449 protein-coding genes, 1 tRNA gene, 2 other RNA genes, 5 pseudogenes and 1 riboswitch (1 of these 458 running past the window's edge) are annotated in these 448,625 nt (G+C 63.2%); of the genes and pseudogenes, 191 read left to right on the top strand and 266 right to left on the bottom strand.

Translation table 11 applies throughout. The features are described 5' to 3' along the window. The 7 genes in view from nuoF to NKI79_RS02260 are tightly spaced (at most 11 nt apart) and all read right to left on the bottom strand, a layout consistent with a single transcriptional unit that may run on beyond the window. Nucleotides 1–1,007: the 5' portion of an NADH-quinone oxidoreductase subunit NuoF gene (gene nuoF, locus NKI79_RS02290; protein WP_254818105.1), read on the bottom strand. The gene continues 298 nt to the left of window position 1, outside the view; only the first 1,007 of its 1,305 coding nucleotides appear in the window; it begins with the start codon at nt 1,005–1,007; its stop codon lies beyond the left edge, outside the window. 11 nt (nt 1,008–1,018) lie between these two features. Continuing rightward, nucleotides 1,019–2,080: an NADH-quinone oxidoreductase subunit NuoE gene (nuoE, locus tag NKI79_RS02285; protein WP_352799626.1), complete on the bottom strand. Its 1,062-nt coding sequence runs from the start codon at nt 2,078–2,080 to the stop codon at nt 1,019–1,021. Further along, nucleotides 2,081–2,461 carry a hypothetical protein gene (locus tag NKI79_RS02280; protein WP_352799624.1) on the bottom strand — a complete coding sequence of 127 codons (381 nt, stop codon included), beginning with the start codon at nt 2,459–2,461 and terminating at the stop codon, nt 2,081–2,083. Continuing rightward, nucleotides 2,458–3,648, bottom strand: a complete 1,191-nt coding sequence (locus tag NKI79_RS02275; RefSeq protein ID WP_254818103.1) for an NADH-quinone oxidoreductase subunit D — start codon at nt 3,646–3,648, stop codon at nt 2,458–2,460. Before NKI79_RS02275 ends, NKI79_RS02280 begins: the two co-directional genes overlap by 4 nt. A 9-nt stretch (nt 3,649–3,657) precedes the next feature. Continuing rightward, entirely contained in the window at nt 3,658–4,263 is a 606-nt protein-coding gene (locus NKI79_RS02270) for an NADH-quinone oxidoreductase subunit C (RefSeq protein WP_352799623.1), read from the bottom strand. Nucleotides 4,264–4,268: 5 nt separating this feature from the next. Next, nucleotides 4,269–4,850, bottom strand: coding sequence for a NuoB/complex I 20 kDa subunit family protein (locus NKI79_RS02265; protein WP_352799621.1), 582 nt, complete (start codon nt 4,848–4,850; stop codon nt 4,269–4,271). After that, entirely contained in the window at nt 4,841–5,206 is a 366-nt protein-coding gene (locus NKI79_RS02260) for an NADH-quinone oxidoreductase subunit A (RefSeq protein ID WP_023720750.1), read from the bottom strand. Before NKI79_RS02260 ends, NKI79_RS02265 begins: the two co-directional genes overlap by 10 nt. A 336-nt stretch (nt 5,207–5,542) precedes the next feature. On the opposite strand from NKI79_RS02260, the gene NKI79_RS02255 reads away from it, so the two are divergent. From NKI79_RS02255 to NKI79_RS02220, 8 genes are all read left to right on the top strand, one after another. Continuing rightward, a complete protein-coding gene (locus tag NKI79_RS02255; protein ID WP_352799620.1) occupies nt 5,543–6,742 on the top strand; it encodes a winged helix-turn-helix domain-containing protein in 1,200 nt (399 codons plus the stop codon). Nucleotides 6,743–6,771: 29 nt separating this feature from the next. Further along, nucleotides 6,772–6,975, top strand: a riboswitch (cobalamin riboswitch). A 38-nt stretch (nt 6,976–7,013) separates the two neighbouring features. After that, nucleotides 7,014–7,448, top strand: a complete 435-nt coding sequence (locus NKI79_RS02250) for a DUF1636 family protein (protein ID WP_352799618.1) — start codon at nt 7,014–7,016, stop codon at nt 7,446–7,448. Next, a complete protein-coding gene (cobW, locus tag NKI79_RS02245; RefSeq protein WP_352799616.1) occupies nt 7,445–8,485 on the top strand; it encodes a cobalamin biosynthesis protein CobW in 1,041 nt (346 codons plus the stop codon). Before NKI79_RS02250 ends, cobW begins: the two co-directional genes overlap by 4 nt. 18 nt (nt 8,486–8,503) lie before the next feature. Beyond that, complete coding sequence (locus tag NKI79_RS02240; RefSeq protein WP_352799614.1) at nt 8,504–12,160, top strand: cobaltochelatase subunit CobN; 3,657 nt, start codon at nt 8,504–8,506, stop codon at nt 12,158–12,160. Beyond that, nucleotides 12,157–13,647, top strand: coding sequence for a precorrin-3B synthase (gene cobG, locus NKI79_RS02235; protein ID WP_352799612.1), 1,491 nt, complete (start codon nt 12,157–12,159; stop codon nt 13,645–13,647). The genes NKI79_RS02240 and cobG overlap by 4 nt, the downstream gene beginning before the upstream one ends. Before the next feature lie 2 nt (nt 13,648–13,649). Continuing rightward, entirely contained in the window at nt 13,650–14,282 is a 633-nt protein-coding gene (locus NKI79_RS02230) for a precorrin-8X methylmutase (protein WP_352477543.1), read from the top strand. Beyond that, nucleotides 14,279–15,037: a precorrin-2 C(20)-methyltransferase gene (locus NKI79_RS02225; RefSeq protein WP_352799610.1), complete on the top strand. Its 759-nt coding sequence runs from the start codon at nt 14,279–14,281 to the stop codon at nt 15,035–15,037. Before NKI79_RS02230 ends, NKI79_RS02225 begins: the two co-directional genes overlap by 4 nt. Continuing rightward, nucleotides 15,034–15,798, top strand: coding sequence for a precorrin-3B C(17)-methyltransferase (locus NKI79_RS02220; RefSeq protein ID WP_352477541.1), 765 nt, complete (start codon nt 15,034–15,036; stop codon nt 15,796–15,798). Before NKI79_RS02225 ends, NKI79_RS02220 begins: the two co-directional genes overlap by 4 nt. On the opposite strand, the gene NKI79_RS02215 is transcribed toward NKI79_RS02220, so the two are convergent. Continuing rightward, nucleotides 15,762–16,544 (bottom strand): cobalt-precorrin-6A reductase, encoded by a 783-nt coding sequence (locus tag NKI79_RS02215; protein WP_352799734.1) that lies wholly within the window; start codon nt 16,542–16,544, stop codon nt 15,762–15,764. The two genes, NKI79_RS02220 and NKI79_RS02215, sit on opposite strands and share 37 nt — an antisense overlap. A gap of 1 nt (nt 16,545) precedes the next feature. On the opposite strand from NKI79_RS02215, the gene cbiE reads away from it, so the two are divergent. The 8 genes from cbiE (at nt 16,546) to NKI79_RS02175 (ending at nt 23,183) form a co-directional block, all read left to right on the top strand. Next, nucleotides 16,546–17,787: a precorrin-6y C5,15-methyltransferase (decarboxylating) subunit CbiE gene (gene cbiE, locus NKI79_RS02210; RefSeq protein WP_352799609.1), complete on the top strand. Its 1,242-nt coding sequence runs from the start codon at nt 16,546–16,548 to the stop codon at nt 17,785–17,787. Further along, nucleotides 17,784–18,164, top strand: coding sequence for a cobalamin biosynthesis protein (locus NKI79_RS02205; protein ID WP_023676642.1), 381 nt, complete (start codon nt 17,784–17,786; stop codon nt 18,162–18,164). The genes cbiE and NKI79_RS02205 overlap by 4 nt, the downstream gene beginning before the upstream one ends. Continuing rightward, a complete protein-coding gene (cobM, locus tag NKI79_RS02200) occupies nt 18,161–18,925 on the top strand; it encodes a precorrin-4 C(11)-methyltransferase (protein ID WP_352799607.1) in 765 nt (254 codons plus the stop codon). The genes NKI79_RS02205 and cobM overlap by 4 nt, the downstream gene beginning before the upstream one ends. Next, nucleotides 18,922–19,728 carry a uroporphyrinogen-III C-methyltransferase gene (cobA, locus tag NKI79_RS02195; RefSeq protein WP_352477538.1) on the top strand — a complete coding sequence of 269 codons (807 nt, stop codon included), beginning with the start codon at nt 18,922–18,924 and terminating at the stop codon, nt 19,726–19,728. The genes cobM and cobA overlap by 4 nt, the downstream gene beginning before the upstream one ends. Then, nucleotides 19,725–21,038 (top strand): cobyrinic acid a,c-diamide synthase CobB, encoded by a 1,314-nt coding sequence (locus tag NKI79_RS02190; protein ID WP_352799605.1) that lies wholly within the window; start codon nt 19,725–19,727, stop codon nt 21,036–21,038. The genes cobA and NKI79_RS02190 overlap by 4 nt, the downstream gene beginning before the upstream one ends. Then, nucleotides 21,035–21,796, top strand: coding sequence for an adenosylcobinamide-GDP ribazoletransferase (locus NKI79_RS02185; RefSeq protein ID WP_352799603.1), 762 nt, complete (start codon nt 21,035–21,037; stop codon nt 21,794–21,796). The genes NKI79_RS02190 and NKI79_RS02185 overlap by 4 nt, the downstream gene beginning before the upstream one ends. Before the next feature lie 24 nt (nt 21,797–21,820). Continuing rightward, nucleotides 21,821–22,831, top strand: coding sequence for a nicotinate-nucleotide--dimethylbenzimidazole phosphoribosyltransferase (cobT, locus tag NKI79_RS02180; RefSeq protein WP_352477534.1), 1,011 nt, complete (start codon nt 21,821–21,823; stop codon nt 22,829–22,831). 82 nt (nt 22,832–22,913) lie between these two features. Then, nucleotides 22,914–23,183 (top strand): hypothetical protein, encoded by a 270-nt coding sequence (locus NKI79_RS02175; RefSeq protein ID WP_352477533.1) that lies wholly within the window; start codon nt 22,914–22,916, stop codon nt 23,181–23,183. A 144-nt stretch (nt 23,184–23,327) separates the two neighbouring features. On the opposite strand, the gene NKI79_RS02170 is transcribed toward NKI79_RS02175, so the two are convergent. Together NKI79_RS02170 and NKI79_RS02165 are read right to left on the bottom strand one after the other, a co-directional pair. Further along, a tRNA-Lys gene (locus NKI79_RS02170) sits at nt 23,328–23,403 on the bottom strand. Nucleotides 23,404–23,509: 106 nt separating this feature from the next. Continuing rightward, complete coding sequence (locus NKI79_RS02165; protein ID WP_352477532.1) at nt 23,510–24,415, bottom strand: PhzF family phenazine biosynthesis protein; 906 nt, start codon at nt 24,413–24,415, stop codon at nt 23,510–23,512. A 111-nt stretch (nt 24,416–24,526) separates the two neighbouring features. Here NKI79_RS02165 and NKI79_RS02160 point away from each other — a divergent pair, with 111 nt between their 5' ends. From NKI79_RS02160 to NKI79_RS02145, 4 genes are all read left to right on the top strand, one after another. Then, nucleotides 24,527–25,819, top strand: coding sequence for an efflux RND transporter periplasmic adaptor subunit (locus NKI79_RS02160; protein WP_352477531.1), 1,293 nt, complete (start codon nt 24,527–24,529; stop codon nt 25,817–25,819). Between the two features lie 2 nt (nt 25,820–25,821). After that, on the top strand, nt 25,822–26,532 hold the full coding sequence (locus tag NKI79_RS02155; protein WP_352799601.1) for an ABC transporter ATP-binding protein: 711 nt from the start codon (nt 25,822–25,824) through the stop codon (nt 26,530–26,532). A gap of 2 nt (nt 26,533–26,534) precedes the next feature. Further along, nucleotides 26,535–27,752: an ABC transporter permease gene (locus NKI79_RS02150; RefSeq protein ID WP_352477529.1), complete on the top strand. Its 1,218-nt coding sequence runs from the start codon at nt 26,535–26,537 to the stop codon at nt 27,750–27,752. A gap of 114 nt (nt 27,753–27,866) precedes the next feature. Continuing rightward, nucleotides 27,867–28,109: a hypothetical protein gene (locus tag NKI79_RS02145; RefSeq protein WP_352477528.1), complete on the top strand. Its 243-nt coding sequence runs from the start codon at nt 27,867–27,869 to the stop codon at nt 28,107–28,109. Here NKI79_RS02145 and NKI79_RS02140 read toward each other — a convergent pair. Both NKI79_RS02140 and NKI79_RS02135 read right to left on the bottom strand, forming a co-directional pair. Beyond that, complete coding sequence (locus tag NKI79_RS02140; RefSeq protein WP_352477527.1) at nt 28,106–28,828, bottom strand: hypothetical protein; 723 nt, start codon at nt 28,826–28,828, stop codon at nt 28,106–28,108. The genes NKI79_RS02145 and NKI79_RS02140 overlap by 4 nt on opposite strands. Nucleotides 28,829–28,835: 7 nt before the next feature. After that, the gene (locus tag NKI79_RS02135; RefSeq protein ID WP_352477526.1) at nt 28,836–29,948 is read right to left on the bottom strand and encodes an endonuclease/exonuclease/phosphatase family protein; all 1,113 of its coding nucleotides are present in this window, start codon (nt 29,946–29,948) and stop codon (nt 28,836–28,838) included. Between NKI79_RS02135 and NKI79_RS02130 the strand changes: the two genes are divergently transcribed. The 3 genes from NKI79_RS02130 to NKI79_RS02120 all read left to right on the top strand — a co-directional run bounded on the left by NKI79_RS02130 (nt 29,947) and on the right by NKI79_RS02120 (nt 31,180). Further along, nucleotides 29,947–30,084, top strand: coding sequence for a hypothetical protein (locus NKI79_RS02130; RefSeq protein WP_254820699.1), 138 nt, complete (start codon nt 29,947–29,949; stop codon nt 30,082–30,084). The genes NKI79_RS02135 and NKI79_RS02130 overlap by 2 nt on opposite strands. Nucleotides 30,085–30,135: 51 nt before the next feature. Then, on the top strand, nt 30,136–30,720 hold the full coding sequence (locus NKI79_RS02125; RefSeq protein WP_352477524.1) for a BA14K family protein: 585 nt from the start codon (nt 30,136–30,138) through the stop codon (nt 30,718–30,720). Between the two features lie 175 nt (nt 30,721–30,895). Further along, complete coding sequence (locus NKI79_RS02120; RefSeq protein ID WP_352477732.1) at nt 30,896–31,180, top strand: PilZ domain-containing protein; 285 nt, start codon at nt 30,896–30,898, stop codon at nt 31,178–31,180. Nucleotides 31,181–31,192: 12 nt separating this feature from the next. Here NKI79_RS02120 and NKI79_RS02115 read toward each other — a convergent pair whose 3' ends face one another. Both NKI79_RS02115 and NKI79_RS02110 read right to left on the bottom strand, forming a co-directional pair. Next, nucleotides 31,193–31,816, bottom strand: a complete 624-nt coding sequence (locus tag NKI79_RS02115; RefSeq protein WP_352477523.1) for a hypothetical protein — start codon at nt 31,814–31,816, stop codon at nt 31,193–31,195. Beyond that, the gene (locus NKI79_RS02110; protein WP_352477522.1) at nt 31,809–32,330 is read right to left on the bottom strand and encodes a hypothetical protein; all 522 of its coding nucleotides are present in this window, start codon (nt 32,328–32,330) and stop codon (nt 31,809–31,811) included. The genes NKI79_RS02115 and NKI79_RS02110 overlap by 8 nt, the downstream gene beginning before the upstream one ends. A 102-nt stretch (nt 32,331–32,432) precedes the next feature. Between NKI79_RS02110 and NKI79_RS02105 the strand changes: the two genes are divergently transcribed. Continuing rightward, complete coding sequence (locus NKI79_RS02105; RefSeq protein WP_352799598.1) at nt 32,433–32,777, top strand: hypothetical protein; 345 nt, start codon at nt 32,433–32,435, stop codon at nt 32,775–32,777. Nucleotides 32,778–32,829: 52 nt separating this feature from the next. Here the strand turns inward: NKI79_RS02105 and NKI79_RS02100 are convergent, their stop codons facing one another. From NKI79_RS02100 to NKI79_RS02090, 3 genes are all read right to left on the bottom strand, one after another. After that, nucleotides 32,830–33,807 carry a DUF3592 domain-containing protein gene (locus tag NKI79_RS02100; RefSeq protein ID WP_352477521.1) on the bottom strand — a complete coding sequence of 326 codons (978 nt, stop codon included), beginning with the start codon at nt 33,805–33,807 and terminating at the stop codon, nt 32,830–32,832. A 258-nt stretch (nt 33,808–34,065) separates the two neighbouring features. Beyond that, a complete protein-coding gene (gene ilvC, locus NKI79_RS02095) occupies nt 34,066–35,085 on the bottom strand; it encodes a ketol-acid reductoisomerase (RefSeq protein WP_023676662.1) in 1,020 nt (339 codons plus the stop codon). 23 nt (nt 35,086–35,108) lie between these two features. Continuing rightward, a complete protein-coding gene (locus tag NKI79_RS02090; protein ID WP_352477520.1) occupies nt 35,109–35,762 on the bottom strand; it encodes a TetR/AcrR family transcriptional regulator in 654 nt (217 codons plus the stop codon). A gap of 157 nt (nt 35,763–35,919) precedes the next feature. Between NKI79_RS02090 and NKI79_RS02085 the strand changes: the two genes are divergently transcribed. Beyond that, nucleotides 35,920–36,348: an anthrone oxygenase family protein gene (locus tag NKI79_RS02085; RefSeq protein ID WP_352477519.1), complete on the top strand. Its 429-nt coding sequence runs from the start codon at nt 35,920–35,922 to the stop codon at nt 36,346–36,348. Nucleotides 36,349–36,384: 36 nt separating this feature from the next. Here NKI79_RS02085 and NKI79_RS02080 read toward each other — a convergent pair whose 3' ends face one another. Then, nucleotides 36,385–36,837, bottom strand: a complete 453-nt coding sequence (locus tag NKI79_RS02080; RefSeq protein WP_352799597.1) for a MarR family winged helix-turn-helix transcriptional regulator — start codon at nt 36,835–36,837, stop codon at nt 36,385–36,387. Nucleotides 36,838–36,938: 101 nt separating this feature from the next. Between NKI79_RS02080 and NKI79_RS02075 the strand changes: the two genes are divergently transcribed. Then, nucleotides 36,939–37,244, top strand: coding sequence for a Rieske (2Fe-2S) protein (locus NKI79_RS02075; RefSeq protein WP_254820707.1), 306 nt, complete (start codon nt 36,939–36,941; stop codon nt 37,242–37,244). A 1-nt stretch (nt 37,245) separates the two neighbouring features. Continuing rightward, nucleotides 37,246–37,971, top strand: coding sequence for a glutathione S-transferase family protein (locus NKI79_RS02070; RefSeq protein ID WP_352477518.1), 726 nt, complete (start codon nt 37,246–37,248; stop codon nt 37,969–37,971). Here the strand turns inward: NKI79_RS02070 and NKI79_RS02065 are convergent. Further along, the gene (locus NKI79_RS02065; RefSeq protein ID WP_352799595.1) at nt 37,919–39,157 is read right to left on the bottom strand and encodes an FAD-dependent oxidoreductase; all 1,239 of its coding nucleotides are present in this window, start codon (nt 39,155–39,157) and stop codon (nt 37,919–37,921) included. The genes NKI79_RS02070 and NKI79_RS02065 overlap by 53 nt on opposite strands. 74 nt (nt 39,158–39,231) lie before the next feature. Further along, on the bottom strand, nt 39,232–39,642 hold the full coding sequence (locus NKI79_RS02060) for a winged helix-turn-helix transcriptional regulator (protein WP_352466906.1): 411 nt from the start codon (nt 39,640–39,642) through the stop codon (nt 39,232–39,234). A 135-nt stretch (nt 39,643–39,777) separates the two neighbouring features. Here NKI79_RS02060 and NKI79_RS02055 point away from each other — a divergent pair, with 135 nt between their 5' ends. Then, nucleotides 39,778–40,668, top strand: coding sequence for an SDR family oxidoreductase (locus NKI79_RS02055; protein ID WP_352509621.1), 891 nt, complete (start codon nt 39,778–39,780; stop codon nt 40,666–40,668). A 43-nt stretch (nt 40,669–40,711) separates the two neighbouring features. Here NKI79_RS02055 and NKI79_RS02050 read toward each other — a convergent pair whose 3' ends face one another. From NKI79_RS02050 to NKI79_RS02040, 3 genes are all read right to left on the bottom strand, one after another. Further along, nucleotides 40,712–42,631, bottom strand: a complete 1,920-nt coding sequence (locus NKI79_RS02050) for a potassium transporter Kup (RefSeq protein ID WP_352799593.1) — start codon at nt 42,629–42,631, stop codon at nt 40,712–40,714. Between the two features lie 158 nt (nt 42,632–42,789). After that, nucleotides 42,790–44,703 carry a potassium transporter Kup gene (locus NKI79_RS02045; RefSeq protein ID WP_352505658.1) on the bottom strand — a complete coding sequence of 638 codons (1,914 nt, stop codon included), beginning with the start codon at nt 44,701–44,703 and terminating at the stop codon, nt 42,790–42,792. Nucleotides 44,704–44,799: 96 nt separating this feature from the next. Then, the gene (locus NKI79_RS02040; protein ID WP_254818915.1) at nt 44,800–45,540 is read right to left on the bottom strand and encodes a pyridoxine 5'-phosphate synthase; all 741 of its coding nucleotides are present in this window, start codon (nt 45,538–45,540) and stop codon (nt 44,800–44,802) included. Between the two features lie 115 nt (nt 45,541–45,655). On the opposite strand from NKI79_RS02040, the gene NKI79_RS02035 reads away from it, so the two are divergent. After that, nucleotides 45,656–46,060 (top strand): SpoIIAA family protein, encoded by a 405-nt coding sequence (locus tag NKI79_RS02035; RefSeq protein WP_352644607.1) that lies wholly within the window; start codon nt 45,656–45,658, stop codon nt 46,058–46,060. 6 nt (nt 46,061–46,066) lie between these two features. Here the strand turns inward: NKI79_RS02035 and NKI79_RS02030 are convergent, their stop codons facing one another. The 13 genes from NKI79_RS02030 to NKI79_RS01970 form a co-directional block, all read right to left on the bottom strand. Further along, nucleotides 46,067–47,194, bottom strand: coding sequence for an ATP-dependent DNA helicase (locus tag NKI79_RS02030; RefSeq protein ID WP_023720791.1), 1,128 nt, complete (start codon nt 47,192–47,194; stop codon nt 46,067–46,069). Nucleotides 47,195–47,335: 141 nt separating this feature from the next. Next, a complete protein-coding gene (locus NKI79_RS02025) occupies nt 47,336–47,668 on the bottom strand; it encodes a nitrile hydratase accessory protein (protein ID WP_352799732.1) in 333 nt (110 codons plus the stop codon). 19 nt (nt 47,669–47,687) lie between these two features. Next, complete coding sequence (nthB, locus tag NKI79_RS02020) at nt 47,688–48,347, bottom strand: nitrile hydratase subunit beta (protein WP_352799591.1); 660 nt, start codon at nt 48,345–48,347, stop codon at nt 47,688–47,690. After that, nucleotides 48,344–48,949, bottom strand: a complete 606-nt coding sequence (gene nthA / locus NKI79_RS02015) for a nitrile hydratase subunit alpha (protein WP_352799589.1) — start codon at nt 48,947–48,949, stop codon at nt 48,344–48,346. Before nthA ends, nthB begins: the two co-directional genes overlap by 4 nt. Before the next feature lie 56 nt (nt 48,950–49,005). Beyond that, on the bottom strand, nt 49,006–52,164 hold the full coding sequence (locus NKI79_RS02010; protein ID WP_352799587.1) for an efflux RND transporter permease subunit: 3,159 nt from the start codon (nt 52,162–52,164) through the stop codon (nt 49,006–49,008). Then, a complete protein-coding gene (locus tag NKI79_RS02005) occupies nt 52,161–53,405 on the bottom strand; it encodes an efflux RND transporter periplasmic adaptor subunit (RefSeq protein WP_352644613.1) in 1,245 nt (414 codons plus the stop codon). The genes NKI79_RS02010 and NKI79_RS02005 overlap by 4 nt, the downstream gene beginning before the upstream one ends. Nucleotides 53,406–53,573: 168 nt before the next feature. Continuing rightward, complete coding sequence (locus tag NKI79_RS02000) at nt 53,574–54,170, bottom strand: LysE family translocator (protein WP_352475315.1); 597 nt, start codon at nt 54,168–54,170, stop codon at nt 53,574–53,576. Between the two features lie 61 nt (nt 54,171–54,231). Then, entirely contained in the window at nt 54,232–54,804 is a 573-nt protein-coding gene (gene ilvN, locus NKI79_RS01995; protein WP_023676680.1) for an acetolactate synthase small subunit, read from the bottom strand. 125 nt (nt 54,805–54,929) lie between these two features. After that, complete coding sequence (locus NKI79_RS01990; RefSeq protein WP_352475316.1) at nt 54,930–55,916, bottom strand: hypothetical protein; 987 nt, start codon at nt 55,914–55,916, stop codon at nt 54,930–54,932. Nucleotides 55,917–55,946: 30 nt separating this feature from the next. Then, nucleotides 55,947–57,698 carry an acetolactate synthase 3 large subunit gene (locus tag NKI79_RS01985; protein ID WP_352475317.1) on the bottom strand — a complete coding sequence of 584 codons (1,752 nt, stop codon included), beginning with the start codon at nt 57,696–57,698 and terminating at the stop codon, nt 55,947–55,949. Nucleotides 57,699–57,989: 291 nt separating this feature from the next. Next, a complete protein-coding gene (locus NKI79_RS01980) occupies nt 57,990–58,514 on the bottom strand; it encodes a GNAT family N-acetyltransferase (RefSeq protein ID WP_352799586.1) in 525 nt (174 codons plus the stop codon). Between the two features lie 21 nt (nt 58,515–58,535). Beyond that, the gene (locus tag NKI79_RS01975; RefSeq protein ID WP_254818924.1) at nt 58,536–58,847 is read right to left on the bottom strand and encodes a hypothetical protein; all 312 of its coding nucleotides are present in this window, start codon (nt 58,845–58,847) and stop codon (nt 58,536–58,538) included. Between the two features lies 1 nt (nt 58,848). Then, a complete protein-coding gene (locus tag NKI79_RS01970) occupies nt 58,849–59,415 on the bottom strand; it encodes a helix-turn-helix domain-containing protein (protein ID WP_352644620.1) in 567 nt (188 codons plus the stop codon). Nucleotides 59,416–59,566: 151 nt separating this feature from the next. On the opposite strand from NKI79_RS01970, the gene NKI79_RS01965 reads away from it, so the two are divergent. Next, entirely contained in the window at nt 59,567–61,393 is a 1,827-nt protein-coding gene (locus tag NKI79_RS01965; RefSeq protein ID WP_352799584.1) for an ATP-binding protein, read from the top strand. Between the two features lie 36 nt (nt 61,394–61,429). Here NKI79_RS01965 and NKI79_RS01960 read toward each other — a convergent pair whose 3' ends face one another. The 3 genes from NKI79_RS01960 to miaA form a co-directional block, all read right to left on the bottom strand. Then, a complete protein-coding gene (locus NKI79_RS01960; protein ID WP_352799582.1) occupies nt 61,430–61,816 on the bottom strand; it encodes an ester cyclase in 387 nt (128 codons plus the stop codon). A gap of 147 nt (nt 61,817–61,963) precedes the next feature. Continuing rightward, on the bottom strand, nt 61,964–62,758 hold the full coding sequence (locus NKI79_RS01955) for a GGDEF domain-containing protein (RefSeq protein ID WP_254818928.1): 795 nt from the start codon (nt 62,756–62,758) through the stop codon (nt 61,964–61,966). 104 nt (nt 62,759–62,862) lie between these two features. Further along, complete coding sequence (gene miaA, locus NKI79_RS01950) at nt 62,863–63,831, bottom strand: tRNA (adenosine(37)-N6)-dimethylallyltransferase MiaA (RefSeq protein ID WP_352799731.1); 969 nt, start codon at nt 63,829–63,831, stop codon at nt 62,863–62,865. Between miaA and serB the strand changes: the two genes are divergently transcribed. Together serB and NKI79_RS01940 are read left to right on the top strand one after the other, a co-directional pair. Next, on the top strand, nt 63,821–64,708 hold the full coding sequence (gene serB, locus NKI79_RS01945) for a phosphoserine phosphatase SerB (RefSeq protein WP_352799580.1): 888 nt from the start codon (nt 63,821–63,823) through the stop codon (nt 64,706–64,708). The two genes, miaA and serB, sit on opposite strands and share 11 nt — an antisense overlap. Then, nucleotides 64,705–65,277 (top strand): GNAT family N-acetyltransferase, encoded by a 573-nt coding sequence (locus NKI79_RS01940; protein ID WP_352799578.1) that lies wholly within the window; start codon nt 64,705–64,707, stop codon nt 65,275–65,277. Before serB ends, NKI79_RS01940 begins: the two co-directional genes overlap by 4 nt. Before the next feature lie 46 nt (nt 65,278–65,323). Here NKI79_RS01940 and NKI79_RS01935 read toward each other — a convergent pair whose 3' ends face one another. The 5 genes from NKI79_RS01935 to NKI79_RS01915 form a co-directional block, all read right to left on the bottom strand. Then, nucleotides 65,324–66,841 carry a DegQ family serine endoprotease gene (locus NKI79_RS01935; RefSeq protein WP_352799577.1) on the bottom strand — a complete coding sequence of 506 codons (1,518 nt, stop codon included), beginning with the start codon at nt 66,839–66,841 and terminating at the stop codon, nt 65,324–65,326. A 142-nt stretch (nt 66,842–66,983) separates the two neighbouring features. Beyond that, nucleotides 66,984–67,940, bottom strand: a complete 957-nt coding sequence (gene hflC, locus NKI79_RS01930; protein WP_352799576.1) for a protease modulator HflC — start codon at nt 67,938–67,940, stop codon at nt 66,984–66,986. Then, on the bottom strand, nt 67,940–69,034 hold the full coding sequence (gene hflK / locus NKI79_RS01925) for an FtsH protease activity modulator HflK (protein ID WP_023676693.1): 1,095 nt from the start codon (nt 69,032–69,034) through the stop codon (nt 67,940–67,942). Before hflK ends, hflC begins: the two co-directional genes overlap by 1 nt. Before the next feature lie 160 nt (nt 69,035–69,194). Continuing rightward, entirely contained in the window at nt 69,195–69,713 is a 519-nt protein-coding gene (locus tag NKI79_RS01920) for a dihydrofolate reductase (protein WP_352799575.1), read from the bottom strand. Then, complete coding sequence (locus tag NKI79_RS01915; protein WP_352703561.1) at nt 69,713–70,723, bottom strand: DUF4424 domain-containing protein; 1,011 nt, start codon at nt 70,721–70,723, stop codon at nt 69,713–69,715. The genes NKI79_RS01920 and NKI79_RS01915 overlap by 1 nt, the downstream gene beginning before the upstream one ends. Nucleotides 70,724–70,864: 141 nt before the next feature. On the opposite strand from NKI79_RS01915, the gene cobF reads away from it, so the two are divergent. After that, a complete protein-coding gene (cobF, locus tag NKI79_RS01910) occupies nt 70,865–71,638 on the top strand; it encodes a precorrin-6A synthase (deacetylating) (protein WP_352799574.1) in 774 nt (257 codons plus the stop codon). A 33-nt stretch (nt 71,639–71,671) separates the two neighbouring features. On the opposite strand, the gene NKI79_RS01905 is transcribed toward cobF, so the two are convergent. The 6 genes from NKI79_RS01905 to NKI79_RS01880 form a co-directional block, all read right to left on the bottom strand. Beyond that, nucleotides 71,672–72,013: a winged helix-turn-helix domain-containing protein gene (locus tag NKI79_RS01905; RefSeq protein WP_023676697.1), complete on the bottom strand. Its 342-nt coding sequence runs from the start codon at nt 72,011–72,013 to the stop codon at nt 71,672–71,674. Nucleotides 72,014–72,094: 81 nt separating this feature from the next. Next, entirely contained in the window at nt 72,095–73,207 is a 1,113-nt protein-coding gene (gene modC / locus NKI79_RS01900) for a molybdenum ABC transporter ATP-binding protein (protein ID WP_352799573.1), read from the bottom strand. Further along, nucleotides 73,204–73,908, bottom strand: a complete 705-nt coding sequence (modB, locus tag NKI79_RS01895) for a molybdate ABC transporter permease subunit (protein ID WP_352799572.1) — start codon at nt 73,906–73,908, stop codon at nt 73,204–73,206. Before modB ends, modC begins: the two co-directional genes overlap by 4 nt. A gap of 16 nt (nt 73,909–73,924) precedes the next feature. Continuing rightward, nucleotides 73,925–74,716: a molybdate ABC transporter substrate-binding protein gene (modA, locus tag NKI79_RS01890; RefSeq protein WP_502909782.1), complete on the bottom strand. Its 792-nt coding sequence runs from the start codon at nt 74,714–74,716 to the stop codon at nt 73,925–73,927. A gap of 274 nt (nt 74,717–74,990) precedes the next feature. After that, a complete protein-coding gene (locus NKI79_RS01885; protein ID WP_352799571.1) occupies nt 74,991–75,785 on the bottom strand; it encodes a thymidylate synthase in 795 nt (264 codons plus the stop codon). Between the two features lie 113 nt (nt 75,786–75,898). Further along, entirely contained in the window at nt 75,899–76,210 is a 312-nt protein-coding gene (locus tag NKI79_RS01880; RefSeq protein WP_254818940.1) for a DUF2853 family protein, read from the bottom strand. A 161-nt stretch (nt 76,211–76,371) separates the two neighbouring features. Here NKI79_RS01880 and ssrA point away from each other — a divergent pair. Then, nucleotides 76,372–76,727: a transfer-messenger RNA gene (gene ssrA / locus NKI79_RS01875) on the top strand. 81 nt (nt 76,728–76,808) lie between these two features. Here ssrA and NKI79_RS01870 read toward each other — a convergent pair. Next, nucleotides 76,809–78,569, bottom strand: a complete 1,761-nt coding sequence (locus NKI79_RS01870) for an acetolactate synthase 3 large subunit (protein ID WP_502909781.1) — start codon at nt 78,567–78,569, stop codon at nt 76,809–76,811. Nucleotides 78,570–79,011: 442 nt separating this feature from the next. On the opposite strand from NKI79_RS01870, the gene NKI79_RS01865 reads away from it, so the two are divergent. Then, nucleotides 79,012–79,752: an SDR family oxidoreductase gene (locus tag NKI79_RS01865; protein WP_352799568.1), complete on the top strand. Its 741-nt coding sequence runs from the start codon at nt 79,012–79,014 to the stop codon at nt 79,750–79,752. 72 nt (nt 79,753–79,824) lie between these two features. Here the strand turns inward: NKI79_RS01865 and NKI79_RS01860 are convergent. Then, a pseudogene (locus tag NKI79_RS01860) lies at nt 79,825–80,640 on the bottom strand (LysR family transcriptional regulator); the annotation flags it as partial. A gap of 101 nt (nt 80,641–80,741) precedes the next feature. Further along, nucleotides 80,742–81,947: a multidrug effflux MFS transporter gene (locus NKI79_RS01855; protein ID WP_023676705.1), complete on the bottom strand. Its 1,206-nt coding sequence runs from the start codon at nt 81,945–81,947 to the stop codon at nt 80,742–80,744. A 167-nt stretch (nt 81,948–82,114) separates the two neighbouring features. Between NKI79_RS01855 and NKI79_RS01850 the strand changes: the two genes are divergently transcribed. From NKI79_RS01850 to NKI79_RS01835, 4 genes are all read left to right on the top strand, one after another. Then, on the top strand, nt 82,115–82,798 hold the full coding sequence (locus NKI79_RS01850) for a TetR/AcrR family transcriptional regulator (RefSeq protein ID WP_352799567.1): 684 nt from the start codon (nt 82,115–82,117) through the stop codon (nt 82,796–82,798). A 134-nt stretch (nt 82,799–82,932) separates the two neighbouring features. Beyond that, nucleotides 82,933–83,469, top strand: coding sequence for an SspB family protein (locus NKI79_RS01845; protein ID WP_254818944.1), 537 nt, complete (start codon nt 82,933–82,935; stop codon nt 83,467–83,469). 18 nt (nt 83,470–83,487) lie between these two features. After that, complete coding sequence (locus tag NKI79_RS01840; RefSeq protein WP_352739953.1) at nt 83,488–83,691, top strand: DUF4169 family protein; 204 nt, start codon at nt 83,488–83,490, stop codon at nt 83,689–83,691. 19 nt (nt 83,692–83,710) lie between these two features. Next, nucleotides 83,711–83,932: a ribbon-helix-helix domain-containing protein gene (locus NKI79_RS01835; RefSeq protein ID WP_254818946.1), complete on the top strand. Its 222-nt coding sequence runs from the start codon at nt 83,711–83,713 to the stop codon at nt 83,930–83,932. A gap of 3 nt (nt 83,933–83,935) precedes the next feature. Here NKI79_RS01835 and NKI79_RS01830 read toward each other — a convergent pair whose 3' ends face one another. After that, nucleotides 83,936–85,729, bottom strand: a complete 1,794-nt coding sequence (locus tag NKI79_RS01830) for a chloride channel protein (RefSeq protein WP_352799566.1) — start codon at nt 85,727–85,729, stop codon at nt 83,936–83,938. 153 nt (nt 85,730–85,882) lie between these two features. Here NKI79_RS01830 and NKI79_RS01825 point away from each other — a divergent pair, with 153 nt between their 5' ends. Beyond that, nucleotides 85,883–86,320, top strand: coding sequence for a MarR family winged helix-turn-helix transcriptional regulator (locus NKI79_RS01825; protein WP_352799564.1), 438 nt, complete (start codon nt 85,883–85,885; stop codon nt 86,318–86,320). Nucleotides 86,321–86,331: 11 nt separating this feature from the next. Here NKI79_RS01825 and NKI79_RS01820 read toward each other — a convergent pair whose 3' ends face one another. Then, entirely contained in the window at nt 86,332–90,390 is a 4,059-nt protein-coding gene (locus NKI79_RS01820; protein WP_352799563.1) for an AsmA family protein, read from the bottom strand. Nucleotides 90,391–90,486: 96 nt separating this feature from the next. Further along, complete coding sequence (locus NKI79_RS01815; protein ID WP_352799562.1) at nt 90,487–91,902, bottom strand: FAD-binding oxidoreductase; 1,416 nt, start codon at nt 91,900–91,902, stop codon at nt 90,487–90,489. Nucleotides 91,903–92,021: 119 nt separating this feature from the next. Between NKI79_RS01815 and NKI79_RS01810 the strand changes: the two genes are divergently transcribed. Together NKI79_RS01810 and NKI79_RS01805 are read left to right on the top strand one after the other, a co-directional pair. Beyond that, complete coding sequence (locus NKI79_RS01810; RefSeq protein ID WP_352799561.1) at nt 92,022–92,507, top strand: thioesterase family protein; 486 nt, start codon at nt 92,022–92,024, stop codon at nt 92,505–92,507. A 164-nt stretch (nt 92,508–92,671) separates the two neighbouring features. After that, entirely contained in the window at nt 92,672–92,869 is a 198-nt protein-coding gene (locus NKI79_RS01805) for a hypothetical protein (protein WP_352466944.1), read from the top strand. 259 nt (nt 92,870–93,128) lie between these two features. On the opposite strand, the gene NKI79_RS01800 is transcribed toward NKI79_RS01805, so the two are convergent. Next, entirely contained in the window at nt 93,129–93,608 is a 480-nt protein-coding gene (locus NKI79_RS01800; protein WP_352799727.1) for an Lrp/AsnC family transcriptional regulator, read from the bottom strand. Between the two features lie 90 nt (nt 93,609–93,698). Here NKI79_RS01800 and NKI79_RS01795 point away from each other — a divergent pair, with 90 nt between their 5' ends. Further along, nucleotides 93,699–94,607 carry an EamA family transporter gene (locus NKI79_RS01795; protein WP_352799559.1) on the top strand — a complete coding sequence of 303 codons (909 nt, stop codon included), beginning with the start codon at nt 93,699–93,701 and terminating at the stop codon, nt 94,605–94,607. Here NKI79_RS01795 and NKI79_RS01790 read toward each other — a convergent pair whose 3' ends face one another. After that, the gene (locus NKI79_RS01790; protein WP_352799557.1) at nt 94,608–95,507 is read right to left on the bottom strand and encodes a dienelactone hydrolase family protein; all 900 of its coding nucleotides are present in this window, start codon (nt 95,505–95,507) and stop codon (nt 94,608–94,610) included. 246 nt (nt 95,508–95,753) lie between these two features. Here NKI79_RS01790 and NKI79_RS01785 point away from each other — a divergent pair, with 246 nt between their 5' ends. Both NKI79_RS01785 and NKI79_RS01780 read left to right on the top strand, forming a co-directional pair. Continuing rightward, nucleotides 95,754–95,927, top strand: coding sequence for a hypothetical protein (locus NKI79_RS01785; protein WP_352799555.1), 174 nt, complete (start codon nt 95,754–95,756; stop codon nt 95,925–95,927). Between the two features lie 9 nt (nt 95,928–95,936). Next, entirely contained in the window at nt 95,937–96,368 is a 432-nt protein-coding gene (locus tag NKI79_RS01780; protein WP_352799553.1) for a hypothetical protein, read from the top strand. Nucleotides 96,369–96,378: 10 nt separating this feature from the next. Here NKI79_RS01780 and NKI79_RS01775 read toward each other — a convergent pair whose 3' ends face one another. Continuing rightward, the gene (locus tag NKI79_RS01775) at nt 96,379–98,691 is read right to left on the bottom strand and encodes a glucose/quinate/shikimate family membrane-bound PQQ-dependent dehydrogenase (protein ID WP_352799551.1); all 2,313 of its coding nucleotides are present in this window, start codon (nt 98,689–98,691) and stop codon (nt 96,379–96,381) included. A gap of 253 nt (nt 98,692–98,944) precedes the next feature. Here NKI79_RS01775 and NKI79_RS01770 point away from each other — a divergent pair, with 253 nt between their 5' ends. Next, nucleotides 98,945–101,647, top strand: a complete 2,703-nt coding sequence (locus NKI79_RS01770; RefSeq protein ID WP_352799549.1) for an ATP-dependent helicase — start codon at nt 98,945–98,947, stop codon at nt 101,645–101,647. A 9-nt stretch (nt 101,648–101,656) separates the two neighbouring features. Here the strand turns inward: NKI79_RS01770 and NKI79_RS01765 are convergent, their stop codons facing one another. The 5 genes from NKI79_RS01765 to NKI79_RS01745 form a co-directional block, all read right to left on the bottom strand. Beyond that, complete coding sequence (locus NKI79_RS01765) at nt 101,657–102,706, bottom strand: ABC transporter permease (RefSeq protein ID WP_352799547.1); 1,050 nt, start codon at nt 102,704–102,706, stop codon at nt 101,657–101,659. Continuing rightward, complete coding sequence (locus tag NKI79_RS01760) at nt 102,703–103,500, bottom strand: ATP-binding cassette domain-containing protein (protein ID WP_352799545.1); 798 nt, start codon at nt 103,498–103,500, stop codon at nt 102,703–102,705. Before NKI79_RS01760 ends, NKI79_RS01765 begins: the two co-directional genes overlap by 4 nt. A gap of 86 nt (nt 103,501–103,586) precedes the next feature. Further along, nucleotides 103,587–104,597 (bottom strand): substrate-binding domain-containing protein, encoded by a 1,011-nt coding sequence (locus NKI79_RS01755; RefSeq protein ID WP_352799543.1) that lies wholly within the window; start codon nt 104,595–104,597, stop codon nt 103,587–103,589. A gap of 105 nt (nt 104,598–104,702) precedes the next feature. Beyond that, nucleotides 104,703–105,611, bottom strand: a complete 909-nt coding sequence (locus NKI79_RS01750) for a sugar phosphate isomerase/epimerase family protein (RefSeq protein ID WP_352799541.1) — start codon at nt 105,609–105,611, stop codon at nt 104,703–104,705. Continuing rightward, the gene (locus NKI79_RS01745; protein WP_352799539.1) at nt 105,608–106,642 is read right to left on the bottom strand and encodes a Gfo/Idh/MocA family protein; all 1,035 of its coding nucleotides are present in this window, start codon (nt 106,640–106,642) and stop codon (nt 105,608–105,610) included. Before NKI79_RS01745 ends, NKI79_RS01750 begins: the two co-directional genes overlap by 4 nt. A 195-nt stretch (nt 106,643–106,837) precedes the next feature. On the opposite strand from NKI79_RS01745, the gene NKI79_RS01740 reads away from it, so the two are divergent. Beyond that, nucleotides 106,838–107,863 carry a LacI family DNA-binding transcriptional regulator gene (locus tag NKI79_RS01740; RefSeq protein WP_352475350.1) on the top strand — a complete coding sequence of 342 codons (1,026 nt, stop codon included), beginning with the start codon at nt 106,838–106,840 and terminating at the stop codon, nt 107,861–107,863. Nucleotides 107,864–108,171: 308 nt separating this feature from the next. Beyond that, the gene (locus tag NKI79_RS01735) at nt 108,172–109,650 is read left to right on the top strand and encodes an esterase-like activity of phytase family protein (protein WP_352799537.1); all 1,479 of its coding nucleotides are present in this window, start codon (nt 108,172–108,174) and stop codon (nt 109,648–109,650) included. A 147-nt stretch (nt 109,651–109,797) separates the two neighbouring features. Here NKI79_RS01735 and NKI79_RS01730 read toward each other — a convergent pair whose 3' ends face one another. Continuing rightward, nucleotides 109,798–110,586 carry a L,D-transpeptidase gene (locus NKI79_RS01730; RefSeq protein WP_352481524.1) on the bottom strand — a complete coding sequence of 263 codons (789 nt, stop codon included), beginning with the start codon at nt 110,584–110,586 and terminating at the stop codon, nt 109,798–109,800. Nucleotides 110,587–110,785: 199 nt separating this feature from the next. On the opposite strand from NKI79_RS01730, the gene NKI79_RS01725 reads away from it, so the two are divergent. Beyond that, nucleotides 110,786–112,258: an MATE family efflux transporter gene (locus tag NKI79_RS01725; RefSeq protein ID WP_352639763.1), complete on the top strand. Its 1,473-nt coding sequence runs from the start codon at nt 110,786–110,788 to the stop codon at nt 112,256–112,258. A 9-nt stretch (nt 112,259–112,267) separates the two neighbouring features. On the opposite strand, the gene NKI79_RS01720 is transcribed toward NKI79_RS01725, so the two are convergent. Further along, nucleotides 112,268–113,455 carry an MFS transporter gene (locus NKI79_RS01720; RefSeq protein WP_352799535.1) on the bottom strand — a complete coding sequence of 396 codons (1,188 nt, stop codon included), beginning with the start codon at nt 113,453–113,455 and terminating at the stop codon, nt 112,268–112,270. Between the two features lie 177 nt (nt 113,456–113,632). Here NKI79_RS01720 and NKI79_RS01715 point away from each other — a divergent pair, with 177 nt between their 5' ends. Next, nucleotides 113,633–114,208: a TMEM175 family protein gene (locus tag NKI79_RS01715; protein ID WP_352475354.1), complete on the top strand. Its 576-nt coding sequence runs from the start codon at nt 113,633–113,635 to the stop codon at nt 114,206–114,208. A 113-nt stretch (nt 114,209–114,321) separates the two neighbouring features. On the opposite strand, the gene NKI79_RS01710 is transcribed toward NKI79_RS01715, so the two are convergent. Beyond that, on the bottom strand, nt 114,322–114,603 hold the full coding sequence (locus NKI79_RS01710) for a hypothetical protein (protein WP_023721174.1): 282 nt from the start codon (nt 114,601–114,603) through the stop codon (nt 114,322–114,324). Nucleotides 114,604–114,730: 127 nt separating this feature from the next. On the opposite strand from NKI79_RS01710, the gene NKI79_RS01705 reads away from it, so the two are divergent. Continuing rightward, nucleotides 114,731–115,594: an SDR family NAD(P)-dependent oxidoreductase gene (locus NKI79_RS01705; RefSeq protein ID WP_352799533.1), complete on the top strand. Its 864-nt coding sequence runs from the start codon at nt 114,731–114,733 to the stop codon at nt 115,592–115,594. Nucleotides 115,595–115,635: 41 nt separating this feature from the next. Here NKI79_RS01705 and NKI79_RS01700 read toward each other — a convergent pair whose 3' ends face one another. The 3 genes from NKI79_RS01700 to NKI79_RS01690 all read right to left on the bottom strand — a co-directional run bounded on the left by NKI79_RS01700 (nt 115,636) and on the right by NKI79_RS01690 (nt 117,381). Next, entirely contained in the window at nt 115,636–116,067 is a 432-nt protein-coding gene (locus NKI79_RS01700) for a low affinity iron permease family protein (RefSeq protein ID WP_254819100.1), read from the bottom strand. Between the two features lie 87 nt (nt 116,068–116,154). Beyond that, nucleotides 116,155–116,796: a DapH/DapD/GlmU-related protein gene (locus tag NKI79_RS01695; RefSeq protein ID WP_352799531.1), complete on the bottom strand. Its 642-nt coding sequence runs from the start codon at nt 116,794–116,796 to the stop codon at nt 116,155–116,157. Nucleotides 116,797–116,892: 96 nt separating this feature from the next. Further along, on the bottom strand, nt 116,893–117,381 hold the full coding sequence (locus tag NKI79_RS01690) for a CreA family protein (protein ID WP_254818969.1): 489 nt from the start codon (nt 117,379–117,381) through the stop codon (nt 116,893–116,895). A gap of 204 nt (nt 117,382–117,585) precedes the next feature. Between NKI79_RS01690 and NKI79_RS01685 the strand changes: the two genes are divergently transcribed. Then, entirely contained in the window at nt 117,586–118,164 is a 579-nt protein-coding gene (locus NKI79_RS01685; RefSeq protein ID WP_352475357.1) for an SCO family protein, read from the top strand. Nucleotides 118,165–118,175: 11 nt separating this feature from the next. Continuing rightward, entirely contained in the window at nt 118,176–119,048 is an 873-nt protein-coding gene (locus NKI79_RS01680; RefSeq protein WP_352799529.1) for a 50S ribosomal protein L11 methyltransferase, read from the top strand. Nucleotides 119,049–119,087: 39 nt separating this feature from the next. Here the strand turns inward: NKI79_RS01680 and NKI79_RS01675 are convergent, their stop codons facing one another. Next, on the bottom strand, nt 119,088–119,432 hold the full coding sequence (locus NKI79_RS01675) for a hypothetical protein (protein WP_254818972.1): 345 nt from the start codon (nt 119,430–119,432) through the stop codon (nt 119,088–119,090). A 36-nt stretch (nt 119,433–119,468) separates the two neighbouring features. Between NKI79_RS01675 and NKI79_RS01670 the strand changes: the two genes are divergently transcribed. Beyond that, complete coding sequence (locus tag NKI79_RS01670; RefSeq protein ID WP_352505611.1) at nt 119,469–121,313, top strand: aminopeptidase P family protein; 1,845 nt, start codon at nt 119,469–119,471, stop codon at nt 121,311–121,313. On the opposite strand, the gene NKI79_RS01665 is transcribed toward NKI79_RS01670, so the two are convergent. From NKI79_RS01665 to NKI79_RS01655, 3 genes are all read right to left on the bottom strand, one after another. After that, on the bottom strand, nt 121,303–122,193 hold the full coding sequence (locus tag NKI79_RS01665; protein ID WP_352799526.1) for a LysR family transcriptional regulator: 891 nt from the start codon (nt 122,191–122,193) through the stop codon (nt 121,303–121,305). The two genes, NKI79_RS01670 and NKI79_RS01665, sit on opposite strands and share 11 nt — an antisense overlap. Before the next feature lie 316 nt (nt 122,194–122,509). Beyond that, nucleotides 122,510–122,806: an AzlD family protein gene (locus NKI79_RS01660; RefSeq protein WP_254818975.1), complete on the bottom strand. Its 297-nt coding sequence runs from the start codon at nt 122,804–122,806 to the stop codon at nt 122,510–122,512. Further along, on the bottom strand, nt 122,803–123,531 hold the full coding sequence (locus NKI79_RS01655; protein WP_352799524.1) for an AzlC family ABC transporter permease: 729 nt from the start codon (nt 123,529–123,531) through the stop codon (nt 122,803–122,805). Before NKI79_RS01655 ends, NKI79_RS01660 begins: the two co-directional genes overlap by 4 nt. Nucleotides 123,532–123,764: 233 nt before the next feature. Here NKI79_RS01655 and NKI79_RS01650 point away from each other — a divergent pair, with 233 nt between their 5' ends. Beyond that, complete coding sequence (locus tag NKI79_RS01650; protein ID WP_352799522.1) at nt 123,765–124,562, top strand: class I SAM-dependent methyltransferase; 798 nt, start codon at nt 123,765–123,767, stop codon at nt 124,560–124,562. A 16-nt stretch (nt 124,563–124,578) separates the two neighbouring features. Here NKI79_RS01650 and NKI79_RS01645 read toward each other — a convergent pair whose 3' ends face one another. The 21 genes from NKI79_RS01645 to mraZ all read right to left on the bottom strand — a co-directional run bounded on the left by NKI79_RS01645 (nt 124,579) and on the right by mraZ (nt 150,627). Beyond that, nucleotides 124,579–125,271, bottom strand: a complete 693-nt coding sequence (locus tag NKI79_RS01645; RefSeq protein ID WP_352799520.1) for a DUF2461 domain-containing protein — start codon at nt 125,269–125,271, stop codon at nt 124,579–124,581. Further along, on the bottom strand, nt 125,271–127,478 hold the full coding sequence (gene ligA, locus NKI79_RS01640) for an NAD-dependent DNA ligase LigA (protein WP_352799518.1): 2,208 nt from the start codon (nt 127,476–127,478) through the stop codon (nt 125,271–125,273). Before ligA ends, NKI79_RS01645 begins: the two co-directional genes overlap by 1 nt. Nucleotides 127,479–127,718: 240 nt before the next feature. Next, nucleotides 127,719–129,392 carry a DNA repair protein RecN gene (recN, locus tag NKI79_RS01635; RefSeq protein ID WP_352703490.1) on the bottom strand — a complete coding sequence of 558 codons (1,674 nt, stop codon included), beginning with the start codon at nt 129,390–129,392 and terminating at the stop codon, nt 127,719–127,721. A gap of 13 nt (nt 129,393–129,405) precedes the next feature. Next, nucleotides 129,406–130,275 (bottom strand): outer membrane protein assembly factor BamD, encoded by an 870-nt coding sequence (locus NKI79_RS01630; RefSeq protein WP_254818981.1) that lies wholly within the window; start codon nt 130,273–130,275, stop codon nt 129,406–129,408. Between the two features lie 204 nt (nt 130,276–130,479). After that, the gene (gene lpxC / locus NKI79_RS01625; RefSeq protein WP_352799516.1) at nt 130,480–131,427 is read right to left on the bottom strand and encodes a UDP-3-O-acyl-N-acetylglucosamine deacetylase; all 948 of its coding nucleotides are present in this window, start codon (nt 131,425–131,427) and stop codon (nt 130,480–130,482) included. Between the two features lie 279 nt (nt 131,428–131,706). Beyond that, entirely contained in the window at nt 131,707–133,377 is a 1,671-nt protein-coding gene (gene ftsZ, locus NKI79_RS01620) for a cell division protein FtsZ (RefSeq protein ID WP_254818983.1), read from the bottom strand. 67 nt (nt 133,378–133,444) lie between these two features. After that, nucleotides 133,445–134,752, bottom strand: a complete 1,308-nt coding sequence (gene ftsA, locus NKI79_RS01615; RefSeq protein WP_352799514.1) for a cell division protein FtsA — start codon at nt 134,750–134,752, stop codon at nt 133,445–133,447. Next, a complete protein-coding gene (locus NKI79_RS01610; protein ID WP_254818985.1) occupies nt 134,749–135,690 on the bottom strand; it encodes a cell division protein FtsQ/DivIB in 942 nt (313 codons plus the stop codon). Before NKI79_RS01610 ends, ftsA begins: the two co-directional genes overlap by 4 nt. Next, a complete protein-coding gene (locus NKI79_RS01605) occupies nt 135,678–136,604 on the bottom strand; it encodes a D-alanine--D-alanine ligase (protein WP_352475369.1) in 927 nt (308 codons plus the stop codon). The genes NKI79_RS01610 and NKI79_RS01605 overlap by 13 nt, the downstream gene beginning before the upstream one ends. A gap of 312 nt (nt 136,605–136,916) precedes the next feature. Continuing rightward, nucleotides 136,917–137,882 (bottom strand): UDP-N-acetylmuramate dehydrogenase, encoded by a 966-nt coding sequence (gene murB / locus NKI79_RS01600; RefSeq protein ID WP_352799512.1) that lies wholly within the window; start codon nt 137,880–137,882, stop codon nt 136,917–136,919. Continuing rightward, a complete protein-coding gene (murC, locus tag NKI79_RS01595) occupies nt 137,879–139,285 on the bottom strand; it encodes a UDP-N-acetylmuramate--L-alanine ligase (RefSeq protein WP_254818988.1) in 1,407 nt (468 codons plus the stop codon). Before murC ends, murB begins: the two co-directional genes overlap by 4 nt. Further along, nucleotides 139,282–140,409 (bottom strand): undecaprenyldiphospho-muramoylpentapeptide beta-N-acetylglucosaminyltransferase, encoded by a 1,128-nt coding sequence (gene murG / locus NKI79_RS01590; protein WP_352799510.1) that lies wholly within the window; start codon nt 140,407–140,409, stop codon nt 139,282–139,284. Before murG ends, murC begins: the two co-directional genes overlap by 4 nt. A 1-nt stretch (nt 140,410) precedes the next feature. Beyond that, entirely contained in the window at nt 140,411–141,562 is a 1,152-nt protein-coding gene (gene ftsW / locus NKI79_RS01585) for a putative lipid II flippase FtsW (RefSeq protein WP_352799508.1), read from the bottom strand. Beyond that, on the bottom strand, nt 141,562–142,962 hold the full coding sequence (gene murD / locus NKI79_RS01580) for a UDP-N-acetylmuramoyl-L-alanine--D-glutamate ligase (protein ID WP_352799506.1): 1,401 nt from the start codon (nt 142,960–142,962) through the stop codon (nt 141,562–141,564). The genes ftsW and murD overlap by 1 nt, the downstream gene beginning before the upstream one ends. A gap of 8 nt (nt 142,963–142,970) precedes the next feature. After that, nucleotides 142,971–144,053, bottom strand: coding sequence for a phospho-N-acetylmuramoyl-pentapeptide-transferase (gene mraY, locus NKI79_RS01575; RefSeq protein WP_254818991.1), 1,083 nt, complete (start codon nt 144,051–144,053; stop codon nt 142,971–142,973). Nucleotides 144,054–144,077: 24 nt separating this feature from the next. Then, the gene (locus NKI79_RS01570; RefSeq protein ID WP_352799504.1) at nt 144,078–145,511 is read right to left on the bottom strand and encodes a UDP-N-acetylmuramoylalanyl-D-glutamyl-2,6-diaminopimelate--D-alanyl-D-alanine ligase; all 1,434 of its coding nucleotides are present in this window, start codon (nt 145,509–145,511) and stop codon (nt 144,078–144,080) included. Next, complete coding sequence (locus tag NKI79_RS01565) at nt 145,508–146,962, bottom strand: UDP-N-acetylmuramoyl-L-alanyl-D-glutamate--2,6-diaminopimelate ligase (RefSeq protein ID WP_352799503.1); 1,455 nt, start codon at nt 146,960–146,962, stop codon at nt 145,508–145,510. The genes NKI79_RS01570 and NKI79_RS01565 overlap by 4 nt, the downstream gene beginning before the upstream one ends. Before the next feature lie 54 nt (nt 146,963–147,016). Beyond that, nucleotides 147,017–148,762, bottom strand: a complete 1,746-nt coding sequence (locus NKI79_RS01560) for a peptidoglycan D,D-transpeptidase FtsI family protein (protein ID WP_352799501.1) — start codon at nt 148,760–148,762, stop codon at nt 147,017–147,019. After that, complete coding sequence (gene ftsL / locus NKI79_RS01555; protein ID WP_254818995.1) at nt 148,759–149,136, bottom strand: cell division protein FtsL; 378 nt, start codon at nt 149,134–149,136, stop codon at nt 148,759–148,761. Before ftsL ends, NKI79_RS01560 begins: the two co-directional genes overlap by 4 nt. A gap of 4 nt (nt 149,137–149,140) precedes the next feature. Then, nucleotides 149,141–150,172, bottom strand: coding sequence for a 16S rRNA (cytosine(1402)-N(4))-methyltransferase RsmH (rsmH, locus tag NKI79_RS01550; protein ID WP_352799499.1), 1,032 nt, complete (start codon nt 150,170–150,172; stop codon nt 149,141–149,143). Beyond that, a complete protein-coding gene (gene mraZ / locus NKI79_RS01545; protein ID WP_254818997.1) occupies nt 150,169–150,627 on the bottom strand; it encodes a division/cell wall cluster transcriptional repressor MraZ in 459 nt (152 codons plus the stop codon). Before mraZ ends, rsmH begins: the two co-directional genes overlap by 4 nt. 407 nt (nt 150,628–151,034) lie before the next feature. Here mraZ and NKI79_RS01540 point away from each other — a divergent pair, with 407 nt between their 5' ends. Further along, on the top strand, nt 151,035–152,150 hold the full coding sequence (locus NKI79_RS01540; RefSeq protein ID WP_352799497.1) for a cystathionine gamma-lyase: 1,116 nt from the start codon (nt 151,035–151,037) through the stop codon (nt 152,148–152,150). 234 nt (nt 152,151–152,384) lie between these two features. Here NKI79_RS01540 and rnpB read toward each other — a convergent pair. The 5 genes from rnpB to NKI79_RS01515 form a co-directional block, all read right to left on the bottom strand. Continuing rightward, an RNA gene (gene rnpB, locus NKI79_RS01535) (RNase P RNA component class A) lies at nt 152,385–152,783 on the bottom strand. Between the two features lie 59 nt (nt 152,784–152,842). Then, complete coding sequence (locus NKI79_RS01530) at nt 152,843–153,586, bottom strand: lytic transglycosylase domain-containing protein (protein ID WP_352799495.1); 744 nt, start codon at nt 153,584–153,586, stop codon at nt 152,843–152,845. 185 nt (nt 153,587–153,771) lie between these two features. Beyond that, on the bottom strand, nt 153,772–154,539 hold the full coding sequence (locus NKI79_RS01525) for an N-acetylmuramoyl-L-alanine amidase (RefSeq protein ID WP_352799493.1): 768 nt from the start codon (nt 154,537–154,539) through the stop codon (nt 153,772–153,774). Beyond that, nucleotides 154,536–155,255, bottom strand: a complete 720-nt coding sequence (locus NKI79_RS01520) for a J domain-containing protein (protein WP_254819001.1) — start codon at nt 155,253–155,255, stop codon at nt 154,536–154,538. The genes NKI79_RS01525 and NKI79_RS01520 overlap by 4 nt, the downstream gene beginning before the upstream one ends. Nucleotides 155,256–155,503: 248 nt before the next feature. Further along, nucleotides 155,504–155,710, bottom strand: coding sequence for a hypothetical protein (locus NKI79_RS01515; RefSeq protein ID WP_254819002.1), 207 nt, complete (start codon nt 155,708–155,710; stop codon nt 155,504–155,506). Between the two features lie 174 nt (nt 155,711–155,884). Here NKI79_RS01515 and NKI79_RS01510 point away from each other — a divergent pair, with 174 nt between their 5' ends. The 3 genes from NKI79_RS01510 to NKI79_RS01500 all read left to right on the top strand — a co-directional run bounded on the left by NKI79_RS01510 (nt 155,885) and on the right by NKI79_RS01500 (nt 161,752). Further along, a complete protein-coding gene (locus NKI79_RS01510; protein WP_352799725.1) occupies nt 155,885–159,760 on the top strand; it encodes a hydantoinase B/oxoprolinase family protein in 3,876 nt (1,291 codons plus the stop codon). Nucleotides 159,761–159,842: 82 nt separating this feature from the next. Beyond that, a complete protein-coding gene (locus NKI79_RS01505; protein ID WP_352799491.1) occupies nt 159,843–161,090 on the top strand; it encodes a BtaA family protein in 1,248 nt (415 codons plus the stop codon). After that, complete coding sequence (locus tag NKI79_RS01500) at nt 161,087–161,752, top strand: class I SAM-dependent methyltransferase (RefSeq protein WP_352799489.1); 666 nt, start codon at nt 161,087–161,089, stop codon at nt 161,750–161,752. The genes NKI79_RS01505 and NKI79_RS01500 overlap by 4 nt, the downstream gene beginning before the upstream one ends. A gap of 208 nt (nt 161,753–161,960) precedes the next feature. Here the strand turns inward: NKI79_RS01500 and NKI79_RS01495 are convergent, their stop codons facing one another. After that, complete coding sequence (locus NKI79_RS01495; RefSeq protein ID WP_352799488.1) at nt 161,961–163,340, bottom strand: serine hydrolase domain-containing protein; 1,380 nt, start codon at nt 163,338–163,340, stop codon at nt 161,961–161,963. A gap of 406 nt (nt 163,341–163,746) precedes the next feature. On the opposite strand from NKI79_RS01495, the gene NKI79_RS01490 reads away from it, so the two are divergent. Together NKI79_RS01490 and NKI79_RS01485 are read left to right on the top strand one after the other, a co-directional pair. After that, on the top strand, nt 163,747–164,538 hold the full coding sequence (locus NKI79_RS01490) for a glycoside hydrolase family 25 protein (RefSeq protein WP_352799486.1): 792 nt from the start codon (nt 163,747–163,749) through the stop codon (nt 164,536–164,538). Nucleotides 164,539–164,618: 80 nt separating this feature from the next. Next, entirely contained in the window at nt 164,619–165,791 is a 1,173-nt protein-coding gene (locus NKI79_RS01485) for a lytic murein transglycosylase (protein WP_352799485.1), read from the top strand. Between the two features lie 103 nt (nt 165,792–165,894). Here NKI79_RS01485 and NKI79_RS01480 read toward each other — a convergent pair whose 3' ends face one another. Next, nucleotides 165,895–166,788, bottom strand: a complete 894-nt coding sequence (locus NKI79_RS01480; protein ID WP_352799483.1) for a LysR family transcriptional regulator — start codon at nt 166,786–166,788, stop codon at nt 165,895–165,897. Between the two features lie 123 nt (nt 166,789–166,911). Here NKI79_RS01480 and NKI79_RS01475 point away from each other — a divergent pair, with 123 nt between their 5' ends. Next, nucleotides 166,912–167,643, top strand: a complete 732-nt coding sequence (locus tag NKI79_RS01475) for an SDR family oxidoreductase (protein ID WP_352799482.1) — start codon at nt 166,912–166,914, stop codon at nt 167,641–167,643. Nucleotides 167,644–167,728: 85 nt separating this feature from the next. On the opposite strand, the gene NKI79_RS01470 is transcribed toward NKI79_RS01475, so the two are convergent. Continuing rightward, a complete protein-coding gene (locus NKI79_RS01470) occupies nt 167,729–168,949 on the bottom strand; it encodes an alanine racemase (protein ID WP_254819010.1) in 1,221 nt (406 codons plus the stop codon). Between the two features lie 225 nt (nt 168,950–169,174). Between NKI79_RS01470 and NKI79_RS01465 the strand changes: the two genes are divergently transcribed. Beyond that, nucleotides 169,175–170,092, top strand: coding sequence for a DMT family transporter (locus NKI79_RS01465; protein WP_352505579.1), 918 nt, complete (start codon nt 169,175–169,177; stop codon nt 170,090–170,092). A gap of 461 nt (nt 170,093–170,553) precedes the next feature. Here NKI79_RS01465 and metF read toward each other — a convergent pair whose 3' ends face one another. Together metF and NKI79_RS01455 are read right to left on the bottom strand one after the other, a co-directional pair. Next, complete coding sequence (gene metF, locus NKI79_RS01460) at nt 170,554–171,471, bottom strand: methylenetetrahydrofolate reductase [NAD(P)H] (protein WP_254819012.1); 918 nt, start codon at nt 171,469–171,471, stop codon at nt 170,554–170,556. Beyond that, nucleotides 171,471–172,493 carry an ArsR/SmtB family transcription factor gene (locus tag NKI79_RS01455; RefSeq protein WP_254819013.1) on the bottom strand — a complete coding sequence of 341 codons (1,023 nt, stop codon included), beginning with the start codon at nt 172,491–172,493 and terminating at the stop codon, nt 171,471–171,473. The genes metF and NKI79_RS01455 overlap by 1 nt, the downstream gene beginning before the upstream one ends. Before the next feature lie 139 nt (nt 172,494–172,632). On the opposite strand from NKI79_RS01455, the gene tsaA reads away from it, so the two are divergent. Both tsaA and NKI79_RS01445 read left to right on the top strand, forming a co-directional pair. Further along, the gene (tsaA, locus tag NKI79_RS01450; protein ID WP_352799480.1) at nt 172,633–173,157 is read left to right on the top strand and encodes a tRNA (N6-threonylcarbamoyladenosine(37)-N6)-methyltransferase TrmO; all 525 of its coding nucleotides are present in this window, start codon (nt 172,633–172,635) and stop codon (nt 173,155–173,157) included. Next, complete coding sequence (locus tag NKI79_RS01445) at nt 173,154–173,465, top strand: DUF2293 domain-containing protein (protein WP_254819015.1); 312 nt, start codon at nt 173,154–173,156, stop codon at nt 173,463–173,465. The genes tsaA and NKI79_RS01445 overlap by 4 nt, the downstream gene beginning before the upstream one ends. A 233-nt stretch (nt 173,466–173,698) precedes the next feature. Here the strand turns inward: NKI79_RS01445 and NKI79_RS01440 are convergent, their stop codons facing one another. From NKI79_RS01440 to tam, 3 genes are all read right to left on the bottom strand, one after another. Continuing rightward, a complete protein-coding gene (locus NKI79_RS01440; RefSeq protein WP_352475394.1) occupies nt 173,699–174,316 on the bottom strand; it encodes an MOSC domain-containing protein in 618 nt (205 codons plus the stop codon). Nucleotides 174,317–174,455: 139 nt separating this feature from the next. Beyond that, entirely contained in the window at nt 174,456–175,577 is a 1,122-nt protein-coding gene (locus NKI79_RS01435; RefSeq protein ID WP_352475395.1) for a beta-ketoacyl-ACP synthase III, read from the bottom strand. Between the two features lie 128 nt (nt 175,578–175,705). Then, a complete protein-coding gene (gene tam, locus NKI79_RS01430) occupies nt 175,706–176,524 on the bottom strand; it encodes a trans-aconitate 2-methyltransferase (RefSeq protein ID WP_352475396.1) in 819 nt (272 codons plus the stop codon). A gap of 39 nt (nt 176,525–176,563) precedes the next feature. Here tam and NKI79_RS01425 point away from each other — a divergent pair, with 39 nt between their 5' ends. Further along, nucleotides 176,564–177,349: a DpnI domain-containing protein gene (locus NKI79_RS01425; RefSeq protein WP_352799478.1), complete on the top strand. Its 786-nt coding sequence runs from the start codon at nt 176,564–176,566 to the stop codon at nt 177,347–177,349. 341 nt (nt 177,350–177,690) lie between these two features. Here the strand turns inward: NKI79_RS01425 and ettA are convergent, their stop codons facing one another. Then, entirely contained in the window at nt 177,691–179,340 is a 1,650-nt protein-coding gene (ettA, locus tag NKI79_RS01420) for an energy-dependent translational throttle protein EttA (RefSeq protein WP_254819019.1), read from the bottom strand. A gap of 241 nt (nt 179,341–179,581) precedes the next feature. On the opposite strand from ettA, the gene NKI79_RS01415 reads away from it, so the two are divergent. Then, nucleotides 179,582–180,877, top strand: coding sequence for a GGDEF domain-containing protein (locus tag NKI79_RS01415; protein ID WP_352475397.1), 1,296 nt, complete (start codon nt 179,582–179,584; stop codon nt 180,875–180,877). A 27-nt stretch (nt 180,878–180,904) separates the two neighbouring features. Here the strand turns inward: NKI79_RS01415 and NKI79_RS01410 are convergent, their stop codons facing one another. From NKI79_RS01410 to NKI79_RS01395, 4 genes are all read right to left on the bottom strand, one after another. Further along, the gene (locus NKI79_RS01410; protein WP_352475746.1) at nt 180,905–181,519 is read right to left on the bottom strand and encodes a hypothetical protein; all 615 of its coding nucleotides are present in this window, start codon (nt 181,517–181,519) and stop codon (nt 180,905–180,907) included. A 74-nt stretch (nt 181,520–181,593) separates the two neighbouring features. Next, nucleotides 181,594–182,607 (bottom strand): ribonuclease T2, encoded by a 1,014-nt coding sequence (locus NKI79_RS01405; RefSeq protein WP_352799477.1) that lies wholly within the window; start codon nt 182,605–182,607, stop codon nt 181,594–181,596. A gap of 119 nt (nt 182,608–182,726) precedes the next feature. Then, nucleotides 182,727–183,176 carry a MarR family winged helix-turn-helix transcriptional regulator gene (locus tag NKI79_RS01400; protein WP_352799476.1) on the bottom strand — a complete coding sequence of 150 codons (450 nt, stop codon included), beginning with the start codon at nt 183,174–183,176 and terminating at the stop codon, nt 182,727–182,729. Further along, on the bottom strand, nt 183,173–183,958 hold the full coding sequence (locus NKI79_RS01395) for an alpha/beta fold hydrolase (RefSeq protein WP_352799475.1): 786 nt from the start codon (nt 183,956–183,958) through the stop codon (nt 183,173–183,175). The genes NKI79_RS01400 and NKI79_RS01395 overlap by 4 nt, the downstream gene beginning before the upstream one ends. Nucleotides 183,959–184,224: 266 nt before the next feature. Between NKI79_RS01395 and NKI79_RS01390 the strand changes: the two genes are divergently transcribed. The 3 genes from NKI79_RS01390 to NKI79_RS01380 all read left to right on the top strand — a co-directional run bounded on the left by NKI79_RS01390 (nt 184,225) and on the right by NKI79_RS01380 (nt 188,060). Next, complete coding sequence (locus NKI79_RS01390; RefSeq protein ID WP_352799474.1) at nt 184,225–185,160, top strand: alpha/beta fold hydrolase; 936 nt, start codon at nt 184,225–184,227, stop codon at nt 185,158–185,160. A gap of 78 nt (nt 185,161–185,238) precedes the next feature. Beyond that, nucleotides 185,239–186,414, top strand: a complete 1,176-nt coding sequence (locus tag NKI79_RS01385) for a CaiB/BaiF CoA transferase family protein (RefSeq protein WP_352505567.1) — start codon at nt 185,239–185,241, stop codon at nt 186,412–186,414. Further along, nucleotides 186,411–188,060, top strand: a complete 1,650-nt coding sequence (locus tag NKI79_RS01380) for a thiamine pyrophosphate-binding protein (RefSeq protein WP_352799473.1) — start codon at nt 186,411–186,413, stop codon at nt 188,058–188,060. Before NKI79_RS01385 ends, NKI79_RS01380 begins: the two co-directional genes overlap by 4 nt. 69 nt (nt 188,061–188,129) lie before the next feature. On the opposite strand, the gene NKI79_RS01375 is transcribed toward NKI79_RS01380, so the two are convergent. The 5 genes from NKI79_RS01375 to NKI79_RS01355 form a co-directional block, all read right to left on the bottom strand. After that, entirely contained in the window at nt 188,130–188,582 is a 453-nt protein-coding gene (locus NKI79_RS01375; RefSeq protein ID WP_254819028.1) for a CHRD domain-containing protein, read from the bottom strand. Nucleotides 188,583–188,729: 147 nt separating this feature from the next. Further along, nucleotides 188,730–189,701 carry an ABC transporter substrate-binding protein gene (locus tag NKI79_RS01370; protein WP_254819029.1) on the bottom strand — a complete coding sequence of 324 codons (972 nt, stop codon included), beginning with the start codon at nt 189,699–189,701 and terminating at the stop codon, nt 188,730–188,732. Nucleotides 189,702–189,741: 40 nt separating this feature from the next. Further along, entirely contained in the window at nt 189,742–190,878 is a 1,137-nt protein-coding gene (locus NKI79_RS01365; RefSeq protein WP_254819030.1) for an ABC transporter permease, read from the bottom strand. Beyond that, the gene (locus tag NKI79_RS01360) at nt 190,875–191,753 is read right to left on the bottom strand and encodes an ABC transporter permease (protein WP_352799470.1); all 879 of its coding nucleotides are present in this window, start codon (nt 191,751–191,753) and stop codon (nt 190,875–190,877) included. Before NKI79_RS01360 ends, NKI79_RS01365 begins: the two co-directional genes overlap by 4 nt. A gap of 476 nt (nt 191,754–192,229) precedes the next feature. After that, the gene (locus NKI79_RS01355; RefSeq protein WP_352453396.1) at nt 192,230–193,021 is read right to left on the bottom strand and encodes an ABC transporter ATP-binding protein; all 792 of its coding nucleotides are present in this window, start codon (nt 193,019–193,021) and stop codon (nt 192,230–192,232) included. 161 nt (nt 193,022–193,182) lie between these two features. Between NKI79_RS01355 and NKI79_RS01350 the strand changes: the two genes are divergently transcribed. Further along, nucleotides 193,183–193,587, top strand: coding sequence for a cupin domain-containing protein (locus NKI79_RS01350; protein WP_352799469.1), 405 nt, complete (start codon nt 193,183–193,185; stop codon nt 193,585–193,587). A 35-nt stretch (nt 193,588–193,622) separates the two neighbouring features. Here the strand turns inward: NKI79_RS01350 and NKI79_RS01345 are convergent, their stop codons facing one another. From NKI79_RS01345 to aptA, 6 genes are all read right to left on the bottom strand, one after another. Further along, a complete protein-coding gene (locus NKI79_RS01345; RefSeq protein WP_352799468.1) occupies nt 193,623–193,991 on the bottom strand; it encodes a hypothetical protein in 369 nt (122 codons plus the stop codon). Between the two features lie 2 nt (nt 193,992–193,993). Beyond that, the gene (gene hydA / locus NKI79_RS01340) at nt 193,994–195,445 is read right to left on the bottom strand and encodes a dihydropyrimidinase (protein ID WP_352799466.1); all 1,452 of its coding nucleotides are present in this window, start codon (nt 195,443–195,445) and stop codon (nt 193,994–193,996) included. An 89-nt stretch (nt 195,446–195,534) separates the two neighbouring features. Then, nucleotides 195,535–195,900 carry an endonuclease domain-containing protein gene (locus NKI79_RS01335; RefSeq protein ID WP_352799464.1) on the bottom strand — a complete coding sequence of 122 codons (366 nt, stop codon included), beginning with the start codon at nt 195,898–195,900 and terminating at the stop codon, nt 195,535–195,537. A gap of 259 nt (nt 195,901–196,159) precedes the next feature. Further along, nucleotides 196,160–197,410 (bottom strand): Zn-dependent hydrolase, encoded by a 1,251-nt coding sequence (locus NKI79_RS01330; RefSeq protein WP_352799462.1) that lies wholly within the window; start codon nt 197,408–197,410, stop codon nt 196,160–196,162. A 10-nt stretch (nt 197,411–197,420) separates the two neighbouring features. After that, entirely contained in the window at nt 197,421–197,771 is a 351-nt protein-coding gene (locus NKI79_RS01325; RefSeq protein ID WP_352475409.1) for a hypothetical protein, read from the bottom strand. Nucleotides 197,772–197,782: 11 nt separating this feature from the next. Next, the gene (gene aptA, locus NKI79_RS01320; protein ID WP_352799460.1) at nt 197,783–199,111 is read right to left on the bottom strand and encodes an omega-aminotransferase AptA; all 1,329 of its coding nucleotides are present in this window, start codon (nt 199,109–199,111) and stop codon (nt 197,783–197,785) included. Nucleotides 199,112–199,354: 243 nt separating this feature from the next. Here aptA and NKI79_RS01315 point away from each other — a divergent pair, with 243 nt between their 5' ends. Then, a complete protein-coding gene (locus NKI79_RS01315) occupies nt 199,355–199,996 on the top strand; it encodes a TetR family transcriptional regulator C-terminal domain-containing protein (RefSeq protein WP_254819042.1) in 642 nt (213 codons plus the stop codon). Nucleotides 199,997–200,018: 22 nt separating this feature from the next. Here the strand turns inward: NKI79_RS01315 and NKI79_RS01310 are convergent, their stop codons facing one another. Then, on the bottom strand, nt 200,019–200,891 hold the full coding sequence (locus NKI79_RS01310; RefSeq protein WP_352687538.1) for a helix-turn-helix transcriptional regulator: 873 nt from the start codon (nt 200,889–200,891) through the stop codon (nt 200,019–200,021). Between the two features lie 105 nt (nt 200,892–200,996). Between NKI79_RS01310 and NKI79_RS01305 the strand changes: the two genes are divergently transcribed. Both NKI79_RS01305 and NKI79_RS01300 read left to right on the top strand, forming a co-directional pair. Further along, entirely contained in the window at nt 200,997–201,848 is an 852-nt protein-coding gene (locus tag NKI79_RS01305; protein WP_352799458.1) for an SDR family NAD(P)-dependent oxidoreductase, read from the top strand. Continuing rightward, entirely contained in the window at nt 201,845–202,567 is a 723-nt protein-coding gene (locus tag NKI79_RS01300; RefSeq protein WP_352799456.1) for an SDR family oxidoreductase, read from the top strand. The genes NKI79_RS01305 and NKI79_RS01300 overlap by 4 nt, the downstream gene beginning before the upstream one ends. A 27-nt stretch (nt 202,568–202,594) precedes the next feature. Here NKI79_RS01300 and NKI79_RS01295 read toward each other — a convergent pair whose 3' ends face one another. From NKI79_RS01295 to NKI79_RS01275, 5 genes are all read right to left on the bottom strand, one after another. Further along, a complete protein-coding gene (locus tag NKI79_RS01295) occupies nt 202,595–202,972 on the bottom strand; it encodes a DoxX family protein (protein ID WP_352475415.1) in 378 nt (125 codons plus the stop codon). A 52-nt stretch (nt 202,973–203,024) separates the two neighbouring features. Continuing rightward, nucleotides 203,025–203,483, bottom strand: coding sequence for a carboxymuconolactone decarboxylase family protein (locus NKI79_RS01290; RefSeq protein WP_352475416.1), 459 nt, complete (start codon nt 203,481–203,483; stop codon nt 203,025–203,027). Nucleotides 203,484–203,496: 13 nt separating this feature from the next. Beyond that, nucleotides 203,497–204,015, bottom strand: a complete 519-nt coding sequence (locus NKI79_RS01285) for an RrF2 family transcriptional regulator (RefSeq protein ID WP_352644794.1) — start codon at nt 204,013–204,015, stop codon at nt 203,497–203,499. 108 nt (nt 204,016–204,123) lie between these two features. Next, nucleotides 204,124–205,437: an NAD-dependent dihydropyrimidine dehydrogenase subunit PreA gene (gene preA / locus NKI79_RS01280; protein WP_352799723.1), complete on the bottom strand. Its 1,314-nt coding sequence runs from the start codon at nt 205,435–205,437 to the stop codon at nt 204,124–204,126. A 2-nt stretch (nt 205,438–205,439) separates the two neighbouring features. Continuing rightward, nucleotides 205,440–206,804, bottom strand: a complete 1,365-nt coding sequence (locus NKI79_RS01275; protein WP_352799453.1) for an NAD(P)-dependent oxidoreductase — start codon at nt 206,802–206,804, stop codon at nt 205,440–205,442. Between the two features lie 471 nt (nt 206,805–207,275). On the opposite strand from NKI79_RS01275, the gene NKI79_RS01270 reads away from it, so the two are divergent. Further along, nucleotides 207,276–208,052: a VOC family protein gene (locus NKI79_RS01270; protein ID WP_352799451.1), complete on the top strand. Its 777-nt coding sequence runs from the start codon at nt 207,276–207,278 to the stop codon at nt 208,050–208,052. A gap of 156 nt (nt 208,053–208,208) precedes the next feature. Beyond that, nucleotides 208,209–208,601, top strand: coding sequence for a DoxX family protein (locus NKI79_RS01265; protein ID WP_352799449.1), 393 nt, complete (start codon nt 208,209–208,211; stop codon nt 208,599–208,601). Nucleotides 208,602–208,706: 105 nt separating this feature from the next. On the opposite strand, the gene NKI79_RS01260 is transcribed toward NKI79_RS01265, so the two are convergent. Next, nucleotides 208,707–211,148, bottom strand: coding sequence for a GcvT family protein (locus NKI79_RS01260; RefSeq protein WP_352799447.1), 2,442 nt, complete (start codon nt 211,146–211,148; stop codon nt 208,707–208,709). Nucleotides 211,149–211,227: 79 nt separating this feature from the next. Further along, complete coding sequence (locus NKI79_RS01255; RefSeq protein WP_352799445.1) at nt 211,228–212,766, bottom strand: trimethylamine methyltransferase family protein; 1,539 nt, start codon at nt 212,764–212,766, stop codon at nt 211,228–211,230. A 218-nt stretch (nt 212,767–212,984) separates the two neighbouring features. Between NKI79_RS01255 and NKI79_RS01250 the strand changes: the two genes are divergently transcribed. Further along, nucleotides 212,985–213,575 carry a transglycosylase SLT domain-containing protein gene (locus tag NKI79_RS01250; RefSeq protein ID WP_352799443.1) on the top strand — a complete coding sequence of 197 codons (591 nt, stop codon included), beginning with the start codon at nt 212,985–212,987 and terminating at the stop codon, nt 213,573–213,575. A gap of 14 nt (nt 213,576–213,589) precedes the next feature. On the opposite strand, the gene NKI79_RS01245 is transcribed toward NKI79_RS01250, so the two are convergent. From NKI79_RS01245 to NKI79_RS01220, 6 genes are all read right to left on the bottom strand, one after another. Next, nucleotides 213,590–216,013 carry a dipeptide ABC transporter ATP-binding protein gene (locus tag NKI79_RS01245; RefSeq protein ID WP_352799441.1) on the bottom strand — a complete coding sequence of 808 codons (2,424 nt, stop codon included), beginning with the start codon at nt 216,011–216,013 and terminating at the stop codon, nt 213,590–213,592. Nucleotides 216,014–216,108: 95 nt separating this feature from the next. Then, nucleotides 216,109–217,266 (bottom strand): ABC transporter permease, encoded by a 1,158-nt coding sequence (locus tag NKI79_RS01240; RefSeq protein ID WP_352475425.1) that lies wholly within the window; start codon nt 217,264–217,266, stop codon nt 216,109–216,111. Nucleotides 217,267–217,278: 12 nt separating this feature from the next. After that, nucleotides 217,279–218,313: an ABC transporter permease gene (locus NKI79_RS01235; protein WP_352475426.1), complete on the bottom strand. Its 1,035-nt coding sequence runs from the start codon at nt 218,311–218,313 to the stop codon at nt 217,279–217,281. Between the two features lie 219 nt (nt 218,314–218,532). Continuing rightward, the gene (locus NKI79_RS01230) at nt 218,533–220,185 is read right to left on the bottom strand and encodes an ABC transporter substrate-binding protein (RefSeq protein WP_352475427.1); all 1,653 of its coding nucleotides are present in this window, start codon (nt 220,183–220,185) and stop codon (nt 218,533–218,535) included. Nucleotides 220,186–220,446: 261 nt separating this feature from the next. Beyond that, nucleotides 220,447–226,497: a translocation/assembly module TamB domain-containing protein gene (locus tag NKI79_RS01225; RefSeq protein ID WP_352799439.1), complete on the bottom strand. Its 6,051-nt coding sequence runs from the start codon at nt 226,495–226,497 to the stop codon at nt 220,447–220,449. Next, nucleotides 226,497–228,425 carry an autotransporter assembly complex protein TamA gene (locus tag NKI79_RS01220; protein ID WP_352799438.1) on the bottom strand — a complete coding sequence of 643 codons (1,929 nt, stop codon included), beginning with the start codon at nt 228,423–228,425 and terminating at the stop codon, nt 226,497–226,499. The genes NKI79_RS01225 and NKI79_RS01220 overlap by 1 nt, the downstream gene beginning before the upstream one ends. A gap of 273 nt (nt 228,426–228,698) precedes the next feature. On the opposite strand from NKI79_RS01220, the gene NKI79_RS01215 reads away from it, so the two are divergent. The 7 genes from NKI79_RS01215 to NKI79_RS01185 all read left to right on the top strand — a co-directional run bounded on the left by NKI79_RS01215 (nt 228,699) and on the right by NKI79_RS01185 (nt 241,349). Beyond that, nucleotides 228,699–234,179, top strand: a complete 5,481-nt coding sequence (locus NKI79_RS01215) for an alpha-2-macroglobulin family protein (protein WP_352799437.1) — start codon at nt 228,699–228,701, stop codon at nt 234,177–234,179. Nucleotides 234,180–234,392: 213 nt separating this feature from the next. Then, a complete protein-coding gene (gene pbpC, locus NKI79_RS01210; RefSeq protein WP_352799436.1) occupies nt 234,393–236,480 on the top strand; it encodes a penicillin-binding protein 1C in 2,088 nt (695 codons plus the stop codon). A gap of 53 nt (nt 236,481–236,533) precedes the next feature. Next, nucleotides 236,534–237,238, top strand: a complete 705-nt coding sequence (locus NKI79_RS01205) for a M15 family metallopeptidase (RefSeq protein WP_352799434.1) — start codon at nt 236,534–236,536, stop codon at nt 237,236–237,238. Between the two features lie 221 nt (nt 237,239–237,459). Next, nucleotides 237,460–238,488, top strand: coding sequence for a sulfate ABC transporter substrate-binding protein (locus NKI79_RS01200; protein ID WP_352799433.1), 1,029 nt, complete (start codon nt 237,460–237,462; stop codon nt 238,486–238,488). Between the two features lie 18 nt (nt 238,489–238,506). Continuing rightward, complete coding sequence (gene cysT, locus NKI79_RS01195) at nt 238,507–239,358, top strand: sulfate ABC transporter permease subunit CysT (RefSeq protein ID WP_023720880.1); 852 nt, start codon at nt 238,507–238,509, stop codon at nt 239,356–239,358. Continuing rightward, nucleotides 239,351–240,235, top strand: coding sequence for a sulfate ABC transporter permease subunit CysW (gene cysW / locus NKI79_RS01190; RefSeq protein ID WP_254819066.1), 885 nt, complete (start codon nt 239,351–239,353; stop codon nt 240,233–240,235). The genes cysT and cysW overlap by 8 nt, the downstream gene beginning before the upstream one ends. 73 nt (nt 240,236–240,308) lie before the next feature. Next, complete coding sequence (locus NKI79_RS01185; protein WP_254819067.1) at nt 240,309–241,349, top strand: sulfate/molybdate ABC transporter ATP-binding protein; 1,041 nt, start codon at nt 240,309–240,311, stop codon at nt 241,347–241,349. 14 nt (nt 241,350–241,363) lie between these two features. Here the strand turns inward: NKI79_RS01185 and NKI79_RS01180 are convergent, their stop codons facing one another. Both NKI79_RS01180 and NKI79_RS01175 read right to left on the bottom strand, forming a co-directional pair. After that, nucleotides 241,364–241,762, bottom strand: coding sequence for a type II toxin-antitoxin system VapC family toxin (locus NKI79_RS01180; RefSeq protein ID WP_352799431.1), 399 nt, complete (start codon nt 241,760–241,762; stop codon nt 241,364–241,366). Next, complete coding sequence (locus tag NKI79_RS01175; RefSeq protein WP_352799429.1) at nt 241,762–242,034, bottom strand: antitoxin; 273 nt, start codon at nt 242,032–242,034, stop codon at nt 241,762–241,764. The genes NKI79_RS01180 and NKI79_RS01175 overlap by 1 nt, the downstream gene beginning before the upstream one ends. Before the next feature lie 283 nt (nt 242,035–242,317). On the opposite strand from NKI79_RS01175, the gene NKI79_RS01170 reads away from it, so the two are divergent. Both NKI79_RS01170 and NKI79_RS01165 read left to right on the top strand, forming a co-directional pair. Beyond that, nucleotides 242,318–243,304: a sulfate ABC transporter substrate-binding protein gene (locus NKI79_RS01170; RefSeq protein ID WP_352475435.1), complete on the top strand. Its 987-nt coding sequence runs from the start codon at nt 242,318–242,320 to the stop codon at nt 243,302–243,304. Nucleotides 243,305–243,540: 236 nt separating this feature from the next. Beyond that, a complete protein-coding gene (locus NKI79_RS01165) occupies nt 243,541–243,990 on the top strand; it encodes an RrF2 family transcriptional regulator (RefSeq protein WP_006202816.1) in 450 nt (149 codons plus the stop codon). On the opposite strand, the gene NKI79_RS01160 is transcribed toward NKI79_RS01165, so the two are convergent. From NKI79_RS01160 to NKI79_RS01130, 7 genes are all read right to left on the bottom strand, one after another. After that, nucleotides 243,987–244,466, bottom strand: a complete 480-nt coding sequence (locus NKI79_RS01160) for a gluconokinase (RefSeq protein WP_352475725.1) — start codon at nt 244,464–244,466, stop codon at nt 243,987–243,989. The two genes, NKI79_RS01165 and NKI79_RS01160, sit on opposite strands and share 4 nt — an antisense overlap. 71 nt (nt 244,467–244,537) lie before the next feature. Next, nucleotides 244,538–245,524 (bottom strand): ABC transporter permease, encoded by a 987-nt coding sequence (locus NKI79_RS01155; RefSeq protein WP_352799427.1) that lies wholly within the window; start codon nt 245,522–245,524, stop codon nt 244,538–244,540. Further along, nucleotides 245,521–246,501 carry an ABC transporter permease gene (locus tag NKI79_RS01150; RefSeq protein WP_352475436.1) on the bottom strand — a complete coding sequence of 327 codons (981 nt, stop codon included), beginning with the start codon at nt 246,499–246,501 and terminating at the stop codon, nt 245,521–245,523. The genes NKI79_RS01155 and NKI79_RS01150 overlap by 4 nt, the downstream gene beginning before the upstream one ends. Next, nucleotides 246,498–248,039, bottom strand: a complete 1,542-nt coding sequence (locus tag NKI79_RS01145; RefSeq protein WP_352799425.1) for a sugar ABC transporter ATP-binding protein — start codon at nt 248,037–248,039, stop codon at nt 246,498–246,500. Before NKI79_RS01145 ends, NKI79_RS01150 begins: the two co-directional genes overlap by 4 nt. Before the next feature lie 80 nt (nt 248,040–248,119). Then, the gene (locus NKI79_RS01140; protein ID WP_352740678.1) at nt 248,120–249,244 is read right to left on the bottom strand and encodes a sugar ABC transporter substrate-binding protein; all 1,125 of its coding nucleotides are present in this window, start codon (nt 249,242–249,244) and stop codon (nt 248,120–248,122) included. 296 nt (nt 249,245–249,540) lie between these two features. After that, nucleotides 249,541–250,569, bottom strand: coding sequence for an HTH-type transcriptional regulator GntR (gene gntR, locus NKI79_RS01135; protein WP_352799424.1), 1,029 nt, complete (start codon nt 250,567–250,569; stop codon nt 249,541–249,543). Nucleotides 250,570–250,739: 170 nt separating this feature from the next. Beyond that, the gene (locus NKI79_RS01130; RefSeq protein WP_352799423.1) at nt 250,740–251,972 is read right to left on the bottom strand and encodes an MFS transporter; all 1,233 of its coding nucleotides are present in this window, start codon (nt 251,970–251,972) and stop codon (nt 250,740–250,742) included. Nucleotides 251,973–252,148: 176 nt separating this feature from the next. Here NKI79_RS01130 and NKI79_RS01125 point away from each other — a divergent pair, with 176 nt between their 5' ends. From NKI79_RS01125 to NKI79_RS01105, 5 genes are all read left to right on the top strand, one after another. Next, a complete protein-coding gene (locus NKI79_RS01125; RefSeq protein ID WP_254819078.1) occupies nt 252,149–252,436 on the top strand; it encodes a DUF3175 domain-containing protein in 288 nt (95 codons plus the stop codon). A gap of 118 nt (nt 252,437–252,554) precedes the next feature. Further along, nucleotides 252,555–253,466, top strand: a complete 912-nt coding sequence (gene iolE, locus NKI79_RS01120) for a myo-inosose-2 dehydratase (RefSeq protein WP_352644835.1) — start codon at nt 252,555–252,557, stop codon at nt 253,464–253,466. A gap of 201 nt (nt 253,467–253,667) precedes the next feature. Next, on the top strand, nt 253,668–253,874 hold the full coding sequence (locus NKI79_RS01115; RefSeq protein WP_352799421.1) for a LacI family DNA-binding transcriptional regulator: 207 nt from the start codon (nt 253,668–253,670) through the stop codon (nt 253,872–253,874). Nucleotides 253,875–253,878: 4 nt separating this feature from the next. After that, the gene (gene mocR / locus NKI79_RS01110; RefSeq protein ID WP_352799420.1) at nt 253,879–255,345 is read left to right on the top strand and encodes a rhizopine catabolism transcriptional regulator MocR; all 1,467 of its coding nucleotides are present in this window, start codon (nt 253,879–253,881) and stop codon (nt 255,343–255,345) included. A gap of 191 nt (nt 255,346–255,536) precedes the next feature. Then, complete coding sequence (locus NKI79_RS01105; RefSeq protein ID WP_352644841.1) at nt 255,537–255,902, top strand: GFA family protein; 366 nt, start codon at nt 255,537–255,539, stop codon at nt 255,900–255,902. A 31-nt stretch (nt 255,903–255,933) separates the two neighbouring features. On the opposite strand, the gene NKI79_RS01100 is transcribed toward NKI79_RS01105, so the two are convergent. After that, nucleotides 255,934–256,377 carry an SRPBCC family protein gene (locus NKI79_RS01100; RefSeq protein ID WP_023675820.1) on the bottom strand — a complete coding sequence of 148 codons (444 nt, stop codon included), beginning with the start codon at nt 256,375–256,377 and terminating at the stop codon, nt 255,934–255,936. 169 nt (nt 256,378–256,546) lie between these two features. Further along, entirely contained in the window at nt 256,547–257,791 is a 1,245-nt protein-coding gene (locus NKI79_RS01095) for a DegT/DnrJ/EryC1/StrS family aminotransferase (RefSeq protein WP_352799418.1), read from the bottom strand. A gap of 348 nt (nt 257,792–258,139) precedes the next feature. Here NKI79_RS01095 and NKI79_RS01090 point away from each other — a divergent pair, with 348 nt between their 5' ends. From NKI79_RS01090 to NKI79_RS01070, 5 genes and pseudogenes are all read left to right on the top strand, one after another. Further along, a complete protein-coding gene (locus NKI79_RS01090; RefSeq protein WP_352799417.1) occupies nt 258,140–259,114 on the top strand; it encodes a polysaccharide deacetylase family protein in 975 nt (324 codons plus the stop codon). A gap of 67 nt (nt 259,115–259,181) precedes the next feature. Continuing rightward, nucleotides 259,182–260,150, top strand: a complete 969-nt coding sequence (locus tag NKI79_RS01085) for a rhizopine catabolism ABC transporter substrate-binding protein (RefSeq protein WP_352644847.1) — start codon at nt 259,182–259,184, stop codon at nt 260,148–260,150. Nucleotides 260,151–260,355: 205 nt separating this feature from the next. After that, nucleotides 260,356–261,470: pseudogene (locus NKI79_RS01080) on the top strand (ABC transporter permease). A 14-nt stretch (nt 261,471–261,484) separates the two neighbouring features. Further along, nucleotides 261,485–262,297: an ATP-binding cassette domain-containing protein gene (locus NKI79_RS01075; protein WP_254819104.1), complete on the top strand. Its 813-nt coding sequence runs from the start codon at nt 261,485–261,487 to the stop codon at nt 262,295–262,297. Nucleotides 262,298–262,329: 32 nt separating this feature from the next. Next, nucleotides 262,330–263,436, top strand: coding sequence for a Gfo/Idh/MocA family protein (locus NKI79_RS01070; RefSeq protein ID WP_352799415.1), 1,107 nt, complete (start codon nt 262,330–262,332; stop codon nt 263,434–263,436). A gap of 26 nt (nt 263,437–263,462) precedes the next feature. On the opposite strand, the gene NKI79_RS01065 is transcribed toward NKI79_RS01070, so the two are convergent. Together NKI79_RS01065 and NKI79_RS01060 are read right to left on the bottom strand one after the other, a co-directional pair. Next, nucleotides 263,463–264,236 (bottom strand): FadR/GntR family transcriptional regulator, encoded by a 774-nt coding sequence (locus tag NKI79_RS01065; RefSeq protein WP_352799413.1) that lies wholly within the window; start codon nt 264,234–264,236, stop codon nt 263,463–263,465. Between the two features lie 30 nt (nt 264,237–264,266). After that, the gene (locus NKI79_RS01060) at nt 264,267–265,268 is read right to left on the bottom strand and encodes a LysR family transcriptional regulator (protein WP_352799411.1); all 1,002 of its coding nucleotides are present in this window, start codon (nt 265,266–265,268) and stop codon (nt 264,267–264,269) included. A gap of 110 nt (nt 265,269–265,378) precedes the next feature. On the opposite strand from NKI79_RS01060, the gene NKI79_RS01055 reads away from it, so the two are divergent. Beyond that, a complete protein-coding gene (locus NKI79_RS01055; protein ID WP_352799409.1) occupies nt 265,379–265,993 on the top strand; it encodes a nitroreductase family protein in 615 nt (204 codons plus the stop codon). Next, nucleotides 265,990–266,847: an EamA family transporter gene (locus NKI79_RS01050; RefSeq protein ID WP_352799408.1), complete on the top strand. Its 858-nt coding sequence runs from the start codon at nt 265,990–265,992 to the stop codon at nt 266,845–266,847. The genes NKI79_RS01055 and NKI79_RS01050 overlap by 4 nt, the downstream gene beginning before the upstream one ends. 615 nt (nt 266,848–267,462) lie before the next feature. On the opposite strand, the gene NKI79_RS01045 is transcribed toward NKI79_RS01050, so the two are convergent. Further along, entirely contained in the window at nt 267,463–267,660 is a 198-nt protein-coding gene (locus NKI79_RS01045) for a hypothetical protein (RefSeq protein WP_352799407.1), read from the bottom strand. A 79-nt stretch (nt 267,661–267,739) separates the two neighbouring features. Further along, entirely contained in the window at nt 267,740–268,156 is a 417-nt protein-coding gene (locus NKI79_RS01040; RefSeq protein ID WP_352799406.1) for a hypothetical protein, read from the bottom strand. Nucleotides 268,157–268,902: 746 nt separating this feature from the next. Here NKI79_RS01040 and NKI79_RS01035 point away from each other — a divergent pair. After that, complete coding sequence (locus tag NKI79_RS01035) at nt 268,903–269,391, top strand: nucleoside deaminase (protein WP_254819093.1); 489 nt, start codon at nt 268,903–268,905, stop codon at nt 269,389–269,391. Nucleotides 269,392–269,484: 93 nt separating this feature from the next. Here NKI79_RS01035 and NKI79_RS01030 read toward each other — a convergent pair whose 3' ends face one another. Beyond that, entirely contained in the window at nt 269,485–270,381 is an 897-nt protein-coding gene (locus NKI79_RS01030; RefSeq protein ID WP_352799405.1) for an NAD-dependent epimerase/dehydratase family protein, read from the bottom strand. Between the two features lie 146 nt (nt 270,382–270,527). Here NKI79_RS01030 and NKI79_RS01025 point away from each other — a divergent pair, with 146 nt between their 5' ends. Continuing rightward, on the top strand, nt 270,528–271,466 hold the full coding sequence (locus NKI79_RS01025; RefSeq protein WP_352799404.1) for an NAD(P)-dependent oxidoreductase: 939 nt from the start codon (nt 270,528–270,530) through the stop codon (nt 271,464–271,466). Between the two features lie 817 nt (nt 271,467–272,283). Here NKI79_RS01025 and NKI79_RS01020 read toward each other — a convergent pair. Further along, on the bottom strand, nt 272,284–273,060 hold the full coding sequence (locus tag NKI79_RS01020) for a FadR/GntR family transcriptional regulator (protein ID WP_254820534.1): 777 nt from the start codon (nt 273,058–273,060) through the stop codon (nt 272,284–272,286). Between the two features lie 142 nt (nt 273,061–273,202). Continuing rightward, entirely contained in the window at nt 273,203–274,192 is a 990-nt protein-coding gene (locus tag NKI79_RS01015) for a sugar-binding protein (protein ID WP_254820533.1), read from the bottom strand. A gap of 427 nt (nt 274,193–274,619) precedes the next feature. On the opposite strand from NKI79_RS01015, the gene NKI79_RS01010 reads away from it, so the two are divergent. From NKI79_RS01010 to NKI79_RS00960, 11 genes are all read left to right on the top strand, one after another. Next, nucleotides 274,620–275,360, top strand: a complete 741-nt coding sequence (locus NKI79_RS01010) for an ATP-binding cassette domain-containing protein (RefSeq protein WP_352687474.1) — start codon at nt 274,620–274,622, stop codon at nt 275,358–275,360. Between the two features lie 33 nt (nt 275,361–275,393). Beyond that, nucleotides 275,394–276,392, top strand: coding sequence for an ABC transporter permease (locus NKI79_RS01005; RefSeq protein WP_352475459.1), 999 nt, complete (start codon nt 275,394–275,396; stop codon nt 276,390–276,392). A 315-nt stretch (nt 276,393–276,707) separates the two neighbouring features. After that, entirely contained in the window at nt 276,708–277,535 is an 828-nt protein-coding gene (locus tag NKI79_RS01000) for an AraC family transcriptional regulator (RefSeq protein WP_352475460.1), read from the top strand. Between the two features lie 107 nt (nt 277,536–277,642). Beyond that, a complete protein-coding gene (locus NKI79_RS00995; RefSeq protein ID WP_352475461.1) occupies nt 277,643–278,086 on the top strand; it encodes an SRPBCC family protein in 444 nt (147 codons plus the stop codon). A gap of 31 nt (nt 278,087–278,117) precedes the next feature. Continuing rightward, on the top strand, nt 278,118–278,912 hold the full coding sequence (locus NKI79_RS00990; RefSeq protein WP_352475462.1) for an FAD binding domain-containing protein: 795 nt from the start codon (nt 278,118–278,120) through the stop codon (nt 278,910–278,912). A gap of 49 nt (nt 278,913–278,961) precedes the next feature. Next, the gene (locus tag NKI79_RS00985) at nt 278,962–279,444 is read left to right on the top strand and encodes a (2Fe-2S)-binding protein (protein ID WP_352475463.1); all 483 of its coding nucleotides are present in this window, start codon (nt 278,962–278,964) and stop codon (nt 279,442–279,444) included. Between the two features lie 14 nt (nt 279,445–279,458). Then, on the top strand, nt 279,459–280,826 hold the full coding sequence (locus NKI79_RS00980; RefSeq protein WP_352799401.1) for a xanthine dehydrogenase family protein molybdopterin-binding subunit: 1,368 nt from the start codon (nt 279,459–279,461) through the stop codon (nt 280,824–280,826). 1 nt (nt 280,827) lies between these two features. Continuing rightward, nucleotides 280,828–281,832, top strand: a complete 1,005-nt coding sequence (locus NKI79_RS00975; protein ID WP_254820526.1) for a xanthine dehydrogenase family protein molybdopterin-binding subunit — start codon at nt 280,828–280,830, stop codon at nt 281,830–281,832. Between the two features lie 9 nt (nt 281,833–281,841). Beyond that, complete coding sequence (locus NKI79_RS00970; protein ID WP_352475465.1) at nt 281,842–282,738, top strand: AAA family ATPase; 897 nt, start codon at nt 281,842–281,844, stop codon at nt 282,736–282,738. Then, nucleotides 282,735–283,868, top strand: coding sequence for a vWA domain-containing protein (locus NKI79_RS00965; RefSeq protein WP_352475466.1), 1,134 nt, complete (start codon nt 282,735–282,737; stop codon nt 283,866–283,868). The genes NKI79_RS00970 and NKI79_RS00965 overlap by 4 nt, the downstream gene beginning before the upstream one ends. Next, nucleotides 283,868–284,755 carry an amidohydrolase family protein gene (locus NKI79_RS00960; protein ID WP_352475467.1) on the top strand — a complete coding sequence of 296 codons (888 nt, stop codon included), beginning with the start codon at nt 283,868–283,870 and terminating at the stop codon, nt 284,753–284,755. Before NKI79_RS00965 ends, NKI79_RS00960 begins: the two co-directional genes overlap by 1 nt. Before the next feature lie 245 nt (nt 284,756–285,000). Here NKI79_RS00960 and NKI79_RS00955 read toward each other — a convergent pair whose 3' ends face one another. The 15 genes from NKI79_RS00955 to NKI79_RS00885 all read right to left on the bottom strand — a co-directional run bounded on the left by NKI79_RS00955 (nt 285,001) and on the right by NKI79_RS00885 (nt 300,818). After that, entirely contained in the window at nt 285,001–286,443 is a 1,443-nt protein-coding gene (locus tag NKI79_RS00955) for a DHA2 family efflux MFS transporter permease subunit (protein ID WP_352799400.1), read from the bottom strand. A 224-nt stretch (nt 286,444–286,667) separates the two neighbouring features. Beyond that, nucleotides 286,668–287,468 (bottom strand): 3-methyl-2-oxobutanoate hydroxymethyltransferase, encoded by an 801-nt coding sequence (locus NKI79_RS00950; protein ID WP_352799398.1) that lies wholly within the window; start codon nt 287,466–287,468, stop codon nt 286,668–286,670. A gap of 36 nt (nt 287,469–287,504) precedes the next feature. Continuing rightward, nucleotides 287,505–287,819 carry a MocE family 2Fe-2S type ferredoxin gene (locus tag NKI79_RS00945; RefSeq protein ID WP_287249971.1) on the bottom strand — a complete coding sequence of 105 codons (315 nt, stop codon included), beginning with the start codon at nt 287,817–287,819 and terminating at the stop codon, nt 287,505–287,507. 42 nt (nt 287,820–287,861) lie between these two features. After that, a complete protein-coding gene (locus NKI79_RS00940; protein ID WP_352799397.1) occupies nt 287,862–288,950 on the bottom strand; it encodes a fatty acid desaturase family protein in 1,089 nt (362 codons plus the stop codon). 91 nt (nt 288,951–289,041) lie between these two features. Beyond that, entirely contained in the window at nt 289,042–290,223 is a 1,182-nt protein-coding gene (locus NKI79_RS00935) for an aldose 1-epimerase family protein (protein ID WP_352644890.1), read from the bottom strand. 34 nt (nt 290,224–290,257) lie between these two features. Next, the gene (locus tag NKI79_RS00930) at nt 290,258–291,040 is read right to left on the bottom strand and encodes an ATP-binding cassette domain-containing protein (protein ID WP_254820537.1); all 783 of its coding nucleotides are present in this window, start codon (nt 291,038–291,040) and stop codon (nt 290,258–290,260) included. Next, the gene (locus NKI79_RS00925) at nt 291,037–292,041 is read right to left on the bottom strand and encodes an ABC transporter permease (protein ID WP_352705182.1); all 1,005 of its coding nucleotides are present in this window, start codon (nt 292,039–292,041) and stop codon (nt 291,037–291,039) included. Before NKI79_RS00925 ends, NKI79_RS00930 begins: the two co-directional genes overlap by 4 nt. Nucleotides 292,042–292,102: 61 nt before the next feature. Beyond that, nucleotides 292,103–293,041 (bottom strand): sugar ABC transporter substrate-binding protein, encoded by a 939-nt coding sequence (locus NKI79_RS00920; protein WP_352799396.1) that lies wholly within the window; start codon nt 293,039–293,041, stop codon nt 292,103–292,105. 37 nt (nt 293,042–293,078) lie between these two features. Next, entirely contained in the window at nt 293,079–293,993 is a 915-nt protein-coding gene (locus NKI79_RS00915; RefSeq protein WP_352799394.1) for a sugar phosphate isomerase/epimerase family protein, read from the bottom strand. A gap of 26 nt (nt 293,994–294,019) precedes the next feature. Then, nucleotides 294,020–295,108 (bottom strand): Gfo/Idh/MocA family protein, encoded by a 1,089-nt coding sequence (locus tag NKI79_RS00910; protein ID WP_352799721.1) that lies wholly within the window; start codon nt 295,106–295,108, stop codon nt 294,020–294,022. A gap of 50 nt (nt 295,109–295,158) precedes the next feature. Beyond that, nucleotides 295,159–296,220 carry an ABC transporter ATP-binding protein gene (locus tag NKI79_RS00905; RefSeq protein WP_352799392.1) on the bottom strand — a complete coding sequence of 354 codons (1,062 nt, stop codon included), beginning with the start codon at nt 296,218–296,220 and terminating at the stop codon, nt 295,159–295,161. A 4-nt stretch (nt 296,221–296,224) separates the two neighbouring features. Continuing rightward, entirely contained in the window at nt 296,225–297,316 is a 1,092-nt protein-coding gene (locus NKI79_RS00900) for an ABC transporter ATP-binding protein (protein ID WP_352799391.1), read from the bottom strand. Next, nucleotides 297,313–298,272, bottom strand: coding sequence for a carbohydrate ABC transporter permease (locus NKI79_RS00895; protein ID WP_352475475.1), 960 nt, complete (start codon nt 298,270–298,272; stop codon nt 297,313–297,315). The genes NKI79_RS00900 and NKI79_RS00895 overlap by 4 nt, the downstream gene beginning before the upstream one ends. Further along, a complete protein-coding gene (locus NKI79_RS00890; protein WP_352799389.1) occupies nt 298,269–299,129 on the bottom strand; it encodes a carbohydrate ABC transporter permease in 861 nt (286 codons plus the stop codon). Before NKI79_RS00890 ends, NKI79_RS00895 begins: the two co-directional genes overlap by 4 nt. Before the next feature lie 78 nt (nt 299,130–299,207). Next, nucleotides 299,208–300,818 (bottom strand): extracellular solute-binding protein, encoded by a 1,611-nt coding sequence (locus NKI79_RS00885; protein WP_352799388.1) that lies wholly within the window; start codon nt 300,816–300,818, stop codon nt 299,208–299,210. 370 nt (nt 300,819–301,188) lie between these two features. Between NKI79_RS00885 and NKI79_RS00880 the strand changes: the two genes are divergently transcribed. Continuing rightward, on the top strand, nt 301,189–302,220 hold the full coding sequence (locus tag NKI79_RS00880) for a LacI family DNA-binding transcriptional regulator (RefSeq protein WP_352799386.1): 1,032 nt from the start codon (nt 301,189–301,191) through the stop codon (nt 302,218–302,220). Between the two features lie 44 nt (nt 302,221–302,264). On the opposite strand, the gene NKI79_RS00875 is transcribed toward NKI79_RS00880, so the two are convergent. The 4 genes from NKI79_RS00875 to NKI79_RS00860 all read right to left on the bottom strand — a co-directional run bounded on the left by NKI79_RS00875 (nt 302,265) and on the right by NKI79_RS00860 (nt 304,640). Then, nucleotides 302,265–302,477 carry a hypothetical protein gene (locus tag NKI79_RS00875; protein ID WP_352799384.1) on the bottom strand — a complete coding sequence of 71 codons (213 nt, stop codon included), beginning with the start codon at nt 302,475–302,477 and terminating at the stop codon, nt 302,265–302,267. A 57-nt stretch (nt 302,478–302,534) separates the two neighbouring features. After that, entirely contained in the window at nt 302,535–302,957 is a 423-nt protein-coding gene (locus NKI79_RS00870) for an aconitase X swivel domain-containing protein (RefSeq protein WP_352799382.1), read from the bottom strand. Further along, a complete protein-coding gene (locus NKI79_RS00865) occupies nt 302,954–304,201 on the bottom strand; it encodes an aconitase X (protein ID WP_352799380.1) in 1,248 nt (415 codons plus the stop codon). The genes NKI79_RS00870 and NKI79_RS00865 overlap by 4 nt, the downstream gene beginning before the upstream one ends. 184 nt (nt 304,202–304,385) lie before the next feature. Continuing rightward, a complete protein-coding gene (locus NKI79_RS00860) occupies nt 304,386–304,640 on the bottom strand; it encodes a hypothetical protein (RefSeq protein ID WP_254820505.1) in 255 nt (84 codons plus the stop codon). A 275-nt stretch (nt 304,641–304,915) separates the two neighbouring features. On the opposite strand from NKI79_RS00860, the gene NKI79_RS00855 reads away from it, so the two are divergent. Continuing rightward, nucleotides 304,916–305,248, top strand: a complete 333-nt coding sequence (locus NKI79_RS00855; protein WP_352799378.1) for a hypothetical protein — start codon at nt 304,916–304,918, stop codon at nt 305,246–305,248. Nucleotides 305,249–305,392: 144 nt separating this feature from the next. Here NKI79_RS00855 and NKI79_RS00850 read toward each other — a convergent pair whose 3' ends face one another. The 5 genes from NKI79_RS00850 to NKI79_RS00830 form a co-directional block, all read right to left on the bottom strand. Continuing rightward, nucleotides 305,393–306,064, bottom strand: a complete 672-nt coding sequence (locus tag NKI79_RS00850; RefSeq protein WP_352799377.1) for a hypothetical protein — start codon at nt 306,062–306,064, stop codon at nt 305,393–305,395. Nucleotides 306,065–306,507: 443 nt separating this feature from the next. Beyond that, complete coding sequence (locus tag NKI79_RS00845; RefSeq protein ID WP_352799375.1) at nt 306,508–306,738, bottom strand: DUF2934 domain-containing protein; 231 nt, start codon at nt 306,736–306,738, stop codon at nt 306,508–306,510. An 89-nt stretch (nt 306,739–306,827) separates the two neighbouring features. After that, the gene (locus tag NKI79_RS00840; protein ID WP_352799373.1) at nt 306,828–307,040 is read right to left on the bottom strand and encodes a hypothetical protein; all 213 of its coding nucleotides are present in this window, start codon (nt 307,038–307,040) and stop codon (nt 306,828–306,830) included. 125 nt (nt 307,041–307,165) lie between these two features. Then, nucleotides 307,166–307,471, bottom strand: a complete 306-nt coding sequence (locus NKI79_RS00835; protein WP_352475486.1) for a DUF1236 domain-containing protein — start codon at nt 307,469–307,471, stop codon at nt 307,166–307,168. A 363-nt stretch (nt 307,472–307,834) separates the two neighbouring features. Then, nucleotides 307,835–308,131, bottom strand: a complete 297-nt coding sequence (locus NKI79_RS00830) for a hypothetical protein (protein WP_352799371.1) — start codon at nt 308,129–308,131, stop codon at nt 307,835–307,837. A 168-nt stretch (nt 308,132–308,299) separates the two neighbouring features. On the opposite strand from NKI79_RS00830, the gene NKI79_RS00825 reads away from it, so the two are divergent. Then, nucleotides 308,300–308,575 (top strand): hypothetical protein, encoded by a 276-nt coding sequence (locus tag NKI79_RS00825; protein ID WP_352799370.1) that lies wholly within the window; start codon nt 308,300–308,302, stop codon nt 308,573–308,575. Nucleotides 308,576–308,634: 59 nt separating this feature from the next. Here NKI79_RS00825 and NKI79_RS00820 read toward each other — a convergent pair whose 3' ends face one another. The 6 genes from NKI79_RS00820 to NKI79_RS00795 form a co-directional block, all read right to left on the bottom strand. Next, nucleotides 308,635–308,934, bottom strand: a complete 300-nt coding sequence (locus NKI79_RS00820) for a hypothetical protein (RefSeq protein ID WP_352799368.1) — start codon at nt 308,932–308,934, stop codon at nt 308,635–308,637. A 171-nt stretch (nt 308,935–309,105) separates the two neighbouring features. After that, a complete protein-coding gene (locus NKI79_RS00815) occupies nt 309,106–309,429 on the bottom strand; it encodes a hypothetical protein (protein ID WP_352799719.1) in 324 nt (107 codons plus the stop codon). Next, on the bottom strand, nt 309,429–309,632 hold the full coding sequence (locus tag NKI79_RS00810; protein WP_352799366.1) for a hypothetical protein: 204 nt from the start codon (nt 309,630–309,632) through the stop codon (nt 309,429–309,431). Before NKI79_RS00810 ends, NKI79_RS00815 begins: the two co-directional genes overlap by 1 nt. After that, the gene (locus NKI79_RS00805) at nt 309,617–309,886 is read right to left on the bottom strand and encodes a hypothetical protein (RefSeq protein ID WP_352799364.1); all 270 of its coding nucleotides are present in this window, start codon (nt 309,884–309,886) and stop codon (nt 309,617–309,619) included. The genes NKI79_RS00810 and NKI79_RS00805 overlap by 16 nt, the downstream gene beginning before the upstream one ends. After that, a complete protein-coding gene (locus tag NKI79_RS00800; RefSeq protein WP_352799362.1) occupies nt 309,886–310,098 on the bottom strand; it encodes a hypothetical protein in 213 nt (70 codons plus the stop codon). Before NKI79_RS00800 ends, NKI79_RS00805 begins: the two co-directional genes overlap by 1 nt. A gap of 1 nt (nt 310,099) precedes the next feature. Then, nucleotides 310,100–310,903 (bottom strand): N-acetylmuramidase family protein, encoded by an 804-nt coding sequence (locus tag NKI79_RS00795; RefSeq protein WP_352799361.1) that lies wholly within the window; start codon nt 310,901–310,903, stop codon nt 310,100–310,102. A gap of 151 nt (nt 310,904–311,054) precedes the next feature. On the opposite strand from NKI79_RS00795, the gene NKI79_RS00790 reads away from it, so the two are divergent. The 6 genes from NKI79_RS00790 (at nt 311,055) to NKI79_RS00765 (ending at nt 313,301) form a co-directional block, all read left to right on the top strand. Then, nucleotides 311,055–311,240, top strand: a complete 186-nt coding sequence (locus NKI79_RS00790) for a hypothetical protein (RefSeq protein WP_254820493.1) — start codon at nt 311,055–311,057, stop codon at nt 311,238–311,240. Between the two features lie 173 nt (nt 311,241–311,413). Beyond that, the gene (locus NKI79_RS00785) at nt 311,414–311,563 is read left to right on the top strand and encodes a hypothetical protein (RefSeq protein WP_023721750.1); all 150 of its coding nucleotides are present in this window, start codon (nt 311,414–311,416) and stop codon (nt 311,561–311,563) included. A gap of 176 nt (nt 311,564–311,739) precedes the next feature. Beyond that, a complete protein-coding gene (locus NKI79_RS00780; RefSeq protein ID WP_352475494.1) occupies nt 311,740–311,907 on the top strand; it encodes a hypothetical protein in 168 nt (55 codons plus the stop codon). Nucleotides 311,908–312,075: 168 nt separating this feature from the next. After that, entirely contained in the window at nt 312,076–312,249 is a 174-nt protein-coding gene (locus tag NKI79_RS00775; protein WP_352799359.1) for a hypothetical protein, read from the top strand. 256 nt (nt 312,250–312,505) lie between these two features. After that, nucleotides 312,506–312,748, top strand: coding sequence for a hypothetical protein (locus tag NKI79_RS00770; protein ID WP_352705211.1), 243 nt, complete (start codon nt 312,506–312,508; stop codon nt 312,746–312,748). 1 nt (nt 312,749) lies between these two features. Continuing rightward, nucleotides 312,750–313,301: an acyltransferase gene (locus NKI79_RS00765; protein WP_352705213.1), complete on the top strand. Its 552-nt coding sequence runs from the start codon at nt 312,750–312,752 to the stop codon at nt 313,299–313,301. On the opposite strand, the gene NKI79_RS00760 is transcribed toward NKI79_RS00765, so the two are convergent. From NKI79_RS00760 to NKI79_RS00695, 14 genes are all read right to left on the bottom strand, one after another. Next, nucleotides 313,290–314,003, bottom strand: a complete 714-nt coding sequence (locus tag NKI79_RS00760; protein ID WP_352799357.1) for a class I SAM-dependent methyltransferase — start codon at nt 314,001–314,003, stop codon at nt 313,290–313,292. The two genes, NKI79_RS00765 and NKI79_RS00760, sit on opposite strands and share 12 nt — an antisense overlap. A gap of 33 nt (nt 314,004–314,036) precedes the next feature. Next, entirely contained in the window at nt 314,037–314,255 is a 219-nt protein-coding gene (locus NKI79_RS00755; protein WP_254820489.1) for a hypothetical protein, read from the bottom strand. Nucleotides 314,256–314,258: 3 nt separating this feature from the next. Beyond that, on the bottom strand, nt 314,259–317,462 hold the full coding sequence (locus tag NKI79_RS00750) for an SGNH/GDSL hydrolase family protein (RefSeq protein WP_352799355.1): 3,204 nt from the start codon (nt 317,460–317,462) through the stop codon (nt 314,259–314,261). Between the two features lie 142 nt (nt 317,463–317,604). Beyond that, nucleotides 317,605–317,955, bottom strand: a complete 351-nt coding sequence (locus NKI79_RS00745) for a hypothetical protein (RefSeq protein WP_352799353.1) — start codon at nt 317,953–317,955, stop codon at nt 317,605–317,607. Between the two features lie 293 nt (nt 317,956–318,248). Continuing rightward, complete coding sequence (locus NKI79_RS00740) at nt 318,249–318,869, bottom strand: DUF1851 domain-containing protein (RefSeq protein ID WP_352799351.1); 621 nt, start codon at nt 318,867–318,869, stop codon at nt 318,249–318,251. Then, nucleotides 318,832–321,540: a hypothetical protein gene (locus NKI79_RS00735; protein WP_352799349.1), complete on the bottom strand. Its 2,709-nt coding sequence runs from the start codon at nt 321,538–321,540 to the stop codon at nt 318,832–318,834. The genes NKI79_RS00740 and NKI79_RS00735 overlap by 38 nt, the downstream gene beginning before the upstream one ends. After that, nucleotides 321,540–322,031 (bottom strand): hypothetical protein, encoded by a 492-nt coding sequence (locus NKI79_RS00730; RefSeq protein WP_352475502.1) that lies wholly within the window; start codon nt 322,029–322,031, stop codon nt 321,540–321,542. The genes NKI79_RS00735 and NKI79_RS00730 overlap by 1 nt, the downstream gene beginning before the upstream one ends. Nucleotides 322,032–322,033: 2 nt before the next feature. Beyond that, complete coding sequence (locus NKI79_RS00725; protein WP_352799348.1) at nt 322,034–322,690, bottom strand: hypothetical protein; 657 nt, start codon at nt 322,688–322,690, stop codon at nt 322,034–322,036. 215 nt (nt 322,691–322,905) lie between these two features. Beyond that, nucleotides 322,906–325,362 carry a phage tail protein gene (locus NKI79_RS00720; RefSeq protein ID WP_352799347.1) on the bottom strand — a complete coding sequence of 819 codons (2,457 nt, stop codon included), beginning with the start codon at nt 325,360–325,362 and terminating at the stop codon, nt 322,906–322,908. Then, the gene (locus tag NKI79_RS00715; protein ID WP_352475505.1) at nt 325,359–325,961 is read right to left on the bottom strand and encodes a phage connector family protein; all 603 of its coding nucleotides are present in this window, start codon (nt 325,959–325,961) and stop codon (nt 325,359–325,361) included. Before NKI79_RS00715 ends, NKI79_RS00720 begins: the two co-directional genes overlap by 4 nt. A gap of 287 nt (nt 325,962–326,248) precedes the next feature. After that, the gene (locus tag NKI79_RS00710; RefSeq protein ID WP_352475506.1) at nt 326,249–326,500 is read right to left on the bottom strand and encodes a hypothetical protein; all 252 of its coding nucleotides are present in this window, start codon (nt 326,498–326,500) and stop codon (nt 326,249–326,251) included. A gap of 205 nt (nt 326,501–326,705) precedes the next feature. Further along, nucleotides 326,706–327,695, bottom strand: a complete 990-nt coding sequence (locus tag NKI79_RS00705; protein ID WP_352475507.1) for a Coat protein — start codon at nt 327,693–327,695, stop codon at nt 326,706–326,708. A 24-nt stretch (nt 327,696–327,719) separates the two neighbouring features. Further along, a complete protein-coding gene (locus NKI79_RS00700; protein ID WP_352799345.1) occupies nt 327,720–328,628 on the bottom strand; it encodes a hypothetical protein in 909 nt (302 codons plus the stop codon). A gap of 218 nt (nt 328,629–328,846) precedes the next feature. Further along, nucleotides 328,847–329,419 carry a hypothetical protein gene (locus NKI79_RS00695; RefSeq protein ID WP_352799343.1) on the bottom strand — a complete coding sequence of 191 codons (573 nt, stop codon included), beginning with the start codon at nt 329,417–329,419 and terminating at the stop codon, nt 328,847–328,849. Nucleotides 329,420–329,669: 250 nt separating this feature from the next. On the opposite strand from NKI79_RS00695, the gene NKI79_RS00690 reads away from it, so the two are divergent. Together NKI79_RS00690 and NKI79_RS00685 are read left to right on the top strand one after the other, a co-directional pair. Beyond that, entirely contained in the window at nt 329,670–329,984 is a 315-nt protein-coding gene (locus NKI79_RS00690) for a YMGG-like glycine zipper-containing protein (protein ID WP_352687421.1), read from the top strand. A 241-nt stretch (nt 329,985–330,225) separates the two neighbouring features. After that, on the top strand, nt 330,226–330,528 hold the full coding sequence (locus NKI79_RS00685; protein ID WP_352799342.1) for a hypothetical protein: 303 nt from the start codon (nt 330,226–330,228) through the stop codon (nt 330,526–330,528). A 19-nt stretch (nt 330,529–330,547) separates the two neighbouring features. On the opposite strand, the gene NKI79_RS00680 is transcribed toward NKI79_RS00685, so the two are convergent. From NKI79_RS00680 to NKI79_RS00665, 4 genes are all read right to left on the bottom strand, one after another. After that, on the bottom strand, nt 330,548–330,871 hold the full coding sequence (locus NKI79_RS00680; protein ID WP_352799340.1) for a Bbp19 family protein: 324 nt from the start codon (nt 330,869–330,871) through the stop codon (nt 330,548–330,550). Then, complete coding sequence (locus tag NKI79_RS00675) at nt 330,868–332,619, bottom strand: portal protein (protein WP_352799338.1); 1,752 nt, start codon at nt 332,617–332,619, stop codon at nt 330,868–330,870. Before NKI79_RS00675 ends, NKI79_RS00680 begins: the two co-directional genes overlap by 4 nt. A 180-nt stretch (nt 332,620–332,799) precedes the next feature. Next, complete coding sequence (locus tag NKI79_RS00670; RefSeq protein WP_352799336.1) at nt 332,800–333,963, bottom strand: acyltransferase family protein; 1,164 nt, start codon at nt 333,961–333,963, stop codon at nt 332,800–332,802. Nucleotides 333,964–334,429: 466 nt separating this feature from the next. Further along, nucleotides 334,430–335,023, bottom strand: a complete 594-nt coding sequence (locus tag NKI79_RS00665) for a hypothetical protein (protein ID WP_352799334.1) — start codon at nt 335,021–335,023, stop codon at nt 334,430–334,432. A 125-nt stretch (nt 335,024–335,148) separates the two neighbouring features. Between NKI79_RS00665 and NKI79_RS00660 the strand changes: the two genes are divergently transcribed. After that, the gene (locus tag NKI79_RS00660; RefSeq protein ID WP_352799333.1) at nt 335,149–335,439 is read left to right on the top strand and encodes a hypothetical protein; all 291 of its coding nucleotides are present in this window, start codon (nt 335,149–335,151) and stop codon (nt 335,437–335,439) included. Between the two features lie 39 nt (nt 335,440–335,478). Here NKI79_RS00660 and NKI79_RS00655 read toward each other — a convergent pair whose 3' ends face one another. The 5 genes from NKI79_RS00655 to NKI79_RS00635 form a co-directional block, all read right to left on the bottom strand. Beyond that, nucleotides 335,479–335,682 carry a hypothetical protein gene (locus NKI79_RS00655; protein WP_352799331.1) on the bottom strand — a complete coding sequence of 68 codons (204 nt, stop codon included), beginning with the start codon at nt 335,680–335,682 and terminating at the stop codon, nt 335,479–335,481. Between the two features lie 70 nt (nt 335,683–335,752). Beyond that, the gene (locus NKI79_RS00650) at nt 335,753–336,508 is read right to left on the bottom strand and encodes a phage terminase large subunit family protein (protein ID WP_352799330.1); all 756 of its coding nucleotides are present in this window, start codon (nt 336,506–336,508) and stop codon (nt 335,753–335,755) included. Nucleotides 336,509–336,787: 279 nt separating this feature from the next. Continuing rightward, on the bottom strand, nt 336,788–337,339 hold the full coding sequence (locus tag NKI79_RS00645; RefSeq protein WP_254819621.1) for a terminase large subunit domain-containing protein: 552 nt from the start codon (nt 337,337–337,339) through the stop codon (nt 336,788–336,790). 79 nt (nt 337,340–337,418) lie between these two features. Beyond that, the gene (locus NKI79_RS00640) at nt 337,419–337,817 is read right to left on the bottom strand and encodes a hypothetical protein (RefSeq protein WP_254819622.1); all 399 of its coding nucleotides are present in this window, start codon (nt 337,815–337,817) and stop codon (nt 337,419–337,421) included. A gap of 3 nt (nt 337,818–337,820) precedes the next feature. Next, nucleotides 337,821–338,228 (bottom strand): hypothetical protein, encoded by a 408-nt coding sequence (locus NKI79_RS00635; protein WP_352752585.1) that lies wholly within the window; start codon nt 338,226–338,228, stop codon nt 337,821–337,823. A gap of 763 nt (nt 338,229–338,991) precedes the next feature. Here NKI79_RS00635 and NKI79_RS00630 point away from each other — a divergent pair. Continuing rightward, nucleotides 338,992–339,297 carry a hypothetical protein gene (locus NKI79_RS00630; protein ID WP_254819625.1) on the top strand — a complete coding sequence of 102 codons (306 nt, stop codon included), beginning with the start codon at nt 338,992–338,994 and terminating at the stop codon, nt 339,295–339,297. Between the two features lie 39 nt (nt 339,298–339,336). On the opposite strand, the gene NKI79_RS00625 is transcribed toward NKI79_RS00630, so the two are convergent. Both NKI79_RS00625 and NKI79_RS00620 read right to left on the bottom strand, forming a co-directional pair. Then, complete coding sequence (locus tag NKI79_RS00625) at nt 339,337–339,768, bottom strand: DoxX family protein (RefSeq protein WP_352799327.1); 432 nt, start codon at nt 339,766–339,768, stop codon at nt 339,337–339,339. Between the two features lie 273 nt (nt 339,769–340,041). Further along, nucleotides 340,042–340,794: a tryptophan 2,3-dioxygenase family protein gene (locus NKI79_RS00620; protein WP_352799326.1), complete on the bottom strand. Its 753-nt coding sequence runs from the start codon at nt 340,792–340,794 to the stop codon at nt 340,042–340,044. A 156-nt stretch (nt 340,795–340,950) separates the two neighbouring features. Here NKI79_RS00620 and NKI79_RS00615 point away from each other — a divergent pair, with 156 nt between their 5' ends. Further along, a complete protein-coding gene (locus NKI79_RS00615; RefSeq protein WP_352691399.1) occupies nt 340,951–341,427 on the top strand; it encodes an Lrp/AsnC family transcriptional regulator in 477 nt (158 codons plus the stop codon). A gap of 5 nt (nt 341,428–341,432) precedes the next feature. Here NKI79_RS00615 and NKI79_RS00610 read toward each other — a convergent pair whose 3' ends face one another. After that, entirely contained in the window at nt 341,433–341,906 is a 474-nt protein-coding gene (locus NKI79_RS00610; protein ID WP_352799324.1) for an Lrp/AsnC family transcriptional regulator, read from the bottom strand. A 111-nt stretch (nt 341,907–342,017) separates the two neighbouring features. On the opposite strand from NKI79_RS00610, the gene NKI79_RS00605 reads away from it, so the two are divergent. Further along, nucleotides 342,018–342,584, top strand: coding sequence for an RBBP9/YdeN family alpha/beta hydrolase (locus NKI79_RS00605; protein WP_352799322.1), 567 nt, complete (start codon nt 342,018–342,020; stop codon nt 342,582–342,584). Nucleotides 342,585–342,644: 60 nt separating this feature from the next. On the opposite strand, the gene NKI79_RS00600 is transcribed toward NKI79_RS00605, so the two are convergent. After that, nucleotides 342,645–343,604 carry a prohibitin family protein gene (locus tag NKI79_RS00600; protein ID WP_352799320.1) on the bottom strand — a complete coding sequence of 320 codons (960 nt, stop codon included), beginning with the start codon at nt 343,602–343,604 and terminating at the stop codon, nt 342,645–342,647. A 301-nt stretch (nt 343,605–343,905) separates the two neighbouring features. On the opposite strand from NKI79_RS00600, the gene NKI79_RS00595 reads away from it, so the two are divergent. The 5 genes from NKI79_RS00595 to NKI79_RS00575 all read left to right on the top strand — a co-directional run bounded on the left by NKI79_RS00595 (nt 343,906) and on the right by NKI79_RS00575 (nt 345,834). Then, nucleotides 343,906–344,274: a hypothetical protein gene (locus tag NKI79_RS00595; protein WP_352799319.1), complete on the top strand. Its 369-nt coding sequence runs from the start codon at nt 343,906–343,908 to the stop codon at nt 344,272–344,274. Beyond that, entirely contained in the window at nt 344,271–344,579 is a 309-nt protein-coding gene (locus NKI79_RS00590; protein WP_352475529.1) for a hypothetical protein, read from the top strand. Before NKI79_RS00595 ends, NKI79_RS00590 begins: the two co-directional genes overlap by 4 nt. 11 nt (nt 344,580–344,590) lie before the next feature. Then, nucleotides 344,591–344,773 (top strand): DUF3606 domain-containing protein, encoded by a 183-nt coding sequence (locus tag NKI79_RS00585; RefSeq protein ID WP_023675702.1) that lies wholly within the window; start codon nt 344,591–344,593, stop codon nt 344,771–344,773. A gap of 223 nt (nt 344,774–344,996) precedes the next feature. After that, entirely contained in the window at nt 344,997–345,179 is a 183-nt protein-coding gene (locus NKI79_RS00580) for a hypothetical protein (RefSeq protein WP_245274654.1), read from the top strand. Between the two features lie 43 nt (nt 345,180–345,222). Further along, nucleotides 345,223–345,834 carry a hypothetical protein gene (locus NKI79_RS00575; protein WP_352799318.1) on the top strand — a complete coding sequence of 204 codons (612 nt, stop codon included), beginning with the start codon at nt 345,223–345,225 and terminating at the stop codon, nt 345,832–345,834. A gap of 15 nt (nt 345,835–345,849) precedes the next feature. Here the strand turns inward: NKI79_RS00575 and NKI79_RS00570 are convergent, their stop codons facing one another. After that, nucleotides 345,850–346,755 carry a S1C family serine protease gene (locus NKI79_RS00570; RefSeq protein WP_254819635.1) on the bottom strand — a complete coding sequence of 302 codons (906 nt, stop codon included), beginning with the start codon at nt 346,753–346,755 and terminating at the stop codon, nt 345,850–345,852. A gap of 248 nt (nt 346,756–347,003) precedes the next feature. Between NKI79_RS00570 and yghU the strand changes: the two genes are divergently transcribed. Further along, entirely contained in the window at nt 347,004–347,891 is an 888-nt protein-coding gene (gene yghU / locus NKI79_RS00565) for a glutathione-dependent disulfide-bond oxidoreductase (RefSeq protein WP_352475531.1), read from the top strand. Between the two features lie 299 nt (nt 347,892–348,190). On the opposite strand, the gene NKI79_RS00560 is transcribed toward yghU, so the two are convergent. Together NKI79_RS00560 and NKI79_RS00555 are read right to left on the bottom strand one after the other, a co-directional pair. Next, the gene (locus NKI79_RS00560; protein ID WP_302896853.1) at nt 348,191–348,442 is read right to left on the bottom strand and encodes an exopolysaccharide production repressor protein; all 252 of its coding nucleotides are present in this window, start codon (nt 348,440–348,442) and stop codon (nt 348,191–348,193) included. A gap of 153 nt (nt 348,443–348,595) precedes the next feature. Beyond that, complete coding sequence (locus NKI79_RS00555; RefSeq protein WP_352799717.1) at nt 348,596–349,735, bottom strand: KamA family radical SAM protein; 1,140 nt, start codon at nt 349,733–349,735, stop codon at nt 348,596–348,598. Between the two features lie 511 nt (nt 349,736–350,246). On the opposite strand from NKI79_RS00555, the gene NKI79_RS00550 reads away from it, so the two are divergent. Beyond that, the gene (locus NKI79_RS00550) at nt 350,247–350,693 is read left to right on the top strand and encodes an SAM-dependent methyltransferase (RefSeq protein ID WP_352799317.1); all 447 of its coding nucleotides are present in this window, start codon (nt 350,247–350,249) and stop codon (nt 350,691–350,693) included. A gap of 35 nt (nt 350,694–350,728) precedes the next feature. Here the strand turns inward: NKI79_RS00550 and NKI79_RS00545 are convergent, their stop codons facing one another. Then, nucleotides 350,729–352,351, bottom strand: a complete 1,623-nt coding sequence (locus tag NKI79_RS00545; protein WP_352799315.1) for an ABC-F family ATP-binding cassette domain-containing protein — start codon at nt 352,349–352,351, stop codon at nt 350,729–350,731. A gap of 837 nt (nt 352,352–353,188) precedes the next feature. Further along, the gene (locus tag NKI79_RS00540; protein WP_352705293.1) at nt 353,189–354,094 is read right to left on the bottom strand and encodes a LysR family transcriptional regulator; all 906 of its coding nucleotides are present in this window, start codon (nt 354,092–354,094) and stop codon (nt 353,189–353,191) included. Nucleotides 354,095–354,194: 100 nt separating this feature from the next. Between NKI79_RS00540 and NKI79_RS00535 the strand changes: the two genes are divergently transcribed. Further along, complete coding sequence (locus NKI79_RS00535; protein WP_352475535.1) at nt 354,195–354,935, top strand: SDR family oxidoreductase; 741 nt, start codon at nt 354,195–354,197, stop codon at nt 354,933–354,935. 34 nt (nt 354,936–354,969) lie between these two features. Next, on the top strand, nt 354,970–355,170 hold the full coding sequence (locus tag NKI79_RS00530; protein WP_352475732.1) for a tautomerase family protein: 201 nt from the start codon (nt 354,970–354,972) through the stop codon (nt 355,168–355,170). 24 nt (nt 355,171–355,194) lie between these two features. Here the strand turns inward: NKI79_RS00530 and NKI79_RS00525 are convergent, their stop codons facing one another. Further along, nucleotides 355,195–355,344, bottom strand: coding sequence for a hypothetical protein (locus NKI79_RS00525; RefSeq protein ID WP_352799314.1), 150 nt, complete (start codon nt 355,342–355,344; stop codon nt 355,195–355,197). Between the two features lie 154 nt (nt 355,345–355,498). Here NKI79_RS00525 and NKI79_RS00520 point away from each other — a divergent pair, with 154 nt between their 5' ends. Next, on the top strand, nt 355,499–355,963 hold the full coding sequence (locus tag NKI79_RS00520) for a GFA family protein (protein WP_352799312.1): 465 nt from the start codon (nt 355,499–355,501) through the stop codon (nt 355,961–355,963). Between the two features lie 39 nt (nt 355,964–356,002). Here NKI79_RS00520 and NKI79_RS00515 read toward each other — a convergent pair whose 3' ends face one another. From NKI79_RS00515 to NKI79_RS00490, 6 genes are all read right to left on the bottom strand, one after another. Further along, on the bottom strand, nt 356,003–356,773 hold the full coding sequence (locus NKI79_RS00515) for an exodeoxyribonuclease III (RefSeq protein ID WP_352799310.1): 771 nt from the start codon (nt 356,771–356,773) through the stop codon (nt 356,003–356,005). 9 nt (nt 356,774–356,782) lie between these two features. Continuing rightward, nucleotides 356,783–357,427 carry an alpha/beta hydrolase family protein gene (locus NKI79_RS00510; protein ID WP_352799308.1) on the bottom strand — a complete coding sequence of 215 codons (645 nt, stop codon included), beginning with the start codon at nt 357,425–357,427 and terminating at the stop codon, nt 356,783–356,785. A 247-nt stretch (nt 357,428–357,674) separates the two neighbouring features. Further along, nucleotides 357,675–358,766: a tetratricopeptide repeat protein gene (locus tag NKI79_RS00505; protein WP_352799306.1), complete on the bottom strand. Its 1,092-nt coding sequence runs from the start codon at nt 358,764–358,766 to the stop codon at nt 357,675–357,677. After that, nucleotides 358,763–359,677 (bottom strand): non-homologous end joining protein Ku, encoded by a 915-nt coding sequence (ku, locus tag NKI79_RS00500; RefSeq protein WP_352705267.1) that lies wholly within the window; start codon nt 359,675–359,677, stop codon nt 358,763–358,765. The genes NKI79_RS00505 and ku overlap by 4 nt, the downstream gene beginning before the upstream one ends. A gap of 232 nt (nt 359,678–359,909) precedes the next feature. Continuing rightward, nucleotides 359,910–362,408, bottom strand: a complete 2,499-nt coding sequence (gene ligD / locus NKI79_RS00495; protein WP_352799303.1) for a DNA ligase D — start codon at nt 362,406–362,408, stop codon at nt 359,910–359,912. Between the two features lie 155 nt (nt 362,409–362,563). Continuing rightward, nucleotides 362,564–362,788: a hypothetical protein gene (locus NKI79_RS00490; RefSeq protein WP_352799302.1), complete on the bottom strand. Its 225-nt coding sequence runs from the start codon at nt 362,786–362,788 to the stop codon at nt 362,564–362,566. Nucleotides 362,789–363,059: 271 nt separating this feature from the next. Between NKI79_RS00490 and NKI79_RS00485 the strand changes: the two genes are divergently transcribed. The 8 genes from NKI79_RS00485 (at nt 363,060) to NKI79_RS00450 (ending at nt 372,017) form a co-directional block, all read left to right on the top strand. Next, a complete protein-coding gene (locus tag NKI79_RS00485) occupies nt 363,060–364,583 on the top strand; it encodes a coiled-coil domain-containing protein (RefSeq protein ID WP_352799301.1) in 1,524 nt (507 codons plus the stop codon). 416 nt (nt 364,584–364,999) lie between these two features. After that, the gene (locus tag NKI79_RS00480) at nt 365,000–365,452 is read left to right on the top strand and encodes an OmpA family protein (protein WP_352644983.1); all 453 of its coding nucleotides are present in this window, start codon (nt 365,000–365,002) and stop codon (nt 365,450–365,452) included. Further along, on the top strand, nt 365,409–366,203 hold the full coding sequence (locus tag NKI79_RS00475; RefSeq protein ID WP_352644984.1) for a tetratricopeptide repeat protein: 795 nt from the start codon (nt 365,409–365,411) through the stop codon (nt 366,201–366,203). The genes NKI79_RS00480 and NKI79_RS00475 overlap by 44 nt, the downstream gene beginning before the upstream one ends. Nucleotides 366,204–366,456: 253 nt before the next feature. Then, nucleotides 366,457–367,464 carry an aldo/keto reductase gene (locus tag NKI79_RS00470; protein ID WP_352799299.1) on the top strand — a complete coding sequence of 336 codons (1,008 nt, stop codon included), beginning with the start codon at nt 366,457–366,459 and terminating at the stop codon, nt 367,462–367,464. Between the two features lie 229 nt (nt 367,465–367,693). Further along, a complete protein-coding gene (locus tag NKI79_RS00465) occupies nt 367,694–368,644 on the top strand; it encodes a substrate-binding domain-containing protein (protein WP_254819725.1) in 951 nt (316 codons plus the stop codon). Nucleotides 368,645–368,894: 250 nt separating this feature from the next. After that, a complete protein-coding gene (locus tag NKI79_RS00460; RefSeq protein WP_352799297.1) occupies nt 368,895–370,460 on the top strand; it encodes a sugar ABC transporter ATP-binding protein in 1,566 nt (521 codons plus the stop codon). Continuing rightward, the gene (locus NKI79_RS00455; protein WP_254819652.1) at nt 370,457–371,473 is read left to right on the top strand and encodes an ABC transporter permease; all 1,017 of its coding nucleotides are present in this window, start codon (nt 370,457–370,459) and stop codon (nt 371,471–371,473) included. The genes NKI79_RS00460 and NKI79_RS00455 overlap by 4 nt, the downstream gene beginning before the upstream one ends. Nucleotides 371,474–371,519: 46 nt before the next feature. Beyond that, complete coding sequence (locus NKI79_RS00450; protein WP_352799296.1) at nt 371,520–372,017, top strand: GNAT family N-acetyltransferase; 498 nt, start codon at nt 371,520–371,522, stop codon at nt 372,015–372,017. A 195-nt stretch (nt 372,018–372,212) separates the two neighbouring features. Here NKI79_RS00450 and NKI79_RS33185 read toward each other — a convergent pair whose 3' ends face one another. The 4 genes from NKI79_RS33185 to NKI79_RS00430 form a co-directional block, all read right to left on the bottom strand. After that, nucleotides 372,213–372,857: a DUF982 domain-containing protein gene (locus NKI79_RS33185; protein ID WP_502909779.1), complete on the bottom strand. Its 645-nt coding sequence runs from the start codon at nt 372,855–372,857 to the stop codon at nt 372,213–372,215. After that, a complete protein-coding gene (locus NKI79_RS00440) occupies nt 372,854–373,069 on the bottom strand; it encodes a hypothetical protein (protein WP_254819654.1) in 216 nt (71 codons plus the stop codon). Before NKI79_RS00440 ends, NKI79_RS33185 begins: the two co-directional genes overlap by 4 nt. A 103-nt stretch (nt 373,070–373,172) precedes the next feature. Then, entirely contained in the window at nt 373,173–374,804 is a 1,632-nt protein-coding gene (groL, locus tag NKI79_RS00435) for a chaperonin GroEL (RefSeq protein WP_352475547.1), read from the bottom strand. 55 nt (nt 374,805–374,859) lie between these two features. Next, the gene (locus tag NKI79_RS00430; RefSeq protein WP_254819656.1) at nt 374,860–375,174 is read right to left on the bottom strand and encodes a co-chaperone GroES; all 315 of its coding nucleotides are present in this window, start codon (nt 375,172–375,174) and stop codon (nt 374,860–374,862) included. Between the two features lie 364 nt (nt 375,175–375,538). Between NKI79_RS00430 and NKI79_RS00425 the strand changes: the two genes are divergently transcribed. Continuing rightward, nucleotides 375,539–375,808 (top strand): usg protein, encoded by a 270-nt coding sequence (locus NKI79_RS00425; RefSeq protein ID WP_352799295.1) that lies wholly within the window; start codon nt 375,539–375,541, stop codon nt 375,806–375,808. Nucleotides 375,809–375,914: 106 nt separating this feature from the next. Here the strand turns inward: NKI79_RS00425 and NKI79_RS00420 are convergent, their stop codons facing one another. Next, entirely contained in the window at nt 375,915–376,178 is a 264-nt protein-coding gene (locus tag NKI79_RS00420) for a DUF982 domain-containing protein (protein ID WP_352799293.1), read from the bottom strand. 136 nt (nt 376,179–376,314) lie between these two features. Further along, nucleotides 376,315–376,527: a hypothetical protein gene (locus tag NKI79_RS00415; protein ID WP_352475551.1), complete on the bottom strand. Its 213-nt coding sequence runs from the start codon at nt 376,525–376,527 to the stop codon at nt 376,315–376,317. Between the two features lie 339 nt (nt 376,528–376,866). Here NKI79_RS00415 and NKI79_RS00410 point away from each other — a divergent pair, with 339 nt between their 5' ends. From NKI79_RS00410 to NKI79_RS00370, 9 genes are all read left to right on the top strand, one after another. Continuing rightward, on the top strand, nt 376,867–377,343 hold the full coding sequence (locus NKI79_RS00410; protein WP_254819660.1) for an Hsp20 family protein: 477 nt from the start codon (nt 376,867–376,869) through the stop codon (nt 377,341–377,343). A gap of 29 nt (nt 377,344–377,372) precedes the next feature. After that, nucleotides 377,373–377,894: an Hsp20/alpha crystallin family protein gene (locus NKI79_RS00405; RefSeq protein WP_352799292.1), complete on the top strand. Its 522-nt coding sequence runs from the start codon at nt 377,373–377,375 to the stop codon at nt 377,892–377,894. A 67-nt stretch (nt 377,895–377,961) separates the two neighbouring features. Beyond that, entirely contained in the window at nt 377,962–378,639 is a 678-nt protein-coding gene (locus NKI79_RS00400; protein ID WP_352799291.1) for a hypothetical protein, read from the top strand. 109 nt (nt 378,640–378,748) lie between these two features. Further along, nucleotides 378,749–379,351 carry a CDP-alcohol phosphatidyltransferase family protein gene (locus NKI79_RS00395; protein WP_352799290.1) on the top strand — a complete coding sequence of 201 codons (603 nt, stop codon included), beginning with the start codon at nt 378,749–378,751 and terminating at the stop codon, nt 379,349–379,351. A gap of 26 nt (nt 379,352–379,377) precedes the next feature. Beyond that, nucleotides 379,378–381,165 carry a bifunctional alpha/beta hydrolase/class I SAM-dependent methyltransferase gene (locus NKI79_RS00390; RefSeq protein ID WP_352799289.1) on the top strand — a complete coding sequence of 596 codons (1,788 nt, stop codon included), beginning with the start codon at nt 379,378–379,380 and terminating at the stop codon, nt 381,163–381,165. 2 nt (nt 381,166–381,167) lie between these two features. Next, nucleotides 381,168–382,511 carry a phosphatase PAP2/dual specificity phosphatase family protein gene (locus tag NKI79_RS00385; RefSeq protein ID WP_352799288.1) on the top strand — a complete coding sequence of 448 codons (1,344 nt, stop codon included), beginning with the start codon at nt 381,168–381,170 and terminating at the stop codon, nt 382,509–382,511. Then, a complete protein-coding gene (locus tag NKI79_RS00380; RefSeq protein WP_352799287.1) occupies nt 382,508–382,936 on the top strand; it encodes a hypothetical protein in 429 nt (142 codons plus the stop codon). Before NKI79_RS00385 ends, NKI79_RS00380 begins: the two co-directional genes overlap by 4 nt. A gap of 8 nt (nt 382,937–382,944) precedes the next feature. Beyond that, nucleotides 382,945–383,607, top strand: coding sequence for a lysophospholipid acyltransferase family protein (locus NKI79_RS00375; protein WP_254819667.1), 663 nt, complete (start codon nt 382,945–382,947; stop codon nt 383,605–383,607). A 22-nt stretch (nt 383,608–383,629) separates the two neighbouring features. Further along, a complete protein-coding gene (locus NKI79_RS00370) occupies nt 383,630–384,565 on the top strand; it encodes a phosphatidate cytidylyltransferase (RefSeq protein WP_352799713.1) in 936 nt (311 codons plus the stop codon). 124 nt (nt 384,566–384,689) lie between these two features. On the opposite strand, the gene NKI79_RS00365 is transcribed toward NKI79_RS00370, so the two are convergent. Next, nucleotides 384,690–386,681 (bottom strand): AI-2E family transporter, encoded by a 1,992-nt coding sequence (locus tag NKI79_RS00365; RefSeq protein WP_352799285.1) that lies wholly within the window; start codon nt 386,679–386,681, stop codon nt 384,690–384,692. Between the two features lie 286 nt (nt 386,682–386,967). Here NKI79_RS00365 and NKI79_RS00360 point away from each other — a divergent pair, with 286 nt between their 5' ends. From NKI79_RS00360 to NKI79_RS00350, 3 genes and pseudogenes are all read left to right on the top strand, one after another. Further along, nucleotides 386,968–387,258, top strand: coding sequence for a hypothetical protein (locus NKI79_RS00360; protein WP_254819668.1), 291 nt, complete (start codon nt 386,968–386,970; stop codon nt 387,256–387,258). 255 nt (nt 387,259–387,513) lie between these two features. Continuing rightward, a pseudogene (locus NKI79_RS00355) lies at nt 387,514–387,609 on the top strand (alkylphosphonate utilization protein); the annotation flags it as partial. Nucleotides 387,610–387,797: 188 nt separating this feature from the next. Beyond that, nucleotides 387,798–389,768 carry an acyltransferase family protein gene (locus tag NKI79_RS00350; RefSeq protein WP_352799283.1) on the top strand — a complete coding sequence of 657 codons (1,971 nt, stop codon included), beginning with the start codon at nt 387,798–387,800 and terminating at the stop codon, nt 389,766–389,768. A 227-nt stretch (nt 389,769–389,995) separates the two neighbouring features. Here NKI79_RS00350 and NKI79_RS00345 read toward each other — a convergent pair whose 3' ends face one another. Beyond that, nucleotides 389,996–390,274, bottom strand: coding sequence for a DUF2285 domain-containing protein (locus NKI79_RS00345; protein WP_352475563.1), 279 nt, complete (start codon nt 390,272–390,274; stop codon nt 389,996–389,998). 283 nt (nt 390,275–390,557) lie between these two features. Here NKI79_RS00345 and NKI79_RS00340 point away from each other — a divergent pair, with 283 nt between their 5' ends. Together NKI79_RS00340 and NKI79_RS00335 are read left to right on the top strand one after the other, a co-directional pair. Continuing rightward, complete coding sequence (locus tag NKI79_RS00340) at nt 390,558–390,821, top strand: hypothetical protein (protein WP_254819672.1); 264 nt, start codon at nt 390,558–390,560, stop codon at nt 390,819–390,821. A gap of 247 nt (nt 390,822–391,068) precedes the next feature. Continuing rightward, nucleotides 391,069–391,377: a hypothetical protein gene (locus NKI79_RS00335; RefSeq protein ID WP_352799282.1), complete on the top strand. Its 309-nt coding sequence runs from the start codon at nt 391,069–391,071 to the stop codon at nt 391,375–391,377. A 44-nt stretch (nt 391,378–391,421) separates the two neighbouring features. On the opposite strand, the gene NKI79_RS00330 is transcribed toward NKI79_RS00335, so the two are convergent. The 3 genes from NKI79_RS00330 to NKI79_RS00320 all read right to left on the bottom strand — a co-directional run bounded on the left by NKI79_RS00330 (nt 391,422) and on the right by NKI79_RS00320 (nt 393,193). Then, nucleotides 391,422–392,027 carry a DUF6456 domain-containing protein gene (locus NKI79_RS00330; RefSeq protein ID WP_352475566.1) on the bottom strand — a complete coding sequence of 202 codons (606 nt, stop codon included), beginning with the start codon at nt 392,025–392,027 and terminating at the stop codon, nt 391,422–391,424. A 61-nt stretch (nt 392,028–392,088) separates the two neighbouring features. Continuing rightward, the gene (locus NKI79_RS00325; RefSeq protein ID WP_352475567.1) at nt 392,089–392,673 is read right to left on the bottom strand and encodes a GcrA cell cycle regulator; all 585 of its coding nucleotides are present in this window, start codon (nt 392,671–392,673) and stop codon (nt 392,089–392,091) included. A gap of 121 nt (nt 392,674–392,794) precedes the next feature. After that, nucleotides 392,795–393,193 (bottom strand): hypothetical protein, encoded by a 399-nt coding sequence (locus NKI79_RS00320; RefSeq protein WP_352799280.1) that lies wholly within the window; start codon nt 393,191–393,193, stop codon nt 392,795–392,797. 74 nt (nt 393,194–393,267) lie between these two features. On the opposite strand from NKI79_RS00320, the gene NKI79_RS00315 reads away from it, so the two are divergent. Then, nucleotides 393,268–393,972: an XRE family transcriptional regulator gene (locus NKI79_RS00315; RefSeq protein WP_352799712.1), complete on the top strand. Its 705-nt coding sequence runs from the start codon at nt 393,268–393,270 to the stop codon at nt 393,970–393,972. Between the two features lie 200 nt (nt 393,973–394,172). On the opposite strand, the gene NKI79_RS00310 is transcribed toward NKI79_RS00315, so the two are convergent. Continuing rightward, complete coding sequence (locus NKI79_RS00310) at nt 394,173–394,475, bottom strand: hypothetical protein (protein WP_352799278.1); 303 nt, start codon at nt 394,473–394,475, stop codon at nt 394,173–394,175. A gap of 184 nt (nt 394,476–394,659) precedes the next feature. Here NKI79_RS00310 and NKI79_RS00305 point away from each other — a divergent pair, with 184 nt between their 5' ends. The 3 genes from NKI79_RS00305 to dinB all read left to right on the top strand — a co-directional run bounded on the left by NKI79_RS00305 (nt 394,660) and on the right by dinB (nt 396,903). Further along, nucleotides 394,660–395,022 (top strand): hypothetical protein, encoded by a 363-nt coding sequence (locus NKI79_RS00305; protein WP_352799276.1) that lies wholly within the window; start codon nt 394,660–394,662, stop codon nt 395,020–395,022. Between the two features lie 67 nt (nt 395,023–395,089). Then, entirely contained in the window at nt 395,090–395,548 is a 459-nt protein-coding gene (locus NKI79_RS00300; RefSeq protein ID WP_352799274.1) for a GNAT family N-acetyltransferase, read from the top strand. Nucleotides 395,549–395,661: 113 nt separating this feature from the next. Next, nucleotides 395,662–396,903, top strand: a complete 1,242-nt coding sequence (gene dinB, locus NKI79_RS00295; RefSeq protein WP_352799273.1) for a DNA polymerase IV — start codon at nt 395,662–395,664, stop codon at nt 396,901–396,903. A 26-nt stretch (nt 396,904–396,929) separates the two neighbouring features. Here the strand turns inward: dinB and NKI79_RS00290 are convergent, their stop codons facing one another. Next, nucleotides 396,930–398,450, bottom strand: coding sequence for an FAD-dependent oxidoreductase (locus tag NKI79_RS00290; protein WP_352799271.1), 1,521 nt, complete (start codon nt 398,448–398,450; stop codon nt 396,930–396,932). A gap of 627 nt (nt 398,451–399,077) precedes the next feature. On the opposite strand from NKI79_RS00290, the gene NKI79_RS00285 reads away from it, so the two are divergent. After that, on the top strand, nt 399,078–400,235 hold the full coding sequence (locus tag NKI79_RS00285; protein WP_352799270.1) for a sulfite oxidase: 1,158 nt from the start codon (nt 399,078–399,080) through the stop codon (nt 400,233–400,235). A 69-nt stretch (nt 400,236–400,304) separates the two neighbouring features. Here NKI79_RS00285 and NKI79_RS00280 read toward each other — a convergent pair whose 3' ends face one another. The 3 genes from NKI79_RS00280 to NKI79_RS00270 are packed head-to-tail and all read right to left on the bottom strand — an operon-like array spanning nt 400,305 to nt 401,807. Continuing rightward, nucleotides 400,305–400,586, bottom strand: coding sequence for a hypothetical protein (locus tag NKI79_RS00280; RefSeq protein WP_254819686.1), 282 nt, complete (start codon nt 400,584–400,586; stop codon nt 400,305–400,307). Then, a complete protein-coding gene (locus NKI79_RS00275) occupies nt 400,576–401,487 on the bottom strand; it encodes a sigma-70 family RNA polymerase sigma factor (protein WP_352475574.1) in 912 nt (303 codons plus the stop codon). The genes NKI79_RS00280 and NKI79_RS00275 overlap by 11 nt, the downstream gene beginning before the upstream one ends. Before the next feature lie 8 nt (nt 401,488–401,495). Next, nucleotides 401,496–401,807: a hypothetical protein gene (locus NKI79_RS00270; protein ID WP_352799269.1), complete on the bottom strand. Its 312-nt coding sequence runs from the start codon at nt 401,805–401,807 to the stop codon at nt 401,496–401,498. Nucleotides 401,808–401,951: 144 nt separating this feature from the next. Here NKI79_RS00270 and NKI79_RS00265 point away from each other — a divergent pair, with 144 nt between their 5' ends. Then, complete coding sequence (locus NKI79_RS00265; protein ID WP_254819689.1) at nt 401,952–402,317, top strand: VOC family protein; 366 nt, start codon at nt 401,952–401,954, stop codon at nt 402,315–402,317. A 231-nt stretch (nt 402,318–402,548) separates the two neighbouring features. Next, the gene (locus NKI79_RS00260) at nt 402,549–402,773 is read left to right on the top strand and encodes a hypothetical protein (protein ID WP_254819690.1); all 225 of its coding nucleotides are present in this window, start codon (nt 402,549–402,551) and stop codon (nt 402,771–402,773) included. Nucleotides 402,774–402,789: 16 nt separating this feature from the next. Here the strand turns inward: NKI79_RS00260 and NKI79_RS00255 are convergent, their stop codons facing one another. From NKI79_RS00255 to NKI79_RS00225, 7 genes are all read right to left on the bottom strand, one after another. Beyond that, on the bottom strand, nt 402,790–404,019 hold the full coding sequence (locus NKI79_RS00255; protein WP_352799266.1) for an MFS transporter: 1,230 nt from the start codon (nt 404,017–404,019) through the stop codon (nt 402,790–402,792). Then, nucleotides 404,016–405,398 carry an NAD(P)-binding domain-containing protein gene (locus tag NKI79_RS00250; RefSeq protein ID WP_352799265.1) on the bottom strand — a complete coding sequence of 461 codons (1,383 nt, stop codon included), beginning with the start codon at nt 405,396–405,398 and terminating at the stop codon, nt 404,016–404,018. The genes NKI79_RS00255 and NKI79_RS00250 overlap by 4 nt, the downstream gene beginning before the upstream one ends. A gap of 45 nt (nt 405,399–405,443) precedes the next feature. After that, nucleotides 405,444–405,776, bottom strand: coding sequence for an ArsR/SmtB family transcription factor (locus NKI79_RS00245; protein WP_352799264.1), 333 nt, complete (start codon nt 405,774–405,776; stop codon nt 405,444–405,446). A gap of 69 nt (nt 405,777–405,845) precedes the next feature. Beyond that, entirely contained in the window at nt 405,846–406,268 is a 423-nt protein-coding gene (gene arsC / locus NKI79_RS00240; protein ID WP_352799263.1) for an arsenate reductase (glutaredoxin), read from the bottom strand. Beyond that, nucleotides 406,265–406,951: an aquaporin gene (locus NKI79_RS00235; protein WP_352799262.1), complete on the bottom strand. Its 687-nt coding sequence runs from the start codon at nt 406,949–406,951 to the stop codon at nt 406,265–406,267. The genes arsC and NKI79_RS00235 overlap by 4 nt, the downstream gene beginning before the upstream one ends. A gap of 16 nt (nt 406,952–406,967) precedes the next feature. Beyond that, entirely contained in the window at nt 406,968–407,300 is a 333-nt protein-coding gene (locus NKI79_RS00230; protein WP_352475581.1) for an ArsR/SmtB family transcription factor, read from the bottom strand. Nucleotides 407,301–407,370: 70 nt separating this feature from the next. After that, a complete protein-coding gene (locus NKI79_RS00225) occupies nt 407,371–408,018 on the bottom strand; it encodes an NAD(P)H-dependent oxidoreductase (RefSeq protein ID WP_352799260.1) in 648 nt (215 codons plus the stop codon). Nucleotides 408,019–408,314: 296 nt separating this feature from the next. On the opposite strand from NKI79_RS00225, the gene NKI79_RS00220 reads away from it, so the two are divergent. Continuing rightward, nucleotides 408,315–409,058 carry an SDR family oxidoreductase gene (locus NKI79_RS00220; protein ID WP_352799259.1) on the top strand — a complete coding sequence of 248 codons (744 nt, stop codon included), beginning with the start codon at nt 408,315–408,317 and terminating at the stop codon, nt 409,056–409,058. 44 nt (nt 409,059–409,102) lie between these two features. Here NKI79_RS00220 and NKI79_RS00215 read toward each other — a convergent pair whose 3' ends face one another. Then, nucleotides 409,103–409,693, bottom strand: coding sequence for a DUF922 domain-containing Zn-dependent protease (locus NKI79_RS00215; RefSeq protein ID WP_352799258.1), 591 nt, complete (start codon nt 409,691–409,693; stop codon nt 409,103–409,105). Between the two features lie 332 nt (nt 409,694–410,025). Beyond that, nucleotides 410,026–410,451: a MerR family transcriptional regulator gene (locus NKI79_RS00210; protein WP_352799256.1), complete on the bottom strand. Its 426-nt coding sequence runs from the start codon at nt 410,449–410,451 to the stop codon at nt 410,026–410,028. 62 nt (nt 410,452–410,513) lie between these two features. Here NKI79_RS00210 and NKI79_RS00205 point away from each other — a divergent pair, with 62 nt between their 5' ends. Then, entirely contained in the window at nt 410,514–411,257 is a 744-nt protein-coding gene (locus tag NKI79_RS00205; RefSeq protein WP_352799254.1) for a cation efflux transmembrane domain-containing protein, read from the top strand. Nucleotides 411,258–412,071: 814 nt separating this feature from the next. Then, nucleotides 412,072–412,716, top strand: a complete 645-nt coding sequence (locus NKI79_RS00195) for a peroxiredoxin-like family protein (protein ID WP_352799710.1) — start codon at nt 412,072–412,074, stop codon at nt 412,714–412,716. Between the two features lie 410 nt (nt 412,717–413,126). Here the strand turns inward: NKI79_RS00195 and NKI79_RS00190 are convergent, their stop codons facing one another. Beyond that, on the bottom strand, nt 413,127–413,435 hold the full coding sequence (locus tag NKI79_RS00190; RefSeq protein ID WP_352799252.1) for a hypothetical protein: 309 nt from the start codon (nt 413,433–413,435) through the stop codon (nt 413,127–413,129). Between the two features lie 132 nt (nt 413,436–413,567). On the opposite strand from NKI79_RS00190, the gene NKI79_RS00185 reads away from it, so the two are divergent. From NKI79_RS00185 to NKI79_RS00170, 4 genes are all read left to right on the top strand, one after another. After that, the gene (locus NKI79_RS00185; protein ID WP_352799251.1) at nt 413,568–415,007 is read left to right on the top strand and encodes a LuxR C-terminal-related transcriptional regulator; all 1,440 of its coding nucleotides are present in this window, start codon (nt 413,568–413,570) and stop codon (nt 415,005–415,007) included. Nucleotides 415,008–415,100: 93 nt separating this feature from the next. After that, complete coding sequence (locus tag NKI79_RS00180) at nt 415,101–415,865, top strand: pseudouridine synthase (RefSeq protein ID WP_352799250.1); 765 nt, start codon at nt 415,101–415,103, stop codon at nt 415,863–415,865. Nucleotides 415,866–416,021: 156 nt separating this feature from the next. Beyond that, nucleotides 416,022–416,369, top strand: a complete 348-nt coding sequence (locus NKI79_RS00175) for a hypothetical protein (RefSeq protein ID WP_352799249.1) — start codon at nt 416,022–416,024, stop codon at nt 416,367–416,369. After that, entirely contained in the window at nt 416,370–416,924 is a 555-nt protein-coding gene (locus NKI79_RS00170; protein ID WP_352799248.1) for an RES family NAD+ phosphorylase, read from the top strand. Between the two features lie 28 nt (nt 416,925–416,952). Here the strand turns inward: NKI79_RS00170 and NKI79_RS00165 are convergent. Beyond that, nucleotides 416,953–417,065 (bottom strand): annotated as a pseudogene (locus tag NKI79_RS00165) (HAD family hydrolase); the annotation flags it as partial. A gap of 85 nt (nt 417,066–417,150) precedes the next feature. Here NKI79_RS00165 and NKI79_RS00160 point away from each other — a divergent pair. Together NKI79_RS00160 and NKI79_RS00155 are read left to right on the top strand one after the other, a co-directional pair. Continuing rightward, nucleotides 417,151–418,542: an NfeD family protein gene (locus NKI79_RS00160; protein WP_352799247.1), complete on the top strand. Its 1,392-nt coding sequence runs from the start codon at nt 417,151–417,153 to the stop codon at nt 418,540–418,542. Then, a complete protein-coding gene (locus NKI79_RS00155) occupies nt 418,539–419,306 on the top strand; it encodes a slipin family protein (RefSeq protein WP_352705623.1) in 768 nt (255 codons plus the stop codon). The genes NKI79_RS00160 and NKI79_RS00155 overlap by 4 nt, the downstream gene beginning before the upstream one ends. A 39-nt stretch (nt 419,307–419,345) precedes the next feature. Here NKI79_RS00155 and NKI79_RS00150 read toward each other — a convergent pair whose 3' ends face one another. Then, a complete protein-coding gene (locus NKI79_RS00150) occupies nt 419,346–420,275 on the bottom strand; it encodes a LysR family transcriptional regulator (RefSeq protein WP_352799246.1) in 930 nt (309 codons plus the stop codon). Nucleotides 420,276–420,380: 105 nt separating this feature from the next. Here NKI79_RS00150 and NKI79_RS00145 point away from each other — a divergent pair, with 105 nt between their 5' ends. Next, nucleotides 420,381–421,391 (top strand): zinc-dependent alcohol dehydrogenase family protein, encoded by a 1,011-nt coding sequence (locus tag NKI79_RS00145; RefSeq protein WP_352799245.1) that lies wholly within the window; start codon nt 420,381–420,383, stop codon nt 421,389–421,391. Between the two features lie 76 nt (nt 421,392–421,467). On the opposite strand, the pseudogene NKI79_RS00140 reads toward NKI79_RS00145, so the two are convergent. The 3 genes and pseudogenes from NKI79_RS00140 to NKI79_RS00130 form a co-directional block, all read right to left on the bottom strand. Then, nucleotides 421,468–423,789, bottom strand: a pseudogene (locus tag NKI79_RS00140) (xanthine dehydrogenase family protein molybdopterin-binding subunit). Then, a complete protein-coding gene (locus NKI79_RS00135; protein WP_352799243.1) occupies nt 423,786–424,769 on the bottom strand; it encodes an FAD binding domain-containing protein in 984 nt (327 codons plus the stop codon). The pseudogene NKI79_RS00140 and the gene NKI79_RS00135 overlap by 4 nt, the downstream one beginning before the upstream one ends. Continuing rightward, nucleotides 424,766–425,251: a (2Fe-2S)-binding protein gene (locus NKI79_RS00130; protein WP_352507171.1), complete on the bottom strand. Its 486-nt coding sequence runs from the start codon at nt 425,249–425,251 to the stop codon at nt 424,766–424,768. The genes NKI79_RS00135 and NKI79_RS00130 overlap by 4 nt, the downstream gene beginning before the upstream one ends. A 706-nt stretch (nt 425,252–425,957) precedes the next feature. Between NKI79_RS00130 and NKI79_RS00125 the strand changes: the two genes are divergently transcribed. Beyond that, on the top strand, nt 425,958–426,590 hold the full coding sequence (locus NKI79_RS00125) for a TetR/AcrR family transcriptional regulator (protein ID WP_352799241.1): 633 nt from the start codon (nt 425,958–425,960) through the stop codon (nt 426,588–426,590). Between the two features lie 18 nt (nt 426,591–426,608). Here NKI79_RS00125 and NKI79_RS00120 read toward each other — a convergent pair whose 3' ends face one another. After that, nucleotides 426,609–427,049, bottom strand: coding sequence for a lipid-binding SYLF domain-containing protein (locus tag NKI79_RS00120; protein ID WP_352475599.1), 441 nt, complete (start codon nt 427,047–427,049; stop codon nt 426,609–426,611). A 265-nt stretch (nt 427,050–427,314) separates the two neighbouring features. Here NKI79_RS00120 and NKI79_RS00115 point away from each other — a divergent pair, with 265 nt between their 5' ends. Then, nucleotides 427,315–428,250 carry a hypothetical protein gene (locus NKI79_RS00115; RefSeq protein WP_352799239.1) on the top strand — a complete coding sequence of 312 codons (936 nt, stop codon included), beginning with the start codon at nt 427,315–427,317 and terminating at the stop codon, nt 428,248–428,250. Between the two features lie 29 nt (nt 428,251–428,279). Here the strand turns inward: NKI79_RS00115 and NKI79_RS00110 are convergent, their stop codons facing one another. Together NKI79_RS00110 and NKI79_RS00105 are read right to left on the bottom strand one after the other, a co-directional pair. After that, complete coding sequence (locus NKI79_RS00110) at nt 428,280–429,842, bottom strand: serine hydrolase (RefSeq protein ID WP_352799237.1); 1,563 nt, start codon at nt 429,840–429,842, stop codon at nt 428,280–428,282. Between the two features lie 132 nt (nt 429,843–429,974). Continuing rightward, entirely contained in the window at nt 429,975–431,408 is a 1,434-nt protein-coding gene (locus tag NKI79_RS00105) for a coiled-coil domain-containing protein (protein WP_502909784.1), read from the bottom strand. A gap of 453 nt (nt 431,409–431,861) precedes the next feature. Here NKI79_RS00105 and NKI79_RS00100 point away from each other — a divergent pair, with 453 nt between their 5' ends. The 6 genes from NKI79_RS00100 to NKI79_RS00075 all read left to right on the top strand — a co-directional run bounded on the left by NKI79_RS00100 (nt 431,862) and on the right by NKI79_RS00075 (nt 437,640). Then, a complete protein-coding gene (locus NKI79_RS00100; RefSeq protein WP_254819718.1) occupies nt 431,862–432,602 on the top strand; it encodes an ATP-binding cassette domain-containing protein in 741 nt (246 codons plus the stop codon). A gap of 55 nt (nt 432,603–432,657) precedes the next feature. Beyond that, a complete protein-coding gene (locus NKI79_RS00095) occupies nt 432,658–433,719 on the top strand; it encodes an ABC transporter permease (protein ID WP_254819719.1) in 1,062 nt (353 codons plus the stop codon). A 53-nt stretch (nt 433,720–433,772) separates the two neighbouring features. Next, complete coding sequence (locus NKI79_RS00090) at nt 433,773–434,777, top strand: sugar-binding protein (RefSeq protein ID WP_254819720.1); 1,005 nt, start codon at nt 433,773–433,775, stop codon at nt 434,775–434,777. Nucleotides 434,778–434,825: 48 nt separating this feature from the next. Next, the gene (locus NKI79_RS00085; protein ID WP_352799235.1) at nt 434,826–435,575 is read left to right on the top strand and encodes a glucose 1-dehydrogenase; all 750 of its coding nucleotides are present in this window, start codon (nt 434,826–434,828) and stop codon (nt 435,573–435,575) included. Between the two features lie 184 nt (nt 435,576–435,759). Next, nucleotides 435,760–436,671: a DUF930 domain-containing protein gene (locus tag NKI79_RS00080; RefSeq protein WP_352799233.1), complete on the top strand. Its 912-nt coding sequence runs from the start codon at nt 435,760–435,762 to the stop codon at nt 436,669–436,671. Between the two features lie 168 nt (nt 436,672–436,839). After that, nucleotides 436,840–437,640 carry a class I SAM-dependent methyltransferase gene (locus NKI79_RS00075; RefSeq protein ID WP_352799231.1) on the top strand — a complete coding sequence of 267 codons (801 nt, stop codon included), beginning with the start codon at nt 436,840–436,842 and terminating at the stop codon, nt 437,638–437,640. Nucleotides 437,641–437,762: 122 nt separating this feature from the next. On the opposite strand, the gene NKI79_RS00070 is transcribed toward NKI79_RS00075, so the two are convergent. From NKI79_RS00070 to NKI79_RS00050, 5 genes are all read right to left on the bottom strand, one after another. After that, nucleotides 437,763–438,338 (bottom strand): dihydrofolate reductase family protein, encoded by a 576-nt coding sequence (locus NKI79_RS00070; protein WP_352507160.1) that lies wholly within the window; start codon nt 438,336–438,338, stop codon nt 437,763–437,765. A 90-nt stretch (nt 438,339–438,428) separates the two neighbouring features. Beyond that, nucleotides 438,429–438,962 (bottom strand): SRPBCC family protein, encoded by a 534-nt coding sequence (locus NKI79_RS00065; protein ID WP_254819403.1) that lies wholly within the window; start codon nt 438,960–438,962, stop codon nt 438,429–438,431. Continuing rightward, nucleotides 438,959–439,351 (bottom strand): ArsR/SmtB family transcription factor, encoded by a 393-nt coding sequence (locus NKI79_RS00060; protein ID WP_352799230.1) that lies wholly within the window; start codon nt 439,349–439,351, stop codon nt 438,959–438,961. The genes NKI79_RS00065 and NKI79_RS00060 overlap by 4 nt, the downstream gene beginning before the upstream one ends. 143 nt (nt 439,352–439,494) lie before the next feature. Continuing rightward, a complete protein-coding gene (locus tag NKI79_RS00055) occupies nt 439,495–439,851 on the bottom strand; it encodes an ankyrin repeat domain-containing protein (RefSeq protein ID WP_352799229.1) in 357 nt (118 codons plus the stop codon). Further along, a complete protein-coding gene (locus NKI79_RS00050) occupies nt 439,818–440,129 on the bottom strand; it encodes an ankyrin repeat domain-containing protein (protein WP_352799228.1) in 312 nt (103 codons plus the stop codon). The genes NKI79_RS00055 and NKI79_RS00050 overlap by 34 nt, the downstream gene beginning before the upstream one ends. Nucleotides 440,130–440,358: 229 nt before the next feature. Here NKI79_RS00050 and NKI79_RS00045 point away from each other — a divergent pair, with 229 nt between their 5' ends. Next, nucleotides 440,359–441,213 (top strand): aldo/keto reductase, encoded by an 855-nt coding sequence (locus NKI79_RS00045; protein ID WP_352799226.1) that lies wholly within the window; start codon nt 440,359–440,361, stop codon nt 441,211–441,213. A 185-nt stretch (nt 441,214–441,398) separates the two neighbouring features. Here NKI79_RS00045 and NKI79_RS00040 read toward each other — a convergent pair whose 3' ends face one another. Further along, nucleotides 441,399–441,704, bottom strand: coding sequence for a hypothetical protein (locus tag NKI79_RS00040; RefSeq protein ID WP_023677305.1), 306 nt, complete (start codon nt 441,702–441,704; stop codon nt 441,399–441,401). 235 nt (nt 441,705–441,939) lie between these two features. On the opposite strand from NKI79_RS00040, the gene NKI79_RS00035 reads away from it, so the two are divergent. Beyond that, on the top strand, nt 441,940–443,232 hold the full coding sequence (locus NKI79_RS00035) for an Nramp family divalent metal transporter (RefSeq protein WP_352799225.1): 1,293 nt from the start codon (nt 441,940–441,942) through the stop codon (nt 443,230–443,232). A 32-nt stretch (nt 443,233–443,264) separates the two neighbouring features. On the opposite strand, the gene NKI79_RS00030 is transcribed toward NKI79_RS00035, so the two are convergent. Further along, entirely contained in the window at nt 443,265–443,474 is a 210-nt protein-coding gene (locus NKI79_RS00030; RefSeq protein ID WP_254819408.1) for a hypothetical protein, read from the bottom strand. Nucleotides 443,475–443,781: 307 nt separating this feature from the next. Here NKI79_RS00030 and msuE point away from each other — a divergent pair, with 307 nt between their 5' ends. From msuE to NKI79_RS00005, 5 genes are read left to right on the top strand one after another with little or no spacing between them, the layout of a single operon-like run. Beyond that, nucleotides 443,782–444,339, top strand: a complete 558-nt coding sequence (msuE, locus tag NKI79_RS00025) for an FMN reductase (RefSeq protein WP_352799224.1) — start codon at nt 443,782–443,784, stop codon at nt 444,337–444,339. 52 nt (nt 444,340–444,391) lie between these two features. Then, a complete protein-coding gene (locus NKI79_RS00020) occupies nt 444,392–445,756 on the top strand; it encodes an LLM class flavin-dependent oxidoreductase (protein ID WP_352799222.1) in 1,365 nt (454 codons plus the stop codon). Between the two features lie 40 nt (nt 445,757–445,796). Then, a complete protein-coding gene (locus NKI79_RS00015) occupies nt 445,797–446,645 on the top strand; it encodes an ABC transporter permease (RefSeq protein ID WP_352507152.1) in 849 nt (282 codons plus the stop codon). Nucleotides 446,646–446,702: 57 nt separating this feature from the next. Then, nucleotides 446,703–447,701 (top strand): ABC transporter substrate-binding protein, encoded by a 999-nt coding sequence (locus NKI79_RS00010; RefSeq protein WP_352799221.1) that lies wholly within the window; start codon nt 446,703–446,705, stop codon nt 447,699–447,701. Between the two features lie 32 nt (nt 447,702–447,733). Next, a complete protein-coding gene (locus NKI79_RS00005; RefSeq protein ID WP_502909778.1) occupies nt 447,734–448,504 on the top strand; it encodes an ABC transporter ATP-binding protein in 771 nt (256 codons plus the stop codon). Nucleotides 448,505–448,625 lie beyond the last annotated feature (121 nt).

The raw sequence follows: 448,625 nt of genomic DNA, 5'->3' as shown, positions 1-448,625 counted from the left end.
AGCCGCGCGATCGCCTTCACGACATCGGTCGACTTGTCCATGACGATGACAGCCGCGGTGCCGAGGCCCGATTTCAGGTCGCGCAGCGCATCGAAATCCATCGGCGCGTCGATAATCTGCTCGGCCGGCACCAGCGGCACCGAGGCGCCGCCCGGAATGACCGCCAGCAGATTGTCCCAGCCGCCGCGGATGCCGCCGCAATGCGTCTCGATCAGTTCGCGGAACGGGATCGACATCGCCTCTTCGACGGTGCACGGATTGTTGACGTGGCCGGAGATGCAGAACAGCTTGGTGCCGGCATTGTTGGGCCGGCCGAAGGACGAGAACCAGGCCGCACCGCGGCGCAGAATGGTTGGCGCGACAGCGATCGACTCGACATTGTTGACCGTCGTCGGGCAGCCATAGAGGCCGACATTGGCCGGGAAAGGCGGCTTCAGCCGCGGCTGGCCCTTCTTGCCCTCGAGGCTTTCGAGCAGCGCCGTTTCCTCGCCGCAGATATAGGCGCCGGCGCCATGGTGCATGTAGATGTCGAAATCATAGCCGGACGTGTTGTTCTTGCCGATCAGCTTGGCCGCATAGGCCTCGTCGATGGCGCGCTGCAGCGCCTCGCGCTCGCGGATGAACTCGCCGCGCACATAGATGTAGGCGGCGACCGCGCCCATGGCGAAGCCCGCGATCAGGCAGCCCTCGACCAGCGTATGCGGATCGTGGCGCAATATATCGCGGTCCTTGCAGGTGCCGGGTTCGGATTCGTCGGCATTGACAACGAGATAACTCGGCCGGCCGTCGCTCTGCTTGGGCATGAACGACCATTTCAGCCCGGTCGGGAAGCCGGCGCCGCCGCGGCCGCGCAGGCCCGATGCCTTCATCTCGTTGACGATCCACTCGCGCCCCTTGGCGATGATGCCGGGCGTGTTGTCCCAGGCGCCGCGCGCCATGGCGCCGGCCAGCGACTTGTCGAAGCGGCCGTAGATATTGTTGAAGATGCGGTCTCTGTCCTGAAGCATTGCTCGTTCCTTCAGACCGGCTTCTTGCCGGTCGGCCGGCGCTTGTTTCCGGGCGACGGCTTGGCCGCTTCGGCGGCAGCCTTCGCCGGTTTAACCTTGGCCTCCGGCGCTTTGAAAGCAGACGCCGGCTCGGCCTTGTTCTTGGAGCCTTTGCGCTGTTTCGAGACGTCCTCGACCTGCGGCTCGGCCTTGTTGGCATTGGCGGCCGAATGCAGAGGCGCAGCAACGCTCGCGGCGTTCTCCGCCGCGGGCGCAACTTTTGTCGCCGACGGCGATTTCAGCGCCGGGCTGGTCTCGACCGCATCAGTCTTCGGCTTGCTGGCATTCGAGGGCGCAACTGGCGCCGGTGCAGGCGCGGCAGCAGGCGGAACCGGCGCTGCGGCGTTAGCCGCCGGCGCCGCTTCCTTGGCGGCCTTGGTCGCGGCCCTGGTTTCCCGGTCGCGGGTCGCCTTGAGGATCGCCTTTTCACTCTTAAGGGTCGTCAGGCCACTGGCCGGCTCAGAGGTGATGCGGCCGTTTTGCGGTCCCGGTTTCACCGTGGCGCCCTTGCCGGCGTCATAAAGGTCGATGATCTCGGCAAGCCGCTCCGGCGTCAAATCCTCATAGGTGTCCTTGAATATCATCACCATCGGCGCGTTGACGCAGGCGCCGAGGCACTCGACCTCCTCCCACGACAGCGTGCCCTTGTCGTTGGTATGGAACTGGTCGTGATGGATCTTCGAGCGGCACACGTCCATCAGCGCTTCCGAGCCGCGCAGCATGCAGGGCGTGGTGCCGCAGACCTGGATGTGGGCGCGGCTGCCGACCGGATTGAGCTGGTATTGCGTATAGAAGGTGGCGACTTCCAGCCCTCTGATATAGGGCATGCCGAGCATGTCGGAGATCGCCTCGATCGCCGCCTTGGTCACCCAGCCTTCCTGCTCCTGCGCCAGCATCAGCAAGGGGATGGTCGCGGATTGCTCGCGCCCCTTCGGATATTTCTTGATCCACTGCTTCGCCGCTGCCGCATTCGCCCGGTTGAAGGCGAAGGAGGCTGGCTGGAGGCTGGCTTCTGCGAGACGGCGGACTGACATTTAATTTTGAACTCTGTTGTAGCAGTCAAAATAAAGGCGAGGGTCGGACCTGGCCATGCGCGCGGTCTTCTCATCGCTTGCGATCTTTCCCCAAGTAGTGTCGACATAGTCGCGATATTTGCGGTACGGATCCGAGCAATCCGCGCCAAGTGCCACCTTCCAATCCGGATATGCCGTATCGGCGTACAGATACCAACCGGAATCCAGGCTCCAAAGCCTGCCCGTCGTCGTTACCCTGCACATGACATCTGTCTTCACGCCCTCAGGCTGGCAGGACACCCAATAGGCTTGCGGCGAACTGCCCCAGGCGGCAATTGCACCCATGCCTGCCACTCCGCCTGAAAAGCCGGCAGCAACATGCAGGGCGCTCCGCATCTTCAACGATCCACCTCCCCAAAGACGATATCGAGTGAACCCAACACCGCGGTGACGTCGGCCAACATGTGGCCGCGGCACAAAAAGTCCATGGCTTGCAGATGCGCAAAGCCCGGCGCGCGCAGCTTGCAGCGGTAGGGCTTGTTGGTGCCGTCGGAGACGAGATAGACGCCGAACTCGCCCTTCGGCGCCTCGACCGCGGCATAGACCTCGCCGGCTGGAACGCGGTAGCCTTCGGTGTAGAGCTTGAAGTGATGGATCAGCGCTTCCATCGAGCGCTTCATCGCCGCGCGCTTCGGCGGCACCACCTTGCCGTCGAGGTTCGACACCGGCCCGCCGCCCTCCTTGCCGAGCAACAGATCGACGCACTGGCGCATGATTTTCGCCGACTGCCGCATCTCTTCCATGCGCACCAGATAGCGGTCGAAACAGTCACCGTTCTTGCCGACCGGAATGTCGAAATCCAGCTCGGCATAGCATTCGTAAGGTTGCGATTTGCGCAGGTCCCAAGGCGCACCCGAGCCGCGCACCATGACGCCTGAAAAACCCCAGGCCCAGGCGTCCGCCAGGGAGACGGTGGCAATGTCGACATTTCGCTGCTTGAAGATGCGATTGCCGGTCAAAAGCGCGTCAAGGTCGTCGATCGACTTCAGGAACGGGTCGATCCACTTGCCGATGTCCTCGATCAGCTTCTGCGGCAGGTCTTGATGCACACCGCCCGGCCGGAAATAGGCCGCATGCATGCGCGAGCCCGAGGCGCGCTCGTAAAACACCATCAGCTTTTCGCGCTCGACAAAGCCCCACAGCGGCGGCGTCAGCGCGCCGACATCCATCGCCTGCGTCGTCACATTGAGGATGTGCGACATGATGCGCCCGATCTCGGAGTAGAGAACTCGAATAAGCTGTCCGCGCTTCGGCACCTCGATGCCGAGCAGCCGTTCGGCGGCGAGCGCGAAGGCATGCTCCTGGTTCATCGGCGCGCAATAGTCGAGCCGGTCGAGATAGGGCACGGCCTGCAGATAAGTCTTGTGCTCGATCAGCTTTTCCGTGCCGCGATGCAAAAGTCCAATATGCGGATCGACGCGATCAACGACTTCCCCGTCCAATTCAAGAACCAACCGCAAAACACCATGCGCTGCAGGGTGTTGCGGGCCAAAGTTGATATTGAAGTTGCGAACGGAAGTCTCAGCCATTTTGGCGTCTCAATTCGTCTTGGCTTTTTCGTCGCCTGGAAGAACGTAATCCGTCCCCTCCCAAGGGCTGAGAAAATCGAAATTGCGGAATTCCTGCTTGAGCTCCACCGGCTCGTAGATGACGCGCTTGGCCTCGTCGTCGTAACGCACCTCGACGAAGCCGGTCAGCGGAAAGTCCTTGCGCAGCGGATGGCCTTCGAAGCCGTAGTCGGTCAGAATCCGCCGCAGATCGGGATGACCCGAAAACAGCACGCCATAGAGATCGTAGGTTTCGCGTTCGAACCAGTCGGCGCCGGGATATATGCCGGTGATTGACGGCACCAGCGTCTCTTCGTCGGCCTGGACCTTGATGCGGATGCGGATATTCTGCCTCGGCGACAGCAAATGATAGACGACGTCGAAGCGCTTTGCCCGCGACGGATAATCGGCGCCGCAGACATCGATGATCGAGATGAACTGGCATTTCGGGTCGTCGCGCAGGAAGGTCACTACCTCGATCAGGTCGCGCGGTTCGACCGAGATGGTGAGTTCACCATAGGCAAACACCGCCTCGCCGATCCGGCCGGTCAGCTTCTCGCCGAGATAGGTCGAGAGGTCATTCAACGCCTGGGTCATGCCGCTCACCGCTCGATCGTGCCGGTGCGGCGGATCTTCTTCTGCAGGAGAAGGATGCCGTAGAGCAGCGCTTCGGCGCTCGGCGGGCAGCCGGGCACGTAGATGTCGACCGGCACGATGCGGTCGCAGCCGCGCACCACCGAATAGGAATAATGATAATAGCCGCCGCCATTGGCGCAGGAGCCCATCGAGATGACGTAGCGCGGCTCCGGCATCTGATCGTAGACCTTGCGCAGCGCCGGCGCCATCTTGTTGGTCAGCGTGCCGGCAACGATCATGATGTCGGACTGACGCGGAGACGCGCGCGGCGCAACACCGAACCTTTCCGAGTCATAGCGCGGCATCGAGGTATGGATCATCTCGACCGCGCAGCAGGCGAGACCGAAGGTCATGAACATCAGCGAGCCGCTGCGCGCCCAGGTGATCAGCGCCTCGGTCGAGGTGACGAGAAAGCCCTTGTCGGCGAGCTCGTTGTTGATCTCCAGGAAGAACGGATCATCCTCCCCAACCGGCTTGCCGGTGTTGGGGTCGATGAGGCCCTTGGGCTTCGGCGCGACGAGCGTGCCGGAACTGTCGTTCAATCCCATTCCAGCGCTCCTTTTTTCCATTCATAGGCAAAGCCGATGGTCAGCACCGCCAAAAACACCATCATCGACCAAAAACCGAGCATGCCGATCTGGCTGAACGACACCGCCCAAGGAAACAGGAAGGCCACCTCCAGATCGAAGATGATGAACAGGATCGACACCAGGTAGAAGCGGATGTCGAACTTCATGCGCGCATCGTCGAACGAGTTGAAGCCGCATTCATAGGCCGAAAGCTTTTCCGGATCGGGGTTGCGGTAGGCCACCAGGAAGGGTGCGGCAAGCAGCGCCAGCCCGACCACCAGCGCCACGCCGATGAACAGGACGATGGGCAGGTACGAACCTAAAAGTGCGTTCATGCTGCAGTTTCCGTTGGCGGCCAATCCACCCTGATTACAGCACCGGACCCACTTGCGGAAGCGTGACAGTTTAACCACTGAACCGTTTTAAGGGGGCTCTATGCTGCAACGCGGCGAGGGTTAGCGCAGCGCTTTCGGCGAAGCAAGTCAAACCTTGTTCAAATCGCGGTACTGGGCGGCATATCCGGGAAAACTGGTCAGATCCGCTCCTGTTTGATTTCTTTCACTTTTCACTCCACTTTTCTCTCCTGACATGGATACCGCCAAAACCCTGCTAGCATGGCGCGGAATCGCAGATTCTCTTCTCTGTCCGGCATCATCAGGATACCCGCATTGATGAAGGAAAAAATCTCACTTCGCATGGCCCGCCACATCGCGCTGGCGGCACAGGGATTCAATGACCCCCGACCCGCCGGTACACCCGACCGCCGACATCTGGCCCGCGTGCTTGCCCGTACCGGCCTGCTGCAGATCGATTCCGTCAGCGCCGTGGTGCGCGCCCACTACATGCCGCTCTATTCGCGGCTTGGCCCCTACAAGCTGGCGCTGCTCGACGACGCCGCCATAACGCGCAAGCGCATGGTCTTTGAATATTGGGCGCACGAAGCCTCCTTCCTGCCGGTCGAGACCTATCCGCTGATGCGCTGGCGCATGCAGCGGGCCGAGCGCGGCGAGGAAATGTACAGCGGACTGGCCAAATGGGGCCGCGAGCACGCCGCCTATATCGAAGACATCTATCGCGAGGTCGCCGAACGAGGCCCGATCGCGGCGTCGGCTTTCGAAGGCCAGAAGGGTTCGGGCGGCTGGTGGGGCTGGAGCCATGCCAAGCACGCCTTCGAATGGCTGTTCTGGGCCGGCCGCATCACCACCGCGCATCGCCGCGGCTTCGAACGGTTCTACGATCTGCCGGAGCGCGTACTGCCGCCCGCGATACTCGCTCTACCGGTTCCCTGCCCCGAGGACGCCCACCGCGAATTGCTGCGCATCTCCGCCCGCGCCCATGGCGTCGCCACGGCAGGCGACCTGCGCGATTATTTCCGCCTCTCGCCCGCCGACATCAAGGGCCGTATCGAGGAGTTGGTCGAGGCTGGCGAACTGTTGCCGGTGAGCGTCGAAGGCTGGAGCAAAACAGCCTATCTTCATAAGGACGCCCGTTTGCCGCGCAGGATCGAGGCGCGCGCCTTGCTTGCGCCGTTCGATCCCGTCGTCTTCGAGCGGTCGCGCACCGAGCGGCTGTTCGAATTCCACTACCGCATCGAGATCTATACGCCGGCCGAAAAGCGCCGGTATGGCTATTATGTGCTGCCGTTCCTGCTCGGCGACAGCATCGTCGGGCGCGTCGACCTCAGGGCCGACCGTCCGGCCGGCGTATTGCGCGTCCATGCCGCCTATGCGGAGCCCGGCGCCCCGCCACAAACCGCTGCCGAACTCTTCGAGGAATTGAAGCAGATGCAGGGCTGGCTCGGGCTTGAGCGCATCGCGGTGACGGCTGCCGGCGACCTTGGCCGGCCGCTCGCAGATATCGCCGCGTCATAGACGTGCGTTGACACGACTGCCTCCACAAGCCTAAATCCGTTTCAGACGGTCCCCTGCCCGCAACGGCAGGGGCCAAGAGGGAATGCGGTGCGAAATCTCGATTTCAAATCCGCGGCTGTCCCCGCAACTGTAAGCGACGAGCCAAGGCCGAAAACCACTGGGATATTCCCGGGAAGGCGGCACCAAGGCGATGACCCGCGAGCCAGGAGACCTGCCGTCTAGGACATAAGAATCCGATCGCCTGGCGGGTTTTCCGGGCAAGGAGCCTGATTTGGAACGCGACAGCAGTTTTTCGGCTGAGACAGCGGATTTATTGTCCGGCCCTGACGATTCCCTGGCCGGCGTTACCGTCATCGTCTGCTCTTCCTGCCGTGACGAGACCGGTTCGGACGCTCATCCCCGCGCCGGCGAACTGCTCGCCGAGGACACGCGCCGCGCCGCTTCCGGCGAAAACATCAAAATCCGCACCGTCGAATGCCTCGGCAATTGCAAGCGCCGGCTCAGCGCCGCCATGCTGCGCGACGGCTGCTGGAGTTACGTCTTCGGCGACCTGACCGCGACCAGCGGCGCCGATCTCGTGACCGGCGCAAAGCTCTTCGCCACCTCGACGGATGGGCTCATTCCGTGGCGCGGCCGTCCCGATTGCCTGAAGCGCGGTCTGGTTGCCCGCATCCCTCCCCTCGACCTTTTGAAGGACTTGATATGACCGCTGCCTCCCTTTCGCGCGTCCCCTGCACCGTCGTTGCCGGATTTCTCGGCGCCGGCAAGACGACATTGATCCGCCATTTGCTCGAGAACGCCAAAGGCAAGCGGCTGGCCATCATCGTCAACGAGTTCGGCGACATCGGCATCGACGGCGAGATCCTGAAGGGCTGCGGCATCGACACCTGCCCCGAGGAAAACATCGTCGAGCTGGCCAATGGCTGCATCTGCTGCACTGTCGCCGACGATTTCGTCCCGGCGCTCGACCAGATCCTGTCGCTGATGCCGAGGGTCGACCATATCCTGATCGAGACATCCGGGCTGGCCCTGCCCAAGCCGCTGGTCCAGGCCTTCCAGTGGCCGTCGGTCAAGAGCCGGGTGACCGTCGACGGCGTCATCGCCGTCGTCGACGGACCGGCGCTGGCGGATGGCCGCGTCGCCAACGACATGGACGCCCTGCAGGCGCAGCGCGCGCAGGACGAGACGCTCGAACACGACGATCCGGTCGAGGAAGTATTCGAGGACCAGCTCGCTTGCGCCGACCTGATCATCCTGTCGAAGAGCGACCTGATGGACGCAGCCGGCTCGGCCCGTGCCAATGCCGTCATCGGCAAGCATGTTGCACGGGCGGTGAAGATCGTGCCGACTTCGCAAGGCAAGGTCGATCCGTCGGTGCTGCTCGGCCTCGGCCTCGCCGTCGAGGACGACATCGAGAACCGCAAGACCCATCACGACGACGAGCTCGACCACGAACATGACGATTTTGACTCGTTCGTCATCGACATCGCGTCGGTGTCCAACCCGGACGAGCTCGCACAACGCGTCGCCACGGCGGCGGAGGAAGAAAACGTGTTGCGCGTCAAGGGCTTCGTCGAGGTTGGCGGCAAGCCGATGCGGCTCCTGCTGCAGGCTGTCGGTCCGCGCGTCAACCATTATTACGACCGCGCCTGGACGGCTGACGACGACCGCCGCTCGCGCCTCGTCGTCATCGGTCTGAAAGGGCTGAACCGCCCGGCGATAGAGCGTATCCTCGCCGGCTGACCCCAGGTACGAGCCGCGATGCACATCCTCACCACCACATCCGCCTCGCTCGACGATCTCGCCGAGCCTGTCGATCTCAGGCAAACGCCTGCGGATGTCGTGGCCCTGTCCTTCACCGACAGCGACCTGGCCGGGCTGGCGGCGGCGTGGAAAGCGGATGCGGACCGCCTGCCCTCGATGCGGCTCGCCGCCTTGCGCGACCTGCGCCATCCGATGTCCGTCGACCTCTGGACCGAGAGCGTCGCCCGCCATGCCAAGGTCATTCTGGTCCGCATTCTCGGCGGCTACGAGTGGTGGCGCTATGGCTGCGACCAGCTCGCCGTTATCGCGCGAAATCGCGGTATCAAGCTGGCGCTCCTACCGGGCGAGAGCCACGACGAGGATTTGCGACTGATCGAAGGCTCGGCGCTGCCGCGCGAGGAGTTGGACGCCCTGCTGGGCTATTTCCGCGAGGGCGGGCCGGCAAATATGACGGCGCTGGTGCAGAGGCTGGCAAGTCTCGCTGGATCGGGTGCGGCGATAGCCGAACCTGTTAGCGTGCCAAAGGCGGGATTTTACGAGCCGGGGCTGGGGGTCGTCCCCCTCCCCCTCGAGGGGAGGGTCCGGCCGAAGGCCGAGGGTGGGGTCCTCTCCGAAGCGTGCCAACACTTTGAAGCGCGCCGACAGAAAAAAATGTCGAGCACTGCCGCAACGACCCCACCCGGCCCTTCGGGCCACCCTCCCCTCGAGGGGGAGGGAGACGTCGTGCCAATTCTCTTCTACCGTTCGATGCTGCTCGCCGCCGACGTCGCGCCCATCGACGCGCTTTTCGAAGCGCTGAGCGCGCGCGGCATGGCTCCCGTGCCTATCTTCGTCTCCAGCCTCAAGGACCCGGCCTCACTCGCCTTTGTTGAAACCGCGCTTGCAACGCTGAAGCCTGCCGCCATCATCACCGCCACAGCTTTCGCCTCCGGGGCCGAGCCGGGCGTTGAAACCCTGTTCGACCGCGCCGGCGTGCCGGTGTTCCAGGTCATCGTCGCAACCACCCGCCGCGACATCTGGCAAACCAATCAGCGCGGCCTGGCGCCCGCCGACCTTGCCATGCATGTCGTCCTGCCCGAGCTCGACGGCCGCATCCTGGCCGGCGCCATTTCCTTCAAGGGCGAAAGCGAAACCGATCCCGCATTGGCCTTCCGCGCCTTCGCCAACCGGCCAGAGCCCGACCGCGTCGCGCAAGTGGCGAACCGTATCGAGGCATTCGTGCGCCTGCGGCGGACGCCGCGCGCGGAACGCAAGCTCGCCATCCTGATCCCCGACTATCCGAGCGCCCCCGGTCGCACCGGCTACGCCGTCGGCCTCGACGTGCCGTCCAGCGTGCTGGCAATGCTGCACGACCTGAGCGAACAGGGCTACGCCGTTGAAAGGATTCCGCAAACGCCAAGGGAGTTGTTGGATTTGCTGGAACGGGGCAATGGTGGGCTGAGACTGGACGATTATCTCGCTCTTTCTGCAGAGTTACCGACTGCGGCACTCGCTGCCGTGGAGGCGGCATGGGGTAAGGCGGAAGATGAGACAGGTTCGCGCGAGGCGCCCCCCTCTGTCCTGCCGGACATCTCCCCCTCAAGTGGGGAGATTGGCCGTTTCGCCGACGGCTCTACCTTAATACCGTCGGTAGTTGGCGAAAGCAGAAGTCACGGAGCAATCTCCCCCCTTGAGGGGGAGACGTCCGGCAGGACAGAGGGGGGTGTTCAAGCGCCTGCCGTCGCCAAATTCCGCTTCCGCGCGGCCACGTTCGGCAACATCACCGTGGCGCTCGCCCCCGATCGCGGGCGCTCGGTCGACCGCCGCGCCGACTATCACGACCCGACATTGCCGCCGCGCCATGCGCTGGTCGCCTTTGGCCTCTGGCTGCGCCAGTCGCTCGGCATCCATGCAATTGTCCATGTCGGCGCCCACGGCACGCTGGAATGGCTGCCCGGCAAGACCGTTGCGCTCAGCGAAAACTGCTTTCCCGAAATCGTCACCGGCGCCCTGCCCGTCATTTATCCGTTCATCGTCTCCAACCCCGGCGAGGCAGCGCAGGCCAAGCGGCGCGTTGCCGCCGTCACGCTTGGCCATCTGCCGCCGCCGCTGACCGGCGCCGGGCTGGACGAAAACCAGCACAGGCTCGAACGACTGGTCGACGAATATGCCCAGGCCGACGGGCTCGACCGCCGCCGCCGCGACCGCCTGGCGAAGCTGATAGTCGAAACGGCGGAAAAGACCGGCCTCGCCTCAGAGGCTGGTGTCGCCAGGACCGACGCAGCCGACGAGGCTTTGCGCCGCATCGACGCCTGGCTCTGCGATCTCAAGGATTTCGCCATCAAGGATGGCCTGCATATTTATGGCCGCTCGCCTGAGGGCGAGCCTGATCCGCTACGGCGGCAAAGTGCGGCAGCTGAAAAAACCGCACTGCTTGCCGCGCTCGACGGCCGCCATGTCGCTGCCGGTCCGGCCGGTGCACCGGCGCGTGGCCGGCGCGATGTGCTGCCGACCGGCCGCAATTTGTTCACCGCCGACCCACGCACCATGCCGACGCCGACATCGTTCGATCTCGGCAGGGCGGCCGCCGACGAGGTCTTGCGCAACTACATGCAATCGCATGGCGACTGGCCGCGCTCGCTGGTCATCGACCTCTGGGGGTCGGCCTCGCTGCGCACCGGCGGCGAGGAGATCGCGCAAGGCCTGGCGCTGATGGGCTGCCGGCCGCAATGGGATTCAGCCACCGGCCGCATCACCGGCATCGAGGTGCTGCCGCCGGCAACGCTCGGCCGCCCGCGCGTCGACGTCACCTGGCGCATATCGGGCCTGCTCCGCGACATGTTCCCGACCCAGATCGCGCTGATCGACGCCGCGGCAAACGCCGTGGCGACCCGCGACGAGGACGATTCGGAAAACCCGCTGGCGGCCAGGACCCGCATCGACGGCAAGATCAGCCCGCGCATTTTCGGCACTTCGCCGGGCACTTACGGCGCCGGCGTCGAGGACTTGTTGTCGAGCGGCGACTGGGCTGCGCGCGAAGAGATCGGCCGCACTTACCTCGACGCCACTTCGCATGCCTATGGCGGCGCCGAGGGCGAAGGCATTTCGGCGCCCGGCGCGTTTGAGGGCCGCATCGCTGAGGCCGACCTTCTGGTTCATACCGGCGACGACCCCGGCCGCGACATCCTCGAAGGCTCGGCCGACGTCGCCTTTATCGGCGGCTTTTCGGCAGCGCTTGCCGCGCTCGGCAGCAGCGCCGACGTCATCGTCCTCGACATCACGGACCCGCAAAGGCCCAAGCCGCGCTCGGTTGGTGAGGCCGTATCCCGGGTAGTTCGCGCCCGCGCGGTGAACCCGCGCTTCATCGCCGGCCAGATGCGGCACGGGCCGCGCGGCGCCTCGGAATTCGCCGAGACGGTCGACCGCCTGGTCGGCTTTGCCGAGACTACCCATGCCATATCAGGCACGCTGATCGACGCCGTGCACGATGCCTATCTTGGCGACCCCGTGGTGCGCGCCTTCATCCTGCGCGAGAACCCGGCGGCGGCGAAGGTGATTGCCGAGCGTTTGCTGTCAGCACGGCGGCGCGGGCTCTGGCATCCGCTGCGCAACTCGATCGATGACGATCTCGCCGCACTGATTGCCGAAGCGCAAGCTCTGGGAGTGGCGGCATGAACGCTTTCTCGCGCCGTGGCGCCTGCCCTGCCTTGTCCGCGCCGATGCAAACCGGCGACGGGCTACTGGTGCGGCTCAATCCGGTCGCTGGAGGACTGTTGCCGAAGTCGTTGATCGGACTCTGCGAATCCGCCTTGCGCCATGGCAACGGCATCATGGAAGTGACCGCCCGCGGCGGCCTGCAGATACGCGGCCTGACGCCGGCAAGCGCGCCGCTACTGGCAATGGAGGTCGATGCGCTCGGCATCGCGGTGCGCACCGGCGTGCCGGTCGAGACCGGCCCGCTGGCCGGGCTCGACCCGGAGGAGATAGCCGACCCGCGCCCGATGGCGGAGCGGATTCGGGTGGCGATTGAAGAGGCTGGTCTGACGGCAAGGCGCGGTCCGAAGGTTTCAGTCGTCATCGACGGCGGCGGGCAACTGACGATGGATGCGGTGACGGCCGACATACGACTGGCTGCGATCAGAACCGACGCGGGCGTCGGCTGGCTGATAGCCGTTGCTGGCGACGGGCAGAATGCCAAGCCTCTCGCCATGGCCGAGGAGGAAGCAGCCCGTGATATCGCCCTCGCGATTCTAAGGATGGTCGCCGAAAAAGGCCGCGACGCTCACGCAAGGGATTTGACGGAACGGCAGCGCAGATCTCTCGCAAGCTGGCATTCCTTCGCGCCCCCCTCTGTCCTGCCGGACATCTCCCCCTTTAGGGGGGAGATCGGCAGTTCCGCCGACGGCCGTACTTCTGCTGCCTTGGTATTTGGCGCGACTTCGGCGATTAGCGGAGGCGGAGACCAAGGCGCAATCTCCCCCCTAAAGGGGGAGATGTCCGGCAGGACAGAGGGGGGCGCCGCCGAGCGCCTTCGCCCGCCCATTGGTATCTTCAACCTGAGCAACGGCCGTGCCCTCGGCATCGGCCTGCCCTTCGGCAGCATGCCCGCGCAAAAACTCATCGGCCTCACGCAAGAAGCCATCGCCCTGGGCGTCACCGAAATCCGCCTCGCTCCAAGCCGCGCGCTGCTTTTCATCGGCCTTTCGCCAACCGCCTACCACTCGCTTCAGCAGACAGCCGCCGCCCTCGGCTTCGTCACAGACCCCGCCGACCCGCGCACCCGGATCGCCGCCTGCCCCGGCGCACCCGCCTGTGCCTCCGGCCGCATCGCCACCCGCGACATCGCCGAGATCATCGCTGCAGAAAACCGCGACATCCTCGATTCCTCGCTGACGCTGCACATCTCCGGCTGCGCCAAGGGCTGCGCCCATCCCGGTCCGGCGGAGCTGACCCTGGTCGGTGGCGAAAACGGAGCCGGGCTTGTCGTGGACGGGACGGCAAAGGCATTGCCCGCCGGATACAGGCCGGGCTACGACGCCGCGCACGGCATCGGCCGCGTTGCAGCGGCGATCCGCAGCGCACGACATCCCGGCGAAACCGCTGCCGCCTGCCTCGCGAGGCTCGGCACGGCGGGCGTCGTCAAAGCTTACCGACAGGAATGAACATGACCGCCTACGACTACATCCATGACGGCACGGCGATCTATGAGCGCTCCTTCGCCATCATCCGCGCCGAGGCCGACCTGTCGCGCTTGTCCGAAGCCGAGGCCGACGTCGCTATCCGCATGATCCATGCATGCGGCCAGGTCGAGGCCGCGCGGCACTTCGTTTTCTCGACCGATTTCGTCGCCGCCGCACGCACAGCATTGGGCGCCGGCGCGCCGATCTTCTGCGACGCGCAGATGGTCTCGCACGGCGTCACGCGCGCCCGGCTGCCTGCCGGCAACGAGGTAATCTGCACGCTGCGCGATCCGCGGACCGCCGACATCGCGAAAAAGATCGGTAACACCCGCTCGGCCGCGGCGATCGACCTGTGGGGCGAGCGCATAGCCGGTTCGGTCGTCGCCATCGGAAATGCGCCAACCGCCCTGTTTTATCTGCTGGAAAAGCTGCGCGACGGCGCGCCGAAGCCGGCGGCGATTATCGGCATGCCGGTCGGGTTTGTCGGTGCCGCTGAATCGAAGGATGCGCTGGCCGAAAATTCCTACGGCGTGCCTTACGCCGTCGTGCGCGGCCGGCTGGGCGGCAGCGCCATGACCGCCGCCGCCCTCAATGCATTGGCGAGGCCGGGCCTATGAACGTGATCGCAAAAGGTCGACTGGTCGGCGTCGGCACCGGTCCCGGCGACCCCGACCTGCTGACGCTGAAGGCGGTGCGTGCGCTGGCCGAGGCCGATGTCGTTGCGCATTTCGCCAAGCGCGGCAACAACAGCAATGCGCGCGCCATCGTCGGCGCGCATTTTCGCCCCGATTTGATTGAGCTGCCGCTGCTCTATCCGGTGACGACCGAGATCGACAAGGATCACAGCGATTACCGCTCGCAGATCACCGATTTCTATGAGCAATCGGCCGAAAAGGTCGCCGCGCACCTCAGCGCCGGCAGGATGGTCGCGGTGCTTTCGGAAGGCGATCCGCTTTTCTACGGCTCCTACATGCATCTTCATGTCCGGCTGGCGCACCGTTTTCCGACCGAAGTCATCCCGGGCGTCACCGCCATGTCCGGCTGCTGGTCGGCGACCGGCCTGCCGATCGTCCAGGGCGACGACGTGCTGACGGTGCTGCCGGGCACGATGAGCGAATTCGAGCTGACGCGTCGCCTCGCCGACACCGACGCCGCGGTGATCATGAAGGTCGGCCGCAACCTGCCCAAGATCAGGCGCGCGCTGGAGGCAACCGACAAGCTGGCGCGGGCCATCTATGTCGAGCGCGGCACCATGCCGGGCGGCGTCTCGATGCGGCTGGCCGACAAAAAGGACGACCAGGCGCCCTATTTCGCCATCGTGCTGGTGGCCGGCTGGTCGGGCCGGCCAAGTGCATTGAGAGTCGAAGCATGAGCGGCCGCCTCACCGTCATCGGCCTCGGGCCCGGCAACGCCGACCAGGTGACGCCGGAGGCAAGCCGCGCCGTTGCCGAGGCAAAATTCTTCTATGGCTACAAGCCTTATCTCGACCGGCTCGATCTGCGCCCCGACCAGACCCGCGTCGCTTCCGACAATCGCGAGGAACTCGCGCGCGCCAGGGACGCGCTGCTGAAGGCTGCGGAAGGCCACGATGTCGCCGTCGTGTCGGGCGGCGATCCCGGCGTCTTCGCCATGGCGGCGGCCGTCTGCGAGGCGATCGAGGCGGGCCCACCCGAATGGCGCACGGTCGACATCGCTATCGTGCCCGGCATCACCGCCATGCTCGCCGTCGCCGCCCGCATCGGCGCGCCGCTCGGCCATGATTTCTGTGCCATCTCGTTGTCCGACAATCTCAAGCCGTGGGACTTGATCGAGCTGCGCCTGCTTGCCGCGGCGGGCGCCGGCTTCGTGATCGCGCTCTACAATCCGATCAGCAAGGCACGTCCCTGGCAGCTTGGCCGCGCCTTCGAGTGCCTGACGGCGATCCTGCCCGGCACCACGCCGGTGATCTTCGGCCGTGCCGCCGGCCGCCCCGACGAGCGCATCGAGGTTTTTCTGCTGGCCGACGCCGATGCCGCGAAGGCCGACATGGCGACCTGCATCATCATCGGCTCGCCGGAAACCAGGATCATCAAGCGGCGTGACAAGGTCGCGCTGGTCTACACGCCGCGTTCGGCAGCGGGCCCAAGAACATGACCGACCAGAAAATGATCGACCATAGCGGCAAGCGATTCGATGGTTCCCGCCGACGTAACGTCCGGCAACGCCGGCCTGCGGATCATGACCACCTCGACGCCGAGTGCCCGCGCCGCCGCGATCTTGCCGTAGGTCGCCTCGCCGCCGCTGTTTTTGGAAACAACGACTTCGATGCCACGGCTTTCGAGCAGCGTGCGCTCATCGACCTCATGAAACGGCCCGCGCGCCAAGAGATAGGCCGCGTCGGGCACAGCGAGCCTGGGCTCGACCGGGTCGACACTGCGAATGAGATAATGATGCCGGGGAGCTGCCTCGAAGGCAGCGACCTCCTGTCGCCCGAGCGCCAGGAACACACGGCGCGGCACCGATCCCAAAGCCGTCACCGCGCTGGCAACGGTGTCGACCAACGTCCAGCGATCACCTTCGACCGCCTCCCATCCGGGACGCCTGAGCGCAACGGTAGGCACGCCGGTCATGCGCGCTGCTTCCGCCGCATTGGCGGAGATTCGCGCCGCATAGGGATGCGTGGCGTCAATCAGCAGGTCGATCTTGTTCTGGCGGAGATACGCCGCCAGCCCGCCGGCACCGCCGAAGCCGCCGACCCGCACCGGCACCCCCTGCGCGGCCGGGTTTTCGGTGCGACCGGCCAGCGACAGCATGACCGAAATATCCGCGCGCGCGGCAAGCTTGCCGGCCAGTTGCCGTGCTTCGGTGGTTCCGCCGAGGATCAGAATGCGGTGGGTCATCATGCCTGCTGAAGCTCCGCGCGGCGCCAAGCTCGCCTCAAAGTGGCTCACGATCATCGGCATCGGCGAGGACGGTGTAGCGGGTCTCGGCGACGAGGCCAAGCGGTTGATCGCTGAGGCCGAGTTCGTCTTCGGCGGCAAGCGCCACCTCGCCCTTGTCGCATCACTGGTCAAAGGTGAAGCGCGCGCCTGGCCGACGCCTTTCGATGCCGAGATGCGCGATGTGCTGGCGCTCTCCGGCAGACGCGTCTGCGTGCTGGCCTCCGGCGATCCCTTCTACCACGGTGTAGGCGTCATCCTCGCCCGCAAGGTCGCGGCAGAGGATATGCGGGTGATCCCCGCGCCCTCGGCCTTTTCGCTGGCCGCCTCACGCCTGGGCTGGGCGCTGCAGGACGTCGAGACGGTCTCGCTGCATGGCCGCTCGCTCGACCTGATCCGGCCGTTGCTGCATGATTGCACCCGCATTCTCGCGCTGACTTCGGACCGCGATGCACCGGAAGCGATTGCCCGTCTCCTGACCGAGCTCGGCTTCGGCGCGTCGCGGCTGACGGTGCTGGAGGCGCTGGGCGGGCCGAACGAAAGGCTGCGCTTGGCGAGCGCCGGCACCTTCGACCTCGCAAAGATCAATCCGCTCAACGTGCTCGCGATCGAAGTTGAATCGACTCCGCAAGCACCCATCCTGCCGCTGACAGCGGGACGTGCCGATCGTTTGTTCGAGCATGACGGCCAGATCACCAAGCGCGAAGTGCGCGCCGTCACCCTGTCCGCTCTCGCGCCAAGGCGCGGCGAACTGCTGTGGGACATCGGCGCCGGATCGGGCTCCATCGGCATCGAATGGATGCTGGCCCATCCTTCCATGCGTGCCATCGCCGTTGAGGCCGATCCGGCCCGCGCCGTCCGCATCCGACGCAACGCCGCGGCCTGCGGCGTTCCCGGTCTCGCCGTCGTTGAAGGTTCGGCACCGCAAGCTCTTGCCGGGCTGGAAACGCCGGCAGCGATCTTCATCGGCGGCGGCGGCAGCGATGCCGGCGTGCTGGAAAGAGCCATCGATGCCTTACCTGCCGGCGGCCGCCTCGTCGCCAACGCAGTGACCCTGGAGATGGAGGCACTGCTGCTTTCCCGTCACGCTGCGCTCGGAGGCGAGCTTACCCGGATCGCTATATCCCGTGCTTCGCCGGTTGGTTCGATGCAGGCCTGGCGGCCGGCTATGCCGGTCACCCAATGGAGTTGGGCCAAGCCATGATGGTCGCGGGCATCGGCAGCCGCAAAGGTGTCAGCGCACGCGACGTGCTTGCTGCGGTAGAAACCGCGCTGGAGGCGCACGGGCTTGCCCTGCCCGCGCTTTCGGCCCTCGCGACCGCGTCTCTCAAGCAGGATGAAGCGGCAATCTTCGCCGCCGGACGTGAACTCCGCCTCCCGGTAATCGTCGTCGAGCAGGACGAACTCAAAGCTGCATCTACGACCAGCCGTTCCGACCTATCACAGGAGCATGCCGGCACGCCGTCTGTTTCCGAAGCCTCGGCGCTTGCCGCCGCCGGCAAAGGCGCAAAGCTGCTCGGGCCGCGCACGGTGCTCGGTGCTGTGACCTGCGCCATCGCGATCAGCGGAGATGCGGCATGACCGTCCATTTCATCGGCGCCGGTCCAGGTGCTGCCGACCTGATCACCTTGCGCGGCAGCCGCCTGCTCGGCAGTTGCCCCATCTGCCTCTATGCCGGATCGATCGTCGCGCCGGAGCTGTTGCAGCACTGCGCGCCCGGAACGAGGTTGATCGACACCGCGCCGATGTCACTCGACGAGATCGAGGGCGAATATCTGGCCGCCCACGCGGGCGGCCATGATGTCGCCCGCCTGCATTCCGGTGATCTGTCGGTCTGGAGCGCAGTTGCCGAGCAGATCCGCCGGCTGGAGAAGCATGGCATCCCTTATACGCTGACGCCGGGCGTGCCGTCCTTCGCCGCTGCGGCGGCAGCGCTGCGCCGCGAGCTGACCATTCCAGAAGTCGCGCAAAGCCTGGTGCTGACACGCATCTCCGGCCGCGCGTCAAAGATGCCGCCCGGCGAAACGCTGGCTGGCTTCGGCCGCACCGGCGCCACGCTGGCCATCCACCTTGCCATCCACGCCATCGACCGCGTCGTCGCCGAGCTGACGCCGCATTACGGCGCCGACTGCCCGGTCGCGGTCGTCTTCCGTGCCTCCTGGCCGGACGAGCGCGTGCTGACCGCCACGCTGGCCACCATCGAGGCGCAATTGGCCGCCGATCCGATGGAGCGCACGGCAATCATCTTCGTCGGCCGCTCGCTGGCGGCGGAAGGCTTTGGCGAAAGTTCACTGTATGACGCGCACTACCAGCGGCGCTTTCGCGGACGGGGCGGGTTGTGAGCGGCAGCAATAGAAACACTACGGTCGAGCAGGCGCTCACCCGGCTGGACTTCAAGCCGCGCCAGCTGGAGCCCGGTCATGTCTGGCTGGCCGGTGCCGGCCCTGGCGATCCCGGCTGCCTGACGCTGGAAGTGCTGGCCGCCCTCGGACAGTGCGACGCGCTGGTTTATGACGCGCTGGTCTCGCCCGCGGTCGTCGCCGTCGCCGAGGGCGCGGAACTGTTCTATGCCGGCAAGCGCGGTGGCAAACCATCGATGAAGCAGGACGACATTACCGCTCTGCTGGTTCGGCTGGCGCGCGCGGGCCGGCGCGTCGTCAGGCTGAAGGGCGGCGACCCCTATATTTTCGGGCGTGGCGGCGAAGAGGCGCTGGCGCTGGCCGGGAAAACCATCCCGTTCCGCATCCTGCCTGGCCTGACGTCCGGCCTCAGCGCGCTGGCCGCCACCGGCATTCCCGGCACCATGCGCGGCATCAACAAGGCGCTGATCCTGGCGACCGGTCACGCCGCCGGCACCGATGACGACCTCGACTGGGCGGCCATCGCCCGTACCGGCCAGCCGGTGGTCATCTATATGGGCATGGCCAATCTGCCACTGATCGCCGCCTCGCTGCTCGAGGGCGGGCTGGCGCCTTCGACGCCCACCGCGGTGATTGTCGCTGCGACGACACCGCAGGAACGGATCGTCGTCGCCACGCTCGCCACCATTGCGGAAGAGGCAGCAGCCGCCGGTCTGACCTCGCCGGCGCTGATCGTCGTCGGCGGTATAGTCGCTATGCGTGCGGCACTGGCGGGCGAGCCATGACCCGCGCCATCATCATCGGCGCGCCGCGCTCGGGCTCGGGCAAGACCAGCGTCACCATCGGCATTCTGCGCGCGCTCGCCCGGCGCGGCCTGAAGGTGCGCGGCGCCAAGTCCGGCCCGGACTATATCGATCCCGGCTTCCACACCGCCGCCACAGGCTTGTCCGGCATCAACCTCGACAGCTGGGCAATGCCGCCCGCCCTGCTTAACGCACTGGCCGGCGAAGCGACCGAAGATGCCGATTTTATCTTCCTCGAAAGCGCCATGGGCCTGTTCGATGGAATTCCGGCTGCTCCGGGCCGCACCGGCTCGGCCGCCGACCTTGCCCGACTTTATGGCCTGCCGGTGCTGCTGGTGCTCGACGTTTCCGGCCAGTCGACCACGGCGGCGGCCGTTGCCAAGGGCTTTGCTACTTATGACCCCGATGTGCGCATGGCCGGTGTCGTGCTCAACCGATTGGGCAGTGAACGCCACCGCCGACTGTGCGGCGATGCCATCGAAGCGCTCGGCTTGCCTGTGGTCGGCGCTATCCTGCGCGATCCCTCGCTCAACCTGCCCGAACGTCATCTCGGCCTCGTTCAGGCCGGCGAATATGAGAATCTGATGGCGCATCTCGACCGGCTGGCCGATATGGTCGAGCACTCGCTCGACCTCGACGCCATCATGGCTCTGGCGGCGCCATTCACGCCCGCGCCGGGCAATTTCGGCGACGCGCTGCCGCCCCCCGGCCAGCGCATTGCACTCGCCGAGGACGCCGCCTTTACCTTCCTCTATCCGCACGTTGCCGCGCATTGGCGCAAGGCCGGCGCCGAGATCGTCCCATTCTCGCCGCTCGTCGATGAAGCGCCCGGCGACAATTGCGATGTCTGCTGGCTGCCCGGCGGCTATCCCGAGCTCCACGCCGGCCGCCTCGCCGCCGCTGCGAATTTCAGGGCGGGCATGGCGAGGTTCGCCGCCACGCGGCCGGTGCATGGCGAGTGCGGCGGCTTCATGGTGCTCGGCGAGGCGCTCGAGGACGCATCGGGCGAGACGCATCGGATGCTTGGCCTGCTCGGCCATTCGACCAGCTTCGCCAAGCGCAAGATGAATCTCGGCTACCGCGAGGCGCGGCTGCGGTCCGGCTGTCCGCTCGGCAGCCAAGGCACGCTGATCCGCGGCCATGAGTTCCACTACGCGCAGATGGTTGCGACCGGCAATGACGAGCCGCTGGCCGATCTCGCCGACGGGCAAGGCAACCCGCTCGGCGCCTCCGGCTACCGGCGCGGCAATGTCAGCGGCACGTTCTTCCATGCCATTGCGAGGGGCGGATGAAGGCCTCGCAACAGCAAATTCTCGATGATATCGCGCTTTGCCTCGTCTTCTTTACCCGGCTAACGCTGCCGCGAGCCGACTTCCGTGGCCGAAGCCTTGCCGCTGCGATCTGGGCTGCACCGGTCGCCGGTCTCGCCGCCGCTATGGCCGGTGCGCTGGCCTACGCGGTCGGCACGAGGCTGGGCCTAGCCGGAGGTCCTGCTGCAGCGTTCGCCCTTGCCGCGATCTTGCTTGTCACCGGCTGCCTGCATGAGGACGCGCTGTCGGATGTTGCTGATGGTTTTGGCGGCGGCAAGACCCGCGACAGGAAACTGGAGATCATGCGTGACAGCCGCATCGGTGCCTACGGCGCCTGCGCGCTCGGCATCTCGCTGCTGATCCGCTGGAGCGTGCTCTCTGGATTCGCCGGCCCAGCCCACGTGTTCTTGGCTTTGATTGCCGCGCATGCCGCCTCGCGCGGCCTGCTCGGCGCCTTCATGCACCTGCTGCAGCCGGCCCGCAGCGACGGCCTTTCGGCCGAAGCGGGCACCGTCTCGGCTAAAACAGCTGGCATCGGTGCCGTACTCGGTGCGGTCGCGCTGTTGGCGCTTGGGTTCGGCGCTGCCGTTTTCGCGATCATCCTGCTCGGTCTGTTATTCGCCGCCTTCCGCGCGCTTTGCCTCAATCAGATCGGCGGCCAGACCGGCGACACCGTCGGCGCCCTTCAGCAGCTGGGCGAGATCGCAATCCTGCTCGTCGCTTCCATTTCCCTTTCCTGACTCTGTTTCGGAGATTTTGCCCCCATGCCTTTCAAATCGCTCGATGAACTGCGCGCCGCCTGCCTCGGCCTGCCCATTGGCAGCGACGCCGCGGCCAATGCCGTCGCCCGCCGCCAGGACACGCTGACCAAGCCGCAAGGCAGCCTTGGCCGGCTGGAGACAATAGTCGCCTGGCTGGCGCGCTGGCAGGGCCGCGACATGCCAAAGCTCGACCGTGTCAAGGTCTTCGTCTTCGCCGGCAATCACGGCGTCACCGCGCAAGGCGTGTCGGCCTTCCCGTCGGAGGTCACCGTGCAGATGGTGGCGAATTTCGCCGGCGGCGGCGCCGCCATCAACCAGCTTGCCCGCATCGCCGGCGCGGAGCTGGACGTCATCCCGCTTGATCTGGATCATCCGACCGGCGATTTCACGCAAGACGTGTCGATGGACGACGAGGCCTTCCTCGCCGCTGTCTCGGCCGGCTACGACGCGGTCAGCAAGGACCTCGACCTCGTCTGCTTCGGCGAAATGGGCATCGGCAACACCACGCCGGCGGCGGCCATCTCAACCGCGCTGTTCGGCGGCGGCGCCGAACGATGGACCGGGCGCGGCACTGGCGTCGACGATGCCGGCCTCGTGCGCAAGATCGTCGCCATCGAGGCCGGCCTGAAGCGCCACGCCCCGGCGCTGGCCGATCCGCTGAAGCTCGCGGCGGCCCTCGGCGGCCGCGAGCTTGCGGCGATCTTGGGCGCAACGCTGGCTGCGCGTCATCTCGGCGTGCCGGTATTGCTCGACGGCTTCGTCTGCACCGCCGCAGCGGCACCCTTGGCAGCGCTGCACCCTGCTGGCCTCGCCCACACCCTGGCAGCCCATGTCTCGGCCGAATCCGGCCACCGTCGTCTATTGGAGGCGCTCGGCCTGCCGCCCTTGCTCGACCTCGGCATGAGGCTCGGCGAAGGCTCCGGCGCCTGCCTCGCCGTCAACATCGTCCGCTCGGCACTCGAATGCCATGCCAGGATGGCAAGTTTTGCGGAGGCTGGTGTTTCGGAGAAGTGATCCAGTTCAACATCGGCCTATGAGCTTGATCCACTAAGGCAGCAGCTTCCGTTCGCAATGATTCTCAGATAAATCTGGTGGGATGAAAAAATTTCACCCCGCCTACTCTGCTGCGTTTCTCATTGTCGGTAGCGGTGCGCTAATTTCGCGCGGCAGATACTCCAGCTACGGTCCGATCGACACCGCGATTCTCGTCCTTTTCTTGATCTTCTTCTGGTGGCTTATCAGCGACTTTTCAGGGGGAAAAGCCGATGTTGATGCTGACAGACGTCAGAGTGCTGACAATGGCATCGCTTTTCGGTTCGGCAAGTTTCTGAGCCGCGTTTTCGGGCGCGGCAATCGCAGCGTTTGATCCAGTCGGCTGCGAGCGCCGCGAGCTAAGAGCACGCCTCGCCAAAGACTATCGGACTCCAAAAGCAGCCCAAAGTCGATGAAACGAGCGCGGTGAATGAAACCGGCTCGTTCTAAGGTCTTTCCACCAAATCCTGGAGATTTTTGGTGGGTGCGCACAGGATTGAACTGTGGACCCGCTGATTAAGAGTCAGCTGCTCTACCAACTGAGCTACGCACCCACTCGGCCGGTAAAAACCGGCGTTGGCGGGCATATAGCCGCCGCCATCCGCCATGTCCAGCCCCGTGGGATTCATTTCCCGACAAATCGCCGAAGTGCCGAGGTCGTCAAACAAAAAGCCTGCCTTCAGCCACCTTCACCGCATGGCCACCGATGCGGGCGGCGGCCAGTTTGCCGCCGTCGACATTCAGTTCGAGGCGAATGCGCGAAGGCCGGCCCATCTCCAGCCCCTGCTCGATCCACAGTTGTGAAACGCCGTCTGTCGGGCCGTCGAAATGCATGATCGCGCCGGCGAACGCGGCCGCCGCTGATCCGGTCGCCGGGTCTTCGTAGGACGGATTGCCGGGCACCATCATGCGGACATGGAAGGCACTGTCATGGTGCACCGTCTCGCGGCAATAGACATAGGGGCTGGCGAAGGCCCATTCGCTCTTGCGTGGTGCGAGCTCCGACCACGCCTGGTTGTCCAGCCTAATCCGAGCGGCCGCCTCCAGATTGGCGACGGGGATGGTCACGTAGGGCACGCCCGCCGACCAGAACGAAACGCGGTGGTTCTCGAAGCCGATCTCGTGCGGCCCAAGGCCAAGGGCCGCGCCGATCGCCTCGGGATCGGCCGACAATTCCAGCTGGGCCGGCAGTTTCGCCAGGTCGAACTCGGCAAAGGTCGAACCATCGTGCTTGCTGACAGCGCAGCGCACCGGGCCGATATTCTCCTCGAGCACGAAGATACCGGCGGCCTCTCCCGCCATTTCGGCGAGCGCTATCGCCGAGCCGACGGTCGGGTGGCCGGCGAACGGCATTTCATAGTCGGGCGTGAAGATACGGATGCGGGCCCGGTGCTTCGGGTTGTCAGCCGGCAGCACGAAGACGGTTTCCGACAGGTTGAACTCGCGCGCCACCGCCTGCATCGCCGCAAGGTCCAGCCCGTCACAGTCGAGCACCACGGCCAGCGGATTGCCGGCCAGCCGGTTGGTGGTGAATACGTCGTAAAGTAAGTAATTCCGCGGCTGCATCTCAGTAAGTCCTCTGCCTCATTCCTAACATGAGCGAAATTTAATTTGAATTTTGAACCATAAGGCCTGATTTGTGCACTGATGGGATATCACTGAACATAGGGGTCCGGCGTGGACCAGATTGTCAATCTGCCAAAGACGGAATCCGCTTCCGCCATCGAGACGGCGCTCGGGCTCGACCACCAGGGCCTGAAGACAAAACGCCGTCGCGGTTGGTTTTACGCGCTGCTTGCGCTACTCGCAGTGGCCGCGGGTGTCGTCGGCTACCCCTGGTACGCGGGCTCGCCCGCCAAGATCGAGTATACCACGACACTGGCCGCCATGGCCGATCTTACCGTCGCGGTTTCGGCAACCGGCACGCTGCAGCCTCTCACCCAGGTCGATATTTCCAGCGAACTCTCCGGCGTCGTCCGCTCGGTCTCGGTCAACGAGAATCAGCTGGTGAAGAAGGGCGATGTGCTGGCTGCGCTCGACACTGCAAAGCTGGAGGTGCAGATCGAGCGCGCCCAGGCCTCCGCCAAGGCAGCGGCCGCGAGTGTCGAGGACGCCACCGTGACCCTGGCCGAGAACGAAAAGGCGCTGGTGCGCGCGGCACAACTGACCAAGCGCGGTATGGCGACGGACCAGTCGCTCGAAGCGGCAACTGCCACGCGCGACCGCTCGAAGGCGGCACTCGATATCGCCAAAGCCAACCTCGCCATGGCCAGTGCCGATCTCAAGGCGCAGCAGACGGATCTTGCCAAGAGCACCATCTACGCTCCGATCGACGGCATCATACTGACGCGCTCGGTCGATCCCGGCCAGACGGTCGCCTCTTCGCTGCAGGCGCCGGTGCTGTTCGTCATCGCCGCCGACCTGAAGAACATGGAGTTGAAGGCGGCGGTCGACGAGGCCGATATCGGCGCCGTCAAACCCGGCCAGCATGCGCGCTTCACCGTCGATGCCTTTCCGGAACGGCCGTTCGACGCCGAAATCCGCGACATCTCCTATGCCTCAGTCACCACCGACGGCGTCGTCACTTACGATGCAAGGCTGGATGTCGACAACAGCGAACTTCTGTTGCGGCCCGGCATGACAGCCACCGTCTCGGTCGTCACCAAGCAGGCCAGGAACGTGCTCACCGTGCCGTCGATCGCCTTCCGCTACCGGCCGGCCCAGACAGCGGAGCGCGGCTGGAGCCTCACCGACCTGTTCACCGGCCGCATGGGACGCCCCGGCGGCAACCGCCAGCACCCGGCGGCGACGAAGCCCACCGACGGCTCGCGCACGCTCTACGTGCTGGAGAATGGGCGGCCGCATCCGGTCAACGTCAGGGTCGGCTCGACAGACGGCGAACTGACCGAGATCGTCTCCGGCCTGGAGGAAGGCGCACAAGTCATTACCGCCTCGCAGCAGCTGAGTTGATCGTGGCATCGGTCGCGACCACGCTCATAGGCTTCGACAAGGTCTGGAGAAGCTATGGCCAGGGCGAAGCCCGGGTGCATCCGCTGGCCGGCGTCGACCTCGCAATCAGACGCGGCGAATTCGTCGCCATCATGGGCCCATCCGGTTCCGGCAAATCGACGGCGATGAACATCATTGGCTGCCTCGACACGCCGACCGCTGGGACTTACAGCTTCGAAGGCATCGACGCCGGCCGTCTCGACCGCAACCGCCGTGCTCAGCTGCGCAATCTCTATGTGGGCTTCGTCTTCCAGGGCTATAATCTCTTGCCGCGCACTACGGCGGCGGAAAATGTCGAACTGCCGCTGATCTACCGCGGCGTTCGCGCCCGCGAGCGCCGCGGCCTTGCTATGCAGGCACTTGCCGAGGTCGGCCTTGTTGGCCGCGAGCATCATACGCCAGCCGAGCTGTCCGGCGGCCAGCAGCAGCGCGTGGCGATCGCCCGCGCCATCGTCACCAGGCCAACGCTGCTCGTTGCCGACGAGCCGACCGGCAATCTCGACACCGCCCGCACGCACGAGATCATGGAGCTCCTGACGCAGCTGAACAGCGAGCTCGGCCTGACCATCGCCATGGTCACGCACGAAGCCGATGTTGCCGGCTATGCCCAGCGCACGATCCGTTTCCTCGATGGCCATGTCGCCTCGGATACCGCCAATCTCGAGATGGCCTAGCCATGATCTGGGAAACCGTCCGCCTCTCGCTCCGCTCCATCCGCCGCAACGTGCTGCGCTCGTTCTTGACGCTGCTCGGCATCGTCATCGGCGTTGCCGCCGTCATCGCCATGCTGACCATCGGCTCGGGCACCACCGAGAAGGTCAAGTCCGATATTTCCAAGCTCGGCAGCAATCTGCTTGTCATCCGTTCCGGCCGTCCGGCGGGGCCTGGCGGCCCTGGAGGGCTCGACCAGGTGGTCCGGCCTCTTGCCTACAAGGATCTCGCAGCGCTTGTCGCGCATCTGGACGGCGCGCGCGCTATCGCGCCGGCGTCGCAAAAGCAGGTGCGCGTCATTTTCGGCACCGAAAGCCTGACCTCGGGCGTCACCGGCACCGACAGCGCCTATCTCGATGCCCGCGACTGGAAGCTGGTTTCGGGCCGCCCGTTCAGCGATTCGGAAACCCGCTCGGGGACCGGCGTCTGCCTCATCGGGGAGACGGTGCGCCAGCAGTTCTTCGGCGCCGGTGACCCCGAAGGCGAGATCATCCGCGTCAACCGCACCTCCTGCAAGATCATCGGCTTGCTCGAACCGAAGGGCTATACCGGCTTCGGCCAGGACCAGGACAATGTCGTGCTGATGCTGCTCGCCGCCTATCAGCGTCGCATTGCCGGCAATCGCGACATCGAATCGGTCTATGTCGCCGCCGACGACCGTACGCCAACCACGGTGCTGCAGCAGCGCGTCGAGGACATCTTGCGCGACACACGCCGCATCACGCCCGACCGAGACGATGATTTCTCGATCCGCGACATGACCCAGATCGCCGATGCCATGGCCAGCGCCACCACCACCATGACTGGCATGCTCGGCGCCGTCGCCGGCGTCAGCCTGCTCGTCGGCGGCATCGGCATTATGAATATCATGCTGGTGTCGGTAACCGAGCGCACGCGCGAGATCGGCATCAGGCTCGCCATCGGCGCCCACGAAAAGCACATCCTCATCCAGTTCCTGGTCGAGGCGACGGTGCTGTCGCTGCTTGGCGGCATCATCGGCATCCTGATCGGCCTGGCATTGGCCGGCCTCGCCTCGCTGACGCTGACGATCCCGTTTGCGCCAAGCCCGGCGGTCATCCTGCTTGCGGTCGGCTTTTCCGCGCTGATCGGCATGGTGTTCGGCTTCTTCCCGGCGCTGCGCGGCGCACGGCTCAACCCCATCGACGCGCTGAGGCATGAATAGAGCGTTGCAGCAAATGTCGCCTCGCGACGCTGCCAATTTTATAAGCAACCTGCCCTTGTCGCAGCACAATCTGCAATGATAACAATGCTGTTGGGGACTAAGGGGGAACAATGGATGAGCAAGAGAGGGCGACTGGCTCTGGCGATGGTGATCGTCGAAGCCGCATTGGCAGGGCTTTGGTGGAATTTGATCCGTTATGGAATGGATAATCCCGATCGCGTCACAGCTGACTTCCAGCAGGTAATTGGGCAGACGATGGGAACGGCCATGGGGGCACTCCTGGGTCTCGGCGTGCTGCTGTATTTTGTCGCTGCCCGCAGCGACCGCAAGGCTATTGAAGGCAGGTCGCGACGTTAGAGTCGGAATCCTTGCGCGAAGTGCCATTCGATCAGCGGTCTCATATGCGGCATCAATCCGTCCGGCAGGTCGGCTGCATTGCGGATGATCACAGGACCTTCGATTTCAGGCTCTGACTCGGCCGCGACGAAAGCGCGGATCCGCTGTGCCAGGTCGTCGGCGGAGGCCGTCTCGCGGTAGCGGCGAAAGATCACCGTGCCGCTTGCCGTCGACAGGGCGTAGTGGCGCCTGCCGCGTGTCGCGCCTGATAGGTCGAGGCCGGTTTCCTCCCGTACCTCGCGGATCATGTTGAAGTCGACGTCGACAAGGCCGTCGCGGAAATCGGCGGGCTCGAACGAACCGGCGGCGAAGTAGATGCGGCCGGCATTGACCGTATGCGGCGCCATGCGGATCGCCACCAGCGCATTGTCGCCAGCGACCAGCATGGCGTGCGCGTAGGCATGTTCGGCGCCAGGCACCTGTCTATTGCTGCGCCAAAGCATGAAAGTTGAATACCGCACCGCATGGCAGCGGCCGACGAGGCGATTGTCGCGGTAGCTGAGTGCGGAAAGCAGCACCACGGTGCCGTCGAAAAGCGCCGGCTTCGATGCGGTCTCACGCCGCCAGTTCGCCGCGATCGCCTGGGCATTATCGCGCTCGAATGGATGCGGGCCAGGATCGAGCCTGACGTCGATGGCATCGACCGGCAGGATGACGTTGCGCGGCAGGTCAAAACTCACGCCTGTCTCACGCCATGTCGAGGCCAATTGCTACCGGGCAATGGTCGGATGCCTTCGGCCGGTCCCACCCTGCGCGTGGGAAGCGCTCGACCTCCTGGCCGGCCGGAAATATGGTGCGCCAAGGCTGTCCGTTACGGATGATATCGGGAACGGCGGTGGCGTTCTGCCTGGCCAGCGCCCTCGACAAAAGGATGTAGTCGAGTTGGCAGAGATGCCGCTCTTCCGGTCCGCGCGTGTGATAGAAAGTCCAACGGTCCATTTCCGGCCGCCGCTCGACCGCGTTTTCGCAAAAACCGCCGGCAGTGAGCACGTCGATGCAGGACCGGGTCTCGTCGATCACCTCGAAGCGATAGCCGTCGAAAACATCGCCAGTGATCTTCACGCGCTGCCGGTAGTCGTTCATGTCGCCGCAGATTGCCCAGCGCTTGTCGGCGGCATGGTCCTTGCCGAAGCGCTCCTCGATGATCCGGCGCACCGCCTGCGCCTCGGCGATACGCAGCGGCATTGTCGCCTCGCGGCCGTCGAGGCCGTTACGGGGCGAGCCCATCGACTTGAAATGCACGAGATAGAGCGTCAACGGCGCGCCAGCCACGGTCAGATCGATTTCCAGGCAGTCGCGCCGGAAGATGCGTTCATTGGCCTGGTGACCAAGCGCCGCCAATTCCGCCGTGTGCAGCCCGAATTGCTCGAACGTGACATAGGCGTAGCTGGTCATGCGCACGAATTCGATCGGCTGGCCCTGCGCGGTCTCGTTGCGCATCATCACGGCGACGTCGATGCCGCGCGAATCATTGCCGGCGGTGGTGTATTTCTGCCGGTAGCCTTGCCCCACCATCTTGAACAGATAACCATATTCGAAGGCCTTCAGCGCCTCGATATTATCGACCTCCTGCATGCAGATGATGTCGGCGCGGGTGGCCGCGATCGCCAGCGCCGTCAACTGCCGCGTGTCGTCGGATTGCGCGATGGCCCGCGCCTGCTCGAGCATCTTGTATTCGGCCTCGCTCTGGATGTCGAAAAGCGCCAGCGTGCGATCTTCGTTGAGCTGATTGCGGTATCCGGAATAATCAAACCTGTTCATCAGGTTTTCGACGTTGAAAGTGGCAAGGCGCAGCGACATGGCTTTGACCTTTGCCCGCAAGCGCGCCCGAAAACAAGGGCGCAGAAATCAGGCGGCTCTGCTTGATCGCGCGCTCGCTATGGCTGACGGAACCTTTTTGTTCATCTTCCGTTCAGATGGAAAGTTCCATCAATAGGCCCTTCCCCGGGGTATTCTGGGCGTGGGGCCTGAATCTTCGGAGAGTGCGATGAAACCGCTCTTTTTATCTTCTGTCAGATCCGGGCTGATGGCCCTCGGTCTGATCACCGGCCTCTCGGCCCCCTCGCTTGCCGGGCCAATACCCAAACCTCTGCTGCCGGTGGCGGGCAATGCTGCCGACATCGTGCAAATTCGTGAAGATTGGGCAGGCGGCAATGACAGGCAGATCTGGCGTTGGCGCAATCGCGGCTTTCGGCAATGGCACGGCGGCGACGATTGGAGATGGCGGTCCCACAATTTCCGCGGCCGTCATTTTTCGAGACACTGGGATAATGGCGGCTGGGACGACAGCTGGCGCTGGCGCCACCATCGCCGCCATTACCGCGGCGGCTACTATGATGATGGTGCGGGTGCCGCGATTCTTGGCTTGGGCCTGGGGCTCGGCCTTGGCAGCCTGTACAACAGCTACAACTACTACGACGCGCCGCCACCGCGCCGCTATTATCGCGCAGGGCGGCTTTCCAGTGCACATGTCCAATGGTGTTACAATCGCTACCGGTCGTACCGCGCCTGGGACAACACCTTCCAGCCCTATTACGGGCCGCGCCAGCAATGCTACTCGCCCTATAGGTAAGCAGGCCGACAACAAGCATCGTTCGGCGCCGTGCTTCGCGGCGCCTTTTTCTTCCAGCCAGGAACCGCGAACATCTCCCAGTCCCGACTGCTGATAACGCTATTTTTATCAGGCAGGTCTAATAATCCTCCCGATCAGAACGCCCGAGACGCGAAAAATGGCTGGATTGCGTGCGATGGCCGAGGACGAACAGAGGGACAAACGCCGGCAGCGCGTCTTCAAGGGCGCGACGATCCTGACCGGCATGACCAATTCCGAGGTCACATGCACGCTGCGCAACATGCATGCCGGCGGCGCCGAATTGAAGGTCTCGATCGACGCGCGCGTGCCCGATGAGTTCCTGCTCTATGTTCCGACCGACGGCATCGCCTACAAGGCCGTGGTCCGCTGGCGCCGCGAGGACCGCATCGGCGTGATGTTCACCGGCACCCAGCCAAAGCCCAGTTGGCATTACGGCTGATATCTACCGGCGCTATCCGGGTGGCAGGACTTGCAGCGTCTGCTCGTCAAACAGCGGCTCATCCTGGCCGACGCGAACGAATAGCAGCTTTCGCAGTTCGGGTGATTGCACCTCGAAATACTGAATGCCGTCCGGGGCTTCGCCCCATTCGCCGCAAGGCGGTTCGCCGACCTCGTCAGGGTTGGCGACGGTCTTCAATTCCTCACGATAGGCGGCATCGGGACTGAAAACATACCGGAGGATGCGCGCGGGCGTCGCCCCTTCGGTGTAAGGCATGAGCACGCAACGTGTGCTGATGGCTTTCTCGGTCTTCTGCGTAAAAATGCGCTGCAACGCAGCATCGGCGGCCTCGCCCGGCAGCATATCGAAGACTTCGACGACGGGATCGGCCGAACCGCCATCGCTGTATTTGATGGCAAGAGCATTGCCGCCAAACTCGAAATGAATCCGGCGAAAACCGAAATCGCAGCGCTGTACCCAGGCAGCCAGCCCGACATCCCTGTCCGCCAACCGTTCCCAACTGCATTTGTCGACGGGCGGACGCGACGGCGTGCTTTGGTCGGCACGAGCCCCCGGGGCCATGGCCACAAGGACCGACAGGGTGCAGATGCAGGCCGGCAGTCTCTTGTTATTCATAGCTGCAACCCGTCAAGCTAAAGGCGTCCCAGGCCGAACCGTCGGGATTGGCTTTGGCGAAATCGGGCCATTCGGTAAAAATCGCGCCGAAATCAGGCAACAGCAACCCTGCCGGTGCCGGCGAAGTTTCGCGGGAACTCAGCTGCTCGGCACCGCCTGCACTGAACGCATAGACCTGCCCGTCCCACACTCTGCACAGTCCGGTGCCGTCCTCAAGACCCGCCTCGCGATCGTCGTCGGTGCAGGTGTGCCGGATCGTACCCACAGGAAACGAATACTTGCCATTGGTCCAGGTGATGTCCGACGGCAGACGAAGGTCGGTGTTGGGTACGATCAGCGAAAAGACCTCGGTCGTCAGCGCAGCCGGCTCGTTGTCTGTGGGCCGGAACTGTATCGTCGCTCCCGAACGCGGCTCGCGATAGGTCGCATGGCTGAGCGAACATTCTGTTGCGTTCGCTGCTTGCGACAGGCTCAGCATGCACAGAAAAATAGCTGCTGCCTTGCGGATGATCATTTAAGTCCCTGGAGCAGCATCATTGTGAAATCTAAGTATCGATGCTTTAGCATGGCCCGATGTCATGGTCGAAAGAAAGAATCGATGATCCGAAATCTCTTGATGCTCATTTCGATCTCAACATTTTCGTGCGGCAGCGCCTTTGCCACGGAACCCTATGTCGGCACATGGTCCCGGGACAGATCGAACTGCACCGCCGTTGCGGATGTTCAACGCCAGACGGTCTACACATTGTACCGCGATGCGCTGTCGCTCCCTGCTCTCGGCTGCGAACACGCAACGTTTCTCAAGACACCCACGGGTTGGGTGGCGCGGGCCAGCCAATGCTACGGATCCGACCCGTCGGCCGAAGAGCCGTTCTCCCGTGTCATCCATGTTGTGGTCGACGGGGCAACGTTGAGACTGACATGGCCGGGCTTCGACAGCGGAGTTCTTGTCAGATGCTGAAGACAAGTGCCCTTCCTCTGGATCTACAGCGTCGAGGACGGCAGCTTCAGCCTTAGATCACCCCGACAAGCAGCGCGGCTCCACCTATGAAGCCAACTGCGCAGACCCACAGGAGCCAAAGCCCACTCACCCTGCATTCGAGAACCGCGGCAGCCGGATTGACGGGATCGTAGTGGACTTCGACCTTGTCGCCCTCGAGGTAGCGCCGTGATTGACCGCTGACGAGGCTCGGCAGCGAAGCCGTCACGTTTGCGCCGAAAGCGATGCGATCGGCGGCGTAGCGCTGGCCGGCGACGCTATAGCTGTAGACGATGCGGGATTTGAAGACTGTTCGCCAGGGCCGATAGCCGCCTCCGGACCTGTCGCGGGTCTCAAATTTCTGTGAGCCCGAAGCATCGATGTGTCCTGCCGTGATGGGCCATTTCGCCGCCTGTTCCGCTAGTGACTTCTGGGCGAAGCCCATGCGCAGGACAAACAATCCCATGAACAGCAGCAGGGCCGCGGCGCCGAGGTTCTGCGGCTTGGGCAAAAACGGCCGGATCGCTTCCAGGACGCCGCCGACGGAGAAGACCAATACCAGCGCGCCAACCACCAGCCCGGCCGAAAGCTGGACCATGAATTTGAAGGAACCTTCGGGCATGGTGCGTTCGATCACGGCCTTGGCTGGATCGGCCGGGTTGTAGAAGACGGTTACGCCGGCCCCGTTTGGAAATTTCGCAAGGGTTTCCGCCACGGCAAAGTTTCCAAGGTTCTCCTGCACGCTGTAGTGCGAACTGCGAAACTTCTTGCCGTTCACCTTGTATTCGAAGGTGATCGCCGGGAAGTTGCGCATCTCGGTCGACCCTCTGCTGTCCGAACCGGATCCCGAACTGGTCACCTCGCGAGCCTCGACACGCGACGAGACGATCTTTCCCGGCGTCGGAGACCAGCGGCTGACCGCCCTCACCTCCCACCACTTCAGGAACGTGACGAGGGAGAGCATGCCGGCAACCGCGCAGGCAAACCCGATCAACAGAAACTTGAGTTCCAACGCTCACCCCCTTTGGCACTTTTGTGCCATGCCCCGCACAGGCATACCACGGTGATGAGGATAATGCGCCTGTCCACAAGCCTGGGAACCACACAATATTGATGCGAAAAAGCCGGCGGATCGCTCCGCCGGCCTTTCTTGATCGGCAATGAAATTGCGATAGTTCTTGGCCTTATCGACCAGCTTGTTCTTGGAAATCCACCGCGCGCCAGCAGGGCGAAGCCTGAGGACGCGCAACGAAACGAACGTGGATTTCCTTCAGTTCTTGGCCTTGTCGACCAGCTTGTTCTTGGAAATCCACGGCATCATCGCGCGCAGCTTGGCGCCGACTTCCTCGATCTGGTGGCTGTCATTGTTGCGGCGGATGCCCTTGAAGCGCGACATGCCGGCGCGGTATTCCTGCATCCATTCCGAGGTGAACTTGCCGGTCTGGATATCCTTCAGAACGCGCTTCATCTCGGCCTTGGTCTCGGCGGTGATGATGCGCGGGCCCGAGACGTATTCGCCCCATTCGGCGGTGTTCGAGATCGAGTAGTTCATGTTGGCGATGCCGCCTTCGTAGATCAGGTCGACGATCAATTTGACCTCGTGCAGGCACTCGAAATAGGCCATTTCCGGCGCGTAGCCGGCTTCCACCAGTGTCTCGAAGCCGGCGCGGATCAATTCGACCAGACCGCCGCACAGCACCACCTGCTCGCCGAACAGGTCGGTCTCGCACTCCTCGCGGAAATTGGTCTCGATAATGCCCGAACGGCCGCCGCCAACGCCGCAGGCGTAGGAGAGCGCCAGGTCGAGCGCATTGCCCGAAGCGTCCTGGTTGACCGCGACCAGGCACGGCACGCCGCCGCCCTTCTGGTATTCGCCGCGCACCGTATGGCCGGGCCCCTTCGGCGCGATCATCACGACGTCGACCGAGGCTTTAGGCTCGATCAGGCCAAAATGCACGTTGAGGCCGTGGGCAAAGGCGATCGCTGCGCCATCGCGGATGTTCGGCGCGATCTCGGATTTGTAGATGTCGGCCTGCAGCTCGTCGGGCGTCGCCATCATCATCAGGTCGGCCCACTTGGCGGCATCGGCCACGCTCATCACCTTGAGCCCGTCGGCCTCAACCTTCTTGGCGGTCGCCGAGCCGGCCTTGAGGCCGATGGCGATGTCCTTGACGCCGGAATCCTTGAGGTTGAGCGCATGCGCCCTGCCCTGGCTGCCATAGCCGATGATGGCGACCTTCTTGCCCTTGATCAGGTTGAGATCGGCATCGCGATCGTAATAGACACGCATTTTTCTTCCTTCCCGTTTTGAATTCAGAGGCCTTGCGGCCCGGTTTTTGCCCTGTAAAGAGCGAGAAACTGCTGCGTCGCCCGGACGGCATCGCCGCCGATCGCCGCATCAGTCAATTCCAGCCGGTCGCCAAGCAGCAGGCGGATCTGCACGTCACGAGCGACCAGCCCGAAAAAGGTGCGGAACGCCGTCTCAGCATCGGAAAACTCGAGGAAACCAGCTTCCTTGCCTGCCTCGAGCACCGGCTTAAGGCGCCTGGCCAGTGCGAAGCGGCCGTTCTCCAGCACGATGGCGCCGAGATCGTCTTTCCCCGAACTAGCCTGGCCGACCGCCACCCGGTTCAGTGCGATCGAGGTGTCGCTCGAAATTACCTTGAGCCAGTCCGAAGCGAAGCGTTCGAGGCTCGCCGTCAGCGAAGCAAGGTCGAGCCCCTTGCGATCAACCGGCACTACCCGCACCTTGGACGCCTGCCATTGCACCGTCGCCGTCAACAGCCCGTCGCGATCGCCGAACCATTTGTAGAGCGTCTCCTTAGAGCAGCTCGCCCGCCGCGCCACCGCGGTCATGGTCAACTGATCGCCCTCTTCGACCAGCAGGCGAAGGGCGGCGTCGAGCACGGCTTTCTGCCGCTCCGTCAGCGTCTCGCTGGTGTCGATGTCGGTCACAGCGTGCAACACAGTCTTTCTCTCAGGAGGCGAACTCGCCCGCAGTTCACATAGGAGCTCGATAGCGTACCGTACGTTACGGTTCGGCTTTATGGCGTATTGCCCGACCCGGCGCAAGTCTTTATTTCTGTAGCTTGCTCCATGCGGGACAACACGGGAGACAGGGATCATGCTCGCCGGATTGCTTGCCTTGACCGTTACCGCAGTGTTCGCAGGCGCGGCCATCTACGTCAGCGTAGCCGAACAACCGGCGCGGCTTCGCCTTGAGGACAAAGCATTGCTGCAGGAATGGCAGCCTTCCTACAAGCGCGGCGCCGCCATGCAGGCCTCGATCGCCGTCATCGCCTGTATTCTAGGCCTCGTCGCTTGGTGGCTGACCAGCAATCTCGCTTATCTGGCCGGCGCCGTGCTGATCATCCTGCCTTGGCCATGGACGCTGCTGGTGATGATGCCCGCAAATAGGTTGCTGGAGGCGATGGACGCGAACACCATCAATGCTGAAGCTCGGACATTGATCGTCAAATGGGGCAATCTGCATATGGTCCGCGTCGGGCTTGGTGTTCTGGCGACATTGGCATTCCTGTTGGGCAGTGCCTGACCTCGCCAATCGGCGCGTCTTCGCCATGAAGGCGTGTCACTCCGGGGCGGGCGGAACTCGCAGGCGCCCAAGCAGAGCTGACAGCGCATCGAGCTCATCATTGGAAAGCCGGGAGCCGACCAACTCCGCGATCGAGCGGCCGTAGACGGCCCACATGCGGCGACGCGTCTCGCGCCCCTTGTCGGTGAGGCGGACGGTTTGCCCGCGGCCGTCATCGGCAACGGGAAGCTTCTCGACCAGCCCGTCGGCTTCCAGCCGCGCCAGCAGCCGGGAGATGTTGTACTGCGCAAACAGGGTGCGCTCGGTGAGTTGGAACGGCCGCAATCCGCCCTCGCCCGCCTCGGCAAGCTCATGCAGGACGTCGTACCACGCAAGCGGCGGCAGGCCACTGTCCTTCAGCGCGTCCTCGGCTCTTTCCAACAACTGGCGCGAAACCCGCATCAGGCGGGCCCAGGCTTTGATTGCTGGAGGTGTAGGAATCCCGGTCATGATTGCATCGTAGGTGATAGATGCAATTGCATCAAGCTTGACGATCGATGCAAATGCATCTATATAGATGCAGTCGCATCAATCATGAGAGACAAATTCCGATGAAGTATGAAATCTGCAGGATCGCCGACGTTCCGGAAACAGGCAGCCTGATCGCTCCGTTCTTCGGCCGCGAGGTCCATGTCTACCGCAGCGGCGAGCGTATCCGCGCTGCCGCCAACGTCTGCCTGCATTTCGGTGGTCCGCTCGACTGCAAGGACGGCAAGCTCGTCTGCCAGTGGCACGGCGCCTCGTTCGACATGGCGAACGGTGATCGCCTCGAAGGCCCGGCGCCGAAGGGCTCCCGCCTGATGTTCCTCTCCACCCGCATCGAGGACGGCGCCTTGAACTATGTCTGGGGAGAGTGAGATGACCGGTAAGCTCATCCTCGTCAGCCACCATCTTTGTCCCTATGTGCAGCGCGCGGCGATTTCACTTCGCGAAAAGGGCGTGCCGTTCGAACGCATCACGGTCGATCTCGCCAACAAGCCTGCCTGGTTCAAGGCGATATCACCGCTCGGCAAGGTGCCGCTGCTTCGCGTTGAGCATGACGGCCAGGAAACGGTGATCTTCGAATCGGCGGTCATCCTCGAATTCCTCGAGGAAACCCAGCCCAATCCACTGCATCCCACCGACCCCTATGCCCGTGCCCGGCATCGCGCCTGGATCGAGTTCGGCTCGGCAATCCTCAATGCCATCGGCCGCTTCTATTCAGCGCCTACGGAAGCCGCGCTGCTCGCTGAAAGCGAGACGCTATCGGCAATGTTCGATCGCCTGGAAGTGGAACGGGCCAATGGCGCGGCTGGGCCATGCTTCGACGGCGAGCGCTTTTCACTGGTCGACGCGGTCTACGGCCCGATTTTCCGCTATTTCGACGTCTTCGACCGGATCGGCGATTTCGGCATCCTGGACGGAAAGCCGCATGTCCAGGTATGGCGCGAGGCGTTGCGCATACGCCCATCCGTGAAGGGCGCGGTCGCTCCCGACTATCCGCAACGCCTCCATGCATTCTTGCAGGCTAAGGGTTCGCACCTTTCGGAAATCATCCGCCAAGGCGATCCGGCCATAGCGCTTCCGCAAGCCCTATCGGCTTGAATGGATTGATCACCGTTCCTGTAACCATGGAAGCAAGAAACTGCGGCGCCGGCGGGACTTTTGCCAGCGTCGCCACCAGCCTGTCGCGGACGAACGGCATCACAATCGAATCCGACTGATAAAACGGCGTCAGCACCAGCGACAGCGCCTGGAAGACCCGCACATGCCATCGCCGCGTCCGGACATAGGCCTCCAGTGCAGTATCGACACCGTCCGTTCCCATGAGTGCGTAGTTGAGCGCGGCTGCATCGAGCAGCGCCATGTTCGCGCCCTGGCCGAGCTGCGGGCTGGTTGAATGGGCCGCATCGCCGATGACAGCCAATAGCCGTCCGGCTGGCGTCTTCATCGTGTGATGGCCATAGCGCGCCAGCGACAGCTGCTCGAAACTGTCGATCTGGTCGATGAAGGCCGCGCATTCAGGCCACAGCCCGACCAATCTCGCCTTCCATGCCTCGAGACCTGCCCCCCAGACGTACTCGGCATCCGCCGGCTTGAGGCTCCAGAAGAATGCCGCCATCTTCTGGGCATCCGGCTCGGGCCGGCCGATTGGCAGCACGCCGATCATCACGCTTGCGCTGTCGTAGCGCTGCAGCAGCGCGTGCTCGTCGAAACCCTCGCCGCGCCAGCCAAGCGATGCCCAGAAAGCGCCATAGGCGAGCGATCGCGGTTCGCCCGGATTGTTCACGCACCGCCGCAGTTTGGAGCGTGAACCGCTGGCGTCCACTACCAGGTCGAACGACCCCATCCGTCGTCCGTTGCCGCAGATCAACGTTGCCCGTTCGCCGATTTCCAGCGTCTCAAGCTCGATACCTGTCTCGATGTGGACCGCTTGGCGCCGGGCGGCGCGGAAAAGCACGCCGAACAGAGCTGCGCGATGTACCGCCAGCCCGAAACGGCCGCCACGCCGAGCATCGTAGCGGACGTCGAGCACTGTGCGGCCGGTCTTGGCATCTGCACCATGCAGGCGGTCTATGCGGCAGCCCAGCGCCAGAATGTCTTCGAGCAGGCCGAGATCGGCAAGCACCGTCAGCCCGGTCGGCTGCAGGATCAGCCCGGACCCGACCGGTTTTGGCTGGTCGAAGCGCTCGAAGATCGTGACCCTGTGTCCGGCGCGCTCGAGATAGAGCGCGGTGGCAAGTCCAGCCGGCCCGGCGCCGGCAATCGCGATATCCAGAGAATTGCCCATCTGCCCGCCCCAACCCAGGCCGGACAATCCTTCAGCGCTGTCGCTAAATCAAGGCGCCGTCTCGGCCTGGAGGCTCAGCCTTCGGCAGCATCGAAAACCTTCCGCGCCTCGCGTACAGCGCCGTGATTGAGCTCGGCCCATTGGATCAGCTGATGCAAGGGTCCAAACATCGAGCGCCCGAGATCGGTGAGGCTATATTCGACGCTGGGCGGCTTGGTCGGGAAGACCTGGCGATGTACATACCCGTCGCGCTGCAGATCGTGCAACGTCTGGGTGAGCATGCGCTGTGAAATATCGGGCACGAGGCGCCGCAACTCGCCGAAGCGGTACGGCTTCTCGGCCAAGGCCTCCATCAGCAGCGAACTCCATTTATTGCTGATCCCCTGGATCACGTCGCGAACCGGGCAATCCGCAAGGTTTCCGCCCCCGCTGCCTGCTTTGTATATCTCGAGCTTCGATCTCAGATTGACGATCTTGCCGTCCATGGCTGGTTCCCTGAGTGTGCCTACCTCCCGCAAAACTGCCTTCTTTACGAGGATGGGTCAATTCCTATTTTAGTGCTGGTCTCTTTTTGAGACTAACATATGCACCCGCCGCTCCGCGCAACGTCAGGACCTTTCATGACCGACACCCTTCTTGTCACCGGCGCCTCCGGCCAGCTTGGCCGCGGCGTCATCAATCATCTGCTTGACACGCTCAAGATCTCCCCTCAGCGCATCATCGCCGCCACCCGCAATCCGGAAAATCTGGCCGATCTGGCAGCGCGCGGCGTCACTATTAGGGCGGCCGACTTCGACGACACCGCATCGTTGGCCAGTGCATTTACCGGCGCCGACAGAGTTCTGATCATTTCGACAAACGAGCTTGCCCTTCCGGGCAAGCGCCTGAAGCAACATGAGACCGCGGTCGCCGCCGCAAAAAGCGCCGGCGTTTCGCATCTGCTCTACACATCGATGCCCAATCCGGAGCCAGGATCGCCGGTGCTGTTTGCGCCCGATCACCACGGCACCGAGCAGGCGATCAAGGCGAGCGGCATTCCCTACACCATCTTCCGCAACGGCTGGTACCAGGAGAACCTGTTCATGGCGCTGCCGCACGCCATCGCCTCGGGGCAGTGGTACACATCCGCCGGAGACGGCCGTATTGCCCATGGCGCGCGCGACGATATGGCCGCGGCGATCGCCGCCGGTCTCGCATCGGGGGCAACCGAAAGCACGACATACACGCTGACGGGTCCGCAGGCCTATACGGTCGCTGAAATCGCGGCCCTCGTCACCGAAGTTACCGGCAAGCCAATCGAGGTCGTCCAGCTTTCGGACGAAGCGCTGACCGGGGGATTGAAGGCAGCCGGCGTCCCCGAAGGTTTCGCCCCGGTCATCGTTTCCTTCGACACCAATACCCGCTCCGGCCGCATCAGCATGGTGACGGACGCGATCGAGACGCTGTCTGGCAGGAGACCGCGGCCGCTGAAGCAATTTCTTGAAGCAAACAAGGCGGCTCTGGTGAGCTGAGCCTGACAAATGGTCGTGCCCTTCGAAGGGCACGACCATTTGTTCAGATAGCCACCTGCGTCCCGATCTCGACCACGCGTCCGGTCGGTATCTGGAAATATTCCGTTGCATCGGCCGCCGAGCGCGCCAGCCCGATGAACAGCTTGTCCTGCCAGACCGGCATGCCGGAATTGGGCGAGGCCTTGAGCGAGCGCCGCGACAGGAAGAAGGAGGTCGTCATGATGTCGAACTTCCAGCCCTGCTTGCGGCAGATCGCCAGCGCACGCGGGATGTTGGGCTGCTCCATGTAGCCGAAGGTCAGCGTCACCCGCATGAACAGCTCGTTGACCGTTTCCATCTTGACGCGCTCGCTGTCGGGCACGACCGGCTGCGGCGCCGTCACCACCGAAAGGATGACGTTCTGCTCATGCAGCACCTTGTAGTGCTTGAGGCTGTGCATCAGTGCCGTCGGCGCGCTCAGCGGATCGCTGGTCAGGAACACCGCGGTGCCCGACACCAGATGCGGCTTCTTCTTCAGCAGATTGCCGGCGAGGAAATCGAGCGGGATCTCGTTCCGGCGGGTCTTGTCGAACAAATAGCGGCTGCCGCGGATCCAGGTCCACATCGCCAGCACGATGGTGAAGGCCACCGCCAGCGAAGCCCAGCCACCTTCGAACACTTTGACGATGTTCGAGGCAAAGAAGCCAATGTCGATGAACGCGAATACCACTGTCAGGGAGATGGCCAGCCAGAGCTGCCATTTCCAGATGCGGCTCATGATCACGTACAGCAGCACCGTCGTCACCAGCATATTGCCGGTCACCGAAATGCCGTAGGCTGACGCAAGCTTGCTGGATTCGCCAAAGCCGACCACCAGCAGCATCACCACCAGCGCCAGCAGCATGTTGACGCGCGGCATGTAGATCTGGCCGGACTGTCTTTCCGACGTATGGAGGATTTCCAGGCGCGGCAGCATGTTGAGCTGCACCGCTTGCCTGGTCAGCGAGAAAGCGCCGGAGATCACCGCCTGGCTGGCGATGACGGTCGCAGCGGTGGCGAGAACGACCATCGGAATAAGCGTCCAGCCTTCGTTCATCTCGAAGAAGGGATGACCGACCACTCCGTTTTTCGCCAGCACGAATGCGCCCTGCCCGGCATAGTTCAGCAGCAGGCAAGGGAACACGATGGCCAGCCAGGCGAGCACGATGGGCCTACGGCCGAAGTGGCCGAGATCGGCATAAAGCGCCTCGGCGCCGGTGACGGCGAGGAAGATGGCGCCGATCGTCACGAAGGCGACGTCTGGTGAATTGACCAGGAACGCGACGATGTAATGCGGGCTGACTGCCAGCAGGATTTCCGGATCGGCGATGATGTGGTTGAGACCGGAAAGGCCAATGGCCAGGAACCAGACTGCCGTGATCGGGCCGAAGATCAGGGCGACGCCGCCGGTTCCAAACCGCTGTGCCGAAAACAGAATCGCCAGGATGACCAGCGTCAGCGGCACCACATAGGGCTGGAAGGTCGGCGTGACGACGTTCATGCCTTCGACCGCCGACAGCACCGAGATCGCCGGCGTGATGACTGCGTCACCAAAAAAAAGCGAGGCACCGACGATGCCGATGCCGAGGATCACCGCCGAGCGGGTCGGGAAACTGTTGCGCGCCAGCGCCATCAGCGACAGCACACCGCCCTCGCCGCGATTGTCGGCCCTGAGCACGAACATGATATATTTGATGGTGACGATGATCGTCAGTGACCAGATGATCAGCGACAACACGCCGAGGATGTCGCCACGGTTGGCGACTTCGCCCCCCGACGATGCCACCAAGGCCTCGCGGAAAGCATAGATCGGGCTGGTGCCGATATCGCCGTAAACCACGCCGAGTGCGCCCAGCATCAGCACCTTGGTGCTGTGCTGCTCGACCTCAGAATGGCTCGATTGTTCGACCGGTTCTGCCTCGTTACCAGTACTGGTAAGGGCCATAGACGACACTCCGATAAGCGCGCGGTGCTCTACGCTTGCTGCGCTGCAATATCAAGTGCCGTCACGTAATGGCTCCGTCCCGATATTGCGAGTCCTCCACGACCTGGCAGACCCAGTCCCATCGGCAGACTACCTGGAATGTCGCAACGGAAACGTTTTTAAATAGCCACCTGCGTCCCGATCTCGACGACGCGTCCGGTCGGGATCTGGAAATATTCCGTTGCATCGGCCGCCGAGCGCGCCAGCCCGATGAACAGCTTGTCCTGCCAGACCGGCATGCCGGAATTGGGCGACGCCTTGAGCGAGCGCCGCGACAAGAAGAAGGACGTCGTCATGATGTCGAACTTCCAGCCCTGCTTGCGGCAGATCGCCAGCGCGCGCGGAATGTTGGGCTGCTCCATGTAGCCGAAAGTCAGCGTCACCCGCATGAACAGCTCGTTGACGGTCTCCATCTTGACGCGCTCGCTGTCGGGCACGACAGGCTGCGGCGCCGTCACCACCGAAAGGATGACGTTCTGCTCGTGCAGCACCTTGTAGTGCTTCAGGCTGTGCATCAGTGCCGTCGGCGCGCTCAGCGGATCGCTGGTCAGGAACACCGCGGTCCCCGACACCAGATGCGGCTTCTTCTTCAGCAGATTGCCGGCAAGGAAATCCAGCGGGATCTCGTTCCGCCGGGTCTTGTCGAACAAATAGCGGGTGCCGCGGATCCATGTGGACATGATCAGCCCCATGCCGCAGGCGACCGTGATCGACACCCACCCGCCTTCGAGGATCTTGACGACGTTTGCGAGGAAAAATCCGGTATCGATCGTGCCGAACAGCAGTGTGAGCGCGGCCGCCAGTGCAAGCTGCCATTTCCACCGGAACCGCATCACCACGAACAGCAGGATGGTCGTCATAAGCATTTCGCCAGTCACCGAAATGCCATAGGCGGAAGCTAGCGAACTCGAACTGCCAAAGCCGACCACCAGCAACATCACGCCCAGCGCGACCACCAGATTGACCCGCGGCATGTAGATCTGGCCGGACTGCATCTCGGAAGTATGCTGCACCTCGATACGTGGCAGCAGATTGAGCTGCACCGCCTGACGGGTCAGTGAGAAAGCGCCGGAGATCACCGCCTGACTGGCGATCACCGTCGCTGCCGTGGCCAGCCCAACCATGGGCATTAGCGCCCAATCCGGCAGCATCTGGAAGAATGGATTGGTGGGTTTGCCGCCGTTGGCAAGAACGAACGCGCCTTGTCCGAAATAGTTGAGGAGCAAACAAGGAAACACGACAGCAAACCATGCCAGCACGATCGGCCTGCGCCCGAAATGGCCGAGATCGACATAGAGGGCTTCGGCCCCGGTGACCGCCAGGAACACCGCCCCGACCGTGACGAAAGCGCCGGTGGGCGTATTGGCCAGATAAGCGACCGCGTAATAGGGATTGACTGCCAGCAGGACCGACGGATCGTCAAGCAGATGGTAGACCCCGGCGGCGCCGATGGCCAGGAACCACGCTGCCGTCACCGGCCCGAACACGGCCGCCACCCTGCCGGTGCCGAACCGTTGCACGGCAAAGAGCATTGCCAGAATGACAAGAGTGATCGGAACGACAAAGGTTTCGAGCGTCGGAGCCATCACTTCCAGGCCCTCGACAGCCGAAAGCACGGAGATGGCGGGCGTTATTATCGCGTCGCCGAAAAAAAGCGCCGCGCCGCAAAGTCCGATCCCCAGAATGAACGGGGCTCCCTTTGGATAAGCACTACGCGCAAGCGACATCAGCGACAGCGTGCCGCCCTCGCCCTTGTTGTCGGCTCTGAGGACGAAAGCGACGTATTTTATCGTGACGATGATCGTCAGCGCCCAGACGATAAGCGAAAGCACGCCGAGGACGTCGTTGCGCGCTACCGGTCCCGACGACGCGTGCAGCGCTTCGCGAAACGCGTAAATTGGGCTGGTGCCGATATCGCCGTAAACCACGCCCAACGCGCCCAGCATCAGCACCTTGGTGCTGTGCTGCTCGACGGTGGAGTGGCTGGATTGCTCGATGGGTTCTGCCTCGCTACCAGCGTTGGCAAGGGCCATGGACGACACTCCCATAGACGTTCGGTGCTCTATGCCGCGGGGATGGAAAGGGCGCGCTGCCATGCCGGGGACGCAGGGCTATCGGCTCGCCTCTCTCTACCAGCCACAAGCCTTCAGAAACCGCCTGACCGTTCCAGCCATGCCATACTCCAACGCATCGGCTGTCAACCCATGCCCGATCGACACTTCGGCCAATGCCGGGATGCGCCTGGCCAGTGCCGGCAAATTGCTCACCACAAGGTCGTGCCCGGCATTGACCTGGAGCCCTGCGGCCAGTGCGGCATCCGCCGTCTTTCCCAATTTCTCCAATTCCTTCGCCGCTTTTGCCGAATCGGAATGATAGCTGCCGTACGGACCCGTATAGAGTTCGATCCGGTCGGCGCCGGTGTCGCGAGCGGCTTTCACGCCATCGGGGTCAGGATCGGAAAACAGCGACACGCGAAAGCCTCCCTTCTTCAGGCGCTTGACAACCGGTGTCAGGAACGCAGCCTCGGCGGCGAAGTTCCAGCCATGATCGGAAGTCGCTTGCGCCGGGTCGTCGGGCACCAGCGTCACCTGCTCGGGCTGATGCTTTTCCACAAGCGCCAGGAACTCCGCGGTCGGATAGCCCTCGATGTTGAATTCCGCATTCGGGAACTCGTCGTCGATCAGCGCCCTGATCTCAGGCAGGTCGGAATGCCTGGTGTGCCGCTCGTCGGGTCGCGGGTGCACCGTCAGCCCGTGCGCGCCGGCGGCAAGGGCAATGCGTCCGAGCCCGGTCACGCTTGGCCACGGCAGGTCCCGCCGGTTGCGCAGCATGGCGATGGCGTTGAGGTTGACGGAAAGCTTTGCAGGCATTTGCACGGTTCCAGACTGATCTCGGCGCGCATCTATACCGCCTTTAAGGGGAACAGACAGAGGGTTTCAGGTGTTCCAAGGTGAACTAAGAAAATCGAGCGCAAGGAGTTGCCTGTTGAATTTTCTCGATGCCGTGCCGGCGGTCCGCCGCATCGATACCGATCGCGAAGACCTCCTCGCCATCGATGTCGTCGGCCATGTCGCCGCGGCCGACGCCGAAAACCTGTTCGGATTGCTGGAAGCGGCCTACGCGCTGCACCCGAAAATCGACGTGCTGGTGCGCCTGATCGATCATGAGGGTGTCGACTGGACCGACGTATCGGACGAGACGATCGAACAGGGCATAGCTCATGCAGTGGAGCATATCGGCCGCTGCGCCGCGGTCGGTGAGCCGAACTGGATAGCCGAGGCAAGAGCCTTTCTGCCTGCCTCTTTGCCTATCGAACTTCGGCATTTCGAGGCCAAGGACGAGGCCGCCGCCTGGGAATGGCTTGGCGCCAACCCGATCGCCCAGCGCTGATGCGGCCTATCGAACGATCGTCAGCCGTTCGGCCGCGCGCGTGATAGCGGTGTAGAGCCAACGCTGCCGGGTTTCCTTGAACGCCCAGCTTTCGTCGAAAAGCACGATCTCGTTCCATTGCGACCCCTGTGCCTTGTGCACGGTCAGCGCGTAGCCATAGTCGAAATCGTCGAAACGCTTCTTCTGCTGCCAGGGAATGTCGGCGTCCGGATCTTCGAACGCCGCCTTGAGCAGTTTGATCTTGGCGACGCCGCGATCCGGGTCGTCTTCCTCCGGCGAAACCAGCAGATTGATGCCCGGCTTGACCGTCTCGCGCGACGAGGTCATCACCTTCCAGAGCGAGCCGTTGAGCAGTCCCTTGGCCGGATCGTTGCGCAGGCAGACCAGCTTGTCGCCGGCTTGCGGATAATCGGCGTTGAACCCCTTCAGCTCGCGCAGCCGCTGGTTATAGCGGCGGCGCGTGCGGTTGGTACCGACCAGCACCTGGTCCGCCTTCAGGACCAGTTCCTGGGTGACGTCTTCCTTGCCGATCACTTGTGCCGCGCCATAGTCGCCGCGCATGAACTCGCGGCCCTCGCGCACGTCGAGCGCCAGCCTGATGATAGGGTTGTCGCGCGCCTGGCGGTGGATTTCGGTGAGCAGAATGTCCGGCTCGTGGTCGGTGAAGAAGCCGCCGCCGGAGATCGGCGGCAACTGGCCGGGATCGCCAAGCACCAGGATCGGCGTGCCGAAGCTCATCAGGTCACGGCCAAGCTGCTCGTCGACCATCGAGCATTCGTCGATGACGACGAGCTTGGCCCGCGAGATCGGGCTTTGCCGGTTAAGCGAAAAGGTCGGCGACATCGAGGTTTTGCCGGTCACCTCGTCCGCTACCGATTCCTCGCCTTTCGGCCGGTAGATCAGCGAATGGATGGTACGGGCATTGACCGCGCCCTTGGAACGCAGCACCTGCGCCGCCTTGCCGGTAAACGCGGCGAACTGCACCTGGCCGTCGACATGCTCGGCGAAATAGCGCGCCAGCGTCGTCTTGCCGGTGCCGGCATAGCCGAACAGCCGGAACAGCTGCGGCTTGCCGGCTTTCAGCCAGCCGGCCACTGCCTTCAGCGCCTCGTCCTGTTGAGGAGAGAATTCCATCAGCGCGACAGACCGGATTCGCGAGGGAAAGACAAGGCGAGTGCCATCACCATCAAATTTCACCGCCGGCAACTGCGCCGCTGCGACAGGATTATCAGTGACGAACAGGAACGTAAAGAGAACAAACCAGGCGACCGCAGCTTACCGAACCCGCCGTGGATCATTCTCCAGCAGGATCGGCTTGCCATGCGGCGTTGCGTGCGCGGCGCGTTCCCAGGCAGCGGCAATGGTGTCGACGTCTTTCTTGCCGGCAATGGCTTTGGCCGACAGCAGCTTTTCCAGCGCCGCCAGCCAGTGCTCGTAGTAATCGCGACCGTCGCGCGCGGCGCCCGGCCGCTTCACCTCTGCCGACAAAGCATCCGCCCATTCGCTCCACGAAAACAACCCGTTATCGTGCAGTGCTACCGTCATGGCAAAGGCCTCTGCTTGCCACGGCTCGGCAAACACAGGCGCCTCGACACCGGCTGGCGGCATAGCGGCGATTGAGCTCGTCTCACGCCGGCTCAAGGTAGTTCTCCCAGGCATCGATCGAAACGACAAGTGTCGGGTCGGCGCCCTCGCCCCAGATTTCGCTGCCGGTGAAGGCCACCGTATAGACCCATTGCGGGTTTTCACCCTGGCCGTGCGCGTTTGTGTCGGGAAAAACAAAGCCGCCGCGCACAGCCTCGACGACACCTTGCTTGCCGCGTGCATAGCGCGGGAGCCTGGTGTGGCCCATCGGATGGAAATTCTTCGTACGCACAGTGTCGCCCGCCTTGAACCGCGCCGGCGTAGCGACCGGCCGGTCGCAAGGCCCGCCCTTGGCCAGCACCGCCGGAACATCTTTAGCCTTCAGCACCCGTTTGGGTGTCGCTGCCGGGTCGACTGCGTCGCCCGTGGCCAGGTCGCGGTCGCCGACGAAACCATGGCGTTTGAGCAGAACCTCCAGCGCCTTGATCCATATCTGGTAGTAGCTGGAGGCATAATAATCCGCTGGATGCAGCGATTCCCGCGCGTGCCGGCTCTCGTCGATGTTCCAAGCGCCCATGGCGCCGGCGCACAACGTCACGCCCAGCGCCCGCCTCTCCCAATCGGCATGGAAATAGGGTTCGTCCGGTTCTGGCGCGACCGGCCCGAAACCCATCTGGCCGCCGAGATCCTGCGGCCCGTTCATGCCGACTCCCGCGCCAACGCGGTGCCGATCATCGCATCGCGCGTCACCAGATCGGCGAGCCGTGCCTCATCCCAGCCCTCGGTGCCCCTTGGCTGCATAGGCACCACCAGATAGCGCAGCTCGGCGGTCGAATCCCACACCCGGATTGTTGTCGTCGCCGGCAAGATCAGCCCGAATTCCTCGAGCACGCCGCGCGGATCGATCACTGCGCGCGAACGATAGGGCGGCGCCTTGTACCAGACCGGCGGCAGGCCGAGCACCGACCACGGATAGCAGGAGCATAGCGTGCAGACGACGAGGTTGTGCGTTTCGGCCGTGTTGAAGACCGCCTGCATGTGCTCGCCTTGCCGGCCGGTGTAGCCGAGCGATTCGATTGCCGCCGTCGCATCACGCTTCAGCCATGCGGCAAAGGCGGGATCAACCCAGGCTTTCGCCACCACCTTTGCGCCATTGCGCGGCCCGATCTTGGTCTCGTAGGTGTCGACAATGGCATCAATCGCCGCCGGATCGATCAGGCCTTTGCGGGTGAGAATCGTCTCCAGCGCGCGCACGCGCGCCGCAAAAGGATCAAGCTCGTTGTCATGGTGGTGATTATGCGGCATGGCGTCAAATTACGATCGCGGACCCCCGGCCGCAAGCACCACGGCTTGGGCCAGCGCTATTCGGCTGCCGCCTTTTGCGGCACTGGTTCTTCCTCCTCGTCGAACAGTGACGGCTGGTCGACCGCTTCGACCGGCTTCGGCTCGCCCCGGCGCCGCGCCCACAGCCTGACCAGCCAGCCGGAAAAATGCTCCATGTAGACGTAGATGACGGGCGTGACGAACAGCGTCAGTGCCTGCGAGGCGACCAGACCGCCGACCACCGCCACGCCGAGAGGCTGGCGCAGTTCCGCACTGGCGCCGGTGCCGAGCGCGATCGGGATGGTACCCATCAGCGCGGCAAGCGTGGTCATCATGATCGGCCGGAAGCGCATCAGGCAGGCCTTGTGGATGGATTCGACAGGCGACATCCCCTCGCGCCTAAGCTCGAGCGCCACGTCGATCATCATGATGCCGTTCTTCTTGACGATGCCGATCAGCATCAGGATGCCGATCACCGCGATCACCGACAGGTCCATCCCCGCCAGCCGCAGTGCCACCAGCGCGCCAAGCACCGCCGAGGGAAGCCCGGTCAGGATGGTAAGCGGATGGATGAAGCTCTCATAGAGCATGCCGAGAACGATATAGATGGTGAGGATCGCGCCGCCGATCAGCAGTCCCTGGTTGGAAAGCGAATCCTGGAAGGTCTTCGCCGTGCCCGAGAACGTGGTCGAGATCGTCGGCGGCATGCCGATCTTTTCCTTCAGCGCATTGATGTGGCTCACACTGTCGCCGAGGGCTACGCCCTGCGGCAGATTGTAGGAGATGGTCACAGCCGGAAGCTGGCCGAGTTGGTTGACGGTCAGCGCACCAGCGGTCCGATCGACGCGGGCGAACGCGCCGAGCGGCACCAGGCTGCCGCTCGCCGTTCTCACCTTGATGGCCAGCATCCGCTCGGGCGACCACTCGATCTTCGGGTCGAGTTCCATGATCACGTCGTAGCTGTCGGCCGAGCCGAAGATGGTCGACACCTGCTGGGTGCCGAAACCGCCATAAAGGCTGGAACGCAGCGTGTCGGTATCGACGCCGAGCGTCGCCGCCTTGTCGCGGTCGATCACCAGCGTCGCCTGAAGCGCATTGTTCTGCAGGTCATTGGTGACGTCGGTGAAGGCGGCATGGTCGGCAGCCATCGCGTCCGTCAGCTTCTGCGCCCAGACGTTCGTCAGGCGGGTATCGAGGTCCTGCACGGCAAGCTGGTAGGCACTCGCCGAAGAACGCGCGCCGAGCCGCAGGTTCTGCACCGGCTGCATGTAGGTTTCGATGCCGGGCACGTTGGCAAGTTGGCGCCGCAGGTCCGAAAGCACCTTGTCGATGTTCGGCCGCTGGTCCTTGTCTTTCAGCTGCACAAACAGCTGGCCCTGGTTGAGCGCATTGCTTCCACTGCCCGCCGACCAGCCGACATGCGCGACGTAGGGCGAATGGGTGAAGACATCCGCCACTTGCCCCTGCAGCTTCACCATGGCGTCAAACGAAATATCCTGGCGCGCAATGGTCGTCACCGAGACCTGGCCGATATCCTCCTGCGGGAAAAAGCCCTTCGGCGAGATCTGGATCAGCCATACCGACAGCCCGGCGGTCACGAGGAAGACAAGGAAGACAAGGAAATTGTGGCGCAGGCAGAATGTCAGCAGCCTGTCATAGCCCCGCATGAAGACGTTTTGTCGGTGGTCCCCGCCATGCGCTGCTTTCTGCTCGGCGTTCGATAATGACAACAGCCGCGAGCACAGCATCGGCGTCAGCGTCAGCGAGACGAACATCGACGCCAGGATGGCGACCGTCACCACTACCGCGAATTCGTTGAAGATGCGCCCGATCACGCCGCCCATCAAAAGCACTGGAATGAACACGGCGACCAGCGAGATCGAGATCGAGATGATGGTGAAGCCGATCTCGCGCGCCCCCTTGAGCGACGCCTCGAGGGCCGAGAGCCCGTCCTCCTCCATATGGCGGAAAATATTTTCCAGCATGACGATGGCATCGTCGACGACAAGGCCGACCGCCAGCGTCAGCCCCATCAATGAGACGTTGTCGATGGAAAAGCCGAACAGGTACATCACACCCAGCGTGGCAATGAGCGAAATTGGCACCGCCACGGCGGGGATGACCGTCGCCGTCACCCGGCGCAGGAACAGGAAGATCACCATCACTACCAGCGCGATGGTGAGCAGCAGCGTGAACTGCACGTCATCCACCGCCTCGCGGATCGACGTCGAGCGGTCGTTGAGCAACTGGATGCTCGCCGCCGCCGGCATCTGACCCTCGAAGGAAGGCAGCATCGCCTTGACGCGGTCGACGACATCGACGGTATTGGCGTCCGGCTGACGCTGCACCGCCATGATGATGGCGCGGGTGCCGTCGTACCAGCTTGCCGTCGTCGTGGTCTCGACCGAATCGATGACGCGGGTCACCTCGCCGAGCCGCACCGGATGGCCGTTCTTTGTTGCGATGATGATGTTGGAGAATCCCGCCGCGTTGGTCAGCTGCGTGTTCGCGGTGATCGTCAGCTGCTGTTTGTTGTTCTTGAGCACGCCGAGCGGCGTGTTGCTGTTGGCCGAGGCAATGGCCGCCTGCAGCTGGTCGATCGAGATGCCGCGAGCGGCGAGCGCCGTCGGATCGATCTGGACGCGTACGGCATATTTTTGCTGGCCGTAAATCGAAACCTGCGCAACGCCATCGATCGTCGACAGCGATGGCGAAATCACATTCTCGGCAAAGGCATCGAGATCGGTCAGCGGAATGGTGTCGCTGACCAGCGACATCAGCAGGATCGGCGCGTCGGCTGGATTGACCTTGCGATAGCTCGGCGGGCTGGTCATCTCCGGCGGCAATTGTCGCTGCGTGCGTGCGATCGCCGCCTGCACGTCGGCGGCGGCGTCGTCTATGTCGCGGTTGAGCACGAACTGAATGGCGATCGAGGTCGAGCCGAGCGAGTTGGTCGTCGAAATCGAATCGATGCCGGCGATGGTGGCAAACTGCTTGATCAGCGGCGTTGCCACCGAGGTCGCCATAGTTTCCGGCGAGGCCCCGGGCAGCGAGGCCGAGACGTTGACCACCGGAAATTCCGCGCTTGGCAGTGCCGCTACCGGCAGGAATTTGTAAGCAAATAGCCCGCCCAGAACCAGAGCGAACGACATGAGCAGCGTTGCGACCGGCCTGCGGATGCAGAATTCGGAAATCATGGCTGTGTTCCGCCCGTCCGGTCAGCCTCGGCGACCTTCGGAGCCGCCTGGTCGCCGGTGCCGGTCGAAGCCTTGCCTTCGCGCACCGCCGCACCGTTCTTCAGCTTGGTCTGGCCTTCGACGACGACACGCTCGCCGCTTTTCAATCCTTGGCTGATCGCAGTGTTGGCGCCTTCTGTCAGCGCGACCTGCACCGGCCGCATTTCAACGGTGTTGTCCGGCTTGATCACATAGACGAACGGCCCCTTCTGGCTAGGCTGGACGGCAACCGTCGGAACCGACGTCATTTGCGGCATAATGCCGGCATCGAGCACGACGTTGACATATTGGCCCGGCCACAGCGAAAGATCGGCGTTGGGCACGCTGGCCCGCGTTGCGATCGTGCCGGACGCCGTGTCCACGCTGGAATCGACGAAATCCAGCGTTCCCTTGCCGATCGGCTTCGGGTCGCCATCCTTGGTCAGCGTCACCGCGCCTTGCTGCGGCGCCGCCAGCGCTTTGTGCAGTAACCCAAGATCGCTTTCGGGGAGATTGAATTTCACCTGCAACGGGTCGACCTGCGTGATCGTCACCAGCGGGGTCGACGTGCTGCTGCTGTTGCTGGTGGTGACGAGATCACCGACGGCGACGCTGACCGCGCCAAGCCTGCCGGAGATCGGCGCCCTGATCGTGGCGAAGCCAAGCTGGATTTGGTCGGCATCGATCGTTGCCTTGTCGGCGTCGACGGTGGCCGCTGCGGATTTCTGCGCCGCGACAGCCTGATCGTAGGTCTGCTGTGTGCCGGCCTGCCTGGCGACAAGATTTTTGGCCCGCTGAAGATCGGCCGTGGCGCTGGCAAGCAGCGCCTGATCCTTTGCGAGCGTCGCCTGATCGCGTGCCAATTGCGCCTTCAACGAGCGATCGTCCAGCGAGAACAGAAGGTCGCCTGCCTTCACCATCTGTCCGTCCTTGACCGCGATTGCGACGATCTGGCTCGAGACCCGTGCGTTGATGCTGACCACGGCAGGAGAGGACACGAAGCCGATGGCATAGCGCCGGACCGGAAAATCGGCCGTCGAGGCGGTGGCGGCAACCACCGAAGTCGAACGCGCGGCACTTGCCGCTGCAGCGGGTTTGTCCGCCGCCGTCTGCTTCGCCGACAGCAGATGCTGAAGATCGCTCATTGCGCTGGGCGAAAGATAGAGCCACGCCGCGGCAACGCAGGCTGCAGCGATCACCGCAAATACGATCTTTCCGCGCATCGACAAAAGGCCTCTCGATCCGACACGCCGCTATCCGGTGGCCGTAGTCTAGCTCAACTCGCAGCCGATTGCCGCGCTTTTGCCAGATAATAGAGGATGCCGAAGGCGAAAAAGGGCCAAAACCCGTCATTACGAAGATTTAATGTGCAGTGCACAATAAAACGGCAGCTAACGCAGCATCGGCCACAGCGTCGCCGCCAGTGTCACGCCCATGGCGATGTTGAACCATTTGAGCCGCACCGCATCTGCCAGAAAACCGCGCAGCGCCATGCCGAAACCGGCCCAGGTCGAAATGCTCGGCAGCATGACGACGGCGAACGCAGCCGCGATCAGCACCACGGACACAAACGGGCGTTCCGGGTTGGTATAGACGGCCATGGCCGTAATCGCCATTACCCAGGCCTTGGGATTGACCCACTGGAAAGCCGCAGCCTCGATGAAGCGCATCGGCTGGCCCTTCGCCTCGCCTTCGCCGCCGAGCGAGCGCGACATGGCGATCTTCCAGGCGAGATAAAGCAGGTAGAGGCCGCCGGCGATCTTCAACCCGGTATGCAGCACCGGAAAGGCTGTCAACACGGCGCCAAGCCCGAAGCCTACGGCAAGCAACAGCACGAGGAAGCCGAAGCCGATGCCGAGCATGTGTGGCACGGTCTTGACCAAGCCGAAATTCACACCCGAGGCCAGAAGCATGAAATTGTTCGGACCCGGCGTGATCGAGGTCACAAAGGCATAGACCAGCAGAGCAAGGAATGCATCGAAGGTCATGCCGTTTCCCTAAATCAATGCGATCGGTGGCAAAGCGACGAGAGAGAGCCAAGCTGGATGACTACATCCCTTGCGGGCCGCGGTTCATCGCCGCCACCCCGGTGCGGCAGATCTCGACGAGCCCGAGCGGTTTCATGATGGCGATGAACTGATCGAGCTTGGACCCCTTGCCGGTGATCTCGAAGATGAAATGCTCGGTGTTGGCATCGATGACGCTGGCGCGGAATGCATCGGCGAGCCGGAGCGCCTCGACGCGGGCTTCGCCGGTGCCGGCGACCTTGACCAGCGCGAGTTCCCGCTCCAGTGGCCGCTCCTGTCCAAATTCCTGCGACCGCACGGTGAGATCGACGACGCGGTGCACCGGCACGATGCGCTCGAGTTGGTGCTTGATCTGCTCCAGCACGTGCGGCGTGCCGCGCGTCACGATGGTGATGCGCGACAGGTGCTTTTCGTGCTCGGTTTCCGAGACCGTCAGGCTCTCGATGTTGTAGCCACGTCCGGAAAACAGGCCGATGACCCGGGCAAGCACGCCCGGCTCATTGTCGACCAGGACCGAAAGCGTGTGGTTCTCTGGTTTTTCCGTCTCCTTGGCGATGAAATAGGCCGAGCCGGTCGGTTGCAACTGTGCGTTCATGGGGGTGACTTTTCTATCCTCGATGTTTGGTTGTCCAACAGGGACTGAGATACTTTTGCGGCGTTTGCCTACGGCGGCTTTTCCATAATTGTTCCAAGAGCAAGCTTCCTAAGCAGAGGCTCCCGTTAGCTTTTGAAGGCGACTGAAGACGCAATATGTTCGACCACATCCCGCAATTCTTGCATTTGCGCTTCATTGCCCATCACAACCAAACGCAAAAAGAGGCCGTCTTTTCCAATGCTAAAGCGCTGGGAGAACTGCTTGACGCTCCCATCCAAGGTGACTGTGCCCTCAAGCAAAATACCCTCCACTCCGGCAAACTTTATTGGCCGGGTTGACCGGATCTCCGCAGCCCTGAAGCTTGACGTAGTCCTAAGCTGGGTTTCAGCCATTTTCTCCAGGCTGTCGGGTGCCACTGGCCCTGCTTGATGAATCACAAGCAAGATCGGTTGCAGATTGCCGGAGTTCAAATCGTTTGGACCAACGGTGAGCAGCACTCCCGCGCCTGCCGGTGTCCCTATGAACCGAAAGGGTTCGACCACCTTGAGTTCAAATGGCAAGACCGAAAGCTGCTCCTCTTCCGATGCCGCAATTCCGGTCTTCACCGAAGCAAAGACAGCCTTGACGATTGAAGGTTCAAGGGAATTTGGTTCCATGACTTGCAGGGTCACTAAGGATGTTTTGTTTCCGCCATACAGAGCCATCCACTTATCAAAATGGCCGTCCAAAGTACTCTGCGTGCCATGTATAAGCGGGACGGATCCCCCTGTATTTATCTTCAGCCACTCGAGAGTATTCGCTTTGATGCCCCCGCTGGAGAATTTTTCATTTATTTTGCCGACATCTGAAAAAAGCGATGACATTTGACCGAACGCCTCTTTGGGTAATTCGGTAACTGCGATCGTTCCCTTTATGTCGTTATTCACAAAACCGGCAAAATCTCCTGCGGGCTCGAAACCTTTCGGGGGAGCTAACGATACAGTCGTTCCTCGCACCCTAAGGACATCCTGGGCTATCGCCTTATTATTGACGGCAAGAACGATCGCAAATGCGCACAGCACACCAAATGTGTTGTGCAACATTAACCAAAATGCCCTTGCTGACTTCGTCATTGTTGTGAACCTGCTTTCAGCAGTTGCGGGCTACACCAGTTCCCTGCCCTTGGCGTCGATCGCGTTGGCCACAGCTTCGTCGGTCGCCTCGTCAGGCAACAGCATCTCGTTATGCGCCTTGCCGGACGGAATCATCGGGAAGCAGTTGGCGAGCGTCGCCACGCGACAGTCGAAGAGGACGGGCTTCTTGACCGCGATCATCTCCTTGATGGCGTCATCGAGCTCGTCCGGCTTGTCGCAGCGAATGCCGTGGCCGCCATAGGCTTCGGCGAGCTTGACGAAATCCGGCATCGCCTCGGTGTAGGAGTGCGACAGCCGGTTGCCGTGCAGCAGCTGCTGCCATTGCCGCACCATGCCCATATACTGGTTGTTGAGGATGAAGATCTTGATCGGCGCCTCGTGCTGCACCGCCGCGCTCATCTCCTGCATCGTCATCTGCACCGAGGCGTCGCCGGCGATATCAATGACCAGCGCATCCGGGTGCGCGATCTGCACGCCGAGTGCCGCCGGCAGGCCGTAGCCCATCGTGCCCAGTCCGCCGGAGGTCATCCAGCGGTTCGGTTTCTCGAAATGATAGTGCTGCGCCGCCCACATCTGGTGCTGGCCGACCTCGGTGGTGATGTAGGTGTCGAGGTCCTTGGTCAGCGCATAGAGCCGCTGGACGGCATATTGCGGCATGATCACCTCGTGGTTCATCTTGTAGGCGAGCGAATCGCGGGCGCGCCATTTGGCAATCTGCTCCCACCACGGGTGAAGCGCTTTCTTGTCGGTCTTGGCGGTTGCCCGCCACAGCCGCACCAGATCCTCCAGCACACGCCCGACATCGCCGATGATCGGCACGTCGGTGTGGACGTTCTTGTTGATCGACGACGGGTCGATGTCGATGTGGATCTTCTTCGAATTCGGCGAAAACGCCGTCAGCCGCCCGGTGATGCGGTCGTCGAAGCGCGCGCCGATGCAGAGCATGACGTCGCAATCGTGCATCGCCATGTTCGCCTCATACGTGCCGTGCATGCCGAGCATGCCCATCCAGTTCTTGCCCGACGCCGGATAGGCGCCGAGGCCCATCAGCGTGGAGGTGATGGGAAAGCCGGTCAGGTCGACCAGCTCGCGCAGCAGATGGCTCGCCTCCGGGCCGGAATTGATGACGCCGCCGCCCGAATAGATGATCGGCTTCCTGGCGCCGGCCATCAGCTCGACCGCCGCCTTGATCTTTTCCAGGTCGCCCTGGACCTTCGGCTGGTAGCTGGTGCGCGGCGCCGTCTGCGGCGGGACATAGGTACCCTTGGCGAACTGAACGTCCTTCGGAATGTCGACGACGACCGGACCGGGGCGCCCTGTCGTTGCCACATGGAAGGCCTCGTGGATCGTTGCCGCGAGCTCGTTGACGTCCTTTACCAGCCAGTTGTGCTTGGTGCAGGGTCGCGTGATGCCGACCGTGTCGCACTCCTGGAACGCATCCGAGCCGATCAGCGAAGTCGGCACCTGGCCGGTCAGGCAGACCAGCGGGATCGAGTCCATCAGCGCGTCCTGCAATGGCGTCACCGCATTGGTGGCGCCCGGCCCCGAGGTCACCAGCATGACGCCGGCCTTGCCGGTCGAGCGCGCATAGCCTTCCGCCGCATGGCCCGCGCCCTGCTCGTGGCGGACGAGGATGTGCTCGACCTCGTCCTGCTGGAAGATTTCATCGTAGATTGGCAGAACCGCGCCGCCCGGATAACCGAAAACATGCTTGACGCCATTGTCCTTCAGCGCCTGCACCACCATTTCGGCGCCAGTCATTTCAGTTCTTGGCATTTCAGTTCTTGGCATGTCGCGCCGCTCATTCTGTCCACTGCTCATCGGTCTGGTCCCGTACTGTTCGCCATCTGGCGATTGCTCGTCGTTTAGTCGTGTTTCGGGCAATAAAAAAGGCCCCCGAGGGAGCCTGTGTCTTGCGCATGGGAGGTCATCGCCCGGCGGTTACACCGCCTCGCCCACGCGCTTTCCTACGAGAATGAGTGCCTTTTTCATGGTGGCGGACAATAGAATTGGTTTGACGCCGCTGTCAACGGCGAATGTGCACGGGTCGGATCAGGCTGAACCAATGCGTTTCCAGTAGATGAGGGTGGCTGTGAGCCCGCCATGCGGCTTCAGCGCATAATCCGGTATTTCGCCGGCCAGCGTGAAGCCGAGCTTTTCATAGAGGCCGGAAGCCCCCTCCTCTTTTGCCGTGTCAAGGACCAACAACGTGCGGCCTTTCTCCACGGCAACGGCTTCCGCCGCCTCCATCAGGCGGGTTGCTATGCCCTTGCCGCGGCAATCGAGGCGGGTCATCAGCTTGGCGATCTCGGCCCGGTGCGGCTGGTTGGGAGGGCAGTCGAGCAGCAAGGTGACTGTGCCGACCAGAGCCTCGCCGTTCCAGGCCCCAAGCACCGCCCTTTCGCCTCTGGCGGCCGCATCAAGCGACTTGTTCCAGAAGGCCGCGGCCATCTCCGGCGCCAGCGGATGCATGAAGCTGACCGAGCCGCCGGCAGCGACTGTCCCGATCAGCAGATCCGCCAGCATTTTTTGCGTTCCGTCAGTATTGCTGAGTGGCCTGATTTCGATCGAACTCATGTGGTTTCCCTTCGCCGCCCGTCAGTCGAAATGACTGGTCCGCTTCCGCTTCCTGGCCCGGCGGATTTCCGCGATGCGATCGGCGTCTTCCTCTTGCAGATGTCGCCCGCGTTCCAGCAGTTCGAGCGTGTATTCCTCATAGGTCAGGCCCAGCCGCTCGGCCTTGTCCAGCCGCATCAGCATGATCTCGCGGCTCGGCGCTTTCCATGCCTGGGCATGGGCGGTCCGCCAGGCAAGAAAGACATAGGGATCGCCCTTGCCCCAGGGCGGACCGTCATAGTCGTCGAGCGGCGGCCCACCATTGTCGGAGCGTTTCGGACGGCGTGCCTTCACCTCAGCGCCTGGCCAACGCAACCAGATAGTCGGCGGCGTCCGGCCCCGGAGCGTGGAAGACGCAATCTGATGGCGCGCCGAGCGCCAGGCAGTCGCCGGTTTCGAGCTTGTGAACGATGTCGCCCTCGGTGAATTCGAGGCGCCCGGAGATCAGCCAGATCTGTTGCCTGATGAAGGCATAGGACGCCGCCGGGAAACTTACCTTGGCGCCGGCCGGCAACTGGACCCGGATCAGTTCGAGCGGCATGTCGGAGACCGGCGAAAGATGCCGCCGCACATAACCCGTAGCCGGATCGCGCCACAGCGGCTGGTCACCTTCGCGAAGCAGGCCACCGCCCTGCAATTCCGCCCTTGCGATCAATGTGGACAGCGTCATGCCGAAGGCGGCCGCGATGCGCACGAGGAGTGCCGCCGTCGGGCTGGTCATGCCGCGCTCGATCGTGCTCAGCATGGCTTTCGAGACATCGGACCGCTCCGCCAATTCAGCCAGGGACCAGCTGCGAGCCACCCTTTCGGTGTGTATCCTTCTGCCGATAGTCGAGGATATGTCGTTCGCTATATCATCCATTAATCCAATATATCGAAATTTTTCTGCGAGGCAACGACCGTTTCGTCCACTTTTCGCAAACTCCTTAATGTCCGCTAAACCATCCGGCCTCATCCCACCTTAACCCCGTTCGCCTAGGCTCATCGCTTGGGAAAAGGGGACCGGCCTGTCCATGCTCGTTGAACGCGAAGCCTCCATTGGGGAACCGACTTTGCTGGAGCGCCGCAGGGCGGAGCAGAACGACAAGCGGATTCTGGGCAATGTCGTGCAATGCGACGGCGCGCGCGCCACCATCAGCGCCTATGCCGACGACGTCGAAGGCACGGTCACCGGCCTGTGGAGCGTCGGCAAGATGATCTCGATCAATCTCGGCACATCACGAACCGTCGGCCTGGTCTACGAAATCGGCAAGTCGGATCGTGCCTGGAGCAGCGAGGGCCAGAATCCGATCGAGGTCAGCATCGAATTGATCGGCGAGGTGCGCGACGGTGCCGAACCCGGCGCGAAGCCGATCTTCGACCGTGGCATCACAACCTACCCGCATATCGGCGCCATTGCCCATCGTATCCGCAGCCGCGACCTGCAGGCCGTCTACGATCTCGCCGGTCGTCATTCGATCACCATCGGCACGCTGTCGCAGGACGAGGCCATCGACGCCAATATCGCAATCGATGATACGCTGGCGCGCCATTTCGCCATTGTCGGCACCACTGGAGTCGGCAAATCGACCGCCGTGTCGCTGCTCTTGCGCAAGTCGATCGCCGCCCGGCCCGACCTGCGCGTGCTCATCCTCGATCCACACAACGAGTTCGCCGCGTCGTTGCCCGAACATTGCGTTAGGGTCGATTCGACGACGCTCGACCTGCCCTTCTGGATGTTCAAGCTCGAGGAATTTGCCGAGGTGCTGTTTCGCGGCCGCGAGACGGTCCCGGAAGAGGTCGACGCCTTGCGCGATCTTATTCCCGCGGCCAAGAACCTCTACCGCAATCCGAACTCCGGCAACTATCTACGGCGCAGCACCGACGCACTGACCGCCGACGCGCCGGTGCCCTATCGCATTGCCGACCTCATCAAGCTGGTCGACGAGCGCATGGGATTGCTGGAAAGCAAGAACGATCGCCCGACCCTCAGGTCACTGAAGGCACGAATCGAATCGGCGGCATCCGATCCGCGCTACCGTTTCATGTTCAACTCGCGCCTGATCGAGGACACCATCCACGAGACGATCGGCAACATTTTCCGCGTGCCGCATCACGGCCGCCCGGTGACCTGCTTCGAAATGGCCGGCATGCCATCCGAGGTGGTCAATTCCGTTTGCTCGGTGCTGGCGCGGCTGGCCTTCGACCTGGCATTGTGGAGCGAAGGCCGCTTGCGGCTGCTCTTCCTGTGCGAGGAAGCGCATCGCTACATGCCGGCCGATCCGCGCCTCGGTTTCGCGCCTACGCGGCACGCGCTGTCGCGCATCGCCAAGGAAGGCCGCAAATATGGCTGTTATCTGGGCGTCGTCACCCAGCGCCCGGGCGAACTCGACCCGACCATCCTGTCGCAGTGCTCGACGTTCTTTGCCATGCGGCTCGCCAACGAGCAGGACCAGGCGATCATCCGCTCGGCAATCGCCGATTCCTCGGCCTCGACGCTGGCGTTCCTGTCTTCCATGGGCCAGCGCGAGGCCATCGCCTTCGGAGAAGGCGTGGCGACGACGATGCGGATGAAGTTCGAAAAACTCTCCGAGGATTTGATCCCAGGCACCGCCAAACGCGAGAATGCCTTGCCGTCCGAAACCGGCGACGAGGTCGACCTAGTGGCGATCGTCGAACGGCTGCGCAACCTGCCGAAATCACAGCAGGCAATGCCTTTCGCGGAAGTCGTCGATCCGGGCCGGCAGGCCGGCGATTCGGACTATCGCAAGCCGTCGGCCGCACGCACCCAGCGGAACGACGATTTCGACTTGCGATACGGCCTCAAGCCGGCGACCTTCGGGCCGCGTCCGCCAGAATGATCGAGCCGAGCGACTTTTAGGCAGCGCTCGCAGATATCACAGCTGAGCTTCGATGGCTGTCTTGTCTATAATTGACCACACCTGGCCAATTTTCCCTCTCTGAAACTCATAGAATACGTTCTCGGCAAACGAAATTCTCTTCCCGCTCACATCGAGCCCAAGGAACATTCCCCTTGGCGTGCAGTCGAAGCTTAGCCGGCTCGCTACATAAGGCGGATCGGCAACCAATAGCTGAATGTCGAAGTAAAGGTCCGGAATTTCGTCGAAGTCTCTCACCAACATTTCGAGATAGCCGGACAATCCGAGCTTGCGACCGTTGTGGGTCACTTCATCATGGACAAACCGCCCCAGGTTTGGCCAATCCTGCTTGTTTAGACATGCAATATAGCCCCGATAACGATCTGAGAGGTCGGATTTAGTCACGGCAACACCTCTATTTCCGGCAAGCCCCACAAAGGCAGCATCTCAGCTTGACTGGGTGACGTCGGTCTGCGTGCACCGGAAACGCAAAAAACGATACCAGACGGCCAGCATCACGAATTTCCACATCACGAATTTGACGACGGAATTTCAGGCGCAGACGCGGTTGCGCCCTTGCCTCTTCGCCTCATAGAGCTGGCGATCGGCGCGGCGATAGAACTCCTCGGCGGTTTCCTTGCGATCCCAGACAGCAAGCCCGACGCTGGTGGTGATTTTCAGTCGGACATTGCCTGTCAGCACCGACATGTTGGCGATCGCCTTGCGGATGCGCTCGGCGAATTTGGATAGCAGCTCGGCATCCATATTGGGCGTGACCACCGCGAACTCCTCGCCGCCGAGGCGCGCCACCACGTCGTGATAGCGTGTCATGTCCTTGAGACAGTTTGCGACCGCCCGCAACACCTCGTCGCCGACATCGTGGCCGTGGCTGTCGTTGACCTGCTTGAAATGGTCGAGGTCGAGGATCATCAGCCCGACTGGTTTCTCGATGCGGCGGAACTCTTCGAGATATTCCTTCAGCGCATCGTCGAAGTAGCGGCGGTTCTGCATGCCGGTGAGGCTGTCGGTGAGCGCCGCATGCTCCAGCGTCTCTGAACGCGCGCTGAGCGAAACGGTCATGGCACGCAGCTTGCCTTCTTCCGTCGCCTGCTTTCGGATCAGCGGGTAGATGAAGAAAATGCCGAAGAACAGCGCAGTCGCCAGCAGCACGCCGGTCGCAAACAGCAGCTTGTTGAGATAGATGATTTCATCGAGTTCCGAAGGCGTATTGCTAATGTCGGCGGCCAGGGTTTGCAGGAGCCCATAGGCGTAAAGCGTCACCAGGCCGGCGGCCAGGATCACAAAAATAAAGACAAAAAAGGCTGATTCCGCCTTATGGAAACGCATCTGCTCCCCGTGGGAAAGTTCCTATCGATCTTATGGCATGCGGGAACTTACGGACAGTTAACCTGGACAACTTCAACGCGAAATGGCCCCTCGGTGTCGACTTTTCAGGTTGCGCTCGAAGGAGGAGGTGAGGGCATCGAGTCGATCCCCTCACCCGGACGCAATCTCTGCCATTCCGGGCCCAATTGGTGCCTGAACCAGGTCGTCTGCCGTTTGGCATATTGCCGCGTCGCGATCTTCGCGCGCTCGATGGCCGCGGGAAAACTGATGGCGCCGGCCAGCGCGGCCTGGAGCTCGCGAACACCGATCGCCTTCATCGCCGGCAGGTCGGGATCGAGGCCGAGCGCCGAAAGCTGCTTCACCTCGTCCAGTGCCCCCTTGTCCAGCATGCGGTCGAAGCGGACATCGATCCGCTCCACCAGCGCCGCTCGCTCCGGCTCGATGACGAAAAAGCGCGCGCTGCTCCTGTCGATCAACGGCCGGCCACGCGCGGCCTGCCATTCCAGGATGGAACGGCCCGATGCGTCGAGCACCTCCAGCGCCCGCACGATGCGCTGACCATCCGTCGGCTTCAGCATCATGCCGGCCGCAGAATCCTCGCGCAACAGGATGCGGTGCAATCTCACTGCGCCCTGTTCCTGGAGTTCGTAGCGCCAGCGATCGCGGATCGACTTCGGAATGTCGGGCATCTCCGACATACCTTCCGTGAGCGCCCGGAAATAAAGCCCGGTACCGCCGACGAAAATCACTGGCCGCTCCGAGAGCATGCCGTCGTCGATCAGCTTCGTGACATCACGCAACCAGGCGCCGGTGGAATAGGCAGTGGACGGATCGACGTGTCCATAAAGAAAGTGACGGACGCGGGCGAGTTCGGCAGGACCAGGCCGCGCCGTCAGCACGTCGAGCACCGAATAGCCTTGCATGGAATCGGTGTTGACGATGACACCGCCATTGCGCTCGGCGAGGTCGAGTGCGAGCGCCGACTTGCCGCTGGCGGTCGGCCCGGCTATCAGGATCGCGTTCTTCACGCGGCCTTCGCCCGCCTGTCCGCTGGAATTTTCGATGCCGCTGATCGCCACGCTTCTATCCCATCCCGCCGGCCGCGCATTGACGTCGACGCTAGCGAATATGGCCTCGCGGTCGGTCGGCGCAAGCGCTGTTCGCTGGCTGGCCGAAGGCATCGCCTGCGAGCTCGACTTGCCGGAGACCGCCGACGCTTCCGAAATAACGGCGCGCCTGCATGCCGCGCTTGCTTCCGAACCGATCGACGTGGCCGTCCAGCCGGCTGAGAACAGGCGCAAGAAGATCCTGATCGCCGACATGGATTCGACGATGATCGACCAGGAATGCATCGACGAGCTTGCCGACGAGATCGGCGTCAAGGATCGTGTCGCCGCCATCACCGCGCGATCGATGAACGGCGAGATTGCATTCGAGCCGGCCTTGCGCGAGCGCGTGGCGCTGCTCAAGGGTCTCGATGCCGCGATCATCGACCGCATCATCGACAATCGCCTGACGCTTGCCTCCGGCGGCCGCACGCTCGTCCAGACGATGGCGGCCAGCGGCGCCTGGACGGCGCTGATCTCCGGTGGTTTCGACATCTTCACCACCCGCATCGCAGCATTGCTCGGCTTTCACGAAAATCGCGCCAACCGCCTGATCGAGCAGGATCGCCGCTTCACCGGCTTGGTCGCCGAACCGATCCTCGGCCGCGCCGCCAAGGCCGAAGCCCTTATCGAGATTTCCGGCCGCCTCGGCCTGACACCTGCCGATGCCATTGCCGTCGGCGATGGCGCCAACGATCTCGACATGATCCGTCTTGCCGGCATCGGCGTCGCCATGCATGCCAAGCCGGCCGTGGCAGCCGCGGCAAAGATCCGCATCGACTACGGCGACCTCACCGCCTTGCTTTATCTGCAGGGTTATCACCGGGAGGAATTTGTCGAATGACGCCGATCCGCACCGAGCGCCTGATCCTGCGCAACTGGGAAGATCGTGACCGCGAGCTCTTCCATCGCATCAATTCCGACGAGTTGGTCATGGAATTCTTTCCGTTTCGCCGCGACCGCGCCCAGGCTGACGCCAAGATGGAGGAGTTGCGCGCGGCTATCAATCGCGACGGCTTCGGCTTCGCGGCTGCTGAGATCGCAGCCACAGGTGAATGCATCGGCTTCGTCGGCATAACCCGAACCGATCATTTGCCATTCCTGCCGCCCGGCACGATCGAGATCGGCTGGCGGCTGGCACCCGAATTCTGGGGCCGCTTCTATGCCACGGAAGCAGCCGAAGCCTGGCTCACCTATGGCTTTGAAAGACTTGGCCTCGACGAAATCGTGTCCTTCGCAGTCAAGGATAACAGCCGGTCCACTGCCGTCATGGAGCGCCTGGGCATGATCGCCGACCCCGCCTCCGACTTCGACTATCCAGGTGTTCCGGACAACCACACCGCACTCAGGCGACATGTCTTCTACAGGCTGTCACGCACAGACTGGCAGGCAAGAAAAAGAGCGACCCGCTAGCCGCCCTTTTTCTTTCAACATCAGAGTGTTGCAGGCTCTTCCGGACTCAATCCATCCGGATTGTCACAAACCTCAGCTCGCCGGTCTTCGACGCCAGCATCAAAAGCGCGTTCTTGCGCCCCTGCTCCTTCAGCGCACCGATCCGGTCCATGACGTCCTTGGGCGTTGCGACCGATTCCTGCGCGATCTCGGTGATCACCTCGCCCGGCTGGATGCCGCGTTCGGCCGCCGCCGAATCCTTGGAGACGTCGGTCACGACGACGCCGGAGACGTCGGCGGCGATGCCGAACTTCGTGCGCGTCTCGTCGTTGAGCTCGCCGACCGTCATGCCGAGCACGGAAGCCGTCGAAACCGCAGGCGCCTTGTCGGCGTCGTCCTGGTCGGTGTTGCCGTTTTCACCGCCGCTGGCAAGCTTCTCGCCATCCTCGAGCCGGCCGAGCGTCACCTTGACGGTCTGCTCGACACCCTTGCGCACGATGATCACGTCGACGGCCTTGCCGACCGGGCTCTCCGCCACGACGCGAGGCAGGTCGCGCATTTCATGGATGTCCTTGCCGTCGAACTTGATGATGACGTCGCCGGCCTGGATGGTGCCGTTGTCGACCGGCCCGCCCTTGATGACGCCGGCGACCAGCGCGCCCTTGGCGGTCGCCATGCCCAGGCTCTCGGCAATGTCGTCGGTCACCGGCTGGATGCGCACGCCAAGCCAGCCGCGCCGCGTCTCGCCGAACTGGCGAAGCTGGTCGACGACGCCCGAGGCAAGCTGCGACGGGATCGAGAAGCCGATGCCGATCGAGCCGCCCGACGGCGAGATGATTGCCGTGTTGATGCCGATGACCTCGCCGCTGCTGTTGAACAGCGGTCCACCGGAATTGCCGCGGTTGATCGCGGCATCGGTCTGGATGAAATCATCATAGGGACCGGAATTGATGTCGCGATTGCGCGCCGAGACGATGCCGACCGTCACCGTGCCGCCGAGACCGAACGGATTGCCGATCGCCATTACCCAGTCGCCGACACGCATCTTGTTGGAATCGCCAAACTTCACAGCCGTCAGCTTGTGCCCTTTCGGATCGACCTTCAGCACCGCGACGTCGGTCTTGGTGTCGGTGCCGACCAGCGTCGCCTTGAGCGTCATCCCATCGGAGAAATTCACCTCGATGTCGTCGGCATCGGCAATGACGTGGTTGTTGGTCACCACTATGCCCTGCTCGGCGTCGACCACGAAGCCGGAGCCCAGCGACTGCACCTTTTGCCCGCCGCCGCCCTTGTCGCCGCCACGGTTCTTGAAGAAATCGTCGAAGAAGTCCTGGAAGGGCGAGCCTTCCGGCAGCTGCGGCATCGGCACTGCGCCCGGCCCCTCAGTGCCTTTAACAGTCTGCGACGTCGAGATGTTGACCACAGCGCCAAGCAGGCCGGCGGCGAGATCGGCAACCGAGGGCGGCCCGTCGGCTGCCATCGTCGGCGCCACGAACGAGGGAACGGCAACAGCGCCGACCAGAAGCGCAGCAGCCCCGGCGATGAACGTCCGCCTCGCTGCACGCAGAAGGGTGGTGGATGTCATCGAAAGGCCTCCGGGTGTTCTGAAAAACCGCTTCGGCAAAAATGCCGGTCCGCGTCATGTTGGCAAGAAATAAGGCACGTTTGCGGCTATGGCTACGGCCAGAGGATAAATCCTCCGTTACGCCGGCGCCCCTGCACCGGCCCTACTGGCCGGTGCCTGGCTGTGCCGCCGGTGCGGCGGGAGCGGCAGGCGGTGGCGCCGCCGGGGCCGCAGGCGTTTCCTTGCTGTCCGGGTCGCGGAAAAAGCGGAAGAACTCGGAATTCGGCGACAGCACCATCGTCGTTCCGGTACTGTCCAGCGCCGTGCCATAGGCATTCATCGACCGATAGAAATCGAAGAAGGCCGGATCGCGCTGATAGGCACCGGCAAACGTGGCGCTGCGCTGGGCTTCACCTTCACCACGCAGGATTTCAGACTCTTTTTGCGCTTCGGCGACGATTTCCACCACTTCGCGGTCGGCGCGAGCCCTGATCCGCTGCGCTGCCTCGTTGCCGCGCGCTCTCAGCCGCTCGGCTTCGGCGAGACGTTCGGCCTTCATGCGGTCGAAGGTCTGCTGCGAAACTTCGGCCGTGAGATCGGTGCGGCGGATGCGGACATCCTCGATCTGCAGGCCAAGCGAGGTGGCATCCGGCCTCAGCTGATCGCGCACCTCGCGCATCATCACGGCGCGCTCTTCCGAGAGCGCCGCCTCGAAGTCTCGCAGGCCATAGACGCGGCGCAAGGCGGCGTCGAGACGCGTCCTCAGCCGGGCCTCGGCCAGTTCGATCTGGCCGGAGACCGCGGCGCGGAACACACGCGGGTCCGAGATACGATAGGCGATAAAGGCATCGACCTCATAGAACTTGCCGCCTGAAACCTGGACGCGGATGTTGTCGAGGTCGAAGCGCAGCACCCTGTTTTCGATCAGCTGCACGGTGTCGGCATCGAAGAAAGAGAATGGCGCCTTGAAATAGATGCCCGGCTGGTTCTTGACGTCGACGATTTCGCCGAACCTGAGCACCAGCGCCTGCTGGCGCGCATTGACGACGAAGACCGACGAATAGAGCAGGAACAGGATGACCGCGGCGATGACCGCAATGACGGGAAGACGGTTGGCCATCACTGGTTTCCTCCGGTGGCCGGTGCCGGCGCCTTCTGCTGCAATGCCGGCAGCGGCAGGTAGGGAACCACCCCTTGCCCGTTGCCCTGCTCGACGATGACCTTGCTCGAATCCTTCAGCACCCTCTCCATCGTCTCCAGGTAGAGCCGCTTGCGCGTCACTTCCGGCGCCTTTGCATATTCGTCATAGACCGAGATGAAGCGCTGCGCCTCGCCTTCGGCCTCCTGCACGACCCGGTTCTTGTAGGCGGCCGCGTCTTCGCGGATCTGTGCGGCCGCACCGCGCGCCTGGCCGAGCTTCTGATTGGAATACTGATTGGCCTGCTCGACGAACTTGTCCTCGTCCTGTTCGGCCCGCTGCACCTCGTCGAACGCGTCTGCCACCTCACGCGGCGGCGCGGCGTCCTCGATCGAAATTGCGTTGACGTTGAGGCCGGCCTTGTAGCCGTCCAGCGTCGTCTGGATGATCTCACGCACCGACGCTGCAATGCCTTGCCGGTCGTCGCGGAAAATGTCCTGCGCCGGGCGCCGGCCGACCGCTTCGCGCATCGCGCTTTCGGCGACCTGCTGCAGCATGCCGTCCGGGTCGGACACGTCGAACAGATAGGCCTTAGGGTCGGAGACCTGATAGGCCACAGAGAACTGCACGTTGACGATGTTCTGGTCGCCGGAAAGCATCAGGCCATTGCCGCTGGAACTGCCGCCGCCGATGCTGACAAGCTGCTCGGCGATGTTGGCGGTCTCGACCGTTTCGATGGGCCACCAATGGAAATGCAGGCCAGGCTGCGAGAGCTCCGCCTTCGGCTTGCCAAACCTGAGCTCGACCGCAACTTCGTCGGGCTGCACGGTGTAGACCGCCTTGAACGCCCATAGCACCACCAGCGCCGCGGCAATCAGCCCGAACACGGCCGGGCTCGCGCCACCGCCGCCCGGCAGCGCGCGCCGCAACCTGTCCTGCCCGCGCCGGATGATATCCTCGAGATCGGGAGGCGAGCCCTGTGGGCCACTGGGTCCTTTTGGTCCCTGACCCCAAGGCCCCTGATTGTTGCCGCCGCCCCACGGGCCGCCGCCGCCGCTCTTGTCGTTCCAGGGCATGAATGTCCTTTCGCTTGGAATTCCCTCAAGCGCCGGCTCACCGGCGCAAAATCCAATATTATTCTTCTATAGGGATGCAACGGCACGCTTTCAACGCGATCGGCTGCCGCCACTGTCCGCCTTTTGGGCCATTTAGACCTGTCGCGACCCTTTGTCGTCTTCAATGCACGTCGCGGCGCCGCTCGTAAACCGAATAGCGTGTCGCATGGCTGTCCTTTTCGCCAGCCGCCACGTCTTGCGAGCGGACGATCCGCCACAGCGCCGGATCGATCCGCGGAAAATGGGCATCGCCGTCGACTGCGGCCAGAACATGGGTCACGTGCAGCCGATCGGCCAACGGCAGCGCCTGAGCGTAGATCTCCCCGCCGCCGATGACGCAGATCTCGTCGGCGCCGGCCATGCAGCGCCCGCGCACCGTCGCCAGCGCGATCGCGTCCTCGATCGAGTGCGCGACTTCGACGCCCTCGGCGCGCCACGCCTTGTCTCGTGTCACCACGATGTTGAGCCTGCCCGGCAATGGCCGGCCGATGCCTTCATAGGTCTTGCGACCCATGATGATGGGCTTGCCCATCGTATCGGCCTTGAACCGCTTGAGATCGGTGGAAAGCCGCCACGGCAACCCACCCTCGCGTCCGATCACGCCGTTCTCGGCGATGGCGACATAAATCGCGAGATCCATCAGCCGCCGTTCCCGCCATCGGATGGCTCCAGCAGCAATATGTCGATGTCGTGCTCGGGGTAGAAGTTCTGCGCCTTCATCTCGAACGTCGTCGGTCCGATCTTCCTGACGTTTTCGCCGCAAAACGAGACCAGGTTCTTCGGATCGCCCTTGTCGACGGTCAGCTTGAACGTACCGATGTTTCCCGAGGCCCAGTTGCCGCCCGTGGTCAGGATATAGGCGATGCGGTTCTCGAAATATTTGGGATAGCCGTCGGGATCGTCCTTGGCTGCCTTGCGCACGGCATTCTCGAAGGCATCGTCCATGCAGTAGCGTGTCTTGTAGGCGGCATACTGGCCCTGAAACTGGCCGTCATAGAAGAAGCTGACCGAGGAGGTGCCGCCGACGCTCGGCTTGTAGCGATGCGAGACATGGACCGCCCTGTTGGCCGGAAAGGTCGAGCGCCACCAATAGGTCGAGCGCAATTGCCAGAACGGCGTATAGACGGTCTTCATGCCCGAACCGTCGTCGGCGGTGTCCTCGATGATGATGCCGCGATTGACCCAGTCGTCGGTGACCGCTTGCGGCAGCTTTGCCAGCGCTGCCTTGGCCGCATCGCCGAACGGATAGAACGGCACGCCCTGCGCCTTCAGGTCAGCGCCGATGTCGATGCCGAGCGCGAACACCTTCTGCTCGAGCTGCGGCTTTGCCGGCACCCCGTCGATCGTGACTTCGAAGCCGAGGAAATTGTCGCTCTGCGCCTCCGGAATTGCCGGTATTTCTTCGGGGTCGCCTTCGATGTCGGGCATCGGAAAGGCGACGATCGCATTGACATCCTTGTCGGTGTTGTTGCGGAAGACGTAGTCGACCGTCACCTTTTCCGGCGAGATGTAGAGATCCTCGCTTTCCATCGCCACCGCATCGCTGCGTGAAAGGATCAGCCCACCAGTGCCGAGTTCGGCGACCGAATCATTGGCGAGCGCAGGCGTAGCCGAGAGCGCCAAGGCTGCGGTCAGGACGTAACGGAACATGGAAACTCCCCCGGCGAGAATGCCGACATGACTCTAGCCGTTCAATGTGGCGTTTCAAAGCCTTTCGGCAAATGCGCCGGCGCCTGCCGGCATGTCGTGTCGGTCTAGACACGCCGGTTCCGATCGGGCAGGAGTTCGCCCATGCGCAAGCTTCTCGTCATCGGCATCGGCGCCGGCAATCCGGAGCACATGACGGTCCAGGCCATCAACGGCCTCAATCGGGCCGACGTGCTGTTCATTCCCGACAAGGGCGCCAAGAAGAGCGACCTCGCCGAATTGCGCCGCCAGATCTGCGACCGCTTCGTCACTAATCCGAACTCGCGCCGTGTCGAATTCGAGGTGCCGGTGCGAGCCGAGCCGGCGCCTTCCTACCGCTCGACCGTCGACGACTGGCACGAAGCGATCGCCGTGATCTACGAAGGCCTGATCCGCGACGAACTCCCCGAAGATGGCTGCGGCGCCTTCCTGATCTGGGGCGATCCATCGCTCTACGACAGCGCGCTGCGCATCCTGGATCGCGTGCGCCTCAGAGGCAATATCGCGTTCGAGCTGGAGGTCATCCCTGGCATCACCGCCATCCAGGCACTCGCCGCCAGCCACAAAATGGCATTGAACCGAATCGGCGACGCCGTTTTGATCACCACCGGCCGCCGGCTCACCGAGGAAGGTCTGCCCGAAAACGCCGGCAGCACCATCGTCATGCTGGACGGCAAATGCGCCTTCAACACGCTGGACGACAAGGACGTCACCGTCCACTGGGGCGCCTACCTCGGCACCCCCGACGAGATCGTCATCTCGGGCCGGATTGGCGACGTCGGCGACAAGATCGTGAGCACCCGTGAGGAGGCCCGCCGGAAAAAAGGCTGGATCATGGACACCTATCTGCTGCGCAAGCCGGGCGAGCCGGAGGAGTAGCAGGGATCGAGCGCGGCATGAATTCCGCCGAGTTCACGCAGCGTCGATCTCGGCCTGCAGCGCCTCCATATGCGCCGCCGCTGCTGAAGACGCAGCCCGCTCGATCGCGCGGAAGCGGCTGACCACAGCAAGCCCGACCGACGTCAACTGAGCGCCACCGCCTTTTTTGCCGCCCGTTTGTGCCGCAACCAGCGGCTTGCCGAACACCCGGTTCATGTCTTCGACCAGATCCCAGGCGTGCTTGTAGGACATCTCCATGCCGCGCGCCGCGGCCGAAATCGAGCCGAAGGCGGCGATCTGTTCCAGAAGCTCGATCTTGCCTGGCCCGATGCGGCCATCTGGATCGAGATTTATCCGCAAACTCAGCGACGGCATTTGCTCCTCCGCGGTCACGCTATTCTACAAGTTCTGCAGCGATACCGCTATTCCCAAACGATATAGCGAATCATCGGCCGTTCACCCATCCACCTCGGCCGGCAACCCGGTGCCGGTATTCGCCCGGTCGAAGCTCACTGTCTTGACCACGGCGAAGACCTGTCGACCAAGCCGGAGCCCCAGCGTCTGCCGCGACTTTTCGGTGATGCGGGCAAGCACGGTTGCGCCATTGCAGTCGATGCCAATTTCGACCGTAGGCCCTTCGCCCGGCTCTATCGCCACGATCGTGCCCGGCAGTATGTTGAGCGCGCTGAGGCCAACCGGCTGCTCGGTGGCGATCATCACGTCGCGGGCTCGGATGCGGACGCGCACCGGCGCACCGACTGGCATTGCCAGAAGCGGCACCCGGATCTCGCCCGCCAATGAGCCTAGCACCGTCATGCCAAAGGCTTCGTCGTGGCGCAGAACCGCGGTATCCAGCACGGCACCGCCCTCGCCGCGCTCTTCGGCCGGCAATAGATCCAGCCGCTGCATGATCGCTCCGGTCGGACCGGAAGCGGCGACCTTGCCTTGCATCAGCACCACGACGTCACTCGCCAGCCGCGCCACTTCGGCGATCGAGTGGCTGACATAGACGATCGGAATTTTTGTCTCGTCGCGTAGCCGCTCGATATAAGGCAAGATCTCGGCCTTGCGCGCCTCGTCGAGCGACGCCAGCGGCTCGTCCATCAGCAGCAATTTCGGACTGGCAAGCAGCGCCCGGCCGATTGCCACGCGCTGCTTCTCGCCACCGGAGAGTTTTGCCGGCCGCCGGTCGAGCAGATGACCGATGCCGAGCAGTTCGACCACGCCATTGATATCGGCGTAGCGCTCGGCAGCCGGCGTGAACCAACGGCCATAGCGCAGATTGCTCGCCACGCTCATATGCGGAAACAGCCGCGCATCCTGGAACACCATGCCGATCCGCCGCTTGTGTTTCGGCACGAACAGGCCGGCGTCGCTATCGACCAGCACGCGGCCCTCGGCCGCGATACGGCCTTTGTCGGGGCGGATCAGCCCGGCAATCAAATTGATGAGCGTCGTCTTTCCGGAACCGGAAGGCCCGAACAGCGCAGTCAGCCGCCCGGCGCTCTCGAAGCGGGCATTGACGGCGAAACCGCCAAGCCGGTGGCTGATGTCGACCTGAACCGTCATTCGATGTCCATCCGCCGGCCGACGCGCCGCGCCAGCACTTCCGAGGCCACGAGTGCCGCCATCGATATGACGATCGAGATCAGCGTCAGCCTGAGCGCGCCGGCGTCGCCGCCGGGAACCTGCGTGAAAGTATAAATCGCCGACGGCAGCGTCTGCGTCTCGTTCGGGATGTTGGAGACGAAGGTGATCGTCGCGCCGAATTCGCCCATCGCCTTGGCGAAGGAGAGAATCGCACCGGCGATCAGGCCGGGCAGGATAAGCGGCAGGGTGATCGTGCCGAATACCCATAGCGGATTGGCGCCGAGCGTGCCGGCCGCCGCCTCGATTTTGCGGTCGACGGCCTCGATCGACAGCCGGATCGCCCTCACCATCAGCGGAAAACCCATCACGCCGCAGGCGAGCGCGGCGCCCGTCCAGCGAAAGGAAAAAACGATGCCGAAATGCTCGGCCAGGAAAGCGCCGGCCGGACCGCGCTTGCCGAAAGTCAAAAGCAGCAAATAGCCGGTCACCACCGGCGGCAGGATCAGCGGCAGATGCACCACCCCGTTGAGCAGCGTCTTGCCCCAGAACTGGCCGCGGGCGAGCACAAGGGCGATTGCTACACCCGGCGGCAGGCTGGCGATCATCGCCACGGTCGCCACCTTGATCGACAGCCGGACCGCGTTCCATTCGTCGGGAGTAAGATCCAGCAGCCAGTTCATGCGTCAGCGCGTTGCCCTAATTGTTCGGCGCGAGCACGGTAAAACCTTGCGCCTTGAAGAGTTCGCCAGCCTTGGCGGATTGCAGGCATTTTAGGAATGCCGGGATATCCTTGCCCTTCGAATCCGCAAGCTGGGCGACTGGATAGATGATCGGCGGATGGGTAGCCGCGGGGAAAGTGCCGACCACCTTCACGCCAGGCTCCGCATGCGCATCCGTGGCGTAGACGATGCCGAGTGCTGCCTCGCCGGTCGATACCAGTTTTAGAGCGGCGCGGACATTCTCGGCCTGCGCCACCTTGCCTTCGACGGAAGACCAGACACCGAGCGATTCGAGGGCTGCCTTGCCGTATTTGCCGGCCGGCACCGCCTTGACATCGCCCATGGCAAGTTTGCCGTCACCGACGAGCCCGGCAAGAGCGAACCCCTTTTCAATCCTGGTCTCGACCTTGGAATCCCGCGGCGCAACCAGCACGATCTGGTTACCGAGCAGTTTCATTTCGGTTTCGGGCTTGGTCAGCTTCCTGTCGGAAAGATATTTCATCCAGTCGAGATCGGCCGAGATGAACACGTCTGCCGGCGCGCCGCTTTCGATCTGCCTGGCCAGCGCCGAGCTCGCCGCGTAGGAAATGGTTGCCACCTCGCCGACGTCGGCCTCGCAAGCCTTGTTGATGGCGTCGAGCCCTTCCTTGAGGCTCGCCGCGGCAAACACGACCACCTTGTCATCGGCATAGGCCGCCGGCACCACGACCATCAGCATGGCGGCGAGACCGACTTTGGCAATCGTCGTCGAACCCTTGCGCGTCAGCATGAAACTCTCCTCGTTCCGAAGCCGTCTATCGATATATCCATGTGAACATAACAAGGAAAGGTTCTTTACCGGCGATGGTCTTCTGGGCTGAGGTTTTGCTGGCCTGCGATAATCTTCGTTGGATACAGCGGTATCGAGGCCGAAGGAAATATTTGCATAAAAACAGCGACCAGGGAGTGCGTCAGGCCGACGTCGGCCGATCAAGTTGAATGCTGACAACGCCCAAGGGCGTAGCCGCAGTAGGCAATTTCGATATGGACGGTCAGCTATGGTGCTAGACCGCGATCGGTGCCTTGATCGTCGCGTCGGCGAAATAGTTGTCGAGCCGGAAATCCTCGAAGCGGAAAGCAAAGAGATCCTTCACCTCGGGGTTTATCCATAGCGTCGGCAACGCCTTGGGCGTGCGCCGCAATTGCTCGCGCGCCTGCTCGAAATGGTTCGAGTAAAGATGCGCATCGCCGAGCGTGTGGATGAAATCGCCGGGTTTCAATCCGGTCACCTGCGCCACCATCAGCGTCAGCAACGCATAGGAAGCAATGTTGAACGGCACACCGAGAAAAATATCGCCCGAACGCTGGTAGAGTTGGCAGGAAAGCTTGCCTTCCGAAACATAGAACTGGAACAGGCAGTGGCAGGGCGGCAACGCCATGGCCTCCACCTCGGCCGGGTTCCACGCCGAAACGATCAGCCGCCGCGAATTAGGATTTTCGCGTATCTCCTTCAGAAGATTCGCAATCTGGTCGATGGCGCCGCCATGGCCGTCCGGCCACGACCGCCACTGTTTGCCATAGACCGGGCCAAGATCGCCGTTCTCGTCGGCCCACTCATCCCAGATCGAGACGCCGTGATCGTTGAGATATTTGATGTTGGTGTCGCCGGCCAGGAACCACAAAAGCTCGTGGACAATCGACTTCAGGTGCAGCTTCTTGGTGGTGGTGACCGGAAAGCCGCGGGCCAGGTCGAAGCGCATCTGGTAGCCGAATACCGAGCGCGTTCCGGTGCCGGTACGGTCGCCGCGATCAGCGCCGTTTTCCAGCACATGCTTCAGAAGGTCGAGATACTGGCGCATCGGCTCCGGTCCGATTCGGGTTGTCAGCCATCATAGCCGAATGACCGTCGGCCGAACACAGCAAAGCGAGACGATTCCAGCAGAAGCCTCACCAGCATCAGCGGCGAGGTTGCTCAGAGCGAGCCGAGCATGCCCAGATCCCTGGCGACAAGGTAATAGAACGTCACCCGGCTCTTGCTGTTGTCGGCCGCCATCGCCTTGCAGGCCTTTTCGATAGCCGCATCTGCCTTGGCGCCGTCGGTGACGCCGAGCTTGCCGGCGACCCAGCTGTTCCTGACGCGCTTCAGTTCCTCCGGGTCGGTGCAGGACACCAGCGAGGAATCGCGGTTCCTGAGCGCGATGCCCAGATGTTTGACGATCTTGGCGACCGCGTCGGCATCCGCCGCCGCATCATATTTCTTTACGTCTGCAAGATAATCGGCCATCGAATTTCCCCTCGTCGGCGCCACGGGATCCGGTTGATGAGGATTGTGGCGCGCTGCCGCAAGTATGCGCTAGGTCTCCTCACCGCCACAAAGCTTCGGTTGAGACCGGCTGCAAGTCAACCCTTCGCGATCCACTTTGGCACCGACGAAAGTGGCATTCCGGCCTTTCATTTTCCACCGCCAGTCCCTATATTCGCTTCGTCGGCTCGACCGACTATGGCGATAAACAGGCGATGAAATAAGCCGTTCGGACCCGGGGGCGGTACCCGGCGCCTCCACCAAAAACCGCTGCTCAGGAGCGGCTTTTGCTGGGGGCGAAATAGGATCGACGAAGGTGTAAAGATCGTACTTTTGCCCGGCATTGTACCACCGTTATCGGGCTAAACTTATAGTTGCCAACGACAACTATGCGGAAGCGCGTCTCGCCGCGTAAGCGGTGCGATAGCTTCAATTCAAGCCCTAGTGGTTCGCACTTCTAGGCGGGGTTCGGAGGTACCTGGCAACAGAAACCTCCATTTCTCCCTTTTTTGATAGGCGCAGCTGCAGGTCGGCCGGCGGCTTTTTTATGCGCCCTGACAGACCCAAGGCGCCGCGGCGCTTATACCAATCGCTGGCTGACCGCATCGATCGCACCGGCGAATGTTTCACCTGTGGCCGCGTCGTCGGGCAACAGCATTTCATTGTGCCCCCTGCCCGTCCGGATCATCGGAAAACAATTGGCGAGCTTGGCAACACGACAGTCAAGGAGCACCGGCCGGCCCACATCGATCATCTCCTGTATCGCATCGTCAAGGTCGGCTGGTTTGTCGCAGCGCAGGCCGACCGCTCCGAACGCCTCGGCCAATTTGACAAAATCGGGCAAGGCCTCGGAATCGGAATGCGCGAGGCGGTTGCCGTGAAGAATTTGCTGCCACTGGCGAACCATGCCCATATATCCGTTGTTCAAAATGAAGATCTTGATCGGTGCGTCGTACTGGACTGCCGTCGACATCTCTTTCATGGTCATTTGAACCGATGCGTCGCCGGCAATATCGATGACAAGGCTGTCTGGATGTGCGATCTGCACGCCCAGCGCCGCCGGCAGGCCGTAGCCCATCGTCCCGAGGCCGCCCGAACTCATCCAGCGGTTCGGCTTTTCCAAGCCGTAGAATTGGGCCGCCCACATCTGATGCTGGCCCACTTCAGTGGTAATGTATGTGTCGCGATCCTTCGTCAGCGCGTAGAGACGCTCCACCGCGTATTGCGGCATGATCACATCCTTGTTCATCTCATAGGAGAATGAATTGCGTGCGCGCCAGCCGGCGATCCTTCTCCACCAGTCCTGGAGACGGCCTCCATCCGGTTTCTGAGGCAATGCGCGCCATAGACGAACCATGTCATCCAGAACATTGCCGACATCGCCTTGTATGCCGATATCGACGTGGACGTTCTTGTTGATCGAGGACGGATCTATGTCGATATGGATCTTGCTGGAGTTGGGCGAAAAAGCGTCCACACGCGAGGTCACGCGGTCATCGAAGCGCGCGCCGACACAGATCATGACGTCGCAATCGTGCATCGCCATGTTCGCCTCATAGGAACCATGCAGACCGACCATCTTGAGCCAGTTCTTGCCGGAGGCGGGGTAAGCTCCAAGGCCCATCAGCGTCGAGGTGACCGGAAAGTCGGTCAGTTGAACCAACTCCCGGAGCAACCTGGATGCTTCCGGGCCGGAATTGACGATGCCGCCGCCGGTATAAATAACGGGTCGGCTGGCATTGGCCATCAATTCTATCGCCTGGCCGATCTTGCCGATATCGCCCTGCAGCTTCGGTTGATAGTTCTTCAGCGCGACAACGTCCGAAGGCGGCGTGTACATTCCGGACGCAAACAGAACGTCCTTCGGCATGTCGACGAGAACAGGGCCCGGTCGCCCCGACCGGGCGATGTGGAATGCCCTGTGGATCGCTGACGCCAGGTCATTGACGTCTTTGACCAAAGAGTTGTGCTTGGTGCAGGATCGCGTGATGCCAATCGTGTCACATTCCTGAAACGCATCGGAGCCGATCAATGTTGTCGGCACTTGTCCGGACAGACAGACGATCGGCACTGAATCCATCAGTGCGTCCTGCAGGGGCGTCACGGCATTTGTCGTGCCTGGGCCTGACGTGACCAGCATCACGCCGACCTTGCCCGTGGACCGGGCATAACCCTCGGCGGCATGGCCGGCGCCCTGTTCGTGGCGCACAAGGATATGCTTGATGTCGTCCTGCTGGAATATCTCGTCATAGATCGGCAATATGGCCGCGCCGGGATAGCCGAAAATATGCTCCACACCATTGTCTTTGAGTGCGCGGAGAACGATCTCCGCTCCTGTCATGCGGTTGCTCGTATGCCGAATGGAATTATCGCCTGTCATGGTTCTGTCCCGTAGCGTGATGAGGATGGGTTGACGGGGCATCGCCGAATTCGGGCGTAAGAGGAATTTCGGGCATAAAAAAAGGCCCCGTCAGGAGCCTGTTTGTCGCGCACGGGTGGCTGTCGCCGGATGGTTACACCATCCTGCCCGTGCGCTTTCCTACCACTGCAAGAACCGTTGCGATTTTCATGATGATCGCTGCTACACAGAAAATCGCGCATCGTCAACGTCTCGGGCTGAGGCGTCTCACGCTGAGGCGAAAGCCCAAGGGCTTCCCATCATCGGAACCTCCGATGGCAGCATTCGTATCTTCCCGTTTCCCTTCTCTCATGCCTTTGCGGGACAAGGCCTCAGTTTCTCGCCGCGTGTGGTCATGCCCGGCGAGCTACCTGATGGAGACAAGATGAACCAGGAAACCACACCAAAACACGAACGCATCCTGATCGTTGGCGGCAGTTCCGGCATGGGGCTGTCGCTGGCCGAACAGCGGCTTGCCGCCGGCGCTGAGGTTACGATCGTCGGCCGCTCCCAGGACCGGTTGTCGGCCGCACGGCAGCGCTTGCCTCACCCGGAAAGGCTGAGGACGATCGCAGCCGACGTCACAAGTGAGGACGAGGTCCGACGCCTGTTCCAGGATGTCGGTACGCTCGACCACATCGTCTCGACCGCCGCCGACGTCACCCGCGTCTATGTATTGCTTCCCGAGATGGACATCTCGTTGGCGCGGAAAGTGATGGATTCCAAGGTCATCGGACCGCTTCTTCTTGCCAAGCATGGCGCGCCTCGTCTGACGCCCAGGGGATCGATCACGCTGACCTCGGGCATCGCCGCCTATCGTCCGGCGGCGAAAGGCTCGGTGGTGGCAGCCGTTAATGGGGCCCTTGGCTCACTCGCCTACGCGCTTGCCGTCGAACTGGCGCCGATCCGCGTCAACGTCGTCTCGCCGGGCTGGGTCGACACGCTGATTTGGGATGCCGTCGCCGGCAGCGGAAAGACGGCTGCGCTGGATGGCATGGCAAAGCGCCTGCTCGTCGGCAGGATCGGGCAGGCAGCCGACATTGCCCACGCCATCACGTCCCTGATGCATAACGGGTTCATCACCGGAACGGTGCTTCATGTCGATGGTGGCCAGCGGCTGGTCTAGCAATGGCCAAATTTCGCGAACCATTGCGAGGAACAGCCGCAGTACCGGCGCTTGAATGCGCCGGTGGCGCCATACCATGGTGACCGGCGTCACCGGGCTGCTTCCGACCCAAGGCAACACGACGATATTGGCGTCGGCCGCGGAAGCCACGAGACGAGGAACCAGCGCGCATCCAAGACCGGCTGCAACAAGGCCCCGTATCGCACCCATGCTGGCGAACTCGCCGACGAGTTTTGGACGGTCAGGCAATGTTGCCGCAAACGTTTCGTCGAACATCCGCCTATAGACGCAACCGGGCTGGGTGACGAGGAAGGCCTCGTCAGCCAGGTCGTCGGATGTTATGGCAGTATATCCGGCCAACCGGTGATTTGCCGGCATTATGACGACGAGCTCTTCCTCGGCTATCTGCTCGCTTCGCAGCTCCGGCGCCGCCGCCGGGACGGCTCCGAAATGGAACGATACGTCCAGCGCCCCGCTTGTCACGCCGGCACGCAACCCACTGCTATCGTTCGCCCTGAGGTCCAGTTCCACATCGGGATGGCGCCGATGGAATTCCCCCAGCAAAGCCGGCAAGCGTGTCGAGCAAAGCGTCTCCAGGCCGCCGACCGTCAGGCGACCGGCAACCGTACCGCTCGCGTCGGCGACAGCGGAACGGGCTTCGTCCGCAAGGTCGAGGAGATCGTTTGCGTGGTCCAGCAGGCGCTGTCCTGCCGCCGTCAGCTTCAAGCCACGCCGTGACCTGTCGAACAGCGACGTGCCCAGATCGGCTTCCAGCGCCTGGATCTGTTCGGTCACGCTCGATTGGGCAAGATGAACCCGCTCGGAGGCGCGCGTGATGTTCAAGGTGGTGGCGACCGCCACGAAGGTCTTGAGATGTCTAAGCTGCATGTCTTGAACCCGTCGTATAGGCATAGGCTGCTTTGAACCGGGACCGCAAACGTGAAAAGGCCGGGAACATCGCCCGGCCTTTTTGTCTCGACAGGTGAAGCTTATTCCGCCGGCGCTTCCGCAACGTCCCGGCTGCGGCCGAGTGTTATCTTGGCCAGTGTGAAGGAGATCGCCGCGCACAGCGTGATGCCCGCCACCATCGGCAGCGGCGTGCCGTCGAAAAACACGCCGGCGACGCCCATGGCGACCGCGCCGATGGCGAAGTGCAGCGTGCCCATCAGCGCCGAAGCGGTGCCGGCGATCTCGCCATGCTCTTCCATGGCCAGCACCGACGTTGTCGGGATGACTAGGCCGAGAAAGCCGTAGCCGATGAACAGCAGCGCCGCCATTACGTCGAGCCGGTCGACACCCGATGCCATCACCGCGAACAGCACCACCATCGTTGTCGCATAGCCGGTCACCGCGACGCGCACCACGCGCTGCAGCCCGAACCGCTCCGATAGCAACCCGGTCAGCTGCGACATGCCGATGAAGGCAACCGCATTGATCGAGAAGAACACGCTGTAAACCGAAGGCGACAGGCCATAATGGTCGATCAGGATGAAGGACGAGCTCGACAGATAGACGAAGAAGCTCGCAATGCCGAAGCCGGCGATGGCCGTCAGGCCAAGGAAGTTGCGGTCGCCCATCAGGAAGCGGTAGCCGGAAAGTGCCGTCCCGAAGGACGAACCGGCGCGCTCTTCGACCGGCCGCGTCTCCTTGAGAGAGGTCGCCAGCAGGATGGTGGCGAGCACGGCCGCGCCCGTCACCGTCCAGAACACGGCGCGCCAGCCGAAGTTCTCGATGATCTGGCTACCGGTCAGCGGCGCCAGGATCGGCGACACCGAAAACACCAGCATCAGCAGCGACATCAACTTGGCGGCCTCGGTGCCGGTATGCAGGTCGCGAACGATCGCGCGCGGCACGGCCATGCCGGCGCTGGCGCCGAGCCCTTGCAGGAAACGGAAGGCGATCAGCCATTCGATCGAGGGAGCCAGCGCCGAGCCGACGCCGCCGACCATGAACAGCGCCAGGCCGCCGTAGAGCGGCAGCTTGCGGCCGACCATGTCGGAGATCGGTCCGACGACGATCTGGCCGAAGCCCATGGAAAGAAAGAAGATCAGCAGGCTCATCTGCACCGCGGCAGTGCCGGCATGCAGATCCTCGCCGATTGACGGCAGGGCCGGAAGATACATGTCGATGGCAAACGGGCCGATCGCGGACAATAGGCCGAGCACGACCGCAATGCGGAGGAATTTGGCGTTCATGATAGCAGGCTCTTTCGAATTCTGGTTGCCGCCGAGGACCGGCGCGTAACCCTAGGACGTCCCATCCCGTGGAGTTCCGACTCTTCTGCGGAACGAAACTCCCTTCGTGCAGTCCACAAATTTAGACAGGCTTGTCTAATTCGTCAACCACCGCTATATAGTTTTGCATGAAGGCCAACGTTTCTCCTGACATTTTCCCGCCACGGGGCCATGAGGCCAAGCGGATGTCGATTGTCGATGCCGCCACCTCGGTCTTCTGCCGCGAAAGCTTCGCCGGTGCCAATATCGACATGATTGCCGCCGAGGCCGGCGTCTCCCGCCAGACCATCTACAATCATCACGGCGACAAGGAAAAACTCTTCGTTGCCATCGTCCGCGACCTCACCGAACGTTGTAACGCCGGCATCTTTGCCACGATTTCCACTTTTCCCGATCAGCCGAAGGATCTCGAGGCCGACCTCATCGCCTTTGCTGTGCGGATGAATCACAACTGCATCTGCAACCGCGACGGCAAATTCCTGCGCAAGCTGATCCAGACCGAGGGCGGGCGCTATCCCGAGTTGTTCGCCGAATGGCGCGAAGAAGGACCGGGCAGGACATGGCCGGCGATCGCCGCCCGCTTCGCCCGCCTCGCTCATGCCGGCTTCCTTGATATCGACGATCCCGATGTCGCAGCGCGCCAGTTCATGGCGCTTGCCAATGCCGAGTTGCAGACGACGTTCATGCTCGGCGGCACACCGACCGAGGACGAGGTGGTGCAGTCGGCGACAAATGGTGTGCGCACCTTCCTGCGCGCCTTCGGCAAGCGGCAGCCTGTGGCTCGTAAACAGGGCGCGCTCGCCAGCGCTTGACGATCAAAGCCGTTTGACGATCAAATCGTCGCCAATGGGCTTCGCTTCCGCACGCAGGCGATCTATATCCGGTTTACGCCGCGCTCAAGCTTGATTACAGCTATCAGGACGATTCAACGGAACCCGACAGCCACATGGCCGACGACCACATCCGCTACGACATTCTGGCCCAGGAGGCGTTGCGCGGCGTCATGCGCAAAGTCCTGGCCGAGGTCGCGCGCACCGGTCTCCCGGGCAACCATCACTTCTTCATCACCTTTCTCACCGGCGCGCCGGGCGTGCGCGTGTCGTCGCGGCTGCGCGAGCGCTATCCCGAACAGATGACCATCGTCATCCAGTTCCAGTATTGGGACCTGAAGGTGAGCGACACCGGCTTCGAAGTAGGGCTGTCGTTTTCCGACGTGCCGGAGAAACTGGAAATCCCGTTCTCGGCAGTGCGCGGCTTTTACGATCCATCCGTCAACTTCGAGCTCGAATTCGACGTCAAGACCGATACCCCGGCGGAACAGGAGACAAAGGCCAAGCCTGCTCCCGAGCCGCTGGCCATCGTCGCCGAGAAAAAGCCTGAGACGAAGAAGAAAAACGCTGAGGTGGAAAAGAAGCCTGCCGCGGCCGACGCCGGTGCCAAGGGCGCCGACGTGGTGTCGCTCGACGCCTTCCGCAAGAAATGACCCGACGGGCGGCGTGAGATGGCCGAGATCGTCAATCTCCGTCAGGCACGCAAGCAGAAGGCGCGAACCGAGAAGGAGCGCCTGGCCGAGCAGAACCGGGCGCTGCATGGCCGTTCCAAAACCAGCCGGGATCGCGACCGCCTGATCGCCGACAAGGCCGATAAATTCGTCGCCGGCCATCGCCGCGAAAAATCGGGCGATTCGGACAAATCCGATGCTTGAATGTGAATAGGATCGTCGCGTGAGCCCGGTCGAAAAGCGCTCGGTCACGATTCGCGGCCACCGCACCAGCTATTCGCTCGAAAAGCCTTTTTACGACGACCTGATCGCTATTGCGGCCGTGCGAAAACTGACGCTCGCCGCGCTTGTCGCCGAAATCGACGAGAGCCGCCCGCGCGATGCGAACCTCTCCTCGGCGCTCAGGCTCTATGTGCTGGATTGGGCCAAGCGCGGCAAGTTTTAGCCTTCAGGCAACGCTATCCTGTTTCCTGCGCCGGATACGGAAGCCCAGCAAAGCCGAGCGGTCGCGTTCTTCGGCCTGTTCCTTCGATCTGACGCGCATCAGGTCCTTCCAGCCGACATAGCCCACCAGCCGGGCATTTTCTCGCGTGACGACCGGCAAATGGGACACGTTCGCCATCAGCAGCTTGTCGGAGAGGCCCTCGAGATACTCATCCGGATAGGCCAGCGTGACCTTGCTGCCGGCCAGCAGTTCGCCAAGCGTCGTCGTGCGGTGCTTGCCGGCGCGTCTCCAGTGCAGGATCGCCGGCGGGTCGATGACGCCGAGCACGTGGCCCTCTTCATCGACGACCGGAAAGCTCGGATGCCGTGTCTCGGGCGCCGTCAGGAACGCTGCCGCGCCGTGTAGCGTCATTGTCGCCGGCACACTCTCGACCTCGCTGGTCATCACCTCGCGCACCCTGGTCAGGGCGAACGGATCGACACGGTATTCGCGAACCATGTGATGCCCTCGCCGTGCGATTTTTTCGGTGAGGATCGAACGCTTCATCAACAGCACGGTCACCGCATGCGCAGTGGCAGTTGCCGCGATCAGCGGCACCAGGACATGGGTGTTGCCGGTCAGTTCGACCGCAAAAAAGGTGGCGGTCAGCGGCGCACGCATGGTGCCGCCCATCGTCGCCGCCATCGCCAGCAGCGCCCAGAAGCCCGGATCGGCGGCCGGCAGGAAGCCGGCGAGGACCGCGCCCATCGCCCCGCCCATGATCAGCAGCGGCGCCAGCACACCTCCCGACGTTCCCGAGCCGAGTGCGACCGACCAGATGATCGCCTTCACCACCAACAGGGTGAGCGCAGCGGTCGCTATCGTGCGGCCATCCAGCATGTCGGCGATATTGTCATAGCCGACGCCGAGCGCCCGCGGCTCGATCAGCCCGCCAATGCCGACCACCAGGCCGCCGAGCATCGGCCACCACATCCAGTGGATGGGCAGCTTCTGGAAACCGTCCTCGCAGGCATAGACCATCTGGGTCAGCAACCCCGATAGCAGCCCGGCTGCCATGCCGACCAGCACCCAGCCGGCAAGGCCGGGAAATGAAACCTCCATGCCGCCCTGAAACGGGAAGATCGGCCCCGGCAGATGCAGCATGGTGCGCTCGACCTCGGCAATGATGGCAGCGACCGCTACGGGAATGAAGCTGCGCGGCGTCCATTCGAAGAGCAGCAATTCCACCGCAAGCATGATGGCAGCGATCGGTGTTCCGAACACGGTGGTCATGCCGGCCGCCGCACCCGCCACCAGGAGCGTCTTGCGTTCATTGTCGCTGACCGGCAGCATCTGCGCGATCAGCGAACCAATGGCGCCGCCGGTCATGATGATAGGCCCTTCCGCGCCGAATGGCCCACCGGTGCCGATCGAGACTGCCGACGACAACGGCTTCAGGATCGCCACCTTGGCGTCGAGCCGCGAGCGTCCGAGCAGGATCGCCTCGATGGCTTCGGGAATGCCATGGCCGCGAATCTTTTCGCTTCCGAAGCGAGCCATCACACCGATGATCAATGCCCCGATGACCGGAACAAATACCGAGGCATAGCCAAGCGGCGTATCCTGCAGTTTCAGGTCGGCGAGCGTGAACTGGCCAAAATAGGCGATGTTCGTGGCAAGCCGGATCAGCTTCAAAAGGGCAATGCCGGCAAACAACCCTGCCGTCGCAACCACCACCGCTATGCCGGCAATGAGCAGCACCCGGGCATCGGTGGTAAAATCGCGCAGATGGCCGGGGTTGGTGTGATCGGATTTCATTTGCAAACCTTGTTTTCTGGCGGCGTGCCGACTTGCGGATGCGTCGCCGACCGTGCCACCGAAGATGGCAGCCACGAGCCATGTTGGTTCGCTCTGTATCGTAACACGATATAAATGTTCAAGGCCGTTTGCGGCTTTGTCGGAAAGGAATCGATGGCAGACACTTCGAAGCCACAAAAGCGCGGCGCAGCGATCGGACCGGCCGACTACCAAAGGCTGTCCGAATTTCGTTACCTGATCCGCCGCTTTCTCGAATTCAGCCAGATCCAGGCGCAGGAAGCCGGCCTGACACCACGCCAGCATCAGGCCCTGCTTGCAATCAAAGGGTTTCCCGGCGGAGGGCCGGTGACCATTGGCGACCTCGCGGAGCGCCTGCGCATCCGCCATCACAGCGCCGTGGAATTGGTCAACCGTCTTTGCGAAGCCGGGCTCGTCGCGAGGGACTACGACGAGGAGGACCACCGCCGCGTGCTGCTGCGGCTGACCGAGCGCGCCGACGACAGTCTCGCCGATCTGTCAGCCGCTCATCTCGACGAACTCGGGCGGATCGAGCCGATGCTCAAGCGCTTGCTTGCTGGACGCGACACATAAGGGATGCGCCGTCACCCGCCATTCAGCGATTTTAGCAGATCGTCGATCGACGAGGGATCGAACTTGAGCTTTGGCGGGGGCTGCACTGGCGGTGGCACGTTATTTGTGGCCGGTGGCGCCCGTTCCGCTCGCTCCGCCGCGGCCTTGCGTTCGGCGTCGAGCCTTGCCTTCTCTTCCGAGGCGATCCGCAACGCCTCTTCCGCCCTCTGGCGTTGCTGTTCTTCGGCCTGCGCTGCTTCCTCGGCAGCCTGTTGCGCCGCCTTGGCTTTGGCTTCCGCATCCGCTTTGGCCTTTGCAGCCGCCTCGGCCTTCGCCCTCGCCTCGGCTTCGGCCTTCGCCGCTGCATCCGCCTTCGCCTTGGCTTCGGCCTGCGCCCTGGCCTCCGCTTCGGCTTGGGCCTGCGCCTCAGCTTCGGCCTTTGCCCTGGCGTCCGCTTCAGCCTTCGCCTTGGCTTCAGCCTGCGCCCTCGCCCCCGCTTCGGCTTGGGCCTGAGCCTCGGCTTCGGCCTTTGCCCTGGCGTCGGCCTCAGCCTTCAGCCGCGCCGCTTCCTCCTCCTGCTTGCGCCGTTCCGCCGCCGCTCTTTCACGCTCGGTTTGCAGGGCAGCGTAGTAGCGCACCTCACGCCGCAGCCTTTGTTTCTCGAGCAGTGCGGCTTGCATGGCTTCGACTCGCTGCTGCTCCTTTTCCAGCGCACGCTGGGTCAGGAACTGGGCCAGCGGCTCGCTGTCGAACTGCCGTTTGGTGGCGCCGAACGGACCGTCGACGCTGAAATTCAAAATCGGTTCGGAGCCGACCAGCGCCTCATCGCCGGGTCGATAGGCGACCTCGCCCTTGGCATCGACGGTGCTGGTGTTCAGATCGGCGGTGATGTCGGCGGACAGCGTCGCGCCCGGGCTTTCCAATTTGACCGGCGGCGCCCTCAGCGTGCCGCCGGCGATGGTGAAGGCAATATCGGTGTCCTGCGCCGGAAAACTGCCCGCCGCGGCGATCTGCGGCACAAAACCGGCAGTCTTCGACGCGTCGATATCGCGCCCGATCGCGTCGGCCTTGGCAATAAATGCGCCAAAGGCATCGGGATTAAAGCCGGCAATAGTCATACCCTTCAGCGTCGCCGTGCCGGAACCGGACAGCGCCGCGACCATCGCGTCGACCGATTTGCCGCTGGTCGAAAGCGCCGTCGAGAAATCGCCGCTGCCGCTGATGCCGGCCTCCGGCAGCACAGCTGTCAAATCGGAGCCGGCGAGTTTCATCTGACCGGAGAAAAGCCCGGTGCCGTCATTGTTCTTGAGCTCGAACAGGCCACTCAACTCGCCCCCGAGGAATTTTGCCTTGAGGTCGGAAACACGGATGCCCTCCTGGTCGAGCTGCAGCGAAAGCGCAGCGTCATAGGCGGTGGCAAGCGGGCCGGCGGCAAGCGACGCCGCCGTCAGATCGAGATCGGCGGTAAATGGCAGACTGGATTTCTGGCTGAACGGTGCCGTCGGCCAGGTCCTGTCATTGACAAGGAAAGCCTGGTCGCCGAACAGCATCACCGCCATCGGATCGAGGTCCAGCTCGTCCAGCGACAGCGCGCCGGCAAGATGCGGCAGTCCCTCTTTGATGTCGATATTTACGTCACCGGAAACCGCCGCTTCGTTGACGGCGCCGCTGAGCCCGCTCAGCACCAGGAGACCATTGCCGTAGTCGGCATCGGCAGCAAGCGACGTCGACATGCCGGTCTCCATGCCGGGCAGGCCGACGCCGGTCGTCATCAGCCATGGCGAGATGTCGGCCGTTTCAAGGCTGACCTTGCCCTTGGCGGCCGCGCCCTGAGGCGTGTCGGCAATTGTCCCGTCGAAACCAGCTTTGAAGTCATTGCCGGCCAAGCTGAATCGTGTCGCCAGGCCGCCGCCAAGCGTGCCTTTGGCCGAGACGTCGGTGGTCGCCTCGCCGAGCATGCCGAGCGGCAGCGCCGGCAGACCGTAAAGCGCCAGAAGCGCGGTGGCGTCGGCGTTCCTTGCGTTGAAGGTCAGCGTCACCGGCGCTTCGAGAGGCCGGTCGAGCGCCCCTTTGCCGGACAACGACGCCGAAAAGGCCGAGCCACCGGCCTTGCCCTGTGCGCTCATGGCCAGTCCGGTCGTACCATCGCCATTGTCTGCGGCACTCGTGACCGCGTCGATACGCGCATCCTGGAACAGCTCGGGATAGGCAGCAGCGCGCTCCGCCAGCCACTTCAGCACCGCATTGTCTCGATAATGCTGGACGGCGACGTCGATCAGCGGCTTGAGGTCGACGGCGACCACCGAGGCGTCGAGCTTGCCGGTCGGGCTCGCCGGGAAATCCTTGATCCGGCCGGTGGCGCTGATCGAGGCGCCGGCAAGTCCGCCGACCGACAGGCGGTCGATCTCAAGCAGCCCCTCACGCAATCTAAGTGAAGTATCGACGCTATCGGCGGTCAAGCCGCCGGCGCTGACCGGCCCGGCCTTGATCTGGAAATCGAGGTCGCGATCGGAAAAGCGGTTGGCGCCCTTGTCGCTGACGAAGATCGAGGCGAAGGCAGCGAGCCCATCGACGTCGAGTTCGCCACCTTCGAGTTGCATCAGCACCGATGGACGGGTTTCGTCGGGCTGGTTGGAATCGATGCGGCCGGAGAACTTCGCCTTGCCGAGGATGAGTTCGAGATCGCTGAAGGCCTGGTGTTTTTCGCTCAAATCCACCTTGGCCTTGAAGCCGGCGGCCGGCAAACGGCGGATCGCCTCGTCGACGTCCTTCGACAGCCAGGCGGCAAAGCCGGAGGGCTGCGCCACCGCCAGAAGCAGCGATCCGGTGAAACCGAAATGGTCCTCGACGCTGACCATGCCATTGGCTTCCAGCTTGGCGCGGCCGGGCAGCGTGGCGGCCAGCGATTTTACCGCCCAGCCGCCTTCGGCCGGCTCGGCGGACAGATGCACGTCGCGAACCGTGGTGTCGCCTGCGACCACCGCCGGCAGTTTCACCTCGACCGTGCCCGGTATGGTCGGCTTCGGCAGATCGAGCAGCGCTTGCTCGAGCGCCGCCACCCGTTCGGACAGCGTCAATCCGGCCCCGGCCGCCGCCCCGACCGCCTCGTCGAACTGCACCTGCGCGCCATTGGCCTCGATAGAGAAATGCGGCTTCAGCCCAAGGTCGACCGCAGCCGTGCCGTCAGCGGTGTAGGGATTGTCGAGCGGCCCGGTCTCGAAGCGGAATTCGTCGACGCCGAGCTTCTGGTGGTCGAGCGAAAACTTGCCGTTCAGCCTGAAGCCCGGGTCCGGTTTGCCGGCGCTGACCTTCAGCGCCTCACCGCCGGTGCCGCGCGGCCGCGCGGCGGTCCGGTCTGCGCCCGATATCTTGAACTGGCCCGAATAGACGGCGGCGCCCTCCACGAGGCCCACATTGCCGTCGGTCTCGATGACCAGCGGATAGGCATCCGGATCGGCCTTGAGCCGGAGCCGCATTTGCCCGTCCGGTTCGGCCTTGCCGGTGGAAGCGGCGATCGTGGTCCGCAACCCGTCCAGCAACAGTGAGCCGTCCAGCCGCCAGGGGCCGGCCAGCGACTTGGCCGAGATCGTTGAGTTGATCTCGGAAATAAGATGGCTGCGCCCGCCGGCGGCGTGGCTGAGCGCGATCTGTCCTTCCGTCACCGTCAGCTTCTCGATGGAGATCTGGCCGGGATCGAACGGCGAGGATGGCCGTATCGTCCAGTCGACCGTGCCGTCGGCGGCGATGTCGATCGTCGCCTTCGGCCGCACCAGCCGCATGTCGAAGATCAGCACCTCGCCGCGCAGGAATGGCGCGAGTTCTGCATCCATCGAAAAGGTTTCGACGGTCATCGCTGGCTGGCCGTTGGGGCCACCGGCAACGGCGACGTTGGAAAAGGTCACCGAGGGGAACGGCAGCAGCCTTGCCGTCGCATCGCCTTGCACGGTCACCTTGCGGCCGAGGACGGCACTGGCCTCGCGCTCGAAATCGGCACGGTAACCCGTCCAGTCGACAAAGTACGGCACCACCAGCGCCGCACACAGCACCAGCACAAGAAGCCCACCGAAGATCACGAACAGGCGTGCGAGCATCAGCTCCTGGATAGTTTTGGTTGAAAGTCAGTGGCACTCTACCCGCATCAGCGTGTCGATAAAGAGGCAAATGGGGGCACGGCAGCGGCCTGAAGATCAGTCCTTTCCAGGCAATATCTTGCCGGGGTTCATTATATTCAGCGGGTCGAGCGCCTGCTTGATCGTGCGCATGATGTCGACGCCATGGCCGAGTTCATGCCGCAGGAAGCCGATCTTGCCTTGCCCTATGCCATGCTCGCCGGTGCAGGTGCCGTCCATGGCGATGGCGCGCATGTTGAGCCGCGCCACGAATTTTTCCGCCAGCGCGATCTCCTTCGGATCGTCCGCGTCCATCAGCACCAGCACATGGAAATTGCCGTCGCCGGCATGGCCGACGATCGGCGCGATCAGGCCCATCTCGGTGATATCCGCCTCGGTCTCGGTGACACATTGGGCAAAGCGCGAGATCGGCACGCAGACATCGGTCGAGAGGCCCTTGGCACCCGGCCGCAGCGTCAGCGACGACCAGTAGGCATCGTGCCTGGCCTTCCACAATTTCGTCCGCTCTTCGGCGACGCTGGTCCACAGGAACGGGCCGCCGCCATTTTCCTCGGCGATCATGCCGAAGGTTTCGGCCTGCTCGGCGACGCCGGCATCGCTGCCGTGGAACTCGACGAACAGGCACGGACTCTCGGGATAATCAAGCTTCGAATAGGTCTTCATCGCCCGCATCTGCAGCGCGTTGACCAATTCGATGCGCGCCACCGGAATGCCCATCTGGATGGTCGCGATCACCGCATTGCACGCGGCCTCGACACTGGGGAACGGGCAGACGCCGCCCGAAATCGCCTGCGGAATGCCCTGCAGCTTCAACGTCAGCTGGGTGATGATGCCGAGCGTGCCTTCCGAGCCGATCAGCAGCCGTGTCAGATCGTAGCCGGCCGAGCTTTTCTTGGCGCGCTTGCCGGTCGTCACTGCCTCGCCGTCGGCCATCACCGCAGTCAGCGACAGGACGTTTTCGCGCATCGTGCCGTAGCGCACGGCGTTGGTGCCCGACGCCCGCGTCGCCGCCATGCCGCCGAGCGAAGCGTTGGCACCCGGGTCGATCGGAAAGAACAGGCCGGTGTCGCGCAGATGCCGGTTGAGGTCCTCGCGCGTCACGCCGGGCTCGACGGTGCAATCGAGGTCCTGCGGATTGACTGCAATGATGCGGCTCATGCGTGACGTATCGAGGGAGATGCCGCCGCCCGGCGCATTGGTGTGGCCTTCCAGCGAAGAGCCTACGCCGAAGGCGATCACCGGCACGCGATGGGCCGCGCAGGCGCGCACGATCTCCTGCACCTCCTGCGTGGTCTCGGCAAAGGCGACGCCGTCCGGCGCCTGCGTCGGAATATAGGTCGTGGTGTGCGCGTGCTGGGCGCGGATCGCCTGGCCGGTCTGGAATCGCTCGCCGAGCCGCTGTTTGAGGATGCCGAGCACGGCGGCGATGCCTTCTTCGTTGCGCTCGACCGGATTGAGGTCGCTTAGAGCCATCGATTCCTCCGCGAATGGACCAGCGTCCACCCTTGTTCTGCATCTACGGATGCGTAGTCTCACCAACCACGCTCTGTCCAGTCCACGCTCATCCCGGCATGACGAGAAGGAAGTTTCCGATGCCCATCCCCGCCCCTTTCGTCTCTCGCGCCATGGACATCGAGGAGGCCTGGATCGACTACAACGGCCATCTCAACATGGCCTATTACAACGTGCTGTTCGACCGGTGCTCCGACGAAGCCTTCGAGGTGATGGGGATGGGGCCGGACTATGTAAGGGAACGGCGGCTGACCATCTACACCGCGGAAGTCCATGTCTGCTACGTCCAGGAATTGCATCTCGACCACAAGGTCACAGTCTCGTTCCAGTTGCTGGACCATGACGAGAAGCGGCTGAGGGCCTACCAGGAAATCCGCCATCTCGACGGCTGGCTCGCCGCCACCTCCGAAACGCTGTCGCTGCATGTCGACATGGCTGGCCCGAGGGTCGCGCCCTTCCCCGCTGACGTCCTGGCCAGGGTGGAAGCGATGCGCGCCGCCCATGCCGCCCTGCCGATGCCGGAGCGCGCCGGCCGCTCGATCGGTATTCGTCGTAAGCCGGCTTGAACCAAGAGAGCGCTTGAACCACTGGCCAACCGCCGTTAACCTTACCGAGGTTTTAACGTGAACAAGCCGAATTGAGACGTTGAACGACTCAGCGCGGCGTTGGAAAACCATCCGCATCGAATTGCGATACGGGCGGCGGAGCAGCAGCGGTTCGGGGAACGTGCATGAAAACCGACATCAAGGTCGAGGCGGACAGGCTGGCGGCTGATCCACGCATCACCGACTATGATTTCTGGCGCTCGCTGAAGAACCTCAACAACGAGATCTTCCACATCGCCAACAACAACGAGCCGATTCCCTTCGCCATGATCCGCTGGCGCGCCATCCTGAAGCAGGCGCGGATCAAACGCGGCCACGCCTGAACGGTGCGGGAAGAAACAGACCGGCCGTCCGGTTTGCATTTCTGGAACGTTTGCGCTGCCCCTTATCCGGCTGCCGCCATCTTCTCCGCGTATAGTGACGGGGAGAAGGGGCTGGCCGCAGCCTCAGCGCTCTTTCAGCAACGCTGGCAATTAACGAAACCATTGATGACAGCGTCCGAGAAGTGCCCGGCAGGGCGATGAAGGGGCGGCGCGACGTTTCGAGTTAAGCGGACGACGTGCTGACGAACGACCCCAAGCATCAAGGCTGGCGCTTCACCGCCCCCAGCGGCGAGCGCGGCACCACCGGCGACGACTGGATGATCGCCGTGTTGGTCATCGCATGGGGAATGATCCGGTCAATCACTCGCTCGAGCTCGGCCACCGAGGCGACATGCGCCAGCGCGATGAAGCAGTCCTCACCGGTGACCCGCTCGCATTGGGCGATTTCCGGCAGGTCGCGGATAATTTCGGCCACGACGGCGAGTTGCCCCGGCACCGGCCTGATGCGCAGCCATGCCGACAGCTTCATGCCCAGCGCGGCCGGATTGATACGCACCGTGTAGGCCTCGATCACACCGCTTTCCTGCAGCCGCTTGATACGCTCGGCCACGCTCGGCGCCGACAGGCCGACCGATCGCGCTAGTTCGGCGGTGCTGGTGCGCGCGTCCTTTTCTAGCAGGCGCAGGATTTTCAGATCCGCCGAGTCCAGATCGGCATTTTCATTTCGAAGGCGTTTCAGCGGACAACTCCTTGCTTTCGGAAAGCAAATAGCCGCAATGACCGGCCATCATCCATATCAATAGCAAAAATCGCCTGCGATACTGATCCCATGCAAGATCGGACGCAAGCCCCCGCAGCAAGTCCGGCACTCGCCGGCCCCGCCTTTACCTTGGCAAACGCGGTCCCGCCGCATCTCTGGTTCGGCGTCAGCGCCGTGTTCCACTATCTCGGACCGGCCTTCGCGGTGCTGCTGTTCCCGCATGTCGGCGTGCTCGGCATGGCTTGGCTGCGCATCGCCACCGCGGCACTCGTCTTTGCCCCGTTGACCCGGCCCTGGGCGGTCTTCGCCCGCGCCGATCGCTCGACGCGGTTGTTGCTTCTGGCCTTCGGCGTCTGCCTTGGGGTGATGAATTGCTCGTTTTACCTGGCGCTTGACCGGCTGCCGATCTCGCTGGTGGCGGCGATCGAATTCGTCGGCACCATCGGCGTTGCGCTTGTTGGCCTCAGAAGCCCGCGCAATCTCGCCGCACTCGCAATCGCTGTCGCCGGCACCCTGTTGCTGATCGACGTCAAATGGTCGAGCGATCCCGTCGGCCTGTTCTGGGCCTTCCTCAACGGCACGCTGTTCGTTGGCTACATCGTGCTCGGCCACCGCGTCGCGCGCGGCGGTGCCGGCGATGGCATCGCCGGGCTGGGTGCCGCCATGGCGGTCACCCTTCTCGTCGTTCTACCGATCGGTTTCGCCGATGCTCTGCCGGCTTTCTCGGCGCCGCCGCTGCTGCTTGCGGCGGTCGGCGTCGGCATCTGCTCGTCGGTCATTCCCTATATATGCGACCAGCTTGCCATGTCGCGGCTGCCGCGCTCCAGCTTCGCGCTGATGCTGTCTTTGCTGCCGGTCACCGCGACGTTGATCGGCGTTATCGTGCTGCGGCAGGTGCCGAGCCTCACCGACTGCATCGGCATCGCGCTGGTGGTGGCCGGCGTCGCCCTTCACAAACCGGCGCCGGCGCCCACCTGATCAGGCCAGCTTCTCCTTGAGGAAGGCGATCGTCCGGCCCCAGGCGAGGTCAGCCGCATTCTTGTCGTAGCGGGCCGCCGACGTATCGTTGTTGAAGGCATGGTTGGCGCCTTCATAGACATAGACCGAGTATTCGACATGAGCCGCGTCGAGTGCCTTCTTGAAGGCATCGATGCCGGCATTGGTGCGGGTGTCGAGGCCGGCATAATGCAGCATGAGCGCGGCCTTGATCTTCGGTACGTCCTCGGCCTTTGGCTGCATGCCGTAATAGGCGACGGCGGCTGCGAGGTCCGGCGCGTTGACGGCCAGCATGTTCACCGTGCCGCCGCCCCAGCAGAAGCCGACGGCGCCGACCTTGCCGTTGCCGTCCTTGTAGCCTTTGAGGTAGGCGACAGTTGCGACGGCATTGGCGGCGACCTGTGCTGGATCGAGCTGGGAAAACAGGTCACGTGCCCTGTTTTCATCGCCCGGCGTGCCGCCGAGCGGTGTCATGAAGTCCGGCGCAAGCGCCACGAACCCTTCCAGCGCAACGCGCCGCGCCACGTCGCGAATATGCGGGTTGAGACCCCTGTTCTCATGCACCACGATGACGGTACCAAGCTTGCCGGTCTGGTCTCCCGGCCTGACCAGATAGCCCTTCATCTCGCCCCCGCTGCCGGGATAGCTGATGTCCTCGCCTTTCACACGCGGATCGTCTTCCGCCACGATTGCCGCCTGGGCCGAGTTCGCCGCCAGCAGCGGCGCGATCGCGGCAGCTGCCGCACCCGATCCGGCAAGCCTGGTCAATTGCTCCATGAAGCGCCGCCGGTCGAGCGTCAGATGCGTGTATTCGTCATAGGCATCGATCATCGCCTGGGTAATGACAGGCTTGGCGGCAGTGGGTCCGGCAGGTGTTGTCATGGCGCGCTCCTCGTGGGCCCCCGCGGCAACATAGAGCCGAAGCTTGCCTGGTCCAGTCACGGCTGAGTGAGGCTGCCAAAAGTCCCTGCACGACGACCGTGATGCCCGGCGCCGCACCGTCGTTAAATTTTGGTCCTTTGTGGCAATGCTAAATGCACGCACCACGATGTAAAAAGAAGTTACCGGGCTATGCCTCATTCGGGCCATCTGGCGAACGAGAATGGCCATTTGGCGGGAAAAGAATGCGTGATTGAGACGAAGGAATACGCCCATGACCTTTCCCTCCCCGCTTCTGGCAAGTGGGTCGCCCTCGCCGCCATGGCTTTGCTGGCGCTGCGGTTCACTGCCTTCCCCGCCTTCAAACGATCGTTGATCAAGATCCGCGTCAACCGGCACCCGCCCGCAAACACCAAGGTCTGAGGAAAGATCATGGACGTTCAGGACATCATCAACACCGTCTCCCAGAAATCCGGTCTCAACCAGGCTTTGACGGAAAAGATCGCCGGCACGATTTTCTCGGTGCTTGAACACGAGGCGGAAGGCACGACCCTGTCCAGCTTCTTTGCCAAAATCCCGGGAGCCGACGCCCTGGCCAAGCGATATGATGTCATGGCTCCCGGCGCGGCTTCCGGTGGTGGCCTCCTGTCCTCGCTGGAGGGCGCGCTCGGCGGCGCTCTCGGCGAAAAGACCGGCGCGCTGATCAACGGCGTCGCCATACTCAAGGCATCAGGCCTTACGCTCGCACAAATCAGTCAGGCCGGCACGATGCTGGTCCAGCAGGCCGAGGCAGCAGCCGGCCCGCAGCTAACCAATGAGGTCCTTGCATCGGTACCCGACCTGAAAGGGCATCTCGGGCTCTGAAGGAACTTCTCTATTTCGGCAGCGTATAGGCCATTACATAATCGCCCGGCTTGGTGCCGACCGAGCCGTGGCCGCCGGCAACGATGACGACGAACTGGCGTCCGTCGGCTACCGTGTAGGTCATGGGTGTCGACTGCCCGCCGGCAGGCAGCCGCGCCTGCCAGAGCTGTTTGCCGGTCGTCAGGTCATAGGCGCGCACATAGTCGTCGACCGCCGCACCGAGGAAGGCGACGCCGCCGGCAGTGATCATCGGCCCGCCAATGCCGGGCACGCCGACCTTGAACGGCAGCGGCAGCGGCGTCATGTCGTAGACGGTGCCGTTGCGATGCTTGTAGACGATCTTGCCGGTCCGAAGGTCGGCACCCGCCACATAGCCCCAGGGCGGCGCCTGGCAGGGAATGCCGAGCGGCGACAGGAACGGCTTCAATATCACTGCGTAAGGCGCACCCTCATTGCGGTTCAGGCCTTGTTCGCTGCCCTTGGTGTCACCGGGCGGCGGCACGTCGGCGCGCGGCACCAGTTTGGAGATGAACGCCAGGTATGTCGGCATGCCGAACATCACCTGCCGGATCGGATCGACTGCCACACCGCCCCAGTTGAAGGTGCCGAAATTTCCGGGATAGATCAGCGAGCCCTGCAGCGACGGCGGCGTATAGCGGCCCTCATAGCGCAACTTGCGAAGCTCGATCCGGCAGGCCAGCTGGTCGAACATGGTAATGCCCCACATGTCGGCGCCGGTCAGTGGCTTCGGACTGAAGCTCAGGTCCGAGGTCGGCTGTGTCGGCGAGGTATGGTCGCCCTCGATCGCGCCGCCGGGTGCTGGCACTTCCTTGACCGGAACGATCGGCTCGCCGCTGCGCCGGTCGAGCACATAGAGGTCGCCCTGCTTGGTCGGCCCGACCAGCGCCGGCACCACGCCATTTTCCGTGGTGATGTCGACCAGCGTCGGCTGCGCCGGCACGTCCATGTCCCAGAGATCGTGATGTACGGTCTGCCGCACCCAGCGCAATTGTCCGCTGTTGAGATCGAGCGCGGTGATCGACGAGGAGAATTTCTCGTCATTGGCGCTGCGCCCGGCGCCGAGCTGGTCCGGCGTCTTGTTGCCGAGCGGCACATAAAGCAGGCCGAGCTTTTCGTCGGCGCTTGCCGTCGACCACATGTTGGGCGAGTTGTTGGTGTAGGTCTGGCCCGGCGGCAGCGGCGTCGTCTGGTCTGGATTGCCGGAATCCCAGTTCCACAACAGCGCGCCTGTGTCGGCATCGTAGGCACGGATGACCCCGGACGGCTCCTGCGTCGAATAATTGTCGTTGACCGCGCCGCCGACGATGATCTTGTTGGCGACGATCAGCGGCGCCGACGTCGAATAATAATAGCCCGGCTTCGGATATGGCATGTTGGCGAGCAGGTTCAGCGTGCCACCCTCGGCAAATGTGGGGCAGACCTGGCCATTCGCCGCATCGAGGGCGATCAGCCGAGCGTCGGATGTCGGCAGGTAGATGCGTGTGGCGCAGGGCTGGCCGGCGGCGATCTTGGCGTCGGCATAATAGGACACGCCGCGGCAGGTCTGGTGCTGGCGGTCCTTGTTTAGCTTGACCTGGGGATCGAAGCGCCATTTCTCCTTGCCGCTCGCGGCATCGATGGCGATGGCGAAGTTATGCGGTGTGCAGATGTAGAGCGTGTCGGCAATCTTCAGCGGCGTCACCTGATAAGTCGTCTCGCCGATGTCGTCGGGCCCTTTCACGTCGCCGGTTTGATAGGTCCAGGCCGGCTGCAGATTGGCGACGTTTTCCGGGGTGATCTGGTCGAGCGGCGAATAGCGCTGGCCATAGGGTGTACGGCCGTAATAGTGCCATTCGCCGGGCGGCACATTGCCGCCGAGATCGGCCGTCGGCGTCACCTTGTCGGTGTTGAGTTCACCCGCAATATCCTTTGGATCGACCGTCATCGAATAACCGGCGACGGCAAGCGATGCCAGCACGGCGAGGATAAGCGGTGCGCGTCCGTCGGGACCGGTAAGCCCGCGCCGCGCCCATGGCGTCAACAGCCATAGCGCGACAAGCACGATGATGCCGCCGCGCGGACCGAGTTCCCACCAGTCGAAGCCGATCTCCCAGACCGCCCAGGCGAGCGTGCCGAGCACGATCGCCGCGTAGAGCCACAGCGCGGTGGATCTGCGCCTGTAGAGCAGCCAGGCCGCGACAAGGAAAGCTAGACCAACGATGACGTAATACCAGCTGCCGCCCAGCGTCACGAGCCAGATACCGCCGCCGCCAAGCGCCAGGCCGATGAGGAAAAGGATCAGGGAGGTGATGACCACAGCCAAGACGGTGCTCCTTCGACTGGTGCGCTCCGCGACGCGTCCATGGGCAACCCGGCATTGCGCTCCTGCCCCGAGCACAACTTTCTCCGGCCCGCCTCCCCTGTCAAGCAAGCTCGGCGTTTTGCAGCGCCGGCTCATCGCAAGCCCGGCGTTTTGGTTAGCAGACCCATTCAGATTGTGAGTCTACCGACTGGACAGAGAACAAAACGGAGACGCTTCTGGCCTTTCGCTGCCGAATCACTACATTCGGGGAGAGATGTCCGGCTTTTCGGAAGACATGCCCTTTTTTGACGAACCGAACGCGCGGCCTGTGGCCCCGTCGGGCATTGCCGCGCGCGCCATGGCTGCCCGCAGCAACCAGAACAACGCGCCCGACTATCTCAACGGCCTCAACCCCGAGCAGCGGCTGGCGGTGGAAACCACCGAAGGCCCGGTGCTGGTGCTGGCAGGCGCCGGCACCGGCAAGACGCGGGTGCTCACCACCCGCATCGCCCACATCCTTGCCACCGGCAAGGCCTTCCCTTCGCAGATCCTCGCCGTCACCTTCACCAACAAGGCGGCGCGCGAGATGAAGCAGCGCATCGGCCTGTTGATCGGCGAAGGCAATGTCGAGGGCATGCCGTGGCTCGGCACCTTCCACTCGATCGGCGTCAAACTGCTGCGCCGACACGCCGAGCTGGCCGGGCTCAAATCCGACTTCACCATTCTCGACACCGACGACGTGGTGCGCCTGATCAAGCAGCTCATCCAGGCCGAAGGGCTGGACGACAAGCGCTGGCCGGCCAAGCAGTTCGCTCAGATGATCGACGGCTGGAAGAACAAGGGCCTCGGTCCCGCCGACATCCCCGAGGGCGATGCCCGTGCCTTCGCCAACGGCAAGGGCCGCGAGCTCTACAAGGCCTATCAGGAACGGCTGCAAACGCTGAACGCTTGCGACTTCGGCGATCTCCTATGCCACCCGATCCGCATCTTCCGCGCCAATCCGGACGTGCTGAAGGAATACCACAAGCGCTTCAAATATATCCTCGTCGACGAATACCAGGACACCAACACCGCGCAATACATGTGGCTGCGGCTGCTGGCACAACGGCCGCAATCCTCCCCCCTTGAGGGGGAGGTGCCCGCGAAGCGGGCGGAGGGGGTTGCCGCAGAAGGCACCGCCACGGGGTCGAGCACTGCCGCTCGGACCCCACCCGACCGGGCTTTGCCCGGCCACCCTCCCCTCAAGGGGGAGGGAAGCCCGCGCCTGTCCACCGTAAATATCTGCTGCGTAGGCGACGACGACCAGTCGATCTATGGCTGGCGCGGCGCCGAGGTCGACAATATCCTGCGCTTCGACAAGGATTTTCCCGGCGCCACCATCATCAGGCTGGAGCGCAACTACCGCTCGACCGCGCACATCCTCGGCACCGCCTCCCACCTCATCGCCCACAATGAGGGCCGTTTCGGCAAGACGCTGTTCACCGAAAAGATCGCCGAGGACGACGAGAAGGTGCATGTCCACGCCGCGTGGGATTCCGAGGAGGAGGCCCGCGCCGTCGGCGAGACGATCGAGGCCTACCAGCGCCAGAAGCACAATTTGAACGATATGGCGATTCTCGTCCGCGCCTCCTTCCAGATGCGCGAATTCGAGGACCGCTTCGTCACGCTCGGCCTCAATTATCGCGTCATCGGCGGCCCGCGCTTTTATGAGCGGCTGGAAATCCGCGATGCGCTGGCCTTTTTCCGCGTCGTCGCGCAAGGCGCCGACGACCTCGCCTTCGAGCGCATCGTCAACGTGCCGAAACGCGGCTTGGGCGAGGCCACCATCCGCCAGATCCACGATACCGCACGCGCGCTGCGCATCCCGATGCTGGAGGCAGCGGCAAAACTCGCCGAGAGCGATGAGCTGAAGCCGAAGCCGCGCGCGGCACTGCGCGAAGTATCGGCCAATTTCGAACGCTGGCAGAAGGCGCTGGAAACCACGCCGCATACCGAGCTCGCCGAGACCATACTGGAGGAGAGCGGCTACACCGACATGTGGAAGAACGACCGCTCGGTTGAAGCGCCCGGTCGGCTCGAGAACTTAAAAGAACTGATCCGCTCCATGGAGGAGTATGAATCGCTGCGCTCCTTCCTCGAACATGTCGCCTTGGTGATGGACGCCGAGCAGAACGCCGAGCTCGATGCCGTCAACATCATGACGCTGCATTCGGCCAAGGGCCTCGAATTCGAAACCGTGTTCCTGCCCGGCTGGGAGGAAGGCCTGTTCCCGCATCAGCGTTCCCTCGACGAGGGTGGCCGCTCCGGGCTGGAGGAGGAACGCCGCCTCGCCTATGTCGGCCTGACCCGCGCCAAGAAGAACCTGCACATCTGGTTCGTCTCCAACCGCCGCATCCACGGCCTCTGGCAGTCGACCATCCCGTCGCGCTTCCTGGAAGAACTGCCGGAAGCCCATATCGAAGTCTCCGAGAGCGGCAACTCCTACGGCGGCTACGGCAATGCCTATGGTGGCGGCTCGTTCGCCTCCGGTCGTGGCGGCCAAGGGGCGGGCAGGCAGAACCCCTATGGAGCATCGCGCTTCGACAACATCGGCAGCAATAACGGCGCCGAGAAATCCGGCGCTTTCTCCAGCACCTATGCGACGCCGGGCTGGCAGCGTGCTCAGGCCAACCGCACCGAGGCGACCGACCGCAATTGGGGCACGCGCTCCGGTCACCAGGTCGAGCGCATCGGCTATGGCGAAACCGACTCCGGCTACGGCGCCGGCCGCACCTCGATCAAGGGCCGCACCATCGACGGCGAGCTGGTCGCCAAATCCGTCGCCGACACGCCGTCCCCCTTCAGCGTCGGCGACCGCGTTTTCCACCAGAAATTCGGCAACGGCAACATCTCGGCCATCGAAGGCAACAAGCTGACCATCGACTTCGACAAGGCCGGCCAGAAACGCGTACTGGACGGGTTTGTCACGGGAGTGTGAGGCCGCCGGTCACCGATACCGCGCCTGGTTCCACTTATGGCCGAGCAGCGACAGGATGATGATCAGCCCGTTGAAGAACTGGACGTAGAAGCCGCTCAGTCCCGCCGCGACGACGCCGGTCTGGATGAACGAGACCGTGACCGCGCCGATCGCGCCGCCGACCACCGTGCCGATGCCGCCCCAGGTCGGCGTGCCGCCGACGAACACCGATGCCAGCACCGGCAGCAGGTATCCGTCGCCAGCCGTCGGCCACCAGGTGAAGTTGATCATCACCGAAAACGTGCCGGCGATCGCAGCGCCAATGCCGACGAAGACGAACACTTTTACCCGCACGCGCTTGACGTCAATGCCCATCTGCTGGGCGCTGTCGGGATTGTCGCCGACCACCTTGACCTGCGCGCCGAAGCGATGGCGGTTGTAGAGCAGCGCCGACAGCACGACGAAGCCGATGGCCCAGAAGATCTGCACCGGAATGCCATAAAGCTGGCTGGAGAAGATCTTGTAGGCCCAGCTGTCGGCAAGGCCGGTCAGTGCCGTCGACCTGCCCTCGTTGATGATCTGGATCAGGCCGCGCAGCAGGAAATTCATGCCGAGCGTGGCGATCAGCGACGACAGCCCGCCATAGACGACCAGGGAGCCGACCAGGAAGCCGAGCAGCATGCCGGTGACCATTGCGGCGGCGATGCCGAGGAACGGGTCGTAGCCGGCCTGCACGACCAGCGCGAACACCCATGAGGCAAAGCCCATCGTCGCCGGAAACGACAGGTCGATCTCGCCACAGGTGACGACGAAGACCAGCGGCACAACTACGAACAACGCCACCGGCAGCGTGGTCAGCACGGAACTGTAAAGATACCAGGTGGTGAAGACCGTCGGATTGGCGATCATGAACACCGCCATCATAACGATGAACACGGCCAACGTGCCGAGTGCGGCGCGGTTGTCGAGGATGAACCCGCGCAGCCAATTGTCGGACGGGTGTCGCCACTCTTTCCCGGCGGTTTCGCCATGCGTGGTGCCGAGGGGGCTCTGCAGATCGGGTTCCATGGTCTTGCTCATCGTGCCGCCCTCCCCGCATCGGCCACGTCGTGCAACCCCGGCAATCCGCTGGGGTGGGCGACGTCTTCCATGAAGTTGATCAGGTCTTCGGCCGACTTGACCTCGCTGCGGTCGGCGGTGAGCGCGACCTTGCCGCGGTCCAGCACCACGAAACGATCGGCGATATCGAAGACGTGGTGGATGTTGTGGCCGATGAACAGGATCGAGCGCCCGCTCGCCCGCACCTGGCGCACGAAGTGGAAGACCTTGGCGGTCTCGGTCAGCGATAGCGCCGTCGTCGGTTCGTCGAGGACTATCAGCTCCGCCTTCTTATAGATGGCCCGCGCGATCGCCACGCCCTGGCGTTCGCCGCCCGAGAGCTGGCCGACGATCGACTGTGGCGTGAACACTTTCGAGGTGAAGCCGATCTCGCGCATCAGCCGGCTCGCCTCCGCGATCTCCTTGTTGACCTTCAGCCAGCCAAGCCAGCCGGTGAGTTCGCGGCCCATGAAGATATTGCGCACGATGGTCTGCTGCACGGCGAGCGCCCGGTCCTGGAACACGGTCTCGATGCCGGCGTCGCGCGAGCGCGCAGGGTTCCATCCGGTCACCGGCTTGCCGCGGACGAGAATCTCGCCGCTGGTCGGCTTGACCACGCCGGACAGGATCTTGATCAGCGTCGACTTGCCGGCGCCGTTATCGCCGATCAGGCCGACCACCTCGCCGCGATCGACGCTGAGATTGACCCCGCCCAGCGCATAGACCTGGCCATAGGACTTGCTGATGTCGCGCAGTTCGATGATGCGTTCGGCCATGGCGATCCTCGCTTGATTTTCGCGTGCCGGCCTTTTCGCCGGCGGTCCCGCCGGCCGGGCTCGATCCCGGCCGACGGCTTGGGAGGTCAGCGCAGCGCCTGCTTGGCGAGCTCGGCGACGATCTCGTAATTCTGTGGCGTGACGAAGCCGGCGCCGGTGTCGACATTCATCGGCGCAAGGCCGAGCACCACCTGCTGGCAGAGGCTGAGGATCGGCAGATATCCCTGCAGGAACGGCTGCTGGTCGGCTGTCAGTTGCACCCAGCCGCCCTTGAAGCCCTCGACGATCTGCGGGCTGGTGTCGAAGCCGAAGTTGAAGATATCGCCCGGCTTCCTGCCCGCCGCCTGCATGTAAGTCGGTACGTTGCCCAGCATCTGCCCGCCGGGATAGCCGACCGCCTTGACGTCTGGATTGTTGAGCAGTGCCGCGGTGATCACCGGAATTGCCAGATTGGGGTCGGAAGCCCATTCGCCGCTTGGCGGCGAGGAGAGCTGTATGACCTCGACGCCCGCCTCTTTGAGCGCGGCGACTGTGCCGCGTTCGCGCGCGCCGCGGCTCTCGTTCTCGAACGGGCCGATCATGATCGCCTTGTCGCCGGCCTTGAGCCCGGCCAGCTTGACCGCCTCGGCGCCGAGCGCGCGGCCCTGCTGCTCCTGCTGGGCGCCGACATAGCCGCCGCCGAACGCCGCCGTGACCGTCGGCACCGGCACGTTCTGGTACATCATCTTGATACCGTCCTTGTGTGCCTGTTCGGCCAGCGGCATGATCGCGGCGTCGCCGGGGTGGCCCATCATGGCGATGCCTTGGGGCTTGACCGCGACAGCCTCGCGCAATTGCTGCACCATCTTCTCGACATCCCACTGGGAAAAGATGTAGTCGACCTTCGGCCCAAGATCGGCTGCCGCCTGCTTGGCACCATTATAGACGATCGTGCCGAAGGCATCGCCCTCGGCGCCGCCGACGAAGAAGCGGATATGGACGTCCTTGCACCACTGGGCATCGAGCGCCTGCGCCGGCAAGGTCGAGAGTGCGGCGGCGAGCGCCATCGCGGCCGCGACGGTCGAGCGCAGAACTGTCCTTCTCATCGTAATGCTCATGCACTTATCCTCCCTTTGTTCCCTCGCTAGCCGAGGGGTTTTGACGATCGCTTCGGCAAGGCGCCGCAATCTTTCCCTGGCCGGCACCTCCCGCCGGCCGAGTTCTCACACCGGGTTCGGCAGGTAGCTCGCGCCTCCCCGGCATTGTTGGAGATAATCCAGCGCACGCGCCTGGCCGGTGATCTCGAGATCGCCGCGATAGACCGGGTCGTGCCAGCCCTCGATGTCGATGGCGCCCTTGTAGCCGGCCAGCCGCAGCTCGCTGATCACCCGCGTCCAGTCGCTGTCGCCGAAGCCCGGCGTGCGCATCTGCACGAACGGCAGGCGACCGAACACGCCATGTTCGCGGATCACGTCCCAGCGCACCGTCGCGTCCTTGCCGTGGACGTGGAAGATGCGCGGCGCCCATTTGCGGATCTGCGGGATCGGATCGATCAGATAGACCAGCTGATGGCAGGGCTCCCACTCCAGGCCGAGATTGTCGTCCGGCAACTCGTTGAACATCAACTCCCAGGCGTCCGGATTGTGGGCGATGTTCCAGTCGCCGCTGGCCCAGTTGCCGTCCATGGCGCAGTTCTCGAACGCGATGCGCACGCCCTTGTCGGCGGCACGCCTGGCCAACGGTCCCCAGACCTCGCGGAAACGCGGCAGGCTGTCGGGCAGCGGCTTGCCGCGAATGCGGCCGGTAAAGCCGCTGACCATATTGGTGCCGAACAGATGCGCGTTGTCGATGATCGTTTCCCACGCCTGGAGGACACCGCGATCGATCTCGCCGGTCTCCAGCGGATTGCCGAACACGCCGATCGACGAAACGATGACATCGGCATCGCCGATCGCCTCGCGGATCTCGCCCGCTAGCCGCGGAATGTCCTTGCCGCCCAGCGTCTGCCAGAAGAACGGCTGGATGCTCTCGAAGCCGAGCGGCAGTATCTGCCTGACATAGGCGGCCGGGTCGTCGAGATTGGCCCGCACCATTGTGCCGATCCTGATGTCAAGCAGCGGGTTTGGCATCATGATCCTTCCTGTGCAGCGATGGCGACCCGGCGCCCGGTCTCGGCGCTCTCGATCGCAGCGAAAACCATGGCCAGGCTCTTGATGTTGTCGGCGCCGCGCGTCTCCGGCTCGGTGCCGGTTTCGACGGCGCGGACGAAATCCTGGATGATGCCGAGATGGCCGCCGACGCGATCGGCCGGGTCGAGCGGCGGCACGGCTATCGGTTCGGTGCGGTCGAACAGGCCTTCACGGACCGGCCGCACGACTTCCGCCTTCAGCCCGTCCTCGCCGTCCCAGACAATGCTGCCGCGCTCGGCGACGATCCGCCATGTACTGTCCCAGCTGGTGCGGAAGCCGGCCGCGCACCAGCTGCCGGCATAGGTGAACAGCTTGCCGCCGCCGAGGTCGAAGCTTGCGGTTGCCGACGACCCTTGCCAATACCAGGAATTGGCCGGCTCCCACTCCTGGCAATAGACACCGGCCGGCTCGCCGGCCACCATGTAGCGGGCGGCATCGAATGTGTGGATCGCCATGTCGAGCAGCAGCACATGGCGCATCTCCTCGCGAAAGCCGCCGAAATGCGGCGCGACGAAGAACTCCGCGTGGATGCTGGTTGGCGCACCAATGGCGCCGGAATCGAGAAAGCGCCGAATGCGCCTGACATTGGCGACATAGCGGCGGTTCTGGACGACGGCATGGATACGCCCGGCGCTGCGGGCGGCCTCGACGATGGCACGCGCATTGTCCGGGCTGTCGGCGAGTGGCTTTTCGGTCAGCAGGTGGCAATTATGGGCAAAGGCGGAAAGCGCGACCTCGCGGCGGGCGGCGGGAACCACCACGTCGAATACCGCGTCGGGCCTGGTCTGGTCGAGCACGGCGTCGAGGTCGGTTCCAATGATGGCGCTCGAAAGCTCGTATTCGCGCGCCCTCGCCCGCGCCCTTTCGACATCGATATCAACCAGGCCGACGATGGCGAGCCCGTCGATCTGCCTGGCTGCATCGAGCCAGGCCTTGCTCATCGCGCCGCAGCCGACCAGGACGACATTGATCATCCAGTGCTCCTCCCTCTCGGCCCCTCCAGACCGATCGTTACGGCGTTCACGGCAGGGCCGTGAATGTTTTTCCGTAAACGTTTACGAGAACACACCCGATGGCGTAGAATGTCAATCGGCCGATAGCGAAAAACGTGATGCCGGCTTGGCCTGAAGAGCAGCCGGTGCTAGCCAAGCAAGGGGGAGAACTGTCCTTTGGCGTCCAGCATTCACGACCTTGCGCGTCACCTGAACATTTCGATCGGCACGGTGTCGCGCGCGCTCAACGGCCGCGCCGACGTCAACGCCGACACACGCCAGCGCGTGCTCGATGCAGCCAAGAAGCTGAATTATTCGCCGAACCAGTCCGGCCGCAGTTTGCGGCGCGGCGCCACCCATTCGATCGCCTTCATGCTGCAGCCGCATCCGGGCGATCAGGAATATGGCGAGCCGTTCTTCATTCCGTTCCTGACCGGGTTGCAGGCCAAGCTCGCCGAAAGCGGACTCGACCTGATCGTGGTGATGGGCGCGCCGGGCGACTATCAGCAGGAGCGCCTGCGCCGTGTCGTCGAGACCCGGCGGGCCGATGCGGTGGTGCTGGCCTGGACGCGGCGCGAGGACGAGCGCATCGACTATCTGACCCAGGCCGGTTTCCCTTTCGCAACGCTCGGCCGCAGCCGCTCCGGCGGCGATGCCTACCCCTCGCTCGACCTCGACTTCGAAAAAGCCGGTGCTGACGCGGTCGATCGTCTTGTCGCGCGCGGTCACCGCCGCATCGCGGCCATCCGCCCGTCGCTCGATCTCAATTTCGGCTATCTGTTCCTCGCCGGCTATCGCAAGGCGTTGCGGCGGCACGGCATCGAATTCGACCCCGAGTTGATCGCCGACGGCTTCATCAACGAGGCCGGCGGCTACGCGGTGACGCCGAAGGTCATGCGCTCCAAGGACCCGCCGACCGCCATCATCTTCAACAATGACGCGATGGCGCTTGGCGGCTGCAAGGCTTTGGCCGAGGCGGGCATCAAGCCCGGCCACGACATCGCGGTGATCGTCATCGTCGACACCCCGCTCTGCCGCTATTTTTCGCCGGCGCTGACCGGCTTCCGCCCGGCGCTTGAGCCGATGGGTGAGCGGCTGGCCGAAATGCTGCTGGCATCGATCCCGGCTTACGCCGGCGCCGAAGGCGCACGCATCATCCGTGAAGTCTGGCCGCTGCAGCTGATCGCGCGCGACAGCGACTGACCGTGGCACTTCCCTTCTCCCCTTGGGGAGAAGGTGGCCGAGCCCACGGGTCTTGCCTTCGGCAAGCCAGAGGACAGGCTCAGCTCGGTCGGATGAGGGTGCTCCAGCTCGGCACCGAGGCACTCCGTCCAGCACCCCTCTTCCGTCTCGGCGCTGCGTGCCGATCCACCTTCTCCCACAAGGGACGAAGGAACAAGCGCCCTCTGTCACGCAAGTATCATGTTCGCGTCCTAGACCTTTTTCGGAAAGCGCTGGCGGCATGTCGATGCGACGCCCGCTTCGGCTGTCTTGTCACAAAGAGGATTTCCATGAAAAACCTGCACCGAAACGCGTCCCTCGCGGTCGCGCTGGCGATGGTCACCGCCTTGACTCCGGCCTTGGCTGAAAACGCAGCGACCGTCGGCGGCGTCAGCTTCGTCAACAAGGGCCTGGTCGGTGTCGGTCGCATCCCGGCCAGCCAAAGGGACAAGTTCGGCGAGACGTTTGGCTCCGGCTCGGGCATGGCGATCGACGCTGCCGGCTGGACGCATGGCGCCGATGGCTATAAGGGCTCGCTGTGGCTGCTGCCGGATCGTGGCTACAATGTCGTCGGCACCACCGATTACCGTCCGCGCATCAACACGATTGCCATCGAATTCGCCCCGATCGCACCGGGTGCGGCACCAGCCGCCGGCCAGGAACAGTCGGGCCTCAAGGCAACCCTTGCCGACACCATGCTTTTGACCGACGACAAGGGCGCCGACGCAACCGGCCTCGATCCGCTCAACGGCGTGCGCGCCGCGACCGACGACATGCCGATCCTGCCCGAAGCCAACGGCAAGCTCGCGCTCGATAACGAGGCGATCGTGCGGCTGCCCGACGGCACCATGTTCATCTCGGACGAATATGGTCCGAACATCTACCACTTCTCCGCCGATGGGCGTCTGATGTCGGCAACGCAGTCGCCGGCGGCGCTTGTCCCGATGCGTCATGGAACGCCGAACTTCGCGTCCAACAATCCGGGACCGGGCGCGGCAGACCCAGATCCGACGGATCCCGAAACCGGCCGTCAGAACAACCAGGGCCTCGAAGGCATGGCACTGACGCCGGACGGGAAGTTCCTGATCGCTGTGCTGCAATCGGCCCCCAGACAGGATGGCGGCGATTCCGCTTCGACGCGCCAGAACACGCGCGCGCTGGTCTACGATGCCTCGGATCCGGCCCAACTCAAGCTTGCGCATGAATATGTTGTGCCGCTGCCGGTGTTCACCGATGCCAAGGGCAAGACCAAGATTGCCGCGCAGAGCGAAATCGTGGCTCTGTCGGACAAGACCTTCCTGATGCTGGCGCGCGACAGCGGCAACGGCCAGGGGGTGAAGGGCGACACCTCGCTCTATCGCGAGATCAGCGTCGTCGATGTGTCGGCGGCAACCGACATCGCCGGCACCGAGTTCGACAAGGACAAGCCGGTTGCGCCCAAAGGTGAGCTCGATCCCTCGGTGACGCCGGCCAAGCTGACGCCGTTCATCGACATCAACGACAAGACCGAGCTCGGCCGCTTCGGGCTGCACAATGGCGCGCCCAATGACCGCAACAACCTTTCGGAGAAGTGGGAGGCGATGTCGGTGGTGAGCGTCCTCGATCCAACACGGCCCGACGACTATTTCCTGTTCGTCGCCAACGACAATGACTTTCTCACCCAGGACGGCTTCCAGGTCGGCGCGGCCTACAAGGCCGAAGATGGCGCCGATGTCGACACGATGTTCCTGGTCTATCAGGTCACGCTTCCAGGCCTCGCCGGGAAGTAGCGACACCCCCCGGCCGGCGGAGGCGCCTACCGCGGCCGCCTGCCTGGCACGATCGAACGGTCGGGCCCTTCAGTTGCGGCTCGCCGGGACAAGGATTGTGTTCTAGTGGGTTTGCAAAACCTAAGACTGATGATCCGTCGACGGCACTTACCTCAACATCTCCGCGTCCTTTGGCACGCCCGCATCGATCGGCTCGGCCGTCCTGTCCGACACGGCGGCGATCTTCCCGGCGGCCGACAGGTTCGGGCGCACGAAGACCGGCGCGACGCCGTCGACGCGGCTGTAGAGGTCGATAATATCCTGATTCATGAAGCGCACACAGCCGGAGGAAGCGTTCTTCCCGATGGAATCCCACTCCGGCGTGCCGTGCAGCCGGTACATCGTGTCCTTGCCGTCGCGGAAGAGATATAGCGCGCGTGCGCCCAGCGGGCTGTGCGGGCCGGGCGGCATGCCGTCCTTGTATTTCGCCAGTTCCGGCCGGCGCTGGATCATCTCCGGCGGCGGCGTCCAGACCGGCCACTTCTTCCTCGCCTGAACCACGGCGCTGCCGGTCCATCCGAAACCGGCCTTGCCGAGGCTGACGCCATAGCGAATTGCCTTGCCGCCGTCGCGCACCAGATAGAGGAAGTGCTCGGAGGTATCGACGACGATCGTGCCGGGTTTTTCTCCGGTCGGATCGGACACGATTTGGCGCACGAATTTCGGATCGACCTTGGCTACCGGGATTGCCGGCAGTTGATAGCCCTCGTCGACGCGCGCCGCATACATACTTGCGGCATCGCCGAAAGCCGGATCGCTTGGCGCCGCGGTCACTGGCGGCGCCGCTACGTCCGTCGTGGTGCACGCCGAAAGAGCCACGGAGGCCGCGCCCAAAGCGGATGCACCAAGAAACGCACGCCGGTTCAGGCGCTCAAAAAACAGCGGAATATCGGACATGAACCCCCGGCTTGCCCATGAGATCTAGGAAAGATGCGGCCCCACGCGTGCAGGATCAATATACGATTCCGGAAGCTTTGAGAACATGATTGGATCAAGGCACGCCAGGCGGAATTCGCAACGCTGCGTCGACCTGTCTCGTTAAATCGGCAATCATTGCGGACCGGACTCAAGATAAGCCTTCGCCGAGTTGCCTGCCATGGACGACAAGATGCCCGCACGCCGGCGGACCAGCGACCTCACCAGTGGACCTATCCCGCGTACATTGCTGCTGTTCGCCCTGCCGGTGCTCGGCTCCAATGTTCTGCAGTCGCTCAACGGCTCAATCAATGCCGTCTGGGTCGGTCGTTTCCTCGGCGAAGCGGCGCTGACCGCCACGTCCAATGCCAACCTCGTGCTGTTTCTCATCCTCGGCACCGTCTTCGGCATCGGCATGGCGGCGACCATCCTGGTCGCGCAATCGGTCGGCGCCCGCGATCTGCCCGAAGCCCGCCGCATCGTCGGCACCAGTGCCACCTTCTTCTTCCTTGTCTCGGTGGTGTTCGCGGTCTGCGGCTGGATCTGGGTCGATACAATCCTCAATGCGCTCGGCACGCCGGCCGATGCGTTGCCGCTGGCGCGTTCCTATCTGCGTATCATTTTTCTCGCCGTACCGATGATGAACCTGCTGTCCTTCGTCATGACGGTGCTGCGCGGCGCCGGCGATTCGCGCACGCCTTTCCTATTCATGGCGCTGGCCGTCGTGCTCGACGTCATTTTGAACCCGTTGCTTATTCTCGGCATCGGCCCGTTCCCCGAACTCGGCATCGCCGGCTCGGCCACCTCGACGCTGATCGGCCAGACGGTAAGCGTGCTTGCCATCCTGATCGTGCTTTATGCGCGCAAGCACCCGCTGCGGCTGGCCGGCGCCAATCTTGCTCTGCTGCGGCCGGACCCGGCGCTGCTGCGCATTGTCGTCTTCAAGGGCGTGCCGATGGGCCTGCAGATGATCGTCGTCTCGTCCGCGGCGCTGACTGTGATGGGCATGGTCAATGCCTACGGCTCGCAGGTCGCGGCTGCCTACGGCATAGCCGCCCAGCTCTGGACCTATATCCAGATGCCGGCGCTCGCCATCGGCGCCGCGGTCTCGTCCATGGCGGCGCAAAATGTCGGCGCCGGGCGCTGGGACCGGATCGGCCGCATCGCCGCGTCCGGCGTCGGCTTCAACCTTGTGCTTACCGGCGTGCTTGTCGCGCTGCTGTTCGTATTCGATCGCGCGGTGCTCAGCCTCTTCCTCAGCAGCGACAGTGCAGCGATCGACATCGCCACTCACATCAACAAAGTCGCATCCTGGTCCTTCATCCTGTTCGGCATCACCATCGTGCTCTTCGCCACTGTGCGTGCCACGGGCGCGGTGATGCCGCCGCTGATCATCCTGGTGATCTCGGTACTTCTGGTGCGCACCAGCTTCGCCTATTTCTTTCGAAGTGCGATCGGTGAGGAAGCGTTGTGGTGGAGCTTTCCGGCCGGCTCGATAACCTCGCTCGTGCTGGCCACGGCCTATTATCGCTTCGGCCGTTGGCGCAGCGTGCACATGATCGAGAGCCGGCCGGCTGCCGGCGAACCGCCGGATACCGGCCTCGGCGTGCCGCGCCAGCGCGCGCATCTTTCGCCCGAGACGCCGAACGGCTGAAAGGCCGGCTCAGCGCGCATATTTCGCGCCGAACCCGAGCGCCACCAGGGAAAAGATAACCATCATGCCGGCAAAGGCCCCGCTTGCCACGGTCGCGCTTGTCATGGTCGACAGGACGCCGATGCCGATCACCGGCAGCGCGTTGCCGCAAAAACAGCAGATGAAGAAGGCCGAGACGACTTCGGCGCGCCGGTCCGCTGGCGCGATCTCGTTTACCACTTGCAAACCGCCGCGATAACCGAGCGCTGCCGCCACGCCGCACAAGGCGGTCCCGGCAATCATTGTGGCCATCGATGCGAAGACCTGCGCCGCAACAATCAGCGCGACGGTTGGAATCATCAGCGCAAGCGCCGCGAACATCGCGGCTCTGCTCGAAAGACGTGCCGTCGCTACAATGGTGGCGGCCGTCACGATCGCCAATTCAAAGAACAGAGCGCCCGCTTCAGCATGGTTGGTTACCTGCAGCTGCTGCGCCAAAATGCTCGGTGCGAGCGCTGCATAAAAGCCGACCAGCGCCATTGCGCCAAAGCCGGTCACCGCCGGCGCAACGAAACTTGCGCGGATGGCATCGGGCACGGAAAGGCGCGGCCGCATCGAAACGTCAGCCAGTTTCCCCGGCCGCGAAACGGTTTCCTGCGTGCGCCAGACCAGCAGGGTTACAGTCGCGAGCATCGCCAGGTAGACGACGAATGTCAGCCTGAGCGGCCAAGGCGCGTATTCGGCGAGCAACCCGGCCCCCAGCGCACCAAGGCCGAGACCGAGGAAATTGGTGCTGGTGGCAATCGTCGCCGCCCGTGACTTGTCGTCGGTCGGGAGCAATTCGGCAAGCCAGGCGGTGCCGGTACCCGCGCCGACGCCGATTCCTAATCCGCTCAGAATTCGGGCGACGTCGAGCCAGGCGACATTTTCGGCGAACAGGAAAACCACCGCGCTAACGACGGCCACCGCCATTCCGGCCAACGCCATCGGACGGCGCCCGATGACATCTGACACACGCCCCAACATCAGCAGCGCCGCCAGATTGCCGATGACATAGACGGCGTAGACCAGCGTCAAAGTGATCTGCGAGAAGCCGAAGACCTGCTTGTAGATGATGTAAAGCGGCGTCAGCGCGGTGCTGCCGGCGAAAAGAGCCGCGATCATGGCGGCCACGGCGGCCGCTGCAGCGCGCCCGCCGAGTTCGTAATCGCGCGTCATGACTTGAGCGTGAGCAGTCATTTTTCGGACCTTTTTGCTGTTCGGGATCTGACACCCTAACGCCTTCTTTTCGTCAGCCGTTCCCCCTCCCCGACTTGCTCCTGACAATTTTGGCAGCTTTGCGATGGCGCTGAGCGAGATCCTCTTTTAACTTCAGCGGATTGTCAGGGGAGATTGATGGGCAAGGGACGAGTCGAGGCATTCACCGATGGCGTGGTCGCCATCATCATCACCATCATGGTGCTGGAATTGAAGGTGCCGCATGGCGAGGATTTTTCCGCGCTGGCGCCACTCTGGCCGGTATTCCTCAGCTATGTGCTGTCCTTCATCAATGTCGGCATCTACTGGAACAATTTGCACAACATGTTCCATACCGTGCAGCGGGTCGACGGGCGCGTGCTGTGGGCGAACCTCAACCTGCTGTTCTGGCTATCGCTGATGCCGGCGACGACAGCCTTCATGGGTGAGAATCATTTCGCGCCGGTGCCGGTCGCCGTTTATGGCGTCGACCTGGCGCTCTGCGCCATCGGCTTCAACATCCTCACCATAGCCCTGCATCGGCTGCACGGCAGCGAAACCCTCTTCGCCAGGGCTTTGGGCAATGACCTCAAGGGAAAAATCTCGCTGGCCCTCTATATCGCCGCCGTCGCGCTGACCTTCGTCAATCACTGGATCGGTGTCTCGATCTATGTCCTGGTGGCGATGGTCTGGCTAGTGCCGGACAGGCGCTTCGAGCGGCTAATCGAGAAATAGGCAGACCAAGATCCCGAACCGAAGGACCGCGTCAACGAAAAGTGGATGCCGGTTTTCGGAAAAGATCATGAGAAGATAGAGCCCATACCGAATTTTATCGAATGGAACAGGCTCTAGCCTCGCATTTCTTTGAGCTTTTCCGCTACCGAAGCGGCAAGGTCGGCGTAGCGCTCCTCCAGCCGCTCGGCCGCTTTGATCACTGAAAAATCATGGCCGAATTTTTCCAGCGCCATGCGCAGCTTTTCGACGAATTCGGCCTGTTTTTCGAGCGCCGAAAACAGCGTTTTCACTTGCGCTTCGCTGATGTCGGGGTTGGCAAGCATTTGCGGCACTTCGCGGCTCATCTGGTCGCCGGTTGCGGTCTGTTCTTTCAGGATCTCGATCCAGTCGGTCAATCGTCAGTCTCCTTTTCGATATCAGCATGCGCAGCGCCCGCCGACGCGGTCAACCCGAAGATGTCGCACCGGCTTGCGCGAGCCTCTTTCCGCGCTAAGTTCGCCGCGGCCAGAACAGGAGAAAATCATGACCACCGACGCCGAGATCCAGACCGCCCTGCCCGCACTTGCCTCCGGTAATGTCGCCGTCATCACCGGCGCGGCCAGCGGCATCGGCCTCGCCGCGGCCAAACGGCTGGCGGCGATGGGCATGAAGATCGTGCTGGCCGATATCGGCGCCGCACGCCTCGATGAGGCCCGACATGCCGTCGCTACCTTCGCCGGCGAGAGCGCCGTGCTTGCCGTCGCCACTGACGTCTCGAAAGCCGACGACCTCGAACGGCTGGCCCAAAGGACATTCGACACCTTCGGCGACGTCTCGCTTCTGATGAACAATGCCGGCGTCGGCAACAACCCCGGGAAGCCGTGGGAGAACCGTGACGCCTGGAAGCGACTGCTGGACATCAATTTCTGGGGTGTCGTCCATGGCGTCGAGGCCTTCGCGCCGCGCATGCTGGCGGCGGGAAAGCCCGGCCTGATCGTCAACACCGGCTCCAAGCAAGGCATTACCACGCCGCCAGGCAACCTCGCCTACAACGTCTCCAAGGCTGGCGTGAAGACCTATACCGAGGGCCTTGCACACGCGCTGCGCAATGAGCCCGGCGCAAACGTCGCGGCGCATCTGCTCATTCCGGGGTTCACTTTTACCGGCCTGACCGAAGGCGCCACCGAAAAGCCGGCCGGCGCCTGGACCGGCGAGCAGGTCATCGACTTCATGCTGGCCTCGCTGCTGCGTGGCGATTTCTACATCCTGTGTCCCGATAACGAGGCGACCCGGTCCATGGACGAAAAGCGCATGGCCTGGGCGATTGGCGACATCATCGAGAACCGCCCTGCCCTGTCGCGCTGGCACCCGGGGTACAAGGAAGCCTTTGCAGCATTCATGGAATGATCCCGCGACCGTTCGGGCAGGAACCCGGACAACAAGCTCGCTCACGCCGCCGCGTGCTTCTTCGCGTTGCGTTTTTTAGCCACCGCCTTGGCTGCGGCCATGTCGGCGATCTGTTCGTCGTGCCGCTTCGCCGCGCGTTCACATTTGGCGCGGATTTCCTCGAGCTCGGATTCGGTCAGGTGCTCGATGCCGATAAAGGTATTCTTGGCTTTGCTGACGCGGATCAGCTCGTCAAGCTTGGCCTGGATCGCCGCGCTGTCGCGGTTCTGGGTGTTCTGGATGAGAAACACCATCAGGAAGGTGACGATCGTGGTGCCGGTATTGATGACGAGTTGCCAGGTATCGGAAAAGCCGAAGACCGGACCGCTTACCGCCCAGACCACAATGATCAGGAAACAGACGGCAAACGTCGGCGGCAGACCGGCAAGATGGGCGATATAGTTGGCGATCCTGGTGAACAGCTTTTCGATCATGGCAGGGAGAAACAATCGGCAACTGCTTCGAGTTCCCTGCGAGGAGGAATTCACTGTCAAACCGTGCACGCGCCGCGCTCGCAACGATCAGGTAGCGTCGTTTTCCCAGCGGTCGAGGAAAGCCTCGATGGGCAAGGCCTGCATGTCGGGGACTGCCCTGGCCAGTTTCTCGACCGGCCAGTCCCACCAGGCAAGACGTTCGATCCGGGCCGCAGTTCCCGCACTAAAGCGCTGCCGCAATGGCCTGGCCGGAACGCCGGCGACGATTGCATAGGCCGGCACGTCTCGCGTCACCACCGCATTGGCACCGACGATCGCGCCGTTGCCGATCGCCATGCCAGGCATGATCACGGCGCCGTGGCCGATCCAGACATCATGGCCGATGCTGACGGCTCTCGCCCGCCGCCGGTCGCGGAATGCCTGATCGACACCCAGCCAGCGGAAGTACTCGTTGGGCCGGTAGCTGATTTTGTGCTGCGTCAGCCGCTCGACCGGATGCTCCAGCGCATTGATGCGGCTGTTGGCGGCAATCGAGCAGAATTTGCCGATCGTCGTATAGATCGCCTCGGCGTGGCGCTCGAAGTAGGAAAAGTCGCCGACCATCACCTCGCGCAGGATGACCCGCTCGCCGATCGATGCGTAGCGTCCAAGCTTGCAGGCCTTCAGTTCCGCCGTCGGATGGATGCGCGGCTCGGGATCTTTCAGGACAAGGTGTTCGGGACGGTCCATGCGGGCGCTTTACGCCCGCGCGCATAGTCTCGCAAGCCGAGTGCAGCGCCGCGCATCCGTTTGGACGCGCCAAGGACCCCGGAGCACCTTCAGTCTCTATTTCGGCTTGCCGCTGGTCCACACCACGTTCTGGCCATAGAGCGGCACGGTGGTGACCGACATTTTTGCCGAGCCATCCTGCACCTGGCGCGAATGCGAGAGGTAGATCAGCGTCTCGTTGGCCTTGTCGTAGATGCGGTTCACCACCTGCTTTTTCCAGATCAGGCTGATGCCTTGCTTGAACACCTCCTCGCCGGCCTCGCTCATGTCGATGTCGCCAATGGTGATCGGCCCGGTCTGGCGGCAGGAGATCGAGGAATCGGACGGGTCCTCGAACCAGTTGCCTTTCTGCAGGCGGTCAATCATGCCACGGTCGAAATAGGAGACGTGGCAAGTCACTCCCTCGACCTTCGGATCCTTGATCGCCTCGACGATGATGTCGTTGCCGAGCCAATCGACACCGACCTTGCCGACTTCCTCGGCGGCGGCGGCGCCAGCGCCAATGACAAGGCATGCGGCTAACGCGCCGCCAATCAGTTTTCGCAAAGAGGCCTCCTGCGGTTCGAATTTTGCCGACCTCAGGTGGGACGAACGGCCGCGCTTTGCAAGCAGATCGCCTCCCACAGCATTGCCGGTTGCGGCAACGCGACATCTTTGCGTCGGCGCGACCGAACCGCTAAGAGTGTTCGCCAAGCCAGGGCTTCATGGCGCCAATCCGGCGCCCGATGGAAATGACGACGGACTTCACTGATGATGCGTTCAATTCTGGTCGGTATTCTCGTCCTGATGGCCGCTGGCATCGGCTGGTTAACGTTCGACTGGTACCGCGGACATTATGGCGGCGAGCCGTTCGGAGCTCCGTTCACGCTGGTCGACCAGAAGGGCGCACCGGTCACCGAAGCCGCCTTTCGCGGCCACCCCAGCGTCGTCTTTTTCGGCTTCACGCATTGTCCGGAAGTCTGCCCGACCACGCTTTTCGAGTTGGCCGGCTGGCTGAAGACGATGGGCGACGACGGCAAGAACCTGCGCGCCTATTTCGTTACGGTCGACCCGGAGCGCGATACGCCCGAAATCATGAACGCCTATATCAGCAATTTCTCCGATCGCATCCTCGGCATCACCGGCGATCCGGACAAGGTCCACGCCATGGCCAAGTCCTTCGGCATCTACTGGAAGAAAGTCGAAACGAACGACGGCGACTACACGATGGACCACACCGCTTCGGTGCTGCTGCTCAATGCCAAGGGCGATTTCGCCGGCACCATTGCCTATGGCGAAAGCCCGGACGCCGCCATCGCCAAGCTCAAGCGGCTGGCGGCGGAAGGTTGACGTATCAAGAAATGACGCAGACGCGTTTGTATTTCACCGCGGGCAAGATCGAGGCTGATCGCATCTTCGCGGCGCTCGGTGCGGCGTTCGACGATGAGGGCCTGCCGGTTGCGGTGCTCGAGGTCGACGAGGACCGCGATATCCACGAAGTATCGCTCTATGCCTACGACGACGTCGATGCGGTCGAGGCCCGGCTTAGGGACATCCTGGCCGGACTGTCGCTGTCGAAACCGATAGAACGAGAAGCGCTGCCCGACATCGACTGGGTGGCGCGCTCGCTGGAGGGATTGAAGCCGGTACGGGCCGGGCGCTTCTTCGTCCATGGCGCGCATGACCGCAGGAAGCGCCACAGCGGCGAACTCGCCATCGAGATCGAGGCCGGCCTTGCCTTCGGCACCGGCCATCACGGCACCACCGCCGGCTGCCTCGAAATGCTGGAGCAGGTCATACAGCGCGAGCATCCGCGCAACGCGCTCGACCTTGGCACTGGCAGCGCGGTGCTCGCCATCGCGGTGGCCAAGCTCGCGCATGTTCCGGTGCTGGCAACGGACATCGACCCGGTCGCCGTCAAGGTGGCCGCTGCCAATGCGCGGCTGAACCAGGTCAAGGGGCTCATTGAAACGGTAGCGGCGCCCGGTTTTCATCATCCGATCTTTGCCGCGCGTGCGCCCTTCGACCTGATCGTCGCAAACATATTGGCGCGGCCGCTGATGCGTCTGGCACCGCAAATGGCCGGGCATATCGCGCTCGGTGGCTCGATTGTTTTGTCGGGCATCCTCGAGCGCCAGCGCGATGCGGTAATCGCGGCCTATGTCGGCCAGAAATTCCGGCACGTCCGCACCTTGCATCGCGAGGGCTGGGTGACGATTCACCTCAAGCGCTGAGGCGCGACGCTTTCAACGCAAGCCGGAACCTGCTCGGACCTAGCGCGAGTTCGCCGCTTTCTTCAGCTGTTCGCGATCGTAGCCGTGAGCTTTCAGCGTTTCGTCATCAAAGCCAAGCAGAACGCCGCTCACATACCGGCTCGCCTCGCGCTGGCGAGCTTCGATCAGCGCTTTCACAGCGTTTCTGAAAAATCCGCGTCTGGCTGAAATCGAGGACATGACGGTCTCCTTTGCAGGGCAACAGGACTTTTCCTCCACGTTAAGAAGGTAAGCTCTGCTGACGCTTTTTGAAATCGCCGATTCTGCATGGCCTCCATGCACAAAAAGACACTGCGGCGACCAGGGATGATCGTTCCGAAAATCGATTCCGATTTTCGAAGTCATGCGCTACGGTCGCGCCATCATTCGAGGAGAGCCGACATGTTCCAGTCCTTCGATTCCGCCGGCGATCCGGCCGTTGGCAAGCCGCGCGTGGCAATGCTGCGCCAATGGTTGGCGTCGAACGGGCTGGATGGCTTCATCGTGCCCCGTGCCGACGAGCACCAGGGCGAATATGTCGCCGACCGCTCGGCACGGCTGAAATGGCTGACCGGCTTCAGCGGCTCGGCCGGTGTCGTCATTGTACTTGGCGAGCGCGCCGTCATGTTTGTCGACGGGCGCTACACGCTGCAGGTGCGCCAGGAGGTCGATCTCGACATCTTTTCGATCGAGAGCCTTGTCGACAACCCGCCGGCCAACTGGATCAAGGACAATCTCGGCAAGGGCGTGCGATTGGGCTTCGATCCGTGGCTGCATACGATCAGCGACGTCAAGGCGTTGAAAGCCTCGGCCGAGAAATCCGGCGCGACACTGGTGCCGCTCGAAGAGAATCCGATCGACGCGATCTGGCAGGACCAGCCTGGACCGCCACTGGCGCCGGTCGAGATCCACCCGATCGGCTTTGCCGGCGAACTGGCTAAGGACAAGCTGGTGCGGCTGGCAGCGGCCATCGAGAAGGATGGCGCCACCCATGCCGTGCTGACCGACCCCTCCTCGATTGCCTGGGCCTTCGACATCCGTGGCGGTGACGTACCGCACACACCGCTGGCGCTCGGCTTTGCCGTGCTGGCCGCCGACGGCTCGCATCTGCTTTTCATGGACCAGCGCAAGTTTTCGCGCACCGTTGCGGCCTACCTGACGCAGCTCGCCGAATTGCACGAACCAGGTGAATTCGGATCGGCAATCGTCACCCGGGCCAAGGGCGGCGCAAAAATCGCGCTGGACCCGGTTCTCGCGGCGGACAAGCTCAGAATGCTGGTCGAGGATAATGGCGGCACCGTCATTGCCACGGCCGATCCGGCCCGCATTCCACGCGCAACAAAGAACAAAGCTGAGATCGCCGGCGCCCGCGCCGCACATCGCCGCGACGGCGCCGCGGTCGCCAAGCTGCTGTGCTGGCTCGACCGCCAGAAGCCCGGCACGCTCGACGAAATCGCCGTTGTCACCAGGCTTGAGGAGACGCGCCGTCAGACCGGCGAAGAAACGCAGATGCCGCTGCGCGACGTATCGTTCGACACCATCTCCGGCGCCGGCCCTAACGGCGCCATCATGCACTACCGCGTCTCCCGCGCCACCAATCGCAAGCTGGGGGATGGCGAGCTGTTCCTGCTCGATTCCGGCGGGCAGTACCAGGACGGCACCACCGACATCACCCGCACCGTGCCGATCGGCGCGCCGACCGAAGAGATGCGCGAACGCTTCACGCTGGTGCTGAAAGGCATGATCGGCATCTCCATGCTGCGCTTTCCCCAGGGCACGCGCGGCTCCGAAATCGATGCGGTGGCGCGCCTGGCGCTATGGAGACACGGCTGCGATTTCGCCCATGGTACCGGGCACGGTGTCGGGTCCTATCTTGCCGTGCATGAGGGCCCGCAACGTATCGCCAAGACCGGCACCGAAAAGCTGCTAGCCGGCATGATCCTCTCCAACGAGCCCGGCTATTACAAGGAAGGTTCCTACGGCATCCGCATCGAGAACTTGATTCTGGTGACACCGGCCGAGGCAATCGAGGGCGGCGACATCGCCATGCACGGCTTCGAGACACTGACGCTGGCGCCGATCGACAAGCGGCTGGTCCGATCGGACCTTTTAACCCGCGACGAGTTGCATTGGCTTGACGAATACCATGCGCGCGTACTGGCCGAGATTGGACCGATGCTCGACGGCGAAACGCTGGCCTGGCTGGAAAAAGCAACCGCCCCTCTGCCGCACGACTTCAAGCAATAGCCGGGGCCGCAACGCCGAGTGACAGACTTTGCTCCGCAAGCAGTCCCTGCAAAGCCGTGACGTTGGGAGAATCGGCTCCCTTGCGCCAAAACAACACCGTGACGGCGTTGTCTTCGTCAGCGGGCAGTTCGTGCAGATTTAGCCAGTGGCTCTCTGGGAAACCCGAAAGCACACTTTTCGGCATCAGCGCTATGCCCATGCCAGCCACCACGCAACCAAGGATGGCATGGTATGAACCAAGCTCGATGGTTTTCTCGGCCATGAACCCTCTTCGCGCATACCATTGTTCCAGCCGCCGGCGGTGCGGGCAGCCGTGCTCGAAGGCTATCATTGTTTTGGGCATGTCCTGGCGGTCGTCGATCGAAACGCGCGATGCCGCCGAGACAATGACCAGCTGCTCGTGAAATGCGGGCAGCTTTTCGAACGGAGCGTCGGCGATCGGCTCGGCGGCGAACGCTGCATCGAGGTCGCCGGCAAGCATGGCGGTCGCGAGAACCTGCGGATTGCCGGTGCGCAACTGGATTTCCACGTCGGGATGACGTGCGTGATATTCGGCGAGCAGACTTGGAAGCCGTGCCGCGGCGGTGCTCTCCATGGCACCTAGGCGAAGCGTGCCGCGCGGGCGTGGATCGAGCATCGCCGTTCGCGCCTCCTCTGCAAGCGCCAGCAACCGATCCGCATACCCGACCAATTTGTGACCGGCGGGCGATACGTGCAGGCGCTTGCCCTCCCGGATAAACAGCTGCACGCCGAGATCCTCTTCGAGCTGCCGGATGCGTGTGGTCACGTTCGACTGCACGCGAAACAGTTTTTCCGCCGCCCTGGTGATTCCGCCCTCGCGCACCACCGTGCGGAAGATGCGCAGATCGGCCAAGTCCATACATCTCTCCTGGAGAACATAACGATCTTAATTATTCATTTTAGCTGATTATGCCTTTCCCGTAAATCGCCGGTGTAGCTGCCGATGAACACGGCAAACCTGGGGAGATGGAAATGTCGCGTGAGCCCTTCGGCATCCAGCCGACCGATCTAAGCGCATTGACACCGAAGCAGCGCGAAGCGCTCTACAGCGACGCCGTGCGTCGCGCCCACCAGGAGAGATCGGAGGCGATCCGACTGAGCCTGTCGCGGGTCGGCGCGGCAATAGTCGCTGCGGTAAAGCGCATGTGTGCTCTCGCCGCCAAGGCAAAAGTCGATCAGCCGACGACCTGCCGCGCGAGGATCAACACGGCAGCACCCGCCAGGAACATCGCCATAAGGCCGCCGCGCAGCGAGACCAGGCCGGCGACGACCAAGGCCCCCCATTCCGCCGGTCCGGCGCTCAGCGCTGCCGGCGCCACAAGCGTGGTCAGCACCGCCGCCGGCACGGCGTTCAGCCCGGCCTCAACACGCGGATGGATATGGTCGAAGCGTGAGATCACCAGATGACCGCCAATGCGTGTCAAATAGGTCGCGATCGAAGCGGCGACGATGATCCACAACGTCGTGCTCATGGTCGTGCCTCCACGCCGCTGTGGCGGGGCGGCAGGATGACGGCGAGCAGCACGCCGGCCAGCGCGCCGATGGAGACATGCCAGGGCGAGCCGACCGTCTTGTAGGCAATGATGGAGGCGGCAGCGCTTGCGACGACCACCGGCAGCCACAGCGGCCGCTTGCGGAAGCTCATGACCAGGCCGAGAAAATAGATCGGCAGCAGGAAGTCGGTGCCCAGCGCGTGGGTGTCGGGAATAAGTTTGCCGAACACCGCCCCGAGCGCGCTTTCGATGACCCAGAACACGTAGACCGGCAGCCCGAGCCCCATATACCAGGCAAAGCCGACGGTCTCGCGGGCCTCCGCCTTGCGCTCGGCCACCGCGAACTGCGGATCGGTGAGCACGAAGTAGCCTATCGCCTGCTGCGCTAGGGGCCAATGCGCGATTCGCCGGCCGATACCGGCCGAATAGAGCACATGGCGAAAATTCACGGCGAAGATCGACAGCACGATCAGCCACGGCGCGACATGCTGCCCGAACAGCTCGATGCCGACCATCTGGCTGGCGCCGCCGAAGACCGTTGCGCTCATCAAGAACGCCTCGATCACGGAAAAGCCGTTGTCGACGGCGAGCGCCCCGAACAGCAACGCAAACGGCGCCGACGCCACCACGACGGGCATGCTGAGCCGCACGCCGTCCCAGAAATCGCTTTTCGCACCGTTTTCGGAGATTGCTTCCGCCGACATCGACCGCTCCTTGGGAAGGGCCGTATGTAGAGAGGGCGGTCCAGCTTGTCACACCAATTCGCTTGAGGCAGACGATCAGCGGAAATGATAGCTGAAGCGTCGCGGCAAGCTCGCTTCCAGACTGTGGGACAAAATCAGAGGCTTGGTACCTGAGCGCATATCCGTTGGCGACGATCGGTCCTTGCCGAAGCGACGGCCATAGACCAACCTGCTGGGCCGGACAGGTGGTTCCAATGAGCGAATTTTCCATCGATCCAAAATTCGGCCGCCTGGCCTTCGGCGCCGATCCCGGCAGCTATCACGCGACGCGACCTGGGTATCCTGATTGGGTATTCGAAATTCTATGTGAGCGGTGCCGTCTCGCGCATGGCACGGCGACGTTCGAGATTGGCGCAGGTACAGGAACTGCAACGCGCCGCTTACTCGAACTGGGCGCGAGCCCGTTGCTCGCCATTGAGCCGGATTCCCGCCTCGCGACTTTCCTTTGCGAGACTATTCAGGACAAGGCGCTCTCGGTGAGCGTCTCTGCGTTTGAGGATGCCGTCCTTGAGAAGGCCGGTTTTGATCTCGGTGTCAGCGCCACTGCCTTTCATTGGCTGGATGAGGACACGGCGCTGATCAAGGTCGCAGAGCTGCTTCGGCCGGGCGGCTGGTGGGCAATGGTCTGGAATGTATTCGGCGACGACAGTCGCCCCGATCCCTTTCATCATGCGACCAAGGTGCTGCTTGACGGGCCTTCGAGCCCGTCGGCGGGCTCAAATGGTATTCCGTTCGCCCTTGATGCCGAGGCCCGCGTGGCGGCACTGGAGCGAACCGGCGCGTTTGATGCCATCGAACATCGGACAAGTGTCTGGTCGCTCGTCCTCGATCCTGACCAGACGGTCAACCTCTATGCCACTTTTTCCAATATCAACATCCGCAGTGACCGCGAAGCAATCCTGGCGGAGCTGGGTCGCATCGTCCGCGACGAGTTCCAAGGCTCCATAACCCGCAACATGACCACCAGCCTCTACACTGCGCGGCGCAGTTGACTGTCTGATTTTTCCGCTAGCGCTGCGAAGCCTTGCCTTCGATCGCCCTGCCCCAGTCGAGCAGCGGTTTTGCCCGCATGACGAAGTCGACGAGTTCGTCGACCAATCCAGCTCCGTAGATATCCGCCGGCTCGATTGCGTGCCGGACGGCGAAATGACGGTTGCGGATGGCGGCCACGAGATCGGGCTCGATAACGTGCTCGAAGCCGCGCGGCGTGCGCTTCATACAGCCGTCCGGGTCGAGCTCGAGACCATTCTTCTTCAGCGCCGCGACGAGCGTGCGGAACTCAGCGGGCCGCTTTGCGATGGCGTTGCGCAGCGCCAGCAATAGCTCCGGTCCGGGCTGCCACCAGGCAACAGCGGCAAAGCAGCGCTCGAGCCCGATGTGAATGTAAAACACGCCCTGTTCCATCTTGGTGCCGTCGGGCGAAAGGATCGCCGACAGATGCCGGTTGTAAGGCCGTTTGTCCTTGGCGAAACGCACGTCGCGATTAATCCGGAACAGCGACTTCTTGCGGTCGCCGCGCAGGCCGAGCCCCAATGCCGTGAAGCGCTCGGAGAGCGCCTCGACCAGATCGCCGAAGGGATCGCGCAGGTCCCGCTCGAAAAGATCGCGGTTTTCCAAAAACCACTCCCGGCTCTGATGAAAATCCAGTGCCTTGAGGAAGGGAATGGCCTTGTCACCAAAACCATTGAATTCAGCCGGCATCACGCGCCCTTGCCGATCCGCTCGAGCCAGGCATCCTCATCGATGACTTCGATACCGTGTTCGGCAGCCAGCTTGAGCTTGGAGCCAGCACCGGGCCCGGCGACGACGAGGTCGGTCTTCGCGGAAACTGACCCAGCGACCTTCGCGCCGAGACGTTCAGCCATCGCCTTGGCCTCGGGGCGCGTCATCTTTTCGAGCGTGCCTGTAAACACGATCGTCTTGCCGGCGACCGCACTATCGGCTGAGACGTTCACGATGTACGGCTTCGGGTGGACCTGTGTGAGCAGCGCTTCAAGCACGGCGTCGTTGCGTTCATTGCCGAAGAAATCGCGAAGAGCGCCTATCACCGTATCGCCGATGCCGTTGATCGAAGGAAAAACGGTGTGTGGATCGGCTGCCGCTGCTGTCTCCTTGCCAATGCGGATCAACTCCTCGATCGTCGAGAAGGTTCGGGCGAGCACAGCGGCCGTCGTTTCGCCGATATGACGGATGCCCAGCGCAAAGATGAAGCGATCAAGTTCCGGTTCGCGGCGAGCGTCGATGGCAGCGAAGAGCTTGTCGAGACCTTCATAGTTGCGTTCCTCGACACCGCGTACATTCTTCCGCGTTTTGCCCGATGCGGCCTCACGCTGTCTGGCCTGCTCCTCCCGCCGCTCCGCCAATGCCTTGATGACGGCGGGACGGCGATCCCGGAGAGTGAAGATATCGGCTGCTGTCTTGACCAACCCGGCATTGAAGAACAGGTCAATGTTTTCAGCGCCCAGGCCTTCGATATCCATGGCGCCGCGTGACACGAAGTGACGCAATCCTTCCACGGCCTGGGCGGGGCAGATCAGCTCGCCGGTGCAACGTCGGCGGGAATCTTCCTTGCCGGTCTTCTCGTTGATCTCGCGCGTTGCCGGCGAGCCGCAGATCGGACATTTGTGCGGGAATTCGTAGGGCACGGCATCTGGCGGACGCTTGTCGACCACAACGCTGACGATCTGCGGAATGACGTCCCCCGCCCGCTGGATGACCACCGTGTCGCCGATACGTACGTCGTTGCCGTCGCGGATCGGCTGGCCGTTGCTGTCCAGACCCTTGATGTAGTCTTCGTTGTGAAGCGTGACATTTTCGACCACGACGCCGCCGACCGTGACGGGTGCAAGCCGGGCAACGGGCGCCAGCGTGCCCGTACGGCCGACCTGGATGTCGATCCTGAGCACGGTTGTCATCGCCTGTTCGGCCGGAAATTTGTGAGCGATGGCCCAGCGTGGTTCGCCGGTGGCGAAGCCCCATCTGCGCTGCAACTCCAACTGGTCAACCTTGTAGACGACGCCGTCGATGTCGTAGCCAAGCGATGAGCGCTGGGCCTCGATAAGGTGATAGTGCGCGACCAGTTCCTCGACCGACTTTGCCCGTACCATCAGCGGACTGATCTTGAATCCCCACTCCGCGAATTTCTGCACGGAATCATACTGGGTCGGAGCAGGATCCTTTGAAGTATAGCCCCAGGCATAGGCAAAGAATTTGAGGTTGCGGCTGGCGGTAACGGACGGGTCCTTCTGACGGAGCGACCCGGCCGCCGTATTGCGCGGATTGACGTAATCCTGGCCTCCGATCGCCGCCGAGCGTTGCTTCAGCGCCTCGAATTCCGCGTAGGTCATATAGACCTCACCGCGTATTTCGATGATCTCGGGCCAGCCCGACCCCTTCAAGGTCTTGGGAATGTCGGCGATGGTCTTGAGATTGGCGGTGATGTCCTCGCCGACGACGCCGTCGCCGCGCGTTGCCCCCTGCATGAACACACCGCCTTCATACCGCAGGGAAGCCGATAGCCCGTCGATCTTCGGCTCTGCCGTGAAGGCGATGTTCAGATCCTTGTCGCGATCAAAGAATCGTCGGCCCCGTTCTATGAAGTCCGCGACGTCCTGGTCGGTATAGGCCTTGGCCAGGCTGAGCATCGGCACCGCGTGGCGCACCTTGGCAAAACCTTCCGCCGGCGGCGCGCCGACCCTGCGCGAGGGCGAGTCCTCGCGCACAAGATGCGGGAACCGCTGTTCGATGGCGAGGTTGCGCCGGGTCAGCGCGTCATATTCCGCATCCGTGATTATCGGCGCGTCCTCGCCATGGTAGCGCCGGTCGTGCTCGGCGATCTCCTGCGCCAACCGCTTCAACTCGCTTGCCGCCTCGCTGTCGCTGAGCGAATCGACTGGTTTTTCGTCCATGCACTGCTCCCTCCACGGTGGCGCGACACAATAGAACAGGATTCTCTCATCAGGGAGAGACCAGACGCCGAAAATCATTCCTGAACAGCAGGATGGCGCCATCCCCTGACTCAGGTCGCGAGCGCCGGAAACGAACTCGTCTGGAGCAATTCCAGGAAAACTGTGAAACGGTTTTCCGTCCGGAATTGCGCAAAACAAAGAGGTAGAGCGGTTCGGCGTTTCCGTGAAGGATGAACCGCTCTAGGCTGCCGCGGTGTTCTCCCGCAGCAGCCGCTCGGCCGCCGCGCGCGCCTCGTCTGTAATGGTGGCGCCGGCGAGCATGCGTGCGATCTCTTCCTGCCGTGCCGCCCGGTCCATCTCGGCGATGCCGGTCGAGACGCGGTCGGCACCGCCTGATTTGGAGATCAGGAAATGCGTCGCCGCGCGCGCCGCCACTTGCGGTGCATGCGTGACCGAAAGCACCTGCACGCGTTTTGCCAGCCGCGCCAGCCGCTGGCCGATGGCGTCGGCAACCGCGCCGCCGACGCCGGTGTCAATCTCATCAAAGACCAAAGTCGGCGCCGACCCGCGATCGGCCAGCGCGACTTTCAACGCCAGCAGGAAGCGCGAAAGCTCGCCGCCGGAAGCGACCTTCATCATTGGGCCGGGCCTGGTGCCGGGATTGGTGCGCACCCAGAACTCGACCTGGTCGATGCCTTCTTCCATGCGGCTCTCGGCATCGCTTGCGATCTCGACGATGAACTCGGCCCGTTCGAGCTTCAGCGCCGGCAGTTCGGCCATTACCGCCTTGGTCAGCCCGACGGCCGCCGCATGGCGAAGCGACGACAGCTGGGCCGCCGTAATGTCGTAGGCCTGGCGTGCCGCTGCAGCCTGTTTCTCCAGCGCATGCAGGCGCTCCTCGCCGGCGTCGAGATCGGCGAGGTCGGCAGCCATGGTGTCACGCAATTGCGCCAGGTCATCCACGGCGACGCTGTGCTTGCGCGAGGCGGCACGCAACGAAAACAGCCGCTCCTCTGCCTTCTCCAGCCGCTGCGGATCGTATTCGGTCGCGCGAAGAGCTGCTTCGACGCCCGACTGCGCCGCGTCGAGCGACAGCATCGCTTCGTCGAGCGATTTGACGACGTCCTCGAGCAGCCCGGGCGCTTCGGTCGCCTTTCGCTGCAGCCGCCTGAGCAGGCTGGCCAGTTGCGGCAAGGGCGAGGACGGGCCCGAGAGCACATCCTGCGCATCGTGGATTTCCGAGGCGATCTTTTCGGCACGCATCATCGAGGCGCGCAGTTCGGCCAGTTCGGTCTCTTCGCCCGGTTGCGGATCGAGCCTGGTCAATTCGGCGACCGCAGCACGCAGATAATCGGCCTCACGGGCGGCTGCCTCGACTTTGGCCCGGTGCCGTGAAAATTCCTGCTCGCAGGTACGCCAATGCCGCCACGCCTCGCCGGTTGCCCGAGCAGCGCCGAGATGGCCGCCGAAACTGTCGAGCAACTCGCGATGGGCGCCGGGATCGACCAAAGCGCGCTCGTCATGCTGGCCGTGGATCTCGACCAGCGCACGGCCGATGTCGCGCATCAGCGTCACGCTGGACGGCTGATCGTTGACGAATACGCGCGTGCGGCCGTCAGCCGTCTGGACGCGGCGCAGGATGATGTCGCCGTCGTCCTCGATGGCATTCTCGGCAAGCAGCATGCGAGCCGCGTGGTTGCGCGGCACGTCGAACACGGCGATGATCTGGCCTTGTGCCGCGCCATGCCGCACCAGCGAAGCGTCGCCGCGGGCGCCAAGCGCCAGCGACAACGCGTCGAGCAGGATAGATTTTCCGGCGCCGGTTTCGCCGGTAAGGACCGAAAGGCCGGACGAGAAGTCGATGTCCAGCTTCTCGATCAGAACGATATCGCGGATCGACAGTCTGGAGAGCATGGTGACGCGCCGCTCAGGCGCCGGTGATCAGCTTCCCGGCCTTGGAGATCCACGACCCGGCATTCTCGCGCGGCTCGAGCCCACCACTCTGCAGGAGCTTGTAGGAGTCCTTGTACCACTGGCTGTCGGGATAGTTGGTGCCGAGCACGGCCGCAGCGGTCTGCGCTTCCGACGTCAGCCCCATCGCATAGTAGCTCTCGGTAAGACGCGCCAGCGCTTCCTCGACATGGCGTGTGTTGGAATAGTTCTCCACGACGTTGCGGAACCGTTTGACGGCCGCGATGTATTCGCGGCGCTCGAGATAGTAGCGGCCGATCTGCATCTCCTTGCCGGCGAGCTGATCGTTGGCGAAGCGGATCTTCTCCTTGGCATCGTCGACATATTCGGAAGTCGGCCAGCGCGTCACCAGGTCCTGCATCGTCTGCGCGGTAAGACGCGCTTCCTTCTGGTCCTGGGTGACGTCCTTGATCTGGCGGTAGTAGCTCAGCCCGATAATATATTGGGCATAGGCTGCATCGTCGGTCGACGGGTAGAGGGTCAGGTAGCGCTTGGCCGAACCGATCGCCTCATCGTAATTGCCCTGACGGTAGTCGGCAAAGGCACCCATCACCATCGATTTGCGGGCGAATTCGGAATATGGATGCTGGCGGTCGACGGCATCGAACTTGCGGCTTGCCTCCTGCAGTCGCCCGGCATTCAGATTGGCGAGACCCTGATTGTAAAGCACGTCGGCCGGCTCGGTCTGATCGACATAGGTCGAAAGGTCGACGTCCTTCTCGGACGACATGCAGGCCGACAGAAACAGCGATGGAACGACCACCGAAAGCGCCAGGAAAACAGCCCGCCGCAGCGCCTTCGATTGACCAACTCGCTTGAAAAACATGTTTGGATTCCGCCCTTTCGGCGTCATTTCAGTCGACGGCAGCAGCCATAAACCATAATTGCCTTGCCCGGCAACGCTATCCCCGGCCAATCGCACATTTTTGTGGCGGTTTGGCGCCACCTGGAAAGCTGTGTAATTTGGCCGGCCAGTGATGCATCCATGCAACACAGCCTGACCGCAACGTGGGCCGTAAGACCTTAAGAATCAGATCATCCAGGGCGCATAGAGGGGTGCGTTGACGGCGCTCATCTCCGCAGTACGCCCACGCTCGCGGCGCGTCGTCTCGACGATCTCGAAAGCCGAACGGTCCGACAAGAGACGGCGCAGCGCAGCGGCGTTCAGCCTGTGGCCACCACGATAGGAGCGGAAGCAGCCGATGAACCGGGCGCCGGCGAGCGCCAGATCGCCCATCGCATCCATCGTCTTGTGGCGCGCGAACTCGTTGGGATAGCGCAGGCCTCCCATGTTGATCACGCGGTTGTCGTCGCCGATCACCAGGGAGTTTTCCAACGAGGAGCCGAGCGCATAGCCGGCCGCCCACAGCCGCTCGACGTCCTTCATGAAACCGAAAGTGCGGGCCCGCGCGACGTCACGCCGGAAAATGTCGGCGTTCATGTCGGATGCAAAAAGCTGGCGCCCGATCGCCGGGCTTTCGAAATCGATCTCGATCTCGAAGCGCGTGCCGTCATAGGGCCGGAACTCCGCCCAGCAGGCGCCGTTCTCGATACGAACCGGCTTGACCACCCTGATGTAGCGACGCTTGACCGGCAGCGTTTCGATGCCTGCCTGGTCAATGGCCTCGACGAACATCACTGCGCTACCGTCGAGGATAGGCACCTCATGGCCATCGATTTCGATGACGAGATTGTCGATCCCAAGGCCGAAAAGCGTCGCCATCAGATGCTCGACCGTGGCGATGTGCTCGCCTTGCGGATCGCCGAGCATGGTGCAGAGGTCGGTGGCACCGACCTCGGAAACGAGCGCGCGAAAGTCGTGGCTTCCGTTTGCATTCGAAAGCTGGAAGACGACACCCGTATCGGCGTCTGCCGGCAGGAAATGGACAGTGACCGGATTGCCACTGTGAACGCCGATGCCGGTCAGCGTCGCACGCGATTTAAGTGTCGTCTGATAGTCGTGCAAAACAATCCCCATAGCCCGTACTGCCTAGGTCCGCTTCATCTGCCCTGAGGGCGCGGCTCTTAATTGATCGGCAGGCAGGGCCACTTCCCCGAGACTCCCAGCAAACCGACTTTGGTCGGTGGCGAAGATAATGGTCCCGCAGAGAGACTCCAAATCACGGTTTCTTACTCGTTGTAACCGCGGCCCAGCGCGGGATTATCCCGTAAGCCTCTGTTTTAAAAGTGCTTTTAATATTAACAGGCGAACAGCTTCCTGCTCGCCTGTTAACAACTGTTACGAACCGTTAACAGATCAATTGGCCTGTCGGCGCAGGAAGGCGGGAATCTCCAACTGATCGTCTTCCTGGACAGCCCGGCTCTGCGGCGTCAGCCGGCCCTGCTCGTCCAGCTGGCCGCGGCGCGGTGCATAAAGCTGCGGATCCTGGCTGGCTAGGCGGCGCACTTCCGCCGGCGCCTGGCGCAGTTTCGGTTCGCGAGGCTGCGCCGGCTGCAGTCTTGCAGGCTCCTCTTCGCGGCGGGTCAAGCCGTTGGTCAGGCGCTTGAGCAAGCCCATCGGGCCGCTGTTCTCGTGGTCGGCGGGGCGGGCCTTGGCTTCCACTTCGGCCTTCACCTGCGGCGGGAAATCCTCGACCCGCGGCATGCGCTGGGGTGCCGCGGCAACCGGCTGCGGCATTTCACGATGCGGAGCTGGCTGCATCGCTTGCTGAACCGCCGGCTGCATCATGGGCTGCGGCTGAGCGGGAGGCGCCTGGAAGATCTTGCTCTGCGGGCGGAAGTCTTCCGCATGGGCGACCGGTGCCGGGCGGGCCTGCGCCATCGCTGCCGCATTCGCCTCGGCGAGCTGAATGGCCTCGGCGACCGGATCGGCAGCACGTGGTTCATAGATCGGTTGCTGGACAGGCGCCGGGCGCATTTCCGTGACCTGGGCCGCCGGGCGGCTGACCGGCTTCGGCGGAGCCGCGCGGATGGCGATCGGCGCGGCAGCGATTTCGGCCGCCGATTTGTCGATGCCGGTGGCGACCACCGACACGCGGATAACGCCTTCGAGTTCCTCGTCGAAGGTGGCGCCCAGAATGATGTTGGCGTCCTGATCGACCTCTTCGCGAATGCGGGTTGCGGCCTCATCGACTTCGAACAGGGTCAGGTCGCGGCCGCCGGTGATCGAGATCAGCAGGCCCTTGGCGCCCTTCATCGAGGTCTCGTCGAGCAGCGGGTTGGCGATGGCGGCTTCAGCCGCGGCCATTGCGCGGCCCTCGCCCGAAGCCTCGCCGGTTCCCATCATCGCCTTGCCCATTTCGCGCATGACCGAGCGGACGTCGGCGAAGTCGAGATTGATCAGGCCTTCCTTGACCATCAGGTCGGTAATGCAGGCAACGCCCGAATAGAGCACCTGGTCGGCCATGGCGAAGGCATCGGCGAAGGTGGTCTTGTCATTGGCCAGCCGGAACAGGTTCTGGTTGGGAATGACGATCAGGGTGTCGACGCATTTCTGTAGTTCCTCGATACCCATGTCGGCCGTCTTCATGCGGCGCTGGCCTTCGAAGTGGAACGGCTTGGTGACGACGCCGACGGTAAGGATACCCTTTTCGCGGGCAGCGCGGGCAACGACGGGAGCCGCCCCGGTGCCGGTGCCGCCGCCCATGCCGGCAGTGACGAAGCACATATGCGTGTTGGAGAGATGATCGATGATCTCGTCGATGCACTCTTCCGCCGCCGCGCGCCCGACTTCAGGCTGCGATCCGGCGCCGAGACCCTCGGTGACATGCGCGCCGAGCTGGATCAGCCGCTCGGCCTTCGACATCGTCAGTGCCTGTGCGTCGGTGTTGGCCACCACGAACTCGACGCCGCGCAAGCCGGCGGTGATCATGTTGTTGACGGCATTGCCGCCGCCGCCGCCGACACCGAACACGGTGATGCGCGGCTTGAGCTCGGTGATGTCCGGCTTCTGCAGATTGATGGTCATTGTCTTCGTCCTTTGCCTTTCCCGCCGCTTCGCCGCCGCGGCCGCCTATGGGGCTGTCCCCGTCAAATTAAAAACTGTCTCTCAACCACTGACTCATTCGATGCAGTTTTCCGCCTGTTCCGGTCATCCGAAGACCGGAAATTCCCTTCGCCGGGCGGCTCTCGAAGCTCGCCATCTGCGGGTAGATCAGAAGCCCGACGGGCGTCGAAAAAGCCGGCCCCTTGGCCGCCTCGGGCAGGCCTGCCACGCCAAGCGGGCGGCCAATGCGCACATTGCGGCCGAGAATGCGGCGTGCTGCTTCGGGCAGGCCGGCAAGCTGGCTGGCGCCGCCGGTCAGCACCACACGCTTGCCGACGGCATTGCCGTAGCCGGACTTGTTCAGGCGGTCGCGCAACAATTCCAGCGTCTCGTCGATGCGGGCGCGGATGATGCGTGTCATCACGGAGCGCGGGATCTGCAACGGCACCTCGCCGTCCTCGCCGATCGGATGGATGGAAACCAGGTCGCGGTCGTCGGCACTGCCAGGCAGCGCCGAGCCATGCATCACTTTCAGCCTTTCGGCGGCATCGAGCGAGGTCGACAGGCCCTTGGCCATATCCAGCGTGACGTGGTTGCCGCCGATCGCGATGGCGTCGCCGTGGACGAACTTGCCTTCCGAAAATACCGAGATCGTCGTCGTGCCGCCGCCCATGTCGATGCAGGCCGCGCCCATTTCGAGCTCGTCGTCGACCAGCGCGGCAAGCCCGCTGGCATAAGGCGTCGCCACCATGCGCTCGACCGACAGATGCGAGCGGTTGATGCAGAGCTCAAGATTGCGCAAAGGCGCCGCGTCGCCCGTCAGCACGTGCATGTCGACGCCAAGCTGGTCGCCAACCATGCCGCGCGGATCGCGCACGCCGCGCTCGGCATCCAGAGAAAAGGCTACGGGAAGCGAATGGATCACCTCGCGCTCGGCCCGCAGCGCCTGCTTGGCGCCGGCGGCAAGCACGCGCTTGATGTCGGCCTCGTCGGCCTCATGGCCGCCGAGATTGATGGTGGCCGAAAAAGCCTCGCTCTTCAGCCGGCCGGCACTCATGTTGACGATCAGCGAATCGACCGTCAGTCCCGCCATGCGTTCCGCGGCGTCGACGGCAAGACGGATGGCGTGCTCGGCGCGGTCGAGATCGATAACGACGCCCGATTTCACGCCTTGCGATTTCTGGTGGCCAATGCCGATCACCTGGACGCGATGCGAGCGTCCGCGCAGCAGCTTGCCATCCTCGCGCGGCTTGAGCTTGGCCACCACGCAGCAGACCTTGCTGGAGCCGACATCCAGCACCGTCAAGATGCCGGACCGGCGCGCCGAAGCATCGCTATTGCCGCCAAGCCAGCTCATATTTTCGTCTCCGGCTTGCGCTTCAGCATCTTGGGCTTTTCGTTGAGCGCGGCCTGGCGCTGTGTCGCCGCCTCCGGCGTCAGCTGGACGACCAGACGATCGGAAAGGCGCATGTCGACGGCAGCGATGTCGCGCGTCAAAAGCCCGTTCTCGTGGTCCATCCTGACCAGGTCGGCAATCGCCTGGTCCTCGCCGTCTTCGGGAAGTTTGATCGTGATGCCGTTTTCAAGCTTGAGATCCCAGCGCCGTTCGCCGATGCGGATATAGCCCTTGATCCGCGCGGCGAGCTCCGGATAATTCTTGATCTTCGCCAGGAAATCCGGCGCTTTGGCCGGTGCGCCGGTGCCGATGATCAGCGGCAGCAATATCTGCTTGCCGCCGGAGAACGGCGCAATGACGGCGCCGGATTTCTCGATGACCGAAAGCGCGCTGCCTTGCTGCCACAGCGCGAACGGCTCGCGCTCCTCGACGCGCACTTCCAGCGTATGCGGGTAGACCTTGCGCACTGCCGCGGCTTCGACCCAGGGTAGCGTGGTGATGCGTTCGCGCGCGGTTTCGGCGTCGAAGCCGATCAGCGAGGTCCAGCCGTCGAGTTCCAGCCTGTCGAGAATATCGATCTCGGATGTTTCGCGGTTGCCGACGACCTTGACCTGATCGACGGCAAAGCCGGTTCGGGCGGTGACACTCTGGACGATGGCGTCGGCATGTCCGCCGAGATAAGCGCCATAGGCACTGCTCGAAATAAGCAATGCCGCCGACAGCATGGCAGCGCAATAGGGCGGCGCTTCGAAGTCGCCCTCGCCGAGGCGCGCCAGCACGCGCACCGGCCGGCGGAGCAGGCGCGGCAGCACGAAATGGTCGAACGACAACGGCATGCCGAACAGCGCCGGCCCGGCCGCGCCCTTCCCCCTGCCCTGTCCCCACTTCAACGCAGACACGAAGCGTCCTCCACCATCCAACTCAACAAATCGCCGAACGAGTGTCCCGCTTGCGCGGCGATTTCCGGCACCAAAGACGTCGGCGTCATGCCCGGCTGGGTGTTGACCTCGAGCCAGACAATTTCGCCGTTTTCGGAGTGACGATCGTCATAACGGAAGTCCGATCGGGAAACGCCCCGACAGCCGATAGCTTGATGAGCCTTGAGTGCCAGTGTCTGTATTTTTTGGTAAATATTCGGTGAAAGTTTTGCCGGGCATTCGTGTTTTGATCCTCCCGCGACGTATTTTGAATCATAGTCGTAGAAGGAATGGCCGGTCGGGATGATCTCGCAGACACCGAGCGCCACATCGCCCATCACCGCGCAGGTCAATTCCCGCCCGTGCACATAACGCTCGACCATGACCGTATCGCCGTATCTCCACTCGGACGAGCCGATGATCTGCGGCGGATGCGACTGGCCTTCGTGCACGATGACGACACCGAAGCTCGACCCTTCGTTGACCGGCTTGACCACATAGGGCGGCTTCATCGGGTGCTTGTTCTGGATGGCGAAGCGATTGGCCACCTTCGATTCCGCCACCGGAATGCCGGCCGCCTTGGCGACCTTCTTGGCCTGTTCCTTGTTCATCGCGAGCGCCGAGGCAAGCACGCCCGAATGGGTGTATGGAATGGCGAGGTACTCGAGGATGCCCTGGATGGTGCCGTCCTCGCCGAAAGGGCCGTGCAGTGCGTTGAAGACGACGTCAGGCTTGAGCGCGCCGAGCACCGAGCCGATGTCGCGCGAGACGTCGACGCGGGTGACCTGGTAGCCCTCTCCCTCGAGCGCATCGGCGCAGGCTTTGCCCGACGACAAGGACACGGGCCGCTCGGACGAGAATCCTCCCAGAAGGACGGCCACGTGCTTGCTTGTCATTCCCCGTCATTTCCTCTCACAGCAGGCCTGCACTATCGTGCACGACCCGAAAAGCATCGCGCACACTCACACGCGCCAAGCAACTTCGCTCCGTGTTTCCGCAACATTGAGTCCGAGTCTCCCGGCAGGTTGCCCCCCAGACGGAAACGCGAGCAACGCGTCGAAACGACTCAAATCAGGAAACGCTTCAGGGCAGAGAATCAGAGAGTTGATTCGCTGGCAAGTGCTTACGATTCCGATGGATTCACTTTCCGCAAAAACGGCAGCAAAATGTGAATTCATGAGTCCGAAAAGCAACGGCGGTGGACTTGCCTAAAGCAACTGCCCGAGAAATTCCTGGACCGCGTGGCCCGGCCGAAAATTACCGATGCGCTTGATCTCCCACTGCAGCCGGATGCCTGATTTTTCGAGCACGCGCGCACGCACCGTCTCGCCGAGATATTCAAGCTCGTAGCCGGTGGCGGTTCCGGTGTTGATCATGAAGTTGCAATGCATCGGCGACATCTGCGCCCCGCCGACCATCAGGCCGCGGCAGCCGGCCTTGTCGATTTCCTTCCAGGCCGAGGTGCCCTCGGGATTCTTGAAGGTCGAGCCTCCGGTTTTTTCGCGGATCGGCTGCACGGTCTCGCGATGGTTCTGGACAGCATCCATCGCGGCCTTGATCGCCGCCTTGTCCTCGGGAACGCCTTCGAGCAGCGCCGATGTGAAGATCAGCCCCGACGGCGCCGCTGAATGGCGATAGGCATAGCCCATGTCGGCATTGCTCAGCGTATGAACATTGCCCTTGCGGTCGAGTGCCCGCACCTCGACCACACGCTCGCGTGTCTCGACGCCATTGGCGCCGGCGTTCATCCTCAGCGCTCCGCCAATGGCGCCGGGAATGCCGTGGTAGAAGTGAAAGCCACCAATGCCGGCCTCGTAGGCAACGGCCGCAAGACGCTTGTCGGGCGTTGCGGCGCCCGCCTTGATCATGGTCGGCGCAATCACTTCGGTCTCGCCAAAGCCTTTGGCCGAAAGCCGGATGACGAAGCCCGCAATGCCGCCGTCACGGACAAGCAGGTTCGAGCCGACGCCGACGGTGGTCAGTGGTATTTCCTCGGGCACCGCCTTCAGGAACGCGGCAAGATCGTCCTCGTCGGCCGGCTGGAACAATGCGTCGGCGAGCCCGCCGGCTCGGAACCAGGTGATCTTGTCCATCTCGGCATTGGGCGTGATGCGGCCGCGCAGTCCGGCAAGCCGGTCGCCAAGCTTCTCGATCAACGCCTGGCCGCGCATCATGAGATGGTCCCGCCGAGTTCCCTGGGCAGCGCATAGGCCCATTGGGTGATGTTGCCGGCGCCGAGGAAAACGACGAAATCGCCCGGCTTCGCCACCTCGCGAACGATCGGCCCGATCGCCGCCGGACCTTCGATGTAGCGTGCGTCGCGATGGCCGCCGGAGCGGATGCGCGACACCAGTGCGTCGGACGTAACGCCGTCGATCGGTTCCTCGCCGGCCGCATAGACGGGCGCCACCATTACCGTATCGGCGTCGTTGAAGCAGACGGAAAACTCGTCGAACAGATCGCGCAGCCGGGTGAAGCGGTGCGGTTGGGTAACGGCGATGATGCGGCCCTTGGTGGCGCTGCGCGCAGCCTTCAGTACCGCCGTGATCTCGACCGGATGATGACCGTAATCGTCGAACACATCGACACCGTTCCACGAACCGGTATGGGTGAAGCGCCGCTTGACGCCCGCGAAGGACGACAGGCCCTTCTTGATTGCCTCAGCCGAAAGGCCGAGCTCATGCGCGACGGCAATCGCCGCCGTCGCATTGGAGACATTGTGACGTCCGGGCATGGGTAGCCGCAGACCTGATATCGTTATCTGGCCGTGCGTCTTGCGATCGCGGATCACCACGTCGAATTCCGAGGTCGGGCCGTCCATGCGGTGATTGGTGAAGCGCACGTCGGCCTGCGCATTTTCGCCATAGGTGATGACGCGCCGGTCCTCGATGCGGGCGACCAGCGCCTGCACCTCGGGATGGTCGGTGCACATCACGCCGAAGCCGTAGAACGGCACATTCTCGACGAACTGACGAAACGCCTCGCGCACTTTGTCGAAGGAGCCGTAATGATCGAGATGCTCGGGGTCGATATTGGTGACGACGGCAATCTCGGCCGGCAGCCTGAGGAACGTGCCGTCGCTCTCGTCGGCCTCGACCACCATCCATTCGCCGTCGCCCATGCGGGCATTGGTGCCATAGGCATTGATGATGCCGCCATTGATCACCGTCGGGTCGAGCCCGCCGGCTTCGAGTAGCGTCGCCACCATCGAAGTCGTCGTCGTCTTGCCATGCGTGCCGCCGATCGCGACCGCTTGGCGGAACCGCATCAACTCGGCTAGCATTTCGGCGCGCCGCACGATCGGCAGCAACTTCTCTCTCGCCGCCTTCAGTTCCGGATTGGATTTCTTGATTGCGGTGGAGACGACGACCACCTCGGCCTCGCCGAGGTTTTCGGCCTGGTGGCCGACGAAGCATTCGATGCCCTTGTCGCGCAGCCGCTGCACATTGGCGCTGTCGGCCTGGTCGGACCCTTGCACCTTGTAGCCGAGATTGTGCAGCACCTCGGCGATGCCGCTCATGCCGATGCCGCCAATGCCGATGAAATGCACGAGGCCGATCGTCTGTGGCATCTTCATTCGTGCGTCTCCTTCCTGAATTCCGAAACGGATTTCCTGGACGCAATAGCCTCTGTCAGATCGGCGAGCAACCGCGCGGCATCCGGTTTTCCGGATGATTTCGCCGCCGCGGCCATTGTCGCCGCCCTGCCCGGATCATCCATCAGGGCCCCGATCAACGCAGCAATGTGCTCGGGCGAAAGCGTGGATTGCGGATGCACCTCGGCGCCGCCCGCTGCCGCAAGGGCCGCCGCATTCGCCGCCTGGTCGTGGTCGAGCGCGTGCGGATAGGGCACCAGCAGCGCCGGCCGGCCGATCACCGCGATTTCCGATACGGTCGATGCGCCGGAGCGCGACATCACCAGATGCGCCGCCGCCAGCCGCTTTGCCATGTCGGTGAAGAACGGCGACACCTCGGCCCCAATGCCAAGTGCGGCATAGGCGGCTTTCACCCGCGTCACATCGTCGAAGCGCGCCTGCTGTGTGATCGCCAGCCGCCTGCGCTGTGCGTCGGAAAGCCGGGCGATTGCCGCCGGCACCGCGTCGGAAAAGAACTGCGCGCCTTGGCTGCCGCCAAACACCAGCAATCGGAACGGCTCTTCGCCGGCCGATGCGGCATAAGGTGTCTTCGCCGCCTCCAGCACTTGCGGTCTGACCGGATTGCCGGTGGTCACCGTCTTGGCGCCTGCGGCACTGCTGTCTTCAGGCAGGAACCCACCGGCAATGGCGTCGACGCGGCCGGCAAGCGCGCGGTTGGCGCGGCCCATCACCGCATTCTGCTCGTGGATCAGCGTCGGCACCTTGCGCCGGGTCGCCGCGTAAAGCGGCGGCAGTGTCGGATAACCGCCGAAGCCGACCACGATGGCGGGCTTGATGCTGGCGATGACGGCCGATGCCTGCCGCACCCCGCGCCAGATTTTCCAAAACGCGGCGAGCACGGCAAAAGGATTTTTCGACCCCATCGTCGCCGACTGGATCGGATGGATGGCGGCTGCCGGGAACTGCCCGGTAAAGCGCTCAGCGCGCTCGTCCGTCGCCAGATGCACCGTCCAGCCGCGCCTGGTCAGTTCGTGCGCCAACGCCTCGGCCGGGAACAGGTGTCCGCCCGTGCCGCCTGCCGCCAGCAGGATGACCCCCTTCGCCATCTCACTCCGCCGGCATCGCACGCGGCGATGGCATGAAGCCCAGCTGCTTGCGCTTTTCCGGGCGCTTGCGCGTCAGCGCCAGCACCATGCCCATCGAGATGGCGATCGCGATCTGCGAAGAGCCGCCGTAGGAGATGAACGGCAGTGTCATGCCCTTGGCCGGCATCAGCTGCAGATTGACGGCCATGTTGATGACCGACTGCAGGCCGAAGACCGTGACCAGGCCGCCAACCGCATAGCGGGTGAAATCGTCCTGCTCCTTGAGCGCCGTGTTGAGACCGCGCAGCACGATGAAGCCGAAGATGGACATGATGAAGAAACACATGATCAACCCGAATTCCTCGCCGGCGACGGAGAAGACGAAGTCGGCGTGGCTGTCGGGGATGACCCGCTTGACGGTACCCTCGCCCGGCCCGACGCCGAACCAGCCGCCATTGATCAGCGCCTCGCGGCCCATGTCGACCTGGAACGTGTCGCCCTCGCCGGTCATGAAGCGGTCGATGCGGCCGGCAACGTGCGGGAACACCGCATAGGCGGCGAACACGCCGCCAACGCCGGCAGCACCCAGCGCGACGATCCACAGCCACGGCAACCCGGCCATGAAGAACATCACCCCCCAGGTGCCGAGCACCAGCATGGTCTGCCCCAGGTCAGGCTGCGCCACCAGCAGCGAGATAACCAGTGCAAGCAGCAACATGGCGAACAGATTGCCGGGAATGTCGGGCTGCCGCTTGTGCTCGGCGAACAGCCAGGCGCAGATGATGACGAAGGCCGGTTTCAGGAACTCGGATGGCTGGATCGACAGGCCGGCAAGCGACACCCAGCGCCGCGCGCCCTTCACCTCGACGCCGATGTAGAGCACTGCCACCATCAGAAACAGCATGATGCACAGCATGACCAGCGCCATGCGCCGGATCTGCCTGGATCCAAGGAACGAGACAGCCAGCATCACCCCAAGTGCCGGAATGGTGAAGATAATCTGGCGCGTCGCGAAGTGGAAACTGTCGAGCCCGATGCGCTCGGCCACCGCCGGGCTTGCGGCGAAGGACAAAACGATGCCGAGCCCCATCAGCGACAGGAACGCCGCCAGGAACCAGCGATCGATCGTCCACCACCAGGTCGCAACCGGGCTTTTGTCGAGACGGCTTTGCATTATCGTGTCCCTCCGATGGGCATCACGCCATCAATGGCGGTTACGGCCTGCCTGAACGCCTCGCCGCGCACTTCGAAATTCTTGAACTGGTCGAAACTGGCGCAGGCCGGCGACAGCAGCACCACCGCTTCGCCGCTACCATCCCTGGCTGCATCACGGGCGGCGTGTTCGACTGCCGCGGCCAACGTGCCTGAGATCTCGTAAGGCACCGCCTCGCCCAGCGTCGCCGAAAAGGCCGGTGCAGCTTCGCCGATCAGATAGGCCTTGGCGATGCGCGGGAAGAAGCCGCGCAAGGGCTCGATGCCACCCTCCTTCGGCAGGCCGCCGGCAATCCAATGGATACGCGCAAAGCTCGACAGCGCCGGTGCAGCGGCATCGGCATTGGTCGCCTTGGAATCGTTGACGAACAGCACATGCCCTTTGCGGCCGACCTGCTCCATGCGGTGCGCCAGCCCCGGGAAACTCTCCAGTCCGGATTGGATTTCGCCGAGCTCGAGCCCGACCTTGAGGCAGGCGGCGGCGGCGGCCAGCGCATTCTGCGCATTGTGCTGGCCGCGCAACGAGCCGATGCCTTCGAGGAAGGCGACCCGGCTGTAGCGTCCGTGCACGGCTTCCATTAAATTCGTCCCGTCGGCAAAATAACCGTCGGTCAGTGGCAGGCGCTTGGAAATCCGAATGACCTGCCGGCCGGCCCGCTCCAGCCGGTCGGCGATCTGGGCGCACCAGGAATCGTCGACGCCGATGATTGCCGTCTCGCTGCCGGCCACCAGCCGCTCCTTGATCGAGGCGTAGTGTTGCATCGTGCCATGGCGGTCGAGATGGTCCGGCGTCAGATTGAGCAGGACGCCGGCCGTCGGATTGATCGAGGGGGCAAGGTCGATCTGGTAGGAAGAGCACTCAACCACATGGTGCCGCTCGGGCTGCGGCGGATCGAGCGTCATCACCGCACGGCCGATATTGCCGCCCATCTGCGTGTCGCGCCCGGCCGACTTGAGTATGTGCGCCGTCAATGCCGTGGTCGTCGACTTGCCGTTGGTACCGGTGATCGCAATGAAAGGTGCTTCCGGCGCCCGCGCCGTCCGCTCGCGGCAGAAAAGCTCGATATCGCCTATGATCTCGACGCCGGAGCCCCGCGCGAGCTCGACAGTCCAGTGCGGCTTCGGGTGCGTCAGCGGCACGCCGGGCGACAGCACGAAGGCGGAAAACCTCGCCCAGTCCGCGCCGCGCAGGTCTGCGGTTGCAATACCGACCGCGCCAGCCTTGGCGACGCTGTCGGGATTGTCGTCCCAGGCCAGCACATCTGCGCCGCCTTCGATCAGCGCGCGCGCCGTGGCGATCCCCGAGCCGCCGAGCCCGAAGAGCGAAACGCGCTTGCCTGAGAAAGATGCGGCGGGGATCAAGCGGCCTCCTATCTGAGCTTCAGGGTCGACAGGCCGACCAGCGCCAGGATGACGGCGATGATCCAGAAGCGGATCACCACCTGGCTTTCGGTCCAGCCGAGCTTTTCGAAATGATGGTGGATCGGCGCCATCAGGAAGACGCGCTTGCCGGTCATCTTGAAATAGCCGACCTGGATGATGACCGAGAATATCTCGACAACGAACAGGCCTCCGACGATGACCAGCACGATCTCGTGCTTGGTCGCCACCGCGACCGTGCCGATCAGCCCGCCCAGCGCCAGCGAGCCGGTATCGCCCATGAAGATGGCCGCCGGCGGCGCATTGAACCACAGGAAGCCGAGTCCGGCGCCGATCACCGCTCCAAGGACCACCGCCAGTTCGCCGGTACCGGGCACGAAATGGATCTGAAGATATTCGGCGAATACCGCGTTGCCGGAGAGATAGGCGATGACGCCGAAGGACGCCGCCGCGATCATGATCGGCACAATCGCCAGTCCGTCGAGGCCGTCGGTCAGGTTCACCGCATTGCCGGCGCCGACGATGACGAAGCACGAGAACGGGATGAAGAACCAGCCGAGATTGACGAGAAACTCCTTGGCGAAAGGGAATGTCAACGATGACGAGAACGGCGCCTGGCCGTTATGCATGATCACCCAGGCGGCGATGCCTGCGATGGCAAATTCGAGCCCCAGCCGCGCTTTGCCGGAAAAGCCGAGATGCGATTGCTTCGTCACCTTGAGGTAGTCGTCGTAAAAGCCGATCGAGCCGAACCCCAGCGTCACCAGCATCACCACCCAGACGTAGATGCTCGACAGGTTCGCCCAAAGCAGTGACGAACCGATGATGCCGGACAGGATCATCAGCCCGCCCATGGTCGGCGTTCCCGCCTTTTTGAAATGCGTCTGTGGCCCATCGGCGCGGATCGGCTGTCCCTTGCCTTGCCGCAGCCTCAGCGAATTGATGATGGTCGGTCCGAAGATGAACACGATCAGCGCCGCTGTGATCAGCGCCCCGCCGGTGCGGAAAGTTATGTAGCGGAAGACGTTGAAGACCGAGATCTTGTCCGCAAATTCGACGAGCAGTGTTAACATGCGCTTGCGTCCCCCGGACCGATCCTAGGTCTGTCTGCTGGTTGTGGCTTCCGCCGGAAATTTGCCGAGCAATGCCTCGACCAGCTTTGAGAAGCCTATGCCTTTCGACGATTTGATCATAACTACGTCGCCCGGCCTCAACTCCGACAGAAGCACCGGTTTCAGATCTTCCGCGCCGGCGCGGTACTCCGTCCTGATCTCGCCGGGCAAAACGTCGGCCAGCGCCCGCATTTCCGGGCCGCCGAGAAAAACTGTGCGCGTGTCGGTGCCTATGATCAGGTCGGCAAGGGCGGCATGCAATTTCGCCGAATGGCTGCCGAGCTCGAGCATATCGCCGAGCACGGCAATGCGCCTGCCCTCGCCCGACACCGGCGTCGTGTTAAGCAGCGCCATTGCAGCGCTCATCGACGCCGGATTAGCGTTGTAGCTCTCGTCGATCAGCGTGATCGGCCCTTTGGGGTGGCGCAACATATAGCGTTTGCCGCGTCCGCGTTCGGGCGAAAGATCGGCCAGCCCCTGCGCAACCCTGGTGACGTCGGCTCCGACAAGATGCGCTGCACCCAGCACCGCCAGCACATTCTGCACCATATGGCGGCCCGGCGCGCCGATCCTGGCGACGACCTCATGCCCGCCAATCTTGGCGGTTATCACGGAATGATCGGCATCGAGTTCGCATTTGATCAGTTTGAAGGTCGCCCGGGCATTCTCGCCGAATCCGTAAACATGCTCGACGCCGGCCTCTTTCGCCATCTTCTCCAGCAGCTTCCAGCGCGCATCGTCGCGGTTGAGAAGGGCGGCACCGCCGGGTTCCAGTCCCTCGAAAACCTCTGCCTTAGCCTTGGCGATCTCGTCCAGGTTGCGGAAGAAGCCGAGGTGAGCGGCCGCGATCAGCGTGATGATGGCGACATGCGGCCGGACCATCTTGACCAGAGGCCGGATCTCGTCCGGATGGTTCATGCCGATCTCGAAGACGGCAAAATCGCAATCCTGCGGCATGCGCGCCAGCGTCAGCGGCACACCCCAGTGATTGTTAAACGACTGGGCCGATGCATGCACGGTACCGACCGCGGAGAGAGCGTGGCGCAGGGCTTCCTTGGTGGTGGTCTTGCCCGCCGATCCGGTCACGGCAATCACCCTCGCCTTTGAGCGTGCGCGCGCCATAACGCCGAGCTTTTCCAGCGCGACGAGCACATCCTCCACGACGATCATCGGTGCCGTCAGCCGCCCCAGCGACGGCAGCTTGCCCTCGGCGACGACCAGCACGCCGGCGCCCGCCTTGATGGCGGCGGTGACGAAATCATGGCCGTCCATGGCCTCGCCCTTGATGGCGAAGAAGGCGTCTCCCGGCTGCAGGCTGCGGCTGTCGATGGAAATGCCGGCGATACCTTCAGGCATCGGACCGAGCGGCCGGCCATCCATGGCGGCAACCAGCGCCTCGGAGGTCCACAGATAGCTCACGCCGCTTGCTCCCTGAGCGCCGAGCGAACTTCCTCATGATCGGAAAAATGCAGCGTCTCGGCGCCGATGGTCTGGCCTTCCTCATGGCCCTTGCCGGCCACGATCAGCGTATCGCCGGCGTGAAGCATTCCGACTGCCTGGTGGATGGCCTTGCGCCGGTCGCCGATCTCGATCGCCCCCGGTGCAGCCGCCAGGATGGCGGCGCGGATCGTCTCGGGGACTTCCGAGCGGGGATTGTCGTCGGTGACGATGACGACATCGGCCAGCCTTGTGGCGATCTCGCCCATGATCGGCCGCTTGCCCCGGTCGCGGTCGCCACCGCAACCGAATACGACGATGACGCGGCCGGTGGTAAAGGGGCGCACCGAAGCCAGCACGTTTTCCAGCGCATCCGGCTTATGAGCATAGTCGACATAGACGGGCGCGCCGTTGGCGGCCGTCCCGACAAGGTCGAGCCGTCCCGGCGCGCCCTTCAATTTCTCCAGCGCCATCAACGCTTTGGCAACAGATGTTCCAGTCGAAATGGCGAGGCCGGCCGACACCAGCGCATTTGCAATCTGGAAGTCGCCAGCCAGCGGCAAGTCGACTTCATGGAGAACGCCGTCCGCTTCGACCTCGGCGCGCTGGCGGTGGCGCTCGTGCTCGACCCGCTTCAGCCGCAGGAAATCGCCGTGGCGTCCGACCGTCAGCACGTTCAGTCCCGCTGCATGCGCCGCCTTGATCGTCGGCTCCGACCACGGGTCGTCGGCAAAGATAACGGCCGGCGCGCCCTTCGGCAGCAGCGCGTCGAACAGACGCAATTTGGCGCGATGATAGTCCTCGACCGTCGGATGATAGTCCATATGGTCGCGGCCGAGATTGGTGAAGCCGCCGGCCGTAAGCTTGACGCCGTCGAGCCGGCGCTGGTCGAGGCCATGGCTGGACGCCTCCATTGAGGCGTGGGTGACGCCGGCCTCCGCCAGCTCCTTGAGCAGCCTGTGCAGTGCCACCGGATCCGGTGTGGTCAGCGAGCCATATTCGTTGCGGCCCGGCGCCACCACGCCGGTCGTGCCGATCGAGGCGGCGGCGAAACCCGCCTGCTCCCATATCTGCCGGGTGAATGCGGCGACCGAGGTCTTGCCGCTGGTTCCGGTCACCGCGACCATGGTTTGCGGTTGCTTGCCGAAATAACGGGCCGCACTCTGCGCCAGCGCAAGGCGCGGATCGTCTACGACAAGAACCGGAACTGGCAGCCCGGCGACCACACTGCCCTTGCCGACCACGATCGCTGCAGCGCCGCGGCTTGCGGCGTCGGCTGCATAGGCTGCGCCATCCGCCTTGGAGCCGGTGAGCGCGAAAAAGACAACCCCCTCTGTTACCTGGCGGGAATCCGACGAAATCCCTGTAACCTCCATGTCGAAGGGAGCTGTCCCATCGACAGGCAGGATACCGGCTAGATTTTTCAGCTTCATCGAACCCCGTTCATCGCAACAAAATAGCGCGCAGTTGCCGGCGCGCCCGAAGAATCACTGATAGGAAACCAGCGTTGCACCATTTTCATGGCTGAAATCTGGCTTCACGCCAAGCATGGAAGCCGCACGTCGGATGATGTTTGCAGCCATGATGCCCGCGTTCGAGGCGGCCGTAGCACCCATGCCGGGCTTTTCCGGCTTCGGTTCGTCGGCGATCGTAAGCACTATGTATTGCGGATCGTCCATCGGGAAAGCTGCAACGAAGGCGTTGAAATTCCTTTCCTTCGAGTAGCGGCCGTTGACGACCTTCTCCGCCGTTCCCGTCTTGCCGCCCACCCGGTATCCTGGCACCCGTGCATTGCGACCGGATCCCTTTTCGGCATTGAGTGCATAGAGATAGCGCATGCCCTCGACCGTCTTGTCGCTGACCACTTTCTTGGCCACCGCCATCGCCTGCTCCTGCGTGCGAGGCAGGAAGGTTGGGTCCATCAGATAGCCGCCATTCATCAGCGCGGCGCAGCCGACCGCTGTCTGTAGCGGAGTCGTCGACACGCCGTGGCCGAAGGCGATGGTGATCGAATTGACCTGCTTCCAGACCTTGGGCTCGGTCGGCCGAGCGACTTCCGGCAGTTCAGTCTGCATCTTCTCGAGGATTCCCAGGCGATGCAGGAATTCGCGGTGTCCGTCGATGCCAACCGCTTCGGCTTCCTTGGCAGAACCGATATTGGACGAGTAGATGAACACTTCCGGAACTGACAGTATCCGGCCCTTGGCATGGAAATCATGGATGGTTTGATGGCCGATCCTGATCGGGCGCGACGCGTCGAAGCGGCTTTGCAGCGTTATCTTGCCGGAATCGAGCGCCATGGCGGTGGTGAAGCTCTTGAAGGTCGACCCCATTTCGTAGAGGCCTGCGGACATTCGGTTGAGCCGGTCCTTGTCCTGCGCATTATAGGGGTTGTTCGGATCGAAATCCGGAACGGAGGCCATCGCCAGCACCTCGCCGGTCTTGACGTTGAGCACGACGGCGCCCGCCGCGATCGCGTGGTACTTTTCCATGCCGGTGGCGACCTCGTCGCGCACGATATGCTGGACGCGCAGGTCGATCGAGAGCTGCACCGGTTTCAAATCCTTGGCCACCGCCAGGCCCGACGCCTGAAGGTCGCTCAGGCCTTGTTCGTCTATGTATTTCTCCATGCCGGAGATGCCCTGATTGTCGATGTTGGTGAGGCCGACAATGTAGGACGAGGTTTCGCCGGCCGGATAGAACCGGCGCTTTTCGGTGCGGAAGCCGAAGCCGGGGATGCCGAGCTGCATGATGTCGGCCTGCTGCTTCGGCGTCAGTTGCCGCTGCAGCCAGACGAAGCCGGCGCCGCTCTTCAGCTTGTTGTATGTCTGCTCGTAGTCGATCTCGGGAAGCACCGTCGACAGTTTTTCGATCGCCTCGTCGGCATCGACGATGCGGCGCGGCTCAGCAAACAGCGACGCCGTCTTGATGTCGGTCGCCAGCACTTCGCCGTTACGGTCGACGATGTCGGGTCGCGATGCCGTCACCCGGCTCTGCGGGCCGCCCGACAGGTCGGGATTCTGGAAACCCAGATAGACCAACCGCCCGGCAATGGTAGAATAGATGCCGAAGAACACCGCCATCGTCATGACGATGCGGGTCCTTCCCTTGCCACCGGTCGCCTTGCGGGCTCCTTCGACGACGATCGATCCGCCCGCACCGGGCTTCGAACCGCGCTTCAGCAGCCTCCCAACCTTTGGAAATCTGGCGGCGATTGGAAATCCGCTGATCATTGGATGATGCCTCCGGTCACCACGGGATCCTTGCCGCCGACATCGGCCATGCCGCCCAGCCGCTGCGATGAAAGGTCCTCGATGTTGACGGGCTTCGCCGGCAGATCGTCCAGCCCGACGATCTGCCGCGCATTGACCGGCTCGAGTCCGAGTTGCGATTTGTAGATTTCGGTGAGCTTTTGCAGGCGCGACGGCTGGGTAAGCAGACTCCAGTCCGCCTTGAGCAGGTCGATCGTGTCCTCTTCATAACGGATCTGCGCCTGGATCTTGTGCACTGCCGCCAGTTGCTCCTCGGCTTCGCGCTTGGTCTTGTAGGTCAGGGCAGCCGCCGAGACCATGACGGCGATCAGGACTATGTCGCTGGTACGAAACACGTGCTCACCTCTCTCCCGGACGATCGGCGCCGGGAAGCTTTGGGCCAGGCAGTTTTGGCAGGCCGAAAATCGAAAAATCGCCGGCACGCGCCGGCGCCTCTGTACGGATCGCAGCGCGCAGCCTTGCCGAGCGCGCCCGCGGATTTGCCGATATCTCGGCATCGCCAGGCGTCACGCCGCCGCCCTTCTTGGTGAAGGTGGCGGTGCGCGCCTGGGCCTCGGGCAGATGCCGCGATCCGGTCGCTGAATCGGCTCTGTCGGCGATGAAGCGCTTGACAATGCGGTCCTCCAGGGAATGGAAGGTCACCACGGCAAGCCGCCCGCCCGGTTTCAGCGCGCGCTCGGCGGCAAACAGTGCCTTGGCCAGTTCGCCGAACTCGTCATTGACGAAGATGCGCAGCGCCTGGAAAACGCGGGTGGCCGGATGGATCTTGTCTTTTGGCGCGCGACCGATATGCGTCTCGATGGCATCGGCAAGGTCGAGCGTGCGCTCGAAGGGGCGTTTTTCACGACGGCTCTCGATCATGCGGGCGATGCGCCCGGCATGGCGTTCCTCGCCGAGAAAACCGAAGATGCGGGCAAGATCGCCCACCTTGAAGGTGTTGACGACGTCGGCGGCGCTCAGGCCCGCCTGCGCCATGCGCATGTCGAGCGGTCCATCGGCCCGGAACGAAAAGCCGCGCTCCGGCTGGTCGATCTGCATGGAGGAGATGCCGATGTCGAGCACGACGCCATCGGCACTTTCAACCTGCTCGTCGAGCGTCGAGAACGGTGCCTGGACAAGCCTGAGCTTGCCGCCGGACTGCTGTTCAAGGGCCCGCCCCGCCGCAATCGCATCCGGATCGCGGTCGATGGCGACGACCGAGGCTCCGCTTGCCAGAATGGCCTTGGTGTAGCCGCCGGCACCGAACGTGCCGTCGACGATCACCTCGCCTTTTGTCGGGGCCAGCGCCTCCAGAACTTCGGCAAGGAGGACCGGAATGTGGCGGGCTGGTCCGCCAGCGGCATGAACTTCATCGCCGTCGCCCGCCATCATTCCGGCCGCTCCCCGGGCTTCGTCCCCTGCCGAAGCTGCAAAAGCCGGGCGCGTGCTTCCGTCCCATAGGCGCTGAGCCGTCCGGGCTCCCAGATTTGAAAGAAATTGCCGCGGCCAACGAAGGCCACTTCCGCTGAAATGCCGGTATGCTCGCGAATGAAATCGCTCATCGTGATACGGCCGTCCTGGTCGAGCTTCAGAAACGTTCCATCGCCATGGCAGAAGAACGACATGTCGTCCGCCGTCTGCAGGAACGGGTCCTCCTGGGCGATGCGCTGCTCGTAGCGATCGAGCAGGTCGAGCCCACCGACATCCATCGCCGGGCGATCCAGGCAGCGTAGCGCATAAAGTTCCGAATAGCCGCGTTTCTGCACAACGGCACGGAAATGCGCCGGCACGGACACCCGTCCCTTCGCATCGATCCTGTTCACCGCGTTCGACAGAAACCGGTCCATTACGCGTTACGGCCGCTTGCGCCGCCGCACCCCTCTGCATCTTCCTGTCCGCGCCGCCCCAGCCCGGTCGGCTTCCAAAACCCACTTCGTTATGACGGGCGAACGCAGGCAAACGCGCAGCCGCCGCGGCTGCCCGATTGGCGTACGCTTCACCCTGACACGGAACGAAGGCTTGAGTATCGGAATGGGATATCATGGGGTGTTATGGGCGTCAACGGGAACAGTCTTCAAAACGCGCCTGCCACAACTGGGGAGAGCAGCTTTTGACGGCACTCCCGTCTTTATCGTCTATTAAGCCTAACGAAGCGTTTAGAGCCGTGTGGCCCAACCGGAGCCGACTTGCTGCGGATCGCTGCCGCGCATAGCCTCGGCATCTCCTTTTCCGGTCAGTAATGAGGTTTGAAATCATGTCCGAAACAGCCAAGTCACGCGCCGCAGCACTTCCCCATCTGCGCCGCGGCGGGCTGGCCAAGGGCGACCCGATCCCCTTACCCCTGACCATGGCCGCCATCTTTCATGCGCCCGGCGACGCCACCGGCTTCGATCAATATGGCCGCTTCAGCAATCCGACCTGGGATGCGGTCGAGCACATGCTGGCGCATTTGGAGGACGCTCCATGCGTCGCCTTTCCCTCGGGAATGGCTGCCATCTCGGCGATATTTTTCGGCCTGCTCAAAGCCGGCGACCGTATCCTGCTGCCGTCCGACGGTTATCATACGACGCGAGCGCTGGCAGACCGTTTCCTGAAAGCCTTCGGCGTTGCCTACGATGTCCGGCCGACGTCGAGCTTCCTCGACGGCGGCTTCGACGGCTATCGGCTTGCCTTCGTCGAAACACCCGCCAACCCAGGCCTGGACATATGCGACATCGCAGCCGTCGCCGAAGCCGTGCATAGAGCGGGTGCGGTGCTTGTGGTCGACAACACGACGATGACACCTTTCGGCCAGCGCCCGCTCGATCTCGGCGCCGATATCGTCATTGCTGCCGACACCAAGGCACCAAACGGTCATTCCGATGTGCTGTTCGGCCATGTCGCCAGCCGCGACGCGGACATTATCTCGAGGGTGACAGACTGGCGCGAGACGTCGGGCGCCATCCCCGGGCCGTTCGAGGCATGGCTGGTGCATCGCGGCCTCGAAACGCTGGACGTGCGCTTCGACCGCATGTGCACTTCCGCCGAAATGATAGCGCAACGGCTGAAAAACCATCGCGCTATCAGCGGCTTGCGCTTTCCGGGACTGGAGAGCGACCCATCGCACAATCTTGCCCGCGCCCAGATGGAGCGCTTCGGCTTTCTCATCTCGTTCGTGCTCGCCTCGGAGGACAAGGCCGAGGATTTCATCAACAATTGCGCCTTGATGCAGGCCGCGACATCGTTCGGCGGCGTGCACACCTCGGCCGAACGGCGATCAAAAAGGGGAGATGCCGTTCCGCCCGGCTTCGTTCGCCTGTCGGTCGGCTGCGAGCCGGTGGAAGAGCTTTGGCAAGCGATCGAAGCGTCGCTAGATGCAATCGGTGGCTGAGCCGGCGTCGATCTTGCGCCGGCCGTGGAGGACGCGAATGATTTCGATCGCCTCTTCGCGGACACTATACGAGGTGATGTATTCGCCCAACGATCAGGTGACGGATGCCGGGCGCGATGTCCTCGCGCGGTGCACCTGAGAAGGGATAAGTGGCCATTTGCTGCCAGCGGGCTTCGATCCGATCGAGCAATCGATCGGCCGCAGCCTCGCTGTCTTGCGCGACATGGGTAGAAAACTGCCAGCTGGCCTGTAAGCCGGGTTCTGTATGGCCCTCGCCCCTTGCGGGGCGAGAACGCGGCGGCCATTCATCTTGGGCGCATGTTGCCATGCGCCTCACGCAACCTACCCGGACGGTGAGCCGGAAACAGCCCCCGAGGGTTTCCCCTCGCACCGTCCCTATTCGGTCTTGCTCCCGGTGGGGTTTACCGTGCCGCTCCTGTTGCCAGTCGCGCGGTGGGCTCTTACCCCACCCTTTCACCCTTGCCACGATTGGATCGTGGCGGTTTGCTTTCTGTGGCACTTTCCCTGGGGTCGCCCCCGCCGGCCATTAACCGGCACCGTGTCTCCATGGAGCCCGGACTTTCCTCACCCGCAGCCTTTCGGCTTCGCGGGTGCGGCCGCCCGGCCAGCTGGCAAGGCGTATAAAGGGGTTCGGGCCCGAAAACGCAAACGAAAAAGCAAGTTATCCCTTGTCAGGCGGGCGCTCCAAGCGCTGCCAGTTGCACCTTGACCTTGCCGCAATAGGCTGCGGACACCGGGTTCATCCGTGTGGCGGCGTGGCCGGCATTGTATTTCAGGATCGTGCCGCAGGTCGTGCCGCCGCCGAGATCCCGCGCCATGGCCAGGTACTTCATGCCGTATTTGATGTTGGTATCGGGATCGTAGAGACCCTGAACCGAACCGCTATAGCCCATCATTCTTGCCGTCGCCGGCTTGATCTGCATCAGGCCGATCTCGCCGGCGCTGCCGACCTGGTTCGGCCGGTAGTTGCTTTCGATCTTGATGACGGCATTGGCGAGCGACACCGGCACGCCATAGCTGGCGGCATAACGCGCAATGATCGCCGAATACTGTCCGCCGCCGTCGACAACCGCCGCCTGGGGCGCTGGCCTGCTCTTCGGAGCGACTGACGCCGTTGCTATGCGGTCGATGCGTTTGCGGTTACGCTTCACATGCTGTTTGGCGATTGTCTTTGTCGCAGCGGTTGGCCTTTTCGCGGAGACTGGCTTTTTCGTCCTTACCGCGGCTGCTTTTTCCACTTTCGCGGTGGCGGTCTTCTCTACTTTTGCACCACCCTTCGGCATGGCGGTTCTGCCGGCTGCGGCACTGAAGCCCTGATCGGCCCGCTGGCTCAGCGGTGCGCTGTTTGCCGCACTGAAGGCAAAAGTCATTACGCCGGCAGCAATGGCTGCCGTTAAAACGGTCAATTTCTGCATGTGATCCTGTTCTGTTTGATCCGCACAAAGAACTTCGCGCAGATACCCTCAATCAACATCGGAACATCTGGGGGGATAGACGTCCGACAATCTGTGCGGATCGCCTTTGACGACGGAATTGGCGCCAAAGAAGGCGACGCAAGTCACTTTGAGTAACAGATTGTAACTTTTAAGCTGGCAAAAGGTTATTTGAGAGAGGCTATCCTTACGGAAGCAAGCAGCCTTTCCAGCGTGCGGATCGTCGATCCGTCAGCCACGCCGTCGACCAGGCGCTGCCGGAAGTGCCGTTGAAATGCCTCGACCACGATTTCGGTCTGCCGGTCGAAAGCGCCGGTGATCTCGACGCCATAACCATAAAGCGCCAGCATCGACTGCAGTGCCTCAACATCGGCGCCGGTATCGCCTGGCCTCAGCACGGCGCCGCGCCGGATCGGTGCTGCCGGCACAACATGGCCGATGCCGGCAGCAAACAAGGCTTTCCATGGAAATTTCTCGCCCGGATCGACCTTGCGCCCCGGTGCCACGTCGGAATGGGCGAGCACCCGCTGCGCCGGAATGGGATGGCGCTTGACGATGCCGGCACACAGGCCGATCACCGCGTCGATCTGCGGTTTTGGAAAGTTGCGATAGCCGAGCGTATGCCCCGGATTGACGATCTCGATGCCGATCGAACAGGAGTTGATGTCGCTCTGTCCGAACCACGAGCTCTTGCCGGCATGCCAGGCGCGGTCGCTTTCCCTTACCATCTGAACAATGCGGCCGTCCTCATGGACCAGATAGTGCGACGATACCTCGCTTGCCGGATCGCACAGCCATGCCTCGGCACCGGCCCCGGTTGCCATGCCGGTGTAGTGCAGCACGATCATATCGGGTCCGGGCGTCCCGCGCCGTGGTCCGAAATTCGGCGATACCCTGACCTCGGCGCTCGGCTCGTCGGGCGGAAAGCCGCTCATGCGTGCCGCAGGCCTCGCTCGATCATTTCATAGGCCGCGTTGATCGCCGCCAGCCTGGTCGTTGCGATCTTGATGAATTCCTGCGGCAGGCCGCGTGCGATCAGCCGGTCCGGATGATTGTCGGAAACCAGCTTGCGGTAGCGCCTGCGGACCTCGTCGAACGGCTTCCCACGCTCGATGCCGAGCACGACATAGGGGTCGGCGGCACCCAGATCGACATGCCGCGCCAGGATGCTCTGGTAATGCGCCTCATCGATGCGGAAGATCTCGGCGATGCGATGCAGGAATTCGCCCTCGCGCTCATGCACCAGCCCGTCGGCCTTGGCGATGTGGAACAGCCCGTCGAGTATATCCTCGAGCATCAGGCAGTTGGTATGGCCCGAACCGCAAAGCTGCGCCATACGCTCGGCATAGGTCTCGAAACCGGCAATGTCGCGTTTGGCCAAATCGTAGAGCCGCGCCACATTGCGCCTCTGTTCCTTCGGCACCTCGAATATTTCTTGGAAGGCGCGCACCTCGTCTTGCGTGACGATGCCGTCTGCCTTGGCCATCTTGGCCGAAAGCGCGATCATCGCCACCGAGAAGGCGACACGCCGGCGCAAATCGGCATCGCCGGAGAAAACCGTACGCACGGCTTCGACCACTTCGGCGACGCCTGACGACGCTGAAGATGAAACGCGTGTGACGAAGTCGCCGAGGCGGTCCCAAATCGACATGGGGGCTTCATAGGGCCAACCACCCATCGCTATCAAGCCAAGACAGTGCCGCAGGGGCTGGCCCAATCGATTTGGCGGAATGCCTAAGGCGGCTGGCGCTAGTGCTTACCCATGGAAAATCTGCAGACGGAAGCCGCTGCGCGCAAACCCGTGTCGTCGCATTCAGCCACAATGCGCTTGTATCGTAAGCAGCAGAAAGGCCGGCGTGTGAGGCCGGCCTTTCTTGGCTGTCACGTTGACTACTGCGACTACTGCGCCGGGGCAGCCGGCGCAGGCGCCGGAGCCGGGGCCGGCTCGGCAGGCTTGTTTGCGTCAGGAGCAGCCGGCTTCATCGTCTGGTCGGATGCCGGCGGGTTGGTGCTCTGCGTCGTGGTGGTGTCGGTGCCGCTGTCGCTGCAGGCCGCAACGCCAAGCAAGGCAAGCGCCGAGACCGACGCAAGAATGAGTTTCTTCATGATATATCTCTCCTCTAATCACGCCACCGTTGCCGGCGACGATCGAGGGCACAATGCGTCAGATCATGATCAGTTTCGTAACGTTGCGTTTCCGCGTGTAACATCAAGCGCTTGGCCGTACAAAGCGTTGAGCACTAACAGGATGCCTAAATGAAAATGCCCGGAAGCGCTGCCATGACCGCAAAATGGGATTTCTGGATCGACCGCGGCGGTACCTTCACCGACGTCATCGGCCGGGACCCGCAAGGCGGGCTGCATCCAAGGAAACTTCTTTCGGAAAATCCCGAAGTCTATGCCGATGCAGCCATCCAGGGCATTCGCGAACTGCTCGGCGTCCAGCCCGGCGCCCCGATCCCCTCCGCGCTGATCGGCGATGTCAAGATGGGCACCACGGTCGCCACCAATGCGCTTCTGGAGCGCAAGGGCGACCGCGTGCTGCTGCTCATCACCAAAGGCTTCCGCGATGCGCTGAGGATCGCCTATCAGGCCAGGCCCGATATCTTTGCCAAGCAGATCATCCTTCCCGAACAGCTCTATGAGCGTGTCGTCGAAATCGACGAACGGGTTCGCGCCGACGGCAGTATCGAGCGCCTGCTCGACATTGCTTCCGTACGCCCGGCTATTGAGCAAGCCAAGGCGGACGGCATCGATGCGGTCGCGATCGTCTTCATGCATGCCTGGAAACACCCCGAGCACGAAAAGGCCGTCGCCAAAGTCTGTCGAAAGCTCGGATTCTCCCAGGTCTCGGTCAGCCACGAGGTCTCGCCGCTGATCAAGCTGGTCGGCCGCGGCGACACCACGGTGGTGGACGCCTATCTTTCGCCGATCCTGGCAAGGTATGTGCAAAGGGTGGCAGGGGAACTGGGAGTTTTCTCCCCCCTCGAGGGGGAGATGGCCGCGCAGCGGCCAGAGGGGGTCATCTCAGAAGGCACCGCCAGAACGTTGAGCACTGCCGCAACGACCCCACCCGGCGGCTTCGCCGCCACCCTCCCCTCAAGGGGGAGGGAATCTCCTCGCCTCATGTTCATGATGTCGTCGGGCGGCCTCACCGCCGCCGATATGTTCCAGGGCAAGGATGCGCTGTTGTCCGGCCCGGCCGGCGGCGTCGTCGGCATGGTCGAGACGGCAAAACTCGCCGGTTTCGGCAAGGTCATCGGCTTCGACATGGGCGGCACCTCCACCGATGTCGCCCACTATGATGGCGACTACGAGCGCGCCTTCGACACCGAGGTCGCCGGCGTGCGCATCCGTGCACCGATGATGCGCATCCACACCGTCGCCGCCGGCGGCGGCTCGATCCTGCATTACGAGGCCGGCCGCTTTCGCGCCGGGCCGGATTCGGCCGGCGCCAACCCCGGCCCGGCCGCCTACCGGCGCGGCGGTCCGCTGGCCGTCACCGACGCCAATGTCATGCTGGGCAAGCTGCAGCCCGAGTTCTTCCCGGCTATTTTTGGACCGGGGCAGGACGAACCGCTCGACGTGCAGACGGTTCGCGAAAAATTCACGGCCCTTGCCGCCGAGATCGGCGACGGCCGCTCGCCGGAAGCCGTCGCCGAGGGGTTCGTCACCGTCGCCGTCGAAAACATGGCCAACGCCATCAAGAAGATTTCCGTGCAGCGCGGCTACGACGTCACCGAATACCTCCTGAACTGTTTCGGCGGCGCCGGCGGCCAGCACGCTTGCCTGGTTGCCGATGCGCTGGGCATGGAGGCGGTGCTGATCCATCCGTTCTCCGGCCTGCTATCGGCATACGGCATCGGCCTGTCCTCTGTATTTGCGTCACGCCAGCAGGCGCTGCTGAAGCCGCTGGTGGAGGACTCCGGGGCGGCGATCGATGAACTCATCGCAACGCTGCGCAAAGCCGTCATCGACGAACTCGCCGCACAAGGCATCGCCGAAGACGCGGTCGCCTCGAAGCCGGTGCTGCAGGTCCGCTATGACGGCACCGATACTGCGCTGCCTGTGAACTTTGGTCACGGCTCGATCGCGCAGGCCAAGACGGACTTCGAATCGGCGCACAAGGCGCAGTTCGGCTTTGTCTACGACGACAAGCCGATGATCGTCGAATCGATCGGCGTCGAAGGTACCGACACCGGCGGCACCGGCCGCGATGAAAGCGATTCAGTTGTTGCAGATATGGCCGCAAGTCCTTCCGGGAACCGGAAAATCTTTGTCGACGGCGTCTGGCGCGACGCTGGCATCTTCCCTCGCGAAACACTGAAGCCTGGTAACAAGATCGCCGGCCCTGCTTTGATCATCGAGCCGAACCAGACCATTGTCGTCGAGCCGGGCTGGCAGGCCGAGATCACCGCCAAGGACCACGTATTGATGCGGCGCGTCGAGAAGAAGCGCCGGCACGCCGCACTCGGCACCGAAGCCGATCCAGTGATGCTGGAGGTCTTCAACAACCTGTTCATGTCGATCGCCGAACAGATGGGCGTAACGCTGCAAAACACTGCCTATTCCGTCAATATCAAGGAGCGGCTTGATTTCTCCTGCGCCGTCTTCGACCGGAACGGCGCGCTGGTCGCCAATGCACCGCACATGCCGGTGCATCTCGGCTCCATGGATCGCTCGGTGGAGACCATCATCCGGCTCAATTCCGGCGGCATTCACCCCGGCGACGTCTTTGCGCTGAACGCGCCTTACAATGGCGGCACGCATCTGCCTGATATCACCGTGGTGACGCCTGTTTTTTCCCTCCCCCTTGAGGGGAGGGTGGCCGCGGAGCGGCCTGGTGGGGTCGTCTCAGGAGGCACCACAAGAACGTCGAGCACTGCCGCGGCGACCCCCTCCGCCGCCTTCGGCGGCACCTCCCCCTCAAGGAGGGAGGAACCCCTCATTCTCTTCTACGTCGCCTCGCGTGGCCACCACGCCGACATCGGCGGCACCGCGCCCGGCTCGATGACGCCGCTTGCGACCACCGTCGACGAGGAAGGCGTGCTGTTTGACAATTTCCGCATTGTCGATCGCGGCCGGTTCCGCGAGAAGGACCTGGAGACACTGCTCACCGACCACCCCTACCCGGCGCGCAATCCGCACCAGAACATCGCCGACCTCAAGGCACAGATCGCCGCGAACGAAAAGGGCGTCGCCGAGTTGCGCAAGATGGTCGCGCATTTCGGCCTCGATGTGGTCGAAGCCTACATGGGCCATGTTCAGGACAATGCCGCCGAAAGCGTGCGCCGCGTGCTGGAGCGGCTGCCCGACAGTTCCGAATACGAATATCCGACCGACACCGGGCAAAAGATCAAAGTGAAGATCACTATCGACCGGCAGAAGCGCGAAGCCACCGTCGACTTCACCGGCACGTCGCCGGTCATGAAGAACAATTTCAATGCGCCAGAGCCGGTCGCCCGAGCCGCAGTGCTTTATGCCTTCCGCGTCATGGTCGAAGACAACATCCCGATGAATGCTGGATGTCTGCGGCCGATCAACATCATCATTCCCGACGGCTCGATGCTGAAGCCCACCTATCCCGCGGCAGTCGTGGCCGGTAATGTCGAGACCTCGCAGCATGTCACCAACGCGCTGTTCGGCGCCATGAAGGCGATGGCCAATGCGCAAGGCACGATGAACAATCTCACCTTCGGCAACAAGCAGTACCAGTATTACGAGACGATCTGCTCGGGCTCGCCGGCCGGCCGGATGAACGACGGCCGCGGCTTTGCCGGCACCTCCGGCGTCCACACCCATATGACCAATTCGCGCCTGACCGATCCGGAGGTGCTGGAACTGCGTTTCCCGGTATTGCTCGAGGATTTCCACATCCGCGAGGGCTCCGGCGGCAAGGGCAAATGGAGTGCCGGCGACGGCACCAAGCGCACCATCCGCTTCCTCGAAAAGATGGAATGCGCGATCCTGTCCTCGCACCGCAACCGCCCGCCGCGGGGGCTGGACGGCGGCGGTGATGGCGAGGCCGGTTCGACCAACGTCCGCCGCAAGACCGGCGCGATCGAGACGCTGAAAGCCTGCGATCAAACGGTGCTCGACGCCGGCGAGGCAGTCATTGTGACGACACCCACCGCAGGCGGATTTGGCGAGGGCTGAACTCGCTTCAACAGGTTGTCACCGGCCTGTCATCCACCTGCGTTACCCGCTTGCGGCAAAGCAAACGGGGAATCGCCTTGCCATGACGGACATTTCTGGGGAACTGGTTTTTCGCCGCGGCAAGGAGGTCGGCAAGGCCGTCTACCAGAACCGCCCGCTGTCGAAAGCCGGCATCTCCGAGCGCTTGTTCGCCTTCGTGTTCTCCGGCCTCGTCTACCCGCAGATCTGGGAAGACCCCGAAATCGACATGGACGCGATGCAACTCGGCAAAGGCCACCGCATCGTCACCATTGCCTCCGGCGGCTGTAACATCCTCGCCTATCTCACCCGGTCGCCAGAAAGGATCGATGCCGTCGATCTCAACGCCGCGCATATTGCGCTGAACCGCATGAAGCTCGCAGCGGTGCGTCACCTGCCGTCGCAGGGCGACCTGTTCCGTTTCTTCGGTGCGGCTGGGACCGGGCACAATTCGCAGGCCTACGATCGCTTCATCGCACCGCATCTCGACCCGGTCAGCCGCCATTATTGGGAGCGCCGCAACTGGCGTGGTCGTCGCCGCATCGCCGTCTTCGACCGCAATTTCTACCAGACCGGCCTGCTTGGCCTGTTCATCGCCATGGGCCACCGCACCGCAAAATTTTTCGGGGTCGACCCGGCCGGCATCATGGACGCCAAGAGCATCGCCGATCAGCGCCGCTTCTTCGACGAAGAGCTGGCGCCGGTCTTCGAAAAATCGCTGCTGAAATGGGCGACCTCGCGAAAAGCCTCGCTGTTCGGCCTCGGCATTCCGCCGGCTCAGTACGATTCGCTGATCACCTCGGGTGACGGCACCATGGCCAGCGTGCTGAAGGCACGACTGGAAAAGCTCGCCTGCGATTTTCCGCTGAAGACCAATTATTTCGCCTGGCAGGCTTTCGCCCGCCGTTACCCTAATCCGGGCGAAGCCGCCCTGCCCGCCTACCTCGAAGTACGCAACTACAAGACGATCCGCAACAATGTCGATCGCGTTGCCATCCACCACGCCAATCTGATCGAGTTCCTTGCCGGCAAGGATGCCGGCTCGGTCGACCGCTTCGTGCTGCTCGATGCACAGGACTGGATGACCGACGGCCAGCTCAACGGGTTGTGGGCCGAGATCACCCGAACCGCCTCGACAGGCGCCCGCGTCGTCTTCCGTACCGCAGCGGAACCCAGCCTGCTGCCCGGCCGCGTCTCGAATTCGCTGCTCGACCAGTGGCGCTACGAGAACGACGCCTCGCGCGAGTTTTCGGCCTGCGATCGCTCGGCCATCTATGGCGGCTTCCATCTCTATGTGAAGCGGTCCGCATGAGCACGACCGAATTGCCGGCCAGCCATGCCGAACTGATGGACGGTGTCTACCGCTGGCAGCGTCATATCTACGACCTGACCCGCAAATATTATCTGCTCGGCCGCGATCGGCTGATATCAGGGCTTGACGTGCCCGCCGGCGGCACCGTGCTCGAGCTCGGCTGCGGCACCGGCCGCAACATCATCCTGGCTGCCCGCCGCTATCCCGGCGCGCGCTTCTTCGGCCTCGATATTTCGGCCGAGATGCTGGAGACGGCCACTGCCGCCCTCGCTCGCGAAGGCCTCTGCGGTCGCGTCGCCCTGGCGCGCGGCGACGCCACTGATTTCGACGCAAAGGCGCTGTTCGGCGTCAAAAGTTTCGACCGCGTCTTTGTCTCGTATTCGCTGTCGATGATCCCCGGCTGGGAGAAGACGGTGTCTGCGGCACTTGCTGCCCTGTCACCGGGCGGCTCGCTGCACGTCGTCGATTTTGGCCAGCAGGAAGCCTTGCCCAGCTGGTTCCGCACGCTGTTGCGTGGCTGGCTGAAAAAATTCCACGTCGAGCCGCGTGAATCGTTGCGTGCGGTTCTGGATTCAGAATCTGCAAGAACTGGCGCAAGCTTCCGTTTCCAAACACTTTGTCGCGGCTATGCGTGGCTCGCCGTGATCGGTCCAGGTCGATAGCCAGGATGTGTGGAGATTCAGGTCAGGCCGAGTCGAGAACGGGGGCTCCGAGAACCGAGCGGAGGGTCCTTTTGGGTACGTCAGCACCGGCCTACGCCGGCCGTAGCCTTAACTGCCACGACCGCTCATGAGTGCTTTGGCCCGGTGAAGGCCGCAAGCGCAGGAAACCGCCGTTTTCGACTCGGCCTGACCTGAATATCGATACAGCCTAATGCAGCGCCTTGACCAGCGCCGCCACCATCGCCTGCGGCCGGTAGCCGAGCCTGGCCGGCGTCAGGCCGAGCCGCACCACAACCAGCTGCTCCGAGGGGACGATGGCGACCGTTTGCCCGTCATGCCCCTCCATCCAATAGGTGTCCTTGGGCAGGCCGGCGGCAAGGCCGGCACCGGGGTTTTCTTCGTCGCCCGGTCCTTCGATCCATAATTGCCCCTTGCCGTAGACCTTCGAGGCAGTTGCCGGTTCCCGCATCCAGTCGACGAAGCTGGCGGGCAGTATCTCTTTGCCGTTCCAGACGCCGCCCTGCAGCAGGAACTGGCCGAAGCGCGCCCAATCGCGTGCCGTGGCATAGAGATAGGACGAGCCGACGAAGGTGCCGTGCTCGTCGGCTTCAAGCACCGCGCTGTGCATGCCGAGCGGATCGAACAGCGCGGCCCTCGGCCAGGCCAGCGCCTTGTCCTTGTCGCCGATCGCGTCCTGCCACAATCGGGACAGCATCACCGCCGTGCCGCTCGAATAGGAAAACACCTTGCCGACCTCGCCGGTCAGCGGCTTGGATCCGGCAAAGCCCGCCATGTCCGGTTCGAGATAGAGCATACGCGTCACATCGGCGACGTCGCCATAATCCTCGTTGAATTCCAGCCCGCTCGACATCGCCATCATGTCGGCGAGGCTGATCATGGCTCGGCCATCTCCCTTCCAGGGACCGAACAGGCCCTGGTTGGTCATCGCCAGCTTGCCGCTCTTCACCAGCGTGCCGACGATCGCCGCATTCACCGTCTTGGTCATCGACCAGCCCAATAGTGGCGTCTTTTCGGAAAAGCCGTCGCCATAGCGCTCAGCGACGATGCGGCCGCTCTTGACCACCACCACCGCCCGCATCCCGGCGCCGGTCATTGCTGGATCGTCGAGGACCTTCACGACCTCGGGATCCTGCGAGGCACCGACATCGTCGCCTTCCGGCCACATCGCATCGGGCAGCGGCGCCGGCGTCGGTGGAGCGCCGGCGATAACCTTGGCGGCGGCAATATCCCCGTCGGGAACCGAGGCGCAGCCGAGCCCCTCGCGAGCGACCGCGACACTTTTGCCGAGCGCGCCGAACAGGCCCGCCGAAACCGTTCCCTTCTCCTTGTCCACCGACACTCTCATCAGCTTCAGCAGCGGATGACCCGGCGCCTGCACATCGACGGCGAGCACGTCGTTGGCGTCGCGCCCGGCGATGAAGACGTTCGAGCAGACGATCTTGGCCGCATAGCCGGAACCGACGCGGATCAGTTCCGGCGGCGCGAAATACAGCCAGCCGGCGAGTATCGCGGCGGCCAGCACAGCCAGGCCGAGCAGCCATTTGACGAACTTCAAAAGGATCTGCATTTTGAGTTCCCCCGGCGCGCTCGATCTATGTCATCGATTTGCCGCCATTGTTTCGGCAAAATCGCGGCTCTTGTCGAGCGCCGTCAACCGAATATCAACCATGATCGGCGATCACAGGTGCATGTCGCCCAAAAGCGCGCAGCGGTTTTGGGACCACGACATGCACAGACAAAAGAGCCAAGCGCGTCGAAGCGACGCGCTTGGACAGACCGGGCGATCCTGTGGGGTGACCGTCCGGCGGGGCTTGAATGCATGCGTCCCAAAACTGCGCAACGGTTTGGGAAATGCATGAAACGAAGATCCAGGCGCGTCGCGTAAGTCGGTTTCAGACACGCTGCGCCCGGTCGAGGGGCCACCCGCGGAAAGACCCATCAGCGGCCGGCTGAAACCGGCTCGGGAAGTAGCGATGCGCCGTTTCGCGGTCCTCATCACGCTGATGCTGCTTGGTGCCTGCTCGACGGTCGAGGATCTGACGCCATCGTCGTCCAGTGCCGCGACGGTTGCGGTACGCGCGCCCCGTTTTGCCGATTCCGACCCGCATGAATGGGATAGCGGCGCACCGTGGAGCTATGCCGTCCACGGCACCGACGTCTCCAAATACCAGACCTCGATCGACTGGCCGGCGGCCAGGGCCAGCGGCATCTCCTTCGCCTTCATCAAGGCAACCGAGGGCGGAGACCGGTTCGATGAAGCTTTCAACGAGCATTGGAGCCGCACCAAGGCCTCGGGCATCCCCCGCGCCGCCTATCACTTCTTCTACTTTTGCACGCCGGCCGCGACCCAGGCGCGCTGGTTCATCCAGAACGTGCCCAAAGACAGCTCGGCGATGCCGCCGGTCCTCGACATGGAATGGAACCCGAAATCGCCGACGTGCAAGCTGCGGCCCGATCCCGCCACGGTACGCAGCGAGATGAGCACGTTCCTCGAAATCGTCGAAAAACACTACGGCAAGAAGCCGATCATCTACACGTCGCTCGACTTCTTCGAAGATAATGGTTTGTCGGGTTTCCGCGGCTACCCCTATTGGCTGCGCTCCGTCGCCGGGCATCCGCGCCAGAAATACGGCAGCCATCCCTTCACCTTCTGGCAGTATACCGGAACGGGCGTCGTGCCGGGCATGGCCGGAAACGCCGACATCAACGTCTTCAACGGCTCCGAAGCCGCGTGGAAGAAGTGGTTGCGGCAGAACACCCGTTGACACCGGGCCTGCCGCCTGCTTTTCGACACAGCCAATGACAAATGCCTGCAACCGCTGGTAATCTTTTCGGAAGGATGGCGATGCGATTGCGCTTTGGACTTCTCGCGGCGCTGCTCCTGAGCGCCGTGCCGGCGGCGGCACAGCAATGCGGCGGCGATTTCGAGGCATGGAAGCAGGGCGTGGCGGCGGAGGCCAGGGCGGCCGGCGTCGGCGCTGCCGGCCTTGACGCGCTGGAAAACGCCACCCTCGATGAGAAGGCGTTGGCACGCGACCGCGCCCAGGGCGTCTTCACCCAGACCTTCATCGAATTCTCGAACCGCATGATCTCGTCCCATCGGCTGAAGCAAGGTGCGGCCAATCTGCAAAAATATGCCGAGGTCTTTGCCCGCGCGGATCGCGAATACGGCGTCCAGGCGCCGGTCATTGCCGCTTTCTGGGCCCTTGAAACCGATTTTGGCGCCGTGCAAGGCGATTTTCACACACTGAATGCGCTGGTGAGCCTCTCGTATGACTGCCGCCGCCCGCAGTTGTTCCGGCCGCAGATCGTTCCGCTGCTGATCTTGATCAATCGCGGCGTGGTGCCGGCCGACGTGACCGGTGCCTGGGCCGGCGAGATCGGCCAGACGCAGATGTTGCCTTCCGACTATCTCGGCCACGGCGTCGACGGCGACGGCGATGGCCGGGTCGACCTGCGCGGCAGCGCGCCGGACGTGATCATGAGCACGGCCAGCAAGATCCAATCGCGCGGCTGGAAGCGCGACCAGCCCTGGATCGAGGAGGTCCGTGTGCCCGACAACTTGCCGTGGGAGCAGACGGGACGCACCAACAAGCTGCCGTTGACGCAATGGAGCCAGTGGGGCGTTACCAGGCCCGACGGCACGCCGCTTCTCGACAACGGCCTGAAGGCCGGCCTGGCGCTACCCATGGGTCGCAAGGGGCCAGCCTTCCTGACCTACGACAATTTCGACGTCTATCTCGAGTGGAACCAGTCCTTTACCTATGCCCTTACCGCGGCAAATCTTGCCGCCCGGCTGGGGGGCGCTCCGCGATTCGATCCGCGCAACCCCGACCCCGGCCTCGACGGCGAGCAGATGAAGGCGCTACAGACCAAGCTCGAGGCGAGAGGCTATGACGTCGGCACCGTCGACGGCATCCTCGGCACCAACACCCGCGAAGCGATCCGCAAGGAGCAGATGCGGCTGGGCTTTCCGGTCGACGGCTGGCCGACGCCGGAGCTGCTGGCGAGACTGTGAGGGTGGTGAATGGTAAAAGAATAGCACCGGAGCCGCACTTGAGCACCAGAGATGCTACTATTCACTATTCACTATTCACTATTCACTATTCACTATTCACTATTCACCGCCTCGCCAGCAGGAAATCGATAAACGCTCGCAGCGGCGCGGGAACCTGCCGGGAACTCGCGTGATATAGATAAAAGCCCGGAAATCTAGGCGACCAGGCTTCGAGAAAGCGGATGAGCTTTCCCGCTTCGATCCACGGCCGGACCTGATATTCCAGCATGTACGCCACCCCGACCCCATCCAGAACCGCCCCCATCATCAGGTCCGTATCGTTTACCGTCAGGCCGCCGCTGACGGCCACTTCCAAGGCACGCTGGCCTCGGGCGAACTCCCAGCGGTAGAGATTGCCGCCGCTCGGCCACTGGAAATTGATGCACTGGTGCTGATGCAGGTCCGCGGGATGGCGGGGTATCGGGCGATGCTCCAGATAGCTCGGCGCCGCCACTGCGGCCATCTCGAGTTCCTCGCTGAGCTTCACCGCCACCATGTCCTTGTGCAGCCGCTCACCCAGTCTGATTCCGGCATCGAAGCGACCTTCGACGATGTCGGTGAGCATGTCGTCGACGATGATGGTGAGGGCGATATCGGGATAGGCGCGGCGGAAGTCGCCGAGGATCGGCGCGATGAAACGCGTGGCGGCAATGCGCGGAACATTGATGCGCAGCGAGCCTGCCGGCCGGCCGCGTGATGCATGCGCATCGGCGACGGCCCCTTCCAGTTCGCTGAACGCCGGCGCGATGCGGGCAAACAGCTTCTCGCCCTCAGCGGTCGGCGACATGCTGCGCGTGGTGCGGTTGAGCAGGCGGACACCGAGACGGTCTTCCAGCCCGCGTATCGTCTGGCTGAGTGCTGGAGGCGAAATTCTGAGCTTGGCCGCGGCGCGGACAAAGCTGCCCTCTTCGATGATTGTTGCAAATGCCGTGAGTTCGGAAAACTCGGTTCCGCGCATTATGTACCCCAGGCTTAACAAGTCAGTTAGATAATAGGCTATTCTCTGAGCAATAGCATGCCCCTAGCTATCGCTGGAACGCCGCTCGATCGGGGCGGCCGTATCCAGACGGAAGGAACAGCCATGCATCGTCCACTCGAAGGCAAAACCGCACTTGTGACCGGCAGTTCGCGCGGCATCGGACGCGCCATCGCGGAGGGGCTCGCAACCAAGGGTGCTGCCGTGGTCGTCAACTATGTCGGCAACGAGAAAGCCGCCAGGGAAGTCGTTGCCGCCATTGAAGGGAATGGCGGAAAAGCCGTCGCCATCCAGGCGGACGTCTCCAGCATCACCGACATTCGCCGGCTGTTCGACGAAACCGAAAGGCAGATGGGGCCGATTGACATCGTCGTCGCCAATGTCGGCGTCGCCGTCATAAAGCCGCTCGTCGAGGCTACCGAAGCGGACTTCGATCATGTGTTCGGCACCAATGCCAAGGGCACCTTCTTCACGCTTCAGGAGGCGGCGCGCCGCGTTCGCGACGGTGGCCGCATCATTGCCGTCTCCACTGGTGGAACCAAGATGTTCTTCACGCAGACGGCGCTCTATCTCGGCAGCAAGGGAGCCGTCGAGCAGTTCGTCCGCGTCCTCTCGCGCGAACTCGGCCCGCGCGCCGTTACCGTGAATGCGCTGTCGCCAGGCTTCACCGACACCGACCTGCTTCCGGAGCGGGACCGGGCCGTGGCCGCAGGCATGTCGCCCTTCGGCCGGATCGGAGCACCGCGCGACGTCGCCGATGTCGCGGTTTTCCTGGCTTCGGACGAAGCTCGCTGGCTGACCGGCGAGAACATCCAGGCCGGCGGCGGAGTAGCCTGACTACTCGGGGGCGAAGGGTGAAGGGTGAAGGGTGACGATTCACCGAAGCGGACGGAACGCAAGAACCGCTTCCATTCACTATCAACTAATCCGCCATCGTCTCCAGGCTGGCAAACCCCTGCGGTGCATCGCCTTCGTCGAATGGCGTCGCCACCTCGACGAAAGTATCGGGATAGAAGCCGTTGAACCGTGTCCGGAGCGACAGCGAATAGGCGCCGATATGGCCGATCTCGATCCAGTCACCGGTATCGACGGTTTCGGGCAGCCAGAACGGCCGCGACAGTATATCGACGGAATCGCAGGTCGCGCCACAGACCTTGAACGGCACGATGGTCTTGTCCTCGCCATTGCGCGAGCGGATCGCCGGATCGGGGATGAAGCGTGCCGGCAGCGTGATCTTGCCGGTCCATGAATCCGACAGCGACGCCCAGATGCCGTCATTGATGTAGAGCCTTTTGCCCTTGCGCAGCAGCACGCGCACGATCAGCGACAGGCAGCGCGCCACGATCACCCGGCCGGGCTCGGCCACCAGCTGCATCTGGTCGAATTGGTACTCCTGGAGGTCGCCCGACAGCCGCGACATGATCTGGCCGAGCGACGGCATTTCCGGCTTGCGGCTGTTCGGATCATGACCGTATTCGGCGGGAAAGCCGCCGCCGACATCGAGCCCGGCAATGTCGAAGCCGACGCGGTTGCGCACCCAGTCGGCGGAGGCCAGCGCCCGCTCGTAGGTGTCGGGATCCTCGATCTGGCTGCCGACGTGAAAGCACAGCCCTACCTTGTAGCCGGTCCGGTTCAGCCGTTCGGCCAGTTCGACCGCATTGGCAGGTCCGGCGCCGAACTTCTTCGACAGTTCGTAGGCCGCCGAGCCCTTCGTCTGGATGCGCACGAACACGGTGATGGCGCCCGGGTCGATGTCGAGCGCCCGCACCACCCTGGTCAGCTTGGTGATCTCGTCCTCATGGTCGAGCGAAATGACGCGGATGGCGTATTTTTCCAGCGCCAGCCTGATGTCCGACTGCGCCTTCACCGGGTGCATGTAGAGCATCTCGGCGTCCGGCGAGACGGCGCGCACGGCGGCGAATTCGCCGGGCGAGGCCACATCAAAGGCGCTGACGCCGGCCTCGACCAGCGCGTTGAGCACGATCTGCTCGCCATTGGTCTTGACCGCATAGGCGGTCTTGCCGGGAAACATGCCCATGAACTGTTTGGCGTCCGCCTTCAGCACCTGCGGGCGGAAGCAATAGATCGGATCGTCCGGGCGAAGCGCCAGCGCTGCCTCGCGGGCATTTTCGAATCGCTGCATGGACGAATCCCTTGACTGAGGCTGCGCACAATTAATCCAAGCTAGCGGCTAATGAAAACAATTCTATGTCTCGCCGCCCTGGCTTCGCGGCGCTACGCCGTTCTGTGCGCCGGTTATGAGCGAGCTAGGCCATCACTCAGGTTTCGGGTGGCCCTTGCCGCCGGACCGGTAGAGCGTGAACAGATGCCTGAAGAGAGCAAGGCATCTCGTCTGGGAGGACGACCAATGGCGATAGCTGCCACCACCACGATGCGCGGGCCGATGGTGCTCAAGGACTGGGCCCAGCTTCTGCTGCTCGGCGCCATCTGGGGCGGTTCGTTCTTCTTTGCCCGCATTGCGGTGTCGGAACTCCCTCCGCTGGTGCTGGTGCTGTTTCGCGTCGCCATCGCGGCGACCGCGTTGCAGCTCTACCTTGCGGTTCGCGGTCCGTCCTTTCGCCTCGCCTTGCCGCATGCCGGACTGTTTTTCCTGCTGGCGCTCGCCAACAATGTCATCCCTTTCTCGCTGATCTTTGCCGGCCAGACCGAGCTCGGCGCCGGTGTCGCCTCGGTGCTTAATTCGACCACGCCGTTCTGGACGCTGATCCTCGCCAACGCCCTGACCAGCGACGAAAAACTGTCGTGGAACAAGCTTGCCGGCATCGCCCTCGGTATCGCGGGGACGGCGGTGATGATCGGTCCTGGCCTTGTCGCCGGGCTCGGCGGGCCGGTCTGGGCGAAATTCGCGCTCATCGGTGCCTCGGTCTCCTATGCGGTTGCGCTGATGATCGCCCGCCGCTTCAAGGGTGTGCCGTCACCGGTCATTGCCGCCGGACAATTGACCTGCTCGACCATCATCATGATCCCGGTCGTTCTGTTCACCTATGACGCTGCCACTCTGTTTTCGGCCTCGCCGCCGGTATGGGCGGCGGTGCTGGCGCTGGCGCTGCTGTCGACCGCCTTCGCCTACATCCTCTATTTCAACCTCGTCGCCTCGGCCGGCGCCACCAACGCCTCGCTGGTCACGCTCATCGTGCCGGCCAGTGCCATCCTGCTCGGCTTGCTGTTCCTGGGCGAGCGGCTCGAACTGTTCGAATTGGCGGGCATGGCGCTGATTGCGCTCGGCCTCGTCACCATCGACGGTCGCCTGTTCGGGCGGCGTTAGAGCATGTTCCCCAACTCTCAGCTCGAAATCGATTCCGATTTCCGCCGCGGTAGCGCTGCCATTCTCGTTGCTGCCCCGGCTTCGCCACAAATTATTCACAGGTCCAACGCCGGCTTTTGACCAAGAGTTTCAATGCCTAACGGCAAACGGCAGGTCGCAAATTCCACAATCTCGTCGCATTGCAGCAAAGTTTCTGCTTGCCTGTGGCACAAATGACCCTAGACTCTCGCCATAGCTCTTAAGAGGAGGCTATGACATGGGACTGACGAGGCCGATCAACGCATTGATGATTTGTGCTGCGTTTGCATTCATCGGCGCCCTCATTATGGGCGTCCTTCCATAAGGCCGCTGAGCGGGGGAAGACCAGCACCGAATATTACAAACCATTGAAAAGGCCGGGCATTTTGCCCGGCCTTTTGCATTCCCCCGATCTTTGACATTTCAAAAAGGAGCTTGCCGCCTTACGCCGCGGCGGATCCCGCCGCCTCGACTTCGTGCGACCTGATGCCGATCATGTGGCAGATGGCGAAGACCAGATCGGCCCGGTTCATCGTGTAGAAGTGGAAATCGCCGACGCCGCGCTCGACAAGGTCCAGCACCTGCTCGGCGGCCACGGCAGATGCCACCAGCGCATGCGTTTGCGGATCGTTCTGCAGCCCATCGAAACGCTCGGCCAGCCATGCCGGCACCAAGGCGCCGCACCGCGCCGAGAAGTTGGCGACCTGGGTGAAATTGTGCACCGGCAATATGCCCGGCACGATCGGTATGTAGATGCCGGCCCGCCGTGCCCGCTCGACATAGCGCTCATAGAGATCGTTGTCGAAGAAGAACTGGGTGATCGCCCGCGTCGCCCCATTGTCGGCCTTGCGCTTCAGCATGTCGAAATCGGTGGCGAAATCCGGACTCTCCGGATGTTTTTCCGGATAGGCCGAGACCGATATGTCGAAATCGCCGGCGCCCTTCAGCGCATCGACCAGTTCGGCGCCATTGGCATAGCCTTCCGGATGCGGCCGGTAAGCCGCGCCGACGCCCTCGGCCGGATCGCCGCGCAGGGCGACGAAACGCTTGACGCCCATATCGGCGAACTCCCGGATCACCGCATCGACCTCGTGGCGCGCCGCGTCGACGCAGGTCATGTGCGCCGCCGGCGTCAGCGACGTTTCGTTGAGGATGCGCTTGACGGTGCGGGCCGTGCGCTCGCGGGTCGAACCACCGGCGCCATAGGTGACCGAGACGAATTTCGGCTTGAGCGGCTCCAGCCGGGTGACCGTGTCCCACAGCCTTGCTTCCATCTCGTCGTTTTTCGGCGGAAAGAACTCGAACGACACCCTGACCTTGTCGCCGATGTCGGGACGGCGGGAGAAGCGGAACTGGTTCATCAGGCGGTTTCCCCTATCGGATACGCATTGGCCGGTTGTCTGTCGTTGGAAGGCTCGGCAATCAGCATGCGCCGATCGCGGCCGAGCCAGAGTTTGACGGTGAGCTTGGCCTCGTTGCCACCGCGCGGTTCGAATTCCTGGCTGTCCTCGAGCTCGAGGCCGGCCTCGGAAAACCAGTCGGCGATTTGCCGGTCGGAAAAGCCGAGGCGCATATGCGCGTGCTCCTCGCGCAAGAACTCCAGCGTGTGCGGCGCGAAATCGACGATCACCAGCCTGCCAGCCGGGCGCAACAGACGCGCCGCCTCTCGGATGGCGCGGGCAGGATCGTCGAGATAGTGCAGCACCTGATGGATGGTAACGAGATCGAAGGCGTCGCGTTCGACCGGCGGCGCGAAAATGTCGCCCTGCCGCACCTGCGCATTCGAAATGCCGGCCTTGTCGAGATTGGCGCGCGCCACCGTCAGCATTTCGCGCGACATGTCGATGCCGATACCGCGCCGATAGAGCGGCGAAAAGATCTCGAGCAGCCGTCCGGTGCCGGTGCCGAGATCGAGCATCGACTGGAACGGCCGCTTGCCGACGAGCTTGATGAGGGCTGCTTCGACAGCGCGGTCCGGCACATGCAGCGAGCGGATATGGTCCCAGCTTGCGGCGTTGACCGAGAAATATTCGGCAGCCCGGTCCTGCCGCTTGCGCTTGACCGCGGCCAGCCGTTCGAGATCACGCTCGACCTGCGGATCGGCGCCGCGGATGCCGGAGACCAGCCTGAGCACAAAATCGCGCGACGTGTCGGAATCCGAAAGCCGGAAGAAAGCCCACGAGCCCTCCTGGTAGCGGCCGATCAGCCCTGCCTCCAGCAGCAATTTCAAATGCCGCGAGACGCGCGGCTGCGACTGGCCGAGGATTTCGGTGAGATCTGAAACGGTCAGATCGCCGCGCGACAGCAGCGCCAATATACGCAGCCGGCTGGATTCGGCAGCCGCCTTCAATGTATCTACCATCGTGTCGAGAGCGACATGCATGCGAGCATTCTCTTTGAAAAGATATAAACATATGTTTATGTCGGTTTTGATAGGCTTGCAAGCGCTATGTCGCTTCCGGACAAGAAAATGACGCATGCGCAGCGGATCGCGCAAAGCCGGATGCATCGAGGCGAGGCCCATGTTCGAAACGCGCAGCGGCGAAAAGCTCCTGGAAACCGACCCGGCAACGATGCCGCCGGATGGCCATGTCGTGTTCATCGGCCGCATCGCTTCGCCTTGGATCACGCGGGAGACTTGCCCCAAAAACATGAAGGCCGCGCGGGAGACGGGACAGCCGGCGCACTTGGTCATCGACCCGCTTTATCGTGAGGGCCTGCTTGGGCTGGAACGCGCCAGCCATGTGATCGTCCTGTCCTGGCTGCACCATGCGCCGCGGCAACTGATTATCCAGAAACCCCGCCATGCCATGGAGCCGAAAGGCGTCTTTTCGCTGCGCTCCCCTGCCCGGCCGAACCCAATTGGGCTGCATGTCGCCAGGCTGGTTGCCGTCGATATCGATACCGGCCGCATCGATCTCGATGCCATCGACGTGCTCGACGGCACGCCGGTCATCGACATCAAGCCCTACTTCGCCTCGACCGATGCCTTCGCCGCGGCGACCATGGCCGGGCGGGACGAGTTGTCCAGATCGGACGGGCAGTGAGCGCCCCGACCGGCCGCCGCCGCGCCATCGCCAAGGCACTGACAGCGCTCCTGCCGCTGGCGCCCTATGCCGACATGGAAAAGATCCGTGCCGATGCCGGGGCCGTGCACATGAAGACCTTGCCACCGAGCATTGCGGTGTGGCTGGCGACGATAGCGCATATCCGCCACGCCCATACCGACTACGAAAAGCTGCTGGCCGAAGGCTATGACCGCGATTCCGCGCGCTTCTTCGTCATCGAGCAAACCAACATCGTGCTAACCCGCTGGCGTGCCACCCGTCTGCTCGATGACGAGGACGAGGAATAGAGCGATGGCAGATACACGCGTCGAGTTCTACGGCGCCCCCCTCTGTCCTGCCGACGTCAGTCCGGCAACATCGGAACTTTCAAAGCCAGAAACAAAAAAACCGCCTCGGAGGGCGGATCGTTGGAGCCAATTAGCACCATGCCGAAATTAGTAGCATAGCTGCCGGCACAAAGCAAGAACAAAATACGCAGCGCGCGGCTTTGCCTGGCTTTGCCGCCTTGCCTAGAAAACAATCAGGCCCGGTAAATCCACTGCTCCGGCACGCGCACCGAAATCTCCTCGCCGGCAGTGATCGTGCCGGGCTTCTCGACCCAGGCGACGAGCCCGCGCAACCGCTTCGCTGCTTTCGGGAACAGCAGCGCGCCGGCCTCGACGTCGGCTATCCCGGCATGCTCGGCGACCGACCTGCCCGCGATCCGGCAAGGCCCGTTCTGCGCGTCGACCTTGACGGTTGCGCCGCCTTTGAAGAACAGCAGCGTGCCGGATGGCAACATCGAGAGGTGCGGCAGGCCTTCGATCACGAGATTGGCGCCGATCCATTCCGGCTTGATCTCGGCGATGCCCATCCGTTCGGCGACGATTGCCAGTTCGTCCGCCGCCACGATCGACAATTGCCGCTCGTTGCGCATCTCGGTGCCGCGCGGATACCAGGGCTCGCGCCCGCCGGAGCGCCGCGTCGTGCCGGCGTGGAAATCGCCATCGATGCCGTCGAAGCCGAGCTGCAACGTATCCACTGCCCGTGTCTCGAAATGATCGAACGGTGCGAGGTAAAGCGCTGCCACCCTGGCGGCGAGTTTTCGCGCGGGCACGATCTCGACCGGAGTTTCGGCTTCGGGAAAAAGATCCGGCATGGGTTCGTGCCTCGCGTGATACGCGCAATTAGCCGCGGTCAGCTCATCAGGTCCAGTCGAAAGCGCTGATGCTCCGATCAAGCGGACTGATGCGATTGCCAGGCGCGCTCCAATGCCTGTGCCGTCCGCGCCGAAATAGTCAGAGCATGCGCAACAGCGCACCGCCGATCGAGTAGCCGGCGCCGAACGCGCAGAGCAGGCCGTAGTCGCCGGCCTTCATGTCGGCATGGTTCTCCGACAGGGCGATGATGGCGCCGGCGGCGGCGGTGTTGCCGAGGCGCTCCAGCACCATCGGCGCGCGGTCATGGTCGACGTCATGGCCGAACGACAGTTTCAGGATCATGGCGTTCATCCGCGCATTGGCCTGATGCAGCCAGAAGCGCCGGATCGCTTGCGGCGTCAGCCCGTGCTCGGCCAGGAACTCGACGATGAATTTGTGGCCGGCAACGGTGACTTCCTTGAACACCTTGTTGCCGATCTGCTTGATCAGATTGCCTTCCAGATCGATCATATACGGATCGTCCTGGGTGGCGCGGGTATGATAACCGAGATTGGTGCGGATGCTGTTCGACATCTGCGTCCAGGTACGCGTATCCAGCACCTCGAATCGGCCCGGCCGCTTCTCGCCCTGGGCGAGCCCTTCGACGACCATCGACACGGAAGCGTCGCCAAAGATGAAATGCGTCTGCCGGTCGCGAAAATTGAGATGGCCGGTGATGATCTCCGGCGTCGTCACCAGCACGCGTTTGTGCGCCCCTGCCCGCACCAGGTTGACGGCGATGTGCAACGCGGCCGCCGCCGAAGAGCAGCCAAGCCCCATGTCGAAACCGGCGCCCTTCGTGCCCAGTGCCTGCTGCATTTCGATGGCGATCGCCGGATAGGGCCGCTGATGATGCGAGGCCGAGCAGATCACCAGGTCGATATCCCCTGGCTTTAGCCCGGCATGATCGAGCGCCTTGCTGGCCGAGGCGATGCCGAATTCGGCCTCCAGCGACAGCGCATCGTCGGGCCGCGCCGGGAAGCGCGGCGCCATGCGGGTCGGGTCGAGGATGCCCTCCCGTTCGATGACATGGCGGGTCTGGACGCCCGAGGCATGGACGATGAAGGCACTGTCCGATTTCTGCAGCAGCGGCTCGCCGGACACCTCGCGGCGGACGTTCTCCATGTCCACCCAGCTGTTGAAGCTGGCGACGAGTTCCTCATTGGTGATCGAAGCCTCGGGGATTTCAACGCCGATGCCGCTGATGATGACGCGATGCATTTTCAGTTCGTCCCGTGCGCAGGCGTTGCGGCTTCATGTCGCGCCGCAAAAAGCTCGGCGCAACCTCTTTTGCACCTAGCCAGTTTATGCCGGCTTAAATCAAGTCCCTGGAAAGGGTCTAAAAGATCCTAAGCAGCGCGCCGCGCCACGATGAAGAGACGGGGAAAGCGCAGCAACACCTTGCCGCTTGCCGTTTTCGGATAGGCTTCGCTGATCCCGGCCGTGTAGCGCTTCAGGAAAAGCTGCCGCTCGTCTTCGTCGAGCGGATCGAGGAACGGCTTCAGCCCCGTCGACTTCACCCATTCGACGATCGCCTCGGCATCGGCCAGCGGATGGTTGTAAATCGTGTGCCAGATATCGAGCCGATCCGAGAACGGCGACAGAAGGTCGTAATAGAACGAGACCGGCGGCAGCGGCGCGCGAGCCGCGCGCTCGAGCTTTTCGGTGAACGGCATCTCGGCCGCGGTCTCGCGCATCAGCCGGTGCGAGGGCTCAGCCATGTTGTCCGGCATCTGCACGGCAAGCGCGCCGCCGGGAGCCAAGAATCCCATCAGCCGCTGGAAGACTGCCGGATGCTCCGGCAGCCACTGGAACACCGCGTTAGCGAAGATCACGTCGACGGGTTCGGTCGGCTGCCACGCCGCCGCATCCGCCAGCGCAAAGCTGACGCCGGGCAGGCGCGCCTTGGCCTTCTCGATCATGTCGGGCGAGGTATCGAAGCCGCTGATTTGCGCCTGCGGCCAGCGCTCGACCAGCAATTCGGTCGAATTGCCCGGTCCGCAGCCAATATCGACCACCAGGCGCGGTTCTGGCACCGGCACCTGTGCAACGAGATCGCGCGCCGGCCGCGTGCGCTCATCCTCGAATTTCAGGTAGAGGGCGGCGGACCAGTCTTTTCCTGTTTTGAAAGTTAACTTTCCGCCCCGTGAATCTTTCTGTGCCGTCATAACGACTCGCCGCCATGCGTTGATTGACGTTCACGCATATTGCGTAGACCCTTTGACCATGAAAATGGGATTCCAAGAGACTCAAGCAGCATACGCAGCGGTTCGCAAAGCGCGAGAATCTGGACGGAGCGGTGGGCGTCAGAATGGCTATACTGCCCCAACTGCGGGAATTCGCGCCTGACGCAGTTTCCGGCAAATCTCCCTGTTGCCGATTTTTACTGCGATAAGTGCGATGATCAATACGAACTAAAAAGCGCAAAGAAACCGTTCGGCAGAAAACTCGCCAATGGTGCGTATAGCAGAAAAATCGAGCGGCTGAATTCGTCAACGAACCCCAACTTTTTTCTACTCAAATACGATTTTAACCAGCGACTGGTGGAGTCCGTCTGCGTTATCCCAAAACATTTTTTCACGCCAGCAATCGTAGAACGCAGGACGCCGCTCTCCCAAGCAGCACGCCGCGCCGGCTGGATTGGTTCGAATATCCTTCTTAGCCGGGTCCCTGAAGCGGGAAGAATCCACCTTGTCAGAAACGGTGTGATCACCTCGAAAGAAGAGGTTTTGGCAGCTTGGAAGCGAACTGTGTTCCTACGCGATGCGCCCCACGACACCAGGGGATGGCTCGTTGAGGTCATGCGATGTATCGAGTCGATCGGCACAGACGAATTTGACATCGACCAGGCCTACGCATTTGAGCCACAGTTGGCTCTCCTTTACCCGAACAACCAGAATATTAGACCTAAAATCCGTCAACAACTTCAGTTTCTTCGCGACAAGGGATATCTTAGGTTCCTGTCCCGTGGTCGATATCAGGTAGCGCGATAACGCAGGTGATCTACGTCAGATCGTTTTTGGTCAGGTCTAAGAATGGCTTGGTATCTCAACAACTACAGATGTTATAAATGTCACAGGTATTGGGCTACTGATTGGTCCTGCGCCTGTGACGACGAGTGTCCATATTGCCAAGCGCGCAATGCGACAGCCATCGATAGCGTCGATCTGACCAACATTGTGGTTCAAGAGAACGACGCGTTTATAGTCCTTAACTCGCCACCGACGGCAGAACACCACCCCGACTACCGGGAAGTTGCGCGGTTCTCTTCAGCCAAACTCGCCGAGGACTTCATAGAGACACTCGACAGAGAATTCTAAACGAGGCGCACGGACTATCTTGTCAGCCGCTTATACGTCATGCGGTGCGGGTTGACCGCGTCCGGCCCGAGTCTACGGATCTTGTCCTGCTCGTAATCCTCGAAATTGCCTTCGAACCATTCGACATGGCTGTCGCCCTCGAAGGCGAGGATGTGCGTCGCCAGACGATCGAGGAACATGCGGTCGTGCGAGATGATGACGGCGCAGCCGGCGAAGTTTTCTAGCGCGTCTTCGAGTGCGGCCAGCGTTTCGGTATCGAGATCGTTGGTCGGTTCGTCGAGCAGCAGCACATTGCCGCCGGTCTTCAGCATCTTGGCCAGATGCACACGGTTGCGCTGGCCGCCGGACAGGTTGCCGACCTTTTGCTGCTGATCGCCGCCGCGAAAGTTGAACGACGCGCAATAGGCGCGCGTGTTGGCCTCGAACTTGCCGAGCTTGACCACTTCGGCGCCGCCCGAGATTTCTTCCCAGACGGTCTTGGTCGGGTCGAGCGCGTCGCGGCTCTGGTCGACATAACCGAGCTTGACCGTCTCGCCGACGCGAATGGTGCCGGCGTCCGGCTTTTCCTGGCCGGTGATCATGCGGAACAGCGTCGTCTTGCCGGCGCCGTTCGGGCCGATGACGCCGACGATGCCGCCCGGCGGCAGCTTGAATTCGAGGTCGTCGATCAAAAGCGTGTCGCCAAAGCCCTTCGACAGGCCCTCGACCTCGATCACTACATTGCCGAGCCGCTCGCCATGCGGAATGACGATCTGCGTGTCGCTCGGACGCCGCTTGTCGGCTGCATCCAGCAGATCCTGGAAGGCCTGGATACGGGCCTTCGACTTGGTCTGCCGGGCTTTCGGGCTGGACTGTATCCACTCGCGCTCGCGGCCGATCGCCCGCTGGCGGGCATCGTCCTCGCGGCCTTCCTGCTTGAGCCGCTTGGCCTTGGCTTCGAGATATTTGGTGTAGTTGCCTTCGTACGGGATACCGCGGCCGCGATCGAGCTCGAGGATCCAGCCGGTGACATTGTCGAGGAAGTAGCGGTCGTGGGTGATGATCATCACCGCGCCTGGATAGGCACGCAGATGCTTTTCCAGCCACGCCGTCGTCTCGGCGTCGAGATGGTTGGTCGGCTCGTCGAGCAGCAGCAAATCGGGCTGGCGCAGCAAGAGCTGGCAGAGCGCGACACGGCGGCGCTCGCCGCCCGACAGCTTGGTGACATCGGCCTCCTTGGGCGGACAGCCGAGCGCTTCCATCGCCATCTCGACCTGCTGTTCGAGATCCCAGAGGTTGAGCCGGTCCATCTCGTCCTGCAGCTTGGCCGACTCGTCCGCCGTCTCGTCGGAATAGTTCATCATCAATTCGTTGTAGCGCTCGATGATGGCGGTCTTGGCCGCGACGCCTTCCATGACGTTTTCGAACACGTTCTTGTTCGGATCGAGCGCCGGCTCCTGCGCCAGGTAACCGACGGTAGCACCCTCGGCCAGCCAGGCCTCGCCGCTCCACTCCTTGTCGATGCCGGCCATGATCTTGAGGATCGTCGACTTGCCGGCGCCGTTGGGGCCGAGGATGCCGATCTTGGCGTCCGGGTAGAAGGACAGATGGATGTTCTCGAGCACCTTCTTGGTGCCGTAGGCCTTGTTGAGGCCGGCCATGTGATAGATGAACTGGCGTGCCACGCGCGCTTTCCCTGAAAAGTCGACTGATGTCGGATTGAATGGAAGTTGGGGGCTATGTAAGCGATGCGGCCCCGAACGGCAAACAGTTTTGGCCCCAAGCGGATTTGGTCGCACCCACAAACGCTTAGCCGCTTCATTTCGTGCCGGCACCCAGGCGAAAGCTCCGGTTAACCATTCCGCGTCAAACAATGTTGGATAGGAAATCGCTGGCAGCCGCGATTTCGGGGAGAGAGATCGGGCCGTGTTGAACAGTTTCCTGCTTTTTGCCGAAGCGGTTCTCTATTTCGGCATCATGGTCACGCTTTTCCGGTTCAGGGGCCGCATCGGCCTCGGCGTCTTTGTTTGCGCCCTTGGCGTCATGCATTTCCTGGAAACCTATCTCGCCAGCGTCTTCTACGTCGCGCTGCCGTTCGGCATGGTATCGCCGGGTTCGGCCGTGCTCTTTTCCGGCAAGCTGGTCATGCTGCTCCTGCTCTACATCAAGGAGGACGCGGCAACTGTCCGCCAGCCGATCTACGGCCTGCTGCTCGGCAATGCCCTGATGATCGGGCTCGTGCTGATCCTGCGCCTGCACGACATCGCACCGCTGCCCGACGGCAAGCTTCCCGACATCGGCTTCATCGACGAGATGGGCTGGCTGATGGTGTGGGGCACGACGCTGCTGTTCGTCGACGCCATCCTGGTCATTCTGCTCTATGAAAAGCTCGGCAAATATCTGCGCAAGGCGCTTTTCACCCGCATCCTGGTCTGCGTCGCCTGCGTGCTCACCTTCGACCAGGCAGGTTTTTTCACGGCGCTGCATTTCGTCACCGGTGCGCCGGTCGCCGTGTTTTTCGGCGGCTGGTTCGCCAAGATGGCAGCGGCCGTGGTCTACAGCACCATGCTGGTCACCTATATCAGGTGGTTCGAGGCGCGGCAGGTGCCGGCGCCGCGCGGGCTTTCCGACATTTTCGACACGCTGACCTATCGCGAGCGCTATGAGGCGCTGGTCGAGCATGTCGGTCGCGACGGCCTCACCGGCCTCCTGCACAGGGGGCGCTTCGACAGCGACGGCGAGGCCGCCGTGGCCACCAGCCTGCGGACCGCCAGGCCGCTCAGCCTGCTGATCATCGATGTCGACCATTTCAAATCGATCAACGACCGCTTCGGCCATGCCGAGGGCGACAGGGTGCTGAAAGCCCTGGCAATTTTGCTTGGCGAACTTGTCGGGACCGACGATCAATTGTTCAGGATCGGCGGCGAGGAATTCGCCATCCTCGGCTGGCGTCCGCAGCCGCTCGCCAGACTGCTGGGCGAGACCGTCAGGCAAGCGGTCAAGACGTCCGCGAGCACCAGCCGGTTCGACATTACCGTCAGCGCCGGCATCTCGACGGTCAGCGAGACGACCCGTTGCCTTGCCGATCTCTTCGCGCTGGCCGACCAGCGTCTCTACAAGGCCAAATCCACGGGACGCGATCGCGTTGTCGGCGAACCGGGCGGCAACGAAGCAGACGGGCGCAACACATGGACCAGGCCGGAGCGCAGCGCCGGCGCGTAACGCTACCCTGGCCTGCGATTGGCTCAATCAGGGTTGTTTGCGCCGCTGCCATGCGCCGATCGCAACCGAAACCGCCATCAGCGCGATCGCCAGCCATTTCAACGCGGTAATAATCGGGCCGGCTTCGATGTCGTAGGCAATGAACAGAAGAATGCCCGGTACCAGCAGGCCGCAGAGCACGAGCGTGATCCGGTTGATCTGCCATGACACTTTTGCCGCAAGCGCCTGATCGCCGGGCACGGCGACAAGTGCGGCCCGCATTGCCTTCGGCGCCACCAGCGCGGTCGAAAGACGCAGCGAGATAGGCAGGCCGATGCCGATGATCAGCAAGGCGCATGCCGCTAGGAGCAGCGAAAACTTCTGCGCACTGGTTTCGGCCGGTAGCGGGAACAGCAGCGCCGCCAGCGGCAGGAAGATACAGAATATCCCGAACGCGGCGATGGCGATGAAGATCGCCGCGTTGACCAGCGTGAACAATTGGTACGTGCCGCCGTCGACGGGTTTGGCGAGCGTGGCCATGCGCGCCCACTCCACTTCGGTGTAGGAAAAGCCCGGCCACTCCATATGGCCGTCGCGGGTCGCCGTCATGCCCTTGGCCCAGAACGCCAACCGCGCCAGCGCGCCGCTCGTCACGCCACTCATCGCCACCCCCTGCGAATGATACCCCCCGGGATCATACCATCCCCGGTGCAAAGCGACAGTCGCGTACGGCCTGTTTACTGGAACCCGACGGCATCGACCGCGCCCTTCGGGCAGCCGGCCTTGGCTGTCGGCGCCGAGGCAAGCAGCAGGGCACCGAGCGAGGCGTTCGACGCAATCGGGCCGGTCAGGCCGAGCGTCAGCTCGCCGATCAGCCGCCTGCCGTTCGAGGGATCGACCACGCAGGAAACGCGGACCCGGTCGCCCGCGCCTTTGCCGAAGGTAACGTCGAAGGTGCTGCGGATCTGATCGGATGTCAGTTGCTTGCCGATGTTCTTGATGAAGAGATCGCGCACCGGCGAAGCATTCATCGCGCGCATCAGGTTCAAGGCGTCGGAGAAATACTCCTGCTGGCTCTTGCCGTAGCAGGTGCCGTGCTTGATCCATTCATGCCTTTCGAGGGCGGACGCGGTGCCGGGCATCACCTGGTCGAGTTCCGATCGCGTTTTCGGGTCGAGGGTGACCGGCGGCAAATCCCGCCAGTGTGCCGGATCGTCGTTCGCCTTGTCGCTTGCCGCGACCTGGCAATAGAAATTTCCGTTCGGCTGCGGCCACAATCCATGCAAGGTGAAGTGGGTCGCATCGAAACCGGCGGCGGTCTGCGCCCGGCATTCGGTCTTGCTGGATTTGGTCTCACAGAAAGCAGGCTGCCAGCTCAGCGCGAAGACATATTCCGGCTTTCCGGACGCCGATGGCTTGTTCGGCTCGGCAGGCGCCGGTGCAGCAGGCATCGTCGACGCGCTGTCGCCCGAAACGTGACCGCAGCTGATCTTGACCCAGCGGCGCTCCGGATCGGCGCCCGGCACGCGAATGAGATAGTGAGTAGGCGCGTCCTTGTTGCCGGCCAGCAGATCATAACTCTGACCAGCCGCGGTCGAGACATTGCCGGGATTCTTGCCGCTCTTGATCGCCTGCGTTGCCGGACAGGCGGCGTCGGCGACGAAAGAGCCGGTCATCTTCACATCGGCCCGCGCCGCGCTTGCGCCGCCAAACGCAAGAAACACCGCCCCCCATATCGCCCAAATCCGCATTCCGGCACTCCTCGTGAATCACGCCGCAAGCTAGAAACTTGCGACATGTCAGAATTACGATTTCTTTCGCCGGCCGTAAAAACAATCGCCAGCGCATTGAGAGGCTCCCGCGTGGTCGATCAGGATCCGCCCGCCTCCACCCGTTCCGTCAGGGTGCGCAGCAGATCAAGCGAGGCTTTCAGCGCGTCGGCGTCCATACCCTCCGAAATGCGGTTCGCCCAAACATGCTGGCGTGTGCCGATATTCTTGACCGCTGCCCGACCGGCATCGGTTATCGACAACAGCTTGGCGCGGCGATGCGCCGGGTTGTCGGCGTAGGCGGCAAGCCCCTCCGCAGCCAGTATGTCGGCCAGCCGCTGTACACTCTGACGGGCGAGACCCATGTCGCGGGCGATGTCGGCCACAGATTTCGGCTCCTTCAAAACTGCACCCAAAACCTGCCAGCGCGCTGCCGTCAGCCCGGTTGGAGCGGCCAGCCGGTCGGCCGCGTCCAGAAAACGGCCGTTCATCCTGAACACGGCAAGCACCAGTTCGGTGAGCACATTTGCCGCTTCGGTCCTGGTCGTCATTTCTGGCCGGCCTCGATGGTCGCGACGAAACTATTAACGGCTTCGGCTACGACCTCGGGCTTGTCAAGCATCACCCAATGGCCGCTGCCTGCCACGATCTGGCGCGGAATGTCCGTGCGCAGCCGGTAGAGCGCGGCTGGAGTGTCACTGGCCTCGGTAGCCAATACGAACATAGGCCCGCGATACGCATCGAGTGCCGGCTCCGGGTTCCATTCGGCCAGCGCCTTGCCGACACCTGCCCTCGCCGCCGGATCGACCACTGCCGCATCGGCCAGAACACGCTGGCGAACAGCCGCGTTCGGGCCGGCAATCGACGTGTAATAGGCGTTCAGGACATCACGGCCTTGCGGACCGGCCAGATCGCGGACAAAGCCGTCACGAATCGCCTGCGGCAGCGCACGAGGATCGGTCGCCGGGTCGACGAGCAAGACACCGGCGACCCGGTCGGCATGGCTGGCGGCATAAGCGAGCGCCACGCCACCGCCGCCGCTGTGCGCGACAATGAGAAACCGCTTCAGGCCAAACGCGTCGGCCACGGCACCGACATCCATTGCACGACCGTCATAACCGTAGTCACCGTCCTGCGCCGGCGCGGAGGCGCCATGACCGCGAAAATCGAAGGCTACCGCCTCGCGGCCTTCGACGGAGAGCTGCATCACGCGGTCCCAGTGGGAAGCGCGGCTGCAATCTCCATGCAGGAACATGATCGGCAGGCCATTGCCGACGTCGATCCTATAAGTGGCAAGCTGGCCTTGCGGGCCTGGAACAGTGGACGTCATCATGGTCATCTCCCTGGTTTCCTGACTGAACGCAGCAATCCCTGACAACAGGGTGGCCGTCGTGAAGGCGAAGCCCGCCAGCAAGATTGCACGCCGCGAAATGGCCCCGGTGCTTTTCATAGTCATACCCCCAATCTGCCGCTGACAATTTGACAGTATGCTGTCATGTAATCACATTGACAGCATACTGTCAATTGCCGTCGAATGGGTACCTACGTCTCTTGACGTCGATCGCCGCGTCGCCCAACAGTCGCCGACGGGAGCGAGACATGCCATTTGACAAGCAGAGGATGCTGGCATCGCCGACCGGCGCCGAGCTCAACCTTTATGTGAAACACGCCACCGGCCAACCGCACGCCATTGTCCAGATCAATCACGGGCTGGCCGAGCACGCGGCGCGCTATGCCCGCTTCGCCGATTTCCTCGGCGAGCGCGGCTACCAGGTCTACGCGCACGACCACCGTGGCCACGGCGCCACCAAGGCGCCCGATGCGCCACCGGGCAGGTTCGCCGATGCGGATGGCGGTGCCAAGGTCATCGCCGATGTCGCCGCCGTCCATGATCTCATCGCCAGGGAACGGCCTGGCCTGCCGGTCATCGTCTTCGGTCACTCCTTGGGCGCGTCGGTCGCGCTGAACTTTGTCCTCCGCCACTCGCCACGCATCCATGCTGCCGCGATCTGGAACGGCAATTTCTCGGCCGGATTGCTCGGCCAAATCGCGCTGGGCATGCTTGCCTGGGAAAGGTTCCGGCTTGGCTCAGACGTCCCGTCGCGCATGCTGCCCCGGCTGACGTTCCGGGCCTGGGGCAAGGCAGTGCCCGATCGCCGGACGCCATTCGACTGGCTGTCGCGCGATGCCGCCGAAGTCGAGAAATACATCGCCGACCCGCTCTGCGGCTGGGACGCATCGGTGTCGATGTGGCAGGACATCGTCAAGATGACGCTGCATTGCGGCAGCGACCGCAATTTTTCCGGCGTGCGGCGCGACCTGTTCGTCAATCTGGTCGGAGGCGAGCAAGATCCGGCCTCCGACGGCGGCAAGGCGGTCAGCCATCTTGCCGGCCGGATGCACATGATGGGTTTTTCGAATCTCGTTTCAAAGGTTTACGCCAAAACCCGCCATGAAAGCCTGAACGAGATCAACCGAGACGTCATCATGGAGGATTTTGCCGCCTGGGCCGACCGCGTGCTGAGGGCACAGTGATACTGGCCCATTGCAAGGGCCGTGACAGCGGCGCGCGGGATTGATAGAGGCTGCGCTTTCGACCAACCATGGTGATCCATGACTGAGCCGCCGCTCAAAGGCATCCGCGTCATCGAACTCGCACGCATCCTTGCCGGGCCATGGGCCGGGCAGCTGCTTGCCGACCTCGGCGCCGACGTGATCAAGGTCGAGAGCCCGGACGGCGGCGACGACACCCGCAAATGGGGACCGCCCTTCGTCATCGGCCATGACGGCGAGAACCTTTCAGCCGCTTATTACCATTCCTGCAACCGCGGCAAGCGCTCCATCGCTATTGACTTCTCGACGCCCGAGGGTGCCGAGACGGTGCGCCGGCTGGTCGCGACATCGGATGTGCTGATCGAAAACTTCAAGGTCGGCGGACTGAAGAAATACGGCCTCGATTATGACAGCCTGAGGAAAATCAACCCACGGCTGATCTATTGCTCGATCACCGGTTTTGGCCAGTCGGGGCCGTACGCGCCGCGCGCCGGCTATGATTTCATCATCCAGGGCATGGCCGGCATGATGTCGATCACCGGCGAAGCCGGCCGCGAGCCGCAAAAGGCGGGTGTCGCCATCTCGGATGTTTTCACCGGGCTTTATTCGGTCATTGCCATCCAGGCGGCGCTTCGCCATGCCGAGAAGACCGGCGAAGGCCAGCATATCGACATGGCGCTCTACGACACCCAGATTTCGACGCTCGGCAACCAGAACCTCAACTATCTCGTCTCCGGACAGTCGCCGGTGCAGATGGGCAATGCGCATATGAACATCGCGCCCTACGAAGTGGTGCCGGTGAAAAATGGCCACATCATCCTGGCGGTCGGCAATGACGGCCAGTTCGCAAAATTCTGCGCTGCCGTCGGCCTCGACGAGCTGGCGTCGAACCCTGACTTCGCCACCAATCCCGCCCGCGTCGCCAACCGGGCAAAGCTGCGCGAGCACATGATAGAGGCGCTGAAGGCCTTCGATCGCGATCCGCTTCTGGCCAGGCTCGAAGCCGCCGGCGTGCCGGCCAGCCCGATCAACAACATAGGCCAGATGTTTGCCGACCCGCAGACCATAGCGCGCGGCATGCGGCTCGACCTCGATGACGGCCATGGCAATCTCTTGCCCTCGGTGCGGGCGCCGATGGTCATGTCCGGCACGCCGCTGGTCTATGAACGTCCGTCACCGCGTCTCGGCGAACACACCGAAGAAATCCTTGCCGAACTGGAGAGGTCAGGAAAATGAAGACCGGCGGACAACTCATCGTCGATGCGCTCGAAGCCAACGGAACGGACCGTATCTATTGCGTGCCCGGCGAATCCTATCTGGCGGTGCTCGACGCGCTGCACGACTCGCCGATCCGCACCATCGTCTGCCGCCAGGAGGGCGGTGCCGCGATGATGGCCGACTGCCACGGCCGCCTGACCGGCAAGCCCGGCATCTGCTTCGTCACCCGCGGCCCAGGCGCCACCAATGCCTCGGCCGGCATCCACATCGCGATGCAGGATTCGGTCCCCCTGATCCTGTTCATTGGCCAGGTCGCCAGCCACGCCAAGGGGCGCGAGGCTTTTCAGGAAGTCGACTACGTCAGGTTCTTCGGTGATATCGCCAAATGGGTGGTCGAGATCGACGACGCCGCACGCATCCCCGAATTCGTCACGCGGGCCTTTTCGGTGGCGACCTCCGGCCGGCCCGGCCCGGTCGTCATCTCGCTGCCCGAGGACATGCTGACCAGCCTCGCCGAGGCACCGCAAGCCCGGCATTACACCCCTGTCGAGACGCGGCCCGGCGAAGTCGAGCTCGACGCGCTGGAAGTGTTGCTCAACAAGGCAAAGCAGCCCTTCGTCATCCTTGGCGGTACGCGCTGGGATGCGCAGGCTGTTGCCCAGATGCGGACGATAGCCGAAGCCTGGTCGCTGCCGGTCGGCTGCTCCTTCCGCCGCCAGATGCTGTTCGACCATCTCCACCCGAACTATGCCGGCGATGTCGGCATCGGCATCAACCCCAAGGTAGCAACCGCCATCAAGCAGGCCGACCTCGTGCTGCTCATCGGCGGCCGTATGGGCGAGATGCCGTCATCCGACTACACGCTGCTGAAGAGCCCCTACCCCGACCAGACGCTGGTCCATGTCCATGCCGACGCCGGCGAGCTCGGCCGCGTCTACCGGCCGGCGCTGGCGATCAATGCCTCGCCTGCTGCTTTCGTCGAAGCCTTTGCCCGACGCAAGCCGGCTGCAACGCCGGTGTGGGCGGCTGAGGCAGCGAAGCTGCATTCCGCCTATCTCGACTGGTCAACGCCTCCGGAAAGCGGCCCCGGCGCCGTCCAGATGGGGCCGATCATGAATTATCTCGAAACGATACTGCCGGACGACGCCATCCTCACCAACGGCGCCGGCAACTACGCCACCTGGGTGCATCGTTACCATCGCTTCCGGCGTTTCGGCACGCAGGCAGCACCCACATCCGGCTCGATGGGCTACGGCACGCCGGCGGCGGTCGCCGCCAAGCAGCTCTATCCCGACCGCGACGTGATCGCCTTCGCCGGCGACGGTTGTTTCCTGATGAACGGCCAGGAATTCGCCACCGCCGTGCAATACGCACTGCCGATCATCGTCGTTGTCGTCAACAACGGCATCTACGGCACGATCCGCATGCACCAGGAGCGCGAATATCCCGGCCGTATCGTCGCCACGGATCTGAAAAATCCCGACTTCGCGGCGCTCGCGCGTGCCTATGGTGGTCATGGCGAAACAGTCGAGAAGACCGCCGACTTCGCGCCGGCCTTTGAACGCGCCCGCGCCAGCGGCAAACCGTCGATCGTCGAGATCAGGCTCGATCCCGAGGCAATCACGCCGACGCGGACCATGACCCAGATACGGGACGGGGCCTAAGCGCCAAAGGGATAGGTCGAATTCCCTTCCCAAACTTCAACAGGTTGATACAGCGCTATGATCGCTGCGCTACATCGTCGATGGCGCCTTTTCGATCTGCCCGCGGATCTCGCCATCCGCGTGGGCCGCGGTGTGGATGTTGACGTAGTACTTGCCCGCCTCCAAATCGGTCGCCTGGGCATCGGTCAACGTCGCCGAGCCCTTGATCGGGCTCCTCAGCTTGCCTTCGAACGGTATCACCGGGTCGGCGTTTTCGCCCTTTGCCGCCGGGCCGTGAATGTGTGCGGCCTTCGCCGGCCCGCTGAGGCCGGAATATCTCACTGTCCAGCTGAGTTTCTTGGTTGTGGTGTTGAACCTGAGCGTGGCGGTGCCCTTGCCCTTCGTTGTGACGGGCGGGCTCTGCTGAGCGCCATCGAGCGTCGCAGTCATCTTTATGGTTTCGGCCAGGGCCGGTGAAGCAGAGAAGATGGCTGCAGAAATGGCCAGCGCCGAAAGCATCGGCGTGAAGGACTGGATGCGCATGGAAACCTCCGTTGTGACACCCTTGAGGCGGATGCACCGGCACAACGATTTTGCGAGCGGATGTTTCCGCCGGTAACGTTCATTTTACATCCCACTAAAAAGGGGCGGTCGCCCGCCCCTTTTCCGCTACAAGCCAGTTTGACAGCCCTATTTGATGGCCTTGTCGGTGATCGCCGTCGTGTAGGCGCCGGTAGGCTCCTTGCTGATGATCTTCTGGTCGAGCAGCGCCTTGGCCGTGCGCTCGTAGGTCGCCGGATCGAGCTTGCCATCGGCATTGTCGATCAGCTTGGCGACTTCGCCCATCATGCGCTTCTGGTGATTCTCGTCCTGGCCGCCATTGTCCATGACGATGCCAGCCGCTTCGTCGGAATTGTCGACGGCGTATTTCCAACCCTTCATCGAAGCGCGCACGAAACGCACCATCTTGTCCTCGAAGGCCGGATCCTTGAGCTTGTCCTCCAGGGCATAGAGCCCGTCTTCGAGCAGATCGTTGCCCATGGCGGAATAGTTGAAGACGGTCAGCTCTTCCGGCTTGTAGCCGGCGTCGATGAGCTGCCAGTACTCGTTATAGGTCATCACCGAAATGCAATCCGCCTGCTTCTGGATCAGCGGCTGCACGTCAAAGCTCTGCTTGAGCACGGTGACGCCGTCCGGCCCGCCATCGGTCTTGAGGCCAAGCTTGTTCATCCAGGCATAGAACGGATACTCGTTGCCGAAGAACCAGACGCCGAGCGTGTGGCCCTTGAAGTCGGCTTCCGTCTTGACCGGCCCGTCCTTCGGGCAGACCAGCTCCATACCGGCTTTCTTGAACGGCTGGGCGATGTTGACCAGCGGCACGCCCTTTTCGCGGGCAGCCAGCGCGCCGCCCATCCAGTCGACGATGACGTCGGCGCCGCCGCCGGCGATGACCTGCTCCGGCGCAATATCGGGACCGCCGGGCTTGATCTCGACGTCGAGGCCTTCGGCCTCATAGAAACCTTTGTCCTTGGCGACATAATAACCGGCGAACTGTGCCTGGGTGACCCATTTCAGCTGCAGTGTCACCTTGTCTGCGGCCATCGCCTGGAACGCGGCAAGCGACATCGCGCCGGCCAGCATCGAAACAACAAGTCTTTTCATGTTTTTACCCTCTGAAGTTAGCGCCCTAAACCAACCGCCCCTATCCACCACGGACAGAGGGATGCCAAAACGTGATTGCTCTCTCGAAAAAAGCGACCACGCCATAAAAGACCGAACCCGCAAGTGCTGCAACTGCGATTTCGGCCCACACCATGTCGATGTTCATCCGCCCGACTTCCGTCGAAATGCGGAACCCCATGCCGACCACCGGGGTGCCGAAGAACTCGGCGACAATGGCGCCGATCAGCGCTAGCGTCGAATTGATCTTCAACGCATTGAAGATGAAGGGCGCGGCCGCCGGCAGCCGCAGCTTGAACAGCGTCTGCCAATAGCTCGAGGCATAGGTGCGCATCAGGTCGCGCTCCATATGGCCGGAGGCGGCAAGCCCGGCGACGGTGTTCACCAGCATCGGGAAGAAGGTCATGATGATGACCACCGCTGCCTTCGACTGCCAGTCGAAGCCGAACCACATGACCATGATCGGCGCGACGCCGATGATCGGCAGCGCCGATACCATATTGCCGATCGGCAAAAGCCCGCGCCGCAGGAACGGCACGCGGTCGGCGGCGATGGCAACGAGGAAGCCGGCGCTGCTCCCCACCACATAGCCGAAGATGACCGCCTTGAAGATGGTCTGCCTGACATCGGCCGCCAGCACCGGCAGCGAGCCGACGATGCGGGCACCGATGGCGCTTGGCGGCGGCAGCAGGATGAAGGGAATGCCGGCACCACGCGTCACCGCTTCCCAGATGATCAGGATCCAGGCGCCGAAGATGGCCGGAATGATCAGGCGCAGGGCGGTTGACGCCCAGCGCGACGTCGGGCGAAACGACGACAACACGGTTACGCAGCGCCAGGCCAAAAACCACGCGGCGGCGAGCAGCAGATAGAAGGATGCGCGAGCGCTGCCCTCATTGCCGGTTATGCCGGCGAGCAGCATCCACGCCGCGCCATGCGCGCCAAGGAACAGCAACACCACCCCGATCATCGGTGGAAAGTTGTCGGCCTCGATTGCCACGAGCAGCAGAATGAAAATCGAAACCGTAGTCGCTATGCCGTAACCGGGCGTAGCACTGACGAGCGGCAAAACAAGCAGCGCGCCGACAAACAGGACAAGCGCGGCATACCCCTGCCAGGATCGAGGCGTGATTGAGGAAAGGCTCAGGATGGAGCTCATGCCGGCCTCCCGCCCATGGCGCGGTCGACAAGGCGCCCGGCAATGCCGACCAGCATAACCAGCAGCGCCGCCACCACCGACCCGGCAACCAGCGCCGACCAGATGTCGATGGTCTGGCTGTAATAGGCGCCGGCGAGCAGTTTGGCGCCGATGCCGGCGACGGCGCCGGTCGGCAGCTCGCCGACGATGGCGCCGACCAGGCTGGCGGCCACCGCCACCTTCATCGAGGTGAACAGGAACGGCACCGAGGCCGGCACCCGCAATTTCCAGAAGGTCTGCGAAGGACTGGCATTATAGGTGTGCATCAGGTCGAGATGGGTAAGCTCGGGCGAGCGAAGCCCCTTCACTATGCCGACCGCCACCGGGAAGAACGACAGATAGGTCGAGATCAGTGCCTTCGGGATCAGCCCGGTGATGCCGACAGCGGCCAGCACAACGATGATCATCGGTGCCACCGCCAGGATCGGAATGGTCTGCGACGCGATGATCCACGGCATCAGGCTGCGGTCGAGCGTCGCCACATGCACGATGCCGACGGCGATGACGATGCCGAGCGCCGTGCCGAAGGCAAAGCCGAGCAGCGTCGACGACAGCGTCACCCAGGCATTGTAGACAAGGCTGCGGTTCGAGGTGATGCTGCGCAGAAAGGTGTTTTCGAAAAAATTCACTGCCACCTGATGCGGCGCCGGCAGCGTCGGCTTCGGCTGCGCCAGCGTCTTGCCGATGAACTCGACGACGCCGGGTGTCTGATTGGCGCGGCGGTCGAGATCGCGCTGGAAGGGCGTGTTGAGGATGACAGCCATGACGTACCAGACGACGACGACGCCCAGGAGGATCGAGGTCACCGGAACGATCTTGTCGCGAAACGAGTCCATTCTAGCAGGCCTCGCCGGGTAAGCGCCCTCCTCTCCCCAACGGGGAGAGGGTGGCTGGAGCGAAGCGGAGGCCGGGCATTTTCGCCCCGGCAATCGTTTCTTTCGTCATCCTAGGGCGGAGCAGCCGCGAAGCGGCGTGCGTAAAGGGAGCGCCCAACCGCGCCTTCGTCATCCTAGGGCGCAGCAAGGAGCGAAGCGACGCGGCGCAGACCCTAGGATCCATGCCGTTACCTTCCCGCTCCGAAGCGGTGCTGAAAATGGCTCCCTCTCTGGAAGGAACGGCGCTTGCGGTGGCTTGCCCGGCGCTTATTCTCGACCGCTTGCGCGTTTCGGCCGACGTCACGGCATGGATCCCAGGGTCTGCGCACGCCGCTTCGCGGTGGCTCCGCCCTAGGATGACGAAAGCACGGTTAGCGCCTCCCTCGCGAGGGCGATGCACCTCCTGGGTCGAACGCGCAAGCCCGTTCCGCGCCGCCTCAATCATCATAGCTGTGCCCCGCCCTCAGCCCGTCCCGCACCCGCGCGGCGATGGCCAGGAACTCCGGCGTCTCGCGGATATCGAGCGGCCGCTTTTTCGGCAGCGTCGATTCTATGACGTCGCTGACACGCCCTGGGCGCGGCGACATGACGACGATGCGCGTCGACAGATACACCGCCTCGGGGATCGAATGCGTGACGAAGCAGATGGTCTTGTTGGTTCGTTCCCAAAGCTCCAGCAACTGTTCGTTGAGGTGATCGCGCACGATCTCGTCGAGCGCGCCGAACGGCTCGTCCATCAACAAAAGGTCGGCGTCGAAGGCGAGCGCCCGCGCGATCGAGGCGCGCTGCTGCATGCCGCCCGAGAGCTGCCAGGGGTATTTCTTCTCGAAGCCGCTGAGATTGACGAGGTCGAGGGTTCGCTTGATACGCGCCGCCTGCTCCGCCCTGGACAGGCCCATGATCTCCAGCGGCAGCGCCACATTGCGCTCGATCGTGCGCCACGGATAAAGTGCGGCCGCCTGAAAGACATAGCCATAGGCGCGGCTCTGGCGCGCCTGCTCGGGCGTCATGCCGTTGACGGAGATGGCTCCCGATGTCGGCTTCTCCAGATCGGCGATCACGCGCAGCAAAGTTGTCTTGCCGCAGCCGGAGGGCCCGATGAAGGACACGAATTCGCCCTTGCCGATGGTCAGGTCGACATTAGACAGCGCCTGCACCGGACCATCGTTGGTCTGGAAGGTCAGGCCAAGCTTGCTTGCCGAAACAACGGCTGGCGATACTCCCGTCATCGGCCGTAGCCTGTCGCTTCCGGCCACTGCGGCGCCGGCCGGAATCCCATTGATTTTACCCCGATGTTGCTTTCCACTCGCCCAGTCCTACTCGCCCCAGTTTTACTCGCCCCAGTTCGACGCGCCCTTGTCCCATCAGATAGACGCCCGGAGTTGCCCCGATGTCGCCCAAACCGACGTGCCATCTTATCCGCCCTGAAAGCTCTTATGAAGGCAAACAGGGCCTGAGTTATTTCGCCGGCATCGCCGCCGAAACAGTCGGCTCGTCCGGCATCTGCATGCATCTGCTGACCATGCCGCCGGGTGCCCGCGCCAAGGCGCATTTGCACGAAAACCATGAAACCGCGATCTATGTGCTCTCCGGCGAAGTCCATACCTGGTATGGCGACCGGCTTGAACAGCATATCGTGGTCAAGGCCGGCGATCTTTTCTACATTCCGGCCGGCGTGCCGCATCTGCCGGCCAATCTGAACGACAGCCCCGCCTCGGCGGTCATTGCCCGCACCGATCCCAACGAACAGGAAAGCGTCGTCCTGCTGCCGGAACTGGACGGGTTGGTCGCCTGAAGCCGGCATCGAGGCGGCGGCCGTCATCGGCACCGTCACGAACATGATTTCAGCGGCCCTATCTCCTCGAGGCCGGGGATGGTCACGAAGAAACCGTCCTCTCCTTTGTTGACGACCGTGACGACATCCGTGGTCGTCCCCGCCTCGCCCTCGGCCAAACAGGTGGAGTTCAACAACTGGGTGCCAGGCATCGTCGTCAATCGCTGTGCGAACTCGCAGCCGCTGCCATAGGTTTCGACGCCGTCGGCGGTCAGCACGACATAATCGTCGCTGTCCTGATAACCGAGCCGTACGCCGGCGCAACCGACCTCATTGCCATAGGAACCGGCAAGGACGTCAGCCGCCGCCGGCCGGGCGGCAAGGATCACCGCGGCCAGTGAGATAATCGCACCGTGGCTCGCCAAGCTCAAACGCCCGTCGCCGGGATGCCTGTACGTTCCACCTTGCGCGGCGCGGAAATCTCCTTCCAGGTCGACAGTGCCCGGTTGACCGCCGCGTTGGGCTCGCGAGCGACGAACTCGCCATGGCCGGGCTTTGCCTTGACTTCGTTTTCCTCGATCGACAGTTCGCCGCGCGAGAAGACGAAGCGCGGCAGGCCGGTCACCTCGAAACCTTCGAAGACGTTGTAGTCGATCACCGACTGCTGCTTCTTGGCCGTGATCTTCTTCTTGCGCTTCGGGTCCCAGACGAGGATGTCGGCGTCCGCGCCTTCGACGATGGCGCCCTTCTTCGGGTACATGTTGAGTATCTTGGCGATGTTGGTCGAGGTCACCGCGACGAACTCGTTCATCGTCAGCCGGCCGGTGTTGACGCCGGTCGTCCACAACACCGGCAAACGATCCTCGAGCCCGCCGGTGCCATTCGGAATCTTGGTGAAGTCGCCGACGCCGTTGCGCTTCTGTTTGGTGGTGAAGGCACAATGGTCGGTCGCCACCACTTGCAGCGACCCGGCCTGCAGGCCGGCCCACAGCGAATCCTGGTGCCATTTGTTGCGGAAGGGCGGGCTCATCACGCGGCGTGCCGCATGGTCCCAGTCCTTGTTGAAATACTCGCTCTCGTCCAGCGTCAGATGCTGGATCAGCGGCTCGCCGAACACCCGCATGCCTTTCTGCCGCGCGCGGCGGATGGCCTCGTGCGCCTGCTCGCAGGAGACATGCACGACATACAGCGGCACGCCAGCCATGTCGGCGATCATGATGGCGCGGTTGGTCGCCTCGCCTTCCACTTCCGGCGGGCGCGAATAGGCGTGCCCCTCCGGGCCATTGTTGCCCGCCGCCAGCAGCTTCTGCGACAGGGCGGCCACCACGTCGCCATTCTCGGCATGGACCAGCGGCAGCGCGCCAAGATCGGCGCAGCGCTGGAACGACGAATAGAGCTCGTCGTCGTCGACCATCAGCGCGCCCTTGTAGGCCATGAAATGCTTGAACGAGGTAATGCCCCTGTCGACGACGGTGGCCATTTCGTCGAACACCTGCTTGCCCCACCAGGTGATCGCCATGTGGAAGGAATAATCGCAGGACGCCTTCGAGGTCTTGTTGTCCCACATCTGCAGGGCCTCAAGCAGTGATTGCTGCGGCGACGGCAGGCAGAAATCGACGACCATCGTCGTGCCGCCGGCAAGGGCCGCGCGGGTGCCGGATTCGAAGTCATCGGCCGAATAGGTGCCCATGAATGGCATTTCGAGATGGGTGTGCGGGTCGATGCCGCCCGGCATCACATAGCAGCCGCTGGCGTCGAACTCATGGTCGCCGTGAAGATTGGAACCGATGGCGACGATCTTGCCGTGCCGCATCAGCACATCGGCCTTCCAGGTGCGGTCGGCTGTGACGATGGTGCCGTTTCGGATGACTTTGGTCATTTTCTTGTTCCCTTGTTCTCTCGCGCTTCTTGTGAGCGTCTTGTCGGTGTTACAGGCGGGGTCAGGACCAACGGGGCTGTAAATGGCCTCTACATGACTCCAACTTCCCGCAGTATCTCTTCGATACACCCGTCGAAAGATTCCGCCAGATCTCCGGTCGAAAACCGCAGCACACGATAGCCCTGCCGGCCAAACCATGCATCGCGTATCCGATCCTTGTCCATTTGCTCCGGCGTGAAGTGATGCTCTCCGTCTACTTCGATGACGAGGTTCTTCTCATGCAGAACGAAGTCCGCAATGTAAGGCCCGATCGGCGCCTGCTTCCTGGCATGCAGGCCGTAGAGATGACGGAACTCTTTCAATTCCGACCAGAGCTTGCGTTCGCCATCCGTCATGTTTCGGCGTAATGCCCTGGCACGTTTGATGGCGGCGGGGTCGATACCGGTCGGTGCCAAAACGAGTACCCCCACCCTCAATCTCTTCCCGCAAAGGCAGAGAAATCGCGTACTAATTTTTTGCGAAGAGGGACCCCCACCCTAACCCTCCCCACAAGGGGGAGGGAATGCTGCCGCGCAATCCGACTTACGACCTTGGCGTTGGAAACGTTGGTAATTTGCCGCAAATCGGCGCTGACAGGAGTTCCCTCCCCCTTGTGGGGAGGGTTAGGGTGGGGGTCCCTCTTCGCAAGAATCCGTCTGGTCCAGCCCAAACCTCTCACCCTACGATCTCCGCCGTGTCCACCACCGCATGGAACAGCACGTCGGCGCCGGCCGCTGCCCATTCCTTGGTGATTTCCTCGGCCTCGTTGTGGCTGAGACCGTCGACGCAAGGGCACATCACCATTGCGGTGGGCGCAACGCGGTTGATCCAGCAAGCGTCATGGCCGGCGCCCGAGACGATATTGCGATGCGTATATCCCAAGCGCTCCGCCGCATCCCGCACAGCCTTGACGCAGCCCGCGTCGAAGGTGACCGGGTCGAAATGGCCGACCTGCTCGATTTGATATTTGATATCGAGCGCGTCGCAGATCGTGTCGATGCCTTCGCGGATGCGCCCGTCCATGGCGTCCAGCACCTCCTTTTCCGGCGAGCGGATGTCGATGGTGAAGACGGTGCGCCCGGCGATGATGTTGCGCGAGTTCGGATAGACCTCCATATGGCCGACCGCGCCGACGGCGTCGGGTTGGTAGTCCATGGCGATCTCGTGCACCAATTCGATCACCCGCGCCATGCCGAGCCCGGCATTGCGCCGCTTCGGCATCGGCGTCGAGCCGGTGTGCGCCTCCTTGCCGGTCAGCGTCACCTGCAGCCATTTCAACCCTTGCCCATGGGTGACGACACCGATGTCGATGCCCTCGTCCTCGAGGATCGGGCCCTGCTCGATATGCAATTCGAAGAAGGCGTGGATCTTTCGGTCACCGACTTTCTCGGTGCCCTTCCAGCCGATCCGTTCGAGTTCCTCGCCGAATTTCTTGCCGTCCTTGTCGACATGTGAATAGACGTCGGCCTGGTCGAGCACGCCGGCGAATACCCCGGACGCCATCATTGCCGGCGCAAAGCGGGCGCCTTCCTCGTTGGTCCAGTTGGTGACGACGATCGGGTGCTTGGTCTTGATGCCGAGATCGTTGAGCGAGCGCACGACCTCCAGGCCGCCGAGCACGCCGAGCACGCCGTCATACTTGCCGCCGGTCGGCTGGGTGTCGAGATGGCTGCCGACATAGACCGGCGGCAGGCTGGGGTCGGTGCCTTCGCGGCGGGCAAACATCGTGCCCATCTCGTCGACGCCCATTTCGAGCCCCGCCTCATCGCACCAGCGCTTGAACAGGTGCCGCCCTTCGCCGTCCTCGTCGGTAACGGTCTGGCGATTATTGCCGCCGGCAATGCCGGGGCCGATCTTCGCCATCTCCATTATCGAATCCCACAAACGGTCTGAATTGATTCGCAGATTCTCGCCGGGGGCGGCCATGGATAGTCCTTTACGCTTTCAGTTCATTGAGGAACATTTGTGCCAGGCGCGGTTCTCCTGGACGATTGGACCCTTGCTCCGCCCTCAATTCAACCAGCCGCTGCATAGGAGCAAAGAGGTCGGCAAAACCCATCTTTTCTCGAACCAAGACAAGCTCGTCTCCTATTGCGTCCAGCCGCTTTACACTTTCCGGCAAATGACGATCTTCGAGATGTGCCGGAAGGGTTCCTTCGTTCTGGCCGAACAGACCCCATCGACCGTCGGCGCAATCGCGAAGCGCAACAAGTAAAGCATCGAAATAGGCCGTCTCGAGAGACTGCCTTTCCTTCTCCAATGCCGCTTCGCGCTTTGCAGAGGCCATTCACACCCTTCCTAGTCTATCGATCGCAACACATCACGGACGTGGTCGATCAATTCGTTGATCTGGCCTTTGGTGATGATCAGCGGCGGCGACAGCGCGATGATGTCGCCGGTGGTTCGGATCAATGCACCGCGCTCGAACGCTTTCACAAAAGCCGAGAAGGCCCGCTTCGTCGGCTGCCCGGCGATCGGCGCCAGTTCGATCGCGCCGATCAGGCCGATGTTGCGGATGTCGATGACGTTCGGCTCGCCCTTCAGCGAATGCAGCGCGTCCTCCCAGTACGGCGCCAGTTCCTCGCCGCGCGTCAGCAGCCCCTCTTCCTTGTAGGTGTCGAGCGTGCCCAGCGCCGCGGCGCAGGCGATCGGATTGCCCGAATAGGTGTAGCCGTGGAAGAACTCGATCATGTGCTCGGGCCCGGTCATGAAGGCGTCGTGGATTTCCTTCTTCACGAACACCGCGCCCATCGGGATGACGCCGTTGGAGACGCCTTTGGCGGTGGTCATGATATCGGGCGTGACGCCGAAATAGTCGGCGGCAAACGGCGTGCCGAGACGGCCGAAGCCGGTGATGACCTCATCGAAAATCAGCAAGATGCCGTGCTTGGTGCAGATCTCGCGAAGCTTCTGCAAATAGCCCTTCGGCGGCAGGATGACGCCGGTGGAACCGGCAACCGGCTCAACGATGACGGCGGCGATTGTCGAGGCGTCGTGCAGGGCAACGATACGCTCTAATTCGTTCGCCAGTTCGGCGCCATGCTCGGGCACGCCCTTGGTGAAGGAGTTCTTTTCCGGCAGATGGGTGTGTGGCATGTGATCGACCCCGCCGAGCAGCGTGCCGAACATCTTGCGGTTTGTAACGATGCCGCCAACCGAAATGCCGCCGAAATTGACGCCGTGATAGCCGCGTTCGCGGCCGATCAGGCGGGTGCGCGAGCCCTCGCCTTTTGCGCGGTGATAGGCGATGGCCATCTTCAGCGCGGTCTCGACCGATTCCGATCCGGAATTGGTGAAGAACACATGGTCCATGCCCTTCGGCGCGATATCGACCAGCCGATTTGCAAGCTCGAACACGATCGGGTGACCCATCTGGAACGCCGGCGCATAATCGAGCTCTGCCGCCTGGCTCTGGATCGCCTCGGTGATTTTCGGACGGCAGTGGCCGGCATTGACGCACCACAGGCCGGCGGTGCCGTCGAGAACCTTGCGCCCGTCGCTGGTCGTGTAATGCATGTCCTTGGCGGACACGAACATGCGCGGCGCCTGCTTGAACTGCCGGTTTGCCGTGAACGGCATCCAGAATGCGCTGAGATCGTTCGGCGTGACTTTCAGCCGGTTGGACATGACCAAGACTTCCCCTTGTAACCCGTTTCGGTGCGGCTAACGCCTGGTCTTTCCAACACTTGGTCTTTGCTGCGTTTTCGTGCTACGCAAATTTTTGACCGGTTGGACAAACGTTAGCACCGCCTTATCAGCGGTCAAGGGATTACTAGCGGAAATGCGGCTTTCGAAGTGCGCTCCACAGGGCGGAGAAAAACTGGTCCAGAGAATTGGTCCAGACACGCCTCGCGGCGAAGGTTTTTCGAGGTGACGGGGGCGGTCGAAAGCTCCGCTCCTCGCCGCACCCGCATCCAGCTGGAAAAGCGCGAGCTCATTTTAGAGGCGGCGCTCGAAGTCTTCTCCACCAACGGTTTTCGCGGCTCGACCATCGACCAGATCGCCGAAGCCGCCGGCATGTCGAAGCCGAACCTGCTCTATTACTTCCGCCGCAAGGAGGACATCCACGAGACGCTGATGCAGCGGCTTCTCGACACCTGGCTCGCGCCGCTGCGCGAACTCGACGACATTGGCGATCCCTTGACCGAACTGCGCAGCTATATCAGGCGCAAGCTCGAAATGGCGCGCGATTTCCCGCGCGAGAGCCGGCTGTTCGCCAACGAGATCCTGCAGGGCGCGCCGCGCATCATGCCGATGCTGGAGGGCGAATTGAAGACACTGGTCGACGAGAAGGCCAACGTCATTAAGGGCTGGATGCGCGCCGGCAAGATTGCCCGCACCGACCCCTGGCACCTGATCTTCTCGATCTGGGCGACGACGCAGCATTATGCCGATTTCGACGTCCAGGTCCGCGCCGTGCTCGGCCCCGATCGCGGCGGCGACGGCCGCTTCGAGGATGCCGCAAGGTTTCTCGAGCAACTGTTCATTGACGGGCTGAAGCCGAAGGGCTGAGGCTTCAGCGAAGCGATGGGCATCACGCGCTGCGCCGCTCGGCCGGAAGCGTCTCCAGCAGTTGTTCGAGCTTGGCGATCGAGTTTTGCTCGGCGAGCGGCGTGTAGACGATCAGCTTCATGTCCGAGCCGTCGTCGATCGACAGGCTCATATGCTCGAACGCCATGGCGCCCGCTATCGGGTGCCGGACATGCTTCACACCCGATAGGTTGCGGGCCACGTCGCGTAGCGGCCACCAGGCGCGAAACTCCGGGCTCGAGCGCGTCATCAGCGCGATCAGCCGCTCGAAATCCGGATCGCCGACATATCTGGCGCTTTCTGCCCGGAATGACGCCAGCACGGCACGCGCCAGTTCCTCCCAGTCGACGAGCAGGCGCCGGTGCTGCGGGCTGGTGAAAACCATATGGACGATGTTGCGGGCATCGCCCTCCAGCAGACCATAGTCGCCGAACACGGCTGCCGCGGCAGAGTTCCAGGCCAGCACGTCCCAGCGCCGCCCAAGGACATAGGCCGGCTGCAGGACCAGGCTCTGCAGCATGTGCAGTAACGGGCTATCGACTTTTTCCGGCGCGTCGACGCGACGCTCCGGCTGCGGTCGGCCGGCAAGGATGAACAGATGCCGTTGCTCGGCCGTGTCCAGGCGCAGCGCCCGGCTGAGCGCCGTCAGCACCTCTGCCGATGGCCGAACGTCGCGGCCCTGCTCCAGCCAGGTGTACCAGGTCGTGCCGACGCCGGCGATCATCGCCACTTCCTCACGCCGCAGCCCGGGCGTGCGCCGGCGCAATCCGGTCGATATGCCGGTGGCCGAAGGCGTCAGCCTTTCGCGCCGCGAGCGCAGGAAGGCGCCAAGCTCGCGGCGGCGGCTGTCTTCGGCGGAATGCGTGGTGGAATCCATCGGCGCTATTATAGCAGTACCGATACCAGGATAAAGTTTGAACTGTTTGGCAAGTGGCTGGTGCCCCATCTTTCCGCTCAGAGCTACGAGATGGAGGCTCCGAACATGGAACTGAAAGACAAGACAATCCTCATCACAGGGTCTACCGACGGCGTCGGCCGCGTCGTCGCGCAAAGGCTCGGCGCCGGCGGCGCGCGCATCCTTGTGCATGGCCGCGACGCGACAAGGGGCAAGGCGATCGCGGCCGAAATCGAAGCCGCCGGCGGCAAGGCCGAGCTGCTGGTCGCCGACCTCTCCTCCCTGGCGGAAGTCCGCCGCCTCGCCGAGGCCGTGCGCGCAAGGACCAAGCGGCTCGATGTCCTCATCAACAATGCCGGCGTCGGCACCGCCGGCCCAAACGCGAAACGGCAGGTCAGCGCCGACGGCTATGAGTTGCGCTTTGCCGTCAACTATCTCGCCGGCTTCCTGCTCACCACGGAGCTGCTGCCGCTGCTCAAGTCCAGCGCGCCGGCGCGCATCGTCAACGTCGCCTCGGCCGGCCAGCAGGCGATCGACTTCGACGACGTCATGCTGACCCGCTCCTATGACGGCGTCCGTGCCTACTGCCAGAGCAAGCTGGCGCAGATCATGTTCACCATCGATCTGGCGGAGCAGCTGAACGGCACCGGCGTCACGGTCAACAGCCTGCATCCGGCAAGCTACATGAACACTACGATGGTGCGGCAGGCGGGCATCACACCCAGGAGCTCCGTCGAAACAGGCGCAGAGGCCATCATCAACCTCGCCACATCGCCGGCGCTAGAGGGGCGAAGCGGCCTCTATTTCGACGGCCAAAGAGAATCCCGCGCCGATGCACAAGCCTATGAGGCGAAGGCGAGGCAGCAGCTGCGCGAATTGAGTCTCGGCCTTGTCGGGCTCGCACGCTCCTCCGCAACATCGAAGAAAGAAAATTCATGATCGAGAAAACCAATCACACCGTGGTCGTCGGCGGCTCCTCCGGCATCGGCCTCGCCACCGCGAAAAAGCTGCTCGGCCCGGGCATGAAGGTGACGATCACCGGGCGCAACCAGGAAAGGCTCGACAACGCATGGCAAAGCCTTGGTGGCGCGGTCGAAAAAGCTGCCTTCGACGCCGCGAAGCCGGACGAGGTTCGCCGGTTCTTTAGCGATCTCGGCCCTTTCGATCACCTGGTGCTGGCCGCTAGCGGCGGCAAGGGGCTCGGCCCGTTTGAAACACTTGACCTGACCGACATCGGCGGTGGCGTCGACGAGAAGGTCCGGCCACAACTCTCCTGCCTGCAGGCCGCCTTGCCGACGCTGAACAAGAGCGGTTCGGTGACTTTCATCTCGGCGGTGTCGGCGCAGTTGTCGGCGCCCGGCGTCGCCGGCATCGCCGCCGTCAACGGCATGCTACTGACCGTGGTGCCGATCCTGGCGATGGAGCTGAAGCCGTTACGCGTCAATGTCGTGGCACCGGGTGTCATCGACACGCCATGGTGGGATTTTTTGCCCGACGATCATCGGCAGGCGGTGTTTGCCGAATATGCCGGCAAGACGCCGGTCGGCCGCATCGGCCGCGCCGAGGACGTCGCCGAGGCAATTGCGTTCCTGGTTTCGAACAGCTTCGTCACCGGCCAGGTCCTGACCTGCGACGGAGGTTTGCGGTATGCGGCGTAAAGCGGCTGCCCCAGGCGACGGTCGTTGTCAAAGCGGTTGCGCGATCAGCGCCAGAAATCCTCCGGTCAACGCCACGTTGCCGACAAAGCCATTGATGCGGGACGCGCGCTCCGGGCCCTGATGATCCCAGAAGTTATGGAACATCGGCGTAGCGACAATCAGGAACAGGATCAGGCATGCCGCCGCCAGAGCGGTCCAGATGCCTGCGATCACCAGCGCTCCGGCGATGATTTGCAGGACGATCCCCAGCCACAGCACCAGCCGCGCCTGCGGCACGCCGCGCGTCGTCATCAATTGGCTCACCAACGCCGCGTTCTGAATGTTGCGTAGGCCGGCAAAGACAAAGGCGCCGCCAAGCAGCAGGCGGGCGGCGAATAGGATCTCATTATTAAAGCTTGAAAACATGCTGTCGGTCCTTGGAAAAGAGGCGCGGGGCCGACGGCCGCGCGCCTGGTTCTCAAGCGGCCATGACCGCCGGCATCGGATGGATTGCATGGAACGGAACGCAAAGCCGGTTCCAGGTGTTGATCATGCCGAGCGCAACCGACAGCTTGACCAGCTCCTCTTCCGAGAAATGCTCGAGCGTCCTTGCATAGAGTTCGTCCGAAATATCGTTGTCGGCGATCCTGGTCAGCGCGTCGGTCCAGGCGAAGGCAGCGCGTTCGCGCTCGGAAAACAGCGGCGATTCCTTCCAGGCGGAGACCAGATAGAGCCGCTGCTCGCTTTCGCCGTCGCGGCGCGCTTCGCGGCTATGCATCTCGACGCAATACGAGCAGCCATTGATCTGCGACGCCCTGAGCTTGATCAGATGCAACAGGCTTTTTTCGAGCCCGCATTCGTCGACTGCCTTGTTGAGCGCCGACACCGCCTTCATGATCTCCGGCGCCGCGCCGAAAAATTGCAGCCTCTGTTTCATCGTCTGTAGCCTTTCATGCTTGCTTGGTTGAACTTGATTTCTGCGGCCGCTGATGGCGCTCGACGAAGGCGCAGTTCGCGGCGATCGAACGGGGATCGGCATCGGCCGTGTATTCTGCAACGATGTCGGACAGCCGGGCGTCGGCGAGCGCGGCGCGATAGGCGCGCTCGGCCTTCAGCATGGCTACGTTGATGCCGCAAGGTTTGACATAGACCGAGGCATCGAGCTTCGCTGGGCCGCGCTGGCGGATTTCGGCGCAGCGGAAGGCCGGTTCGCGCCCCTCGACGGCCAGCACGATATCGAGCAGCGTTATGCGTTCCGCCGGCCGCGCCAGCCGGTAGCCGCCGTATGGCCCCGGCACCGATTCCAGAATGCCCGACGTTGTCAGCATGTTGAGATGCTTAAGCAGATAGCTCGGCGACAGCCCGAACGCTTCCGCCATGGCAGCACCCGGCATAGTCGCCGCGCCTTCCATGCCGGCTAGCATGGCGGCGCAGTGGATGGCCGCTTCGACGCCCTCGCCCAGCTTCATTTCGCTCTCCTATTCATGGATACATGTTATCCTGGATAAGAAGCATCCGCAATATCTATTTGAAAAAGCGGCGCCCGCAGGTGCCGCTTTCCCACAACGCGCTGTTCGCTACTCCGCCGCCACCTTGGCCATCGGATTGTTCGGATGCGTCGTCCAGTTGGCATAGATCGGCGACACCGGCCTGCCGGTGCGCTGGTCGATCACGCCGGCCGCCAGCGGCTCCATGGTGATGCAATTCTCGACCGGACAGACATTGACACAGAGATTGCAGCCGACACATTCGGCCTCGATCACCTCGAAATGCCTGACGCCGTCGACCATGCTGGTGATCGCCTGGTGCGAGGTGTCCTCGCAGGCGATGTGGCAGCGGCCGCATTTGATGCAGGCGTCCTGGTCGATATGCGCCTTGGCGACGTAGTTGAGGTTGAGATACTGCCAGTCGGTGACGTTGGGGGTGGCGCGGCCGACGAAGTCGTCCAGCGAGGCATGGCCCTTCTCGTCCATCCAGTTTTCCAAGCCGGCGATCATCTCCTGCACGATCTTGAAGCCATAGGTCATCGCCGCCGTGCACACCTGCACATTGCCGGCGCCGAGCGCCATGAATTCGGCGGCGTCACGCCAGGTGGTGATGCCGCCGATGCCGGAGATCGGCAGGCCCATCGTTTCCGGATCGCGCGCGATCTCGGCCACCATGTTCATGGCGATCGGCTTCACCGCCGGGCCGCAATAGCCGCCATGCGAACCCTTGCCGTCGATCGTCGGCTCCGGCGCGAAACTATCAAGATTGACGCCGGTGATCGAGTTGATGGTGTTGATCAGCGACACCGCGTCGGTGCCGCCGGCAAGGGCAGCGCGTGCCGGCTTGCGTATGTCGGTGATGTTGGGCGTCAGCTTGGTGATGACAGGCATGCGGGTGTTGGCCTTGCACCAGCGCACCACCATTTCGATGTATTCCGGCACCTGGCCGACCGCCGCACCCATGCCGCGTTCCGACATGCCATGCGGGCAGCCGAAATTGAGTTCGATGCCGTCGGCGCCGGTCTCCTCGACCACCGGCAGGATCGCCTTCCAGGCATGCTCCTCGCACGGCACCATCAGCGAGACGACTATTGCCCGGTCGGGCCAGTCCATCTTGACCTGCTTGATCTCGCGCAGATTGACCTGCAGGTCGCGATCGGTGATCAGCTCGATGTTGTTGAGGCCGAGCAGACGACGGTCGGCGCCCCAGATCGCGCCATAGCGTGGCCCGTTGACGTTGACCACCGGTGGGCCCTCTTCCCCGAGCGTCTTCCACACCACGCCTCCCCAGCCCGCCTTGAAGGCGCGGATGACGTTGTAAGCCTTGTCGGTCGGCGGCGCCGAGGCCAGCCAGAACGGGTTCGGCGACTTGATGCCGACGAAATTGTTGCGGATGTCTGCCATGCTCATGCCCTCCCGTTCGAGGTCAGTGCCCGATGAATGCTCTCCGCCGCATCGCGGCCTTGCGCGACGGCTGAAACAGTCAGGTCGTCGCCGCCGAAAATGCAGTCGCCGCCAGCCCAGACATTGGCCAGCGAGGTGCGCCCTTCCGCGTCGACCTTGATGCGGCCGGCTTCCAGGGCAAGCAAGGCTCCGCTGCCGTTGAGCGCAGCCGGGACAAAGCTCTGGCCGATCGCCTTGAACACCTGATCGGCAGTCAGTGTCAGCCGCTCGCCGGTGCCGACGAGCCGGTCGCCGTCCATCGCGGTGTATTCGAGCTCGATCGCCGACACCTTGCCGGCATCGGCAATGACCCGCTTCGGCTGCAACCAGTGCCGGATGATGACGCCATTGGCGGCAGCCAGATCCTGCTCGAATTCGGAGGCATTCATGTGCTCCGGGCCGCGCCGATAGCAGATCGTCACCTCTTCGGCACCGAGCAGCTTCGATTGCACCGCCGCGTCGATCGCCGTCATGCCGCCGCCGATGACAACAACACGCCGTCCGACCGGCAGGCTGGCCAGATCACTGGCCTGACGAAGCTCGGCAATGAACTCGACGGCGTTGGTGACGCCTTGCGCCTCCTCGCCGTCCGCCCGCAAGGCATTGACGCCGCCAAGCCCCATGCCGAGGAACACCGCATCGTAATTCCTGGTCAGGTCCGACAGCTGGTAATCGCGGCCGAGCGCCTTGCCGTTCTGGATGTCGATGCCGCCGATCGACGTGACATAGTCGACTTCGGCCTGAGCGAAATTGTCGACGCTCTTATAGGCCGCGATACCGTACTCATTGAGCCCGCCGGGCTTTGGCCGGGCTTCCAGGATGGTCACGTCGTGGCCGTGGCGGGCAAGCCGATGCGCGGCCGCAAGCCCGGCCGGTCCGGCGCCGACCACGGCGACCGTCTTGCCGGTCGGTTCGGCGCGCTTGTAGAACTGCTTGTTTTCGGCCATCGCGACATCGGTGGCGTAGCGCTGGAGGCGACCAATCTGCACCGGCTTGCCTTCTGCCACCTCGCGCACGCAGACCTCTTCGCACAGCGTCTCGGTCGGGCAGACGCGGGCGCACATGCCGCCCAAAATATTCTGGTCGAAGATCGTCTTGGCCGAGCCGATCGGATTGCCGGTCGCGATCTGGCGGATGAACAGCGGGATGTCGATCGAGGTCGGGCACGCATTCATGCACGGCGCGTCGTAGCAGAAATAGCAGCGGTCGGATTCGACCAGCGCCTCGTGATGATCGAGCGGCGGATGCAGATCGGAAAAATTGTCGGCATATTGTTCCGGCGAAAGTCGCCCGCCGGCAATGCCTTGCTTGAACTGGCCTTCTGGCATCGTCAGTTCCCCATGTTCTTGTTTTGGGGAAGGCTAGCACGTTTTATTTTTTTATCAATTGGTCAATTTTCGGCGCAAGCCGCTGGAACGGTTCAACAAACATGATAATCAAACTCATATTTTGAGCTGCCTGATGGCTCTGTCGAAAGGCCGAAATGCCGCTTCGTCGGCGCTAGGCGCTTGCATAAGCTTGAGCACTTGATGCCATCCCCCGCGAACGAGGAAGAAACGCATAACAACCATGCGGATGCACGTCTCGCCGGCTAAGCCGCCACGAGCGATATAGGCCGCCGGCGTTCCAGCCGGGTGGTATAGACCGAAGATCCTCCGCTGTAGGAAAATCCAAACACAAAGCGCGCAGGCCACGGGCTGTGCGCCATAACTTTTTTGGCCGCTGTCTGATTTTCGTCGCGAAGATCGTCCTAGAATGGATCGCGCATGATCGATGTACAAACCGCAAGGAGCACGACAATGCCACAGTCCCCGATGCCCTTCTTCTGGTACGAGTTGATGACCACCGATCTCGACGCCGCCGAGGCGTTTTACACCTCGGTAGTGGGCTGGAGGGGGCAGCCTTTCGAAGGCGCCCCGGGCATGCCGCGCTATATCGTCATGAATGTCGGCGAGCGCGGCGTCGGCGGGCTGATGACGCTGCCCGAGGACGCGCGCAAGATGGGCATGCCGCCGGCCTGGATCGGTTATATCCTCACCGGGGACGTCAATGCCGCAACGGCGTCCCTCAAGAAGGCTGGTGGCGCGGTTCACCGCGAGCCCGACGACATTCCTGGCGTCGGCCGCTTCGCCGTCGTTGCCGACCCGCAAGGCGCGATATTCAACTTCCTGCAGCCCAGCGGCCCCGACCAGCCGCCTCTACCGTTGACGACACCCGGCAACATCGGCTGGCATGAGCTCTACACGTCAGACTCGAAGGCGGCGTTCGATTTCTATTCCAGCCAGTTCGGCTGGGAGAAGGGCGACGCCATGGATATGGGTCCGATGGGCGTCTACCAGCTTTTCGCCTTCGGCGGCGAGCCCGTTGGCGGCATAATGAACAAACCCGAGCAGATCCCGGCGCCGGTCTGGCAGTTCTATTTCAACGTGCCCGGCATCGACGCGGCAGCCAAGCGTGTCACCGACGATGGCGGCAAGATCCTCATGGGTCCGATGGAGGTTCCCGGCGGCAGCTGGATCGTGCAGTGCACGGACCCGCAAGGCGCCCATTTCGCGCTAATGGCACCGACGCGGTAACAGGCCGCGCCAATTGCGGGGCCGCCTTGGTGCGGCCCCAAGGCTGCAGCACTTCTCACGACTCACTCACCGACAGTTGATGGCAGGCCGGATCATGTGAATGGTCCGGCCTTTGGCGATGACCTATGGCCGGGCGAGGTGAAAATGGAGTCGTAGATGAAGCTTTTCGAAGGCCTGGCCGGATATCAACCGTTCGCTCTTGCCGCCTTGCGCATCATGACGGCGCTGCAGTTCATCGAGCACGGCACTCAGAAACTTTTCAATTTCCCTGTCGGCGACCCTGCCGGCACCCTGAGCGGGCTGTCGCTGACTGCGGCCATCCTGGAATTCGCCGGCGGCATCCTGCTGGTATTGGGGCTTTTCACCAGGCCGGTGGCATTCCTTCTCAGCGGCGAGATGGCGATCGCCTATTTCATGGCGCACATGCCGCGCGACTTCTTCCCGGTCAACAACGGCGGCGATGCGGCAATATCGTTCTGCTTCATCTTCCTCTATCTGGTGTTCGCCGGCGCCGGCGCCCTGGCGCTGGACAACCGCCGGGCTTCGTAATTCACCGTCTCCCGGCCGTGGGCCCGCTGCCTCCGACAGCTCCCCGGCATTCGGAACCTTTCGCCGTGCCACCGGCACGGCGAATTCGCTGTGCGAACCGGTTCCTCACCCTCTCATCCGTTCGAAATTCGCGTCGAACAGCGGGGTCGGCTGCATGCGCGCGGCGTGGCGTTTGCCCAGAAGCTCAATCTCGAAACCGTAGGCCTCATCGGCGATCTCTTTCGGCACATAGCCGATGGCGACGGACTTTTTTGAATGATGCGCGTAGCCACCCGACGTGACCCAGCCGCGCACGGCGCCGCCATACCAGATTGGCTCGTCGCCGATGACGTCGACATCGGCAGCATCGACGACAAAGGCCCGCAGCCGCAGTCTGCCGCCTTGCTTGCGCTCGGCCAGCGCCGCCTGCTTGCCGATGAAATCGGCCTGCTTGCCGTAGGCGACGAAGCGGTCGAGGCCGGCCTCCAGCGGCCCGTAGATCGGCCGGTATTCGCGCGCCCATGAGCCGTAATTCTTCTCGAGCCGCAGCGCATTGAGCGCGCGCGAGCCGAACAGGCCGATGCCGAATTCCTCGCCCGCCGCCATCAGCGCCTGATAAGCGGCACGCTGATATTCCGGCGCCACCCAGATTTCGTAGCCGAGGTCGCCGGTGTAGCTGACGCGCCCGACTAGGCACGGCGCCATGCCGATATCCATCCTGCTGATGGCCATGAATGGAAAGGCCGCATTCGACACGTCAGATCGTGTGACCTTTTCAAGAAGCTTCCGCGCGCTCGGCCCGGCGATCGACAGGCCGGTGAGTTTTGCTCCCAGCGCCTCGATGCTGACAGAGCCGTCCTTCGGCAGATGCGCTTCGAACCAGCGCATGTGGTACTGCTCGGCGACACCGCTGCCGGCCAGGAACCAATCCTTACTTGCACAATTTGGACCGCCGAGATTGGCCAGCGTGAAATCGCCGATCAGCCTGCCGTCTGCCTTCAGCATCGGCGCTAACGTCATGCGTCCGGGCCTTGGCAGCTTGCAGGCCAGCAAGCGGTCGAGCCAGGCTGCAGCGCCCTCGCCAGTTACTTTGTATTTGGCGAATGACGAGATTTCCGACAGACCAACGCGTTGCCGAACCGTCTCCACCTCTTTCGCGACATGCTCGAAATCACTCGAGCGGCGCCAGGAGAATTCGTCTTTGACGCCTTCGGGCGCGTACCACAGCGGCACCTCCAGCCCATAGGCGACCCCCCACTGCGAGCCCTTCGCCGACAACAGATCGTAGATCGGTGTCGTCTTGAGCGGCCGGCCGGCCGGTAATTCCTCGTTTGGGAAGCGGATCGAAAACCGCCGCGAATAGTTTTCGCGCACCTTGGCGTTGGTGTAGGCCATCGTGGCCCAGTCACCGTAGCGCGACACATCCATCGCCCAGATATCGGCGCCGGGATCGCCTTCGATCATCCAGTTCGACAGCGCCAGCCCGACGCCGCCGCCCTGCGAGAACCCCGCCATGACACCACAGGCCACCCAGAACCCCGGCAGGCCGCGCACCGGCCCGACCAGCGGATTGCCGTCCGGCGCGAAGGTGAAGGGTCCGTTGATGATCTGCTTGATGCCGGTGTTCTGGAACGCCGGGAAATGCCGGAAGCCAACCTCCAGCGACGGTGCGATGCGGTCGATGTCGGGTTCGAGCAGTTCGTGGCCGAAATTCCATGGCGTCTGGAACTCGGACCATGGCTTGTTGGCCTTTTCGTAAGTGCCCATGAGCATGCCGCCGCGCTCCTGGCGCAGATACAGCTCGCCATCGAAATCGACTGCATGGATGATCTCCGTACCGGTCTTCTGGTTCCAGGCGGCGACTTCCGGCATGTCCTCGGTGATCAGGTACATGTGCTCCATCGCCAGCACCGGCAGCTCCAGCCCGACCATGCGGCCGACCTCGCGCGCCCACAGGCCGCCCGCGTTGACCACATGTTCGGCCACCACCTCGCCCTTGTTGGTAATGACGCGCCACAGCCCGTCAGCGCGCCGCACGATGTCCTCGACCTTGGTGAAACGCTCGACCTCGGCACCGAGCTTGCGCGCGGCCTTGGCATACGCGTGGGTCACGCCCGACGGATCGAGATGGCCGTCCTCCTTGTTGCGCACCGCGCCGACGAACTGCCTGGGATCGATGAGCGGCATCAATTCGGCCGCCTCATCAGGCGAGATCTCCTCCAGCTCGATGCCGAGATAGCGGCCCTTGGCGACGACGCCACGCAACCAGTCGAGCCGTCCCTCGGTGGCGGCCAGCAGCACGCCGCCCGTCAGATGCACGCCGGTCGCCTGCCCCGACAGTTCCTCGATCTCCTTGTAGAGCGAGATCGTGTATTTCTGCAGTTTGGCGACGTTGGGATCGCCATTGATCGTGTGCATTCCGCCGGCCGCGTGCCAGGTCGAGCCGGAGGTCAGCTCGTCGCGCTCCAATAGAACGACATCGGTCCAGCCATGGCGGGCGAGATGGAACAGTACGGAGCACCCGACAACGCCACCGCCGATAACCACAACCTTTGCATGTGATTTCATGGGATTCTCGTCATTTCAAAGAGTTGGACGGGTTTTATGATTCTGAAGGAGAAGAAAAGGAATCCGATAAGAGTGGCGCTTAAGGCTCGCCTGCCCCGATCGCTTCCTTGCGCTTGACCAGGTAAGCCTCCAGCGCCTCGCGCCTGGAGATTTCCATCACCGGCTCGACATAGTCCTCCAGCGCCTTCTTCCACAGCCTTGTCGCTCGCGCCGTGGCGTCTAGCCCACCAGCTTCCTGCCAAGCCTCGAAATTCTGCCAGTTGGACAGCATAGGCTGGTAGAAGGCCGTGGCGTAGCGTTCCAACGTGTGCGGCTCGCCGAAGAAGTGGCCGCCGGTCGGCACCGCACCCAGAGCTTCGACGGCGAGCTCGGCCTCGTTGACTTCGATTGGGCGCAAAAACTCCATCATGTGCTGGATCATCTCGACGTCGATGATGAACTTTTCGAACGATGCAGTCAGCCCGCCCTCCTGCCAGCCGGCGGCATGGTAGACGAGGTTGCCATGGCCGAGCACCGCGCCCCACAGCGCCATTAGCGTCTCATAAGCGCCTTGCGCGTCGGCGGCATTGGAAGCCGAGCCCGGTGTCGTGCGGTAAGGCAGCTTGTAACGCCGCGCCAATTGTCCGGATGCGATGTTCGCCTTGGTGTTTTCAGGCGTACCGAAGGCCGGTGCACCCGACTTCATGTCGACATTGGAGGTGAAGGCGCCATACATCACCGGCGCGCCGGGGCGGACGAGCTGCGTCAGCACCACCCCGAACAGCGCCTCGGCATTCTGCTGGGCGAGCGCCCCGGCAAGCGTCACCGGGCTCATCGCTCCCATCAGCGTGAACGGCGTCACCGCCACCGACTGGCCGAATTCGGCCATGGTCATCAGTCCCTCGGCCATCATCTCGTCGAAGCGACGCGGCGAGTTGACCGAAATGATCGTGGTGACGCCGGGATCGTCGCGCATCTCGTCAACCGTCAGTCCGCGCGCGATTGCCATCATTTCGATGCCGTCGAGCGCCCTGCCGCGGCCGATGGCCGAGACGTGAAAGCTTTTGTCGGTCAGTGTCAGATTGGCGAAATAGGTGTCGAGGTGACGGGAATTCGCCGGCAGCTCCACCGGCGCGCAGACCTGGTTGCCGAGCATGTGGATGCAGTTGAAATGCTGCGCCAGCCGGACGAGATCGGAATAATCGCGCAGATTGCCGGCACGGCGGCCGCGCTCCATGTCGTGTACATTCGGCGGCCCGGCGACAAGCGTGAAGTTGATGGTATTGCCGCCGAGGTGGACGGCATGGGCGGGATTGCGCGGCGTAAGCGCATAGCTGGACTGTGTCGTCTTCAGCGCTTCCTCGATCAAGCCGCGATCGATGCGGACGTTCATCGAGGCATGATCGACCTTGGCCCCGGCCTTCTCGAATAGCCACAGGGCCCGCTGGCTCATCACCTCGATGCCGAAATTCTCCAAAATATGCATAGAGGCTTCATGGATTGCCTCGATCTGGTCGGCCGACAGCATCGCCATCGGCGGATAAGGGTTTGTCACCCGCCTGAGCGGCAGTTGGGGGATGGCGGTCGGTCCCCTGTTGCTGGTTCGCTCGGCGCCGCGCTTGCGTCTTGGTTCGCTCATGCGGCGCATCAAAGCGCCGGGATGAGCGTCGGGCTGTCAAGAATCCGCCACCTGCGGGCGTGATTTTAGCCAAGGCGCCATTGTGGGAATTTCACGTCGGTAAAAGCGACAGCAAACGTCGGAATGTTTATACCTGCTCAGTGTCGGCCAAAGCGGCCGATGAGCCGTTAAGGAAGACAGCAAGATTCCTTTTATGTTTTCGGCCTAATGCTTTTCCAATGCGTAGGTCGAGTTTTAGTAAAATTGTAGCGATTGCCGTGCCGCTGACGCTTTCGGCCTGCGCGACGCCGCCGAACCACATCAACGATGTGTGCGCCGTTTTCGACCAGAATGACGGCTGGTTCGACAATTGGCAGGCGGCGGCACAACGCACCGAGCAGAAGTACGGTGTGCCGGTCCCCGTGCTGATGGCGACGGTGCGCAAGGAGTCCGGCTTCAAGAGCAATGCCAGGCCGCCGCGCACCAAGCTGCTGGGCTTCATTCCCTGGAAACATATCTCCAGCGCCACCGGCTTCTCGCAGGCGCTCGACGGGACCTGGGCGCAATACCAGAACGAGACCGGCAGCTGGGCGGCGCGCCGCACCCGGTTTGCCGATGCCGTCGATTTTGTCGGCTGGTATCATTCCAAGACCGCCGACACGCTCGGCGTCGCCCGCAACGACACATACAATCTGTATCTCGCCTACTATCTCGGCTGGAATGCCTACAAGCGCGGCAGTCGCGGCGACGCCGACGTGCAGCGCTATGCGCACGCCACGGAGCAGATGGCGCAGGACTACGCCGCTCAGCTACGGCAATGCGCGCCCTAGCCTACTAACGGCTCTCAGCCGCCCTTGGGTTTGCGTGGCTTGCGCGTGGCGTCGTCCGCCTGGCGGCCGTCGCCGACTGTCGGCGGCATGATTGGTGCCGACGCGCTATCGGCAGAGCTTGAGGTGCCGCCGGTCTCTGAAACCTCGTCGCGAACCTCATGACGGCGGGCTTTGGCGACCGCTTCTCCATTCTCCGCTACCTCGCCCTCGGCATCGGCTTCCGCGCTGCCGGTCTTGCCGTGTGGACGCTTGGGCGGATCACCGGCAAAGCCCGGACCAGTACCGTGCGGCGCATCGTCCGGCACGCCCTCATTCGCGGCGTGCTCCTTGTCGAATTTGATCACCGGCTCCATTTTCGCCAGCACGTCGTCGGCCAACCAGCACAGGCTCATATGGCCGGCGCCGAGGTGCTTGACCGGCGGCACCTTGGTTTCGCAAAGATTGTCCGGCACCAGCTTCTTATAGCCGCAGCGCGTCTGGAACGGACAGCCCGAGGGCGGGTTCATCGCCGACGGAATGTCGCCTTCAAGCACGATGTGCCTTTTCACCACGCTGGTGTCGGCGATCGGGATCGCCGACAGCAGCGCCTCGGTGTAGGGGTGATAGGGCGGCGAAAAGATCTGGTCGGTCGTGCCTTGCTCGACGATATAGCCGAGATACATGACGACGACGCGGTCGGCGATGTAGCGCACCACCGACAGATCGTGGCTGATGAACAGCATCGTCGTCTTGTTCTTGCGCTGGATATCCATCAGCAGCTCGGTCACCGCCGCTTGCACTGACACATCCAATGCCGAGACCGGCTCGTCGGCCACCACCACCTTGGCGTCGCCTGCAAAAGCCCGCGCCACGCCGATGCGCTGTTTCTGACCACCTGAAAGCTGGCGCGGCTTGCGCGACTCGAACGCCCTCGGCAGCTTCACCAGGTCGAGCAACTCCAGCATCCGCTTGCGGCGGTCGGCCACCGTGTTGCCGACATTGAACTTTTCCAGCGTACGGATGATCTGCGAACCGACCGAATGGCTGGGATTGAGCGTGTCGAACGGATTTTGGAACACCATCTGGATCGATGACACCGTGTCGACGCTGCGCTTCTCGATCCCGGTCGACTGGATCTCCTTGTTGCCGAGCTTAACGCGGCCGGAGCTCGCCGTTTCGAGGCCGAGCAGCACCTTGGCCAGGGTCGATTTTCCGCAGCCGGATTCGCCGACGATAGCGACGGTCTCGGATTCGCGGGCCATGAAGGAGATCGTCTCGTTGGCCTTGACGACGCGGCCCTCGCTCGAGCCGAACACTTCGCTGCCGCCGACCTTGTAATACTTCCTGAGGTCTTCGATCTGGAGCACCGGCGCACCGGGCACCACGCGCTCGTTGACCTTCTTGGCGCCGGGCGGCAGCGCCTCCCAGTCGATCTCGTTGAAGCGCACGCAGCGCGAGAAATGCCCGTCATGGCCTTCGACCGCGATCATCGGAATTTCGGCGGCGTTGCAGACGCCCTCGACGAAATGGTGGCAGCGCGGGCCGAAATTGCAGCCCTTCGGCCGCTCGTGCGGCAGCGGCAACTGCCCCGGGATCGAGATCAGCGGCCGCGAATTCTTGTCGGCGCCGGGCAGCGGGATCGAGCGGAACAGGCCTTGCGTGTAGGGATGGCGCATCCGGTCGAAGACGTCCTTGATCTTGCCGGTCTCCACCGCTTCGCCCGAATACATCACCGTAATGCGGTCGCAGGTCTCCAGGATCAGCCCGAGATTGTGCGACACGAAGATCATCGAGGTGCCGAACTTCTCGCCCAGCCCCTTGACCAGGTCGACGATGCCGGCTTCCACCGTCACGTCGAGCGCTGTCGTCGGCTCGTCGAGCAGGAGCAGCGCCGGCTTCGACAGCAGCGCCATGGCAATAACGATGCGCTGCTGCTGGCCGCCCGAAAGCTGGTGCGGATAGGAACGCATCATGCGTTCGGGATCCGGCAGCTTCACCGCGCGCACCATTTCCAAGGCGCGTTTATAAGCTTCGTCCTTCGACACCTTGTCGTGGATCAGTGGCACTTCCATCAGCTGCTGGCCGACCTTCATTGCCGGGTTCAGACTGGCCATCGGCTCCTGGTAGATCATGGCGATCTTGTTGCCGCGGATGGCGCGCAGTTCCTCGTCGGACAGTTCTCCCATGTCCTTGCCCTGGAACTTGATCTTTCCGCCGACGATCTTTCCGATGTTGGAGAGGTCGCGCATGATGCCGAGCGACACGGTCGACTTGCCGCAACCGGATTCGCCGACGATGCCCATTGCCTCGCCGGGCATGACGGTGCACGAAAAATCCATGACCGCCGGGATCTCGCCCTTACGGGTGAAGAAGGAGATCGACAGGTTCTCGATCTCGATGATCGGCTCATTGGTCGGCCCATTGGTCGGCTTGGCGGGATTTCGAACTGCCTCATTCATGGGTCGCTCCAATCCTTGTTCTTCAGGCACGTCGGGCCGAACCCGGCCTCGGTCTTCCCGCCGTCAATCTTTCCCGGCATCAATCTTTCCCGGCATCAATCTTTCATAGACTGTTCGCGCAGCGAATCCGCCAGGAGGTTGAGGCCGAGCACGAACGACATCAACGCGATCGTCGGCGGCAGCGCCGGGTGGATGAAGGAGCGCAGCAGCCGGCTTGCATCCTTGATCGCCGTGCCCCAGTCCGGGCTTTCCGGCGCCAGTCCCAGCCCGAAATAGCCGAGCGTGCCGAGCAGGATCGTAGTGTAGCCGATGCGCAGGCAGGCGTCGACGATCAGCGGCCCGCGCGCATTGGGCAATATCTCCCACAGCATGATGTACCAGGGCGATTCACCGCGCGTCTGCGCCGCCGCAACATAGTCACGCGTTTTGATGTCCATGACCAGGCCGCGCACGATGCGGAACACGCCCGGGCTGGAGGCGAACACCACCGCCACGAAGATGTTGAGCTGGTTGGGATCGATGTGGATGATCTTGAACGGATCGGCATCGAAGACAAGGCCGGCATAGATCCAGCCGCCAAGTACCAACGTCAGGCCAAGCAGGATATAGAGGCGGTCGGGACGGTTCTTGTAGCGCGTCCAGAACAGCACACTGAAGAAGATGATCGGAAACAGGAAGAACAGCCCTGCCATCGCGTAGGGGATCGGCGTGTCCATGATGCCCGGCGTCACCAGTAGGTAGAACAGCAAGATCACCGGGAAGGCCAGCACAAGGTTTGCGAGGAAGGACAGCACCGTATCGATCCTGCCGCCATAATAGCCGGCCGGCAGGCCGAGCGTAATACCGACCATCAGCGCAAAACCGGTCGCCGCCGGCGCGATGATCAGCACGATCTGGCTGCCATAGACCATGCGGGAGAACACGTCGCGGGCGAGCTTGTCGCCGCCGAAATAGTATATAAGTTTCGACGCCGGCTCGATCGCGCCCGGCAGCGCGTCCTTCATGATCGGCACCTGGGCAAGCGGATCGAAGGGCGAGATGGTCGACGCGAAGATCGCCGTAAACAGCCAGAACAGGCAGATGCCGACGCCGACAATGCCGACGCCGCTGTCGAAAAGCTGGCCGTAAAGGCCTAGTTTCTTCTTGTAGCCGAAGCTCGCTCCCATCACCAGGGCAAGAGCGATCCAGACCGGCCAGAAGCGGGCAAGCACGCCGAGTACGACGTTGAGGGCGCTGAGATATTCGACCTGCATCCGCCCGGTCTCCTATTGAACTCTGATGCGCGGATTGAGGAACGCGTAGCCGACATCGGAGATGAGCTGTGTGATCAGGACGATAAACACCGAGACCAATGAGCAGCCGAGCAGAAGATCGATGTCGTTGTTGCCGGCGGCCTCGACCAGCGTGTAGCCGAAACCCTGGTAGCGGAACATCACCTCGACGATAACGACACCGGTGAGCAGCCAGGGAAACTGCAGCATGATGACTGTGAACGGTGCGATCAGCGCGTTGCGCAGAGCGTGCTTTATCACCACGCTGCCGAAGGAGAGGCCCTTCAGCCGAGCGGTTCGGATATATTGCTGTGTCATCACCTCCACCATCGAGGCGCGGGTCATGCGGGCGATGTAGCCGATGCCGTAGATCGCCAGCGTCATCACCGGCAAGGTGAAATTGTAGAAGGTGATGCCCTGGCTGGCCGAGGCCGCCGAACCGTTCAGCACGCCGAGCCAGGAGGCGAAGATCACGGTGAAGATGACGCCCGAAACGTATTCGGGCGTCGCCGTCGAGGCGATCGAAGCCACCGACAATGTACGGTCGGTGCGTGAGCCCTCGCGCATGCCGGCGAGAATGCCGATCAAAAGCGAGACCGGCACCATCACGGCCAGCACGCAGAGCATCAGGATGCCGGTGGCGCTGAGCGCCGGGAAGAGTTTCGAAGCGACCGTCGTCTTGAACTTCGTCGAGCAACCGAAATCGCCTTGCAGGATGCCGGAGAATGTCGGCACGACCGGATCGTTGCAGAAGGAGAAACGCTGTGCGGGCTTGCCGGTCGCCGGGTCGGTCACCGGCTGCTTTGGCATGATGCCCAGCCATTGGCCGTAGCGGACAAAGAAATTCTGCCGATAGCCATGGTTGACCAGCCAGGCCTCAAGCTGCTCGGCGGATGTGTGCATTTCGGTCTGGCTGATCGCCAGCTTCTTCAGATTGGGCCCGAGATTGACCAGGAAGAAGACGATCATCGTCAGGCACAGCATCGTCAATGCCATGGTGCCGAGACGCCTGATAACGAAAGAAAGCATGGCGGTCCCCTGCCGGTCGGGTTGGGGGTTGGAACCGGTTTGCAAGCCGCCCTGCCGCCAGCGGCAGAACAAGCCTTCAGACCAGTCCCAGATGCAATACCCTTTTTATTGCAGACCCCGGCCGAAGAGTCCGCAACTTTTTGCTGCGCCGACTTCCGGTCCATGGATCATGCAAAGAGCGACGGAAAGGGGCGAGACGCCCCTTTCCGGATCGTCCGGTCAGGCCTGCTCGAGCCAGACCTTGCCATAGTCGCGCTCGAAGGTCGGGTGCATCTTGTAGTTCTGCACCGCCTTGACCGAATGGCTGTAGAGCTTGCGCCAATAAGGCTGGATGATAATGCCGGAATCCTGCAGGATCTGCTCGATGTCCTTCATCATTTCCTTGCGCTTGGCGGCGTCGGCGACTGCGAGCGCAGCATTGAGCTTGGCATCCCACTCCGGATTCGACCAGGCCGTCTCGTTCCAGGCTTCACCTGTGCGATAGCCGATCGCCAGAACCTGGACGCCGAGCGGCCGCATGTTCCAGTTGGTCATCGACAGCGGATACTTCGTCCAGTCGTTCCAGAAGGTCGAACCCGGCAGCACGGTACGCTTCACCTTGATGCCGGCGTCGCGCATCTGCGCGGCGATCGCATCGCCTGTATTCTTGTGCCAGTCCTCGTCGACCGTGATCAGCTCGTGCTCGAAATCGGCCTGGCCGGCTTCCGCCATCAGCGCCTTCGCCTTTGCCGGGTCGCGAGCAATCTTCGGCAGTTCGTAGTATTCCGGATGGATCGGGGCGACATGGTGGTTTTCGGCAACCGTGCCGGCATTGCCGTAGCCGAGCTGGAGGACGACATTGTTGTCGACCGCGAGCTGCAGGGCGTTGCGAACCTTCTGGTCGCCGTAAGGCTTGTTGGTCACATTGGTGCGGCAGACGATCGTCGAGGCGGTGACAATCTCCGACTTCACCAGGTCCATGCCGTCGAGGATTGACACATAGTCGGCCGACGTCTCGAAGTTGGTGTGCACCTCGCCTGCTTCGAAGGCGCTGACCATGGCCGCCGGATCGGTGCCGTAGTCGATGAACTCGATGCCGTCGAGGAAGACGTCACCATCCCACCATTTGTTATCTTCGCGGCGCTTGTAAACCACTTTCTGGCCGACATCGTAGGAGACCAGCTCGAACGGCCCAGTGCCGATCGGGCAGGACTTGAAGTCGCCGCCTTTTTCATCGAACGTCTTGTGGACGATGAGCCCGGGATAGTCGCACACGTTGGGAATGAGGGCGATATCCGGCTTGCTGAGCGTCAGCTTGATCGTGTGGTCGTCGACCTTGGTCACCGCGCTCTCATCCAGCTTGTCGTCCTTGACCAGCGAACCGAGGCGACCCGGCATGGAATTGCCTTCGGCCTTCTTGTCGGCCCAACGCTTGAGGTTGAAGATGACGTCGTCTGCGGTGAACGGATCGCCGTTGTTCCAGGTGACGCCTTTGCGCACATGCAGCGTGTATTCGGTAGCGTCGTCATTCACGTCCCAGCTCTCCAGCAGATAGGGGCGGAATGTGTATTCGGTGGTATATTTGACCAGCGGCTCGAGCGCCTGGCGCTCGGCATTGGCGATTTCCGACCAGTCGGACTTGCGCGGATCCTTCGGATCCTTGATCCATTGCGCGACCTTCAACACGCCGCCTTTCTTGCCCTGGACCTCTTCCGCCTTGGCCGGCGTCGGGTCTGCAAGGCCAAGCATGCCATAGGCCATCGCCGTCGAGGCTCCGAAGACGCTGGCGAGAGCCAGAAATTCGCGACGATCCATCTTGCCTGCCTTGGCGTCTTCGGCCATGGCCAGGATGTGATCGGGAACGCGGTCGCCGTTACTCTTGTAGATCGTCATGACTAACTCCCATTGTTGGCTTTCTGCCTTTTAACATTCCGCATCCGCGCCATGATGTCAAAGACGGCACGGATTGGGAACATGCCAAGGAATGTGCAACTTTGAAAGCAGGGCGGTTCGCGCGATAGCGACAGTCTTGGCGCAAATTTGCTACTGCGCCAGGGATTTCGCCCGAAATCTCCACGGACAATTAAACCGGGACATTCGCTGCTGCGCCGCTCGTTCTTCGGGCAATCAGTTGTTCTGCGCGAACGCCCGGTTTCAATATTCGCGTTCGTAGAAAACACCGCCTTTGGCTTCGCCGGCGTCGGTTGCCTCGCCACGCAGCTTGACGCCGCGCCCAAGGTCGAGATCGACGGTTGCCTTGCCCGAGCCCGGCCTGTCGCCCTTCTGGATCGTCACGTAGGTGCGGTCGTTGAGATACTTGCCCGCCGAGACGGCGGTGCCGCCCTCTTCGTCGGTGATCACGTCGAGATCGTCGACGCCGATCGCGCTGCGCAGGTTCTGCAGCAGGGAGGTCGAGCCGCCGACGCCGGCCAGTTGTCCGGCAGCTTCGGCAAGCTGAGCGATCTGCAGCGGCGACAGGTTCGACATCGAACGGCCGAAGATCAGCTGCGCCAGCACCTCGTCCTCCGGCAGCGCCGGTACCGAGGAGAAGGTGAATTTCGGGTTGGTCGCCTCGCCCGACACCACGATGGTCACGGTGGCGCTGGTCGTCTTCGATTGCGCCGTGAGGTTGAGGTAGGGCACCAGAGAGCCGGAAAAGCCGACCGTGCCTTCGGTGAAGGTCAGCCGCTTGGCAAGGATCGTCAGCCGCCCTCGCCGCAAGGTGAAGGTGCCGACCGCCTGGGGTGACGATGCCGGGCCTGTCAGCCGCAGCGAACCGCCGAGCTCGGCGTCGACGCCCCTGCCCTGGATGAAGATCTGGCTCGGCGCATTGACCGTGACGTCGAGATTGAGGCCGCTGCCGCCGCCACCGCTGCTTGCAGCGGCCGGGCGCAACGCCTTGTCCTGCGCACGCACGGCGGCCGGCGCATTCTTGTGCTTTACGTTGAGCTCGGCCAGCGAGCCGGGCAGCTTTTCGGGTACGGTGATGACGGTCTTGGCCAGGTTGATGGTACCGGAAATCACCGGCGCGGAGGTGAGTGGTCCCTTGACGGTCAGGTTGCCGCCAAGATTGGCGGTGACCACCTTGCCGTCGGTATAGCGGCCGTCGACGAGCTTGATCGACAGATCGGCCGGAAAACCCTTAGCCGGATCGATGCCGACGGTGCCGCTGGCCGAAAGGCTGCCGCGCGTCGACAGCGTGCCGGTCAGGCGATTGATCCTTGCCACGCCGCCACCGACGGCGACATCGGCAGTGATGTCGTTGATCGCAAGCCCCGAACGCGCGTCGAGCAGGCGGGCGCCTGACGTGCGGACTGTGCCTGAGATCACCGGCGACGTCGCCGGGCCGCGCACCTGTATATCGACGTCGGCCGTGCCGCTCAGGGACAAGCCTTGTGCGGCGAGTGTCCTGGTGAGGAAGGCGAACGGCACCTTGCCGGAAAAGTTGAGATCAAGGGTGGGCGCGCCTGATGTCGTCATCGTGCCGCCGCCCTTGAGGCCGAGGCCGGCGGCATCGCTCATGTTGGCGTCGAAGGTCAGTCTGTTGCCCGAATACGTACCTGAGGATGAAACGCCCATGGCGCCGAAGCCTGCACCACGGGTCTGCGACGTCTGAACGCCTGCTGCATCGATCTTGAAGGCCACGGCCGGATTGGCCGGCGCACCCGTCACCTTCACCGTGCCCGAGATGGAACCGGCGGCATCGAGGCCCGGCGAAAAACTGTTGGCTATCGAGATCGGGACGCGGGCCAGCGTCGCGTTGAGGTCGAGCGCCTGCCCAGCTTTGCCCGTGACCGTCGCCGTGCCGCCGCCGAGGTTGAGCACCAGCCTGTCGAGGCTGGGCACTCCATTGGCGATGTTGATGGTCGAGGCCTGGGCGATAGCCGCCTTGATACCGCGGATGGTCGCCTCGCCGGAGGCAAGTTCGACCGTCGTCGTGCCCTTGACCGCCTTGACCCGCCCACCGGCTTTCAGCGGAATATCCTTGACGGTGGCGCCACCGGAAAAACCGGTCCATTCGCCGTCGCGCTTCAGATCGACGTCGACGCCACGGATGACCGTGCCGCCGGAGGTGACGCTGTCGGCACGAATTTTTCCCGAGATCACCGGTGCCGCCAGATAGTTGGCGATCAGCGCATCGATGGTCACGGCCTTGGCCGAGACATCGCCGCGCGAGATCGAGCCCGTCATCGCCTTGACGGCGACCTGCGGCACGGCGCCCGCCTTGGAGAAGGCGATCGTGCCGCGCACATCGCCGTCGGCCTTTTCCAGTGCCAGGGCAGCAAGCGGACCGATATCGGGCAGGTCGAGCGCTACCGTGCCGACCGGGACGAAGGCATCGTCGAGCGCCAGGTCGCCGGAAATACGGTTCTTGCCCAGCGACAGCAAAAGCCCGTTGATGGCGCGTTTGCCGTCGGATGTCGCCAGCACGGCGCTGCCCTGCAGCGGTTGACCCGCGACGTTTCCGGTGAGTTGCACATTCGCAGCCGGGTTGGCGGCATCAGCCTTGCCGGTGGCAGTGAGCTTCAGGCCAGTGATCTCGCGCGCCGCGACCGAAAGCCTGTCGCTGTTGACAGTCAGGGACAGATCCGGCGCAGTGCTGGCGCCTTGCGCATTCAGCGCGAAAGAGATGGCGCCTTTGGCGTCCTTGGATACCAGCGAGACGTCGCCCAGCGCGCCTTTGACGTCGGCGCTGAGCTTGTTGGCGGCAAGGCTCGCCTGCCCGTCTGCCGTCAGCGAACCGGACGACAGCCTGACGGCGTTGGCGGTGACATTGCCGTTGGCGTCTCGCTTCAGCGCGGCACTGAGTTGTGTTCGCGCGGCGAGCACGCCACGTACCGCCGCCGGCAGCGCCGCCGACGCGGCATCCGCCTTGAGATTTAGATCGATGGCGCCGTCGGCCAGCGAGACCCGCCCGTTGAAGCCGCTGTTCAACGCGTCGCTGGTCACGGTGCCGCTATCGATGATGACAGCGTCGGCGGCAAGGCTGCCGGCGAGTTTGGCAGTGACCTTGCCGGCGATCAGCGGTGCGACTGTCGGATTGTCGATGCCGATTTTTTCAGCGGTCACGGTGCCGGAGATCGGCCCGCTCCGGGCTTTCACGTCGAAGCGATCGGAGTGCAGCGCAAGCGTGATGCCCTCGACCTTAGCCAGATTGGTGGCGGCCGATGGCAGCGTCGCGGAGATGTCGAGCTTCGGCTGCGTGCCCTGCCCGGCCGCCTTTAGCGATATCGCCTGCAGCTCGAGCTTGATCGGACTTGCCTTGCTGCCGAACGACAGCGGCAGGCTCGGACCGGTCGAGGCGAGGTCGAGCGAGAAATCGCTGGCGCCGTTCGGATTGATGGTGCCGGCTGCCTTGCCGGAGATTTTCTCGCCGGCAAGCGTCGCCTGCTCGATGGCCAGGCCGCTGACCGAGGAGAAGCGGCCTGCCGCATCGAGATCGAGCGGCCCGAGCCCGGCCCGCCGGGTCTGGTTGGTTTCGGCGCCGCTGAGCCGGGCGTTGAAACGGACGTCGGGGGCAGCCGACGATCCCGTGACCTGCGCGGTGCCGCTGAGCGCGCCCACGGCATCGAGACCCGGTGAGAAATCATTGGCAAGCGCTGCCGGCACCGCCGACAAGGTGGCAGCGAGATCGAGCGTCTGGCCAGCCGTACCCGACACGGCAACCGAACCGCCGCCGACACCGAGCGCCAGGTTCTCAATGCTCACGATGCCATTGGCGATTGTCAGCGCCGACGGCTGTGCGATCGCTGCCTTGATGCCGCGGATGATTGCCTCGCCCGAGGCAAGCTCGATGCTGGTGATGCCGTTCGCGATCCTGACCCGCCCGGCCGCGCTGGCCGGAATGCCGGCGACCGTGGCGGCGCCGCTAAAGCCGGTCCAGTCGCCGTCGCGCTTCAAGTCGACATCGATGCCGCTGATCACCGTGGATCCCGAGGTGATCGTGTCGGCCTTGACCTTGCCGGCGATCGCCGGGGCTTTGAGATAATTGGCGACCAGCGCGTTGACGGCGATTGTCTTGGCCGCCAGTTCGCCGCGCGAAATCGCGGTGCTCGTCGCATCGATCGCGACCGTCGGTGCTCCATTGTCGTTGGCGAAGCGGATCGTGCCACGCACGTCGCCGGCTAGCGTTTGGCCGGCAAGTCTGGCCAGCGGGGCAATATCGGCGGCATCGAGGGCCAACGTGCCGAGCGGCAGCAGGCCGTCGTCGAGCCCGAGGTCGCCGGAGACCTTGTTGTCGGCCAGCGAGACGGCAAGTCCATTGATGGAGCGCTTGCCGTCGGTTGTGACCAGCGATGCCTTGAGGTCGAGCGGCTGGTCGTCGACCGAGCCGGTCAGCGAGACATCGGCGGCGGGACTGGCGATATCGGCCTTGCCGCGCGCGCTCAGCTTGATCTGCTTCACCGCATGGCCGGACGCCGTCAGGCTGTCGCTGCTGGCCGAAACCGAGAAGTCCGGCGCGGTGCGCGCACCGCTTGCGGTCAGCGCGAAATCGACTGCGCCGCCGACCTTCGCGCCAACCAGCGGCGACAGCACCGACACGTCGCCGAGCGTTCCCTTGATATCGGCTCGGATATCGGTGCCCTGCGCGCTGGCGGTGCCGCTGGCGTTGAGCGTGCCGGAGGTGAGCTGCAATGCATTGGCGGCAAACGCACCGTCCGGGTCGCGGGTCGCGGTTGCGGAAAACTGCACGCGCTGGCCGAGAACCGAACTGATCTGCGGCGGCAGCGCCGTCGAAGCCGCGTCGGCATTCATCTTGAGCGTCATCGACAGATCGGCTAGCACCACGGTGGCCGTTACGGACGCATTGAGCGCGTCGCTGCGCAGCGTGCCTTGGTCGACGATAATCTGTTCCTTGCTGACGGAGCCGGCGAGACCAGCGCTGACCCTGCCCGTTATCAGCGGCGCCAACGTCGCAACGTCGGTGTTCAGGCCGGCCGCCGTCAGCTTGATGGTGACAGGCCCACTACGGTTCTGGATGTCGAAACCCTCGGAATGCACTTGCCCGATCAGGTCGTCCACCCGCGTGCCGCCCGCCACCACCGAGACCAGCGACGCGCCGATATCCACCATCGGCGCCTTGCCATCGCCGAAAGCGCGGGCCGTGGCGTCCTTGATCGCCACGGTTATCGGCTGCGCCTCGCTGCCGAGGCTGAGCACGATCGGCGGCCCCTTTGCGGTGAGCCTAACGGAAAGATCGCTGGCACCGTTCGGATCGACAGTGCCGGCGGCCGTCGCGTGCACGGCATCGCTGTCGATATTGGCGCGCTCCACGTCGACGCCGCCGGCCGCGGTCGCTGTGCCGGCGAGGTCGAAGCTGGTCTTGCCGGCAAACAGCGGCTTCAGATTTTCGGGCAGGAAGCGCTCGAATTCGCCGTCACCGTTGGCCTCGACATAATGACCCTTGTCCGTGAGCTGATGACGGCCGGTGAGTTGAGTGACGATCCGGCGATCGACGACAAAGGTCCCGATGCCATTCCAGTTGGCGAGCGGTCCGGTGCCGGAAACGACAATCTCGACCGGCGGCGCGCCCGGCAGCTTGAGCAGGTTGGCGATGATGCCGCCGGCCGGCTCGGATGCCCTCAAGTCGAGGTCGAGCTTGTTGTCGGCCGGCGCGAAATGGGCTTTGGCGTCGACCGTGCCTTGCTTGCCGTCGTGGCGAACGATGTTGAGGTTGGTCTCGATCGCCAATGGCGAGGCGTCCGCCTTGAGCGCTCCCTTGGCTGCCAGCTCGGCGACACCGCTGCCGGCCAGAGCCTGCCCGAGTGCGATTTCGGGAAGGTCGAGCTGCTTGACGTCGATGGAAACCGGCAGCGTGGTCGCCCCGCTTTGGCGCGGCTGTGTATTGGCCACCGGCAGCCTTGCCAGCTCGATACGCTCGGCCCCAATGCGATCGGCGCTGAAGCTCTTCGACAGAAGTGCCAGCGGCGACCAATCGACGGCCACCTTGCGCGCCACCATCCAGGCGCCTTCGCGATCCTCCAGAACGACATGATCGACCCTCAGCGCGCCCGACCAGATACCGTCGATGCCGACGACAGTGACCTTGCGATCACTGGTCGAGGCCATGGTCGAGATGATGCCGGCAAGGTTTTCACGGCCGCGCTCGGTTTTGGTCAGCACGACGAGTGCCCCCACCGCCGCTGCCACGACGATGAGCAGCGTGTAGAAAAGGATACGGAGGATGCGCCTGAATATTGCCATCAGAATGCCTGGCCGATGCCGGCATAAATGCCGAAATGAGGATCGTCGGGGCCGCGGTTGAGCGGCACTGCCGCGTCGATGCGCAGCGGCCCGAACGCCGTCAGATAGCGCAAGCCTACACCCGCGCCGACCTTCATGTCCGAAAAATCGGGGACCTGCCTGGTCGACACCGTGCCGGCATCGACGAACGGCACGACGCCGATCTTGTCGGTGACGGCGATGCGCATCTCGACCGAGGTCTCGAAGAAGGAAAGCCCGCCGATCGGCTCTCCGTTGCTGTCCTTCGGGCCGATGCCTTGATAGGCATAGCCGCGCACCGAACCGCCGCCGCCTGAGTAGAAGCGGCGATCTGCCGGAACATCTTGAAGACTGGCGCCGATGATCGAGCCGATGGCGACACGTTCGGCGAAAACGAATTTCGAGGCCGAATCGAGCGACTGGTAGGCCGACCCCTCGCCCTTCAGCTTGACGAAGGCAGCCCCGCTCAAAATGTCGTAGCTCGGCTCGGCATAGGCCAGCACCCTGAAGCCCCGGGTCGGATTGAGCTTGCTGTCGCGATTGTCGTAGACATATTGCAGTGGAATGCTGGCGATCAGATAGGTGTGCTTGCCGAAAGCGTCGTGGATCCTCGAATAATCCAGCGCGACTTGCGCGGAAACCGTCTGCTTCTTGTCGAGTTCGTAGGATAGGCCGGTACTGCCCTTGACCGAGAAATGGTCATAGGCGTCGGGGTGCTCCAGCACAGCATTGACGCTGGCAATGAATTTCGACGCCGGCCCGACCACGCCCGGCTTTTCGAACATGACGCCGGCATTGTAATTGAGCTGGGTCAAGTCGTTGCTGCCGATGCCGCTGATCTTGCCGTCGATGCGCAGCTTTTCGGCGCGGCCAAACAGATTGCGATGCCCCCAATAGCCTTCGAGGCCCAGCCCTTCGGTGTTTGAGAAGCTGCCGCCAATGCCGAAATAGCGCGGCTTGCGTTCGCTGACCTGGACACCGATCGGGACATTGCCCTCGGCGTCGAGGGCGTCGGCTTCCTTCACCGTCACGCTGTTGAAGACCTCGAGGCCGAGCAGCCGGTCGCGTGCATCGTCGATCTCATCGGGCGAATACTGGCGGCCACGCTTCAGGCCGGTCATATATTCGGTGAAGTCGCGGTCGACCTTTTCGGTACCCTCGACAGTGGTGTCGCCATAGCCGGCGACCGGGCCGGCCGCGACGGTGAGCGTCACGTCGAGCGTCGAACCGGCGTGCTCGGCGACGATCTCGCGGCCCGTCACCTTGGCCAGCGGCCTGCCTTCTTGCTTGAGTGCCCGCACGATCGCCGCCTCGGCCTTGAGCACGGCGCCCGAACTGGCGTCACCGCCGGCGATCAGACCGAAATCGGCACTTGCCAGCCCCGCTGCATCGCCTTTCAGTCTGATGTTGCCAAGCGTGAATTTCGGCCCGGCCGCTATGCTTATCACCACCGGAATCGGCTGCGGGCCGGAAAACTCGGCATCGGGCGGCAGATCGTCGAGCGGCTTGCCTTGAATGGTGATGGTGACGACACCCTCGTAGCGCGCGTCCGCGTAGAGCGCGGCGACAAGTTGCTCACGGTCGCTGCGCGCCTTGGCCAAAAGACCCAGCGAACCTGATACCGGGTGTTCCTCGTCGGCTTTCAGCGCCGAGGCGTTTTCGAGCTTCTCGGCGAGATCCTTGTCGGCGTCGGGCGTCTCGATCGTCACGGCATAGCGCAGCGGGTCGACGATCTCGGCATCTTCGTCCTTCGACGATCCCCACAGCTTGATGCCGAAAATCTCGAAGGCTGCCGCATTTCCGGTCTCGACAATAAGTGCCGCCGAGCACAGCAAGGCGAAAAGCAGGGCGCGCGAAAGCGCGCGCCGTGGCGCGGTTCCTCCCGACATCTGCCTTTCATACGCCGGCATTACGCTCCTAGCCTAGCTCGCAAACCTAAAATTGGAATGAAGTTCTGAAGCACTCGTAAAGGGGCCACAATCCAATTGCTGAAATAGACAGGGCTTGGAACTCACACCTTCTGCGTCGCCGCAAGAAAGCGTGATCCCCTGTCCTATGGAGCTACTACCGGTCATCGGCCGGAAAGCAAACCGTTGGCAGGCGGATCCTGCCGCGTCCTGATGTTGACAAGCGCGACTGAAGCTTGAAGATTTCTGGACGTCAGCACTTGTCTGGAGGGGTTTATGGCAATGCGCGCGGCTCGTGGTCTATCGATTCTTTTCCTTCTCTTTTTTGCCTGGAGCGGTGTCGCGCAAGCGGCCGAAGCCCGGCGGGTGGTGACATCGGATAATTCCGACTATTTTGGTTTCGATCTCAGATCCGACCAGAATGTCAGCCTCGACCAGTGCAAGACCACCTGCCTCGGCGACCCGGCCTGCCGCGCCTTCACCTACAATCTCAAGGCCAAATGGTGCTTCCTTAAATCCGATTACAACTCGTTGAAACCCTTCAGCGGCGCCGTCGCCGGCAAGGTCGTCAACATCGATGGCGATCCCGACATCGGCGCGCCACCCGAACTCGCCTTCTTCCCCAACTGGATGGCAGACCAGGCCCAGCAATACCGCAACAAGCTCACTGGCCCGACCTACACCAAGCCGACCGAGGGGCTGACGGCGCTGAGCGCCGCCGCCGAACAGTCGGCGCTGACGGGCGATCATCGCTCGGCCATGCACAAATACGAGGCGGCGGTTTCGGTGTTGCCTGACAATGGCCAGCTTTGGCTCGAGCTGGCGCGCGAAACGCTTGCCGTTCATCCGACCGCCAACAGTTCGGAGCCGTCGACGCTGCCGGCGAACGCCACTTCCGCCGCCTTCAATGCCTACAAATTGCTGCGCACCACCAGGACGCGCGCCGACGTCCTGGCGCTGCTCGGGGACGGCCTTGATCGCCGCGATCTCTACAGGCCGGCCCTGCAGGCCTACGAGGCGAGCCTCGCTCTCGTCAATTCGCCGGCAGTCAGGGCCGCCTACCAGGATCTCAAGGCCCGCAAGGGTTTCCGCGTCATCGATCATACCGTCGATGCCGACACCAGCGCGCCACGCATCTGCGCGCAGTTCTCCGAGGAGCTGGTCAAGACCGGCGTCGACTACTCGCAGTTTGTTACTGTCGACAACGCCGCCCCCAAAGGCGTCGAAGCCAAGGACAAGCAGATCTGCGTCGAGGGGCTCGAGCACGGCCAACATTATGACGTGACCTTCCGCGCCGGCCTGCCGGCCGCCATTGGCGAGGTCACCGCGGCACCGGTGGTTCTGTCGATCTACGTGCAGGACCGCGCGCCTTCGGCCCGCTTCACCGGCGACAGCTTCGTGCTGCCCGCCGGCGCACGCCGCGGCATACCGGTCGTCACGGTCAACATGAATGCCGCCGAAATGAAGCTCTTCCGCATCGGCGACCGCTCGCTGGCCCAGCTTCTGTCGGGATATCAGTTCCTGCGCCAGCTTGACGGCTACGACATTTCGAACATCTCCGAACAGATGGGCGAGCCCGTCTGGCAAGGCCAGCTCGACATCGCCAACGACCTCAACAAGGAAGTCACCACCTCCTTCCCAATCGACGAGGCGTTGCCGAAGCGCAAGCCCGGCGTCTATGTGCTGACCGCACAAGCCGTCGACGATCGCAGCGACGACTATGATTCGCACGCCACGCAATGGTTCGTCGTCTCCGATATCGGCCTGTCGACCTATACCGGACAGGATGGACTGAACGTCTTTGCGCGTTCGCTCGCAACCGCCAAGCCGATTGCCGGCGCCGAGCTGACGCTGCTGGCCAGGAACAATGAAATCCTCGGCACCGCGACCACCGACGCGGAAGGGCGGGCGGTGTTCAATCCCGGCCTGACGCGCGGCGACAGCGGCATGGCGCCGGCCGTGCTGATGGCCAAACAGGGCGACGACGATTTCGTCTTCCTCGATATGGGCCGCGCCGGCTTCGACCTGTCCGACCGTGGCGTCGCCGGACGGCCGGCACCTGGCGCGCTCGACGTCTATGCCTGGACCGAGCGCGGCATCTACCGCGCCGGCGAAGATGTCCATGTCGCGGCCCTTGCCCGCGACAGTGCCGCCGAGGCGGTCGAGAACCTGCCGCTGACCTTCATCTTCTCGCGGCCCGACGGCGTCGAGGACCGCCGCATCGTCAGCGACGGCGCGTCGGCCGGCGGTCACGCGGTCGACCTGCCGCTCGAACCCAACGCCATGCGCGGCACCTGGACGGTGGCGATCCATACCGATCCCAAGCAGGCGGCGGTCGCCAGCCAGATGTTCCTGGTCGAGGACTTCGTACCGGACCGCATCGAGTTCGACCTGTCCTCCGACAAGCAGGAGATCGCCCAGGGCGAGACCGCCAACATTACCGTCGACGGCCGCTTTCTCTACGGCGCGCCGGCCGCAGGCCTCGCGCTCGAAGGCGAATTGACGCTGTCGACCGCCCGCGACTGGGACCGCTTCAAAGGCTATTCCTTCGGTCTCGCCGACGAACAGTCGGCTGAACCGACAGTGACGCCCTTCATCGGCCTGCCGGTGGTCGGCGAGGACGGCAAGGCGACCTTCCCGGTCTCCGTCGATCAATTGCCATCCACCACCAAGCTGGTCGATGCCAAGATCACGGTCAGGATGCGTGAAACCGGCGGCCGTGCCGTCGAGCGCTCGCTGAATATCGGCATCCGCCCGCAGGGCCACATGATCGGCATCCGCCCGGATTTCGACGGAGACGAGGTGCCGCAAGGCGGCACGGCCAAGTTCAGCCTGATCGCCGTCGACCCAGACGGCAAGCGTGAGGCGCTGAAGGGCGCACGGTGGTCGCTGGTCAAGGTCGAGCGCAGCTACCAGTGGTACCGCTCGAGCAACTCCTGGAACTATGAGCCGGTCACCTTCACCAAGGCGGTGGCCAACGGCCAGGTCGACCTGAGCGCCGATGGCGAGGCTACGGTGTCGCTGCCGGTCGACTGGGGCCGCTACCGGCTCGAGATCGAGACAGCGGATCCGGAAGGCCCGGCCACCAGCTACGAGTTCGACGCCGGCTGGTATGTCAGTTCCACCACCACCGAAACGCCCGACGGCCTCGAGATCGCCCTCGACAAGGATACCTATGCGGCGGGTGAAGTGGCCAAGCTCAAAGTGTCGCCGCACTTTGCCGGCGAGCTGCTCGTCACCATCGGCGCCGACAAGCTCCTGAAGAGCGTCACCGCCAGCGTGCCGGCCGGCGGCAGCACTGTCGACATCCCGGTCGGCGACGACTGGGGTGCCGGCGCCTACATCACGGCAACGCTGTTCAGGCCGGGCGATGCGCAAGAGACACGCATGCCGGCGCGCGCCATCGGCGTCAAATGGCTGAAGCTCGATCCCGGCTCGCGGAAGCTTGCCGTCAGCTTGGCGACGCCGGACAAGACCATGCCGCGCCAGCAGCTGTCGATCCCGGTCGCCGTTGCCGGCGTGCGGCCCGGCACCAACGCCTATGTCATGGTCGCGGCCGTCGACGTCGGCATCCTCAACCTGACCAACTATAAGGTACCGGATCCGGAGAACTGGTTCTTCGGGCAGCGCATGCTCGGTCTCGAGGTTCGCGACATCTATGGCCGGCTGATCGACGGCTCGCTGGGCACAACGGGTAAGCTGCGCACCGGCGGCGACGGCGCCAACATGCAATCGCAAGGCAGTCCGCCGACCGAAAAGCTGGTCGCCTTCTTCTCCGGCCCGGTCCAGCTCGACGCCGACGGCAAGGCGCGGATCGACTTCGACATTCCGCAGTTCAACGGCACCGTCCGCGTCATGGTCGTCGCCTGGACCAAGGAAGCGGTCGGCCATGTCCAGTCCGACGTCATCGTGCGTGATCCGGTGGTAATCACCGCCGGCCTGCCGCGCTTCCTGGCGCCCGGCGATTCCGCCGTCATGCGGCTCGACGTCGCCGACACCGACGGCCCCGCGGGCGACTACAAGCTGACCGTCAACACGACAGGCGACCTGTCAACCGGCAATGCCGCCTTGCCTGAAAAGCTGACGCTCGCCAAAGGCAAGCGGCAGACACTGACCGTGCCGTTGATTGCGCAGACCGCAGGCAACGCCTCGATCACCATCAGGCTTGCGCATGCCGACGGCACCGCCGTCGAGCAGACGCTCTATGTGCCGGTGCGCCCGGCGCAACTGCCGGTGACCACCCGCATGGTCGTCGACCTCAAGGGCAATGGCGGCGCGCTGCGCGTCGACAAGGAACTGCTGGCGGCAAGCCTGCTCGATGGCGCTTCGGTCAGCGTCGGCGTTTCGCAGGCGGCTGCCTTCGACGTGCCGTCGCTGCTGATGACGCTCGACCGCTATCCCTATGGTTGCGCCGAACAGACCACCAGCCGCGCCATGCCGCTTCTCTACGTCAACGACATGGCTTCCGGCATCGGCATGGCCAGCGACCCCGATCTGCATGGCCGCGTCCAGGACGCCATCTACAAGGTGCTGAGCTACCAAGCCTCGGCCGGCAGCTTCGGCCTGTGGGGTCCGGGTTCCGGCGATCTGTGGCTCGACGCCTATGTCACCGATTTCCTGACCCGGGCGCGCGAGCAGAAATACGACGTGCCGGCCTTGGCGATGAACCAGGCGCTGAGCAATCTGCAGAACGCGATCGGCTACGATCAGGACGTCCAGGATCGCGGCAGCGAGATCGCCTACGCGCTCTATGTGCTTGCCCGCAACAAGAAGGCCTCGGTCGGCGATCTGCGTTATTATGCCGACACCCAGCTCGAAGCCTTTACCAGCCCGATGGCCGTCGCCCAGCTGGCGGCGTCTCTCGCGCTCTACGGTGACACGCAGCGCTCGGAGGCAACCTTCCAGGCCGCGCTGCAACTGGCCAAGTCGACACCCGAATATGACTATTACCGATCCGACTATGGCTCGCCGCTGCGTGACGGCGCGGCAATCCTGGCGCTTGCCGCGGAAAGCAAGCCGGTGCCGACCATCGTGCCGGCGCTGATCCAGTTGGTGACCAGGGAACGCGCCGAGGCCAGGTGGACCAGCACACAGGACGAGTCCTGGATGCTGCTGGCGGCCCGGGCGCTGAGGGCCGGCAATGATTCGATCGCGCTGACCGTCAACGGCGCACCGCATGCCGGCGGCTATTCGGACCAGATCGCCGGTGGCGACCTGGCCGACAGTCCGCTGACCATCGTTAATACCGGCAGAAATCCGCTGCAGGCGGTCGTCACCACTGTGGCCTCGCCGATCCAACCTCTGCCGGCCGGCGGCAACGGCTTTACCATCAGCCGTACCTACTACAAGCTCGACGGCACAGAGGCCAACGTGACGGAGGTCAAACAGAACGAACGCTATGTCGTCGTGCTCAAGGTTTACGAGCAGAACACCTGGCCTTCGCGGCTGCTGATCACCGACCTGTTGCCGGCCGGCTTCGAGATCGACAATCCGGGCCTGGTCTCCAGCGCCCAATTGACGAACTTCTCCTGGCTGGCGCAGACCGATGCCGCCCATCTCGAATTCCGCGACGACCGTTTCGTCGCGGCGTTCAATCCCAACGACGGCGACGGCGACCGCAACATCACGCTCGCCTACGTCGTGCGCGCGGTGACGCCGGGCACCTATGCCCACCCGGCGGCAACGATCGAGGACATGTACCGGCCGCAATATTCGGCCCGCACCGCCACCGGCATGATGGAGGTCAAGGCGCCGTAAGGCAAAAAAGGCGGATAGGAATATGGCGATGGCGCTGCCCCTCATTGCCCTGCCGGGCATTTCTTCCCGTATGGAGACGGGGAGAAAGAGCCATGCGCCGAAGTTTTCGCCGAACTTTAACGCAGCAGAAAAGGCGCCAAGGGTCGCGACAGCCCCCTTCTCCCCGTCACTAAACGGGGAGAAGGCGCCGGCAGGCGGATGAGGGGCGGCGCCATGCTCTCCAGAAAATTCCTGCGCCGAGCGGCCATCACGGGCATTGCCTTGGGCGGTCTCGCTGCAATCACCGCCGTCGCCCTCTGGCAGCTCGACCGCGCATTTCCGCCGCTGCCGGCTGCTTTGACGGTCTCGACCGAGGTGCAGGACCGAGACGGCCAACTGCTGCGCGCCTTCGCCACGCCGGACGGCTACTGGCGGCTCGCTACCAGCCTGGACCAGGTCGACAAGCAGTTCGTCGACATGCTCGTCACCTATGAGGACAAGCGTTTCTGGGGTCACCAAGGCATAGACGTGCTGGCACTGGCGCGTGCCGCCGGCCAGTTCGCGACCAGCGGCCATATCGTCTCCGGCGGTTCGACGCTCTCGATGCAGCTCGCCCGCCTGATCGAACCACGCGACAGCCGCAGCCTCGGCTCGAAGATCAAGCAGATGCTGCGCGCCCTGCAAATCGAACGGCGGCTTTCCAAGCGCGAGATCCTCGAACGCTATCTGACGCTGGCGCCCTATGGCGGCAATCTCGAAGGTGTGCGCGCCGCTTCGCTCGCCTATTTCGGCAAGGAGCCGAAGCGGCTGACGGTTTCGGAGGCCGCCCTGCTCGTCGCCTTGCCGCAATTGCCGGAAAAGCGACGCCCTGATCGCAATCTCGAGATTGCCCACGCTGCCCGCGACCGGGTGCTGACCCGCATGGTCTCGGCAGGCCTGCTCGGCGAACGTGAGGCCGCGCGTGCCGCCCTCGACGATGTGTCGGGGCTGCGGCGCACCTTGCCGGCGCTCGCTGCCCATGCGGCCTATGCAATGCTGCCCAAGGCCATCCCCGGCCAGAAGCTGCAACTGACGATCCGCAAGAGTGTCCAGGAAGGGCTGGAGCAGGTGGCGAAAGATGCAGCCGCCAGGCTCGGCCCTCACCTCTCGGTGGCCATGGTGCTGGCCGATGCCCGCACCGGCGATATCCTTGGCGAGGTCGGCTCTGCCGATTTCTTCGATGCCACCCGTTCGGGCTGGATCGACATGACCAAAGTCGTCCGCTCGCCTGGCTCGACGCTGAAGCCGTTCATCTACGGCCTCGCCTTCGAACAAGGCCTGGTGGCGCAGGAGATGCTGATCGAGGACAGCCCAGCCGATTTCTCCGGCTACCGGCCGAAGAACTTCGACATGGGCTATCAGGGCGATGTCAGCATCAGGCAGGCGCTGCAATTGTCGCTCAACGTTCCGGCGATCCGCGTGCTCGACGCGGTCGGCCCGGCCCGGCTGATGGCGCGCTTTCGCCAGGCCGATGTGACCCCTGTACTGCCCGTCAACGAGGTGCCTGGCCTGGCAATCGGCCTCGGTGGCGTCGGGATGACACTGCGCGACGTGGTTCAGCTCTATGCCGGCCTTGCCAATGGCGGCAAGGCACACACGCTGCGTGACGGCACCGAGCCGGAGAATGCCGGACGCTCGACCACCACCATCCTCGACGGACAGGCGACCTGGCAGATCACCGACATCCTGTCAGGCGTCAAGCCGCCTCAGGGTGCCGCCCAACGCGGCATCGCTTACAAGACCGGCACCTCCTACGGCTATCGCGACGCCTGGTCGGTCGGCTTTGACGGCCGCTATGTGCTCGGCGTATGGGTCGGCCGCCCCGACGCCGGCGCGGTGCCCGGCCTGTCCGGCTACATCTCGGCGGCGCCCATCCTGTTCGAAGGCTTTGTCCGTTCCGGCCTGGCCGCCGTACCACTGCCAAGCCAGCCGTCCGGCGTCCGGCGTCCCAAACGCGAGGAGCTGCCGGTGACGCTGACGCGCTTCGGCGCCGGCACCGATGGGCTGGTGCAGGCGACGCCGACCGAGCCTGCGCCAACCATCATCTTTCCGCCAGACGGCGCCCGCGTCGATCTCGGCACTTCCTCGGCCGATGCCTCGCCGCTGGTTCTCAAGCTGCAGGGCGGCCGCGCACCATTCCGCTGGCTGGCCAACGGCAAGCCGCTGGTCGGCATCGACCGGCGGCGCACCGCGACCTGGCAGCCGGACGGCGCCGGCTATTCGACCCTGACCGTGATCGACGCGGCGGGACGCGCGGCCAGCGTGAAGGTTTTTGTCGAGTGAAATTTCCCTTGAATAGATTCCGGCAGGTGATTCAAGGGAGTGGGGTTTACGCCTTGCTTTCGGCCGCCGGTATTTCCTCGGCCTTTGCTGACACCCTCCCCGCCGGCTTTGTTCGGCTGGCCGACATCGATCCCAGTATCCGGCAGGATATCCGCTATGCCGGCCTCGAAAATTTCCTGCATCGCAAGGTAAGCGGCTACGATGCGCCGGTATGCGTCCTCACCAGGCAAGCGGCGCAAGCGCTTTCGGCAGTGCAGAAAGCGATTGCTGCCGAAGGGCTGACGCTGGTCGTGTTCGACTGCTACCGCCCTGCGCGGGCTGTCTCCGACATGAGTGAATGGACAAGAACGGGCGGGCCACCGGACCCGCAATGGTATCCAAAGGTCAAGCGCAAGGATCTCATCGCCAAGGGTTATATCGGCGAACTGTCCACCCATTCGCGCGGATCGACGGTCGATGTCGCGATCGCCCGGGTCAACCATAAAAAACAGGCCGGCCGCACGAGCGCTCCGAAACCGGCCTGCGGCGCGACCGATGCCGACACGCTCGATTTCGGCACCGGTTTCGACTGTTTCGATCCGGCGAGCGAAACGGCTCACCGAGCGATAGACGATGAAGCCGCGGCTAACCGCAAAAGACTTGTCGAGGCGATGCGCGCCGGCGGCTTCAAGAATTACCCACGCGAATGGTGGCACTTCACGCTGGAAAACGAGCCGTTTCCAAGAGAGCGCTTCAACTTTCCCGTTACCGGCGAATAAGCTGCCGAAACCTCGTTCGGACGAGACGCAGCCATTGCCGAAGAGCTGGCCGTCTCTAGTTAACCGCGTCGGGAGCGCGATCATGGTCCATGCGGGAAAATAGTTCCTCGCATCGCCGAAACCAGGCGAAAAATTGCTTCAATGAGCCAAAAAAGGCAACATTGATTGCATCTAAATTCTATCAATTCGGTAGATTTGGCGCGAGTTCAACGGAGGCGGAAATGACCAAACCTCATTTCAGGAAACTGCTCGGCGCACTGGTCGCCACATCCGTCCAGTTCGGCACGCTCGGTTTCGCGTTTGCCGACACCACCATTCTCAACGTGTCCTATGATCCGACGCGTGAGCTCTATAAGCAATTCGATGAGGCCTTCATTGCCCACTGGAAGGCAGAGACAGGCGAGACGGTCACCGTCCAGCAGTCACATGGCGGATCCGGCGCGCAGGCTCGCGCCGTGATCGACGGCCTCGACGCCGACGTGGTGACGCTGGCGCTCGAAGGCGATATCAACGCCATCGTTTCGAAAGCGAAGAAGATCAATCCAGACTGGCGGACGAAATTCGAAAACAATTCGGCGCCCTACACCTCGACCATCATCTTTCTGGTCCGCAAGGGAAACCCCAAGGGCATCCATGACTGGGGCGATCTGGTCAAGGACGACGTCCAAGTGATCACGCCGAATCCGAAGACCTCCGGTGGCGCGCGCTGGAACTACCTCGCCGCCTGGGCCTATGCCAGCGCCAAGGATGGCGGCGACGAGGCCAAGACCAAGGAATTCGTCGGCAATCTCTATGCGCATGTCCCGGTTCTCGACACCGGTGCGCGCGGCGCCACCGTGACCTTCGCGCAAAAAGGGCTGGGCGACGTGCTGCTCGCCTGGGAAAACGAGGCCTATCTGGCGCTCGATGAGTTCGGCGCCGACAATTTCGATATCGTCTACCCGCCGACCTCGATCCTGGCCGAGCCGCCGGTCGCCGTGGTCGACGCCAATGTCGACGCCAAAGGCACACGCAAAGTTGCCGAAGCCTATCTGAGCTATCTCTATTCCAAGGAAGGCCAGACGCTCATCGCCAAGAACCATTATCGCCCTTCGAAGCCCGACCTGGTGCCGGCGGAGGACTTGGCCAAGCTGCCTGAGATCAAGCTGATCACCATCGACGACCCGCTTTTTGGCGGCTGGAAGAAGGCACAGCCTTATCATTTCGGCGATGGTGGTATATTCGACCAGATCTACAAGCCGGCCCAGTAGCATTTAGATCAGGACGACATGACCACAGCACCCGCCAAGGCGGGGTGGCGATTCAGGCAGCCGAGCGTCATTCCGGGTTTCGGGTTGACGCTCGGCTTCTCGCTTGCCTACCTCACCCTCATCATCCTCATTCCCCTGTCCGGGCTGATCTGGCGCTCGGCGGCGCTCGGCTGGACCGACTTCTGGGCGATCGTCACCGACCGCCGCACCATTAACGCGCTTGAGATCAGCTTCGGCACCGCCTTCATTGCCGCCGCTGTCAACGTCGTCTTCGGCACGATCGTCGCGTGGGTACTGGTGCGCTACAGCTTTCCCGGCCGCCGCATCGTCGATGCCATGGTCGACCTGCCCTTCGCGCTGCCGACAGCGGTCGCCGGCATTGCGCTGACCACGCTCTACGCACCGAACGGCTGGATCGGAAGCCTTCTGACGCCGCTCGGCATCAAGGTCGCCTACACGCCGCTTGGCATCGTAATTGCGCTGATCTTCATCGGCCTGCCCTTCGTCGTCCGCACCGTGCAGCCGATCATGGAGGAGATCGACAAGGAGGTAGAGGAAGTGGCCGCCACGCTCGGCGCCAATCGCTTCCAGATCATCAGCCGCGTTCTGCTTCCCGGACTGGCGCCGGCCATCGTCACCGGTTTCGCGCTGGCCTTCGCGCGCGGCGTCGGCGAGTACGGTTCCGTCATCTTCATCGCCGGCAATCTGCCCTATAAATCCGAAATCGCACCGCTTCTGATCGTCATCCGGCTGGAGGAATATAATTACGCGGCGGCGACCGCGATCGCGGCGATCATGCTGGCACTGTCCTTCGTCATGCTGCTGGTCATCAACCTGGTGCAGACCTGGAGCCGCAAGCGCTATGGCTGACCCGGAGATCAAATCCTACGCGCCGCACCATGAAAGCCAGTCGCCGGCGGTGACCGAAAGCCGCACGGCGAGAACCGTGCTGATGGCCGTAACGTTTGCGTTCCTTGCCATCTTCCTGCTCTTGCCGCTGATCATCGTCTTCAAGGAAGCTTTCGCCAAGGGCATCGAGGCCTACACACAGGCGCTAGGCGAACCGGATACGCGCTCGGCGATCCGCCTGACGCTTCTGGTCGCGGCGATCTCGGTGCCGCTCAACATCGTCTTCGGCATTTCCGCCGCCTGGGCCATCGCCAAGTTCGAATTCAAGGGCAAGGCGTTCCTGACCACGCTGATCGACCTGCCCTTTTCCGTCTCGCCGGTCATTTCGGGGCTTGTCTACGTGCTCTTGTTCGGCGCGCAAGGCCTGCTCGGCGCCTGGCTCAAGGCGCATGGCATCGTCATCCTGTTTGCGGTGCCGGGCATCGTGCTGGCCACGATCTTCGTCACCTTCCCCTTCGTCGCCCGCGAGTTGATCCCGCTGATGCAGGAGCAGGGCAATGGCGACGAGGAGGCGGCCCTGTCGCTCGGGGCCAATGGCTGGCAGGCGTTCTGGTACGTGACGTTGCCCAACGTCAAATGGGGATTGCTCTACGGCGTGTTGCTGTGCAATGCCCGCGCCATGGGTGAGTTCGGCGCGGTCTCGGTCGTTTCGGGCCACATACGCGGATTGACCAACACCATGCCGCTGCATGTCGAAATCCTTTATAACGAGTACAATGCCGCCGCCGCCTTTGCCGTCGCTTCGCTGCTTGCCGGCCTGGCGCTCGTCACGCTGGTCTTGAAAACACTTCTCGAGATGCGCTACGGCGCCGAGATCGCCGCGACGCGCGGACACTGACAAAATGCATGTCGCCCAAAAGTGGGAACCGGTTTTGGGATAACGACATGCATCAACTACAAAAGGGATTTGCATGGAAGTTCGCGTTGCCAACGTGCGCAAGGAGTTTGAGCGGTTTCCGGCCCTCCGCGACGTTTCGCTCGACATCAAGTCGGGAGAACTGATCGCTCTGCTGGGACCGTCCGGTTCCGGCAAGACGACGCTGCTCAGGCTGATTGCCGGATTGGAGCGGCCGACCCGCGGAAAGATCTTCTTCGGCGAAGAGGATGCCTCGCAAAAGTCGATCCAGGAGCGCAATGTCGGCTTCGTCTTCCAGCACTACGCGCTGTTTCGCCATATGACGGTCGCCGACAATATCGGCTTCGGACTCAAGGTCCGGCACGGGCCGTCGCGCCCGTCGGCGAAGGAAATCCGCCGCCGCGCCTCGGAACTCCTCAACCTCGTTCAGCTCTCCGGTCTGGAAAAACGCTATCCGGCACAGCTTTCGGGCGGCCAGCGCCAGCGCGTGGCGCTGGCCCGCGCCATGGCGATCGAACCGGCCGTGCTTTTGCTCGACGAGCCGTTCGGCGCGCTCGATGCCCAGGTGCGCCGCGAACTGCGCCGCTGGCTGCGCGACATCCACGACGCCACCGGCCACACGACCGTCTTCGTCACCCATGACCAGGAAGAGGCGCTGGAGCTTGCCGACCGCGTCGTGGTGATGAGCCAGGGCCGCATCGAGCAGGTCGGCACCGCCGACGAGATCTACGACACGCCGAACTCGCCCTTCGTCTACGGCTTCATCGGCGAATCGAGCTCGATTCCGGTCAAGGTCGAGGACGGCCAGGTCTGGATCGCCGACCGGCCGATCGGGCTTTCCGCGCCGCACGCACCGCAAGGCGAAGCGACGCTGTTCTTCCGCCCGCACGACGTCGATCTGGTGGAAGAATGCAACGGATGCATCGCCGGCACGGTCGCCGCCAGCCGCCGCGTCGCCGGCACCCGAAGGGTAGAACTCGAAATCGGCGGCGAGCGCCAGCGGGTCGAGATCGAATTGCCCGTCGACCATCCGGCGGCGCAGAAAAGCCGGGTAGCTTTCAGGCCGCGGCGCTGGAAGCTTTTTCCGGCTGCTTGATCTTCTATCAGGCGCTACACCAGCCAGTTCTCGACCTTCAGGCCTTTGATCCGGTTGAACTCCCCGGTGTTGGCCGTCACCAGGGTAGTTCCCAGCGCACGGGCGTGAGCAGCAATAAAAAGGTCGTTTTGGCCGATGGTCTGGCCCCTGCCTTCCAGTTCTGCGCGAATCGCGCCGTACTCGGCATCCACCGGCACATCGAGCGGCAAGACGGGAATCTCAGCCAGCAATTCCTCGACCTTCTTGTGCAGTTTGGCCGATCTTTTCTTGACGCAGCCATATCGCAGTTCCGACGCGACCACGACGCTGGTACACACGGCGGCGTCTCCCACGCGCAGGACAGCGCTTGCGGCTTTCCCGGCCGGATTTCGGATCATGTCGCTGACAATGTTCGTGTCCAGCATGAACCGCATCAAAAAAATTCCTCGGATTTGACAGGCATATCCTCGACATCGGGAAAGTCTTCCTCGGCACCGAGCGGCGGCTCTTTCGCCCATTGCGCGAGCAGTGCGGTGAGGCCAGGCTTGCGGACCGGCTCGATGATCAGGCGGTCGCCTTCACGGCTGATCAAGACCTTTTCGCCGGGAAGTTCGAACTCGACAGGAATGCGCACCGCCTGACTGCGATTGTTACGAAACAGCTTTGCCTCTTTCGGCGGGGTTGTTGAATGGCGGTGTTGAGGCATGACAACAGCTCCTTGTATATACTATTTGTATATGCCAGACAGCGGGGCGATGCAATCGCATTGCACAGCGTTGGCCGGCCGGGAACCATCGTACACGCCGACGGCATCGGCACCCTGCCAAGCTGTCCTGAGACTCTGCTTGAAAGAAAAAACTAGAAATCGCCCACAGCGGGACTACTTTTTCTCGCGATAACGTCGAGGAGCCGCTCTGCGTGCCTCGTCGCGCACGAGGCCTTGCCGCTATGGTCCGGCAATAAGCGTACCGCATTGGAGCCCTGTTTTCATGAAGCGATTTTTGCTTGGCGTCGCCACATTGGCCGGCCTGGTCCTCGCATCCTCCCAAGCCTGGTCGGCCGACAGATTGCTGAACGCCTCTTACGATGTCGGTCGCGAACTGTTTGCGCAGGTCAACAAAGCGTTCGTCGCCGGCCACCCCGGTGTGACCGTCGATCAGTCGCATGCTGGAACATCGGCACAAGCACGCGCCATCGCCGAAGGCCTCGGCGCCGACGTGGTCACGTTCAACCAGGTCATCGACATCGACTTCCTGGTCAAGAAGGGCCTCATCTCCGCCGACTGGCAGAAGGACTTTCCGGACAACGCCTCGCCTTTCTATTCGCTGCCCTCCTTCCTGGTGCGCGCCGGCAATCCGAAGCACATCAAGGATTGGAACGATCTCGTGCGCGACGACGTCCAGGTGATCTTTCCCAATCCGAAAACCTCCGGCAATGCGCGCTACACCTATCTCGCGGCCACCGCCTACGCCAAGGAAGCCTTCAAGGGCGACGACGCCAAGGTGAAGGAGTTCATCACCAAGCTGTTCAACAATGTGCCGGTCTTCGACAGCGGCGGACGCGCCGCGACCACCACCTTCGTGCAGCGTGAGATCGGCGACGTGCTGATCACCTTCGAGTCGGAAACGCGCGGCGTCCGCAGGGAGTATGGCGAGGACAAGTTCGAGCAGGTGACGCCTTCGGTCAGCCTGTTGGCGGAATTTCCGGTGGCGATCGTCGACACGGTCGCAGACGCGCATGGCACGCGCGATCTTGCCAAGACTTATCTCGACTTCCTCTATACGCCGGAGGGCCAGGACATCGCCGCCCGCAACGGCCTGCGGGCCCGCGACCCGGCGGTCGCCGCCAAATACAAGGCTGAGTTTCCCGACGTCCGGCTGCTGACGGTGGAGGAGGTCTTCGGCGGCTGGGCCAAGGTCCAGGCCGAGCATTTTGCAGCGGGCGGCCTGCTCGACCAGACCTACGGCAGCCGCTGAGGTCGCCAAGTCGTTGAAAGCTGGCGCTTGCCGGCTTTTCCTTCATTTTGCCCGCCGAAATTGCAGCTTCCGCACCGCCCGCCCGCCAAAACGTTACGAAGAATCAACGCGTTTGCGCGCAATATGTCGTCGGGCGGCCTGTCTGCGCGAACGGCATCGCACGGCCAAACCGTCATTATTTGCACACAAACAGCCGCCAGATGCGGGTGGTTGGGGCTTTGTGGGTTGGTTCGGGCATGCTTACCAAAAAAGGCAAATATGGCCTCAAGGCCCTCGTGCATCTGTCGGGCCTCCCGGTCGGCCAGCTCGCATTCGTCAATGACATCGCGGTCGCCAACAACATCCCGAAGAAATTCCTCGATGCCATCCTGGGCGAGTTGCGCAACGCCGGCTTCGTCCAGAGCCGCAAGGGCAAGGAAGGCGGTTACCGCCTCGCCCGGCCGGCTTCCGAGATCAAGATCGGCCATGTCGTGCGCGTCCTCGACGGGCCGCTGGCGCCGATCCCCTGCGCCAGCCGCACGCAATACCAGCGTTGCGAGGATTGCGACGAGGCGACCTGCCAGGTCCGGCACATGATGCTGGAGGTGCGTCAGGCGATCGCCGAGGTGCTCGACAACCGCAGCCTTGCCGCCATGCGCGACGCCGACAATGACGATTTCCCGGTCGAACTGACGTCGCAGATCTAGCGCGCGAGCAGGCTCAAGGCGGTCGCGACGGTGTCGGCAACCGGACGCGTGCCATCTAAGGTCATTGCCGCTTCGTCCGCCGCTGGCGCCTCAAGCGTGGCGAACTGGCTGTCGACCAGGCTTGCCGGCATGAAATGACCCTTGCGACTGCCTACGCGCTGTTTCGCCGTTGCCGGGTCGATCTCCAGGTAAACGAAAACGATATCCGCGCAAAAGCCGCGCAGGCGATCACGATAACTGCGCTTCAGCGCCGAGCAGGCGGCGACCACACCTCGCCCGCTTGCGACCGACGCTGCCATACGCTGGCCGATCGCGTCGAGCCAGCCCTCGCGCAGCGCGTCGGTAAGCGGCTGCCCGCTCGCCATGCGCGCGACGTTTTCGGGCGGATGCAGCCTGTCGCCTTCGATAAAGAGCGCGCCCAATGCCGCTGCAAGCGCTTCGCCGATGACCGACTTGCCGCAGCCGGCAACGCCCATCACCACGACGGCAGGCAACGTTCGAACAGTGCTCGCCGGTCTATATGCCACGTCTTTCCCGGTCATGCAGGTCAGCGGCTTGCCGGCGCGCGGCCATAGAGCAGCAGCATGGCGACGATGACTACGCCATAGATGATCTGCCGTCCCGCCTCGGGCATCTGCATGACGGAAAGAATGGATTGCAAAAGCGTGATCAGGATCACGCCGGCGACGGTGCCGAGATAGGAACCGCGCCCACCGAGGATCGAGGTGCCGCCGAGCACCACCGCTGCTATCGACGGCAGAAGATAGGCGTCGCCCATCGACTGTGCCGCCTTGGAGGCATAGCCGGCCAAAAGCACGCCGCCGAAGGCGGAGAGCCCGCCCGAAATCGCAAAGGCGATCATCACCACGCGCCTTGTGTCGATGCCGGAAAGATAGGCGGCACGCTCGCGGTTGCCGATGCCGTAGACGGTGCGGCCGAAGCCGGTGCGGGTCAGCACGAACACCATTGCGGCGCCGATCAGTGCCCAGATGAGCACGGCGTTGGGCACGCCAGGAACGGCAAAGCCGGTCGCCAGATAGCGCATCGCACCGGTCGCCGAATCCTGCGGCGAGAAACCGCCCGTGTAGACCACCATCAGCCCCTGCGCGACGGCGTTGGTGGCAAGCGTGATGATCATCGAGGGAATGCGCAGATAGGCGACGCCGATGCCGTTGACGATGCCGATCAGCACACCGCAGAAGATGCCGAACGGAATGGCAAGCGCCACACCGACCGGCCCATAAGCGGCCGCGGCGCAGGCCATCATCGCGCCGGCCGCCACCGACCAGGGTACCGACAGGTCGATCTGGCCGAGCAGGATGACCAGCATCATGCCGGTGGCGATGACGCCGAGAAACGACGCCACCTTGAGCTGCTGCAAAAGGTATTCAGGCGACAGGAAGCTGCGCGAATAGAGGCTGCCGAGGAACAGCAGCAGCACGATACAGGCGAACGCCGTCAGCACCGCAGGGTCGGCGCGGCGGAGGATTTTCGGCATGCGGCCGGCGAGACCACTCACAGTCGTTTCGCTCACAGGAACCACTCCAGCCGGTTGCGGACGCGAAACAGGGCGAAGGCGCCGAGGCTGACCGCGATCAGCAGGATGACGCCCTGGAATAGAGGCTGCCAGAGCGGATCGAAATCGAAGACGAACAGCAGGTCGCCGATGGTGCGGAAGGCAAGAGCGCCGAAGATCGCGCCGATGGCGCTGCCCTTGCCGCCGAACAGCGACACGCCGCCAAGCACGACCGCGGCAATCGAAAACAGCGTATAGGCATTGCCGCTGGCATAGGCCGCATCGCCGGTATAGGTGAAGAACGTCAGGAACAGCCCGCCGATCGCGGCCAGCAGCCCGGCAAGCGTATAGGCGGCGAACTTTCCACGCCGGATCGGCACGCCGGACATGTAGGCCGCCATCTCCGAGGAGCCGGCCGCATAAGCGGCGCGGCCGAGCACCGACCGGCTGAACGGCACCCAGACAACGAGCACGACCGCCAGCAGCGTCACCAGGCTCGCCGGCACAATACCAAATAGGCGCCCGGTCAGCGCATCGGCGAGCCCTTCATTGACCGAGCCGCCCGGAAACGGCCGAAGCAGCAGGGCGATGCCGAAATAGACCGCACCGGTGGCAATGGTGGCGACGATCGGCTGCAGGCGTCCATAGATGACGATGGCGCCGTTGATTGCCCCGCACAGCAGCCCGGTGCCGAGCACGGCGATGACGCCGAAGGCGGTCTCGAGGCCGGTGCCGACGACCAGCCACGAGGCCAGGCAATTGGTCAGGGTGAAGATCATGCCGACGGAGAGGTCGATGCCGGCGGTGATCACCACCAGCGTCTGCGCCATCGCAACGAAGGCGAGCAGCACACCCTTGTTCGACGCCGTCTGCACGACATTGGCGGTGAAGCCCGCCGGATGGTTCGAGGTGTAAATGATGAACATGACAACGAAGATGCCGAACGCCAGCAGCGTTCCGCGCTGTTCGGCGAGCCAATAGCGCCAATCCTTCACGCGTCCGCTCCTTGCCTTGGCATCTCTTCGTGAATGTTGAGCGCGCTGGCAATCAGCGCCCTCTCGGTGATTTCGGCGCCGACCAGTTCGCGCTTGACCGCGCCGTCATAGAGCACCAGCACTCGGTCGCAGCAGCCGATCAGCTCGTCATAGTCGGTCGAATAGAACAGGATCGCCGCACCCTGGTCGGCAAGCTTGCGCATCAACTGGTACAGCTCCTGCTTGGTGCCGACATCGATGCCGCGCGTCGGGTCGTTGAGCAGGATGATGCGCGGCTGCCGCATCAGCCATTTGGCGATGACGACCTTCTGCTGGTTGCCGCCGGATAGCGCGCCGACCGGAATATCGAGGCCGGCCGTCTTGATCGCCAGGAGACCGACCATGTCGTCGATCAGCCGCTGCTCGGCGGCGCGGTCGATGATGCCGGCCCTGGACAGCCGGTCGAGGGCGGCGAAGGAGAGATTTTCGCGCACCGTCATCGGCAGCATCAACCCTTCCGTCTTGCGATCCTCCGGGATCAGCGCCATGCCGATCCGGTCGTCACGCGCCGCGGCCGGACTGGCGATCGCCACCGGCGTGCCGTCGATCAGGATCTGGCCCGACAGGCCACGCAGCACACCGAAGAAGGCGAGCAGCAATTCGCGCTGGCCCTGGCCGTCGAGGCCGCCGAGCCCGACCACCTCGCCCGCCCCGACCGATAGCGAGACATCGTGCAGCCGATCCGTCCAGGACAGGCTGCGCGCCTCTAGAACCGGCGTGGCTGCGGCAGCCGCCCGCGCGGGTTTGGGCGGAAAGATGTGGCTGTATTCGCGCCCGATCATCAGTTCGACGACCTCGTTGTCGCTCTTGGTGCCGGCCGCGTAGCTGGCGACATTGCGGCCATTGCGGAACACCGTGCACTGGTCGGCCAGCTCGGCGATCTCGTTCATGCGGTGCGAGATGTAGAGCAGCGCCAGCCCTTCCGAACGCAGCCGCTTCAACACGGCGAAAACCCTGGCGACGTCGGCCGCGGTCAGCGCCGAGGTCGCCTCGTCAAGGATCAGGATACGCGGCTTGCGCGCCAGTGCCTTGGCGATCTCGACCATCTGCCTTCTTGAAAGAGGAAGATCCTTGACCAGCGCCAGCGGATGGATATCGGAAGCGCCGGCGCGAGCGAGCGCTTCTTCGGCGATGCGGCGCTGCGCCTTGCGGTCGATCATGCCGAAACGCTTCGGCGGATCGGAAATGACGACGTTGTCGGCAACGCTGAGTTCGGGGACGAGCGACAGTTCCTGGAAGATGCAGACGATGCCGGCCTGGTTGGCAGCGGCCGGCGAAGCGAAGCTCACTTCGTTCCCGTCCAGCATCATGCGGCCCTCGTCGGGCGCGACGACACCCGCCATGACCTTGATCAGCGTCGATTTGCCGGCGCCGTTCTCGCCGAGGATGGCGTGGATGCTGCCTGGAGTGACCGACAGTTCGGCCTTCTCCAGCGCGCGCACGCCGCCATAGCGCTTGGATATGCCTTCCATGCGGAAGAGCGGAACCGCACCGTCCATCGGCCCTCCCCAGGCGCTTGGCAATCAGGATGTCGAGCGCCGACGCCGCGGGATCTCCCGCGGCGTCGGGCTATTGGAGCTTACTGGTTTTCCTTGCTCTGGCCCATGATTTCCTGCGCCGTGAAATTGATGCCGCAGGTCGGGAAGGAATTGCCGACGAAGAAATTGTCGGACTGGTCGGGGAAGTAGTCCTGGCCTTCCTTGAAGTTCGGATCCTCGACGATCGCCAGCGGCAGCTTGATCGCTTGCGGCACGACCTGCCCTTCAAGTGCTGCAATCGCCGTCTTGATGGCAACCGCCACCTGAGCCGGGCCAGTGCCGGCCGACGAGCATTTCAGGCCATCAGCGGCGAACTTGGCGCAGAATTTGCGGAAGCCATTCTCCGTCTCGCCGCCGAACGGCACGAACGGATGCTTGGCATCGATCATCGCCTGCACGATGCCGGTATCGCCGCCCTGTCCGGTAATGCCGTCGAAGGGGCCGTTGGTGGCAATGGCATCGGCCGTAGCCTTTTGCGCAACGCCGTCATCCCACTTGCCGACGACCTCGGTGACATCCCATTTCTTGCCGGAGGCGTCGAGAACCTCGTGGATGCCGTTATGGCGGTCGGTATCGACGGATGTGCCGGCTACGCCACGCACTTCCAGCACCTTGCCGCCGTTCGGCACGTGCTTGACCAGCCAGTTGCCCCACAATTCGCCAAGGCCCTTCTGGTCCACATTGACGTTGATGGCATCCTTGGTGTCGAGGATGTTGTCGAAAGCAACCAGCACCACGCCGGCTTCCTTGGCCCGCTTGATGACAGGGCCGAATGCGGTCGGGTTCTGGGCGTTGACGACGATCGCATCATAGCCGGAATCGATGAAATTATTGATTGCCGAAATCTGGGCCGGCACGTCTTCGCCGGTCGAGACTACCTTGAATTCCTTGAGCTTGGCCGCGACCTCCGGCTGCGCTGCATAGGCTTTTGCCGTCTGCACCATCTGGATGCGCCACGTGTTGGCGATATAGCCGTTGGCCAGAGCGATGCGGTACGGGCCGTCTTTCTTGGGGAACTTGAAGAACTGCGTATCGGCCGACCAGGGCGCGAAGCAGTCAGGCTCGGCCGATGGCCCCTTGACGATTTCAGGCTCGGCGATCGCCGACGAGCTCAGCATGACAAAAGCAGTGGCGGCAACGATACCGCCAACGAGTGACTTGATCATCGATATTCCTCCCATTTGCAGTTTTGTTTGTTCTTACGTCGATGAAATTGCGCTTTTCCGGTCCGGCACCTCCCGCCGTATCCGCTGTGCGTTCAGGTGGCCGAATGCCGACCCGATCCCCTCCTTTGTTGCCCGGCTAGTCCCGCAAAAACTATCATATTATACATAATAAACAAGCATGAGCTGTCGCTTATGTATAATAAACAGCTTCCGCTCTTCTGAGCGATGTACTACCCGGGGACAATTGGTAGCGCTACCATGACGTAGTGTAAAGCGCCATTGCGTTGAAGCTCGCTTCAGCGCGCCGTGCTTTCACGTCGCTTGAGTTCGAAGCCGAGATCGACAACGCGCGACTCCGGCCTGTTGCCCTCGATCGCCGCAAGCGCCATGGCGACAGCCCGCCGGCCGATCTCGTAACGATATGTCCGAACGCTGGTGACCGACGGAAACGCCACTTCCATCATGTCGAGATCGTTGAAGCCGACGATGCCGATCGTCTTCGGCACGGCGATCGAAGCGCGATGGCATTCGAACAGCACCCCGAGGGCTATGTCGTCATTGTTGCAGAACACGCCGTCCAGGCTCGGCACCTTGGCCAGCGCGTCGCGGAACAATTCTCGGCCGAGGGTGACGCTGGAGGGCACCGGCGTGGTGGTGGTAAGCCGCGCATCGAACAGGCCGGCCGCCTCCATCGCCGCGCGATAGCCGGCCAAGCGCCGCTGCGAACGCGGATCCATGCGCGCCCCGATGAAGCCAATCCGCCGATAGCCTGCCTCGATCAGATGTTCGGCTGCCGCCTTGCCGCCCTCGAAATGTGAGAAACCGACCATCATGTCTACCGGATCGGGCCCGGTCTCCATCACCTGCACCACCGGACAGCCTGCCGTTTCCAGCAGTTTTCGCGACGCCGGCGTCTGGTCGATGCCGGCCACGATCAGCGCCGCCGGGCGTTGCGGGCCAAACACCTGCAGCAGCCGCTCTTCCTCGAGGCCGGAATAGTGAGTGTTGCCAAGCTGGATCCGGAAAGGGCCGTCCGACAGGCTGTCGTAGATGCCGCGCACCACTTCGGCAAAGACGTTGTTGGTAAGCGACGGCACCAGAACGCCAAAGACCTCGGCGCGCGCCGAAGCCAGCGCCCGCGCATTCGGGTCGGGTACATAGCCGAGCTCATTCACGGCGGCCTCGATCTGGCGGCGCAGATCTTCCGAGACACGCCCCGGCTCACGCAAGGCGCGCGATACGGTAATGGCGCCGACCCCGGCCTTGCGCGCGACGTCGGCGATGGTCGGGCGGCCGCCGCCACGGCGCGAGCGCGGCTTGATCACCGCATTGGTCCCGAGGCCGGGCAACCGCCCGGATGCGACCGTGAGACGATGTTCAGCGTCTTCGCCACTGCTGCCTGCCAACCTGGCCGTTGCCACACCTGTCTGGCGTCGCGCAGCCTTCGGCTATTGTCAAGCGACGGACGGAGAGGCTGTACCCGTACCGCCGTGCTTCAGGCCATCACAGCAGCGCTGCGCCGGGCCTTCCACAGCAGCAGCACCATCGCCAAAATGTTCAGCAGGTTCCAGGCGATGCCGTTGAGGAACGCGGCGGCATAGGAACCGGTCAAATCATAGATCCAGCCCGACATCCAGCCGCCGATCGCCATGCCGAAAATGGTCGCCATCATGACGATGCCGACGCGCTGGCCAGCCTCTTTGGCTGGCATATATTCGCGCACAATGATCGCATAACAGGGCACGATGCCGCCCTGCGACAGGCCGAAGACCAGCGAGACGACATAGAGCGAGGCAAGCCCGTCGAACGGGATATAGAACAACAGCGAAAGGCATTGCAGGACCGAGCCGATCAGCAGGGTTTTCACGCCACCGATGCGATCGGCAAGGAAGCCCGAGCCTAGCCGGCTGACGACGCCCGCCGCCAGCATGATCGACAGCATATCGGCGCCATGTGCCACCCCGTAGCCGAGATCCATGCAATAGGCGACGATATGGACTTGCGGCATCGACATCGCCACGCAGCAGCCGAGCCCGGCGACGATGAGCAGCGCCTGCAAGGCCGCCGGCGACAGGGAGATCGGCTGCACCACGCGGCTGCCCGGCGATCCCGGAGCCGCCTGGGGCGGGGCGCCGCGCCGGAGCAGTAGGATCAGCGGCACCATGGTGACCAGGCAGACGACACCGATCGCGGCATAGGTGAAGCGCCAGCCTTGCGCCTGCATGACATAGGGCATCGCTGTCGGCCAGATCGCTCCGGCGAGATAGTTGCCGGACGCGGCAGCCGTCACCGCAACGCCGCGGCGCCGGTTGAACCAGTGCGAGATGTCGGCAATCAGCGGCCCGAAGATTGCCGACGAGCCGACGCCGATCAACAGGCCCTGGACGAGGGTGAACTGCAGGATCGAACTGGTCAGCGACGCCAGCAGGAAACCGGCGCCAAGTGTAATCGCGGCAATCAGCGCCGGCACCCAATACCCCATGCGGTCGATGGCGCGGCCGACCAGCACATTGCCGGCGGCAAAGCCTACCATCGTCGCCGTATAGGGCATCGAGGCAGCGGCGCGATCGACACCGAATTCTGCCTGCACGGCGGGCAGCACCACGACCACCGCCCACATGCCGACCCCGCCGATCGTTGCCAGCAGCATCGAGATGCCGAGACGTATCCAGGCATAGGCACTGTCGATGCCGGAACTTCCTGCCTGGCTTGAGACGATTGGGGGCAAGAGCGTTTCCTGTCCGCAGTTCTTGAATCGGCGGTTCAGACCACTATCGGCGCATTCGCGTCGCCGAGCAGCGCCACGATGGGCAAATCCGTGGCTCCAGGGATTTCGGGCCGAAGTGGAACAGCGGCCCACCATGGGGCGTTTTCCCGGCAACGACCTAGTTGAAGGAGTTTGCCATGACCGCGCAACGGAAATGGTCCGCCGACGTCACCGAGCATAGCGACGCGCTGGACCTCGAGGAACACATCTTCGAATCGCACGATCCAAGGAAGATCGCCGCCTCGCTGAAGCGGTCGGCCGAGCGCAGCGACCGACGCAAGGCAGGGCCGTTTCAATCGGCCATGTCGATGCTGAATTTTTACATCAACCGCGCCGGCAAGAACCTGCCGGCGGCGCAGAAGAAGGTGCTGGAGGACGCTAAAGATGAACTGCGCGTCCTTTTTGGCCGCCCAAAGGAAGACTAGAATCGCTCACATCGATTGGTTCTGCCAAATTCCGCTGAACTGGACCTAGTGACGGGTCCTCTTTGCCGCCAGTCTGCAGGCTCGGCTTGTATTCCCAAGCCCGCAAAGGTCTGGCGCCATGACGGTCAAGATCGGCATCAATCCCATCACCTGGAGCAATGACGACGTTCCGGCGCTTGGCGGGAATACGCCCCTGGAGACCTGCCTGTCGGAAACGGCGCAGGCCGGCTACCGCGGCACCGAGCTCGGCGGCAAATTTCCGCGCCAGGCCGAAGTGCTTGGGCCGCTCCTGTGTTCCTATGGCCTGGAACTCGTCTCCGGCTGGTATGATGGCCGCATTCTCGACCGCACGGTCGACGAGGAATTCGCGGCGATCACTCCGCATCTGAAGCTGCTGCGCGATCTCGGCGCCAGGATCGTCGTCTATGCCGACACCTCGCGTGGTCGCCATGACGGTATTTTCGCACCGATCTCCGAGCGTCCGCGCCTCGCCGACAGCGACTGGCCGTCCTATGGCGAGAAACTTACCGCCCTCGCCGACCGCATGGCCGCATTCGGGGTCGGCATGGCCTTCCACCACCACATGGGCACCATTGTCGAGACGGACGATGAAGTCGACAGGCTGATGGCGGCGACGGGCCGATGCGTTGGCCTGTTGTTCGATACCGGCCACTGCCTGTTTTCGGGCGGCGACCCGCAATCGCTGCTGCAACGGCATCTCGACCGTATCGCGCATTTCCATTGCAAGGATGTTCGCAGGGCGGTGCTGGAACGGGCACGCCGCGAGGACATGAGCTTCATGGCGGCGGTAATGGACGGCATTTTTACCGTGCCCGGCGACGGCTCGGTCGATTTCCTGTCGTTGCTTAAACCCCTCGCCGCGCGCGGCTATGAAGGTTGGATCGTTGTCGAAGCCGAGCAGGATCCGGCCAAGGCGCATCCGCTGACCTATGCCAGCAAAGGCTATGTCTCGCTGCTCGCCACCGCCCGCGAAGCCGGCTTCGAAGTGGCGACGCGGCAGGCAGACTGACCGGACCGCATTGCGAGCCGGAGGAACATAATGGGCGCGCGCCTCGATGGGGTTAGCGACGCGAAAGCGCCCGGCGATCCGCGCCGCCTTGCTCCCTGTGCGGCGCGGATCGCAGAAATCCCCGCTCTGGATTTCAAACCCCGACTTTCAAGCTTGAGGCCGGCCGGAGGCCGTGTCTTGATGCAACCGAGGAGGAGCGACATGGCTTTCGAAGCTGCGCTTGGCATGGAACGGCTTTGCACCATCCGGGAGATTGCCGAGAAGGCGGAACTTGGCACCGCCACCGTGCATCGCGCGCTGAAGAACAGCCGCGAGGTCCACCCCGAAACCAGGCGACTGGTGCTTGATACCGTCTGTCGGCTCAACGAGGAAAAGATCGCCCGCGCTGCCCGGTTCGTCGGGGGATAGTGCCGTGGCCGACCACATGCGCCTTTCCCTCGACATCATGTCGGTCGACCGCGCTTCGGAAGAACCGATGCATCGTCAGATCTACGGCGCGTTGCGACGGTTCATCCTTGACGGTCAGATCCCGCAGAACACGCTGCTGCCGTCGACGCGCTCGCTGGCCGAAGATCTGAAGGTCGGGCGCAACACGGTCATCGCCGCTTATGACCAGCTCCTTGCCGAAGGTTTTATCGAAGCGCGTGCCGGATCGGGCACCTGGGTGGCGCCGATCCAGCAGAACCGCCCGTTAGCGTCCCTGCGCGCCGGACTGGCAGCGCCGCAAAAGCTGTCGCGGCGTGGCCAGACCATCGTCAACGGCCCGCAACCGCCGCGCAATGCCGGCGTCATCAATTTCCATCCGGGCGTGCCTGAAACGGCATCGTTTCCGTTCACGATCTGGTCAAGCCTTCTCGTGCGCAACGCACGCAGCCGCGACGAGAGCCTGCTGGGTTATCTGTCCTTTGCCGGCCACCCCGGCCTGCGTCAGGCTATTGCCTCGACCATCGGCCTGTCGCGCGGCATCAGCTGCACCGCCGACCAGGTGATCATCGTCACCGGTGCGCAGGCAGCGCTCGATCTGGTCTCGCGCGTGCTGATGGACGAAGGCGACCATGTCTGGATGGAAGAGCCCGGCTATCTCGGCGCCAAGAGCGCCTTTCTCGCCAGCGGCGCCAAATTAGCACCATTGAAGGTCGACCGGCGCGGCTGGCATCTTGCCGATCCGGAGCTGCCGCCGCCGCGGCTGATCTATGTGACGCCATCCTGCCAATGGCCGTTCGGCACCATCATGCGCATCGAGGAGCGCCTGCAACTGCTCGACATCGCCGAGCGCAACCGCGCCTGGATCGTCGAGGATGACTATGACGGCGAATACCGGTTCCGCGGCCGGCCGGTGCCGGCGCTGCGCGGGCTCGACCACGCCGACCGCGTCGTCTACATCGGCAGCTTCGGCAAGACGCTGATCCCGGCGCTGCGCATCGGCTATCTGATCGTTCCGCGCGAACTGTCGGTGCCGTTCGATCGGGCAGTGAGCATCACCGGCCAGTTCGCGCCACTGATCCTGCAGGCAACGGTCAACGACTTCATCACGCAGGGCTATTTCGCCACACACCTCAAGCGCATGCGCCGGCTCTACGCGCGTCGGCAGGCGAACTTCGTCAAGCTGTGCCAGGAGCATCTGGCCGAATGGCTGACCGTCACGGAAAACGATTCCGGCATGCAGCTGCTGGCGAGCTTCGTCAGGCCCTACAAGGACAGTGACGTGGTCGCTGCAGCCGTCAAGGAGGGGCTCGACGTCCAGGGCATCTCGATCAACTACCATTCCACTGAACCCGAGCACGGCCTGCTGCTCGGCTATGCGGCGATGGACGAGCGCCAGATCCTGCGCGCCGTGCTGGCGCTGCGCGCCGCATTCCTAAGGTTGGACAGAAGCTAGGCCAAGCGCGTCATCTCGTTCACCGCGGTTGCAACAGTCGCCCGAGGCGATTAGAAATGCGGCATCGGTCCTGGTCCTTCGCCGCGTTCACGCAAGGAGCCACTCACAAGGCCGAATCTCCCCGAAAACCAGAAGCATGCCAACCGCCGAAATTGGCGGAGCAACGCATTCGTCTGACCGTGAGGACTGCCATGAGAACCGCATCCTGTGCCTGCGGGCAACTGAGGATCTCCTGTGAGGGAGACCCGCAACTGGTTGCACAGTGCCACTGCCTCGACTGCCAGAAGCGAACCGGCAGCACGTACGGCGTCGCAGCCTTCTTTGCGCGCGACAAGGTAGAAGCCGAAGGCGACGCCAGCACCTACAGGCGATCGGCTCGGAGCGGCCATCACGTCACTTTCCATTTCTGCCCGGGCTGCGGCTCGAGCGTCTTCTGGGAGCCCGAGCGAAAGCCTGAATGGATCGCCGTCGCGGTCGGCTGCTTCGCCGATCCCGCCTTTCCGGCTCCGGCGCATGTTGGGTGGGAAGAACGGCGCCATCCCTGGGTTTCCGGTTAGCGACGCCAACCCGCCAGGGTAGCGCTTTATCTTACTGGTTGATCTCGGGTTCAACGAGCTTCGCCAGATTTCGCAGCGACTCCTGCCAGCCGAGATAGCAGGCCTCGACCGGGATGGCGTCTGGAATACCTGCCTGCGTGATATTCACTTCGGTGCCGACCGACACCTTCTTCAATGTCACGGTCACCTCGATCTCGCCGGCCAGGTTGGGGTCGTCGAACCGGTCGGTGTAACGCAGTTGCTCGTTGGGCACGAGCTCGACATATTCGCCGCCGAACGAGTGGCTGTCGCCGGTGGTGAAGTTGCGGAAGGACATTTTGAACGTACCGCCGACTTTCGCCTCGAAGTGATGAACCGTGCAGGTGAAGCCGTTCGGCGGAAGCCATTTCGCAAGTGCATCCGCTTCGAGGAACGCGCGGTAGACTTTCTCCGGGCTTGTTGTCAGAACGCGGTGCAGCCGTACGGTGCCGGGCATATCGTTAATCCTCCGTGTTGGTGATCGATGCCCCCTAGGACGAACGGAGCCCGGCCTATCCGACACGGGCCCGCGGATTTTTTGGCGGCCGGTTATGCCGGCCGGAAACCGCGCCCGGCCACCGGACAAGGAATTCGACCGCAGGGTAGCAAACCGCGCCGGATCTGGTCTAGTTCACACTGTCGAACTTCTGCAGATCAACCGGTGCCGCCTTGCGCAATTCGATATCATCGAGCGAAGCATTCTCCAGCGACACCCGCGCCGCCGCGTCGATGTTGTGGATCATGTCCTGAATGTCGCTATCGCTGTGCGCTGGGTTCATGGCGACCATCACGGTGCGGTTGAGGATGTCGAGCGAGCGCTTGCCGAGGTCGTCGGGATAATCCAGCCGCAGGCCCTGGTTCTCGGGCAGCGCGTAGGGATTGAGCGCGGGGTGATGCGCCCCTTCATGCATCAGCACCTGGTCCCACTGGGTGAAATTGTGACGGCCGGTCTTGCCGGCAACGACGCTCGGAATGGTCCTCGAAAAAGTCTGCGCCGCCTGCTCGCTCGGCAGCAGGTACATCACCTGTGCGGCGCAATCGTCGTCCGCGCTGTTCATCGGCGACGGCGTCAGCCCAAGATTGCTAAGATGGCGGGTACCGGCCAGCACCGTCTTCTTCTCGGCCCGCATCGCCTCGATGATGCCGTCCAGCCGGTCGAGCTGGACGTTGAGCATCGCCCCCATCAGTTCGGAAGCACGCGCGCCGATGCCGGCGAAGGGTTTGATGCTGTCGCTTCTGCCCTGCCAGTAGAAATGGCAAGGGTCGATGGCGCAGCGCGCCCGCTCCGCCACTTTCGGATCGCTGGTGGCGATGCCGCCGCCCTCGCCCGAGGTCATGTTCTTGAAGTAGTTGAAGGAATAGGCGCCGGCATGGCCGATCGAGCCGAGCCTGCGGCCCTCATAGCCGCCGCCGATGCCTTGGCAGACATCCTCCAGCACCAGCAGACCGCGCTTGGCAGCAATGTCCATGATCGCATTCATGTTGCAGGCCGCGCCCCACATATGCACCGGGATGACCGCCCTGGTGCGCGGCCCGATGGCGTCCCGCAAGGCGATGGGATCGATGGTCAGGCTCTCGTCGATGTCGACGATGACGGGAATGGCCCCGACCGAAAGCACCGCGGTCGCGGTCGCCATATAGGTGTGCGCCGGCACCAGCACTTCGTCCCCCGGGCCGATGCCGAGGCCGATCAGGCCGGCGGCGAGCCCATAGGTGCCGCTGGCGGCCAGCGCGAAATGCTCGACGCCAAGATGCTGCGCATAGCGGGCCTCGAAGCGGTCGCATTCGCTGTCCTTGCCGTAACGAAACAGCGCGCCAGAGCGGATCACCCTGGCAATGGCTTCGATTTCCTCTTCGCCGGCGGTGTACATGACAGGCCTCCAAGTCATTTGGTAATGTGGGTCGCTCGATGGTGTGGACAGCTGTAGGCTTGTCGGCACAGTTTGAAAGAACCACTCCGCCGCTATTCGACCAAGCCATCTGCGCCCGGAAAGACGGTTCCTACGAGTGGTTTTGAACCGTGATTGGGGAAATCGGTAGCTAAGTGTCTCAGCCGGCAGGCAAATCGTATCCATCCGAATTCGCCAAAGTGGCCCTGTCGGAAAGCCGGGTTTCGGCGTTCCATTCCGGCCAGTTGGGCAAACGGTTGGTTCCATGAAATACGGGACACACTTTGGAAGACCCTCGAAACCGGTATGCCGGCGGGAAGGCGGCCATTCGTGAACGCCGCCGGCTCCAGCAAACGGATCGTGCTCCACGAGGACGATGTCGGCATGTGCCACGGTGCCAACAGCGCCTTCCTCGAATTGAGCGGGCTGGGTGTCTGCAGTTCCGGCGCGGTGATGGTGCCGTGCCCCTGGTTCCTCGAGATGGCCGAAGGCGCCGCCGCCAACCCCAGCCTTGACCTTGGCGTCCACCTGACGCTGAACAGCGAGAAGCAGCATTACAAATGGCGGCCCTTGACCGCGCCGTCGCGAGCGGCCGGCCTGACCGACGAGTTCGGCTTCTTCTGGCCCGATGTGGCGACCACGCGCCGCAAGGCGGTGCCGCAGGCGGTCGAGGCCGAGCTTCGCGCCCAGATCGACACCGCCTATCGCGCCGGCATCGACGTTACCCATCTCGACGCGCATATGGGCGCGGCATTGTCGCCGGAATTTTGCGAAATCTACATCAAGCTCGGGCTGGAATATCAGCTGCCCGTGCTGCTGACCAAGACGCTCTCCGCCTATTCCCCCAACGACAATCTGGTCGGCGTTACCGAGGAGGCGTTCCAGCGCGGCGTGGCGCTGGCCCGCGCCGGCGGCTTTGCCATTTTCGACGCCGCGATCCAGACAACCTGGGGCCGGCCGCGTTCCAGGCCGATCGAGCCCGCTTACAAAGCGCTCATCGAGGGCGTGCGCGAGGGCCTGACGTTCTTTTGCCTGCATTGCAACGCGCCCGGTGAACTCGAGCTGATCGAGCCGCGCTCCGCCTATATCCGCACCGAAGAGTACGAGCTGTTCCGCGACCAGGGCTTTCGCGACTGGCTCGCCGCCCAGCCGATCGACGTCATCGGCATGAAGCCGCTGCGCGAGGAGCTTCGCGCCACGCTCTCGGCCGGGCGATCATCGACAACGGCCCGCGGCAGCAATGCGGGCGAACAGCGATTGGCGTCGGCAAAGGCCCGCAAAGCGGCCACCCGATCCGCGACGTGAGCCGATCGTCGCGGCCGGAAAACGGCGCCAGAGGGATTGGAACTGCAACGATAAATGGGAGAATAAGATGAAAACTCTTCTGAAAGCGGCATTGGGCGCCTTCCTCTCGGCGGGCCTGATGACAGGCATTGCGTATGCCGCGGGCCTCAAGGATCCGAAGGACGTCCGCATCACCTTCGTGGTGCACGGGTCGGCGTCCGATCCCTATTGGTCGGTGGTCAAGCGCGGCGTCGATGACGCGGCCGCCCTCACCGGCGCCAAGGTCGAATACTACGCGCCGCAGGTCTTCGACGTGGTCGAGCAGGCCCGGCTTCTGGACGCCGCCATTGCCACCAAGCCGGACGGCATCGCCGTCTCCATCGCCGACGCCAATGCACTCGGCAAATCGGTCAAATCCGGGCTTGCCGCCAATATTCCCATGGTGGTTCTGGATTCCGGCGAAAAGGAAGGCGCCGAGCTCGGCACGACGCTCTATGTCGGCACCGTTTCCGAATATGATTCCGGCAAGAAGGCCGGCGAGCGGCTGGCCAAGGAAGGCACGCTGAAGGTCGTTTGCATCAATCACGAGGTCGGCAATGTCAGCCTCGACCAGCGCTGCCAAGGCCTCAATGACGGGCTGAAGCCATCCGGCGGCGGCACCGAGGTTCTGGCCGTAGCGCCAGATCCCGCAGACATCCAGCGCCGCACCGAAGCCTATCTGTCGGCACATCCCGACACGCAGGCCGTCTTCGCGCTTGGCGCCACTGCCGCCAATCCGCTGATCCCGATGTTCCGCGACAAGGAACTGTTCGGCAAGCTCAAGCTCTATACCTTCGACATCAGCCCGGAGGTTCTCGACTCTGTCGTCGCTGGCGAAATGGGCTTCGGCATGGACGCCCAGCAATATCTGATGGGCTATCTGCCGGTGATCTATCTGGTCGAGCAGGCGACGCACGGCTTCTGGCCGCAGAACAACGCCTATACCGGACCGCTGTTCATCGATACGCCGGAAAAAGCCAAGGCGATCCTGGCGCTCGCCAAAGAGGGCATCCGCTAATGCATGTCGCGCAAAAGTGTGCAGCGGTTTTGCGGTAACGACATGCATCAAAATTTAGGCCAGCGCTCCGACGGAACGGGAGAATGCGCCAAGCGCTCTCCCGTTCCTTCGAAGATTGCGATTTGAGCGATTGGAGAGCCTAATGGCAGTCGTGGAAGACAAGGCGATATCTCCGAGTGAACTGAAGGCGACCGACCGCTTCGGCATGACGTCGAAGCGGGCCGCCGGCGCCGACGAACGGTTGGCCAGCACCGGCAAGCTGACCCAGTGGCTGCGCCGGCCGGAAGCCGGTGCCGCCGGTGGGCTGCTTGCGACGATCATCATCTTTGCGCTGCTGCCGGGCGCAGCGAACCTCTATTCGCTGCAAGGGTCAATGACCTTCCTGACGCTGTCGGCGGAGCTCGGCATCGTCGCCACCGCGGCAGCACTCCTCATCATCGCCGGCGAGTTCGATCTTTCGGTCGGCTCCATGGTCGGCTTCGCCGGTGTCGTCATCGGGCTGACGGTGAAGTACTGGGGACTGCCGCTATGGGGCGGCATCGCCTGCGCCTTCGCCGTTGCCATCCTCACCGGCTATCTCAATGGCCTGATCGTGGTGAAGACGCGCCTGCCCTCCTTCATCGTCACGCTCGCCACGCTCTATATCCTGCGCGGACTGTCGATCGGCATCACCCGCGCCGTCACCGGCCGCACCCAGATCCCCTACATACTCGAGGGCGCACCGGATCCGGCGACGGCCGGCATTTTCAACGGCCATCTGCTCACCGGCCTGTTCCACTGGATGGGCGCGCAAGGCTGGATCGCCACCCGCAGCGACGGCATCCCGTTCGTCGCCGGCATTCCGATGTCGATCGTCTGGTGGCTCGGCCTGACGGCGCTGGCCGGTACGTGCTGACCCAGACGAAATACGGCAACTGGATCTTCGCCACCGGTGGCGACCTGATCGCAGCCCGCAACGTTGGCGTGCCGGTCGATCGCGTCAAGATCAGCCTGTTCATCTACACCGCCTGCGCGGCGACGCTGCTTGCCACCATCCAGGTGATGGAGGCGGGCTCCGCCGACACCACGCGCGGCCTGCTCAAGGAATTCGAGGCGATCATCGCCGCCGTCATCGGCGGCGTGCTGCTCACCGGCGGCTACGGCACCGTCTATGGCGTGCTGTTCGGCGCGCTGATCTTCGGGCTGGTGCAGATGGGCATCTTCTACACCGGCATCGACACTGACTGGTTCAAGGTCTTCCTCGGCATCGTCATCCTGATGGCTGTGCTGGTCAACAACTACATCAGGCTGAAGGCGCTCGGCCGCGGAGGTGGCAAATGACCGAGCCAGCCCAAATGACTGCGCCAGCAATGGAACTGCGCGGCGTCAGCGTCAATTTCGGTTCGGTGCGCGCCCTCCAGGACATCGACATCAAGGTCTATCCGGGCGAGGTCCACTGCCTGCTTGGCGATAACGGCGCCGGCAAGTCGACGCTGATCAAGGTTCTGTCCGGCGTCTACCGGCCGACCAAGGGCGAAATCCTGGTCGACGGCAAGCCGGTCACTTTCCGCAGCCCGCGCGACGCGCAGGAACTCGGCGTGGCAACGGTGTTCCAGGACCTCGGCATGATCTCGCTGATGTCGATCACCCGTAACTTCTTCCTCGGCCGCGAGCCGACCAAAAGCAGCCTGCCCTTCTCGCGCATCGACAAGGAGCGCGCCAACACCATCGCCAGGCAGGCGATGGCCGATATCGGCATCGACGTGCGCGATCCGACGCAAGCCGTCGGCACGCTGTCGGGCGGCGAGCGCCAGTCGGTGGCGATCGCCCGCGCCGTGCATTTTGGCGCGCGCGTGCTGATCCTCGACGAGCCGACCTCCGCACTCGGCGTCCACCAGGCGGCGATGGTGCTGAAATTCATCATCGAAGCGCGCATGCGGGGCCTGGCCGTCATTTTCATCAGCCACAACATCCACCATGCCTATCCGGTCGGCGACACCTTCACCCTGCTCAACCGCGGCCGCAATCGCGGTACCTACGCCAAGTCGGAGATCTCGCGCGACGAGGTCATCTCGATCATGTCGGGCGGCGAGGATCTGAAGGCGGTCGAGGCGGAGATTGCCGGCCTGCTAGCCCAGATCGGCAACCGGCCGCCCGCGGCGCCTTGAGCCGACATCAGGACATTGCGGGGAATGATCCAATGAGCAGGTTACGCGTCGGGGTCGTCGGCGCCGGCATGATCTCGCAGGTCGAGCATATTCCCAATCTGCTGCGCCTCGGTGAATTGTTCGAGCTGGTCGGGGTCGCCGATCCCTCCAGGATTTCGCGGCAGTTCGTCACCGACATCCATGGCATTGCCAATTTCGAAACGATCGACCAGCTCTTCGACCAACGCCTCGACGCGGTGGTGATCGGCTCGCCGGACCCGCTACATCACGAACAGGTGCTGGCGGCGCTGGCGGTTGGTCTGCATGTCTTTTGCGAAAAGCCGCTCTGCTATTCGCTGGCGGAAATCGCCGAGATCATCGCCGCGCGCGACGCCGCCAAGAAAATCGTTCAGGTCGGCTATATGAAGCGCTTCGATCCGAGCTACCGGCTGGCGCTCGCTTCGCTGCCTGGAACATCAAGCACGCTGCGCGCGGTCTCGGTGGAAGTGAACGATCCCGACGCCTGGCCGTTCATCGCCCACCTGCCCTACAGGCGCGGCACCGATATCCCGAAGGACATGGTCGCCGCTGTCGCCGCCAAGCAGAAGCGCCAGGTCGAACAAGCCATTGGCGTGCCTTTCACTGATCTCGCTTTCCGTGGATTTACCGGCGCTTACAGCTCGGCCTTGATTCACGATGTCAATGCCGTTCACGGCCTGCTCGATGCGCTCGGCGTGCCGGACGGCGAGATCGTCGGCGCGCAGATCTTTGCCAATGGCGACGGCGGCCAGGGCGCCGTCAAGCTGCTGGACGGACAGGCGCTGTGGACCATGACCCATCTTACCGTACCTAAGCTCGCCGACTACAAGGAGCGGATCACGCTGTTCTTCGACGATGCCAGCCTCGAGCTCGAATTCCCCTCGCCTTGGCTCAACCGTCATCCGACCCGGCTGACGGTGACGGCCTCGCACGGTCACACGCTGTCGAAGAAAGATTTGCGCGCCGGCTACGCAGAAGCCTTCGTCGAGGAGATGCGTGGCTTCTGGGCGGCCATCGCCAATGGCGACCCCGTCGTCAACCCGCCCGAACACGCCGCCCGCGACCAGGAGCTGCTGCTCGGCCTGACATGGCAGCATCTGGCGACCGCACCCTTCGACTGAGCGCTCAACCTGTAGCCGAACGGCCGCTACCTGGACTTGATGACGCTATCGGTATTGGCCAGCAGCTTGCGCACCGCATTGCGCGCCGCGTCCGGCCGCTGCAGGCGGATGCTCTTCTCGATTGCCTCGTGCAGCCTCTGCGCATGCTGCAAATCGTCGAGTTCCCGCGTCGTAAAAGCGAACAGATGATCGAACGCCGATTCGATCAGCACGCCGAGCGGCACCAGCAGATCGTTGCCCGAGGCGCGCAGGATGGCGAGGTGAAACCGCGTGTCGGCGCGCGTGCGCTCCTGCAGGTTGGTCGCCTCGTCCATCTCGCGGCAGGCCTGGCTGATCTCGGCCATCTGCTCGTCGGTGCGCCGCATCGCGGCAAAGGCGCTCGCCTCCGGCTCGATGATGTGGCGGAATTCCTGCACGGTCCTGAGGAACACCTCACGATCCGGCGAGGTCGCGTACCAGGCCAGCACATCGCGATCGAGCAGGTTCCAGCGTTCCTTCGGCTCGACCCAGCTGCCGATTTTGGGACGTGACGACAGCAGGCTCTTGGCCATCAGCATTTTGATGGCTTCACGCACCGCCGAGCGGCTGACGTCGAAGGTCTCGGACCATTTGGCCTCGTTGGGCAGGATGGTTCCCGGCGGATAATCGCCGCGCACGATCCTCAGCCCGATTTCGTTGGCCAGCGACGCGTGAACGCTCGACCCGGGTATGCGCGCCGCATCGGCCCGGCGAATACCGCTCGTGCGTTCGGCGAACGCCTCGGCCGCTGTCTTTCCCTTGTTCGGCTTAGCGTCCTGCATAGCTCCACAAAGTCCGGATTTGGAGGCGTGTCAAGGAGATGAAATCGACGGCAATATCTCAGTTCGGTTTTCCGCCTCAGCCCCCTCCCCGACACCGCGCTTTGCCGAGCGCTCCCGCCGGAGCGGCACAAACAGCTTCTCTTTGTTCCGATTGAATTCCTCGATCAGGAAATCAAGGAAGACGCGGATTTTCGGGGCAAGATGCTGCCGTGCCGGATAGACCGCGTAGAGCGTGGTTTCGACCTTTTCCCAGTCATCCAGAGCCGATTGCAGCCGGCCTGCTTTCAGGTCGCTCTCGACATAGGGATAAGGGATCAGGCTGACGCCGAAGCCGGCGCGCAGCGCATCGCGCACGGCAAGGCTTGACGAGACCGTGTATCGTCCGTCGATGGCGATCCGCTCGACGCGGCCGTCCTTGCGGAATTCCCATATGTCCGCGTGTCCCGAGAGGCTGAACCGGATGCAATTGGCCGCCTTCAAATCGGCAGGCGTCTTGGGCCGGCCATGCTCCTCGAAATACGACGGAGCTGCGCAAAGCACGTGCGGCATGACCGCAAGCTTTCTCGCGACCAGGCTGGAATCCTCGAGATTGTCGCTGCCGCGAATGGCCAGGTCAAATCCCTCCCGCACGATATCGACGCGCCTGTCGTCAAGATGCAGATCGAGTTTCAAATCGGGATAGCGCGATAGAAACGCGGGGATGGCAGCCGAAAGCCGCGTCAACGTGACAGTCATCGGCGCGCTGACCCGCAACGTGCCGCTCGGCGCCGTCTTGACCGGGCCGAGGACCTGGTCGGCCCTGGCCAGCGCATCGAGCCCCTGCGTGACATGCTCCAGATAGATTCTGCCTTCTTCGGTCAGGGCCATGCGCCGCGTTGTCCGGTTGATAAGCCGCACCCCCAGATGCACCTCCAATTCGGCGATGTTCTTGCTGACCGCGGGAGGAGAGAGACCGAGCCGCCGTCCGGCTTCGGCAAAGCTGTTCAGTTCCGCCACATGGCGGAAAACCTGCAACGCAGTCAGGCGATCCATCTCATCATTCTCTTCTAGTAAACAATGTCTTTCAATTATCGCGTATTATCGCTCGTTGGTAAATTCTCTATCTGCTATCCGAACGGCTTGCTCAATTTCGGAATGACATGATGACCAACCCCACAATCTCCCTGATCGAGCGGCGCATGTCTGCCAATCGGTTCGATGCCTCGCATGCATTGACGGATACCGAGGTCGAGGAACTGGCACGCCTCGCAACGCGCGCGCCAACCGCCTACAACCTTCAGAATTGGCGGTTCATCGCCGTGCGGACGCCGGAAGCAAAGGCGCGCTTGCGCGGCGTGGCCCATGGCCAGGCCAAGGTGCAGGAAGCAGCGGTCACCTTCATCGTCTGCGGCGTACTGCCCGACCACGCTGCCCTCAATGCCAGGCTGCGTCCTTTCGTCGAAGCCGGCTACATGCCGGCGGATATGGCTTCCGGCTGGCGGGAGGGCGCCGGCGCCCAATATGCCGATCCTATAGCGGCCCGCGACGAGGCGGTGCGCTCGGCAACGCTCGGCGCCGCAACGCTGATTTTCGCGGCCGAAGCGCTGGGGCTCGTCTCCGGTCCGATGGCCGGCTTCGATGCCGAAGGCGTGGCGCGCGAGTTTGGCCTTGGGCGCAATGAAGTGCCGGTGATGCTCATCGCAGTCGGCCGCGCCGCGCCCGGAAACTGGCCGCAAAAGCCCCGCCGCCCTCTTGCCGAAGTGCTGGAAATCTTATGAAAACGCGCCGTTTCGATCTGCTGCTTACAGCCATTGCACCCGCAATATGGGGCAGCACCTATATCGTCACCACGCAGTCCCTGCCGAACTTCTCGCCGATGACGGTCGCAATGCTGCGTGCCTTGCCCGCCGGATTGCTGCTGCTCGTGATCGTTCGGCAACTGCCGACGGGCATCTGGTGGCTGCGCAGTTTCGTCCTCGGGGCCCTCAACATCTCGATCTTCCTGAGCCTGTTGTTTGTCGCCGCCTACCGGCTTCCGGGCGGGGTCGCCGCGACCGTGCTGTCGGTCCAGCCGTTGATCGTGATTTTCCTTGCTGCTGCCCTGCTTGACAGCCCTGTCCGCCGGTTGGCGATCGTCGCCGCCCTTGTCGGGATCGCAGGTGTCGCATTGCTGGTGCTGACCCCGAATGCGGCGCTCGATGCGGTCGGCGTTGCCGCCGGCCTCGCCGGGGCGGCCTCTATGGCCTTCGGAAGCGTTTTGGCCCGCAAATGGCAACCGCCAGTATCGCTGCTTACCTTCACGGCATGGCAACTGACCGCCGGCGGTCTGCTGCTGGTTCCAGTGGCTCTGCTTTTCGAGCCTTCCATCCCGCTGCCGACCGGCGCCAACTTGCTTGGACTGGCGTGGCTCGGGCTGATCGGTGCGGCGCTGACCTATGTCCTCTGGTTCCGGGGCATTGCGCGACTGGAATCGGCAGTGGTGTCATCGCTGCTTTTCCTCAGCCCGGTGACCGCCGTGCTGCTTGGATGGGTATTCCTGGATCAGACGCTGACCTTGCCTCAAATCGCCGGCGTCGTTTTCGTCATCGGCAGCATCTGGCTGGCTCAACGGCGCAACGGCAATTCAGGGTGAACGCTCCGGCTTGCCGGGGACTTCAACCTCCAGATCGCCTAGGCTCAGGCCCAATAAAGGGATTCAAGATGACGGCGTTCTGGTTCATTGGCGGCGCTGCCATGCTGGCTTTAGTCAATGAGTCCTGAGCCCAGGCGGTAGTGTCTCAGTTTGAAATTTGACGCCGCGCTTGTCGCGATCCACGCCAAACTCCGATATGCTTAACGCAAAGCATGGGGGCGAATTGTTGCAAAAGGTCTTGGTGCTACTGTCGGTAGCGATGGTGAGCGGTTGCGGCGAGGATAAAGCCGCGACTCTGGCACAATGCCGAATTGACGAAATTAAGGTGTTTGGACCCGATTCCGAAAACGAAGGGAATATGGGGCAGCAGACTTCTTTCGTTGTCACGTGCATGAGGTCGAAGGGATATCAATTGATTCCGACGTTGATTACCGACGATTGCTCTTGGTTCGTCCGTCGCCGGACGGACGCCGCCTGCTACAATTCGGCAAGCACCATTGGTCAACTGATTGAGCGTGTGACAGGAGCGAACTAGATGCCCACCCGACCTAAAAGGCCAGAAGCGCCCGCCGACATGCGCTGAGATCGCCATGAAGGTGGCCGCGAAGCGATGGGCTAATCGCTAGGCACTGCTTTCTGAGCTTGCTTCAGTGCATCGAGCTTGGTGGCGTCAAAGAAAATAGTGGTCCCAGAAACTTGTTCATAGTGATTGATCGTTTGTTGTATCACTTGTCCAAGCAATTTCAGCGTCTTGTGAGACATCACAATAGCTACTTGTTCGTAAATCTTGCCGTCGCTGCTCTCATCTTCCACCCCGAATGTTATACTGGAGTCGTTGTCGGTAAACCGGATACCGATTGAGCTCGCCGGTATGAATCTAAAATCTGGCGCCCTAGTAGGCAACGGTCATCTCCCTAACTTGCGTTGAGGTTTTCTGCATTGGCGCACTTATTTCTCTGCAACTAGTAGTCGCCTCATATCTAGCCAAAAAAGCATGCGTTCGATTGTTGGATTGCTCCGCTCCGATCTTCTCGAATCGTATCTTTGGCACAAACCCAAGAGACAATGCGATATCAGAGATTGTGTCTGACTCCAGATTACAGGGAGCAGAGAGCCATCTCGTTATCTGCTCTGGGCGTTTGTCGAGCTTTCTTGCAATATCCGCCTTGGTGATGTCACTTTCGTGAAAGGCTTCGAGTAACTGATCGTTGATCTCACCACGAAAATTTTCCCTAAAGTACCCTATCCAAAATTTTGCAATTTTAGGTTCTTTGATCGCGCTCATCAGCCGCGTTAGTGAGATAGTCATCCAAATTACCTCCTGATACTGGATTATATGTTACAAACAGAGATCGCCATACCGCTTTGCAGCGCCCTATCTCTTCACGCCACACAGGCCATCTAATATATCCATCTGTCATCCATTGAAGGCTGAAAAGATCGCTTGATGTACGTATGTTCGTTGCAATGAACACATCCGTCATGGCAAAGCGGCCAAATATTCTCGTGCTCGGTCTATCTCTCTTTCTGAGCTCCCAAACTTCGTCGTCGACAGGGTTGAGAATCTTAATATCGACTTGTCGATTGTTGTCGCTTCCGACGGTAACCCTTCTGCCCTTTGTGAAGCCATCAATCCAAGCGCGCAATTGACCAGCATTTTCCTCATCAACGCTATATGCGGTGTCCGGGTCCAATTCCTTCAGAACAACAGGCGGCGCATACACAATCCTTGGCCGAGGCCCTGGTATGATCGAGCGGACCTCCATAAGGCGGCGGTCGGCAAGACATTGCTCTAGTATGAGGTCTATTGACATTAAAATCAATACAGGTTCTTAAAATTGAACGCAGGCTGACACGGAGGCGAGTCGCATACAACCGGAATATCGCTTGGCGCATAACATAGAAGTTCAGGTATTACGTCGCCTATGGGGTGCGCCGATCTCATCATGCGCCAACGATCTGATTCAAATTGCCAACTGAACCACTACCGCCTAGGCCGCCACCTTGTGTCGGCGGATTGTTCGGCACTATGGTCAAGCGGCGGAGGATCTGCCGATGCCACAACGGCCCTATGATGAGCGTCTGCTCCGTCAGGCGTTCGAAGTCGCGCGCCGAGCCCGCGATGCTGGCGAACATCCCTTTGGTTCGCTCCTCGCCGATAAGGACGGCAATGTGTTGCGCGAGCAGCCCAACGGTTACAAAGCCGGCGGCGGCGACCGCACCGCTCACGCCGAGAGGCTGCTGGCCTCATGGGCGGCGATGAATGTCAGTCTCGAAAAGCTGGCTTCCTGCACCCTCTACACCTCGGCCGAACCTTGCGCGATGTGCTCTGGGACAATCTATTGGGCGGGCATCGGACGGGTCGTCTTTGGGCAGAGCGAACATGACCTCAAGCGGGTAACGGGTGCACATGTCGAGAATCCCACGCTCGACCTGCCCTGCAGGATCGTCTTCGAAGCCGGGCAGCGTCCGACTGAAGTCGTCGGCCCGCTGCTTGCCGATGAAGCGGCGCAACTCCAGGCCGATTTCTGGAAAGACAAGTAGCTCGATTGCCCGCGCGCGGCAAACGCGTGAGCCTAGCCTCATGACGAAAAAATCGGGGCTGGCCCAGTGGCGGCTCCGCGTCAGATCCGCCCGTCAGCCCGTCTTGACGTATTTCCGCCAGCTGTGCTCAGGCCGGAAGCCGAGCATGTCGCGCGCCTTGCGGTTGGAGAGCAGCGTCTCGTATTCGCCGAGATCGCCCTTGACGGGCACGTCGGGATAAAACCGCTTCAAAAGTTCGGCCGTCGGCAGGTCGGACGAGGTGTCGTCATTGGCGGCGTTGAACACCTGATAGCCGAGCCCGTCCTTCTCGATGGCGCGCAGCGTGATCTGGCCGAGGTCGCGCGCGTCGATATAGCTCCAGGCGATGCGCTTGCGGAAACCCGGATCGGCGAACCATTTCGGAAATAGCGAATATTCATGCGGCTCGATGACGTTGCCGATGCGCAGGGCGTAGATGTCGCTGCCATCGCGTTGTGCAAACGCCCGCGCGGTCTTCTCGTTGACGACCTTGGACAGCGCATAGCTGTCCATCGGATCGACGTCGTACTCCTCGTCGAGCGGGAAATACGTCGGATCGCGCGGTTCGTTAGCGAAGACCAGGCCGTAGGTGGTTTCGCTGGAGGCGATCACCACCTTGCGGATGCCGAGCTTCACCGCGGCCTCGATGACGTTGTAGGTGCCGAGCGCGTTGATGCGGAACACCTCGTTGTCGGGCGTGATCATGATGCGCGGGATCGCCGCGAAATGCACCACGGCATCGACCGGCTGCGTGCGCAGCGACGGGTCGAATTCATGCAGGCCCATATAGCTCGACAGCGCGTTGAACACCTGCCCGCTGTCGGTGATGTCGGTGATCAGCGTGCGCACCTTGGGATTGTCGAGCGGCTTGGTGTCGATGTTGAGTACCTGGCAGCCCTGCTCGACGAGATACTGCACGACGTGGCGCCCGGCTTTGCCGCTGCCGCCGGTGAACATAATCCGCTTCGTCATTTTGCTCTCCCTGGAATTCATGTGTATTGTCAGACAATATCGAACTCTGCAATCGCCTGCCATGGCATGCGGCAAAAACCCGCTTCCAAAATTCGCCGGCAAGCTGCAGCGCCGTCATCCATCATTGCAAAATAGGACGAAACGACATGAACACGACCGCCGCGAGCGAAAAGATTGGCTTCATCGGGCTTGGCCTGATGGGGCACGGGATAGCAAAGAACATCGTCGACAAGGGCTATCCGCTGACGTTTCTCGGCCGCAAGAACCGTGCGCCGGCGCAAGACCTGCTCGGCCGCGGCGCCAAGGAGGCGACGACCTCGCGCGACGTCGCGGCGGCATCCGATATCGTCTTCATCTGTGTCACCGGCTCGCGCGAGGTGGAAGCCATCATCCGCGGCCCAGGCGGCCTCAAGGAAGGCCTGAAGCAGGGATCGGTTGTCGTCGACTGCTCGACCTCGGATCCTGTCTCGACGGTGGCGCTGGCCGCCGAGCTCAAGGGGCTAGGCGTCGATTATGTCGATGCCCCGCTCAGCCGCACGCCGAAGGAGGCCTGGGAAGGCACGCTCGACGCCATGGTCGGCGCGCCCGACGCGGTCTTTGCCCGGCTGAAGCCGGTGCTCGAAACCTGGGCCGGGCGCATCGTCCATATCGGCGACACCGGCGACGGCCACCGCATGAAGCTGCTCAACAACTTCATTTCGCTCGGCTACGCCGCGATCTATTCCGAAGCGCTGGCGCTGGCGCAGAAGGTCGGCATCTCGCCGCCGCGCTTCGACAGCGTTATCCGCAACGGCCGCATGGATTGCGGTTTCTACCAGACCTTCATGCGCTGGACGCTGGAAGGCGACCGCGACGCGCACAAATTCACCATCGCCAACGCCTTCAAGGATCTCACCTATCTCGAATCGATGGCGGGTGCCGCCGGCGTCGCCAACCCGCTCGGCAACGCCACCAAGAACGCCTTCGCCGGCGCCTTCGCGGCCGGCCCCGCCGACCAGTACGTGCCGATGCTGGCCACGCATATCGGCAAGGTCAACGGCGTCGACCTGATGCCGACCAGGGACGGCAAGAAGCAGACGATCTGAGAACGTTGAGATTAACGCCTGGGAGTGTCGTAACTGTAGACGTTCGCTGCCGACCAGCTACGGCCGCCAATCGCTGGCGATTAGCCACATGACACCACACCTTCGTCATCCCAGGGCGGAGCAGCAGCGAAGCGACGTCGCGCAGACCCTGGGATCCATGCCGTGACATCAGCCGAAGAATGCAGCGGCTCAGAACGGCGCTTGTATCCCATTGCGCTCGTTGCCCTTCCACCATGACCGCGAGCCAGAGGCTGCTGAAGCGCTGGCTCCGCCAATGGACGACCGAATTGATCGAGACGACCAGTCGCAGAGTGCTTCGAGCTTTTTCGCAGGACGGGGGTGGCAGCGTTTGGTTCTGGCCCGCTGGAGCACTGCCGTAAGGTAACGGCATGGATCCCAGGGTCTGCGCCGCGTCGCTTCGCTCCTTGCTCCGCCCACGGATGACGAAGGGAGGGGATGACGAAGGGAGGGTCTCGGCTAATCTCCTAAATTTGCGATTTGCGACTGACGGGAACGATCGACCTTCGTTGCTGGTTGGCCCGACTTACACGCAGTTGGCCGAGAAACGATCGAATCAGCGCCGAAACCGGCCGATAACGTCGTCGGTATTGGCGAGAAGTCCGTGCACCAAAGCACGCGCACTTTCGATCGGAAGAAGCCAAAAACAAAAACCCGCCTCGGTGGGCGGGTCGTCGGCGCCAATTCGCACCATACCCAAATTAGTAGCATAGCTGCCGGCACAAATCAAGAACAAAATACATTGCGACGATAAAAACCGAATTCCTGTCCCACCCGAGTTCGCCGTCCTGTGCAACCATCACCGCCGCGACCGGCCGATAACGTCGTCGGTGTTGGCGAGAAGTCTGTGCACCGCGGCACGGGCTGCAGCCGGCCGCTGCAGGCGGATGTTCTTCTCGATTGCCTCGTGCAGCCTCTGCGCATGCTGCTGGTCGCTGGTTTCGCGCGTGACGAAAACAAACAGGTGATCGAGCGCCGATTCGATCAGCACGCCGAGCGGCACCAGCAGATCGTTGCCCGAGGCGCGCAGGATGGCGAGGTGAAACCGCGTGTCGGCGCGCGTGCGCTCCTGCAGATTGGTTGCCTCGCCCATCTCACGGCAGGCCTGGCTGATCTCGGCCATCTGCTCGTCGGTGCGCCGCATCGCGGCAAAGGCGCTCGCCTCCGGCTCGATGATGTGGCGGAATTCCTGCACGGTCCTGAGGAACACCTCACGATCCGGCGAGGTCGCGTACCAGGCCAGCACGTCGCGATCGAGCAGGTTCCAGCGCTCCTTCGGCTCGACCCAGCTGCCGATCTTCGGGCGCGAGGCAAGCAGGCTCTTCGCCATCAGCATTTTTATGGCTTCGCGCACCGCCGAGCGGCTGACGTCGAAGGTCTCGGACCATTTGGCTTCGTTGGGCAGGATGGTTCCCGGCGGATAGTCGCCGCGCACGATCCTCAGCCCGATTTCGTTGGCCAGCGACGCATGCACGCTCGAGCCGGGAAAGTGTGCGGCGTCGGCGCGCCGAACGCCGGCCGGCCGCTCAGCCTCTGCCTTCTTGGCGGGTCGCTTTTTTGATGTCGCGTCCGGCATTCGTATTCCCCGGCAGCTGCTTGTCGAGCCTGAATTCAGGGCACGACAAGGCAGCGGCCTACGCTCCAAAGCAGCGTCGCCTCGTGCGTTTGTATGGACGATGCGTAACGGGGCGCCCGACGGGCGCCCCGTAATTGCCGACCTACTTCTGGATGCAGGTGTCGACGGTATCCTTGGTGCATTCGTCGAGGCCGGTGAACACCGGATCGGCCACCGGCTTGCCTTCGATCAGGTCGATCATCACCGAAGGCGCCTTGTAGCCCATCTCGAACGGCCGCTGGCCAACCAGTGCGGTCACCAGCCCGTCACGAGCAATCGCCACCTCGTCGCCGATCGTGTCGGCGGCGCCGATGACGAAGGCGTTGCTGGCGATCTTGTCGGCCATCGGCTTGAACAGGTCGCGATAGGGCTGCGGAGCGCCGAACAGCGGCCAGCCGCCCATGATACCGAAGGCGTCGAGATCGGGATTGGCGGCGAGGATGTCGGTCATCGCCTGCACGCCCTTGGCGCCGTCGTCATTGGTGAACACTGGGCAGCCGGCAACTTCGGTCCAGCCGCCTTCTCCTGCCAGCGCCGCGAGGCCGTCCTTGCCTGAAAGCGCGTCACGCATGCCCTGCGCGCGGCGCAGAATGTTGTCGGCCGCCGGATTGCCTTCGATGGTGCAGATCTTGCCGCCATTCGGCTTGGCCTTCTTGATGTATTCGCCGATCTTGTGACCCATCAGGTAGTTGTCGGTGCCGAGATAGGTCTTGCGCAGCGCCGCGTCTTCCTTGCTGAGGTCGGCGTCGACGGTCATGATCGGGATCGACGGATTGGCGCTCTTGATCGTCTGCGCGATCAATGGCGCGTTCGACGGCGAAATCGCCATCGCCACCGTGTCGGGCTTGCTCAGCATGTCCTGGACGATCTGGGCTTCACCGGCCTCATCCGAGGTCGACGCCGGTCCGGTGTAGAAGCACTCATATTCCGAGCTGGCGTTTTCCTTGTTCCATTTCTCGCAACCCTGGTGGATGGCCTCGAAGAATGGATTGTCGAGACCCTTCACGACGATGACGAGCTGTTTCTTGGCCATGGCCGGCCCGGCACCCAACGCCATGACGGCGGCGGCAGCGAGCAATAGTGATTTCCTCATGTCAGTCCTCCCTTTTGAAACAAACGGACACCGCGTGCCCGCCACACACAGATCGACCCGGAGCAAGATGACAGAGGACGTCGCACTCGTGTCGCCAAGCCAGGTCGATAAGCATTTTCATATTCAGTCTCAGACCGGCACCGACAGATATCGCCGGTTACCAAATCCCTGACCGACAAACCCTCACCGATTCCTTCCGGCAACCCGGGGGATCGGCGCAAGCTCCTCCGACACTTAGCTAATATCGCCTTGTCACCGACGTCAATGCTATTTGTCCTACAAAACTGATTTTTCGAAAGAAGCCGTGGTTGACGCCAAGAAGGCTTATGCGTAAATGGGCGAAATCGCTGCTTCCGGGAGGAACTGGGGAGAGCGAAAGGCCGCGGCAGAACCGCTGGCCCAAAAGCACGGGGAGGCAAGAAGGCTGGTGGCGGTTCTCGAACTCACCAACATCTCGAAGCATTTTGGCGCCATCCAGGCGGTCAACGACGTTTCGTTGTCGATCGAGGCCGGACAGGTTGTCGGCCTGATGGGCGACAACGGCGCCGGCAAGTCGACGCTGGTCAAGATGATCGCCGGCAATTTCCCGCCGAGCCATGGCACGATGCAGATGGACGGCAAGGAGCTGATCCTCCACAAGCCGGTCGAGGCGCGCCAGCACGGCATCGAGATCGTCCATCAGGACCTGGCACTGTGCAACAATCTGACAGCCGCCGCCAACGTCTATCTCGGCCGCGAATTGCGCCGCGGCGTCGGGCCGTTCCGCATCCTCGACTATGCCGCGATGTACAAGCGTGCCGGCCAGATCTTCGCCGAGCTGAAATCCGAAACGCGCCCGCGCGACCTGGTCAAACAAATGTCGGGCGGCCAGCGGCAAGCGGTGGCGATCGCCCGTACCATGCTTTCGCAGGCCAAGATCGTGCTGATGGACGAGCCGACGGCGGCGATCTCGGTGCGCCAGGTCGCCGAGGTATTGAACCTAATCCGCCATTTGCGCGACCAGGGCATCGCCGTCGTGCTGATCAGCCACCGCATGCCCGACGTCTTTGACGTTGCCGACCGCGTTATCGTCATGCGGCGCGGCCGCAAGGTCGCCGACAAGACGATCGCATCGAGTTCGCCGGAAGAAGTCACCGGACTCATCACCGGCGCCATCGAACAGGTATGATTGACGCCTCAACCAGAGTAAAAAAGGTCGATAATGGCTGTCACCCTTGATCAGACGATCGCGCACAAGCAGCACACCTTGCTGAGCAAGGTGTTTGCCAGCCAGACCTTCTGGGTGGTGATCGCGGTCATCCTCGCCTGCCTGTTCCTGTCGGTGGCCACGGATTCCTTCGCCACAACCAAGAACCTCTACAACATCACCCGCAACGTCACCTTCGTCGCCATCGTCGCGCTCGGCATGACCTTCGTCATCATCACGGGCGGTATCGACCTGTCGGTCGGCTCCGTGCTTTGCCTTTGCTCGATGGTGCTGGCCGTGACCATGCATGCCGGCTACGGCATCGAGATCGGCATTGGCGCTGCGATCGCGACAGCGCTGATCATCGGCGCCTTCAACGGGATTCTGATCGCCTATCTCGGCTTTCCGCCCTTCGTGGTGACGCTCGGCATGCTGTCGATTGCGCGCAGCCTTGCCATGGTCGCCTCCAACAACACCGTCGTCTTCCAGTTCGGGCCGGACCACGACAAGCTGCTGGCGCTGGGCGGCGGCGCATGGGTGTTCGGCATCGCCAATCCGGTGCTCTACATGATCGTGCTGGCGTTGATCACCGGCTTTGTGCTGCGCTGGACGAAATTCGGCCGGCACATCTTCGCCATCGGCGGCAACGAGCATGCGGCGACGCTGACCGGCGTTCCGGTGCGCCAGATCAAGGTCGTCGTCTACATGATCTCGGCACTGGCGGCTGGCCTTGCCGGCATCATCCAGACCGGCTGGCTGGGCGCGGTCACCACCAATCTCGGCAACGGCATGGAGCTTCAGGTGATCGCCGCCACCGTCATCGGCGGCGCCAACCTGGCCGGCGGCATGGGCACCGCTTTCGGCGCGGTCGTCGGCGCGGCGCTGATCGAGGTCATCCGCAACAGCCTCGGCCTGCTCGGCATCAATGCCTTCTGGCAAGGCGTGTTCATCGGCGGCGCCATCCTGCTCGCCGTGCTGTTCGACCGCATCCGCAATTTCAGGCGCAACGACTGACGTTCAAGCCCCAACGTCCCCTTCTCCCCTTGTGGGAGAAGGTGTCGCCGAAGGCGACGGATGAGGGGTGCGCCAGCTTGGCATCGCCTCATTTCTTCCAACACCCCTCAACCGTCTCGGCGCTTACGTGCCGATCCACCTTCTCCCGCAGGGGGAGAAGGGGACGCGCTCCTATCGCCGAGTCTGAAAATCCGCCGGTGCGGCGCATGGCCGGCGCCCGGGCGTGCACATGCGTCTTGACGCAAGCCCAAACTGAGCCGCACAATCGCCCGCAGCAGGCGAAGGGAGGCCAGTCGCCTGCGGGAGGATGCACCCATGACGGAAGCGATCAGGCTCTACTGGGGCCGGTTCGGACATGTTTCTGTCCTGAACGTCGCCAGCGACTTCGTCACCCATGCCCATGTCGAGGCGCATATCATCATCTGGCTGGAAGGCACCGCCGGCGAGATGACCATCGGCCGCGAGACGGTGCGGCTTGGACCGGGCACCGCCGCCGGCATCAATTCCTTCCAGCCGCACAGCCACGCTCTGTCCCGCGACGGCACGCCCGGCCTGTTCCTCGCCTTTTACATCGATCCGGACTGGGCACGGAAACGCCGCGAGCTGCCTTCCGCCGCGCCGCTGTTCTCCGCCCCGGCAATCACGCTCGAGCCTTGGCTGCACAAGGCAGCGGCTAACCTCCTCGACCATCTCAGCGACAATGAGAGCATCGACGACATCGCCAGTTACGAGATCGAGCGCTTCATCGACAGCGTGCTCGATGCCGCCGACGCGTCCGCACCGCAGACCGTGCGTGCCCGCGTCAACACCATGCAGGACTTCCGCGTCCGCAAGGCGATCCAGCTGATGAAAGCCAATGTCTGCGAGCGCATCTGCTTCGACGACGTGGCGCGCAGCGTCGGCCTGTCGCGGCCGCATTTCTTCGCGCTGTTCAAGGAACAGACCAATCTGACGCCCAACGTCTATTGGAATACGCTGCGCATGGAGGAAGCGGTGCGGCAATTGCAATGGTCGCAGGAGCCGCTGATCTCGGTCGCCTGCAATCTCGGCTTCACTACCCAGGGCAATTTCTCGCGCTTCTTCCGCGACCATGTCGGCGTCCCGCCGACGCTTTACCGCGAGGCGGCACGGGCGATCAGCTGAGCGCCCGTTTTTCAGACTATTTGATAGGCGTTCAAGACGCATTGATAAGCGCCGCCAAGTCCGCCGCCCTACCCTCCCAGGCAGCTGATTTGCGAGGGAACGATCAAATGGCGAAAGTCACTATCTCCAGCGTCATCGACGCGCCGGTCGAAAAGGTCTGGGCGCGCATACGCGACTTCAACGGCCTGCCGACCTGGCACCCGCGCATGGTCGAAAGTCATATCGAGGACGGCAAGGATGCCGGCACGATCGGCTGCATACGCAATTTCCAGCTCGCCAGCGGCGCCCGCCTACGCGAAAAGCTGCTCGATTTCTCCGACGAGAATTTCCTCGTCAGCTACTCCATCCTGGAGACGCCGCAGCCGCTCACCAACCACAAGGCGACGCTGCAGTTGCGCCGGGTGACCGACGGCGACCGCACCTACGCCGAATGGACCGCCAGCTTCGACGCGCCCCCGGAGGAAGCCGACAAGCTGGCCGAAGGCATGGGCGCAAACGTCTTCCAGGGCGGCTTCAACGCTCTGAAGGCCCATTTTGCCGGCCAAGGTTGAACTGGACTGTGCTGACAAACAGGAGCGTTCCATGACGCTTGCACTGCAGACTTTCCCGACGGTGAAGGACGCCGGCGCGGCGCTGAAAGCCGCCGGCGCCCGCTATCTCGGCGGCGGCACGCTGGTCGTTCGCGCCGCCAATGAAGGCGATGTGTCGATCTCCGGTTTCGTCAGGTCGACCGAGCCGGCGCTGTCGGCCGTCGCCGTTTCCGATAACGAGGTCCGCATTGGCGCTTCGGTGACCATGGCGGCGATCGCCCGCCATCCGGATCTCGCCCCCCTGGCCCACGCCGCGCGCGGTGTCGGCGGACCGGCGATCCGCAACATGGCGACGGTCGGCGGCAATCTCTTCGCGCCGACACCTTACGGTGATTTCACCGTTGCGCTGCTGGCTCTGGACGCAACCGTCAGCACCGGTGACTCCGAGCTGCCGATTGAGACATTCCTGGCAAAGCGCGCGAGCAATGACGCCATCGTCACGGCGGTCGGCGTCACGCTTCCGAAGGAAGGCGGCTTTCGCTTCCTAAAAGTGTCGCGGGTCAAGCCAAAGGGCGTCTCGGTGCTGAGCATCGCAACCGTGCTGGAACAGGCGCCGGACGGAACCGTGTCGTCAGCGCGGATCGCGTTCGGCTGCATGGCCGACCGGCCGATCCGTGCCAGGGCGGCGGAGAAAGCCTTGATTGGCCGCAAACTCACCGCAGACGGCATTGCACCGGCACTGGCTGTTGCCCGCGACGGCACTTCGCCCCCAACCGATCCAATCGCCAGTGCCTGGTATCGCAACGAAGTCCTGCCGGTCCATCTCGCCCGGCTGCTGCTCGCCTGAAAGCCCATGGCGCGCATGTCCGTCTGGCTGCGGCGCAAGGAGTAAAAAGATGGCAAAGGTCCCGGTTCAGTTCACGCTCAATGGTGCGGAGAAAGCCGAGTTCATCGACAGCGGCACGACGCTGCTTCGTGCGCTGCGCGATAAGATCGGCGACACCTCGCCGAAGGGCGGCTGCCATCAGGGCACCTGCGGTGCGTGCTCGGTCATCATCGATGGCGAACTCAGGCTCTCCTGCCTGACGCTGGCAGAGGCCTGCAATGGTGCGACTATCACCACAACATCAGGGCTTTCGAAAGGCGGCGTGCTGCATCCGCTGCAACGCGCTTTCCTCGACGCTTTCGCCACCCAATGCGGTTTCTGCACACCGGGCATGATCATGGCCGCCAAGGTGCTGCTCGATCACACGCCGAACCCCAGCCGCGAGGACGTGGTCGAGGCGCTGTCGGGCAATATCTGCCGCTGTACCGGCTACGAGCCGATCATCCAGGCGGTGCTGACCGCCGCGCGGTCCAATTCGCAGAACGCGGCTTGAGGGGAGTTAAGACAATGGAACTCCGCAAGAGCTATTTCGCCGACCAGCGCAAGGACGATCTGCACGAGATCGGCCAGCCGCGGCCGCGTTCGGATTTACCCGGCCATGTCACCGGCAAGACCACCTATTTCGCCGACCGCAATTTTCCCGGCATGCTGCATTTGAAGATGGTGCGCAGCCCGCACCACCACGCCCGCATCCGCAGCATCGACATATCCGAAGCGGAAACGCACCCAGGCGTCGTCAATGTGCTGACCGCCAAGGATGTGCCCCACAATGTCTACACCGTCCTGATCCTGATCCAGATCGGGCCGGAGGACGAAACGGTGCTGGCCGACGGCAAGGTGCGCTGGAAGGGCGAGGCGGTGGTGGCGGTGCTGGCCGAGACCGAGCGTGCCGCCCAGGAAGCCGTCGCCAAGGTCAAGGTCGATTACGAGGTGCTGCCGGCCGTCTTCGACATGGACGAAGCCTTGAAGCCCGGCGCGCCGATCGTCAACGAATATCACGGCCGCAATTATTACCTCTACGACAGCGGCGAATGCCGCAAGGTGCGCTTCGGCGATGTCGAGGCAGGCTTTGCCGGAGCCGACCACGTGCTCGAACAGACCTACCGGTCTTCACCGATCGAGCATGCGCCGACCGAGACGACAGGCTGCATCGTCGCACCCGAGGGTAACGACCGCTTCACCTGCTACACCAACACGCAGGCGATGTTCTTCACCCTCGACAACGCCTCGATCATCCTGCAGATGCCCGGCAACAAGCTGCATTTCGTCGGCGGCACCGTCGGCGGCGGCTTTGGGGGCAAGGTCGACGTCATCGTCGAGCCGATCGCCATCCTCGGCGCCAAAATAACAGGACGACCGGTCTGTTTTATCTACAGCCGCGAGGAAGAGATGCAGATTTCCTCGCCGCGCGCCGCCGAGAAGGTCGTCATCAAGGACGGCGTCATGAACGACGGCCGCATCGTCGCGCGCAAAGTCACCGGCTACACCGATGCCGGCGCCTATTCGCGCCATTCGCCCTACGGCGCGCAGAAGGGCGCAGGCCACTATCCCGGCCCGTATACGATCCCGAACGTCTGGATCGACACTTATTGCGTCTACACCAACCGCACCCCGTCCTCGGCGATGCGCGGTTTCGGCGTCACCATCGGCGATTTTGCGCTGGAGGTGCAGATGGACAAGCTCGCACGGCTGATCGGCATGGACCCGCTCGAATTCCGCTTCATCAACGCCTACCGCGACGGCGACATGAAGGCGCATCGCCAGCCGACCGAGGGAGCGGCGCTGATCGAATGCATGCAGGAAGCCTCACGCGCCGCCAACTGGCCGGTGGCGGAGAAGTTCATGGCGATGTCGTCTTACGCGAAGGGAGCTTGAGATGGCGATCAGGCGCGGACGCGGCGTTGCCGCGATCAACTATCCGACCGGCATGAATCTCGGCGGCGACCCGACCCAGGCGCTGGTGCATTCGACGCCGACCGGCAATTTCATGGTGACGCTGTCGAGTGTCGATCTTGGCCAGGGCATGAAGCAGATCATGGCGCAGATCTGCGCTGAGACGATCGGCGTGCCGACCGACCGTGTCGTCGTAGACACCGCCGACACCGACACCGGTCCGCACTGCATGGGCACCTTCGCCTCGCGTGGCACGCACCGCGCCGGCAACGCCGTCATCCAGGCGGCCAGGGAAGCCCGCCAGGTGATGTTGGAAGTAGCGGCCGAGGAGCTGGAGGTGAATGCGTCGGACCTCGAGACCGATGGCCAGGGCAACATCCTGGTCAAGGGCGCGCCACAAAAATCGATCTCGATCTTCGATGTCGCGCTGTCGGCGCATTTCAAGCGCGGCCGCTCGATTTCCGGCCGCGGCATGTTTTTGATCCCCCGCTCCTATCCCGAAAAGGAAACCGGCGCGATGAAGCCGTCGACCTGCTACGCCCACGCCTGCACGGTTGCCGAGGTCGAGGTCGATGACGAGACCGGCGAAGTCACCGTGCTGACGGTGAAGAACGTCTTTGAGATCGGCCGCGCGCTGAACCCGAAAATGGTCGAGCAGCAGCTCGTCGGCGGTTCGTGGATGGGCATCAGCCATGCTCTCTACGAAACGACCGAGCCCTATTATCCCAACCGCGACCATGGCGGCACCGATTTCAACCAGTATCTGATGCCGGGTCCTGGCGATCTCGCGCAAACCGAGATCATCGTGCTGGAGAGGCCCTCGGCCGACGGGCCGTACGGCGCCAAGGGGCCGGGCGAAATGTGCGCCAACCCCCAAATCCCGGCGGTGGCCAACGCCGTCTTCGACGCCGTCGGTGTGCGCATCGACACGCTGCCGATCACGCCGGAGCGCATCCTGCGGGCGCTGAAGGCGCAAGCATCGAACTGAGTGCTGGAAATGCCCAAGAGAAGCGCCCGGACTTCAAGCGCAGAGACAGTCGCGACCTCGCCGGAGGCGGTGGCGTCCCGCCTCGCCGCCTCGCGCTATCTCGCCGATGAAAGCCTGGCCACCGCCATCTTCCTGGCGATCAGGCTGGGCAAGCCGCTGCTGCTCGAAGGCGCGCCCGGCGTCGGCAAGACGGAGGCGGCCAAAGCGATTGCCGAGGTGCTCGGGCGCGACTTGGTGCGGCTGCAATGCTACGAGGGTATCGACGCAGCACATGCGCTCTACGAATGGAATTACCAGCGCCAGCTGCTCGCCATCCGCCATGCCGGCGAGCACGAGGTCGACATCTACGACGACCGTTTCCTGATCGCGCGGCCGCTGCTGCAGGTGCTGAAGGCGCCGGAAAAGCGCGTGCTGCTGGTCGACGAAATCGACCGTTCCGACCATGAATTCGAAGCGCTGCTGCTGGAGTTCCTGTCCGATTTCCAGATCAGCATTCCCGAGCGGGGCACCATTCGCACGACGGCGCAGCCGATCGTCATCCTGACCTCGAACCGCACCCGTGAACTGGCCGAGGCGCTGCGGCGGCGCTGCGTCTATCACTGGATCACCTATCCCGACGCCATTCGCGAGGCCGAGATCATCGTGCTGCGCGCCGGCGACGTCGCCGAGGCCACGGCGCGCGCCGTGGCTTCCGCCGTGCGCGACATCCGCGCGCGTCCGCTGGCGAAGCCGCCAGGCATCGCCGAGGCGGTCGAATGGGCCAGTGCCGCCACCATCCTCGAAAAGGGCGGCAGCCCCTGGCCGGAAGCCTTCCGCCGCGCCATCGGCGTGCTGATCAAGGATGAGGAGGACCTTTCCTGCATCGCGCCCGAGCTCGGCAAGATTGTCGAGGAGGCGCTGGCGTGAGCGCGGCGGGCCTGCCTCAAGGGGCAGCACCCTTCCTCGGCTTCGGCCGGCTGCTGCGCCGCTACGGCTTCCCGGTGGCGCCCGAGCAGGTCTCCGGTTTCATGCAGGCGGTTACGCTGCTCGGCCCACGCTCGATGGCCGACATCCGCGAAGCGGCCCTCGCCACGCTGGCGCCGCCGCCCGACCGCCGCGACGAATTCGAGGCGCATTTCCGGAGCCATTTCTACGGGGATGCCGCGGCGCTGGTCGAAGGCGACGCCGACGAGGAAGCCCGCATCAAGGACGACGGCAAAACCAGCAAACAAGAAATCGAAGTGGTCCGCCAGGAGGAAGGCGGCGAACTGTCTTCGGCCAGCGAACAGTTGAGCGTCCGCGAGTTCCAGCGCGATCGCGACGGGCTTGCCGCCTTCCGCCGCAAGCTCGCCACCGCTTTGCCCGCCCGCCGGTCCTTCCGCACCGTGCGCACGCATGCGCGCGGCAAGCTCGACCTGCGCCGCTCGCTGCGCGAAATCGTCAGTGCCGACGGCGATATCCCCTCGCCGCTGCTGCGCCGGCGGCAGACAGTGCCGCGCAAGCTTCTCATCCTGATCGACGTGTCGGGCTCGATGAAGCACTACACATCGGACTATCTCAAGCTGGCACACGCGGCGGTGCAAGGCGCCGACCGGGCGGAGGTCTTCACTTTCGGCACACGGCTGACCCGCATCACCTCGGCGCTGCGTATTCGCGACCGCGACCAGGCGCTGGCCCGCGCCGCTGCCCAGGTCGACGACTGGGACGGCGGCACCCGCATGGGTCCAACGCTGCTAGCCTTCCTCTCGGTGCCGCGCTTCTCCGCCTTTGCACGCGGAGCGGCAATCGTCATCCTGTCGGATGCGCTCGAGCGCGGCGATCATGCCGAGCTTGAAATGGCGATGCGCCGGCTGCTTGCCCGAGCCTTCCGACTCTCCCTGGCGACGCCGTTGGCCGGCGATCCGCGTTTCCAGCCGGCAACGGCAGCACTTCGCGCCATCCTGCCGATGCTCGACGACCTGGTCGACGGCTCGTCCATCGCGGGCCTCACCGATTTCATCCTGTCGCTCGCCCGCCCCGCCCCCGTGGCCGCGGCAATCTGGAAGAGGGTTTCGTGATGCAGAAGGCGATTGACGCGCATTTCCACATCTGGCGCCAAAAGGACCAGCCGTGGCTGGTCGGGCCGATGGTGCCGCGCATCTTTGGCCCCTACGAGCCGATCCGCCGCGACTATCCGATCGAGGAATTCCTTGCCGACCAGCAAGGCTCGGGCGTCGAGAAGGCGGTCTATGTCCAGACCAACTGGGCCAAGGAGGATTTCGAGAACGAGGTCGCCTTCCTGCAGAAGACCGCGGAAGAAACCGGCTGGCCGCACGCCATTGTCGGCTATGCCGACATGACCGTGAACGACGTGCGTTCCCAGATCGACCGGCTGATCAAATACCCTCTGCTGCGCGGCGTGCGCATGCAGCTGCACTGGCACGAAACGCCGGCCTTCCGCTTCGCCGCCTCGGTCGATCAGGTCATCGACCCGAAGGTGCGGGCCAATGTCGCGCGCCTCAAGGATTACGGCCTGTCCTTCGACCTGCAGCTTTTCCCCGCCCAGATGAAGGATGGGCTGACGCTCGTCGGCGAGAACCCCGAGACCAATTTCATTCTCACCCACGCCGGCATGCTGACCGGCATGGAGCCCGAAACCACCGAGGCCTGGAAGGCAGGGCTGCGCAAGCTGTCAGCGGCGCCCAACCTCTATGCAAAGCTGTCCGGCCTCGGCACATTCGTCCACCGTAACGATCCGGCGCTCATCGGCTATATCGTCGACAATGCCATCGACATCCTCGGCAGCGACCATCTGATGTTCGGCTCGAACTTCCCGATTGAGAAACTGTGGACCAGCCACGCCGAGCTGATCAGGGCGCACCGGCAGGCCGTGGCAAAACACGGCGCGACCGCCGAGGCGGATGTCTTTTGGAACACGGCGGAGAAGATATATCGGCCGGTGTAGCACCGCCCTTTCCTTCTCCCCTTGTTGTGGGAGAAGGTGGCCGAGCGAAGCTCGGTCGGATGAGGGGTGCTGGAAGGATCGCTACCTCGAAGACGTAAGCACTTTAAATTCCTCGATATTTGCGCGTCACATTTCTCCAACACCCTCATCCGTCTCGGCGCTACGCGCCGATCCACCTTCTCCCCAAGGAGAGAAGGAAAAGCTCCCCGCCTCCGCCGACACAGGTCGGACAACTGCGGCCGATTTCAGCTCCGCAAAACATGGCCCGAGACCTCGGCGCCGGCAACGTTCGGCAACGCCAGAAAGCGGCACGAGGCTGCGAGCCCGATTGCGCCGATCGCCAGGAAGGCAAGTCGGAAGTCGACGAGATCGAGCGCCGCAGCGCCCCTGGCGATCTGCGACAGGTTGAGCAGTGCCGCGGCGACCGCTACGCCGAACAGCATCGCCACCTGTTGCAGCATGCTGGATAACGTCGCCGCCGAGCTGCGCTGCAGTGGGGCCACATCGGCGAAGGCCAGTGTGTTGAGCGCGGTGAACTGCATCGAACGCGACAGTCCGGCGATCAGCATCAGCACCACCACCAACGCTTGCGGCGTCTGCGGCGAAAGCGCCGCGCAGGCCATGATCGACAAGGAGGCGATCACCCCGTTGACGATCAGCACCGAACGGAAGCCGAAGCGCCTCAGCGTCGGCGACGTCACCGCCTTCATGCCGAGATTGCCGAAGAAATAGGCCAGGATCATCATGCCCGCATCGACCGGGCTCAGTCCGAAGCCGACCTGGAACAAAAGCGGCAGCAGGAACGGCGTGGCGTTGATGGCGATCCGGAAAATCGTGCCGGCCGACAGCGTCGAGATGGCGAAGGTCTGCACCTTGAAAGCTGTGAGATCGAGCAGCGGATGGTTGGCGCGTCGCAGATGCCGCACCGCCAGCCAGCCGACCAAAATGCCCGTGCCGAGCAGTGCCACGGTCGGCAACACACCCTTTTGCGGATGCGCGATGCGCTCGAGGCCATAGAGCATCGAGGCGAGCCCGACGGAGGTTAGCAGGAAGCCCGGCCAATCGAGCGGCTTAGCTCCGGCTTCGCGGTCGCCGGGAATGAAGCGGGCGACCAGCGCCAAACCGGCAACCCCAAGCGGGATGTTGATGAAGAAATTCCAGTGCCAGGAGAGATAAGTGGTGATGAAGCCGCCAAGCACCGGCCCGACCACCGGCGCAAACAGCGCCGGCCAGGTGATCAGCGCCGTGGCGTTGAGAAGCTCGGATTTCGGTGCATTGCGCAGCACCAGGATGCGGCCGACCGGCGTCATCAGCGCGCTGGCCAGGCCCTGCACCGCGCGGGCGGCAACGAACTCGGCCAGGTTCTGTGAGATGCCGCAAACGAGCGAGGCCAATGTAAACAGCGCGATCGCCGCGAGGAAGATGTTGCGCGCGCCAAAACGGTCGGCGAGCCAGCCGGACAGCGGCACGAACACCGCCATGGTCAGCATATAGACGGTGATGCCGATGCTCATCGCCACCGCGGGCACGCCGAAGGATTCTCCCATCTGCGGCAGCGAGGTCGAGATGATGGTCGAATCCAGAAGCTGCATGAAAAAGGCGACGGCGACGATCAGTGCCACCCGCCGAGCTTGCCGCGCCGCCGGCGCGGTTTCGGGCAAGGCTTTGTTTTCGGGAATGGCGGTCATACACAGACTGTCCGAAGGGGAATTTTCACCCGCTCCATCAGCAACCGCGCAATTGTCCGGCAAACCGATGACGCACCGGTTTCAACAGCATCTGGCCGGTGCCGTCCAGACCTGGTCCAACAAACTTTCGTGTGGCATCGCAGCCGGCCATGCGATGACCTGGCCCTGGCGCCGAACCGGCTTTTTACGATCCGCGATGACGCTTTGTGCCTGCTGGGGTGTCTTCATGCGGCTTCGATCTTCTCCAGGAACAGGCTGAGCTGGTCCGGGTCCATGTGCACGACGTGTCTGTCTTCGGGATACGCCAGGCTGTTCACATCGGCGACATATTCGGAGATGGCAGCGATGCGTTCGGCCTGCAGGCGATCGTATTCGGCGGCGAAATTGCGATAGACCTTGGAATGGCGCGGCATGTGGCCACGGTTCTGGCCGAGGATGTCGTCGGCGAACAGGTATTGCGCATCGCAGCCGGTGCCCGCCCCCATCGACAACATGATCAGCGACGTCCGCTCCGAAATCGCCTTGGCCACCTCGACCGGCACCACCTCGATCTCGGCGCCGATCGCGCCGGCGGCCTCCAGTTGCTTCACCGCCTCGAACACCTGCATGGCGGTATCGGCGGTCTTGCCGACGGCCTTGAAGCCGCCGGTCCAGGTGGCGCGTGACGGGATGAGACCGACATGGCCGATTACCGGAATGGCATCGTCGGCCATCCGCTTGATGGTGGCGTAGCCGGCGCTGCAATAGACCGCATCGGCGCTGGCCTTGTAGAGCCGGAACGCCCAGCGGACGAAATCATCTGCGGTGCCGATCTCGAAGAAATTCTCGCCCGGCATGGTGAACAGGCTGGGTGCCGCATCGCGGTATTGCGGATTGAGCACCAGCTCCGGCGGCACCGAGACGATATCGACGCCGGCGCGTTCGGCGGCCTCGGCCTCGTCCATCGTCAGCACGCGCAGCATCGTCAGCTGCCGCTTGCCCTTCAGGGCACGCAGGTCTGCAACGGTCGGTCTTTTCCGGCTCATGGATTTTGGTCCCTTTGCTACGTGACAGAAGGCCGGTCAGGCGATCTGGATCATCACCTTGCCAGCTTCCACCTTGACGGGATAGGTCTGCAGATTGACACAGACGGGAGCCCCTTTGGCCTGGCCGGTTTTGTAATTGAAGCGGCCATTGTGCTTTGGGCATTCGATGATGTCGTCCATGACAAGCCCGTCGGCCAGATGCGCCTTCTCATGCGTACAAAACCCATCGGTGGCGAAGAATTCATCGTCCGGCGAACGGTAGATAGCGAAGGTGCGGCCGCCATGATCGAAGCGGATGACGTCTTCCTCGTCGACATCGTCCACGGCGCACGCTTCGACCCAATCGGCCATCTCTGCTTCTCCCGAAATTTCTGCGTTGCGCTGCTGCGGTGCCTATTCAGCCGCCGCCGACATGTTCACTTCGTGGAACTCGCCACGATAGGGCCTAGCCGTTGGCGGCAGTTCGCGCTTGAGGAAATAATCCTCGTATTTGAGCTGCCTGAGCAGGACCGGCCAGACCTCGCGATAGGCATGCCATATCGACGGGTTCGGCTCCGGCAGATCGTGCTTGATCAGTTCGTGCAGCCTGGGCAGCGCGTGGTAAGGCACCATCGGAAACATGTGATGCTCGACGTGGTAGTTCATGTTCCAGTAGATGAACCGGCTGATCGGGTTCATGTATACGGTCCTGGTGTTGAGCCGGTGATCGACGACGTTGTCGGCCAGACCGATGTGCTGCAGCAGGCCGGTCATCACCATGTGCCAGGTGCCGTAGAGGCGCGGCACGCCGATGAGCACCACCGGTATCCACGACCGCATGAAAACGGCGAGCGCGATCGTGGCGACGTAGATGGCAATATGCCAGCGCGCTGCGATGACGGCCTTGTGCTGTTCCATCTCGGGAACATAGCTTTTCTCGTCGGGCGTCAGCTTGCCGAACGCCTGGCGTACCAGCGCCGGAAGCGAATAGCGAAAATCGAGAATGCCGGTGAAAGCCAGCGCCGCACGCAAAAGGTCCGGCGGGCGCATCACGGCGATCTCAGCGTCGCGCCCGACGATGATGGTGTCGGTGTGGTGGCGGGCATGGCTCCAGCGCCAGGTCACCGGGTTGCGCATCAGCATGAAGCTGGCGATCTGGTAGACGACATCGTTCATCCAGCGCGTGCGGAAGGCAGTGCCATGGCCGCATTCGTGCCAGCGCGAGTCGCTGGACGAGCCGTAGAGCACGCCGTAGACGAAGAAGAACGGCACGCACCACCAGGTACCCCAGAAATAGATGGCGCCGGCGGCCGAGCCGAGGATGGCGACGATCCAGATGATCGTGTCGCGGATCGCCGGGCCGTCCGAGCGCTGCATCAACTCCTTGATCGCCTTGCGGGGAACATCCGTGTGGTACCACTCCGCCGAGGCCAGTCCCGTCTCGATCGCCCTGCGCGTGCTTTCGCCGACCAGGCTGTAATCGCGCTTTACCGTGCCAGCCATTGTGACCTCCAATTCCCGATCGGCCGCGAGCCCTCCCCGCTCCGGCCGGAGCCAGCCTCCCAACTGGTGTCCCGTATCCTCTTCGCCATTATCACGACCTGCCTCCAAGAACAGGAAAACGGCCCGACGGCTGCGGATAATCCTGCTGCGGCTGTCTGGCAATCGCCGCGATCCGGCTTTCGGCGGCGGCGATCTCGCCGGCACCGTCGAGAACCCGGAACACCGCATCGTAGGTGCGGCTCTCGCCGTGCTCCAGCCAGATCATCTCGCCGCGTTCGCGCGCCGCCAGATTCCCAAGCACATGATGCGTCGACGGCTCGATGCCAAGCGCGTACCGTCCGGCCTGGAAATTCTGCCATTGATAGGCGCAGGGCAACTGGTCCTTGCGCGTGACCACCTCGAAACCGAGGCCGAGCCTGTCGTTGACCACCGCCACCGGGACTTGGCCGGTGCTGTCGGCGCCGAGTTCGTGCTGCCAGACCTGTTCCTTGAATCCCGGTTGCGGCGCCGGCACCGTGCGGTAGCCGACCTTCTGCGCTTCATAGCGCTCGCCGGCATGGCCTGCCCAGACGACGTCGCGGATCGGCGCCAGGTAGCGCGATCCCTCGTCGAGCACCGGATGACTGACATTGATGTGGTAGAAATACATATGAGGGGTCCGGTTGAAGCCGTGATTGACGACACGGTCCGAAAGCCGGATCTCGTTGCCGCCGACATCGGCCTCGATGCGCCGCAGCAGGTGCAGATCCTCGCCGAATACAGTCGATTGCTGGACGATGCCTTCGGCCCACAACACGCAGTGGTCGCCGTCCCAGGTCTCGCCGTAGCCGGTCAGCCGCGCCGGGATGGTGCTGACGCGGCCATGCAGCGAGTGGCGCACCGTCTTCTTGGGCGGATAGTTGTAGGTGTCGGCCGGTACCTCGTTCATGAACAATATATGGTCGAGGCCGCAGGTCAGCAGAAGGCCGGAAAACGACCGCGCCCAGGCCAGCCCCTCCTCGCCTTCGTATTCGTGCAGGCCGGGATGGCGAAAGCCGCTCGGCGAATGCCAGCCGATCGCCTGGCCCCTGAAGTCGCAATCGGCGATATCGAGCGCCCGGTCGACCAGCGCGGTGAAACGCAGGCCGGAGCCGGTGCGGAATTCGAGCATACGGATGCCGCGCTCCACCCCGTCGCCAAGCGTCATCAGCCGCACGCCGGCGAATTGCGACAGCATGCCCGAGCGTTCCGAGACCTGCCGGCGCGACAGCGTCTTGCCGTAAAGCTCTACCATGTGACGGCCAGTTCCTTCACTTTGCTCCCGTCCTTCACTTCGCTCTCGTCTCCTTGAGGAGGGCCGACATGTCGGCGCCGGTGATGATGCTTTCCACGGTCAGCAGGTCGGTGTCTGCAACTGTCTGCTCGGCGACGATCTCGCCACGGCGCATGACGATGATGCGGTCAGCGACCTGGAAGACGTGATGGATGTTGTGGGTGATCAAAAGCACCGAGTGACCGGCATCGCGCACCTCCTTGACGAAGCGCAGTACGCCGTGTGTTTCCTCGACGCCGAGATTGTTGGTCGGCTCGTCGAGGATGATGACCTTGGCGGCGAACTGCATGGCGCGCGAGATCGCGATCGACTGACGCTCGCCACCCGACAGCGTTGAGACCAGCGCATCGGCGTCGAGTTTCTTCGAGATGCCGACGCGCTTCAAAAGTGCCGAGGCGGCATCGCGCAATTGAGCGAGATCGAGCGGCGCGAACACGCCAAGCCATTTGAGATTGACCGGCTCGCGGCCGAGGAAAAGATTGCGCGCGATGCTGAGATCGGGAGCCAGCGAGGTGTCCTGGTGGATGGTCTCGATGCCAAGGTCCATCGCGTCGCGCGTCGAGCGGATGGAGACCTTCTGGCCGCGCACATAGATGTCGCCGCGATCGACGGGAAAGACCCCGGAGATCGCCTTGATTAATGTCGATTTGCCGGCGCCGTTGTCGCCGAGCAAGGCCACCACTTCGCCCTCGTTGAGCGTGAAGGAGGCGCTCTTCAGGGCGCGGACGCTGCCGAAGGATTTTTGCAGGTTCTGCAGCCGAAGCACTTCCATGATCAGCTCCTGGCGGCGTTCTTCTGCAGCAAAGCGTGCAGGATGAGCATGGCAAGGATGATGACGCCGACGAAGATGTTGTAGGCGAGCCCTGGCACGCCGATCAGCACGATGCCGTTGCGGATGCTGCGCAGCATCAGCGCGCCGACGATGGTGCCGAAAATGGTGCCGCGCCCACCGGTCAGCGCGGTGCCGCCGACGACCACCATGGCGATCACTTCCAGCTCATAGCCGGTGCCGGCCACCGGCGATGCCGCCGAGATGCGGAAGGCGCTGATCATGCCGGCGAGACCGGCCAGCACCGAGGTCAGGATGAACAGCCAGATCTTGACCGCATCGGCCGGCACACCACGCGCCACGGCAGCGTTACGGTTCGAGCCGATAGCGCTGATCCAGTTGCCGAGCTTGGCGTAGCGCAGCACATAGACCGCCAGCAGCGACAGGCCGATGAACCACCACAGCGAGGTATAGAAACGGAACGTTCCGATACTAAAGCTGCCGGCCAGCAGCGTCACGAAGAAGCCTGGCTGGTCCCAGGACTTCAGCGGAAAGCCCTGGGTGATGTAAAGGGCAGCGCCTCGCACCACGAGCAGCATCGACAGCGTCACCAGGAAGGACGAAATGCCGATCTTGGTGACGATCAGCCCGTTGATCGCACCGATCGCTATGCAGAGCACCAGTCCGGCCAGCAGCGCCACGCCGATATCGACCCCGCCGTTCTGCACCAGCAGCATGACCACGACCGGCGCCAGCCCGAATACGGCGCCGACCGAAAGGTCGAACTCGCCAGCCGTCAAAAGCAGCGTCATGCCGAGCGCGATGATGCCGAGCTCGGGCAGAAACGCCATCATGTTGGAGATGTTGAGCGGCGACAGGAAGTTGGCGTCGGCGATCGCGAACACCGCAAGCAGGACAATCAGGATGACGAGCGAAGAGAACTGCGGCGAGCGCATCAGGCTCGACCTGCGTCTGGCACGCGGCATTTCCTCTTCTGCGGCAATTGTCATGACTGCTTGAACCATACTTCAGGGCGCCGCCCGCCGCCTGCGCGGCGAGCGTCAGTTCCAATCACTTATTGTAGAGTTTCAGGATCGGTTCGACGCTCGAGGCGTCGTAGAGGCTGAAGGTGTGGATGTCGTAGCCGATCGGTTCGCCAGCAGCGGCCAGCCCGAGCAGCGCCACCGGCATGAAGCCTTGCGCCGAGGGAAACTGCCAGGCAGCCGCGTTGATGAACCCAGACTTGACTGACTCGGCCGTTTCCTTCGAATTGCCCCAGCCGACGACCGGGATCTTGCCGGCCGGCACGCCGGCGCCGTCAAACACCCGCTTGACGCTGGCCGCAACGGAATCGCCGAGCGCGATGATCGCCGGCGGGTTGTTGGCCACCATGTAGTCGGTCATCTTGGCGATGATGCCGGCCGGATCGGTGCCGCAATCGACCACGTCATATTTGATGCCGAGCGGATCGAGGACGCTGGCAATTCCTTCGGTTTCGAGCTGCTGGTAGCTGGCACCCGGCACTTCGACCGGCAGGAACACCTTGTCGCCTTGCTTCACCATCTTGTGGTCGACCAGATATTTCGCCCAGATGACACCGGCTTCCCTAAGGTCGGCGCCGACATAGGCTTGCCGGCCGGTCGCCGGATCGTCGGTGTTGAAAAACACGATCGGGATACCGGCAGCCTTCGCCGCCTTGACCTCCTCGGTCCACAGGCCGGGCTGCGCCGAGGTGGTGGCGATGCCGTCCGGCTTGGCTGCCAATGCCGAGTTGAAGGCTTCCTTCTGCGCCGCCATGTCGCCGCCGCTGAAGGAGATCTTGCAGGTCACTTTGAGCTGGTCGCACGCCTTGGTGGCACCGGCATTCCAGTCGATCCAGAAGGCGTCCGACGGGCCGCCATGCGACAACAGGTAGAACGTCTTCTGGGCATCCTGTGCCAGCGCCGAGCCCATGGTCACGCCGGCGAGCACGATCGCCGCAGCCGCGATTTTCAACGCGAGTTTCAACATTTCTCTTCCTCCCTTGTTTCGTAGCCGAACCGCGCCGTCACAGTCCGTTGGCGCGGAATTTCCCGTCGAGGAATTTCTTGGCGCGCGGCACGTCGTCTTCCGAAAGATGCTCGATGATGACCGGAATGTTCGGATGCTTTTCGGCCAGCCGCTTGAGATAGAGGTCGTAATTCAGCGAACCGAGGCCAGGCGCCGGCAGCTCTATCTCGCCGACGCCGCGGAAAGTGTGGCTCTCCAGCGCGTCCTCGTCGCCGATGTCGGCGTGCTTCTCCGACTTGTCGCCGCCAGAACGCTTGACGTCCTTGGCGTGGGCGATTTTGATCTTGTCGGTCAGCGTGTCGAACACCTGGTTCAGGATCTGGTCCATCCTGTCGATATTGTGCGTTTCGAAATAGTTGGTCGGGTCCATCAACAGGCCGAGACCTGGGTGGTCGACCTGCGCGAACATTCTCACCGTCTCCTCGACCGAACCGACGACATTGTTGACATAGGTTTCGAGCAGGAACACCGCGCCGTGGTCGTAGGCGGTCTGGGCAAGGTCGGCGATGATCTTGCGACATTCTTCAAAACCTTCCTCGGTCTTGTTCTTCGGGTGATGCACCCAGTCGGACTCGGTGTTGTAGGTACCGGTTTCCGAGATCACGTAAGGGGTGCCGAAATGGCGTGCGTTGCGGATGATCTCCTTCAGATAGCCGACGCGCCGCTCGCGCTCGCCCAGGTCCGGATGGATGATGTTGGTGTAACCCGATACGCAGCAGATCGGCAGATTGTGGTCGCGAAACATATCGCGGACGGTCTTGGCCTTGTCCCTGGTGATCTGTCCAGCCGACAGGTCGATGTCCCTAAAATGCAGGTCGAGCTGCACGGTGTTGAAATCGAGCGCACGGATCTTCTGCGCGGTTTCCTTGAGGCCATACGGAAAATAACCCGTGAAAATACCTGCCTGCATCATGGTGTGAAGTCCTCCCTGTAAGTGATTCAGTCAGTTGATATTTCGGAAAGTTTGACCGTCCGGCCCTTGTCGATGGAGCGGTAGCCGGCTTCGACCAGCGCCATGGTCTTGACGTTGTCGGCGACGGACAGCGCCGGCGGCTCGCCAGTCTTGACCGCGTGCTGGAGCTGCTCCATGACGCCGATAAAAGCATGCGGGAACCACTTCGTGTCCCAGCTGGGTGTCACCCATTCACCACCGGTGGTCTCGGTCGAGGCATAGGTCAGCGTCGAGGCAGCGCCAGTCGGCCAGCCGATGGTGCCCTTGGCGACGCCCTTGGTGCCGTCGACGCGCCAGTTGATGTGCTGGTCGTCCTTGTAGCCCTCCTGGCGCGGCCCGGACCAGACATCCTCCAGCGATACGGCAAGCACACCGGACGGGAACTTGATCGTCGACACTGTGATGCCGTCCGAATGGTCGAAGCGGGTGCGCGGGTCCTTGCGGGTCAGGGTGGTGATCTCTAGGGGATCGCCGAACAGGAAGCGTAGTACGTCGAGATGGTGGACGCTCATGTTGGCGAGCGTCAATCGGTCATAGTCCTCGAGGAAGCTCTGCCAGTGCGGGATCGCATGCATGTCGATCTGGGCGAAGACGATGTCGCCGAGCGCGCCGCTGTCGATGACCTGCTTCAAGACGCGCATCGACTGGTCGTAGCGCATGTTCTGGTTGACCGAGAGTATCTTGCCTGCCTTGGCCGCCTCGTCGCGCAGTTTGACGGCCTCTTCAAGGGACAGCGCCAATGGCTTCTGCGCCAGGATAGCCTTGATATGTACCTGCTTCAGCGCATGGCGGATCAACGCCGGCTGCTGGTCGGGCGGAAAGGCAAGGTCGATGATCTCGACGTTATTGTCCTCGATGAGGTGTTCCGGCGTGTCGTGGACGGCCGGGATATCCCAGCGTTTGGCGACCGTCTCGGCGCTGGCCTTGGTCCGCGAGGCAATCGCCACCACTGGGAAACCGGCTTCCTTGTAGGCGGCAAGGTGACATTCGGCCATGATCATGCCCGCGCCGACGCAGCCGATCCTGTATTCCCTGGTGCGGACTTTAACGTCCGGCTCGAAGCCGTTGCCCACCATTTCTTGGCTTGCCATATGTTCCTCCCGAAGCTCGTTTCTTGCAGCCGCCGTCACCTTGCCAGCGCTCCCCCGCTTTGCCCGAAATAATGCACCCTGCCCGGCTCGCAGGATATCGCCACCATCGCGTCCGGCCTGATGTCCGGCTGGCCGCGCAACAGCGCTCGCAGACGCGCCTGCCCGGCGGCGAGCGTCACTACGGTGTAGCCGCCGAGCGGCTCGACCTCGAACACTCGCGCCGGGCGGCCCGCGCGCCCCTCCGACCAGGCCTTGACCTTGATGTCTTCCGGCCTGAGTCCGATTTCGACGGCATCGGCTGGCGCCGTCTTGTCCGCGATGCGGATCCTGCCTTCCGCCGCCTCCACGCCTTCAGCGCCGTGCACCGACTTCAGTATGTTCATCATCGGCGAGCCAAGCAGCCGCGCCACATAGGTACTGGCCGGCCGGTCATAAATCTCGGCTGGCGCGCCGATCTGCCTGATCTTGCCGTTGTCCAGAATGGCCATTCGGTCGGCGACCGACATCGCTTCTTCCTGGTCGTGCGTGACATAGATCAGCGTCTTGCCGAGCTCGCGCTGGATGCGCTTCAGCTCGACGCGCGTCTCCTCGCGCAGCCGGGCGTCGAGCGCCGAGATTGGATCATCCATCAGATAGGCGGCGGGATCCCGTACCAGCGCGCGGGCAATCGCCACGCGCTGCCGCTCACCGCCGGAAAGCTGTGCTGGCGGCTTGTGCAGGATATGGCCGATATGCAGCTTGGCCGCGACGTCGGCGAGGCGCCTTTCGATCTCGGCTTCGGCGACCCGGCGTTCGACCAGCGGAAAGCGGATGTTGTCGCGCGCGCTCATATGCGGAAACAGCGCCAGGTTCTGGAAGACCATCGCGACGTTGCGTTCGGCCGGCGACACTGTGTTGACCGGCTTTCCGTCGATCAGGATCTCGCCGGCGTCCGGTGTCTCGAGCCCAAGCACCAGGCGCAGCACCGTCGACTTGCCAGATAGAGGCGGGCCGAAGAAACAGAAGAACTCATTGTCGTTGACAGTGAACGAGGCGTCATCGACGGCGAGCGTGTTGCCGTAGCGTTTGGTCACATTGCGGAAGACGATATCGGCCATGGTCTCAGCCCTTTCTCAAGGCAAGGCCGGTGGCGGCGTCGAAGACACGCACCGCCTCCACCGCAGGTGTGACGACGGCTGTCTGCCCGATCGCCAGCCCGACATCATTGTCGAACACCGCCTTAACCGCGGTTTCCCCGTCGCCAAGGTGGATGATGGTGCGCGCGCCGATCCGCTCGACGAAACTCACCGGCATCGACAGGCCACGGCCGTCTTCAGCCAGCGTCACCTGCTCCGGTCGAAAGCCATAAAACACCTCGCGGCGCATCCGGCGTGCGGCATCGGCGATCTCGACCGGCAGCGGCGGCGTCGCCCCGAGCGGGCCGAGATCGACGACCAGGCCACCGTCGCTTTCCGCCAGCCAGCCCTTGAGCAGGTTCATGCCCGGCGCGCCGATGAAGCGGGCGACGAAGACATTGGCCGGATCGTTGTAGACCTCGAGCGGCGTGCCGACCTGCTGCAGCACGCCATGGTCCATCACCGCGATGCGGTCGGCCATGGTCATCGCTTCGAGCTGATCGTGGGTGACGTAGACCATGGTCTGCCGGAACTGCCGCTGCAACTGCTTCAGTTCGGTCCGCATCACCGCCCGGAAGGCCGCGTCGACATTGGAAAGCGGCTCGTCGAGCAGGAAGATCGCCGGCTCCATGATCGCCGAACGGCCGATCGCGACCCGTTGCAATATGTTGACCGAAAGCCGGTCGGCCTTGCGGTCGAGCAGCGGCGTGAGCTGCAGCATCTCGGCAATGGCGCCAACGCGGCGGTCGACATCGGCCTTGGGTGCGCCGCGCATTTTCGGCCCGTAGGCGAGGTTCTGCCGCACGCTCATATGGGTGAAAATGGCATAGTTCTGGAAGACGAAGCCGACGCCGCGCCGCCCCATCGGCACGCCGGCCATGTCGCGCTCGCCGAACAGGATCTTGCCGCTGGTCGGCTCTTCCATGCCGGCGATCATGTTCATCGTCGTCGATTTGCCGCAGCCCGACGGCCCCAGCAGCGCCATGAACTCGCCGTCGGCAATGGCCAGATCCATCGTCTTCAGCGCGGTGAAATCGCCGAATTTCTTGACCAGGTTTTGCAGATGGATCGTGCTCATGCCGTCACCTGGCGTACCCGGGCCATGCGTTTCATGGCAAACACCGCGGCGATGGACAGCACGATCAATATGGCCAGCGCGATTGCCGCCACATAGCCCCAGATCAGGTCCTGGGTGGTGAGCTTGTAGATGTAGACGGAGATGGTTTCGGTAGCGACGCCGGGACCGCCGCCGGTCATGATGTAGAGCGTGTCGAAGATCTTGAAGTTCTCGATCACCCTGATCGCCAGTGCGATGATGATGATCGTCTTCATCTTCGGCAGCACGATGGTGACGAAGCGCTGCCAGGGGTTGGCGCCGAGCAGCGTCGCCGCCTTGATCTGGTCCTCAGGCACGCCGACCAGGCCGGCAAGCAGGATCAGGAACATCAGCGGCGTCCACTGCCAGATGTCGGCGACCATGACGGCGATGAGTGCCAGCGTCGGGTCCGACAGCCAGGCGATGGTGACAGGAAAGCCTGAGATCGCCGACAGGATGTCGTTGACCGGGCCGCCTGATTGAAACAGCATGAAGAACATGTAGCCGGCCACCGCCGGCACCACCATCATCGGCATCAAGAGGATAGAGTAGAAGATCCGTTTGCCCGGAAACTCGTCGGCAAACAGCGTCGCGAGCGCCAGCCCGAGCAGGAACTCCGTCGGCACGCAGACGATCATGACGATGGCCGTGCGCTTCAGCGCGCTCCAGAAGCGTGCGTCGACGGCAAGGTCGGTGTAGTTGGCGAATCTATTCCACATCGACCAGGCATTCCACCAACCGGTGCCCGACAGCGGCGACCAGTCGGTGAGGCTGATATAGAGCTGCATCAGGAGCGGGAAGACGGCGATGAACAGCACCAGGATCTGCGCCGGCAGGGTCAGCCGGAAGCCGAGCCGCGCGCCCTCGTCCGGCAACACCGACGCCGCTTTGGAGGCTTGCATGTCGCCCTCCGAAATCGTCGCTGCCACCGCGCTCATTGCTTGAGCGCCCCGAAGGTCAGCCCGCGCACCAGATGGCGCTGGATGGCGATGCCCATGATCACTGGCGGCACCGCGGCAATCAGGCCGAGAGCAGCCTTGGCGCCGTAGAGCTGTCCGGTCATCGAGGAGGACAGCGAGGCCATGTAGACAGGAACCGTCACCCATTCGCGCGTCGTCAGAAGCAGCGCAATCAGATAGTCCGACCAGTTGAGGATGAAGACGAACAGCGCCGCACTTGCCAGCGGCGCGCGCATCATCGGCAGCGTGATGCGGGTGAAGACGCGCCACCGCGAACAGCCTTCGACAAGTGCCGCCTCCTCGATCTCGCGCGGCATGTCGTCGAAGAAGGTCTTCATCAGCCAGAAGGCGAAAGGCAGCGTGACGATGCCATAGATCAGCGACAGCCCCCACCAGCTGTCGGTGAAGTTGAGGAAAGCCCACATGATCATCACCGGGGTCATGACCGCCATCGGCGGAAACAGGCGAAGCTGGATCAGCGCCAGCGGCAGGTTCTGGCCCGAGCCGAAGCGCGACAGCCCGTAGGCCGCCGCGGTGCCCGCCGACATGGCGATTGCCGTGCCGAACGTGGCCGACAGCAGCGACGACAGGATCGGCTTCAAAGCTGTGCGGTCGAGCGCGACGATCAGATTGTTGGTCGATTCCCCGAAGACGAAGCGGAAATTGCTGAGTGTCGGGTTCTTCGGCCACCATGCCAGGTCGGCGCCGGTCGCCGACCATTCGGCGATCGGCTTGAACGCCATCGACACCATCCACAGGATCGGCACCAGCGTCACCGCCATCGCCGCAAGGATCGCGGCATAGCGGAATATCTCGAAAGGAACTGAACGCTTCATCTTGCGGCTTTGCTGGGTCCTTCGTTGGCGAGGGGAAGAGCGGCCGCTCCTCCCCTCCTTGGTAAGATCCTGCGAGGATCAGGCGATCGGATCGAGGACGGTCGGCCAGGCCTCCTTGTTTGTCTTGATGGCTTCGAGAAGCTTCTCCTCGCCGGTCCGACGGGCAATCTTCTTCCACTCGGCCTCGGTGTCGGCCATCGCCTGCTCGGCTGTCTTGGCCTTGGTCAACGCGGCGACGAGATTCTCGTCCAGCGCGTTGTGGAAGGCGGTGGCGCCGGGATAGTTGATGGTGGGCACGGTGCGGGCGACCGTCTCGCGCACCACGTCCATGTGGTAGGCGTGATAGGTCTGGCGAACCAGCGGATCGGAGAAATCCGACAGCCGGAACGGATCGAAATAGCCGCCCGGATTGGCGGTCATCCAGGCGTAGATGCGGCTTGAACCCAGCCACTGCAGGAACAGGTAGCAGGCTTCCGGGTTCTTGGCTTGCGAGGACACCGACGCCGACAGGTTAAGCCACAGCACCGAACGGCTGACCAGTTTTCCGTCGATCTCGCGGCCGGGCGGCAGCATGGAGCCGATCTTTCCAGTGACAGCTGAATCCTTGTTGCCGGCATTGTCGAGGAATTTCGGCAGATTGGAGAAGGCACAGGTCATGGCCGCACCGCCCTTGGCGAAATTGCCGTATTGCTCCGGCCAACCCCAGGAGATCGCATCCGGCGAATGGTGCGAAAGCGACGCAATGTACTCGCTGGTCGCCGCGATACCTTGTTCCGAATTGATCAGCGGCTTGCCGGCATCGTCGAACAAGAACTGATTGGGCGAAGCCGTTGAGACATAACGCTGATACCAGTTGGTATAGCCCCAGCCCTGGTTGCGCAGATCGGTCGAGCCGAACAGGCCCTTGTCCGGGCGCTGGAAGAAGGCTGCGATCTCGTCATGCTGCTTCCACGTCTTCGGCGCCGCCAGTTCATACCCGTGTTTGTCGGAGAAAGCCTTCTTCTCGGCTGCGTCGCCGAACAGATCGGTGCGGTAGACCCAGGTCTGGAAATCGCCATCCAGCGACACGCCGTAGGTCGAGCCGCGATACTGGTTGAGCAGCGACACGCCCTTGGCGCCGTTGACGTAGCCACGCTCGGGATCGTCCCATTCCGGCTTATATTGTGCAACGAAGTCGTCGAGCTTGAGGATGCCGCCGGTTTCGGCGAGGTCGCCAAGACGGTTCCATTCGACCGCGTAGATGTCGTAGGCTCCACCCTTGGTGGAGATGTCCTGCATCGTCTTGGTGAATTCCTGGCCGTTGGGCACACCGACGATCTCGAGCGGAATACCGGTTTCCTTCTCCCATAGATCCTTGATCGACGGCGCGCCCGCCGGAAACGGCTGCGTCAGCTGGCCGATCGAACCGTCGGACAGGCCGAGCACGATCTTCGTCGGCGCCTTGCCGGCGCCCTTCATCGCCTTGGCTGCTTCGATGGCGCGGCCCTCGGGTGTGTCGGCGCCATACTGATAGCGCTCCGAGCCGTCGAAGCCGGTCGGGCCACCGATCATGCCGGGCGCCAGGGCATCGGCCGCATAGGCACGGCTTGGGCGAATGAATTTCGGCGCGATACCTGCGGCAACAAGCACTGCCGCCTTTCCACCGGACGCCAGCAAACGGCGCCGCGACACGCGGATCAAATTCGACATTGGAAATCCTCCCTCAGGGCCTTGTTCCTCCACGGCCCTTATGATGGATATTGACGGCACTGCACCAAGGCTGTCAACATCATAAATAATCAAGACACATCATAATATCTCAAGGGAGGGGAAAATGGCGTTTATCAAGGCTCTCGCACCGAAGCCGGTGCTTGAATTTGAGGGAACCAGGCTGCCCACCTCGGCGCGTTGGTCCGCTTCGGAATTTGGTCCAGCGCAGCGACTTGCGGATCGGCCAAGGCCGGTTACATCATTTCCCATCAGAATCGCGAGCGGCGATGAGGCCGCTCTCCGACATCGGACCTATGAAATGCGTAATCTCGATGCGCTTTTGGCACATTTTGGAATGAGGTGATCGACAGTGCGGTCCACCCTGACAGACATAGCCCGGGAAGCCGGCGTTTCCGCCGCCACGGTCGACCGTGTGCTCAACAACCGCGCCGGGGTCAGGGCGCGCACTCGCGAGGTCGTGCTCGAAACGGCACAGCGGCTTGGCTACATCGCTGAAAATTCAAACAATCCGAGCTCGCTCAACGCGCTGCGCGGTGAGGTCATACGGCTCGATTTCGCCCTGCCCGCCGGCACCAATTCCTTCATCAAGATGCTGCACCGCCAGATCGAGGCGCAGGCGCAGTCGCGGCCTGACCTCGACGTCCGCGTCGCCACTATCGAAGGCTTCAATCCGGATCGGCTCGCCCGTCTGCTGCAGGAACTGCACGGGCAGACGCAAGGCGTCGGTGTGATCGCGCTCGACCATCCGACGGTGCGCGAGGCGATCCGCTCGCTTTCGGCCAGCGGCGTCAAGGTCGTCACCCTCGCTTCCGACATCCTGCATGTGCCGAGGGTTGCCTATATCGGCATCGACAACCGCGCCGCCGGCCGGCTCGCCGGCTACCTGCTCAACCGCTTCATGGGCGCAGGGCGTCCGGGCAAGGTCGCGCTGTTCGCCGGTTCGCTCTCCTACCGCGGCCACGAAGAGCGCGAGATGGGCTTCCGCCACATACTGACGGAAGAATCGCCCAATCTGCAGATCGTCGAGATGCGCGAAATGCTCGACGATCGGGAAAAAGCCTACTCTGAGGCCTCCGCCCTGCTGGACCGGCACCCGGACCTGGCCGCCATCTACAATGTCGGCGCTGGCAACACCGGCATCGCCCGCGCGCTGAAGGAACGCGGGCGCGCGCTGTCGACGGTCTTTCTCGGCCATGAGGTGACGGAAGGCACCAAGGAGCTCTTGCTCGACGGCACGCTCGACGCGGTCATCGACCAGAACCCGCGCGTCGAGGCCCGCGAGGCGCTCAACACCTTGACCCACGCGGTCAGGGGATTGCCTTACGAACTGCACCAGCCGAGGCTGCAAGTGATCTTCAGGGAGAGTATCCCGGAGATCTGAACCCAGGTGAATGGCTGGGGTTTCGTGAATCTTGCCGGCGCGCTCTATTCCGGCCAGCCGCTGAACAACACGCCGCTCGACCGCTCGCGGCGACCGTCGGCTTCAGGATGCTGGAAGACCAGCTTACCGTTGGCGCGCAATATCTCAGCGTTGGCAAGATCACGCGCACCAACCGCAGCAAACCGGACGAACCGGCTCTCGTCGATGACGGCTTCGATCTGGTCAACGTCTTTGCCAACTGGCGCATCAACGGCCACGCCAATCTCGATTTCAGCGTCGACCTGGCCGCGGTGCGCGGCGGGACTGATGGCCGGCTAGAGCTTGCTCACCATCGCTTGCGCATCTTCGCCCAGACCGATGGCGATCCGGTCGCCGGAGGCAATGCCTGATATGTCGCAGACGACCAGCGGCATCCTGATTTCGTAGAGGAATTCGGCAACGATGGCGCCGACGGCAAGGATCGGGTCCGGCCGCCCCAGGATAATGCCGGCCGGCGCCGTCCCTCTGCGAATCGCTTCGGCCAGAACCGAAGACGAGGACGACGACCCCCGCCCGCTCGGCATCACCAGGATCCTGCCGGCGATATTGCCGCCCAGGTCCGGATGCGAATGGTCGATGATGTCGCCCGTTTCGACATCGATCCCGCCCCAGAAGCTGAGCGCCTGCGAAAGCACCAGCGCCGGGCCCTGTGCGGAGCCGGCAAGGTGGAATGTACCGGTTCTGGCCGGCGCCTTCATGGCGCGCCTCGCACGACGCGGCCGGCCGCGGCCGAGCGGACGCAGTCTTCCATGTCACCGAAGGCCACCGAGACACCGATGTTGCCAGGTGCGTAATGCGCCCATTTGCCCGAATTGGTCATCACCACGCCATCGAGACGCTCGAGGATCGACGTGACATAGGTGCAGGTGTCGGTGACCGGGACAAGGCCGAAGGCTTCCATGCCGGCCAGTGCGCCTTCGTCCTGCAGTCGCGTCAGCGTGGCACGCCCTGTGTTGACATAGATCGGGACGCCCCTGCCCGGCGCAACTTCGCGCAGCAGCGGCAACAGGCGCATCCACTCTTCATGGGAGAAATGCGGCGTGCCTAACGACACGGCTGCAAGCTGCACGCCGTCGGGGACGCTCGACAGCCTGGCCAGCGCATGGCGGATATCAGCGCGAGAGATCCGGATTTGTTCCTCCGGCACCAGGCCGTGCAACGCCTCATCCAGCGTCGTCGCCTCCGGCGTAATGCCGACCGCATGAAACAGCGCCACAGCGCCCGTCGTTGCCGCCGCCGCCCCCAGCGCCTTCAGTTGGTCCTCGTCGCGCGGCTGCGGCAGGCCTGATATGACAGGAATGCGGTCGCCGCTCTTTTGCCCGACAAGTAGTCCGACACCCACGAACAGGGCGTCGCTGGGCTCGAGACCGCCAGTCAGCTCGAACAGGATCTGGCCTCGTCGATTTTCACTCAGATGCAGCCCCCAGGCCGGCGCGCGTCCGGTCATTGCGCAGCATAAATCGATGAAATCGCCATAACGGTTGGTTCGCGCACCGATCACCGAATTGGCAAAGACGATGGCGTTGGACTCACCCCAGGCGATCTGCTCGCCGAACCTTGGCCGGAATCGAGTCTGATAGGGTGCGCAGGTGAAGGTCGCCTGGCAGCCGAGGTCCAGATGCGCCATCATCAGGCGTCGCGCCGGCGCTTCTTGCGACATCGGCATCTTCACCAATCCGGGATGGATGAGGTCGAACGAACCGACATTCAGCGTCGTCGGCACCCGAACGCGGCCGCCGCCCTCGATCAGCCTTTCGACGAAATCGAGGCTAGCCTGGCCGTGATAGAGGCAGCCGTCGATATGGGCACCGGCAATATTCAACAACTTGCGCGCGCCGACCGCCTTCGCGAAGGCGACCAGGATCTTCATGGCGGCAGCCGCTGCCGAGCCTTGCTCGCCATGCAGCATCGACTTGTCGCCGGCCGTCAATTCCAGCGTCATCGGCAAATTCCCGAGCCCGCACTATGCCGATCAAGCACTCCCTGATTGCGGAGCGTCTGGCAAGACAGAGCTTCGGATCTCTTCTACTTCGCGGCGATCAGCAGACAGACGTTCACAGCTCATCGCAAAGCGAGAGAGACGCGAAGCACGGTCGGAGAGCGGGCGATCCACGGCGGAAACAGCGCTATTCCTTCTGGGACGGTCCGTCGGCCGTGCTGCGGTCGCCATCTGCAGAATGCGGCAGGATGCCGAAGTCGCGCGACTTGGTCCCATGCGCCGCCGTCAGGAAACCATCGGCTGTGAGACCTCGCCTCAAAAGCTCACGTACCGCGGCCGACCGGCTCGGCATGTGCTTTTCGAAGCGCCAGTTCTCCAATGCCGCCAGTTCATCGACAGTCAGCATGATCTGCAGTCGTTCCGGGCGTTCCAGTTCGGACATCTCGGCCTCCAGTCATACCAGCCTAAACGCAGCTGAGTTAGTATGTTCCTGATTTTGTGTAGAATTAGGTACGTGAGCATAGTACGTCAAGACCTTCAGATGTGTGACTCATGCAGAAGTCCGATGAAGCGGATCAAGCATCAAGTGGGCAATCAACAAAATACGCTAACTATTTGACACGAAGCGATTTTTCAAGGGTCTTCGCTTGCCAATCACGAGCCCTGGGCGCATGGTAGAACACGAGGGACAAACCGCTCCTGAAAGGAAGGTTTTCCATGCGCTACGGATTCTCGGTTCGCCTGCACGAAGACGTCGGTTCCCGAGTTCGAGCTACATTGCGGTCCGGGATTGCCATCAATCTGACTGCTGTCGCCGAAGCCGTGCGACTGCAAAACCTCGCCGAGAATATTGCGCGCGAAGACATCGAATGGCTCGTCATGCAGGCAGCCCAGCTCCAAGGCGCAGCTATCGAGTTCGACGGCTTCGCGGAAGCCGATTTGGCGGAGTTTGCGTGCACTCAGCTGATGCAAAGCAGCCCCGCATTGGGCTGGGACGCCCTGGAAGGCGGGGTGGCCGCTTCGCCGGATCTTGGCCGTCAAACACATTGAGGCGCGTGCTCTTGTGAGCCCAGCCATGCTGCCGCCACGTGCTCGGCAAAAAAGCCCGCCGCAATGGCGGGCTTTGGACGGCTGGAGGTCTGGTGGACGAAGGCCTCTCGGCCCGGTCCGACATTTCATTCCGATGTATTCGCCTTAGCGGCGCGCGATAAGCAGGCACAATTGGCGCAGATCGCTATCGTAAGTGCCTTCGCTACTCAGCACGTCTACGCAGCGCTTCTTCATCCTGGCCAACTTGTCGCTCGACATGTCGGCGACGACCTGGGGTAAGCTGGGATTGGACGGGCTGCCCGGGTTGGACGGATTGCTCGGATTGGTACCACTGCCGATCCCGACACCGGCGCCGACATTGATGCCGCTGCCAACCCTGACCCCCGCGCCAGCCCCAACGCCGCTGCCGATACCTAACCCCGCGCCGGCGGCAATGCCGCTCGAACCGCCAACCGTTGCGCCGGCACCAGCGTTGATGCCGCTTCTGCCCCCGACCGACGCGCCGGCGCTCGCGGCGATGTCCCTGGAACCGCCAACCGTAGCACCGGCACCGGTGTTAATGCCGCTGCCGCCCACCAAGGCACCGAAGCCTGCCTTGATGCCGCCGCTGCCGCCAACCGTTGCGCCGGCACCGGCGTTGATGCCGCCGCGACCGCCAACCGTCGCGCCGAGGCCGGCATTGATGCCGCCGTTGCCGCCGATGGATGTTCCAACACCAACGGCAATTCCGTTCGCGGCATTCACGGGCATCGAGAGCATGAAAAGCGCTACGCTGCCTGCCACTGCACCGGTGATTGTTTTGATGTTGATGGTCATAACATTCTCCCTGCTGTAGTTTCGCTGAGCAACCCGCGAACTCGCCGGTTGCATTACGCCCTAAGTGCAAGGAAGAAGATCGGTTTCTTTGCCGATCAACTTGCTGGTCCCATGGTGTATTTTCAAAGAACAGCCGCGTGAAATTTGTATTGAAATTTTCCGAAAGTTTGAAGCGATGCGAGAGTCAGCTGGTGGGCGCCGCAACAGACGAACGTCGCAACGGGTCGGCGGCCGAAAAGGCGAATTCCTAATCTGCAAACCACAACATCAAACCGACCCCCCCCGGCAATAGAACAATGGGCCGAGAAGATCCGCGCTGCGCGGGTTTGCTTCACCGTGCTGCGTCATTCTTGACCGGTCTGGACTGTCTCTGCTGCCGACCGCGGACGAAAGTACAGACGCCGAACCGCGATATCCAGCGATGGAATCAAGTCCGCTCGAGTTCACGCTTTGCGTGGTCGCGCCTTGGATTTGGTTTCCTCCTTGGCGGCGGGCGCCGTCTTAGGCTGACGTGGTGATGGCTTCGGCCGGCTGGCGGTCTTCTCTTTCGTGGCGATTTCTGCGTCGATTTCGGCGGTAGCCTGATCCCAATGTTGCTGATGCGCCCCGTCGGGCCTGCCTGCCTGTTCCCAGATCGCGTGTGCCCGCTGGCGAATCCGTTCCTGCCTGTCCATCACTGATGCCTCCGTCGGCTCGGTTCATGCGTAAGCGACTTTGTTCTAGCCGAAATTTCGGCCCGCGTCTTGAGCGCCAGGCAACACCGTCATTGAACCTCTCTGTCACACAAGACAGCGACGCCGAGGAGCGCCGCCTTCTTGATGATCAGCCCTTCAAGGTCGGCGTCCGAGCGCTCGGTTCCGGTGCGTTCGCGCAACAGTGCAATCGCCACCTTCATCGACAGCAGCCCATCGCCTCGTTCAGCAAGCAGTTTGTCGACGGCGGCGGCGACGTTGGCCCGCTCGACATGCGGCAGCATGGGAATGGCTCCTTTCCTTGTTTCGCGACGACAGCGGCTCCATCCCGATCGCTCGGGATGGAGCTCTTATTCGATAATTTAGACCGTGACCTTTCCAAATCCGGTTCGCGGTTTGGGAGCGCCGATCACTCGATGACGTGCACGATCTTGCGGGTGCCTGGGTCGACGAGCACCGTGCGATTGCCGACGACGACGTATCTGTACTTCACGTCGGGAACATCGATCGGCTGCAGCTCGACCGTATCTGGCACCGTGGAACCGATATTGAGCTCCACGCCCAGAAGATTGATCGACGCCAACGGGTGCTTATGGACGTATTCGCGGATGACCGTCTGCTGTTCGGGCGTGACAATCACCTGGTCCGCGGTGGCCACGCCGACGCCGGCGAGCAACACCAATCCCGCCGCAGCAGGAACAAGGTGGATTTTCATCGTCTACTCCTGTTGTTACGGGCCTCGCCCTTAAAGTTTGCGACGCGGCATTCCGGTCGAAGCGGCGAACCCTCTAGGCAAACGCCCACGCCACCTTGTTGTTCCGTAAGTGGCGGCTAATCGAATGGTGGTGAAGTGCCCGCGCGGTGCGGCGAATGAACTGCGAATGAGCTACGGTGGCCCGCGTCGCAGGACGCGGGCCGATCGGTTTCCCGATCAGCAGCGACACCGGAGGGGGTGATATCGGCTGCGTCTGAAACAACGTTTAGGACAAGCTAATGTTCCTGAGCGAGGGCAACAAACCTGCCGGGACAGCGCGGCGTTACCGCCATGGGCAAGCCCCTGTGGCAGCAAATGAAGCGGCTACTGCTTGGGCGGCTGTGGCGGCACCTCGCCGGGCTTGAGCACCGGGGTCTTGCCCTCATTCGGCGGTGGCGTCGCCATGCCCTGATCGCCCGTTGGCGGCGGCTTCAGGACCCCACCGCATGGCTCGAGCGTGTCGGACAAATTGCTGCCGGCCGGCTTCTGCTGCTGGTTCTTCTGATCCTGCGGCTCGACCTTGCAGCGGTCGGATTGCGCCTGTTCGCCCGGCTGCGCGGCCGCCGGCGCCGCCAGCACCATCGCACCTAGCATATACGGCAAGAAAATGAGCGGTCTCATGTCGAGCTCCTTTCGCGCCAGTATCTTCTGAATGTGAAGGCGGGCAGGCGCGATTGGTTCCGTCGTGCGGCAATGCGCCCAGACCGCAGCGGCCCGGAACCGGCTGCCAGACTTATGAGTTCAACCACTGAGCCAGTTCAGGGCCGCCGACATTATGGAGAACCAGCGATGGAACCGCGCAGGAAAGAACGAACCGACGACGAGACCGAGAGCCCGACGATCCAGCAGCAGGACTGGGATGCCATCCGGAGCGGGAGAATCCTCCCTGACGGCGTGCCGCAAAACGGCGACATCCGTTACGACGTCGAGAAAGACGGCGAACTGCCGGAGGAGGACGACGACAACGCCTACCAGGACAGCGACGAGGCCTTGCCGGACGATACGGAGGAACGCGTTATTTCACGCGATCTCACACGCGAAGGTGGTCCTTTCGACGAGGAATGAGTGATTGCCTTTCGCACTGCGCTCGCTGTCCGGGTAGACAGTCGGATGAGCCCCTGCTTTCAATTCGGGAGGTCGAAGACCGGCTCCTGGCAGCGATAGACCAGACATTGACCGTCACGCGTCTTGATATACGCGGCGCGCGGCACTTGCGGCCAGTCGCATTCATTGCCGAATTGGCGGACGTAACGGTCGTAGGTGTTCTGGCCGGTGGTCAGCACCACCGAGCGATGCCTCTGGATCAGAAGCTGCGTCTGTTCGCATGTCATCGCGCGGCTGTCCGGCCGGGCGTCGGCCGCCGCGGCAAACAGAAGCGCCCCGGCTGTAAGGACTGCCGCTTGTGTCAGGACTCTGGCAAGCATGCCACCATCTCCCGTGAAGCCTAACGCGCATCTTGGTTTCGCAAGCGCCGGATCGAGCCGCCCTCGCAAAGAAAAGATCGTACAGATTGCCAGGGAAAATGCAAAAGCCCGCCGCACCTTTCGGCGCGGCGGGCTTCAACTGAACGTCACTCTTAGTCAGGCTTGGGCGGCTTACTCCTCCTTCACCGGCCCGAACCGGCGCACGAGCATTTCGAAGACGATATCCGAGATCCACATCGCCGATACGCCAATTAGAAAGGCCGCGGCCAGCGTCGTGGTGTCGTCGTCCGGAGAAGGAAAGGGCAGGCCAGCGGCGCGGAAATAATGCACGACCGGCAGCGTCAGATAGGCCGCCGCCAGCGCGCCGCAGATCGGCGAGGCCACCATTTCGCGGACCTTGTAGCGGTGACGTGACAAGGCCCGCAAAATGCCGCCGGACAGGCCGGCGACCAATACCGGCGCCTTGATGCCCAGAACGTCGAGCAGCTCATGCATCATGGCGTCCACCCCCACCATCTGGCGCCCTGCCCGTTGAAGGCGTTCATCTCGTCGAGCTCGGGCCGGGTCATGGCGGCGATGACCGGGGCGGATGGCCGGCGTGGCTGACTTTGGTCGCACCAGACTTGCCGCGGATTGCCGGCCGGCGCGGTTGTCGTGCAGCCGGCCAGCACCAGGCAGAGGATCAGCGCCTTGCCCATCTCTCAGCCTCCGCTCTTGCTGCCGCATCGGTCATGCCGGCGGCCTTCCGCCCTTCGGCGGAAGCCTCGCGGTTCATTTCGAGGCGGTCCTCGGCGGCCGCGATTTTTGCCTGGGCCTGTTTGACCGCCTCCTTCTTCGCCCGGTTGATGCCGCCGGCAATGTAAAGGCCGATGCCGCCGGCCACAGCAGCGAATATCGTCATGACGACCTTGTTGCCGATGATGGCGCTGAGAATGGCGAGGAGCGCGGTCATCACAAATCCTCGGCGCGGCGGCGGCGCAGGAACTCGGTCAAGACGCCGTTGATCACAAGAAACCAGGGGAACCATTCCCCTGGGATGATCGGCGAAAGAACCTGCGGGTCGACATAGGTGACGATGCTCGCGATGATGCCGATAGCCGCCTGAAGCCGCGCCCAGACTATTGTTTCGCTGCCGCGGAAGAAGCTCTTGATCCGGGTCCACATGTCATTTCCTTCCGAATAGTTTGAGGATTGCTGATAATTTGAGGATAGTGGCGATCAGCGCTGCCCAGAGGCCGGGCCTGGCGGCAGGCGATGGAGGCGCGGAGGACGCGGGCGTGGCGGTCGCTTGTGGAACCGGAATTGGCTTCGCTGGCTCTGGCGGAGCTGCAGGGACGACCGCCGACGACACCGGGCCGGCAGACAGCCAAGGCGTGTCCTTGATGCGCGACCATTTGCGATAAGCCTCGGCAAGCCTGGTATCGTAGGCGTTCTTGCGATAGCCGGCGCCGTTGTAGCCCTTGGCGAAGCCCGCCCAGTCATGGTTGCGCAGATTGTCGTCGAGCTTGTTCGTCTTGATGAAATTGATCGCGGCCTCAAGCTGGGCTTCCTCGTCGGCCATCATCGCGTCCACCATGGCCTGCACTGTCGCAAACCCGGCGGCGGCGTGGTTTTCGCCGAGAACCTGGCCAAGACCCCATGACGCGGATTTGAGCGCCGCGGTTTCGTCGATCGCACAAGCTGCCTTGAGCCGTGGGTAGCCATCCCTGGGATAGGGCTTCTCGCCCCACTTCGAATAGGCGAGGCCAGCGGCTACCGCTCTTGCCCGCTTGGCACCCGACAGGTTGCGATAGAAGACGTGCGGTTCGAACAGGATGATCGGCCGGCCAAGGGCGTCGAAGCCATGCCCGCTCGTTTCAATATCGAGGAACGCGTGCATCTCGTCCTCGCCCACGCCGATCCGGGCGCCGAGTTTCGGCAAGTCGAGATCATCGAGGCGCTTGGCAGCGCCCTTGAACAAAAGGTCCATAGGTTTCCTTTCCGCCCTTGCGGGCAGGGTTTTGAGGTTGAAACAGCACGTGCGTGGCGGCAGAGCAGAATTGGGCGGCAGCGCGCGCCGATGTGGCAAGCAAGGTTGATGTTTTCGACCCGCCATGTGAAATGGCCGCGGGATGGTGCACATGTCTGATGATGAACAAACCGCTGCGGCGCGCTGGACGGTGAAGTCCGAACTCCGCGCCGTCGGCCGCGACAAGCCGCTGCTGCTGGTGCTGGCGGCGATCCTCTGCCTCTATTGTGCGTTTATCGCCGGACCGATCGTCTATGCGGTGCTGGCCATCAACGGCATTGCGGATTTCTTCAAATGAAGCCGGTTCCGGCGATCTCGCTCCGGTCCCGGTTCCTGCGTGCACCGCGCCCGAAATTGCTCGACCTGGACGAAATTGCTTAGCCGGGATGAAACTGTTCCCGTCTATCGTTCGTACCTGTAGCGGGTACGGGAGGACACGTGACGATAAGAATCAGGCTTCCAGGCGGGACTTTGAAGATCAAGAAAAGGGACGAGCTGCGGCGGCGCGAGCAGAAGCGCGAGGTGCCGGTTTGGCAAGTCGGCAATTATTTCGTCATCTGGTGGCCGAGCGGCATGTCCGATCGCCCATCGTCGCCCAACAAGTCCTCGCCCAGGAAATAGCCCGGGCACCCGACGATCCCGACCCGGCACTGATGCCTCGGTGCCGGATCAGGAACCGCCGTGCGCGCCAAACTTCCGAGACCGCTCGACAAATCCCAGAAAAAGTCAGCGGACAGGCGTTGACTCTTCCGCCACGGAAGGTTTTGATGCTGCATTGCACAATCAGGCGGGGGCCGATGGCAGTACGTATCAGAATGCCAGGCGGCACGCTGAAGGTGAAAGTGTACCGCGAATTGCGCGATCGCGAGCGCACCCGCCGCATACCTGTCGTCAAGATCGGCCGGGTTTATTTCACCTGGTGGTCGAACCGCCAGCGACTCATTGACGACCAGTCGCCACGGTGAACGTCCCAAATTCTTCCGACCTGGCATGCGCCTGGGAAGCCCGCTCAGCCTCCGCAGGCGAGCTCGCAAAATAAGTTGATGAGGCTGCTGTTGACTCTTCCGTAAGGGAAGGTCTCTATTTACCGCATTGCACGAAAATTGCTGCGTTGCACAACGGGAGTTGGACCGATGGCAGTGCGTATCAGGTTGCCTGGCGGCACTCTGAAGATGAAGACCTATCGTGAGTTGCGAGCTCGGGAGCGCGACCGCCGCGTGCCTGTGATGAAGATGGGTTCGCTTTATTTTATCTGGTGGTCGAAAAGCCAGGAACCTCACCAGAAGCCGCAGGACAGCAGACGGTAGCGGCTCCGCCGGCGACGGGTCCGCGTCACCGATGAACCCCGACAATTCCGAAATACAACTCCAGCTGTAGGAATTTTTGGTCGGCCGGGTGTGCCATTGTTGGTGCGCACAGCATCCAGAGCGGCCCTCGCAGAGCAATTCTTCCGACGTCTTTTCGGCGATTTTCAAACGGCGTCCAGACTGGCGGGCGCGGGTGTTTGCAACTTGCAAACCGTCGCCGCTTGTCGCAATAGCTAGGTCGTAAAGAGACGCATGGATGATGGAGGCTGACCTGTCTATTGCGAACAGCCAATTTCGGTTGTCGGCTCAGTTAGCCGACGAGCCACCAATCCGACGTGCAATTATTGATTCGGACCTCGAAGATATTGATTCGGACCTCGAAGACGCGGCGCGGACATTCTTCGAAGGGGTATCTGAACACCAACATTGGAAGCATTTCTTCGAGCGATCGCAGCTTTTCGCAGAGAGGGTGCGAAAGTCGCGCTTCGGCCGCAACTGATATGCCATTCGTTCCACCATTCCTCTACCGCCTAGCCGGCATCAACTCCGGCCCCGAAACGAAGCTAAGTTTGCGGAGCGTCCGCAGTTTGCGGCGAGGCAAGCATGCGATCGGCGAAGAATGCATCATCAACGGCGTCTTTTCCTTCGATCGCGCCGATGCAAAGATCACCGTTGGAAAAAGATCCTATATCGGCAAGAGCCACCTCGTGGCGGCTGAGAAGATCGAAATCGGAGATGACGTGATCATTAGTTGGGGTACCACAGTCGTCGATCACAACTCACACGCGACGGGTTGGCAAGACCGCAAGGAAGATGTCGCCGACTGGCATCAGGGAAAAAAGGACTGGTCAAAGATCACCATTGCGCCAGTGAAGATTGAAGACAGCGTCTTTATCGGCTTCAACGTCATTATTCTCAAGGGCGTAACGATCGGCAAGGGATCGGTCGTTGGTGCGGGGTCTGTCGTCACGAAAGACGTGCCGCCCTTTAGTATGGTCGGCGGTAATCCTGCAAAGCAAATCGGCGGCGCTGCTGCTAGATCATTGACTTGAGCACAGAGCTCCGGCCATGTAGGCCATGCTGCGCATCGCCGTCTTGGGTGCAAACCTTAGAAATTCGGTCCGCAGTCTGTGTTTTACCCATCCTTTTTTTTCGCCAGCCAAATGCTGTTCATAGGCGAGGTCGTGCGCAAAAACCTTTAGCCGTTCTACCTTTAGCCCGGACGTTTTGAGAAGGTTTTCAAACGTTTGGGGCGTGTAAAAGTTGATATGCCCATACGGCCCTGACATTCGAATGGCCTTGCTGAGATCTCGCGTATGCTCCAAAGGCACTTCAATATAGAGCTTCTTGCAGACCCGAGCTGCCTCCCTCAGAAACATCCGTTCGTGCTCGACGTGTTCGACGACGTGAATGGCAAGCCCGAGATCGAACGACTTGTCGGGATGAGGGATGTGATAGCCGTCGAATACGTCGATGCTGTCCAGTTTGGCGATTTTTCTTGCCTTGATGGCCTCGACGCCGCTCTTCGAAATCTCGACGGCGCCAAGCTTCTTACCGAGCCCCTTCCTGTTCAGCTTATCCAGCACCGCACCTTCGCCCGCCCCGATGTCAAGAATCCTGTCGAAGAATTGGCCTTGAATGACCGCTTCGATGTGCCCGACCGACTGGTTTGAAGCTATGTCCCGTTTTGCGGCTACTTTTCCATCGGCGTAATAGTCGTCATAGATGTCGATGATGCTGCCGGCATGCGCCATGAGACAATCCTCCAAGGATAGCCCCCGCCGACCTCATCCTGCCATTGCCTGCGAATGGCGTCCAGCGTCGACTACGCCGCCTACCCAGACCTCAACGAGACCCTCAATGTCGCCGTCAGGAACCGGGATTTCGCGGCTGTGTGCCGGATCCTTCGGCTTTGCGACCATGATCATTGCGCCCACCACCAGCCATTCCTCGCCCTCCTCGAGCTCGGTGATGATTTCGCCCTTATGCTGAATAGCGAATGCCATTGCTTATCCCCTTTCCGCGACTTGTTCGATGAAGCGCAGCGCATTGCCGTCATGGCCGGCATCGTTGAAATGCAAGCCCTCTTGATAGTTTCCCGAATTGATGTAGTCGAAGCCGTCGATCGGGATGGTCAGCACATTGCGCGATCGATAGGTTTGACGGATTGCGCCAAGGGCGGCATCATAGCTCCGACCGCCCGTGTAGCTTGCATCCCATGCGGCTGACGGCCGCGTCGGCGGCATCACAAGGATACGCGGTGCAGCGGCCGCTTCCAGCGTGTTGATGATTGTTGCGATGTTTGCCGATATCGTGGCCGGCGGCGTGCCAAAGCTGTCATTGATGCCGAGCGCCAGGATGGGCACGATCTTGCCGCCGGCGTAGCCGCATTGAGCGGCGGCCGATGTAAGACGCGCGGTGTTGAATGACGAGAAGGCATAGCTGCCGTGTGCCGCGCGCAAGGTGCGCAGGCGCGGACGCGAGCCGGCCGCCTTGACGCCAAGCCTGATGAGCCCGGTAATCTCGACAGGACCGCCGACAGCCGTAAGAGTGTAATTGCCGCTTGCCGCCTGCCCGGTGAGCGACGGCCCCGAATACCTATCAAGCGCCAGGGCGCCGGCGCAGTTGACGGTTTTGTACGCCGCGCCGCCGTTGAAGACAAAGGCAAGCGATCCCTGAGCGGTGTCCTGAGTGTAGTGGACGTCGACCTGTTCATAGGTGCCGGCAAACGCCAAGGAAGCGCCGGCGGCGAGGATGATGCTCTCGCCGATCGGCCCGCGCGACCCTGTCGACACGCTCCCGGCGACGGTAACGCCATAGAAAGTCGGAAGGTAGGTAGAGCTTGGCCGCAAAGCAGTCATGCCCGGTTCATCGTCGGCAATGCCGATATTGGCAAAACGCGTAACCAGGTTGAACCAGTGTTTCGGCCCGTCGCTGGCAAGCGCCCAATGGCCGATGCTATCGGCGATCAGGCAGAGCACATCGTTGTTGGCGATGTGTTCGGCCATCGTCGCGCGAAAGCCGTCATAGAGATTTTGCAGCGACGGCCGGCGCGGAATGAAGAAGCGCTTACTGTTGACGGCCGGCTTGCCAGGTCCCCAAAAACCGTCGCCAGATGCGGGAATAGCCGTCAAGGCGAAATTTCCAGGCGGCACATAGGGATTGGGATGAGCGCTCGCCGCGGACGCAAACAGCGCGGTCGCATCGACGACGCCGTTAGGATCGGCGCCAGCCAGCAGGTTCATGCCGGTATTGCTAGCGCCGCCGGTCAAGGCCCGGTCGGCATCGGCGAGCAGACCGGTCTTGATCGTAAAGCGGACCTCGTACCGATGCTGGGCGGACGATGCTACGGTCGCGCCATTGGACAGCGCGCCTGATTTGATCCATGCTGGGATGCCTTGCGGGTTGACGTTGTTTTGAAATTTGTAGGCGCCACCGCTGATCGCCGGATATTTGCCGGCTGGGATTGGGATACCCAGCGGGATATGAACGACCCCGTTGACCAGCGTCACCGCATATGTGCTTAGGATGTTGACCACCAACCCGCCGAGATAGTCCACTACATGAATGAGCGCAGCGCCGGCGCCAGCGCCAGCGCCAACGTCCACCGCTGTAATATGGCCGTCGGCCGGCGCTGGCGTCTGCATGATGACGCTGTAGCTGCCCGGAACGTCCGACCCCGTGTTGACCAGCGTCGGCCAACCGATTTCCTGGCTAACGCCGACAGCGGAAACGAGACCGTTTGCCGTGGTATAGGCAGCACGCGCCTTGACGGCGACTTCGCCGGTGAAGGTCGCCTTCCACTGCGGACCATTTACAGCGCCTATAGTCTTGGCAGTGTGCGAGGCCGGAACCGCCGCCGTGAACCACTCGACTTCGCCGTTCGGAATTGCCCCGGCAGTGTAGTACCAGCTACCAGCGCCAGTGCGCTGGACGCCCATGACGCTGCCGGCAGGCTTCAGGATCGAAAGCCCTGAAACAACAGACGACGGGCCGGCTGGAACGGACATTGTCTGCTCGGAAACCAGGCTAAGCGTCCCGTCGCCCTCGACGTGGGCAATAAGGATGTGGGCTGTTCCCGGCACGATGCCAAATCCAAGCTCCAAGGTCGACAGATATTCATCGACCGTCGACAGCGATCCAGGCCAGAAATAGACGCTGTCGTTCGTAATCACCGTGCCGCCGACGGAACCCGTGATCGGAACGGGTCCGACGATCCTTGAGCTGATCAGGCCAATTTCCGCCGTTGCCGCCCGGACGCCCGTATCAACTGCTGCCGGTCCGGCCCCGACATTGAATAACCCCAAAGAACCAGTCGAAACTTCGGTCCAGAAATACTCGCCGACATCGACATTCCTGCCCAGCACCGCCGCAGCGGCGGCGCCGGCCAGTCCGGCCGACGCCGCAAAGCTGAACGACGGCGCCACCGTGTAGGAGCCCGGCGCCGTGATCAGTATCTGCGTCAGCGCCCCGCCCGCCACCACGAAGCGGCCGGCAGCGCCCGACCCGGTGCCGCCGGTAAACGCCAGGTCGAACATGCCGTTGGCGCCGCTCGAGCCTGGCGTGATCGCACCGTTGCCGGCGACGCCGAAACCGATTGCCGCGGCAGTCGTCGGGAAAATGCCCTTGCCGTAGAGCGAAGCGTCGCGTGCAGCCTGAGCGCTGATGACGGCCGCCGCGGCCGCGACGGCATCGGAATTGGTTGCAGCCCGGTCGGCTGTGGTTTGCCCGGCATTCGCTGCTGAAGCGGCAGCACTCGCGGATGCCTGGCCGGCGCTGGCTTCGGCAGCATCCTTCAGCGCCTGGGTTTCATCGCGCAATGCTTCGACCTCATCGACCATCTCCGCGATGTCGGGCGGAACGGATGCGGCGACGGTGATGGCATCGGCGCCGACGGCCGGTTCGTCGGCCGTGAACTCGAACACGCGGTCCGCATTGACCGATCCGATCTGGGTGTGGACCGTCGTGCCCTTCTGCAGGGTGCGCGTAGTGCGGGCATCGGCGGCGCGGAACCATTCGCCTGCGCTCGCCGTGTAGATGCCGTTCTGCGTCGGGTCGGCCTGGTCCTTGACCAGCACGCGGTCTCCGACCTCGGCCGGCACGCCGTCGATCGCGTGCAGGCCATGCAGGAGGATGTCGGCCGTGGTCGCGAGGCGCACGGGTTCGCGTTCGCCGGTCAGGAGACGAACGGCAGCAGTTGCAGGTCGCGACATGAGGGCTTGCTCCATAAAAAAAGCCCCGCACAAGCGAGGCTGGAAGGGGTTCAGTGCTGTCGGTGGGAGACTTAAGCTACGCGGCCGGACACCGCGCTATCCGGCGCAGCCGGCGATTTTCCGGACAGAGAGCGGCAACGGGCTACAGCAATCCGCCAATCAGCCTTCTTGTGCCGCCCATGGCCGCCAGTCCGCAGGCCATGCCGGCGCAGTCGGCGACCCAGTCGAGGATATCCATATCGCGCGCGATCAGTTGGGCGCCCTGAAGAAGCTCGATCGCCGCGCCGGTGATGGCGAGGAGCAGGACCAGTCTCGTCTTGTGTTCCGGCCAGCCGAGGCTTCCAAGCGCCGCCAGCACCGCGAATGCCGCGGCGTGGTTGAGCTTGTCGTGGTGGAAGGTGAAGCCCAGGTCCAACTCCTGCAGGAAGCGCACCGGCGAAAGCGCGAGCAGGAGAACGCCGGCCAAGGTGAGCAGAAAAACGATCCTTGCCATGGTCGAAAAAGAGTCCGTGCGCAACAGGTCAATCCTTCGTCTGAAATGGGAGGCGATCCAGAAGGCACCACCGACTGGGACCGCTCTGCGGTTATCAGGCCATAAGCCAGCATCGTGACCACAATCAGACCGCTGGCTAGTTGCGGCACGCTCTACTCGGGCCGTCCGGCCACAAAACCGATAGCGCGCATCACAGACCGCGGGGGTTGCACCCCTTCAGACCAGAGGCAAATACCGCCTCTAGCCAAGCTTCAAACGGGAGTCCCCAGTGGCAGATCAGCGGAAACCCTGTTTTAGAGAAGGTCTCGGATATTGACAGGTGTTCCCGGTGGCAGGTCTTTCACCTTCGCAATAAGTTGGCCCATTATGTGCCAATAGACTTCCAGGTCCGACAGCTCCTGGTTTTTGATTTCGTCCTTCCCGTTGAGAAACAGCGGTATCTTATAGCCGACGCACTGGTTAAAGGCTGGCTCGGCGCCGCCGGCCTCACGCCAATCTGAGTAGAGATTGGCGGCCAATGCTGCATCTTCGTCCTCGATGACATCGACTTCGTGGAAGGTCCGGATGTTGGCAGGCACCTGAAGAGCCTCGCCCATGCCCGGCTCGAACATCACGACACCAGGTTCCCCTTGTTCCAGCCTTTGGCTATCGACTGCAAGCGCCGTCCCCAGCCAATCATAACCAAAGCAGGTGATCCGGCCGGTGAATTCCGGAAAACCCAGGCAGACACGTGCGTTCCAACGTGCCACGTCCTGCGCCCGGATTATCCTGTACAAACCGTGCTTGAACGAAGCACCGCCGAAACTGGCCAACAGCTCGCTTAATCCAGGTACTTTCGTATCCAGGGAGAAATTGCCGGTGTCCGCGGGCACCCTACTATCCACCGGGAAGTTTTGGCGAAATGTCTCGAACATTGCGATCTCCAATCGTTACTTTGTTAATTTTGGTTCCATAAGGCAAATGCTTGATCCGCTGCTGTATCTGAGAACCAAGGCTGGTGTTAACACTCGCATCCAATGTGGCCATATTGGATAGCTTGTCAGAACCTCCTAGTTGCAAATCAATTGTATGATCAACATGGCTGCTAGCGGGGACTTTATTACCGGCGGCAATAAACTTCATACGAGCTCCCTTGATGACCCGAACCGCGCGGCTCACGACGGTTTCAGCAGCAGTTAACAGCTGCACTTTGAGATCCGCGGCAGCCCGTTGCGCAACGTCCCATTCAGGCATGTAATATAGATGCAGGTCCTGACCAACAGAGATTTCGCTGGTGCCGCCACCGGTTGCTCCCACATCTGTAGCAAGCGGGTCTGGCATTGCCTCGGATATCCGAGGACCCGAAGCTTCTGGAGTTACAGCAGAACCAGCATTCGCAGGACGCTCCGCCAGCCTTGCCACCACCTGGCTGCCAACTGCACTGAGTCCCTCGGCAAGGACATTGCCGCCCGCCCCCCAAAGCGCGCCGTTGGCAATTCCCCAGGGGACGCTCTGTCCTGTGTTGAAGGCGTATGCCCCGCCATAAGTGCCACTCGCCACACCCGCTACGCCGGTTCGGGCACCAAGACCGATCACGCCGTTCTCCGCCGCCGCGCCAGCGCTTGCCCGACCCAGCAAACCGAACAAACCCGTCGCCAGGGCATATCCGCTTAAGCCTGCGCCGAGGGCCTCCGCCACCCAACCGGCCGAGGCGGCCCGGTCCTCGGCGTCCTCTGTCTCGGCCTGCTCATCTTCAAGAAGGTTCTCGTAGTTTCCGCTCGACCAAACGGAGTCCAGCCCGGCGGAGATCGCGTCCGCACCGTCGGCAGCCACGCCCTTAGCCGTGAGGCGGCCGACATCCGACAATGCCAAGCCGAATTGCTGCAGCAGCGGCATGGTGCTGTACTGGGCTCGGGCCGGATGTTCCCCGATCCACGCCAGCCCGTTCTTGAGCACTGCAACCTGGGCTTCCAACGACTCTGGCGCGAGGTTCGGATATTGGGCGGCCTTGGCTCGCCACTGGGCTTCCGCCGCCACAGAAATCTGTTGGGTTGTCGCCTTGCGGGCATCCGGATCGCGAACCGCCAGGACGATCGAACTCAACTCGGCAAAGCGGTTTTCGAACGGGACGCCTTGGTCGATGTATTTCGCCGCCTGCTGGCCAGCTACAGCCCAAGGCATTGGCAGTATTCGGTCGAAGCCCAACTCCTGCTGAGCAGCGACGGCCCAGGTGACGGCGGCCTTATAATCCTCAGGAGCTGTGATCTTGTCCCAGTCCGGAGCACGGTTCGGGAACAGTTGGCCGACGTAACCGGCGGGATCGGCGCGCCTGGCACCAAGCACCAATTGCGCGGCGCCGGCCCTTATCTCATATTGCTTGCGCTCTTCCGGCGCGCCGTAGGGGCCGGGCTCAAAATCCCGAATCTGGGCGTGTATCGCCTGGTTCGGGACGGGTCGCATGTCGAAAACCGCGCGACCGATATCAGCCGTTATGTTGAAGGCTCGGAGACGCTTGCCGCCATCTTCGGCGCCGTATACGGCCGTGAAGTCTTCGGCACCCGGGGTCTTGCCAGAATAGCTGCCGGTATTGGCAATGGCAGCCGGCGCATTCTGGTAAGCAAGGTCGATGTTGGTACGCGCATCGACCAGGCTTGCGGCAGTCGCTACCTGCGCCTTCTGGCCGAGATCCTGAATCGCGTCCGGCGACAGGTCGGCAATCCAGGGTCCTGCGGCAGCCCAGGCTCTATTTCCGACAGGCTCCATGGAACCCATGCGGATAGGTGGTTCGTCGGATGGAAGGCCACCTACGGGCGCTTCGCGCGTCGCCAGCACGCTGGACCCACTCGCCCGAGGTCCGCCCACAGCCTCGATGATATCGTCCTTAGTCCTGCCGTCCGTTGAGACCGGCCCAGTCCCCAGCATCCCGGCGGCGCGCCTCGGGTCTTGGGCGATCATCGCCTGGACAAGCGCCTTTGCCGTGTTGCTGCGCCAGGCGGCCTCGGCCGCTTGCCGGGCAAGCGGGTTGCCCATCTTGCCGATCAGGTCGAGCCCGCTCTGCCTGATCGCCTCGAATGTTTCTGTGTCGTTCGGGTCGCTTTGCGCGATCGAGCTGGTATAGATTTGCTCGACCTTGCTCCACTCGGCCTGCTCATAGGTCTGGCGCCGCGCGTGCTGCTGCGCGGCCATGCGCGCCGAGCCGGCCAGCCGCAACGCCTGCTTTTGCGCGAGGAAATTGGCGCGTTCGCCCTCCGGCACTTTCGCCGCGGTGTCGTCGAAGATCTGGTCGAACAGGCCGGGCTTGACGACGCCGTCGCTGCGCGGATCGAGCTGGCCATACATGAAGTCGTGCAGGCCGCCGCCGTCGGCCGGCGCGGTCTGCACCGCCACGGCCTCGGCGTGCGCTATGCGTGCGTTCAGCTCGCGGCCGATAATGCCGGCGTCGAACGCATCCTGCTGCTGCTTCTGCTGCCGGAAGCGTTCGGCAATCGCCGACAACTCGTCGCCAAAGCCTTGCATGGCGGCGCCCACCGGCGAGCCGTTGGGATATGAGGCCACAGTGCCGGTATCGAGGCGGCGCTGGGCAAGCTGGAGCGGGATGGTGGCCATCAGTAGAGGCCTCCACCCGGCGCCGGCGGGAAGGCGCTTCTGCCGAACGTCACCGTCTTGGCCGGGTCGTAGAGGCCGGAGATGCCGGACACGAGACTGCCGCCGGCCTTGAAGATCGAGGCGCCCACCGCCTGCCTGCCGGAAAAGCGCGCGATCGCCGCTTGCGTGGCGAGACCGTTCTGGCGCAGCTGCGAGCCGTACCGGATCGCCTTCAGGTCGAGCTGGCCCTGCCTGGCATTGGCGGCCAGCACCTCGGTCGGCGAGCCTGCGATGGCGACGCCCGAAGTGCCGGCCTGGGCACGCGCCTGGGCCTGCAGCAGGTCCTGCTTATGGCGCTCCTGGCCCTGCTCGAAGGCCGAGCTTTGGGCGTCGGCCCGCGCCTGCTGTTCATAGGCTTTGGCCTGGTAGTCGGCCATTTGCTTGGACTGCTGGCCTTCCGCCAGCGCGCCGCCGACCGAAAGCGCCGTACCGATAAGAGCTAGTGTGCACATGGTCAGCCTCGTTCGCCGGCGGGAATGAATTTGCTTTTGATGCCGTCGACCGGCGCGCCGATCGCAGGCCGCCGGTCGAGCACGCCGCCCGGGCTGAGGAAGGACAAAAGCAGTCGGTCGGCCTGGATCGCCGGCCGGCTGAGACGCGATGGCGGGGCGGCGCGCGGACCGGCCATGGCGGTGCGCCGGATGGTGGTCAGGTTGACCTTCAGGTCGACGGCGCCGTCGGCATCGAAAAGGCCGTTGGCGGCGGTGACGGCGCGGCTCAAGGCATCGGCCGCGAACAGCTCCTGGCGCAGCTGCTCGATCAGCTCGTGAACGCTCTTCCAGCGCTCACCGAGGGAAGCCGCCTTTGTTCGGATCTCGGCGCCAAGCTCTTCAATGTCGACGCGGGCTTCGCTTCGGGCGGCGGCGATGCGGCGCTTGTCCGCTGCCTCGATGGTCTGCTCGATCAGCGCAATTGCATCGTTGCAGTCGTCAAGGGCGGCACGGGCTGCTGCCAGGTCGCCCTCGCCGAAAATCGCGCGATCCTCGGCCTGTTGCAGCTCCTGCTTGCGGGCGATCGCATTGTTAAGGTCGGTGTCGAGCAAGGCGCGGATGGCAGCGAAATCGGCAGCCGTCCGCGCCCTGCCGAGGTCTTCGGCATGGGTTGGGGTCACTGGTGGGTTCCTTGGTTGGGGAAGCGAAGGAGGACGGAGCAGGTGATCTCCCCCCTCGAGGGGGAGATGGCCGGCAGGCCAGAGGGGGTCGTCTCGCGTGGAGCGCCGGCGTTCTTCCCCTGCGATGGAGGCGATAGGAGGCCGCGTCAGGACGAACCGCCCCCCTCGGCCGCCCTCGGCAACATCTCCCCCTCGAGGGGGGAGATCAGCAGTTTCTACGGCTCGGCGTCGAACACCGGCGTCATCGCCCTGATCGTGCAGGGCGTCGGGTTGGTGTGGCGGATCTTCACCCGCCCCTGCCCTTCCCAGCTATCGTCGATCGGCACCTCGACATTGCCGGTGAACAATTTCGCCATGCCGTCGGGAGCAACCACAGACGGGATGCGAACCTGCTCCCAGCGGCCGCGGATGAACGACTGGACCTGAAGCCCGGCGATGTCGGTTTCCAGCAGCGAAAGAATGAGCTTGGCCACCTTCTTGCGCCGGCCAACGATCGATCCGTCGCGGCCGCCGACGTCGAGCTCTAGCGTGTTGGCTTCGGACTGGTAGCCGAGCCCGACCTGCCATTTGGCTGCCGTAGCCCCACCGGGCAGCGAAACCGCGCCAGCGGCCACAGCAAGGCCCTTGTAGACCTTGCCATCGGCCAGGACGTCGACTGTTTCGCCGTTGAGATGATCAAGCCCTGAGACCGTGCCCACAGCGACGCCATCATAGGTCAGGCCGCAGTCGACTTCGAATGCATCGCCGATCCTGCCATACTCGAACGGCGCGGTCTTTATTTCGATATAGCGCCTGGTCACGCCGCCGATCGTGCGCTTGACGATCAGCCAGAGATCGTCGTTGCCGTCCTGGCCGGGCGTCACCACGGCGCTTTCGACAACGGCCCAGTTCGATCCTGCGAAGCTTCCGGCGATCTTGTGGACATGCATGCCGCGAACGTCTTGCGACGGCTGGTGCGTGTAGCCGCCGAGTTCGCCATTTCCGAGCGGGAACCACAGCAGTGGGTCGGGGTCGGTCTGGAAGGCGAGTTCAACGACGCCTTTCTTCGCAATGTGCTCCGATATCTGACCGATATCGTCGGAGGTGAAGCGGCCGGTGGCGTTTTGCGTCAGCTCGGCGATCGATTTGCGGGAGCGGGTCACATAGAGGAACGACTGCCCCGCATCGACGGGACGCAGCGGGGCACAACCGAAAGTCCGGGACCGGCGGTTCTTGAACGAGGACGGCGTCAGCGCCTCGTCGATGCCGGAGCCCGACAGCGCCCTCACCCCGCCAAGCGTTCCGATGATCAGCGCACCGTCCGATTCCGCCACCCACGTAATGTCATTGGCCTGGCCGCCACCTGCCTGCACGAATTCCAGCGCGTCGGTGTCTTTCTCACCGGTGGCGAAGTTATCGAAATCGCCGGTTTGCGAGGCATAGACCGAGAATTTTCGGCTGAACGCCAGGCGCTCCTCGTAAAGCGAACCGCTCTGGACGTACTTGCCGGGCACGAACGTGCCGAGACGCCAGCGGATGATCGGACTGAGATCGGGCAGAGCGTGTCCGTATAACTGGACCGTGACTACCGTCGTGCTGGTCCGGCCAACGACCTTGGCCCAGCGCCAGAAGCCATCCGCGCCAAGCAGACGAATGGCGCGACCGACATCGCTGGTCTGGAAGCCGATGCCGTCATTGATGCCGACGATCGAGGAGGCCGAAAGATCGAACGGCATTTGCGACGGCGCGTATTCGTGCAGGGCCAATTCGGCGATAGCGGTTCCGTCGCTGCCGCCACCTGAAAACAGCAGCTGATAATATTCGTAGGCAACCGTGTTGTTGAAGCCGTCGAAGAAGCGGGTTTCCGACTTGGACCAGCCGGTCTCTCCGTCCCGGCTATCGAGCGTCGTCCAATCGGTGCCGTTGTGCGAGGCCTGGAATTGCCACTGGGTCGGCGATGCAGTGTCTGAGTGATCATTCGTGGCGGTAATCCAGTAGGCGTCGACCGTCTTGGTCCCGCCGCCGCCGAACTGGTAGCGCAGATACCCGCTCGGAAAGCCCGCTATGTTCTCCCCCTTCTGCTTGTCGCCATCGAACACCTGCCACACGTCGGATGAGCCGTTGCTGTTGCTGACCGTGCCGCTTGGCAGCGTATTCGAGGCCATGACCGGCATGGCGTTGCCGGTTGCGGCCGGTGTCAACGTCGTGGCGGTGGTGTTGATCTTGTCGTATGGGCCGTCGAGAAAGACGAAATCGGCGAGCGTCCAAGTCGTGTGCGCGGTGCGCGTCAGCACTTTGACCGGATGATCCTTGTGGGTGATCCACATCTGGTCTGCCGACTGGACGAATTGCAGGTCGAACAGATCGGCCTCGAGATAAGGCGAAACGACTTCGACCGTGCCGACACGCGCGCCATAGGCATAGACGCGGATGTAGAGATCGCCGAATTCGAGCGCATAGGCCTGGTCGGCCGAGAAGATGAACGGGATCAGCCGTGTCGCCTTTGACGGAGCCTTCACCTCAGCGCAAAAATAGGTGCCGCCGCGCTTCCTGATGCCGCCATGCGGCAGCGTGACGAAGTTGGTGCATTTCGACAGCGCCGCCCGGTAAAGCTCGAGCGAGGCGCGAGCATGCAAGCGGGGAGAAATCTCGCCGCGGATGAAAGCGTCCTGGACCGGATAGAGCGTGGTCATCGGCCGACGAACCTGTTGTCGCCGCGCTGGAGAGCCCAGGAGGATCTGCAAAATCTGCCCCCGCGCTGGATGGCATTGGCCGAATAGGCGGCATCCAGCGCCCTCTCATAGGCGCTGCGGGCGACGTCGATCATGCCGGCCTTGTGGGTCAAGGGATGCGCGATCTTGATGGCGAGCGCCGCCACCATCACTTCGCTGAACAGTGCGTCCCAGTCATTGGGGTCGGTGAGGTTGGCGACATAGCGGATGATGCGCGGGCCGGCCTGATCGGAATAGATCAGCCCGGCCTCCTGCCGCCATGAGAGCGGAACGCCGTCCGGCTCGCCATTCCCCGTCAGCGGCAAGGGCCGCAGGCAATCGGCGGGAAGCTCATAGGCAAAGTTCAGCGTGCCAGCGCCGCTGCCGGTGTCGAAGCCGGCGACCGAGGCCGCCAGGATGGCGAAGACAAAGGCATGCTTGGTCAATTCGGCCTCGCGGGTCAGGTCGAAATGCAGATTGAGCAGGCGCGCCGCTTTGGCGTCCTGGTCGAGGCTGTCGATCGGCGCCTCGTCGAGCACGGCGAGCGCCATGTTGGCGATGTCGAGCGGGGTGATGGCCATGGCTCAGGCCTCCGGCTGTGTGATTGGTCGGGGAAAACGGGACATGGTGCCTCCACGGCAAAAGGCCGCTTCAAGGCGGCTGGGGATTTTCGTGATTTGTGGCTTGGGCAGATGTTGCACGTCTCGTGCATGAGGCCGTCACGCCATGAACCGCCCGTCAGGAAATGGCGTGGCAGACGCTTCGTCAGCCGTCTTTTTCCCATTCGAGCAAGAAAGACGGCAATGCTTGGGCTATTGCAGTTTCACAACACCGCCGCGCAACGCGGCGATGTCTTGCCTTGATTGTGTCAGCCGATGCGTGCGCTGGTCGCGATCCACTGCCCTGTTTCGGCTGACTTGACAAAGGCGCCTGATTTCACCCTTCCGGCACCTCCTGCCATAGCCAAGCCCTTGTCCAGGGCATCCTGAAGACTCGGCGTGTAGTAGGCGGTGTTTTCCAGACCGCTGAAGAAGTTTATGCGATGAACTTCCCCCTTCTTGCTCATGACAATCCCCGCTTTTCGGAGCACTTCCTGAACTGTTTTGTACTTCATGTTCATAGTTACCTCCCTTGCCGAGACAGTCAGCATCGCCCTTTCTTGTAACTGTTTGGTGCCGTCGATTGGCCAAAGGGCAACATGAATGTTGTAGCGAACCCCAAAATTCACATCACTCCGGCGCAGCGCAGCGGGTGAACTTGGGATTCGCCACGGTGGCCTGGCGTCCAGAAGGAGCGGGACGTCTGATGCCCGCCCCTTCGCCCGATCAGGCCTCGGTCGTCTTCAGCGCGATGAACGTCATGTGCTTGACGCTCGACGCGGTGCGGTCCCAGTTTGCCGCCAGTGCCAACTCGACATCGGTGGCGAATTCGCCGGCCGAGGACGCGTCGAGAAAGCGGGTGCCCGGCACATGCGGCACGAAATGCCGGCGGCCGACCATTTCAGTGACGCCGCCGCCATGGCCCTGCCGCGGCTTGCGGTCGAACTCGAGCGGCCCGCCTTCGGTGTTGACCGGCAGCTCGTTCCACAGAATCGCCTTGTCCTTGAACATGAACGCGGTGTAGACGCCGCCGGCAACCGGAATGTCGTCATCGACGACGGCCCTCAGCCCCATGTAATAGGGGATCAGCGGCCCGCCCTGCTCGGACGACGGCACATAGTCGATGAGGTCGGCGAGTTTCAGTGCCTTCATCTGTTTCGAATGCATCCAGATCGTCTTGAACTTGTCGGCGCGGTCGCCCATCAGGTAGGCGGCCTCGATGATGTCGGTGTCGACGATAGAGGCGCCGGTGACGCGCACCAGGTCGCCGCCGTCATTGGCGATGTTGTCGGCCAGCACGCCTTTCAGGATGCCGAGCAGCGTCAGCTTGTTGGCGCGCTGCCAGTAGTCGGTCTGGCGACGCACGATGAGCTTCTGCGGATCGTCACCGGCAAGGATCGAGGTCAGGTCCGGGATGCCCCAGGCCTGCGCACGCACATTGCGGGCCGCGACTTCGCGGCGCGCGCCGATCTTCTTCATCTCGATCGAGTCGGCCGGGTCGTCATTGACCGGCTCGGAGGGATCGTTGCCGAGATCCTTCCAGCCGGGCATGTCGACGGAGCGCCCGCCCAGGCTGAGCTTCGAGGCGATCGACGGGTCGGAAAACAGGATCCCGGCCTGGTAAATCTCCAGCGACTGGACGTGCTCCTCGAACGAGTATTGCGCGTAGACGGACGGAACGATCGCGTCCGCGATACGGGTGTAGGCGTCTGCCATTTTTGTCTTCCTTCAGGTTTGGGGTCAAAGAGGGTTGTTGGGCATCCACAGGTCGGGGTTTTCGCCGGCCTCGCGTGCCAGCCGCCGGGCGCGGGCGGGGTCGCTTTTGACGAGCGCCGAGATGCCAGTCAGGTTGCGCTCGCCGGCGGCATTGCGCTTGAAGGGGTTGCCTCCGCTCAAGGCAGCATTGCCGTCGATCGTGTCTTCGCGGAACATCGCCTCGCCGATAGCGTGGAACGCCTTGGCGATCTGCGGGTCGGTCAAGGCGCCGTCCGGCAGAAGGATGCCCTTCGCCTTGTAGGCATTGACCAGGCCGAGCTTCTTCATCGCCCGGTTGGCGACCTCGAGCTTCTGGCGAAAGCCATCGCTCCCGGTCGGTCCCCAATCCCGCACGAGGTCGTCGTGCGTAGTCTCGACCGAGCGGGCAACGGCGATTTGCTGTGCCTTGGCCTGCTCGGCCATGTAGCCGACGAAGCGGTCGTGATAGGCCTGTGCAACCTTCGGGGTAGCACCGGCCTTGACCGCCCAGGCCTTGGACGCAGTGGCGAGCTCGTCCGAATAGGCGAAGTTTTCGGGGAGCCCGTCGGGGCGCCGGTACTCGACCTTCTCGGGCGAGGTCAGCGGACGCATCGCCTCGGGCAGCCGGGCATGGAACCTGTCCCAGTCTTCCGCGGCTGCATCGGCTGCCGGAACGCGCAGGCTCTCACCCTGCTGCCGCTCCAGCTCCGCATAGGAGGCGAAAACTCGATTGAGGCTTTCAGGCTTGGTCCAGCCCTTGGTTTCAGCGAGCTTGCGGTTGCCTTCGGAAAGACCGTCAAACCAGCTTGCGGCCTTAGGCGGGGCGGACCCGTTGTCCCCGTTGGCCGGTGGCCGTGCAAGGTTGCCCGCCGGTGGCACCGCCACCACGGACCCGGCGTCTGCCAGATCTGTCATGAGAAGATTCCTTTTGCTGAGAGTTTGAAGGCCGGTGATGAGAGCACTGGCGGTGAAACTTGGTATCTCCCCCCTCGAGGGGGAGATGGCCGGCAGGCCAGAGGGAGTAGCCGCGCGTGGAGCGCCGACCTCATCTGTCGCCGGGGGTCGCGCCCGGTCGAACCGACCCCCTCTGTCGCCTTCGGCGACATCTCCCCCTCAAGGGGGGAGATTAGCGCCTACGCATTGTCGCCCCAGTTCTCCCAGAGCAGCGTGATCGTGCCGGTAACGGCAATCGTGCCGTCGGCATCGATGTCGGTGCCGGTGGCAAACGCCAGATTGAAATAGAGGTCGACCGGCGTCACGGTGCCGTCGAGCGTCAAGGCTGCGGCAACATCGGCAATCGACGCGCTCGACGGCGCGGCACCGGCGCCATCCAGCGTGCGGCCGGTCGCGGCCAGCACATTGACCATGGTTCCGGCGAGCACAGCGCTCGACGCTGCCGCCGAGCCGAGCGACCAGGTCAGCGCGGCATTGTCGTTGATGGTCGATGCTCGCGGCGTCAGCACGGCGAACTGCAATCTTGCCGTGCCGCCCTTGATCCGCACCTTGCCATCGAGAAAGTCAAAGAGCTTCTGGCTGGCATAGGCCAGTGCATCGGTGACCGGCACCGGCATGGCATTGAAGGAGAAGACGGAGCGGTAGGCGCCGCCCTGTCCGGTCGTCCTGACGGCAAGCCCCGCCTTGGGCGGGGCAAGGCCGGCTTCTCTGGCGGCGGCACGCGAAAGCGTCCGGGCAAGACCTCGGGTCATTTGGTTTCTCCATTTTTGGGATTTGAGGAAGAGTTAGCCGCTGCGTAGAAAAAGCAGATCGGGCACATGGGCCGTCAAAGATCAGTCTCGTTTGGGCATCGTCTTGCCGAGCCGTCGTCTCCGGCCGTCAGACAAAAACAACCATGTCTTATTTCGTGAGGCACGGTGCCTATGTTCCGCCGCAAATGCGACCCTACTTGGCAAAATCAGCCTGCGTATTAGTTCATAGACTTCAAGGGAGTATCAGACGATGACCGTATCCAGAGCCATTGCCGCCATGTTCGTAACCGCCGCGCTGGCAGGCTGCGCGCAGACCGAAGCACAGCAGAGAACCAGCACCGGTGCGCTGCTCGGCGCCGGCGCCGGTGCGCTCGCCGGCCAGGCCATAGGCGGCAACACCAAAAGCACGGTTATCGGCGCAGCCAGCGGCGCCCTGCTCGGTGCGGTCGTCGGCAACGCCACCACCCCGCAACCGCGCGGCGAACAGCTCTGCCGCTATCAGGATCGCTACGGCCGCATCTACACCGCCCCCTGCGATGACCGGTATTATAACGGCAATTATTGAGCGTGCCCCCTTCTCCCCGCTCTAAGGGGAGAAGGTCCCGGCAGGGGATGAGGGGCAGCGCGAAATTCTGAATGCCGGCTCCGCCCCTCACCTGCCTGCCGGCATCCTCTCCCCGTAAAACGGGGAGAGGGGCGCAGCTTCAGCCTCGGCGCGCTCTCACCCACCCGATGGTTTGATCCTTACCCGCAGCGCGGTTAGACGCTATTGTCGGCTATCCAAGGGGGCGACGATGCGATTTTTGATGACCTCGCTGCTGGCTGTTTGTTCGGTTTCCGCACACGCCAGACAGGCTGTCAGTATTGAGCGGATTGACGAATGCCTGGTCTTGCCGGTGGCCGCTGTCGACAATCGTGTCAAAGCCACTTTCGAGGTGACACTGGACAAGGCCGGCAAGATCAAGTCGGTTACGGTTGTATCCTACGAACCTCATTCGGAAGCAGCGGCGGAAGCGGCCCGACAACTTTCGAAATCGGTCCAGAGGTGTTGGCCGCCAGGCGTCAAAACCAGCCCGTTGCGACTCACCGTAGATTTGAGCAAGACTTAGCCACAGGTCCTCCACCACCCTACCTCCCCTCCAACCGCGCCGCCTTCTCCAGCGCCGCCAGCTGCGCTTCGTCCAGCGTCAGGAAACCCATAATGTGCTGCACCACTTCGGCCCGCGCGTTGCTGAGCGCGCTGTGCAGCTCGAAGCCGTTCGGCGTCTTGGTCTTGGCCAGCCATTCACCGTAGGACGGGCGGCGGTAATAGCCGGTCGCAGCCGTCAGGTCGGCCAGCACCATCTCGCCGTCCTGGCCCGAGAATACCCTGAAATAGGCTTTGGCCAGCGCATCCCGCGCCTTGGCCGGGCCGCCGGCCTGGCTGGAATGGGCGAAGCGTTTGCCACTCATGCCCCGCCACCCTGTACGTCGCCACCCTGTACGCCGTTGCCCTGCGGCATCAGCCCGCCGAGCCCATCGAGCAGGCCGCTGTCGCGCGCCTGCACGGCCGCCGGTACGGCATCCCTGGCCAGCTTGCCGGCAGAAACGATCGAAGCCATGCCTGCTTGTGCGGTTTGAGCCTTGGCTCTGGCATCGCGGATGCCCGCCACTTCATCCTGGCGGCGGAAGATGCGTTGTGGGCTGCGGCCGGCGCCCTGCACGATCTTCAGCGCCTCGTCGCCGTCGATATTGTCCATGACGCCGGGGTCGAACTGCGCCATCTGCATGGCGGTGGTGACCACCTGGATGGTGTCGCGCGCTTCGGCCGAGCGGCGCAGCACGTCGAGCGGGCCGGTGAAGGTCGGCCGCAGCGCCTTGCCGGCAAGGCTCGCCGGCGGCAGGAAGCGGCTGTCTTCCTCGTAAAGTCCCTTGTCTTCCAGAATACCCAGCTCGCGGTCGAGATTCGAGGCAAAGCCGGCCTGGATAATCGACCCGGAGGGGCCGAGCAGAGCACCCTTTTCCTCTTGCCGGATCAAGGCCTCGGTCGCCGTCATCTGCGGATTCTGTACCAGCGTCTGGAACAGATTGACGAACATCATGTCGCGGATCTCCTCGGCCCGGCTGTCGGCGTAATTGAAGGCATAGGTCGGGTTCTGGCCGGTGGCGATCGGCGCGATCAGCGGCCGGCCGGCATCGTCGATCAGGCCGGGATAGTTCTCGCCGGGATTGAGCACCGGCACATAATCGAGCCTGGCCTTCGAGGCGGTCGCCGGATCGGTGATCTGCTGAAGTGCGCGCAGGCCGGAGCGCCGCACGGCGTTCTCTTCGCGCACCGTCGTCAATGCCTCGATGGTTGGCGAGATGCCGTAGGGATCGCCCTCATAGCGGCGCCAGTTGAAGCACGATACCGGGAAGGAGCGAAAACCGCTTTCCCTGACGATCGCCTCCTCGTCCTCGATCACATGATAGGACGCGAACGCGGTGTCGAGATACTGGTAGGAGCCGCTCAGGCTGTACATCTTGCGCTCGTCGCGCGGCTGGATGCACTGGATCAGCGAGATTTTTGTCTCGCATTTGGCGGGGTCGTCGACCAGAACTTTGATCCGCGCCGGCAGTCTGTCGTAGCCGAGCAATTGCGCCGCCTGTCTTGCGGTGCGCTCGTAGCGGCGGTGGAAGATATCGACCTGGCCCCAGCGGTTGCGCGAGAGATAGCCTTCGACCACGGGGATCGAGGCATAGCGGATCAGCGTGCTGCCAAAACCCTCCTCGGCGTAGAGATAGGCCGGGCCGTAGCGCACGACATTGCGCAGGCAGGCTTGCGTTGCCGGCACGAAATTCGAATTGGCGGAGTAGCGCAGCGAAAACAGGAAATCGCGCAGCGCTTCCGCCCATTCCTTCTCCTCGTCGGTTTCCTCGTCATTGATTGCCGCGGTCGACAGCCCATGCCATTTCTCCGACTGCGGGATGATCAGGCTTTCCAGCCCCGCGGCCAGCCGGTTGGCGGCCGAGTTGATGGTATTGGCGTAGACACGCGCACCGCGCCGCTCCTGCCGCTCGGACTGCGAGTCCGCGCCGGCCTGTCGGCCGCCGCGCCACATGTCGGGCGCATCGGGATCGCAGAATTCGGACACCGCCTCCCAGACATGCTCATACTGGCTGCGTTCGCTCTCCAGCTCAGCCTGTCGCGACAGAATATCGCGAGCACGGGAATCGCTCATGGTCAGCCTCGCTTGATGGAATTGATTGAAAAAGAAAACGGCGGGACGCCGAAGCTGCCAATCTCCCCACTTGAGGGGGAGATGTCCGGTAGGACAGAGGGGGTCGTCTCGCGTGGATCGGCGACCCCCTCTGTCGCCTTCGGCGACATCTCGCCCTCAAGCGGGGAGATTGGAAGCGCCTTATTCCGCCGGCGTCGTCTCCAGCGCGGCTTTGCGCCCAAAGCGCTGCACCACGAAACGTCCCATCTTCTGGCCGGGCACTTCGATCAGCGTATAGGTGATCCAGGACAGCAGGCACACCACCGGTAAGACGACGACAACAACGATCGCGAAGCGCAGCGGCGCCGACAATTCGTGGCCGAACTGGGTGATAACCAGAGCCGCCGCCGGCTGGAGAACCAGCAGATGGATCAAATAGATGCTGAAGGAAAGCTCACCCATCAGATGAAAGAACCTGTTGGCGAGCGTCATGGCGATCTTTCTGGCCATGATGCCCGCTATTCCCGGCAGCATCCGGTAGAGAACCAGGGCAAAGAAACCCACGACGAGCGCTTCGCGCATCAAAAACTTGCCAAGCCCGTAGCCGCCGCCGAAGGGCAGCGCGGCCAGAGCCATGGCCAATGTCAGATGCACGAAAGGCCGCTTTTGCCTTTGATGGACGACGCCCGCCAGCAGCATCCCGCACAGGAAAATCTGCATCTTCAGCGGCAGGAACGACGGCATCGGAAAATGCACCGACAATTGTCCCATCAACAACACGATCGCGCTGCCGATCGCCGCGACCAGGATACCGCTCCATATCCAGTCAAGCCTGCGCACCAGCAGCATAATCGCCGGGAACACTGCATAGAACTGCATCTCCAAGCCAAGGCTCCAGTCGGGCAGCGGCGTGCGATAGGCGAAATTCGGCACCAGGCCGAACAGGAACAGCAGATGGGCGCCGATGTTTTTCAAGCCGCCGTCGAGATAACGCTCGGGCGCCTGCGGCGACCGCAGCAGGAACTCGTCGATGACCATCCTGGACTGGTAGAGATAAGGGCCAAGCGCCAGGGCAGCGAACAGCATGACGTAGAACAGCGGCGCAATCCTGAAATAGCGGCGGGTCCAGAACTTCAGCCAGGTTTCCGGCCTTTGCCAGGGCTCCTTGTCCTGGCGCAGCTGGTAGTGGAACACCATCAGGAAACCGGACAGCATGATGAAGAGGTCGACGCCGAGATCCGGCTCGCCGAGAATAGGAATATGCCAGCCGGTCAACAGCAGGCAGTGTCCGATGAGCACCCAGATCGCGGCGAGCGCCCGAAGCCCGTCCAGGCACTCGATGCGCGATGACCGGGCTTCTGTCATGCCGGACTCCTCGATGGCCATGTTGCATTGCAGCATGGCGGCTGAGGAAGGAATGTCAACCGTGCGGAAGGAACACGAATTGCGCTCGGCTGTTACGGAAAATGCGGAAGCTGCCGATCTCCCCACTCGTAGGGGAGATGGCCGGCAGGCCAGAGAGGGGCGCGAAGGAACGCCAAGCTCAGTTTCGTTCCCACCGGAATGAGCCGATAGCGGCAATGCAAATTGATCACCAAGGCCGGCGGGACAGCGCCCCCTCTGCCCTGCCGGGCATCTCCCCACGAGTGGGGAGATCGGCAGCTTCACCGCTTCTTCACCAACCTTGCGTGCCGGCGCCAGTACCACCAGGCCAGCACCCGGTTGCGGAACACTCTTCTCATGGCGCCCATGTCAAACCCCCAGCAGCACGCGGCGCGGGCCGGTCAGATCGCCGGGCGACAAATCGGTCTTCACGGTTCCTGCAGTGCCATCATTGGCCGCGAGCTGAGCCCGCAACGCGGCTTCGCGCGCCTGTACGTCCTTGTCGGCAATGGTCGGTGTCGGCGGCAACGGCTTCAGCGCCGGCGGCTTTTGAAAAAGGCACATGGTTTTCTCCGAAATGAGAGCTTCTTGTCCAGTCGTAGAGCAGAAAGTCCTCGCCGTTCCGGCCATAGCCCGGCAGGCGGCAGCGTTGCGTCGCGCCCAGCCGTGCAAGCCAGCGCAGCGCCAATTGATTGACGGCCAAGGCGCGGGCCTCGACCCGCCAGGCGCCGCGTGCCGCAACCTCCGGCCCGAGCACGGCGTGAAAGAATTCCGTAATAGCAGGCACGCAGCGCCTCATGCGGCGCGTGCCCCAACTCCAGGCGATCCACAGCCCGCTGCGCTGCTCGGCAGCACCAAAGCCGGCCTCCGGATTTCCGTCGAGCTCGGCGACATAGGCAAAGCCCTGCAGCGCTGTCAGTGCCAGCAAAGCCGGCGACCACTCGTCGAACTGGCAGTCGATCTCGGCCCGGTCTTCGGGCCGGAGGTTGGCGGCGATATAGGAGAGATCGCGCAAGGTGGCGGGAATGATGCGAAGGGTCATGTTGGGCCATTTTCCGGCAAGCTGCGAAGCGGAGAGCCCTAGGAAAACGAGGCCGCCTAGATTGACTTTCTTTGCCGTCTGGATTTCCTTGGCCTGTGACTGTGGGTTTACCTATGGACAAGCGCATGACTTGTAGTAACTGCGCGCCGATCGAGGAGACCCGTACCATCTTTAGCACCGGTCGTCTCGCGGCGGCGATCACGATGGCCAAAGAGGCCATACGCGACGGTATTCTGCAGGAAGTACCGGGGGGTCCTATGTCGAGTGTCATCCCGTTCTCGGATCTCAACCCGGATGGACCATGGGACGATCTGCTTCGTTACCGCTTTCGGTGCAAGACCTGCGCACAGGTTTTCTTGCTCTCGGCTGAGACCTATCACGGCAGTGGCGGCGAATGGGCTAAGGAGGCCGGCTAAGCTTTTCGGCGCTTCGTCACTATGCGTCCGCCGCGAACCTCAGGCCTGGCGTATCTTCGCGGACATCCGGCTGTCGATCTCGGTCAGCTTGGCGAGAATGCCTTCCTGCGCCTGCACCATCGCCTGTTGAACGCGGATCAGCTTGAAGGTGAGCCAGATCGTTACCCAAAGGCTTGCTGCGAGATAAATCAGCATCGGCATCCAGGAGATGAATATCCCGAGCAGCGAGTTTTCCGATTCCATATTGCCCCCTGATATGATGTTGCCGCTACATCGTAGTTTTGCTGCCGGGCGTGCATAAACGCAAGCATCGTCACCGAAACGCCCCCAGCGGATCGGCCTGCCCGGCCTTCTGCTTCGCCGCCTTGAATACCGCCGGATCGACCACCGCTTCCCTCAGCATCATCACGCCATAACGGGTCGCGGCCATCAGATCGTCGCGCAGCTTCACCACCTGGCCATCCCTGCGGTGGTAGAGCCGGAACTCCTCGAACCAGGGCAGAAGCGTCGAGAACACCTTGAAGCGGCCGCTCTGCATGCGGTCCAGCATGTCCATCAGTCCGGCCTCGACCGAGACCGACCCGTCGGCGAACTGCGCATGGCTGGCGAGCATGTTCAGCCCATGTGCCGAATATTGCCTGGCAAGTGCGGTGCCGGCAGCTTCCAGCGTCTCGCGGCGGCCGTCGCGCGGCCAGGCCCAGGGCAGCCATTCGCCCCACGGTTTCAGCGTCAGCGCCTGCATGGCGGGAGTCTGCTGCGAGGCACGGCAGGCCTTCGTGACATAGACGACATCGGCTTCCGTGTCCCAGGCGAGCTCGACCGCGGCCGACGGATGGTCCCAGCCGAAATCGAGAGCGCCGAGCCGCGGCCAATAGCGCGGCAGCCGGAACGGTTCGCAGGCGATCAGCTCCTCGGCCACCGGAAAGATGCGGCCGGAGCCGAGCACCGGAATGCCCTTGGCCCGCGCCTCGCGCTCATGCGCCGGATAGGCGGCAACGATCTCGGCGCGCTGCTGCGGCGTGTAGTGCTCGGCGTCGTCGATGGTCATGAAGGTGACGTGGCGGGTCATTGTTTTCACCCTCGCGGCATTGAATCATGGTGGCAGGTGTTGGACGTATGCTGCTGTTCGGTAAGATGTTTTCATGATGGCGGGACAGCGCCCCCCTCTGTCCTGCCGGACATCTCCCCCTCAAGGGGGGAGATGGCAGCTTCAGCGTCTCGCTTATCCACAAGCATTGGAGATTGGCGAAAGCCAATGCGACATCCAATCTCCCCACTAGAGGGGGAGATGTCCCGCAGGACAGAGGGGGGCGCGAAGGAACGCGAGTTGCGCGATTTCGCAGCCCTGTCATCCCCTCCCCATCCCTCCCACCTGCTCCGCGGACAAAAACAGCAGCACCACGTCCGACATGCCGAGCAGCGGCGTGAAGGTGACGATGGTGATGCCGCCGGTGGCGTTGGTGCGGGTCAGCCCTTCGGAATAGATGTCGAGCGGCGGCTCCTCGTCGAACCAGACGCCGTGCAGCGTCTCGCCCTGCCACTTCTCGCGGCCCTTCTCGTAACTCTTGAACGACAGCACGGATTCGCCGGCCTGCACGTCGCCACCGCCGCCCCAGGCCACCACGACGCTGTCGAGCGCGCCCGGCGCCCGCCCCGCCATCGTGCTGAGGATCGCGTCGGCCGGGATCATACCGGTGCCCCACGCCGCCTGCTGCTGCGGCGGGCCGATCAGGATACGCTGCGGGTTGTCGCGCGTGCTTTCGCCGGTGACGCCGGCCGCCCACATCCGAACCGGACAATCGAAAACCTTGCCTTGCCACCAGTCGGGATAGCGGCCGGTGAGGTGCATCGCCCACTCGGCGCCGCCGGCCCTGGTCTTGCCGAGCTGGTTGCCGGCCATGAACAGGCGTTCGCGATTGGTCGCGCCGGCGGCGTGGAATTCGGCCTGTCGGGGATAGGGCCGATAGGCGGCAAGCTGGTTAGTGCGGCGCCTCCGGTCCAGCTCCGCCAGCAGGCTGAGATATTCCTTCCTTGCCGCCCGGCTGTGCGAGGCCTTTTTCGAGGCCCGGCTTCTCGAGGAACGGCCTAAGGACGGCTTCGAGGCCGCGGATGCGCTGCCTGATTTCGTCATCGCTCAATGCATCCAGATTGTTGATGTTGACACTAAGATCCTTGGGCAGCACCGACAGCACGAGCTTCAGATACTGGTCGGGCTTTTCGGCGCGCACCTCGGCGATGACGCCGGCGCCATGGGCGCGGAAATCGGCGCGGATCGCTTCGAGAAAGCCGTCGGCCAGCGTCTTCTTCGCCCGCCTGGTCTGCTTGCCGGGTGCTTGATCGTGCGGCTGCGGATCGCCGGCGGAAGGAGCTTTGGCCATGCCCTACTCCGCCGTCCCGGCGGAGATCGCCGGCTTCTTGTTGCCTGGCCGCACGATGCGCTTGCGCGGCTTCGCTTTCTTGGCGGCGCGCGCCGACTTCGGCTTCGGCGGCTGGCTTGCCGATTTCGCATCGGTCGTCGTGCCAGGCCCCAACGTACTGGCGTCGGGCAACGCATTCAGCCTTGCCCTTAGAATTGCCGCCGCCTTGCCGTCGAGTGCTCCCAACGGGAAGCCGAAACCGCCGACCGCGTCGCCGGGGCCGCCGCGCACCATGCCGATCCGCACGCCGACGACAACCTGCTCGAAGCGGCCATGGCGTGCATAGGGTGCGGCGCCGGCGAACTCGCCAATAGCGCTGACGACCTCTCGGCCGTCATCGTCGATGATGATGGTGGCGTAACGATTGGACATGGGGATGTTCTCTGGGGATGGGCGCTCAGTGGCGCGTTGGAAAATTTACGATTGGTGAGACTTGCAGTTCCGACGATCGCCAGAGCCGCGTTCCTTCGCGCCCGCCGATTTAACAGCCGGCAGTTCACGTAGCGTTTGGTCCAAAAATGAAGCCTGAAACAAAAAACCCGCCTCGGCGGGCGGGTCGTTGGAGCCAATTAGCACCATACCCAGATTAGTAGCATAGCTGCCGGCACAAAGCAAGAACAAAATGTGGCACGGCGGCAGAAAAAATGCGAACTTCCCTCGGTGCCTCGGCTGTCAGCCGGCAAGCTTGCGTTCCTTCGCGCCCCCTCTGTCCTGCCGGACATCTCCCCCACGAGCGGGAAGATCGGCAGCTTTGGCGGCAGCGCCTTTTTTGCACCTACAAATTGGCGAAAGCGGCGATGACAGCCAATCTCCCCACTAGAGGGGGAGATGTCCGGCAGGACAGAGGGGGGCGCTGTCCCGCCGACTTCACAGCCAGCTCACGTAACGTTTGGTCGAAAGGGAGCCTGAAACAAAAAACCCGCCTCGGCAGGCGGGTCGTTGGAGCCAATTAGCACCATACCCAGATTAGTAGCATAGCTGCCGGCACAAAGCAAGAACAAAATTCACCTGAGACGCGAAAAAAACGCAGAGTAGCCGATTTGCGAAGCACACTGGAATCTCCGGCGAGACGCCACCGTCCGGATCAGAACAGGCATTCGCGCGTTTGACCCTTAGCCTAATGGGAGCAAAAATCATGAACGTCGCCAATCTGCAACTCGAAGGCCTGCTTATGGCCATCGCATCGATCAATCAGGTCCTGGTCCGCAAGGGCGTGCTCTCCGTCGAGGACATAGACATCGCCTTGCGCAAGGCCGAAGCCAGCGAGACCAACGAGGAAAGGTCCGAAGGCATGTCGGCGTCGAGTCGCGATGCCGTCAACTTCCCGATCCGACTGCTGGAGCTGGCCAATCAATGTCAGCCGGAGACGGACATGCCGTCCTTCTCAAAACTTGCGCGCATGGTCGGTCAGATCAAGGAACCTTACAACGACCAGATGTGACGCCGCGACCAAGAGTGACCGCCGCAGCAAGCTTTGGCATCACCCCCTGCCAAGCCTCAGCGCCAGGACGCGGCCCGGCCCATGCACGGCGGCAAACAGCAGCCCGGCCAGGAAGGTGAAGTGATCGACGAAGAAGCCGAACTCCGCCTGGTTGCCGGCCCAGTGCGACGGTCCGTGGAAGGCGAAGCCCAGGAACAGCACATAGGCGCCGGCGACGAGTGCTGCCCATGAGAAGAAGGCGCCAGTCAGGAAGCATAGAACGAGGACGATCTCAAGCAGGGCTGCGCACCAGGCCAGGAAGAGCGGGAATGGAAACCCGGCCGCCGCGATATAGCCGGCGGTGGCGCCGATATCGACGAATTTGAAGATCACGGCCATCAGGAAGACGGCTGCGAAGATCAGGCGGGCGATGAGGATTGCCGCGGTCTGCCACGGCGACTGGACGGTTGATTGAGCGGTTTCCAAGGTCACGACGTCCTCCCAAGAGTTACGATGGTTGTGCCCCAAGGACGCACCACCAGCCGCAAGCCCGACATCATCCCCCGAAAAACCTGCAGGAGACAAGTGCGCGGGGAGAAGGCCTCGCAAGACCAGGTTCCTCGCCCCATTCATGGGGGGGGGAGAGGTGGCGCGGCGAAGCCGCGACGGAGAGGGGGACCGCGCCAGCAAAGAAAAGGCCCCTCTCCGGCCGCTTCGCGGCCACCTCTCCCCCGCTTCGCGTGGGCGAGGAACCCGAGCCTGGAACTATCCTAAGTTCACCTTCGGCTGGCTGATCGGCTCCCGTACCGTTCCATACTGGCTGCCCCAGCGGTCGGTCATCGCCCAGCGTATGTCCCAGAGTTCCGGGAAGAAGCGGTGGCGGGCGCCGGCCTCCAGCAATTCGACCGGCCTGCCCTTCAGCGATTTCGCGCCGAGGCCGATCGTGCGGTGGATGAGGTAGAGGTGGTTGGCGCGGAATTTCTGGAACAGCTCGTCGAACTCGACCAGCGCTTCGGCAACGACATAGCTGTCGCCGTGATCGTAGCCAGTATCGTAGACATCCTCGACCGAGAGGCCGCGGCCGTCGAGGTATGACGCCTTGAAGGCCCGCCACAGATCCGGCGGCAGACGCAACAGCTGCTTGAAACCCGGCGATTCCTGACCGCTGCCATTGCCGAGCTGCAGCCGGATCTGCTGGTATTCCTTGGGCGACATGGTTTCGAGCAGGTCGAGCTGCGCCGTCATCAGCCGCATCAGCCGGTGCACGCGCCCCATCAGCGTGACGATGCGATGCGTGTCCTGCTTTTCCAGGAAATCGACGACATCGACCAGCGTATAGGCGATGAGCTTCATCCACAGCTCCTCGACCTGATGCACGATCTGGAACTGCAGCTCGTCGGCATTGACCATCTCGGCCAGCGGCTTCTGACAGGCCAGCAGCCTGTCGCATTTGAGGTAGACGCCATAGTCGCGCATCTCAGGCGTTTCGATGCGGGCATAATAGTCCTGCTTGTCCATGGCCATGCTCCTTGCCGCGGCCGTTGGGCCGCAGGCGTTTGTTGGATCCCAGCCCCCGAGTCTAATCGCTTTCTTGCCGAACATTGTCCCTTTCTGTTATTCGATTGGCGAGAAATGAAGGACGAAAGCTGCTTCTGAAGCAGACAGAAAGAACGAATGATGCTGGATGCGGTCGACCGGAAGATCGTCGCGGCGCTCGAACGCGATGCCCGCACCTCCTTTGCCGCGCTCGCCGACGAGGTCGGCTTGAGCAAGACGCCGTGCTGGAAGCGGGTCAAGGCGCTGGAGGATGCCGGCGTCATCCGCGGCTACTCGACCCGGATCGACCCGGCCAAGCTCGGCTTCGGCATCGAAGCCTTCATCCAGGTGTCGATCGATTTCGAACTGTCGGACGCCTTCGAGGCGGCGGTCAAACAGCATCCGCTGATCCGCCGCTGCCACGCCACGACTGGCGAGGCAGACTATCTCCTGCAGATCGTCACCGTCGACATGATGGCGCTCGACAGGATGCTGCGCGAGGAGCTCAGCCGGCTGCCCGGCGTGCGGCGCACGATCACCTCGATGGCGATGCGCGAGATCAAGGGCGGCATCTCGTTCGCCAATGCCGTCGGGCATGCACAGACCGAGCGATAGACCGGTTAGGCCCTGGTCATCAGTTCGCCGCCCAGCCGCTTCGGTTGCTCGGCACGCAGAACCACATTTGTCGTCACCGTGCCGTACCGGCCGATGCTGTCGACGATGCTTTCAAGGTCGGGCGGTGACGGGACCACGACCTTGACCAGAAAACAATCCTCACCGGTCACCCGCAGCACCTCGACCACCTCCGGCAATTGGGCGAACTTCTTCAGGCAGACCTGGATATGCTCATGCGTGGTGCGCAGGCGGATGACCGCCATGGTGCCGAGCCCGAGCGCTGCCGAATTGATCACCGCCTTGTAACCGGTGATGACCCCGCGCTCCTCCGGCCGCTTCACCCGTTCCGAGGTGGCGGGCTGGGACAGTCCGACGCGGCGGCCAAGCTCGGAGATGCCGATGCGGCCATCCTCCTGCATGATCTCAATGATCGCCAGATCGGTGGGATCGAGCCTTGGCCGGTAATCGCCGTTCCGCATGATCGCCTTTAATCCATCGGATTTCGTCGCTGCTTTCCGATGATCTCTCATTCCGCCGCCGGGGAGAAGACCTAGAATTGCACGCGCTGCATCAGGAAAGAAGGGCTTCGCATGACCGAATTCATCATTGTGCCGGGCATCGGCGGATCGGGCAAAGCCCATTGGCAGACGCATTGGCAGCAGGCAAGCCCGGCGATGCGGCGGTTCAGTCCGGCGAGTTGGGATGCGCCGGATTTCGACGACTGGGTGGCAGCACTGGAAACCGCTGTATGCCAGGCATGGACACCGCCGGTGCTCGTCGCCCATAGCCTCGGCTGTCTGCTGGTCGTACACTGGCAGCGGATCTCCCCCCGCTCTATCAGCGGCGCGTTGCTGGTCGCGGTTCCGGACCCTGCGTCGTCGGCCTTTCCCTCCTCCGCCCGGGCCTTCGCCGACGCGCCGCAACAACGGCTTCGCTTTCCGTCGCTGATTGTCGCCAGCACCAACGATCCCTACGGCTCGCTGGACTATGTCAGGGCGAAATCCGAGCGCTGGGGCAGCGATCTCCATATCGCCGGGCCACTTGGCCACATCAATGGCGACAGCGGGCTCGGCGACTGGCCGGTGGGAATGGAGCTGCTGACGGCTTTTCTCGGGCGAACGGAAGCAAGCGCCCGAGGCGCCGTGCTTCAGCCGTGACCGCAATGGGACGGCTACCGCGCCGCCGTCCTGATCTGGTTTGCGCCGCGGCGCCGCGCCTCAGTTCGATGCTGCGGCAGGCGTGCTGAGCTCCAGGAACGGCACTGTCGAACCCGGGATCATCGACTTCGGCAATTCGCCGTTCCATCTCTCCGCCTTGGTCAGTTCGACCAGCAGCGGATTGTTGGCGATCGCGGCGGCGCGAGCCTTGATGGCGCCCGCGGTCGCATCGCCTTCGACCCTGGTCTTGTAGGCGCTGGCCTCGGCTTCGGCCTTGACGCTGTCGGCGCGGCCCTTGGCCTGGGTGACGGCGATATCGGCCTTGATCTTTTCCTGCTGCAGGTTCTGTTCCTGCTTCTGCACCTCGACCTGCGCCGTCATCCTGGCTTCGACCGCCTGCTCGTAGGCGTCGGAGAAGTCGATGTTCTCGACCTGCACGCTGTCTATCATCACCGGGCCGTCGGTTACCGCCGCGATGGCGTCGGCGACGTCCTTGTTGAACTTCGCCCGGTTCTGGATAACCGACACCGCGTCGTACTGGCCGAACACGGTCTTGATCTCCTGCGGTGCTTTCCTGGCAATGACACGGTCGGCCAGTGCCTCGATCGATCCATAATTGGTGTAGACGTTGCTGACTTCGGCGGCCGGCACGTGGAAGTTGACGGTGACGCGCATGTCGGCCGGCTGCTGGTCGCGCGAATAGGCCTGCATGGCCGGCAGGCCGCTGCAATCGTTCTGGTTCTCGCAGCCCCATTTGAGCACCTGCTGGCGCAGGCTGATCTTCTCGACGCGCTGTAACCACGGCAGCTTGAAATGCAGTCCGGGATCGACGACCGAACTCAGCGCCCCGTTGGTCAAGAGCACGCCGCGGTCGCCCTGGTCGATCGTGTACCAGGATCCAAACAGCGCAAAGATGCCGAGCGCCACGAGGAGGAGTGCGACCAGGCCGGAACCGATCGACCCCGATGCCGTCCCCGGCTTGCCCTGCGGACGGCCTGAATTGCCTTGCGTTTCGGTCATTACCCCACCCCAACCCGATTGCCCGTGCTGCTTTTGCCCACAATAGCGGCGGCATTGCAATCCTCTCGACATGGAAGGATCTTCGCGCCGGCCTGGCGGACCGGCGGGGTGGTTCAGGCTGGCTAGCGGATTTCTCCTGCAGCCGCGGCAGCGGGCTGGTACGCGCTGCCTGGCGTCTCCTTCTGCCGTTCGGCATCGCTTTTGCGCTTCGGGCAATCCTCGTAGTCGTGGTCGCGCCCACCGCAGTAGGAGCAGCATTTTGCCGGCGCGTCGGAGCGAAGCATCGTTGGCATGCACAAGGATGCACGAAAACCCGACGGATTGCGACGGCTTGCGCACCGGCAACGTCGATTTCGCCACGGAACCGCTGCCGCCGCATGAAAGTTATCTGCTCATTGCAACGGGAGCACAGGACATGGCCGACGACCCGAACCGCTACGAGACCGGAGCGAGGAAATATCCGGCAAAGACGAGCCCCGACGCGGCCGACCAATTTTCGCAGGATGCGGCCGGCAACAAGCCGCCCCCCGGCGGCATGGGATTGACCAGGCCGGCTGACGATTTCGACGACAAGACCCGGCATTCGGAGGGCCAGAACCCGCCGCGCGCAGTGATCCGGCCAGACGACAAGGCCAGCCCCAACAAGCCCGGCGAGGACGCAAAACGATGAACGTCGCCAATCTCCAGCTCGAAGGATTGATGATGGCGATCGCGGCCGTCAACAATGCGCTGGTCCACAAGGGCCTGCTGTCGGTCGACGAGGTCGACATGGCGTTGCGCCGGGCCGAGGCGGCGATGACGAGCGACGAGCGTCTCTATGAAGACATGTCGCCATCCAACCGCGACGCCGTCTGTTTTCCGCTCAGGCTGCTGCAGGCGGCCAACAATGCCCAGGGGGAAACCGGCGTACCGTCCTTTGCCGAACTGGCAAGGATGGTCGGCCGGACCAAGCAGCCCTATAACGACCAGATGTGATGGAGGACGCCATGGCCGACGACAAATCCAAGACCAAGCAGGATCGCAAACTGGTTTCCGGCGAAGAGCCATACGAGGTCGCTGCCTTTGCCCGCAAATACGGCATACCGCAAAGCGAGGCCGCGACCATCATCAAGCGTTACGGCCCCTCGAGGAGGAAGCTCGACGCGCATATGGCGAGCCGCAACGCCTGAACCAATTCTGGCGGCGGCCGCCGTTCACGCCGGAAGCGTCCCTGCCCTGCCGCCTTGTCGAGAGTATCGGCACCGTCAGCCATGACCTGTCGGGTTCGCCCCTGTGGGGATTCAACGCCTGGTTTTGACAGCCGCGGAATACTCTCGCGGCGCAACAACTCATTTACCTCGACGCTGTACCAGTCCGGTGAGCAAAGCCGGGGGTCGGATGCAGGAACAATTGTTGCGCTACGAATGTGTCATGGAGCCGAACGGCCGTTGGATGGTGTGGGACATCGTTCACGATCTGCCGGCGCAATTTTCGGAAATCGCGCTGATCGGCCTGAGCCGTCGTGAAGCGGTTTCGCTCTGCCGGCTGCTCAACGAGACGAGCCGTTCCGAGACGCGGCAGAGCCGGGCCTCCTGAGAAGCGCGTGCGTCTCAGGCCTGCCAGGCCAAGAGGATTTTACATGCGATCGACAATATTCGGTCTGGTCCTGCTGCTGCCGGCCGCCGCACTGGCAGAACCGATCGAGACGCAGAAGATCATCACGGCGGCGACCGGCGACTGGAACGGCGACGGCGCCGCCGATCTGGCGATGATCGTCGAGACCGAACCCGGCCATCCCATGGACCTGCATTTGTTCCTCAGGGACCGCGACGGCAATTTTCTCAGACCTGCCGGGGTCGTGCATGAACAGATTTACGGCGAATGGAAGGATTACGAGCGGCCGGGCCCCGCCACATCCGACACCGAGCCCGAACTCACCGCGCTCCCCAACGGCTCGATCAAGCTCTATGTTCCGGCGATGGAGATCGGCAGCGAGCGGACCAACAAGACGCTGTCGCTCGCCTGGCGCAACGGCACGTTCGTCGTCGCCGGTTTTGCCTACGAGTATTGGGATTACATGGACGACAATGTTGGCGGCGACTGCGACTACAATGTGCTGACCGGCAAGGGCAAAAGCAGCAAGAAGCTGGCGGACGGCAGCACCAGGCAAGCGACCGTATCGGTCGAAGGCAAGGTCATCCCATTTGCGGAATGGACTCCGGGCACTGGCTTCAGCGCTTGCGGAGAGTGAGAGGTTTCGGTTGCCTCACTGCAGCGGCGGCTTCCACAGCAGACTGTTGCGATCGGCGGACTTGACGCGCAGCCAGGTTTCGCGGCCGTCGCGCAGCACCCGGAGCGGTATCTCGGCGCCCGCCGGGCCGCTGTTCCAAAGCTTGCGATAAAAATCGGCAAGCCCATCGACCGCCGTGTCGCGGACATCCGAGATGACATCGCCTTGGCGAAGGCCCGCCTGGGCGGCTGGACCGCCCTCGGCGACGCTCATCACCACGACCTTGCCGTCGCTCTCGGCCGAGAAGGCGCCGAGCCACGGCCGCGGCGGCTTGGCGACCTGCCCGCGCGTCAGCAGATCGTCGAGGATGGGCGGCAGAAGATCGATCGGCACCACCATGTTGATGTCGGCGACCTCGCCGTTGCGGCTCATCTGCAGGCGCAGCGAACCAATGCCGAGCAGCCTGCCATCCGCGCCAATGAGGCCGGCGCCGCCCCATGAGGGGTGAGCCGGCGCCGTGAAGATCGCCTCGTCGAGCAGATATTCCCAATAGCCGGCGAATTCCTGCTTGGTGACGATTCGCGCCCGCACGGAGCGGCCGACGCCGTCGGAGAGCACGACGGGATCGCCGATCTTCGCCCTGGACGCGTCGCCGAGCGCAATGGCGGGCAGCCCGAGCGGCGCCAGCGCCTGCACCAGGCCGAAGCCCGACTCCTGGTCGTAGGCGAGCGCATGGGCGGGAACCACGCGCCCGTCCTGGTCGGCCAGCCAGACCTCCTCGGCCTCGGTGATGAGATAGCCGATGGTGAGTACCAGCCCGTCGCCGCGGATGACCACGCCACTGCCCTCGCGACGGGTGCCAAGTGTATTTGCCGTGAAGGCGTCCTCCGGCACGGTAGCGCGGACGGCCACGATGGATCGCAAAAGGGGTTCGATATTCATGCTTTGGTTCCCGGCAATGTTCGCAGGCTTATATGGGCTATAGGTATGGCGCAGGTGATCAGGCGCAAGAGGTGGCGCCGGCTTTGGCGTGGACCGGCGCCGCGCCGTTCGCGTCGGGTTTTGCAACAGCGCCGGCAGCCCTATCTGTACCTACGGCTATCCCAAGCTGCCCTATGCAAAGTTCCTCCGCCACTACCCACGTTGATATCTGATATCCTCCCAACCCAACCCTTCCAAAGGCCTCCCGAATGAACGACTACGCAACGGACCAATACACGCCGCCAAAAGTCTGGACCTGGAACAAGGCAAATGGCGGCGCTTTCGCCAGCATCAATCGGCCGATCGCCGGCCCGACGCATGACAAGAAACTGCCGGTCGGCAAGCATCCGCTGCAGCTTTATTCGCTGGCGACACCGAACGGCGTCAAGGTGACGATCATGCTGGAGGAACTTCTGGCGCTCGGCCACAGCGGCGCCGAATACGACGCCTGGCTTATCAGCATCAACGACGGCGACCAGTTCGGCAGCGGCTTCGTCGAGGTCAACCCGAACTCGAAGATTCCGGCCATGATGGATCGCAGTGGGAAAAAGCCGGTCCGCATCTTCGAATCCGGCTCGATCCTGCTCTACCTCGCCGAAAAATTCGGCGAATTCCTGCCGACGGAGCAGCCGGCCCGCGCCGAGACCCTGTCATGGCTATTCTGGCAGGTGGGCTCGGCGCCCTATCTCGGTGGCGGCTTCGGCCATTTCTATGTCTATGCGCCAACGAAGATCGAATATGCCATCGACCGCTTCGCCATGGAAACCAAGCGGCAGATGGACGTGCTCGACCGACGCCTCGCCGAAAGCGAGTATTTAGGCGGCAGCGACTATACGATTGCCGACATTGCGGTGTGGCCCTGGTACGGCGGGCTGGCCAAGGGCCGCATGTATGACGATTCCGGCGAGTTCCTTCAGGTGGAGCAGTACAAGAACGTGCAGCGTTGGGCCGACGCCATCGACGCGCGGCCGGCGGTCAAGCGCGGCCGCATGGTCAACCGCACCTTCGGCGAGCCTTCGATGCAGCTGCACGAGCGCCATGATGCCAGCGATTTCGAGACCAAGACGCAAGACAAGCTCGCGGCGGCCAAAAGCTAAGCCGACGACGCGCCGATCTCTCGCCTTGTAGGGGAGATCGGCAGCTTCGGCCGACTGCTCAGGCCCGTCTCTACCGCCGCCATCCAAGCTGGCATCAACAAAAGGGAGCTTGCCAGCCGGTTGTAAAATGTGGCGTTAGGCACCGTCGCACAAGCAGCAGGCAGGTTTTCCCGCTAGCTCAAAAACGACGATATGAGTTGGGCGATATATATTAGTTGACTAAACTAACGGAACGTCCAATGCACATTCCCAGAACCGAACATGTCCTGTCTAGACCATCATATCTATATGGGACATTACTACATAAGCTGAACGCGACCTCGACGGTTCGGCGGCACAGCCCTCAGACGCCGCGGCTTTACCTCTGCGCTTTTCGCCCCGGATCCGTAGATCAACCGGACGACGAACAGGAAATATCCAACCTGCATGACGATCAAGGTCAAGATCGTCCAGGCCAGCGTCTTCCAGATTGAACCCGTCGCAAGGTAAGTCGAGATCGCCACGATGGACGATATGGTGGTCAGCCCCACCAGAAACCGTGGAAAGTTCATGACTTTTGCGCCGCCCCGTAACTCGCAACAGCCGGGACGAACTCCCCTAACCCATTACCCCGGACCAACGTTTTCACTATTTTGGCAATTGCGCAACCACCAAATAGAACAGCAGTTAACGCATGCTTCCGTGATCAAGGGCTGCGTGTCAGGTCACCAAGGTGGGCCGGCTTGGACGGCGGCTGCGCGTCCCTCCTCCCCAACCAGCTCTCCATACCCCCTCACAACCCCATCAAGCCCACGTATTCGCCACGTCTCCCCTTCGCACGCCTCGAGATAGGACTGGCCGAGCGGGACTTTCCCTCCGCCGTCCGGCAGGTCCAGCACGTAGACAGGATTGCAGATGCCGGACAGGCGCGCACGCAAGGCGCTGACCAGCGCCTGGCCCTCGGCGATCGTGGTGCGCCGGTGCGCCATTCCGGGCACGAGGTCGCCGTGGTGCAGGTAATAGGGTTTGACGCCAAGACGATACATCAGCTCGCGGCACAGCTCTTCCAACACCTCGACCGTATCGTTCACGCCTTTCAGCAGAACGCTCTGGTTCAGCAGCACGAAGCCGCCCTGCCGCAACGTGCGGCAGGCCCGCTCGGTCGCCTCCGTGATTTCGCGTGGATGGTTGAAATGGGTGACGACCGTGACCATCAGCCGGCCCTGCAAGGCTTGAACCAACCGGCCGGTGACGCGCGACGGCAGCGCGACGGGTACGCGAGTGTGGATGCGCAACAGCCGCACGTGCTGGATCGCCTCGACTCGGGCGCGGATTTCCGCCAGCACCTTGTCCGGCAGCGACAGTGGGTCGCCGCCGGTCAGGATCACCTCGCGGATTTGCGGATGGGCCGCGATATAGGCGAAGGCCTCGTCGAGAGCTTCGCGCGTATAGCCGCGGCCGATCGAGGTCAGCTGCTCCTTGCGAAAGCAGAACCGGCAATAGACTGCGCATTGATAGGTCGGGAACAGCAAAACCCGGTCGGCATGGCGATGCGTCAATCTCGGCACCGGACTGAAGGCGTGGTCGGCGATCGGGTCGTCGAGCTCGCCCTCCTGCTCTGCCAGTTCGTCGGGCGACGGGATGACCTGAAGCCGTATCGGATCGGCGGGGTCGTTCCAGTCGATCAGGTCGAGATAGGCCTTGGGGATGCGAACCTTGTGGCGCGTGGCCGCAGCTTCGGCCGCCGCCCGCTCGGCTGGCGACAGCGGCAGCGAATCCAGATCGCCTACATGCCGCACGCCCTCGCGAACATCGTCCCGCCATGCGGCATCCGCCTCGCGAGCGCGCCGGTCATCGGCTGTCATGCCGGCCCCATCGACCGCCATGCTGGCGTCGGGGATGTCGGGATGTGAGGTCATTGCAGGCTCCTTGAATTTCGGCCGGGGTACAGCAATGGAGCCAGGACTTGAAGGCAATAAGCGGTGTTGGCCGGGTTGGAGGGCGCGGCAGGAAGCCACAACCGGCCACTGATCGGCACAATCGTCCAACATCGCTGAGGCACAACATTAGCTTGCGCTCATATTAGCTTGAGCGTATACACATAAACGGCCGGTGATCTACCCCCCAACCGGTTAGGCTCGGCGCCAGTCCCTCCCTACCCCTCAGGTCAACGACGCCGGGCCGCTCGGGGTCCGCCCGATCGCCCGCGGCTGAGACCGGATCGTCGACCTCTTCGATGTCGATCATGCCCCCTGTTCAAGCAGCACCCAACTGAACATACCAGCTGAACACATCGGCGATGCCCGCGTCTCTCGGCCTTCCCGTCGCCGGCCGCGGTCGCTAATCTCGGATTGCGAAAAAGCTGGAGAAGAGCGTATGGCGAACGACTTGTCGCCAAGGCTTTTGGCGATCGTCAATGCCCTGCCCTTGCGGCAGGGCATGCGAGTGCTGGAGATCGGCTGCGGACCGGGCGCTGCAGCGCGCGAGATCGCGCGCCGGATCGGCGGCGGGCACGTGCTGGCGATCGACCGCTCGGCAAAGGCCATCGCGCAGGCCGGGGCCGCTTCGCGCGCCGAGATTGCGGCAGGCCGGCTGAGCCTTCGCCAAGTCGCCATCGAGGATTTCGAGTTGGAGGCCGATGAGAAGCACTTCGACATTGCCGTTGCGGTGCGCGTCGGCGCGCTGGACGGGCGTCATCCCAAAGCAGGAAAAATTGCCCTGCGACGGCTCAAGGCGGCGTTGACCGCGCAAGGCCGGCTGTTCATCGACGGCGGCGATCCGCTGCGCGAAATTGCGATACACGGCAGAACAGCTCGTGCTTAGCCTCCGGAATCGAGCGGCAGAGCTGGGTGCGCGCCTCAGCTCCGCAACCCCGGCGCCTCCTGCCCGGTGCGCTCGACATATTCGGTATAGCCGCCGCCATAGGTGTGGATGCCCTCGGGCGTCAGTTCCAGCACCCGGTTCGACAGCGCCGCCAGGAAATGGCGGTCATGCGAGACGAACAGCATGGTTCCCTCGTACTGCGACAGTGCTGTGATCAGCATTTCCTTGGTGGCGATGTCGAGGTGGTTGGTCGGCTCGTCCAGCACCAGCAAATTGGGCGGATCGAACAGCATCAGCGCCATCACCAGCCGCGCCTTCTCGCCGCCCGACAGCACGCGGCACTTCTTCTCGATCTCGTCGCCGGAAAAGCCGAAGCAGCCGGCCAGCGCCCTGAGCGGCGCCTGGCCGGCCTGCGGAAATGCATCTTCCAGCGTCTGGAACACGGTGCGCTCGCCCTCCAGCACTTCCATGGCGTGCTGGGCGAAATAGCCCATCTTGACGCTAGGCCCGCGCGCAACCGTGCCATTGTCCGGCTCGGAAGCGCCAGCGACCAGCTTCAGCAGCGTCGACTTGCCGGCGCCGTTGACGCCCATGATGCACCAGCGCTCGCGGCGGCGCACCTGAAAATCCAATCCCGCGTAGATCGAGTGGCTGCCATAGCCCTTGTACACGTTCTTCAGCGTCACCACGTCCTCGCCGCAGCGCGGCGCCGGCTGAAAGTCGAACGATACCTTCTGGCGGCGCTTGGGCGGCTCGACGCGGTCGATCTTGTCCAGCTTCTTCACCCGGCTCTGCACCTGCGCGGCATGCGAGGCACGCGCCTTGAAGCGCTCGATGAAGGCGATCTCCTTGGCCAACATCGCCTGCTGGCGCTCGAACTGCGCCTGCTGCTGCCGGTCGGCGATCGCCCGCTGCTGCTGGTAGAATTCGTAGTTGCCGGAGTAAGCGGTCAGCGAGCCGCCATCGATCTCGACCACCTTGTTGACGATGCGGTTCATGAACTCGCGGTCGTGCGAGGTCATCAGCAGCGCGCCGTCGTAGTTCTTCAGGAACTGCTCCAGCCAGATCAGGCTTTCGAGGTCGAGATGGTTGCTCGGCTCGTCGAGCAGCATGGCGTCGGGCCGCATCAAAAGGATCCTGGCCAGTGCCACGCGCATTTTCCAGCCGCCGGACAGCTTGCCGACGTCGCCGTCCATCATCTCCTGGCTGAAGCCAAGGCCGTCCAGCACCTCGCGAGCACGCCCATCCAGCGCGTAACCGTCGAGCTCCTCGAAGCGGTGCTGTGCCTCGCCGTAACGGGCGATGATCTCGTCCATTTCACCGGCGCGATCGGGGTCGCCCATCGCGTGCTCGAGCGCGCGCATCTCGGCCGCCACTTCGCTCACCGGCCCGGCGCCGTCCATCACTTCGGCAACGGCGCTGCGGCCGGACATATCGCCGACATCCTGGCTGAAATAGCCGATGGTGACGCCGCGATCGACCGAGACCTGGCCCTCGTCAGGCTGCTCCTCGCCGTTGATCATGCGAAACAGCGTTGTCTTGCCGGCGCCGTTAGGCCCGACCAGCCCGACCTTCTCGCCCTTCTGCAACGCGGCGGAGGCTTCGATGAAGACGATCTGCCGGCCGTTCTGCTTGCTGATGCTTTCGAGACGAATCATGGTTTTCCAGGAAAGGCCAAAGGAGAGTTCCCGCGCCAATACGCGATAGGCCGCGCCGGCGGAAGCCCGCAAGTGGTGAGGCGCCCCGCGCCAAATTGTCTGAACCCTATCGTTGCATCGCCCGCCGGAATCGCTCGTCCAGCTGCTGGAACTCGGCAAAGAGCCCATCGCATGCCCGGCGACCCGCTTCGCATCGCATAGTCCGTGTTTGGTACCAACTGCCCTGCCGGTCCCTGCTGAGGCGATTGCAGGTTATGGCGGGATACGCTTGTTCGGTGGGCCTTGTGAAACTCCACTGTGTCAGCCCTTCAGCAGAAACGAACAGTTCGAAGCGGGATGAGGCAGCAACCCGACGCAACGCGGGAGACGCCCTCAGTTGCTCGACCAAATCCAGTGCGTCAGCACCGTGGAAACCGCACATCGTCGACGGCCCATGCGCGTCGCGGTGGATGCCTTCGTCCACAGTCTGGGCGTGCGAGGCGCCGTAGGTTGCGAGCATAATCGCGCCGACTACACGAAATCTTCTCACTGGAGCTTCCCTATTGGCTACTGCATTCCTTCAACACTGTTGGTTGCAGCAGGACCACTCACCCGATCCCGTCGCCTCATAGGCGCCGGCGGCGCGCCCGTCCTCAAGTCGCACCGGCCGGCACAAGGACACTCCCGGTGAAGCGCGCGCCGCTCCGATGCCGCTCCGATGCATAATGACAGGCTCGCCGTTGACATGGACTTTGCGCTGGTTCTGGTCTTGGTCCCGGTCCCGATCTTGTCACTAAACCCAAGCGCGATGTTTATCTCGTCCGATCGCCTTCGCAAAGTAGCCGGCGGTCCGGACGATCACACCCGGCCGGATGTCCCGCCCTCGCCAAAAATCCCGGTCACCCAGTCGATGAACACGCGTACCCGTGGCGCGAGCTGGCGGTTCTGTGGGTAGAGCGCCGACAGGGGTGTCGGCGACGGCGGGTAATCCGGCAGCACTTCGACAAGCGTGCCGCGTGCGAAATCCCCGGCGAAGCGGTAATGCGGCGCCTGCACCAGGCCGAAGCCGAGACGCGCCAGCTCCGCCATCGTGTCGGAGCCGTTGACCGTCACCCGGTTCGGCAGCGTGACATAGCGCAACGCGCCGCCAACGGTGAATTCGAGCGGCATGACCTCGCCGGTGCGCGACGAGCGGAAGCCGACCATCAGATGGCCTTCGAGATCGTCGGGGGTTGCCGGCATGCCGTGCTTTTCGAGATAGGCGGGGCTGGCACAGGTGACTTCGCGCAATGTTGCCACCCGCCGTACGATCATGCCGCTGTCGGCCTGTTCGCCGGAACGCAGCACGCAGTCGATGCCCTCGCGCACCAGATCGACCAGCCGGTCGCCGTCGCCGATATGCAGGTCGATCCCGGGATAGCGGTCGAGGAATTCGGTGAGCCGCGGCAGGATGAAATGGCGGGCCATGAAGCCGTGCACGTCGATCCTCAAAAGGCCCTGCGGCTGCGCCGATTGAAAGCCGGCCTCGGCATCTTCGACATCGGCAAGGATTGCGAGGCAGCGCTGGTAATAGGCCTGGCCGTCCAATGTGGGCCTGACATGGCGCGTGGTGCGTTCCAGCAGCCTCACCCCCAGCCGCGCCTCGAGGTCCTTGATCGCCTCGGTGGCGCTCGATCGCGACATCGACAGATCGGCGGCGGCCGCGGTGAAGCTGCCGCGCTCGATCACACGGGCAAGCAGGCGCATCCGGTCGAGACTGTCCATCGCCATTGTTCGCCATATCCGAATGGTGTTGGCAAGTCCCGAGCGATTATCCCGCAGGACTTATCGCCTATTTTCAGCCGACAAGAATTGGAGAGCTGACATGACTGCGCGGAATGCAAAGGTGGCGCTGGTAACCGGCGCCTCGAAGGGTATCGGCGCCGAAATTGCCAGAAGGCTGGCACGCGACGGCTTTTCGGTCGTCGTCAACTATGCCAGGGGCGCCGAAGCAGCCGAAGGCGTGGTGCGCGGGATCGAAGCGGCGGGCGGCACGGCGATCGCCGTTCAGGCCGATGTCGGCGATCCCAAAGGCGTGGCGCATCTGTTCGACGCAGCCGAGCAGGCGTTTGGCGGCCTCGACGTGCTGGTCAACAACGCCGGCATCATGAAGCTCGCGCCGATCGCGCAGATGGACGACACCGGTTTTGAGCAGCAGGTCGCGGTGAACCTCGGTGGCGTCTTTCGTGGCATGCGCGAGGCCGCAAGAAGGCTGCGCGACGGCGGCCGCATCGTCAGCTTCTCGTCCAGCGTGGTCGGGCTCTACCAGCCGACCTACGGCGTTTACGCTGCCACCAAGGCCGGCGTCGAGGCGATGACGCATGTGCTGGCCAAGGAACTCGGGCCGCGCGGCATCACAGTCAATGTCGTTGCGCCGGGGCCGGTGGCCACCGAGCTGTTCCTCGGCGGCAAGTCTGAGGCACTGGTCGAAACGATCACCAGGATGATCCCGCTGGGGCGGCTCGGCCAGCCCGCCGACATCGCCGGCGTGGTGTCGTTCCTCGCCGGACCGGACAGCGGCTGGGTCAACGGCCAGGTGCTGCGCGCCAATGGCGGCACGGTCTGACTTTACCTCCAACAACCAACAGGAAATCGACGTCATGCCCTTTGCAAACTTCAAGGTACCTGAGCGCGCGCTGTCCGCCGCACAGAAGGAGGACCTCGTCCACAAGACCACAGCCCTGTTCGTCGAAATGTTCGGCGAAGGCGTGCGCCCCTACACCATGGTGCTGATCGAGGAGGTCGCCGATGGCGGCTACGGCCGCGCCGACGTGGTGTTCACGATTCCTGGGGCAGGATAAAATCCTGAACCCCAAGCACCGCCTTCACCCGCTCGAGCGCCAGCTCGTCATGAAGATTTCGATGGAAAAGACGTTGCAATAGGCGCCAAGGCCGCGCAGCGACGAGACGCGCAACGGCATGTCGGCAACGAAATGCCAGTTCACCCGCTGGTTCGGCGCGAACAGCTTCGTCAATCATGTGATCGCTTCAACTGCCGCGGCCGCGAGCGAACGCGGGTTCGGGGACGGCTAAGCTGCCGATGCCCTTCTTTGAGGGACCGTCAAGGGAGAGATTGCAGCTTGGCGGTCGCACGCTAGATCGCAGGCAGAGGCTAACGCGAGGCCAGCCATGGACGATTGGAAGCTACCTTGGGACGGCGGTTGCCTATGCGGCGGGATACGCTTTCGCGTAAGTGCCCCGCCCTTGCTGACGATGGCGTGTCACTGCACCGGCTGCCAGAAACTGAGCGCCAGCGCGTATTCCTTGACCATCGCCGTGCCGAGCGCCGGTTTCGCCGTCACCCAAGGCGAGCCGGCGGTCGGCGGCCTGCACGGCCCGCACCGGCAACTCTATTGCCGGGATTGCAAGAACTGGATGTTCACGCGTCCGCATGGCCTGGACTTTTTCGTCAACATTCGTGCGACCATGCTGGACGAACATCATTGGTATGTGCCTTTCGTCGAAGTCTTCTCATCGGAAAAGCTGCCCTGGGCTTCGACCGCCGCTACCCACAGTTTCGCTACGCAGCCCGACCTTGAGGGATACGCCCCTTTGATCGAAGCGTTCGCCCGTGAAGCGGCGCGGCCAACCTGACTGGTTGGCGCCCGGAAAGGCGGCGCCAGTTTTCGTGCTTCACCGCAACTCCGCCCAGACAGGCGCGTGGTCGCTGGCGCCGGTCTCGCCACGCACGTCGCGGTCGATACCCGCCGCGACCAGCCGGCGCGACAGTTTCTTGCTGAGCAAGATATGGTCGAGCCGCAGGCCGGCATCGCGCGGCCAGCGATTGCGGCGATAGTCCCAGAATGTGTAGAGCGTCTCCGTCGGGTGCTTCTTGCGCAGCGCGTCAAGCCAGCCCTGGTCGAGCAGCCGCTGGAACGACGCGCGGCTTTCCGGCTGCACCAGCGCGTTGTCGTCATAGGAGCGGGTCGGGTAGATGTCGCGCGCCTCGGGCACGATGTTGTAGTCGCCGGCCAGCACCACGGGCAGGCCGGTATCGAGCAACTGCGCCGCATGCGCCTCCAGCCTTTCGTGCCAGGCCAGCTTGTACTGGAATTTCGGGCCGGGCTGCGGGTTGCCATTCGGCGCGTAGAGCGAGGCGACGAGGATACCGTTGACCGCCGCTTCGATGTAGCGCGCCTGCTGATCGCTATCGTCGCCGGGCAGCGCCTCGCGGGTCAGAACGGGTTCTGAGCCCCGCGAAAGGATGGCGACGCCGTTCCAGGTGGGCTGCCCGACCCAAACCGCGCCGTAGCCGGCGGCCGCCAGCGCAGTGCGCGGAAACTGTGTCTGTCTCGCCTTGAGCTCCTGCAGGCAGGCGATGTCGGGTTTGGCGGCGGCCAGCCATGCGAGCAGGTTCGGCAGCCGGCTGTTGATGTTGTTGACGTTGAAGGTGGCGATCTTCATCGGCCTGCTTCAGCGCACGATGCGTTCGGTCCACGCCTTCACCGCATCAGCGAGCGTCTTCAGATGATCGGCGGTGGAGAAGCCGGAGATGTTTTTGCGCGGCTTCAGATCATGGTCGCCATCTTCCAGCCAGAGAATCTCGATCGCCTCGGACAGAGCATAGGTCGCGACCTCGTCTTTGATCCCGAACTCGTCGCGCGTGCCCTGGAGGATCAATGTCGGCGTCTTGAGATCGGCGAGGTGCTTTGTCCGAAGCTGCGTCGGTTTGTCCGGCGGATGGAACGGATAGCCGAGGCAAAGCAGGCCCGAGATCTCGCCCTTCGAAAACATCTCGTCGGCGATCATCGAAGCGACGCGTCCGCCCATCGACTTGCCGCCGATGATGAGCGGCCCCTTCACGTCCTTCGCCCTGAGGTCGGCGATCGCCTTGATGTATTCCGGGTTAACCGTCTCGGCGCGCGGCGGCGGCTTGCGATGGCCGTAGCGGCGGGCCGCCATGTAGTGGAATTCAAAGCGCGCGACGCGGAAACCGGCCGCGGCGAGCGCTTTTGCCGTGGCTGTCAGCGAGGGCGAGTCCATAGGAGCGCCTGCGCCATGCGCGAGCAGGATGGTGATGGCGGCGGTGTCGGGGCCGTCGAAGAGGAAGGTGGTCATGGCAGCGGGTAAATCGGTGCAGGAAGAGAGCCGACTGCGACGCTGCCAATCTCCCCCCTCGTGGGGGAGATGCCCGGCAGGGCAGAGGGGGGCGTGAAGAAATGCCAGCCTCCGGTCGACCTTCTAGGCGGAACCACGCTCTGCAATTGATCGACCTGTCGGCGGGACAGCGCCCCCCTCTGTCCTGCCGGACATCTCCCCCACAAGGGGGGAGATTGGCTGTCATCTCGGCCTTCGCTAATCATCGTCACCCCGACATCCGCGCCAGCTGCAAATCGACGAACTGTATCCCCTTGGCCGCCATACGCGCCCATTCGGAGTTGGGATCGAGTTCGAGGTAGCGCACCCAGCGACGCCGCGCCTCAGCGAAATTGCCGGCGTCGAACTCCAGCCTCGCAAGGTTGAACACCGCGTCGGCATAATTGGGATCGAGTGCGATAGCCTTCAGCAAATGGCGGCGCGCCGAGGCTACCCGCCCCTCTTCGCTCATCAGCCCGGCAAGATTGAACCAGGCTTCTACGAAGCCGGGGTCGCACTTGATGGCGCGGGCATAGTCGTGCGCCGCCTCGGCCGCTTGGCCGGCGGCGCGCAGGCAGTTGGCGCGGTTGAAGGCGGCGATCGCATCGCTCGGGTCGATGGCCAGACAGCGCTGGTAGAGTGCCGCCGCCTGCTCGTGGGCTTCAGCCTCTTCCGCCGCCTCGGCATCGGCGAACAGCTCTTCCAGCGTGTCGTCATCCCGCGTTCCCAGATCGAACAGCAGCTGGCCGTCGAGTTCGCTCTGGCCTCCCTCGAGATAGATCGCGTCGGCCCGCCCATGCTGCGAGCCGACGGCGAGCGACTTGGCGGTGAGCGAGGCGACCGGGCCCGAGCGATGCACAGAGCGGGCGATCGCCCCCCATGAGGCGCCGCCGGCAACCAGCCCGGCATATTTGCGGGCGAGAATCAGGTCGCGAAAGGAATACGGTTCGCAATCATGCTCGAAGGCATCGAACAGCGACAAAAGGTCGAGATCCGCGCCGGTCAGCCGCGACTGGTCGATCAGGGACTGCCGCGGCAGCGCCGAAGCCTCCGGCGCTTTCATCAGCCCGAGCAGGCGCAGGAAGCCGTTCTCGCTGACCAGCTTGCGCCCGGCCGCGCGCTCGGTGACGACGCGGCGTTCAATCTCGGTATCGCCGGCCCTGGCGAGCAACATGCGGCCCAACACGACATGAGTGGTGCGCCGAGTGACGCCGCGCCGCAACTGGCCGTGCCGGCGCTCGACCTCGCGCGCCGCCAGCCTGAGCGGAAAGGCCGCCAGCGCGCCGACGATGCCGAAGACCGTGCCGGCGAGAGCCGTCACGCCTTGCTCTTGCCGACGGCTTTGAGAAGGTTCGCCTTGAGCGGGTTATCCTTGGCCGCGGCGGCGCCGGCCTTGGCGGATTTCGCCGCGGGCTTGGCCGTTTCATCGGCCTTGCTCTTGGACTTGGCCGGCGGCTTGGCCGATTGCGACAGGCTCGCCTTCAGCGCATCCATGAGGTTGATGACATTGCCGCGCTCAGGCGCCGCCGCGATGATAGGCTTGTGGCCCTTGAGCTTCTCGCGGATCATCGCCATCAGCGCGATCTCGTAGCGGTCCTCGTAATTCTTTGGATCGAAGGTGGTTTCCTTCTGCTTGATCAGCGCTTCGGCCAATTGCAGCATTTCGGGATCGGGGTTTCCGGCCGGGATATTGCCGAAATATTCAGCCGTGCCACGCACTTCGTTCGGATTCCTCAAGGTGCAGACGAACATACCGTTCTCGCGCGCGCCGATCGTCACGACGCGCTCGCGGCTGGACAGCACAAGGCGGGCGATCGCCAGCTTCCCCGATTTGCGCATCGCTTCGCGCAACACGGCAAAGGTCTCCTCGGCCATTGCGCCATCCGGCGCCAGGTAATAGGGCGCGTCCTGATAGATGACGTCGACCGAATGCTCGTCGACAAAAGCCTCGATGTTCATTGTATGGTTGGATTCGATGCGCACCGCATCGAGATCGGAGTCCTCGATGATGATGTACTGCTTGTCCTCGTATTCGTAGCCCTTGACCAGGTCCGAACGCTCGACCAGCCCGAGCTCGGGGTCGACCGGCTTCATGTTGATGCGGTTGTGCGTCTTCTTGTGCAGCTGATTGAAGCTGATGCGTTCGCTGGCGCTCGTCGCCGGATAGAGCCGGACCGGACAGCTGACCAGACTGAGCTTGAGGTAACCTTTCCAACTTGCCCTGGGCGCCATGAAATACTCCTACGCGGCCTTGTGCTGTCGAACAGTTCGCAGCGTTCATTCGTCCGGAGGACGAACGGGACTGCCGAAATCCTACGTTGCCCTTACAATACCGGGCCCTTACAATACCGGCAAATCCCTAGCGAAATCTTCCTCCGCTGAGAGCCGCCTGCACGCAAGAGGTCCATGGCGAAGAATAATTCAAATTTTCCGGAGCGTCGATGGAGTCTGGCAGCCCGCAGAACTACCTCGCGGTGGCTATCAACGGCAAATCCCGGGCGAAATCTTCCATGTCGGCCCAAGGGTCGCCTGACGTCGCCAGCAGGCCCGGCAGTGACGAATAATTCAGATCCTGCGGGGCGTCGATGGATTCCAGGTCGCTCCAGCTCACCGGTGTCGAGGCCGGCAAATTGGTGCGGGCGCGCAGCGAATAGGGAGCCGCCGAGGTGTGGCCGCGCGCATTGCGGTGATAATCGATGAAGATGCGCCGCTTGCGGTTCTCCTTGCCCATGGTGGTGGTGAAAGTGTCGGGCGCGGTGGCGGCAAGATGCGTGGAGATGGCGCTGGTCGCCTGGTGCAGTTTCTTCCAGTTCTGCTTTTGTGTCACCGGCACGGTGATGTGGATGCCGTGGCCCCCGGAGGTCTTGGCGTACGGCACCAGCCCTAGCGCTTCGAGCTCGCTGCGAATGTGCACCGCCGCCTCCACCACGTCGCGCCAGGCGATCCCCTCGCCCGGGTCGAGATCGAAAACGATCAAATCCGGCTTGTCGAGCCGCGTGCGATGGGTGCCCCAGGTGTGGAACTCGACGACGCCGAACTGCGCCAGCGCCAGATAGCCCTTGGCGTCTTCCACCGAGAGATAGGATTTGGTCTCGCCCTCGGCGTTGGTCGCCTCGAAGGTCGCCACGGAGGACGGCATGCCGGTGAAGGCATGGCGCTGGAAGAAACAGTCCTGCGGCCTGCCGGTCGGGCAGCGCACCAGCGACACCGGCCGGCCGAGAATGTGCGGCAGCATGAAATCGCCGACCAGCGCGTAATAGACGGCAATGTCGAGCTTGGTCGGGCCGGTCTTGCCGAATAGCCGCCGCGTCGGGTTGGTCACCCAGATGGTTGCGAGGTCGGCCTCGGCGATCAGCCGCTTGCGCTTGGCCGAAACCGGCGTCGACAGGCCGACGTCGCGCAGGCCGCGGAACACGGCATGGCGCAGCGCATTGTCGGTGGTCCGGTTGGCGTAGTGGATATGCGCCGAAAGCAGCGGCCGCACCCAGTTCATCTCGCGCATGATTTCGCGCGGAACACCTTCCGGCGCGGACGCCCCGGCGCGCAACGGCTCCAGCCGCGCCAGCAACTCGCCGGCGGTGGCGGCGTCGAAGCCGGTGCCGACCTTGCCGCGATAGTGCAGCTCGCCATCCTCGAATTCGCCGAGACCGAGTGCGGCCAGCCCCTCGGCCGCGTCGGAGACAGTGTAGCCGGCGATAACGAAATCGCCGGTCTGAAGCGCCTTGGTCTTGGTCCAGGTCTTGGTGCGGCCGCTCTGGTAGACCGCCGTAGCACGTTTCGAGACGACGCCCTCCAGCCCCATTTCCGATGCCTGGTCATAAAGCGCCTGGCCGTCGCCCTCGGCGTGATCGCTGTACTGGATGGCGGAGTTGGCGCCAAGACCGGACAGCAGCTGCGAAAGCAGCGTCTTGCGCCGGCGGAGCGGCACTTGCCTCAGGTCCCAGCCGTCGAGATAGAGAAGGTCGAAGGCATAGAAGTGGAGCTTGTTGCCGGCGCCTTCGGCCAGCGCATCCTGCAAAAGGGCAAAGCGGCTGATGCCCTTGGCGTCGAGCGCGACGACCTCGCCGTCGATGATCGCCTCGCGGCAGGGCAGCCTGGCGAAGGCAAGCGGCAGGTCGCCATAGCGCCTCGTCCAGTCGAGGCCGGCGCGGGTGATCAGCCTGACCTTCCCGTCGGAAACATGCGCCATGGTGCGGTAGCCGTCGAACTTGATCTCGTGCAGCCAGGCTTCGCCCGTTCGGGCCGCGGGATCATCGCCGCCCGGCGGCTTCGGAACCTGCGTAGCCAGTTGCGGCTCGATCCGGGAAGGCGACGGCGCCTTGACGGCGCCCGGCAAAGCACCGGGTTTCAGCACCACCGGCTTGGCAGGATTGGCGGCGGGCTTCGGCGTTGCCGCCAGTTCCTCGATGCGGCGTCCGGATTTGACGCTTTCCGGCCGGGCTTCCAGTATGTCGAGCTTGGCGTCGGCGGCCAGATCACGCTCCTTGAACAGCAGCCAGTTCTTCTTGCCCTCATCCTCGCCGGCCTTCGGCTTCAGCCGCGCCAGCATCCAGCCGCCATTGAGCTTCTCGCCGGCTAGCCGGAACTTGAAGGAGCCGGTGCGCAGGCTCTTCTCGACGTCGTCCATCGGCGCCCAGATGCCGGTGTCCCAGACGATCATCGGCCCGCCGCCATATTCGCCCTCGGGAATGACACCTTCGAAGTCGATATATTCGAGCGGATGGTCCTCGGTCTCGACCGCCAGCCTTTTGTCGGCCGGATTGAGCGAGGGGCCGCGCGGCACCGCCCAGCTCTTCAGCACGTCGCCGACCTGCAGGCGCAGATCGTAGTGATCGGCGGTGGCGTGATGCTTGTGGACGACGAAACGATTGCCCTCAAGGGCAACCAGACCGCCGGCCGGTTCCGGCGTCCTCGTGAACTCGCGCTTGGCGCGATAGGCCTTGAGCTTCGAACGAGCTGGCATGGACTAGACGTAGGTGGCGGGCAAAAGCAACGAGCGCAGCATCAAGATCCCATCGCAGCGGCGCTCCAATGTCACGGCATCGATCCCAGGGTCTCCGCGACGCAGCTTCGCTCCTGCTCCGCCCTGGGATGACGAAGGATGGGAGGTCACGCCGCTCAATCGTCGGTGGCCGGTGTCAATTCGAGTTCGGCCGGCGACAGGCCCTGCTGCAGCTGGCTGAGCCGGAATTCGTCGACCCAATAGGCCTCGCCATCGACCAGCACGCGCGCGCTGTAGCTGCCGGCGGAAAAACGCTGCGCGGTGATGTAGACCTTGTGGCGGTCGAGCGCCTTGCGCACCGCGGCGCGCTTGGATTTTTGGCTGGTAGCGGAACTGGCCATGCAATTTGCTCATACACGCGAGCCGCAAGACAAGACGGCCGGCTTAAGGATGGCTGAGACGGGGTGTCGTGTCAATTTCGGCGAGCGAGCGTCCCACGACCGCCGGCGCATAGTGCCCGACGTCCATATATCAGGACGTGACACTTCCCCGGACTGGATGAAGCATCCCTCGAATGGATGAAGCTAAAAGCTCGAATTTATGCGTAGGCTCGTGGTGCACGTCTTCCAATTGGCGTCGCGGGATAGCAAGCCCCCGACCGAGGTCGCTTTTTTGACGAACGGAAAACGGACAGACATTGGCCTCAAAGCTGCGGTTCCACCTGCAAGCGGCGCCGAGTTGCTGAAATCCAGGGGCTGGTTTCGTGTCAAATGGCAAAAAATACTCTTGGCTAGTATGTTGATCGTCGGCGCGACAATTACGCTCTCGACTGCGTCCGCAGTTGAGATCGAAAAGCTGCGGCAGCAGGCGACCGCCGATCACACGGAGCTGGTGAGCGAAGCCGCCCAGGCGGCTTCGACGGATGCCGCCCCGCTCGATCGCCAGCTGGCCGAGCTCGCGGCTGAGATCGAAAAGCTGCGGCAGGACGCGACGATCGACCGCGCGACCGTGGCGCAACTGCGGACGCAGGTGAGCGAAGCCGCCCGGGCGCCGCCACCGGATTCGGCTACGCTCGATCGCCAGTTGACCGAACTTTTGGGTCAGATCGAAAAATTGCAGCAGGTGGCGGCGGGCGACAGCACGAACCTCCTCCAGTTGGTCGAAAAGCTGCGGCAGGACGCGACCGCCGACCGCGCGGCAGTGGCGCAGCTGCGGACGCAGGTAAGAGAAGCCGCCCGGGCACCGCCACCGGATGCGGTTACGCTCGACCGCCAGCGGACTGAACTCGCGGCCGAGATCGAAAAGTTGCGGCAGGGGGCGACCGCCGACCGCGCGGAGCTGGCGCAGTTGCGAGCGCAGGTGAGCGAAGGCGCCCGGGCGCCTCCGCCGGATGCGGTTGCGCTCGATCGCCAGCGGGCAGAGCTCGCGGCCGAGATCGAAAAGCTGCGGCAGGCGGCGACCGCCGACCGTGCGGCCGTGGCGCAGCTGCGGATGCAGGTAAGCGAAGCCGCCCGGGCGCCTCCGCCGGATGCGCTCGATCGCCAGCGGACCGAGCTCGTGGCTGAGATCGAAAAGCTGCGGCAGGACGCGACCGCCGACCGTGCGGCCGTGGCGCAGCTGCGGACGCAGGTAAGAGAAGCCGCCCGGGCACAGCCACCGGATGCGGTTACGCTCGATCGCCAGCGGGCAGAGCTCGTGGCTCAGATCGAGAAACTGCGGCAGGCGGCGACCGCCGACCGCACGGAGCTGGCGCAGTTGCGAGCGCAGGTGAGCGACGTCGCTCGGGCACCATCACCGGACGCGGCCGCACTCGATCGCCAGCGGTCCGAGCTCGTGGCTCAGATCGAAAAGCTGCGGCAGGCGGCGACCGCCGACCGTGCGGCCCTGGCGCAGCTGCGGACGCAGGTGAGAGAAGCCGCCCGGGCACCGTCACCGGATGCGGCCGCACTCGATCGCCAGCGGGCAGAGCTCGTGGCCGAGATCGAAAAGCTGCGGCAGGACGCGACCGCCGATCGCACGGAGCTGGCGCAGTTGCGAGCGCAGGTGAGCGACGTCGCCCGGGCGCCGTCGCCGGATGCGGCCGCACTCGATCGCCAGCGGTCCGAGCTCGTGGCTCAGATCGAGAAATTGCGGCGGCAGGCGACGGACAATCATGCCGGCATGGATCGCCTTGAAAAAGCAGATGGATCGCCTTGAAAAGCAGTTTGCTGAAGCATTTCAGCCTCAAGAGTCGTCTCAGCCTCAGTCTACCGCAACCATCGGCATATCGCCTGATATCGTTCTGCCCTCAGATGCAACTCCACGAGTCATTCTGCGCTTTGCGCGTAACCGCGATTCCGCGCGGACACGAGCGGCGACCCTTGAGCGGAGTCTGCGAGCTCAGGGGCTCGACGTCGTAAAATCTGGCAATTCACCCACAAGCTCTCGGGCAAACGAAGTCACGTACTTTTATAATGAAGATCGACCAAGCGCAGAGCGTATAGCGGCTGGGCTTGTGGAAGCTGCACTCATCCAGCGCGCATTTGCGGACGATGGTTCACTCCCCCGCCCCGGAACTATCGAAGTGGCAATCGGGCGGTAACTAGTAAGGTAGCGCAAAACAGGAGTCTGATATGAACCTCAGTTGCTTTGTTCGCCATCTTGCCTTTATTGTCCTGCTGGGAAGCACATCTGCTTTCGCGCAAACAGATCCGCCTTCGCCCGCGACGCCGGAAAGCGCGAAACCACAAAGTGGACCGGCCCCATTGGTCATCCATTTCGGCACCGGCAGCAGCACAATTCTTCCCAAGGACAGAGAAGTCCTCGATCAAGCGTCTCGCGCGTTCAACGAGGGCAAGCCGCAAGTCATGATCGTTACTGGCAGTGCCGATCGTGCCGGACCACCAGCGCAGAACCTCTTGCTTTCTCAGCGCAGGGCGACAGCGGTGCTGAAAGCTTTGCTCGATCGCGGACTTCCGGTCGACCGGTTCCAGGTCCTGGCGAAAGGCGAAACAGAACTCGCGGTTCCGACCGAAGAGGGTATTGCCGAACCTGAAAACCGTCGTGTCGAGATCACCTGGCGCTAACGCCGTGCGCCGCTTCGTGACCGCGGCCAGTCTATTGCTCGCGTTCGCACAGTCGGTGACGCCGGCTAGCGCCGAGGATCCGAGTGCTTTGTTTCGCGAGGCACTGCGACAAGACTTGATGGGCGGGCCGACAGGTGCTCGGCTCGCCTTCGACATGTACCGCCGTGCTGCAGAAGCGGGTCTGCCCGAAGCACAATTCAATGTTGCCATCATGCTTGACAGCGGCCGCGGCGTGTCCCCGGATATGGCGCAAGCCGCCACATGGTACGCGCGTGCGGCCTCTCATGGCATTCGAAGAGCGGCATATAATCTCGGCCAGCTTTACGAGGCAGGGCAAGGCGTTCCGCAAAACGTCGATCTCGCCCGTGCGTGGTTCAAAGCATCCGGTCTCCCGGCTGCTCGCGCGCGCCTGACTGCCATTCGCTCTGGTGGCGCAAAGGCCGCGACGCTTTCCGCTCCAATACTCATCGCGCCTACATATGGCGAGTTGATTGGCTCCAGCGCAAATAGTGTCGAGCTAGTGTGGACGGCACGCCAGCAACCAGAGGGAGTGCGCTTCTTCGTGGAGTTGCTCGCACTTGTGCCATCTGGTTCAAGTGAGATCTATTCCGGCTTTGTCGATATTTCGAGCCTGAACGTGGCTCTCTCAAGTCATAAGGGAGCCTTCGCATGGCGCGTGCTCGCCGTGGCACGAAGGGGTGGCCGCTACGCTGCCAGCGATTGGTCTTATATGCGCACCGCTGCCAACTGATGGTGTGATTGATGGCGATCGCATCAATCAAGGCCACGGGTGGTCCGAAGCTAGTAGCTGCTTCTGGCCTTTCCGGCCCGGACCACCCGCCTGCTTGCGTCCTTCCCAAGACAGCGGACACTGTAAGCGCATCGATGCGGCGCACTTTGACCTGGATTCAAATGGCCGGTCAGCTATCGGCTGTGGAAACCCAACCGGCGCGCTATATGGGATATGGCGGCTTGGACTGCGACACCGACCCAGGGAACCTCAGATGACATTGACAAAGCGCAAACTCGGCAGCCAGGGGCTGCAAGTCTCGGCAATTGGTCTCGGCTGCATGGGCATGAGCCAGTCATACGGTCCGGCCGACGAGGCGGAGTCGATCGCCACGCTGCACCGCGCCATCGAACTCGGCTGCACCTTCCTCGACACTGCGGAAGTCTACGGGCCGTACGTTAACGAGGAGCTGCTCGGCCGCGCGCTGAAGGGCCGGCGCGATGAAGTGACGATCGCGACGAAGTTCGGTTTCCGCATCGAAAACGGCAAGCAAGTCGGCACCGAGCGCGACAGCCGGCCCGAACATATCCGCGAGGCTTTGGAAGGTTCGCTGAGAAGGCTCGCCACCGACCATGTCGACCTCCTCTATCAGCACCGCGTCGATCCGGCGGTGCCGATCGAGGAGGTGGCGGGTGCTGTCGGCGAGCTGATCGCTCAGGGCAAGGTTCGCTTCTTCGGCCTGTCGGAAGCCGGTGCCGCCAACATCCGCCGGGCGCATGCCGTTCATCCGGTGTCGGCAGTGCAGAGCGAATACTCGCTATGGGAGCGCAATCTGGAACCGGAAATCATTCCGCTGCTGAAGGAGCTCGGCATCGGCCTGGTGCCGTTCTCGCCGCTTGGCCGCGGCTTTCTCACCGGCGATGTCAGGCGTGCAGAAGACTATCCGGAGGGCGATTACCGGCGCGGCGACCCGCGCTACCAGGGCGCCAACTATGACGCCAACATGCAGGCGGCAGCCATGGTACTTGACATCGCCGCGGCCAAGCGCGTCAAGCCAGGTCAGATCGCGCTGGCCTGGCTGCTCCACAAGGGGAGCGGCTTCGGCATCGACATGGTGCCGATCCCCGGCACCAAGCGCAGAAAATACCTCGAGGAGAACGTCGCCGCGGCTTCGATCAGGCTCGACGCCGCCGAGATGCAGGTGCTCGACGACGCATTGGCGCCCGGCAAGGTCGCCGGTCCGCGCTACGGCGAGCGCACCATGATGATGATCGATCGGTAGGTCTTGCCTTCTCCCGTTCTTGCGCAAAGCTCCGGCCTTGGCTAGCATCCTTGGGCAGGCACCGAGCGGAGGAGAACGTCGCGGTGGACCGGCTGGAGCGCCGTTGCGTCCCTTCAAACACGAGTTGGGCGCTCGAAGGACACTCCATTTTTGAATCGACGCAAGGAACCTTCCGGAAAACCCATTCCGGTTCCGGGGTCGTGCGCTCATCTGGGAGGAGACTAAATTGATCAACAGACGTGAATTCCTGCTGTCGACCGCGGCGATGGGCGCCCTGGCGCTGGCCGCTCCGCAACTGGCTTTTGCCCAGGACAAGCTGACCATCCTCGGCTCGGTGCCGAGCCTCGGCTTTCCGTTCTTCGTGCACATGCTGAACCAGATCAAGGCGGAAGCCCAGGCGCAGGGCGTCAACCTGATCGAGAGCGACGGCCAGAACTCGGCGCCCAAGCAGACCGCCGACATCGAGGCGGCACTCGTGCAGAAGGTCAACGCCATCGTCATCTCGCCGCTCGACGTCAATGCGCTGGCCCCAGCCATCGAAGAAGCGGTCAAGGCCGGCGTTCCCGTCGTCACCATCGACCGCCGCGTCGACGGCGTCGAGGGCATCCTCGCTCATGTCGGTGCCGACAATGTCAAAGGCGGCGAGGCCGAAGCGCAGGCCATGGTGGCGGCGTTCCCGAACGGCGCCAAGATCTTCCATCTGCAGGGCCAGCCCGGTGCCGGCCCGGCGATCGACCGCAACAAGGGTGTGCACAACGTCCTCGATCCGATGAAGGACAAGTACCAGATCATCTTCGAGCAGACCGCCAACTTCGCCCGCGCCGAGGCGCTGTCCGTCACCGAGGCCGGCCTTGCCGCCAACGGCAAGCCCGACGCGATCATCTGCGCCAATGACGACATGGCGCTTGGCGCGGTTGAAGCCTGCGCGGCGCGCAACTTCACCGACGTCAAGATCTACGGCTTCGACGCGCTTCCCGAAGCGCTGGTCGCCGTGCGCGACGGCAAGCTGGCCGGAACGGTCGAGCAATTCCCCGGCGAACAATCGCGCACTGCGGTGCAGATCGCGGTCGCCTACGCCAGGGACAAGACCGAGCCGAAGGAAAAGCTGGTGCTTTTGACGCCGATCGTCATCGGCAAGGACAATCTCGACAAGGCGGAGAGGCTGGGCGAGACGAAGTAGGCGCCGAGGGCGCACAGCGCCAAAAGCAGCGTTCTGTCGCGCCCCCCTCTGCCCTGCCGGGCATCTCCCCCTCAAGGGGGGAGATTGGCAGTTTCAACGCGTTGCCTTCTCTTCAACGCCGGAGACTAGCGAAAGCCTGGGTGACATCCGATCTCCCCCTGAGGGACCCTGAGGGGGAGATGCCCGGCAGGGCAGAGGGGGGCGCTGTCCCGCTGGCCTTTCGGGTGGATCGCAATTCAAGGAGCATCCTTTGCCAGTCGAAGCCATTGCGCCCTCTCCCGCCCTGCTCGCCGTCGAGGGCGTGACCAAGCGCTTTGCCGGCGTCACCGCGCTGAACGACGTTTCGCTTGAAGTCCGTCCCGGCGAGATCCTCGGCCTGCTCGGCGAGAACGGAGCCGGCAAATCGACGCTGCTCAAGATCCTATCCGGCGTGATGCCGCCGTCCAGCGGCCGCATCGTCTTCGACGGTGTCGAATTCAGCCCGCACAATCCGCAGGATGCCAAGCGCCACGGCATCGTAACAATCTACCAGGAGCTGAGCCTGATCCCGACGCTGACCGTGGCGGAGAATATCTTCATCGGCCGCGCGCCGCTCGGCCGGTTCGGGCTGGTCAGTTGGCGGCGAATGGAGCAAGATTCCCGCACGATCATCGCTCGCGTCGGGCTCAATCTCGACCCGGCGACGCCGGTTTCCGCACTGTCGGTGGCCGAGCAGCAGCTGGTCGAAATCGCCCGCGCGCTATCGCTGAAGAGCCGCTTGATCATCATGGACGAGCCGACCTCGGCGCTGACCGAAACCGAAGTGCACAGGCTGATGTCGATCATGGACCGGCTGCGCAAGGATGGCGTCGCCATCATGTTCGTCACCCACCGGCTGGAGGAGGCATCGGCGATCTGCGACCGCATGACCGTGCTGCGCGACGGCAGGCTGGCCGGCCATCTCGACCGCGAAGGCGGGCCGATCAGGCTGCCGAAGATCATCGAGAAGATGGTCGGCCGTGCCGCGTCCGAGCTCTATGCCAGGCCGACGCAGCGCGATGTCGCCGGCGACGTCCGGCTCTCGGTGCGCGGCCTGCGCACGGTGCGCGATCCGCAGGCGCCGCACGCCATCGTACTCGAAGGCGTCGATCTCGACCTCAAGGCGGGCGAAATCCTCGGCGTCGCCGGGCTCGTCGGCTCCGGCCGCACCGAGCTCGCCCGCGCCATCTTCGGTGCCGACCGCATTGCCGCCGGCACCATCATGCTCGACGGCAGGCCGATCGCGCCGGCCTCGCCCGCCGACGCCATCGAGCTCGGCATCGGCCTGGTGCCGGAGGACCGCAAGCACCAGGCAATCTTCGCAGCACTCGCGATCCTAACCAATTTCTCGATCGCCGCGCTCGACCGCTACTCCAGTGTCGGTTTCATGGCCGAGCGGCGCGAACGCGAGGCGCTGGCAAACTACAGGAAGATGCTGTCGATCCGCATGGCTTCGCCCGAACAGGCGATCGAGGGCCTGTCCGGCGGCAACCAGCAGAAGGTGATCCTTGCCCGATGGCTGGCGCGCGATCCCAAGGTGCTGATCGTCGATGAACCGACGCGCGGCGTCGATGTCGGCGCCAAGGCGGAAGTGCACCAGATCCTGGTGGAACTCGCCGCGCGCGGCATCGCCATCATGATGATCTCATCGGAGCTGCCCGAGGTGCTTGCAGTGTCGGACAGGATCGTCACCATGCGGCGCGGGCGCATTACCGGCGAGATGCCCGGCGTCGAGGCGACCGAGGAGAAACTGATGGAACTGATGGCGCTCGACCAGAAGCAGGAAGCAACGCAATGACCAGTACGACCGAACGGAGCCAGCGCGGTGGCGTCAATATTGCGCGCCTGCTGATGAGCTTCGGCCCGCTGATGTTCCTGGCGTTGCTGATCGTCGTCTTCACCGTGCTGAAGCCGAGCTTCATCGACCCGATCAACCTGTTCAACATCATGCGCCAGATCTCGATCACCGGCCTGATCGCACTCGGCATGACCTTCGTCATCCTCACCGCCGGCATCGACCTGTCGGTCGGCTCGCTGCTCGCCTTCTGCGGCATGGTCGCGGCGGTGGTGGCCAAAGGCGGCACCGCCAACACGCTGTCGCTGTCGACAACGGGCACGCAGGGCTATGGCTGGTTCGCCGCCCTTCTCGCCGCCGTCGTCGTCGGCGCCGTGGCCGGCGGCGTCCAGGGCTTTGCCATCACCAGGCTGAAAGTGCCGCCTTTCGTCGTCACGCTCGGCGGCCTAACCGTGTTTCGCGGCCTGACCTTGACAATCTCCAATGGCGGCCCGATCTCCGGCTTCGACGCCTCGATGCGCTGGTTCGGTACCGGCCTGATCGGCCCGGTACCGGTGCCGGCGATCATCTTCGCGATTGCCGCCATCCTTTGCCACATCGTGCTGCGCTACACGCGCTACGGCCGCGCGGTCTACGCAGTCGGCGGCAATGCCGAGGCCGCGCGCCTCTCCGGCCTGCGTGTCGACCGCATCCTGATCTCGGTCTACATCATCGTCGGCTTCTTCGCCGGCCTTGCCGCCTTCGTTTTGTCGGCGCGGCTCAACTCCTCCGAAGCCGTCGCCGGCATAGGCTACGAGCTGACGGTGATCTCGGCGGTCGTTATCGGCGGCACCTCGCTGTTCGGCGGCATCGGCAGCGTCGGCGGCACGGTGGTCGGTGCAGGACTGATCGGCGTCTTGCAGAACGGGCTGCAGTTCAACAACGTCTCGTCCTACACGCAAAGCATCGTCATCGGCCTGATCCTCATCCTCGCCGTGGCCTTCGACCGCTGGCTGAAATCGCGGGTAAGGCGGTGATGGCCGAGCGAACGTTGCGGTGCCATAAACTGCCCGGGAGGTGGCGATGCCTCAAATAAGAACCATGACCGAACAGGATGTTCCGGCGGTATCGCGGCTGCTTGGAGGGTCCTGGCGACAGACCTATTCGCCGATCCTGGGTGCCGAGACCACGGCACGGCTATCGGATGAGAGGCACGCGCCGGATCGGCTGGCGTCCGAGCTCGGGGACGACAACAAGATGTCATTCGTCGCCGAGCGGGCTGACGGCTCGCTCGCCGGTTATGCGATGGCAGCGATGGACGACAAGGGCGAGGTCATGCTCGAGCGGCTCCATATAGACAAAAGCGAATACGGCACCGGCCTTGCCGCCGACCTGCTGCATGCCGTTCTTGCCGCGCATGCGGGTATTCCCAGCATCGCCCTGGAAGTGATCGAGGGCAACGACCGCGCAATCGCCTTCTATCGTAAGCACGGCTTCGAGGTCGTCGAGCGCCGGCCGGCTGCACACGGCGTGGGCGGCCACGCCTCGCTGATCATGCGCCGGCTGCTGCCGATGGCTTAGCAAGCGAAAGCGGCTGAGCGCGTAATCTCCCCCTCGAGGGCCCTCGAGGGGGAGATGTCCGGCAGGACAGAGGGGGCGCCGCGCGTGAGGCGCCAACTTTCTCTTTCGTCCAATATGGCGTCGCGCCAGGACGTACCGACCCCCTCTGTCGCCTTCGGTGACATCTCCCCCTCAAAGGGGGAGATTGGCACTCGCTCAGGCCGGGGCGTTGACGCGCTGTGGGCGCGTTGCCCAGTCGGCAACCGTCGCGCCAGCAACGCTTTCGCCGGCAACCATCCCGGTCGTCTGTGGCGCAAGCAGGTCGTTGCGGCGGGCGAAGGCAACGAAGGTGGCGCGCGCCGTTTCGGCGTCGATCTCTCCTTCCAGTGCTGCACGGCACGCTTTTGCGGCGATGTCATGCGCGGCCGTCCGGCTCGTTGCCGGCCATTCAGCCAAAAGTGCATAGGCCTCAGCCGCGCTTTCTATCTTCGTCGGCGTACCGAGGCCGGTGAGGATAGTAACCGGCTTGTCGAACGAAGCACGATCCATGACACTCTCCTTTCCTGGCTCAATCGGCTCCTTTCGGGACTCAACCGCGCGGGCGCTTCGATCCTTTAGGGCCGCCTGCAGAACGATGGCACCGATCTGCGAGTTGGACGCGATCGGGGGCATGCCCGGCCGCGACAGCAGCCGATGCACCTTGACCAGCGCCTCGAGCCAGGCCGCCACGCCCAGCGGCGGATGTTCGCGCCCGTAGAGCCACGCCTTTGCCTTGGCGAGCGGGTATCCCGCCCCTTCGGCGAAATCGTTTTCCGACCACCGCAGCAGGCGCAGGCATTCGCGCATCCGCGCCGCTATCATTTGCGCTCCTCCGTGCCGGCCCCCACGCGTTGAGCCGACAGAAACATCAGCGTGTAGGCCGCCTTGCGGCGGTCCCACCCGGCCGACTCGGCCATATCCAGCAAGCCGTCGACCAAAGGCGCCAGCGCCGCCCTGCAGTCGGCTTCATAGTTGAAATCGTTTTTCGGGCGGGTCGGCGCCGCGATCTTTCCAAAACTGTCCATCATATCCATGGCAACACCTGCTCAGCATTAGTCCCGGACCGGCAAGACCGTGCCCGCTTTTGGCGGACACGGTCCATCTGCCGTTTCGAAGTCGCGCTTTGGAAGCCTGGCTTTAGAAGTCCATGCCGCCACCGCCGGGCATTGCCGGCGCGCCAGCTTCCTTCTTCGGCTTCTCGGCCACCATCGCCTCGGTCGTCACCAGCAGGCCGGCGACGGAAGCGGCATCCTGCAGAGCGGTGCGTACGACCTTGGCCGGATCGATGACGCCCTGGCCGAAGAGATCGCCATAGTCGCCGGTCTGCGCGTTCCAGCCGAACGAGAACTCCTGCTTTTCGCGCAGCTTGCCGACGATGATCGAGCCTTCGGCGCCGGCATTCTCGGCAATCTGGCGCACCGGAGCTTCGATCGCGCGACGCACGATTTCGACACCGGTCTTCTGGTCGGGGTTGTCGACCTGAATATTGTCGAGCGCCTTTGCCGCCCGCAGCAGCGCCACGCCACCGCCGGGCAGGATGCCCTCCTCGACCGCGGCACGGGTGGCATGCATGGCGTCGTCGACCCGATCCTTGCGCTCCTTGACCTCTACCTCGGTCGAGCCGCCGACGCGGATGACGGCGACGCCACCGGCGAGCTTGGCCAGCCGCTCCTGCAGCTTCTCGCGATCATAGTCGGAGGTGGTCTCCTCGATCTGCGCCTTGATCTGGGAGACCCGGCCCTGGATTTCGCTCTTCGAGCCGGCACCGTCGACGATCGTGGTGTTTTCCTTCTCGACCACCACTTTCTTGGCGCGGCCGAGCATGTTGAGCGTGACGTTCTCGAGCTTGATGCCGAGATCCTCGCTGATTGCCGTGCCGCCGGTCAGGATGGCAATATCCTCCAGCATGGCCTTGCGGCGATCGCCGAAGCCCGGTGCCTTGACGGCCGCGACCTTCAGGCCGCCGCGCAGCTTGTTGACGACCAGCGTCGCCAGCGCCTCGCCCTCGACGTCCTCGGCGATGATCAGCAGCGGCTTGGACGACTGCACCACCGCCTCCAGCACCGGAAGCAGCGCCTGCAGGTTGGACAGCTTCTTCTCGTGGATCAGCACATAGGGCTCGTCGAGCTCGACGCGCATCTTGTCCTGGTTGGTGATGAAATAGGGGCTGAGATAGCCGCGGTCGAACTGCATGCCTTCGACGACTTCGAGCTCCGTCTCGGCGGTCTTGGCTTCTTCGACGGTAATGACGCCCTCATTGCCGACCTTTTCCATCGCTTCGGCGAGGAAGCGGCCGATCTCGGCGTCGCCATTGGCCGAGATGGTGCCGACCTGGGCGATTTCGTCGTTCCTGGTCACCTTGCGGGCATTGGCCTTGAGTTCGGCGACGACGGCTTCGACCGCCTTGTCGATACCGCGCTTCAGGTCCATCGGGTTCATGCCGGCGGCAACCGCCTTGGCGCCTTCCTGGACGATCGACTGCGCCAGAACGGTCGCGGTCGTGGTGCCGTCGCCGGCGACGTCGCTGGTCTTCGAAGCCACCTCGCGCACCATCTGTGCGCCCATATTCTCGAACTTGTCCTCGAGCTCGATCTCCTTCGCCACGGTAACGCCGTCCTTGGTGATGCGCGGCGCGCCGAACGACTTGTCGAGGACGACATTGCGGCCCTTGGGACCGAGCGTCACCCTCACCGCGTCGGCGAGGATATTGACGCCGCGCAGCATCTTCTCGCGGGCTTCGGTATGAAATTTCACATCTTTGGCAGCCATTGGATCACTCCTTCGATAGGCAGCTTCGTTGACTGGAATGCTTGTTCAGGCCCACTCAGGCAGCCTTCTTCATCTCGCCGGCGCCCTCGATAACGCCCAGCACGTCGCTCTCTTTCATGATGAGCAGATCCTCGCCATTGAGCTTGATCTCGGTGCCGGACCATTTGCCGAATAGGATGCGGTCGCCGACCTTGACGTCGAGCGGTTGCAATTGGCCGCTGTCGTCGCGCGCGCCCGGACCGGCGGCAATGACCTCGCCCTCCTGCGGCTTCTCCTTGGCGGTGTCGGGGATGATGATGCCGCCGGCGGTCTTCTCGTCGACCTCGATACGGCGGACCAGGATACGGTCGTGCAATGGACGGAACGTCATGTCGTTCTCCTCTCGGGACAAACAGATTTTCGAAGATCCTCCTGACCGAACCGGCAATATCGGCCCGGCACGGGGTGCGCGACCCCTTCATCAGGCATCGCGCGCATACGAACTAGTCGCGCTTTTTTCTGCTTTCAAGAGGGTCACGCAAAAATTTTAGCACTCGACGCATGAGAGTGCCAATGCACTGTAATCGTTCGCACATTGGCCGCTCTCAGCTAAAGTGCGGCTCAAATTTTGGCGCGATATTTCAAAATGCCGCCCGTCCGGAGCCGCTCGTGGCGGTGGGAACCTATGTGGAAGGCGAGGCGTTTTGCAGACCGAGATTTCAACGGACCGAGATTTCAACGGAAAGGACGATCGCATGACCAGCAGGGACTTTCAGCTCCAGATGCAAGGGTTTGGTCTTACCACGGCGGAGATCCACTACCGCCTGCCCGATCATCGGAACCTGCTGCAACTCTATATCTGGCAGGAATACGATATTGCCCCCGATTTCCCGACGCTGAAGCATTTCCTCGATTTCTGGGAGCGCGAAATCGAAGGCCCGCTGCATTCGGTGCGCGTCGCCCATCATCACCTGATCCAGCCCTCCGAATGGCGGGCCGTAAACGGCATTATCACCGTCCACTGAGGAGCAAGCCGATCTGTCGCTAGACAGCGGACAAAGTCTCTCGCGGCGGGGGAAGGCAGTTGCCTCTCCCCACTTGTTTTGGATCTCAAATATCGGAGGGTCCGGGCTAGCCGGCGTGGTCAACAGGCTCGCAGGCGAGCAATCCCGCGTTGCGCGCCGCCCTGACGAAGGCCTTGCGCGCATCACGCGCGGTGCGCCAGCCGTCGAGCGCGTCGCGGCAGGCCCGACAGGCGGCGCGCCAACTCCGGCCGCGTGCACGGTCCGGCCACTGCTGACGCATGCATTCGATGGCTTCCCAACTACTGGCGACCTTGCGCTGGCTGGACTGGAATTTCAACGTGATCGGCTCGGCGAAGCGGACGTCGTCCATCACTTCCTCCTTGTTTTCTGATCGTCTTCTTGTTTGAGCAAGCAACGTCATGCTGGCGGCACCGGCGACCAGCCGGCGCCGCTGAAGGACATGGTTCGTCCCTTTGCGCGGTTCAAGAGCATCGCGGCAACAGCGGTTATTCCTCCTCGTCCGGCCCTTGCAGCAGTTCGATCAGCGTCGCTACTCTTGCCGTCGGCAGCGGTCGGCCTTCGTTCACCAGCGCCTCGTCGGCGGCGATCCAGGCCAGGGCCTCACGCAATTCCTGGACCGTCCCGTCCGTCGCCGCAATGTCGGCGATAACGGCGTCGTCGACCGGGCCCAGCACGGAAATGATCTCGTCGCGTGTCATGGTCAGCTCCATCTGCGAGTGCCGGGAATGGGCCCGGCAACACAAGAATCTGGGTCTTGACCTGCGGCAGACAATAACCGGCCGGGGAACTCGGCGTTGGCGATTGAAGCCAAACAGGCAATCTCCTGCCGGACATCTCCCACAAGTAGATTGGCAGCCTCGCCGAACCGACCAAAAACCGGCCCGAAAACCGGCAACGCGAGAGCCATCGGGGTCTTGACTTGCGGCGGACAATAACCAAATCGATGGCACCGGCCGCCGAAATGGGGCCGGCGAAACCAGGGAGCGCCAGCTCTTTGGCGCTCCTCGTATCTATGTTGCTCGATGGAGGATGTAGCTATGAGAACCGCATTCGACTTTTCCCCGCTCTATCGGTCGAGCATCGGCTTCGACCGCGTCTTCAACCTGCTGGAAAATGCGCCGCAGGCTTTCGACGCCTGGCCGCCCTATGACATCGCGCGCAGCAGCGAGAACAACTACCGCGTCACTATCGCCGTCGCTGGCTTTTCCGAGGACGACCTCGAAATCATTCATGAACCCAACCTCCTGATTGTCTCCGGCCAGCACAAGGAGCCGGACAACGCAGAGTATCTGCATCATGGCCTCGCCACACGGCCCTTTACCCGCCGTTTCGAGCTTGCCGATCACGTCAAGGTCGCAGGCGCCTCGCTCGACAACGGCCTGCTCAGCATCGATCTGGTACGTGAGGTGCCCGAGGAGATGAAGCCTCGGCGCATCGCCATCGCGACCGATGTCGCCTCGCCGAAGACCGGGCCGAAGGCCGCGCAGGTCGAAGCAAACAAGCAGGCTGCCTGAACGAACCAGTCGAGAAAGGAGACTATGCAATGGCTATTCGTGATCTCATTCCCTGGGGCCGGGAGAACAATCAGGCCCCCAGCCTGTTCCGCAGCGGCGATCGCGATCCCTTCCTGACGCTGCATCGCGAAATGAACCGCCTGTTCGACGAGGCGTTCCGCGGCTTCGACACGAGGCTGCCGTCGCTCGGTGGCTTCTCCGCTGCCCGCGCCAGCTGGCCGAGTGTCGAAATCTCCGATAGCGAAAAGGAGATCCGCGTCACCGCCGAGATCCCCGGAATGGACGAGAAAGACGTCGAGCTGCTGCTCGATGACGGTGTGCTGACGCTGCGCGGCGAGAAGCGTGAAGAGACCGAGGACAAGGACAGGCAGTTCTCCGAACGCTTCTATGGCCGTTTCGAGCGGCGTATCCCGCTCGGCTACGAAGTGGACGAAGAAAAGGTGAACGCCGCGTTCCGGAACGGCGTGCTCAGCGTGACGCTGCCGAAGACGGAGCACGCTCAGGCCAAGGCCAAGCGTATCGCCATCAACGGCGGCAACGGCAAGTCCTGATGGCTCGCAGCAGGACGACGCCCGCTTCTGCCCTGCCGGTTCCGGCGGGCAGAAGCGGGCAATGTCGATGACCCGTTCTCCCGACGCTCCGGTTCCGCCTGACCAGGCGCAGCAAGTCTTGCAGTGCCTGACGACCGAGCATTTCGTGCTGCAAAACGCTCGCGCCGCGACCATTCAGGAAGCGAACCAGCGAGCCAATCTGTTCCTGACCTCGGTCTCGAGCGCAACGATTGCCTTGTCCTTCGTCGCCCAGGTCACGGAGATGGGCAGGCCGTTCGTGTTGTTCAGCCTTATCTTGCTACCTTGCCTTTTCTTCATCGGCCTGGTCACCTTCGTGCGCGCTGTGCAGGTTGCCATCGAGGACATGGTGCATGCCCGCGGCATGGCCAGGATCCGCCACTATTTCGTCGAGCTGGCGCCGGTCCTGCAAAGATACCTTGTCAACTCCACGCATGACGACCTCTCGGCGGTGCTGGTCGACAAGGGCCTCCGCCCCTCGCCGCTGCAATATTTCATGACCACCGCTGGGATGGTGGGCACGATCAACGGCGCCATCGCCGGCGCCTTCACCGGCATCGTTGTTAAGTCCGCTTTCGGCGGAGGCATGTCGCCCGGCGTGATTTGCGGGCTGGCGGTCTTCGCGACATGCATTCTCGTCCTGCGGCGTTATCATAGTCGCGCCTGGGCCACGGCCGAGGAAAGCTTGCCCGCACGGTTCCCGGTCGACAATGGCAGGGAAAGCTAGCGCCGACATATCCGGATGTCGAAAAGTGGCAGGGCGCCGCCCTTGCGTCTTGCGCGCCAATTGACCATCCTCGCCAACATCATTTGCACCGCGGCCGGGGGGTTCGCACATGCCGACGCTTTATGCGCTGAAACCGGCCTTCCAGGCCAGGCTGCGGCCGCTTGCCGACGGCCTGGCCAAGGCCGGCGTCACCGCCAACCAGATCACACTGCTGGCCGCTGGCCTCTCGCTCGCCGCCGGCCTTGCGGTGGCAGCCCTTGCAGGCCGCCGCGCGGTCTTTCTGCTGATGCCGCTCGTGCTGTTTACGCGAATGGCGCTAAACGCCATTGACGGCATGCTCGCAAGGGAACATGGCCAGGCCTCGACGCTCGGCATGTATCTCAACGAGCTTTGTGATGTCGTCTCCGATCTCGCTTTGATCCTGGCCTTTACCGTCATTTTTCCTGTCTGGGGCGTCGTTGCATTCGCTATCGCGGCTATGATCGCGGAATTCGCCGGCGTGCTCGGCATCGCGGCCGGAGCTGGGCGCAACTATGCCGGCCCGTTCGGCAAAAGCGACCGGGCGCTGGCGCTTGGCATCCTCGCCGTGCTTATCGCGTCCGGCCTGTGGGTCCCGGCGGCCACGCCGCTTGTGTTTCCGGCCATGGCTACACTCTCGCTGGCGACCGCCATCAACCGGATACGCAGCGGCCTTAACGGGAGCGGCAGCTGAATTCCGGTCTCGCCAGGGAGAACAACATGCTTCACCAACAGACGGTTGCCGCCGTGGCTTCAGTCAATATCGAGCGGGTGGCGCAGGAGCGCAGCTTCAAAAGCCACGATGGCACAGAGATCTTCTATCGCTATTGGCCGGCGCTGTCGGAAAACCGCAAGGGCGCCATCCTGCTGTTCCACCGCGGCCACGAGCATGGCGGCCGTATGGCGCATCTGGTCGACGAGTTCCAGATGCCCGACCACGCCTTCTATGCGTGGGACGCGCGCGGCAATGGCCGCTCCGCCGGCGAACGCGGCTATGCGCCGTCGTTTGCCGCGCTGGTGCGCGACATCGATTGTTTTGTGCGCGAGATCGACAGTGACGGCTTTGCCCGGCGCGACATCGCGCTGATCGCGCAATCCTTCGGCGCCGTGCTTGCCGCCGCCTGGGTGCACGATTACGCGCCCGACATTCGCGCCCTGGTGCTGGCCTCGCCAGCTTTCTCGGTCAAGCTCTACGTGCCCTTCGCCAAGCAAGGCATTGCGTTGTGGCAGAAGCTGAAGGGCCGCTTCTTCGTGAATTCCTACGTCAAGGCGAAATTCCTGACGCATGACCCCGAGCGTATCGCCTCCTTCGACGCCGACCCGCTGATCACCCGGCCGATCGCCTCCAACATCCTGGTCGAGCTCTACGGCCATGCCGCGCGCATCGTCGCCGACGCCCGCGCCATCACCGTGCCGACACAGCTTCTGATCTCCGGCAGTGACTGGGTGGTGCGGCATGAACCGCAGCACGAGTTTTTCGTCAATCTGGCGAGCCCGGCCAAGGAGCGGCATGTGCTGCCCGGCTTCTTCCACGACACGCTGGGCGAGCGCGACCGCCACAAGGCACTCGACCTGATCAGGCCTTTCCTTGAAAAGCAATTCGCGGCGTCGGAAAATCCAATCGACCTGACCGAGGCCGACCGCGCCGGCTACACGCGCGACGAGGCCGACCGGCTGGCCTCGCCACTGCCGCTGCTGTCGCTAAGGGGCCTCTACTGGGCAATGAGCCGCGCTTCGATCCGCATGGGCGCCTGGCTGTCGTCCGGCATGAAGACGGGGATTGCCACCGGCTTCGATTCGGGCTCGACGCTCGACTATGTCTACGAGAACGAGGCGCGGGGCATCAGCCCCATCGGCCGCATGATCGACCGCACCTTTCTCGATGCCATCGGCTGGCGCGGCATCCGCCAGCGCAAGCTGCATCTGGAAGAACTGATCGGCAGCGCCGCCGCCTCGCTCAAGGCCGCCGGCCGGCCGATCCATATCGTCGATGTCGCCGCCGGCCATGGCCGCTACGTGCTCGATGCCGTGCAGAAATGCGCCGAGCCGCCGGCAAGCGTACGGCTGCAGGATTTCTCCGAGCTCAACGTCTCGCTCGGCCGCAAGCTGATCGCCGAGCGCCAGCTGCCGGCGACCGTCACTTTCCATCAAGGTGACGCCTTCGACGCCACGATGCTGGCCGGGCTCGACCCGGCCCCGGACCTCGCCATCGTCTCGGGGCTCTACGAGTTGTTTTCCGACAATGCCGTGATCGCCCGCTCGCTCGGTGGACTGGCCAGCGCCATGCAGCCGGGAAGCCTGCTCGTCTATACCAACCAGCCCTGGCATCCGCAGCTCGAGATGATCGCGCGCAGCCTGACCTCGCATCGCGGCGGCCAGGCCTGGGTGATGCGCCGCCGCACGCAGGCCGAGATGGACCAGCTGGTGGCGGCCGCCGGCTTCGAGAAGCTCGACCAGCGCATCGACCAGTGGGGCATCTTCACCGTTTCGGTCGCGCGGCGCGTCTGAACATGGACTTGCCTGCCTCTGCCTTACCTCGCGATGCCCCTGCCCTTCCGGCCTTGCCGCGTGAGCCGTATCCCGGGATCGTCCTGCGCGCCGCATTGTGGCTGGCATTTCTGGCGCCGTTCTTCTACGCCACCTACGGCTTCGCCAATTGGCTGGCGTCGCGGCGCGACGATGTCGGCAGCATCGTCTTCGGCTGGGAGCATGGCATCCCGTTCCTTGCCTGGACGATCGTGCCCTACTGGTCGATCAACCTGTTCTATGGCTTGTCGTTGCTGTTGAACAATTCGAAGAGCGGCGTCGACCGCCTTGCCGGCCGCTATCTGACGGCGCAGCTCGTCGCCGTCGCCTGCTTCATCCTGTTCCCGCTAACTGCGACCTTCGTGCGCCCGCAGACGAGCGGCCTGCCCGGCTTCATGTTCGCCGTGCTCGGCGGCTTCGACAAACCCTTCAATCAGGCGCCGTCGCTGCATATCGCGCTGCTGGTCATCATCTGGGACCATTGGCGTTACAGATTGACCGGCGTCGCCGGCTTCGCCTGGCATGTCTGGTGTTTCCTGATCGGCGCCTCGGTGCTGACGACGTGGCAGCACCATTTCATCGACATTCCGACCGGCGCGCTGCTCGGCCTTTTCGCCCTGTGGCTGTTTCCGCGCGACAGCGAGCTGCCGTTCACCGGCTTCCGCCTGAGCGCTGACCCGAAGGCGCGGCGGTTGGCGCTGTTCTATGCGCTCGGCGCAAGCCTTGCCCTGGCCGGGGCCGCTGCCGGCGCGTTGGTCTCGGCGCTGTGGCTCATCCTGTTGTGGCCGGCACTGGCGCTGGCCATAGTCGCTTTCGCCTACGCCGGCGCCGGCGCCAAAGTGTTCCAGAAAACAGCCGACGGCCGCGTGTCGCTGGCCAGCCGTCTACTGCTTTGGCCCTACCGCCTTGGCGCCAAGGCCAATGTGTGGGCATGGACGCGAAAGCTTCCGGCGCATATCGTCATTGCCGACGGTGTTTCCCTTGGCCGTTTTCCGACCGCCGCCGAAGCCGACCCTTTCGGCACGGTGATCGACCTTGCCGGCGAACTGGAAAGGCCGCGCGGCACCTCGATCCGCTGGGTGAGCCTGCCCATGGTCGACCTTTTGCCGCCGTCTCGCGAGGCGCGTGCGCAAGCGGTGGCGGCGATCGGGGCGGCGCAGAAGCAGGGCGCGGTGCTGGTCTGCTGTGCGCTCGGCTTCCAACGCAGCGCCGCCGTGGTCGCCGAATGGCTGGTCGCCAGCGGCCGGGCCGCCACGCCCGATCAGGCGCGAGGCAAGCTCGCCGCCGCGGGCCGGCCGGTGCATCTTTGCACGGATGCACCGGCATGACCCTCTATCGTGACAGGGCCGAAGCGTTCGCTGCCGGGCTGATGGTGCAGGTGGCATGGCCGCTGCTGCTGATTGCTGCTGCCTTGCTGGCGGCGCCGGTCATCGGCCTGGCGGCTGCGCCGCAAACATCGTCGCTGTCCGCGGTAGCCTGGGTAATCGCCGCCGCAAGTGCCATAGCCACAATCATTCTCTCGGCCCTGCTTTTGTTCGATGCGCTGCTGTTTCGGCTGATGGCCAGCCACGCCAGCGAGGCAGGCGGCGGCGCGGCGATCGACGACGTGCTGGCGCGCATGCGGCTGAAGTCCAAGGCTGCCGGCGGCCGCTCGCTCGAGCAGCGGATGGCCGGCACGCGCCGCCTGCTCGCCACGCAGCGTATCGCGTTCGGCCTGTTCGCGGCGGCCTCGCTCGTCGCGGCATTCTTTTGAGCCCGTCCATGACAAAGCTTCGCGTCAGCACCTATACCCTGCTGCAGACGGTGACCTCGGTCGGCCTGTCGGCGCTGGCCTGGGCGGTCACCGGCGTGCGGCCGATCTGGAACGGCAGCCAGCCATCGGACCGGCAGCGCATCTACTTCGCCAACCATGCCAGCCACGGCGATTTCATCCTGCTGTCGGCCTGCCTCAGCGAGAAGGAACGCGCCCGTACCCATGCGGTGGCGGCCGCCGATTATTGGGGCAAGACGCGGCTGCGCCGTTTCATTGCCGAGGACATGCTGTCTTCCGTGCTGATCCACCGGCAGTGGACGGATGAAACGCAGCACCCGATCTCGATCATGCTGTCGGTGCTCGACCAGGGCCATTCGCTGATCCTGTTTCCCGAAGGCACGCGCAACATGACCGACGAACCGCTCCTGCCGTTCCGCTCCGGCCTCTACAATCTGTCGATGGCGCGGCCCGATGTCGAGCTCATCCCCTGCTGGATCGAGAACATGTCGCGGGTGCTGCCCAAGGGGCAATTCGTGCCGGTGCCGCTGCTCTGCCGCGTCGTCTTCGGCGCGCCGATCGCCATTCAACCTGGTGAGGAACGCCGCGCCTTTCTCGACCGCGCCCGCGAAACGCTGCTGGCGCTGAACCCCCGGCCGGAGCGAGACGATTGAGGATCAAGGCAAAATGCTGCCGATGATGCACGAAACCCTCATTCTGATTGTCGGCCTGCTGGCGGTGCTGATCAGCGCCAGCGTCGTCGCCGGCGTTTTGTCGTGGCGCGCGCCGAAGCCGTTGTCGCCGACGCTGGTCAACCTCACCCAGCGCATCAATGCCTGGTGGGTGATGGTGGTGGCGATCACCGTTGCCTTCTTCTTCGGCCGCCCCGGCATGACCATCCTGTTCGCGCTGATTTCGTTCGCCGCGTTGCGCGAATTCGTGACGCTGACGCACAGCCGCCGCAGCGACCACTGGGTGCTGCTCGGCATGTTCGGCATCGTCATCCCGTTCCAGTACTGGCTGGTGTGGACCGCCGGGTATGGCCTGTTCACCATCTTCATCCCGGTCTACTGCTTCCTGCTGATGCCGGCGATCACCGCGCTGCACGGCGACACCGAGCGCTTTCTCGAGCGCGTCTCGGCGCAGCAATGGGCGGTCATGATTTCGGTCTACTGCGTCAGCCACGTGCCGGCGCTGCTGACGCTCGATGTGCCTGGCTTCGAAGGCCGCAACCTGTTGCTGATCGCTTTCCTGATCATCACCGTGCAAGGCAGCGACGTGCTGCAATATATCTTCGGCAAGCTGTTCGGCCGGCATCTCCTGGCGCCGACGGTCTCGCCGTCGAAGACTTGGGAGGGGCTGGTCGGCGGGCTGGCGGCATCGAGCCTGCTCGGCGTGCTACTGTCGTTTCTGACGCCATTTTCGCCGCTGCAGGCAGCCGGCGTCGCCTTCATCGCCTGCCTGATGGGCTTCCTCGGCGGGCTGGTCGCCTCCGCCATCAAGCGCGATCAGGGCGTCAAGGACTGGGGCCATCTGATCGAAGGCCATGGCGGCATGATGGACCGTGCTGACAGCCTGGTCTTCGCCGCCCCGGTCTTCTTCCATACGGTGCGCTATTTCTGGACTGTATGAAGGTTGGCGCCGTTTGCCGCGGCGGACGGTTCAGCGCGACCTTGCGAAGATACCTGATCCGTTTGGTTATTACCACTTTCGCGAAAGCGGTAATAACCCGACCTGCCGCCGTCGTCGGCCGCGTTCATTTTGCCGCGGCGAGCGGCTCTTTCTTGCGCGCCGGCGTCAGGCGGCGCATGCGGCGTCTGGCGGTGGTCTTCAGCGCCACCGGCGGAGCGCTGGACAACGCGCCGATCACCGCGCCGACCATGCCGTGTGCGACGAAATCGGCGTTGATCTCATTGGCCAATCTGGCGTCTGCCTCCTGGTTGTCGCTGTCGGGCTCCGACCACAATACGACGCCCACCCGCAACCTTGGTTTGGCGCGTTTCAGCCGACGGACCAGGAACCGGCCGTGCTTGACGGAATCGCGGTTCAAAAATCCGACGACGACGGTATCGACGGCGTCGAGTTCAAGGCGGCGAATGCGTCCCGGTTCCAGATCGGCGAAGCTCGCCCTCAACACCGTAGCGCGCTGGACTTCGAGCACCTGCGCCAGCATGGCGGCAGCGGCGTCGTCGAGTTCGCCGCGCCCTCCGGCGCACAGCACCGACATGCCCGTGCCATCCGGCAGTTCGGTGTCGTCCTCGTCCTCCCCCTGAATCTGCTTGTCCTCGCGTACGCCGTTGTCCTCGGCTGCGGCCGTATCGTCCGCTTCCGCCTCCTCCTGCGCGCTGTCGTCGAGGTTCGCCACCATCGTCAGCGCGCTGCCGGCGACCTGCTGTCTTTGCTCATCGCTCAACACACCACGCACACGGTCCTGCTCGCCGAGCAGAAGTGCGGGAATCGCGACCTTGTCGTAGAACTCGACCAGATAGTTTTCCTCCAGCATCTCCTCGGCATGGTCTGTCGCTTCTTCGGGGTCGCCAGCCAGTAGCCGTTGGTAAAGCCGGGCGTGCGGTTCGAGCACGGGTTCGTTGCCGAACAGAACGTCGAGGAATTCGAACTGCGGCACATGGCGGCCGAGCACGACGAGGCAGACCGTGAGCGGCGTCGACAGAACCAGGCCCAATGGCCCCCAGAGCCAGGTCCAGAAGATCGCCGCAACGATGATGGCCAATGGCGACAGCCCGGTGCGCGAGCCGTAGAGCCAGGGTTCGATCACGTTGCCGGTGATCAGTTCCACGACCACGAAAAGCCCGGCGGTCCAGAGCACGAGCGACCAGCCGGGCGCCACGGCCAGCGCCAGGAACAGAGGCAGCAGCGTCGCGATGACCGGGCCGATATAGGGAACGAAGCGCAGCGCCAGCGCCAGCAAACCCCACAGCAATGGATTGGGTATGCCCAGAACCCAAAGCCCGAACGTAATCGGTACGGCATAGACGATGTTCACGACCAATTGCATGAGCAGGTAGCGGCCGACCCGCTTGCCGGCATCCTGCAGCGCCTCGGTGGTTCGATGCAGATCGCCGTAGCCGACGAGACGTATGAAACGATCGCGCAGGTCTTCCCGCTCAAGCAGCATGAATATGACGACCACGACGATCAGCCCGGCCGATGCCAGCGGGCTCAGCAGCGGGCCGATCAGATTCTGGAGAACCTCGAGCGGTCGTTCGCGCGCGACGATTTCGACCGGGATCGGCTCCCGCGGAGGCTGATCGGCGGCGGGTTGCACAGGTGCGGGTCTGTCGAGTTCCTGGCCGACGCGTTCGATCACCCGGCTCAATCTGGAAACGATACCGCCGCCGACGCCGGTGTCCTTGAGGGACCGGACCTTGGTCAGGATATTAGCCTGGTAAAGCGGGATGTTCTGCGCCAGTTCACTGACCTGCGTGGCGACGATGAAGGAGAACAGCGCCAGCACCATGAATGCGCCGAGCACGCTCGCGATCACGGCAGGAAGACGCGGAATGCCGGCGCGCTTGAGTGCCGACACCATCGGTACAAGCGCAAAGGTAAGCAGCAGGGCGATTGCGATCGGCAGAAAGACCTCGCGCCCGAAATAGAGCGCCGCGACGGCCGTCACGACCGACGCTACGCTGGGCAACGATGTGCGCGGAAGCGCCCTGGCAGCGGCAACAATACCCGCCCGCCGGGGCTCCGCCAGGTGCGCGCCGTTTCGACGATTTGCCGCCACTTTATACCTCCGCCCGCCGTCGCCATGATCGGGCATATTGAGCCGGCGTGCAACTTTGCAGCGTCTCCCCCAACTGGACACCGATTGCCCTGGACCTTCATTGGCTTTGTCGGGCTTCAGATCGGCAGCGCGGCTATTCAGTCACGGTAGAATTTTTTGCATAAATGGCGTCACGGGCAATCCTGTTCCATGTCTGCGCCAGAACGCGGAACTTTTGGGTCAAAACACCGTTCCTTCGTAGATCGCTGATGGATAACCTCAAAGCAGCAGCTCAGGAGGAATGATCATGAACATCAAGATGCTTTGCATGGGCGCGATGGCGCTTTCAATGATGACCGGCGCAGCGCTTGCCGCCGGTGCCACTGGCACCTCGGCGCTCGACGATCCGCAGAAAATGTCGCCCTTCTTCACCGACGCCGGCATGAAGAGCATGAAGTCGGAAGCCGAATTCAAGACCGCATGGATGGCCATGTCCACGAGCGACCGGGCCATGGTGTTGAAGGAATGCAGCGACGCCGGCATCGCCAAGACGCATGCCGACTTCTGCAAGATGGCCAACCAGCTCGGTAACAAGTGACCGCCGGCTTTCTGCCGATTGTAATAAGGGACCAAGCGAAAGGGCGGGCAGGTCCGCCATTGTGCACCTTCCAGTCTGCACCGGCGGGCGCCCAGCCATTTGACGTTGCTACGCCGGAATATCCGCGCAATGAAGGCCGGCTTTTGTTCGATTGCCGTGGCCATCGGCATGGCCTGGTCGGAACGCATGTCGCGGAGTGGCAATGCCACCCCGAGCGGTCCCGTCTGCTCGCAGCCCGCCGGTTGGCCTCCGCATGGCATTGCCGGCACCGGCAATTCGGGCGAGATCGAATGCAGCACCAGGCAGGTGAAGGGCCTGGTGCTGAGGACCGAGTTTTTGAAAAAGGCCTGATCGCCTCGGCACCCTTCGCTTCCATATCAATCGCATCGTGACTGAACCGCCAATGTGAGCGCCCATGCGATGAGTGGGAGGAGCCTGTCCCCTCGCCCTATGTTGCACTGCGTTAGATTTGTTGCATTGCAATATCGGCGCATCGGGTCGAGCCTCTGCGAGGTGGGCATTCCTTGCACGAGGTGATTGTGTCGGCATCATTTCGGCCTGACATCGAAGGGCTGCGCGCACTGGCGGTGGCGGGTGTCATCGCCTTCCATTTTGGTCTCTCCGGCCTGCCCGGCGGCTTTGCTGGCGTCGACATCTTCTTCGTCATCTCCGGCTACCTGATTACAAAACACCTGGTTACGGAAATAACCGAAACCGGGCGGCTGAACCTCTGGCGCTTCTACGCCCGGCGCGCCCGGCGCCTGCTGCCGGCGGCACTGTTCGTCATTCTCGCCACGCTGTTTGCTGGTTACTTCATCCTGTCGCCGGAGGAACAGGCGCTCTATTCGAAAGGCGCTATGTTCGCCTCCGCCTACATGATCAACCTCTGGCTGATCCGCTGGTCGTTCGACTATTTCGCCGCCGACGCCACCAACAACCCCTTCATCCACTTCTGGTCGCTCTCGGTCGAAGAACAATTCTATTTGGCATGGCCGGCGCTGCTTTTGATGGCCGCATGGCTGCGCCCAGGCAAGCGCACCGCTATAATCGTCATTGGCCTCGCCGGCCTAGCCTCCTTCGCCGCCTGCGCCTGGCTGACGGAAGTGTCGCAGCCCTGGGCCTTCTACTTCTCGCCTCTCAGGGCCTGGGAATTCGCCGCCGGCGGCCTCGCGACCATGGCGCCGGCAAAGATCTGGCGCGACCGGCCGCTGCTGGCCACGCTCCAGGCATGCCTCGGTCTGGTGCTGATCGCCTGGGCCTATCTGATGCTGGACGAAGACTCGCCGTTTCCCGGGGTGAATGCGCTGGCGCCTGTCGCCGGCACCGTGCTGCTGCTGCTCGGCGGCAGCGGCGGCCGCAATCTGCCGAGCGCCGTGCTGGCGCTGGCGCCCCTGCAATGGCTGGGCCGGCTGTCGTATTCACTCTATCTCTGGCACTGGCCGGTTATAGTCTACGCGGCAATGGTGGTTCCCAACCTGTCCATCCTGGACCGCTTTGCCTGCGCGGCGCTGACGCTGGTTCTGTCGATGTTCACCTATCATTTCATCGAGAACCCGATCCGCCGCAACGGCTGGCTGATGGCCGGAGCAGCGCGGGCGCTGGTGCCCGCCGCCGCGCTGACCGGCGCCGGCGTGGTCGCGGCCTATGGCAATGCGCGCTTTGCCGAGCACAATCTCAGCCCCGAACAGCACGTCATCGCCGACAGCGCCGCCCAGCTCTCCACCGTGCGCGCGACCAATGGCGGCTGCGTGCTCGATTTCGAGACCGTCAAGCCGAAGCCCTGCATGTTCGGCCGCAAGGATGCCCAGCGCTCGGTCGTGCTGTTCGGCGACTCGCATGCCGACCATTGGTCGACGCCGCTGATCAAGGCGGCCGAGAAGAACAATTTTCGCGTCGTCACCTTTCTCAAATCCTCCTGCCGGGCTTCGCGGGTGACGACCTGGAACTGGCGGCTGAAGCGCGACTACACCGAATGCGACCAGTGGCGCGAGCAGTCGGTCCAGGACATCATCGCGCTGCATCCGCAACTGGTGGTGATCTCGGAATTCTCGATCGGCAATGTGATGAAGGAATCGCACGAGGAGTTGAAGCACGCCGATTGGCAGGCGCAGTGGCGGACGGGCCTCACCTGGACGCTTCAGGCCTTCAGCCAGGCCGGCATCAAGGTCGCGGTCATCAGGGACGTTCCCTACAATGCAAGCTACGCCGACAAATGCGTGGCGCGCGCTCTGTGGCGGGGCCAGACGCCCGCGACATGCGACACGCCGAGGATCATGGCGGCAAACGACGACATCGCCGCAGTCGAGCGCGACATCGTGCGCTCGACGCCGAACGCCACTTACATCGACATGACCGACCGGTTTTGCGACCAGACCACCTGCCACGTCTTCATCGACGGCAAACTAGCCTTCCGCGACCGCCACCACCTGGCAACGCCCTTCGCCGAAACGCTGGAGCCGGCGGTGGAACGGGCGCTGTTTTCGGATGTGATGGCGGCGGCTGTGAAGTAACAGTGCGGGATCTTGTCGGATCACGACCGACCAGCCCTTGGCGAGCAACCCACGCCAGGTCAGCTAAGGATGAGACCAGCCAGTAAAACGGTAAGGATAAGCGACAGCGGAACTGCAAGAAGGCAGCACAGCTCGAAAGTATTGGCTCGCCAAGAAGTCATTGGTCGCTTTTCCATGTTGGCCTCCTCCCTCAACGGCCAGACCGGACGGCGGTTCCTAGATGGTGCTCATCCCCACCACTCATCACGCAATTGGCGCAGTTCGTTCCGCTTCCTGGTCATCCATCGTGCACGCGCCAAATGTGTCGCCCACGCCCGGAAAGCCCTCTCCGGTTCCCGCTCCGGATCAATGTGCAGAACGATGCGGGCGACCTCGCGCCAATCGGTTCCTTCCGCCGAAGCATCGAGCAGCCGGATATAAGTAAGCATGCGATCTTCGTCATAACCGGTCAGAACCGAAGACGTCGGCGCTGCGTTCGCGATATGAAGGTTTGGCGGCTTTAGCATTGCGACCTACCAGCACTGGCGCACCGTAGCAGCCTATGAAGAAGCCGGCGCCCTTTGATCGGAGGATGCGGATCGAGATTCGCCTCGACGGTCGACAAATGCGGGCCTCGGGCGGTGGTTCCACGCCCAGCAGGGCTCACGCCTCACCCATGCGATCGGGTGGACGCAATCTATGTATTTTACTATGTATTTCAGTGGAACCTAATTTAGTCGGCGTAATTATGCGTGCGTGAGAAAGCGTGAAATCCAGACCGTCACTGAAAGCCGGCTATCGCGGGATCAGTTGGCCGATGATCCAGTGATTGCAGTCGATTTGACCGAACGGATATTGCAGGCGGCCGACAACGACAGGATAGTCTGCCTCGTCGTGGCAACGGAGCAGCTGGAAGCCGACCGCATCGAGAAAGCGGAGCCTCAGGAGACCAGGATTGCCGCGAGTTTCGTCCGGGACTTTGAGGTGATGCTGCTTGTTCTTTATGCGGCCTACGCCCTCGCTGTGCTGGGTGCGACCGCTTTCGTTTTGCTGGAACTGGGGCATGTCCTATAGATCGGCAAGGTGACGGGACTGGCACCGCCCGATTGTCGCTGTTTTGACGGGACACCGGGATACATACGGCGCGGACCACAACCAGCTCGAGGCTTGCGTCGACGGCCACCCTGCCGCACAGCCAGAGGCATTTTCGCCCACGCGGCGCTAATTGGGGCTCTCAGTTGGGGGCATCTTGCTAATTTGTGGAACGAGCCTGCCCCTCGCGGGTTTTTCTATTAGAGGGACGTTAATGAAGGAGGTAGCTATGAAGAAGCTCCTGCTTGCCTCGGTGATCGCCATCGCCTCGGCGGCTTCCGTGATTGGCCCGGCCAATGCCGGCGGCAGCGTCACGATCGGCATCGGCAACGGCTATGACGACGACTATTATTATCGCCACCATCGGTATTCCGATTACGACGATGAGTACGTCCCCCGTTACCGCTATGATGTCTATAACGAGGACTACGCGCCGCGCTACCGGTACCGGCACCACCGGCGCTGCCATACCGAAGTCATCAGGCACTGGCGTCATCACCACCGGATCATCGAAAGAATCCGTGTCTGCCGTCGTTGACGGATCGATCCGGCCGGTAGTGCCGGCCGGATCGGCGGGGCTCCTCATCTCGGCTTGCGCATCAGCATCATGCCGTAATGCACGGCTAATATGTCGAGCCCGATCTTGAGTAGTTTCACCACCACGTCGCGCGGTTCGCCCGCCTGTTCGGCCAGGCTCTTGACCGTTGCGTCGGCACAGCAGACCTTTTGCACGATGCCGGCGATCTCCCAATGGACAAGCGCCCTGGTGGCCTCGGCATGGTCGCGGCCGGCGGACAGGATGTGTTCTGCGACGCCGCTGCCAGTGCGGCCGCCGTCGACACGCTCGGCCCAAGCCATCGGCTTGGCGGTTGCCTCCGACGAACTGCGGAAATCCTGGCGGTAGCGCATCCCCGCCTCGCGCTGCTGGCGCGACAGCGAGGTGAGGCCGCTCAGCGGGTCGACATTGCGCACCCGCACGATGCCGCCGGTCGCAGTGTGGCCGTCATTGGAGACCTCATAGAGGCGCGCCGCCTCCTGTGTTCCTTTGGCCAGCCGCTTGCGGCCGAACCTGTCGTCTTTCAGCGCGAAATCATGGCCGATCTCCTTGCGGATGCGCACCTGCTCGGCCTCGCCCTTCGGCAATCGCGTCGGCCTGGCTTTGGTCTTCTGGGCGATTTTGCTGCTCATCGGCTCGGTCCTCCTGGTTTTTTGTCGTCGGGCTCTGGCGAATTTCCGTCATCCACTGGGCTCAAATCGTTTCGGCCGGCAGCGTGCGCAGGAAGCGCGCCGCGTGATAGGCGCAGTAACTTTTCGAAGGCTTTGTGCGCAGCCCGCAGCACAGCATGTCCAAACCGGGGCGACTGCCGGTGGCATCGTTTTCGGCATCCTCCTGCAGCGTCGTGTCGAGCGGCGCGCGGCAACGGTCGAAAAGGCAATCGATGAAGCGCATGGCGGCGAAATGTGGCTGGCGGCCGCCGGCGGCGATCGGGCGCGGCGCGGGCATTTCGAGCCGCTCGCCATCGGACCCGGTGATCCGAGCCGGACCCGGCTGCCAGGCCGGCGGCGCCAGCCTGGCCGACAGCCTGGCGGGGCGGCAGCGTGGCTCGGCCTTCGGATCGGCCTCCGCTTGGCTTGCGGCATTTGATGGCTCAGGCGCCGAATCTCCGAGCCGGCCGCCCGAGCGTCCGCCACACCGGCCCTTGGATCTGGCAAGGCCGATGGTGCGCAAACGGGCGGTGCGGTGGACGATGCCGATGATGGCCGCGCGCGAGGCCGGGCGGCCGCCCAGCGCGGTCAACCGGGTGGCGATCTTCGCGGCCGACAGCCCGCTCATCAATAAGTTCTCGATTTGTTCCAATTCAGAGGCGGAATAGCGGGCGGCCATGATGTTTTATTCCCTGCAAGGGTGGTTGTGTGTGGCGCCGGCTTCGCCGGCTCTCAGGCTGGAAAGCCGATCAGCCTTCGCGTGGCCTGCTACGATCGAGCTTCATCTCGGCCGCCTGCCTGGTTGCGCCGGAGACTGCCTTGCCCATCCGCTTGTCGAAGGCGATGACCGTGCCGTCTTCGGTACGGATCCAGGAAACCGCGGCACCCGCGTTGCCGGTCGACGGGTAATTCGTGGCCGGAGCCGTGAGGGGAACGGCTCCGGCCGTTCCGGCCGCTTGCGCTGCCGGAACCGAGGCGCGAGCCTCGGGCATCGTCCCGGCCGGGGAGGAGGACAGCCGCGACGAAGGGGAAAGGTTTGGCACATGCATGGCCTTGGCGATCGGTAGCGCTACCGCCTCCAGGCGACCGCTGCCGGCGCGCTGAACGGCGGATTTAAGGACCGAAAGCTGGTGAAGCGACTTGTGCATGACCGCATAAGAGCATAACTCAAACACTAATGCAAGTGATTCTTGCATAGACGAAACCGAATCTTATGTCTCAGATGGGAGCCATGGCGAAAACTGCACTGTCGATCAAGGTCGGAGCGGCGATCCGCCGGGCGCGCAAGCAGCGCGGCCTGGTGATGCGTCACATTGCCGAGCACAACGACACCGACGTCGCTGCCGTCGGCAATTGGGAAACCGGGCGCAACCTGCCCAAGACCGAGAACCTTTTGAAGACCGCCGCCTTCCTGCGCGTCGACCCGGTGGCGCTCGGCAAGGGCGAGGTCGTCTTCCTCGAAGATGCCGGGCCGGTTGCCGATGCGGAGATCGTCACCGATCCTGGCCCCCTGCCCGCCGGGCCGATGGATATCCAGCTTCTCGGCACCGCCGTCGGCGGCGACGATGGCGACTTCACCTTCAACGGCCAGCCGGCCGGCTATGTCCAGCGGCCGCCGGGGATCCGGCATCTGCGCAACGTGTTTGCGCTGCACGTGCTGAGCGATTCGATGGTGCCGCGCTACGAGCCCGGCGAGATGATCTATTGCGGCGGCCGCGAGGCCGTGCCCGGCGACCATGTGGTGATCGAGACGCTGCCCGAAGAGAACGAGCAAAACGGCAAGGCCTTCATCAAGAAGCTGGTCAAGCGCACCGCCGCCGAGCTGATCGTCGAGCAGTATAATCCGCCCAAGACGCTGACCTTCAACCGCTACGCCATCAAGAACGTCTTCCGCGTCATTCCGCTCAAGGAATTGCTGGGGTATTGAGGAGGGTTTTCCCTTCTCCCTTTTGTGGGAGAAGGTGGCCGAGCGAAGCTCGGTCGGAGAGGGGTGCCGGACGGATCGCTACGTAAGGCCTTAAAATCGTTTCATATTTTAACGCCGAGTTTCTTCCAGCACCCCTCATCCGGCTCGGCGCTACGCGTCGATCCACCTTCTCCCACAAGGGGAGAAGGAAGTTCCCCCCCTCAAGCCCGCCTCGACTGCTCCGGCTCTTGACCGTTGAGCAGGCGCGCCTCGGCGCGCACCCGTTGCCGGTCGTCGATGAAGGCGGCCTGGATCGAAACGGCGGCGCCCGGCAGGCCATCGGCACGGCAGGCCTTGCAGATGAGGCGCCCCGAAAGCGCTGATAGCGGCGTCTCCGGCCTCACCCCATGCCGCTTGAGCTCGGCCGGCTTCCACCACCTGTTACGGCCGCAATCGATGCACTCGACGGCAATCGAGACGACATCGGCGATCGTCGCTTCCTTGCCCGCCAATGCCATAGCCATCCCTATCATTGTTCCTGCTTTGTTCCACATCATTATCGGTTTTCGAGGCGGAGTCGAGTCGGTTCCGCTTACACCAACGTTAAAGTTTCACTTGTTCAATTATTTGAGTTATGCTTATATCTCATGCGGGCTGGTATCGGCGCGAGCCACGGAACCGCAGCCGGCCGGCAGCAAGGAAACGACGATGAACCCAGCCCAGTTCGCCCACGCCTGCGGCTATAGCGGCGACAGCCCGGCCATGCTTGCCGCTTTCGCGGCCATCCGCCAGGACGGCATCCGCAAGGCACGCCAGGGCCATCGCCAGCGCAAGGCGGCGATTGACCAGATGAAGCTGAGCCGCGTTCTGTTCCTGGCGGCGATCCGCCCGGCGCAGACAGCCGAGGAGGCACTCGAGGACGCCGCCCGCTTCCTGTCGATGTTCCGCAACATGCCGCGCTGGCGGCAGGAAAGGCGCGCCGCCGACCTCGCCCGTGCCAGACAGCAGCGCCTCTTCGCCCGCTTCTTCCGCCGCTACGGCCACCGCCTCTGGGCGATCGAGACCGCCTGAAGGCGCCTCCCTTACAAGTCAAAACGGATATTGCGATCGCCGACGTCGCACCGTATGTCTTCGCGCGATGAGCGAGATCGAATTCCGTCGCGCGCAGGCGCCCGACCTGCCGGCGATCGTTGCAATGCTTGCCGACGATGTGCTCGGCGCAGACCGGGAAGACCCATCCACGCCGCTTGCGCCATCCTATCTCGATGCCTTCAGCGCAATCGATGCCGATCCCAACCAGTTGCTGGCCGTGGCTGTCGAGGCCGGGCAAGTGGTCGGGACCCTGCAACTCACCTTCCTTCCGGGTATCTCCAGGAAGGGTGCCTGGCGCGGCCAGATCGAAGGCGTTCGCGTCGCCCGGCAATGGCGCTCGCGCGGCGTCGGCAAGCTGATGGTCGAATGGGCGATTGAAGTGTGCCGTTCGCGCAATTGCAGCTTCGTCCAACTCACCACGGACAAAGGTCGACGGGAGGCGCATGCTTTTTACGAGCGCCTCGGTTTCACCGCCAGTCATCTCGGTTACAAGATGGCGCTGTAGATTGCGGCGGCGGCCTTCGCGCTGCTTGACAATTCACCCGCAATGTTCTCTTTATGTTCCAATCAAAACTCGAGACAATGCGGCGTTCGAGTGGCCGCGGGCGAACGGGCCGGATGGAAGCCAACATCCTCCACGCGGATCTGGATGCCTTCTATGCCTCGGTCGAACAATTGCTCGACCCGGCCTTGCGCGGCAAGCCGATTGCCGTCGGCGGCGGGGTAGTGCTTGCCGCATCCTATGAGGCCAAGGCGTTCGGCGTGCGCGGCGGCATGCCGGGACGGCGGGCGCGGGAACTCTGCCCGCAACTCATTTTCGTCGGCGGCCATTTCAAGGACTATCAGCGGCTGGGCGATGCGGCAATCAAGGTGCTCGGCGATTTCACGCCGGTGGTCGAGCGGATTTCGATCGACGAGGCCTTTGCCGACGTCGCCGGCTGCACCCATTTGTTCGGCTCGCCCGCCGAGATCGCCGGCAAGATCCGCCGCCGCGTGCGGGCCGAACTCGGCTTGCCAATCTCGGTCGGCGTAGCCCGCACCAAGCATCTGGCCAAGATCGCGTCACAGGTCGCAAAACCTGACGGGCTGGTGGTGGTCGATCCGCGCCACGAGCTGGAATTCCTCCATGAGCTGCCAGTCGGGCTGATGTGGGGTGTCGGCCCGGTCACCAGGGAGCGGCTGGCCGGCATCGGCGTCAACACCATCGGCGAGCTGGCGAAGACCAACAGTGCGGCGCTGGAGCGCCTGCTCGGGCCGGCGGCGGGAGAGAAACTGAACGCGCTGGCGTGGAACCGCGATCCGCGCAAGCTTGAGACGCAGCGCCGGGCGCGCTCGGCCGGCGCGCAATCGGCGCTCGGCCGAAAACCGGCCGACGAGCAGGTCTTCGTCCCCGCTTTGCTGCATCTGGCCGACAGGGTCGCCACCAGGTTGCGTGCGAAATCCCGGCCCGGCCGCACGGTGACGGTTCGTGTCCGCTTTGCCGATTTGCACTCGGTGACGCGCTCGGTCACGCTCGACCAGCCGATTTCGGCAACCGCCATGCTGGCCGAAATCGCCGAGGCGCTGGTGCGCAAGGTGCTCATCGACCATCCGCACGAAAAGACCATCTCGCTGCTGGCGATCGCCGTATCGCATCTGGAGCAGCATGCCGGGCTGCAACTGGAGCTGCCGCTCGGGCTCGACGACGACCGCCGCCGCCCCGGCACCCGGAAGGGCGCGGCGCGCTGGATCGCGGATCGCGCCATCGACAAGATCCGCGACCGCTTCGGCTGGGAGGCGGTCGGCTACGCCTCGGTCGCGCTCGGACTACAGCGGTCGGTTCCCGACGCATTTCGGGAGCTGGCCGAGAAGGAATTGTGAGTTGCGCGGCGGGGGCGAAAAGAAAATTATCCGACAGGAGCCAGGGGCGATACGGCCGGCCCGTTCAAAGCCGTGCCGTCGACGGCAAAATGCGAGCCGTGGCAGGGGCAGTCCCAGCAGCGTTCCAATGAGTTCCAATGGACGTGGCAGCCGACATGGGTGCATGCGGCCGAGCGCTTGTGGAGCGTGCCGTCCTCATCGCGAAAAGCCGCGACTTTGGTAAGCCCTTCGCGCACGATGGCGCCCTCTCCCGGCCGCAGCTTATCGGCGGAATCGATTTCGCCAGGCGCGACATACTCGGCAAAACTCCTGATCGCTGTCGCATTCTCCGCCAAATAGTCGCCGATCGCCCGTACCGTCTTGCGGGAGGGTTCGTAAAGTTCCCGCCAGGGGCTTTCCCCCTTCAGGATCAGGTCGGAAACCAATTGGCCGGCAACAACCCCATGGGTGATGCCCTGACCGGAATCGCCGGTGACCACGAAGACATGCCGGTTGCCGGGATTGCGGCCGATGAACCCGGCATAGTCGACGGTCTCCATCACCTGCCCGGACCATCGATTGGTTTCCGCGCCGATATCGGGCATCAATTTTTTGATCCAGTCCGCCAGGGCCGCGAAGCGGTTGTCGGCATCGTCGGCCTGCCCTGTCTTGTGGTCCTCACCACCGACGATCAGAAAGTCGGTTTTGCCTTCACCAGGCTGCAGGCGAACGTAGTGATAGGGATCCAGCGTGTCCCAATAGAGTGCATCCGGCAAAACGTCGCGCGCGATCTCGAACGACATCGCGTAGGTCCGATACGGCGCTTGCTTGGTGTGGAGCGCGACCCGATCGTTGATCGGCGAATTAGTGGCGACAACGGCCGATCTGGCAGACACGGTAAAGCCCGAGACCGTGCTTACGCGGACGCCGCCGTCGGTCTCCGCGACCTTGTCGACGATGGTCTCCGCATAAAGCATGCCGCCGCGCGCGCGAATGCCCGCAGCCAGCCCGCGGAGATATTCGAGGGGGTGAAATGTCGCCTGATTGGCGTATCGAAGGACGGGCGTATCCGAAAAGCCTGCAAACGACACGCCTGCGGTTTTCTCGACGTCGACACCGATCTTCAGAGCGGCGTCCAGTTCGCGCTCGATGACGGATTCCCGTCTGCCTGACGCCGGAAACAGAAAACCGTCGAGGCGGCGGAAGTCACACGCGATACCCTCCGCCTCCAGGATCGATTGGATACGGTCGATAGCGGCCGACTGGCTTTGGTAGTAAATCCGCGCCAGTTCCTCGCCGCGCAATTTGATCAGTTCCGAAAAATAGTCGTCGCAGATCGACGACAGATGCGCGGTGGTGCGTGCCGTCATGCCGCTTCCGATCCGGCCGCGATCGAGCACTGCCACCTTTTGCCCGGCGATCGCCAGTTCGTAGGAGACCGACAGTCCGGCAATGCCAGATCCGACGACCACGACATCGACCTGTTCACTCCGCTCGAGCGGAACCGCCTCAGGCGCGACTTCGGTTGCCGCCCAAAGCGATACAGTCCTTTCATCGCTGACATTCATGGCGGAACCTCCAGACGTGATAGCCGGTAAACGGGCGCGAGGGTTCAAAGTTCCTCGACGCCTGAATGCCTGCGTAAGCTTGACGGCACCGCCGGTCCGCCCCGACGCGTTGTGAGCCGGCCTGCTGGGCGGTGCGATGCACTTTGGGTCAGGAGGGATCGTCTCCTGCAAATGCGACATTCGAGGCAGCCCTGGTCGTCAGACCAAAGCGTTGCGCCGCCCCAGGCGATCAGGGCGGTGCCGGCCGCACGGCCAACCCACGGGCCGGCAGGAAACAGCGGTTCGACGAGAACCCACGAAGGTCCCGAAATGCCCTAGAAGCGGGCGTTCGGCAGCGATCCGAGCAGCAACGATTTGGCAGAACCGGAAATCGGCATGGAATGCTGCAATCATCATCATGTCCCGTCCAAGTTGTGGACACTTCCTTCTCAAAGGCGCACTCTTGGCATGCGAAACGCGAGCCAGAGTTTCGTCCAACGCTTCACATGCCTGACTTGCGTCGGTGATTGTCTGAGCCATCCGGATACTTCCGAATGGGCAGACCTCACATTGTGTCGCCTATCCGTGATCAGGCTACGGCCGAAGGCACGTTGCAGCCCGTTCCGGATCAACTGGGAGGTAAACAACATGCCTGATTTTCAGCGCAGAGAACTTCTTGTTCAAGGAAGCGCGGCTCTTGCCGCAATTGCTGCTCTCTATACCTCGCGTCGGGCTTACGCTTTTCCAACACGGCCGAGCGAGGAAGTTATTCCATGGCTGGATCAGCCGACCGAAAATCCCGATCCGGTAGGTATCCAGAAGCAGCTTGTCTGGGAGGATTTGGATAGCTGGATAACGCCAAACGACAAGTTCTTCAGCATCTCGCATTTCAACCGACCAACGATCGACGAGAAGACATGGTCGATGGAGATCGGAGGCCTGGTTAAGAAGCCCTTAAAATTGACGCTCGCCGACATCAGGGCACGACCGCGGCAGGAGGTCGTTTTCACAGTGGAATGCTCGGGCAACCACGGGTTTCCCTTTTTCACCGGCGGCATCGGCAATGCCCGCTGGGCTGGGACGCCGCTCGCCCCGATCCTCGAGGAAGCCGGCGTTCTGGAGAAGGGCATCGAGGTCGTCTTTTTCGGTACTGACAAAGGCGAGGTCGCAATACGCGACGTCAAGATGCAGCAGAACTTCGCTCGCAGCATGTCGCTCGCCGACGCGATGAACCCCGATAATCTCCTCTGCTATGAAATGAATGGAGCCGTCTTGCCGGCGCCCAATGGCTTCCCGGTACGGCTCATTGCGCCAGGCTGGTACGGGATCGCCAACGTCAAGTGGCTAAAGCGCATCGAGGTTCGCGATACGCGGTTCATGAGCCTTCTGATGGCCCGTGACTATGTGACCATCCGGGAGGAGGACCACAACGGCGAGACCGTATGGGCCGAGACGTCAGTCGGGCGAGCGCTGATAAAGTCCGCGCCTGCGAAGGTTACCCGGAAAGACTCAGATTACCGCATCGTTGGCGCAGCCTGGGGGGCGCCGATCGACCGGGTCGAAGTGCAAATCGACCAGGGGCCTTGGGCACCAGCGACCATTGACCACAGTGAGGAGGCAGAACACGCCTGGAAAATTTGGTCCCTGGCTTGGGCAAATCCCTCTCCTGGAGAACACACGGTGACCTCGCGCGCGGTCAGCACCACGGGACAAATTCAACCGGCGATGGACGATCCCTTGATTGCCAAGAAACACACATACTGGGAGAGCAATGGCCAGGTGACGCGCCGCGTGGGTATCGGCTAGAGCATTTTGCAGCTAAATGGAGTCATTTGGCGTCCGCATAAATGCGGCAAAACAGATAGTTAGAGCGGGTTACCGGTTCCAGGAGAGCCGGAACCGCTCTAAGAACTTGCTGCCATGTGGCACTTGCGTTTGGGTCAACCAGGAGGAGGCTGCCTGATCCGAAGGCTGGCGCCGCTCTATATCGAGCATGGCGGCTGTGGGCCGTAGATCCTCGTCGCGACGATACCGCTCCCCGAAATTGGAAGCGGAGCCCTTCAGCTTGGTGACCGAGGCGATGGCAGACTTGTTCGGTGGCGCAACCTTGGCCACGTCGCCTCCGCGCGCCATCTCGGCAAGCCCCTCACGGATCAATCGTACCGATCTCCGCATCGGGCAAGCACCAGGGTGCGTAGCGGAAATCGCGGATCTGGACGACCAGCTCGTCCCGCCATTCGACCAGCATGAAGCCGCGCACGGCGCCGTCCGGGTCCCCAGGGTTGCGGATGAGGATCGCCGGCCGGCCGTCGACAAAGCCCAGCGACAGCGCCCAATTGGTCGCGCGGTCGTAATTGCCGAAATAGGTCGACACTTCGGCCTTGCCGCGCAGGCGGACGCGGTTGACGACATCGAGCCGGACGTCCTCGGCGATCAGAGCCCTGACCGCGTCGAAGTCGCGCGCGTTGAACAGGTCGACATAGCGCCGCAGCCGGCGCTCGTCATCGGCGTCGAGCCTCGGCGCGAGCGCCTGCGCGGGCTGCAGCGCCAGCAGCTTGAGCTGCGCCCGCCCGCGATGCAGCGCGGCCTTGGTGGCGGCGAGCGTCGCGCCGGTGACTTCGCAGGTCTCGTGCAGGTTGAGGCCGAGCACGTCGACCAGGATCACGGCGCTGCGCTGCGGCACCGAAAGCTGCATGAAGGAGCGCAGGCCGGTCTGGGCGGCGAGCCGGCTGTCGGCGCTACCGGAGGGGTCCTCGATGACGCTCATGTCGGCCTCGGTCATGCGCGACCTTTCCCGATTGCGCCGCCGCAGATGATCCTGCGCGGCATTGTGGGCGATGCGAAACAGCCATTGCTCCGGCCGTTCGACCATCGCGCCGCCGTCGATCGCCTGTAGCGCCTTGATCAGCACCTCCTGGACGATATCCTCGCCGTCGATCACCGAGCCGGCCATGCGCGCGCAGTAACGATGCAGCCTTGGCCGCAACCCGACGAGCATCGCCTCCAAAGTCGCCCTGTTCATTTTCGGCGTACCGTCCCATTTCTGCGCGAGCGGCATGGCAGGCGCTACCCGGCTTTCTGATCCGCCAGCATACGGTAGTTGCCGATGACTTTGACAGGCGACCGCATTGCCGGGGTGGAGCGGCGCTGGGCGTGGTTTTCCGTAAACGCCTTGAAGGCCGCAAGCCCGGTCAGCGCCGACGAATCGCCGTCCTGACCGACGATGTGGACGAACGAACCGTCGTCCAGCTCGAGCACGAGATAGCGCACCGTCGGCGGTGCCGCCTCGCCCAGCGCTTCGAACACTTTTTCGACCAGCGCGCGGTTATTGTCCAGGTCGGCTCGGTTCACACCATATCGAATGAGCGCATAGTTCATCGTCGTCTCCTGACTGGTTGGTATGAACGAAGGACGACCGGCCGCGCCGAAAAGATTCTCATTACCGAAGAATCTTTTCGGTTGCCCGCATCGTCTTTCCCGCGTGGGCGGCTGCGCGGCAGCCATCAAGCAGGAGAGACGATCATGCATATCCAGTTCGCCGAGCTTCCAGTGTTCGACCAGGACCGTGCCAAGGCGTTCTACACCAGGCATCTCGCCTGTCAGGTGCTGGCCGACCAGAAGATGGGCGATGGCGGCTGGCGCTGGATCGAGCTGGCATTTCCGCATGCCGTGACGAACCTGCATTTCATCAGGCGCGCCGACGACACCCCCGCCGCGGAGCCGGTATTGGTGCTGGTCGACGAAAATGTCGGAGCAATGACCGCGGCGTTGAAAGCGGGCGGCGTCGAGATCGTCACCGAACCTCATGAGGCGCCGTGGCAGCCGGGCCGCACGGTGGCGGAGTTTCGCGACAGCGAAGGCAACCGCATGGTCCTCGCCAGCCGATAAGCCTCCGGAACCCTCTGTCTGGCGGGGCGTCGTACCTAAGTCCTACCTCCGGCCGGACCATCGGCCGTGCTTCCTTCGCATTATTATTTCGTGACCTCTGCGCGCCGGAACCTTCCCTTGCATCGGGCGTTCGGGCGCTGTATTCGCGATGCCTCATATTTAGGCAGGCGGAGGAAATGCGAATAAGGGCGGGTGGCAAAACAAACATGGGCCGGGGAGGAGCATCTTACCATGTCGAACCGTAAAATCGGAATGTCCCACAGTTTGGGGCTGCGCGTTGCTGACCTCAAAGCCAGAATGCGAAGCGCCCAGATCACCGAGCACGAGATGAAGACGTTTCAGAAAGTTGCCGCCATCATGGGAGGCGCCGAAGGCTCCCTGCGGCTGGATGCCGACGATCTGATTGCCGCATCCTTCCTTGCCGATCCCCTAGAAGATCTCCCGCTACCCAGGTGAAGGGGGTGAACGCTGGTCAAATCCTATGGGATTGAACCTGCGATTCCCGCCGGCGGAGCATCCGCCACCCCAAGCCGCATGCCAGGAGGACGTTGGCCAGCGCCAGACCGGAAAGCGCGGCCAACGTCCCATGCGGGCCGAAGCGCTCCAGCAGCAATGCGCCGGCCGAGGGTGCCGCCGCCTGGGCGATCAGGCTCGGCATGGCGAGGCGACCCATTAGTCTCGCATAGCCGTTCGAGCCGAACAGCGCGAGCGGCAGCGTTCCCCGTGCGATGGATTCGAGGCCGATGCCCGCGCCATAGAAACTGAGCGCCACCGGGATGATTGGCATGCCGGCCCAGAGCGCCGAAACGCCGATCGCCACAAAGGCAACTGAGGCGAACTTGGTCAGGATCGGATGGTGGTAGCGCGCAATCATCATCTCGATCGCGCGCGCCGCCACCTGGGACGGGCCGACCAGAGCGCCGAGCCCGACGGCTGCGGCCAGCGCCATGCCGCTGCCCTGCAGGATGGTGAGCAGATGCACCGACAGCGTCGAGGAGATTACCGCCGCAAGCGTGAGGGTCGCGGCCAGAACGATCATGATCGACGGATCCATATTGTTTTCCAGGACCGGTGCCGCCTCCTGCAATTCTGGTTTGACTGCCGGTTGCGGCGCCGCGCGGGGCAGGATCACCAGATAGAGCGGAAGCGCAATTGCCAGCTGAAAGGCGGCGTAAACCAGGCAGGTGCCGCGCCAGCCGACCTCCCCCAGCAGCAAGGCTGAGATCGGCCAGCAGATCGTGCTCGCAAGACCGCCGAACAGCGTCAGCGCGGTGATTGCGGAGCGCGCGCCGTGGCCGTAGTGGCGGCCAAGCGTGGCGAAAGCGGCATCGTAGAGCCCCGCACCCATGCCCAGTCCGATGATCAGCCAGGCAGCGATATAGGCCGCAAGGTTGGGAGCAAGGGCTAGCCCGATCTGGCCGACCCCGATGCATCCGGCGCTGAATGCCAGGACGTTGCGGCCGCCATGCCGCTCGATCGATGAACCGACGCGCGGAGAGATCAATCCCGCCATGAGCAAGCCGAGAGACAGCCCGCCGACAACCCATGCCAGCGGCCAGCCGGTATCGGAGGAGACCGCCGGTGCAATGACCGCGGGAAGATAGTAGGACGATCCCCACGCCATGATCTGCGTCAGGCCAAGCGTGGTTATGATCGCGCCGCTGCTGCGCAGGATGGCCGTCGAAGGCGGCGAAAGGCTCATGCCGCGACGCTGCAGCCGCAACCGCTTTTGCCGATCGTCTTCGCTTCGACATCGGCGACACAGCAGGCATCCGAAGCGGCGGGCGCCGGACCGCCGCAGCACCCCTTGTCGGCAGTACCGATGGTCGGCACGGTGCAGACGCCGGTCTCCGGCAGCACGAGCTGGACATTATCGGCCGCCACCATGTCGCCGGCGATCGCTGCGGCGACGGAGCGGACCTGCTCATAGCCGGTCAGCAGCAGGAAGGTCGGCGCGCGGCCATAGCTCTTGATGCCGACCGTATAGAGCCCTTGCTCTGGATGGCTGAGCTCGCGGTGGCCGTGCGGCGGCACGTCGCCGCAGGAGTGCTCGTTGGGATCGATCAGCGGCCCCAGTGCCTTGACGCTTTCCAGCCACGGATCGAGCTCGAGCCGAAGCTCGCGCGTCAGCGACAGATCCGGACGTTGTCCGGTCGCGGCGATGATGCGGTCGACCGGGCCAAGCGCCTGCAAGCCGTCCCTGGTCTGGCCTTCGACGACCAGCCGTCCGTCGGCATCGCGGATCGAAACAGCCGCAAAGCCCGTCACCAGCCTGACGCCGCCGCTCTCGGCGAGTTCGCGCACTTCGGCGCCGAGTTCGCCGCGTGCCGGCAATTGGTCGGCATCGCCACCGCCATAGATTCGTACCAGGTCGGTGCCGCGCGTTGTCCAGATGAAAGCCGTGCCGGCCTCCACATTTGCCAGGCTGGCGAGATCCAGCAATGCATTGGCGGCCGAATGGCCGGAACCGGCGACCAGCGTCGTCTTCCCCGCATAAAGGCTGCGATCGCGGCCGAGAATATCGGGTATGCCGTAGGCGATGCGGTCGGTAAATTCGGCTTCGCCTTCTGCAGGAATTCCGCCGGCGCCGAGCGGGTTCGGCATCTGCCAGGTTCCCGACGCATCGATGACGGCGCGGGCGCTGTCGCGCCTGGTGCCGGTGGAGGTTTCGACTACCAGCATGAACGGCCGGTTTTCGCGTTCCTTGCTCAGCACCTTGTCGGCGCCCCAGCGCGAAATGCCGACGACGCGGGCGCCGGTTTCGATCGACGGCGACAATTGCGGAAGCTTTGCAAGCGGCTCGAGATAGTCCGCGACGAGGTCGTCCGCGGTCGGGAATGCCTCGGGCTCGGCCATCCGCCAGCCATGTGCCTCGAGTAAGTCTCTGGCCGCCTGATCGACGCAATAACGCCAAGGCGTGAACACTCGGACATGGCCCCAATCCCTGAGATTGGATGCAACCGCATTGCCGGCTTCGTAGACTTTGACAGGAATGCCCTGCGCGATGAGGTGGACCGCTGCCGCCAGACCGACCGGCCCGGCGCCGATCACCGCGACGGGGAGTTTTTCAATTATTTCCATGTCTTCCATCCTTCCGGTAATTTCGAATTATGTCGCCAAAAAAAATCACGCCGTCGTCTTGGCCGTCGCTTCCGCCGATGCCGGCGCGCAGGTGGCGTCGGCGCAGCATTCGTCCGCGAGGTATCCGATGAGCCCGTTCATGGCGGGATAGTTGGCCCGGCAGATCAGCGTGGTCGCCTGGCGCTCCTGCGTTACCAGGCCGGTGTCGACCAGTCGCTTGAGGTGATGCGACAGCGTCGAGGCGGCGATGCCGAGCCTGTCCTGGATGCGCCCGACCGGCAGCCCCTCATCGCCCGCTCGCACCAGAGTCCGATAGAGCTGCAACCGCGTCGAGTTGCCGAGGGCTTCAAGTTGCGCGGCTGCTTTTTCGAGTTTCATGGAAATAAGCTATTTCCAGAATCGCTGCACGTCAAGAGAATTTCGACAAAGATCGAAATAAGACGATATCTAGCCGACGCGCTTACCGCTGGCGTCGATGACGACCTCGCCGTCCTCCTTGGTGAACGGGCCGATATCCGGATTGGGCAGGATATCGAGCACCGCTTCGGAGGGTCGGGCGAGCATGGTGCCGAGCGGCGTCACCACGATAGGCCGGTTGATCAGGATCGGATGCGCCAGCATGAAATCGAGGATCTCGTCGTCGCTCCACTTGGGGTCGCCCAGGCCGAGTTCGCCATAGGACGTGCCCTTCTCTCGTAGCAATTGGCGCGGCGTCATGCCCATCGCCGCGATCAGCTCGACGAGTTTTTGCCGCGATGGCGGGTTCTTCAGATATTCGATCACCTTCGGCTCCTCGCCGGACTGCCTGATCATGGCCAGCGTGTTGCGCGAGGTGCCGCAATCAGGGTTGTGGTAGATGGTGATGGTCATTGCGCAGCTTTCATCTGTCGGACTGGTTTCGGTTGGGCGAGCAGCCACCCTGCCAATGCCATGGCCAGCAACGCGCCCAAAAGCTCGGCGGCGATGAAGCCCGCCAGATCGGCGGGGCGGATCCCGGCAAACGTGTTGGAGAACGCACGGGCGATGGCGACGGCCGGATTGGCGAAGGATGTCGACGCGGTGAACCAATAGGCGGCGGTGATATAGAGCCCGACCAGCCAGGGGATCGAATCCGGACGTGAGCGCAGGCCGGCGAGGATGGTGAAGACCAGCCCGAAGGCGGCAACCAGCTCCGCAATCCATTGCCCGCTTCCGGTCCGCACCGTCGCCGACACTTGCAGGATCGGCAGTTCGAACATCGCATGCGCGAGCAACGTTCCGGCGATGCCGCCGGCAATCTGGGCGGCGACGTAAGCAAGCGCTGCGTTCGTTTCGATCTCGCGTCGAAGCGCAAATACCAGCGTCACCGCCGGGTTGAAGTGCGCTCCGGATATCGGCCCGAATATGGTGATGAGCACGACCAGGATCGCCCCGGTCGGCAAGGTGTTGCCGAGCAGGGAGACGGCGACATCATTGCTCAGCCTGTCAGCCATGATGCCGGAACCGACCACGGTGGCGACCAGCAGAGCTGTGCCGAGGGCTTCGGCGGTAAGGCGGCGGGAAAGATTGACCAAGACGAACCTCCTCCCCCTAGCAGTTGCAGGTCACGGCCTGGATGACCGGCTGGCAAAGTTCCGGCGCGCCATTGCAGCAATCCTCCATGAGGTAGGCCAGCAGATCGCGAAAGCCGGTCATATCGGCGAAGTAGCGCACGCTGCGGCCCTCTCGTTCGGTCCGCACCAGGCCGGCATGCGACAGGATCTTGAGATGGGCCGACATCGTATTCGGCAACGCGGCGAGCCGTGAGGCGATCTCGCCCGCAGCTACGCCCTCGGCGCCGGCCCGCACCAAAAGGCGAAAAACGTCCAGCCGGGTCTCCTGGCCGAGCGCGGCAAGTGCGGAAAGGGCGAGCGTCTTGTCCATATTTCCAGATTTCCAGAAATGGGGAATAGAGTCAACGCGCGCCTATGCCGGTGACGGCTCGCCTAGCTTATCAGCCAGGCACTGTGGCGGCGACCGCATCAGCGCGACCAAGGCTTGCAACCGCTTTCCTGACCCGCTGCAGATGCGCCTGGCGACCGGCGGCCGAGACGCTGTCCATCCGGTAGAGCGCCACGAATTTGGTCCGGCACAGCGGATGGCAGACGGAGCGGAAGCCGCGCAGCAGGGTTCGCCGGCCGGGCTGTCCCATGATCCACGACATCAGCGGCGTGGCACCGCATGTGGTCATCGCCATCACCCGGCGTATGTGCCGCAATTTGGGCCGTGGACCGCGGCGTGCGGTCGGAATCTCGAAAGCGAAGCCCGGCACCAGCACGCGCTCCAGCCAGCCTTTCAGCATCGCCGGCAGGCCATACCACCAGGTCGGGTAAATGAAGACGACCGCCTCCGCCCAGAGCAGCTCCTGCGCATGTTCGTGCACGAGTTGCAGGTTCGCCGCCTTGTCGTGGTAGCCGCGCCACTCCTGCGTGCGCATGACTGGATCGAAGCCGGTCGCATAGAGATCGAGCAGATGGACCTGATGGCCGCGTTCGGCAAGCGTCTCCAGCACCATATCGCGGACGGCGCCATTGAAGCTGTCCGTGCAGGGATGGCAATAGACGACGAGGACCTTCATCTTGCGCTTAGCCCGGTCGGTCACGAAAGGATCGCGGTGGTGCCTGCAGGCGCGTCGCATGCAAACAAGCCACCCGCAGACATAGTCGATCAGCTGTTTTCATGCGAAGCCCCGCAGCCCGTATCAAGACGCAACAGCTCCAGTCACGTCAAGGCCCGCTCATTCGCTCAAAGAAAATTGCGCAGACATGGGCTTGCCGGAGGGCGCTGTCCCGGCCCTTCTGTCCCGCAAGCCGTCCGGTCCTTCAGTCGCCCATAAGCATTGCTTTCAGAGCATCCGCACCTAGCTTCAGGGCGTATCCAAAACCTCGGGAGAAAAAGATGCAGACAGGAAAACTGAGCGGCAAGATCGCCTTGGTGACTGGTGCCTCCTCAGGCATCGGCGAGGCCACCGCCTTGGCGCTGGCGTCCGAGGGCGCCACGCTGGCGATTGCTGCGCGGCGCGCCGAGCGCCTGGACAATCTGGCGAGGCGGATCCGTGAGACCGGCAGTGCGGCGCTGCCGATTGTCGTCGACGTCACCGACGAAACGCAAGCCACGGCGATGGTCGAACGGGTCCAGCAGGAGTACGGCCGGCTCGACATTCTGCTTGCGGTTGCAGGCGTCGGCGTCGCCGCGCCGTTCCGCAACACGACGCCGGAAGAGTACCGCCGGATGGTCGACGTCAACATTCTCGGGCTGCTTTATCCGATCCATGCGGCACTGCCCTCGATGCAGCGGCAAGGCGCCGGCCACATCGTTGTCGTCTCGTCCGGCACCGGCCGTTATATCCACCCTTCGGTGGTCTATTCCGGCACCAAGCACGCGGTGAGCGCGATGGCGGAATCGCTGCGCCGCGAGATCGGAAAGGACGGTATCCGCGTCACCTGCATCGAGCCCGGCGCCGTCAAGACCGAGTTCACCCAGAATATGCGCGCCGATGTGCGCCAAGCGGTCGAGCAAAGGCTGGGCGACATGGAGCAGCTGGAAAGCGAGGACATCGCCGCCGCCATCTTGTACGCGGTGACCCAGCCGCCACGGGTCAACGTCAACATCCTGACCCTCTATCCGACCGAGCAGGCGTGAGGGCCGCAAAGGTGGTACCCTGCCGCCTCCGCAGCCCTGCAGCATCATCCGCCGGTCATCAGCGTGAACACAAGCTGCCGCAGCTTGCCGCCCGGGCCGAATTCGACCCGGTCGAAATCACGGCTCGCCTGCCGCTGTGCCTGCGAAATTCCGGCGAGACGTCTCGTCACTTCGGTCCTGACCTTGCTGCAGCCGCGGTCATCGGCGACGGTCAGGCCGATGGTGGCCGCCTCGATCTTATGCACCATGTCGATGATGCTGGCGCCATGCACCTTCTCGTGGGCAGCAAGGCCGGCTGAGAATATCTCCCAGTTCTTCTGGATTGCGCCCGGCAGCCGCGCGGCCGGCTTCGGCAAGGTGTAGGTGATCATCAGCTTCGGTAGCGCCGACACCAGTACGCAGGCGTCGCCTTGCGGCTGGTAGTCCCTCACCCAGGTCAGCTTGAAATTGGTATGCGCGATGACGCGGCGCTCGCCGAGCAGCGGCCCGCGCCCACCGATCGAGGCATAGAGCTCCGGCCCAGATTGCCCTGAGATGGCATAGGTCTCGACCTTCTCGACCGCCTGCCAGCCGGCATGCGCCAGCGATGTCGGCAGACAGGCGAGCAGCAGGCAAAGGCGAACGGCTGTTTTCATGCAAGTCCTCGCAGCCGCTGCGCACGATGCAAATGACATGCAGTTCCCTTCCGTGGACATAGCCGGCGGCCGGCTATAGTGGGATGCTCGTATACAAGAATCCACAGGCAACGCCATGTCGCCACGACCGAACATTGCCCGGCAACGCCCTGCCCCCCGGACCCAGCCTCCCGGTGTCAGCCTGCCGCGCGCTGTCTAACTTGGCCTGTGCTCGCGCAAGTCGGAGTGCGTTATCGCTTCTAGCTGACACTGAATGCTTCGATTCGGGGTTGACATTCTGTGAAGGTGCGCCGGTTGCCGCCCGCCCGCGAACGCTGCCCTCACCTCTCCGATCAACTTGCCGCCAACTTCCCATGCGCATGCGTTCGGTCGGCGAGCGTTTCGATCACGCGACACTCGCCGACCCGCCCGCAGGCGCATTCCTCGACCATCTTCCGCAATTCCCTGCGCAGAGCGGTGAGACTGGCGATGCGCTTCTCCACCTCGACCAGCCGCGCCTTCGCGATCTCGTCGGCGCGGGCGCATGATTGATCCGGATCATCCTGCAGCGAAAGCAGCGTACGGATCGCATCAACCTCGAAGCCGAGTTCTCGCGCGTGCCGGATGAAGGCAAGCCGCGCTACTGCCCTCCTTCCATAGCGTCGCTGCTTTCCTTCGGTTCGACCCGTTTCGGGCAACAGGCCAATTTGCTCGTAGTAGCGGATCGTCGGTATTTTCACCTCCGCGCGACGAGACAATTCACCGATCGACAAATCCATAAAAAGCCTCTTGAACCTCTAGCCACTAGAGATCCTACAGTGTCTTCATTGAGGAGTCACCCATGTCTGAAGCTTGCTGCGATCATAAAACCAAAAGCTGTGCGGGACCGCCGCTGGTTCTGCCGGCTAAGCTGCACGGTCATTCGCATGATCGTGCAGCGGAAGCCTCATGCTGTTCGGGCGGCGTGCCGGTCTTTGACGGCATGAACCCGCGCTACAAGCGTGTGCTGCGGACGGTCATCGCTATTAATGCGGCCATGTTCCTGACCGAAATGACTGCGGGCTCACTTGCCGATTCTCAGGCGCTGAAGGCCGACGCGCTGGATTTCCTCGCCGACACCCTCACCTATGGGCTGAGCCTCGCGGTCATCGGCGCGAGCTTGAGGACGCGCGCAACGGCTGCGCTGCTCAAGGGTCTGTCGCTCAGCCTGATGGCGCTTTGGGTTTTCGGCTCGACCGTCTATCAGACGCTGATCCTCGGCGTACCCAGCGCGGAAGTCATGGGCATCTTCGGCTTTCTGGCCCTTGCCGCCAATCTTGCTTCCGTTGGTTTTCTGATGCCCTACAAGGATGGTGACGCGAATGTCCGATCGGTTTGGCTGTGCTCGCGCAACGACGCGATCGGCAACATGGTGGTGATCGCCGCAGCTCTCGGCGTCTGGAGTACGTCAAGCGCATGGCCGGATCTGGCCGTCGCCGCACTTATGGCCGGTATCTTTCTAACCTCATCGGTGCGAATCCTGCGGCAGGCCTGGAGCGAATACCGCGAAGGCGCACCAGACCGAACGACTGTGCCTGCCGAATGATCTGTTGGTTATGTGGGCAAGAGCGGATGTCCAGGATACCCGTCTGGTTGTCTGTAATCGGCTCACGGAGCGACGCTTTGTGAAAGCGCCGCTCCCTGTCTTCTGCACGATCCCCGCCTGATCACGCACGCTGCCGGAAAGGGCGACGTCTCCGACGGTGATCGTGACCAGGTCGCAACCCCGCAGCTTGCTGTCGATGGCAAGATCGAACAGCGCAAGATCGCGTTCCGCACCTGATACTGCAGTCGCGTTCGGATGCTCCAGACCTCTCGTGCCTTGGGCGGAGGCTTCTGACCGACGATGTGGCCCGTGTTCCAACTGCGCATGGTGCTTCTCCTATGCCGCCCTCCACAGCCGCAGCGCCCGATGCGGGCCTGCGAAATTGCAACGTCTAACGTGGAGCCGCCTCCCAGGATTCAGTTCGGAAGGTTACCGACTTGCGCCGCGCCCGATGAAGTGGACCACGCAATGCGCGCAGTCGCGCCATTTGTTGCGCTTCTAAAAAGCGTAAGGGCTCAAGTCGACCAGGGACGCCCATCTGGAGGATAAATCGACTTCGCCGCTGGGTCGCCCCCACGGATGAGACGACCCACTGTTCCGCGGCGCTCGAGACGGCTCGCGAAACGGGCGACCCGCAGATGAATTTTTCGTGTTATGATGCGCTTGCAACGCGCGAAATCTCGACCTCGGCAATATGGCAGAGGTCGAAAGCTATTGCCTTGGCACAGGAAGCTTTCGCCCCCGGCAACTTGATCGCCTCCGAAACGCTGGGTGTGCTGCTTTCCCTGACTGACCCAGGGCGAGGAGGTTGTCCATGTCCACGAGTAGTATCGACCGCCCGCTGCAGCCGGGCGACCGGGCACCGAATGTTGTGCTCAATGCGATCTCACGCGAAGGCAAGATCGCGCTCGATGATTTTCGAGGCCGTAGCCCGTTGTTGATCGGTTTGTTCCGAGGCCTGCACTGTCCGTTCTGCCGGCGCCATGTCGCGGCGATGGCGCAACTTAAGCCGGCCCTGCGTGAGAAAGGCGTCGAATGCCTGGCGGTGGTCAATACGCCAGTCGAGCGGGCGCGGCTCTATTTCCGTTACCACCCGGCACCCGATCTTCTCGCTGCATCCGACCCGGAGCGGGCCTCGCACCGTGCCTTCGGCTTGCGCGAGGTCGGGATGGAAACGGTCATGGCGATACCGTTCCATCTCCCGGGCGAGTTGCCCGAGCCTATGGACGTCATGGCAATGAATGAATTTCTTAACAAGAAGGAAGGTTATGAGATTACGGAAGTCGATCAGCAGGCGATGGCTTCCAGCCAGGCGCAGCTTGTCGGTCAGTTCCTAATCGACCGGGCGGGCATCGTACGCTGGAACTTCACTGAAGTTCTGGAGGATGGCCTTAACACCTTCAGAGCGCCGAATCCCGAGGAATTGATGTCGGCAGCTTCCCAAGTTGAACATACTTAGGCTGCGGAACCAGGCTGCTGAAAGCTCGCTCGACGAGCACCGAACTGTGGTGATTTTGGATTCAACCATCATCGAGATGCTCAGGCGCGGAGCGGAGGGCTAACGGCCGGCTGGCGTGCCGTCCAAGTGGTACAACGCGTGGTCCAGGCGGAGTGGCGCATGGTCGTCTTCGAGCCCCATAAAATCCCCCTCATGAGTTAGGACGTCCGGTGGGCACTGGGATGGTCTGCTGCCCGGGTGTGTACCCGGCGCGTTTACCTGAGGTGTCGCCCGGTGTCGGGCGGCAGCATCGGGAAGGTTCCTGGGCGCGTTGAAAGCGCACGGCGCTGAGCGGATCAAGATCGATCCGGCGCGGTCTTCTGCTCAACATTGCCGAAAGCTTGCGCCGCAAAGGGGCGGATCGCTGGTTGCTAGCGGGCGGCGAGCTTGTCGGACCGTTTGCAATACAGGCGGACGCCGACGGGCACGATCTCATAGCCGGCGTTGTTCAACTGGAGCTTCATCTCCTCGAAATGCCGCTTTGAGCCGCTGACGATCGATTCAGGCGTGTAGTTCCAGCCGTTGCGGGCGGCATTGGCCAGGATGTCGGCGTAGAGTCGCATGCTCGTGATTTTCACATCCGATTCCAGCACCTGCCTGCATCCTCTTGCGAACGACGGCGACGGGGCCGCAGAAGAACTCAAAATCGTGCATGCAATAACGACCGAAACGGTACGCATGGAAGCCCTCCCCTGACTACAGCTGTTGCTGCGGGCGACCTTGCAGTTTGTGCGTCAGCGGCGGCATCGGGCAGATGCAGTATTCGACCTCCTGCATTTGTAGTATTCTTCCGCTGGGGACGGGGTTCCGGCATGATGCTCAACGACGCTTCGAAAGCGCAGGCGCTCGATGCCTTGTCGGTTCGCGAGCGCGCGGTTGCGGAAAAATTCGCGTCCGGTATGACTTACCGTGAAATCGGCAAGGCGCTTTTCATTGCCCCGACCACAGTTCGCACTCACCTTGCGAGCATCTACGAAAAGCTTGGCGTACGGACCAAGATCGGGCTTGCGACCTACTTTAGCGGTATCCCGCGCGCGTCGCAGGAAGCGCTTATGCCTTTGTCCGAAGCCCCGCCAGCGCTTGCCATATTCCCGATTGAATGCCTCAATTCCGAAGAGCGATGGCGTCGCTTTGCCGATGGCCTGTCGTCGGACATCACCATCGACCTGGCGCGCTACGCAGGCTTGCCTGTCATAGCCTTTCACACGATGAAATCACTGGGCAGCAAGCCGGCCGATTTTGCCGCGGACGGGAAGACGCTCGGCGTCACCTATATAGTTTCGGGCCGGTTGCGCGCCGACGACCAGAGGGTTCGCTTGACGATAGAGCTTGCCGATGCTCGTAACGGCGTCAGCCTGTGGAGGGAGCGCTACGACCGGCCTGTCGAGGACATTTTCGAGCTGCAGGACAGCCTGACCGAAAGCATCATCAATGTGTTCGCCGGCAGTTACGGAACCCTCGCCACCGTCGGCCGCAACGCGGTTCGCCGCAAGCCGCCGGCCAGCCTGCGCGCCTATGATTGCTATCTGCTCGGTGTAGAACAGCACACGACGTTCAGCCGCGCGGGCAATGCGGCGGCGATCCGTCTGTTTTTACGAGCGCTGGAGCTTGACCCCACTTTCGCCAACTGCTGGGCCGAACTCGCCTATGCGTATTCGATCGAGGCCTGCAACGGCTTTGGCGACGACGTGCTGACCTCGATCGAGAACTGGCGGACGGCGGCCGAAAACGCACTGCGCCTCGACCCGACGGACAGTTGCGCCCACGCGTGCCTTGGCAACCTCAGAGCATGCCTTGGCGATCTCGAAGGAGCGGAGAGCGCCCACCGGCGCGCTCTCGAATACGGCTTCAATCATGCCGGCATATTGCCGCTACTTGCCGGCAGCAAGGCGTTTGTCGTTGGCGATCCGGCCGAGGCAATTCCGCTCATCGAGCGTGCCATGCGGCTTAACCCACTGGCCCCGCCCTGGTATTTCGGCATGCAGGGCCGCATTCTGTTCGCCGCCGGCAGACACCGGCAAGCTATTGCAGCGCTCCGCCGGAGTTCGCCGGAGTCGCCGGACGTGCTGATGTTTCTGGCGCTCGCGCATGCGGCCACGGGTGAGGCCGGCGAAGCGGCCAGGTTTGCCGCCCGTTTGAAAGCCGAAGTCCCCGAATTTTCGGTCGAACGCTTCATCGCTGCCTATCCCGTGACCAATCCGGATGCCGTGCTGGCCATACGCGACGCCGCAAGGCTGGCAAGGCTCATCTAACAGGGCCGCATGCATCCGAGGCGACATTCCAGTCCTTGCGTGGACACAGCCGGCAGCCGGTTATACTGGAAACGCGTAACGAGAACCAACGCCATGTCGCCGCGACCGAACATTGCCCGGCAGCGCCCTGCCCCCGGGACCCAACCTCCCGGCGTCAGCCTCTGTCGCGCGCTGTCGAAGCTTGGCCTGTGCTCGCGCAAGCAGGCCGAGCTTCTGGTTGCCGAGGGCCGCGTGCGGGTCGCCGGCAAGATCGTGCGCAACGGCTCGATGCGCGTCGATCCCGGCCGCGACCGCATCGAGGTCGACGGCCGCCGTGTCGCCGCCGAGCGCAAGGTCTATCTGATGCTCAACAAGCCGCGCGGGCTGGTCACCACGCGTGACGACCCGCAGGACCGCGGCACCGTCTATGATTGCCTGGCCGGGCTCGACCTGACTTTCGTCTCGCCCGTCGGCCGCCTCGACAAGGCCAGCGAAGGCCTGCTGTTGATGACCAACGACACGCGCCTCGCGCAGCGCCTGCTCGACCCCGCCTCACATGTCGCCAAGACTTATCACGTGCAGATCGGCGCCCTGCCCGACGAGGCCATGCTGGCGAGGTTGCGCGCCGGCGCGACAGTCGACGGCGAATTGCTGACGACCCGTTCGATCGAGTTGCTGCGCGGCGGCACCAGCACCGCCTGGCTGGAAATCGTGCTCGACGAGGGCCGCAACCGCCATATCCGCCGGCTGCTCGCCGCCCACGATATCGAGGTGCTGCGCCTGGTACGGATCGCGATCGGATCTCTGCAACTCGGCGACCTTGCCAAGGGCAAGGTACGCCATCTGACTGCCGAAGAGCTGGCGCTGCTTCGGGCCTGAGCGACCAGGCACTGGAGACCCCTCGAACCGAAGCGGCAATTGACATTTGCATCTCTGTTTCATATTTTCCATTTGTGAAACTGAAATGCGCCGATGCAGTCAAAGTGTCAGGCTGACACGCATGGGCCAAGCTGGCTTGGAAGCCGGAGAGAAAATATGGCCACGGCGTTGCGGGCGGTTCCCAGATTCCTGGACGAATTGGGCACGTTTGGCGGTCTCAAGGGAACCGATATTGCAAACATCACCGATGTGTCCAAGGCCACGGTTTCGAGGTGGAAGGCCGGCAACATCAAGCCCCAGCCGCGCAGCGAGCTCATTCTATCGGATCTGCACTATATCGTCGGCCGACTGCAGGAATTCTACGAGCCAAGCGATATCCGCACCTGGCTTTACGCTCGCCACCCGCAATTGAACGGTGAAAGGGCGATAGATCTCATTCACGACGACCGTGCTCTCGACGTGCTCAAAGTCATCGATCGGCTTGAGAACGAGGTCTTTCTGTAGTTGGCGATCGCCGGGCGGAAACGGCGCGATAGCCGGCTCATCGACGCTGTCGAGGCAATAGTTCCTGTCGAATACTCCGGAACGGTTTGGCGTGTCGTGCGCCAGGGCCGCAGCCCGATCCAGTGCTCGAGCTCCGGTGGCCGTTGGGACGATGGAACATTCGACGTGCTCTACGCCTCGCAAGAGCGCGAAGGTGCCTTGAGCGAGATGAGATTCCACCTGACGCGGGGGCAGCCAGTGGTCCCTTCACGTGTCAGATACAATCTCTTCGAGATCGATCTTGCCTTGGACAGGACGCTCAGATTGCTCGACCTGGCCGCCTTGCAGACCCTTGGCCTCGACACCTCGCGCTACGGCCAGCTTTCGTATCAGGAAAAGCACGCCGAATATCCGAGATCGCAAGACATCGGCGAGGCCGCGCATTTCCTCGATTATGACGGTCTGATCGTACCCAGCGCGCGATATGACTGCCTGAACGTCGTCGCGTTTTGTGATCGGCTGCCGGCCGGAGCGATAACGACAAGGACCGATCGCGGGGAAATCGACTGGACTTAGCGGCGGCCCCGCCGCCGTCGGGTGCGGCGCCGACCTCGTCTATATGGTGCAACGTGTCGTCGGGTCTGCACAGCCGCGGAACGTGCCCGATTGGCGGAGCTTCTCGGTGCCGTAGCCGCCGCTGAGCAGGCCGACGCCCAGCCGGACCGTGCGATGCGTCACCCGCCGCGAAGCGTCATGGATTTCGGCAAAATCCAGCCCATATCCTAGGTGTGGAGCTTTGAGCGTGAAACTCGCGCGTGCGGTCTTGCTTGCCGCGGCTTTCGTGGCTGTTGCGGCCGTTTGTCCCTCTTCCGCAACCGGAGAGGCGAATGGCCGGGAGAAAATTGCGTTGCGCGTCGAGATCGACGGCGCCATCGGTCCGGCGAGTGCCAGGCAGCTCGAGGAAGCGCTGGGGGTGGCCGCGGACCGAAACGTCGAGGCTCTCATCCTGCAGATGGACACGCCCGGCGGGCTGGTCACCAGCATGCGCGAGATGATCGCCGGCATCCTCGCCTCGCCGGTTCCAGTCATTGGCTATGTGGCGCCCGCCGGCGGGCATGCGGCGAGCGCCGGAACCTATATTCTCTACGCCACCCATCTGGCGGCGATGGCGCCCGGCACCAATCTGGGCGCGGCAACGCCGATCGAGATGGGCGGGCCGCTGCCATCGTTTCCCGGTGGCAAGAACGATGGCCCCGAGGGGGACAAGGACAAGAAGAACGCCCCCGCGGGCGATGCGATGATCGCCAAGGCGACGAACGATGCCGTTGCCCTGATCCGCAGCCTGGCTGAATTGCGCGGGCGCAATGCCGAATGGGGAGAAAAGGCCGTGCGCGAGGCGGCCAGCCTGTCGGCCGGCGCGGCGCTGCAGCAGCATGTCATCGACTTCGTCGCCCGCGACACCACCGAACTGCTTCAACTGGCCGACGGCCGGACCGTCGAGGTCGCCGGCAAAAAAGAGGCATTGGCGACGAAAGGGCTGCCGGTCGAAACGCTCGAGCCAGGCTGGCTCATACGGCTTCTCGCCGTCATCACAGACCCCAACATCGCCGTCATCCTGATGCTGGTCGGCGTCTATGGCCTCGTCTTCGAGTTCACGAGCCCGGGCGCGGTCGCGCCCGGCGTGATCGGCACGATTTGCCTGCTGCTCGGGCTCTATGCGCTCAATCTCCTGCCGATCAGCTATGCCGGCCTGGCCTTGATGCTGCTTGGCATCATCTTCCTGGTCGTCGAAGCCTTGAACCCGACTGTGGTCCTTGGGCTGGGAGGCGTGGCTGCGTTTCTGCTGGGTGCTGCCATGTTGCTCAGGATCGAGGGGCCCGGCTTCGAGATGTCGTGGGCCGTTATCGGCACCGCCGCCGTCCTGACGCTCGGCCTGGCACTGTTGACCGGCAGCTATCTGTGGGCGGCCCGCAAGAACGTTCCGCGTGTTGGCGCACAGGCCATGCAGGGTCTGCCGGCGGAGGTCCTCGACTGGCAGGGCAGCGAGGGCCACGTGCTCGCCCGGGGCGAGCGCTGGCGGGCAAAAGCCGACGAACCGCTTGCAGTGGGCGACAGCGTCGAGGTGGCCGATGTCAGGGATCTTGTGCTGACGATACGGCGCCGCAATGCGAGAAGCGATGGAGTAAGGCAATGATCATCGGTTATGTGGCCTATCTGGCAGCAGCACTCGTCGTGGTCATGTTCCTATCCGCGGCCATTCGCATCCTGCGGGAATATGAGCGCGGCGTGGTCTTCACACTCGGCCGCTTCACCGGGGTCAAGGGCCCCGGCCTTATCATCCTCATCCCCTTCGTGCAGCAGATGGTGAAGGTCGACCTGCGAGTGGTGGTCCAGGACGTGCCGCCGCAGGACGTGATCTCGCGCGACAACGTCTCCGTGAAGGTGAACGCGGTGCTGTATTTTCGTATCGTCGACGCTGAGCGGGCGGTGATCCAGGTCGAAGACTTCATGACCGCCACCAACCAGCTGGCACAGACCACGTTGCGCTCGGTGCTCGGCAAGCATGAGCTCGATGAAATGCTGGCCGAACGTGACAAGCTTAACAGCGACATCCAGGAGATCCTCGATCAGCGAACCGATGCCTGGGGCATCAAGGTCTCCGATGTCGAGATCAAGCATGTCGACCTCAACGAGAATATGGTCCGCGCCATCGCCAAGCAGGCCGAGGCCGAACGGCTGCGGCGTGCCAAAGTGATCAATGCCGACGGCGAACAGCAGGCGGCGGCAAAACTCGTCGAGGCCGGCAAGATGCTGGCCGAGACACCGCAGGCCATGCAGCTGCGCTATTTCGAGGCTCTCCATGACATCGCCGGTGAGCGCTCGTCGACGGTCGTGTTTCCGGTGCCGATGGATCTGCTCGGTCATTTCATCAAGCAGGGTGGAGGCGGAGGCGGCTGAGCGCGTAATCTCCCGCCTCGAGGAGGGAGATCAGCACCCTCACCTCCGCCACGGCGGGACCGGCGCAAAGCGTTTGCCGATCCAGTCGGCGAAGGCACGTGTCTTGGCGGCTTGCCCCTTGGCCGAAGGCATGGCGACATAGACGGCGCCCTCATCGGCAAGCGTCCAGTCCTCCAACACTGGCACCAGCCGGCCGTCAGCGAGCTCGCGTCCGACCAGCCAATCCGTGCTCATCATCAGCCCGACGCCTTGCACGGCGGCTTCGACCAACACCTCGGCATCATCGGTGACCAGCGGGCCGGAAACCTCGATACTGACGCGCCGGCCCGAACTGTCGGTCATCTCCCAGGCCGGAAAGGTCTGGAAGCCTGAGAAGCCGAGACAGCTGTGTTCCAGCAGCGCTTCAGGTTCGGTCGGCGTGCCCCGGCGGGCGAGGTAGGACGGTGCGGCGCACAGCAGCCGCCGCCGTGTCGCGACCTTGCGCGCCACCAGCCGCGAATCGTCCAGTGCGCCGAGACGCACGGCGACATCGAAATTCTCGGCGACGAGATCGGCGAAGCGGTTGGAGAACTCGGCCTCGATACGAACGTCGGGAAATTCGGCGAGAAACTGCGGCAGCAGCGGGGCGATCCACATGCGCCCGAACGAGCCGGGCAGCGCCAGCCGCAGCACGCCGCGCGGCCCGCCGCCGGCATGCGCCGACGCGGCAGCCTCGGCTTCGTCGACCGCGGCCAGAATGGCGCGGACGCGGACGAGAAATTCCGAACCCGCCTCGGTCAGCGACACGCTTCGCGTCGTCCGGTGCAGCAGGCGCACGCCCAACCGCTCTTCCAGCGAGGCAAGGCGCCGCGACAGGATCGTCGCGTCGCGGCCGATGCGAGCCGCCGCCTTGGTGAAGGAGCGTGCTTCGGCGATTGCCGCGAAGGCGGCCATTTCGGCCAATGCTGCCGGTTCGTACGATTGCTGCATCAGGCGCAGAGCTCAAATGTAGAAGCCAAGGATTATATACCAATAGCGCAGCAGCTAGTTTCACTCAATCCCGGCCAGTCAATCGGCCATCAACCGGAGTGAGACATGAAAGCGATCGAACTGACTGCCCCCAGACTGGACGCGTTTCGCGCGGCCACCGTTCCCACGCCTGAACCGCAGCGCGGCGAAGTGCTGATCCGCCTGCGCGCCGCAAGCCTCAATTTTGTCGATGTCGCGATAGCGAGCGGCAACTATCCAGGTCCGAGCTTTCCGCTCATTCCCGTCGTCGACGGCGCCGGCGAGATCGTCGGCATCGGCGAGGGCGTGTCGAGGGTCGCCATCAACGACCGCGTCATCGCCCACGCAAAACCGCGCTGGATCGGCGGCCGTCCTCGGCCTTACGAGACCAGAGAGATGCGCGGCCTGACGCTGCCCGGCTCGCTCGCCGAGTATGTCGCGCTGCCGGCCAATGCCGTCGTGCCGATGCCGGCGCATCTTTCCTTCGAAGCGGCAGCGACGCTGCCGATCGCCGGCACCACCGCGTGGAATGCGCTTCGCGTCGCCGATGCCGGGCCAGGGTCGGTCGTCGTCCTGCTCGGTACCGGCGGTGTCTCGATCCTGACCCTGCAGTTGGCCAAGGCAGCCGGCGCGACGGTCATCATCACCTCGTCGTCGGACGAAAAGCTGGCCCGCGCCAAGGCTTTGGGTGCTGATCACCTCATCAATTATCGTGAGACGCCGGACTGGGACGCCAAGGTGCTCGAGTTGACCGACGGCCTCGGCGCCGATCTGATCGTCGAAACCGGCGGCTCTGCCACCTTCGCCCGCTCCATCAATGCCGCGGCGCCTGGCGGCACGGTGTTCGCCATCGGCTTCGTCACCGGCGCCGAGGCCACCACGAACCTGCTGCCTATCATCATCAAGGCACTCAAGGTGGTGGGCAACAACACCGGTTCGGTATCCGACCTGCGCGACGCGGCGCGCGCCATCGGCGCCGCCCATATCGATCCGGTCATCGACACGGTCTACAGCCAGCACCAGGCGACCGAGGCCTACGCCCATATGGCAGCTGGCGGCCGCCATTTCGGCAAGCTTGCGTTCAGCCTGTCGTGGTGAGCCTGGAGAAGGCGCCGTCGCTGAAGCTGCCGATCTCCCCCCTCGTGGGGGAGATTGGCAGCTTCGCCGTCTGCTCTTAAATCAGCTTCTCCAGCGTGATCGGCAGGTCCCGCACCCTTTTCCCGGTGGCGTGGAACACCGCGTTGGCGATCGCCGGCGCCACGCCAACAATGCCCAGTTCGCCGACCCCCTTGCCGCCAAGCACCGAGGAGTGCGGATCGGGAATACCGACCGAGATCACCTCGATATCGGGAATGTCGGCATTCGTGGCGATGAGATAGTCGGCGAGATTGTTGTTGACGATGCGCCCATGCCGGCGGTCGACGATGCCTTCCTCGAGCAGCGCCTGGCCGATGCCCATGATGATACCGCCCTTCCACTGGCTTTCGGCGAGCTTGGGGTTGTAGAGCCGGCCCGAATCCAGCGCCGACACCACGCGCGACACCCTGACCGTGCCGAAATCCTCGTCGACGCGCACCTCGATGAAATGCGCGCACCAGCTGTAGCGGGAATAGTCGCCCTCGGTGTGTGGCAGCGCCATGGCTATGGTGGTGTAGTTCTTGTAGCGGTCCTCGACCGTCGAATTGGCCGGCATGGTGTCGCCCCTTCGCCTCGATATGCTCGCGCCCGACGCTCCTGAGCAGTTCGGCGACGGAAACTTCAGGGCCGTTGCCGCGCGGTGAAGCGATGCGGCCATCGGCGACGACGAGCGTGTTGGCCTGCAGCGCATGGAACGGCGAAGCCGGATCGCTGATGGCGAGCCCGATCAGTTGGTCGAGCGCGGCACTCGCCGCCTTGTGGACGGCGCCGGTCATCACCCCAGCCAGCCGCGAACCGCCGGTGACGCCGGCACGGGCATAGCGGGAATCGCCAAGCTTGACGACGACGTTTTCCGCCGGCACGCCCACCACCTCGGCGGCGGTCTGCGCCAGGATCGTGTAGGTGCCCTGCCCCATGTCGATCGATGAGCTTTCGACCTCGACCGAACCGCCGGCGAGAATGCGCACGACCGCTTCGCCATAGGCGCGCCGCACCGGGTAGGTGCCTGCCGCGACACCCCAGCCGATCAGCTGGTTGCCGTCGCGCATCGAACGCGGCTCGGGGCTGCGCTTCGACCAGCCAAAGGCTTCGGCGCCGGCGGCGAACGCCTCACGCAGCTGCCGTGTCGACCACGGCTTCTTCGCATGCGGGTCCTGCTCGGCATAGTTCCTAACCCGGATTTCCAGCGGATCGATACCGACCTCATAGGCGAGCTCGTCGATGGCGCTTTCGATGCCGAAAGCGCTCGGGTTCTCGCCCGGCGCGCGCAATGCCCCGGCACCACCGTGTTGACCCGCACGACGTTCTGCCGCGACGAGAAATTCGGCGTCGCGTACATGACCGAGGTGACCGAGCCGAGCGGCTCGACCCACATGCCGTCGACAGAGGTCTCGTTGACGCCGCGATGCACGATCGACTGGATTTTGCCGTCGCGATCGGCGCCGAGCGCTACCGTCTGGCGCGTCGCCGCCCGTCCGCCATAGGCGGTGAAGGTCTGCGGCCTGGTGACCGCTAGCTTCACCGGCCGTCTCAGCATTTTCGCGGCGACTGCCGCTACAGCGCCGTAGCCATAGGCAAACGCTTTGGAGCCGAAGCCGCCGCCAATATAGGGCGAGACAAGGCGCACATTCTCGAACGGCACGCCAAACCATTCGGCATAGGTCCGCGCCATGCCGTCGACCCATTGACTTGGCTCCCAGACCGTCAGCTGGTCGCCCTGCCACTTTGCGATCAGGCCATGCAGCTCCATCGGCGCCTGGTATTCGCGCGGCGTGTTGTAAGCGTTGCAGATCCTGACCGGAGCCGAGGCGAACGCTGTCTCCGCCTCGCCCCATTCCTTGGTCATGGCGTCGACCGGGATGCCGTCGCCGGCCTTCGGATCGCTGAGGTCGACGATCGCGGGCGCCTCGTCATAGGCGATCTTGACCAGCGCCGCGGCCGCTGCCGCCTGCTCGAAACTCTCGGCCACCACCGCCGCGACATGCTGGCCGCTGAAGGTGATGTCGCGCGCCAGCGGGCAATAGGCGACATCCGGCGGCGGCGTGCCCAGCCAGTCCGTTGCGGTTCTCAGCGGCAGGATATTGTCAGGCGTCAGCACCAGCAGCACGCCGGGCGACGCTTCGGCCGCGGCCGTGTCGATCGAACGCACCCGGCCGGCGGCAATGGTGCTCTCGACCAGCACCGCATGGGTAAGCCCCTCGAGCCGCTGCTCGACGGCGTATTTGGCGGCACCGGTGATCTTGGCCGGGCCGTCGACGCGCGACAGCCGGCCGCCGACCTGATCGGCGAGGACGGCACCGTCCGAAGCGTCGCCGTGTTTGGTATCGCCGGGTCTTGCTCTCAACTCGTGAACGGTCATGCCGTTTCTCCCATTTTTAGGATGGCGCGGGCGACGACGCGCGGCGCCAGTTGGATCTTGTAGTGGTTGGCGCCATGGTCGACGGCGCCCTCGACGGCGAGCAGGCTGGCTTGCCTGACGACCTCCGGCTCAAGCACTTTGCCTTTCAGCGCCTCTTCCACGGCACGCGCCCGCCACGGTTTTGTGGCGACGCCGCCAAGCGCCACGCGCAGGTCGCGGATCGTGCGGCCGTCCGCCTCGAATTCGACACCGACGGCGGCACTTGCGGCGGCAAATTCATAGGATTGCCGGTCGCGGACTTTCAGATAGGTCGAGCGGCGGGCGGCGGCCGAAGCGGGAATGCCGATCGCGGTGATCACCTCGCCCGGCTCGATCGCATGTTCGTTGTCGGGCGTGCTGCCCGGCAGCAGAAAAAAGTTATCGACGGCGATTTGGCGGTCACCGAGATGGACGATTGCGTCGAAAGCGACGAGTGCAACCGCCAAGTCGCCGGGATAGGTGGCGATGCAGGCCTCGCTGGTGCCGAGCACGGCATGGCTGCGGGTGACGCCGCCGATCGCCGAGCAGCCGCTGCCGGGCGAGCGCTTGTTGCAGGCGGGGAAATTCGACGGATCGCGGAAATAGGGGCAGCGTGTACGCTGCATCAAATTGCCGCCGATCGTCGCCATGTTGCGCAGCTGCGCCGATGCCGCCTGCCACAGCGCCTCTGAGACGGCAGGGAACCCGCTCTTGATGCCGGCATGGTCGGCCACGGTGCTCATCCTGGCCAGCGCCCCGACCATGGCGCCCCGGTCATCGATCACGATCGTGTCCAGTCCGGTGAGATGGGTGATGTCGACCACGGTCTCGGGTTCGGCAACGCCGCATTTGGCGAGATCGACAAGCGTCGTGCCGCCGGCGAGCAGCATGGCGCCCGGCAGTGCTGCTGCCTCACGCGCTGCGTCGACCGAGCCGGCACGGAGATACGAAAAGTCCCTCATGATGTGGCCTCCACGGCTGCCTGGCGCACGGCGGCGACGATATGCGGATATGCGCCGCAACGGCAGAGATTGCCGGCCATGTATTCGCGGATCTCCTCATCGGAGCCGGCATGGCCTTCGCGAATGCAGGCGACCGCCGACATGATCTGGCCCGGCGTGCAATAGCCGCACTGGAAGGCATCCTGTTCGAGGAAGGCGGCCTGCACCGCATGTAGCGCGCCATCCTCCCCGGCAAGCCCTTCGATGGTGGTGATGGCACGTCCTTCGGCCTGCGCGGCAAGAGTCAGGCAGGCCAGCACGCGCTGGCCGTCGATATGGACCGTGCAGGCGCCGCACTGGCCCTGGTCGCAGCCCTTCTTGGTGCCGGTCAGGCCGAGATGATCGCGCAAGGCGTCGAGCAGGGTAACACGCGGCTCGGCCTCGAGCTCATGTCGATGTCCGTTGATTTGAAGTTGGATTGGAGTTCGGGTTTTGCTTGTCATGGGGCGTCTGGCTCCAGTTGCTTGACGCGGGAGGGGATGATCTGGCGCCCGGCCGGCGAGCGGCAAGGTCAGCTTATGGCTAGGTGAGGCTAACCTCCCCTTGCGGGGAGATGCCCGGCAGGGCAGCGGGGGTCCGCTTGACTTGATGCGACCTCCGGGAGGGCCGCGGCTTGCGAGGTCGAAAGACGTGACATACCCGATCCCGTGATTACATGATAAAGGCGCTCCACAAATCGGAGGCGCCTCCGTTTATTAACTAGGAGCGTGCTCCGCCCTGTTCAAGCCCCGGATCGAAATTGATCGAGATTGGAGAAAATTGGGGGCGGGCAGCCAGCCGTCATGCCGGGAGACAAAAAAGCACCACCGGCCCAAGCCGGTGGTGCTCTCTGGACTGTCTGTAGGGGCAGGACAGTCCAATGATCCTGAGGGGATCGCGCTCAACGTGGGCTCATTTTTGCCCCACGGCATCGGCCGAACAGATGAGGAGTGCGGGCCGCGAGGAAATATCCTCCGTCGTCATCCACCGGCCATGCACCAGAGGCGGGCAAGATGCCTCGCCTGCCGGAACGCCGGCCCAAACTCGATCCTGTGATTATAGTTACTTGCGATTATATTTGTCTGAGACGTAACGAAGGTGGAAGAGTCTGCGTTCTTGAGACGGGGCCTGCCTATCCGGTTATGCTTCGGATCAGCACTGGAGAAGAAATTGGCCGCGGAGCCGCCCGTCATTTCTGGAGACAAAACCGAAACCGCCGTTGCAAAACCGCTGCGCGCCGACGCGCAGCGCAATCGCGACGCGCTGGTCGAGGTCGCGGCGAAGGCCTTTGCCGCGCATGGCGTCGACGCCTCGCTGGAGGAGATTGCGCGCCAGGCCGGCGTCGGCATCGGCACGCTCTACCGGCATTTCCCAACCCGCGAGCATCTGGTCGAGGTGGTTTATCGGCGCGAAGTGGAAGGGCTGTGCCAGGCGGCCGACGAACTCGCCCACGATCATGCGCCCGACGTGGCGCTTGAACAATGGATGCAGCGCTTCGTCGACTACATCGCCACCAAGCGCGGGCTGTCGACAAGCCTGCGCATCCTGCTCACGACCAACTCCACCCTGTTCTCCGACGTTTCGGGCAGGGTGACGCTCGCCTTGCGGCGGCTGATCGATGCCGCGGTCGCCGACGGCTCGATCCGCAGCGACGTCGATGCCTCCGATGTGCTGCATGCGCTGGGCGGCATCTATTCGGCCCCGGACACCAAGGACTGGCGCGACCGCTCGCGCCGATTGGTGTCGCTGCTGATGGATGGGCTTCGGTTTGGAGCGGCCAAATCCGGCCCATCCAAGGAATAACGAATGCAGTGACTGTTCTTATTTCAGCGAGATGCTCATACCGCTGAGATCGGCATTGACTTGCAGGCCTACCTGCCTGCCTGTGAGTTCGAGTTGGGCACCCTTGTCATTGGTCATGACGATCACCTGGGCTCCTTTGCCGAGCGCGCCGCCACCGCCCGCTGCGCCGTAAACCCCCGTCACATCCCGGGCGCGCCGTATGTGGCGCACGGTACCTTTGAAATAGGTCTTGGAGGCACCGAAGGCGAGGCCGCCCGAGATGCCGCCGACCGAGATGGGATACCGGCGACCATGGAAGGTCAGTGTGCCCTCGCCTCCGGCGCCGCCGATGAAGAAGGCCGCCTTGTAGATGGCGAAGCGGATCGTACCGCTGTCGGCATGTGCGACGCTGGTAAAGCTAACTGCCGCCGCAGTTATGACGGCAACCGCGACTGAACGAAATCTGGACGAAATCTTCATGATGAGAACTCCTCAAGATCGCCGCATGCCCAGCCGGCCGGGCACGTCGGCGCCGTATCAAAGTCATAGCTGAACAGTCTCGCCCGTCATTGGTTCCAAGCACACGGCCTGAATCCGCTGCGAGAAGACCGCTACGAAACGAGGCGGATGGCGAGCGCAGTCCTGGCTGTAAGAACAGTGGCAGAATGGTGGGGATGATCGTAGGTGTTGAGGTGGAAATGGTATTAGTCTGCGCTGTCTGGGGTTTCGGGGGCGCGGCAAAGGAATGGACTTCAACTCACGGCATGGCTACCTCCTGATCGGCGGCCTGATCCTGGTCGGTGCCGGGCTCCTGATCCTTTCGCTGATCGTCAATCTTCGCGTGGCGCACAGCGTACGTGACGACGTACGCCATCGTGAAAAACTGCTGGAATATTATCGCAACATCTTTTCGCAGCTGGGCGTGATCATGATCGGGATTGGCGTGTCCCTGTTCATCTTCTTTTTCCAGCAGAATTATCAGGACCAGCGCAAACGCGAAGCGGAGCTCCAGCAGGTTCTCGCCAAACTGGCGGCGCGTGTTGCCCGCGGCAGCGCTGTCGTGGAGGCCCTCGGCGAATTCGACGCGCTGCTGGATGATGGTGGTGCTTATGTCAGTCCGGAACACGGCGGTGACAACGCCGCTGTCAGCGCCCACGGAACGGCGCTCGCCAAGCAGGTTTCCCAGATCCTTCTGGTCGAGCGCGACGTCGATGTTCAGGGGTTCGATATCCTGAATCTGTCGCGCGATTTCGAGGCATCGTTCGTCGTCAACGAGCTCAACCCAACGCTATGGTTCAACATCGTCCGGGACGAGAGCGACATCAAATATGCCACCACCCAGATCGCCCTTGATTACAAGGACCTGCAGGATGCGATCGGCGGCGAGCCTATCGAGGTTGCGATCGCCAATCCCGAAAAGGAGCGGAAGATCAAGCAGGAGGTGCTCGACGTGTTTTATGATGCCGACCTCCTGCGCCAGCGCAGCAGGCGGTTTCTCGGCCGTGCGTGCTGGCTTTTCAGCAATGGCAAAAGCTTCGTCAAGCTTGCACCGGCCAATGAGATCGAAGCCGATGCCAAGTCGCACCAGGAATGGATCGATCGGTCGAAAGGCTTCCTGACGCAGTTGAAGTCGGGAAGCGGCGATTGCTTCAAATTGCTCCAGTTCGGCCCGGCATCCTGAACCGGCAAGCATCGCCCGCCCCGCGGCGGCTAATCCCCCACGCGTTGCAGCGTGCCGAGACGATTGTCGTCGAGAAATTCGACGGTCATGGCCGACGCGTTGCCGTCGGGGCCGAGGGCAAAGCTGACGGCCGAAGGCCTGTCCGGCATCTCGGGATCGGGGAAGGTCACGAAGAGGTCGCGGTTGAAATGCTTCAGTGGATAGGACCGCGCACCGGCAGGCCCGACCTTGAGGACAAGAGCGTCTCCTTCGCCTGACACAATAGCATCGCCGATGAAGTCGTTGAAGTAACGGCCCGCATAGGCGCTGGCCGGCGCCGCCGGACTTGCTGGAGAGGGCGGCGCGGCATAGGTAGCCTTGGCCGCCGCAATCACCGGGCCGAACATGCCTGCATAGATATCATTCCAAGCCTTTACCTTATCCTTTCCCAGCGTTCCGTCGAAGACGAGATCGGCGAAGCTGTCGGACAGTCCCTCCGGCACGCCTGTCGGAAAGGCGTTGGCGATGACGACGATGCCAAGCTTCTCCTCGGGAAAGAGCATCACCAGACTGCGGGCGCCGGCGCTGAAGGCGCCCGCATGACCCCAGATCGGTCCGTGCCGGCCGAATTCGACATTCCAGCCGAGGCCGTAGAAGGCCTCGCCTCCGGAGACGGGGTTCTTGCCGCGAACCATCAAGGGAATATGTGTCTGGTCCAGTGCATCGGCGGCAATGAGTCTCTTGCCGGCGTAGGCCCCGTTGCCGAGCACAAGGCGCATCCATTGCGAGAGGTCGCGTGCGGTGGAACTGACGCCGCCTGCTGGCGCCTGCGCATCCGGATAGCGCTGGACCTTGGCGGTCCACGCGCCATCGATTTTGGCGTGGAGCTCGGCGCGGTTGGCGTGCTTGATGAAGTCCGAATGACGGGAGCTGGTCGAGGCCATTCCAAGCGGTCGGTAGAGCTTCTCTTCGGCGACCTCTTCCCATGATTTGCCCGTCGGCTTCGCGGCCGCGACGGCACCCTCGGTCAGTCCGAAATTGCTGTAGGAATAGCCCGCACGAAAGCTGGATGACGGCGACACGAACCGCAGGCGGCGCAGGATCTCCGCGCGGTCATAGCCGATGTCCTCGAGGTCGTCGCCGGCGGTGCCGGGAAGCCCGCTGCGGTGCGCAAACAGGTCGCGGACCGTGAGTTCGCTGGTCGGATAGGGCTGAGCGAGCCGGAAAGCCGGATCGAGGTCGGCGATCTTGGAATCCCACGAAGCGATCCCGTCGCTGACCAGCGCCGCCACGACGGTGGCGGAGACCGGCTTGGAGAGCGAGGCAATCTGGAAGACCGTGTCAGCATCGACGATCTCCGGTTTTCCGGCTTCGCGATGCCCGAACCCCTTGAGGAAGATCACCTCGTCGCCGTGCACGACGCCGATAGCCAGACCGGGCACGCTACCATCCGCGACGACGCCTTCGGCAAGCAATTCGAGCTTCGACAGAGCTGCGGCGATCCTGTCGGGTGGGATGGTTTCGGCCGACGCCGCCTTCGGCAAAAGCGTCATGATTGCGATGAAAGCCAACCTCCTCCACCGGAGGTGATTCCCGTTTGTGAACAGCCGCATGCTCAGCCCCTCCGCTTCACCGGCGTGCACTATTGCAGGCCGACGCAGGGAAGGCCAGCCTCACCCTCGACCCGCCATCCATTGACGGATGTCCGCATCACACCAGTCGAAATTCAGACAGCCGCGCCTGAGCTAGGATGCAGCGCGCAGGCGGAGGCGCCGCCTGCCGGCGCGGGCCTTCTCCGCCACCGCGGCGGTGATCTCGACCACGCCGTCTTCACGCGGTCTGGCGTTGGTGACCTTGTGGAGCCGCTCATAGGGCAACAGTTCCTTGACCCGGGCTTGAAGCGACGCGACTTCGGCTCGCAGATCCTCGCATTCCTGCCTCTGGACGTCGAACTGTATCTGTTCGGATGCCTGTTGCAGAGAAAGCTGCGAAAAATTTGCGCTGATTGCGGAAAGGTTCATCTTGTCGTTTTCGCTCTCTTTCATGAGAGCAGACAATTTTTGCTCGACAATTTGCCTTTCGGCCACCGCGTCGCTCGCCTGGGCCTTGAGCATGGCGATCTCGCTGGCGGCTTCGCTGTTCTGGTTGGAGGCGGCCTCCAGCCGCGATCGAAGGTCCTCGATTTCAGAACGCAGGCCGGTCATCTCCGCGACACTGCGTGCAAGCTCGGCTTCCCTGTCACCGTCCCTGAGGCGGGCTGCTTCCGTTATTTCCGATAGCTTCGCCTGCGCCATATCGAGCGATTTCTGCAGCCGCATCTCCTCTTTCTCGCTCTTGCCAAGCGCGGCCAGCAGTTCCGAAAGCTGCGCGGCATCATTGGCATGGACAGTCGAGAGTTCGTCCAGCCTGTGCCGGGCCTCGGCCTCCCGTTTCAGCGCTTTGTCGAGGTCGATCGACAGGCTGACATGTTTCTCCCGCAGCATTTCGTTCTCGCGCGAGCGTCTGTTGGCCTCGACGGCTCTGGCTGAGAGTGTTTTGACAAGCTCGCCGAACTCGGCCTCGCGTTTTGCGCTCGCATTGCCTGCCACGACAAGTTCCAGCCTTGCCGCAGCCAGCGCGCCGCGAAGTGCTTCCTTGTCCTCGACCAGGCTTGCCTCGTGCTGCTGCAGGGCCTCGATAGCGCTGTCGCGCTCGCGCTGCTTTCTGGTTGCATCGTGGAGCTGTTCGGACAGCACCCTTTGCTGCGCGGTCAGGCCAGTATTTGCCAGCTCCAATTCGTTGGCGCGAAGAATGTCGCCGTGGAGCAGTTTTAGAAATTCGCCCGTCAGATGATGCGAGGTCGCGATCTCCGACAGTTTCGCATTGATCTCCCCCAGATACTCCTGCGCGTCGTGAAAGAGCCCATCGACCGCGCTTAAGGCAGCCAGCCGGGTTTGCGTATGGGGGGACAGCCGTCGTGCGGTCTCGAAGGCGTCCGCATTGGCCTCGATCTGCGAGCTGTCATCCGTTCCCCCGAGATTCTCATCCGATACCGTCTCATCCGGCACAGTGACGTCGTTCAGCGGCGGCTGATCGTCCACGTTGAGACATTCGCTAAACGCATCCGCCAAATCGGTTTCGAGCTCCTTGAACGCTCTTTCCACAGTCTCGGCACGCTTGATCAAACCTTTGAAATTCATGATCGAATATCCCTCTCGTGCAGCGCCGTTAAGGAGCGGACTTTCAACACTTGACCTCGCCTCCCCGAATACGGGGTTCATCTCCTGACGTGCGCTCTGGCCGACGCAGGCTAGGGACAGGCTTGGCCACTGTCCTCGTGTGTTTGAATGACGCAAAGCCGTGTTCTGCGGCGCTCCATACCCGAAGCGTTGGCACCGCTCGCAAAATGCCACTCATTTCACCCGAAACGGATATCAAGCGGCGCAAGCCTGAGAATCGCCTGGTAATTGTCTTAAGGACCGGCCGAGCGCCTCGGTGTTCTGCAGCAGCTACAAGGTCACGGCCTAAGACGACGCGTGTCACTGCCGGGAGGCCTGACCTAATAAATGATTGTGTTGAATACGTTTCGCTGATTAGCTGCTGTGAATAGACCAGGGACAAGACCGACAAAATGTTGTCCCGGGAGGACCGCGATGCCGGTGCTTGAGGTTCGCCACGTCTCCAAGAATTTCGGGGCTATCCAGGCCCTGACCGACGTCAGCTTCCAGGTGGAGCGAGGCGAAGTCGTTGGTCTCATGGGGGATAACGGCGCCGGCAAGTCGACGATAGTCAAGACGGTGGCAGGGAATTTTCCTCCGAGCGACGGCGAAATTGTAGTCGAGGGCGAGGTGTGCCACTTCCACCAGCCTGTGCAGGCCCGCGCCAAAGGGATCGAAGTTGTTTATCAGGACCTGGCGCTCGCCGATAACTTGACGGCCGCGCAGAACGTCTTTCTGGGGCGCGAGATCAAGAAAGGCTTCTGGCCGATCAGGATTCTTGACAAGCAGGCGATGATCGATCGCTCGGCAGCGCTGTTCAAGGAACTCAAATCGGAAACCCGGCCGCGCGACCTCGTCAGGAAGATGTCGGGTGGGCAGCGCCAGGCGGTCGCCATCGCGCGGACCCGGCTTTCAAATGCCAAGCTGGTGCTGATGGACGAACCAACGGCCGCCATCTCGGTGCGCCAGGTGGCGGAAGTACTCGAACTGATCCGACGCCTCAAAGCACAAGGAGTCGGCGTCATGCTGATCAGTCACCGAATGCCTGACGTGTTCGCCGTGGCAGATCGTATTATCGTCCTCAGGCGGGGCTCGAAAGTTGCCGACAAGCCAGCCGACAAAACATCGCCCGAGGAAATCACTGGACTGATAACGGGGGCCATCCGTGGCGAATAGTGTTCAGGAGTCAGTTGGCGTTCAGGGCTCAGTCGAAGAACATGGCCGGCCGGTCATGTCGGATTTCGTTCCGACCAAGGAAAAAACAGTTCTCCAACGTGTGATTTCAAGTCAGCCCTTCTGGGTGACGATCGCGCTCATTGCGCTCGTTATGTTGATGACTGCGATGGAGCCGAGCTTCGGCACCTCTGAAAACGTCGCCAATGTGACGCGCAATTTCGCACCTTTCGGCATCATGGCACTTGGCATGACGATCGTCATCATCACCGGCGGTATAGATCTGTCGGTCGGCTCCGTCATGGGTCTCGTGGTCATCGTCGCCGGCCTGTTCCTCACCTGGCACTATCCCTGGTACGTCGCCTTCGCCATGGGCCTTTTCTCCGGTCTGGCCTGTGGCGCGGTCAATGGATTCTTTGTCGCCTATGTCGGGATGCCGTCCTTTGTGGTCACCCTCGGCATGCTGTCCGTCGCGCGCTCGCTGGCGGTCGTATTCTCGGCCAACCAGATGCTCTACCAGTTCGGGCCCGATGCCCCGATCGTAAAGGCAATCGGTCAGTGGAAATGGCCGCGGCATGGTCTGGACGACTGGGCACCGCATTGGATACCAGAACTGTCGTCACAATTCTGGACCATGGTGATCCTGGCCCTGATTGTCGGCTTCGTGTTTAACTTCACTGCCTGGGCCCGGCATCTCTTCGCCATCGGCGGCAATGAGGAGGCGGCACGACTCACCGGCGTTCCGGTCAACTGGATCAAATTCCAGGCCTATGTCTTCTCGGCTTTCACCGCCGCGCTCGCCTCGCTCCTGCTCCTCGGCTATAACGGCTCGGCCATCAATGCCATGGGCCAAGGCTATGAGCTGCGCGTTATCGCCGCGACAGTCATTGGCGGCGCCAGCCTCATGGGCGGCGCGGGCACGGCCTTCGGTGCGATCATCGGTTCCGCCTTCCTCGAGGTGATCAGGAACGCGCTGCTGATGGCCGGCATCGATTCAAACTGGCAGGGTGCCTTCGTCGGCGCCTTCATCGTTCTTGCGGTTCTCTTGGGCATGCAAACCGGCGGCAAATCGATTCTCGCCGCGTCGCTGGCAGTCTTGATGCCCAAAAAACGCCGCTAGAAACCCGCCGGCGGGAGGCTTGCGGGACATCACACCAAGGAGGAGAACGTCACATGAAAAAACATCTGCTCACGGCCGCCGTCGCGCTTGGCGCAATGGTGCTCGCCGTTTCCGGCGCCCAGGCGAAATACACCTTCGCCCTGGTGCCGAAGAACATGAACAATCCTTTCTTCGACCAGGCACGCGACGGCTGCAAGAAGGCCGAGGCCGAATCCAATGGCGCTGTGGAGTGCATGTATATCGGTCCCGGCGAACATGGCGGCGGCGACGAGCAGGTGCAGATCGTGCAGGACCTCGTGGCCAAGAAGGTGGACGGCATCGCCGTGTCGCCTTCGAACGCCGCGGCGATGGCGGTTGCGCTGCAGGCCGCCAAGGAGGCCGGTATCCCCGTTCTCACCTGGGACTCCGATCTCCTGCCCGAAAACAAGGATCTGCGCGTTGCCTACATCGGCACCCACAATTACGAGATCGGCGTGAACCTCGCCAAGCTTGTCATGCAGATCAAGCCCAAAGGCGGCACGATCTGCATCCAGTCCGGCGGCGCCGCGGCGGCCAACCACAACGAGCGCATGCAGGGCATTCGCGATACGCTTTCGGGCACCAAATCGGCGGCCTCGCCCGGAGATCGGCTGACAGGCCAGAACGGCTGGACCGAAATTGAAGGCTGTCCGCTCTACACCAACGATGATTTCCCGCTTTCGGTGCAACAGTTCGAGGATATCATGGCGAAAAACCCGAACCTCGACGCGTTTGTCCCAACCGGTGGCTTCCCGCAGTTCATCCCTGATGCCAACCGCGCCGCCGTCGCACCGTACAAGGACAAGATCGCCTCGAAGGCCCTGGCCCTTGTCGTCGCCGACACGCTTCCGGTACAGATCGACCAGATGAAGGAAGGTTTCTCGCTTGGCCAGGTCGGCCAGCGGCCGTTCGAGATGGGCTACAAGACGATGATGGCGCTAAAGGACATGAAGGACGGCAAGGCTCCGCCGGCCGACCCGACCTACACGGGCCTCGATGTCTGCACTCCGGAGACAGCCGACACCTGCGTCGCCAAATAGTGCTTTTGGGCGGGAGGAAACTCCCGCCCTTTTCCATAGGGGATCTCAATGCCGGAATTGTTCTCGCTCAAGGGCCGTGTCGCATTGGTCACGGGTGCCTCGCGTGGTCTTGGTTTTGCCATGGCCAAGGCACTTGCGGAAAACGGCGCGACGGTGGTCGTCAATGCCCGCGACGTGGCCGCCCTTTCCGCCGCGGCGGACAGGATCGGTGCAGAAGCCCTGCCGTTCGATGTCACCGACGCGGCGATCTCAAGGGCGTCGCTCGAAGGGATCGTCGAACGCCTCGGCCGCCTCGACATTCTGGTCAACAACGCCGGCATCCAGCATCGTAAACCGCTGGTCGAATGGCAGGACGAGGATTTCGACCACGTGGTTGCCGTCAATCTGTCGGCTTGCTTCCGCATGATGCGCGACGCGGTGCGCCTGATGCTGCCAAACAAGTTCGGGCGCATAATAAACACCGGATCGGTCGCAGCGATCCTTGGCCGTCCCACCATTCACGCCTATGTGGCGGCAAAGGCGGGGCTGCACGGGCTGACACGCTCCACTGCCGCTGAGCTGGGCCGCCACGGCATCACCGTCAACGCGATCGCCCCAGGCTATTTCGCCACCGAACTCAACACCGCACTTATGCACGACGAGGCCTTCACCAAATGGGTCGAGGCACGAACCCCCGCGGGCCGCTGGGCCCAGCCTGAGGAACTCGGCGGAGCCGTAGTGTTTCTCGCCTCCGACGCTGCCGCTTACGTCAACGGGCACGTGCTGGCCGTTGACGGCGGGCTATCGGTTTCCCTGTGATTTCAACCGGCGACACCGTGCCGACAGGGCGTGCCTGCTAGCCGCCTGAAATGACGACTTGCTGCATACGCTGCTAGCCCGGTCCCCCTGCGCGGACGCAGACGCCACACGATTGGATGACGCGCCGTATTGCAGCCGCCGACTTTCGATTCGCAGCGGGTTATTTCGACGTCTGGCGGCATCGATGCTTGATGCCGCCAATATTTCATTCCACACACCGGCCACGATGAGAAACGACATACGGGATCAGCGCCGGGTATTCGGGTGGGCCTTGCCCACTTCGATTGCCCTGCATCTGCTCATCGTCGCGTTTTTGTTGTTCGGACTGCCGGCAACGCTGTCGCAGCCAGGGAAGGAGCAGGCCATTGCGGTGGATATCGTGCCGCCGCCTAAACCGCCGGAAAAAACCAAACTTCCGTCTCCCGCTGAACCGCCCAAGCCGGAAAAGCCGCCGGAAGCAAAGGTCGAGCCGCCGGCGAGCCGTGAGGTCGCCACGCAGAGACCTGTCTTCCAATTCGGTGAGAAGGACGCCGGTCCGCGCAAGTCTCTGGACGGCAACAGTGCGGAGGATGGTTCGGAACAACCGCCGGCGCCGCAAGATCCCAATAGCCAGGATATTGCACAGCCACCTGCTGTGACTGCGGTCGAGGGGAAAGACCAGGCTCCGCCGCCTGGCGCATCACAGCCGCCGAAGCCCAAGCCAGCGGACGTCGCTAACGTGCAAAAGCCGTTGACGCTTGAAGAAGCGAAAAGATTGTTCTCGCAAGCAGCAACCGATGATCCAATCGCGACAACCGCCATGAGAAACGTGCCGCGCCCCGAGCGGATCGGTCAGCTCTGCTTCTGGGAACTGCGCGAACAGTTGCGCCACGCCTCGCGCCCGTATTTTCCCGACGTCTTGCGACCGTTCAGGTTGAAGGCCGGCAATATCATGCAAGTCTCCAGGACCGAGTTCCGCGCCAGCGGGCAGTGGTACGCCCTGAGCTTTCGTTGTGAGGTCGATCCGGACGCAACGAAAGTCGTGTCCTTCGCCTTCCGTGTTGGAGATCCAGTGCCAGCGCCGCGGACTGCCCGCCAAATAGCTGGCCCAGACTGATCGAGGTCGGCTCGCCGGCCGCATCAAAATCCACGACGCCGGCGAAGTCTTCGCGCCCCGGCACGCGTCGAGGTGGCTTTCGCCAGCAGCCGCCTCAACGTGGGACGAATGCTCGCCCGCCTTGGCAATCGCTGTTTCGAGGTTTAGCTTATGCTAAGGGAGGGTTCGATGACTTCAAGTTTCAACGTTCACCATGCTGCCGGCTATGAGCAGCTCATGGGCCGCTGGAGCCAAAGGCTCGCGCCGCTGTTCATCGACTTTGCGGGCCTTAAAGACGGCGAAAAGATCCTCGACGTCGGTTGCGGCACCGGCAGTCTGACCTTCGCGCTCGTCAAGGCCGCTGACCTCCGTGAGGTCGCCGCGATCGACTTTTCAGCCGTTTTTGTCGAGGAGGCAATCCGGCGCAACTCCGATCCGCGGATAAAAATCCGTCAGGCGGATGCCTGCGCCCTGCCCTTTGAGGACGGCGCGTTCGACCGTGCCCTGGCCCTGCTCGTGCTCCATTTCGTGCCCGAAGCCGGCAAGGCAGTCGCCGAGATGCGCCGCGTCGTGCGGCCGGGCGGCGTGGTCGCGGCGACGGTATGGGACCATCTCGGCGGCATGCCGGGGATGCGCATGATGATCGACACGGTGGCGGTGCTCAGCGAAGGCGGACGCCAGCTACGCGCCCGCTATTGCACGCAGCCGATGATGCAGCCGGGTGAAATGAAACGGACCTTTGTCGAGCAGGGTCTCCGCGACGTTACGGAGACCGAGCTGATGATCCGCATGGACTATCAAAACTTCGGCGATTACTGGGCGCCGATAGCCGCCGGCGAAGGGCCGCTCGGCAAGTATGTGGCCACGCTCGATCCAGAAGAGCGGGCGCGCGTCGACGCCGCCATGCGCGACGCCTACGAGGCCGGCCGGCCCGACGGCCCGAGATCCTTTGCGAATGTCGCGTGGGCCTGCCGCGGTATCGTTGCCTGACCGGCCGGCAGCCGGGATGCATTCTTCGCATAGGAAGCATCGCTCTCCTCGCGCCGGCTTGTCCCGCTGTTGACGGGACGGCCTCCGCTTCGGCCCCGCTAGATCCGCCAAGGGTGGCTGCGTTAGCCGATCCCGTAGACCAGCCTGACGCGGCCGTCCGAAAGCTGCTCCACTTTGCGCAGTTCGAGCCCACGACGATTTTTCGCCGTCCCAAACAGCGCCTTTCCTTCACCGGCGAGCAGCGGATAGACGATCAGCCTGAGCTCATCGACCAGCCCGGCATCGATAAGGCTCGCGGTAATTCGGGCGCCGCCCATAAGGTAGATGTCTTTGCCGGGCTTCTGTTTCAGCGCAGCGATATCCTCGAAATTCCGCACGAAGCGCGTCTTTGGCCAGGCGGCCGAAGTCATTGTGTTCGACAGCACATAATGCGGGGTCTGCGCGGCGAATCGGGCCCATTCGAGCTCGGCCGGCTTCGGCAATTTGCCGGTCATCGGCAGGGGCTTGTCGGGCTCGTTCTGGATGGCGCTCCAGTAGCGCTCGTAGCCGGCATACATGACGCTGCCAAGCAGGCAGGCGTCGATTTGCGGCGTCAGGCCATATTCGTCCGACCACGCGTCGACCCAATCGGCGTAACCCTCGGGCCCCTCCATCTTGCCGTCGACGGAGATTTTCATTCCAGCGATCAATTTGCGCATGACTTCCTCCATCAGGCTTGCGGGATGCAAGCACGTTTCATCGCTTCGTGTTGCTGGCGGCGACCTCAGGGATGGACGCCGCGAGTTACATCAGGCCGGCAGGCGGCGATCGTATTCTTCCCGCAGGCGGCTCCAGCCGTCCCAGAACGAGGTCGGCGTCTTGCCAGCCAGGCGGGCGGCCAGCAGGTCGAGGTGTATGTGCCAGCCGGCCGTGATGTTGAGCTGGATTGCACGTTCCGGCAGGCGGCGATGGACGACGGTGAGCAGCACATCGCTACCCTTCGCCTCCAGCAAGAAGGAGACGCCGCCGGTATTTCCCCAGGTGATGGAAAGCTTGCGCGGCGGATCGAGGTCGGTGATCCGGCCCTCCATCCGATGCTCTTCGGGAAAGCCCGCGGGGCGCTGGCCAGGCGGGTCCGTCAGCTCGTCGTTACGCCAGACCAATTCGAACGAACTGCCCGCCTTCATTTCCATCTGCCCCGCTGCCATCCACTGCCGGCGCAGGTCACTCTCGGTGAGATAAGCCCAGACGCGCTCGATGGGTCCGGGCAAAAGGCGCTGGATGGTGAACGTGGCGGGCTCGCTCAGCGCGCCATAGGCGTCGATGCTTCTCATCTGGTTCATTGCTCGTCTCCTTCTTTCGGATTGGTGGGCGATTTCCTGGGCTCATCCTGGGCTTTGCGTGCGTCCTCTTCGCGAAGAAGGCGTTCGAGAACATCGAGACGACCTGTCCAGAAGCGCTCGTAGAAGCTGAGCCACTGATGGGCGCTGGCCAGCGGTCCGGGGGCTAGTCGGCACAGATGCGTGCGGCCCCTCACCTCTCGACGAATAAGCCCTGCGTTCTCCAGCGCCTTGATGTGCTTGGAGGCCGCCGCGAGCGACATCGCGAAGGGTTCCGCCAGCTGGCTTACCGTTTTCTCGCCATCGGCGAGATCGCGAAGCATGTGCCGGCGCGTGGCGTCGCCAAGGGCGTGAAAGACCGCATCCATCTGAGGTGTTTGTAATTCAACCATGTAGTTGAATATAGACGCACGCTTTGAGATAGTCAACCGTTTGGTTGAATAAATTATGTGAAGCGCCGCAGGGCGGTTTGCGCCATCGAGCGCATCGACGTGACGGGAGATACGGACGGCCCGCGACAGTAAGGGCGAGGCCCTTATTTGCCGTTGAAGAAACTGTGGATCGCGGCTTCCAGCTTTTCGATAAGCTGAGGGTTGTGGCAGCTGCCAGCCCAGATCAGGGCGTTTAGCCTTATTTCTTTGTTGATAAAGCTCACTTTCCCAGAATCCAGCAGGTATTCCGCGATCTCGTAGTGCCGCCCTTTGATAGCCTCGATGAGCGCGTTGTTTCTCCCCGTCTTGTCGGTCAGATTTACTTCCGCGCCATTCTCCACGAGCAACTTGACGACTTCGAGATGCCCGTTCTTCGCCGCCTCGATAAGAGCCGTTCTGCCGTAGTAGTCAGCTCGCGCGTTGATCTCTATTTGGGGTGTCTCACGAGGCCTGAGATACACGCGTAATGTCCCTTGGCCGACGCAAGGCTCAAGGGCGTGCTCTTCCACTTGTTTCTGGCATTCACATCGATTTCCGGGTCTTCGATCAGCACCTCGACCACCGCTGTGCGGTCATTGAGGGCTGAAAGGTGAAGTGCAGACCAGCCGCCGTCGTCCGACTGATTGATGTCGGCGCCAGCCGCCAATTCCGATCGAACCGCATCCGCATCGCCTTGTTCTGCCGCGACCAGCAGGGGCGACCAGTCTCTTGCTCCTTCGCCTTCCAAGCTGTTGGTCAACGCAGTCGCCTCCTCGGATAGTCCACAGAATACCACAGAATCCGCGACAGCGGGATCGTCCTGAATGGAGTTCCCTGGACTCCGTGGGTCACAGAGAGCTGTCGGCCCGAAGCGGAAGATCAGCGCTTCACGTCCGTCTCCTCACATTCTCATGATATCGACTGGCTTTGGCGGCCATCCAGACTAGATAGAGCGTGCGCCGGGCGGAACGATGCAGAAGGACCTGAACATGCCTGAACAGATTACCCTGGATAGACCTGAACAAATCAGATTGAACGACTGCTCCGCCATTCCGCAAATCGGCCTCGGCGTGTGGCAGGTCGATCCAGCCATCACCGCCAAGGTGGTGCGCTGGGGAATCGAGGCCGGCTACAGGCTGATCGACACCGCCGAAGGCTATCAGAACGAGGAAGGTGTCGGGCAGGCAATCCGCTCGGCCGGCGTGCCGAGAAGCGAGTTGTTCATCACCTCGAAACTGCGCAACGGCGCGCATCAGCGCGACGCCGCCTTGCGCGCCTTCGATGGGACGATGAGCAAGCTCGGCATCGGGCACATCGACCTGTTCCTGATCCATTGGCCGGTACCCAGCCAGGACAGATATGTCGAGGCCTGGAAGACGCTGATCGAACTCAGGCAATCAGGCCGCATCAAGTCGATCGGCGTTTCGAACTTCAACCAGGACCATCTCGAACGAATCATCAGCGAGACCGGCGTCACGCCGACCGTCAACCAGATCGAGCTCCACCCCCGCTTCCAGCAGCGTGACAAACGTGAATTCCACGACAGGCACAACATCCGCATCGAGAGTTGGAGCCCGCTGGGCAGCGGCCGGCTGTTGAGCGATCCGACGCTTGAAAGCATCGCCAGGAAACACGGCAAGTCGGTGGCGCAGACGATCGTCAGGTGGCATCTTCAGGAAGGGCTGATCGTCATTCCAAAGTCGATCCACCAGGACCGCATCGCCGCCAATTTCGATGTCTTCGATTTCGAGCTGGAAGCGAAGGACCTCGAGCTAATTCGGGGCATGGATTCGCCCGACGGCCGCACCGGCCCGAACCCCGCTACGGCCGCATTCCTGTTCTGAGGAGGCGGGCCAACCGGGAGGGAGATCGGCAGCTTCAATAGGCCGCGCCCTTCTTACAGCGTCGGAGATTAACGAAGGCCGCGATGAGGGCCAATCTCCCCCTGAGGGCCCCTTGAGGGGGAGATGGCCGGCAGGCCAGAGGGGTGCTGTCCCGCCAGCGATCAAGACCACCCTTCCCGCTAGCCTCATATCCCCGAGCCATCCACCAACGGCACATCTTCCCCTTCCCAGGGACTAGGCATCGATCCCTTGCTCAGATTGGCCGACGGCAGCGGCATCCAGCACTTCAGTTCGGGTTCGGCATATTCGACGATGCGTCCTGGCGACGAATCGGAAGCGCGCCAGCCTTCGCTGCCGAACTGGTCGGCGCGGGCCCAGTAAGCCATGTCGACCTCGGCCGGACCCTGTTCGGACGGCCGAACCGTGACAAGGATTCTGCTGCCGTCCCTTGGCGCGCTCGACATGTGGCGCCACTGACCGGGCTCGTCCATTGCATTCCTCCTGCGATCTTCGCCTCGAACGGATAGTCGCTTCGAGCTCGGAAGCGGTCAACCCGAACTTTTTTGCCTGAGGCAAAACCCTGCCCCGTCGTCGCGGAACAAGTCATGGCACGCCGGGTTTGGGCAAGTTGTTGAAGGAAGCAAAAATGAGACCAGCGCCCCGACCGATCCTTACCATTGGTGCATGGCAGGCCGCGTCTTTCGTTCGCAACCCGGTCCGGTCGCAATGAGGCAGGCCGGTTCTGACCATTCCCACCCACCCAAGGAGGGCAAAGGCGGCATAGGACGAGCGCTCGGCCTCGGCCTGATAACCGGGGCAGCCGACGACGATTGTTCTGCGATAGGCACCTATGCGAGCGCCGGCGCCCGCTTCGGACCCGACCTGCTTTGGACGGCTCCGGTGACGTTGCCGATGATGTATGTGGTCGTCTACCTGTCATCGAAGCTTGGCCAGGTATCCGGGCGCGGATTGTTCCACGTCATCAAGGACTTCTATCCGCGGTGGCTGCTCTGGTCGGTGCTGTTGGGTGTTCTCGTCGGCAACACCATCGAGGCAGCGGCGGATCTTGGTGGAATGGCGGCCGCAATCAACATGTTCGTGCCACTTCCCATCCCGCTGATCGTGCTGTTCGTCGCCGCCATCATCTTCGCCCTCCAGGTCTTCGGCTCCTATACTTTGATCCGCAACATCTTTCGGTGGCTGGCGTTGGCACTGCTCGCCTATGTCGGTGCCGCCATTCTGGCCAAGCCGGACGCCGCGGCCGTACTGCGCGGAACGCTGCTTCCGCGGATCGAATTCAACCGTGAGTTCCTGTCGATCCTGGTCGCCATTATCGGCACGACGCTGTCCGCCTATCTCTACACGTGGCAGTCCAATGAGGAGGTCGAGGAGGAGATTGCCCAGGGGCGAACGACGCTCGGGCAAAGGAAGGGCGCTACCGACAGCGAACTCCGTCGCTCTCGCCGGGACATCCTCATCGGCATGATGTTTTCAAATCTCATCATGTATTTCATCATTCTGTCGACGGGTGCTACGCTCTACAAGACGGGCCACCACGATATCGACACGGCTGCGCAAGCGGCGGAGGCGCTGCGCCCGCTAGCCGGGCAGGCCGCAAGCGTCCTGTTCGCCGCAGGCGTGATCGGCGTCGGTTTCCTAGCGGTTCCTGTCATGACTACCGGCGCTGCCTATGACGTGGCACAAGCCATCGGCTGGAAAAACAGCCTGCACGCCCGGGCTCGAGAGGCGCCCAAATTTTATCTCGCCATCGGATTTTTTACGGTGATCGCCGCCGGCCTCAACTTCCTCGGCTTCAATCCGATGAAGGCGCTGGTCTGGTCCGGCATAGTTCAGGGCTTCTCGACGCCGCCCTTGCTGCTGCTCATCATGCTGATGACGAACAGCCGCAGGATCATGGGCAACCAGGTGAACAGCCGCAGCACCAACATACTCGGTTGGGCAACGACCGCCGCCATCTTCTCGGCGACGATCGGCCTGGTGGCAACCTGGTTCATGTGATCAGGCAGGACAAAAGGACGCCGCCGGTTGAGTTAACCCGTCCCGCTTGCGGATTGTCCCAGCTTTGCCGGTCCTGGAAATTCCACTACGTCGCCCATCGGCCGTTTGTATTGCACTGCGACAATCGCATCGATCAGATGATCCACAGCCGCACGAGCCGTGCGGCTCGTCTCGTCCTCGCCGCTCAAATAATGGCTGGCTCGTTCAAGATGGAGGTGTGCGGCGGCAAAGTCGCTTGTCATCGGCTTCTCCCTGTTGCCCGCCGGCCGGCAAGATGACCGCCTCGATTTACCCAAAAGCAAATATCCACAGCCGGATTTGAATCAAATTGACCTGATTCACCGCAGCCCGAAGGACAAGGTGCTGGCAGGCCTGTGCGCCGCTGGTTGATGCGCTGCGCCGGCGCAGTACGCCGCATTGAATGAACCAACTACGGGCGGTGTTCCGCAAACTCCGTTCGCTCAATGCGCTACCTTTGAAATTTTCTCGCTCTTTTAATTCTATAAACTCTCTAGACTTAACATAGATCATTTGGACAGGGAGCCAGGAATGTCGAAAAAGCTCGTGGTAGGGCTGTCGGGCAATTTGACCCGGCCGTCGAAGACCAAGGCGTTCATCAGCCACATTGTCGGGCAGGCCGCAGAAAGCATCAGTGCGGCCTCCGCCGTCTTCGACATCGAGGATCTCGGCGCGTCCCTGCCGCAGGCAAGGCGCCTCGGCGACCTCGACCCGGCGGCGCGCAACATCGTCGAACGGCTGCTGGGCGCCGACATCCTGGTGGCCGGCTCGCCGACCTTCAAAGGGAGCTATACCGGGCTTTTCAAGCACTTCTTCGACCTGCTCGACCCGTCATCGCTGAGGGGCAAGCCGGTCATCCTTGCCGCGACCGGCGGCGGCGAACGCCATTCGCTGATCGTCGAGCACCAGTTGCGGCCATTGTTCGGCTTCTTCGAGGCGCTGACCGTGCCGACCGCGATCTACGCCTCCGAGAAGGATTTTGCCAATGGCGTGCTGGTGTCGGAAGCCATCCACGCCCGCGCCCGGCAAGCGGTTGCCGAGGCATGCCGGGTGACCGGGGTGCCCTACGGCGTCGGCCTTGCCGCCTGAACGCACCACTGACCCGAGATTCGCCCCCCGATCCACCCAGGAGCACGCCGCGATGACCAGATCCACCAAATCCAGGCAAATCAAACTTGGCGCTTTCCTGCCCGGCGGCGGACAGCATATCGCCGCCTGGCGTCACCCCGAGGCGCCGGCCGATGGCGCCACCAGTTTCGAGTTCCACAAGCAGCTCGCCCTGACCGCCGAGCGCGGCCTGTTCGATGCCTATTTCCTCGCCGACAATCTGACGGTCGGCCTCGGCGCCCGCGAAGGCGGCAACGCCAAGATCGCCGGCTTCGAGCCGGTGACGCTGTTTGCAGCGCTGGCGCCGCTCACCACGCATCTCGGCTTCATCGCCACCGCCTCGACCACCTATGAGGAGCCCTACACGCTCGCCCGCAAATTCGCCTCGCTCGATCATCTGTCGAATGGCCGCGCCGGCTGGAACGTCGTCACTTCGGCCGGCGACGAAACCGCGCGCAACTTCAATCGCGATACGCAGCCTGCCCACGCCGAGCGCTATGCCCGCGCGCATGAGCATGTCGAAACGGTCAAGGCGCTGTGGGACAGCTGGGAGGACGACGCCTTCATCCGCGACAAGAAATCGGGGCGCTTCTACGACAAGGACAAGCTCCACGACATCGACCACAAGGGCGCGCATTTCAGCGTCAAGGGTCCGCTCAATGTGCCGCGCCCGGTGCAGGGGCACCCGGTCGTGGTGCAGGCGGGACAATCCGAAGACGGTCGCAAGCTCGCCGCCGCCTCGGCGGAAGTCATCTTCACCGCCCATCAGAACCTGGCGTCGGCGCAGGAATTCTATCGCGACATCAAAGCCCGCGTGACAGCGGTTGGCCGCGATCCCGAGCAGGTGCTGATCATGCCGGGCGTGGCACCCTTCGTCGGGCGCACAGAAGAAGAAGCGCGCGCCAAATACCAGCAGCTGAACGACCTCATCTTGCCTGAGGACGGCGTGGCCCTGCTCAATGGGCTGGCCGGCCAGACGCTCGACATCAGGGGCTATCCGCTCGACGGCCCGCTGCCGCCAAGCAAGGAAACCGAAGGCATGAAGAGCCGCCAGGCGCTGATCCGCCAGATTGCCGACGAGCACAACTTCACCATCCGCCAGCTCTATCAATGGGTGGCGACGGCCCGCGGCCATTACACCGTCATCGGCAGCGCCACGCAGGTCGCCGACCAGCTGGAGGAATGGTTCGGCAACGAAGCCGCCGACGGCTTCAACATCCTGCCGCCCTGGCTGCCCGGCGGGCTCGACGACTTCGTCGAGCTGGTGATCCCCGAACTGCAGCGCCGCGGCCTGTTCCGCACCGCCTATGAAGGCAGGACGCTGCGCGAGAACCTCGGCCTGAGGCGGCCGGAAAACCCGTGGACCGCCGCCCGCTCGGCCGTGCTGGCCGCCGAATAATTCCACGAAGCCCACTACCCTCGAAGCGAGAGGCACGACGATGACCTTGCAGCACATCGAACAGGCCGCCAGCCTCGGCACGCGTGACAGCACGACAAGCCTCGGCTCGGATTTCCTGCGCCTAGGCGGCCGGGCGGGAATTCGCTTCCTGTCGCGCTACGGCGTCCTCATCGCTTTCCTCGCAATGTGGCAAGCGTCGAGCAGCGCCGGCTGGGTCAACGCGGCCGTGCTGCCGCCGATCGACATGATTGTCGCGGCACTTTGGAAGGGACTGGCCGGCGGCACTCTGCTCGGCGACATCGCCATCAGCCTGCAGCGCGCCGGTCTCGCCTTCGCGGCCGCCGTGCTGGTCGCCATCCCGCTTGGCCTGTTCATGGGCCAGGTGCGCGCGGTCGAGACCGCGCTCGATCCCATCCTGCAGGTCTTCCGCCAGACCTCGGCGCTGGCGCTCTATCCGGTGTTCATCCTGCTGCTCGGGCTCGGCGAAGCCTCCAAGGTGTTCGTCATCTTCTGGGCGACGCTGTTTCCGCTGCTGCTCAACACCATCGGCGGCGTCAAGCAGGTCGATCCGAAACTGCTGGAGATGGCGCGCGTCTATGGCGCCAGGCAGCTCACCGTCTTCCGTCGCGTCGTGCTGCCCGGCGCCGTGCCCTCGATCTTCGTTGGGCTGAGGCTCAGCGCCACCACGGCGCTGCTGCTGTTGATCGCGTCCGAGATGATCGGCGCCAACAAGGGCATCGGCTTCCAGGTGATGAACGCGCAGTACAACTTCCAGATACCGCTGATGTTTGCGGCAATCGTCATCCTCGCCGGCCTCGGCCTGATCGCCAACCAGGCACTGGTCAGCCTGCAGCGGCGGCTCTGCCGCTGGAGCAATGCCGTCGACTGACCACCGCCTTTATGAATCTCAACCAGGCCAGAACTCAAATCAGGAAAGACCCGGACCATGAAAATCTCCCGCCGTTCCCTGCTTGCCGGCGCGCCCTTCGCCGCCGGCCTTCTCGCCGCCGGCCTGCCGCGCTTCGCCTTTGCCGAAGCCGCACCAGTGAAGTTCCGCTCCCTCGCCAGCCGTGGCAGCATCTCTCCGCATGAGCTGGCCGGCGAGCTCGGCTATTTCAAAGGCCTCGGTATCGAGGTGGAGAATGTCGGCTATTCCGGCGGCGGCCCGGAATCGTTGTTTGCGCTCGCCTCCGGCAGCGTCGATATTGGCTCGGCCGCAACCGCCGCCGTGATCAATTCGATCTCCGGCGGCAACGACTTCGTCGCCGTCTATCCGAGCAACGGCATCAACAGCAAGGTGCGCAGCGTCTTCTACGTGCTCGACGACAGCCCGATCAAATCGATCGCCGACATTGCCGGCAAGACCATCGCCGTCAACACGCTCGGCGCCCATCTCGACTACACCGTGCGCGAGGCGCTGCACAGCGTCGGCCTGTCTCCGGACGCCGCCAATCTCGTTGTCGTACCCGGACCGCAGCTCGAGCAGACCTTGCGCTCCCGCCAGGTCGACATCGCGGCGCTCGGATACTGGCAGGCGACGTTTGCCGGGGCGCTGGTCGACAATGGCGGCGTTCGCGGCGTGTTCAACGACACCGACGTACTGGGCGAGCTGGCCGGCGGCTTCGTCGTGCTCAGGCGCGACTTCATCGCCGCGCATCCGGACGCTGCCCGCAATTTCGTCGAGCAGTCGGCGCGCGCCTCCGACTGGTCGCTGCAGAACCCCGACGAAGCGCGCAAGGTACTGGCAAACATCCTCGACAAGCGCGGCGAGAACGGCGAGCTGGCGCGCTACTGGACCGGCTTCGGGCTGCGCCAGGGGGCCAAGGCGACGGACCGCGACATCGACTTCTGGGTCAGCGTGCTCGAACGCGACGGCCGCCTGCCAAAGGGTAAGCTGAAGGCAGCGGACATCCTCTACCGGCCCGGCGAAACCAAGACCAACTGAGAAGGCCAACCGGCAAGACAATCAGCTGGGAGATGAGCGCGATGAGCGGCACAAGCGGCGGTGAGGTCAGCATACGCGACCTGTCCAAATCGTTCAGCATCGGCGGGCGTTCGCTTGCCGTGCTGAGGACCCTCAATCTCGACATCCGCTCGGGTGAATGCCTGGTCATCGTCGGCGCCAGCGGATCGGGCAAGACCACGCTGCTGCGCATCCTGGCCGGACTGGAGGCGGCCGACAGCGGCGGCGTCGCCATCGACGGCAAGCCGGTGCACGGCGTCGGCGCCGAGCGCGCGGTGATTTTCCAGGAGCCGCGCCTGCTGCCCTGGCTGACGGTGCTCGGCAACGTCGCCTTCGGCCTCGAAGTGCGCGGCGTGCCGAAGGCCGAGGCCGAGGAACGGGCGCGCTTCTATATCGCGCTCGTCGGCCTCGCCGAATTCGGCGATGCGTTTCCAAGGCAGCTGTCGGGCGGCATGGCGCAGCGCGTCGGTATCGCCCGCGCCCTAACCGTGCAGCCCGAAATCCTGCTGCTTGACGAGCCGCTAGGCGCGCTCGACGCGATGACCAAGATCGGCATGCAGGAGGAACTGGCGCGCACCTGGAGCGAGGAGAACGTCACCATGGTGATGGTGACGCACGACCTCGAGGAAGCGATCTACCTCGCCGACAGGGTGCTGATCCTGCCCAAGGAGAAAGGCGGCGCGGCGCGGCTGATCGACATCGACCTGCCCCGCCCGCGCGAGCGCAGCGAAAGCCGCTTCGTACGCTACCGCGAAGAACTGCTGCGCGAATTCGGGCTGCACTGAAAGCCGCCTAAGAGGGCTTGGATTCCGCGTCCCGCGAAGCGGGGAGAGGTGTCTCGGCGAAGCCGAGACCGAGAAGGGCCTTCCTTCCAGTTGCCAGCACTACGCTCTTTCCAGGAACCGG

This window comes from Mesorhizobium sp. M0340 (assembly GCF_040321535.1).
Classification (GTDB): domain Bacteria; phylum Pseudomonadota; class Alphaproteobacteria; order Rhizobiales; family Rhizobiaceae; genus Mesorhizobium.
The sequence above is the reverse complement of the archived record's forward strand: the minus strand, read 5'-3'. Positions and strand labels throughout refer to the sequence as shown.

Excerpts from the sequence above, each read along its gene's own strand:
- nuoE (WP_352799626.1), bottom strand. The coding sequence starts at position 2,080 with ATGTCAGTCCGCCGTCTCGCAGAAGCCAGCCTCCAGCCAGCCTCCTTC.
- NKI79_RS02275 (WP_254818103.1), bottom strand. The coding sequence starts at position 3,648 with ATGGCTGAGACTTCCGTTCGCAACTTCAATATCAACTTTGGCCCGCAA.
- NKI79_RS02270 (WP_352799623.1), bottom strand. The coding sequence starts at position 4,263 with ATGACCCAGGCGTTGAATGACCTCTCGACCTATCTCGGCGAGAAGCTG.
- NKI79_RS02265 (WP_352799621.1), bottom strand. The coding sequence starts at position 4,850 with ATGGGATTGAACGACAGTTCCGGCACGCTCGTCGCGCCGAAGCCCAAG.
- NKI79_RS02260 (WP_023720750.1), bottom strand. The coding sequence starts at position 5,206 with ATGAACGCACTTTTAGGTTCGTACCTGCCCATCGTCCTGTTCATCGGC.
- NKI79_RS02255 (WP_352799620.1), top strand. The coding sequence starts at position 5,543 with ATGAAGGAAAAAATCTCACTTCGCATGGCCCGCCACATCGCGCTGGCG.
- cobW (WP_352799616.1), top strand. The coding sequence starts at position 7,445 with ATGACCGCTGCCTCCCTTTCGCGCGTCCCCTGCACCGTCGTTGCCGGA.
- NKI79_RS02240 (WP_352799614.1), top strand. The coding sequence starts at position 8,504 with ATGCACATCCTCACCACCACATCCGCCTCGCTCGACGATCTCGCCGAG.
- cobG (WP_352799612.1), top strand. The coding sequence starts at position 12,157 with ATGAACGCTTTCTCGCGCCGTGGCGCCTGCCCTGCCTTGTCCGCGCCG.
- NKI79_RS02230 (WP_352477543.1), top strand. The coding sequence starts at position 13,650 with ATGACCGCCTACGACTACATCCATGACGGCACGGCGATCTATGAGCGC.
- NKI79_RS02225 (WP_352799610.1), top strand. The coding sequence starts at position 14,279 with ATGAACGTGATCGCAAAAGGTCGACTGGTCGGCGTCGGCACCGGTCCC.
- NKI79_RS02220 (WP_352477541.1), top strand. The coding sequence starts at position 15,034 with ATGAGCGGCCGCCTCACCGTCATCGGCCTCGGGCCCGGCAACGCCGAC.
- NKI79_RS02215 (WP_352799734.1), bottom strand. The coding sequence starts at position 16,544 with ATGACCCACCGCATTCTGATCCTCGGCGGAACCACCGAAGCACGGCAA.
- cbiE (WP_352799609.1), top strand. The coding sequence starts at position 16,546 with ATGCCTGCTGAAGCTCCGCGCGGCGCCAAGCTCGCCTCAAAGTGGCTC.
- NKI79_RS02205 (WP_023676642.1), top strand. The coding sequence starts at position 17,784 with ATGATGGTCGCGGGCATCGGCAGCCGCAAAGGTGTCAGCGCACGCGAC.
- cobM (WP_352799607.1), top strand. The coding sequence starts at position 18,161 with ATGACCGTCCATTTCATCGGCGCCGGTCCAGGTGCTGCCGACCTGATC.
- NKI79_RS02190 (WP_352799605.1), top strand. The coding sequence starts at position 19,725 with ATGACCCGCGCCATCATCATCGGCGCGCCGCGCTCGGGCTCGGGCAAG.
- NKI79_RS02185 (WP_352799603.1), top strand. The coding sequence starts at position 21,035 with ATGAAGGCCTCGCAACAGCAAATTCTCGATGATATCGCGCTTTGCCTC.
- cobT (WP_352477534.1), top strand. The coding sequence starts at position 21,821 with ATGCCTTTCAAATCGCTCGATGAACTGCGCGCCGCCTGCCTCGGCCTG.
- NKI79_RS02175 (WP_352477533.1), top strand. The coding sequence starts at position 22,914 with ATGAAAAAATTTCACCCCGCCTACTCTGCTGCGTTTCTCATTGTCGGT.
- NKI79_RS02165 (WP_352477532.1), bottom strand. The coding sequence starts at position 24,415 with ATGCAGCCGCGGAATTACTTACTTTACGACGTATTCACCACCAACCGG.
- NKI79_RS02150 (WP_352477529.1), top strand. The coding sequence starts at position 26,535 with ATGATCTGGGAAACCGTCCGCCTCTCGCTCCGCTCCATCCGCCGCAAC.
- NKI79_RS02145 (WP_352477528.1), top strand. The coding sequence starts at position 27,867 with ATGAGCAAGAGAGGGCGACTGGCTCTGGCGATGGTGATCGTCGAAGCC.
- NKI79_RS02130 (WP_254820699.1), top strand. The coding sequence starts at position 29,947 with ATGGCTTTGACCTTTGCCCGCAAGCGCGCCCGAAAACAAGGGCGCAGA.
- NKI79_RS02135 (WP_352477526.1), bottom strand. The coding sequence starts at position 29,948 with ATGTCGCTGCGCCTTGCCACTTTCAACGTCGAAAACCTGATGAACAGG.
- NKI79_RS02125 (WP_352477524.1), top strand. The coding sequence starts at position 30,136 with ATGAAACCGCTCTTTTTATCTTCTGTCAGATCCGGGCTGATGGCCCTC.
- NKI79_RS02120 (WP_352477732.1), top strand. The coding sequence starts at position 30,896 with ATGGCCGAGGACGAACAGAGGGACAAACGCCGGCAGCGCGTCTTCAAG.
- NKI79_RS02115 (WP_352477523.1), bottom strand. The coding sequence starts at position 31,816 with ATGAATAACAAGAGACTGCCGGCCTGCATCTGCACCCTGTCGGTCCTT.
- NKI79_RS02110 (WP_352477522.1), bottom strand. The coding sequence starts at position 32,330 with ATGATCATCCGCAAGGCAGCAGCTATTTTTCTGTGCATGCTGAGCCTG.
- NKI79_RS02105 (WP_352799598.1), top strand. The coding sequence starts at position 32,433 with ATGCTCATTTCGATCTCAACATTTTCGTGCGGCAGCGCCTTTGCCACG.
- ilvC (WP_023676662.1), bottom strand. The coding sequence starts at position 35,085 with ATGCGTGTCTATTACGATCGCGATGCCGATCTCAACCTGATCAAGGGC.
- NKI79_RS02085 (WP_352477519.1), top strand. The coding sequence starts at position 35,920 with ATGCTCGCCGGATTGCTTGCCTTGACCGTTACCGCAGTGTTCGCAGGC.
- NKI79_RS02080 (WP_352799597.1), bottom strand. The coding sequence starts at position 36,837 with ATGACCGGGATTCCTACACCTCCAGCAATCAAAGCCTGGGCCCGCCTG.
- NKI79_RS02075 (WP_254820707.1), top strand. The coding sequence starts at position 36,939 with ATGAAGTATGAAATCTGCAGGATCGCCGACGTTCCGGAAACAGGCAGC.
- NKI79_RS02070 (WP_352477518.1), top strand. The coding sequence starts at position 37,246 with ATGACCGGTAAGCTCATCCTCGTCAGCCACCATCTTTGTCCCTATGTG.
- NKI79_RS02065 (WP_352799595.1), bottom strand. The coding sequence starts at position 39,157 with ATGGGCAATTCTCTGGATATCGCGATTGCCGGCGCCGGGCCGGCTGGA.
- NKI79_RS02060 (WP_352466906.1), bottom strand. The coding sequence starts at position 39,642 with ATGGACGGCAAGATCGTCAATCTGAGATCGAAGCTCGAGATATACAAA.
- NKI79_RS02055 (WP_352509621.1), top strand. The coding sequence starts at position 39,778 with ATGACCGACACCCTTCTTGTCACCGGCGCCTCCGGCCAGCTTGGCCGC.
- NKI79_RS02050 (WP_352799593.1), bottom strand. The coding sequence starts at position 42,631 with ATGGCCCTTACCAGTACTGGTAACGAGGCAGAACCGGTCGAACAATCG.
- NKI79_RS02045 (WP_352505658.1), bottom strand. The coding sequence starts at position 44,703 with ATGGCCCTTGCCAACGCTGGTAGCGAGGCAGAACCCATCGAGCAATCC.
- NKI79_RS02040 (WP_254818915.1), bottom strand. The coding sequence starts at position 45,540 with ATGCCTGCAAAGCTTTCCGTCAACCTCAACGCCATCGCCATGCTGCGC.
- NKI79_RS02030 (WP_023720791.1), bottom strand. The coding sequence starts at position 47,194 with ATGGAATTCTCTCCTCAACAGGACGAGGCGCTGAAGGCAGTGGCCGGC.
- NKI79_RS02025 (WP_352799732.1), bottom strand. The coding sequence starts at position 47,668 with ATGCCGCCAGCCGGTGTCGAGGCGCCTGTGTTTGCCGAGCCGTGGCAA.
- nthB (WP_352799591.1), bottom strand. The coding sequence starts at position 48,347 with ATGAACGGGCCGCAGGATCTCGGCGGCCAGATGGGTTTCGGGCCGGTC.
- nthA (WP_352799589.1), bottom strand. The coding sequence starts at position 48,949 with ATGCCGCATAATCACCACCATGACAACGAGCTTGATCCTTTTGCGGCG.
- NKI79_RS02010 (WP_352799587.1), bottom strand. The coding sequence starts at position 52,164 with ATGATTTCCGAATTCTGCATCCGCAGGCCGGTCGCAACGCTGCTCATG.
- NKI79_RS02005 (WP_352644613.1), bottom strand. The coding sequence starts at position 53,405 with ATGCGCGGAAAGATCGTATTTGCGGTGATCGCTGCAGCCTGCGTTGCC.
- NKI79_RS02000 (WP_352475315.1), bottom strand. The coding sequence starts at position 54,170 with ATGACCTTCGATGCATTCCTTGCTCTGCTGGTCTATGCCTTTGTGACC.
- ilvN (WP_023676680.1), bottom strand. The coding sequence starts at position 54,804 with ATGAACGCACAGTTGCAACCGACCGGCTCGGCCTATTTCATCGCCAAG.
- NKI79_RS01990 (WP_352475316.1), bottom strand. The coding sequence starts at position 55,916 with ATGACGAAGTCAGCAAGGGCATTTTGGTTAATGTTGCACAACACATTT.
- NKI79_RS01985 (WP_352475317.1), bottom strand. The coding sequence starts at position 57,698 with ATGACTGGCGCCGAAATGGTGGTGCAGGCGCTGAAGGACAATGGCGTC.
- NKI79_RS01980 (WP_352799586.1), bottom strand. The coding sequence starts at position 58,514 with ATGAGTTCGATCGAAATCAGGCCACTCAGCAATACTGACGGAACGCAA.
- NKI79_RS01970 (WP_352644620.1), bottom strand. The coding sequence starts at position 59,415 with ATGGATGATATAGCGAACGACATATCCTCGACTATCGGCAGAAGGATA.
- NKI79_RS01965 (WP_352799584.1), top strand. The coding sequence starts at position 59,567 with ATGCTCGTTGAACGCGAAGCCTCCATTGGGGAACCGACTTTGCTGGAG.
- NKI79_RS01955 (WP_254818928.1), bottom strand. The coding sequence starts at position 62,758 with ATGCGTTTCCATAAGGCGGAATCAGCCTTTTTTGTCTTTATTTTTGTG.
- serB (WP_352799580.1), top strand. The coding sequence starts at position 63,821 with ATGCCGCTGATCGCCACGCTTCTATCCCATCCCGCCGGCCGCGCATTG.
- NKI79_RS01940 (WP_352799578.1), top strand. The coding sequence starts at position 64,705 with ATGACGCCGATCCGCACCGAGCGCCTGATCCTGCGCAACTGGGAAGAT.
- NKI79_RS01935 (WP_352799577.1), bottom strand. The coding sequence starts at position 66,841 with ATGACATCCACCACCCTTCTGCGTGCAGCGAGGCGGACGTTCATCGCC.
- hflC (WP_352799576.1), bottom strand. The coding sequence starts at position 67,940 with ATGGCCAACCGTCTTCCCGTCATTGCGGTCATCGCCGCGGTCATCCTG.
- hflK (WP_023676693.1), bottom strand. The coding sequence starts at position 69,034 with ATGCCCTGGAACGACAAGAGCGGCGGCGGCGGCCCGTGGGGCGGCGGC.
- NKI79_RS01920 (WP_352799575.1), bottom strand. The coding sequence starts at position 69,713 with ATGGATCTCGCGATTTATGTCGCCATCGCCGAGAACGGCGTGATCGGA.
- NKI79_RS01915 (WP_352703561.1), bottom strand. The coding sequence starts at position 70,723 with ATGTTCCGTTACGTCCTGACCGCAGCCTTGGCGCTCTCGGCTACGCCT.
- cobF (WP_352799574.1), top strand. The coding sequence starts at position 70,865 with ATGCGCAAGCTTCTCGTCATCGGCATCGGCGCCGGCAATCCGGAGCAC.
- NKI79_RS01905 (WP_023676697.1), bottom strand. The coding sequence starts at position 72,013 with ATGCCGTCGCTGAGTTTGCGGATAAATCTCGATCCAGATGGCCGCATC.
- modC (WP_352799573.1), bottom strand. The coding sequence starts at position 73,207 with ATGACGGTTCAGGTCGACATCAGCCACCGGCTTGGCGGTTTCGCCGTC.
- modB (WP_352799572.1), bottom strand. The coding sequence starts at position 73,908 with ATGAACTGGCTGCTGGATCTTACTCCCGACGAATGGAACGCGGTCCGG.
- modA (WP_502909782.1), bottom strand. The coding sequence starts at position 74,716 with ATGCTGACGCGCAAGGGTTCGACGACGATTGCCAAAGTCGGTCTCGCC.
- NKI79_RS01885 (WP_352799571.1), bottom strand. The coding sequence starts at position 75,785 with ATGCGCCAGTATCTCGACCTTCTGAAGCATGTGCTGGAAAACGGCGCT.
- NKI79_RS01880 (WP_254818940.1), bottom strand. The coding sequence starts at position 76,210 with ATGGCCGATTATCTTGCAGACGTAAAGAAATATGATGCGGCGGCGGAT.
- NKI79_RS01870 (WP_502909781.1), bottom strand. The coding sequence starts at position 78,569 with ATGACAGGAGCGGAGATCGTTCTCCGCGCACTCAAAGACAATGGTGTG.
- NKI79_RS01865 (WP_352799568.1), top strand. The coding sequence starts at position 79,012 with ATGAACCAGGAAACCACACCAAAACACGAACGCATCCTGATCGTTGGC.
- NKI79_RS01855 (WP_023676705.1), bottom strand. The coding sequence starts at position 81,947 with ATGAACGCCAAATTCCTCCGCATTGCGGTCGTGCTCGGCCTATTGTCC.
- NKI79_RS01850 (WP_352799567.1), top strand. The coding sequence starts at position 82,115 with ATGAAGGCCAACGTTTCTCCTGACATTTTCCCGCCACGGGGCCATGAG.
- NKI79_RS01845 (WP_254818944.1), top strand. The coding sequence starts at position 82,933 with ATGGCCGACGACCACATCCGCTACGACATTCTGGCCCAGGAGGCGTTG.
- NKI79_RS01840 (WP_352739953.1), top strand. The coding sequence starts at position 83,488 with ATGGCCGAGATCGTCAATCTCCGTCAGGCACGCAAGCAGAAGGCGCGA.
- NKI79_RS01830 (WP_352799566.1), bottom strand. The coding sequence starts at position 85,729 with ATGAAATCCGATCACACCAACCCCGGCCATCTGCGCGATTTTACCACC.
- NKI79_RS01825 (WP_352799564.1), top strand. The coding sequence starts at position 85,883 with ATGGCAGACACTTCGAAGCCACAAAAGCGCGGCGCAGCGATCGGACCG.
- NKI79_RS01820 (WP_352799563.1), bottom strand. The coding sequence starts at position 90,390 with ATGCTCGCACGCCTGTTCGTGATCTTCGGTGGGCTTCTTGTGCTGGTG.
- NKI79_RS01815 (WP_352799562.1), bottom strand. The coding sequence starts at position 91,902 with ATGGCTCTAAGCGACCTCAATCCGGTCGAGCGCAACGAAGAAGGCATC.
- NKI79_RS01810 (WP_352799561.1), top strand. The coding sequence starts at position 92,022 with ATGCCCATCCCCGCCCCTTTCGTCTCTCGCGCCATGGACATCGAGGAG.
- NKI79_RS01805 (WP_352466944.1), top strand. The coding sequence starts at position 92,672 with ATGAAAACCGACATCAAGGTCGAGGCGGACAGGCTGGCGGCTGATCCA.
- NKI79_RS01795 (WP_352799559.1), top strand. The coding sequence starts at position 93,699 with ATGCAAGATCGGACGCAAGCCCCCGCAGCAAGTCCGGCACTCGCCGGC.
- NKI79_RS01790 (WP_352799557.1), bottom strand. The coding sequence starts at position 95,507 with ATGACAACACCTGCCGGACCCACTGCCGCCAAGCCTGTCATTACCCAG.
- NKI79_RS01780 (WP_352799553.1), top strand. The coding sequence starts at position 95,937 with ATGGACGTTCAGGACATCATCAACACCGTCTCCCAGAAATCCGGTCTC.
- NKI79_RS01770 (WP_352799549.1), top strand. The coding sequence starts at position 98,945 with ATGTCCGGCTTTTCGGAAGACATGCCCTTTTTTGACGAACCGAACGCG.
- NKI79_RS01765 (WP_352799547.1), bottom strand. The coding sequence starts at position 102,706 with ATGAGCAAGACCATGGAACCCGATCTGCAGAGCCCCCTCGGCACCACG.
- NKI79_RS01760 (WP_352799545.1), bottom strand. The coding sequence starts at position 103,500 with ATGGCCGAACGCATCATCGAACTGCGCGACATCAGCAAGTCCTATGGC.
- NKI79_RS01755 (WP_352799543.1), bottom strand. The coding sequence starts at position 104,597 with ATGAGCATTACGATGAGAAGGACAGTTCTGCGCTCGACCGTCGCGGCC.
- NKI79_RS01750 (WP_352799541.1), bottom strand. The coding sequence starts at position 105,611 with ATGATGCCAAACCCGCTGCTTGACATCAGGATCGGCACAATGGTGCGG.
- NKI79_RS01745 (WP_352799539.1), bottom strand. The coding sequence starts at position 106,642 with ATGATCAATGTCGTCCTGGTCGGCTGCGGCGCGATGAGCAAGGCCTGG.
- NKI79_RS01735 (WP_352799537.1), top strand. The coding sequence starts at position 108,172 with ATGAAAAACCTGCACCGAAACGCGTCCCTCGCGGTCGCGCTGGCGATG.
- NKI79_RS01730 (WP_352481524.1), bottom strand. The coding sequence starts at position 110,586 with ATGTCCGATATTCCGCTGTTTTTTGAGCGCCTGAACCGGCGTGCGTTT.
- NKI79_RS01725 (WP_352639763.1), top strand. The coding sequence starts at position 110,786 with ATGGACGACAAGATGCCCGCACGCCGGCGGACCAGCGACCTCACCAGT.
- NKI79_RS01720 (WP_352799535.1), bottom strand. The coding sequence starts at position 113,455 with ATGACGCGCGATTACGAACTCGGCGGGCGCGCTGCAGCGGCCGCCGTG.
- NKI79_RS01715 (WP_352475354.1), top strand. The coding sequence starts at position 113,633 with ATGGGCAAGGGACGAGTCGAGGCATTCACCGATGGCGTGGTCGCCATC.
- NKI79_RS01705 (WP_352799533.1), top strand. The coding sequence starts at position 114,731 with ATGACCACCGACGCCGAGATCCAGACCGCCCTGCCCGCACTTGCCTCC.
- NKI79_RS01700 (WP_254819100.1), bottom strand. The coding sequence starts at position 116,067 with ATGATCGAAAAGCTGTTCACCAGGATCGCCAACTATATCGCCCATCTT.
- NKI79_RS01695 (WP_352799531.1), bottom strand. The coding sequence starts at position 116,796 with ATGGACCGTCCCGAACACCTTGTCCTGAAAGATCCCGAGCCGCGCATC.
- NKI79_RS01685 (WP_352475357.1), top strand. The coding sequence starts at position 117,586 with ATGATGCGTTCAATTCTGGTCGGTATTCTCGTCCTGATGGCCGCTGGC.
- NKI79_RS01680 (WP_352799529.1), top strand. The coding sequence starts at position 118,176 with ATGACGCAGACGCGTTTGTATTTCACCGCGGGCAAGATCGAGGCTGAT.
- NKI79_RS01675 (WP_254818972.1), bottom strand. The coding sequence starts at position 119,432 with ATGACTTCGAAAATCGGAATCGATTTTCGGAACGATCATCCCTGGTCG.
- NKI79_RS01670 (WP_352505611.1), top strand. The coding sequence starts at position 119,469 with ATGTTCCAGTCCTTCGATTCCGCCGGCGATCCGGCCGTTGGCAAGCCG.
- NKI79_RS01665 (WP_352799526.1), bottom strand. The coding sequence starts at position 122,193 with ATGGACTTGGCCGATCTGCGCATCTTCCGCACGGTGGTGCGCGAGGGC.
- NKI79_RS01660 (WP_254818975.1), bottom strand. The coding sequence starts at position 122,806 with ATGAGCACGACGTTGTGGATCATCGTCGCCGCTTCGATCGCGACCTAT.
- NKI79_RS01655 (WP_352799524.1), bottom strand. The coding sequence starts at position 123,531 with ATGTCGGCGGAAGCAATCTCCGAAAACGGTGCGAAAAGCGATTTCTGG.
- NKI79_RS01650 (WP_352799522.1), top strand. The coding sequence starts at position 123,765 with ATGAGCGAATTTTCCATCGATCCAAAATTCGGCCGCCTGGCCTTCGGC.
- NKI79_RS01645 (WP_352799520.1), bottom strand. The coding sequence starts at position 125,271 with ATGCCGGCTGAATTCAATGGTTTTGGTGACAAGGCCATTCCCTTCCTC.
- ligA (WP_352799518.1), bottom strand. The coding sequence starts at position 127,478 with ATGGACGAAAAACCAGTCGATTCGCTCAGCGACAGCGAGGCGGCAAGC.
- recN (WP_352703490.1), bottom strand. The coding sequence starts at position 129,392 with ATGCTCTCCAGACTGTCGATCCGCGATATCGTTCTGATCGAGAAGCTG.
- NKI79_RS01630 (WP_254818981.1), bottom strand. The coding sequence starts at position 130,275 with ATGTTTTTCAAGCGAGTTGGTCAATCGAAGGCGCTGCGGCGGGCTGTT.
- lpxC (WP_352799516.1), bottom strand. The coding sequence starts at position 131,427 with ATGGGGATTGTTTTGCACGACTATCAGACGACACTTAAATCGCGTGCG.
- ftsZ (WP_254818983.1), bottom strand. The coding sequence starts at position 133,377 with ATGACCATCAATCTGCAGAAGCCGGACATCACCGAGCTCAAGCCGCGC.
- ftsA (WP_352799514.1), bottom strand. The coding sequence starts at position 134,752 with ATGAGCTGGCTTGGCGGCAATAGCGATGCTTCGGCGCGCCGGTCCGGC.
- NKI79_RS01605 (WP_352475369.1), bottom strand. The coding sequence starts at position 136,604 with ATGACAAGCAAGCACGTGGCCGTCCTTCTGGGAGGATTCTCGTCCGAG.
- murB (WP_352799512.1), bottom strand. The coding sequence starts at position 137,882 with ATGATGCGCGGCCAGGCGTTGATCGAGAAGCTTGGCGACCGGCTTGCC.
- murC (WP_254818988.1), bottom strand. The coding sequence starts at position 139,285 with ATGAAGATGCCACAGACGATCGGCCTCGTGCATTTCATCGGCATTGGC.
- murG (WP_352799510.1), bottom strand. The coding sequence starts at position 140,409 with ATGGCGAAGGGGGTCATCCTGCTGGCGGCAGGCGGCACGGGCGGACAC.
- ftsW (WP_352799508.1), bottom strand. The coding sequence starts at position 141,562 with ATGCAAAGCCGTCTCGACAAAAGCCCGGTTGCGACCTGGTGGTGGACG.
- mraY (WP_254818991.1), bottom strand. The coding sequence starts at position 144,053 with ATGTTAACACTGCTCGTCGAATTTGCGGACAAGATCTCGGTCTTCAAC.
- NKI79_RS01565 (WP_352799503.1), bottom strand. The coding sequence starts at position 146,962 with ATGAAGCTGAAAAATCTAGCCGGTATCCTGCCTGTCGATGGGACAGCT.
- NKI79_RS01560 (WP_352799501.1), bottom strand. The coding sequence starts at position 148,762 with ATGATCAGCGGATTTCCAATCGCCGCCAGATTTCCAAAGGTTGGGAGG.
- rsmH (WP_352799499.1), bottom strand. The coding sequence starts at position 150,172 with ATGATGGCGGGCGACGGCGATGAAGTTCATGCCGCTGGCGGACCAGCC.
- mraZ (WP_254818997.1), bottom strand. The coding sequence starts at position 150,627 with ATGGACCGGTTTCTGTCGAACGCGGTGAACAGGATCGATGCGAAGGGA.
- NKI79_RS01540 (WP_352799497.1), top strand. The coding sequence starts at position 151,035 with ATGTCCGAAACAGCCAAGTCACGCGCCGCAGCACTTCCCCATCTGCGC.
- NKI79_RS01530 (WP_352799495.1), bottom strand. The coding sequence starts at position 153,586 with ATGCAGAAATTGACCGTTTTAACGGCAGCCATTGCTGCCGGCGTAATG.
- NKI79_RS01525 (WP_352799493.1), bottom strand. The coding sequence starts at position 154,539 with ATGAGCGGCTTTCCGCCCGACGAGCCGAGCGCCGAGGTCAGGGTATCG.
- NKI79_RS01520 (WP_254819001.1), bottom strand. The coding sequence starts at position 155,255 with ATGTCGATTTGGGACCGCCTCGGCGACTTCGTCACACGCGTTTCATCT.
- NKI79_RS01515 (WP_254819002.1), bottom strand. The coding sequence starts at position 155,710 with ATGAAGAAACTCATTCTTGCGTCGGTCTCGGCGCTTGCCTTGCTTGGC.
- NKI79_RS01510 (WP_352799725.1), top strand. The coding sequence starts at position 155,885 with ATGACCGCAAAATGGGATTTCTGGATCGACCGCGGCGGTACCTTCACC.
- NKI79_RS01505 (WP_352799491.1), top strand. The coding sequence starts at position 159,843 with ATGACGGACATTTCTGGGGAACTGGTTTTTCGCCGCGGCAAGGAGGTC.
- NKI79_RS01500 (WP_352799489.1), top strand. The coding sequence starts at position 161,087 with ATGAGCACGACCGAATTGCCGGCCAGCCATGCCGAACTGATGGACGGT.
- NKI79_RS01495 (WP_352799488.1), bottom strand. The coding sequence starts at position 163,340 with ATGCAGATCCTTTTGAAGTTCGTCAAATGGCTGCTCGGCCTGGCTGTG.
- NKI79_RS01490 (WP_352799486.1), top strand. The coding sequence starts at position 163,747 with ATGCGCCGTTTCGCGGTCCTCATCACGCTGATGCTGCTTGGTGCCTGC.
- NKI79_RS01485 (WP_352799485.1), top strand. The coding sequence starts at position 164,619 with ATGCGATTGCGCTTTGGACTTCTCGCGGCGCTGCTCCTGAGCGCCGTG.
- NKI79_RS01480 (WP_352799483.1), bottom strand. The coding sequence starts at position 166,788 with ATGCGCGGAACCGAGTTTTCCGAACTCACGGCATTTGCAACAATCATC.
- NKI79_RS01475 (WP_352799482.1), top strand. The coding sequence starts at position 166,912 with ATGCATCGTCCACTCGAAGGCAAAACCGCACTTGTGACCGGCAGTTCG.
- NKI79_RS01470 (WP_254819010.1), bottom strand. The coding sequence starts at position 168,949 with ATGCAGCGATTCGAAAATGCCCGCGAGGCAGCGCTGGCGCTTCGCCCG.
- NKI79_RS01465 (WP_352505579.1), top strand. The coding sequence starts at position 169,175 with ATGGCGATAGCTGCCACCACCACGATGCGCGGGCCGATGGTGCTCAAG.
- metF (WP_254819012.1), bottom strand. The coding sequence starts at position 171,471 with ATGAACCAGTTCCGCTTCTCCCGCCGTCCCGACATCGGCGACAAGGTC.
- NKI79_RS01455 (WP_254819013.1), bottom strand. The coding sequence starts at position 172,493 with ATGCATGTCGCTCTCGACACGATGGTAGATACATTGAAGGCGGCTGCC.
- tsaA (WP_352799480.1), top strand. The coding sequence starts at position 172,633 with ATGTTCGAAACGCGCAGCGGCGAAAAGCTCCTGGAAACCGACCCGGCA.
- NKI79_RS01440 (WP_352475394.1), bottom strand. The coding sequence starts at position 174,316 with ATGCCGGATCTTTTTCCCGAAGCCGAAACTCCGGTCGAGATCGTGCCC.
- NKI79_RS01435 (WP_352475395.1), bottom strand. The coding sequence starts at position 175,577 with ATGCATCGCGTCATCATCAGCGGCATCGGCGTTGAAATCCCCGAGGCT.
- tam (WP_352475396.1), bottom strand. The coding sequence starts at position 176,524 with ATGACGGCACAGAAAGATTCACGGGGCGGAAAGTTAACTTTCAAAACA.
- NKI79_RS01410 (WP_352475746.1), bottom strand. The coding sequence starts at position 181,519 with ATGAGTGGCGTGACGAGCGGCGCGCTGGCGCGGTTGGCGTTCTGGGCC.
- NKI79_RS01405 (WP_352799477.1), bottom strand. The coding sequence starts at position 182,607 with ATGCGGATTTGGGCGATATGGGGGGCGGTGTTTCTTGCGTTTGGCGGC.
- NKI79_RS01400 (WP_352799476.1), bottom strand. The coding sequence starts at position 183,176 with ATGACGACCAGGACCGAAGCGGCAAATGTGCTCACCGAACTGGTGCTT.
- NKI79_RS01395 (WP_352799475.1), bottom strand. The coding sequence starts at position 183,958 with ATGATGACGTCCACTGTTCCAGGCCCGCAAGGCCAGCTTGCCACTTAT.
- NKI79_RS01390 (WP_352799474.1), top strand. The coding sequence starts at position 184,225 with ATGCCATTTGACAAGCAGAGGATGCTGGCATCGCCGACCGGCGCCGAG.
- NKI79_RS01385 (WP_352505567.1), top strand. The coding sequence starts at position 185,239 with ATGACTGAGCCGCCGCTCAAAGGCATCCGCGTCATCGAACTCGCACGC.
- NKI79_RS01380 (WP_352799473.1), top strand. The coding sequence starts at position 186,411 with ATGAAGACCGGCGGACAACTCATCGTCGATGCGCTCGAAGCCAACGGA.
- NKI79_RS01375 (WP_254819028.1), bottom strand. The coding sequence starts at position 188,582 with ATGCGCATCCAGTCCTTCACGCCGATGCTTTCGGCGCTGGCCATTTCT.
- NKI79_RS01370 (WP_254819029.1), bottom strand. The coding sequence starts at position 189,701 with ATGAAAAGACTTGTTGTTTCGATGCTGGCCGGCGCGATGTCGCTTGCC.
- NKI79_RS01365 (WP_254819030.1), bottom strand. The coding sequence starts at position 190,878 with ATGAGCTCCATCCTGAGCCTTTCCTCAATCACGCCTCGATCCTGGCAG.
- NKI79_RS01360 (WP_352799470.1), bottom strand. The coding sequence starts at position 191,753 with ATGGACTCGTTTCGCGACAAGATCGTTCCGGTGACCTCGATCCTCCTG.
- NKI79_RS01355 (WP_352453396.1), bottom strand. The coding sequence starts at position 193,021 with ATGACGGGAGTATCGCCAGCCGTTGTTTCGGCAAGCAAGCTTGGCCTG.
- NKI79_RS01350 (WP_352799469.1), top strand. The coding sequence starts at position 193,183 with ATGTCGCCCAAACCGACGTGCCATCTTATCCGCCCTGAAAGCTCTTAT.
- hydA (WP_352799466.1), bottom strand. The coding sequence starts at position 195,445 with ATGACCAAAGTCATCCGAAACGGCACCATCGTCACAGCCGACCGCACC.
- NKI79_RS01330 (WP_352799462.1), bottom strand. The coding sequence starts at position 197,410 with ATGGCCGCCCCCGGCGAGAATCTGCGAATCAATTCAGACCGTTTGTGG.
- NKI79_RS01325 (WP_352475409.1), bottom strand. The coding sequence starts at position 197,771 with ATGGCCTCTGCAAAGCGCGAAGCGGCATTGGAGAAGGAAAGGCAGTCT.
- aptA (WP_352799460.1), bottom strand. The coding sequence starts at position 199,111 with ATGTCCAACCGGCTGAAAGTCACGCCGAACGATCTCAGCGCATTCTGG.
- NKI79_RS01310 (WP_352687538.1), bottom strand. The coding sequence starts at position 200,891 with ATGGATTCCACCACGCATTCCGCCGAAGACAGCCGCCGCCGCGAGCTT.
- NKI79_RS01305 (WP_352799458.1), top strand. The coding sequence starts at position 200,997 with ATGGAACTGAAAGACAAGACAATCCTCATCACAGGGTCTACCGACGGC.
- NKI79_RS01300 (WP_352799456.1), top strand. The coding sequence starts at position 201,845 with ATGATCGAGAAAACCAATCACACCGTGGTCGTCGGCGGCTCCTCCGGC.
- NKI79_RS01295 (WP_352475415.1), bottom strand. The coding sequence starts at position 202,972 with ATGTTTTCAAGCTTTAATAATGAGATCCTATTCGCCGCCCGCCTGCTG.
- NKI79_RS01290 (WP_352475416.1), bottom strand. The coding sequence starts at position 203,483 with ATGAAACAGAGGCTGCAATTTTTCGGCGCGGCGCCGGAGATCATGAAG.
- NKI79_RS01285 (WP_352644794.1), bottom strand. The coding sequence starts at position 204,015 with ATGAAGCTGGGCGAGGGCGTCGAAGCGGCCATCCACTGCGCCGCCATG.
- preA (WP_352799723.1), bottom strand. The coding sequence starts at position 205,437 with ATGGCAGACATCCGCAACAATTTCGTCGGCATCAAGTCGCCGAACCCG.
- NKI79_RS01275 (WP_352799453.1), bottom strand. The coding sequence starts at position 206,804 with ATGCCAGAAGGCCAGTTCAAGCAAGGCATTGCCGGCGGGCGACTTTCG.
- NKI79_RS01270 (WP_352799451.1), top strand. The coding sequence starts at position 207,276 with ATGCCACAGTCCCCGATGCCCTTCTTCTGGTACGAGTTGATGACCACC.
- NKI79_RS01265 (WP_352799449.1), top strand. The coding sequence starts at position 208,209 with ATGAAGCTTTTCGAAGGCCTGGCCGGATATCAACCGTTCGCTCTTGCC.
- NKI79_RS01260 (WP_352799447.1), bottom strand. The coding sequence starts at position 211,148 with ATGAAATCACATGCAAAGGTTGTGGTTATCGGCGGTGGCGTTGTCGGG.
- NKI79_RS01255 (WP_352799445.1), bottom strand. The coding sequence starts at position 212,766 with ATGAGCGAACCAAGACGCAAGCGCGGCGCCGAGCGAACCAGCAACAGG.
- NKI79_RS01250 (WP_352799443.1), top strand. The coding sequence starts at position 212,985 with ATGCGTAGGTCGAGTTTTAGTAAAATTGTAGCGATTGCCGTGCCGCTG.
- NKI79_RS01245 (WP_352799441.1), bottom strand. The coding sequence starts at position 216,013 with ATGAATGAGGCAGTTCGAAATCCCGCCAAGCCGACCAATGGGCCGACC.
- NKI79_RS01240 (WP_352475425.1), bottom strand. The coding sequence starts at position 217,266 with ATGCAGGTCGAATATCTCAGCGCCCTCAACGTCGTACTCGGCGTGCTT.
- NKI79_RS01235 (WP_352475426.1), bottom strand. The coding sequence starts at position 218,313 with ATGCTTTCTTTCGTTATCAGGCGTCTCGGCACCATGGCATTGACGATG.
- NKI79_RS01230 (WP_352475427.1), bottom strand. The coding sequence starts at position 220,185 with ATGACGATCTACAAGAGTAACGGCGACCGCGTTCCCGATCACATCCTG.
- NKI79_RS01225 (WP_352799439.1), bottom strand. The coding sequence starts at position 226,497 with ATGGCAATATTCAGGCGCATCCTCCGTATCCTTTTCTACACGCTGCTC.
- NKI79_RS01220 (WP_352799438.1), bottom strand. The coding sequence starts at position 228,425 with ATGCCGGCGTATGAAAGGCAGATGTCGGGAGGAACCGCGCCACGGCGC.
- NKI79_RS01215 (WP_352799437.1), top strand. The coding sequence starts at position 228,699 with ATGGCAATGCGCGCGGCTCGTGGTCTATCGATTCTTTTCCTTCTCTTT.
- pbpC (WP_352799436.1), top strand. The coding sequence starts at position 234,393 with ATGCTCTCCAGAAAATTCCTGCGCCGAGCGGCCATCACGGGCATTGCC.
- NKI79_RS01200 (WP_352799433.1), top strand. The coding sequence starts at position 237,460 with ATGACCAAACCTCATTTCAGGAAACTGCTCGGCGCACTGGTCGCCACA.
- cysT (WP_023720880.1), top strand. The coding sequence starts at position 238,507 with ATGACCACAGCACCCGCCAAGGCGGGGTGGCGATTCAGGCAGCCGAGC.
- cysW (WP_254819066.1), top strand. The coding sequence starts at position 239,351 with ATGGCTGACCCGGAGATCAAATCCTACGCGCCGCACCATGAAAGCCAG.
- NKI79_RS01185 (WP_254819067.1), top strand. The coding sequence starts at position 240,309 with ATGGAAGTTCGCGTTGCCAACGTGCGCAAGGAGTTTGAGCGGTTTCCG.
- NKI79_RS01180 (WP_352799431.1), bottom strand. The coding sequence starts at position 241,762 with ATGCGGTTCATGCTGGACACGAACATTGTCAGCGACATGATCCGAAAT.
- NKI79_RS01175 (WP_352799429.1), bottom strand. The coding sequence starts at position 242,034 with ATGCCTCAACACCGCCATTCAACAACCCCGCCGAAAGAGGCAAAGCTG.
- NKI79_RS01170 (WP_352475435.1), top strand. The coding sequence starts at position 242,318 with ATGAAGCGATTTTTGCTTGGCGTCGCCACATTGGCCGGCCTGGTCCTC.
- NKI79_RS01165 (WP_006202816.1), top strand. The coding sequence starts at position 243,541 with ATGCTTACCAAAAAAGGCAAATATGGCCTCAAGGCCCTCGTGCATCTG.
- NKI79_RS01160 (WP_352475725.1), bottom strand. The coding sequence starts at position 244,466 with ATGGGCGTTGCCGGCTGCGGCAAGTCGGTCATCGGCGAAGCGCTTGCA.
- NKI79_RS01145 (WP_352799425.1), bottom strand. The coding sequence starts at position 248,039 with ATGGACGGTGCGGTTCCGCTCTTCCGCATGGAAGGCATATCCAAGCGC.
- NKI79_RS01140 (WP_352740678.1), bottom strand. The coding sequence starts at position 249,244 with ATGATCAAGTCACTCGTTGGCGGTATCGTTGCCGCCACTGCTTTTGTC.
- NKI79_RS01125 (WP_254819078.1), top strand. The coding sequence starts at position 252,149 with ATGACCGCGCAACGGAAATGGTCCGCCGACGTCACCGAGCATAGCGAC.
- iolE (WP_352644835.1), top strand. The coding sequence starts at position 252,555 with ATGACGGTCAAGATCGGCATCAATCCCATCACCTGGAGCAATGACGAC.
- NKI79_RS01115 (WP_352799421.1), top strand. The coding sequence starts at position 253,668 with ATGGCTTTCGAAGCTGCGCTTGGCATGGAACGGCTTTGCACCATCCGG.
- NKI79_RS01105 (WP_352644841.1), top strand. The coding sequence starts at position 255,537 with ATGAGAACCGCATCCTGTGCCTGCGGGCAACTGAGGATCTCCTGTGAG.
- NKI79_RS01100 (WP_023675820.1), bottom strand. The coding sequence starts at position 256,377 with ATGCCCGGCACCGTACGGCTGCACCGCGTTCTGACAACAAGCCCGGAG.
- NKI79_RS01095 (WP_352799418.1), bottom strand. The coding sequence starts at position 257,791 with ATGTACACCGCCGGCGAAGAGGAAATCGAAGCCATTGCCAGGGTGATC.
- NKI79_RS01085 (WP_352644847.1), top strand. The coding sequence starts at position 259,182 with ATGAAAACTCTTCTGAAAGCGGCATTGGGCGCCTTCCTCTCGGCGGGC.
- NKI79_RS01075 (WP_254819104.1), top strand. The coding sequence starts at position 261,485 with ATGACTGCGCCAGCAATGGAACTGCGCGGCGTCAGCGTCAATTTCGGT.
- NKI79_RS01070 (WP_352799415.1), top strand. The coding sequence starts at position 262,330 with ATGAGCAGGTTACGCGTCGGGGTCGTCGGCGCCGGCATGATCTCGCAG.
- NKI79_RS01065 (WP_352799413.1), bottom strand. The coding sequence starts at position 264,236 with ATGCAGGACGCTAAGCCGAACAAGGGAAAGACAGCGGCCGAGGCGTTC.
- NKI79_RS01060 (WP_352799411.1), bottom strand. The coding sequence starts at position 265,268 with ATGGATCGCCTGACTGCGTTGCAGGTTTTCCGCCATGTGGCGGAACTG.
- NKI79_RS01055 (WP_352799409.1), top strand. The coding sequence starts at position 265,379 with ATGACCAACCCCACAATCTCCCTGATCGAGCGGCGCATGTCTGCCAAT.
- NKI79_RS01050 (WP_352799408.1), top strand. The coding sequence starts at position 265,990 with ATGAAAACGCGCCGTTTCGATCTGCTGCTTACAGCCATTGCACCCGCA.
- NKI79_RS01040 (WP_352799406.1), bottom strand. The coding sequence starts at position 268,156 with ATGACTATCTCACTAACGCGGCTGATGAGCGCGATCAAAGAACCTAAA.
- NKI79_RS01035 (WP_254819093.1), top strand. The coding sequence starts at position 268,903 with ATGCCACAACGGCCCTATGATGAGCGTCTGCTCCGTCAGGCGTTCGAA.
- NKI79_RS01030 (WP_352799405.1), bottom strand. The coding sequence starts at position 270,381 with ATGACGAAGCGGATTATGTTCACCGGCGGCAGCGGCAAAGCCGGGCGC.
- NKI79_RS01025 (WP_352799404.1), top strand. The coding sequence starts at position 270,528 with ATGAACACGACCGCCGCGAGCGAAAAGATTGGCTTCATCGGGCTTGGC.
- NKI79_RS01020 (WP_254820534.1), bottom strand. The coding sequence starts at position 273,060 with ATGCCGGACGCGACATCAAAAAAGCGACCCGCCAAGAAGGCAGAGGCT.
- NKI79_RS01015 (WP_254820533.1), bottom strand. The coding sequence starts at position 274,192 with ATGAGGAAATCACTATTGCTCGCTGCCGCCGCCGTCATGGCGTTGGGT.
- NKI79_RS01005 (WP_352475459.1), top strand. The coding sequence starts at position 275,394 with ATGGCTGTCACCCTTGATCAGACGATCGCGCACAAGCAGCACACCTTG.
- NKI79_RS01000 (WP_352475460.1), top strand. The coding sequence starts at position 276,708 with ATGACGGAAGCGATCAGGCTCTACTGGGGCCGGTTCGGACATGTTTCT.
- NKI79_RS00995 (WP_352475461.1), top strand. The coding sequence starts at position 277,643 with ATGGCGAAAGTCACTATCTCCAGCGTCATCGACGCGCCGGTCGAAAAG.
- NKI79_RS00990 (WP_352475462.1), top strand. The coding sequence starts at position 278,118 with ATGACGCTTGCACTGCAGACTTTCCCGACGGTGAAGGACGCCGGCGCG.
- NKI79_RS00985 (WP_352475463.1), top strand. The coding sequence starts at position 278,962 with ATGGCAAAGGTCCCGGTTCAGTTCACGCTCAATGGTGCGGAGAAAGCC.
- NKI79_RS00980 (WP_352799401.1), top strand. The coding sequence starts at position 279,459 with ATGGAACTCCGCAAGAGCTATTTCGCCGACCAGCGCAAGGACGATCTG.
- NKI79_RS00975 (WP_254820526.1), top strand. The coding sequence starts at position 280,828 with ATGGCGATCAGGCGCGGACGCGGCGTTGCCGCGATCAACTATCCGACC.
- NKI79_RS00970 (WP_352475465.1), top strand. The coding sequence starts at position 281,842 with ATGCCCAAGAGAAGCGCCCGGACTTCAAGCGCAGAGACAGTCGCGACC.
- NKI79_RS00960 (WP_352475467.1), top strand. The coding sequence starts at position 283,868 with ATGCAGAAGGCGATTGACGCGCATTTCCACATCTGGCGCCAAAAGGAC.
- NKI79_RS00955 (WP_352799400.1), bottom strand. The coding sequence starts at position 286,443 with ATGACCGCCATTCCCGAAAACAAAGCCTTGCCCGAAACCGCGCCGGCG.
- NKI79_RS00950 (WP_352799398.1), bottom strand. The coding sequence starts at position 287,468 with ATGAGCCGGAAAAGACCGACCGTTGCAGACCTGCGTGCCCTGAAGGGC.
- NKI79_RS00945 (WP_287249971.1), bottom strand. The coding sequence starts at position 287,819 with ATGGCCGATTGGGTCGAAGCGTGCGCCGTGGACGATGTCGACGAGGAA.
- NKI79_RS00940 (WP_352799397.1), bottom strand. The coding sequence starts at position 288,950 with ATGGCTGGCACGGTAAAGCGCGATTACAGCCTGGTCGGCGAAAGCACG.
- NKI79_RS00935 (WP_352644890.1), bottom strand. The coding sequence starts at position 290,223 with ATGGTAGAGCTTTACGGCAAGACGCTGTCGCGCCGGCAGGTCTCGGAA.
- NKI79_RS00925 (WP_352705182.1), bottom strand. The coding sequence starts at position 292,041 with ATGACAATTGCCGCAGAAGAGGAAATGCCGCGTGCCAGACGCAGGTCG.
- NKI79_RS00920 (WP_352799396.1), bottom strand. The coding sequence starts at position 293,041 with ATGTTGAAACTCGCGTTGAAAATCGCGGCTGCGGCGATCGTGCTCGCC.
- NKI79_RS00915 (WP_352799394.1), bottom strand. The coding sequence starts at position 293,993 with ATGATGCAGGCAGGTATTTTCACGGGTTATTTTCCGTATGGCCTCAAG.
- NKI79_RS00910 (WP_352799721.1), bottom strand. The coding sequence starts at position 295,108 with ATGGTGGGCAACGGCTTCGAGCCGGACGTTAAAGTCCGCACCAGGGAA.
- NKI79_RS00905 (WP_352799392.1), bottom strand. The coding sequence starts at position 296,220 with ATGGCCGATATCGTCTTCCGCAATGTGACCAAACGCTACGGCAACACG.
- NKI79_RS00900 (WP_352799391.1), bottom strand. The coding sequence starts at position 297,316 with ATGAGCACGATCCATCTGCAAAACCTGGTCAAGAAATTCGGCGATTTC.
- NKI79_RS00895 (WP_352475475.1), bottom strand. The coding sequence starts at position 298,272 with ATGAGCGCGGTGGCAGCGACGATTTCGGAGGGCGACATGCAAGCCTCC.
- NKI79_RS00890 (WP_352799389.1), bottom strand. The coding sequence starts at position 299,129 with ATGAAGCGTTCAGTTCCTTTCGAGATATTCCGCTATGCCGCGATCCTT.
- NKI79_RS00885 (WP_352799388.1), bottom strand. The coding sequence starts at position 300,818 with ATGTCGAATTTGATCCGCGTGTCGCGGCGCCGTTTGCTGGCGTCCGGT.
- NKI79_RS00870 (WP_352799382.1), bottom strand. The coding sequence starts at position 302,957 with ATGAAGGCGCCGGCCAGAACCGGTACATTCCACCTTGCCGGCTCCGCA.
- NKI79_RS00865 (WP_352799380.1), bottom strand. The coding sequence starts at position 304,201 with ATGACGCTGGAATTGACGGCCGGCGACAAGTCGATGCTGCATGGCGAG.
- NKI79_RS00860 (WP_254820505.1), bottom strand. The coding sequence starts at position 304,640 with ATGTCCGAACTGGAACGCCCGGAACGACTGCAGATCATGCTGACTGTC.
- NKI79_RS00855 (WP_352799378.1), top strand. The coding sequence starts at position 304,916 with ATGCGCTACGGATTCTCGGTTCGCCTGCACGAAGACGTCGGTTCCCGA.
- NKI79_RS00850 (WP_352799377.1), bottom strand. The coding sequence starts at position 306,064 with ATGACCATCAACATCAAAACAATCACCGGTGCAGTGGCAGGCAGCGTA.
- NKI79_RS00845 (WP_352799375.1), bottom strand. The coding sequence starts at position 306,738 with ATGGACAGGCAGGAACGGATTCGCCAGCGGGCACACGCGATCTGGGAA.
- NKI79_RS00840 (WP_352799373.1), bottom strand. The coding sequence starts at position 307,040 with ATGCTGCCGCATGTCGAGCGGGCCAACGTCGCCGCCGCCGTCGACAAA.
- NKI79_RS00835 (WP_352475486.1), bottom strand. The coding sequence starts at position 307,471 with ATGAAAATCCACCTTGTTCCTGCTGCGGCGGGATTGGTGTTGCTCGCC.
- NKI79_RS00830 (WP_352799371.1), bottom strand. The coding sequence starts at position 308,131 with ATGAGACCGCTCATTTTCTTGCCGTATATGCTAGGTGCGATGGTGCTG.
- NKI79_RS00825 (WP_352799370.1), top strand. The coding sequence starts at position 308,300 with ATGGAACCGCGCAGGAAAGAACGAACCGACGACGAGACCGAGAGCCCG.
- NKI79_RS00820 (WP_352799368.1), bottom strand. The coding sequence starts at position 308,934 with ATGCTTGCCAGAGTCCTGACACAAGCGGCAGTCCTTACAGCCGGGGCG.
- NKI79_RS00815 (WP_352799719.1), bottom strand. The coding sequence starts at position 309,429 with ATGCATGAGCTGCTCGACGTTCTGGGCATCAAGGCGCCGGTATTGGTC.
- NKI79_RS00810 (WP_352799366.1), bottom strand. The coding sequence starts at position 309,632 with ATGGGCAAGGCGCTGATCCTCTGCCTGGTGCTGGCCGGCTGCACGACA.
- NKI79_RS00805 (WP_352799364.1), bottom strand. The coding sequence starts at position 309,886 with ATGACCGCGCTCCTCGCCATTCTCAGCGCCATCATCGGCAACAAGGTC.
- NKI79_RS00800 (WP_352799362.1), bottom strand. The coding sequence starts at position 310,098 with ATGTGGACCCGGATCAAGAGCTTCTTCCGCGGCAGCGAAACAATAGTC.
- NKI79_RS00795 (WP_352799361.1), bottom strand. The coding sequence starts at position 310,903 with ATGGACCTTTTGTTCAAGGGCGCTGCCAAGCGCCTCGATGATCTCGAC.
- NKI79_RS00790 (WP_254820493.1), top strand. The coding sequence starts at position 311,055 with ATGTCTGATGATGAACAAACCGCTGCGGCGCGCTGGACGGTGAAGTCC.
- NKI79_RS00780 (WP_352475494.1), top strand. The coding sequence starts at position 311,740 with ATGGCAGTACGTATCAGAATGCCAGGCGGCACGCTGAAGGTGAAAGTG.
- NKI79_RS00775 (WP_352799359.1), top strand. The coding sequence starts at position 312,076 with ATGGCAGTGCGTATCAGGTTGCCTGGCGGCACTCTGAAGATGAAGACC.
- NKI79_RS00770 (WP_352705211.1), top strand. The coding sequence starts at position 312,506 with ATGATGGAGGCTGACCTGTCTATTGCGAACAGCCAATTTCGGTTGTCG.
- NKI79_RS00765 (WP_352705213.1), top strand. The coding sequence starts at position 312,750 with ATGCCATTCGTTCCACCATTCCTCTACCGCCTAGCCGGCATCAACTCC.
- NKI79_RS00760 (WP_352799357.1), bottom strand. The coding sequence starts at position 314,003 with ATGGCGCATGCCGGCAGCATCATCGACATCTATGACGACTATTACGCC.
- NKI79_RS00755 (WP_254820489.1), bottom strand. The coding sequence starts at position 314,255 with ATGGCATTCGCTATTCAGCATAAGGGCGAAATCATCACCGAGCTCGAG.
- NKI79_RS00750 (WP_352799355.1), bottom strand. The coding sequence starts at position 317,462 with ATGTCGCGACCTGCAACTGCTGCCGTTCGTCTCCTGACCGGCGAACGC.
- NKI79_RS00745 (WP_352799353.1), bottom strand. The coding sequence starts at position 317,955 with ATGGCAAGGATCGTTTTTCTGCTCACCTTGGCCGGCGTTCTCCTGCTC.
- NKI79_RS00740 (WP_352799351.1), bottom strand. The coding sequence starts at position 318,869 with ATGTTCGAGACATTTCGCCAAAACTTCCCGGTGGATAGTAGGGTGCCC.
- NKI79_RS00735 (WP_352799349.1), bottom strand. The coding sequence starts at position 321,540 with ATGGCCACCATCCCGCTCCAGCTTGCCCAGCGCCGCCTCGATACCGGC.
- NKI79_RS00730 (WP_352475502.1), bottom strand. The coding sequence starts at position 322,031 with ATGTGCACACTAGCTCTTATCGGTACGGCGCTTTCGGTCGGCGGCGCG.
- NKI79_RS00720 (WP_352799347.1), bottom strand. The coding sequence starts at position 325,362 with ATGACCACGCTCTATCCGGTCCAGGACGCTTTCATCCGCGGCGAGATT.
- NKI79_RS00715 (WP_352475505.1), bottom strand. The coding sequence starts at position 325,961 with ATGGCCATCACCCCGCTCGACATCGCCAACATGGCGCTCGCCGTGCTC.
- NKI79_RS00710 (WP_352475506.1), bottom strand. The coding sequence starts at position 326,500 with ATGAACATGAAGTACAAAACAGTTCAGGAAGTGCTCCGAAAAGCGGGG.
- NKI79_RS00705 (WP_352475507.1), bottom strand. The coding sequence starts at position 327,695 with ATGGCAGACGCCTACACCCGTATCGCGGACGCGATCGTTCCGTCCGTC.
- NKI79_RS00700 (WP_352799345.1), bottom strand. The coding sequence starts at position 328,628 with ATGACAGATCTGGCAGACGCCGGGTCCGTGGTGGCGGTGCCACCGGCG.
- NKI79_RS00695 (WP_352799343.1), bottom strand. The coding sequence starts at position 329,419 with ATGACCCGAGGTCTTGCCCGGACGCTTTCGCGTGCCGCCGCCAGAGAA.
- NKI79_RS00690 (WP_352687421.1), top strand. The coding sequence starts at position 329,670 with ATGACCGTATCCAGAGCCATTGCCGCCATGTTCGTAACCGCCGCGCTG.
- NKI79_RS00685 (WP_352799342.1), top strand. The coding sequence starts at position 330,226 with ATGACCTCGCTGCTGGCTGTTTGTTCGGTTTCCGCACACGCCAGACAG.
- NKI79_RS00680 (WP_352799340.1), bottom strand. The coding sequence starts at position 330,871 with ATGAGTGGCAAACGCTTCGCCCATTCCAGCCAGGCCGGCGGCCCGGCC.
- NKI79_RS00675 (WP_352799338.1), bottom strand. The coding sequence starts at position 332,619 with ATGAGCGATTCCCGTGCTCGCGATATTCTGTCGCGACAGGCTGAGCTG.
- NKI79_RS00670 (WP_352799336.1), bottom strand. The coding sequence starts at position 333,963 with ATGACAGAAGCCCGGTCATCGCGCATCGAGTGCCTGGACGGGCTTCGG.
- NKI79_RS00665 (WP_352799334.1), bottom strand. The coding sequence starts at position 335,023 with ATGACCCTTCGCATCATTCCCGCCACCTTGCGCGATCTCTCCTATATC.
- NKI79_RS00660 (WP_352799333.1), top strand. The coding sequence starts at position 335,149 with ATGACTTGTAGTAACTGCGCGCCGATCGAGGAGACCCGTACCATCTTT.
- NKI79_RS00655 (WP_352799331.1), bottom strand. The coding sequence starts at position 335,682 with ATGGAATCGGAAAACTCGCTGCTCGGGATATTCATCTCCTGGATGCCG.
- NKI79_RS00650 (WP_352799330.1), bottom strand. The coding sequence starts at position 336,508 with ATGACCCGCCACGTCACCTTCATGACCATCGACGACGCCGAGCACTAC.
- NKI79_RS00645 (WP_254819621.1), bottom strand. The coding sequence starts at position 337,339 with ATGGCCGGCAACCAGCTCGGCAAGACCAGGGCCGGCGGCGCCGAGTGG.
- NKI79_RS00640 (WP_254819622.1), bottom strand. The coding sequence starts at position 337,817 with ATGGCCAAAGCTCCTTCCGCCGGCGATCCGCAGCCGCACGATCAAGCA.
- NKI79_RS00635 (WP_352752585.1), bottom strand. The coding sequence starts at position 338,228 with ATGTCCAATCGTTACGCCACCATCATCATCGACGATGACGGCCGAGAG.
- NKI79_RS00630 (WP_254819625.1), top strand. The coding sequence starts at position 338,992 with ATGAACGTCGCCAATCTGCAACTCGAAGGCCTGCTTATGGCCATCGCA.
- NKI79_RS00620 (WP_352799326.1), bottom strand. The coding sequence starts at position 340,794 with ATGGACAAGCAGGACTATTATGCCCGCATCGAAACGCCTGAGATGCGC.
- NKI79_RS00615 (WP_352691399.1), top strand. The coding sequence starts at position 340,951 with ATGATGCTGGATGCGGTCGACCGGAAGATCGTCGCGGCGCTCGAACGC.
- NKI79_RS00610 (WP_352799324.1), bottom strand. The coding sequence starts at position 341,906 with ATGCGGAACGGCGATTACCGGCCAAGGCTCGATCCCACCGATCTGGCG.
- NKI79_RS00605 (WP_352799322.1), top strand. The coding sequence starts at position 342,018 with ATGACCGAATTCATCATTGTGCCGGGCATCGGCGGATCGGGCAAAGCC.
- NKI79_RS00600 (WP_352799320.1), bottom strand. The coding sequence starts at position 343,604 with ATGACCGAAACGCAAGGCAATTCAGGCCGTCCGCAGGGCAAGCCGGGG.
- NKI79_RS00595 (WP_352799319.1), top strand. The coding sequence starts at position 343,906 with ATGCACGAAAACCCGACGGATTGCGACGGCTTGCGCACCGGCAACGTC.
- NKI79_RS00590 (WP_352475529.1), top strand. The coding sequence starts at position 344,271 with ATGAACGTCGCCAATCTCCAGCTCGAAGGATTGATGATGGCGATCGCG.
- NKI79_RS00585 (WP_023675702.1), top strand. The coding sequence starts at position 344,591 with ATGGCCGACGACAAATCCAAGACCAAGCAGGATCGCAAACTGGTTTCC.
- NKI79_RS00575 (WP_352799318.1), top strand. The coding sequence starts at position 345,223 with ATGCGATCGACAATATTCGGTCTGGTCCTGCTGCTGCCGGCCGCCGCA.
- NKI79_RS00570 (WP_254819635.1), bottom strand. The coding sequence starts at position 346,755 with ATGAATATCGAACCCCTTTTGCGATCCATCGTGGCCGTCCGCGCTACC.
- yghU (WP_352475531.1), top strand. The coding sequence starts at position 347,004 with ATGAACGACTACGCAACGGACCAATACACGCCGCCAAAAGTCTGGACC.
- NKI79_RS00560 (WP_302896853.1), bottom strand. The coding sequence starts at position 348,442 with ATGAACTTTCCACGGTTTCTGGTGGGGCTGACCACCATATCGTCCATC.
- NKI79_RS00555 (WP_352799717.1), bottom strand. The coding sequence starts at position 349,735 with ATGACAGCCGATGACCGGCGCGCTCGCGAGGCGGATGCCGCATGGCGG.
- NKI79_RS00550 (WP_352799317.1), top strand. The coding sequence starts at position 350,247 with ATGGCGAACGACTTGTCGCCAAGGCTTTTGGCGATCGTCAATGCCCTG.
- NKI79_RS00545 (WP_352799315.1), bottom strand. The coding sequence starts at position 352,351 with ATGATTCGTCTCGAAAGCATCAGCAAGCAGAACGGCCGGCAGATCGTC.
- NKI79_RS00540 (WP_352705293.1), bottom strand. The coding sequence starts at position 354,094 with ATGGACAGTCTCGACCGGATGCGCCTGCTTGCCCGTGTGATCGAGCGC.
- NKI79_RS00535 (WP_352475535.1), top strand. The coding sequence starts at position 354,195 with ATGACTGCGCGGAATGCAAAGGTGGCGCTGGTAACCGGCGCCTCGAAG.
- NKI79_RS00530 (WP_352475732.1), top strand. The coding sequence starts at position 354,970 with ATGCCCTTTGCAAACTTCAAGGTACCTGAGCGCGCGCTGTCCGCCGCA.
- NKI79_RS00520 (WP_352799312.1), top strand. The coding sequence starts at position 355,499 with ATGGACGATTGGAAGCTACCTTGGGACGGCGGTTGCCTATGCGGCGGG.
- NKI79_RS00515 (WP_352799310.1), bottom strand. The coding sequence starts at position 356,773 with ATGAAGATCGCCACCTTCAACGTCAACAACATCAACAGCCGGCTGCCG.
- NKI79_RS00510 (WP_352799308.1), bottom strand. The coding sequence starts at position 357,427 with ATGACCACCTTCCTCTTCGACGGCCCCGACACCGCCGCCATCACCATC.
- ku (WP_352705267.1), bottom strand. The coding sequence starts at position 359,677 with ATGGCGCCCAGGGCAAGTTGGAAAGGTTACCTCAAGCTCAGTCTGGTC.
- ligD (WP_352799303.1), bottom strand. The coding sequence starts at position 362,408 with ATGCCAGCTCGTTCGAAGCTCAAGGCCTATCGCGCCAAGCGCGAGTTC.
- NKI79_RS00490 (WP_352799302.1), bottom strand. The coding sequence starts at position 362,788 with ATGGCCAGTTCCGCTACCAGCCAAAAATCCAAGCGCGCCGCGGTGCGC.
- NKI79_RS00480 (WP_352644983.1), top strand. The coding sequence starts at position 365,000 with ATGAACCTCAGTTGCTTTGTTCGCCATCTTGCCTTTATTGTCCTGCTG.
- NKI79_RS00470 (WP_352799299.1), top strand. The coding sequence starts at position 366,457 with ATGACATTGACAAAGCGCAAACTCGGCAGCCAGGGGCTGCAAGTCTCG.
- NKI79_RS00455 (WP_254819652.1), top strand. The coding sequence starts at position 370,457 with ATGACCAGTACGACCGAACGGAGCCAGCGCGGTGGCGTCAATATTGCG.
- NKI79_RS00450 (WP_352799296.1), top strand. The coding sequence starts at position 371,520 with ATGCCTCAAATAAGAACCATGACCGAACAGGATGTTCCGGCGGTATCG.
- NKI79_RS33185 (WP_502909779.1), bottom strand. The coding sequence starts at position 372,857 with ATGATAGCGGCGCGGATGCGCGAATGCCTGCGCCTGCTGCGGTGGTCG.
- NKI79_RS00440 (WP_254819654.1), bottom strand. The coding sequence starts at position 373,069 with ATGGATATGATGGACAGTTTTGGAAAGATCGCGGCGCCGACCCGCCCG.
- groL (WP_352475547.1), bottom strand. The coding sequence starts at position 374,804 with ATGGCTGCCAAAGATGTGAAATTTCATACCGAAGCCCGCGAGAAGATG.
- NKI79_RS00430 (WP_254819656.1), bottom strand. The coding sequence starts at position 375,174 with ATGACGTTCCGTCCATTGCACGACCGTATCCTGGTCCGCCGTATCGAG.
- NKI79_RS00425 (WP_352799295.1), top strand. The coding sequence starts at position 375,539 with ATGACCAGCAGGGACTTTCAGCTCCAGATGCAAGGGTTTGGTCTTACC.
- NKI79_RS00420 (WP_352799293.1), bottom strand. The coding sequence starts at position 376,178 with ATGGACGACGTCCGCTTCGCCGAGCCGATCACGTTGAAATTCCAGTCC.
- NKI79_RS00415 (WP_352475551.1), bottom strand. The coding sequence starts at position 376,527 with ATGACACGCGACGAGATCATTTCCGTGCTGGGCCCGGTCGACGACGCC.
- NKI79_RS00410 (WP_254819660.1), top strand. The coding sequence starts at position 376,867 with ATGAGAACCGCATTCGACTTTTCCCCGCTCTATCGGTCGAGCATCGGC.
- NKI79_RS00405 (WP_352799292.1), top strand. The coding sequence starts at position 377,373 with ATGGCTATTCGTGATCTCATTCCCTGGGGCCGGGAGAACAATCAGGCC.
- NKI79_RS00400 (WP_352799291.1), top strand. The coding sequence starts at position 377,962 with ATGACCCGTTCTCCCGACGCTCCGGTTCCGCCTGACCAGGCGCAGCAA.
- NKI79_RS00395 (WP_352799290.1), top strand. The coding sequence starts at position 378,749 with ATGCCGACGCTTTATGCGCTGAAACCGGCCTTCCAGGCCAGGCTGCGG.
- NKI79_RS00390 (WP_352799289.1), top strand. The coding sequence starts at position 379,378 with ATGCTTCACCAACAGACGGTTGCCGCCGTGGCTTCAGTCAATATCGAG.
- NKI79_RS00385 (WP_352799288.1), top strand. The coding sequence starts at position 381,168 with ATGGACTTGCCTGCCTCTGCCTTACCTCGCGATGCCCCTGCCCTTCCG.
- NKI79_RS00380 (WP_352799287.1), top strand. The coding sequence starts at position 382,508 with ATGACCCTCTATCGTGACAGGGCCGAAGCGTTCGCTGCCGGGCTGATG.
- NKI79_RS00375 (WP_254819667.1), top strand. The coding sequence starts at position 382,945 with ATGACAAAGCTTCGCGTCAGCACCTATACCCTGCTGCAGACGGTGACC.
- NKI79_RS00370 (WP_352799713.1), top strand. The coding sequence starts at position 383,630 with ATGATGCACGAAACCCTCATTCTGATTGTCGGCCTGCTGGCGGTGCTG.
- NKI79_RS00360 (WP_254819668.1), top strand. The coding sequence starts at position 386,968 with ATGAACATCAAGATGCTTTGCATGGGCGCGATGGCGCTTTCAATGATG.
- NKI79_RS00345 (WP_352475563.1), bottom strand. The coding sequence starts at position 390,274 with ATGCTAAAGCCGCCAAACCTTCATATCGCGAACGCAGCGCCGACGTCT.
- NKI79_RS00335 (WP_352799282.1), top strand. The coding sequence starts at position 391,069 with ATGAAGAAGCTCCTGCTTGCCTCGGTGATCGCCATCGCCTCGGCGGCT.
- NKI79_RS00330 (WP_352475566.1), bottom strand. The coding sequence starts at position 392,027 with ATGAGCAGCAAAATCGCCCAGAAGACCAAAGCCAGGCCGACGCGATTG.
- NKI79_RS00325 (WP_352475567.1), bottom strand. The coding sequence starts at position 392,673 with ATGAGCGGGCTGTCGGCCGCGAAGATCGCCACCCGGTTGACCGCGCTG.
- NKI79_RS00320 (WP_352799280.1), bottom strand. The coding sequence starts at position 393,193 with ATGCACAAGTCGCTTCACCAGCTTTCGGTCCTTAAATCCGCCGTTCAG.
- NKI79_RS00315 (WP_352799712.1), top strand. The coding sequence starts at position 393,268 with ATGGGAGCCATGGCGAAAACTGCACTGTCGATCAAGGTCGGAGCGGCG.
- NKI79_RS00310 (WP_352799278.1), bottom strand. The coding sequence starts at position 394,475 with ATGGCTATGGCATTGGCGGGCAAGGAAGCGACGATCGCCGATGTCGTC.
- NKI79_RS00305 (WP_352799276.1), top strand. The coding sequence starts at position 394,660 with ATGAACCCAGCCCAGTTCGCCCACGCCTGCGGCTATAGCGGCGACAGC.
- NKI79_RS00300 (WP_352799274.1), top strand. The coding sequence starts at position 395,090 with ATGAGCGAGATCGAATTCCGTCGCGCGCAGGCGCCCGACCTGCCGGCG.
- dinB (WP_352799273.1), top strand. The coding sequence starts at position 395,662 with ATGGAAGCCAACATCCTCCACGCGGATCTGGATGCCTTCTATGCCTCG.
- NKI79_RS00290 (WP_352799271.1), bottom strand. The coding sequence starts at position 398,450 with ATGAATGTCAGCGATGAAAGGACTGTATCGCTTTGGGCGGCAACCGAA.
- NKI79_RS00285 (WP_352799270.1), top strand. The coding sequence starts at position 399,078 with ATGCCTGATTTTCAGCGCAGAGAACTTCTTGTTCAAGGAAGCGCGGCT.
- NKI79_RS00275 (WP_352475574.1), bottom strand. The coding sequence starts at position 401,487 with ATGCCGCTCGCGCAGAAATGGGACGGTACGCCGAAAATGAACAGGGCG.
- NKI79_RS00270 (WP_352799269.1), bottom strand. The coding sequence starts at position 401,807 with ATGAACTATGCGCTCATTCGATATGGTGTGAACCGAGCCGACCTGGAC.
- NKI79_RS00265 (WP_254819689.1), top strand. The coding sequence starts at position 401,952 with ATGCATATCCAGTTCGCCGAGCTTCCAGTGTTCGACCAGGACCGTGCC.
- NKI79_RS00260 (WP_254819690.1), top strand. The coding sequence starts at position 402,549 with ATGTCGAACCGTAAAATCGGAATGTCCCACAGTTTGGGGCTGCGCGTT.
- NKI79_RS00255 (WP_352799266.1), bottom strand. The coding sequence starts at position 404,019 with ATGAGCCTTTCGCCGCCTTCGACGGCCATCCTGCGCAGCAGCGGCGCG.
- NKI79_RS00250 (WP_352799265.1), bottom strand. The coding sequence starts at position 405,398 with ATGGAAATAATTGAAAAACTCCCCGTCGCGGTGATCGGCGCCGGGCCG.
- NKI79_RS00245 (WP_352799264.1), bottom strand. The coding sequence starts at position 405,776 with ATGAAACTCGAAAAAGCAGCCGCGCAACTTGAAGCCCTCGGCAACTCG.
- arsC (WP_352799263.1), bottom strand. The coding sequence starts at position 406,268 with ATGACCATCACCATCTACCACAACCCTGATTGCGGCACCTCGCGCAAC.
- NKI79_RS00230 (WP_352475581.1), bottom strand. The coding sequence starts at position 407,300 with ATGGACAAGACGCTCGCCCTTTCCGCACTTGCCGCGCTCGGCCAGGAG.
- NKI79_RS00220 (WP_352799259.1), top strand. The coding sequence starts at position 408,315 with ATGCAGACAGGAAAACTGAGCGGCAAGATCGCCTTGGTGACTGGTGCC.
- NKI79_RS00215 (WP_352799258.1), bottom strand. The coding sequence starts at position 409,693 with ATGAAAACAGCCGTTCGCCTTTGCCTGCTGCTCGCCTGTCTGCCGACA.
- NKI79_RS00210 (WP_352799256.1), bottom strand. The coding sequence starts at position 410,451 with ATGGATTTGTCGATCGGTGAATTGTCTCGTCGCGCGGAGGTGAAAATA.
- NKI79_RS00205 (WP_352799254.1), top strand. The coding sequence starts at position 410,514 with ATGTCTGAAGCTTGCTGCGATCATAAAACCAAAAGCTGTGCGGGACCG.
- NKI79_RS00195 (WP_352799710.1), top strand. The coding sequence starts at position 412,072 with ATGTCCACGAGTAGTATCGACCGCCCGCTGCAGCCGGGCGACCGGGCA.
- NKI79_RS00190 (WP_352799252.1), bottom strand. The coding sequence starts at position 413,435 with ATGCGTACCGTTTCGGTCGTTATTGCATGCACGATTTTGAGTTCTTCT.
- NKI79_RS00185 (WP_352799251.1), top strand. The coding sequence starts at position 413,568 with ATGATGCTCAACGACGCTTCGAAAGCGCAGGCGCTCGATGCCTTGTCG.
- NKI79_RS00180 (WP_352799250.1), top strand. The coding sequence starts at position 415,101 with ATGTCGCCGCGACCGAACATTGCCCGGCAGCGCCCTGCCCCCGGGACC.
- NKI79_RS00175 (WP_352799249.1), top strand. The coding sequence starts at position 416,022 with ATGGCCACGGCGTTGCGGGCGGTTCCCAGATTCCTGGACGAATTGGGC.
- NKI79_RS00155 (WP_352705623.1), top strand. The coding sequence starts at position 418,539 with ATGATCATCGGTTATGTGGCCTATCTGGCAGCAGCACTCGTCGTGGTC.
- NKI79_RS00150 (WP_352799246.1), bottom strand. The coding sequence starts at position 420,275 with ATGCAGCAATCGTACGAACCGGCAGCATTGGCCGAAATGGCCGCCTTC.
- NKI79_RS00145 (WP_352799245.1), top strand. The coding sequence starts at position 420,381 with ATGAAAGCGATCGAACTGACTGCCCCCAGACTGGACGCGTTTCGCGCG.
- NKI79_RS00135 (WP_352799243.1), bottom strand. The coding sequence starts at position 424,769 with ATGAGGGACTTTTCGTATCTCCGTGCCGGCTCGGTCGACGCAGCGCGT.
- NKI79_RS00130 (WP_352507171.1), bottom strand. The coding sequence starts at position 425,251 with ATGACAAGCAAAACCCGAACTCCAATCCAACTTCAAATCAACGGACAT.
- NKI79_RS00120 (WP_352475599.1), bottom strand. The coding sequence starts at position 427,049 with ATGAAGATTTCGTCCAGATTTCGTTCAGTCGCGGTTGCCGTCATAACT.
- NKI79_RS00115 (WP_352799239.1), top strand. The coding sequence starts at position 427,315 with ATGGACTTCAACTCACGGCATGGCTACCTCCTGATCGGCGGCCTGATC.
- NKI79_RS00110 (WP_352799237.1), bottom strand. The coding sequence starts at position 429,842 with ATGCGGCTGTTCACAAACGGGAATCACCTCCGGTGGAGGAGGTTGGCT.
- NKI79_RS00105 (WP_502909784.1), bottom strand. The coding sequence starts at position 431,408 with ATGAATTTCAAAGGTTTGATCAAGCGTGCCGAGACTGTGGAAAGAGCG.
- NKI79_RS00100 (WP_254819718.1), top strand. The coding sequence starts at position 431,862 with ATGCCGGTGCTTGAGGTTCGCCACGTCTCCAAGAATTTCGGGGCTATC.
- NKI79_RS00095 (WP_254819719.1), top strand. The coding sequence starts at position 432,658 with ATGTCGGATTTCGTTCCGACCAAGGAAAAAACAGTTCTCCAACGTGTG.
- NKI79_RS00090 (WP_254819720.1), top strand. The coding sequence starts at position 433,773 with ATGAAAAAACATCTGCTCACGGCCGCCGTCGCGCTTGGCGCAATGGTG.
- NKI79_RS00085 (WP_352799235.1), top strand. The coding sequence starts at position 434,826 with ATGCCGGAATTGTTCTCGCTCAAGGGCCGTGTCGCATTGGTCACGGGT.
- NKI79_RS00080 (WP_352799233.1), top strand. The coding sequence starts at position 435,760 with ATGCTTGATGCCGCCAATATTTCATTCCACACACCGGCCACGATGAGA.
- NKI79_RS00075 (WP_352799231.1), top strand. The coding sequence starts at position 436,840 with ATGACTTCAAGTTTCAACGTTCACCATGCTGCCGGCTATGAGCAGCTC.
- NKI79_RS00070 (WP_352507160.1), bottom strand. The coding sequence starts at position 438,338 with ATGCGCAAATTGATCGCTGGAATGAAAATCTCCGTCGACGGCAAGATG.
- NKI79_RS00065 (WP_254819403.1), bottom strand. The coding sequence starts at position 438,962 with ATGAACCAGATGAGAAGCATCGACGCCTATGGCGCGCTGAGCGAGCCC.
- NKI79_RS00060 (WP_352799230.1), bottom strand. The coding sequence starts at position 439,351 with ATGGTTGAATTACAAACACCTCAGATGGATGCGGTCTTTCACGCCCTT.
- NKI79_RS00045 (WP_352799226.1), top strand. The coding sequence starts at position 440,359 with ATGCCTGAACAGATTACCCTGGATAGACCTGAACAAATCAGATTGAAC.
- NKI79_RS00040 (WP_023677305.1), bottom strand. The coding sequence starts at position 441,704 with ATGGACGAGCCCGGTCAGTGGCGCCACATGTCGAGCGCGCCAAGGGAC.
- NKI79_RS00035 (WP_352799225.1), top strand. The coding sequence starts at position 441,940 with ATGAGGCAGGCCGGTTCTGACCATTCCCACCCACCCAAGGAGGGCAAA.
- NKI79_RS00030 (WP_254819408.1), bottom strand. The coding sequence starts at position 443,474 with ATGACAAGCGACTTTGCCGCCGCACACCTCCATCTTGAACGAGCCAGC.
- msuE (WP_352799224.1), top strand. The coding sequence starts at position 443,782 with ATGTCGAAAAAGCTCGTGGTAGGGCTGTCGGGCAATTTGACCCGGCCG.
- NKI79_RS00020 (WP_352799222.1), top strand. The coding sequence starts at position 444,392 with ATGACCAGATCCACCAAATCCAGGCAAATCAAACTTGGCGCTTTCCTG.
- NKI79_RS00015 (WP_352507152.1), top strand. The coding sequence starts at position 445,797 with ATGACCTTGCAGCACATCGAACAGGCCGCCAGCCTCGGCACGCGTGAC.
- NKI79_RS00010 (WP_352799221.1), top strand. The coding sequence starts at position 446,703 with ATGAAAATCTCCCGCCGTTCCCTGCTTGCCGGCGCGCCCTTCGCCGCC.
- NKI79_RS00005 (WP_502909778.1), top strand. The coding sequence starts at position 447,734 with ATGAGCGCGATGAGCGGCACAAGCGGCGGTGAGGTCAGCATACGCGAC.